This window comes from Pseudomonas sp. SIMBA_041, from assembly GCF_046535095.1.
In the GTDB taxonomy this organism is placed as follows: domain Bacteria; phylum Pseudomonadota; class Gammaproteobacteria; order Pseudomonadales; family Pseudomonadaceae; genus Aquipseudomonas; species Aquipseudomonas mucoides.
In genome coordinates, this window is record NZ_JAWRXJ010000001.1 from 1 (window position 1) to 461373 (window position 461373).

The window sequence follows — 461373 nt, forward strand, 5'->3', positions numbered from 1 at the left end:
AGGAGTTTTCCGTTTCGACTGCGCCGGAAGTGGGGCGAATTATAGACATCCAGAATCTGCCGTCAAGCAATGATTTGGCTTATCCATCAATAACTTGCCGAACGGTGCAAAACCACCCGATTCCTCTCTATATAGAAGGGGAAACTGCTCCCTTCTATATAGAGGAAGCCCTCAGAGCACCCCAGCCTCTTTGAAAGCAGCCACGGCATCAGCCCCGAGACCCAACACTCGCTGCAGAACCTCCTCCGTATGCTCCCCCAGCAATGGAGGAGCATTGCGGTATTCCACCGGGGTCTCGGACAGACGAATAGGGCTCGCCACCTGCGGCACCATCCCTGCCAACGCATGGGGCATTTCAATCGCCAACCCACGCGCCTTGACCTGAGGATCCGCAAACATCTGCGCCAGGTCATTGATCGGGCCGCAGGGCACCCCAGCCTGCTCGAGCTGTAAGACCCATTCAGCAGTGGTCTTAAAGACTGTCGCTTGGCGGATCAGCGGAATCAACACAGCCCTGTTCGCCACTCGCAGCTTATTAGTCGCAAAGCGTGGGTCATCCGCCCACTGCGGTTGCCCGGCCACTTCAGCAAACTTGCGGAACTGACCATCGTTCCCAACGGTAAGGATGAAGTCGCCGTCCGCCGTAGGAAAATCCTGATAAGGCACGATGTTCGGGTGCGCGTTACCCAAGCGCTTGGGCGCATTGCCCGTCGTCAGGTAGTTCATCGCCTGGTTAGCCAGACAGGCGACCTGAACATCCAGCAACGCCATGTCGATGTGCTGACCGCCGCCGTCGTGATCCCGATGCGCAAGTGCTGCCAGAATCGCCACCGTCGAATAGAGCCCGGTCAAAATGTCTGTCAGCGCCACACCGACCTTCACCGGGCCGGCGCCCTCATCCCCTTCCGGCCGCCCCGTGAGGCTCATCAGGCCGCCAAGCCCCTGGATCATGAAGTCATAACCGGCACGCTTGGCGTAAGGACCGGTCTGACCAAACCCGGTAATCGAGCAATAGATCAGATTCGGATTGATGGCTTTAAGCGACGCATAGTCCAGCCCATAAGCCGCCAACCCACCGACCTTGAAGTTCTCGATCAGGATGTCCGATTTGGCGGCCAAATCACGCACCAACTTCTGACCTTCCGGACGCGTGAAGTCGATGGTGACCGATTGCTTGTTACGATTGGCCGACAAGTAATAGGCGGCCTCGCTGGTGTTCTCGCCATAGGCGTCTTTTAGAAAAGGAGGCCCCCAAGCGCGCGTGTCATCGCCATTGCCCGGGCGCTCGACCTTGATCACCTCAGCGCCAAGGTCAGCCAGGATCTGCCCGGACCAAGGCCCAGCCAGTACCCGCGATAAATCCAGTACCCGCAGATGCGAAAGCGCGCCCATGGACGTTCTCCTATTAATAGAACGCCTGGATGCCGGTTTGCGCGCGACCGAGAATCAGTGCGTGGACGTCATGCGTACCTTCATAGGTATTCACCACTTCCAGGTTGACCAGATGGCGCGCGACACCGAACTCATCGGAGATGCCGTTGCCGCCCAGCATGTCGCGCGCCATACGAGCGATGTCCAGGGACTTGCCGCAGGAGTTGCGCTTCATCATCGAAGTGATCTCGACCGCCGCAGTGCCTTCGTCCTTCATACGCCCCAGACGCAGGCAGCCTTGCAGCGCCATGGTGATTTCGGTCTGCATGTCAGCGAGTTTCTTCTGGATCAACTGAGTGGCAGCCAATGGACGACCGAATTGCTGACGATCCAGGGTGTATTGGCGAGCGGTGTGCCAGCAGAACTCGGCAGCCCCCAGCGCGCCCCAGGAAATGCCATAGCGTGCGGAGTTGAGGCAGGTAAACGGCCCCTTCAAACCGCGGACGTCCGGGAAGATGTTCTCTTCAGGAACAAACACGTTGTCCATGACGATTTCGCCAGTGATGGACGCGCGCAAGCCAACCTTGCCGTGAATCGCCGGAGTGCTCAGGCCTTTCCAGCCCTTCTCCAGAACAAAACCACGGATGTCGCCGGCGTCATCCTTGGCCCAGACCACGAACACATCAGCGATCGGGCTGTTGGTGATCCACATCTTGCTGCCGGTCAGGCTGTATCCGCCTTCCACTTTGCGTGCACGAGTAATCATCGCGCCCGGGTCGGAGCCGTGGTTAGGCTCGGTCAGACCGAAGCAGCCAATCCATTCACCGGTAGCCAGTTTCGGCAGGTACTTCTGCTTCTGGGCTTCAGTGCCGAATTCATTGATCGGCACCATCACCAGCGAGGACTGCACGCTCATCATCGAGCGATAGCCGGAATCGACTCGCTCGACTTCACGAGCGATCAGACCGTAGCTGACATAATTGAGGCCGCTGCCGCCGTACTGCTCAGGGATGGTCGCGCCCAACAGGCCGACTTCGCCCATTTCACGGAAGATCGCCGGATCAGTCTTCTCATGACGGAAAGCTTCGAGAACGCGCGGTGCGAGTTTCTGCTGAGCGAATTGCTCGGCAGTGTCGCGAATCATGCGTTCTTCTTCAGTGAGCTGTTGATCCAGCAGCAGAGGATCGATCCAGTTGAAGCTAGCTTTACCGCCCATGAGTGTGTCCTCTCGAATCGGGTCAAATTGCGTGGACTGATCCTAGGCCGGGTTCGGCGTTACGGCAAACGAGGATTTTGCATAATGTTGTGCTAATTTCTCACTCCGTAACATCGAAAAATAGCCTTTATGCGATGGATTAGTGAGGTTGACGTACATGCGCAGGAAAATCCCCAGCACAACGGCCCTGATCAGTTTTGAAGCGGCTGCACGCCACGAAAGCTTCACCAAGGCTGCCCAGGAACTTTCGCTGACCCAGGGTGCCATTTGCCGACAGATTGCCAGCCTGGAGGAATTCCTTGGCGTCGAACTGTTCCGACGCTCGCGGCGTGGTGTGAAGCTGACAGAAGCCGGACTTTCCTACAGCCGTCGCGTCGCCACGCAACTCGATGCGGTGGAGCGGGACACGTTGTCGGTGATGGGGCAACAGGGCGCCAACGTGATCGAACTGGCAGTGGTTCCGACCTTTGGCACCCAGTGGCTGCTGCCACGACTCAAGGACTTCCAGCAGAAGCATCCGGAAGTGACGGTTAACCTTACAAACCGTACCCGGCCCTTTCTGTTTGCCGACACTGACTTCGACGCAGCGATCTACTTCGGTGACGCCGACTGGTCCGGTACCGAATCCCACAGGTTGATGGGCGAAAATCCGATGCCAGTGTGCAGCCCTGCCCTATTGGGCAAGAAGACAAATCTGACATCCGCTGAGATCGCCGAACTCCCCCTTCTGCAGCAGACCACCCGCCCTTATGCATGGCGTCAGTGGTTCAACTCGCAGCACCTCAATATCCCACGGGACATGACAGGACCGCGCTACGAGCTATTCTCCATGCTTGCCCAAGCGGCCATGCATGACATGGGCATCGCGCTGATTCCACCGTTCCTGATTCAGCGTGAATTGGCCGAGAAGCGCCTGGTGATTGCCAACCCGCAGGCACTGTCGAGCATCAAGGCTTATTACCTGATGATTCCCGAGCGAAAGGTGGAATCGGCGTCCTTAAAGGCATTTCGCGACTGGCTGCTCAATCAGGCGAACAGCTACAACCTAGAGGGTTAAAGGGTTCAGCCAATTAACTGACCCCGTAGTCAGCATAATAAAAGCCCTACAGATATAACTATATGTCGCATATACACAGACTGTGTGGACAAGCAGCACAAACGTCCCACAAGCGCCTGATGACGTGGCTTTGCGCCGCTATCGGCAGGCAATGACGCCTCATTCACAGTAAAGATATGTAATTTGTCAATTTTCAACAAAGTCCCTTACAAGTCACGGCCTGCAAGGGCTTGAGCCAGTTAGTTGCGACATTCGGTCACGGGGTGACTTGTAGTTAATTTTCCGTCACCCGTCATAATCCCTTGAAGGGCACAAAGTTCGCCTGCAAAATGCCGCGCCCCGCCCTGATTCGGCGGGATCGTGCTGATCGGCCGCCCCAGCCGCACCATCCGAAGTGCCTGGGTTTACTCAATAAGATCACGCAGGAGATTTGACGTGCACATTGGTGTTCCTCTCGAAACCCAGACGGGTGAAACACGGGTTGCTGCAACCCCGGAAACCATCAAGAAGCTGATCGGCCAGGGTCATAAAGTCACTGTGCAAAGCGGCGCCGGCATTAATGCCAGCGTTGTCGACAGTGCTTATGAAGCGGCAGGCGCAACGATTGGCAGCGCCAACGATGCGTTTGGTGCCGAGCTGATTCTCAAGGTGGTCGCTCCCAGCGACAGCGAACTGGCGCAGATTAAAAGCGGCACCGTTGTCGTGGGCATGCTCAATCCGTTCAGCAATGAAACCATCGCCAAGCTGGCCGACCGCGGCATCACCGCCTTCGCCCTGGAGGCCGCGCCACGCACCTCCCGTGCGCAGAGCCTGGATGTGCTGTCCTCGCAAGCGAACATCGCCGGCTATAAAGCCGTGTTGTTGGCCGCTCATCACTATCCGCGCTTCATGCCGATGCTGATGACCGCTGCGGGCACCGTGAAAGCGGCGCGCGTGCTGATTCTCGGCGCGGGCGTGGCCGGCTTGCAGGCGATTGCGACTGCCAAGCGTCTGGGCGCGGTGATCGAGGCCTCGGACGTACGTCCGGCGGTGAAGGAACAAATCGAATCCCTGGGTGCGAAGTTCGTCGACGTGCCGTACGAAACCGATGAAGAGCGCGAATGCGCCGTCGGTGTCGGCGGTTACGCGCGGCCAATGCCCGCCAGCTGGATGCAACGTCAGGCCCTGGCCGTGCATGAACGCGCCAAGCAGGCTGACATCGTCATCACCACCGCACTGATTCCCGGCCGCAAGGCCCCGACGCTGTTGAGCGCGGAAACCGTGGCGCAGATGAAGCCGGGCTCAGTGGTCATCGACCTCGCGGCGGCTCAGGGCGGCAACTGCCCACTGACCGTGGCGGATCAGGTCGTAGTCGAGAATGGCGTGACCATTTGCGGCCCGACCAATCTGGCCGGTGCAGTGGCGGCAGACGCTTCGGCGCTGTATGCACGCAACCTGCTGGACTTCCTGAAGCTGGTCTTCAACAAAGACGGCCAGTTCGAAGTGAACCTCGAAGACGATATCGTCGCCGCGTGCCTGATGTGCCGCGACGGCCAAGTCATCCGCAAAAACGCCTAAGCAGGGATTCAGACGATGGAAGAGCTTATCTCCCCCGGTATCTACAACCTGATCATCTTCGTGCTGGCGATTTATGTCGGTTATCACGTGGTCTGGAACGTTACACCTGCACTGCACACGCCATTGATGGCCGTGACCAACGCCATCTCGGCCATCGTTATCGTCGGCGCCATGCTGGCGGCGGCGCTGACCGTCACGCCCCTGGGCAAAACCATGGGGACCCTCGCGGTGGCCCTGGCGGCGGTGAACGTGTTTGGTGGCTTCCTGGTAACCCGCAGGATGCTTGAGATGTTCAAGAAAAAAGCCCCGAAAGTCGTAAAAGAAGAGGCGCCCAAGTAATGAGCATGAACCTTGTCACGACGCTCTACTTGATCGCGTCGATCTGCTTCATCCAGGCCCTTAAAGGCCTGTCGCACCCAACCACGTCCCGGCGCGGCAATGTGTACGGCATGCTCGGCATGGCGTTGGCGATCCTCACCACCGTTGGCCTCATCTACAAGCTGGGCGCCGAGCTGGCCACTGCCGGTATCGGTTACGTCATCGTCGGCCTGCTGGTCGGCGGCACCGCCGGCTCGATCATGGCCAAGCGCGTCGAGATGACCAAGATGCCGGAACTGGTCGCCTTCATGCATAGCATGATTGGTATGGCCGCCGTGTTCATCGCCATTGCTGCGGTTGTTGAGCCGCAGTCCCTGGGCATCGTCAAGCAACTGGGCGACGCGATTCCGGCGGGTAACCGTCTGGAGCTGTTCCTCGGCGCAGCCATCGGTGCAATCACCTTCTCCGGTTCGGTGATCGCTTTCGGCAAGCTGTCGGGCAAGTACAAGTTCCGCCTGTTCCAGGGCGCACCGGTACAGTTCGGCGGCCAGCACAAGCTGAACCTGCTGTTGGGCCTGGCAACGCTGGGCCTCGGCGTGACCTTCATGCTGACGGGCAATCTGAGTGCCTTCGCCTTGATGCTGGCCCTGGCCTTCGTGCTTGGCGTGCTGATCATCATCCCGATTGGCGGCGCGGACATGCCGGTCGTCGTGTCGATGCTCAACAGCTACTCCGGCTGGGCGGCGGCGGGTATCGGCTTCTCGCTGAACAACTCGATGCTGATCATCGCCGGTTCGCTGGTGGGCTCCAGCGGTGCGATCCTCTCGTACATCATGTGCAAGGCGATGAACCGTTCCTTCTTTAATGTGCTGCTTGGCGGCTTCGGCAACACAGCCGATGCGGGTCCGGCCGGCGCCAAGGAAGCCCGCCCGGTGAAATCCGGCTCGGCTGACGACGCGACGTTCCTGCTGACCAACGCCGACACCGTGATCATCGTTCCTGGCTACGGCCTGGCGGTGGCACGGGCGCAACACGCGCTGAAAGAACTGACCGAGAAGCTGACCCATCGCGGCGTGACCGTGAAGTACGCGATCCACCCGGTTGCCGGTCGGATGCCTGGCCACATGAACGTATTGCTGGCCGAGGCCGAAGTGCCTTACGACCAGGTGTTCGAGATGGAAGACATCAACTCCGAGTTCGGTCAGGCCGACGTGGTGCTGGTGTTGGGCGCCAACGACGTGGTCAACCCGGCCGCGAAGAACGATCCGAAATCGCCGATTGCCGGCATGCCGATTCTGGAAGCGTTCAAGGCCAAGACCATCATCGTCAACAAGCGCTCGATGGCCAGCGGCTATGCCGGTCTGGACAACGAACTGTTTTACCTGGACAAGACCATGATGGTTTTTGGCGACGCCAAGAAAGTCATCGAAGACATGGTCAAAGCCGTCGAGTAACCCTCATCGGCACACAGAACGCCCCGACTCGTCGGGGCGTTTTTGTTTGCGCAAATCGTCCAACAAAACTACGCTTTTGTTACCGATCCGGTAATGGTGTTTTGCTCAAAAGGCCCGAAATAGACGCCTCGTTTGCGACCTTGGTAGCGGGACAGGAGTCGGTGTAATTCACTAGACTGCGCATCCTGCTTCCCGTTGCCCGAGATAACAATCCATGTACCGTGACCGTATTCGCCTGCCTTCCTTGTTGGATAAAGTGATGAGCGCCGCCGACGCCGCTGCTCTGATTGAAGACGGCATGACCGTCGGCATGAGTGGCTTCACCCGCGCCGGCGAAGCTAAAGCCGTCCCCCAGGCATTGGCCGAGCGCGCCAAGGTCTCGCCGCTGAAAATCACCCTGATGACCGGCGCCAGCCTGGGCAACGACCTCGATAAACAGCTCACCGAAGCCGGCGTACTGTCGCGACGCATGCCGTTCCAGGTCGACAGCACCCTGCGCAAGGCTATTAATGCGGGCGAGGTGATGTTCATCGACCAGCACCTCTCGGAAACCGTGGAGCAACTGCGCAACCAGCAACTCAAGCTGCCGGACATCGCGGTGATTGAAGCGGTGGCAATCACCGAGCACGGCCATATCGTGCCGACCACGTCGGTTGGCAACTCAGCCAGCTTCGCGATTTTCGCCAAACACGTGATCGTCGAGATCAACATGGCGCACAACCCGAATCTCGAAGGCCTGCACGACATCTATATCCCGACTTATCGCCCGACCCGCACGCCGATTCCGCTGGTGAAAGTTGATGACCGTATTGGCAGCACCGCCATCCCGATCCCGCCGGAGAAAATCGTCGCGATCGTGATCACCAATCAGCCGGACTCGCCGTCCACCGTATTGCCACCCGACGCCGATACCCAAGCCATCGCGGACCACCTGATCAACTTCTTCAAGCAAGAGGTGGCCGCCGGGCGCATGACCACCAAGCTCGGCCCGCTGCAGGCCGGCATCGGCACCATTGCCAACTCGGTGATGTGCGGCCTGATTGATTCGCCGTTCGAAGACCTGACCATGTACTCCGAGGTGCTGCAGGATTCGACCTTCGACCTGATCGACGCCGGCAAACTGAGCTTCGCATCCGGCAGCTCGATTACCTTGTCGAGTCGTCGCAACGCTGACGTGTTTGGCAACCTCGAGCGCTACAAGGACAAACTGGTCCTGCGCCCACAGGAAATCTCCAACCACCCTGAAGTCGTGCGCCGACTGGGTATCATCGGCGTCAACACGGCGCTGGAGTTCGACCTGTACGGCAACGTCAACTCCACCCACGTCTGCGGCACACGGATGATGAACGGCATTGGCGGCTCGGGCGACTTCGCGCGCAATGCGCATTTGTCCGTCTTCGTCACCAAATCGATCGCCAAGGGCGGCGCGATCTCCAGTGTCGTGCCGATGGTCAGCCACGTTGACCACACGGAACATGACGTCGACATCCTCGTTACCGAGATCGGCCTCGCCGACTTGCGTGGGCTGGCACCCCGGGAACGGGCGCGAGTCATCATCGACAACTGCGTGCACCCGGACTATCGCCAGGCCCTGGACGACTACTTCACCGCCGCTTGCGCGATTGGCGGGCATACGCCACATATCCTGCGTGATGCACTGAGCTGGCACATCAACCTGGAAGAAACCGGGCGCATGCTCAGGGCGTAATTGGTACAGATGGCGGCTGACGCAAACACAATTTCGTCAGCCTGCCGTTGCCAACGAAAAATCTGTTTAAAACTGTACTGCTGTACTGGTCATTTCCTACCGTAAATACCTACCTTTTCAGACCAAACGAGCAAAAATGCACAATATCGGTGCAGACAGGTACAGTTGCCTCAATTTCGACCAGTACACCCACTATTAACAGTTAACTGGTCCCTCACAATACAGGTGAACTGTATCTACAGAGACTAGGCAAACGAGAGGATCATGGGCACCAGTTAAACCACTACCTAATCCCGCCACAAGCGGAAGGATGTCAATCATGGAACGTACACTCAGTTCCGACCTGTTCTTCGAAGACACTGCTGCAAAAACCCAGGCTTCCATGCCTCTGCGCGTTATCGCCAACCTGATGCTGTGGCAGCGCCGCATCTCCAGCCGCCACCAACTGGCTCGCCTGGATTCGCGTCTGCTGGCTGACGCCGGGATTAGCGAAGCACAACGCTACGAAGAGCTGAGCAAGCCGTTCTGGCGCTAACTTAGCGTCGCTGGCCCTGACCCATCGGGTCCACTGCCAGCATCCCAGATTGAAAAAACAAAGCCCGTCGTGGGAAACCACGACGGGCTTTGTCGTTTTGGGTCCGTGAAATCCGAAAAACAAAGAGAGCTCTATAAAACCAGTACAGTTTGTTAAAAACTAACACTGTACAAGTACAATTTCAGCGCGGTGTGCCTGTTTCGCAAGAACAGAGGGGATCACCATGGAATCTCATTTCCAAGCACAAGGATCGCGCCATGAATAACTTACAAGATGTTTCCGCTCTTGCGCCGCAATCGAAACCTCGTGTCACCACACTTCAACATGCGTGGACAGCGCTCTCCCGTTGCCTGGAACGGGCCAGAACCCGGCGCTTGTTGGGGCGACTCGACGCGCAGCAATTGTCTGACCTGGGCATCAGCCACGCCGACCGCCTCAACGAACTGGATAAACCGTTCTGGCGCTAATGTTCTGCCAGTACAGACGGGGCTGTTTGAATGGATAAAAGCGCCTAATATTCGATCAGAACGTGGCGAGCGCTGTAGGACAGACGTCTGATCCCGCAGATACCTCGCCACCTCTCAATCGGTTTTACAAAGGAGTTACACCATGTCCCGTCTTCGCTTTCTCAGTGTCGCAGCCCTGCTTGCCGTGGCTGCCAATGCTCACGCCTCCAGCTTTATCGTGACCACTGACTCTGTCGTCAGAGCGTTAAAGGCCACATCCGATGCAACCACCGACGTCGTTTCATCTTCGTTCAAGGACAACAAGATTGTGCGTGAAGCTCGCGATGATGCCGCCAGCTTCGTCGCCAGCGAAGGCGCCATCCGTGGCGTAAAACTGGAAAGTGCACTCGATTACATTCGCCACCAGTCGCCACAGCTGAACGCATCCGATGCACAACTGGCACAAGCCATCCTGACCATCTAAGCGACACTCCTGACGCGGGACACGCCCAACGTGTCCCTATGTTTCGGCGCTGGCTCTAGCCCGGGTGTTGCGCTAGCCTTGGGACTCGCTTTCAGCTAACGAGTCTCATGCATTTTCATTCAAGGTTGCTGTTCACACCCCTATTGCTTGTGGCCTGCTGGTCGGGCTTGGCACACGCTTTCGATGCCTTCAATCTTTCTACACAAGGCACTGTCGCCAGTGGTTATGGCTCCAGTCTGGTGACCTCCGCGCCCTTCGACCGTAAACTGCTGCTCGCCGCGCACGATGATGCCGCGGCCTTCATCGCCAGTGACGGCCAATTGCGCGGAGCACAGCTGGAATCGGCCCTGATTTACCTGCGCCATTCCCGGCCAAAACTTCATGCAAGCGACCTTGAACTGGCACAAGCAATTCTCGTCCAATAGTTATCCTTGTTTCTCCGGAGTTGTTCCATGCGTAACCCGCTGATTGCCGCCACCCTTGGCCTGCTGTTGTTGGCTGACGTGGCCCAGGCCCATACCCTGGTTGCCACCAGTAACATGCTCATTCGTGCCACTCAGCGCACGCTTGATTTCACCTCGGACACCACCACCTCCATCCGTGACTCGAAGATCATTCGCGAAGCCCACGATGACGCCGCCAGTTTCGTCGCCAGCGATGGCGATATCCGCGGCGCGCACCTAGAAGCGGCCTTCAATACCCTACGCATTCGCGTGCCGGAAGCCCGGGATGCCAGTGACCAGGTACTCGCCGAAGCCATCCTCGCACTGTGAGGCCGTCAGCCGCCTGGCTGCTGGCCGGGGTCATGATGCTAATCGGCAGCACGGCCCACGCCAGCCTGCAATTACAGCTCAAGACTGAAGGCCTCAGCCCCGCACAACAGCAAGCCAGCCAGGCATTGCTCGATGAAGCCATGCAGGCGCTGCCGCCACGGTTCATCGAGCAACTGGACCGGCGTATCGATGTCGGCTGGACCGACGACATGCCGAGCAACGCCTACGGCCAGGCGACGCTGGTGTCCGAACTCGACTTGAATCGCAACCTGCTCGCCAGCCTCACCGACGGCAGCGCCGCGACCCGCAAAACCAATCGCCCCCACGGCACCGTCCGCCGCGAAATGCTCGCCACGGTGCTGCACGAACTGACTCACATCTATGACCGTTCGCGCCTTTGGCCAGATGCCGAGCGCAAACTGATTCAACACTGCACCCGACGTAGCAACAGCGCCGGACTGGTGGGAATTCCCGATCAGTGCCGTGGCCAGAATGATCGGCGCTTCACCCTCAGCGACGATCCGCGCCTGCTCGACCTCGCTGGCTGGCAACAATACGTCGGCCGTCGCGGTGAACGTGAACAGCACAACCGGCAGATAGCGCGCAGCCCGGACATTTACGAAACGGACAGCCCCAAAGAGTTCGTTGCGGTCAACATGGAGTATTTCCTCCTCGACCCGAGCTACGCCTGCCGTCGTCCGGCGCTGTACCGCTACTACCAGGAACACTTCGGCTGGGCGCCGGCGGCGAAAGACACCTGCGCCAAAACCTTCGCCTTCCTCAACGCCGGCAATGACTTTGCCAAAACACCCCTCGGGCAGGTTGATCCGGAACGGGTCTATGCCGTCGACTACTTGCTGGCCGAAGCCAATCAGAACTGGGTCAGTCGCTGGGGTCACAGCATGTTGCGGCTGGTGATCTGTGCGCCGGGACGACCACGAGGCCCCGACTGCCGTCTCGATCTGGACCAGCATCTGGTCTTGTCCTACCGCGCCTTCGTTGGTGATGTGCAGCTCTCGAGTTGGGACGGACTGGTCGGCAAATACCCGTCGCGCCTGTTTGTCCTGCCGCTCGCCCAGGTTATCGACGAGTACACCAAGACCGAACTGCGCAGCCTGGCTTCGGTGCCGCTGAACCTGTCGCGCAACGAGATCGAAGATGTGGTGGAACGTGCCGCCGAGATGCACTGGAGTTACGACGGCAACTACTTCTTCCTCTCCAACAATTGCGCGGTGGAAGAGCTGAAACTACTGCGAGGCGGCACCAACAACCCAAAATTGGTCGGGCTCGATAACATCATGCCCAACGGCTTGCTGGCGGTGCTGAAGGGCCGGGGGCTGGCCGACACCAGCGTGCTGGACGATCCACGCGAAGCGCTACGACTGGGCTATCGCTTCGACTCCTTCCGTGACCGCTATCAAGCCATGTTCGACGTCCTGAAAAAGCGCTTGCCGATCAAGCAGGACAAAGTCGAGGACTGGCTGGCATTGAAAGCGGTCGAGCGCCGGCAATGGTTCGAGCAGGCGGACCTGCGCACCAGCGCGGCATTGCTGTTGCTGGAACAAGCTGCCTTCCGCCAACAATTGCTGCTGGCCCAGGACGAAGTGAAGCAACGCTACCTCGGCGCGCGAAATCTGGAAAACGGCGGCATGGACAAGGCCAATGCGACCTTGCAACAGCTCCTCGCCAATAGCGGCTACCTCAGTCGCCCGGCTGAACTGCTTGGCAGCGGCGGTTACGGGTTGCCCCAACCGAGTGAATGGCAACGCCTGGAATCGGAAAGCAGCCTGCGCCAAAAGCAATTACTGACGCTGACGGGCGATCTGGACAAGGAAGTGCGCGCACTGCTCGAACCGGATCGTGCAGCGGAAATGGCCGCCAATGAAGCCAACCTGAAGCAGGTTGGCGAACATCTACGCAAGCTGCACAAAGCAGCCGGCGGGTTGGAACTGCCATAAGAAAAAGGGCTTCGTGGAAAATCCGCGAAGCCCTTTTTTTGCACGTTAGATCAAAGCACCCCTTCCAGAACTTCGTACACAATCCCGGTGCCAACGGCGATCAGCACAATGTCGCCCCCTGCCCGGCGCCATTCGTACCCCGGGTAATACGGCAGGCGACCCAGCGCTCGATTGTCCAGACGCTCACCGTAATAGCCGTGAGGCAATGGCCGGCCGCGCTCCAGATGAATGCCTGGAGGTGGCGGCGCACCGCGCACGAAATACTCGTGGTGTTCGTGGATCGTCTGACGCACCGGACCGAAGTCGCGCGGCGGTGGGCCACCGCGATGGTTGTCCTGATGATCGCGGTGATCATCACCATGATTGTCGCCATGGTTATCGTACTGACCCTGTTGCGGGCCGCCGTGGTCGTGATTGTCGCGCTGATCGGCGTTCGCGTGCAGCAACGGGGTCGCGCTCAGCATCAGCACACCCAGGCTGGCAATCAGACGTTTCGGCATTTTCATCGGGTCTTTCCTCACGGCACCTACAGCAAAAAGGGCTTCAGAACGTAGTCCTGAAGCCCTCGGTCTTGCTGTTTAGTCTGTGCCGCGTGGCGCTAATTCCTCTGTATCAGGAACTTTACCTTCAGCTGACGCGAGCCTTACGCACGCCTTCTGCCAGCGCCGCGCAAAGGCTCAACACGCCATCAATCGCCTGATCAGGCGTTGAAGCATTGGCGATGTGATCGATTAAAGCCGAGCCCACCACAACACCGTCCGCCAGACGCGCAATGGACGCGGCTTGCTCTGGAGTCCGAATGCCGAAACCGATGCTGATCGGCAAATCAGTGTGGCGACGCAGACGGGCAACCGCCTCTTCAACGTGTTCCAGCGTCGCCGCGCCCGCGCCGGTCACCCCCGCCACCGACACGTAGTAAACAAAGCCGGAGCTGCCGTTCAGAACGGTCGGCAGGCGCACGTCATCGGTGGTCGGCGTGGTCAGACGAATGAAGTCCAGGCCCGCAGCCTGAGCCGGGTCGCACAACTCGCCGTTATGTTCCGGCGGCAAGTCGACCACGATCAGACCATCAACGCCGGCCTCTTTGGCGTCGGCAATGAAACGCGGCACGCCATACATGTGGATCGGGTTGAAGTAACCCATTAACACCAGCGGCGTCTCGGTATTGCCTTCACGGAACTCGCGAACCATTTGCAGGGTTTTCGCCAGGTTCTGCTTGGCGCCCAAGGCGCGGATGTTGGCCAGCTGAATCGCCGGGCCATCGGCCATCGGATCGGTGAAGGGCATGCCCAACTCGATCACATCGGCGCCCGCCGCGGGTAAGCCTTTAAGGATCGCCAGGGAAGTGTCATAGCTCGGGTCGCCGGCGGTGACGAAGGTCACGAGGGCGGCGCGGTTCTGTTCCTTGAGTTCGGCAAAGCGCGTTTGCAGGCGGCTCATCAGTGTTTCTCCTGCGTCGATTGTTCCATATGGTGCATCACGGTTTGCATGTCTTTGTCGCCACGGCCGGACAGGTTGACCACCATCAGGTGATCTTTCGGCAGGGTCGGTGCGCGTTTGAACACTTCGGCCAGGGCGTGGGCGCTTTCCAGTGCAGGAATGATCCCTTCCAGGCGGCAGCATTTGTGGAACGCATCGAGGGCTTCGTCGTCGGTCACCGAGGTGTACTGAACGCGGCCGATGTCATGCAACCACGCATGTTCCGGGCCGATACCCGGGTAGTCGAGGCCGGCGGAAATCGAGTGGGCGTCGATGATCTGGCCATCGTCGTCCTGCAACAGGAAAGTACGGTTGCCGTGCAGCACGCCCGGTACGCCGCCATTCAGGCTGGCCGCATGCTTGCCGGTTTCGATGCCGTAACCGGCGGCTTCAACACCAATGATCTCGACGCTCTTGTCGTCAAGGAACGGGTGAAACAGGCCCATGGCGTTGGAACCGCCGCCGATGCACGCCACCAGGCTGTCCGGCAGACGGCCTTCCTGGGCTTGCAGCTGTTCACGGGTTTCCTTGCCGATCACGGCCTGGAAGTCGCGAACCATCGCCGGATAAGGGTGCGGACCGGCCACGGTGCCGATCAGGTAGAAGGTGTTGTCGACGTTGGTCACCCAGTCACGCAGGGCTTCGTTCATCGCGTCTTTCAACGTACCGGTGCCGGATACTACCGGGATCACTTCGGCGCCCAACAGCTTCATGCGAAACACGTTGGCTTGCTGACGTTCGATGTCAGTGGTGCCCATGTAGATCACGCAATCGAGGCCAAAACGCGCGGCCACGGTGGCAGTGGCCACGCCGTGCATGCCTGCGCCAGTTTCAGCGATGATGCGTTTCTTGCCCATGCGCCGCGCCAGCAGGATCTGGCCGATGCAGTTGTTGATCTTGTGCGCGCCAGTGTGGTTCAGCTCTTCGCGCTTGAGGTAAATCTTCGCGCCGCCGCAGAACTCGGTCAGGCGTTCGGCATAGTAAAGAGGGCTTGGACGTCCGACATAATCACGCTGGAAGTAGGCCAATTCTTCTTTGAATGCCGGATCTTCCTTGGCCGCTTCGTATTCGCGGGCCAGGTCAAGGACCAACGGCATCAGGGTTTCGGCGACGTAGCGGCCACCGAACGCGCCAAACAGGCCGTTGGCGTCGGGGCCGGTGCGCAGATTAGTCTGGGTCATGGGTCGCTCCAGTGAATGCGTGAGATGACAATGGACTTAACTCTACCCCTGACGCCCCGACCTGAAAACCGATAAGATCGCCGCAACCTGTCAGGAAAACTCACAGATCACATGAGCCACGACCTTCCCCCGCTGAACGCCCTTCGCGCCTTTGAAGCCACTGCTCGTCTGAACAGCGTCAGTCAGGCCGCCGAACAGCTGCACGTCACCCATGGCGCGGTCAGCCGCCAGCTCAAGGTGCTCGAAGAACACCTCGGGGTCAGCCTGTTCGTCAAGGACGGTCGCGGCCTTAAACTCACAGATGCCGGCATTCGATTGCGCGACGCAAGCGGCGAAGCGTTCGAGCGGTTACGCACGGTGTGCGCGGAGCTGACGCGAAGCACCGCCGATGCGCCCTTCGTGCTCGGCTGCTCGGGAAGTTTGCTCGCACGCTGGTTTATTCCACGCCTGGGACGGCTGAATGCAGACCTGCCAGATCTGCGCCTGCACCTGTCCGCCGGCGAAGGCGATCTCGATCCACGTCGGCCGGGGCTTGATGCATTGCTGGTGTTTGCGGAGCCGCCATGGCCCGCGGACATGCAGGTCTATGAATTGACCAGTGAGCGGATCGGCCCGGTCATGAGCCCGCGATTCGCCGGCTACGAAAGGTTGCAAGGCGCGCCGGCCACAGCGCTGCTGAACGAACCGTTGCTTCACACCACCTCACGACCCCAAGCGTGGCCGAGTTGGGCGCAGCAAAGCGGCCTCGACGCCAAGGCGTTGAAGTACGGTCAGGGATTTGAGCATTTGTATTACTTGCTGGAAGCCGCTGTGGCCGGACTTGGAGTGGCGATTGCGCCGGAGCCACTGGTGGCCGAGGACGTGAAGGCCGGTCGCCTGGTTGCGCCATGGGGCTTCAGTGAAACCCCGGCGCAACTGGCATTGTGGCTACCCAAGCGCGCCGCGGACGGGCGGGCTCGGCAACTGGCGCAGTGGCTCAAGAACGAACTGCACCGAGCGGATTAATCCCCGCGTTTGCACAGCAGGTAGGCCGCTAGAAGACCCAACGCACCCACGGCAACACCGGCCGTCGTCCAAGGGTGTTCCTGGGCGTAGTCCCGAGTGGCGATCCCGGTTTCACGGGTTTTGACTTTGACGTCTTCGTACGCATCGCTGAGCAGATGACGGGAATGTTTCAGCGCGCTTTCGGCGTTGGCTTTCAGGGTTTTGAGGGTTCTACGCGACTCGTCCGACGCATCGTCCTTCAGGCTTTCCAACGATTTCAGCAGACTCTCGATTTCGGCTTCCATGCTTTGCAATGAGGCTTTACGTAATGAAGTGTTGGCCATGGTGGCTCTCCTGCATTGATTGAGTGGCGTGTGTTGGTTGGGACTTCAGGGGTTGGAGAAAGTGCAGTAAATCTGCACGTCCCTTTCAGATTGGCCGACGCCAGTAAGACGAAAAATCACTGCTAGGCTGTAATTCACACCCTGAGGAGAACGCCATGACTGACCATCACACCTACAAAAAAGTCGAACTGGTCGGCTCGTCCACCAGCAGCATTGAAGACGCCATCAATAACGCACTGGCCGAAGCCAGCAAAAGCCTCAAGTACATGGAATGGTTTGAAGTGACCGAAACCCGCGGGCACATCAAAGACGGCAAGGCGGCGCACTTTCAGGTGACGCTCAAAGTCGGGTTCCGGATTGCCAGCAGCTGAGTTTGAGCTAGTCTTCTGAACTTGCGCGCTGGCCGAGTGCCATAGGGAATGGCAAAGCGCTACATGTGTGTATCCGGCGAATCGCTGGATGCCCCTATTGATCCGACCAGGGAATGCGACCGATGAAGAAATTTATGTTGGCAGTTGGTTTGTTGAGCCTTGCGGGTACTGCGTTTGCGGGCGGCAAATCGTGCGAAGAGCTGAAAGCCGAAATCGCTGCGAAGCTGGATGCCAAGGGCGTTGCCGGTTACTCGCTGGAAATCGTCGATAAAGGTGCCGCTGCCGGCGGGAAAATTGTCGGCAAATGCGAAGCGGGCACCAAGGTCATCGTCTACAAGAAGTAACCTGATTGCGCTTTAAATGAAAAAGCCGACGCACTGCGTCGGCTTTTTTATGGGCGCTTTAATCTCAGCCCTTCATGACCTGTGCCAGCAGTTCATAGGAGTGGACACGGTCGGCGTGCTCATACAGATCGCAGGTAAAAATCAGCTCGTCGGCTTGGGTCTGCTCAACCAGCACATCCAGCTTGGCGCGGATTTTCTGCGGGCTGCCCACCATGGCCAATCCGAGGAAATCACTGACCGCTTCGCGCTCATGCGGCAACCACAACCCGTCCATGGTTTTCACCGGCGGACGTTGCACCAGACTCTGTCCACGCATCAACGCGAGAATCCGCTGATAAACCGACGTCGCCAGGTAATCGGCCTGCTCATCGGTATCCGCCGCCACCAGTGGCACGCCGAGCATCACGTAGGGTTTATCCAATACCGCTGAAGGCTTGAAGTGATTGCGGTAGACGCGAATCGCCTCATGCATGAAACGCGGTGCGAAATGGGAGGCGAAGGCGTAGGGCAACCCGCGCTCGCCGGCCAGTTGTGCACTGAACAGACTGGAGCCCAGCAGCCAGACCGGGACATTGGTGCCGGTGCCGGGCATGGCGATGATCCGCTGGTCCGGGGTGCGCGGGCCGAGGTAACGCATCAGTTCGGCCACGTCTTCCGGGAAATCGTCGGCGCTGCCGGAACGTTCGCGGCGCAGCGCGCGGGCAGTCATTTGATCGGAACCGGGCGCGCGGCCCAGGCCCAGGTCAATACGCCCCGGATACAGACTTTCCAGAGTGCCGAACTGCTCGGCGATCACCAACGGCGCGTGGTTAGGCAGCATTACGCCACCCGAACCGACCCGAATGGTCGACGTGCCACCCGCCAGATAACCCAGCAACACCGACGTCGCCGAGCTGGCGATGCCGTCCATGTTGTGGTGTTCGGCGACCCAGAAGCGGTTGTAGCCGAATTTTTCGACGTGTTGCGCCAGGTCCAGGGAGTTGCGCAGCGACTGGGCCGCGCTGCCGTTTTCACGCACGGGCACCAGATCAAGGGTCGAGAACTTGATGTCGGACAGTCGTTTCATAAACCTGCTACTCCAATTGAGGTCGCAGGTTTTTTCTCGTAAACGAAAACCTGCCGAATCCATAAGCGTGTTTCATCAATAAGGGCATATACCCGAGTTTCAATAGCCAAGGCAAAAAAACCTACGTAAACGGTAGGAATTAACCCGATCGGGTGAACTTTGCACCGCCGACTATCCTCAGAACCCTTAGCAACCGAAAACCACGAAGGCGCGACGCTCGTGCCGGGAACTTGAGGAGGCAGATATGGCTATTACGAAGAAAGCATCGGCTCATTGGGAAGGTGACCTGAAAACCGGCATCGGCTCGATCTCCACTGAAACCGGCGTGCTCAGAGAAGCGCCTTACGGCTTCAAGGCGCGCTTCGAAGGCGGCAAGGGCACCAATCCGGAAGAGTTGATCGGTGCCGCACACGCGGGCTGTTTCTCGATGGCGTTTTCAATGATTCTGGGCGATGCCGGTCTCAAGGCTGACAGCATCGACACCAACGCCGAAGTCACCCTGGATCAGGTGGACGGCGGTTTTGCGATCACCGCCGTGAAGTTGATCCTCAAGGCGAAAATCCCTGGGGCGACTCAGGCGCAATTTGAGGAACTGAGCAATAAAGCCAAAGAAGGCTGCCCGGTTTCCAAAGTGTTGAATGCGAAAATCAGTCTGGATGCGACGCTGCTCAGCTGAGCCGCAGTCTCGGATAAAAGATCGCAGCCTCAAGCAGGTTGCGGTCTTTTTTTGCGCTCGGACAAAACCTGACCCGCGAAAATGTGGTCGAATAAATGACAGCAGTGAAAGCGCATTACCCTGCGCACTGCTTCAAAGGAGCTTCAACCATGAAACGTTTTGCCTTGACGGTTATCTGTTGCGCACTGGCTACATCGGCCTTTGCAGCGCCGAAATCGTGTGAAGAACTCAAGAACGAGATCGAAATCAAGATTCAGGCAAACGCCGTGCCCTCCTACACGCTGGAAATTGTCTCGAAGGAAGAAGCCGAGAAGCACGACATTGCGATGATTGTCGGCACGTGTGACAACGGTACCAAAGCCATCATCTATCAAAAAAATGACCGCTGATTCGCCTCACATGAGGCAATAGGACTCACTGTCTTCAGCGACGATCTCGCGCTTGGCGTTGTACAACCGGGCACCAGGCGTAAACACGATCGACTGGCCGACCAGCACATAACGCTGACCGGCTTCGAAATGATCGTACTTGATGGTCAGGTAGCACAGCCGTTCCGTTGGACCGTCCATGACCCCCAACCCGCCACCACCGGGGATTTCAAAGTCGAATCGAACGAGCAAGACGTGGCTGCCGGGCGTAACCTGGAAAAAACGCCCGTCGTTCAACCGCTGTTTATCCAGTCGCTCGGCCATCAACAACTTGTCGTTCGGGAATGGCGTAGAAAAGTCGACCCAGGCCATCTGCGGATTAACCGCCGGCAATGGGCTCTGACAGCCAGCAACCACACTGGTGGCGAGCAACAGCATCAACCTGCGCATGATGAATGTCCCACTGATTCGGACATTCAGCATAACGCTGATCAGGTGTGTTGGCAGCCTGCCGGTGTGCCTTGGCCAATCACTTTTCGCTGTTGGTTATAGAGTTTTGCCCACGGCCGAAAACCGATGTTCCCCGCTTGCAGCTGATAGCGTTCACCAGCGTTGAAGTCGCTGAATTTCACATTCAGCTGGCAGTCACGCCACAACGGCTCGGCGTCAGGACCGATGTTGGTCGGCTGAACCGCGAACTGGTAGCGCACCGTCAGCTCATGACTACCGGGCTGCACCTGGAAATAGCGCTTGTCGTCGGAGGCTTTGTCATCGACTTCCACTGCTTGCAGTGCCGTGTCTTGCTGTTTTGATTCCAGGTCAATCCACGCTTGCGCCGGATCGTGGTGAGGGAATCCGAATCCAGCACAGCCCGTCAGCAACAACAGGCCCCCCGTCAGCATCAACTTGTGCATAGCGCAGCTCCAGTCAGGCGGGATAGTCTTGCGGGCAGACTTTCCAGGGATGATTTTATTTTGATCAGGCCGTTTCCAAGCCTTGGGTTACTTGATCGCGTTTTGCGCGTTTTGTTTCCGGGTGTGTTGCTTTTGTTGCTCAACGGTTGTGCCAGCGTCAGCTATTACGGCCAATTGGCCAGTGGCCAGCTGCAATTGCTGCGGGCCCGTGAGCCGGTTGCCGAGGTGATTGCCGATCCATCCCGCGATCAGAAACTTCGTGCGCACCTGGCCCAATCGCAAAAAGCCCGGACATTCGCCAGTGAGCATCTGCACCTGCCGGACAATCAAAGCTATCGCCTGTACGCCGATATAGGCCGTCCATTCGTGGTCTGGAATGTCTTCGTCACCCCGGAATTTTCCCTGAAGCCGCAAAACCATTGCTTCCCGATCGCCGGCTGCGTCGCCTATCGCGGCTACTACAGCCAGAGCGCCGCCCGAGGCGAGGCCGCCGTGCAGCGCCTGCAAGGTATGGACGTTTCGATTGGGGGTGTCGAGGCGTACTCGACGCTTGGCTGGTTCAACGATCCGATCATCAGCTCAATGATGGGCTGGGGCGACGAGCGGCTGGCGACCCTGATTTTCCATGAGCTGGCGCATCAACGTGTTTATGTGAAGGATGACACCGAGTTCAACGAGTCTTTCGCCAGCTTTGTCGAGCAGGAAGGCACGCGCCAATGGCGCGCATCCCGAGGCCTGCCAGCGGACAACGGCGCCCAGGTGCGGCGCCGGGATCAATTCACCCGATTGGTGCTGGAGACTCGCACGCGCCTTGAAACGCTTTACGCCCTGCCCTTGCCTGTGGATCAGATGCGCCAACGCAAGGCCGCTGAGTTCGAGCGACTGCGCAGCGAATACCGGCAGTTACGTGACAGCCAATGGGCGGGGGACAGACGCTATGACGCCTGGGTTAATGCGCCGATGAACAATGCCCGGCTGGTGCCGTTTGGGTTGTATGACCAATGGGTGCCGGGGTTTGCGGCGTTGTTTCGGCACGAGGGTGGAGATTGGGTGAGGTTCTATGCGGCGGTCGAGAAGCTAGGGGTGTTGCCGGTTGGGGAGCGGAAGGCGGCGTTGAAGGCGTTGGCAGAATCTGGAGCTTTTGCTGGCTGAGCGGCCTCATCGCGAGCTTGCTCGCGATGGCGATCCAACTAGCGCTGCAAAAACGCCCGATGCATCTCATCCAGCGTTTCAAAGTGATAAGTCGGTGCTTCTGCACTCAACTCTTCGTGGCTACCAAACCCATACCCCACAGCCGCCGAGTCCAGCCCATTACTGCGCGCACCGATCAGGTCATGCTTACGATCGCCAATCATCAGGGTATTGGCAGGATCCAGCCCCTCTTCAGCCATCAAATGCGCAATTAACTCGACCTTATTCGTCCGCGTGCCATCCAGCTCACTGCCGTAGATCACCTTGAAGTGCTTCGCGAAATCAAAGTGCCGGGCGATTTCCCGGGCAAAGACCCATGGCTTGGACGTCGCGATGTATAACTGACGCCCTTGCCCACCCAAGGTTTCCAGCAGCGGGGTGACGCCGTCGAACACGCGGTTCTCGTAGAGGCCGGTGACCTTGAAACGTTCGCGATAAAAACTCACCGCCTCCCAGGCCTTGGGCTCATCGAAGTCGTAAAACTGCATGAACGCCTGCAACAACGGCGGGCCGATGAAGTGTTCCAGCTTGGTCAGGTCAGGCTCATCGATGCCCAGTTTGCTCAGGGCAAACTGGATCGAACGTGTGATGCCCTCGCGCGGGTCGGTCAGGGTGCCATCGAGGTCGAATAAAACGGTTGGGTAATGCATGAATAATCCTGGGCAATAGCGGGGCGGAGTCAGAGCTGGTCGTAACCTTCAGCCAGATGCAAATCCTTGAGCTTCGCGTAATTCGCCGCGCTGTAGGTAAAAAAGGCTTTTTCCTTGTCGGTCAGCGGGCGGATCTGTTTCACCGGGCTGCCCACATACAGGAAGCCGCTATCCAGACGTTTGCCCGGTGGCACCAGGCTGCCAGCGCCGATGATCACGTCATCCTCGACCACTGCACCGTCCATGACGATGCTGCCCATGCCGATCAGCACCCGGCTGCCCACGCTGCACCCGTGCAGCATGACTTTATGCGCGATGGTCACATCGTCGCCGATCAGCAACGGAAAACCATCGGGATTGAACGGGCCGGCATGGGTGATGTGCAGCACGCAGCCGTCCTGAACACTGGTACGCGCGCCGATGCGGATGCGGTGCATGTCGCCGCGGATCACTGTCAGCGGCCAGACAGAGCTGTCTTCGCCGATTTCAACGTCGCCGATTACCACCGCCGATCCGTCGACAAAAGCGCCTTTGCCCAGCAGCGGCGTGTGGTTCTGGTACTTGCGAAGGTTCACGATAGGGTTTCTCTCTGTTGCTGATAGCTGCGGTGAGCGTCGATTGTAATTAAGATGGCCGCATGTTTCTTCCAGCCAAGGTGCCAACCGTGAGCGTGAACAACCCTCTTTTGCAGTCCTACGACCTGCCGCCGTTCTCGGCGATCCGTGCCGAACACGTGCAACCGGCCATTGAACAGATCCTGGCTGACAACCGCGCCGCCATTATCGAGATCCTCAAGACCCAGGGCAAACAACCGACCTGGGCCGGCCTGGTGCTGGCGATGGACGAGCTCAATGATCGCCTGGGCGCCGCCTGGAGCCCGGTCAGCCATTTGAATGCCGTGTGCAACAGCGCCGAATTGCGTGAAGCCTACGAATCCTGCCTCCCGGCCTTGAGCGCCTACTCCACCGAGCTGGGCCAGAACCGCGAACTGTTCGAAGCCTTTGAAGCCCTGGCCAACAGCCCGGAAGCCGCCGGTTTCGATGTGGCGCAGAAAACTATCCTGGAACACTCCCTGCGCGACTTCCGTCTGTCGGGTATAGATCTGCCGGAAGCCGAGCAGAAACGCTACGCCGAAGTGCAGAGCAAGCTCTCGGAACTGGGCAGCCGTTTCTCCAACCAACTGCTCGACGCCACTCAGGCATGGACCAAACACGTCACCGATGAAGCCACCCTCGCCGGCCTGACCGATTCGTCCAAGGCGCAAATGGCCGCCGCCGCAAAGGCCAAGGGCCTGGAAGGCTTTCTGATCACCCTGGAATTCCCGAGCTACTACGCGGTGATGACCTACGCCCAAGACCGTGCCCTGCGCGAAGAAGTCTACGCCGCCTACTGCACCCGTGCGTCGGACCAGGGCCCGAATGCCGGTCAGAACGACAACGGCCCGGTCATGGAAGAAATCCTCGACCTGCGTCAGGAACTGGCCAGACTGCTCGGCTTCGCCAGCTTCTCCGAACTGAGCCTGGCCACCAAAATGGCTGAGTCCAGCGATCAGGTGCTCAGCTTCCTGCGCGACCTGGCCAAGCGCAGCAAGCCATTCGCCGCGCAGGACCTGGAACAACTCAAAGCCTACGCCGCCGAACAAGGCTGCCCGGACCTGCAAAGCTGGGACAGCGGTTTCTACGGTGAAAAACTGCGCGAGCAGCGTTACAGCGTTGCCCAGGAAGCGCTTCGCGCCTACTTCCCGATCGACAAAGTGTTGGGCGGCCTGTTTGCCATCGTGCAGCGTCTGTACGGCATCGAGATTGCCGAACAGAAAGGCTTCGACACCTGGCACCCGGACGTTCGCCTGTTCGAAATCAAGGAAAACGGCCAGCACGTCGGCCGCTTCTTCTTCGACCTCTATGCCCGCGCCAACAAGCGCGGCGGTGCATGGATGGACGGCGCCCGTGACCGTCGCCGCACCGCTGAAGGCGTGTTGCAAAACCCGGTGGCCAACCTGGTGTGCAACTTCACCCCGGCCGACAGCGGCAAGCCTGCGCTGCTGACCCACGATGAAGTCACCACCTTGTTCCACGAATTCGGTCACGGCCTGCATCACCTGCTGACCCGCGTCGAACACGCCGGCGTTTCCGGCATCAACGGCGTGGCCTGGGATGCGGTCGAGCTGCCGAGCCAGTTCATGGAAAACTGGTGCTGGGAGCCGGAAGGCCTGGCGCTGATCTCCGGTCACTACGAAACCGGCGAGCCCCTGCCTCAAGACCTGCTGCAGAAAATGCTCGCGGCGAAAAACTTCCAGTCCGGCCTGATGATGGTGCGTCAGCTGGAGTTCTCGCTGTTCGACTTCGAACTGCACGCCACCCATGGCGATGGTCGCAGCGTGGCTCAGGTGCTCGAAGGGGTGCGTGACGAGGTGTCGGTCATGCGTCCACCGGCCTACAACCGTTTCCCGAATAGCTTTGCGCACATCTTCGCTGGTGGTTACGCGGCGGGTTACTACAGTTACAAATGGGCGGAAGTACTGTCGGCGGATGCGTTCTCGAAGTTCGAAGAAGAAGGCGTACTCAATGCCGAGACCGGTCGAGCGTTCCGCGAAGCCATCCTGGCCCGCGGTGGTTCCCAGGAGCCGATGGTGCTGTTCGTCGACTTCCGTGGCCGTGCGCCTTCGATTGACGCACTCTTGCGCCACAGCGGCCTGAGTGAGGACGCGGCAGCATGAGTGAGGGACCTGTGATTACCAAAAAACGCTTTATCGCCGGGGCGGTCTGCCCGGCATGCAGCGAGCCGGACAAACTGATGATGTGGAACGAAGACGAGGTCCCGCACCGCGAGTGCGTGGCCTGCGGTTATTCCGACACGTTGAATGAACAAGGTCTGTCCGTACCCAAGGAATTGGGCACGCGGGTCAATACGTCGGCGCTGAAAGTGCCGGACGCCAAGGTTCAGGCCGTGCAGTTTTTCCCGAACCCCAAGCTAAAGAAAAAGCCGGACGAGCAACACTGAGTCAGCACCACCTTCCCCTCGTTCAAGGGCGGAAGGTGGTATTTATCTACCGCACCTGCACCGCGCTTCCTGCTTAGGCTGAATCCTTCAGTCGCCATTCAAGTAGGACGCCATGCCTGATACCAACCCCTTTTTGCAATACTGGGACCTCCCGCCGTGGTCAGCCATCCGAGCTGAACATCTGGTGCCGGCCATCGAAACAATCATTGCTGACAACCGCCGGATCATTGCTGAAATAACGGCCAGCCAATCCGCTCTCCCGACTTGGGATGATCTGGTGCTGGCCATTGATGACCTCGATGCGCGCCTGGATGAAGCCATGGGTATCATCGAAACGCTCATGTCGGTCAAACACGACGACAACACATGGGGCGCTGCGAGTCTGCGGTGTGGCGAAGCCCTGGCGCATTACAAAACAGAGAAGATGGGTCATCGCGCGCTTTGGCGAGCCTACCGGGATCTCGCGCAAAGTCCTGCCGCCCAGAATTACGATGACGCGCGCAAAGCGGTCCTGAGCAAAATTCTGCGCGAGTTTCACTTGTCAGGGATCGAGTTGTCCGTCGAACAACACCAGAAGCTGAAGCAACTGAACGTCGAAATCGGCCTGCTCGAACGTTTGTTCTTGAGCAATTTGCAAAGCGCCAGTGCGGCCTGGTGCAAGCAGATCGACGACGTCACGCAGCTCAAAGGCTTAACCCAGGCCACTCAGGATCGCCTTGCGCTCAATGCCCGGCATGCAGGGCAGTCCGGCTGGCTGATCCACCTGGACCAGGACACCTATCATCGAATCATGACGTATGCCGAAAATCGTGCACTTCGCGAAGAGTATTTTGTCGCCTACTCCACTCGAGCTTCCGATCAAGGTCCTGACGCCGGGCAATTCGATAATGAACCAGTGCTTGAGCGCCTATTGTCCCTTCGTCACCAGAAAGCCCGGTTGCTCGGGTATGAAAACTTTGCGCATCTGAACCTCGCAACAGAGATGGCGGAGTCCACGACGCAAGTCAGCGCGTTCCTGCGTCGACAGGTGACACAGGTGATACCTGCGCTTGCGCAGGACACACAGGCGCTCAAAGCATTTGCGCTGGAGCGCGGCATCAGTGAAGTCCGCGCCTGGGACCACGAATTTCTGGCCGAACAGTTCCGCCAGCAAAATATCGGTGGTGACTTGAAAAACCTGCGTGCTTATTTTCCGCTGGACGGCACATTGCGGCGGCTCTGCCTGTTCTGTGAACGCATGTTTGCCATCCAGATCGTCGAGCAGACAACGTTCAGTCATTGGCATGACAGCGTGCGCCTCTTCGAAGTCAGCGAGCATGGGCAGGTGATCGGGTACATCTACCTTGATCCTTTCCACCGAGAGGAGGCTGCGGACTATCCCTGGACCGCCACCCGCCGCAATCGACGGATAAACGCCGAGGGTCGACTGACGCGGCCAATCGCTGTGCTCCATGGAAACTTCACACCTGGCGTCAACAAGCAGCCCTGCCTGCTCGCGCACCAGGATCTGAGGGTACTTTTCCATGAGTTCGGTCATTGCTTGCAACACGTTCTGACCCGTTCGCCTCACCACAGCCTTTCCGGCATTTCCCAACTGGGGCGTGATAGCGCGGAGTTTACCGGTCAATTGTTCGAGCTTTGGTGCCTGTCAGGCGAATTTCTGCTGTGGCTGGCGGCTCATTATCAAACCGGTGAGCGCTTGAGCGAGGAGCGAATCAACAAAGCGCTGGCCGCTGTTCAAACACAGACCAGCCGGCAAACAGCCAGCCTGTTGATGGGCGCCTTGCTCGACTTCGAATTGCACCACTGCCGGGGTGATGGCCGTAGCATTCAGCAAGTGTTCGAGGATGTTCAACGCGAGATTACCGACCTGCAACTGCCGTCGTACAGCCGGTTCGCCAATGGGTTCGATTACATGGTGACCGGTTACGCAGCCTCGGTTTACGCCTACCAGTGGTCGGGCGTCCTGGCGACCGAGGCGTTCAAACGGTTTCAACTGGATTGGGTCTTTAACCCGCAAACAGGCAAGGCTTTTCGTGAAGTATTTTTTTCACCGGGCGACTCACGCTCGCTGCTGACCGCCCTGAAAGAGTTCCTTGGAGGGTCAGTCACCGACGACGTTTTTGCGGTGTTGCCAGAGGCCATTGCCCGCTAAACACACGGTTACTCAATATGGGCCGACTTGAACCAACTCTTCATCGAACACATGGCGAACGGGCTGGTGCTGCAATCGCCATTGGCCAACGCGGTGCGAAGCTTGTCGACATCGGCCTGCATCATATAACGCACGCCATCCTTGAAATGAGTACTGTCGCCAAAGCCGCCCTCAGTCATCTCGTTCAGGGCGTCTTCCTTGCTCCAGCCCTGGATCACGACCCGGTACATGGCCGCCATCAACCCCGTACGATCGGAACCGTGCTTGCAATGCATCAACACAGGACCGTGGGACTCGGCCGCCTGAATGGCACGAAGGGCCTTGAGTACATCTGCGTCATCCACGTGATTGGTGCGGTAGGGCAACTGGACCTGGGTGATCCCTGGTGTCGACAGCCAGCTTTTATCCGACTCGGGCAGGAAATTGACGACGGTTCCTACCTTCAGCTTTTCCAGCAAAGGAACGGCTCCACGGTCAGGCAATGCGCTGCGATAGAGCGTCGGGGACATTCGAAAGAGGTTGTATCGCACCTCGACCGATTGAGCCCACTCAGCCGGGCGGGGTGAAGCGCTGTCATCCGCATGGGCCAGGGTCAGGTTGAAAAGTGCAGCCATTGAAAGCAAAAACGTCGCAGGCAAGAGGCGCAGTCGGGACATGCTCGGACAACCCTGTTGAATAAGTACTGCATAGCTTCTGCTGTGAGCAGTCAAAGGCCTGTGAGCCATCCGTCAAAGAATCGTGAATTGAACAGCGGCCCCCGTTTCTTCTTGTTGCCTATAAATTCCACTCATAAAAAAACGACACGGATAAGTTCCGTGTCGTTTTAGAAGTCATCCCTGGACCCGTGGCTTTTCAATAGTTATTGATTGCACTGGTCAAACTGCAATCAAGGATTAATAATCTTTGCATACGCCTTCGCCAACGCAATCAAAACAACTTTGTCTTGCGCGTCGATTGCACCATCCCCGTTGACATCAGCTGTGTTGGTCATGGTGAAGGTGACGCCTCCATCATTCGACACGGCCTCGCGGGTGCTGGAGTCCAACAGAGAATAGGTGAGCGCCTGGTTTTCAGGGTCATAACCTTCTTCCTTTAACGCAAACTGCATGGAAACCCTAACTTCTTTTGGACTAACGATAGAAGGCGCCTGTAGTTGTAAAAACACACCGCGCTGATTGTAGCCAGACATTTATTAAATCCTTTTAATAGTGAGCACACGACAACTTCGTGTGAAACGAAGAATACTGACAACAGAGAATAAAGTGCCACGCACTTTATGTTTCTCATAATGACGAGGCGCGAAAGTTGTCAGGTGCCGAACGGCACTGGTCGATGGCGCCAAGGCCGTATACTGTATGCACATACAGCTAAAGGATCTTGTCGATGGCTACCCCTTTGCCACCTCGCGGTCGCGGCACCGCCACCAACCCGCACAACCGCTTCGCGCCGAATCGTTCGGTGGTCGAGGATGACGGCTGGTATCAGGAAGCGCCGGTCACCCAAGGCACCGAGGTGCGCATCGAAACGGCGAAAACCATCATTACCCGCAATAACTCGCCGGACTTGCCCTTCGATCGCTCGATCAATCCCTATCGCGGTTGCGAACATGGCTGCATCTATTGCTATGCGCGTCCAAGTCACGCCTATTGGGACATGTCGCCGGGGCTGGATTTCGAAACCAAACTGATCGCCAAGACCAACGCCGCAGAGGTGCTGGAAGAACAGCTGAGCAAACGCGGCTATCAATGTGCGCCGATCAACCTGGGTTCCAACACCGATCCATATCAGCCCATCGAGCGCGAGCACAAAATCACCCGTAATACCCTCGAAGTGCTGCTGCGTTACCGTCATCCGGTGACGATCATCACCAAAGGCTCGCTGATTCTTCGTGACCTGGACCTGCTGGCCGAACTCGCCAGCCAGCGACTGGTCGCGGTGATGATCAGCCTCACCACGCTGGACGATGAACTCAAACGCATCCTCGAACCGCGCGCCGCCGCACCCAAGGCCCGGTTACGGGCGATCCGCGTGATGCGTGAAGCGGGTATTCCGGTTGGTGTGTTGTGCTCGCCGATGATTCCGATGATCAACGACAGCGAACTCGAGAGCCTGCTGACCGAGGCCCATGCTGCCGGTGCGCAGAGTGCGGCCTATATGATGTTGCGCCTGCCACTGGAAGTTGCGCCGCTGTTTGAAGAATGGCTGGCGGCCCACTATCCGCAGCGTGCCGCCCATGTGTTGAGCCTGATCCGCCAGAGCCGTGGCGGGGAACTCTATGACAGCCGATTTGGCTCCCGGATGCGCGGTGAAGGACCATTCGCCGACCTGCTCGCGCAACGGTTTGCCAAAACCATCAAACGCCTGGGGCTCAATCGCCGGGAAGGTTTCGATCTGGATTGTGAAGCCTTCTGTCCGCCGGGTCGCCAGATGTCATTGATTTGAGGACAATTGACCTATGGTTGAGTAGTGGGAAACGAACAGCCCACTCAGGCCGGTCACATTTTTTGTGACCTGGAACACACGTTCTAGAGCGCTTGATTCAGTTTGAGTTAAGTTTCGACCGCTACCTTGTTCATCGAGTGACTGACGGGTCGGATTTTGCGACCTGAATGTTTTTTAAACAGCCACTGGCTTCACACCGGACAAACGGGACACTTCCCTGGCTCCGCCTATGAGGATGAATTCATGAGTGACAAGGATAAACAGCCGTTGGCTGCGTCGGCTTCAGCCCAACCCCAGGCGGAAACCGCCGATGCAGCGCTGCAGCACATCGTTGACGGCTTTTTGCATTTCCATCACGAGGTCTTTCCACAGCAGGAAGAGCTCTTCAAAAAACTCGCCACGGCCCAAAGCCCCCGGGCGATGTTCATCGCCTGCGCCGACTCGCGCATCGTTCCTGAACTGATCACACAAAGCGCCCCCGGCGATCTGTTCGTGACCCGTAACGTCGGCAACGTTGTGCCACCTTACGGGCAAATGAACGGCGGTGTTTCCACCGCCATCGAGTACGCGGTTCTCGCCCTCGGTGTGCAACACATCATCATTTGCGGGCACTCCGACTGCGGCGCGATGCGCGCGGTACTCAATCCGCAGAGCCTGGAAAAGATGCCGACGGTCAAAGCCTGGTTGCGTCATGCCGAAGTGGCAAAAACCATGGTCCAGGAAAATTGTCATTGCGCTGATGAAAACGAAAGCATGCACATCCTCACCGAAGAGAATGTGATCGCTCAGCTACAGCATTTACGCACGCATCCATCGGTGGCCTCGCGCATGGCCAACGGTCAGCTGTTTATCCATGGTTGGGTCTACAGCATCGAAACCAGCGAAATCAAAGCTTACGACGCGGACCAGGGGTGTTTCCTGCCGCTCGATGGCAGCCATCCGATTCCGGTGGCAACGCCCAAAGCGCGTTTCTAACACCTCCTAAATCCCCGTGTGGTTGAGTCGAGGCTGCTGATTTAGCAGCCCGGCTTCGCCATGCCTGAAAAATGTCGGGAGCTTCACTATGCGTGCTGCGCAACTGAAAGCTGTTTTGCCTCGGGAGCTGCTGGCCTCGGTGGTTGTGTTTCTGGTCGCCCTGCCCCTATGCATGGGCATCGCCATCGCTTCAGGATTACCGCCCGCCAAGGGCTTGATCACCGGGATCATCGGCGGCCTGGTCGTGGGCTGGCTGGCCGGCTCTCCGCTGCAAGTCAGCGGCCCGGCGGCGGGCTTGGCGGTTCTGGTGTTTGAACTGGTTCGCCAGCACGGCGTCGCCATGCTCGGCCCCATTCTGCTTTTGGCGGGGTTCCTGCAATTGGTGGCCGGGCGCCTGAGGCTCGGCTGCTGGTTTCGGGTCACGGCGCCAGCGGTGGTATACGGCATGCTCGCCGGGATTGGCGTGCTGATTGTGCTGTCGCAGGTGCACGTCATGCTCGACGGGGTGCCCAAGCCTTCCGGGCTGGATAACCTGGCGGCCTTTCCAGCCGCGGTGATGCAAGCCCTGCCGTCGCTCGGCTGGCAAGCCGGGTTGCTCGGGCTGTCGACGATGGCGGTGATGTGGTTGTGGGAAAAATTCCGGCCTCATTCGTTGCGCTTCGTTCCAGGTGCGCTGCTGGGCGTAGGGATGGCGACGGTCGCCAGCCTGATGCTCGCGCTGCAGGTCAAACGCGTGGACGTCCCCGCCAACCTGGCCGAGGCCATCGATTGGCTGAAACCCGCCGACTTGCTCAATCTGGCGGACCCGACGTTGTTGGTCGCCGCGTTCGCCGTAGCGTTTATCGCCAGCGCCGAAACCCTGCTGTCGGCCGCTGCGGTAGACCGCATGCACAGCGGCCAACGATCCGATTTCGACCGGGAATTGTCGGCGCAAGGCGTGGGTAACATGCTCTGCGGTTTATTGGGTGCATTGCCGATGACGGGCGTGATCGTGCGCAGTTCGGCCAACGTGCAGGCCGGTGCTACCACGCGACTGTCGGCGATCTTCCACGGTTTGTGGCTGCTGGCGTTCGTGTTGTTGCTGTCGAGCGTGCTGCAGAGCATTCCGGTAGCGAGCCTGGCGGGTGTGCTGGTTTACACCGGCTTCAAACTGGTCGATCTCAAGGCCTTTCGAGGCTTGGGCCGTTATGGTCGGATGCCGATGTTCACCTACGCGGCGACTGCGCTGGCAATCATCTTTACTGACTTGCTCACGGGTGTGTTGATTGGCTTCGGCCTGACGCTGGCGAAACTGGCGTGGAAGGCTTCACGGTTGAAAATCAGCCTGATCGACCTGCCGGCGGATGGAGAAATGGAGTTGCGGCTGACTGGCGCCGCGACCTTTCTCAAGGTGCCAGCCTTGACCCAGGTGCTGGGCACCATTCCCGCCGGTGCGACGGTGCATGTGCCGCTCAATAACCTGAGCTACATCGATCACTCGTGCCTGGAGTTGCTGGAGGAATGGGGGCGGGCGAATGCAGCCAAGGGTTCGACGCTGCTGATTGAAGCGCGAGGGTTGAAGCGCAGGTTGGAGGGGCGGTTGCGCACTACATCCGGCGTAGGTGCTGCCGGATAAATAACCCTGTGGGAGCAAGCTTGCTCGCGATGGGGCCAGATCATCCAACATGAATGTTGACTGACCCAACGCAATCGCGAGCAAGCTCGCTCCCACAGGTTTTGTGTTGAATCAAACCGCCGGCTGATCCAGCTCCAGGCCTACGCCCAAGCGGCGCGACATGCACGGCCAGCGTTTCCACGCGGCACCGGTATCCGGGCTGCTGAGTTTCTCGCGGTACGCTTCCACCGATTCCAAGGCAAAGCTCTGGTCGTCGAGCATCTCGTCCAGGGCGTGATGCACCACTTCGTCCAGTTGGTTGGCAAACGCCTCACCGATCAATTGGTGGGCAATCAGGTTGGCGACAGTCATGTCCAAGGGGATCAATGGCTGGCCCAGATACTTGATGTACAGGTCGTTGACCTCTTCGACAAAACGGTGTGCCAGATAGGCTTCATCCAGCAGGCTGTCGAGCCCGACGTGACCGTTCATGATGTCCGGCGGCTGAAGGAAGTACTGTTCGGCAATGTTCAGCACCGGCTTGATCTGTGACTCGATACCGGCTTCCCTGGCCACTTCATTGGCTGCTTCCAGCAGATCAGGTACTTCGTCGATGTAAGCGGCGACAAAACGTGTCAGTACGCCATTGGCGTCCGCCTCAGGCAATTGGATGGCAGGATGCAGATGAGGCAGTTTGCTTTCCAGCTGACGCGTCAGCAGGCCGGTCTCGGCTTCATGTGTTTGGGCTTTTTGGATCTGCTCGCGCAATGCGGCGGTGTTCATGAAAACTCCAGGAAACAAAGGCAATGAAATAGGGAAGACATAACTTAGCTGCCTTATGAAAAATGCTAAGACGCATTTGTCATAATTGTTTCATCCTTGAGACGCCTCCGTTATATCGATTTGCCACCACTCGTCTGCATCCTTCTCCATTCGTGACCTTGAACGCAAGTCCCAGCTGTTTCAGATCATTTACGCCATCACATTGCGAGGTCGCAGTCGCTGTCTATACTCGGGTTGGAAATGGAGTTAGCTGATGACGCCCGACTGCACACGCAGCAAGGCCCGGCGATTCAAGTTCGTAGTCTGAAAAAGCCGCTCCCTTGCCGCAGGTGAAAGCCGGCGGGATAACAAGAACGATAAGGGGAACCCGCAATGATGCGACATCCACACGTCTGGATGGGCCTCCTGTTGTGGTCGATTTTCAGTCAGGCGCAAGCCGCCTGGACTGTGAATATGGCGCCGGGAGCGACTGAAATCAGTCACGCAGTATTTGACCTGCACATGACCATTTTCTGGATCTGTGTAGTGATCGGCATCATCGTCTTCGGCGCCATGTTCTGGTCGATGATGGTCCACCGCCGCTCGACCGGGCAGGTGGCCGCAAAATTTCATGAAAGCACCACCGTCGAAATTCTATGGACCATCGTGCCCTTCCTGATCCTGGTGGCCATGGCGGTTCCAGCGACGGCCACCCTGATCAAGATGTATGACGCCAGTGAGCCGGATATCGACATCCAGATCACCGGCTATCAGTGGAAGTGGCATTACAAGTACCTGGGCCAGGACGTTGAGTTTTTCAGCAACCTGACCACCCCCGCCGACCAGATCCACAACAAGGAAACCAAGGGCGAGCACTACTTGCTCGAGGTCGACAAGCCGCTGGTGTTGCCGATCGGCGCGAAGGTGCGCTTCCTGGTGACCTCCGCCGACGTCATCCACTCCTGGTGGGTCCCGGCCTTCGCGGTCAAGCGCGATGCGATCCCGGGGTTCGTCAACGAAGCCTGGACCCGTATCGACAAGCCCGGCATCTACCGCGGCCAATGCGCCGAGTTGTGCGGCAAGGACCACGGCTTCATGCCGATTGTGGTCGAGGTCAAGGAAAAGGCCGATTACGAAAAATGGCTCGCTGACCGCAAGGCTGAAGCCCTGCAACTCAAAGAGCTGACCAGCAAGGAATGGACCCTCGACGAGCTCAAGGAGCGCGGCGACAAGATCTATCACACCACCTGCGTCGCCTGTCACCAGGCCGAAGGTCAGGGCCTGCCGCCGATGTTCCCGGCGCTCAAGGGCTCGAAAATCGCCACCGGACCGAAAGAGGGCCACCTGAGCCTGGTGTTCCACGGTAAACCCGGCACCGCCATGGCGGCGTTCGGCAAGCAGCTCTCGGAAGTCGATATCGCGGCGGTCGTGACCTACGAACGTAACGCCTGGGGCAACAACAAAGGCGACATGGTCACTCCTAAAGAAGTGTTGGAGCTGAAACAGGCGGAAAGCAAATGACCCGGTCTATTGCGCGTGTAAGGAACTGGTCGGGGCAGCGCGCCCCGGCCTGCCCAGCCCATCTGTTTGCAGGAGACAGGCCATGAGCGCTGTTATCGATGACCACGGTCACGCCGACCACGCCCACGGCCCCGCCAAAGGCCTGATGCGTTGGGTGCTGACCACCAATCACAAAGACATTGGCACGTTGTACCTGTGGTTTGCGTTCACCATGTTCCTGCTGGGCGGCTCGTTCGCGATGGTGATTCGCGCCGAACTGTTCCAGCCGGGACTGCAAATCGTCGAGCCGGCGTTCTTCAACCAGATGACCACCATGCACGGCCTGGTGATGGTCTTCGGTGCGGTGATGCCGGCCTTCGTCGGCCTCGCCAACTGGATGATCCCGTTGATGATCGGCGCGCCGGACATGGCCCTGCCACGGATGAACAACTTCAGCTTCTGGCTGCTGCCCGCGGCGTTCATCCTGTTGGTGTCGACCCTGTTTACCCCCGGTGGCGGTCCGAACTTCGGCTGGACGTTCTACGCCCCGCTGTCCACGACCTACGCACCGGAAAGCGTGACGTTCTTCATCTTCGCCATCCACTTGATGGGGATCAGTTCGATCATGGGCGCGATCAACGTGATCGCGACCATCCTCAACCTGCGCGCCCCCGGCATGACGCTGATGAAAATGCCGCTGTTCGTCTGGACCTGGCTGATCACCGCGTTCCTGCTGATTGCGGTGATGCCGGTACTGGCCGGGTGCGTGACGATGATGCTGATGGACATCCACTTCGGCACCAGTTTCTTCAGTGCCGCCGGTGGCGGTGATCCGGTGTTGTTCCAGCACGTGTTCTGGTTCTTCGGTCACCCCGAGGTGTACATCATGATCCTGCCGGCCTTCGGTGCCGTCAGTTCGATCATCCCGACCTTCTCGCGCAAACCGCTGTTCGGCTACACCTCGATGGTCTATGCGACGGCGAGCATCGCGTTCCTGTCGTTCATCGTCTGGGCGCACCACATGTTTGTGGTCGGCATTCCGCTGGTGGGCGAGTTGTTCTTCATGTACGCCACGCTGCTGATCGCGGTGCCGACCGGGGTGAAGGTGTTCAACTGGGCCAGCACCATGTGGCAAGGCTCGCTGACCTTCGAGACGCCGATGCTGTTTGCGGTGGCGTTCGTGATCCTGTTCTCCATTGGTGGATTCTCCGGGTTGATGCTGGCCATCGCCCCGGCGGACTTCCAGTACCAGGACACCTACTTCGTGGTCGCGCATTTCCACTACGTACTGGTGCCCGGGGCGATCTTCGGGATTTTCGCCTCGGCCTATTACTGGATGCCGAAGTGGACCGGCCACATGTACGACGAAACCCTCGGCAAGCTGCATTTCTGGCTCTCGTTCATCGGCATGAACATGGCGTTCTTCCCGATGCACTTCGTGGGGCTGGCGGGCATGCCGCGACGGATTCCTGATTACAACCTGCAATTTGCCGACTTCAACATGGTCTCCTCGATTGGCGCGTTCATGTTCGGTGCGACGCAGATCTTCTTCCTGTTCATCGTGATCAAGACCATTCGCGGCGGCCCGCCAGCACCGGCCAAACCGTGGGATGGCGCGGAAGGCCTGGAGTGGAGTATTCCGTCACCGGCGCCGTATCACACCTTCACCACGCCGCCGGAAGTCAAATGAATACCCTGCCCCTTGTAGGCGTGAGCCTGCTCGCGATTCAGGCGACGCGGTGTGCCAGATACGCCGCTATCGCGAGCCAGCTCGCTCCCACAGGGTTCGGTGTTGAGGGCTTACACCATGGCTGACTCGATTTCGATGAAAAAGCTGGTCACCCGCCTGTTGCTGGTGGTGGTGGCGATGTTTGTCTTCGGGTTTGCCCTGGTGCCGATCTACGACGTGATGTGCAAGGCGTTCGGCATTAACGGCAAGACGGCCGGGCAGTACGAGGGCGAGCAAACGGTCGACACTTCGCGCCAAGTGCGCGTGCAGTTCCTGTCGACCAACACCGCTGACATGCCCTGGGATTTCTATCCAAAGAGTGAAGAGCTGACGGCCCATCCGGGGGCGGTGAACGAGATGATTTTCATCGCGCACAACCCGACCGACAAGCCGATGAGCGCCCAGGCCGTGCCGAGCATCGCGCCCAGCACCGCGGCGGCGTACTTCCACAAGACCGAATGTTTTTGTTTTACCCAGCAAGTGCTGCAGCCCGGTCAACGGATCGAGATGCCGGTACGTTTCATCGTTGACCGTGACATGCCCAAGGATGTGAAGCACCTGACGCTGTCTTACACGCTGTTCGATATCACCGCACGCCATCCACCCGTGGCGGTTGCCGCCAGTACCGGTGGCTAGGCGCTAATGCGTGCCCGATAAGGAGAACAATAAATGGCAACTCATGAACACTATTACGTACCGGCCCAGAGCAAATGGCCGATCATCGCCACGCTCGGCATGCTCACCACCGTGTTCGGCCTGGCCACCTGGTTCAACGATCTGAAAGCCGCACGGCCGGAATCCCACGGCCCGCTGATCTTTTTCGTCGGCGGCCTGTTGCTGGCGTACATGCTGTTCGGCTGGTTCGGCACGGTGATCAAGGAGAGTCGCGGCGGCTTGTACAGCGCGCAGATGGACCGTTCCTTCCGCTGGGGCATGAGCTGGTTCATCTTCTCGGAAGTGATGTTCTTCATCGCTTTCTTCGGTGCGCTGTTCTATGTACGGCACATCTCAGGCCCCGCACTCGGGGGCGAAGGCCCGAAAGGCATCGCCCACATGCTCTGGCCGAACTTTCAGTTCACCTGGCCGCTGCTGCACACCCCGGACCCGAAACTCTTTCCTCCGCCCAAGGAAGTCATCAGCCCGTGGGGCCTGCCGCTGCTCAATACTATCTTGCTGGTGAGCTCCAGCGTGACCGTGACCATCGCCCACCACGCCTTGAAAAAGGGTCATCGGGGCGCACTGAAAATCTGGCTGGCGATCACCGTGTTGCTGGGCTGTGGTTTCCTCGGGTTCCAGGCTGAAGAGTACATGCATGCCTACCACGAACTGGGCCTGACCCTGGGTTCGGGCATCTACGGTGCGACGTTCTTCATGCTCACCGGTTTCCACGGCGCCCACGTGACCATCGGCACCATCATCCTGTTCGTGATGCTGATGCGGATCATGCGCGGACACTTCGATAACGAGCACCAGTTCGGTTTCGAGGCGGCGAGCTGGTATTGGCACTTCGTGGACGTGGTGTGGATCGGGTTGTTCGTTTTCGTCTACGTGCTCTGAGCCATTACCAAGGCGCCGTAGAGACCAACTGGCCGCTATAGAAACCCCAGGCGATCAAGCCGACGGTGGTGGCGGCCAGCGCAACACGGACACTCAAGGCAATGACGAGGCGGTTTGAGCTGCTGTCGTCCTTGACCAGAAAAAACAGGCCGCTGAACAGGCTGACAACCGTGGCAATCAGCATCAGGACGATGGCTGCTTTGAGCATGGTGAGACTCCGGGGGAAAGGCGATGCACTTGAGTATAGCTATCGCGACTCACGACTTTTTGGCCACGCCATGAAGCGCTTCCGGCCGGGCATCGTGCCGACACTGGTGGTCGCCCTGTTGCTGCCGCTGCTGGTGTCGCTCGGGTTCTGGCAACTGAGCCGGGGCGCGGAGAAAAGCGCGCTGCTGCAAAGCTATGCCGAGCGCCGTGCCGCCGAACCGATGGCCAGCACCGAACTGCAACTCACCGAAGACCTGGCCTTCCGCCGCGTTCATCTGCATGGCCAGTTCGACGCCGCGCACAGCCTGTTGCTGGACAACCGCCAGCGCGACGGCAAGGTCGGCGTGGAGCTGCTGCAACCGTTTCAGGACCAGGCGACCCGGCTCTGGTTGCTGGTCAATCGCGGCTGGTTGCCTTGGCCGGACCGGCGCACACCGCCGCAGTTCACCACGCCCAAAGAGGCCTTGAGTCTCGATGCCTGGGTCTACGTTTCCCCCGGCGCGACCTTTCAGCTGCACGCCGATCCGAGCGCCACCACCTGGCCTGAATTAGTCACCGCCGTCGAGCCGCCGAAGCTCTGGACGGCGCTGGGCCGTGAAGGGTTTGCCTACGAATTACGCGCAGAAACGGGTCCCGCGACGTACCAGGCCGATTGGCCAGTCGTCGCCATGGGCCCGGAAAAACACATCGCTTATGCCGTGCAGTGGTTCGCCATGTCGCTTGCTCTGTTCGGCCTCTATCTCTACCTCGGTTGGCACAACGCAAAGGAGAAACACCATGGGAGCGGCCATGAATCCACCCAGCATGTCTGAAGCGAAAACGCCGGCGAGTCGACGCAAGGGTCGCTTGCAGTTGCTGTTGATTCTGCTCGGGGTCATCGGTCCGATGATCCTTGCCACCGGCATGTACAAACTGCAGTTCTGGGTGCCAGACGGGCGCAGCTATCACGGCGAATTGATCGGCAACGGTCAGACCCGCGCCGACCTCGGTGTGCAGGCCCAGGAGGATCGCTGGCAAATGCTGGTGACTGCGCCGAAGGATTGCTCGGTGGATTGCCAGCAACTGGTGTACCTGGCGCGGCAGATTCAGATCGGCCTTGGCCGCGATGCGTCCCGCGCCAGCCATGCACTGGCCGCCGCACAGCCGCTGACGGCGGATTACGACGCCAAGCTGACTCGCGAATACCCGCAACTGCAACGCTACCCCATGGACCTCACCACCTTCAGCAAGGCGACCGGAGACAAAACCGCACCGCAGCTGTGGATCATCGACCCCCACGGCAACCTGGTGCTGCGCTATGACCCGACGGTGAAGGGTAAGGACCTGCTCAACGACCTGCGTCATCTGCTGAAACTGTCGAACATCGGATAAGGGCATCGTCATGGCCAAACCTGGATTTCGCCTCGCGCTGTTTGCCTCCTTGCTGGCACTGATTGTGGTGTTGCTCGGCGCCTACACCCGCCTGACCCACGCAGGCCTCGGCTGCCCGGACTGGCCGGGTTGCTACGGCTTTATCAGCGTGCCGAAAAGCGAAGCCCAACTGGCCCATGCCGAACTGCATTTTCCCGATACACCGGTGGTGGCCCACAAGGGCTGGAACGAGATGATCCACCGTTACTTTGCCGGCACGCTGGGGATGCTGATCGCGGTGTTGGCCGGTCGCGCCTGGGTGCATCGTCGTCATCCGGGGCAACCGGTGAAGTTGCCGCTGTTTCTGCTGGCCGTGGTGTTCGCCCAAGCCGCGTTCGGCATGTGGACGGTGACGCTCAAGCTCTGGCCGCAGGTGGTGACCGGGCATTTGCTCGGCGGCTTTGCCACGCTGAGTCTGCTGTTTCTACTGACGTTGAGGTTGTCCGGCGTACTGCCGGCGCTGACAGTGCCACGACGTTTGCAGTACTGGGCAACGGCCGGGTTACTGCTGGTGATCCTGCAAATCGCCCTCGGCGGCTGGGTCAGTTCCAACTATGCCGCCGTGGCCTGCATCGATTTCCCGACCTGCCATGGGCAGTGGATTCCACCGGCCGATTTCGCCAATGGCTTCCATCTGACTCAGCACATCGGCCCGAATTATCTCGGCGGGCAACTGGACAGCGACGCGCGCACGGCGATTCATCTGACGCACCGCATCGGCGCGCTGTTGGTCACGCTAGTCCTGCTCGGGCTCGCCTGGCAGCTGAAAGTCGTCGGCATGACACGCCTCGCGGGGCTGGTGCTGGTCGCCCTCGCCACACAAATCACCCTCGGTATCAGCAACGTGCTGTTCCATCTGCCGCTGCCCGTGGCCGTCGCCCACAACGCCGGCGGCGCGGCCCTGTTGCTGACGATGGTGCTGGTCAATTATCACGCGCGAACCCGTCTGGTTCGGGTCAAGCAGCAATCCCCCGCGCGCTGGCGGTTCAGCCCGCGTAAACATTCGGCCGGGCCCATAACAATAAAAGGAGAGATGCCATGGCGACTCTGATCGGCGAACGTCACAGTCAGGCAATCTGGCGCGACTATCTGGAGCTGACCAAGCCGAAAGTGGTGGTGCTGATGCTCATCACCTCGCTGGTCGGCATGTTCCTCGCGACCCGCGCCGGGGTGCCGTGGACGGTGCTGGTGTTCGGCAACCTGGGGATCGCCCTGTGTGCCGGCGGTGCGGCGGCGGTCAACCATGTGGTGGACCGGCGCATCGACGCGGTGATGGCCCGCACGCACAAACGTCCCTTGGCCGAAGGCCGGGTGTCTCCGGCGGCGGCGCTGACGTTTGCCTTGGTATTGGCCGTGCTGGGCCAAGCCGTGCTGCTCACGTTCACCAATGCGCTGACGGCGTGGCTGACCCTGGCTTCGCTGTTGGGCTATGCGGTGGTCTACACCGGTTTCCTGAAACGCGCGACACCGCAGAACATCGTCATCGGCGGCCTGGCAGGGGCGGCCCCGCCACTGCTGGGCTGGACCGCTGCGACCGGTCACGTCAGCGCCGAACCCCTGCTGCTGGTGCTGATCATCTTCGCCTGGACCCCGCCACACTTCTGGGCCCTGGCGATCCATCGCAAAGAGGAATACGCCAAGGCCGACATTCCGATGCTGCCGGTGACCCACGGTGAGCACTACACCAAGGTTCACATCCTGCTTTACACCTTCGCGTTGCTGGCCGTCAGCCTGATGCCCTACGTGATCCACATGAGCGGCATGCTCTACCTGATTTGCGCGCTGGGGCTGGGCGCAAGGTTTCTGCAATGGGCCGTGGTGCTGTACCGTGGCACTCGGCCGCACGCGGCGATCAACACGTTCAAGTACTCTATTTATTACTTGTTCCTGCTGTTTATCGCGCTGCTCGTAGACCACTACTTACTGTTGAACCTATGACTCGAACCCAGAAAACCGTCTTCATTCTCGTCGCCCTGATCGCACTGGTCCTGGGCCTGACCATCAACAAAGTGCTGTCCGGCAAAGGCCAGGGCGACCCGACGGCGCTGATCGATGCCGGCATTATCTTGCTGCCGCAAAGCCGCAACCTGCCGGACGTGAAGATGACCGATCAGGACGGTAACCCGGTGACGGTCAATCAGCTGAAAGACAAGTGGAGCCTGCTGTTCTTCGGCTACACCTTCTGTCCGGACATCTGCCCGACCACCCTCGCCCAGTTGCGTCAGATCAAGAGCGAGTTGCCACCGGAAGCAGCGGCCAAGCTGCAGGTCATTCTGGTCAGCGTCGACCCGAACCGTGATACCCCGGCTCAGCTCAAGCAGTACCTGGGCTACTTCGACCCGCAGTTCAAAGGCCTGACCGCCTCGTCGGTGGATGACATTCAGAAGCTGGCCAATGCGGTGAGCATTCCGTTTATTCCGGCCGACACCAGCAAGCCCAATTACACGGTGGATCACAGCGGCAATCTGGCGGTGATCGGGCCGGACGGCACGCAGCGCGGGTTTATTCGGGCACCGTTGAACAACGTGAAATTGGTGGCGCAGTTGCCGGTAATGCTGAACCGTAAGTGACACTGAAAAACCTGTGGGAGCGGGCTTGCCCGCGATGGCGGTGCATCAGCCAACCTTGATGTTGAATGACAAGGACTCATCGCGGGCAAGCCCACTCCCACAGGGGACGGTGTTTCGGACATAAAAAATGGGGCGCATTCAATGCGCCCCATTTTTGTTAAAGCTTCAGATCAGAACGCTGGCAATACCGCGCCTTTGTACTTCTCAAGAATGAAGGCTTTGACTTCCGGGCTGTGCAGCGCAGCAACCAGTTTCTTCATTGCCTCGCTGTCCTTGTCGTCCGGACGAGCCACCAGGATGTTCACGTACGGCGAGTCGCTGCCTTCGATGACCAGCGCGTCCTTGGACGGATCGAGCTTGGCTTCCAGCGCGTAGTTGGTGTTGATCAGCGCCAGGTCGACCTGGGTCAGCACGCGCGGGATGGTCGCGGCTTCCAGTTCACGGAATTTCAAGTCCTTGGAGTTCTCGGTGATGTCCTTCACGGTCGACAGGATGTTGTTCGAATCCTTCAACTTGATCAGGCCAGCCTTCGCCAGCAGCAACAGCGCACGGCCGCCGTTGGTGGCGTCGTTCGGGATCACCACGTTGGCGCCGCCCGGCAATTCGGTCAGTGCCTTGTACTTGCTGGAGTAAGCGCCCAGCGGTTCCAGGTGCACACCGGCAACGGCGACCAGGTTGGTGCCCTTGGCCTTGTTGAACTCATCGAGGTATGGCTGGTGCTGGAAGAAGTTGGCGTCCAGACGTTTTTCCGCCACTTGCACGTTCGGCTGAATGTAGTCGGTGAAGACTTTGACCTTCAGGTCCACGCCTTCTTTGGCCAGGGCCGGTTTCACGAACTCAAGGATTTCTGCGTGCGGAACCGGGGTCGCCGCGACCGTCAGGGTGTCGGCGTGGGCGGAAAAGGCTGCAACGGCAGCGAACGCGACGAGTAGTTTCTTCATTCAGCTAACTCCATATGAGGCACCCGTTTGGCGCCTGCCAGCGAATGGCCGGCTCATGACTTATTTACGAGAACTGTTTATTTTCTGGAAAAATGCACAACCAATTTGTCGCCAACGGTTTGCAGCACCTGGACCAGCACTAGCAGCAACACCACCGTCACCACCATGACGTCGGTCTGGAAACGCTGGTAGCCGAAGCGGATCGCCAGGTCACCCAGACCACCTGCGCCGACCACACCGGCCATGGCCGTGTAGGACACCAGTGTAATCGCCGTCACCGTAATCGCTGCGAAGATGCCCGGACGGGCTTCTGGCAGCAAGGCATTGGTGATGATCTGACGCGTCGTCGCACCCATCGCCTGAGTCGCTTCGATGATGCCGCGATCCACTTCACGCAACGCGGTTTCCACCAGGCGGGCGAAGAACGGCGTAGCGCCTACCACCAACGGCGGAATCGCACCAGCGACACCCAGCGACGTACCGGTGATCAGCACGGTGAACGGAATCATCACGATCAACAGAATGATGAAGGGCAGCGAACGCAGAATGTTCACCACCAGCGACAGCATCGCGTAGACGCCTTTGGCTTCCAGCAACTGACGCGGGCTGCACAGGAACAGCAGCACGCCCAGCGGCAAGCCGAGCAACACGGTGAACAACAACGAACCACCGAGCATCAGCAAGGTATCGCCGGTGGCCAGCCAGATTTCGAACCAGTCGATATTGGCAAAGAAAGCAGTCAGGGCTTCCATTAGCGCAGCACCTCCATGTGGACGTCAGCCGCGGTGAAACGGGCAAATGCCGCGTCCATGTCGCCACCGGTGACGGCCAGGGTGAGTTGCCCGTAAGGGACGTCTTTGATGCGGTCGATACGACCGGCCAGGATGCTGTAGTCCACACCGGTTTCCCGGGCGACGGTACCCAGCAACGGCGCGTAGGTCGCTTCGCCCTGGAAGGTCAGACGCACGATGCGGCCCGGCACGTGAGCAAAGTCATCGCGCTGTTCGCTTTCGTCGATCTGCTCGTCTTCCTGCACGAAGCGCTTGGTGGTTGGGTGCTTGGGATGCAGGAACACCTCGGCCACCGAACCTTGCTCGACGATTACACCGGCGTCCATGACTGCGACCTGGTCGCAAACGCGGCGGATCACGTCCATCTCGTGGGTGATCAGGACGATGGTCAGCTTCAGCTCGCGGTTGATCTCGGCCAGCAATTGCAGGACCGACGCCGTGGTCTGCGGGTCGAGGGCGCTGGTGGCTTCGTCGCACAACAGGATTTTCGGCTTGGTCGCCAGGGCGCGGGCAATGCCGACGCGCTGCTTCTGGCCACCGGACAACTGCGCCGGGTACTTTTTGGCGTGCTCGGACAACCCGACCCGCGCCAGCAACTCGGCCACGCGCAGATCGATCTCGCTGCGCGACAGCTCGCCGGCCAGGGTCAGCGGCAACGCGACGTTGTCAGCCACAGTCTTGGACGCCAGCAGGTTGAAGTGCTGGAAGATCATCCCGACTTGCTGACGGAAGCGCCGCAGGCTATTGGCGTCCAGCGCGGTGACTTCTTCGCCGTCGACGAAGATCTTGCCGCCACTGGAATTCTCCAGGCGATTGATCAGACGCAGCAGGGTACTTTTTCCCGCGCCGGAATGGCCGATCAGGCCGAAGACCTGACCGTTCTCAATCGTCAGACTGGTCGGATGCAGGGCGGGAATATCCTTACCGGCGACGCGGTAGGTTTTATGGACGTTTTGAAACTCGATCACGTAGCGAACCTTGTGGGGCGCGTTAGAAAAGGATCAGCGGTTAGCCGGGCGCGCATTTTAGCCTGTCCGTATAGAGGTTATTAGCATTTATTCCGCATTCAACCTTCGATTTGGCAATAACGCGATCAAAGGTCATAAAAAAGGAACGGCTAAAAACCGCATCAGTCACTAATAAGGCAACTCGAAAACGCCCCCGGTGCCGTGCCTGGGGTATGCACAAGAATCCTGGCTACGGCGGGAATCGCAACGAGGAGTTTAGCCTGATGAGTAACAAGAAGCCTGCCCCCGGCAAAAGCGCTCTGGCCGGTACCGATACCCTGGACCGCGGCAACACCAATACCAAGCTCGACAGCCTGGAGAAATTTCGCTCCGACGCCACCGAACAGGCCCTGCGCACCAATCAGGGCGTAAAGGTTTCGGACAATCAGAACACCCTGAAAGTCGGCGCCCGCGGGCCTTCGCTGCTGGAAGACTTCATCATGCGTGAGAAAATCACGCACTTTGACCATGAGCGCATCCCGGAACGCATCGTCCATGCCCGCGGCACCGGCGCGCACGGCTACTTCCAGACGTACGAAAACCACTCCGTGCTGACCAAGGCCGGTTTCCTGCAGGATCCGGGCAAGAAGACGCCCGTGTTCACGCGCTTTTCCACGGTACAAGGCCCACGCGGGTCAGGCGATACCGTGCGGGACGTACGAGGTTTCGCCGTGAAGTTCTTCACCGACGAAGGCAACTTCGATCTGGTGGGCAACAACATGCCGGTGTTCTTCATTCAAGACGCCATCAAATTTCCGGACTTCGTGCATGCGGTCAAACCGGAGCCACATAACGAGATTCCTACCGGCGGCTCGGCTCACGACACCTTCTGGGACTTCGTCTCTTTGGTACCGGAATCGGCGCACATGGTGATCTGGGCCATGTCCGACCGGGCCATCCCGAAAAGCTTGCGCAGCATGCAAGGCTTCGGTGTGCATACGTTTCGGCTGATCAACGCCGAAGGCAAATCGCGCTTCGTCAAATTCCACTGGCGCCCTACTGCCGGCACGTGTTCGCTGGTGTGGGATGAGGCGCAAAAGCTGGCCGGCAAAGACACCGACTTCCACCGTCGCGATCTCTGGGAAGCCATCGAGATGGGCGACTACCCGGAGTGGGAACTGGGCGTGCAGGTCATCGAAGAGGAAAACGAACACAGTTTCGACTTCGACATCCTCGACCCTACCAAGCTGATTCCCGAGGAAACCGTCCCCATCACCCCGCTGGGCAAAATGGTGCTTAACCGTAACCCGGACAACTTCTTCGCCGAAACCGAGCAGGTTGCGTTCTGCCCGGGCCATATCGTGCCGGGGATCGACTTCTCCAACGATCCGTTGCTGCAAGGTCGGCTGTTTTCCTATACCGATACGCAGATCAGCCGACTCGGCGGGCCGAACTTTCATGAAATTCCGATCAACCGGCCGGTAGCACCGTTCCATAACGGTCAGCGCGATGCGATGCACCGCACCACCATCGACAAGGGGCGGGCATCCTACGAGCCGAATTCCATTGACGGCGGCTGGCCGAAAGAAACACCGCCCGCCGCGCAGGACGGCGGTTTCGAGAGTTATCCGGAGCGCATTGATGCCAACAAGATCCGGCAGCGCAGCGAATCGTTCAGCGACCACTTCTCCCAGGCACGACTGTTCTTCCACAGCATGAGCAAGCACGAGCAGGAACACATCATCTCGGCGTACAGCTTCGAACTCGGCAAAGTTGAGCGTGAGGCCATTCGCGCGCGTGAGGTGAACGAGATCCTAGCCAATATCGATCTGGAACTGGCCAAACGCGTGGCCGCCAACCTGGGCTTGCCAGCGCCGAAAGCCGGGACGGTAGAGGTGCCAAAAATATCCCTGGAGCGCTCACCAGCCCTGAGTCAGGCGAATTTGCTGCCGGGCAATATAAAAACCCGCAAAGTGGCGATTCTTGCGGCCAACGGTGTCGATGGTGCAGCGATTGATGTGATGAAGAAGGCGCTGCAGGCCGAAGGTGCGCACGCCAAATTGCTGGGGCCTACCTCCGCACCGGTAAAAACCGCCGATGGCAAAATGTTGCCGGTGGATGCGTCGATGGAAGGTTTGCCTTCGGTGGCGTTTGATGCGGTGTTTGTGCCCGGTGGTGCGGCGTCGATCAAGGCGTTGAGCGGTGATGGTGTGGCGTTGCATTACCTGCTGGAGGCGTACAAGCACTTGAAGGCGATTGCGCTGCATGGCGAAGCGAAGCAATTGCTGGATGTATTGAAACTGCAGGTTGATGCGGGGTTGATCGTTGGGGCGGATGCGAAGTTGATCAAGCCGTTTTTTGCAGCGATCGGGCAGCATCGGGTTTGGGATCGGGAACCTAAGGCCAAGGCGATTCCGGCTTGAGGATTTGTATCAGTAGTTAGGACGCTATCGCGAGCAGGCTCACTCCTACAGGGTTTTGTGACCCATGTAGGAGTGAGCCTGCTCGCGATGTTTTTAGGGTTTACGCGGACTCAGGACCATCTGCGCCGGAATGTTGCGCAGGATCTGCTTTTCCAGCTTCAGATCGAAATCCGGATCGAGCTTCTTCACCCGCTTGGTCAGCAACGTGGCCAGCCAAGGGTAATCGTCGGTGCGTGGCGCCTGAATGCTCACGTCGCACTGATAATTCACTACATCAGCGGCGATGGCATCCAGTTGACGGCGAAGTTTCGCCATATCGTTGAGATTCAACGCGACCGTGGTGCTTTCAGCGGTGGGATCAATCACCTTCGCCTGGGGTTTGGCTTCGGCGGCTTTCAGATCGGCTTCCGCTTTATCCAGCTCGGCTTTGCGGGCCGTGACGATGGCGTTATTGACCCCACCGGTCAGCGCCGGCGCTTTGGGCATCAGGACCCGGGCGCGGCTCAGCGCGGTGGCGGCGGCGTTCACATCACCTTTCTGCAGCACGATCTGGCTACGGCGCAGGTAGGCCTCGGCCAGTTGCCGTTGGTACTGCTCAAGGGATTGATCGTTAGGGGACTGGGCCTGCAAGGCAGCCAGTTGATCCTCGGCGGTGGCCAGCTCATTGCTGGCGAGGCTTTGTTCCAGCTGTGCGATGGCCGTAGCTCGAGCGTCCGTGGCCTCGGTGGCCGGCGGCGGCGTGCTTTGGCAGGCGCCCAGCAGCAAGGAAAATGCGACAAGGAGCAGATAACGTGAGGCGAACGGCTTCATTCCTGCGACTCTCTATTTGCGCAAAAAACGAGCAAGTCTACACCCCTCGACGGGGCAGGACAAAACTCAGCAGAAACAGTGCGGCCGCCGTCACAACAATCGAGGGGCCCGCCGGTGTGTCCTTGAACCACGACAGTGCCAGCCCGCCACAGACCGCGAGCATGCCCAGCAGGCTCGCGCCCAGTGCCATCTGCTCCGGTGACCGGGCGTGACGTTGTGCCGCAGCCGCAGGGATGATCAACAGCGAGGTAATCAGCAAAACGCCGACGATTTTCATCGCCACCGCGATCACCACGGCGATCAGCAGCATCAGCGCCAGGCGCAACGACGCCACCGGCAACCCTTCGACCTTGGCCAACTCTTCATGGACGGTGATGGCCAGCAACGGCCGCCACAACGTCACTAACAGCGCCAGTACCGCCGCGCTGCCGCCGAGGATCCAGGCCAGATCGGTCGGACTGATCGCCAGCAAGTCGCCGAACAGATACGCCATCAGGTCGATCCGCACTTCGTGCATGAAGCTTAGTACCACCAGGCCCAGAGAGAGCGTGCTCGGTGCGAGAATTCCCAAAAGGGTGTCAGACGCCAGCGGCTGGCGTTGTTGCAAGGTCACCAGCAGCACCGCCAACAGCAAGCAGCCCACGGTCACCGCCACGGTCGGGCTAACGTCCAACAAGAACCCCAGCGCTACGCCGAGCAACGCCGCGTGAGACAAGGTGTCGCCGAAATAAGCCATGCGTCGCCAGACCACGAACGATCCCAGCGGGCCCGCCACCAGCGCCAAAGCCAAACCTGCAAGCAGGGCGTAGAGCAGAAAATCAGCCATGCTTGCAGCTATCTCCGTGAACGTGGGGTTGAGCCGCCGTGACGACCGAGCCATGCAAGTCATGGGCGTGATCGTGGTGGTGGTGATAAATCGCCAGGCTTTGGGCGTTCTTGCCGAACAGCTCGACGAAGGCCGGATCGCCGCTGACTTGCTCAGGATGGCCGGAGCAGCAAACGTGGCGATTGAGACAAACCACCTGGTCGGTGGTGCTCATCACCAGGTGCAGATCGTGGGAAACCATCAGCACGCCGCAGCCGTGACGGTCGCGCAGTCGTGTAATCAGGCTATAGAGCTCGGCCTGGCCGGCGACGTCGACGCCTTGCACCGGCTCGTCGAGCACCAACAGTTCCGGCTCGCGCAGCAGTGCCCGTGCCAGCAGCACCCGCTGCATTTCACCACCGGAAACGCTTTGCACCGGGCTGTCGATCACCTGCTCGGCGCCGACTTCCTTGAGCGCAGACAACGCCATGGCACGGTCCACGCCCGGCACCAGCCGCAAGAAGCGCAGCACCGAGAGCGGCAGCGTCGGGTCGACGTGAAGTTTTTGCGGCATGTAACCCACACGCAGCTTCGGCTTGCGCCAAACCGTGCCGCTGTCCGGTTTCAACAGGCCGAGCACCGCGCGCACCAGTGTGGTCTTGCCGGCGCCATTCGGGCCGATCAGGGTGACGATCTGCCCCGGCTCGACGCTCAGTTCGATGTTATCCAGCACGGATTGCCCGGCAAACGTGACGGCAACCTGCTCGAGGCGGATCAGCGCGTTGCTCATCAAGCCCCCTGGCAGCCCGAGCAGAGACCGACCACTTCAACGGTCTGGCCTTCGACGATAAATCCAACCTCCTTGGCGCTGCCAACGATGGCGTCGCTGATGGATTTCTGTTCGAGCTCAATGGCGGCGTGGCATTCGCGGCAAATCAGGAACTGCCCTTGATGGGCATGGCCTGGATGATTGCAGCCGACGAAGGCGTTCAGGGAGGAGATGCGGTGCACGAGGCCGTTTTCCAGGAGAAAATCCAGCGCGCGGTACACGGTGGGCGGCGCGGCACGACGGCCATCCTGCTCACTGAGCACCGCGAGAATGTCGTAGGCACCCAGCGGTTTGTGGCTTTGCCACACCAGTTCCAGCACCCGCCGGCGCAACGCAGTCAGGCGCAGACCCTGACGTGCGCACAGGACATCGGCCTCAGACAGAGCGCTATGCACGCAATGAGAGTGGTCGTGGGGACGGCTGGCAATCGGTGTTTTAGGCATGAGCGGCGACGAGTTTTGTGAGAGACGTTATTATGTTACCCGTTCTCGCCTCTTCGAGTGGTCATCGTGTCCCGACTTTTTTCTATCTTTGTCGCATTTGTCGCCAGTTTTCTGCTGATCGGTTCGGCACACGCCGAGGTCAAAGTCCTCACCAGCATCAAGCCCCTGCAGTTGATTGCCGCTGCGGTGCAGGACGGCGTGGCGATTCCGGAAGTGTTGCTGCCGCCGGGCGCTTCGCCCCATAACTATGCCTTGCGCCCTTCCGACGTACGGAAGGTGCAATCGGTCGATCTGTTGTACTGGATCGGGCCGGACATGGAAGGTTTCCTGCCGCGCGTGCTGAATGGTCGGACGCTGCCGAGCGTTGCGGTGCAGGATTTGCCGGGGCTGACATTGCGTCGCTTCGCCGAAGACAGTCACTCCCACGCGGAAGAAGCCGATGAGCATGACCACGATCACCGTCCTGGCAGCCTGGACGCGCATTTGTGGTTGTCACCGGTCAATGCCCGGGTGATCGCCGCCAAGATGGCCGCCGACCTCAGTGCGGCGGATCCAGCCAACGCGGCGCGTTATCAGAGCAACCTCAAGGCGTTCGACGAGCGGTTGGATGCCTTGGACCTGCGCCTGAAGGCACGGCTCGCCGGGATCGCGGGCAAGCCGTATTTCGTGTTCCATGAAGCGTTCGACTATTTTGAAGACGCTTATGGCTTGAAGCACACAGGCGTATTCAGCGTTGCGGCCGAAGTCCAGCCGGGTGCCCAACACGTCGCAACGATGCGCACGCGGTTGCAGGAAGTTGGCAAGACCTGCGTATTCAGCGAACCGCCGTTGCGTCCGCGCCTGGCAGAGACGCTGGTCGCGGGTTTGCCGGTGAAACTGGCGGAACTGGATGCGTTGGGTGGGTACACGCCAGCGACTGCTCAGGGGTATGAGCAGGTGCTGGAGAAGCTGGGGAATGATTTGGCGGGGTGTCTGGAGTCGTTGTAACCAACACAGAACCTCTGTGGCGAGGGGGCTTGCCCCCTGGTCACAATTTAAAGGGCAAACGGCAGCGGTGTGCTGACCTTCTGCCGCTGTGCCAACCGCAGCTGAAATTCCATCGGGTCGTGAATTAACACGTCCTGCCCGGCGAACGATTCCGCCGCGATCAACCGCGATAACCAGAACCGCACACACGCCACGCGCAGCATCGTCGGCCACAGCTCGGCTTCAGCCGCCGTGAACGGACGCAACGCCGCATAAGCCCCCAGCAATGCCCGCGCCCGCGGCCCATCGATCAAACCGTCATCGTCCGAACACCAGTCGTTCAAGGCAATCGCCACGTCGTAGAGCATCGGCCCCGAGCATGCGTTGTAGAAGTCGATCAACCCGGTCAGGTGGGTGCCTTCGAACATCGCGTTATCGCGGAACAGGTCGGCGTGGATATTGGCCCGCGGCAGCGCCAGGATTTTTGCCTTCTGCTCGGCGATTTCATCCAGCGCCCGTTTCAGCAGATCGCTTTGTTCGGCGTTCAGGTGCGAAAGAAACTGCGTGCCCTCCTCCAGCATCCAGTCCAGACCACGATCGGTTTTGCGCTTGATCATGTTGGCCTGGGTCGCCAGATGCAGGTGTGCAAGCAACTCTCCGACCTGCGCGCAGTGCTGCGCATTGGCCTGCTTGATGTGCTTGCCGGCCAATCGCGGTTGCAACAGGGCAGGCTTGCCGGCCAGTTCGCGCAGGGCCACGCCGTCGGTGGTGCGCAGCGCGTAAGGCACCGGCAAATCGGCCTCGTGCAGAACGTCGAGCAGTTCAATGAAGAACGGCATTTCACCGACCGGACCGCGCTCGACCAAGGTCAGGACGAATTCGCCCTGCTCCAGGCTGATGAAAAAATTGGTGTTTTCGCTACCGGCAGCAATCCCCTGGAAATCGAGCAGGCGGCCGAGGCCATAAGGGGCGAGAAAAGCTTCCAGCTCGGGCCGAGCCAGGGGGGTGAACACAGACATGTTTAAACTGCCAGTACGGGCGCCGCTTGTGAGCCGACGCCGATTGAAATTAAGAAACTACTTCCAGGTGAAAATTTCCCACGCCGGAATCAGCATATCCGGCTGATCCGAGCGGATGTAGTTTGCCTCTGTACCATCGGCGCGTACGAGGAAATACGGCTTGCCGCCTTTGGGCGTGACTTTGATGGCATACAGAAAACCATTTTGACGGTACTCCTGAATGACCTTGTCCCCTTCCATGCGGATCGTCACTTGCGGTTCCTGTTTCGAAACATCGTCCGCCGCCATGGCGGCCAATGGAACAGTTGCAAACAAGCCAGCCAGCAACAGGCGATTTAGTGTGCGCATGATAACCTTGTCCCTTTGTCGTCAACGGTCCCGCTATTCTAGCGCCGGACCCGCCGAAAAGGTTGATCCTGCTCATGAGCCAAGCCCCCCTCGTCCTGGTGGACGGTTCTTCTTACCTGTACCGCGCCTTTCACGCCCTGCCGCCGCTGACCACTTCCAAAGGTTTGCCGACCGGTGCGGTCAAAGGTGTGCTGAATATGCTCAAGAGTCTGCGCAAGCAGTACCCGGACAGTCCGTTTGCCGTGGTGTTCGACGCCAAAGGCGGGACGTTCCGCGACGAGATGTTCGCCGAGTACAAGGCCAACCGCCCAAGCATGCCCGACGACATGCGCGTGCAAATCGAGCCGCTGCACCAGAGCGTGATCGCTTTGGGCTTCCCGCTGCTGTGCGTCGAAGGCGTCGAGGCCGATGACGTGATCGGCACCCTGGCCCGCAGCAGCGCGGCGGCGGATCGCCCGGTAATCATCTCCACCGGCGACAAGGACATGGCGCAACTGGTCGACGGCCACATTACCTTGGTCAATACCATGACCGGTAGCAGCATGGACGTGGAGGGCGTGAAGGAGAAATTCGGGGTCGCTCCCGAGCAGATCATCGATTATCTGGCCCTCATGGGCGACTCTTCCGACAACATCCCGGGCGTTCCGGGTATTGGCCCGAAGACCGCTTCGGGCCTGCTGGTGGGCGTGAATGGCGGCCTGACCGAGTTGTATGCACAGCTCGACATCGTCCCGACCCTGCCGATTCGCGGCGCGAAAACCCTGCCAGCCAAGCTTGAAGAGCACAGGGAGATGGCTTTCCTCTCCTATCAACTGGCGACCATCAAGATCGACGTGCCGCTGGACATCGGCCTCGATGACCTGCAAATGGGCAAACCGGACCACGACAAGCTCGCCGAGTTGTACACCCTGCTGGAGTTCAAGAGCTGGTTCGAAGACAACCAGCGCGACGCCAAGCGTTCCGGGCAGGAAGTCAGCGCACCGGTGGTTGAAGAAGTCGCCGCCGCGACCGAACTCAACTACACGACGATCCTCACCCAGGCTGATTTCGACCTGTGGCTGAAGAAACTCAACGACGCCAAGCTGATCGCCTTCGACACCGAAACCACCGGCATTGATGCGCAGCAGGCGCAATTGGTCGGCCTGTCTTTCGCTGTACAAGCCAACGAAGCGGCCTACATCCCGCTGACCCATTCCTACATGGGCGTGCCGGATCAGCTGGACCGTGACACCGTCCTTCGTGCGCTGAAGCCGATTCTGGAAGACCCGAACAAGCTCAAGGTTGGCCAGCACGCCAAGTTCGACATGAATATCCTGGCCAACTGCGCCATCGGCGGTGACCAGAGCTGCGGCATCACCGTGCAGGGCATCGCTTTCGACACCATGCTCGAATCCTACGTGCTGGATTCCACGGCAACCCGTCACGACATGGACAGCCTGGCGCTCAAGTACCTGAATCACACCACCACCAGCTTCCAGGACATCGCCGGCAAGGGCGCCAAGCAGCTGACTTTTGACCAGATCTCTCTGGAACTGGCCGGGCCTTACGCCGCCGAAGACGCCGACGTGACCCTGCGCCTGCACCAAACCCTGCAGGAAAAACTCAATGCCATCCCGAGCCTGAGCAAAGTCCTGAGCGAAATCGAAATGCCGCTGGTACCGGTGCTGGCGCGGATCGAGCGCCAGGGTGCGCTGGTCGACGCCAACCTGCTGGGCATTCAGAGCGTGGAACTGGGCGAGAAGATGGTCGCGCTCGAGCGTGAGGCGTTCGCCATCGCTGGCGAAGAATTCAACCTCGGCTCACCCAAGCAATTGGGCGTGATCCTGTACGAAAAACTCGGACTGCCGGTGCTCAGCAAAACGGCCAAGGGCCAGGCCTCCACCGCCGAAGCCGTGCTGGCGGAACTGGCCGAGCAGGATTTCCCGCTGCCTAAAGTGCTGATGCAGTACCGCTCGATGAGCAAGCTGAAAAGCACCTACACCGATCGCCTGCCAGAACAGATCAACCCGCGCACCGGACGGATTCACACCTCCTACCATCAGGCTGTCGCGGCGACCGGGCGTTTGTCGTCCAGTGATCCGAACCTGCAGAACATTCCGATCCGCACCGCCGAAGGCCGGCGCATTCGTCAGGCGTTTGTTGCCCCCACAGGCTACAAATTGCTGGCGGCGGACTACTCGCAGATCGAACTGCGGATCATGGCCCACCTGGCCAAGGACGAAGGTTTGCTGCATGCGTTCCGCAATGATCTGGACGTGCACAAGGCCACCGCCGCTGAAGTTTTCGGCGTGGAACTGGCCGACGTCACCACCGATCAGCGCCGCAGCGCCAAGGCGATCAACTTCGGCTTGATCTACGGCATGAGCGCGTTTGGCCTGGCCAAGCAGATCGGCGTGGATCGCAAACAGTCTCAGGCCTACATCGACCGTTATTTCGCCCGCTATCCGGGCGTGCTGCAATACATGGAGCGCACGCGCGCCCAGGCGGCCGAGCAAGGTTTCGTTGAAACGATCTTCGGTCGTCGCTTGTACCTGCCGGAAATCAACGCGAAAAACCCGGCCCTGCGCAAAGGTGCCGAGCGCACGGCGATTAACGCCCCGATGCAAGGCACGGCGGCGGACATCATCAAGAAAGCCATGGTGGCGGTGGATAACTGGCTGACCTCGTCAGGTCTCGACGCCAAAGTCATCCTGCAGGTGCACGATGAATTGGTGCTTGAGGTGCGTGAGGATCTGGTCGATCAGGTTCGCGAAGAAATTCGTATCCACATGAGTGATGCGGCGAAGCTGGACGTACCGCTTCTGGTGGAGGTTGGGGTCGGGAATAACTGGGATGAGGCTCACTGAGCCGTCTGAACAGTCGTTTTCTGCTGCGGCATAGTGCCGCGGCAGAAAATCAGGGAGCAGCATTATGTCGAAAAATGCTTGGGCTTATTTCCAATGGATTTGGAACTTCCTCGGAACTAATCCCGTCAACCGCCACTCAGAGTTACTGAATGGCTGGTGAAGCCCTTCGATGCTCCTATGTTGTGTTAAGTGTTGGCAGATATCTGGACCCCGCCCTAGCGGTCCGGAACTTGGACCCCGGAACTTCCCCCTCCCCATAGAAGTCCGGGGTTTTTTTTGCCTGCGATTTGCCTCAACGCCTTACTCGGCGGCCTCGGAACCCTTGTCCGCCAGCTCCATCCAGCCCGCCAGTACAGTGTAGGCATCTTCCAGACCCAGGCGTTTTGGCGCCGAGAACAACTGGATACTGACCGCATCCCCCCAGCCCTTGCGGATATCGGCCTGAACCTTCAGCAGGACGTTTTTCGCTGCGCCGTACGTCAGCTTGTCGGCTTTGGTCAGCAAAATATGCATCGGCATACCGGCGGCGACGGCCCAATCGAGCATCAGCAGGTCGAAGTCGGTCATTGGATGACGGATGTCCATCATCAAGATCAGACCTTTCAAACTCTCGCGACCGCCCAGGTACGCTTCCAGGTGACGCTGCCAGTGCAGCTTCAACGGAATGGGTACTTTTGCGTAACCGTACCCCGGAAGGTCGACCAGACGACGATCATCGTCTAGCTTGAAGAAGTTCAAGAGCTGCGTGCGCCCCGGAGTTTTCGAGGTTCGCGCAAGACTGGCGTGCGTCAGGGTGTTCAGCGCACTGGACTTGCCGGCGTTGGAACGGCCCGCGAAGGCCACTTCAAAGCCTTCATCGTCCGGGCATTGGTCGACTTTGGCAGCGCTGAGCATGAAGGTGGACTGTTGGCACAGGCCGAGGATGGGATTCTTGAGTTGCATGGGATTTCCGATGTGGGCGGCGCCGGGAATGGACGCGGCAAGCGGTGTCGTTTCCGTTTCAGTGACGCCAGTATATAATGCCGCAGATTTTGTGTGCGCTTTGTCCCAGCGTAGGATGAAGTTCACGAGAGCGATTGACCTTGATTGCGCATTAGAACGCAGAACGCTCTCAACCCTGAAAAGGTCGTTTTATGACGAAATGGCTGCTAGCTGCCGGTGTCTTGATACCGCTTTACAGCGCTCAGGCTACACAGGATCCGGAAGCTGTGTACAACCGTGTTTGTGGTGCCTGTCATTCCGGCCAACTACCCATGGCGCCTCAAAAGGGCGATCAGGAAGCTTGGACGCCGAGGTTGGCGAAAGGTATGGAGACGCTGGTGCAACACGTGACCCAGGGTTTCAAGGCGATGCCGCCGCGTGGTTTGTGCATGGACTGCAGTGCCGAGGATTACCAGGCCATCATCCACTGGATGAGCGAGTGATCCCGGTCCATAACTCTTTAACCCTTAGCCGTAGTTGGATTAGCTGATGAACAAATTGATCGTGAGTCTGCTGTTGACCGTGGGGATCTCCGGCATTGCCCATGCTGCAGGTGATGCGACTGCTGGTCAGGCGAAAGCCGCAGTATGTGGCGCCTGTCATGGCCCGGATGGCAACAGCATGGCGCCTAACTTTCCGAAGCTGGCGGGTCAGGGTGAACGCTACCTGACCAAGCAATTGCACGACATCAAGTCGGGCAAGCGCACCGTTCTGGAAATGACCGGCCTGCTGACCAACCTGAGTGACCAGGACCTGGCTGATATCGCAGCCTACTTCGCCAAGCAGAATGGCAGTGTGGGCGCCGCCGACCCTAAAATCGTGGCTCGCGGTGAGGCACTGTTCCGTGGCGGCGACCTGGCCAAAGGCTTGCCAGCCTGCACCGGTTGCCACTCGCCAAATGGCGCAGGCAACGTTGCTGCCGGCTTCCCTCACCTGGGCGGCCAGCACGCTCAATATGTCGCCAAGCAGCTGACCGATTTCCGCAAGGAAGAAGGCGGACGCACCAACGATGGCGATGCCAAAACCATGCAAACCATCGCCAAACGACTGAGCGACGAAGATATCGCCGCCGTGTCCAGCTACATTCAAGGCCTGCACTAAGGCCGGTTGATCGAGCGTTGCGAGCGATGAACATCTCCTGCAACGTTAACGCTCGATTAATCCGTCGCAGCAAGTATAAAAAGGGTGGCTTTGGCCGCCCTTTTTTGTGGCCGCTGCCGTTACACTACAGAACTCAAGCCCGCCAGGACCTGTCTGAAAACAGGTCGCGCGAGGCGACCCAAATTGTCCAGGAGTAAAGCATGCGTAATCTGATCATCAGCGCCGCACTCGTCGCTGCCAGCCTGTTCGGCATGACTGCCCAAGCCGCCGAAGCACCCGCCGCCCCTTATGTCGAACTGACCAATCCGGTTCCGGTTGCCGTGCCTGGCAAGATCGAAGTCGTGGAGCTGTTCTGGTATGGCTGCCCGCATTGCTACGCTTTTGAGCCCGTGATCAATCCTTGGGTCGAGAAGCTGCCTTCCGACGTCAACTTCGTGCGCATTCCGGCCATGTTCGGCGGCCCTTGGGACGCACACGGCCAGATGTTCCTGACCCTGGAAGCCATGGGCGTCGAGCACAAGGTTCACGCCGCCGTTTTCGAAGCGATCCAGAAAGAACACAAGAAACTGGTCACTCCAGAAGAAATGGCCGAGTTCCTGGCCACTAAGGGCGTCGATAAAGACAAGTTCCTGGCCACCTTCAACTCCTTCGCCATCAAGGGCAAAATCGTCCAGGCCAAAGAGCTGGCCAAGAAGTATGAAATTTCTGGCGTACCAACCATGATCGTCAACGGTAAATACCGTTTTGACGTGGGTTCTGCCGGCGGTGCCGATAAAGCGCTGGAATTGGCCGACAAACTCGTCAACAAAGAGCGAGCGGCTAACAAGGCTGCCGCCAACTAAGCGAAGCACTGCCATGCGCCGCTGGGGAACTGAACGCGTTGTTGGCCTGCATGATCCACGGGTCAACGAACATCACCTGGAGTCCACGGGCCTGCCCGCAGACAGTCGTCTGCGCTTGCTCAGTTTTAATATTCAGGTCGGCATCAGTACCGAGCGGTATCGGCACTACCTGACCCGGGGCTGGCAACATTTGTTGCCGCACACCGGGCGTGCCGACAATCTGCAAAAAATCGGCAACCTGCTGGGCGACTTCGACCTGGTCGCCCTGCAAGAAGCCGATGGCGGCAGCCTGCGCTCAGGCTACGTCAATCAAGTCGAGCACCTGGCGCAGCTCGGTGCCTTCCCCTACTGGTATCAACAACTCAACCGCAACCTCGGACGACTCGGCCAGCACAGCAATGGTGTGCTCAGCCGCTTGCGCCCGTGGGCGATTGAAGACCACCCGCTGCCGGGGCCCAAGGGTCGCGGGGCCATTCTGGTGCGCTTTGGCGAAGGTCCGGAGGCGCTGGTGGTGGTCATGATGCATCTGGCGCTCGGCGCTCGCGTGCGCAGCCTGCAACTGGCCTACATCCGCGAATTGATCGGCGGCTATAAACACCAGGTGCTGATGGGCGACATGAACACCCATGCCAGTGACCTGCTGCAAAACTCCCCGTTGCGTGATCTCGGCCTGCTCGCGCCGCAACTGGAAGCGACCTTTCCCAGCTGGCGCCCGCAACGCTGCCTTGACCACATTCTGCTAAGCCCGACACTGACCCTCGAAAAGGTCGAAGTGCTGGCACAGCCCATTTCCGATCACCTGCCGGTCGCGGTAGAGATTCGTCTGCCGGGTTCGCTCACGGCTGATGCATTGCCCGCGTTGAGTCCTGCCCTTCGCGGATCCCATGAATGAGCGACGAAACACAGCGCTGGAAAGAGAAATACCTCAAAAGCATCGAACAACAGGAAAAGCTTGAGCGTCGCTGGGATGCTCGGCTCGACCTGCTGCGCCGTGGGCTGGTGCGCAGCACGCTGGCGGCGGAGGGCACTGACCGCGCTGTCGACCAATGCATGAAAGAGATGCGCGAAGTCGTGCGCACCGATGACATGGACGCCGGCTTGGCCGCCCTGCTGCCGCGACTCGAAAAAGCCGTGCTCGATTCCGAGCAGCGCCGGGAAACCCGAGTCAACCAGACCAGCGCCGCACTGACCGCGCTGGTCGCGCAACTGCAATCGCTGCCGCTGCCCCGGGAAGTCAGCCGACCGCTCAAGAGCTTCGCCAAAAAGCTCGATGGACGAGTCAGTCAGGCCCGCGAGATGCCACTTCTGCTCAGCGAACTGAGTGGCCTGCAAGGCAAAGCCTTGAGGCAATTGGAGAACCCCGCCGAACCTGACCGGCCCGGTTTTCTGCAGAGATTGTTCGGTAGCCACGAAGCGGATGAAGAAGTGCCGCAAGTCGTCGCTCCTGCCGTTCACGCACCGGCTGTGCAGGCTGAAGAGCGGGTTGTCGAGATGGCGCACGCCGGTGACGCCGATGATGCAGATGAGGAGGACCTGCCGCCAGTCGCACCGCCAGCGGTGCACAGCGTCCACCCCACGGTGACTACCCCGGAGCCTCAAGAGACTCCCGCACCGGAGCCCGCTGCGGAGGTGGTCGCGTTTGTCCCGCCTGTTCTTCAGCCCGACATCGCGCCCGCGCCTGAATCGCCAACACCCTCGAACAGTGAACGACTGGAAGAGCCCGCCCTTCCCCTTCCAGCGCCAGCCATTCAGGTTCAACCAGCCATCAATCCCGATGAACTGACCCGGGCATTGACGACTGACGATCCGGAACAAACCGAACACGAGGACATCTTCTACGCCTTGCCCGATTCACCGGAGCCGTCCTATAGCTCCGTCGCCAGGCACATCGAAGACACCCTGCTGGGACTGCTCGACGACCTGACGCTGCCGGAACGCTACCGTCCGCAAGCCGAAGCGATGCGCGACCGCCTTCAACATGGCCTGAATTGGTACGAACTGATCCCGATCCTCGACGATCTGGCAACGTTGATGCTGGCGATCAACGACAGCGGCCAGCACGAATTCGAAGTCTATTTACAACAACTCAACGAACGCCTGGAGTCTTTCCAGAGTAATTTGCAGGCGGCCAGCGAAGGGCACGCCGACAACCGTTCTGCGGCGCGCCAGATGGACACGCAGATCCGCGAACAAGTCGACGGCTTGCACAGCAGCATGCAGGAAGCGGCAGACCTGGACGACCTGAAGCGGGTCCTGGAAAACCATCTTGAAGGCCTGCTCGGCACCATGGATCGCCACCAGAAGCAGCGCGACGAGCGCGAACAGGAAGTGGCGACGCGGCTGCACAGCCTGGCTGAACGGGTGGCGCACATGGAGCAAGAAGCGCAAGGCTATCGTGAGCACCTAGAAGAGCAACGCCAAAAAGCCCTGATTGATCCGCTCACCGGCCTGCCCAATCGCGCCGCCTGGAGCGAACGCCTGGATCACGAAATCGGTCAGTGGCAACAGCACGGCAATACCCTGTTGCTGGCCATGCTGGATCTCGATCACTTCAAAAGCATCAACGACAACTACGGCCACCTGGCAGGCGACAAGGTGCTGAAGATCATCGCCAACGTGTTGCGCAAGCGCCTGCGCGGGACGGATTTCATCGCACGATTTGGCGGTGAGGAATTTGTACTCCTGATGCCCGGTACAGCGCCGGCAGTCGGTGCAAAGCTGCTGGAAACTTTGCGCGCCGCGATCGAAGCCTGCCCTTTCCACTTCAAAGGTGAGCGGGTCACCATCACTATTTCCATGGGCCTGACGACGCTCAAGCCTGGCGAACATAGCGATGTGGCGCTGAAAAGAGCTGATCAAGCACTGTATCGCGCCAAAAACGCCGGACGTAATCGGGTGGAGACTGGCTGACGTCCAATTGTTCCATTTTGTTTAAAACCGGGCTTTTGCCGTCGGCACGCAAGGCAGTACGTTACACTGTTGCATTACTGTCTTGTGTGTACGTCTACTGCCATGAAATATCTCGCTCTCATTGTGTCGCTGTTGCTGTTGGCCGCTTGTTCCAGCGGCCCGCGTATCGACACCAGCCACCCTTCGGCCAACTACGACAGCCGCATCCAGTTCGTGGTGGTGCATTACACCAATGCCTCGCTGGAGCGCTCGCTTCAACTGCTGACCCACGGCGAAGTCAGCAGTCACTACCTGATCGGCGACGACAAGGGCGCCACTATCTATAAGCTGATGGACGAGAATTTTCGCGCCTGGCACGCGGGCGAAAGCGAATGGCAAGGCCGGACCTGGCTAAACTCCAGCTCCATCGGTATCGAGATCGTCAACCCGGGCTTCAAAGACACCCCCACCGGGCGCCTCTGGTATCCCTACAGCGAAGACCAGATCAACTCGTTGATCGTCCTGCTCAAGGACATCAGCAAGCGTTACAACATCAATCCCCACGCCATCATCGGCCATAGCGATATCGCGCCGCTGCGCAAACTCGATCCCGGTCCGCTGTTCCCCTGGAAACGCCTGGCTGCCGAAGGCCTGGGTGTCTGGCCCAACGAGCAGGCCGTGGCGCGCCAGCAAGCCCAGTTCGCGATACAACTGCCAAGCATCAGCTGGTTCCAGGGGCAACTGGCCAGGCTGGGTTATGCCACACCACAAACCGGTGAACTGGACGTAGCGACGCGTCATGTGTTGGCGGCTTTTCAGATGCATTTCCGCCCTTCCCGCTTCGACGGCACGCCTGACGCCGAATCCGCTGCGATCCTGCAGGTCCTGAATCAGACAAAATAATGGCGCCCGTCCGAAGGTAAGAGCTTTTTCCCAATCAGCAGCTATAACTCATTGGTAATTCTTCGGATATCAATAATGGCTGCCGCACGAGAGACACTCCGTAGCTGGTTTTATCGCCCCTGGTTTCTGGCGATACTGGCTGCTGCCCTCAGCGCAACTATCTTGATGGCCGGCAGCCTGTTTGTGGCGATGCATCAGGTTGAACAGAATGAAAGCGAAGAAATGAATGCTCAGGGTGAGCGCTTCCTTGCCCGCCTGGAGCAATTGTTCGGGCAACTGCGCGAAAGCCTCGATGACCTGGAAGCCCAGCCGCTTCGAGGCTGCGATGCAGAGATGATCGCCACTTTGCAACAGGTCAGCTTCAACTACCGCTTCGTCTACGAAGCGGCCTACATTGATTCATCCCGCCTGTGCTCCAACCGTCCTCGCCAGGAAGGGCTTTCGCTGCTGCGCCCTCCCGACATCCGCGGCCCCACCTACAGCTACTGGCTGAACACCACCACCGAACCCGATGAAAACCGTGCCGCGCTGATGCTCGGCAGAGGCAACTTTCGGGTGGCGACGTCTCGCGGGCATTTGACGGACATGGTCGACCTGACGCCCGGAAGCAGCCTGCTGGTGGTGCTGGACCACGGCACTCGCGCCATTCCCGTATTGGGTGCTGCCCAAGTCTGGCCACCGACGGAATCCTGGGCTCCCAAAAGCCGCGACGCATTGCAAGTCACGCAAACCCGCCTGATTTACCGCATGCCGACCAACAACCCTGAATACCAATTGGTATTGATCACACCACGCACAGGCATCCACGTGCCGGCGGTGTGGTGGTGGCTCCTTCCCGCCAGCCTGGTACTCGGGATCATTGTCGGCTTCCTGGTGTTTCTGCTGGTGCGCCAGCGTCAGTCGCTGGATGCCGAATTGCATGGCGCCATACGCCGGGGTGAGCTGCAGGTGTTGTATCAACCGATCTTCGATCTCGACAGCCGCAACTGCGTCGGTGCCGAGGCGTTGCTGCGCTGGCGAAGGCCTGATGGCACGCTGACCAGCCCGGACCTGTTTATTCCAATGGCGGAAAATACCGGCCAGATCCGCCAGATGACCGATTTCGTCCTGCAGCGCCTGCTCGAACAATTGGGACAACTGCTGCGCGCCAACCCGCAACTGTACATCTCGGTCAACCTGGCAGCGTGTGATGTGATGGTGCCCCGAATCGGCCAGGTGATGGCCCGCCTGCTGACGTTGCACCGTGTCGCGGCCAAGCAGATCGCCTTCGAGGTGACCGAACGGGGATTGATCGATGTGGTGGTGGCCAGGGAAAACCTGCAAGCGTTGCGCGATGTCGGGCATCAAGTGCTGATCGATGACTTTGGCACCGGCTATTGCAGCCTCGCCTACCTGCAAACCCTGCCCGTGGACTGCCTGAAGATCGACAAGGCATTCATCGACGCACTGGGTCATGACGCCGCCAGCAGTGGCGTGGCACCGCACATCATCCACATGGCGCAAGCGCTGCAACTCAAAGTGATTGCCGAGGGCATCGAGCATGAAGCGCAGGCGGCGTTTCTAAGCAGCGAAGGCGTGAAATTCGGTCAAGGCTGGTTGTTCGCTCATGCCTTGAGCTCCGTGCAGTTCATCGAACTGATTACCCGCGGCCGGCGAATGAAAGGCCGGCGCCTGGATGACGAGGCGTGAAAGCGCCTTACACCGCCAGCGCCATGTAGAACTGCGTACCCTGCCCCGGCCGCGAATAGACGCCCATGCGCCCACCATGCAGTTGCACGATTTCCTTGCACAGCGCCAGGCCAAGCCCGGCGCCGCCCTTCTTGCGGCCGACCTGGACAAAAGGCTCGAAAATTCGCCCTTGCTGGCCATAGGCAATGCCTTCGCCGTTATCCTCGACACTGATAATCACCCGCTCGCCATGGCGCCGGGCCTGCAATCGGATCAGGCCTTCCCGTGCGGTATGGCGCAAAGCGTTGTCGATCAGGTTGTCGAGCACCCGGTCCAGCTGCGGTTGGTCGGCCTGCAATCGGGGTAACGGCCCTTGCACCTCTATGCGCAATTCGATGCCCTGCTCAGTCGCCGCCTCGGCAAAGCGGGCATGGGCCTGCGCCAACAGTTCCTCGATGGAGCATGGGGCCAGGGTCAGTTTCTGCAAGCCGTTCTGGTAGCGAGAGAAGTTCAGCAGGTCGTTGATCAACTGCATCAGGCGCTGCATTTCTTCATTGACCGTATCCAGCAGGTCGGCTTCGCGAGAGTCCTGTGGAAATTTCGCCCGCTCACGGAACAGACCGAACGCCATGTGCATGCCGGTCACCGGCGTTCGCAATTCATGGGACGCGCGCAGGACAAACTCGCTGCGCACCCGTTCGAACGCCCGCTGTTCAGTCACGTCATGCAACACCATGACCGCGCCGAGAATGTGCCCTTGGGTATGGCTGACCGGCGTCAGGCTGTAAGTCAGCAACCTCGATTCACCATCGACCTCGATACTCAGGTCTTCCGGCGCACGCTCCAGCGTGCCGCCGCGCAGCACCAGTTGCAGCTGTTCATCCAGCTCGGGACGTTCAAGGGCCGCGCCCAGCCCTTGGCCAAGGCGATCGGTGTCCCAACCCAACTGGCGCTGAGCCACCGGATTGAGGTGCTCGAGATGACCGTCGCGATCGATCATCAACAAGCCGTCATCGATGCTGTCGAGCACGGCTTGCAGACGTTGCTGACCGGCGAGCAATTCATCAATGTTGGTGGCCTGATGCTCACGCAATGCCTCAGCCATGATCCCGAAGCGCTTGGTCAGCAGGTTCAATTCCACAGCAGACGACACCGGCAGGGTCACCTCGAAATTGCCCTGGCCAATATGATCGGCGGCCTGCGCCAAGGCTTCGATCGGTTCGCCAAAGCGCCGGGCAATCGCGTGTGCCGTCACGAACCCGATGATCAACACCGCCAATCCCACCAGACCCAGCAAGCCCGCCACCAGTAACGCGCGCTCCCGGGACTGGCGTTCGGTGCTGTTGATGTCATCCAGCGCCCGCTTGTGCTCTGCGAGAAGACCGTTGCGCAAGGTGTTGAATTTTTCCGTGAGGGCTTCGCTGCCACTCAGAACCTTGGTGGGCTCAGTGGCCTGGCCGTAGGCCTGAACAAACTCCAGATAATCAACCTTGGCCTGTTTGAACCCGTATTGACCGCCATTGCCGTTTTGCTCAAGGGCAATGCCCTCATCGAGCAACTGCAAGTAGTGTTGCCTGGACGCCTCGAACCCGGCTGGATCCGGTTTTTCGTTGACCATGATCATCAGTTGATCGCCCAGGGTCTGGCGTAGTTTCAATCCCAGATCGAGCGTGACGAAGTTGTTGCGAACGAGCGCTTCCTGGGACCCGGCCATCTGCATCACGCTGACCAGTCCGAGCAAGAGCCCGAGCAGTGCCACGGTGATCAGTGCAGAAATACTCAGAAACAGCCGAGTACGCAGCTTCATCGCCAATTTCATCGGTGGCAGCTCACAAGTTGTATTGCTTGCGTTTGCGGTACAGGGTCGAGGCATCAATGCCCAGGGTCTTGGCCGCTTGATCCAGTGTATCCGCCGTGGCGAGGACTGCACCGATGTGAGCTTTCTCAAGTTCGTCCAGACTCAACGCCGCGCCAATGCGCGGCGCATTATTGACCGGGGTTTCGGCCATGCCCAAATGGCTGATTTCGACCCGTTCTTGTGGACAAATAATGCTCGCCCGCTCCACCACGTTACGCAGTTCGCGAATATTGCCGGGCCAGCGATAACCTAGCAGTGCCTCGCGGGCCTCATCGCTGAAGGCTCGGGCCGGGCGCGCATACTCCTTGACGAAGCGAGCGAGGAAACGGTCGGCCAGGTTCAGGATGTCTTCACGGCGCTCGCGCAGCGGCGGCAGGTGCAACGTGATGACGTTCAGGCGATAGAGCAAGTCTTCGCGGAAGCGGCCGTCGCGCACCATGTCTTCAAGGTTCAGGTTAGTTGCCGCCAGAATGCGCACATCGGCGCGGCGGGTCACCGGGTCCCCTACCCGCTCGTATTCCTTGTCTTGAATGAATCGCAGCAACTTGGGTTGCAAAGTCAGCGGAAAATCGCCGATCTCGTCGAGAAACAGCGTGCCGCCGTCGGCCTGGTTGACCCGCCCCAATGTACTTTCGCTGGCACCGGTAAAGGCCCCACGGCTGTGACCGAACAGTTCGCTTTCCATGAGTTCGGCGGTCAGGGACGGGCAGTTGATCGTGACGCAGGACTTCTTCTGACGCTTGCTCCAGCCGTGAATCGCCTGGGACAGCTCACCTTTACCGGTGCCGGACTCACCCAGGATAAGGATGTTGGCATCGGTCCCGGCCACCTGGCGGGCGGTTTCGAGCACGACTTTCATCGCCGGGCTGTGGGAGTCCAGGCCATCCTTGGGTTTACGCACTTCACCTTCAAGGGCTTCCAGGCGGGCGGACAGTTGCCGCACTTCCAGTTGCTTGGCGGTGGCCAGACGCAATTGATCAGGGCTGCAGGGTTTGACCAGGTAATCGGCGGCGCCCGCCTGAATCGCATCGACCGCCGTGTCCACGGCCGAGTGCGCGGTGACGATCACCACACGCATCCACGGCGCCTGAATACGCATCTGAGCCAGCACATCCAGGCCATTGTCCTCACCCAGGCGCAGATCCAGAAAGCACAGGTCGAACACCTGACGCTGCAACAAGGCATCAGCCTGAGCGGCGCTGTTCGCGGTTGAGACGCTATAGCCCTCGTCTTCGAGGCAATAGCGGAAGGTTCGCAGGATAGCGGACTCATCGTCTACCAACAGAATGCGGCCTTGATGCACCGTGGCTGATTCCATGTTCCTGCGCTCCTTTAATGATTGATCTTGGTTAGTCCCGGATAAATCGGGCAAGTTGCATGGTCGATTCTGATCCATTCCAGCACCGGCAGGGTAGCTATCTAAGGCCTGTCTGACTAATTCGCTGATTTTCATGGCTTTTTATCAAAACACCGCATTTTTGGCGGTTACCCGCCTCCCTTTCTGACATCTGCGCCCGTCGCGCAATTCAAAAATATTCAAAGTGCCTGCGAATCTATCGTGCATTTCGCACGACCCTGGAGGGGTCATCGTGCAGGATGCGTCGCAAACGATTTTCATAAACTTGTTAACTTGTTGATTTTATTCAGTTTTATTCGCGCAAAAAAGCTGGCATGCAGGCTGCAATGGTCTGAGTAATCAGGGCATTTATCTCTATGCCCACCAACAAGATCACCACCAAAGTGGGAGGAGCTTCAGGATGAATCGCTACCGTGCCGCCCAACTGCGAATCTCGCCACTGCATATCCAGCAAGGCTTATTTGCTGTTCTGGCCTTGCTGATCACGCTGATCGCCGGCCAACAGTTCATGCGTTGGGAGCAGAGCCAGCAGCCAGAGGCACCGCACGTTTCGATTCAACCTGCAGCCCAAACCCACTTCAGCGCCGCCAGCAGCAGTCAGGCCGACCTCACCCCCATGCGGATGATGGACGTCGACCAGGCGCAGCCACTGGACGAGATGCCTCGTCAGGAGCGCTGGGTGTTTTAGGTAATCGAACTTGGCGTGCGGTCTGCGCCGGGACAAGCACCAAAAGCGACACCTCTAAATAATGAAGCGTAAGGAGAATCACCATGTTGAGCTGGGCAATCACCTTCTTGATCATTGCCATCATCGCTGCAGTACTGGGCTTCGGTGGTATCGCGGGCACCGCCACGGGTATCGCCAAGATTCTCTTTGTCGTGTTCCTGGTGATGTTTATTGCTTCCTTCTTCTTTGGCCGTCGCGGTCGAGGCTGAACATGAGCGTTTTGTACAAGACACTGGCAGCCGCCCTGCTTTTGGGCGGTAGTGCCATGGCAATGGCGGCCAATGACGGCCAAATGCGGGCCAACGGGTTACTCACCACCGACCCGCAGTACCGTGAAACATGGCAAGGCGTGGTGAAGAAGGAAGAACGCCTGCCGGAATGGGTGATGAACCTGTCTGGCGATGCCGAACAAATGAATGCTGTTGAGGAAGATGGCCACAAGTATCTGGTTGGGCCGCTGTGTGAATCACAGCCCACCTGCCTGAAGGAACGCTTGATCGTGGCTTTCAGTTTCGACAAGGAAGATGCCTACGCCATGCTGGTCGAAGTGCCCGCAGGACTGCCGGCCGACAAGTCGCCCACGCGACATGCCAGTTACCGATTCCTCGGCAAACCGGACCAGGGCATGCAGGACCTGTTGATGGAACAGCTGAAAAAAGATCCGAACTGGTACTGAATTTGTCATATGAAAGAAGCACCCTGCTTCTCTCTACTGCGCTACCCGAGGAAGGTAGACGCATGACCATGGGGCCGGGACGTTCTGACTGTTGCAGGGTCGGAGTGACCTACGGGTACAGGGAGTACCTGCGCAAGGGCCGGGTCAGGCAAAAGCTGCGACGCAAATTCGCCGGGTCATCGGGACTCGACGAATTTGCGGAGAGCTTCATTCGCAAAAAAGCAGCGATCCAGAGCGCATCGCTCATTTATCTTTATGCCATTTCCGCTACAAACCCCGCAAAAACATTTCGCGGTATTTCTTCGCGACCGTATATCGAGAAATCTGTCTGCAAATGACTGCGATTTTTTACAGCTAAACGTAAGTTTTTCCTGAAGTTTTAACCCTGAATCCCCCGCTCAAAAAACAACCAACCTCCTCTGAGATGGCCGGTTCACGGCACTTATGGCTGCCGAAATGGCGTATTCGAACCGGTTGGGACGCCAGTTTCATTTGAAAAAGCTCATGCCGATTCGGCATAGGGTAGGCGTTTACGGCATTAGACGTCGCTTCCTTGCATCGGAATAGTTGCGCCTTTTTTCGCCTGCCAGAGAGCCACTAACAAGCGCTCCGGGGCTCCTTATACGGGGGCAGATGCACGCACTTTTCGCCACAAGCGAACCAGTGAATGCGTCTGCCTGAGTCAAACGCAAGTAAGGGTAATGATATGAAGAAGGCAAAGCTTAGCCTCGCCTGGCAGATCCTCATCGGTCTGGTATTGGGGATTGCAATCGGTGCGCTGCTCAACCATTTCAGTGCCGAAAAAGCCTGGTGGATCAGCAACGTCCTGCAACCAGCAGGCGATATCTTTATCCGTCTGATCAAGATGATCGTGATCCCGATCGTGATCTCTTCGCTGGTCGTCGGCATCGCTGGCGTCGGTGACGCCAAGAAACTCGGGCGCATCGGCCTGAAGACCATCATCTACTTCGAGATCGTCACCACCATCGCCATTCTGGTCGGTCTGGTGTTGGCCAACGTGGTCCATCCAGGCACCGGCATCGACATGAGCACCCTGGGTACCGTGGATATTTCCAAGTACCAGGCCACTGCCGCCGAGGTTCAGCATGAACACGCGTTCATCGAAACCATCCTCAACCTGATCCCGTCGAACATCTTCGCGGCCATGGCCCGCGGCGAGATGCTGCCGATCATTTTCTTCTCCGTGTTGTTCGGCCTCGGTTTGTCGAGCCTGCAATCGGACCTGCGCGAGCCGCTGGTGAAGATGTTCCAGGGCGTCTCGGAAAGCATGTTCAAAGTCACCCACATGATCATGAACTACGCCCCGATCGGCGTATTCGCACTGATCGCGGTGACCGTGGCCAACTTCGGCTTCGCTTCCCTGCTGCCGCTGGCCAAACTGGTCGTGCTGGTGTACTTCGCCATCGCGTTCTTCGCCTTCGTGGTGCTGGGCCTGATCGCCCGCCTGTTCGGCTTCTCGGTGATCAAGCTGATGCGCATCTTCAAGGATGAGCTGGTACTGGCCTACTCCACTGCCAGCTCCGAAACCGTGCTGCCGCGCGTGATCGAGAAGATGGAAGCCTACGGCGCGCCGAAAGCCATTTGCAGCTTCGTGGTGCCGACCGGGTACTCGTTCAACCTCGACGGTTCGACCCTGTACCAGAGCATCGCGGCAATCTTCATTGCCCAGCTGTACGGCATCGACCTGTCGATCAGCCAGCAATTGCTGCTGGTGCTGACCCTGATGGTCACCTCCAAAGGCATCGCCGGCGTACCGGGCGTGTCCTTCGTGGTGCTGCTGGCCACGTTGGGCAGCGTCGGTATTCCGTTGGAAGGCCTGGCATTCATCGCCGGTGTCGACCGCATCATGGACATGGCCCGTACCGCATTGAACGTGATCGGTAACGCGCTGGCCGTGCTGGTCATCTCGCGCTGGGAAGGCATGTACGACGACGCCAAGGGTCAGCGCTACTGGAACTCCCTGCCGCACTGGCGCAGCAAGGAAAAACTCCCGGCTGGCGAGGTTTCCAAGAACTGACGCAAAACCTTGCAGGAGTGAGCCTGCTCGCGATAGCGGTGTATCAAACAACAGAGATGTTGGATGTGCCGCCCCATCGCGAGCAGGCTCACTTCTACAAAGGTCCGGTGTAAGCCGAACAAACAAACCCCGGAGAAATCCGGGGTTTGTCGTTTCTGGCTACCCCGCTATCATTCGCCGCATATTCCGGGGGATTTGACTGATGCTTAATGGCCTGTGGCTTGGCTTCTTCATCGTGGCGGCCGTTTCGGCGCTGGCGCAATGGCTGATCGGTGGCAACGCCGGGATCTTCGCGGCGATGGTGGAGAGTATTTTCGCCATGGCCAAACTGTCGGTCGAAGTCATGGTCCTGCTGTTCGGCACCCTGACCTTGTGGCTGGGCTTTCTGCGCATCGCCGAGAAAGCCGGAATCGTCGAATGGCTGGCCAAAGCCCTGGGCCCACTGTTCCTGCGCCTGATGCCGGAAGTGCCGCCTGGTCACCCGGCCCTGGGCCTGATCACCCTGAACTTCGCCGCCAACGGCCTGGGCCTGGACAACGCCGCCACACCGATCGGCCTCAAGGCGATGAAAGCCCTGCAGGAGCTCAACCCCAGCGCCACCGTGGCCAGCAACGCGCAGATCCTGTTCCTGGTGCTCAACGCCTCCTCCCTGACCCTGCTGCCGGTGACGATTTTCATGTACCGCGCCCAGCAAGGCGCGCCGGACCCGACGCTGGTGTTCCTGCCAATTCTGCTCGCCACCAGTTGCTCGACTGTCGTCGGCTTCCTGTCGGTCGCATTCATGCAGCGCCTGCGCATCTGGGACCCGGTGGTGCTGGCGTACCTGATTCCCGGTGCCCTCGCCCTCGGTGGCTTCATGGCGCTGCTGGCGACGCTCTCAGCCACCGCGCTGGCCGGCCTGTCATCGATCCTCGGCAACCTGACGCTGTTCGGGCTGATCATGCTGTTTCTGATCATCGGCGCACTGCGCAAAGTAAAGGTCTACGAAGCGTTCGTCGAAGGCGCCAAAGAAGGCTTCGACGTGGCCAAGAACCTGCTGCCGTACCTGGTGGCGATGCTCTGTGCGGTGGGTGTGCTGCGGGCGTCCGGCGCGCTGGACTTTGGTCTGGACGGAATTCGGCACCTGGTGGAGTGGGCCGGTTGGGACACGCGCTTCGTCGACGCATTGCCGACGGCGATGGTCAAACCGTTCTCCGGCAGCGCCGCGCGGGCGATGCTGATCGAAACCATGAAAACCTCCGGGGTAGACAGCTTCCCGGCGCTGGTGGCGGCCACGGTTCAGGGCAGCACCGAGACCACGTTCTATGTGTTGGCGGTGTACTTTGGTGCGGTGGGTATCCAGCGCGCGCGGCATGCGGTGGGGTGTGCGTTGCTGGCAGAACTGGCCGGCGTACTGGGCGCCATCGGGGTGTGCTACTGGTTCTTCGGCTGACCGATATCCCCCTGTAGAAGTGAGCCTGCTCGCGATAGTGATGTAACAGTCGGTATTTATTGCGACTGATACACCGCTATCGCGAGCAGGCTCACTCCTACATTGGGTTTGTATTGGCCTTAAGGTCTCGCGGGCAGCTCGACCTTCTGCCCTTGCTCAACCGCCCAGTTCACCACCTGCACCGTCAATTGGTCGCTCGCCTGGCCAAACCCCGCAACCACTGCGGGCACGTTCACATCGCTCAGTGGCTGGCGCACTTCGAAGCGGCGGCTGGCGAGGATGCGCTGGTCATAACCGCGCACCAGCAAGGCATCCAGGCTTACGACAACAGTGGCGGTCGTGCCCTGATACTCAGTCTGAAACGCCTGCAAATGCCCGCCCAGCTCAAGGTCCGCCTGGAAAATGCTGTCGTCGGTGCTCAACAGCGGCACCCGGCCGTCACGCTGAAAGCCATCCAGCAGACGATTGCGCAGCAGTACCGGCGCCGGATCGCTCCAACGTGAGCCCTTGTAGCTGCTGATCACATCGCCTTGGGGGATTACCGCGATGTTCGGGCCGTCCAGTGCGTTGCTGGCCTGGAGTTTGGTCAGGCGCAGCGACCAGCGTTGCGGCGTGCCATGACCGGCCGACGCGGAGCTCTGGGCCGACGGCAATCGATAAACATCGAACGGCTCGGGCTTGGGCAGGATCGAGCACGAACTGATCAGCGTGAAGCCGGCGAGGAGGGCGATACGAGTCAGCTTCATGGCGTGAATTCCTTGCTCTTGTCACTGCCCAGCAGGTAACCGCTGGGGTTTTCCTCGAGGCGTTGAGAGATGGCGCGCAACGAGGTCAGGGTTTCACGCAGCTCGCGCACCGCCGGGGCCAGGCCATTGAGGCCCTGCATGCCGCTGTTGAGCGAATCCTGATTGGTGGCGAGCAACTTGTTGATCGTCGCGGTGCTCTGCTGCAGCGATTTCATTGCCTGCTCGGCGCTGCCCAACGCGTCCTTGCCATGGTCATTGAGCAGGCCGTTGGCATTGCGCATCAACGCCGTGGTCTGTTCCAGCATGTTGTTGGCCTGCTTGCCCACCGACGCCAGTTGCTGCATCGCCTGACGGATATCGCCGCGCTGATCGGCAATCGCCCCGGTGGTTTGCTCCAGGTGCTCCAACGTGTTGCTGATGCGCTCGACGTTTTCCGTGGAGAACAACAGGTTGGCATTCTGCATCAGCGTGTTCACCCCGGACATCAGGTCGTTGCTGTCATTGAGCAGGCGCGCGATGGGCGAGGGCGAGGCGACGATGGTCGGCAGGTTGCCGTCCTTGCCCTTGAGCGCCGGGCTCTGCGGAGTGCCGCCGCTGAGCTGGATGATCGAAGTCCCGGTGACGCCGGTCAGTGCCAGTTTGGCCTGGGTGTCTTCCTTGACCGGAGTGTCACCACCCAGACGAATCCGCGCCAACACCCGGCGCGGGTCTTTAGGGTCCAGGCGCAATGTCACCACGTCGCCGACCTTGATCCCGCTGTACTGCACCGAACTGCCTTTGGACAGGCCGCTGACCGCCTCATTGAAGACCACTTCGTAATCCTTGAACTCGGTGTCGACGCTGGACTTGGCCAGCCACAAGCCGAAGAGCAGGGCGCCTGCCACCACAATTACGGTGAACAGGCCGATCAATACATGATGGGCTCGGGTTTCCATGTCAGACCTCGTTCAACTGTTGAGCGGCCGTCAACGCCGCGCGGCCGCGAGGGCCATGGAAGTATTCGTGAATCCACGCGTCATCGGTTTCCGAGACCTTGTCGATGGCGTCCGCCACCAGCACTTTCTTCTGCGCCAGCACCGCCACCCGGTCGGTGATGGTGTAGAGCGTGTCGAGGTCGTGGGTTACCAGAAACACACTCAGGCCCAGCGCATCGCGCAGGGTCAGGATCAATTGATCGAATGCCGCCGCGCCAATCGGGTCGAGGCCGGCCGTGGGTTCGTCGAGAAACAGGATGTCCGGGTCCAGCGCCAGCGCACGGGCCAGCGCCGCCCGCTTGATCATGCCGCCGGACAGCGAAGCGGGGTACTTGTCGGCAGCCGACAGCGGCAGCCCGGCCAGCGCCAGTTTGACCGCCGCCAGGTGCTCGGCGTCTTCACGGCTCAGGCCGGCGTGTTCGATCAAGGGCAGGGCAACGTTTTCGGTCACGGTCAGCGAAGAGAACAGGGCACCTTGCTGGAACAGCACACCAAAACGCCGTTCAACCTTCGAGCGCTCCAGCTCGGACAAGGTCGCCAGGTTTTTACCGAACACCTTCACGTCCCCATCGTTAGGCCGACGCAGGCCGACAATGCTGCGAAGCAGCACCGATTTGCCGCTGCCGGAACCGCCGACCACGGCGAGAATTTCACCTTTGTACAAATCGAGGTCGAGGTTTTCGTGCACGCTTTGACTGCCAAAGCGATTGCATAGCCCGCGGACTTCGATCACCGCCTCGGAAGGCGCTCGGGGTAAACGACTCACCAGCCCATCTCCATGAAAAACAGAGCGGCCACCGCGTCGAGCACGATCACCACAAAAATCGACTGGACCACGCTGGACGTAGTGTGCGCTCCGACCGACTCGGCGCTGCCGCTGACTTTGAACCCTTCAAGACAGCCAATCGAGGCGATCAAAAACGCGAAAATAGGTGCTTTGACGATCCCCACCAGAAAATGCTGAACACCGATGTCCGATTGCAGCAGCGAGAGGAACATCGCTGGCGAAATATCCAGCGACACCGCACAGACCACGCCGCCGCCAATGATCCCCGAGAGCATCGCCAGAAAGGTCAGCATCGGTAAGGCGACCAGCAATGCCAAGACACGCGGCACTACCAGCAACTCCATCGGGTCGAGGCCCAGGGTGCGGATGGCGTCGATTTCTTCGTTGGCCTTCATCGAGCCGATCTGCGCGGTGAACGCACTGGCGGTGCGCCCGGCCATCAGAATCGCCGTCAACAGCACCGCGAATTCGCGCAGGAAGGAAAAGGCCACCAGGTCCACGGTGAACACCGTGGCGCCGAAACGGGCTAACACCGTCGCCCCGAGAAACGCCACCACTGCGCCCACCAAAAAGGTCAGCAGGGCGACGATGGGCGCGGCGTCGAGACCGGTTTGTTCGATGTGCGCGACCATGGGCGTGATGCGCCAACGCTTGGGCTGAAACAGGCTGCGGGCGATGGTTTCGATAATCAGTCCGACGAAACCCAACAGTTGCAGGGTGTCCTGCCAGACCGCGTCCACGGCACGGCCAATGCGGGTCAGCAATTGAATACTGACGCTGATTTCCGGTTCCTTGATGGGCACACAGAAATCGGTCATTGAGCGGTAGATGGTCTGCAGCAGGGCGCGATCGGCGGTGGACAGGGTGCAATCGGGGTGTTCGGCGGACCGGCCGAGGCGCTCGGTCCCCAGCAGCTCGACCAGAAGCGAGGCACCGGCGGTGTCGAGGGCACCGAGACTGTTGAGATCGATGTGGGTGTTGTCGTCGTACTGGCCGCGAAGCTTTTCGCACAAGGTCTTGAGATCGGCGTAATGGGCAAGCGTCCAGTCACCCGTAACCCGCAGTTGAGCAGGGGAGTGAGAGTCGTCCAATTGGGCATTACCGGCCATTGTGCTGCTGGTCATAAGCTCCGTGCTTGTTCGGTTAATTACACAGAGCTACGTAATAGCATGAACCGAGCTACTTTTCTTTGGTCGGTGTGCTGTCCGTGACGATGAAGCGCAGCACGCCGATAACCTGGCCATCTTCGGTCAACACCCGGACCTGCCATTTGCCCGCCGGGTTACCCGGGAAGTTCTGTTTGTGGGTCCAGGCGCGGTAGCCTTCCTTGCGTCCACCATGGATATCCAGCGGGATGCGGTCGACCTCTTTACCGTTGAACTGCCACACGTGATAGATGCGCTCATCCAGACCGCGCGGGGCGTTGATCGCGGTGTAGGCATACAGCCCGCCACCACGAATTTGCTCGGCAGTCACTTCATCCAGGCTTTCGCCGGGGGTGCGGTCCTGCATTTGCGTGCTGATTGCCACGTCGGTCATCCACAGGGTCGCCGGCGGCACCCACGAACGCAGCACCCAACCGAGGGCGCCGATGCCCAGGGTGATACTGAGGATCGCCAAAGCGTTGCGCACGGTGCGGATCGGGAAGATCGACGCCAGGCTCGGGAACGACAGCAGCACGGCGATCCCCAGCGCCAGTTTGAAACTCTGGGACGTGGTGAGGTGCATGATGACGGGCAGGGCGGTCAGCAACGCCGCGAACAGCGTCAGGGTATGCAGCGCCAGGAACGCCCAGCGCCGGGGCGCCAGCCATTTGTAGTAGAGCGGGTCGATGATGGAAATCAGCGCGGCGATGCTCAACAGCCCGGTGAAGAATAATTGGCCGCTGTTCCAGGTGGTGGTGATGAAAAAGAACGGCAGGACGAAGAACAGGCTTTCCTGGTGGATCATCTGCGTGGCGTAACGCAGCAGCGGCTGGGGAATCTCGCGTTTGAAGATTTTGGTGAACAGCTGGGTGAGGCTGTTTTCCAGCATCAGCCAGACCCAACTGAGCACCATGATGATGGTGATCCAGGTCGCCAGGCCTTGTTGGCGATCCACCAGGATGAAGCTGCCGACACCGGAGATGAAACCACCGAGCGCGATGACCCCAGGATAGCGCTTCATCAATTCCAGGATGCGCTGGACGTATTGGGTCAGGATCGGCATTCGGCGGTTCACATTCGTCGTAGGAAATATCCTCGACAGGTTACCCGCCGGCGGGCGACGTGGCGAGGCCCGCGGTCGACCCGGAGCCCTTGTAGCAGCTGCCGAACGCAGCCTTCGGCAGCGGCTACACGGTGGGCGGTGTCCTTCTGTACAAGCGCCAGCCCAATAAGCCGAACACCAGCAGCCCCAACACCCCGGCAATTACCCACATCAACTGGTCATCACCCATCAGCGGCTTCTCGATCCGCAAATACCCGGGCTGCAGCAGCAACTCACGCAACGCCTTGTTCGCTTCCTCCAGCGTCACCCCTTGCAGTTCCCTCGCCGGATCAGCGAAGCGCCCGTCCTCATAGTCGCCAAGGGCACTCCAGTAATAATCCGCCAGCGCGCTATTGCCTTGCACGGCCCAGGCCTGACGGGCGATGGCCGCCTGCTTGAGACGGTTGAAGGTGTCGGCGTCGAGACCGTCCTTGAGCAACTGCGCCTTCAACGCCTCAAGGACCCGTTCAGCCTGAGGCACATCATCGCGCTCAAGGTCGGCGTTCAGGCTCATAAAGCCCACACCGCCGAACAACTCGCGTTCCGCCGAAGGCCCGTAGGACAAGCTATGGACCAGACGCATCTGGCGATACAGCGCCCAGTCCAGATAGTCCTTGAGCAGGTCGAACGTCTCGTCGTGCTCATCCTCAAGCACCGGCTCCGGCACCAGCCAGTGCAACTTGGCACCATCGCCGACGAAACCACTGCTCAGCGTGCGTTCATGGGCGGCACTGGAACGAATTTCCGGCAGGGGCAAGTGCTCGCTCGGGTCGACTGCCACCAGCTCCCCCCAGGCCCGTTCCAGATAGGCCGGCAGCAACCGGTCGAGGTCGCCGACCATGATCAGCGTCATGTTGTTAGGCGCGTACCAGAGCTTGCGCACCTTCTCCAGTTGTTCACGGGTCAGGTGATCGACTTCAGCGCGCTGTGGGCATTTGAGGCCCAGTTCCACCGCCAATTGATTACTGGCTGTATGGCCAAGGTCCTGGCGATCCAGCCAACGTTGCAGGTGAGTGTAATGACCGCCGTCTTCGCGCTCGACCACTTGCTTGGCGGCGTTGATGGCGTTGTCGTCGATGCGGGTCTGGGTCAGCAGCGCCAGCAACAGGTCGAGGACCTTGCGCTGGTTTTTCGCCGGGGCTTCGATGACGAACGTGGTGTCGGCGTTGCTGGTGTAAGCGTTCCACTCACCCCCCAGCGCCTGCATGCGCTCCTCCAGCCCCCCTTCGCCGGTGGCGTCGATACCGCTGAACAACAAGTGTTCGAGCAGATGGGGCAGTTCTTTGTCGGCGCAATTGAAATCATCCAGGCCTACGCCGACCACCAGGCGAATCGCCACATGCCCGCGGTCAGCGCCCGGTTTGAGCAGCAATTGCAGGCCATTGGGCAGCGTATAGCCCTCGACCTGAAAACGATCCAGGGCAAACGAAGGAAGTGAACCCAGCAACAAACAGGCGAACAACAGACAACGCATAACAGGTTTCCATACGGCTGATTGGAGATCCGTGTCGCTTTCCGGCAGCCATCGCGAGCAGGCTCGCTCCCACAGTTTCACCGAAGCTCCAGTGTGGGAGCGAGCCTGCTCGCGATGCTTTTAAGCCGGAACCCATGTAACTGACTGATCACACTGCCAGACGTTCAAGGCGAATGCGTGATGTCCGCGAAATCGTCGACCGACAATGCCCCCGTGTCGGACGTTTCCAGCACCACATACGCGCTGCTGCAAAACAGCGAATTCAAACGTTTCATGTCGGCAATCAGCTCCAGGTGCAGCGAACTGGTCTCGATACTTTGCACAATCTTACGTTGCAAGCGGCTGACATGGGCATGGGCCAGACGCCTTTCCTGTGCGCGAAAACGACGTTTTTCGCGCAACAACTGACGGGCACTTTCCTTATCGGAGCTCAGGAATACGGACAACCCCAGTCGCAGATTGGAGATTAGCTGGCTGTGCAGCCCGGCCAATTCCTCCAGGCCCACCTCGGAAAAAGACCGGCGCTGCGAGGTTTTCTGCTGCTGAACCTTGCGCAACATACGTTCGATCAGGTCGCTGGCGAGTTTCAGGTTGATCGCCAATTCAATGATTTCAGCCCAGCGCCGGCTGTCCTGGTCGCTGAGGTCTTCACGGGGCATTTGCGCCAGGTAGAGTTTGATTGCGCTGTAGAGCGCTTCGACATCATCGGTCAGGCGGCGCATTTCCTGGGTCACGGCGGTTTGCTTGCCGCGCAGCACATCGAGCATCGCTTCGAGCATGTTGTCGATCAGATCGCCCATGCGCAGGGTTTCCCGCGCCGCATTGGCCAGCGCCAGGCTCGGCGTGTCCAGCGCGGTCGGGTCGAGGTGCCGGGGTTTGGCCATTCCGTTGACGACCGGCCGCTCTGGCAACAGCCAGGTGCATAGCCTGGCCATCCCTGCGACAGTCGGCGTCAGAATCAAGCAGCGGACGGTGTTGTAGAGCAGGTGGAAGCCGATGACCGTTTCCTGAGGACTGAAGTCCAGGCCATCGAGCCAGTGCACCAATGGGTTAAGCACCGGAATGATCAACACCAGGCCAATCAGTTTGTACAACAAGCTGCCCAAGGCCACTTGGCGCCCGGCGGAGTTCTGCATGCTGGTGCTGAGAAACGCGAGAACACCGCTGCCGATATTGGCGCCGATCACCAGACCGATGGCCACCGGCAAACTGATGACCTTGGCCCCGGCCAGCGTCGCCGTCAGCAGCACCGCGGCCAGGCTCGAGTAGGAGATCATCGCGAACAATGCGCCGACGAGGGCGTCGACCAGAATGTCGCCGGTCAACGAGGCAAAGATCACCTTCACCCCTTTGGCGTGGGTGATCGGCGCAGCCGCTTCGACGATCAATTGCAGCGCCAGAATGATCAATCCAAGGCCTATGGCCACGCGGCCCATCTGCCCGAGCCGGGTCTGTTTGCGCGACAGGAAGAAAATCACCCCGACAAAAATCAGCAGCGGCGACAGCCAGGAAAGGTCCAGGGTCAGCACCCGCGCCATCAGTGCTGTACCGACGTCGGCCCCCAGCATGGTCACCAGCGCAGGGGTCAACGCCATCAGGCCTTGCCCGACAAACGAAGTGACAAGCATGGCGGTGGCGTTACTGCTCTGCACCATCGCCGTCACCACGATCCCGGCGATAAACGCCAGCCAGCGCTTGGACATGTTCTGGCCGATCACATGGCGCAGGTTGGTGCCGTAAACCCGCAGGATGCCGGTTCGGACGATGTGCGTGCCCCAGATCAACAAGGCCACAGCCGATAACAAATTGAGCAGGGTGAGCATAAAGGCCCCCTGTGATGGTCGCGCCCCAGAGGGGCAAATTGACGGTACCGCGCGTTCTTCTACGTTCTGTACTTAAGCTGTAGTTGGCTAACGGTCTGGGCGCCAGCATTGCACAGCTAAAGACGTGAATGAAACAAAACTGTCATGAAAATAGTGTCACCCTTGTGGGGGCGAGCCTGCTCGCGATGGCGGTATTGCATTCATCCCAATGTGGGCTGACCTCCGCTCAGGGGGGCTCAGTCACTGAAATGATCCTCACCCAGTCCTACGTCGATCAGATACTTGGCTGTTTCGGTGTTTCGCTTATCGCAGCGGGCATAGCATTTGATATGAAGGATCAAGCTGTACTTGTGCGGGATCAACAGGATTACACCGTCCAGTTGATCGAAGAGTTTGGCCTGAAGTCGATTTTTTCCTCTTTTGTTTCTATTTTTAGCCAATCGTTAACTTCAACAGGTTCTGGAGTCCATCCGACTTGCTTGAACTTTTGTTGTAATTCATCAAGGAGTAATACCGCTTGCTCAAATGGCAAGGTTTCAAGCATCGGCGACGTAGTCAGGGTAATCGCTTTGAAATCGGACCACCCAATCGCGCCAAACCTGGTAGCTGGCAACGTGAATCCATGCTGCTTGTCATCAAAGGTGATAATGACTGGGGTGCTAATCCAGGTTGAGCTCGGGTGAGGTGGCTCACTGGGATAAATGGCAGTTTTACGCAATACAGGAAACGTCGAACCCCTCACGACGCTTTCGTATAGCTTACCGATGTGATTAACCAAAAATCCATTGGGTAGTGAAAAGACGTCAGGCAAAAAAACAACATGAAAAACGCTACACCCTCCAGCATGTAACGCGCCTCTTACAGCGATTGCTCATGTCCCGCTTCGATCCCGGCCCACACTAATATCGATCAGATATTTAGCCGCCACCGAATCACGCGTACCACAGCTTCCATAACACTTGATCAATAGCAGCAGACTGTATTTTCCCGGTACATACAAATCGATGCCCACTGGCTGATCGAAGAGCTTCACCTGCAATCGCTCACGCTCTGCAGCAGAGTCGACACTGAACCAGTCGTTATTTTCCAAAGGCTCAAGCATCCACCCTCCGGACTTGAGGGTGTTTTGTACATCCACCAATCGATCCACAGCGGCCGTGAATGGCATCGTTTCCAACATGGGTGATGTGGTTACAGTCGATACTTTCTGCCCTCCATAAGTAACGGCACCAAACACCGTCGGAGGAAGTTTGAATCCATAAGCTGGATCATCAAACTCAATGACAGTCGGGCTGCTGATCCACGTGGAACCAGGTCTACGAGGATCTTTCGCGTTATTAGGGTCACCTGGATAGATAGCCGTTTTTTCTTCGACAGGGAAAGTTGAGTCTTTAATGACCTGTTCGTAGGGCTTTCCGATATGGACGGATAAGGTTTTGGTGCTCAAACGGGCATACACCAGGCTTCCCGACACCAGAAGAATGAAAACAATAAAAATCAACCAGCGCTGCTTTGATTCAGTCACTGGTGCACTCCATTTCCACTTGCGATGTCGGTTATAGAGCGTTGCAGCTGTCTTTTAGTCGCGGGATTATTTAGCAAGGCATTGAACTGTGCTGCGGCCCGAAGCACGAATGTCATCCTTTGATCCTTGTCCGCCAGATTTGCCAACGGGTTGCTGCTGAAAGTGACGCTTCGACTGTCGGGAGCTTTGCACTGACTGGCCAAGGTGAGCTGTATCCCCTCTGGAACGCCGGAAAGCAGACCAGTAACGACGGAAACGATGTCAGAGGCATGCGTACCACGGATGAGCGAGGCGAAGTGCACATCGTCATACATCGCCGGTTGCAGAATATTGATCTGCTCGTGCGCAGCCATGTAGTTAACGCTGTCGGCGATGTTTCCCGCTTCGATTGCTTCAAAGGTATCAAAAATTTCTTTATGGGCAACGCCGAAACGGACGCTATCACCGATGGACCACATCACGTCTTTTGCGATTTCTATCCGACTTCTCAGGCATTTCTCCATTTCCTTATACCCCCGAACCATGAAAAACCGATGGAGAGGATAAACATCCAGAAATAGCGCAGTGTTTCCCAACGCCAACATTTCGTACACATAGTCGAGTTGTTGTTGAACCAACGACCGAGAATTGTCGCCGAGCGTGATGTCCGTCGTGGGTACCGGATTCTCTGACCTAGCTTTGTCTACTTCAGACTGAATATCAGGATCAGTTCGGCTTAGCTTGAACCCAAGCCCTTCAAATAAGGTTTCTGATGGGGCCTGACGCAATCTTTGGTGGGCTTTCTTTTCTGCGGCAATACCTTTTTGCAACTTGGCCGCGTGCAACAACCCACACCCCACCTGCTTCGACGCAAACGCCGCCAACCCCGCCCATTGAAACCGGTTATCCGCCAGCCACAACTGCGCATATGCGGCGTTGATCCTGCGGTTACGTGATTGTGGGTCGGCGATCAGTACGCCACCCGGAGCGACCCATTCTTCGGCTTCTTTCTGAAACCGGCGCCACAGGCAGTTGCAGGTCAGCAACGGCACTTCGACGCGGGTCTTGGGGTTGGGACCGCCTGTGGTGGTTTCGCGCTTGCAGGCAGGCAGTTCGCAGGTGCTGTTCCAGAGTTTTTTCATGTCCAGGTCGTCTGGGGCGATGCATTGTCCGGTCAATTGATTCTTCCTTGAGGCTTAGACGGTCCAGCGGACGACGGCGAGATCGGGTTTTAGCGTGGCGACACTTTGGGTCATGCCCAAGGCGTTGGTCTGGCCTTTGACGATGCGGCCTTCGGCGGTTTCGATTTCGTAGCCTCGTTCGGCTATCGGTTCGCCATTGCCAGCGCTGACGGCTTTGAATTCCACGACGGGCTGGCCAATGATCGGGAGGGGCGGAATGAACGGCGCCGGGGTATGGGTGCTGCCGATGATTACGTTGCCGGAGCCGCCGACTATTACGCCGCCGTGGCTCGTGGTGCCATCGAGGGTCATGGCGTTCAGGCCGTTGATGAACACCGTGGAGGAGAAGCCGCCGCTGAGTGCCTGGCCGCAGGTGCAGGTGTCGCTGACTCTCGCAGCGGCGAGGCCATTAAAAAACACATCGGGGGAGCCGCTGGCGATGGGGTTGGTGCCATGGCCCGGAATCGGGCAAGTGGTCGGGTCCGTGACGCGTGCAGCCGGTTTTCCAGACATATGCACTCCTTGTCATTGTCGTTTGAGGCGAGTGCGGGACGCTAACCACCAAGGGGCTGTGCGTCAACCTTGGAGTGCGACCGTATCAAGCACCACGCGCGATGGCTGTAGGAAAATGCTTAAATGTTCGAGCGCGGGGAGCCCTGTTTAAAAACACTCCGAGTTACTTCTCAGAGGCTACAACGCCTTGCGTCGTTGCCTACGGTTACTACAGAATCCGCCGGCTTGTGCGCCTTGAACCAGGCCCCTATCGTTTCCCGGTCGCTGAAAACAGTGATCGGGTTTGGTAGCCCGGAGTTCTGGCGCATAGCCACTTTCTGCGGACGCTTTCTCAGTTCGCAGCTTTATGGTGGCCATGCGCAGGGTCCCTTCGGGGGCGCCGGTTCCAGTACTCCGGTCTACCAACCTGTGTATGGCCACCACCTTCGTTTGGTAGCGAGTGTGAGGGCTCCACGTAACCAGTACTGGAGTTCTATTTATGTTCAAGGTAACGCCCAACCCACCGGACAGCGATCCGGTCCCCCACGACTTCCCGCCGCGCAAACCCAGCACCATCTTCCTTATAGACCCCAAGATTGATAACGAAACCCTGCTAGCGCATGCCTGCGAATCGTTGGCGTCAGCCAGCGTCATGGCGAGTGATCTCGCCGGGTTTCTGGGGGGCCCGCAACGCCATACGTTGCTGGGGATTCAGCAGGTCATCATGCTAGGAGAATTGGCGGTGAATCGAGTGCTGGATAACCTCGATCCGCCCGCTACCCACTAGTCCCTGAACCCTGCACAAAAAAATGTGGGAGCGAGCTTGCTCGCGATGGGGCCTTCACATTCAACAGTGCTGTTGACTGAAAGACCGCTATCGCGAGCAAGCTCGCTCCCACAGGGTATTGCGCTGACGTTTGGGTTATTGGCCCGGAATGTCCTTGCGCAGTTTCACCGGATCTTGCTGTTTCTTCTTTTTCGCGATGGCAGTGCGCATCTTGATGTTGATCGCTTCAACCGCCAGCGAGAACGCCATGGCGAAGTAGACGTAGCCTTTTGGCACGTGTACGTCCAGGGATTCGGCAATCAGCACGGTACCGACGATCAGCAGGAACGACAGCGCCAGCATCTTCAGCGACGGGTGCTTGTCGATGAACTCGCTGATGGTGCCGGACGCCCACATCATCACCAGCACAGCCACGACGATCGCGGCGACCATGACCGGAACATGGGAGACCATGCCGACGGCGGTGATCACCGAATCCAGCGAGAACACGATGTCAATGATCGCGATCTGGATGATGGTGTAGAGGAAGTTGCCGCCCTTGCCGCTCGGCTCTTCGTTGGTTTCGTCTTCACCTTCCAGCGCGTGGTACATCTCTTGCGAGCTCTTCCACAGCAGGAACAGACCACCGAAGAACAGGATCAGGTCTCGCCCGGAAATACCCTGGCCGAACACCTCGAACAGGTCGGCCGTGAGGCGCATGACCCAGGTGATCGACAGCAGCAACAGGATCCGCGTGATCATGGCCAGGGCCAGACCGAAAATCCGGGTGCGCGCCTGCATGTGCTTGGGCATGCGGCTGACCAGGATCGAAATCATGATGATGTTATCGATACCCAGGACGATTTCCAGGGCGGTCAGTGTAAAGAAGGCAACCCAGATTTCAGGGTTGGTCAGCCATTCCATGTGTATTCCTTTGAGCGAGTGTTAAACCACGAAAGGCCCGGGCTTCAAACCGCGAAGACCGGACCCGTCGTGATGAGTCTTTGGTTATAGAGTGCTGAACAGCGGAAAAATCCCCATCAGCAACGCTGCAACCAGTATGCACATGCACACCAGCACGGCCCATTTCAGGGTAAAGCGCTGATGGTCACCGAATTCGATACCGGCCAGGGCCACCAACAAATAGGTCGATGGTACCAGCGGGCTCAGCAAGTGGACGGGCTGACCGACGATCGAGGCACGTGCCATTTCCACTGCGGTTATACCGTAATGACTGGCGGCTTCGGCAAGCACTGGTAACACGCCGTAATAAAATGCGTCGTTCGACATGAAAAACGTAAACGGCATGCTCACCAGCGCAGTGATCACGGCCAGGTACGGCCCGAGGAAATCCGGGATGACCCCCAGCAGGCTTTTGGACATCGCGTCGACCATGCCGGTGCCGGACAGGATACCGGTGAAGATACCCGCCGCGAAGATCAGACCGACCACCGACAACACGCTACCGGCGTGAGCCGCAACGCGGTCCTTCTGCATTTGCAGGCAAGGATAGTTGACGATCATCGCGATACTGAACGCCACCATGAACAGCACCGGCAGCGGCAACAGGCCGGCGATCAGGGTGCACATCAGCGCGAGGGTCAGCAAACCGTTGAACCAGATCAGTTTCGGACGACGGGCGTCCGGGAACTGCGAAACGCTGATTTCACTGTGGTCGATTTCATCGCCGGCCAGGTGCAATTCACCCAGGCGCGCACGCTCGCGCTTACCGTAGAAGTAGGCAATCGCCAGGATCGCCACCACGCCCGCCAGCATTGCCGGAATCATCGGCACGAAAATGTCCGACGGGTCGACATGCAGGGCGCTGGCCGCACGAGCGGTCGGGCCACCCCATGGGGTCATGTTCATCACGCCACCGGCGAGGATGATCAGGCCGGCCATGATCCGCGGGCTCATGCCGATGCGGCTGTAGAGCGGCAGCATGGCGGCCACGCAGATCATATAAGTGGTCGCGCCGTCCCCATCGAGGGAAACGACGAGCGCCAGTACGGCGGTGCCGACCGAAACTTTCAGCGGGTCGCCCTTGACCAGTTTGAGGATCTTGCGCACGGCCGGGTCAAACAGGCCGGAGTCGATCATCAGGGCGAAATACAGAATGGCGAACATCAGCATCACGCCGGTCGGCGCAAGCTTGGTGATGCCTTCGAGCATCATCGGACCGATCTTCGGCGCAAAACCGCCGAACAGGGCAAAGACGATCGGGATGATGATCAAGGCGATCAGCGCGGACAGGCGCTTGGTCATGATCAGGAACATGAACGTGATGACCATGGCAAAGCCAAGGAAAGTCAGCATGGGAATACTCCAGGCGTAGCGCGGCGAGGGGAAATGGGCGAACCGGTTGGGTCAGCGCAGAACGGGAAGCACGAGGCGTACGGGCGGAGTGACAGCGAAGCGGCGGGTAGCAAAGGACATCAGGATCACCATTGTTGTTGTTAAATGGGCCGTGCGAGCGATAAAACACTCATTGGCCAACCGGTCTGTTGCCGGCAGTGGGGGCGATCCTAATCGGGGAAGCTTTCAGCCAGCTTTCGCCGGTAAAAGCATTGCGCGGATGGGCGACCGGTCGTCGGACCGGTTTATCCAGATGGACCGAGTTGCGGCCTGCGCGAGCAGGCTCGCTCCCACCATAGATCTGTGGCCACTGAGGCCCCACGGTGGGAGCGAGTCTGCTCGCGAAGGGGTCAGCACATAGGCAACAGGAGCAAACAGGATGACCAACATTCACACCGGCGGCTGCCACTGCGGACATCTGCGCTATCAATTCAACGGGCCGTTGCACGACATCGCCCACTGTCATTGTTCGATTTGCCGACGGGTCAGCGGCGGGATCGTCACCACCTGGATCACCGTGCCCGCGTCAGCCTTTCAATGGCTGAAAGGAACACCCGCGCAGTACCTGTCTTCTTCAACCGGCGTGCGCAATTTCTGCCCGAACTGTGGGGCGCAACTGACGTTCATGAACCCTCTCAGCCCCGAGAGCATCGACGTCACCGTCGCCACCTTCGACCATCCAGAGCTGGCACCGGCCGAGCGGCATATATGGACCGACAGCCGCTTGCCCTGGCTGCACCTGGACGAACACTTGCCCGGCGAAGCAGAAGAAACGATCTGATCAAAAAATAGACAGGTCCAGGGCCCGGATCGCGCCCATCCAGATCGCGTGCTCGGTGTGATCGAGCAAGTCATTACCGGTGTCCGGGTGCAGGAACACCACCAACCCGTTGCGGTTGAGCGCCAGCCACGGCAGCACGTCACCAATGAGTTCGGGCCCGAACGCCAGTTGGCAGCTCCAGTCCGGGTGCGGGCCGACCGGGCGTTCGTGTACGCGGCCCATTTTTAGCGAGAACAACTGCGCCGCCTGTTCGCACAGTGTCCGAGCCTGATTGATGGTGCTGGCGTCGAAATACACATGGGCGTGATAACCCTTGATCTGCTGCATCTGAATCCCTCTGAAACCCGGTCGAACCCTCACCGCTTCCTACAGGTCACACGCCATATACGCAGGAAACAAGGAACTTCAGCAATGAAAAATGCCGAAACCCCGGTGGTAAAAGTGGTGCTTTATGGTGCCATGAGTAGCCTGGGCAGTGCGCTGATGGCTGAAATGCTGCGGCGCCAACATGAAGTGATCGCCATTCTGGACGACCTGACGGCGTTGGCGCCACGCCCGGGCCTGCGCACAAAAACCGGCGACCTGTTTGAAGCCGAGCGCGTTAAACAAAGCGTGGCGGGGTGCTCAGCCGTGATCTGTTTACTGGATGCGCCAGGATTGCCGTTCAACAGCGAATACGTCGAAAAAACCATCGTGCCGGGTCCGGTCGAGCAAGTGCTTGCCGTGGATGCGTTGATCGATGGCATGCAGGCAGCAGGCATTACGCGGCTGTTTCTGGTAGGTGATTTTGAATTGCTGGACGATCCGGAAATAGAAGATCGATTGCAACGCCACGCCGCCGAAGAAATCCGCGAAGCGCTGCAAAACAGTGCTTTGCGCTGGACGCTGGTCAATGCACCGCGCGGTGTGTCCGGTCTGACGATCGAGCACTTCAGCCATATCAGCGACAGCCTCGAACCGGGCTTGGCAGAACCCCTTCAACGGTTGAACCGCGTGGCCGTAGGGATTGCCGATGAACTGCATCTGAGTCTGCACGTTGGCGAGCACGTGAACTTCATCGCGGCTGACACTAAACAGCAATAGAGGGCAATGGCAGGCCATTAAGCGATTGCGCGCTACTGGCCTGTTCCTCCATCAACCAGTCCACAAACTGTTGAATCAACGCTCCACGCCGTTTTCGCTGGGGCAGGACCACGTAATAACCCAGCCTGGAAATTACCGTCTCGGCAATCGGCCGACACAACAAATCCTGCGCCAGCAAGTTATCCACAAGGTGCCGCCAGCCAATCGCTACGCCTTGTCCGCCAATCGCCGCTTGAATCAATAGCGTGTAATTGTCGAAGCGCAACTGCCCCGGTGCGGGTGCCGACGTTATCCCCAACTCGCGAAACACACCGCTCCAGTCGAACCAGTTACTGCTGTTTTCACCCCTTAAATGAAGCAGCGGAAACTCCAGCAACGACTGTGCAGACAAGGGCAGGGAACGATCCTTGAGCAACAGCGGGCTGCACACTGGAAACACTTCTTCGCTGAACAGCCAATGGCTTTCACCCTGCTTGAAGCGTCCGTCGCCAAACAACACCGCCACATCAATATCGGTGCGCAGCATGTTGTGGCTGCGTTCACTGGTGACCAGGCTGACGTCCACCTGTGGATTGGCTTTGTGAAAACGGTGCAGACGCGGCATCAGCCAGTAAGCGGCGAATGCGAAATCGGTCGCGACTTGCAGCACCTCATGTTGCTGCTGTGCGCTGATCGCGCTCAATCCCGCGTCGATATTCTGCAAACCGAGCTGAACTTGCTCAAAAAGAATAGTCCCGGCTTCTGTCAATTCAATGCCGCGATAAATGCGGTCAAACAACCGCGTCGCGAGTTGCTCCTCCAATCGCTTGATCTGCTGACTGACCGCCGGCTGCGTAGTGCCAAGCTCCACCGCCGCCGCGGTAAAGCTGCGATGACGGGCGGCTGCTTCAAAGGCACGAAGCAAGTCGAGCGACAAATCACCAAGGGCGTCATACATAAGCTGGGCTAATCCTAGTCATTGCCTGGCATGGGCTTTACCGCAAAGTGCATGGGTAACATGCTCGATCGCAGCACTCTCGCATAAATATTCACTATGGAATGCCGCGATCACATGAAGCGCAAGAACATTCTTTTCATCATGGCCGATCAAATGGCCGCGCCAATGTTGCCGTTCTACGGTCCTTCGCCGATCAAACTGCCGAATCTGAGCCGCCTCGCCGCCGAAGGTGTGGTGTTCGACGCTGCTTATTGCAACAGCCCCCTATGCGCGCCGTCGCGCTTTACCCTGGTCAGCGGTCAATTGCCGAGCAAGATCGGCGCTTACGATAACGCGGCCGATTTCCCCGCTGACGTACCGACCTACGCCCACTACCTGCGTCGCCTCGGCTACCGCACTGCGCTGTCCGGCAAGATGCACTTTTGCGGCCCGGACCAACTCCATGGCTACGAAGAACGCCTGACCAGCGACATCTACCCGGCCGACTACGGCTGGGCCGTGAATTGGGATGAGCCGGATGTGCGTCCGACCTGGTATCACAACATGTCGTCGGTGCTGCAAGCCGGGCCGTGCGTGCGCACCAATCAGCTGGATTTCGACGAGGAGGTGGTGTTCAAGGCCCAGCAATACTTGTTCGATCACATCCGCGAGGACGGCGACCAGCCGTTTTGCCTGACCGTTTCGATGACTCACCCGCACGATCCGTACACGATCCCCAAGGCTTTCTGGGACATGTACGACGATGCCGACATTCCGTTGCCTGAAACCCCGGCGCAGACCGCACTCGATCCGCACTCCCAGCGCTTATTGAAGGTCTATGACCTGTGGGATAAACCGCTGCCTGTGGATAAGATTCGCGATGCCCGCCGTGCCTACTTCGGTGCATGCAGCTATATCGACAGCAACGTCGGCAAACTCCTGCAAACACTTGAGGAAACCGGTCTGATTGACGACACCATCATCGTATTTTCCGGCGACCATGGCGACATGCTCGGCGAGCGCGGACTCTGGTACAAAATGCACTGGTACGAAATGGCCGCCCGTGTGCCCCTGTTGATAAGTGCGCCGGGGCAGTTCGGGGCTGGGCGGGTCAGCGCCGCCGTGTCCACCGCCGACCTTTTGCCGACCTTCGTGGAACTGGCCGGTGGCTCGCTGGAGCCAGGTTTGCCACTGGACGGTCGCTCGCTGGTTTCGCACCTGCAAGGGCAGGGCGGTCATGACGAAGTGTTCGGCGAATACATGGCCGAAGGCACTATCAGCCCGTTGATGATGATCCGTCGCGGCGCTTACAAATTCATCTACAGCGAAGATGATCCCTGCCTACTCTTCGACGTACACAACGACCCGCGAGAACTGGAAGAACTCAGTCAATCGCCGCAACATCTTCAGCTTTTCGAAGAATTTCTAGCCGAAGCACGCGCCAAATGGAACATTCCGGAGATTCACCAACAAGTGCTCGCCAGCCAGCGGCGCCGTCGTTTCGTTGCCGAGGCGTTGACCATCGGCAAGCTGAAGAGCTGGGATCACCAGCCGCTGGTGGACGCCAGTCAGCAGTACATGCGCAACCATATCGACCTCGATGATCTGGAGCGCAAAGCACGTTATCCACAACCCTGCCAAAACCAATAATGTTAAGGGGAAGTCCATGCAAAAGTTATCCACAGCACTGACGGTCGGGCTTTTGGCTCTGGGCAGCGCATCGGCCTTTGCCGATCAAAGCTGCGAGACGGTGAAAATGGCCGACCCTGGCTGGAGCGACATCGCCGCGACCAACGCCATCACCGGGTTTCTGCTGGACGGCATGGGCTACAAGGCCAAGGTCGACACCCTCGCGGTGCCGATTACCTTCGGCGGGTTGAAGGATGGCCAGGTCGACGTGTTCCTGGGTAACTGGATGCCGGCGCAGCAGGGCTTCTACGACAAGTTCGTGGCCACCGGCGATGTCACACAGTTGGCGAAGAACCTCGATGGCACCGAGTTCACCCTCGCCGTTCCCGATTATGTTTGGGACGCGGGTGTGCATAACTTTGCCGACCTGAACAAATTTGCCGACAAGTTCGACAAGAAGATCTACGGCATTGGCTCGGGCGCACCAGCGAACATCTCGTTGCAGGAAATCATCAAGAAAAACGATTTCGACATGGGCCAATGGAAACTGATCGAGTCCAGCGAGCAGGCGATGTTGGCCGAAGTGTCTCGCGCGGTGAAGAAACAGAAATTCGTGACCTTCCTCGGCTGGACCCCGCACCCGATGAATGTGCAACTCAAAATGCATTACCTGAAGGGTGGTGAGAAGTACTTCGGTGACACCGGCAGCGTGCACACCCTAACCCGCAAGGGCTACGCCGAAGCCTGCCCGAACGTGGGCAAACTGCTGACCAACCTGAGCTTCACCCAGGACATGGAGAACAGCATCATGGCCGAGGTGGTGAACAAGAAAGTCAGCAATGCGGACGCGGCCAAGGCGTGGATCAAGGCCAATCCGGCGGTGCTGGACAAGTGGCTGGAGGGCGTGAAGACAGCGGATGGCAAGGACGCGTTGCCGGCAGTGAAAGCCAAACTCTAAACCCATGTGGGAGCGAGCCTGCTCGCGAAGCGCCCGTCAGATCCGACAATTATGTCGACTGACACTCCGCATTCGCGAGCAGGCTCGCTCCCACAAAGGGAACATTAGGCTTGCGTCCTGCTACCCTTGCGCCAAAACCCCACCCGAGAGGACCCATGGCCTTCCCCAGCCGTCACTCACTCTTTCCCTTCCTCAGTTGGTTGCCCCGGCAAACCCGCGCCAGCGTCGGGCGCGACCTGATCGTCGGCCTCAGCGGGGCGATTCTCGCGTTGCCGCAGTCCATTGCCTACGCACTGATCGCCGGTCTCCCACCGGAATACGGTTTGTACGCCGCGATCATCCCGGTGTTGATCGCGTGCCTGTGGGGTTCGTCGTGGCATTTGATCTGCGGTCCTACAGCGGCGATCTCCATTGTCCTGTTCGCCAGCGTCAGTCCGCTGGCCGTCCCCGCGTCACAGGACTACATCACGCTGATCCTGCTGCTGACACTCCTGGCCGGTATTTTCCAATGGCTGCTCGGCATGCTGCGGTTCGGTGCCCTGGTGAATTTTGTCTCGCATTCGGTGGTGCTGGGTTTCACCCTCGGTGCGGCGGTGGTGATTGCCATCGGGCAGTTGCCGAACTTGCTGGGGCTGGATTTGCCCAGCCAGGCCACGGCGCTGGACAGCTTCCTGACGCTGTTCAAACACCTCGGTGCTTTGGATAAACCGTCGTTGGTACTGGGACTGGCGACGGTCGTCGTCGGCGCAGTGTTGAAGATGATGCTGCCTCGCTGGCCGACCTTGTTGATCACGCTGGTCCTCGGCGGGCTGCTGGTGTGGCTGTGGCCATCGATGTTCGGCCATGTGAAGTTGGTCAGCGCCTTTGTCGGGCGCTTGCCGCCGTTCAGCCCGGTGCCGCTGGATCTGGACTTGATCCTGCGCCTGCTGCCAAGCGCGGTGGCGGTGGGCATGCTGGGATTGGTGACCAGCCTGTCGATTGCCCGCTCGTTGTCGGCCCGCTCGCAGCAATTGCTCGACGCCAATCAGGAAGTCCGCGCCCAAGGCCTGTCGAACATCGTCGGCGCGCTTTTTTCCGGCTCGCTGTCAGCCGGATCCTTCACACGTTCGGGTTTGAGTTATGAAGCCGGTGCCTGCTCACCAATGGCCGGGGTGTTCTCGGCCGTGTGGGTCGCACTGTTCGCGATCTTCGGTGCAGGCTTAATCGCTCACATCCCGATCCCGGCCATGGCCGGCAGCATTCTGCTGATCGCCTGGGGGCTGGTCGACCATCGCGGCATACGGGCGCTGTTGCGCGTCAGCCACGCGGAATTCGTGGTGATGGCGCTGACCTGTGTCGCCACGTTGCTGCTGGAGTTGCAGACGGCGATTTATGCCGGGGTGCTCGCTTCATTGTTCTTCTACCTCAAGCGCACCTCGCAACCGCGGGTGCAGCATTCATACGAAGGGGATGAAGACATTCTGAGGGTGGGCGGTTCGATCTTCTTCGGCGCCAGCCATTACCTGCAAGTGCGCCTGCAACGCCTGCACGGTGCGCGCGTGGTGATCGAGGCGCAGCAGATCAACTTCATCGATTATTCAGGGGTAGAGATGTTGCATCAGGAAGCGCGGCGACTGCTGAAGCAGGATCGCAGCCTGACGCTGCGCAGCGCGCGGCCGCAGGTGGTGGAGGAGTTGAGGAAGCTGGAAGGGGCGGAGAAGTGCCCGATCCGGTTTGAGGATTGATCCGACTTCGCGGCGATCCCTTGTAGGAGAGCCTGCTCGCGATGTGGCCGGTACATTCAAACATTGATGGCGCTTTACACTCCACCATCGCGAGCAGGCTCACTCCTACACTGATTACAGTGTCAGCTGACGGCGCAGTTCGGCCAGTACCGGCGCTGTGTCCGGGCGCACGCCGCGCCACAGGAAGAAGGCTTCTGCCGCTTGCTCCACGAGCATGCCCAAACCATCCATCGACACCGCCGCGCCCTGTTCCGTGGCCCAACGGCAGAACGAAGTCGGCTCCTTGCCATACATCATGTCGTAGCAAACGGTCTTGCCCGGCTCGATCAAGCTGCCGGCAATCGGCGGCACATCACCGGACAGGCTCGCCGACGTCGCGTTGATGATCAGGTCCACCGATTCCTTCAACCAATCGAAACCGCTGGCCGACACCGGCCCCAGGTCCGCGAACAATTCCGCCAGCAACTCGGCTTTTTCCACCGTGCGGTTGGCGATGATCACCGACGCCGGGTGCTCGGCCAGCAAAGGTTCCAGTGCACCACGCACCGCGCCGCCCGCGCCGAGCAGCAGAATGCGTTTGCCCTTGAGGCTGAAACCGGCGTTGACCGTCAAATCGCGCACCAGCCCGGCGCCGTCGGTGTTATCCCCCAGCAGGCTGCCGTCGGCGAGTTTGCTCAAGGTGTTCACCGCGCCAGCTCGTTGCGCACGTTCCGTCAGGCTGTCGGCCAGGCGAAAGGCGTCTTCCTTGAACGGCACCGTCACATTGGCACCACGACCTTCGCGGAAAAACGCCCGGGCGAAGTCAGAAAAGTCGTCGAGCGGCGCCAGCGAGGTGCTGTAGTCCAGTTGCTGCGCGGTTTGCTCGGCGAACAAACGGTGGATCAGCGGTGACTTGCTGTGGCCAATCGGGTTACCGAATACGACGTAACGGTCCATCAGAACTCCTCGTTCAGGCCTCGGCCAACCAATCGCGGTCTTGCAGGAAATACTCGGTCAAGCGCGCTTCTTCGCTGCCCGGTTCGGCTTTCCAGTCGTAGCTCCAGCGCACTTGCGGCGGCAGCGACATCAGGATCGACTCGGTACGCCCGCCCGATTGCAGGCCGAACAAGGTGCCACGGTCGTAGACCAGGTTGAATTCGACGTAACGGCCACGACGGAATTCCTGGAATTCACGCTGCTTGGCGGTGAACGCATCGTGCTTGCGGCGCTGCACGATTGGCAGGTACGCGTCGATGTACGCGTCGCCGATGGCGCGCATGAACGCGAAGCTGGTGTCAAAGTCCCACTCGTTCAAATCATCAAAGAACAGGCCACCGATGCCGCGCGGCTCGTGGCGATGCTTGATGTGGAAATAGCTGTCGCACCAGGCTTTGTAGCGCGAATAGACGTCCGGCCCGAACGGCGCACACGCCTGCTCGGCAACGCGGTGCCAGTGCACGCAGTCTGCTTCGTTGCCGTAATAAGGGGTCAGGTCGAAACCGCCGCCGAACCACCAGACCGGATCTTCACCTTCTTTTTCAGCGATGAAAAAGCGCACATTGGCGTGGGACGTCGGCACATGCGGGTTGTGCGGGTGAATCACCAGCGACACGCCGAGGGCTTCGAAGCCCCGGCCGGCCAATTCTGGCCGATGGGCGCTGGCGGACGGTGGGAGACCGCTGCCAAAGACGTGGGAAAAGTTGACGCCGCCCTTTTCGATCACCGCGCCATTTTCGATCACTCGCGTGCGACCGCCACCACCGGCAGGCCGGATCCAGGCGTCTTCGACGAAGCGTGTGCCGCCGTCCTCAGCTTCGAGGGCCGAGCAAATACGGTCTTGCAGGTCGAGCAGGTAGGCTTTTACGGCCTCGGTGCGGGTTGTCATGTCATCACCTTGAATCGGGCAAAGCGGCGCGGCGCATCAATGGCCGGCGGCAAATTGCTGCGTAGGATAACACTGCACCTTGCTCCACCGCAGTTGACGAAGATCAGGGTTAGGAGTCCGATAGGGCGCTTGGCAAATGACCTAAGGAGAGTTCTGATGGCAAAGCGAATCCAGTTCCGCGCCCATGGCGGCCCCGAAGTGCTCGAGTACGTCGAATTCCAACCCGCCGAGCCCGGTCCGCAGCAGGTCCGCGTCGCCAACAAGGCCATCGGCCTGAACTTCATCGACACCTATTACCGCAGCGGCCTCTATCCACCACCTGCCCTGCCATCGGGTCTGGGATCGGAAGGCGCGGGCATCGTCGAAGCGGTGGGCAGCGAAGTGACCCGCTTCAAGGTCGGTGACCGTGTGGCTTACGGCAGCGGCCCGTTGGGTGCTTACAGCGACGTTCACGTCTTGCCCGAGGCCAATCTGGTGCTGCTGCCGGAGGCGATCAGCTTCGAAACGGCGGCTGGGGTGATGCTCAAGGGCCTGACCGTGCAGTACCTGTTGCGTCAGACCTATGAACTCAAGGGTGGCGAAACCGTGCTGTTCCACGCCGCCGCCGGGGGGGTCGGTTCGCTGGCCTGCCAATGGGCGAGGGCGCTGGGCGTGAAGTTGATCGGCACGGTCAGCTCGCCGGAGAAAGCCGCACTGGCCAAGGCCAACGGTGCCTGGGCGACCATCGACTACAGCCATGAAAACGTCGCACAACGTGTACTGGAATTGACCGACGGGAAGAAGGTGCCGGTGGTGTACGACGGCGTGGGCAAAGACACGTGGCTGACGTCGCTCGATAGCGCAGCGCCTCGCGGGTTGGTGGTGAGCTTTGGCAATGCGTCAGGTGCGGTGGACGGGGTGAACCTGGGGATACTGGCGGCGAAGGGTTCGCTGTACGTAACCCGGCCGACGCTCGGGACTTACGCCAACAATGCCGAGAACCTGCAGCGGATGGCGGATGAGTTGTTTGAGATGATCATCAGCGGAAAGCTGCACGTGGACATCAGTCACACGTATCCGCTGGCGGATGCGGCGAAGGCGCAGACCGAGTTGTCGGCACGACGGACTACCGGCTCGACTGTACTGTTGCCTTGAGGGCCTCATCGCGGGCAAGCCCGGCTCCCACAGGGATAACCGAAATCTGTGGGAGCCGGGTTTACCCGCGATGAACGATAACGCGGTATCAGCCCTGACGCACAACGTGGCCGGTCGCCAGATCCCGAATGACGCTCGGATTCTTGCGCCCCCCCAGGTTCCCGCCCAACACCAAATCCAGCTGTCCACGGAAATACTGCTCCACGCGAATCCGCGTGCGCGCCGCCGGCCGTCCCTGCGGATTGGCCGAGGTCGACACCAGCGGCCCGACAATTGCGCACAAATCCCGCACCAGCGGATGATCGCTGACCCGCAACGCCACGGTTTCATGCACCCCGGTGATCCACTGCGGCAACAGGTTCTGATGCGGCACCAGCCAGGTGTTCGGTCCCGGCCACGTGCTGGCCATGCGGTCCATCCACAGTTCCGGGAAGTCTTCGAAGAGGAAGTCGAACTGCCGGATATTGTCGGCAACCAGAATCAACCCCTTGCCCACAGACCGACCCTTGAGCATCAACAGACGCTCAACCGCTTCTTCGTCCCACGGGTCGCAACCCAGCCCCCAGACCGCTTCGGTTGGATAGGCAATCACCGCCCCTGCGCGAACGGCTTGCGCGGCTTGTTGCACACGCCAACTGTTGACCATGAAAAACTCTCCGGAATAAGGCTCTGCGCAGTTTACCGATCTTCCTTATAAAACCTAGCTCACCCGCGCAAACCAGCGACCGCTTTCGCAAACGGCGCGCCCCTCCATTTCCAGCTCGGTCAGCGCCGCCAGCACTTTGGGCAAGGCCCAGCCGCTGGTGACGGACAACGCTTCGCTGGTGTGCGGGGCCGCGTGCAACAGCATGAGCAACGGATGGGTCACCGAAGGAGCCTCGCCGTACAACGGCAACTGTTGCCAGCCGCGCAAGGCTTCGAGGATATGTTCGATGGTTTCCACCAGCATCGCGCCGTCCCGGATCAACTGATGACAGCCTTTGGCGCCGGGATGATGGATCGATCCAGGAATCGCATACACCTCCCGACCTTGCTCCGCCGCCAGCCTCGCGGTGATCAGCGAACCACTCGCCACGCTGGCTTCAACCACCAGCACACCAAGCGACAAACCGCTGATGATTCGATTGCGCCGGGGGAAGTTGCTGGCGGTGGGGCCGGCGTCCAGCGGGAACTCCGAAAGCACCGCACTGCCCGATGCAATCATGGCGTCGGCCAGTCGTCGATTGCGCTGTGGATAAAACTTTTCAAGTCCCGTGCCAAGTACACCGACCGTTCGCCCGCCCACGTCCAGTGCGGCTTGATGCGCGGCCGCATCAATGCCCAGCGCCAGACCGCTGGTGATGACGAAACCGGCGCCCGCCAGGCTGCGGGAAAATGCGGCAGCGGTGTCCATGCCCGGCCGTGAAGCGCGGCGACTGCCAACCATCGCCAGTTGCGGTTTTTCCAGAATTCCCGGATTACCCGCCACGAACAACAGCGGCGGCGCGTCGCTGATTTGCGCCAGCAACGCCGGGTAGTCAGGCTGGTCCCACATCAGTAAATGCTGGCCCGGACGCTCTAGCCAGGCCAATGCGTGGCTGGCGCCATCGCGCACATCATTGGCCCGGCGAGCCTCGGCGCACGCCAACGGCAAGCCCAGCGAACGCCAGGCACTGGCCGGCGCGCTGATGGCTTTGGAGGCCGAACCGAACGCTTCAAGCAGCTTCTTGAAACGCGCCGGGCCGAGTTCCGGTAAACGGTGCAAACGTAAACGAGCTTCCAGTTCCGCGGGGGAAACCGGTGTAACGGCAGGCAGCGACATGGATCATCCTTGATCGTTATGGGCCCCGTTCAAACGGGAATAAGCTGTGGATAACTCTGTTGGTAACTTGTGGAGCCTGCTTACGGATTTCGCACCTTGTCCATCACGGCCAACGAGCGCGAAGCGTTGAGCACCAGCCCGTAGCTGAGCTTGTCGTAGGTGCGGAAAACCATCAGCAATCCGGCCCGCTCATCGGGGATCTTCAGCGGCTGGCCAGTGATCCGGTCGCGCACGGTTTCACCGGTTTTCATCACCACCAGCACGTTGCCTTCGACGAGGCCATCACGCTGCCCCTTGTTCAGCGTGACCACATCCAGCGCGCCAATCTGTGTCACGCCGCGCGGCACATCGATGATCAGCCCGTTGACCGGGGTTTTCGGCGCGCTGGGCATGAAGGTCGAGTTGATCGAGCGTTCTTCGCCGCAGAACAAGCGGTCGCCGAGGCGCACTTCCTGGGTCGTGCGCTGTAAGGCGAGAGTGGCGACATCGCCTTCAGTGGCAACAATTTCGCCGCCACCGATGTCGTCGGCGTTGATCCCCAAAAACTCCTTGGTCTCGGGGTCGGTGTAAACCTTGCCCTGACGGAAGATCCCGTAAACCGGCTGATCCGGATCGAAATGACCGCGGGCGAAGATGCGGTCTCCGGTGCCGCTGAGCACGCGTTCGGCATCGCCGGCGACGATGTAAGGCGCCTCGTTGAAATCCTCGACCTTGTCGACGATGCGGTTACTCAGCAAAAAGCTATTGATCGAACGCAGCGGAATGCTCGGGATGGCTTCGGCCACCGGCGAACTGCGTACGCGAGGCGAAAGCTTGATTGTGCCGCGTGATGCACCGCGATTGAGGGTCAGGCGCGGCTGGCCGTTGACATAGACCAGCGCCAGCGAATCGCCGGGATAGATGAGATTGGGGTTTTCGATTTGCGGATTGGCCTGCCACAGCTCTGGCCATTGCCATGGCTGGCGCAGGTATTTACCGGAGATGTCCCAGAGTGTGTCCCCCGCAACCACGGTGTATTGCTGTGGAAAACCTTCCTTGAGTTGCACTTGCCCGTGCGCCACACCGGCCGAAGCCAGAAGGAGCAAGGCGAGTAGTGATTTCCTCATGCGGTGAATCCCTTTATTATGTGCGTTCGCGTAAAACGCCAGAGCCTTCGTGGCTCGCTCCCCGTGCTTTACTTAGAAAAGGGAGCTACGTTTTACAACGGTAGCCTGCATCTTCGGACCCGCCAGGCCATCGACCCGACTTTCCTCACATGTGCAGCAATCAAGCTTATGGCCATTTTAGACATCCTCGAATTCCCCGACTCGCGCCTGCGCACTATCGCCAAACCTGTGGCCGTAGTGGACGACGAAGTGCGTCAGTTGGTCGATGACATGTTTGAAACAATGTATGAAGCGCCAGGCATCGGCCTCGCCGCGACCCAGGTCAACGTGCACAAACGTATCGTGGTGATGGACCTCTCCGAAGACCGCAGCGAACCACGGGTGTTCATCAACCCCGAGTTCGAGACCCTGACCGACGAGATGGAGCAATACCAGGAAGGCTGCCTCTCGGTGCCGGGTTTCTACGAAAACGTCGATCGCCCGCAGAAGGTCAAGATCAAGGCCCTGGACCGCGACGGCCAGCCTTACGAACTGATCGCCGAAGGCCTGCTCGCCGTGTGCATCCAGCATGAATGCGACCACCTGAATGGCAAATTGTTCGTCGACTACCTGTCCAGTCTCAAACGCGACCGAATCAAGAAGAAACTGGAAAAGCTCCATCGCCAGAACGCTTGATGCCCTCCTTTCAAAGGCTTGCTGCGGCAAGCCTTTTTCTTTTGCGACTGCTTTGTAATTGAGAGTTTTACATGACTGAGCCACTGCGCATCGTTTTTGCCGGCACCCCGGAATTCGCCGCCGAACACCTCAAGGCCCTGCTCGACAGCCCTTACGAGATCGTCGCGGTCTACACCCAGCCGGACCGTCCGGCGGGCCGTGGGCAAAAGCTGATGCCGAGCCCGGTCAAGCAGTTGGCGTTGGAAAACAACATCCCGGTGTTGCAACCGCCGACCCTGCGCAACGAAGACGCTCAGGCCGAACTCGCCGCGCTCAAGCCAGACTTGCTGGTGGTAGTCGCCTACGGTCTGATCCTGCCGCAAGTGGTGCTGGATATTCCGCGCCTGGGCTGCATCAACAGCCACGCGTCCCTGCTGCCACGCTGGCGCGGGGCGGCGCCGATCCAGCGCGCCGTCGAAGCGGGCGACAGCGAAAGCGGCGTGACCGTGATGCGCATGGAACTGGGCCTGGACACCGGGCCGATGCTGCTCAAAGTCACCACGCCAATCAGCGCTGACGACACCGGCGGCAGCCTGCATGATCGTCTGGCCGAGATGGGCCCACCGGCGGTGATTCAGGCGATTGCCGGCCTTGCCGCGGGTACGCTCGACGGCGAAGTGCAGGACGACAGCCTCGCCACTTATGCTCACAAATTGAACAAGGACGAAGCGCGCATCGACTGGACTCGCCCGGCGGTTGAGCTGGAACGGCTGGTTCGCGCCTTCAATCCATGGCCGATTACCCACAGCACGTTGAACGGAGAAGCGCTGAAAGTGCTGGCCGCGAGCCTCGCTGAAGGGAAGGGCGCACCAGGCGAAATCCTCAGCGCCAGCAAGGACGGCTTGCTCGTCGCTTGCGGTGAGCAAGCGCTGTGCCTGACCCGCCTGCAATTGCCCGGCGGCAAGGCGCTGAACTTCAGCGATCTGTTCAACAGCCGCAAAGAGAAATTCGCCGTCGGCACTGTGCTAGGTCAAGCGGCGGACGCTCAATGAACCCGCGTCTGGCCGCCGCCAAGGCACTCGCCGCTGTTCTGAACGGAAAAGCCTCGCTCAACAGTTCTCTGCCGACACAAATGGACAAGGTTGAAGACCGCGATCGTGGCTTCACTCAGGACCTGGCGTTCGGCACCGCGCGCTGGCAGCCACGTTTGTCGGCGCTGGCGGCCAAACTGCTGCAAAAGCCCTTCAAGGCTGCCGATGCGGACGTCGAAGCGCTGTTGCTGGTCGGCCTTTATCAACTGCTCTACACCCGCGTTCCGGCCCACGCCGCCATCGGTGAAACGGTCGGTTGCGCGGACAAGCTAAAGAAGCCTTGGGCCAAAGCCTTGCTCAACGCCGTGTTGCGCCGTGCCCAACGGGAAAGCGAAGCACTGCTGGCCGAGCTGGAACACGACCCGGTGGTGCGTACCGCGCACCCGCGCTGGCTGCAAAAATCCCTGAAGGCATTCTGGCCTGAACAATGGGAAGCCATTTGCGCGGCGAACAACGCGCACCCGCCGATGATTCTGCGGGTCAACCGTCGCCATCACACTCGCGACGCCTACCTTGGTTTGCTGACCGAAGCCGGGATCGCCGCGACGCCGTGCGTCTACAGTCAGGACGGCATCATCCTCGAAGCCGCCGCCGACGTGCGCAGCCTGCCGGGCTTCGCCGAAGGCTGGATCAGCGTGCAGGACGAGGCGGCGCAACTGGCCGCCGACCTCCTCGATCTGGCGCCAGGCCAACGGGTGCTGGACGCCTGCTGCGCACCGGGCGGCAAGACCTGCCACATCCTCGAAGCCGAGCCAAAACTGGCCGGCGTCGTCGCGGTGGACCTGGAAGCCAAACGTCTGGTGCGGGTGCGCGAAAACCTGGCGCGTCTGGGCCTCAGTGCCGAGCTGATCGCCGCCGATGGTCGCGACACCCAGGCCTGGTGGGACGGCAAACCGTTCCAGCGCATCCTGCTGGATGCGCCGTGCTCGGCGACTGGGGTCATCCGTCGTCACCCGGACATCAAGCTGACCCGCCAACCCGACGACATCGCCGCCCTCGCCGTGCTGCAAGGCGAATTGCTCGACGCCCTGTGGATAACTCTGGAAGTCGGCGGCATCCTGCTTTACGCCACCTGCTCGACGCTGCCGACCGAAAACACCGAAGTCATCGAAGCTTTCCTCGCCCGCACGCCGGGCGCCCGTGAGCTGGACCTCGCCACGGCGGCCGGCATCAAGCAACCCCACGGTCGCCAATTGCTGGCCCAGGAAGGCGGGCACGATGGGTTCTACTACGCCAAGCTGATCAAGATTGCCGCCGCGCGCGGTTAAACGGTTTTAATGGAGTGACTGGATGAAAATCATCATCCTCGGTGCAGGGCAGGTTGGCGGTTCGCTAGCGGAGCACTTGGCCAGCGAAGCCAACGACATCACCGTGGTCGACACCGACGGCGATCGCCTGCGCGACCTCGGTGATCGGCTGGACATCCGCACTGTGCATGGTCGCGGCTCACTGCCGACAGTGCTGCGCCAGGCCGGCGCAGACGACGCCGACATGCTGGTGGCCGTGACCAACAGCGACGAAACCAACATGGTGGCCTGTCAGGTCGCCCACACGCTGTTCCACACACCGACCAAAATCGCTCGCGTGCGCGAAGCGGCGTACCTCACGCGCTCCGAATTGTTCGATAACGACGCGATCCCGGTGGATGTGCTGATCAGCCCGGAACAAGTGGTGACCAACTACATCAAGCGCCTGATCCAGCATCCGGGCGCCTTGCAGGTGATCGACTTTGCCGAAGGCAAAGCGCAACTGGTCGCGGTGAAGGCGTATTACGGCGGACCGCTGGTGGGTCAGCAGCTGCGGCAATTGCGCGAACACATGCCGAATGTCGAAACCCGCGTTGCCGCGATCTTCCGCCGTGACCGGCCGATTTTGCCCCAGGGTGACACCGTCATCGAGGCCGACGACGAAGTGTTTTTCATCGCCGCCAAGGACAATATCCGCGCGGTAATGAGCGAAATGCGCCGGCTGGATGAAACCTACAAACGCATCGTCATTGCCGGTGGCGGGCAGATCGGTGAGCGTCTGGCCGAGGCCATCGAAAGCCGTTATCAGGTGAAGATCATCGAGATGAACCCGGCCCGCTGCCGTCATCTCTCGGACACCCTCGACAGTACCGTGGTGTTGCAGGGCAGTGCGTCCGACCGCGATTTGCTGATGGAAGAGAACATCGCCGACGCCGATATTTTCCTGGCCCTGACCAACGATGACGAAGCCAACATCATGTCCTCGCTGCTGGCCAAGCGCCTGGGCGCGAAGAAGGTGATGACGATCATCAACAACCCGGCGTACGTGGATCTGATTCAGGGCGGCGACATCGACATCGCCATCAGCCCGCAACTGGCGACCATCGGCACCTTGCTGGCCCACGTGCGCCGTGGCGATATCGTCAGCGTGCACTCATTGCGCCGGGGCGCGGCAGAAGCCATTGAGGCGATTGCCCATGGTGATGCGAAGTCGAGCAAGGTGATTGGCAAGGCGATCGAGAACATTGGTCTGCCACCGGGAACGACGATTGGCGCGATTATTCGTGACGAGGAAGTGATCATTGCGCATGACGACACGGTGATCGAAACGGGGGACCATGTGATTTTGTTCCTTGTGGATAAAAAGCATATTCGGGATGTGGAGAAGCTGTTTCATGTGGGATTGAGCTTTTTCTAACCGATCATTCCCACACTCTGCGTGGGAACAATCGCTGACTGAGGGAAAACACTGATGCTCGAATCCCTGGAAAAAATGCTCGCCAAGGGTGTGGATAACTCATTGCTGCGCTTCGGCCTGGGCAAGGGTTATCTGGACCTTGGGGAAAACGCCAAGGCGGCCGAGCATTTCCAGCGCTGTGTCGAATTCGATCCGAAGTATTCAGCGGCCTGGAAGCTGTTGGGCAAGGCCCATCTGGCGCAGGAAGATTTCGCGGCAGCCCGGCAGGCATGGGAACAAGGTCTGGAAGCCGCCCGCGCCCATGGCGACAAGCAGGCAGAGAAGGAAATGACGGTGTTTCTGAAGAAACTCGAGCGCAACGCTCACTGATCAGAGGTAGCGCAGGCCTATCCCGTCGGCATCGACCTGAATCACTTCCATGCGCACACGCGGCGCACCTGTGGGTAAGTCTTGCACCTGCCCATACACCACCGCGCCTTTGGGTAACGACGACAGGCGCGGATGCTTGACATAGACACCCGTGGTCGACAGGTGGCGGGTCTGGCCCAGGCATTCGCCGAAGCTTTCATGGCTGATCTTGATGCGAAACGATTTGCGGTGTTCGGACATCTGCTGCGCCCTTTAATGAACAGCTGTGGATAACCCTGGCCCCAGAATTATCCACAGATCATGCCAACGTACTCAATACCAGCGTTCTTCACCCGGTGGACGCTTCTTGAAGCGCTTCATGCTCCACATGTATTGGCTGGGGTACGCCCGCACATAACGCTCGACCACTTGGCTCATGGCCGCGCAGGACGTCTCGGTATCCGTGCTGTACATGGCCTCTGGCGCCGCTTCCAGGATCACTTTGTACCCCGAACCGTCCGGCAAGCGCAGGGCATGCAGGAACACGCCGACCGCTTTGCCGCCGGCGAGCATGTTCGGCACAAACTTACTGGTCAGGGCCTGGGTGGCGAAGAAGGGCACGAAGATTCCGGCGGATTCGGCCGGTTCCGGGTCAGCGGGAATGCCCACTGCACCACCTTTGCGCACTTCCTTGATGACGCTGAGGATGCCTTCCTTGGTGGAAGCGGCCACCCGGTTGCCCAATTGCACCCGCTGTTTGCGCAGCAAATCATCCACAGCCTTCAACTTCGGTGGCCGGTAGAAAATGATCGGTTTGCACTGGCTGCAATAGAAGTGGTTCAGCACTTCCCAATTGCCCAGGTGGCTGGTGATACCCACGACCCCTTTACCAGAGGCGAGGGCGTCCTTCAAGACGTCGAGGCCTTCGACTTCGCGCACCAGGTCAATGGAACGCTGGGCCGGCCAGATCCACGCGCAGGCGCTTTCGGTCAGGGACTTGCCGATGTCTTTCAGGCTCTGTCCGACCAGACGCTCACGCTCGGCCGGGTCCATCTCGGGGAAACACTTGGCGAGGTTGATCCGCACCACGTCGCGGGAACGGTTCGGGGTTTTCCACATGACCCAGCCAATCGCCGAGCCCACGGCCTGCACGGCCCGCCACGGGAGCAGGGCAAACAGCCGCAGAGCGCCTACCAGCAAGGCGCCTTTAAACTTATCCACAGGTCACTCCTGATTATGTGCTGTGCGCGAGGCGGCTATTCTAACCGCCGTTCGCCAAGGTCGCGTAGCGATCGCAATCCCGGGTGTGGTCCATGACCATGCCCGAGGCCTGCATCAGCGCGTAGCAAATGGTCGGCCCGACGAACGTGAAACCGGCCTTTTTCAGGCCTTTGCTCATCTCTACCGCCACTGGCGTGACCGCCGGGACTTCGGTGCGATCCTTGAAATGATTGATCACCGGCATGCCGCCAACGAAGGACCAGAGAAACGCCACCGGGTCCTCCAGCGCCAGCCAGGCCTGGGCATTGCGCCGGGCGGCATTGAGTTTGAGGCGGTTGCGGATGATGCCAGGATCGAGCATCAATTCATCGATTTCCGCGTCGCTCATTTGCGCCACGCGCTGTACGTCGAAGCCGAACAGCACCTCGCGATAACGCTCACGTTTACGCAAGACCGTGATCCATGAGAGGCCGGCCTGGAACCCTTCGAGCAAAAGCAACTCGAACAATCCCTGCGCATCGCGTAGCGGCGTGCCCCACTCCTGGTCGTGATAAGCCATGTACAGCGGATCTTCGGAACACCAAAAGCAGCGTGGCATAAGGCTCCAGGGGGCGTGCGCAGCAATGAATCGGGTATACTCCCGCTCTTTAAATCGCAGCCCAAGAAACAGGTGAATTTCGTGAGCCAGCCTACGCCAGCCGTGCGTACCTTCCAAGACTTGATCCTCGCGCTCCAGCAATACTGGGCCGAGCAAGGTTGTGTGGTACTTCAGCCCTACGATATGGAAGTAGGCGCCGGCACTTTCCACACTGCCACATTCCTGCGGGCCATTGGCCCGGAAACCTGGAACGCCGCTTATGTGCAGCCCAGTCGTCGCCCGACTGACGGCCGCTACGGCGAAAACCCGAACCGTCTGCAGCACTACTACCAGTTCCAGGTGGTATTGAAGCCGAACCCGGACAACTTCCAGGAACTGTACCTGGGCTCCCTCAAGCACGTCGGCCTGGACCCGTTGGTCCACGACATTCGCTTCGTCGAAGACAACTGGGAATCGCCGACCCTGGGCGCCTGGGGTCTGGGTTGGGAAGTCTGGCTCAACGGCATGGAAGTGACGCAGTTCACTTACTTCCAGCAAGCGGGCGGCATCGAATGCTACCCGGTGACCGGCGAGATCACCTACGGTCTGGAGCGTCTGGCCATGTACCTGCAAGGCGTAGACTCGGTCTACGACCTGGTCTGGGCTGACGGTCCGTTCGGCAAAGTGACCTATGGCGACGTGTTCCACCAGAACGAAGTGGAGCAGTCGACCTACAACTTCGAACACGCCAACGTCGAGAAGCTGTTCGAACTGTTCGACTTCTATGAAAGCGAAGCCAAGCGCCTGATCGAACTCGACCAGCCGCTGCCGTTGCCGAGCTACGAAATGGTGTTGAAGGCTTCCCATACCTTCAACCTGCTGGATGCGCGCCGTGCAATTTCGGTGACTGCGCGTCAGCAATACATTCTGCGTGTACGCACCCTGGCGCGTTCCGTTGCGCAAGCCTACCTGCTGGCTCGCGCCAAGCTGGGCTTCCCGATGGCGACCCCGGACCTGCGTGATGAAGTACTGGCCAAGCTGGAGGCTGCACAATGAGTGCTCTGGATTTTCTGGTTGAACTGGGCACTGAAGAACTGCCACCCAAAGCCCTGAACACCCTGGCCGAGGCGTTCCTCGCCGGTATCGACAAGGGCCTGCAAGCTGCCGGCCTGAACTACGAGACCAAAACGGTCTATGCCGCGCCGCGTCGCCTGGCCGTGCTGATCACCTCGCTGGCCACCCAGCAACCGGATCGCAGCATCAACCTCGATGGCCCGCCACGTCAGGCGGCGTTCGATGCCGAAGGCAACCCGACCCAGGCAGCACTGGGTTTTGCCAAGAAGTGCGGTGTCGAGCTGAGCGAAATCGATCAGAGCGGTCCAAAACTGCGTTACAGCCAAAGCATCGCCGGCAAGCCGACTGCGAGCCTGCTGCCGACCATCGTCGAAGATTCGCTGAACGACCTGCCGATCCCGAAACGCATGCGTTGGGGCGCTCGCAAGGAAGAATTCGTTCGTCCGACCCAGTGGCTGGTGATGCTGCTCGGTGACGAAGTCATCGATTGCACCATCCTCGCCCAGAAGGCTGGCCGTGATTCCCGTGGTCACCGCTTCCATCACCCGCAAAACGTACGCATCACCTCGCCGGCCAATTACCTCGCCGACTTGCGTGCCGCGTACGTCCTGGCCGATGCCAACGAACGTCGCGACATCATCAGCAAGCGCACCGAAGAACTGGCTACCCGCCAGGAAGGCACGGCGATTGTTCCGCCGGCGCTGCTCGACGAAGTGACCGCGCTGGTCGAATGGCCAGTGCCGCTGGTGTGCTCGTTCGAAGAGCGTTTCCTCGATGTGCCGCAAGAAGCACTGATCACCACCATGCAGGACAACCAGAAGTATTTCTGCCTGCTGGATGCCGATGGCAAGTTGCTGCCCCGTTTCATTACCGTGGCCAACATCGAAAGCAAAGATCCGCAGCAGATCATCGCCGGTAACGAGAAAGTGGTTCGCCCACGCCTGACCGACGCCGAGTTCTTCTTCAAGCAAGACAAGAAGCAGAAACTCGAAGACTTCAACCTGCGCCTGCAAAACGTGGTGTTCCAGGAAAAACTCGGCAGCGTCTACGACAAGGCCGAGCGCGTTTCCAAACTCGCTGCGTTCATCGCGCAACGCATTGGCGGCAACGCTGCATGGGCTTCCCGTGCCGGCCTGTTGTCCAAGTGCGACCTGGCGACCGAGATGGTCGGTGAGTTCCCGGAGATGCAAGGTGTCGCCGGTTACTACTACGCCCTCAACGACGGCGAGCCGGAAGAAGTCGCCCTGGCGCTGAACGAGCAGTACATGCCGCGCGGTGCCGGTGCTGAACTGCCGACCACCCTGACCGGTGCGGCCGTGGCCATCGCCGACAAGCTCGACACGCTGGTGGGTATTTTCGGTATCGGCATGCTGCCAACGGGTAGCAAAGACCCGTACGCCTTGCGCCGTGCTGCACTCGGCGTGCTGCGTATCCTGATCGACAAGAAACTCGATCTGGACCTGAACGACGCCGTGGCTTTCGCCGTGAATGCGTTCGGTGCCAAGATCAAGGCCGCCGGCCTCAACGACGCGGTGCTGGAGTTCGTCTTCGACCGTCTGCGTGCCCGTTACGAAGACGAGGGTGTAGACGTTGCGACTTACCTGTCGGTGCGTGCCCTGAAGCCGGGTTCGGCACTGGACTTCGACCAACGTGTACAAGCGGTAGAAGCTTTCCGCAAATTGCCGGAAGCCGCGGCCCTGGCTGCGGTGAACAAGCGCGTATCGAACTTGCTGAGCAAGGTCGAAGGCTCCGTTCCAACGGTGGTTGAAGCCAAGTACTTCGACAATGCCAACGAGTTTTCCCTGTATTCGGCGATCCAGCAGGCAGACCAGGCTGTCCAGCCGATGGCTGCTGCGCGTCAGTACAGCGAATCGCTGGCACGCCTGGCCGCCTTGCGCGAGCCGGTGGATGCGTTCTTCGAAGCGGTAATGGTCAACGCGGAAGATGCCAAGGTCCGCGCCAACCGTTATGCCTTGCTGGCGCGTCTGCGTGGGCTGTTCCTCGGCGTCGCTGATATTTCGCTGCTGAGCTAAGGGGCTGCTGTTGAAACTGCTGATTCTCGATCGCGACGGGGTGATCAATTACGACTCCGACGCTTACATCAAGTCGGTGGAGGAGTGGATTCCACTCCCCGGTTCGATCGAAGCCATCGCGCAGTTGAGCAAGGCCGGCTGGACGGTAGCGGTCGCTACCAACCAGTCGGGCATCGCTCGCGGCTATTACGACATCGCCACCCTGGACGCCATGCACGAGCGCTTGCGCGCGCTGGTGGCGGAGCAGGGCGGTGAAGTCGGCCTGATCGTCTATTGCCCGCACGGGCCGAACGACGGCTGCGATTGCCGCAAGCCGAAACCCGGGATGCTGAAAGCCATCGCCGAGCATTACAACGTGTCGCTGACCAATCTCTGGTTCGTCGGCGACAGCCTTGGTGACCTGGAAGCCGCCAAAGCCGTCGATTCTCAGCCAGTTTTGGTAAAGACCGGGAAAGGCGAAAAGACTTTCGGCAAGACCCTACCGGTAGGCACCTTGATTTTTGACGATCTGGCGGCGATTGCCGCAGAACTTATCCACAATTAAAGTGCTTCGATTGTTCCGATTAAGGACTGATCGGGAGTGCGCTTATAGACGGGCAGAGCCCGCACGGTAAACGTCACCATGTCGATACTGCAGGCCATCAGAACGTTCCTCTTTTATCTGTTGCTGGGCACCAGCTCTTTGCTTTGGTGCAGCCTGAGCTTTTTCATCGCGCCGTTTCTGCCGTTCAAGGCGCGATATCGCTTCATTAATGTGTACTGGTGCCGCTGCGCCTTGTGGCTGAGCAAAGTGTTCCTGGGCATCAGCTACGAAGTGAAGGGCGCCGAGAACGTGCCTGACCAGCCCTGCGTGATTCAATCGAACCACCAGAGCACCTGGGAGACGTTCTTTCTCTCTGCTTACTTCGAACCGTTGAGCCAGGTGCTCAAGCGTTCATTGCTTTATGTACCTTTCTTCGGCTGGGCCATGGCCATGCTGCGACCGATTGCCATCGACCGCGACAATCCGAAAGCCGCGCTCAAGCATGTGGCAAAGAAGGGCGATGAGCTGCTCAAGGATGGTGTCTGGGTGCTGATCTTCCCTGAGGGGACGCGCGTTCCTTTTGGCACCATCGGCAAGTTCTCACGCGGTGGCACCGCGTTGGCCGTCAACGCCGAGCTTCCTGTACTGCCGATTGCGCACAATGCGGGCAAGTTCTGGCCTAAAACTGGTTGGGCAAAGAAGCAGGGTGTCATCACCGTAATCATCGGCGAACCGATGTACGCCGTGGGCAGCGGGCCTCGCGCCATCGCCGATCTGAACGACCGGGTACAAGCCTGGAACGAGCAGATGCAACGGGAAATGGGGTCGCTGCCAGCAGCCCCGGCGGCACCGACTTCGACGGATCAAGTGGCTGTCTGAGATTCTGTGGATAACCTGTGTACCGTTTTATCGAAAAACAGCGATATCGTTTTATAAGTTAATGATTTATATACATATTTCTTAAACACATAAAACACAGGAAATGGTGCATAAGTTTTTTCGGGCGCAAAAAAACCGGCGGATATAGCCGGTTTTTTTATGCCTGAAATTTGCGGTTTTCCACACTTTGTACTATGGGAATGACGCTGGGAATTCGGCATGATTCCGTACGAATTGCAGATAATAAAAAAGGCCAACGCTGAGCGTTGGCCTTTTTTGGTTTGGCAGGTTCGCTGGATCAGAAATCCAGGTTGGAAACCGCCAGGGCGTTGCTTTCGATGAAGTCACGGCGAGGTTCGACCGCATCACCCATCAGGGTGTTGAAGATCTGGTCTGCGCCAATGGCGTCTTCGATAGTCACTTTGAGCATCCGGCGCTGTGCTGGGTCCATGGTGGTTTCCCACAGCTGATCCGGGTTCATCTCGCCCAGACCTTTGTATCGCTGGATGGTGTGACGCTTGGTGCTTTCAGCCATCAGCCATTCAAGGGCTTCCTTGAACTCGGTGACCGGCTTCTTGCGCTCGCCACGCTGGATGTACGCACCGTCGTCCAACAAGGTGCTCAGTTGAGCGCCCAGCGAAACAACCGTGCGGTAATCGTTGCTGCCGAAGAAGTCGCGGTTGAAGGTGACGTAGTTCGACAGGCCGTGGGAGATCAGTTCGACCTCTGGCAGCCAGACGTTACGTTCACGGTCTTCACGCAGGCTGGCTTTGTAGACCAGGCCAGACTTCTCGACGGTGCGCAGGCGAACTTCGTACTGAGCCAGCCAATCCTGCATCGCTGCATGATCGGACAGTTGATCCATGCTCACTGCTGGCAGGTAGATGAAGTGCTCGGTCAGCTCCTGTGGATACAGGCGCGACAGACGCTTGAGGGTCTTCATCACCAGACGGAAGTCATTCACCAGGCGCTCAAGCGCTTCACCGGAGATGCCAGGGGCTTCTTCGTTCAGGTGCAGGCTCGCGTCTTCCAGGGCCGACTGCGTCATGTACTCTTCCATGGCGTCGTCGTCTTTGATGTATTGCTCTTGCTTGCCTTTCTTGACCTTGTACAGCGGCGGCTGAGCGATGTAGATGTAGCCACGCTCGATCAGCTCCGGCAACTGACGGAAGAAGAAGGTCAGCAGCAGGGTACGGATGTGCGAACCGTCGACGTCAGCATCGGTCATGATGATGATGTTGTGATAACGCAGCTTGTCGATGTTGTACTCGTCGCGGCCGATGCCACAGCCCAGCGCGGTGATCAAGGTGCCTACTTCTTGCGAAGAGATCATCTTGTCGAAACGCGCCTTCTCGACGTTCAGGATCTTGCCCTTCAGCGGCAGGATAGCCTGGGTGCGGCGGTTACGTCCCTGCTTGGCGGAGCCGCCAGCAGAGTCACCTTCCACAAGGTACAGTTCGGACAGGGCAGGGTCTTTTTCCTGGCAGTCAGCCAGTTTGCCCGGCAGGCCGGCGATATCCAGCGCGCCTTTACGACGGGTCATTTCACGGGCTTTACGCGCCGCTTCACGCGCACGAGCCGCGTCGATCATCTTGCCGACGACCAGTTTGGCTTCGTTCGGGTTTTCCAGCAGGAAGTCGGAGAAGTACTTGCCCATTTCCTGTTCGACCGCGGTCTTCACTTCGGAAGAAACCAGCTTGTCTTTGGTCTGGGAGCTGAACTTCGGATCCGGTACTTTCACCGAAATAATCGCGGTCAGGCCTTCACGGGCATCGTCACCGGTGGTCGCGACTTTATGCTTCTTCGCCAGACCTTCAGCTTCGATGTAGGTGTTCAGGTTACGCGTCAGTGCGGAACGGAAACCCACCAGGTGAGTACCGCCATCGCGCTGTGGAATGTTGTTGGTGAAGCACAACAGGTTCTCGTTAAAGCTGTCGTTCCACTGCAGGGCGATTTCAACGCCGATGCCGTCTTCACGCTGGATGTTGAAGTGGAACACCTGGTTGACCGCAGTCTTGTTGGTGTTCAGGTATTCAACGAACGCACGCAGGCCGCCTTCGTACTTGAACAGCTCTTCCTTGCCGCTGCGCTCATCCTTGAGGACGATGCCGACACCGGAGTTGAGAAATGACAGTTCACGAATCCGCTTGGCCAGGATATCCCAGCTGAAGTGGATGTTCTTGAAGGTTTCAGCCGATGGCTTGAAGTGGATCTGGGTGCCCGTGGTTTCGCTCTCGCCAACGATTTTCATCGGCTCTTGCGGAACACCGTGGACGTAAGTCTGTTCCCAGATCTTGCCGCTGCGGCGAACGGTCAGGATCAGTTCTTTGGACAGTGCGTTCACTACCGACACACCTACACCGTGCAGACCGCCGGATACTTTGTAGGAGTTGTCGTCGAACTTACCGCCGGCGTGCAGCACGGTCATGATGACCTCGGCTGCCGAAACGCCTTCTTCTTTGTGCACGTCTACCGGGATGCCACGGCCGTTGTCGCGAACGGTGATGGACTCATCCGGGTGAATGATGATGCTGATGTCGTCGCAGTGGCCGGCGAGAGCTTCGTCGATCGAGTTATCGACCACTTCGAACACCATGTGGTGCAGACCGCTGCCATCGTCGGTGTCACCAATGTACATACCGGGACGTTTGCGTACGGCATCCAGGCCTTTCAGCACTTTAATGCTCGTTGAGTCGTACGTATTTTCTTCGCTCAATGCCTTCACTCCCGATGGTCGTGGGTCTGGGTGATACGGCCCTGTTCCACGTGGAACAAAGCGACTGGCGTTTCCGTCTGCCAGCCTTCCCTCAATAATTCGTGATCTACACAGGTGATAAAGACCTGGCAGCGTAAGTCTTCCAGCAAGCGGCAAAGCGCGCGTCGGTGGTGCTCGTCCAATTCGGACGGCAAGTCATCCACCAGATAAATACACTGTCCGCGTCGGGCCTGGCTCACCAAGTGCCCTTGGGCAATCCGCAATGCACAGACCACCAATTTCTGCTGACCCCGGGACAAGATGTCCGCGGCATTATGTGCGCCCAGTCTGAGACGCAAATCAGCGCGTTGTGGTCCGGCCTGGGTGTGACCCATTTGCTGGTCCCGTTGAAGGGACCCAGCGAGTACGGCACTCAGTTCGCGGTCTTTGTCCCAGCCTCGGTAATAGCTGAGGGTCAAGCCTTCAAGCTCGACCAGTTCGCTCAAGGTCTGTTCAAAGACTGGTTTCAAGGCTTTGATGTAAGCGCGGCGGTATTCATCGATTTCAGCGCTGGCCTGGCACAGTTCCCTGTCCCAAACCGCTTGCGAAACGGCGTCAAGTGTACCATGTCGCAGCCAAGAGTTTCTCTGGCGCAGCGCCTTCTGCAAGCGCTGCCAGGTGGACATGAATCGCGGTTCCACATGGAATACGCCCCAGTCGAGAAACTGTCGGCGAATCTTCGGCGCGCCTTCAAGCAAGCGGAAACTGTCAGGGTTGATCAGCTGGAGTGGCAGGATCTCCGCCAGTTGCGCCGCGCTTCGGGCGTTCTGGCCATCGATGCGGATCTGAAATTCGCCCTGACGGTCGCGTGAAATACCTAACGCGCTGTGTCCACCCTCAGCCAATTCAACCTGGCCAAACACCGTACACGCCAATTGCTCGTACTGGATGACCGGCAACAGACGGCTGCTACGAAACGAACGGGCAAGCCCCAGCAGATGAATGGCTTCCAGAACACTGGTTTTGCCGCTGCCGTTGGCGCCGTAAAGAATGTTGATTCGGGGGGAGGGGGAGAAGGTCACCGGGTGCAAATTGCGCACCGCGGTGACCGAGACGCGACTTAGCGACATCTAGCTTCTGCTGAACATGATTACAGGCGCATCGGCATGACAACGTAAGCCGAGTCGTCGTTGTCGGATTCCTGCACCAGCGCACTGCTGTTGGAATCGGACAGGATCAGGCGAACTTGCTCAGTGGTCATCACGCCCAGTACGTCGAGCAGATAGCTGACGTTGAAGCCGATTTCGAGATTGCCGCCGTTGTATTCAACGCCCACTTCTTCTTCCGCTTCTTCCTGCTCCGGGTTGTTCGCCTGGATTTTCAGCTGACCGTTAGCCAGTTGCAGACGGATGCCACGGTACTTCTCGTTGGACAGAATCGCAGTACGGCTGAAAGCTTCACGCAGCGCCTGACGGTCGCCGAGTACCAGCTTGTCTCCGCCTTTTGGCAGAACACGCTCGTAATCCGGGAATTTGCCGTCGACCAGTTTCGAGGTGAAGGTGAACTCGCCGGTGGTCGCGCGGATGTGGTGCTGACCCAGGACGATGCTGACGATGCCGTCCGGTTCGGTCAGCAGGCGTGCCAGCTCAAGGATACCCTTGCGCGGAACGATGACCTGATGGCGATCCGGCTGACCGATATCGGCCTGCATCGAACACATGGCCAGACGGTGACCGTCGGTGGCAACAGCACGGATGATCCCGGCCGAAACTTCAAGCAGCATACCGTTCAGGTAATAACGAACGTCCTGCTGGGCCATGGCGAAGCTGGTACGTTCGATCAGACGACGCAGTTTGCTTTGTTCCAGGCTGCAGGTCAGCGAGCCCGGGCCTTCTTCCACTGTCGGGAAATCATTGGCCGGCAGGGTCGACAGCGTGAAGCGGCTACGACCAGCCTTGACCACCAGCTTCTGCTCATCGACCTTGATGTCGATCAGCGCATCGTTCGGCAGGCTCTTGCAGATGTCCATCAGCTTGCGCGCAGGCACGGTGATGGAACCTGGGTCTGCCGGCTCTTCAAGTTGCACACGACCGACCAGCTCGACTTCCAGGTCAGTACCGGTCAGCGACAATTGCTGGCCTTCGACAACCAGCAGCACGTTGGAGAGCACCGGCAAGGTCTGTCGGCGCTCAACGACGCCTGCGACCAGTTGCAGGGGTTTCAACAGGGCTTCGCGTTGAATGGTGAAATGCATGGTCTAGTCCCTTGCCTTAATAAGCTGCGCTGGTGTTCATCAAGTGGTCAGTGTACGCAGCAGGTTCTTGTAGTCCTCGCGGATGTCCGCGTCGGATTCCTTAAGCTCGTTGATCTTGCGACAGGCGTGCAAAACAGTCGTGTGGTCGCGGCCGCCAAACACATCGCCGATTTCCGGCAGGCTGTGGTTAGTCAACTCTTTGGACAATGCCATTGCAACCTGACGCGGACGTGCGACCGAGCGTGAACGACGCTTGGACAGCAAGTCGGAGATCTTGATCTTGTAGTACTCGGCGACCGTGCGCTGAATGTTATCCACAGAGACCAGTTTGTCTTGCAGCGCCAACAAGTCTTTCAGGGATTCGCGAATCAGCTCGATGGTGATGTCGCGTCCCATGAAGTGCGAGTGGGCGATCACGCGTTTCAGCGCGCCTTCCAGCTCACGGACGTTGGAGCGAATACGCTGGGCAATGAAGAACGCCGCGTCATGTGGCAGATCGACTTTGGCCTGGTCGGCCTTTTTCATCAAGATCGCCACGCGGGTTTCCAGCTCCGGCGGTTCGACGGCAACCGTCAGGCCCCAGCCAAAGCGGGATTTCAAACGCTCTTCAAGGCCTTCGATTTCTTTCGGGTAACGGTCACTGGTGAGAATGACCTGCTGGCCACCTTCAAGCAGGGCGTTGAAGGTGTGGAAAAACTCTTCCTGCGAACGTTCCTTGCGGGCGAAGAATTGAATGTCATCGATGAGCAACGCATCCACCGAACGGTAGAAACGCTTGAACTCGTTGATGGCATTCAGTTGCAGCGCCTTGACCATGTCGGCCACGAAACGCTCCGAATGCAGGTAAACGACCTTGGCATTCGGGTTCTTCTTTAATAGGTGATTACCCACAGCGTGCATCAAGTGGGTTTTACCCAAGCCGACGCCACCATAAAGGAAAAGCGGGTTGTAACCGTGCTTGGGATTGTCTGCCACCTGCCAGGCCGCGGCCCGGGCCAGTTGGTTCGACTTACCTTCGACGAAGTTTTCGAAGGTGAAGGTGCGGTTCAGGTAACTGGTGTGCTTGAGCGCGCCTTCGACCTGCACCGTGCGTTGCTCGGAGCGAACCGGAGCTTGCTGCGAACTGGCGCCGGCCATCGGGTCGAAGCTGTCACGAGACGGCTCTTCATTGATCTCGGCCACTTTTTGCGTCGCACGCTTGGTCGGTGCGTTGGCAATCGATGCTGGCGCCGGAGCGCTGACAGGTGCTTGAGCAGCTTGAGCCTGAGATGCAGCGGCAGCCAACGGCGCGTTAGGCGCAGCTCGCGGTGTCGAACTGCGTTTGCTGCCTATTAATAAGGACAGCACCGGCGCCATGCCGTTGCCATGCTCATCCAGCAGTTCAAGAACACGGCCCAGGTACTTTTCGTTGACCCAGTCGAGAACAAAGCGATTCGGTGCGTAGACACGCAACTCGTCGCCTTCGGCTTCGACCTGTAGTGGACGGATCCAAGTGTTGAATTGTTGGGCAGGCAGCTCTTCGCGCAAAAGCTCCACGCACTGCTGCCAAAGTTCCACTGACACGGATATCCCCTAAGTTGAAAGCCGGTGAGGCAAAAACAAGCGGCCATTGTAACGACCAGACGCCGACTTATCCACACGAGGTGGAGCACTGACCGAGAAGAATCAACGTTTTATACGCAAAAAAGACGACCAGCGGTCTGTGCATAAGCTCTGTGGATAACCGGGTCTAAGGTCGTTGCACAAGTGGGGGGGAAACTCGGTGGATAACCAGCCTGTGGATAACAAGCTGTTTCACACACAGGTTATCCGACAGCGCAGCACAGGCTGCCCCCTGTTTTCCACGGTAGTTGTCATTCTCTGTACAGCCCGTAGTAGAAGGTCTTAAGGCACTTATCCACAGATGACCGCCTGCCTAGCTTTTATAAGCTTTACAGAAAAGCTTTAAATAATTCCTTTCTTATTTCTATTTCTAACGAGGGGTTAATCACGAACAAAACCTCTGGAGATCTATTTATAAGGAAACGCTGGTTGGAAATTGACCTAGAGGCTTGCTTTCTCTAGAATCCCCGGTCTCTTAAAACGGGGGCCATTCCGGCCCGTTGTGGACGAACCAGGTAACACGACAATGAAACGTACTTTCCAACCAAGCACTATCAAACGCGCTCGTACCCACGGTTTCCGTGCTCGCATGGCTACCAAGAACGGTCGTGCCGTCCTGTCGCGTCGTCGCGCCAAAGGTCGTGCGCGTCTGGCAGTTTGATAATCCGGCACTGGAGGTGAGTCAGGACTTCAGTCGGGAAAAGCGTCTGCTTACTCCCCGGCATTTCAAGGCAGTCTTTGACTCCCCTACCGGCAAGGTTCCGGGGAAAAATCTCCTGCTCCTTGCGCGCAACAACGATCTTGATCACCCCCGTCTCGGGTTGGTTATCGGGAAAAAGAGCGTAAAGCTCTCCGTCGAGCGCAATCGCCTCAAACGTCTGATGCGCGAATCGTTCCGTCTGCACCAGGATTCACTGGTCGGCTGGGACATCGTTATCGTCGCGCGCAAAGGTTTGGGTGACGTAGAAAACCCCGAATTGATTCAGCATTTCGGCAAACTCTGGAAGCGTCTGGCACGCAGCACGCCAGTACCAGCAGTCAAAACCGAAACTGTAGGGGTAGACAGTCCCGATGCGTAAACTGGCACTCGTTCCGATCCAGTTTTATCGCTATGCCATTAGTCCCCTGATGGCCAACCACTGTCGCTTCTACCCCAGTTGTTCCTGCTACGCGTTAGAGGCCATAGAAAATCATGGTCTTCTGCGCGGTGGCTGGCTGGCCTTTCGTCGTTTAGGTCGCTGTCATCCGTGGAATCCCGGTGGTTATGACCCGGTTCCACCTATCCCTACCTCCCGTTCTTCTTCGATGGCCGAGTAATCATGGATATCAAACGCACGATCCTGATCGTCGCCCTGGCAATCGTGTCCTACGTTATGGTTCTTAAATGGAACCAGGACTATGGTCAGGCTGCCCTGCCGACTCAGAATGTTGCTTCCAGTACTACCGCACCGGGCCTACCGGATTCGGCTACTGGCAATAATGCTTCTGTCAGTGACGACATTCCACGCGCCGCAAGCGATACCAGTGCTACAGCACCTGCTGAAACTCCAGTAGCTGCAAGCAAAGACCTCATCCAGATCAAAACGGATGTGCTCAACCTCGCCATCGATCCACAAGGTGGTGATGTTGCCCAGCTGACGCTGCCGCTGTATCCACGTCGCCAGGACCATCCGGAAATCCCGTTCCAGTTGTTCGATAACGGCAACGAGCGGACTTATCTGGCTCAAAGCGGTTTGATCGGCACCGACGGTCCGGACGCAAGTCCTGCCGGTCGTCCGGTTTACGCTTCGGAGAAGAAGGTTTATCAACTGGCTGACGGTCAGGACCAATTGGTCGTAGACCTGAAGTTCAGCAAGGACGGCGTCAACTACATCAAGCGTTTCACACTGAAACGCGGCCTGTATGACGTAACTGTTTCTTACCTGATCGACAACGAAAGTGCCAAGCCTTGGTCGGGTGCGATGTTCGCCCAGCTGAAGCGTGACGCCAGCTCCGATCCTTCTTCCAGCACTGCCACCGGCACCGCCACTTACCTGGGCGCCGCCCTGTGGACCAGTAACGAGCCGTACAAGAAAGTGTCGATGAAAGACATGGACAAGGCTCAGCTGAAAGAAACCGTCAACGGGGGTTGGGTTGCCTGGTTGCAACACTACTTCGTGACCGCTTGGATTCCGGCGAAGGGCGAAAACAATGTCGTCCAGACCCGTAAAGACAGCAAAGGCAACTACATCATCGGCTATACCGCCCCGGCATTGACGGTTGCGCCAGGTGCTAAAGCTGAAGTGAGCGCCGTTCTGTACGCCGGCCCGAAAAGCCAGGCTGTGCTGAAACAGTTGTCCCCAGGTCTGGAACTGACCGTCGACTACGGCATCCTGTGGTTCATTGCCCAGCCAATCTTCTGGTTGCTGCAACATATCCACGCCATCGTCGGCAACTGGGGCTGGTCGATCATTTTCCTGACCATGCTGATCAAGGGTTTGTTCTTCCCACTGTCGGCTGCCAGCTACAAATCCATGGCGCGCATGCGTGCAGTGGCCCCGAAACTGGCCGCGCTGAAAGAGCAACATGGCGATGACCGGCAGAAAATGTCGCAAGCCATGATGGAGCTGTACAAGAAAGAGAAGATCAATCCGCTGGGTGGTTGCTTGCCAATCCTCGTGCAGATGCCGGTTTTCCTTTCGCTGTACTGGGTTCTGCTGGAAAGCGTTGAAATGCGCCAAGCGCCGTTCATGCTGTGGATTACTGACCTGTCGATCAAGGATCCGTTCTTCATTCTGCCGATCATCATGGGCGCAACCATGTTCATCCAGCAGCAGTTGAACCCGACACCACCGGATCCGATGCAGGCCAAGGTGATGAAGCTGATGCCAATCATCTTCACCTTCTTCTTCCTGTGGTTCCCGGCTGGTCTGGTGCTGTACTGGGTAGTGAACAACTGCCTGTCCATCACTCAACAGTGGTACATCACTCGTAAAATCGAACGGGCTACCAAAGCAGCCGCTTGATTTACACTGTGGATAACCACTCAAAACGCCCCCTAGTGGGGCGTTTTGCTATCTGTCACTTTTGTCTGGATACCGGTTTATGAGCGTTCCTCGTGAAACCATCGCAGCCGTTGCTACCGCTCAAGGTCGCGGCGGTGTGGGCATCGTCCGTATTTCCGGGCCGTTGGCGAGCCTTGCGGCCAAGGCCATCAGCGGTCGGGAATTGAAACCCCGGTTTGCCCATTACGGCCCGTTCCTCAGTGAGAACGAAGAGGTGCTGGACGAAGGCATTGCGCTTTATTTCCCGGGGCCGAACTCCTTCACCGGCGAAGACGTGCTTGAACTGCAGGGCCATGGCGGGCCGATTGTTCTGGATATGTTGCTCAAGCGTTGTCTGGAACTGGGCTGTCGCCTCGCCCGTCCCGGTGAATTCAGCGAGCGCGCCTTCCTCAATGACAAACTCGACCTGGCTCAGGCTGAAGCCATTGCTGACTTGATCGAGGCGAGTTCTGCACAAGCGGCACGAAATGCGCTGCGTTCCTTGCAAGGCGCATTTTCCCAGCGTGTGCATAACCTGACCGAGCAGCTGATAGGCCTGCGTATCTATGTCGAAGCGGCCATCGACTTCCCTGAAGAAGAAATCGACTTCCTGGCTGATGGTCATGTCTTGGCCATGCTCGACAAAGTGCGCGATGAATTATCCACAGTACTTCGCGAAGCCGGGCAAGGCGCCTTGCTGCGTGACGGCATGACCGTGGTGATTGCCGGTCGGCCGAATGCCGGTAAATCCAGCCTGTTGAATGCTCTGGCGGGTCGGGAAGCAGCGATCGTGACCGAAATTGCCGGCACAACCCGGGACATCCTGCGCGAACATATCCACATTGATGGCATGCCGCTGCACGTGGTGGATACCGCGGGTCTGCGAGATACCGACGATCACGTGGAAAAAATTGGCGTAGAACGCGCACTGAAAGCCATCGGCGAAGCGGATCGCGTGTTATTGGTCGTCGATGCAACGGCGCCTGAAGCGTTGGACCCCTTCGCTTTGTGGCCGGAATTCCTCGAAATCCGCCCGGATCCATCGAAAGTCACGCTGATTCGTAACAAGGCTGATCTGACGGGGGAAGCCATTGCCCTGGAAGTCAGTGAAGATGGCCACGTCACCATCAGCCTGAGTGCCAAGTCTGCTGGCGAAGGCCTGGAGTTACTGCGCGACCATCTGAAGGCCTGCATGGGTTACGAGCAGACGTCGGAAAGTAGCTTCAGCGCACGCAGGCGTCACCTTGAGGCCCTGCGTCATGCCAGTACATCCCTTGAGCATGGCCGCTCGCAATTGACCCTGGCCGGTGCTGGCGAGCTGTTGGCCGAGGATTTGCGTCAGGCGCAGCACTCGCTGGGTGAAATCACCGGTGCATTCAGCTCTGATGACCTGTTGGGACGAATCTTTTCCAGCTTCTGCATCGGTAAATAACCCTTTCGTTGTTCACAGACAGGCCATTCGCGCCTGTCTGTCCTCTCTTTTTAAAAAATCGTCCCTCAGTGCCGAGCAGATAATGTCTGCTTGAGCGGTTTTCCTTCGCCCGGAATTAACCCGATACGCGCTTTTCTGTGGATTAAGCCCTGTGAATAACTGCCACTAAGGGCAGTTGATAACAGGGCCTGAAAACTGAAGATAACCACCTCTGTGGATAACCACCCCTTTCATCCACAGGCTTAAACCGGTTATCCAAGGGTCTCTTGGCCACATGACCACAGGGTTTTAAATCTCTGTACACATTGATAATAAAGGCCTGTAGCGATCTATCCACAGAAAGGTGGCTCAGTAGAAATAAACATAAAAACAAAGATTTAATAAATTTCTCTCTTTTTAATTTCTATAACCCCGACTTCTCCACAGCTGGTTAAATTTTGTGCAAAGGGTTCTTTAGGAAGGGCGAAGTCCCTATACTTGTCGACCAGGTCCAGAAACCTGAGCTCAAACTATTCCTGATTACCTAACTGAAGCAGGCACGAGGTGCGTGGTGGATTTCCCTTCCCGTTTTGAAGTGATCGTCATCGGCGGCGGTCATGCCGGTACCGAGGCAGCACTGGCCTCAGCACGTATGGGTGCGAAAACCCTGTTGCTGACGCATAACGTGGAAACCCTCGGAGCAATGAGTTGCAACCCCGCCATTGGCGGGATCGGTAAAAGCCACCTGGTTAAAGAAATTGACGCCCTTGGCGGCGCGATGGCCATGGCTACCGACAAAGGTGGTATTCAATTTCGCGTGTTAAACAGCCGCAAAGGCCCGGCCGTGCGTGCAACTCGCGCCCAGGCAGACCGGGTTCTGTACAAGGCCGCTGTCCGCGAAGCATTGGAAAACCAGCCGAACCTGTGGATATTTCAACAAGCCGCTGACGACCTGATCGTCGAACAGGAACAAGTGCGCGGTGTCGTCACCCAAATGGGCCTGCGTTTCCTCGCGGATTCCGTGGTGTTGACCACTGGCACCTTCCTCGGCGGACTTATCCACATCGGCATGCAGAATTACTCCGGCGGTCGTGCCGGTGATCCGCCATCGATCGCCCTGGCTCGCCGTCTGCGTGAATTGCCACTGCGTGTGGGTCGTTTGAAAACCGGTACGCCGCCGCGTATCGACGGTCGTTCTGTGGATTTCTCGGTAATGACCGAGCAAGCAGGCGATACGCCGATCCCGGTGATGTCGTTCATGGGTTCCAAAGAGCAGCACCCGAAACAGGTGAGCTGCTGGATTACCCACACCAACAGCCGGACCCACGAAATCATTGCCGCGAACCTCGATCGTTCGCCGATGTATTCCGATGCGGGATTGATCGAAGGCATCGGTCCGCGTTATTGCCCGTCGATCGAAGACAAGATCCACCGCTTTGCCGACAAGGAAAGCCATCAGGTCTTTATCGAGCCGGAAGGTTTGACCACCCACGAGCTGTACCCGAACGGGATATCCACATCCCTGCCGTTCGACGTGCAATTGCAGATTGTGCAATCGATCCGCGGCATGGAAAACGCACACATCGTGCGTCCGGGCTACGCCATCGAATACGACTATTTCGACCCGCGTGACCTGAAATACAGCCTGGAAACCAAAGTGATTGGCGGGCTGTTTTTTGCCGGTCAAATCAACGGCACCACCGGTTACGAAGAAGCCGGCGCCCAGGGTTTGCTGGCCGGCGCCAACGCAGCACTGCGTGCACAGGGCAAAGATGCCTGGTGCCCGCGTCGCGACGAGGCGTACATCGGCGTATTGGTCGACGACCTGATTACGCTCGGAACCCAAGAGCCGTACCGGATGTTCACGTCCCGTGCCGAATACCGCCTGATCCTGCGCGAAGACAACGCCGACCTGCGTCTGACCGAAAAAGGTCGCGAGCTGGGTCTGGTCGATGACGCGCGTTGGGCGGCGTTCTGCAAGAAGCGCGAAAGCATCGACCTGGAAGAGCAACGCCTGAAAAGTACCTGGGTTCGCCCGGGCACCGAGCAGGGCGATGCGATTTCCGAGAAGTTCGGTACGCCGCTGACCCACGAATACAATTTGCTCAACCTGCTGAGCCGTCCGGAAATCGACTACGCTGGTCTGATTGCCGTGACCGGTGGGGGCGCAGAAGATCCACAGGTCGCCGAACAGGTCGAAATCAAGACCAAGTACGCCGGTTACATCGACCGTCAGCAGGATGAAATCGCACGCCTGCGGGCCAGCGAAGACACCAAACTGCCTGTGGATATCGATTACACGAACATTTCCGGTCTCTCCAAAGAGATCCAGAGCAAGCTCGGCGCGACCCGTCCTGAAACCCTGGGCCAGGCGTCACGTATTCCGGGCGTCACCCCGGCAGCCATTTCGCTGTTGATGATTCATTTGAAAAAACGCGGCGCGGGCCGTCAGTTGGAGCAAAGCGCTTGAGTTCGTTGGTCACCTCGCAACACGCCGAAGAGTTATCCACAGGTGCTCGCCAGCTCGGTGTCACACTGACAGAAACCCAGCACGCGCAGCTGCTGGGTTATCTGGCCCTGTTGATCAAATGGAACAAGGCCTACAACCTGACCGCCGTGCGCGATCCGGACGAAATGGTCTCTCGCCATCTGCTCGATAGTTTGAGCGTCATGTCGTTCATCGAAAACGGTCGCTGGCTGGACGTTGGCAGCGGTGGTGGCATGCCGGGCATTCCGTTGGCCATCCTGTTTCCCGAGTCGCAAGTGACCTGCCTGGACAGCAACGGCAAGAAAACCCGCTTCCTGACCCAGGTCAAACTCGAACTCAAACTGGATAACCTGCAAGTTATCCACAGCCGCGTCGAAGCTTTCCAGCCTGCACAGCCATTCAACGGGATTGTTTCCCGGGCGTTCAGCAGCATGGAAAATTTCAGTAACTGGACTCGCCACCTCGGCGATGCCGATACGCGCTGGCTGGCAATGAAGGGCGTTCATCCGGCCGATGAGCTGGTAGCATTGCCAGCAGACTTCCACCTCGATAGCGAACACGCCCTGGCCGTCCCTGGTTGCCAAGGCCAACGCCATCTGCTGATACTGCGCCGCACGGCATGATTGGGAACACAAGCAAGAATGGCTAAGGTATTCGCGATTGCGAACCAAAAGGGTGGTGTGGGTAAAACCACCACCTGCATCAACCTCGCAGCTTCCCTGGTCGCTACCAAGCGTCGGGTGCTGCTGATCGATCTCGATCCACAGGGCAACGCCACCATGGGTAGCGGTGTGGATAAACATGGCCTGGAAAACTCGGTCTACGACCTGCTGATCGGCGAATGTGACCTGGCCCAGGCCATGCACTACTCCGAGCATGGTGGTTACCAGCTGTTGCCGGCCAACCGCGACCTGACGGCGGCCGAAGTGGTTCTGCTGGAAATGCAGATGAAGGAAAGTCGCCTGCGCAGTGCATTGGCGCCAATCCGTGAAAACTACGATTACATTTTGATCGACTGCCCACCGTCGTTGTCGATGCTCACGCTGAACGCACTGGTGGCCGCCGATGGGGTGATTATCCCCATGCAGTGCGAATACTTCGCGCTCGAAGGTTTGAGCGACCTTGTGGATAACATCAAGCGCATCGCTGAACTGCTTAACCCGAATCTGAAAGTCGAAGGCCTGTTGCGGACCATGTACGACCCGCGCCTGAGCCTGATGAACGATGTGTCCGCGCAGCTCAAGGAACACTTCGGCGAGCAGCTTTACGACACCGTGATTCCGCGCAACATTCGCTTGGCTGAAGCGCCAAGTTATGGGATGCCGGCGTTGGCGTACGACAAGACTTCACGGGGCGCCATTGCCTACCTGGCCTTGGCGGGCGAAATGGTTCGCCGCCAGCGCAAAAACTCACGCACCGCCGCCGCTCAGGCAACTTAAGGAATCCCCATGGCCGTCAAGAAACGAGGTCTCGGACGTGGACTGGATGCACTGCTGAGTGGTCCGACTGTCAGCTCGCTGGAAGAACAAGCGGTACAAGCTGACCAACGTGAGCTGCAGCACCTGCCCCTGGACCTGATCCAGCGCGGCAAGTACCAACCCCGCCGGGACATGGATCCTCAAGCGCTGGAAGAGTTGGCGCAGTCGATCAAGGCCCAGGGCGTGATGCAGCCGATCGTGGTTCGCCCGATCGGCAGCGGTCGCTTCGAAATCATTGCCGGTGAACGCCGCTGGCGCGCCAGCCAGCAGGCTGGCCAGGAAACCATCCCGGCGATGGTTCGTGATGTGCCGGATGAAACGGCCATTGCCATGGCGCTGATCGAGAACATTCAACGCGAAGACCTCAATCCGATCGAAGAAGCCGTCGCGTTGCAGCGTTTGCAGCAGGAATTTCAGCTGACTCAGCAACAGGTTGCGGAGGCGGTGGGCAAATCCCGCGTGACCGTGGCCAACCTGCTACGCTTGATCGCGTTGCCGGAAGTTATCAAAACCATGCTGTCGCACGGTGACCTGGAAATGGGTCATGCGCGTGCTTTGCTCGGTTTGCCGGAGAATCAACAGGTAGAAGGGGCGCGACATGTTGTCGCACGGGGGCTGACGGTGCGCCAAACTGAAGCACTGGTTCGCCAGTGGTTGAGTGGCAAACAGGAGCCTGCCGAACCGGTAAAACCGGACCCTGATATAGCCCGACTCGAACAGCGCCTGGCCGAACGCCTAGGCTCTGCGGTGCAGATTCGCCACGGTAAGAAGGGGAAAGGGCAGTTGGTCATTGGTTACAACTCCCTCGACGAACTGCAAGGTGTGCTTGCGCACATTCGTTGAAACATTTCCTCATGTAGCGTGCAGTCGGAAATCACTACCTGACAGTTGAATAGGGGCTGAACCGCCCCTATACTCTGCGCGCATTTTGTCGGCACAAATTATGCCAAGTTATTGATTTCTGGCAGCCGACCATTGGAGAGAAAACGTGATGGAAAGACGCACGCCAAACCGCTTGCCGTTCCATCGCCTGGCAGTTTTTCCGGTGTTAATGGCTCAATTTGTCGTTTTGCTGATTGCTGCTTTGGCGCTTTGGCAATGGCATGGAGTCGTTGCCGGGTACTCAGGACTTTGCGGAGGCCTGATAGCCTTGCTTCCCAATGTTTATTTCGCTCACAGGGCATTTCGGTTTTCCGGCGCCCGAGCAGCTCAAGCCATTGTCCGGTCATTTTATGCCGGCGAGGCGGGCAAACTGATTTTGACGGCAGTGCTCTTTGCATTGACGTTTGCAGGTGTGAAGCCATTGGCGCCGCTAGCTGTATTCGGCGTCTTCGTGTTGACCCAACTGGTCAGCTGGTTCGCGCCCCTGCTGATGAGAACAAGACTTTCGAGACCTTAGGGCGTTTGAGGCAACCATGGCAGAAACAACCGCTTCGGGCTATATCCAGCACCACTTGCAGAACCTGACTTTCGGTCAGCTCCCAACTGGCGGGTGGGGTTTTGCCCACACCGCAGCAGAAGCCAAGGAAATGGGCTTCTGGGCTTTCCACGTCGATACCCTCGGCTGGTCGGTCGCGTTGGGTCTGATCTTCGTTCTTCTTTTCCGCATGGCGGCAAAGAAAGCGACTTCCGGTCAGCCTGGTGCTTTGCAGAACTTCGTTGAAGTATTGGTCGAATTCGTCGATGGCAGCGTGAAAGACAGCTTCCATGGCCGTAGCCCGGTGATTGCACCGCTGGCACTGACCATCTTCGTCTGGGTGTTCCTGATGAACGCCGTCGACCTGATCCCGGTCGACTGGATTCCTCAGCTGGCCATCCTGATTACCGGCGACCACCACATTCCGTTCCGTGCAGTGTCGACCACTGACCCGAACGCGACCCTGGGTATGGCCCTGTCGGTGTTCGCGCTGATCATTTTCTACAGCATCAAGGTCAAGGGCATCGGCGGCTTCATCGGCGAACTGACCCTGCACCCGTTCGGCAGCAAGAACATCTTCGTTCAGGCCCTGCTGATTCCGGTGAACTTCCTGCTGGAGTTCGTGACGCTGGTTGCCAAGCCAATCTCGCTGGCACTGCGTCTGTTCGGCAACATGTACGCCGGCGAACTGGTCTTCATTCTGATTGCTGTGATGTTCGGCAGCGGTCTGCTCTGGCTTAGCGGCCTGGGCGTAGTTCTGCAGTGGGCGTGGGCTGTGTTCCACATCCTGATCATCACCCTGCAGGCGTTTATCTTCATGATGCTGACCATCGTTTACCTTTCGATGGCGCACGAAGAGAACCATTAAGACCAGTCTCGACTAGTCTGATGTCCCACTCGGTCAAACGAGTGGGTGCCCGAACAGGGCTATGAAACGATTTGTTTTACCGCTTTAAAATCTAAAAAACCTAAACCATACGACGTAAAAGTCGGGAGGAAAGATGGAAACTGTAGTTGGTCTAACCGCTATCGCTGTTGCACTGTTGATCGGCCTGGGCGCACTGGGTACCGCAATTGGTTTCGGCCTGTTGGGCGGCAAGTTCCTGGAAGGCGCAGCGCGTCAGCCAGAAATGGTTCCAATGCTGCAAGTTAAAATGTTCATCGTTGCCGGTCTGCTCGACGCCGTCACCATGATCGGTGTTGGTATCGCTCTGTTCTTCACCTTCGCGAACCCATTCGTTGGTCAACTCGCTGGCTAATTACTCGAACCTTCGAGTAGTTGGTGTGATGTGTAACGAACGAGCGAGGTGTTGGCGTGAACATTAATGCAACCCTGATTGGCCAGTCCGTTGCGTTCTTCATTTTTGTACTGTTTTGCATGAAGTTCGTGTGGCCTCCGGTCATCGCGGCTTTGCACGAACGTCAGAAGAAGATTGCGGATGGACTGGACGCTGCCGCCCGAGCAGCTCGCGACCTGGAATTGGCCCAAGATAAAGCGGGTCAACAACTGCGCGAAGCTAAAGCTCAGGCAGCCGAAATCATTGAGCAAGCCAAGAAACGCGGTAACCAGATCGTTGAAGAGGCTGTTGAAAAGGCCCGTATCGACGCTGACCGTGTGAAGGTTCAGGCTCAGGCCGAGATCGAACAGGAACTGAACAGTGTCAAAGACGCGCTGCGTGCCCAACTGGGTGCTCTGGCTGTCGGCGGCGCCGAGAAGATCCTGGGTGCCACAATCGATCAAAACGCGCACGCGGAGCTGGTAAACAAACTGGCTGCTGAAATTTAAGCGAGGGCGATCATGGCAGAATTGACCACGTTGGCCCGACCTTACGCTAAGGCAGCCTTCGAGCACGCCCAGGCCCACCAGCAACTGGCCTCTTGGTCAGCCATGCTCGGCCTGGCTGCAGCAGTGTCGCAAGACGACACCATGCAGCGCGTGCTCAAGGCCCCGCGACTGACGAGCGCAAACAAGGCCGCCACGTTTATTGACGTGTGCGGCGACAAGTTTGATGCCAAGGCACAGAACTTCATTAACGTCGTTGCCGAAAACGACCGTCTCCCGCTGTTGCCGGAGATCGCCGCTCTGTTTGACCTGTACAAGGCTGAACAAGAGAAGTCGGTAGACGTTGAAGTCACCAGTGCTTTTGCATTGAACCAAGAACAGCAAGACAAACTCGCCAAGGTTCTCAGTGCACGACTCAACCGGGAAGTGCGCCTGCAAGTTGCGGAGGATGCCGCCCTTATTGGTGGTGTCATCATTCGCGCCGGCGACCTGGTAATCGATGGTTCGATTCGCGGCAAACTCGCGAATCTTGCCGAAGCATTGAAATCTTGAGTTTGAAGGGGCAGCAGAGCAATGCAGCAACTCAATCCTTCCGAAATAAGTGAAATTATCAAGGGCCGCATCGACAAGCTCGATGTGACCTCCCAAGCCCGTAACGAAGGCACTGTCGTCAGCGTATCTGACGGTATCGTGCGGATTCACGGTCTGGCCGACGTAATGTACGGCGAGATGATCGAGTTTCCGGGCGGCGTCTTCGGTATGGCTCTCAACCTGGAGCAAGACTCTGTAGGTGCCGTTGTATTGGGCGCATACCAGACTCTGGCTGAAGGCATGAGCGCCAAGTGCACCGGCCGTATCCTCGAAGTTCCGGTTGGTAAGGAACTGCTGGGTCGCGTAGTCGACGCACTGGGTAACCCAGTTGATGGCAAAGGTCCGCTGAACAACACCTTGACCGACGCGGTCGAGAAAGTTGCTCCAGGCGTGATCTGGCGTAAGTCGGTAGACCAGCCTGTACAGACTGGCTACAAGGCTGTCGATGCCATGATCCCTGTCGGCCGTGGCCAGCGTGAGCTGATCATCGGTGACCGTCAGATCGGTAAAACCGCTCTGGCGATCGACGCGATCATCAACCAGAAAGACAGCGGCATTTTCTGCGTCTACGTAGCCATTGGTCAGAAACAATCGACCATCGCCAACGTGGTTCGCAAGCTGGAAGAAAACGGCGCACTGGCTAACACCATCGTCGTGGCAGCGAGCGCTTCGGAATCTGCAGCACTGCAATTCCTGGCACCGTACTCCGGTTGCACCATGGGTGAATTCTTCCGCGACCGCGGTGAAGACGCGCTGATCGTTTATGACGATCTGTCCAAGCAAGCAGTGGCTTACCGCCAGATTTCCCTGCTGCTGCGCCGTCCACCAGGCCGTGAAGCTTACCCAGGCGACGTGTTCTATCTCCACTCCCGTCTGCTGGAGCGCGCATCCCGCGTTTCGGAAGAATACGTAGAGAAGTTCACCAACGGCGCAGTGACCGGCAAAACCGGTTCCCTGACCGCACTGCCGATCATCGAAACCCAGGCTGGCGACGTTTCCGCGTTCGTTCCGACCAACGTGATTTCCATCACCGACGGTCAGATCTTCCTGGAATCGGCCATGTTCAACTCCGGGATCCGTCCTGCTGTGAACGCCGGTGTTTCGGTATCCCGTGTGGGTGGTGCCGCTCAGACCAAGATCATCAAGAAGCTCTCCGGTGGTATCCGTACCGCTCTGGCTCAGTACCGTGAACTGGCGGCATTCGCCCAGTTCGCTTCTGACCTGGACGAAGCGACCCGTAAGCAACTTGAGCATGGTCAGCGCGTTACCGAGCTGATGAAGCAGAAGCAATACGCACCTATGTCGATCGCTGACATGGCGCTGTCGCTGTATGCCGCTGAGCGTGGGTTCCTGACTGACGTCGAAATCGCCAAGATCGGCAGCTTTGAACAAGCGCTGATTGCTTTCTTCAACCGCGATCACGCCGAATTGATGGCGAAGATCAACGTGAAGGGTGACTTCAATGACGAAATCGATGCTGGCATGAAAGCCGGTATCGAGAAGTTCAAGGCCACCCAAACCTGGTAAGCCGCAGCGGGAGCCGCAAGGCTCCCGCTTGCTAACCTGATAGGTGTTACATGGCAGGCGCAAAAGAGATTCGCAGTAAGATTGCGAGCATCAAAAGCACGCAAAAGATTACCAGCGCCATGGAAAAAGTGGCGGTCAGTAAAATGCGCAAGGCACAAATGCGCATGGCTGCTAGCCGTCCTTACGCGGAGCGCATCCGCCAGGTTATTGGTCATTTGGCCAACGCCAACCCGGAATATCGCCACCCGTTCATGATCGACCGCGAAATCAAGCGCGTCGGTTACGTCGTGGTGAGCAGTGACCGTGGTTTGTGTGGTGGTTTGAACACCAACCTGTTCAAGGCCCTGGTCAAGGACATGGCGGTAAACCGCGAAAACGGCGTCGAGATCGATCTGTGTGTAGTGGGTAGCAAGGGTGCGGCTTTCTTCCGCAACTTCGGCGGCAACGTCGTAGCAGCTATCAGCCACCTGGGTGAAGAGCCGTCGATCAATGACTTGATCGGCAGCGTCAAGGTGATGCTGGATGCCTACCTGGACGGCCGTATTGATCGCCTGTCCGTGGTGTCCAACAAGTTCATCAACACCATGACGCAAACGCCTACCGTGGAGCAGTTGATTCCATTGGTGGCAACCCCGGATCAAGGCCTCAAGCACCACTGGGACTATCTCTACGAACCGGATGCCAAAGAGCTGCTTGACGGCTTGATGGTCCGTTACGTGGAGTCGCAGGTCTACCAGGCGGTGGTCGAGAACAACGCGGCTGAACAAGCTGCGCGGATGATCGCGATGAAGAACGCTACCGACAACGCCGGTGATTTGATCAGCGATTTGCAGCTGGTCTACAACAAGGCGCGTCAGGCTGCGATCACCCAAGAGATCTCGGAAATCGTCGGCGGCGCTGCCGCGGTTTAACGGTTCAAATATTCAGAGGATCCAGCTATGAGTAGCGGACGTATCGTTCAAATCATCGGCGCCGTTATCGACGTGGAATTCCCACGCGACAGCGTACCGAGCATCTACAACGCGCTGACTGTACAAAGCGCGGCCGCAACCACTCTGGAAGTTCAGCAACAGCTGGGCGACGGCGTGGTTCGTACCATTGCGATGGGCTCCACCGAGGGCTTGAAGCGTGGTCTGGACGTCATCGACTCCGGCGCAGCCATTTCCGTACCGGTCGGTAAAGCGACTCTGGGCCGGATCATGGACGTTCTGGGCAACCCGATCGACGAAGCTGGCCCGATCGACACCGACGAGCGCTGGGGCATTCACCGTCCTGCGCCAACCTTCGCAGAACAAGCGGGCGGCAACGACCTGCTGGAAACCGGCATCAAGGTTATCGACCTGGTTTGCCCGTTCGCCAAGGGTGGTAAAGTCGGTCTGTTCGGTGGTGCCGGTGTAGGCAAAACCGTAAACATGATGGAACTGATCCGTAACATCGCCATCGAGCACAGCGGTTATTCCGTGTTCGCCGGTGTGGGTGAGCGTACTCGTGAGGGTAACGACTTCTACCACGAGATGAAGGATTCCAACGTTCTGGACAAAGTGGCACTGGTTTACGGTCAGATGAACGAGCCGCCGGGTAACCGTCTGCGCGTAGCACTGACCGGCCTGACCATGGCCGAGAAGTTCCGTGACGAAGGTAACGACGTTCTGCTGTTCGTCGACAACATCTATCGTTACACCCTGGCCGGTACTGAAGTATCCGCACTGCTGGGCCGTATGCCTTCCGCAGTAGGTTACCAGCCGACCCTGGCCGAAGAGATGGGTACTCTGCAAGAGCGTATCACTTCGACCAAAAACGGTTCGATCACCTCGATCCAAGCGGTATACGTACCTGCGGATGACTTGACTGACCCGTCGCCAGCGACCACCTTCGCCCACTTGGACGCCACCGTCGTTCTGTCCCGTGACATCGCTTCCCTGGGTATCTACCCAGCGGTCGATCCACTCGACTCGACTTCGCGCCAGCTGGACCCGAACGTAATCGGCCAGGACCACTACGACACCGCTCGCGGTGTACAGTATGTTCTGCAGCGTTACAAAGAACTGAAGGACATCATTGCGATCCTGGGTATGGACGAGCTGTCGGAAGCCGACAAGCAGTTGGTAAACCGTGCTCGTAAGATCCAGCGTTTCTTGTCGCAGCCGTTCTTCGTGGCTGAAGTCTTCACCGGTGCTTCGGGTAAATACGTTTCCCTGAAAGACACCATTGCTGGCTTCAAAGGCATCCTCAACGGTGACTACGACCACCTGCCAGAACAAGCGTTCTACATGGTCGGCGGCATCGAAGAAGCGATCGAGAAAGCCAAGAAACTGTAATCCCGGCGCCCGGAAACGGGCGCTAATTTAGGTTGAGGCAATCAGATGGCTATGACAGTCCATTGCGATATCGTCAGCGCGGAAGGAGAAATCTTTTCCGGTCTGGTCGAGATGGTGATTGCGCACGGTGCACTGGGTGATCTTGGTATCGCCCTGGGTCACGCGCCGTTGATCACTAATCTCAAGCCGGGCCCGATCCGCCTGGTCAAGCAGGGCGGGGAAGAGGAGGTGTATTACATCTCCGGTGGTTTCCTCGAAGTTCAGCCGAACATGGTCAAGGTTCTTGCCGACACCGTGCAACGTGCTGGCGACCTGGATGAAGCCTCCGCTCAGGAAGCCGTCAAGGCTGCCGAGAAAGCCCTGCATGAGCGGGGCGCGGAATTCGACTACGGTTCTGCTTCCGCACGTCTGGCCGAGGCTGCAGCACAGCTGCGCACCGTCCAGCAGATCCGCAAGAAGTTTGGCCGCTAATAGGCCATCACTTGTTGCGCGATTGATTAAAAAGGGTAGCCTCGGCTACCCTTTTTTCTTTTCCGACGTTCATAACCTGGTCGCAGCCGCTGACCACCCAGGATTGGTAGCCAGTCATGTCACTTGAAATCGTTATTCTCGCTGCCGGCCAAGGCACGCGCATGCGTTCGGCGTTGCCGAAAGTTCTGCACCCGATTGCCGGCAACTCGATGCTTGGCCATGTTATCCACAGCGCCCGCCAACTTGATCCACAGCGCATCCATGTGGTGATCGGCCATGGCGCTGAAGCCGTACGTGAGCGCCTGGCGGCGGATGACCTGAATTTCGTCCTTCAGGACAAACAATTGGGTACCGGTCATGCCGTGGCTCAGGCTGTGCCGTTCATTGAGTCCGATACCGTACTCATTCTCTACGGCGACGTGCCGCTGATTGAAGTCGACACCCTGCAACGCCTGCTCAAGAAAGTCGCGCCGCAACAACTGGGCCTGTTGACTGTCGAGCTGGACGACCCGACCGGCTATGGCCGCATCGTCCGCGATGACGCTGGCAAGGTCACGGCAATCGTTGAGCAAAAAGACGCCAACGAAGCCGAGCGTGCGATCACTGAAGGCAACACCGGGATTCTCGCCCTGCCTTTCGCCCAACTGGGTAGCTGGATGAGCCGTCTCTCCAACAACAATGCCCAGGGCGAGTATTACCTGACTGACGTGATCGCCATGGCGGTCAACGATGGTTTGGTGGTCGCCACCGAGCAGCCGCACGACGCCATGGAAGTGCAGGGCGCCAACGACCGCAAGCAACTTTCCGAACTCGAGCGTCACTATCAATTGCGCGCCGGCCGCCGTTTGATGGCCCAAGGCGTGACCCTGCGCGACCCGGCTCGTTTCGATGTGCGCGGCGAAGTCACCGTTGGCCGCGATGTGCTGATCGACATCAACGTGATCCTCGAAGGCAAAGTCGTCATTGAAGACGACGTGGTGATCGGCCCGAACTGTGTGATCAAGGACAGCACCCTGCGCAAAGGCGTGGTGATCAAGGCCAACAGCCATATCGAAGGTGCGATTCTGGGCGAAGGCAGCGATGCCGGCCCATTCGCACGCCTGCGTCCGGGCACTGTCCTTGACGCGCGCGCGCATGTGGGTAACTTTGTTGAACTGAAGAACGCTCACTTGGGCGAAGGCGCGAAGGCCGGTCACCTGACTTACCTGGGTGATGCCGAGGTCGGCGCGCGCACCAACATTGGCGCGGGCACCATCACGTGCAACTACGACGGCGCCAACAAGTGGAAAACCGTGCTGGGTGAAGACGTTTTCATCGGTTCCAACAATTCGTTGGTAGCGCCTGTGGATATCTCTTCCGGTGCGACCACGGCGGCGGGCTCGACCATTACGCAGAATGTGGATAACGCACAATTGGCGGTAGGTCGGGCACGGCAGAAGAATATCGACGGCTGGAAGCGGCCGGAGAAGGTCAAGAAGAGCTGAGTTATCCACAGCCCTTCTAAACAACAAAATCGCAGCCTGAGAACGGCCTTCAGAGCCCTCACCTCAAGCTGCGATTTTTTTTGGTTATACACAGGCCTTTTTATCCCAACACGCTTGACGAAGTTTCGCCGATAGGTTTTGATTGCTTCCGTTATCTTTCGAATCGAAACTTACTAAGCCATGTCGAAGCGCAATACACCCCAACGCCGCCACAATATCCTCACCTTGCTCAACGAGCAGGGCGAAGTCAGTGTGGACGAGCTGGCAAAACGCTTCGAAACGTCGGAAGTTACGATTCGCAAGGATCTGGCGGCGCTTGAGAGTAATGGCCTGCTGCTACGTCGTTACGGCGGAGCGATCACCATGCCTCAAGAATTGGTGGCTGACATCGGCCAACCTGTCTCCAAATACAAACAAGCCATTGCTCGTGCCGCGGTCACGCGGATTCGCGAGCATGCGCGGATCATCATCGACAGCGGCAGTACCACGGCGGCCATGATCCCGGAACTCGGTCAGCAACCAGGACTGGTGGTGATGACCAACTCGTTGCACGTGGCCAATGCCTTGAGCGAGCTTGAGCACGAACCGGTGCTGTTGATGACCGGCGGCACCTGGGACCCGCATTCCGAGTCCTTTCAGGGGCAGGTCGCTGAGCAGGTACTACGCTCTTACGACTTTGATCAGTTGTTTATCGGTGCCGATGGCATCGACCTGGTCCGCGGTACGACCACCTTCAACGAATTGCTGGGGCTCAGCCGGGTCATGGCCGAAGTCGCCCGTGAAGTCGTCGTGATGGTGGAGGCCGATAAGATCGGCCGCAAAATCCCCAACCTGGAACTGCCATGGAGCAGCGTCCATACCCTTATTACCGATGATCGCTTGCCGCTGGAGGCACGCGATCAGATTCAGGCCCGCGGCATCAATTTGATTTGCGCGGCTGTCAGTCAGGAGAAATAGCATGTGTGGAATTGTCGGCGCAGTCGCAGAACGTAACATCACCGCCATCTTGCTCGAAGGCCTCAAGCGCCTGGAATACCGTGGCTACGACAGCGCCGGTGTGGCGGTCTTCACCAACGATGAGAAACTCGAGCGCATGCGTCGTCCGGGCAAGGTCAGCGAGCTGGAACTGGCACTCGAGGCCGAGCCTCTGGTCGGTCGCCTCGGCATCGCCCACACCCGTTGGGCCACCCACGGCGCGCCGTGCGAGCGCAACGCCCACCCGCATTTCTCCGGCGACCTGGCCGTGGTGCACAACGGCATCATCGAAAACCACGAAGCCCTGCGTGAACAGCTGAAAGCCTTGGGTTATGTGTTCACCTCGGACACCGACACCGAAGTCATCGCTCACCTGCTGAACCACAAACTCAAGGATTTGCCCGACCTGACCGCGGCCCTCAAAGCCACCGTCAAAGAGTTGCACGGTGCTTACGGCCTGGCGGTCATCAGCGCCAAGCAGCCGGATCGCCTGGTCGCCGCTCGCAGTGGTAGCCCGTTGGTGATTGGTCTGGGCCTGGGTGAAAACTTCCTCGCTTCCGACCAATTGGCCCTGCGTCAGGTCACTGACCGTTTCATGTACCTGGAAGAAGGCGATATCGCCGAGATTCGCCGCGACAGCGTGCATATCTGGGACGTTGACGGCAAAGCTGTCGAGCGCGAAACCGTGCAGTACCGCGACGGTGCCGAAGCCGCCGACAAGGGCGAGTTCCGCCACTTCATGCTCAAGGAAATCCACGAGCAACCGTCTGTTGTTCAGCGCACCCTCGAAGGCCGCCTGAGCCCGAACGGCGTGCTGGTACAGGCATTCGGTCCACAGGCTGCCGAGCTGTTCGCCAAAGTGCGCAACGTGCAGATCGTTGCCTGCGGCACCAGCTATCACGCCGGTATGGTTGCCCGTTACTGGCTCGAAGAGTTGGCCGGGATCCCGTGCCAGGTCGAAGTTGCCAGCGAATTCCGCTACCGCAAAGTCGTGGTGCAACCCGACACGCTGTTCGTGACCATTTCCCAGTCCGGCGAAACCGCCGACACCCTGGCTGCCCTGCGCAACGCCAAGGAACTGGGTTTCCTCGCGAGCCTGGCGATCTGCAACGTCGGCATCAGTTCGCTGGTGCGTGAATCCGACCTGACCCTGCTGACCCAGGCCGGTCGCGAAATCGGCGTGGCCTCGACCAAAGCCTTCACCACTCAATTGGTAGGCCTGCTGTTGCTGACCCTGTCCCTGGGGCAGGTTCGCGGCACTTTGGCCAAGGGCGTCGAAGCCACATTGGTCGAAGAACTGCGCCGTCTGCCAACCCGTTTGGGCGAAGCCTTGGCCATGGACAGCACCGTGGAGAAAATCGCCGAGCTGTTCGCCGAGAAAAACCACACGCTGTTCCTCGGCCGTGGTGCGCAATTCCCGGTAGCGATGGAAGGAGCCCTGAAACTCAAGGAAATCTCCTACATCCACGCTGAAGCCTACCCGGCTGGCGAACTGAAACACGGTCCGTTAGCGCTTGTGGATAACGACATGCCGGTGGTGACTGTGGCGCCGAACAACGAGCTGCTGGAGAAGTTGAAATCCAACCTCCAGGAAGTCCGCGCCCGTGGTGGCCAGTTGATCGTCTTCGCAGACGAGAAAGCCGGCATGACCAATGGCGAAGGCACGCACGTTGTGCACATGCCGCACATCCACGACATCCTGTCGCCGATCCTCTACACCATCCCGCTGCAGTTGCTGTCGTACTACGTTGCTGTGCTGAAAGGCACGGACGTTGACCAGCCGCGTAATCTGGCGAAGTCGGTGACAGTGGAATAAGTTATCCACAGGTGACCGAAACCCTTAAAAATCGCAGCCTACGGTTGCGATTTTTTTTATCTGAATAAAGGACATGCCCCATGGACCGATTCCAGGAAATGCAGGTCTTCGCCGCCGTCGCCAAGGCGCAAGGTTTCTCGGCGGCGGCGCGAACTCTGGGGATGTCGGCGGCGAGCGTCACCCGGGCCGTCGCGGCACTGGAGCAGCGCATTGGCACGCAGTTGATCACCCGTACGACCCGCAGCGTGCATTTGAGCGAGGCGGGGCAGCGTTATCTGGACGACTGTCGCAGGATTCTCGCCGAGGTGCAGGAAGCGGAGGATTCGGCGGCGGGGAGTCATGCACAACCCCGTGGGCAATTGACGATCACCGCGCCGGTATTGTTTGGAGAGTTGTTTGTCACGCCAGTGATGGTTGATTACCTGGCGCAGTACCCTGAGGTCTGCATCAATGCGCTGTTGCTTGATCGCGTGGTGAGCATCACGGAAGAGGGCATCGATGTGGCGGTGCGCATCGGCGATTTGCCCGACAGTAATCAGCATGCGATCCGGGTCGGCGAGGTACGGCGGGTGATTTGTGGTTCGCCAGCGCTGATCGCGGCACATGGCCGGCCCTTGCATCCGCAGGAACTGGTACAGGCGCCGATTATTGCAACATCGGCCACGGGCCAATTACGTAACTGGCCCTTCCTTGAAAATGGCGAACCGCTGTCGGTGCGTACGGAGTCTCGGCTGGTGGTCACCGCCAATCAGGCTGCCATCACGGCCGCCTGCCTGGGGCTGGGGTTTACCCGCGTGTTGTCGTATCAGGTCGCGGGAAAGGTGGCGGCGGGTGAGTTGCAAATCATCCTGTCTGAATTCGAATTGGCGCCGTTGCCGATTCACGTGATTTATCAGGGCGGGCGCAAAGCGCCAGCGCGAGTGCGCAGTTTTGTCGACTTCACGGTGAAGGCCTTGCGCGAGCATCCAGCCTTGAAGAACGAGGCACTATTGCTCCAGCTGAAATAATGGATTGCATTTGCTGGTTATTCTATTGTTTCGGTAGCAGGCGGAAGATGGCAACCCATCGGCGCCGACTCTTTCCAAAGGGCGCCTCCACCCAGCGGAGTCGACCATGCAAGCCATCAAACTCTACAACTTCCCACGCTCTGGCCACGCTCACCGTGTGGAGCTGATGCTGTCCCTGCTGCAATTGCCGACAGAGCTAGTCTTTGTCGATCTGGCCAAGGGGGCGCACAAGCAGCCGGATTACCTGGCGATCAACCCGATGGGTCAGGTGCCTGCCATCGATGACCAAGGCGTCGTGTTGGCCGACTCCAATGCGATCCTGGTGTATCTGGCGCAGAAGTATGGCAACGGTCGCTGGCTACCGACTGATCCTGTCGGCGCTGCCAAGGTTCAGCGCTGGTTATCGATTGCTGCCGGGCCGATTGCCTTTGGTGTGGCCAGAGCCAGGTTGATCACCGTGTTCGGCGCGTCCTACAACGCTGAAGAAGTGATCGCCAATTCCCACGCTTTGCTGAAAATCATCGATCAGGAACTGTCTGCCACGCCATATCTGACGGGGAGCGAGCCGACCATCGCCGACGTCTCGGCCTACAGTTATATCGCCCATGCGCCGGAAGGCAATGTCTCGCTCGACGACTACCCCCACATCCGTGCCTGGCTGGCGCGCATTGAAGCCCTGCCAGGGTTTGTCGGCATGCCACGCACGGTGGCCGGCCTGCAAAAAACTGCCTGATGTTCACGGCCCGATCCGCTCGGGCCGTTCACGATGCGCCATGGGCGCAGGGGAGGAGCCGTTATGGAACATTCACCTTGGCACGCCGGCGAGAAACAGTTGCAGGCTCATGTGGGGGTTGCCGAGCGAATGGAGGCGTTCGGACGTAAGGTGATTCGCAGTCAGATGCCGGATCAGCACCGCACGTTCTATCAGCAACTGCCTTTCATGCTGTACGGCGCCGTTGATGTCGAAGGCAACCCCTGGGCCAGCATTCTTGAAGGGCAACCGGGTTTCGCTCATTCCCCCGATCCATCGCTGTTGCAGTTCGACCACCTGCCGGGCGCCGATGACCCTGCGCAGCTGCAAGACGGTGCTGCCATCGGTTTGCTCGGTATTGAGTTGCACACCCGGCGCCGCAATCGCCTCAATGGCCGAGTCAGCGCCGTTACGGCCAGCGGATTCGGCGTCACGGTGGAGCAATCGTTCGGCAACTGCCCGCAATACATCCAATTGCGCCAGTTTCGTTCGGTGCCCTTGGCGGACCCTTCGAGTCGCGTTGCGCAGCACCTGACTGAACTGGATGATGCGGCCAGGACCATGATCGTCGACGCCGACACATTCTTTGTCGCCAGCTACGTGGACGTCGATGGACAGCGTTCGGTGGATGTTTCTCACCGGGGCGGCCAGGCCGGTTTCGTACAGGTGGAAGGGAATCGCCTGACGATCCCTGACTTCGCCGGCAACCTGCATTTCAATACGCTGGGCAATCTGCTGGTCAATCCTCGCGCCGGTTTGTTGTTCATCGATTTCAATTCTGGTGACCTGCTGCACCTCAGCGGGCGTACCGAAATCATCCTCGACGGCCCGCTAATCGAAGCCTTTCAAGGTGCCGAGCGGCTGTGGACCTTCGAAGTCGAGCACGTGGTGCGCCGGCCTGCAGCGCTGGCTTTGCGCTGGCGCTTTGACGGCGTATCGCCCACCAGTCTGCTGACCGGCACCTGGGCGCAGGCCAATGCACGCCTGCAAGCCAAGGCTTTGGGCGATCATTGGCGGTCGCTGCGGGTGGCGCGAATCGAACAGGAAAGCCACCACATTCGTTCGATCTACCTGGAGCCTGCCGATGGCGCCGGATTGCCGGTGTTCCAGGCCGGGCAGCATTTACCTTTGCGGTTCAACATTGACGGTGACGTGCATATCCGCACGTACAGCCTGTCGAGTGCGCCGTCCGATGACTTTTTCCGTATCAGTGTGAAGCGTGACGGATTGGTGTCATCGCACCTGCATGAGCGGATTCGTGTCGGTGACGTGCTGGAAGCCCGTGCGCCTCAAGGGCATTTCACCGTGGCACCGCATGAGCGGCGCCCGCTGGTATTGCTGGCCGCTGGCGTGGGCATTACGCCGCTGCTGTCGATGGTGCGTGAGGTGGTTTATCAAGGCCTGCGCACGCGGAGCATCCGCCCGACCTGGTTCATCCAGAGCTCGCGAACCCTGGCCGATCAACCATTCCGCCCTGAACTGAACCGCTTGCTCGACGGGCTCGGCGACGCGGTGCGAGTCCTGCGTTTGCTCAGTCAGCCGGAGCCCGAGGCGCGCGAAGGGGAAGATTTCGACCTGACCGGTCGAATCGACGCCGACCTGCTCAAGAACGTGCTTGAGGTGGAAGACTACGATCAGCTGGATTTTGTCCTCTGCGGCCCAGGAGCGTTCACCCAGGCGATGTACGACAGCTTGCGTGACATGGACATCCGCGATTCAAGGATTCACGCCGAGACCTTTGGGCCGTCGACGTTGCGCCGGGTAGCCGATCCGGATGCAGTGATCATCGAGCAACCCCCGGCCGCCACGACGTCAGTACCGGTGGTGTTCGAGCGCTCGGCCAAAGAGGCGCGCTGGAAACCCGATAGCGGCAGTTTGCTGGAGTTGGCTGAAAGCCGTGGTTTGCGCCCGGAATTCAGCTGCCGTGGCGGTTCCTGCGGGACCTGCAAGACGCGCCTGATCAGCGGCGAAGTGACTTATCCACAAGTGCCGGCAGAAGTGCCCGGCGCTGGAGAGGTACTGATTTGCTGTGCGGTGCCGGCGCAGGGTTCGAAGCCGCTGGTGCTGGATCTGTAACCCCAGGTCCTGCGGCTCAACCCCTGTGGGCGCCGGGCTTGCCCGCGATGACGGTTTAACATTCAACATTCATGTTGACTGACACGCCGCCATCGCGGGCAAGCCCGGCTCCTGCAGGAAAGCAGTCAGGCGTAAGACAGGGATTTTTCCTCAAGCAGCTCTTCGTACAATTCGGTCCATTTGCGACCCATGTCGTCGGCTGTGAATAACTGCCGATACCGGGCCTCAGCCTTCACGCCCATTTTTGCCGCACGTGTCGGGTTTTCCCACAGCGTGCGCATCGCTTCACGGAAGGCTTGTGGATGACTTGGAGGCACCACCAGCCCGGTTTCATTGTGGATGTTGATGTAACTGGTGCCGGTGCCGATCTCGCTGGAAATCATCGGCTTGCCATACATCGCACCTTCCAGCAGCGAAATGCCGAACGCTTCAGAGCGCAAATGCGACGGGAACACCACGGCATAGCTCAGTTGCAGCAAGGCCACTTTATCCTCATCACCCAAACGTCCCAAAAAGTGCAGGTTCTGCAAACCCAGTTTTTTGGCCTGAGCATGCAGTTCAGCTTCCAGGGGGCCGGCGCCGACGATCACCACCGGATAATTCAGCCCCTGCATCGCTTCGAGAAGAATGTGCAGTCCTTTGTAGTAACGCATAACGCCGACGAACAAGAAGAACTTGTCGCCCAACTGTCGACGCCAGCGGTCAGTGCGCTCCATTTCAGGCTGTGGATAACCTGCCTTGTCCAACCCATAGGTGATTACCCGGGTTTTTTCGCGGTAATCCTGAAGAATTTCACTGGTATGAAAGTAGTTGGGTGAAGCGGCGACGATTCGATCGGCGCTGTCCAGAAACCGGCGCATCAAGGGTCGATACAGTTTGAGTAAATGACGCTGGCGAATGATGTCCGAGTGGTAACTCACTACGCAGGGCTTTTTGGTTGCGCTACAAAAATGCACCAGATCCATGAATGGCCATGGGAAGTGGTAGTTGACCACGTCGGCCTCTGCCGCCAGCTCACGAAATTGCTTGAACACACTGTAGGAGAAGCCGGTGGACGCCAGTTGAAAGTCCATTCTGGCCTGATGGACCTGATGTTCACGGATCTGGATCACGCCAGGTGCCGGGTTGTTACTCAAGGTCAGGACAGTGCTGTCGACCCCATGTCGCGCGCCGCTTTCGCACAACTGAAAAATGACCTGTTCGATACCGCCCATGGAGTCGGGCAAGTAGGTTTTGTAAAAGTGCAGTACACGCATATCAGTCTCCCATAACCTGACGGTAGGCTCGGGCCGTGACCTTCGCGCAACGCTTCCAGGAAAAAAGCTTCGCTTGTTGCAAACCGGCGTCGCGGCATGCCTGCCAGTGAATGGGGTCGTCGATCAACCGGTTCATGGCATCGCGTAAATGGTCTGGATTATCCGGCTCGATGTAGTTGCCAGCGGTTGCAGCGACCTCCGGCATGGCCGAATGGCGCGTCAGAATGACCGGCGTTGCGCTCGCCATGGCTTCAAGAACGGGCAGCCCGAACCCTTCGTACAGCGAAGGAAAGATCAATGCCCGGGCACCGGCCAGCAGTTGCGCCAGATCTTCATCCGGAAGATACCCGAGCAGGCATACGTCGCCTGTGGCCAGGGCTGTGCGCAATTCTTCACTGAACTGCTCGTGTTGCCAGCCGGCCATACCGACGATCAGCAGCGGAAAACGCTGACGCACCGCCTCCGGCAACAAAGCGTGGGCGCGCAGGGCGAGGGTCAGGTTCTTGCGCGGTTCCAGGGTGCCGACGCAGAGGAAATATTCCCGCGCGACGACGCCATGGGCCTTGAGAACGGCGTCGATGGCCTCGGGCGCCCGTGGGTGGAAACGCGCCGCTGCACCCAGTGGTGCGACGACAAACCGCTCGGCTGGCAGCCCGAAATGCGCCTGGGCTTCGTCGGCAATAAACTGCGAGTCGGTAAGAATCAGGCTCGCCTGGCGTACGCCGTCGGCCAGCCGCCGTTCAATTTCCCGCAAACGCGCGGGCGGCTGTGTGTCGGGGTAGTGCAGGTGAGTCAGGTCATGCAGAGTGATGATCGTCGGGCCGTCGAACGACAGCGGCCACAAACTTGGTTCGTGGTAGAGGTCGATGGATTGCGCGCGACCTTGATCGAAGCGTTTCTGCTCCAGCCAGCGCCGGGCCTGATAGGCCCCTGGAATCTGGCGCAGCAGCGGCGTCAGTCGCGAATAACCGGGCATGGCCGCTTCCGGCAGAGCTGAGCTCCAACCCCAGCCATGAAACAGCGCCAGTTCGATATCCGGCTCATCGGCTAACGCGTTCGCCAGTTCGGCGACGTAGTGGCCAATGCCGGTACGCGGAGCCTGGAGGATCCGGGCATTAAGGGCAATTCGCATGTTGCCTCTCTGTCATGACCGGCGCTTCTACAAGATTGTGCAGGGTTCGTTCGGCCAACTGGGCACTCGCTTCACGCCAGCCGATCCAGCGCCAGTGCGCGACGTCGTGGGTGGCCGGGAATTGACCGCTGCGCTCGAAATCCACGACCAGGTCGCACAGGCTGTGTGGCTCGGCCAGATCGAAGTACGCCATGAACTCGCCACCGATTTCGCGAAAGACCGGAATATCGCTGCCCATGGCCGGCAGTCCGCGCTGCATGGCTTCCACCAGTGGCAGGCCGAAGCCTTCGACATACGATGGAAACACCAGTGAGCTGGCGTGGCTGTAGGCGTGTTCGAGGCTGGTGTCACTCAGGTCGTTGAACATGAACAGACGCTGGTTCAGTTGCGGGTGATTGCGTACCCGCGCGAGCAGGGCGTCGCACTTCCAGCCGATTCGACCGGCAATGCACAACCGGGCCTTGGAGCCCGCCGCCCAAGCCAATTCGAAAGCGTCCAGCAGGTAATCATGGTTCTTGCGCGGCTCGATAGTACTGACCATCAAGAACACCGGTTCCGGTGTTTCAAATAGCCGGGCAAGGCGCGGTTCCACAGCCGCGGTTGCTTCGCTGAGGTCGAGTTCGGAACCAAGGTGGAAATAGTCGAACCACAGCTCATTGGCCTTGGCAGGACCGAGACGGCGCTGTAATTCCTCACGCACCTGGTCACGCACCGTGGCAGAAATTGCCATGTAGCCATCGGCCGTTCGGGTGATCCAATCGAACCATTCATTGAAAACCTGGACTAGCCGGGTGTCGTAGAACTGCGGGTGAGTCAGGGGAATCAGATCGTAGACCACCGAAATGATGCCCACGCCTTCACGTTTCAGCTGTTCGGCAAACGGGAAAAAGTCGGTATGCCAGGATGAGTCGAGCAACACCAGTTGATCCCCTGGCTGATGCAGCAACGGCGTGCAGCGTTTGGGCAGTTGATACTGGTTGATGCCTTCGATCACCCGCAGTGGAATGCTGAAGCAGGTGATCGCCGTCAAACGGTAGGCCACGTGCAGCAAGCGTTTGATCACTCGCGAGTGGCTGCGGTTATGCAGGCGTTGGTGCAGTTGCCAGATACGGTGAGCCAGGCGTTCCAGGCGTCCACCGAAGGTCATCAAGTGATCGAAAATCGGGATGTTCAGCGCGCCGAGCATCAGCACTCGATAGAGCTTGCCTTTGAGCATCACTACCGGGATGCAGTCGACACCATCCACCGATTCCGGCAATTGATTGACGACGTTGCGCACCACTCGCTGGATGCCCGAGTTGACCTTGGGGTGCTGGAAAACGTGGGTGCATTCCACCAGAAGGCGCGTCATGGTGTGTTTTCCGGCATCAGCGTTTCAACGGAGCGGGTGATGGTGGTTTTCGCCCCCAGCCACGAGCAGCCCACGAAGTCTTCGTGGCGGTTATTGATCACGTGGAACACCAGACCGTAGTCCCGCCATTCGAAATTGCGGTCCAGGTGCGAATCCAGACGGGACAGACTCAGGGCCACCGAATAGTTACCCTTGCCCAGTCCCATGATGAAAGCAAAGCGGTAGGTCACGCGCTCCCCGGCCTTCAGATCATTCAGCGCCTGGTCCTGGCGATGGGTGTTGATGCCGTACATAGCCTGGCCCAGGCGATCCTTGATCATAAAGCCCAGCACCAGCCGCTCGATGTCCTGGCGGATTTCGACGTCCACCTCCAGCACCACCGGCTGACCGACTTCCGCCGCATCGATGGACCGTTCGTGCTCGTCCAGCAAGCGCACCCGCAAAATCCCGGCTTCACCGGTGCCTGAAATAGTGCTGACCTGGCCGCCTGAGAGCATTTCCTGACGCACCGTCTGGCCTTCACGCTCGGCGAGTAGCGCGTTGTAGTAATCCATGACGGCTTCGGGTGTGCTGTGCATGGCCATCCGTCCCTTTTCCAGGAGGATCGCCGAGTCGCAGATCGACTGAATTGCCGAGCGGTCGTGGGACACGATCAACAGCGTGGTACCGGCTTTGCGGAAGCTGCGGATGCGGTCGAAACTTTTGTGCTGGAAGTAGGCGTCGCCCACTGACAGTGCTTCGTCGACGATCAAAATGTCCGGTCGCCGCGCGGTGGCCACGCTGAATGCCAGGCGCATCTGCATGCCGCTGGAATAGGTACGCACGGGATGATCGATGGCGTCGCCGATTTCCGCGAAGCGTTCGATCTCGGGCATCAATGCTTCGATTTCTTCGACTTGCATGCCCAGCAGTTGGCCGGCCATGACCGCGTTCTGCCGGCCGGTGAAGTCCGCATGAAAACCCATGCCCAGTTCCAGCAGGGCGGCGACGCGGCCTTCGAGCTGGATGCTGCCGCAGGTGGGTTGGGTGGTGCCGGTGATCATTTTCAGCAGGGTGCTTTTGCCCGCGCCGTTGACCCCGACGATGCCCACGGACTCGCCGGGCGCAATTTCGAAGGCCACGTCTTGCAGCACCCAGTGCTGGCGATGACGGATCGGCGAAAACGGGATCAGCCATTCAGCCAGTCGGCTCCAGCGATTGGGGTATTGCTTGTAGGCCTTGCCCAGGCCGGTGACGCGTATGTGCCCCATCAGAGTTCATCCACCATTTCACCGACCCGCTGACGGAACAACCGCAGCCCGATCACGCAGAACACCGTGCCGCTCACGAATATTGGCAGCAGAGAACTCCAGACCGGCCATTGGCCGTAAAGGAACACATTCTGATAGCTGGTAATCAGATTGGTCAGGGGATTGAGTTGCAGCAGGCGTTGTACCCATTCCGGCAGGATGCTCATCGGATACACGATCGGCGTCAGCCAGAACCAGAATTGCAGGCAGATGGCGAAAAATTGTCCGACATCGCGAAAGAACACATTCAATACACCCAGAATCATCCCCAACCCGGCACAAAACATAACCTGCAAGGCCAACAGCGGAATAAGCGCCAGCAGCGCCATGCCGGGCAGTCGCCCGCTAATCAGCAGAAAGCCGATGAACAAGCCGATGATGATCGCGAAGTTGATGCCGGCGTTGAACAACACGATCACTGGCAGGCAGATCCGCGGGAAGCTGATTTTCTTCAGCAGGTTGGCGTTGTCGAGAAACATGTTCTGACTGCGCACGGTGATTTCTGCGAACAACCCCCACGTCAGGAGGCCGGCGCAGAGGTAAACGCTGTAGGCCAAACCGTCATCCACCCCTGGCAAACGGGCGCGCATGATGTGGGAAAAGATCACTGTGTAGACGATGATCATCGACAGCGGGTTAAGCACGGTCCACAGGGCACCGAACAACGAATTTCGGTAACGCGCCTGGAATTCTCGCTTGACGCTACCGAGGATGAATCCCCGATAGCCCCACAGCGAGCGGTACAAAGAAAGCAGCATTCAAACCGTCCTGCCGTATTGGTCTTCGAAGCGGACGATATCGTCCTCTCCCAGGTATTCGCCGCTTTGCACTTCGATGATCACCAGGTCAATCACGCCGGGATTTTCCAGGCGATGCCTGTGGCCGGCGGCAATGAACGTTGATTCGTTCTTCGCGACCAGATGAGTACCGGTGCCGTTGTTGGTGACCTTGGCCATGCCTTCGACCACCACCCAATGTTCATTGCGATGGTGGTGCATCTGCAGCGACAACTTACCACCGGGCTTGACCACGATGCGTTTGATTTTGAAGCGAGGGCCTTCTTCGAGCACGGTGTAGGTGCCCCACGGCCGGCTGACCGTACGGTGCAGGCGATAGGCTTCGTGCTTCTTGTCCTTGAGCTGCTTGACCACCCGACGCACGTCCTGCGCGCGATCGGCGTGGGCGACCAACACGGCGTCGGCGGTGTCGATGATGATCAGGTTATCCACACCCACGGCCGCTACCAACCGTTCTTCGCTCTGGACAAAGTTGTTGTGGCTGTCGATGAACACGGCATCGCCGCTGGCACGGTTGTTTTGTGCATCGGCAGGCACGAGTGCGGCCACTGCGCCCCAGGAGCCGATATCACTCCAGTCGAATCGGGCGGGCACCACGACCACTTTGTCGGAGTGTTCCATCAGCGCGTAGTCGATGGAGATGTCGGTGATCTCGGCGAACAACGCCGGGGACAATTCCTGTTGCAGGCAACCGACGGTTTCCACCGGGCTACTGGCCGCCATGCAGGTTTTCGTCTGCTCGAGCAACTCGGGGGCGTGGATCTGCAATTCGGCCAGCACGGTGGCGATCGAGAAGCAGAACATCCCGGAGTTCCACAGGAAATGGCCGCTCTCCAGGTAATGTGTCGCGGTTTGCAAATCAGGTTTCTCGACGAAGCGCTGCACTTTGGCCGCGCCTTTTCCGTCCAGCGCAGCGCCGGTTTCGATGTAGCCGAAACCGGTATCCGGCGCGGTCGGCACCACGCCGAAGGTCACCAGGAAACCCTCCCTGGCCAGTGCCACGGCGTGTTCCACGGCGGTCTTCAAAGCATCTTCGTTGAGGATCAAATGGTCGGCGGGCATCACCACCATGATCGCTTCATCGCCGTGCAGGGCTTGCAGTGACAGGGCGGCGGCGGCGATGGCCGGGGCCGTGTTGCGGCCCGTCGGCTCCAGCATGAAGTGCCCGCGATGACGGCTGAGCTGCGCCTCCTGATAGTGATCCTTGCTCTGGAAGTAGTAGTCGCGGTTGGTCACCGTGACGATATCGCCCCAGCCATCGAGCAGGCCGGCGGCCCGCCGATAGGTTTTGCCCAGCAGCGACTGACCGTCGGGCAAGGTCATGAACGGCTTGGGATGGCCCTCGCGGGACACCGGCCACAAGCGCGTACCGGCACCGCCGGAGAGAATCACGGGAATCAGCATGGCCTACTCCTTGGCGACGCGTTTCATGTCCGCATCCATCATCATGCGGATCAAGGTATCCAGATCGGTCTTCGGCTTCCAGCCCAGTACGCGCTGGGCTTTGGCCGGGTTGCCCAGCAGCACTTCCACTTCGGCCGGGCGGAAAAACGCCGGGTCGATTTTCACGAAGTCGCGGTAGTTCAGGTCGACGTGTTCGAAGGCGATCCGGCACATTTCGCGCACGGTGGTGGTGATGCCGGTGGCGACCACAAAGTCATCAGGCTTGTCTTGTTGCAGCATCAGCCACATGGCTTCGACGTAGTCGCCGGCAAATCCCCAATCGCGTTTGGCGTCAATGTTGCCCAGGCGCAGTTCCTGCTGTTTGCCCTGCTTGATGCGGGCAGCGGCGTCGGTCACTTTGCGGGTCACGAACTCGATGCCGCGCAGGGGCGATTCGTGGTTGAACAGGATCCCGCTGCTGGCGTGCAGATTGAAACTTTCGCGGTAGTTCACGGTGATCCAGTGGCCATACAGTTTGGCCACGCCGTACGGGCTACGCGGATAGAACGGAGTGTTTTCGTCTTGCTGCTCGGCCTGGATCAGGCCAAACATTTCGCTGGTGGACGCTTGATAAAAACGCGTGTGCGGACTGAATTGGCGAATGGCTTCGAGCAGGTGAGTCACGCCCAGGCCGTCGACGATACCGGTGGTGACGGGTTGGTCCCAGGAGGCGGCGACAAAGCTTTGCGCCGCCAGGTTATAGACCTCGTCCGGGGCTGACTTGATGACCGCGCGCTGCACCGAGCAGGCATCGGCCATGTCGCCGTCCAGGTAAACGATGTCGCCCTCGACGCCCATTTCACGCAAGCGCCAGCGTGAATCGCTGCTGCGCCGCGCCACCAGGCCGTGGACTTTATACCCCTTGTCGAGCAGCAGTTTGGCCAGATAAGCGCCGTCTTGGCCGGTGATCCCTGTGATCAGTGCACTTTTAGTCATTCTTGTCGTACTCGCTTCTCCCAGTCGGACAGGATCGCCCGCAGGGATTGTTGTGTTGTGATTTCAGGCGTCCATCCTGTGGTCTGGGCAAGCTTGGCATGGCTGCCACAAACGCGACGCTGATCTGCGCGACGAAGGCGCGCGGGGTCTTGAATCAATTGCATGTCGACCTGGGCGAGGTCCCCCAGTTGTTCGATCAAACTGCGAATGCTCTGCTCGTGTCCCGAGCAGATGTTGTAGACCTGTCCCGGCACGCCCTTTTCCAGCAGCGCCAGGTAGGCCGAAATCACGTCGTCAACGTCGAGAAAATCGCGCGTGACGTCGATGTCACCGACTTCCAGTTGCGGCGCTTGCAAGCCTTGTTTGATTCGGCTGATCTGCCGGGCTGCGCTGGCGATGGCGAAGCTTTCATTCTGGCCGGTGCCAATGTGGTTGAACGGACGGGCAACCATGACCGGCCAGCCTTCGCTCAGGCCCCATTGCAGGCTAAGGAATTCCGCCGACAGTTTGCTCACGGCATAGGGATTGCGCGGGCAGGGTGGCTGTTGTTCGGTAATGGGCAGGTCGGTTTCGATGACCTGGCCGTAGACGTCGCCAGAACTGATGTACAGAAACGTCCCGGTGAAACCGCGGGCCTTCAGGGCTTGCAGCAGGTTCAGGGTGCCGAGCAGGTTGATGTTGAGCGTGCGCGCCGGATCGCGGAAGGCTTCGGGGACGAAGGTCTGGCCGGCCAGGTGAATGACTGCATCGGGCATCTCGGGCCACAGGCCTTCGAGGCTGCCGGGCTCGGCGAGATCGTAACGGGAAGCGGCAGGCAGAAGTGTCCATGCCGAGGCATCAGCGTTCAGGCGAGATTGGATGTGTTGTCCGACGAACCCACTCAGACCCGTCACGAACAGACGCTTTTTCAAACAGCAGCCCCTTGGTCATTCATTTCGTCCGTTTCCCCACAGGCTTTATGGAGATGTCTGACAGACCGGGTGGATGGGTTGGTCGAAAGACAGGAGAAATGCATTGTTGTAGTTGTTTGGTATCCAATCTGTGCCAATTGCTCATCAATTTCAACAGGTCCAACCGTGACTGGTCAGTTCTCGTTAGCGTAGGCTGATTTATTCTCGCCGGGCGGTTCACGAATTCTCGACGGATGTGTTTAGAATGCCCCTCGTCACGATTATCCAGTGTTCGTGCGGGTTGCTCCCGGACCCCACGAGACTGACCATTAAAACAAGAACGTAGACGAGCAAAAAGACGATGGACGACGACCGGCAAACACCGGCGCTCTGTTGGCTTTGCCGTCATAGAGTGGGGCTGCCGGGATGGCGGTTTCATCGTGGGATGCCATGAATTTCATTCTTTACTCGGACGTCAACGACAGCTCGATCAGTCAGAGCCTCGGTCGTCCCGAATACAGCTACTACTTCGTGCTCAAGGCGTATCGCCCGGTGCTCGAAAGCCTTGGGCGCGTGCACGTGGTGTCCTCCACCGCCGAGGTCGATCCCCTCTACAAACAACTGCTGGCCGCTGGCGAGGACAGTCTGTTCCTGTCTTTTACGCCGCCACAGAAAACCCCGAACGACCTTGAGTGCCCGACGATCTGCGTGGTGGCCTGGGAGTTTGATTCGATTCCCGATGAGCAGTGGGACAACGACCCGCGTCAGGACTGGACGCAAATGCTCGCGCGTCAGGGCCGGGTGATCACGCTATCCACTCATACCGCCCGGGCGATTCGTCGGTCCATGGGTGAGGACTTCCCGGTGCTGGTGTTGCCGACGCCGTTGTGGGAAAACTTTGCGGCCATTCGCAGCCAGCACACCAGCGTCCCGGTGAACACCGGTTCGACGCTGGACATCAAGGGTTGCATATTCGATTCGCATACCCTCGGGCTCAGCGCCGATGCGCTGATTCCGGCGCCGCCCACGGCCGAGGAACTCGCGGCGCTGGAAGCGTTGAAGCCGCCGCCACTGACACTGAAACGCCGCTTGGTCATTGCCCGGCATTACCTGCACATGTGGCGCCGGGACATGGGCAAAACGCTGCCGGTTCCATTGCCTCGCACGCACTATCTCAGCCAGTGGTACTGGGAAGGCATCCGCGATTTGCTCTCCGATGCAGCGCATGCTCGAGTGGCCGAATACCTGCCAGCCATCGCCGGCCCGCTGACAATTGCTGTGCCAGAACCTGAACCGCGCAATTGGCCAGACACCACCTCTTTGGTAGAAACCCGGGTCGATGGCGTGATCTACGTCACCGTGTTCAACCCGCGTGACGGGCGCAAGAACTGGCATCACTTGATCACCGCATTCTGCTGGGCCTTTCGTGAAACGTCTGACGCCACGCTGGTGCTGAAGATTACCCAAAGCGACCTGTCGTCTTACTACGACGAGCTGATGACCTTGCTCGCGCAACTCTCGCCATTCGCCTGTCGGGTGGTGGTGATGCACGGTTACCTGGACGATCCGCAATACGCCCGGCTTTACGCAGCGGCCAGTTTCTACGTCAATGCCTCGCGCTGCGAAGGGCTGTGCCTGCCGCTGATGGAATTCATGGCCAGCGGCAAACCGGTGATCGCTCCGGATCACACGGCCATGGAAGATTACATCGATGAGCGCGTGGCCTTTGTGGTCAAGTCCAGCGAAGAACTGACCATCTGGCCGCAGGACACCCGGATCATCTACCGCACCCTGCGTTATCGACCGGACTGGGGTTCGCTTAAAACAGCCTACGAAAACAGCTACCGGATGGCCAAGGCGCAACCGCAGGACTATCAGCGCATGTCCCAAGCCGCCGTCGAGCGTATGCACGACTATTGCGCTTTCGCCCCGGTGCAAAAGCGCCTGGCGGATTTTTTCGGGCTTGCGCCACAGGGCTCGCCGGCAGCGACCGCAACGGATAATGCCGCATGCTGATCATCATTCATTCGGAAACCAACCAGCACACCATCGCCCAGAACCTGGGCCGTTCGGAATACAGCTACTACTTCGTGCTCAAGGAGTACCGGCCCGTGCTGGAACGGCTGGGGCGCGTGGTGGAAGTCCGCGACCCGCAGACTGAAGTTGATGCCTTGTACCGGGAGTGTCTGTCCCGAGGCGAAGACTGCGTGTTTCTGTCGTTTTCGCCCCCTCATCGCACGCCGGTCAATCTTGCTTGCCCGACGCTGCCGGTGTTCGCGTGGGAGTTCAGCACCATCCCCAACGAGCCCTTTGCCGGTGACCCGCTCAATGACTGGCGCACGGTGCTGCGGGCAGCAGGTGCGGCGATTACGCATTCCAGCTACACCGTGACGGCAGTGCGCGAGGCGATGGGCGCCGACTATCCGATCGTCGCGGTGCCGGCTCCGGTGTGGGACCGGTTTGCCGAGCGCGGCGCGCAATTGCAGCGTCAGCCCTTGGCCAGCCAGGTGCGATTGAAGATCAAAGGGCTGCTGGCCGACAGCCGCGAACTCGACTTGCGAGCCTTCGGGCCTGCGTCATCGCGCGAAGGCGTAGGCATCGACTTCGAGGCCCCGCCACGTGAACACGAGTTGGTTCTGGACGGCGTGATCTACACCTCGGTGTTCAACCCCGGCGACGGGCGCAAGAACTGGGAAGACATGCTCAGTGCTTTTTGCGTGACGTTCCGCGAAGTGGATGACGCGACACTGGTGCTCAAACTGACCCACCACGATGCCGAAGCCGCGCTGACCGACATCCTTCACCACCTGTACAAAAACCAGTCCTATCGCTGCCGCATCGTGCTGATTTATGGCTACCTCGCGGATGCGGATTATGAGCGTCTGGTGCAGGCGACCAGTTACGCAGTCAACACGTCCTACGGCGAGGGCCAGTGCCTGCCGCTGATGGAGTTCATGTCCTGTGGAAAACCGGCGGTGGCGCCACGGACCACGGCGATGATCGATTACCTGGATGTCGACAATGCGTTCCTCATCGAGTCCACGGACGAACTGACCGCCTGGCCGCATGATCCGCGCCGGGCATTCCGGACATTGCGATACGTCACCAACTGGTCGTCGTTGTGCCGCGCATACCGGACAAGCTACGACGTCGCCAGGAACGACCCTGAACGTTATGCGCAGATGTCCGCGCACGCCGTGGCCAGCCTCAAGGCATTCTGCAGCCAGGCCACTGCCGAGCAGCGCCTGAAGGCCTTTTTTGCCCGGCTGTTCGAAACCCGCGCCGTGGAAACCCCCGAGGCATGATCCGCGCATTGGTCAGACGTTTCTTTCCTGAAGCGAAGCCAGAACCCGCGCCGTTGCTGGTTGAGCCCACCCGTGTGTCGCCAAGAGAAGTCGGTTTGCATGATGCGATGCATGACGGCTGGTTTTCAGGTGACAGTGGCGAGCTGCTCAAGGGGTTTGCCATTACCGCCGACGACACCTTGCTGGACGTCGGCTGTGGCGAAGGGGTCGCCACCTTGTTTGCGGTGCGCCAAGGCGCGTCGGTGATCTTCACCGACAGCGAACATGACAAGGTCCGCGACCTGGCCCGGCAAGTGGAGACGCAATCGGATAAAGCCAATCTCGGTCTGGTCAGCAACAGCCTGCCATTGCCGCTGGCGGACGGTTGCGCGAGCAAAGTGGTGTGCATGGAAGTGCTGGAGCATATCGATCAACCGGAGCCGTTCATGGCCGAGTTGGTGCGCATGGGCCGACCTGGTGCGTTGTACCTGCTCAGCGTTCCGGCACCGGTGGGCGAACATTTGCAAAAGGGCATCGCCCCGGCGAATTACTTCCAATCGCCCAATCACGTACACATTTTTACCCCGGAACGCTTTGCCGCACTGGTGGAGGACGCGGGGCTGGTGATCGAGCATCGTCAGGCCACCGGGTTTTTCTGGGTGATGGGCATGATCTTCTTCTGGGCCAGCGAGCGGGCTGCCGGTCGGGATCTGGGCGGCGCGGTGCGTGACCGCATTCAGGCGCCGTACCCGCCGCTGATGGAAAGCTGGGCGAAAACCTGGCAAGACTTGCTGGCGCAACCCGACGGCTTGGCGATCAAGCAGATGCTTGATCAGTTCATGCCCAAGAGCCAGGTGATCATTGCGCGCAAACCGGTGAATGCCGATGCAGCGTCCAGGAGGACGGCATGAGTAATGACAAACGGATCATGGACATCGAGTTGTTGCGCGGTATCGCGGTACTTGGCGTGCTGTTTCATCACCTGCAAGACAGCCTCTTTGCAGCCTCGGTGCCGTTGCTGCAAACCATTACCGCGTTCGGTCAGCCGTGGTGGGGCGTCGATCTTTTTTTCGCGATCTCGGGATTTGTCATCGCGCGCAGTTTGATCCCGGCGTTGCAAGGGTGCAGCACCCGTCAGGAGTACTGGCAGCAGACGCGTAATTTCTGGCTGCGCCGAGCCTTTCGATTGTTGCCGTCGGCCTGGTTGTGGCTGGCGCTGATGTTGCTGGCGTGCCTCTTTCTCAACCGCTCCGGTGCGTTCGGTACGCTGCACGCCAACGTGCAGGCGACGCTGGCCGGTGTGGCGCAATACGCCAACTTCCGCTTCGCCGACAGCTTCTATCACTACGAATACGGCACCAGTTTTGTGTACTGGAGCCTGTCGCTGGAAGAGCAGTTCTACCTGCTGTTTCCGCTGCTGATCCTGGTCTGCCGCAAGCATCTGGTCTGGGCGTTGCTGGCGTTGGTCGCGGTGCAGATTTTCACGTTGCGCACACCGATCCTGATGGTGGTTCGCACCGATGCGCTTGCCCTCGGCGTGTTGTTGGCGATGTGGAGTGCGCAGCCTTCGTACCGGCGCTGGGAACCGACGTTTCTGCGTCGCCCCTGGGCTGGCGTATTGGCGTTGATCGTGCTGTCGCTGGCGCTCAGTTTCATGGCGACTGATCGCTTTACCTTTACCCAATACCGCATCGGCGTGATTGCCGTGTTGTGCGCGGTGCTGGTTTGGGTCGCGTCTTACAACCGTGATTATCTGCTGCCTCGAGGCCTGCTGAAAAATGTCATGACGTGGGTCGGCAGCCGGTCTTACGGGATTTACCTGATCCACATCCCGGCCTACTTGCTGGTGCGTGAATTCACGTTCCGCTTACAGGCTGCCGGGCTGCCCAGCCCGGCGGGCCATCCGGTCCTGACGTTGCTGATGGCGGGCGGCCTGATCGTGCTGCTGAGTGAACTCAACTACCGCTACATCGAAATGCCCATGCGCAACCGCGGCGCCTCGCTGGTCAAACGCCTGAGCACGTCCCGAACAGCCGTCCCATCCTCTGGAGCTACCTCATGCTGAGCCTTTTGAAGAAACTCACGGCGGGCACGCCCGCTCCCGCGACGCCTGCGGCAGACAAGGTCGAGAAAGTCGACCCGTACATGCTCGGCCTGCACGATGCGATGCTCAGTGGCTGGTTCAATCAGCAAACCGGCGAGCTGTTCACCGGGTTCCCGGTGAGCGCCGAAGACACGCTGCTGGACGTGGGCTGTGGTGACGGCGGCAACGTGCATTTCTGCGGCATGCGCGGGGCGAAGATCATCATCGCCGACATCGACGCGGCCAAGGTCGAAGCCACCCGCCAGCGCCTCGGCGATACCCCGGCGCGCGATGTTGAATGTCATGTCACCGACTGCAATCCGCTGCCGATTGCCGACGCCACCGCTACCCGTGTGGTGTCCACCGAAGTCATCGAGCATGTGGACGATCCTGCGCAGTTCCTCGCCGAACTGGTGCGGGTCGGCAAGCCGGGGGCGCTGTATTTGCTCAGCGTTCCGCACCCGAGCTCCGAAGACCTGCAAAAGGACATCGCCGCGCCGGAGTATTTCCAGAAGCCCAACCACATTCGCATCATCAGCGAAGAGCAGTTCAAGGCGATGGTCAGCGATGCCGGCCTGGAAGTGCTCAGCCACAGCCAGTACGGGTTTTACTGGTCGATGTGGATGTTGCTGTTTTGGGAAGCCAAGGTCGACTTCAGCAATGCCGACCACCCGTTGCTCAACCACTGGGCCGACACTTGGCAAGCGGTGCTGGCGTCCCCTCGCGGCGCACAGATCAAACAGGCGCTGGACGCGGTCGTGGCGAAAAGTCAGGTGATCATCGCCCGCAAGCCGATGGTGTAGACGCCCAGGTAACCGCAGCCTACGGCAGCTGCTACAAAGGTCGGTTTTGGCTCAAGGGTTTCAATGGTGTTTTCCCCGCGTTTGATCGTCTGGCTGACGGTGCTGATGCTGCTCAACGGCTGCGAGCAACACGACGTGCCGCCGCTCGATCAACAACTCTACGTCTGGCAACGGCAATGGACGCCCGCCCATGACGCGGCCCTGCGCGACAGTCGTGGGGACTTTTCGACGTTACGGGTGTTGGCCTTACAGGCGTTTCCCAAGGACGGCTGGCGTCGTGCACGGGTCGATGCGGCGTTGCTTAAACGCGATGATCGGCCGCTGATCGCGGTGATTCGCCTGGATGGTCAGCTCCAGTCGTTGGACCAGGATGAGGTCACTGCGCAAATCCAACAGCTGCTCAGCGACTGGCAAGGCCAGGGGCTGACGCTGTCCGGTGTGGAAATTGACCATGATGCGGGGAATGCCCGGCTAGCGGCCTATCGAGCATTTCTGACGAACCTGCGTACGGTTTTACCGACCACATTACCGCTGAGCATCACGGCGCTGCCGGCCTGGCTGGACAGCCCCGAACTGCCGGCGCTGTTATCGACCGTCGACAGCAGCGTGTTGCAGGTGCACGCGGTGAGCGATCCTCGGCGCGGGTTGTTCGACCCGGATCAGGCACGAAAGTGGGCCAAGGGCTGGGGGCGCGTCACGACGAAGCCTTTCTATCTGGCACTCCCGGCCTACGGCGTGGCCTTATTGTCCGGCGCCAGTGGTGCGCCGGTGGTGGAAAGCGAAGTGCCGGTGGGACGCGGCGGCGAACGCCGTGAACTGCTGGCTGATCCATTGCAACTGCGCACACTCGCCATGGATTTACGCGCCGATCCGCCGGCTCATCTGGCCGGCCTGATCTGGTTTCGCCTGCCGCTGGCGGGCGACCGTCGGGCCTGGAGTTTGACAACCCTGGCTGCGGTGGCACGCGGTGACGCACTCGACAGCCGCTTGAGTGTGAAACTTAGTGCGCACGACGGCCTCTATGACATCAGCGTCAGCAACCAGGGCAACCTCGACAGCCCGTGGCCCGAACGCGTGACCCTGGCCGCGCAGGGTTGTGACGGCGCCGATGCGCTGGCCGGTTACGCGTTGCAACAAAGCCCCGATCTGCTTACCTTCACCCGCCTTAGCGACGGCCGAATAGCCGCCGGTGGGCAGCGTGCAATCGGTTGGGCACGCTGCACAAAAATTGATCAAGGAGGTTCGAATGTTTCCCCGTAACTGGCCCCGCCATCTGCTCTGCCTGAGCCTTAGCCTGCCGCTGGGTTCGGCGCTGGCCTGCGGGCCGGACTTCCCGATGCGCCTGCTGGATAACCGCAGCCAGTCATTGGCGGAGCTGCCGGAAGGCAACTTCCAGTTTGAAGTCAATCGACTCGGGCATGCGATCGCGGGGCTCAAGAATGTCGCGCAGTCGCCCTACAGTATGGAGGCGACGGATTACGCAGCGCAGCGGGACACCGCTGAGCAGACCGGGCTGACGGCGGAACAGCAAGCGCTGGTGAAACAATTGCGCAGCCTGCCGCAGGCGCATCAGGTCGAAGAACAAGGTGCGAGCCTGCCGGCCGAGCTCAAGCTGTATCTGGCGGGCGCTGCGGCATTCAGTGCGGGCGATCATCGTTTGGCTGCCGAATACTTCGAAAAAGTGCTGGCGCTGCCGGCCGATCAACGCGCCTTGCGCAGCACCTGGGCCGCGTATTCGCTGGGCCGGACGCTGTTTGCCATGAGCGCCGAGGTGGACGCATCACCCGATCGGCTGGCGCAGTCGCGCAAGGCGTTCGAGCAAACCCGTCAGCTGAGTATCGATGGCTTCAGCGATCCGCTGGAACTGGGTGTCGCCAGCCTCGGCGAAGAAGCTCGGGTGGCCCGTACCGCTGGCGACTGGGACAGCGCCATCGAACTCTACGCCACGCAAAACCTGCACGGCTCGGCGGTGGGTTACACCTCATTGAAGCTGCTGATGGCCGATCTGCTGGCGATGCCTGACGATCAATTGACCGCGTTGCTCAAAGGTAAACCGGTACAACAACTGGTCACCGCGTCGTTGATCAGCCGCCTGGGCTGGTCATTTGGTGATCAACCACCCAACGAATTGAAACTGATCAAACTGCTGCAAAGCAGCACCCGCGGCAGCCTGGATAACGCGGATCGACTGGCCGCGATGAATTATCAACAAGGCGATTACGCGAGCGCCAAGGCCTTCCTGGAACACGCCGGTGACGGCGGCCTGGCGTGGTGGTTGCGGGCGAAACTGGCGTTGCGCGATGGCGATAAAACCGCGGCGGCTGCGGCGTATGCGAAGGCGGCTCAAGCGTTCCCGCAGAATGAATCGTGGGGTGAGCGTCGCACGCCGGACTACGATTACGAAACGCTTCAGCCCAAGTGTCGGGTCGAAGGCGAAAGCGCAATTCTGGCGCTGCAACGCGGGGATTATCTGCAAGCGTTCGATCAGTTGTATCGCAGCCAAAGCCTCTACTGGTTCGATGCCGCGACGGTGGCCGAACGGGTGCTGACCGTCGATGAACTCAAGCATTACGTCGACACTCAGGTGCCCAAGCCACCGCCATTGACCCAGCAGGACCGTGACAACTACGTGCCACTGCCGGTGGCGGCGAAACTGCGAAATCTGCTCGGCCGTCGGTTGTTGCGCGAAGAGCGTTACGACGAAGCGCTGGTGTACTTCGACAATCCTGATCTGCAGAAGAAAGCCCGGTTGTATGCGCAACAGCGTCAATTGGCTGATGCAGCATGGTGGCCGACCAAACGCGCCGCCGCCCTGTTCAATGCCGCCTGGACGGCGCGCGAGTGGGGCATGGACATTCTCGGTTACGAGATGGCCCCGGACTACGCCACGTTTGGCGGCAATTACAGCCTCGAAAACACTGAGCTGAAGGTCGGACCGTTAGTGGCTGAAGGTGAAGTCCGGCGCCAGCAAGCCAGTGCCGCCAAACCTGACGAGCGCTATCACTATCGGTTCGTGGCCACGGCATTGGCCAGTCGCGCCGCTGATAACTTGCCGCACACCAGCCAGGCGTTTGCGGCGGTGCTGTGCGCGGCGGCGGGCTGGAACAGCAGCCTTGAAGAGCAAAGTGCGCTGTACCAGCGCTATGTAAAAGAAGGACCTTATGTGGATTGGGCGGTGGATTTTGGTCACCAGTGCCCTTATCCCGACTTCGAAAACGCCAGCAAGCGATATGTAACCCAGGCCACTGACGCAACGCGTTCCATACTGCGGCCCTACAAGTGGCCGCTGCAGATCGGCGGTGTCTTCGGCGTGACGGCGGTGGCATTGCTGTTGATCAACCGTCGCCGTCGTCGGACGCGGTAAGGCTTACGCTTGTTGCACAAAGGTCAGCCGCACTGCGAAACCGATCAACAGGCTGCCAAACAGCCATTGCTGGAGTCGCTGGGCCGAAGGACTGCGTTGCAGCCAACGGCCCAGTGCCGCGCCGACCAATGCGTAGGCGCTGTCGAAGAGGAAGCCGATACTGACCAGCACCATGCCCAGGATCGCGAATTGCCTGAGGACTGAACCGGCGTGTGGATCGATGAACTGTGGCAGCAGCACCGAACAGAACAGCAACGCCTTGGGGTTGAGCAAATTGGTGAGCAGGCCGCGCTGAATCGACGCCGACCAGCGCGGTTTTGCTGTCGTCGTTTCGGTGCCGTTCAGGTTCGGCAGCATCGTCGTCCGCAGACATTGAATACCCATCCACAGCAGATACGCGGCCCCGGCCAGACGTACCACATCGAACGTCCAGGGCGCCGCTTTGAACAATGCCGCCAACCCCAACGCGGCCAACGCCACATGGCAGCCACGGGCAATCCCCAAGCCCACCGCCGTCGCCAATGCCGCTCCTTTTCCCTGACGGGCGCCGGTTTGCAACAGCAGGATCATGTCCGGCCCAGGCAACAAATACACCACCGCCAATGCCATGAAAAACAGCCAGAGTCCTGCCATGTTGCGCCCCTTTCGTTGTCGATTCGGTAGGGCCAGTCTAGGACGCAAGGGCAGGGCAGGTGGTTGCGAAGTCAGCTTCTAAAGCATGGAAAATTGGCATAACCTGCTGCTTATATAGGATCAAACCATCAGGATCTGCCAAACCATGAAACTGGACGCCTACGACCGCAAGATCCTCGCGGCCCTGCAACGGGACGGTCGACTGAGCAATGTGCAGTTGGCTGACGAAATCGGTTTGTCTGCCTCGCCCTGTTTGCGTCGAGTGCGGATGCTGGAAGAGGCCGGGGTGATTCGCGGTTATCAGGCGAATCTGGATCGCGATGAAGTGGGGCTAGGGCTGACGGTGTTTGTCGGGGTCAAGGTCGAGCGTCACAACGACGAGCAAGCCGAAGCGTTCCGTGTGGCGGTAACGGCGTTGCCGGAAGTGATTTCGGCGTTTCTGGTGTCTGGTGAATCGGATTTTTTACTGCAGGTGGTGGTGCCGGATTTGCGTGGGTATGACCGCTTTCTCACCGAGAGGCTGCTGAAGTTGCCGGGTGTGAGCGATATCCGCAGTAACTTTGCGATTCACACGGTGAAGACGCCCGGGGCGTTGCCGTTGGGGCATCTTCCGCTTTAGACCGCATCGCCCCCATCGCGAGCAGGCTCACTTTTACACGGTTTTGTGAACGCCACAAATCAACTGTAGGAGTGAGCCTGCTCGCGACAGCGGTAGACCGGATAACGAAAACCTACAGCCTTACATCTGCGTCGCCATCCCCTCCACATTCATCGCCGCCTGACGCAACGCCTCCGACCGTGTCGGGTGTGGATGGCACGTCAGCGCAATGTCCTCGGCCGAGGCGCTGAATTCCATCGCCACGCAATACTCGCCAATCATTTCACTGACGCTCGGGCCTACGAGATGCACGCCGAGAATTTCGTCCGTGCGTTCATCGGCCAGCACTTTGGCGAAGCCTTCGGTTTCGTGGTTGATCTTGGCCCGGCTGTTGGCAGTGAACGGGAATTTACCGACCTTGTACGCGCGACCTTCGGCCTTGAGCTGCTCTTCGGTCTTGCCGACGCTGGCCAGCTCCGGTTTGGTGTAGACCACGCTGGGAATCAGGTTGTAATTCACTTCGCCGGCCTTGCCGACAATCTGTTCCACGCAGGCCATGGCTTCGTCTTCGGCCTTGTGGGCGAGCATCGGCCCGGACGTGACGTCACCGATTACCCACACGCCAGGCGCTTCGGTGCGGTGACCCTTGTTGGCGAGCATGCCGCGCTTGTCCGTGACGAGGCCGACGTTTTCCAGACCCAGGCCTTGGGTGTACGGCCGGCGCCCGATCGACACCAGCACGTAATCGGCCTCCAGCCACTCGGCGGTGCCGCCGGCCGCCGGTTCAATGCTGAGCTGAACACCGCTCGCCGTTGACGTGGCGCTGGTGACTTTCGAACTCAACTTGAAGGTGATGCCCTGTTTGCTCAGCGAGCGCTGCAGGGTTTTGCCTGCCTCAATGTCTACCCCCGGGCAGATGCGATCGAGAAATTCGACTACCGTGACTTGAGCACCCAGGCGCCGCCACACGGAGCCCAGTTCCAGGCCAATGACACCGGCACCGATCACCACCAGGTGTTTGGGCACCTCGGCGAGCGACAGCGCCCCGGTGGAATCGAGAATGCGTTGGTTATCGATGTCGACGCCCGGCAGGGGAGTGGGCTCGGAGCCGGTGGCGATGATGATGTCCTTGGCGCTCAGCTCGGTCTTGCCGCCGGCACTGTCGGTGACCGTGACTTTGCCCGGCCCGTCGATGTGGCCCCAGCCCTTGATCCAGTCGACTTTGTTTTTGCGAAACAGAAACTCGATGCCCTTGGTCAGCCCGGTAACGCTTTCATCCTTTTGTTTCATCATCTGGGCGAGGTTGAGGGTGGGTTTGACGTCGATGCCCAGGTTGGCGAATTCCGCGCCCATGGCCGCGTCGTAGAGTTCGGAAGCGTGCAACAGCGCCTTGGACGGCATGCAGCCGACGTTCAGGCAAGTGCCGCCCAGGGTCGCGCGACCTTCGACGCAGGCCGCTTTCAAGCCTAGCTGGCCGGCACGAATCGCGGCGTTATAACCACCGGGGCCACCGCCCAGAATCACGACGTCGTAGCTGCTCATGGATGTACTCCTGAAGTGAAGAGATCGGGCTGGTTAACCGTAGTAGTTGATAAAAATTACGAGCGTAATATGAGCGTTTATCGCAGTTTCGGTCAAGGCTTCAGCCAAGAGACAGGTTCAGCGCCTTTAGATAGCAGGATTTAGTACAAAAATTTCACCGTTTTCGTTATATCGTAACGAAACGCGATGTCCGCATTGAATAAGCACTGGGGTGGTATGCAAGTCGATCTCGAAGTCGATGGCGCGCAGGTAGCAGGGCTGCCGCGCTTTCAGCAGGCGCTCTTTCAGGGGCGGCGATTGCGCCAGTTCGCCATTGGCCTGAGTGCTTTGGCAGCGGCCGGGCTGGTGCTGGCGTTGTTTGTCGGGTTGTTTGCGCCGCAGTCATTGTGGGGCGCGTTGTTGGTGAGTCAGAGCGCCGCTTTACTGGTGCTGGTCGCCGGTCTGCAATCCGCCTGGTGGGTGACCCGGTGGCGAACGCAGGCGATGGACCCGCCGCTGTCCGTGGTCGTGGTCGAAGAAGCCGTTGCACCGCAAGGGTGGTATGAGCGGCTGCTGGAGCGACTCAGTCAGGGCTCGATGAGAATGCTTGGCCAGATCGGCGCGCCAACGCTCTGGCTCGGCGGTTGGGCGCTGTTGACGTTGTTCAGCATCAGTCAGTTCTGGAACCTCGCATTACCGCCCGCCGCGCTGGGGTTATCGGCCAGCGTCGGCGCGGCGCTGGCATTGCTGCTGGCGTTTGGTCTGCTGGTGGTCGAGCGGCAACTGGCCCAGGAAAACATCGCTCAATGGCCCGAAGCCGGGCCGTTGGCGCAATTGACGCGGGTGGCAATCATTTGCCTGGTGATCGGCGCGTTGTGTCTGTTGTTCGCCAGTGAAACCTCGGTATGGCCGGTGCGATTGGCGGTGCTGATCGGTTTGCTGCCGGGGCTGGTCGCGGTCGAGTTGCTACTGCGTGCGGTGTTGTCGCTGTTCAGCCCGAAGCGTGAACAACTGGAACCGACGTTGCTGGCGCGCAGTTTTGTCGCCGACATGCTGCGCTGGCCGCCGCAACCGCTGCTTGCGTTGCAACACGAACTGCACAACCGTTTTGGCATCGACTTGCGGCAGATCTGGGCCTTCACTTACATGCGCCGGGCGTTTTTGCCGGTGCTGGCGGTGATTGCCTTTGTCGGCTGGTCACTTACCGGTATTCACGAAATACCGTTGCAAGGGCGGGGCATCTACGAGCGTTTCGGCAAACCGGTGGAGGTGTTTGGACCTGGCTTGCACGCTGGTTTGCCGTGGCCGTTGGGGCGCGTGCTGAATATTGAAAATGGCGTAGTTCACGAGTTGGCTACCAGTGTTGGCGAAGCGTCGACACCGGTCGTGCCCGAGCCTGCCGAAGGCCCGGCGCCGGCGATTGCCAATCGGCTATGGGACGCCAGCCACGTGAACGATAAATCCCAGGTCATCGCCAGCAGTCGCGCCGACAAACAGAGCTTCCAGATCGTCAACATGGACGTGCGTTTTGTCTATCGCATCGGCCTGACCGATCAAGCGGCGCTGGCGGCCACCTACAACAGCGCGGACGTGCCGACGCTGATTCGCAGTACCGCCAGCCGGATTCTGGTGCATGACTTCGCCTCGCGAACCCTCGACGGTTTGCTCGGCGAGGACAGGGTAGGGCTCGCTGAAGAGATCGGCCGGGCAGTGCAGGCTGACTTGCGGAAACTCAATAGCGGTGTGGAAATTCTCGCCACCGTGGTCGAGGCGATTCACCCACCGGCCGGCGCCGCCAATGCCTATCACGGTGTGCAGGCTGCGCAGATTGGCGCGCAAGCCTTGATCTCGCGGGAACGCGGTGCGGCTGCGGAGGCGTCCAACCAGGCGCAACTGCAGGCCAGCATTGCCCGCGACCAAGCGACCGCCAGCGCGCATGAAATCAACGCCACGGCCCAGGCGGCAGACCTGAAATTCAACGCCGAACGGAAAGCTTACGCCAGCGCCGGCCAAGCCTTTGTGCTCGAACAATACCTCAGCCAACTGAGCCAGGGCCTGGCCAACGCCAAGCTGCTGATTCTTGATCATCGTCTGGGTGGCAGCAGTAATGCGCCGACCATCGACCTCCGTACATTCACGCTGCCGGCTGATCCTGCGTCGCCGCGTACGAGCGCCCAGCCAGGAGCTACCCATTGAGCCAGTCGCACACACACGATCACGATGACCACGCCGGCCACGATCACGGCCATGGCGGACATGGGCATCACCACGGGCACCACCATCATCACCACGGCGATCCACAAGAGGCCGGCCCGTTCCCATGGCGGCGCATGGGCTGGGCGGCGTTGCTCGTGGCGTTTGCCATCGCTGCCGCCAGCCTGGTCCAGGTGCGCTCGGGGGAGGCCACCGTGATCACGCGCTTCGGCAATCCATCGCGAGTATTGCTGGAGCCGGGTCTTGGCTGGCGCTGGCCGGCACCGTTTGAAGCGGCCATTCCTGTCGACTTGCGGCTACGGACCACTTCCAGTGGTTTGCAGGATGTCGGCACCCGCGACGGTTTGCGCATCATCGTTCAGGCCTACGTGGCGTGGCAGGTGCAGGGCGATCCGGACAACGTGCAACGCTTCATGCGCGCCGTGCAAAACCAGCCGGATGAAGCGGCACGGCAGATCCGCACGTTTGTCGGCTCCGCGCTGGAAACCACGGCCAGCAGTTTTGATTTGGCAAACCTGGTTAATACCGATGCGAATCAAGTGCACATTGCCGACTTTGAGGCGCAACTGCGGCAGCAGATCGATCAGCAATTGCTCACCACTTATGGCGTGCGCGTGCTGCAAGTCGGCATCGAACGTTTGACCCTGCCGTCGGTAACGCTCACTGCCACGGTTGATCGCATGCGCGCCGAGCGTGAAACAATTGCGACCGAACGCACCGCAATCGGCAAGCGTGAAGCTGCGCAAATCCGGTCCGCTGCCGAGCGGGATGCGCGAGTTGTGCAGGCCGATGCAACGGTAAAGGCGGCTGACATCGAAGCTCAATCGCGGGTCGAAGCAGCACAGATTTACGGCCGTGCGTACGCCGGATCTCCGCAGCTCTACAACTTGCTGCGCTCCCTCGACACCTTGGGCACCATTGTTTCGCCGGGCACCAAACTGATATTGCGCACCGATGCCGCGCCGTTCCGGGTGTTGGTTGACGGCCCGCAGACCCTCGAAAACAAGTCCGGGTCGCAGCCATGAGTTTAGTTCCACGTGGAACACATGAGTTAAGCAGTCCCTGGATTCAGGCCGGACGCCTGGCTTTTCTGGCGCTGTATGCCGTAACGGTTCTGGCTGCATTGGCTTGGGCGTTCTCCAATGTGCGGCAGATTGATCCACAGAATCGCGCAGTGGTTCTGCATTTCGGGGCGCTGGATCGCATTCAGAATGCCGGTTTATTACTGGCGTGGCCGCGACCGTTTGAGCAGGTGGTTTTACTGCCCGCCGCTGATCGGGTCATAGAACGCCGGGTGGAAAACCTGTTGCGCAGTGATGTCGCCTTGCAGGCTGATCGCGTGGCCACGTTCGCCACACCGCTCAGTGATGCACTCGCCGGGTCCGGCTATTTGCTGACGGGTGATGCCGGCGTGGTGCAACTCGATGTGCGGGTGTTCTACAAAGTCACCGAGCCCTATGCGTTCGTGCTGCAAGGTGAACATGTGCTGCCCGCGCTGGATCGGTTGGTCACCCGCAGTGCCGTGGCCCTGACCGCCGCGCGAGATCTGGACACCATTTTGGTGGCGCGTCCGGAGCTGATCGGCGCCGACAATCAGGCTGCCGAACGCCGTGAACGTCTGCGCGGTGATCTGGTGCAGGGCATCAATCAGCGGTTGGCCGAACTGAGGGCAACAGGGCAGGGCTTGGGCATCGAAGTCGCCCGAGTCGACGTGCAATCGAGTTTGCCCGGCCCTGCGGTTAACGCCTTCAACGCGGTACTGACCGCGAGTCAACAAGCCGACAAAGCCGTGGCGAACGCACGTACCGAAGCCGAGAAGGCAACTCAGGCCGCTAACGAACAAGCGGATCGAACGTTGCAAGTGGCCCATGCCCAAGCCAGCGAACGACTGGCAAAAGCGTCTGCCGACACCGCCACCGTCCTGAGTCTGGCCACGGCTCAACAGCAGGGCACCGACCCGCAAATGCTGCTGCGTATTTACCGCGAACGGATGCCGAAAATTCTTGGTCAGGCCGGTTCCGTGACCACGGTTGATCCGAAAGACGATTCCCGCCTGATCATTCAGGGAGCTGCACAATGACCGCGCAATCCGCCGCCGCACCGAGCATGTTGTCCTCGGCCGAACAACGCAGCGCCGCTCGCCAACTGACGCTGGCCATGCTCGCACTGGGCTTGCTCGGGCTCGGTCTGATCTGGCGCTGGCTGTCACCGGAACAGACCGGCGTCAGTCAATTGCTGCTTGGCTTTGCTTCGCTGTTGGTGGCCGTGCCGGTCATGCGTTCGGCGTGGTACAGCCTGCGTTACCCAAGCTTGCACGGGATCACCGACCAGTTGATCGCACTCGCCATGCTGGGTGCCTGGGCCACGGGTGATCTACTGACCGCCGCGTTGTTGCCGATCATCATGATCTTCGGCCACGTGCTGGAAGAGCGTAGCGTGATCGGTTCTCAGGAGGCGATTCATGCGCTTGGCAAACTGACCCGCAGCCATGCGCGCAAGGTGCAGTTGGATGGTTCGATCCTCGAAGTCGACAACAGCACCCTCAAGGCCGGCGATCTGGTCGAGGTGCGGGCCGGTGATCGCGTACCGGCGGACGGTCGGGTGTTGTCCGGTCAGGCGAGCCTCGATACCGCTTCGATTACCGGGGAATCGGTGCCGATGGAAGCCGCCGTGGGCATGCCGGTGTTCGGCGGTGCGATCAACCTCGATGGGCTGCTGCGCATTGAAGTGACCCGCACCGGCAACGAGTCGACCCTGGGTAAAGTCATCGCGCTGATGCAAAGCGCCGAGCGTTCCAAGCCGCCGATTACTCGTTTGTTGGAGCGTTACGCTGGCAGCTACATGGTGTTGGTTCTACTGCTGGCGGCAGTGACGTGGTTTGTCACCAATGACGCTCAGGCAATGCTCGCGGTGCTGGTTGCGGCGTGTCCCTGTGCACTGGTGTTGTCGGCACCGGCAACGGCCATTGCCGGGGTGGCGGTGGCGGCGCGGCACGGCATTCTGATTCGCAGTTCGGCGTTCCTTGAAGAGCTGGCGGACCTCACTTCGCTGGTGGTCGATAAGACGGGTACGCTGACGTTCGGCACCCTGCGCCTGCAGTCGATCGACAGTCCGCTGGAAGACCGCAGTCATGTTCTGAAACTGGCCGCCAGCCTCGGATCCGCCAGCAGTCATCCGGTCAGTCGTGCGCTCGCCGGGCTGGTCACGCAGGAGCATTTCCTGTTGCTGTCGGACATCCATGAGCGCCAGGGATTGGGCGTGGTAGCGATGACTGAACAGGGTGAGGCCGCCCTCGGTCGTCCGGAGTTGTTCGCGCAATTGGGCATTGCCACGTCGGCGGTTCCTGAGCACGACGGTCCGATTGCCGGGCTGGCGCTTAAAGGTGAATTTCTCGCCTGGCTGTTACTGGCCGACAGTGTCAAACCCGAGGCGCGATTTGCCCTGAATGAGTTGCGAGAACTGGGCCTGGGTCGGCAGTTGCTGCTCACCGGGGATCGGCAGAGCGTCGCGCATACGCTGGCCCGCGATGTCGGCATCAGCGATGTCGAGGCGCAGGCGTTGCCGGAGGACAAGCTTAATCGCGTGCTCAAGGAAATCGGCAGCGGCTTTCGGCCGATGGTGGTCGGGGACGGGATCAACGACTCCCTGGCGCTCAAGGCCGGTGTCGTCGGTGTGGCCATGGGCGCGGGTGGGGCGGACATTGCGCTGGCCTCGGCTGACATTGTATTGATCGGCAGCGATCTGCGTCGGCTCGGCACCTGTGTGCGTCTGAGTCGCCAATGTCGCCAGACCTTACAGGTCAATGTGATCATCGGTTTGGGCTGGACCCTGGCGATTGTGGCCTTCGCTGCGTTTGGCTGGCTCGGTGCGGCGGGCGCGATGATTGCGGCGTTGCTGCATAACTTGAGCACGTTGCTGGTACTGGGCAACGCTGGGCGTTTGCTGCGCTTTCAGGAGCCTTTGCTCAAGCTCAAAGACGAGAGTTGAACGATCTGAATTTTTTTTGCATGCCTCTGTAACGCCGTTGGGGCCGCGCTCTCTAGTGCTGTGTCGGGACTGAACAACGTTCCAGCCGACAACCCTGACGATCACCGAGGATACAAAAATGAACTTCAAATCCGCTACCGCTGGTGCCGCTCTCGCCTTCGCCGCTGCAACCTTGTTTGCCGGTGTTGCCACGCAGGCCCAAGCCGCCGACGCGGCTCAGGTTCACTGCTACGGCGTGACTTCCTGCAAAGGCATGAACGATTGCAAAACCGCAGAAAACGCCTGCAAGGGTCAGGGCGTCTGCAAAGGGCACGGCTTCAAGGCGATGACTCAGGCCGAATGCATGAAAGCGGGCGGCAAGGTCGGCGAATAACCGACCGCCGCTTGGCGCCGCAGTGGCTACCCATGGCCACTGCGGCTTTTTTGCGAGGAGTCCGCAAATGTCTGCATCCCTTCCTTGTCTGGGTTATGGCCTGGGTTTGCGCAGTGCCTACTACCAACAGATTCTTGATCAGTCGCCGGCCGTGGACTGGTTCGAAGTTGTCTCCGAAAACTTCATGGTGCAGGGCGGCAAAGCCCTCTACTACCTTGATGCCATCGCCGAGCGTTATCCGCTGGTGATGCATGGTGTGTCGCTGTCCATTGGCGGGCCGCATGCTCTCGATCCGGGCTATCTGCAACAGCTCAAACGGCTGGCTGATCGCGTCAAACCGGCGTGGATTTCCGATCACTTGTGCTGGAGCCGTGGCAACGCCCATCAGTTGCATGATTTGTTGCCATTACCGTACACCGAAGAAAGCCTGTATTACGTGGCAGGTCGAGTGCGCCAGGTGCAAGACGTTTTGCAGCGCCCCTTGGTATTGGAGAACGTCTCCAGCTATGTGCGCAGTGCCGGCGATGATTTCAGCGAGTGGGAATTTCTTCGCGCCTTGAGTCAGCTGAGCGATTGCGAGCTGTTGCTGGACGTCAACAATGTCTATGTCAGCTCACGCAATCATGGCTTCGATCCGTGGACCTTCATTCAAGGTTTGCCGGCGAACAGGATTCGCCAGCTCCACCTGGCCGGCCATAGCGATTACGGCGATTACGTCATCGACACCCATGACCATCCCGTCAGCGATCCGGTCTGGGCGCTTTACCAACGAACCCTCGATTACCTCGGTCCTGTTGCTACGCTGCTGGAGCGCGATGACCATTTTCCGCCGTTTGCAGAACTGCTCACTGAACTGCAAAAAGCCCGGGAGCTGGGCGAGAGCGTGCTGGCCCGGAGGCACAAATGCGCCTGAACGAATGGCAACAGTCCTTTGAGCGTTACCTGTCGGGAGAGTCTTCGGTAGCTGACTTGGCGCTGGGCTCAAGCCTGATGGGTGGCCCGACGCTGGATGTCTGCACGGGGCTGGCGATTTATCACAACGCTTACCAAGCCCGGCTGCAGGAAGTGCTGCGCGGCGACTATCCCGCAGTCCTTAACTGGCTAGGTGACGACGAGTTCGAACGGCTCGCCGCCACGTACATCCGTCAAAATCCCTCGGCTCACTACAGCCTTCGCTGGTTCGGCGAAGGCTTCAAAGCGTTTATTCGCCAGCACTTGGTGCAAGAGCAAAGTGCACCACTGGCCGAACTCGCCGCTCTGGAGTGGGCTTTCACGCTGGCATTCGATGCGCCACCGGGAACGCCGTTGACGATGCAGGACATGGCGGAGCTGGCGCCGCACGACTGGCCGACGCTGCGAGTCAGCCCCAGTCCTTCGCTGCAATGGCTTGAATGTGCTTTCAACAGTGTGGCGCTTTGGCGATCAGCCAAGGATGAAACGCAGTTCCCTGGCAGTACGGGACTCGACGCTCCCAGCGTTGTGGTGATCTGTCGAAATGATCTGGTTTGCCACTATCGAAGCCTGGAACCTGAAGAGGCCAACGCTCTAAAAGGACTGTTTGAACAGGGATGGAATTTTGCTGAACTGTGCTCCGAATTGACAGTCATCTATGGAGAGGGCGCACCACTTCAAGCTGTGACATGGCTCAAGCAGTGGATTCACGATGGTTGGTTGCAGCGTGGCAAATCATAGAAGTCGGCTATTAATTCGATAGCCAGCTAATTTTCCAGGATGGTCTACCCTCACATCAGACGTCTGAAACCAGGGGAACACTCCATGCTCGCGCATCTTCCACCGGCCTTACAGAATCTGCAGCTACCGCTACGCCTGCGACTCTGGGACGGCCATGAATTCAATCTGGGGCCGACGCCCAGCGTCACGATTGTGGTCAAGGACCCACAAATGGTTACCCAGTTCACCCATCCAAGCCTGGACGCGCTCGGAGCGGCGTTTGTCGAGGGTAGACTTGAGCTGGAAGGCTCCATCAGCGACGTTATCCGCGTCTGCGATGAGTGGAGTCAGGCGATGCTGGACGAAAACGACGACAATCAACCGGTTCGTACCGTCCACGACAAGGAAACCGACGCCAAAGCCATCTCCTATCACTACGACCTGTCCAATGCGTTTTACCAGCTGTGGCTAGACAGTGACATGGCGTATTCCTGTGCGTACTTCGAGACCGGTAGTGAAACCCTGGAGCAGGCGCAACAAGCCAAATTCCGTCATTTGTGCCGCAAGTTGCGGTTGCAGCCGGGTGAATATTTGCTGGACGTCGGTTGCGGTTGGGGCGGACTGGCGCGGTACGCGGCGCGGGAGTTCGGCGCCAGGGTATTCGGCATTACGCTCAGCAAAGAACAACTCGCCCTGGCCCGTGAACGCGTGAAAGAGGAAGGTCTGGAGGATCTGGTCGAGCTGCAACTGCTCGACTACCGCGACCTGCCTCAAGATGGGCGCTTCGACAAAGTGGTCAGTGTCGGCATGTTCGAACACGTCGGCCACGCGAATCTGGCTGAGTACTGCAAAACCTTGTTCGGCGCGGTGAAAGAAGGCGGCCTGGTGATGAACCACGGGATCACCGCCAAACACACCGACGGCCGTCCGGTGGGACGCGGTGCCGGCGACTTCATTGAGAAATACGTGTTCCCCAACGGCGAGCTGCCGCACCTGTCGATGATCTCGGCCGAAATCAGTGAAGCAGGTTTGGAGATCGTCGACGTCGAGAGCCTGCGCCTGCACTACGCGCGTACCCTGGACCACTGGAGTGAACGCCTGGAAGACAATCTGGAAGCGGCGTCCAGGCAAGTGCCGGAGCAGGCCCTACGGATCTGGCGGCTGTACCTGGCGGGATGCGCTTATGCGTTTGCCCGGGGCTGGATCAACCTGCACCAGATCCTCGCGGTCAAAGCCCACCCCGATGGCAGCCATGAATTGCCATGGACCCGCGACGACATCTACAACCCTTAGAGAATCGGTGAAATAAGCCGGGCGACCCGCATGCCGATCTGTTGCAGGCGGTGGGTCTCCCGGCTTTCTTCCTTGGCGATTTCATGGGCCTGATTGAAGTCTTCGTTGAGCATCTGCTCCACCTCGGCGGCAAATGCGCTGTCGACCGTCAACAACATCACTTCGAAGTTAAGCCGGAACGAGCGGTTGTCCAGGTTGGCACTGCCGATGGCGCTGATTTCATTGTCGATCAATACCACTTTCTGATGCAGGAAACCGGGCTCGTAGCGGAACACCCGCACCCCCGCGCGAACGGCCTCGAAGGCATAGAGGCTGGAGGCTGCATAGACGATACGGTGGTCCGGACGCGAGGGCAGCAATAGACGCACATCGACACCGCGCAGCACTGCCAGCCTGAGTGCGGCAAACACCGCTTCGTCGGGGATGAAGTAGGGGCTGGTGATCCACACCCGCTCGGTCGCGGCATGGATGGCTTCGACGAAGAACAATGAACAGGTTTCGTAGGAATCCGCCGGGCCGCTCGCCAGCAATTGGCAAAGCACGCCGTCGTCCGGATACACATCCGGCAGGATCAGCGGCGGCAACGACCGTGCAGCCCAGAACCAGTCTTCGGCAAAAGACTCCTGCATGCAGGCCACCACCGGACCGCGGACTCGAACATGGGTATCTCGCCAAGGCGCGAGCGGTGGTTTCTCGCCCATGTATTCGTCGCCAACGTTATGTCCACCCACGAATCCCAGGACACCATCGACCACCACGATCTTGCGATGGTTGCGGAAATTCACCTGGAAGCGATTGAGCCAGCCACTGCGAGTGGCGAACGCTTTGACTTCGACGCCGGCATCGCGCAACGGTTGCACGTAGCTGTGGGGCAGGGAGTGGCTGCCAATGCGGTCGTACAGCAAGTAAATCGCGACGCCTTCGGCCGCTTTTTCCAGCAGCAGGGTTTGCAGGCGTTGGCCGAGACGATCATCGTGGATGATAAAAAACTGAATCAGCACGGCTTCTTTCGCCTGGCTGATAGCCTCGAAAATCGAATCAAAGGTGGCTTGGCCATTGATCAACAAATGCACTTCGTTGTTCGCCAGGCACGGCATGCGGCCCAGTTTCGGCATCGCCCGCAACGACGCGTAGGCGTTGGAAGCACGAGCGGTCAGCGCCTCCTCGACCCAGGGGCGCCAGTTGAGCTCGGAGATGGCTTTGCGCATCTCTTCGTTGGCCTGGCGCCGCGCCTTGATGTAGCCATCAAAGGTACTGCGGCCGAAGACCAGATAGGGGATGAGCGTGAGATAAGGAATAAACACCAACGAAAGCGCCCAGGCAATCGATCCCTGGGCGGTGCGGACGGTGAGCACGGCGTGAATGGCAGCAATCAGGCCCAGCGTGTGAAGCAGTGCAATGGTGTAGCCGAAAATGTGCGGTCCAAAGTAATCCATGGGGCAGCCTTGCTCCTGAAGATTCAGTGCTTAACAGACCATGTTCCGTGCAGAATGTCGCTATTTAATTGGCCCATGAACCGAAGCCGATGCCCGGCGTCTAACGGCCACAACTGATCAGGAGTTACTCGATGAACGTTCGTCTGCTGGGTTTGGCCATGGCTGTTGGTTTGTCACTTCCGGTGGCGGCTCAGGCACAGATGCTGCAACCGGGGTTATGGGAATTGACCACCAGCAACATGAAGGTCGATGACCAGAACCTGCCGGACTTGCAACTGATCCTCGGGCAGTTACAGAGCCAGATGACCCCGGAACAGCGCGCACAATTGGAGAAACAGGGCATCACCATGGGCGGCAAAGGGATTCGGGCGTGCCTGACACCGGAGCAGGTGAAGACCGACAATATTCCACTGACCGACCCGCAATCGGGCTGCAAGCAGGAAATCACTGATCGCTCTGGTAACCAGTGGAAATTCCGTTTCAGCTGTCCGAAAGCGCAAGGCGCCGGTGTGGCTACTTTCCTCAGCGACCGTGAGTTCACCACCAAGGTCAACGGCACTTTCAACGCTACCGGCATTAATCAAAAGGGCAGCCTGGAAAGTCGTGCCGTGTGGCTGGGACAGGATTGCGGAACGGTCAAGCCTCGCGCTTAAGACCTTCGTCGTTACGCCCGCTCCCTACACGCTTGTGCGGGAGCGGGCTTGATTCAGCCACTGACACGCTGCCTCAATACCCATCCTGCCGAAATCCTCGCCCGCACCGCTGCGCAAACTGACGAACTCTCCTTCCTGTTCCTTCTCGCCCACGACCATCAGGTACGGCACTTTTTGACCGTGCTCACGAATCTTGTGGCGGACCTTTTCATGGCGCAGATCCACATGGACGTGCACACCGCTTCGGCGCAATGCCTCGGTCACCGACTGGACATAACTCGCCTGGCGCTCCGCCATGCTGACAATCATGACCAGGGGCGGTGCTCGCCAGCTGTCCAGTTCCTGTTGGCAAGACCAACACGTGCCGTAGACCCGTTGTTCAGACGTACCGCTGATGTAGTCGAGGGAAAACGCCTGCAACACCTTCGTGGCTGGAACCTGTGGGCCTGCCGTTAAATGCTCGAAGTCTCCCAGGCGGTATAGCGACCGTCGATCTTCTGCCTTCGAGGCTCGGCGGCGGATTGAGTGGTTGGTCGCGGCCAGCAGCTGCATGCGGGCTTCGATCAGCGGCAGGTCGTCGCGGGTTAACGATTGATTGAGGGTAAACCCGCAGAAGAAACCATCCCCCAGCGCCGACCCGGCCTGCAGCTGAACATGGGGATGAAGTTGCTTGACCGCCATCGCCAGTATCAATGCACAAGAGCGTCGAAGAATCTCCAGGCCATCGGGTTCTTGAGGCGTGACGATGTTGACCCGAGCATCGCCTCTGATCACGTATTCGCAGTCCACCAACACGCCGTCCACCCGACCGGCCACCGCCGCTTTGGCCAGCGCGGGGCTGATGCTCGCGGCGAGTTCGTACACGGACAATGGCTGATCGTATTCACGCAATGAACCATCGGGCAGGCGGATCTGAATCATGGTGATGCTCTCGAGTGCTTCTGTATTACGCGCTAGCGCATAAACCGTAATGGTAATCCCTGACAGTTGTCATTAAGACGTTTGTCGTGCCAGGCAATTTGCCCGGACACCAGCGTGGTGCTGACACTGTGACGAAAACGCTGCCGGGCGAAAGGCGTCCAGCCGCATTGAGACAGGATGGGCTGCTGGGAAACGGCAACGCCATCGGGTTCGGATTTGATCAGAACGAGGTCGGCCCAATAGCCCTCGCGCAGATAACCGCGGTCGGGAATAGCGAACAAATCGGCTACGCGGTGACTGGTCTTGGCCACGAGGGTGGTTATCGGCAGGACTTTGTCAGCCATTAATTCCAGCAACGCGGGCAGGGCGTGTTGCACCAGCGGCAGGCCGGAAGGAGCCTGATGATAAGGCTGTTGTTTCTCCGCCCACGTGTGCGGCGCGTGGTCGCTGCCGATCACATCGAGTCGATGGCTGTGCAGTGCCTGGCGCAATGCATCGCGGTCGGCTTGAGACTTGATGGCCGGGTTGCACTTGATCAGATTACCGAGGCTGGAGTAGTCCCGATCATCGAACAGCAAGTGGTGCAGGCACACTTCGGCGGTAATGCGTTTGTGGGCCAGCGGCTTGTCTTCAAACAGCGCCAGTTCGCGGGCGGTGGTCAGGTGCAACACATGCAATCGCGTGCCATGCCGCTTGGCCAGGTCCACGGCCATCGAGGACGAACGAAAGCACGCCTCGGCGTTGCGGATCAATGGATGGGCGGCCGCAGGAATGTGTTCGCCGAACAGGTCTCGAAGGTTTGCGTCGTTGGCCTCGATGCTGGGCGTGTGCTCGCAATGGGCCAACAGAATCGTCGGCACTTGGGCGAATAACCGCTCCAGAATCCGAGGATCATCGACCAGCATGTTGCCCGTGGAGGCGCCCATGAACACTTTGACGCCGGCCACTTCGCAAGGGTTGAGCGCTGCGATGGTGTCGAGGTTGTCATTGCTGACGCCGAAATGGAAACCGTAATTGGCCACTGAACTGATCGCCGCGCGCCGCTGCTTGTCAGCCAGGTCTGCGAGGGTCAGGGTCGCCGGACGGGTGTTGGGCATGTCCATGAAACTGGTGATTCCCCCAGCCACCGCGGCCCTCGATTCCGTGTAGAAACTGCCCTTGTGCGGTGCGCCGGGATCGCGAAAGTGCACTTGGTCGTCGATCATTCCGGGTAGCAGCCATTGACCGTCGGCATCGATTTCCACGTCGGCATCTTCACCCTGGATGCTGCTGGCGATCTTCACGATTCGACCATTGCTGACCAGCAGATCTCCCTCGAACTCACGGCCTTCGTTCACCAGCCGGGCATTGCGAATCAGCACACTGGTCATGGTCAGAACTCGTTTTGCAGCGCTTTGTAACCGCGCACCAGGTCGACGTTGGTGCGCGCCACGTCTTCGGAAAACTCCGAGGCGCTGACGCTGACAAGGGGGAACTGCGACAGGTCGGTGTTCGGTCCGATGCGGGTGGTGGAGGGGACGTAGAAGTCATCGGGCAAGTCGCGACCGTCGACCACCGAGTTATGCCGCACGACGCAACCATCACCGACCGCGCAATTGAACAGCACACTGTTGAAGCCGATGAACACCCGGTCACCCACGGTGCAGGGGCCATGCACAATGGAGCGATGGGCGATCGAACTGAACTCGCCGATGGTGACGGCGGCGCCGGACTTGGAATGAATGACCACACCGTCCTGGATGTTCGAGTTGGCGCCGATGGTGATCGGCTCCATCTCACCGCTGGCGTCTACTTCGTCGGCGCGAATCACCGCGTAAGGACCGACGAAGACGTTCTCTCCAATCAGCACTTTGCCGCAAATGATGGCGGTCTTATCTACGTAGGCGGACTCCGCAATTTGCGGCAAATCCCCTGAAGGGTTCTTGCGGATCATGGTTTGCTCAACGCTTGGTAGAGGGTGTTGAGGTTGTATTCGAACAGCCCGGCAAAGGTGCTGGCCGGCCCGGTGGCGGCGAGTGCATCGGAGTACAACGTGCCACCGATCTGCGCGCCGCTTTCATCGGCAATCTGTTTCAGCAGGCGGGCGTCCTTGATGTTTTCCATGAACACCGCTTTGACCTTGGCTTGGCGAATCTGGGTGATCAGTGCAGCGACTTCAGCGGCCGACGGTTCACGTTCGGTGGACAGTCCTTGCGGTGCCATGAAGTCGATCCCGTAGGCCTGACCCAGATAGCCGAAGGCGTCATGGGAGGTGACGATTTTTCGATTGCCCGGCGGCAGGGAGCCGAGCTTGGCCTTGGCTTCGGCAAGCAGGGCGTAGATCTGTTTCAGGTAGGCCTGACTGTTGCGTTGGTAGTCGGCGGTGTTCGCCGGGTCGGCGGCGATCAACGCTTTGGTGATGTTGGCGATGTACAGTTCGGTGTTCGCCAGGTTGTGCCAGGCATGAGGGTCAGGAACGGTCTCGCCGTCTTCATCCAGCGAGCGCGGAATGACACCGTGACTCGCACTGATTACCGGCGCCTTGGTTTCGGTGCTGGTCACCAGACGGTCCAGCCATGGCTCAAAACCCAATCCATTCTTGATGATCAGCTTGGCCCTGAGCAGTGCCTTGGCGTCATCCGGCGTCGGCTCGTAGGTGTGGGCGTCGGCGTCCGGACCGACCATATTGGTGATCTGGATATGCTCGCCGCCGACCTGATGGGTCATGTCGGCGAGGATGCTGAAGCTGGTGACCACCTGAAGTTTTTCCGCCGCTGACAGCGACATCGACAGCATCAAACTGAACAGTACGAGTAGAGCGCGCATCGGGCAACACCTCATTGGGATGTGAGCAAAGGCGGGCGGCGCAATAAACCGTGCACCGGCCCCAACACCACGGACAACAGATAAAAACCACCGGCCACCAGCACAATCGCCGGACCGCTGGGCAGCGAGTAGAAGAACGACAGCAGTAATCCGAGCCACACCGAGAGGCAGCCGAGCACGGCGGCGATGGCAATCAACACCGGCAAACGGCGGCTCCAGAAACGAGATGCGGCGGCGGGCAACATCATCAGACCGACCACCATCAGCGCGCCGATAGCCTGGAAACCGATCACCAGATTCAGCACCACGAGCGTCAGGAACACACCGTGGGCCAGCGGTCCGAGACGGCTGACGGTTTGCAGAAAGAGCGGGTCGAGGGTGTCCAGCAACAGCGGTTTGTAGATCAGGCCCATGGCGATCAGGCTGAAGCCCGAGACCCACAACATGCCGGTCAACGTCGGGCCATCGACCGCCAATGCGGAACCAAACAACAGGTGCAAAAGGTCCAGGCGCTTGCCGGCAATGCCCAGGATCAGCACTCCGCTGGCGAGGGAAATCGGGTAGATCGCTGCCAGACTGGCGTCTTCTCGCAAGCCGGTACGACGGGTGATCCATGCGGCCAGTCCGGCCATGCTCAGGCCTGCGCCCAAGCCACCAAACGTCAATGCCGGCAAACTCAATCCCGCGAACCAGAAGCCGAGCGCGGCGCCGGGCAAGATGCCGTGAGCGACGGCATCGCCGATCAGGCTCATGCGTCGCAAGATCAGAAATACCCCCAGCGGAGCCGTGCTGCAGGCCAGGACGAGTCCGCCGATAAGTGCCCGACGCATGAACACAAACTCGTGGAAGGGCTGCCAAAGCTGAGTGGCTGCGAGCATCAGGCCACCTGCGTTTGTGGTTGTTGGCGGATCAGTTCGGTACTAGGCCCGAGTAGGCAGCCGCTGCTGTTGATCAGCAGTGTGTGTGGAATGTGTTGGCGAACGGCGGCGAGGTCATGGCACACCACAACCAGGGTTCGACCCTCGGCATGCCATTGGTGGATATGTTTCCAGAGCAGCGATTGACCGAGTTCGTCGAGCGCCGCGTGCGGTTCATCGAGCAACAACAAGGGCGTTTGCGCAAGGCTCAATCGGGCGAGCAGGGCGCGTTGCAGTTCTCCTCCGGACAAGGCCATCAAAGGGCGTTGCTCCAGACCGCTGAGGCACCAATCTTCCAACACTGTTTTCAGGCGTTGGCTGCGCAGTTCGGGCGATTGCTTGCTACCCCAAAAACCTGCGGCTACCAACTCTTGGAGACTGATAGGAAATTGCCGGTCCAGGTGTTGTTGCTGAGGGAGGAAGGACAGCGAGCCCTGGCGTGGAACATCGAGGAAGATTTTGCCTGTGAGTGGTTTTTGCAATCCTGCGATGACTTTCAGCAAGCTGCTTTTCCCCGACCCGTTGGCACCGATCACGGCGGTCAGGCTTCCCTTGGGCAATTCGAAATCCACGGGCGGTGTGAGTGGCTGGCCGGGGGCGCCCCAGCGCAATGCCTGGCAACGGATCATGCAGCCTCCCAATTCCAGCGGCTTTCGGCAACGGCATCATGGGCGTGCAGGCTTTCGGCGTGGATGACCCGGACGTGAAAGGCGTGGATGCCGGGTGCGCGTTTCAGGGCGAGGTTCAGGCGTCGCGCGGCGTCTTCGCAGAACATCAGGTTCTGACCATTGGCCAAGGCGAAGGCTTGTTCATCGGCGCGCTTGACCGCGGTTTGTACGGCAGTACCGAGAGCGGCTTCGGCGTCGTTGATGAGGGTGATCAGTGGCAGGTCATCCAGATAATCGTCCAGACGCACGCTCAAATGTGCGGTGCTGCGTTGGCTATGGGGCGTCGCAACGATGCCTTTTGTGGAACCGAGCCATGCCAATACATCGGCGTGTTGCAGTGACTGGTTGGCAAAGTCATCGACGAATTGCTGCTGAATCAACTGCCGGGACAGTGCCGCTGAACACGGGCAAGTTGAGGAATAAGCAACGCCGATTTTTAGTTCCACGTGGAACATCGCGTTTTTCAATCGCGCTTCGATGCTCACTGGATAGCTTTTCCAACCGGCCAACGGGCTGATTAACGCTGGCCTTTTGAGCAGCAAATCAGCGTGAATTTTTAAGTAAGCGTTGCGGGACAGTCCTTCATGGCTGTCGAGAAAACTTTGCAGGATTCGTCGCAACAAGGTCGGTGTCAGGTTTTCCTGCTCGAGCATTTCCAGCGCCAGATACAACCGCGACATATGAATACCGCGTGCCTCTCCGTCATCGAGGCTCACGCCCGCATCTGCTGTTGCGCTCAGGCGTTGGCCATCGAACAGAACAGGAAGAGCAATGCCGCACATGCCCACCCAGTCGAGTGGCAGAGCTTGGCGAGAGGCTTGCGCGGCGATATCCGGCAGAGTCAGCGCATTCATGAGCAGGTCCATCGTGGGAATCGATTGGGCATGTTATGTTATTACATTAAATTCGACTACGCCTTTTTCTCGAGCGGTCCTCTTCATGCACAGACGTCACTTGCTCAACCTGATTCTGGCCAGCGCAGCCTTCGCGTTGCCCTTTGGTGTCTCGGCCACGCAAATTCGCAACGCACGGTTGTGGCGGTCGGATGACAAGCTGCGATTGGTGTTTGATCTGAGCGGGCCGGTGCACTACAAAACCTTTTCGCTCAGTTCGCCCGAGCGGCTGATCATTGATCTGAGTGGCGCCAACCTCAGTGGCGATTTCAGTCAGCTATCCCTCGCCAATACGGTGATCCACTCGATCCGCTCCGGGCATTTTGGTCTGGGGGATACGCGAATCGTCCTCGACCTCAGCGGCCCGGTGCAGCTCAACAGCTTTTTGCTCCCGCCGCAGGAGGGGCAAGGCCATAGGCTGGTGCTCGATCTGAAGTCCGCTGCGTCATTGCCCGTTGCTGTGCCCTCAGAGGTGATCCAGGACACGGCGCACGCCAAACGCGACATCATCGTGGTGGTCGACCCTGGTCATGGCGGGAAAGACCCTGGCGCGGTCGGCGCCAAGGGGGAGCGAGAGAAAGACGTGGTGTTGTCCATCGCTCAGCTGCTGGCCAAGCGTCTAAAACGCGAAAAGGGCTTTGACGTGAAGCTGGTGCGCAACGACGACTTTTTTGTTCCGCTGCGCAAACGGGTAGAGATAGCGCGCAAGCACAACGCCGACATGTTCATCTCGGTGCATGCGGACGCAGCCCCGCGTCTTACGGCTTCCGGTGCTTCGGTGTATTGCTTGTCTGAAGGCGGTGCGACCTCGGCCACGGCGCGCTTCATGGCACAACGTGAGAACGGCGCGGATTTGCTGGGCGCCACTCGTTTGCTCAATCTCAAGGACAAAGACCCGATGCTCGCCGGGGTCATTCTCGACATGTCGATGAACGCCACCCTGGCCGCCAGTTTGCAGTTGGGCAGTACGGTCCTGGGCAGCCTGGCGGGGATCACCACGCTGCATCAAAAGCGCGTGGAACAAGCAGGATTTGCGGTGTTGAAGTCGCCGGACGTGCCGTCGATCCTGGTGGAGACCGGCTTCATTTCCAACGCTCGCGACAGCCAGCGACTGGTCACCGCACGTCATCAACAGGCCGTGGCGGACGGTTTATTCGAAGGGTTGCAGCGCTATTTCCAGAAAAATCCGCCCGCCAACAGCTACATCGCCTGGCAACAAGCGCAGAAAAAAACGCAGGTCTAGCAGCCGGTAATCCGGCTGCAGGTGAACTTGGCGCTGCTGCCACCCGAACTGGAGAAGCGATTGATGGTGGTCCAGCCCACCCGACGGTTGTAGCCAACCCAGGCCTCGCCGTCGGAAGCGATGCCGGTGAAAAAGGTCAGTTGCCCGTAGCGGCTGTTGGTCTGTGCCCAGTAGCGCTTGCCCGCCATTTCGAAGCCGCGCAGATAGATCGTGCTGCCGACGGTGTTGACGCTGTAGGCGTTGCCGTCGACATCCACGCAGGCCAGCAGATTGGCGCTACGGGTGCATTGGGCCAGGCTCGGAATCTGCGCCCAGGCCTGTGTGGCCATCAGCAGCGAAACACTCATCAGCGCCAGTTTCAGGGCAATACGCATGGGATTTCTCGGGGACTGGACGGCCTTTAGCATCGGTCGCTTTGGTGTCATGGGCAAGAAGAGAGTGGCTTGATTGTGCTGTTATACTATAACATTTAAAAAAGCCCGACTCTGCGACCGGGCATCCTTGTGAGGAATATCTGATGCCCAATCGTCTACCCGTGACCGTCCTCTCGGGCTTTCTCGGTGCCGGAAAAAGTACGCTGCTCAACTACGTCCTGCGCAATCGCGACAACTTGCGGGTCGCGGTCATCGTCAACGATATGAGCGAGATCAACATCGATGGCAGCGAGGTCCAGCGTGATGTCAGCCTGAACCGCGCCGAAGAGAAACTCATCGAAATGAGCAACGGCTGCATTTGCTGCACCTTGCGCGAAGACCTGCTCGAAGAAGTCAGCAAACTCGCCAGGGACGGGCGTTTCGACTACCTGTTGATCGAATCCACCGGCATTTCCGAACCGCTGCCCGTGGCGGAAACCTTTACCTTCCGTGATGAAGAAGGGCAAAGCCTGGCCGACATCGCGCGGCTCGACACTATGGTCACCGTGGTGGATGGCATGAACTTCCTGCTCGACTATCAGGCCGCCGAAAGCCTTGCGTCCCGTGGCGAAACGTTGGGTGAGGAGGACGAGCGTTCGATCACTGATCTATTGATCGAGCAGATCGAATTTGCCGATGTCATCCTGATCAGCAAGATCGACTTGATCAGCCGCCGCGAGCGCGAGGAGCTGATTGCGATTCTTCAACGCCTCAACGCGCAGGCAGACATCATTCCCATGGTCATGGGCGAAGTGCCCCTGGAAAAAATCCTCAATACCGGTCGCTTCGACTTTGAAAAAGCCGCTCAGGCGCCGGGCTGGTTGCAGGAATTGCGTGGCGAGCATGTGCCGGAAACCGAGGAATATGGCATCGCCTCGACTGCTTACCGGGCCCGCCGCCCCTTTCATCCGCAACGCTTTTTCAGCTTTATCGACCGCCCTTGGGTGAACGGAAAACTGCTGCGCTCCAAAGGGTTTTTCTGGTTGGCGAGTAAGCCCATGGACGCGGGCAGCTGGTCCCAGGCGGGGGGCTTGATGCGTCATGGTTTTGCGGGGCGCTGGTGGCGATTTGTGCCGAAAACCCAGTGGCCGCAGGATGAAGAAAGTACCGCCGGGATCATGGAGAACTGGACCGCCGCCACCGGCGATTGCCGCCAGGAATTGGTGTTCATCGGCCAGAACATCGACTTCGCACAACTCACCGCCGAACTCGATGATTGTCTGCTGACTGAGGCCGAAATGGCCTTGGGTGTCGACGGTTGGCGATTGCTGCCAGACCCGTTTGGCCCCTGGCACGAAGAGGTCGCCGCCTGATGTTGGCGCCGAGTTTGAAGCGGCGTTCGGTCGTTCATCCTGTCCAGGGCGAAACGCCGCAAACGCTCGCGAGAATCCTCGATGACGAGGTAAACCTCGCCGTTTGGCAGCGCCAGCTTCCGGTGCATATCAACGATTTCGGCCAGTTGTTGCTGTCCCTCAACGTACCGTTAGCCGAGTCGCTGGTTGTGGAGCTGCCCAGCGATGACGCCGAACCCAATCTACACGGGTTGGCGGCTGGGTTCAGCGATCTGCACGGGTATGAGGGCTTCATTGCCGACGTGTCGTGGCTGGTCAGCGCGTTTGCCTGTTTGTTAGGCGTCCAGCGCATCGGCCTGCGTTTGCGGGCGCTGGACAAGGCCATGTGCCCGCGTTTCCACGTCGATCATGTGCCGGTGCGGTTGATCACTACGTACTCCGGTATCGGCAGTCAGTGGCTGCGAGAGGGCGTGATGGATCGTCGCCAATTGGGTAAGCCTGAGGCTGAGCCTGTAGAGGATTCGCTGATCGAGCAGGTCGCCTGCGGGGACGTGGCGCTGTTCAAGGGCGAGAAGTGGCACGGCAACGAGGGTTTCGGCCTGATTCACCGCTCGCCGCAACTCGCTTCGGGTGAGCGTCGATTGATCCTGACCCTAGATTGGCTCGGCTAACGCCTCAAGGCGTGAGCCAGCTGCCTTGGCTCTGCGCTTCGCAAAACGGCTTCAAATAGGCCGCATCGGTGGCTACGCCGTAATAGTGAATGTCCTGCCGGTAAGGCATATTGGCGACTTGAGCGTTGCTGCACACCCCGAAGGCGCCGGTTGGGCATTGCTCAACATACTGCACGTCGACGGTCTGCCCGGCCAGATTGGGCTGGCAGAAGCCGTCGGCGAAGAGCTTTTCCGGGATATTGCGGTTTTGCTGGCAGACTTTCACGTCCAATCTCGCGGATGTGGTATGTACCACGCAGGCTTGGGCGAACACCTCGCTGGAACATAGCGCCAGCAGTAACGACAATCCCATCAACCGCATCTTTTACCTCCTCAGAAAACACCGACCATGTTGCAGAACATTCCCACTCACGTCATTGCCGGTCCATTAGGTGCCGGCAAAACCAGCCTGATCAAGCACCTGTTAACGCAGCGGCCGGTCGGCGAGCGTTGGGCGGTGTTGATCAACGAATTCGGGCAGATCGGCCTCGACGCTGCGCTGCTGACCTCGGACGCCGATGGTATCGCACTGGGCGAAGTGGCCGGCGGCTGTTTGTGTTGCGTCAATGGTGCGCCGTTTCAGATCGGGCTTGGGCGCTTGCTGCGCAAGGCCAAGCCGGATCGGTTGTTCATCGAACCCTCTGGCCTCGGCCATCCGGCCCGGCTGCTTGAGCAGTTGAGTGAGGCACCATGGGTCGGTGTACTGGCGGTACAACCCTGCGTACTGGTGCTGGATGCCCAAGCGCTCGCGGCTGGCAAACCGCTGCCTGCGGCGCAACAGGAGACATTGAACAGCGCCGGCTTGTTGGTGTTGAACAAGGCAGAAGATCTCGACGCCGATGATCGCCAGCGCATCGCCGCGCCGTTACTGCCGCGTCCTCTGTACTGGACGCAGCACGCTAAGTTGCCATTGAGCCACTTGCCGGGACTCCAGGCTCAGGCCTTAGCGGGTGTGGATAACTTCATCGTGCCCAAGGGGCTGGCGCAACTGCCGGCCATCTGGACGGATCCCGCGCTGCCTATTTGCTTGAGTCAGGAACAGGAGGGTGGCTGGAGTATCGGCTGGCGTTGGCACCCGAGCCAGAGGTTCGACGTGGCGCGCATCGGGCTGTGGCTTGAAAGCCTGTCCTGGCGGCGGGCGAAGCTGGTTATCCACAGCGTCGACGGTTGGGTGTCGGCCAATGCTTTGGATAATTCGGTACTGGAGTGGAAGCCCAGCGAATGGCGCCAGGATTCGCGGATAGAACTGATTTTCAACGAGCCGCAGGAAGTGGATTCACTGCAAAGCGCCCTGGCTGACTGTCGGTCGAGTTAAGGGCGCCACTTGGTGTGTTCTTGCCGCCACTGGCTCAACTCGATCACCTCGGCGCGAGGCTTCACCACATCGACGATCGCAGGCGTGTCGTCGAACGGCATCGGGTAGGGCGCCAGTTCGATCTGCGCGCTGTGGGCGCCGAATTGGGTGATGGTGCCGTTGTGGCGGGTTTCGCCGGTCACGGTGAACTCAAAGTTGTACACGCGAGCCAGGCGCCGCCGGCCGTTGGCATCTTTGATGAACGCGATCTTTTTCAAGGCCACGTTGCCGTCCAGCAACTCGATGCCGAGCTTGGCGCAATGCTGTTTTACCCGCTCCAGCGCACGCTCGCGCAAGCCGTGGTTGTGCCACAACCACGCGCCACCGGTGGCGAGCAACATCAGCACGAAGATATTTCCGAGGGTCAGCATCAACAGGTTGCTCCAACTAGATGGTGTCAGCTTAACTGCGTCTCTGGTCTGTCGTACAGGCTGCTTTTCGTCGCATACTGCGCGGCTTGAATTTCAATCGTTTTACGGAAAACTCACCGCATGAAACGTACGCCCCATCTGCTCGCCATTCAGTCCCACGTGGTGTTCGGCCACGCTGGCAACAGCGCCGCGGTTTTCCCGATGCAGCGGGTCGGGGTGAATGTCTGGCCGCTCAACACCGTGCAGTTTTCCAACCACACCCAATACGGCCAGTGGACGGGTGAGGTGCTGGCGCCGCACCAGATCCCTGAGTTGGTCGAAGGTATTGCCGCGATTGGCGAGCTGGGCAACTGCGATGCGGTGCTGTCCGGTTACCTGGGCAGTGCGGCTCAGGGCCGGGCGATCCTGACCGGCGTGGCGCGCATCAAGTCGATGAACCCCAAGGCGCTGTATTTGTGCGACCCGGTGATGGGCCATCCGGAGAAGGGCTGCAGCGTTCCGGCTGAAGTCAGCGATTTCCTGCTGGAAGAAGCGGCGTCGGTGGCTGACTTCATGTGCCCGAACCAGTTGGAACTGGACAGCTTCTCTGGACGCAAACCGCAGTCACTGTTCGACTGCCTGGCCATGGCGCGAGCGCTGTTGGCGCGTGGGCCTAAGGCGGTATTGGTCAAGCATCTGGATTACCCCGGCAAACCGGCGGATGGCTTCGAGATGTTGCTGGTGACTGCCGAGGGCAGCTGGCATCTGCGGCGTCCGCTGCTGGCGTTTCCGCGTCAGCCGGTGGGCGTGGGCGACCTGACGTCCGGGCTGTTCCTGGCGCGGGTGTTGTTGGGCGACAGTCTGGTCGCTGCGTTCGAGTTTACGGCCGCAGCGGTGCATGAAGTGTTGCTGGAGACTCAAGCCTGTGCCAGCTATGAGCTGGAACTGGTGCGGGCGCAGGACCGGATTGCTCATCCGCGGGTGCGGTTTGAGGCGACGGCGATCAGTCTTTAATCCGCGTTGCTCGCCCCCCCAGTGGATTTGTGAACGACACAGATCCAATGTGGGTGCGACGGTGCGACCTGCTCGCGATGGCTATCTAAAACAGGTCAAAGCCCTCAGGCATCACCCTTGATTTCCTGATAGCGCTTTTCCAGCTCCTGACGAATCTGCCGACGCTGCTGTGCCTGGATGAAGCGGCGCTTTTCTTCGCTGTTGTGCGGTTGCAAAGGCGGTACGACCGCGGGTTTGCGGTTGTCATCCACCGCGACCATGGTGAAAAAGCAGCTGTTGGTGTGGCGCACCGAGCGCTCGCGGATGTTCTCGGTCACCACCTTGATGCCCACCTCCATGGAGGTATTGCCGGTGTAGTTGACCGACGCCAGAAAGGTCACCAGTTCGCCGACATGAATCGGCTCGCGGAAGATCACCTGGTCCACCGACAGCGTCACCACGTAGCGACCGGCATAACGGCTGGCGCATGCATACGCGACTTCGTCGAGGTACTTGAGCAAGGTACCGCCGTGGACATTGCCAGAGAAGTTGGCCATGTCGGGGGTCATCAATACCGTCATCGACAGTTGTGCGTTTCCGGGTTCCATAGCGTTCTCACGGTTCAAGGCAGAATTTCAGGGGCGCACCTCTGCGGGTGCCTTGTCAGCTTTTCAAAACCAACAGTTATCGGGACGCCGGGCAGCTGGCTGCCGTCACGCCTGTTTCGATCTGTTTCCATATATTGCACCGCCTTTGCGGCACAAGTCCCGGTGTTAACCTCCAAAAGTCCCCGCTTAAGGAGCACACGCCATGCATGCCATCAGTTTCATTCAGGATTTGGCAGTGATCATGTTGATCGCCGGCGTGGTGACCGTGCTGTTCCATCGCTTCAAGCAGCCCGTGGTGCTGGGCTACATCGTCGCCGGTTTCATCATCGGCCCGCACACGCCGCCGTTCGGGCTGATCCACGACGAAGAAACCATCAAGACCCTCGCGGAGCTCGGGGTGATCTTCCTGATGTTCTGCCTCGGTCTGGAATTCAGCCTGCGCAAGTTGTTCAAGGTCGGCGCGACGGCGTTCATCGCGGCGTTCCTTGAAATCGTGTTGATGATCTGGATCGGCTACGAGATTGGTCGCTGGTTTGACTGGAACACCATGGATTCGCTGTTCCTCGGCGCGATCCTGGCGATTTCCTCGACCACCATCATCGTCAAGGCACTCAACGACCTGAAGATGAAGAACGAGCGTTTCGCGCAGTTGATCTTCGGTGTGCTGATCGTCGAAGACATCCTGGGCATTGGCATCATTGCGTTGCTGTCGAGCATCGCCGTCAGTGGCACGGTCAGCTCTGGCGAAGTGTTTTCCACAGTCGGCAAGCTTTCGCTGTTCATGATTGTTGCGCTGGTCATCGGGATATTGCTGGTGCCGCGGCTGTTGGCTTACGTGGCCAAATTCGACAGCAACGAGATGCTACTGATTACCGTTCTGGGGCTATGTTTCGGTTTCTGCCTGCTGGTGGTGAAGCTGGAATACAGCATGGTGCTCGGTGCGTTCCTGATTGGCGCGATCATGGCCGAGTCTCGACAACTGTTGAAAATAGAGCGCCTGATCGAGCCGGTTCGCGACTTGTTCAGTGCGATTTTCTTCGTCGCCATCGGCCTGATGCTGGATCCGATGATCCTGCTGCAATACGCCTGGCCAATCGCCGTGATCACCGTGGCGGTGGTGCTTGGCAAGATGCTGTCCTGCGGACTCGGGGCATTTATCGCCGGCAATGACGGGCGCACCTCACTGCGCGTGGGGATGGGGCTTTCGCAGATCGGCGAATTTTCTTTCATCATTGCGGCGTTGGGCATGACGTTGCAGGTGACCAGCAACTTCCTCTACCCAGTCGCCGTGGCGGTTTCGGTGATCACTACGCTGCTGACTCCGTACCTGATCCGCGCGGCCGATCCGTTGTCGATCAAGCTCGCCGCCGTGATGCCGCAACGGCTGGGAAGGGTGTTCGGGATGTACGGCGAATGGCTACGCAGCATTCAACCGCAGGGCGAGGGCGCGCTGCTGGTGTCGATGATTCGGCGGATTTTGTTGCAGGTGGGGGTTAATCTGGCGCTAGTGATTGCGATTTTCTTCTCGGGGGCGTTCTTCGCCGAGCCTGTGTCCGCGTATCTGCAAGACTGGATCAGCGACCCGAGTTGGCAGAAAGCATTGATCTGGGGTGGCGCGTTGCTGGTGTCGCTGCCGTTCCTGATCGCCGCCTATCGCAAGCTCAAGGCGCTGTCGTTGTTGTTGGCAGAGATGGGCGTGAAGCCGGAAATGGCCGGACGCCACACGCAGCGAGTGCGTCGGGTGATCGCCGAAGTGATCCCGATCCTCTCGCTGCTGGTGATTTTCCTGCTACTGGCAGCCTTGTCGGCCAGTATTCTGCCGACCAACAAGTTGCTGGTACTGATCATCGTGGTCGCTGCCGCCGTGGCAGCATTGCTCTGGCGCTGGTTCATCCGCGTGCATACGCGGATGCAGGTGGCCTTGCTCGAAACCCTGGACAACCACAATGATGCACCCGGTCACTGAGACCTGCGCCAGCTGCTACAAAGTCTGGATAGGCTAAATCAGCTTTCCAGCCAGACGTCCCGCGCCCAGTGCCACACCGATTCCCAGGTTTCTTCGGCGATCAGTTCTTCTTCGGCCTGCCACAGCACCACCGTGCCGTCTTCTTCAACGAGGTAATAGTCATCACCGTCCTGGCAGATCGGGATCATGCTGCGGTCAACGCCAGCGTCCCAGGCGTTGGCGGCAACGTCTGGCAGGTAGGTGTGGGATTGCGGGTCGGTGACAGTCACCGGTTCCAGGCTGCCGTAGACCACGTCGCTGACGGTCAGCAAAAATTCTCTGAAGACGAACGGAATGTCGATGAACAGTTGTTCTTCGATTTCCACGATTTGATCTTCGTCGGGCAGCTCCAAGGGGACTGGTACCGGTTCGTTGGCTTCACGCAGTTGTTCGATGATTTCTTCCACGTCCGGGATCCTCTTGCTTGATGGCGCGGTTTAGTTGGGGCGGTTTATACAGTAGCTCGCTATAGATGCAACCGCGAAATAGAAAACCCCAGCCGAGGCTGGGGTTTTTATTACAACACGCTTAACGCTGTGGGGGATCAGCCGTTCTGGCGGATACCGGCCACCAGCCAAGGCTGGTTTTCGCCTTGTGGACGTTCCATGTTCCAGCTTTCGCTGAACACTTCGCCCTGGTCGAAACGTGAAGTCTTCGACACGCCGCTGAAGGTCAGGGTGGCGATGGTCTTGTCGGCACGATCATCCACGCCGTCCAGTTGAACATTGAGGTTATCAATGTAGGTGGACTGGAAACCGTCGCCCAGGTCAGCACGTTCGCGCTTGAGGAACTCGAGCATTTGCGGGGTCACGAACTCGGCGATCTTGTCCATTTCGTTGGCGTCCCAATGCTGTTGCAGGGACTGGAAGTGGTTGCGAGCCGCTTCAATGAAGTTCTTTTCATTGAACCAGGCCGGAGCATTGATGACCGGACGAGCGGCAACCGGTGCAGCCGAGCCGCCGAAGATCGACCCCCCCGCAGGCTTCTGGTCGAACACTTCACGCTGCATTGGCGCGTGGCCAGCGGGAGCCATGTGCTCCTGCTGCTTGCGACGACGAGCGGCGATGAAGCGGAAGACCAGGAAGGCGATGACCGCCATGATCAGGATGTCGAAGATCTGCATGCCCTGGAAGCCGCCGCCCATGAACATGGAGGCCAGCAGGCCACCGGCAGCGATGCCGGCCAGAGGGCCGAGCCAGCGCGAAGCACCGCCAGCCTTGGCCGCAGTACCCGCGGCACCGGCAGCACCAGCGGTCGCCGCAGCGCCGCCCATGCCTGGAGAAGAAGGCGCCATTTGGCTGGTCTGGTGGGTCGGCGCAGCGCCGACGCTTTTGCCGCCACCAAAGCGCTTGGCGTTGGCGTCGAGGCTCATCGTCAGGCCGATGCACAACGCCATGGCGATGCTAAGAAAACGTTTCATAAAGGGTAATCCCATTTGTGGATGGCACGCGCGCCATGTTGCACAGCTGAAGTGTTACTGGCTAGCGGCAGAGTGTTTCGGGCTTTTGCCTGACAGGTTGCGTTCAGCTTCAGTCAGCGCAATAAGGCCTTTTGAGTTCGGTCCGTAGGACGAGTGGATAGCTTCAGTAGGATGGATGCCTAGCGGCGCAGCGCCAGCATGATCACACCGGCCGTGATCAGGCCGATTCCACCCCATTGGCGCAGGTCGAGTTTTTCGCCCAGCAGGATCACGCCGAGCACCGCCACCAGCACCACGCTGAGCTTGTCCACCGGAGCGACCAGCGAGGCCGGCCCCCGTTTCAGCGCGCGGAAGTAGCAGATCCACGAGGCGCCGGTGGCCAGTCCCGACAGCAGCAAGAACAGGTAGCTCTTCGCCGAGATCGATCCTAATGATTGATATTGGCCCGTGGCGTACAAAATCAAGGCCAGGCTGACCAATACCACTACGGTGCGCAGCAGGGTGGCAAAGTCGGAATTGACGTTTTCGATACCGATTTTGGCGAAGATCGCGGTCAGGGCGGCAAACACCGCCGACATCAGGGCCCAGAACGTCCAGGAAGAAAAGAAGCCTGAGCCCATTATTTCGCGCCTTACAAGATCAACCTGCTGGGGTGGGGGGGGAGCACAAACCCTGTGGGAGCGAGCCTGCTCGCGAAGGACGCACCACGGTTTATCAGATACACCGCGGCGCTTTCATTCGCGAGCAGGCTCGCTCCCACAGAAAAGCTATTAAACAGCTTCCAGCTTCGCGTAACCCAGCATCAGCCACTTGCTGCCTTCGCTGAAATTCACCTGCACCCGCGCCTGCGCACCGGAACCCTCGAAGTTGAGGATCACGCCGTCGCCAAAGATCGAGTGCCGTACAGTCTGACCCAGGCTGAAGCCGGTATCCGGAATCTCGCTGCCGCTGAACAGGTTGCTGCCGCTCATCGATTGATTGCCACCGAACGGACGGCTGACACTGTTGGACAAACGCACTTCCTGGATCAGGCCTTTAGGCACTTCCCGTACGAATCGCGAGACCTTGTTGTAGGTTTCGCTGCCGTACAGGCGTCGGGTTTCAGCATAGGTCATCACCAGATTCTGCATGGCCCGGGTGATGCCGACGTAGGCCAGACGGCGTTCTTCCTCAAGACGGCCGGGTTCTTCCAGGCTCATCTTATGCGGGAACAGGCCTTCTTCCATGCCTACCAGGAACACGTAAGGGAATTCCAGGCCCTTGGCGCTGTGCAAGGTCATCAACTGAATGCTGTCTTCGTGCTCTTCGGCCTGAGTATCACCGGCTTCCAGCGACGCATGGCCAAGGAATGCCGCCAGCGGCGTCAGGTCTTCGTCTTCTTCGGCGTTTTCGAAGTTGCGCGCGGCGCTGACCAGTTCCTCAAGGTTTTCTACCCGAGCCTGGCCTTTCTCGCCTTTTTCCGCCTGGTGATAGGCGATCAGCCCGGATTGCTCGATGACCGTTTGGGTCATCAGGTGCAGGGGCATTTCCATGCACTTGGCAGCAAGGTTCTCGATCAACTCGATAAAGGCACCGAGCGCGCCGGCAGCGCGACCGGTCAGGCCTTTATTGGCGACCAGCAGGCGCATGGCTTCCCACATCGACACATCGCTGTGACGGGCGTGGTCGCGGATGGCTTCGACGGTTTTCTCGCCGATGCCACGGGCCGGGACGTTGATCACCCGCTCCAGCGCCGCATCGTTGCCTCGGCCTTCCAGCAAACGCAGGTAAGCCATGGCGTTCTTGATTTCTGCCCGCTCGAAGAAGCGCTGACCGCCATAGATACGGTACGGAATGCGCTCACGCAGCAGGGCTTCTTCCAAAACGCGCGATTGGGCGTTGGAGCGGTACAAAATCGCGATATCGCTGCGAGCCAAGCCGGTTTTCAGCGCGCTTTCAATGGTTTCCACCACGTAACGTGCTTCATCGTGTTCGTTGAACGCAGCGTATAGATTGATCGCTTCGCCTTCGCCGCCATCGGTCCACAGCTCTTTGCCCATGCGCCCGGTGTTATTGGCGATCAGGGCGTTGGCGGCCTTGAGAATACCGGCGGTGGAGCGGTAGTTCTGCTCCAGGCGAATGGTCTCGGCATCCGGAAAATCATCGGAATACTGATAGATGTTCTCGATTTTTGCGCCGCGCCAGCCGTAGATCGACTGATCGTCGTCGCCCACCACCATCAGGCTGTCGCCGCCCTTGGCCAGCAGACGCAACCAGGCGTACTGCACGGCGTTGGTGTCCTGGAACTCGTCCACCAGGATGTGGCGGAAGCGTTTCTGATAATGAGCCAGCAAACCCGGGTGGTCGCGCCACAGATCGAGGGCACGCAAGAGCAATTCGGAGAAATCGATCACACCCGCGCGCAGGCAGGCAGCCTCGTAGGCCTCATAAATGCTGCGCATGGTCGCCAGGAACATATCGCCGCTGGCTTGAATATGTTGCGGACGCAGACCTTCGTCTTTCTGCCCATTGATGAACCACTGGGCCTGGCGGGCGGGCCAGCGTTGTTCGTCCAGTCCTAGCTCGCGTATCACTCGCTTGACCAAGCGTTGCTGGTCATCGCTGTCGAGAATCTGGAATGTCTGGCTCAGCCCGGCCTCCTGCCAGTGCGCCCGCAGCAAGCGGTGCGCCAGGCCGTGGAAGGTGCCGACCCACATGCCGGCGGGGTTGAGCCCCATCAGCTGCTCGATGCGCTGACGCATCTCGGCCGCGGCCTTGTTGGTGAAGGTCACCGACAGGATTGAGTGCGGCGAGGCGTTTTCGACCTGGATCAACCAGGCGATACGGTGCACCAGCACTCGGGTTTTACCGGAACCAGCACCGGCCAGGACCAACTGACGACCCACGCGGGCAGCTACGGCCTGGCGTTGGGCGTCGTTGAGGGAGTTCAGCAGAAGGGAGAGATCATCGCGCATCGGGGCATTCTAGGGTGCGCCGCCACACCGGGCAAACCGAGCTTTGCATTAGCCGATGAAAGATGCACGGAGGACGACCGGTCAGTCACTGGCTGCAGGCGTTGGCGGGCCGCGCTCCAAGGGTTTTGGCGGGGCGTCGGAGGGCTGAAATATTGTCGAATTTATGATCCGGGGCAGTTTGGTAAGGGCATTGGCTTGTGTATGCTCCGTCGACGTTTCGGGCTCATGCTCATCATTATAAGAACAAGAACATTGCCTATGACCCTCAGCATCGACCTGTCGGGCCCCACGGTGGAGCCGCGGGTCATCCGCAAGCAGTACGCCATGGAAATGGCGGTCGAACGCACGCGCCTGCTTTATCAGGGGTCACTGCTGCCCACGTTATTCATGTTGATCAATGGTCTGGTCTGCGCCGGTTTGCTCTGGAGCCCGCAGCGCTATTTCCTGGTCAGCGTCTGGATGGTGTGGCTGCTGTCGCTGGTGGCGTTGCGGGTGATTCAAGTCGCGGCCTTCGATTCGGCGATTCCCAACCGCCAGGCACATCCGATCTGGCGCCGCATGTTTTTGCTCGGCTCTGGCCTTACCGGCCTGACCCTGGCCGGTGCCGGTATTGCGTTGGTGCCCGCCGACAATTTCATGCAGCAAGCGTGGGTGTTCGGCCTGATCGGCGCCGCCGCACTTTCCGCCAGTGTTGCCTACGCGGTCAGCCTGCCGGCATTCCTGTCCTTTACCTTGCCCTGCCTGTTACCGGCCATTGCCTATTTATTCTGGGGCGGCGACGCACAGGATCATGGCTGGGGCTGGTTCGGCCTGATTTTGTTGGGCGCGCTCAGCGTGATTGCCTGGCAGGTCAATCGGTTGATCGACAGCGGATTGCTGCGTCGTTTTCAGAATCAGGCGCTGATCGAGCATTTACAGCAAGCGCAAAGCTGTAGCGATCAGCTCAATCACGAGTTAGCCAAAGAGATCGATCACCGTCGATGCGCCGAAGAAAAACTGCGTGAAGCCCAGGTCGAGCTGGAAAACCGTGTTGCCCAGCGCAGCCTGGAGCTCGACGTCGCCAACCAGGCCTTGAGCAAGAGTGAAGCGCGACTGGCGTTGGCGTTGAAGGCCAGCGAACTCGGGCTGTGGGACTGGAACCTGCAAACCGATGAAGTCCATCACACGCAGATCCAGGAATTGTTCGGCCTCGCGCCGGAATATGTGACAGCCATGCTTCGCCACCTTCGCCCGCGGTTGCACCCCGAAGACCTGCCGGCGCTGAAGCGCGCGTTGATCGAGCATTTGAAAGGCCGCAGTGAGGATTACCAGATCGAATACCGCGTGCGGCATGGCGACGGTCACTGGGTCTGGATCGAGGACCGTGGCCGGGCTGTCGAGCGAAGCAAAACGGGTCGGGTGATCCGCATGGTCGGCACCCGTCGCGACATCAGCGCGAGCAAAGTCCAGGAAGAACAACGCCAACTGGCGGCAACCGTGTTCGAAGCCGCCAGCGAAGGCATCGTGATTTTCGACCCCGATTACGCCTTGATCGCCGTCAATCAGGCCTTCAGTCGAGTCACCGGTTATGACATCGACGACATGCTGGGGCGCAACGTCGTCGAACTCCCCTGCAGTCGCGATGCTCGCCGCCACTACGGCGCTATCCATCAGGCGCTGGAGCAGCACGGGACATGGCAAGGCGAATTGGTCGAGACCCGTAAAAACGGCGAGCTCTATCCGCAATGGTTGCAACTGAACGCAGTTCGCGATTCCCGAGGAAATGTCAGCCATATTGTCGGCTTCTTCGCCGATCTATCGGCTCGCCGCGAATCCGAAGAACGCATGCGCTACTTGACCCACTATGACGAACTGACGGGCCTGGCAAATCGCTCGTTGTTCCGGGAACGGTTGCGCGAGGCCCATCAGCGGGTGCGCCAGGGCGGACGTAGCCTGGCGTTGCTGCACATCAACCTGGACCGTTTCAAACTGCTCAATGACAGCCTCGGGCATGACGTCGCCGACCAACTGCTGCAGAAAATGTCCCGGCGCCTGGTCAACGCACTGCCAGAGGCCGACACGATCGCCAGGCTTTCCGGCGACGAATTTGCGGTGCTGTTTGATACCTACGGCAACCTGTCGAGCCTGGCGCGGGTGGCGACGCGGTTGTCGACCAAGTTGCGTTTGCCGGTCTCCGTCGATGGCCATGAACTGGTGATCAGTGCGTCCATGGGCATCAGTATGTTGCCGGACAACGCGCGGGAAATTTCTGCGTTGGTCAGTCAGTCGAACATGGCCATGCAGCACGCTAAACACTTGGGCGGCGACAACTTCCAGTTTTATACCGAAAGCCTGCAAGCCAGCACCCTGGAGCGTTTGCAGCTGGAAAACCAGCTGCGCAAAGCCATCGAAGAAAAGCAGCTGAAAGTCTTTTACCAACCCAAACTCTGCCTCGCCACGGGCCACTTGAACGCCGCCGAAGCGCTGGTGCGCTGGGATCATCCGACCATGGGGCGGGTGCCGCCGGGGGACTTTATCGGTCTGGCCGAGGAAACCGGGCTCATCGGCCCAATCGGCGAGTTCGTGCTGCGCCAGGCTTGCTGGCAAGCCTGCGAGTGGCAGCGGCAGGGGCTGGAGCCGATCCGGGTGTCGGTCAACCTGTCGGTGCATCAATTGCGTCAGGGCAAACTGGTCAGCCTGGTGCGCCAAGTATTGGAAGAAACCGGCCTGGCGCCGCACTACCTGGAGCTGGAACTGACCGAAAGCCAGTTGCTGGACAGCGTCGAGCACATCATTGCGACCTTCCAGCAGCTGCGGGATCTGGGGGTGAAGTTGGCGATCGACGATTTTGGCACCGGGTATTCGTCCCTGAGCTACCTCAAACGAATTCCGGTGGACTACGTGAAGATCGATCAGGCGTTTATCCGTGGGTTGGGGGAGGGCACTGTGGATGCGGCCATTACCCGGGCGATCATTGCGATGGCGCATGGTTTGTCGCTGAAAGTGGTGGCCGAAGGCGTGGAGCGGCAAGAGCAGCTGGAGTTTTTGAAAGCCGAGTGCTGCGATGAAGTGCAAGGCTATTTGATCAGTCGGCCCGTTGAGGCTGATGAACTGGCCAAGCTGTTACAAAAGGACGCGAACCCCTCGTAGGGGCTACATGGAGCGTATGAGGCGTGGAATGGGGGCATCGAGTTACGCATTGAGCAGGCAAAAAGCAAATTCTTGTAGTATAACTACAAGCTTGCTACATCCCCGGCAACTGCCAATAACAAAGAGTCCAGCCCTTTGAATCTGCTGCAACACATCGCCCAGTCACGCCACCTCTTACGCAAGTCGGAGCTCAAGGTCGCCGACCACGTGCTGCTTGATCCTGCGGCGGTGATGCACAGCTCCATGGCCGACCTGGCCCACAGCGTCGGCATCAGCGAGCCGACCATCGTGCGCTTTTGTCGCGCCATCGGTTGTTCCGGTTTTCAGGATCTGAAACTCAAACTGGCGCAGAGCCTGGCCGCCGGTGCCAGCTTCGGTCAGTTTGCCATCCATGAAGACGATTCCGTTGCCGACTACAGCCTGAAAATCTTCGACACCACCCTGCACACCTTGATGGAGGTTCGCGAGAAACTCGATCCGGTGGAGTTGCAGCGGGCGGTCTCGCTCATGTCCCAGGCCCAGCGCGTCGAGTTCTATGGCTTTGGCGCATCGGGTGCAGTGGCGGCCGATGCCCAGCACAAATTCTTTCGTTTGCTGCTGACCGCGGCGGCGTACTCCGACCCGCACATGCAAGCGATGTCGGCCGTGACGTTGAAGCCGACTGATGTGGCGATCTGTATTTCCCAGTCCGGGCGCTCCAAGGATTTGCTGATCACGGCCAACCTGGTGCGTGAAAGTGGCGCCTCGCTGATCACCTTGTGCCCGAGCCAGACGCCGCTGGCCGAGCTCTCGACCGTCAACCTGGCGATCGATGTGCATGAAGACACCGAAATCTACACCCCACTGACCTCGCGTATCGCTCACCTGGTGGTGATCGACGTGCTGGCGATGGGCGTGGCCATGGCGCGCGGCCCGAGCCTGGTCAATCACCTCAAGAGCGTCAAGCGCAGCCTTCGCAGCCTGCGGCTGTCGCCCAAGTCGGTGAAAGCGCTGGATGATTGATTCTGCTGGAATTGTGGCGAGGGGGCTTGCCCCCGTTCGGCTGCACAGCAGCCGCAAAGATTTTGGGGCCGCTTCGCGACCCAACGGGGCGATGCGGCGTTCCGACAAGCCCCCTCACCACACAGTAACCTTCATCTCTCTGTAACCCACCCGCCGCCAAACCGTCATCCCCCGCGCCTATCTTGAAACTCCCGTAATCGCCTTGGGAGACTCGAAATGGCCCAGCCCTACGAAGAACGCAACAGCGCTGCCAAAACCCGTCGTCAGCAAGAAGATCAGCGTCGCATGGAATTCCGTCGCGCCATTGAAGATCGCTGCGAACGTCGCCAACTGCTGGCCGAGATCGGTGATTTTCCAGAGCTGGAACTCAATTACTGGCAGGCGGCACCGACAACTTCCCGTCGAAACGCTCAACCAGCGCGCTGATCTGCACCCGCTCACTGCGGATAAACGCAAGGAATGCGTGCGCCACGGGTGACAGCCTTTTTGCCTTGGCTTGCACCAGGCACCAGCTGCGGTAGAGCGGCAACTCTTCGACCGGCAATTCAATCAAGCCGCCGGTCGCCAACTCAAGGTTCAGGGCGTGACGCGTCAACAGCGCTACGCCCAGACCCGCCAGTACACATTCACGCTGGGCTTCGGCTGATGAGACCTCCTGGGTCTGGTTGAAGTGCACACGCTTCTCCTTGAAATACTCTTCGCACGCCAGTCGCGTCCCGGAACCGGATTCGCGCATCAGCAGGGTGTAGGGCTCAAGGTCTTGCAGGCGCAGTGGCCCCATGTGGCACAGCGGATGATCCGGTGGTGCAACCGCGACAATCGGGTTGTTGAGGAACGGCAGGAATTCCAGCCCCATGTCTTGCGGCACCATCGACATGATCACCAGGTCATCGCGGTTATCGGACAGACGACGAATCACTTGGCCCCGATTGACGACCGTCAGTTGCAGATTGACCTCGGGATGCTGGCGCTTGAACGCGGCAAACAGGTGCGGCACGAAATACTTGGCGCTGGACTCCACCGCCAGTTTCAGCTGTCCTTGCAGAGAGCCCTGCATGTCCGAAAGCTGCATGTCGAGGTTTTCCAGGCGCCCGAAAATATCCCGGCTGGCGCGCTGGAGTGCTTCGGCGGCCTCAGTCATGTAGAGTTTTTTGCCGACGTAATCGAACAAGGGCTGACCAATCAGCTCTTCAAGTTGCCTGATCTGTAGGCTGACGGCCGGTTGTGTGAGCGACATTTCGTCGGCTGCCCGACTGTAGGACCGCAAATCACAGACTTCATTGAAAATCTGCAATTGACGCAATGTCATACGCATCAATGACTTACGCATTATCTAGTCGCTCTCGGCACGGGCTGATGCCACGACTATAAGTCTTTACTTATGCCTAACCCAATAATTATTCATTTTTGTTAATCCCTTACGAGGGCTAGTGTGGGCCTGCGACTGAATTGAAACATTTGGTCACGCGTCGACCTGGTCTAGCAGGTCGTGGTTACCACCGGCTCAAGGGAACCTCCAAAAGTGATAAAAAAGATCCTGATCGCCAACCGTGGTGAGATTGCCGTACGAATCGTGCGTGCCTGCGCCGAGATGGGCATTCGCTCGGTCGCGATCTATTCCGACGCCGACCGTCATGCCTTGCATGTGAAGCGCGCGGACGAGGCCCACAGCATTGGTGCCGAGCCACTGGCCGGTTACCTGAATGCGCGAAAACTGGTGAACCTGGCCGTGGAAACCGGTTGTGATGCGTTGCATCCCGGCTACGGATTCCTCTCGGAAAACGCTGAACTGGCTGATATCTGCGCAGAGCGCGGCATCAAGTTCATTGGTCCATCGGCTGAAGTCATTCGCCGCATGGGCGACAAGACTGAAGCCCGCCGCAGCATGATCAAGGCCGGCGTGCCGGTCACGCCGGGCACCGAAGGCAACGTCGCGGACATCGCCGAAGCCTTGCTCGAAGGCGACCGCATTGGTTACCCGGTGATGCTCAAGGCAACCTCCGGTGGTGGTGGTCGTGGTATCCGTCGCTGCGACAGCCGCGCAGAACTCGAACAGGCTTTCCCTCGCGTGATCTCGGAAGCCACCAAGGCATTCGGTTCGGCGGAAGTGTTCCTGGAAAAGTGCATCGTCAATCCAAAGCACATCGAAGCGCAGATTCTCGGCGACAGCTTTGGCAACGTGGTGCACCTGTTCGAGCGTGATTGCTCGATCCAGCGCCGCAACCAGAAACTGATCGAGATCGCCCCGAGCCCGCAACTGACCCCTGAACAGCGCGCCTACATCGGCGACCTGTCGGTGCGTGCAGCCAAGGCCGTGGGTTACGAGAACGCCGGCACCGTGGAGTTCCTGCTCGCCGAGGGCGAGGTGTACTTCATGGAGATGAACACCCGGGTGCAGGTGGAACACACCATCACCGAAGAAATCACCGGCATCGACATCGTGCGTGAGCAGATCCGCATCGCGTCCGGCCTGCCGCTCTCGGTGAAACAGGAAGACATCCAGCACCGCGGTTTCGCGTTGCAGTTCCGGATCAACGCCGAAGACCCGAAAAACAACTTCCTGCCGAGCTTCGGCAAGATCACCCGTTACTACGCGCCCGGCGGTCCCGGCGTGCGGACCGACACGGCGATCTACACCGGTTACACCATTCCACCGTTCTACGATTCGATGTGCCTGAAACTGGTGGTGTGGGCGCTGACCTGGGAAGAGGCGATGGACCGTGGCTTGCGTGCCCTCGATGACATGCGTCTGCAAGGGGTCAAGACCACCGCCGCATACTACCAGGAAATCCTGCGTAACCCGGAATTCCGTAGCGGCCAGTTCAACACCAGCTTCGTTGAAAGCCACCCTGAACTGACCAACTACTCGATCAAGCGCAAACCCGAAGAGCTGGCCCTGGCCATCGCTGCCGCCATCGCCGCCCACGCAGGCCTGTGAGGAATATAACAATGACCAAGAAGATTCACGTAACCGACACCATCCTGCGCGACGCCCATCAATCGCTGCTCGCTACCCGCATGCGCACCGAAGACATGCTGCCGATCTGCGACAAGCTCGACAAAGTCGGCTACTGGTCGCTGGAATGCTGGGGCGGCGCGACGTTCGACGCCTGTGTACGTTTCCTCAAGGAAGACCCGTGGGAGCGTCTGCGCCAACTGCGCGCGGCGCTGCCTAACACACGCCTGCAAATGCTCCTGCGCGGCCAGAACCTGCTGGGCTACCGCCATTACAGCGACGACGTGGTCAAAGCTTTCGTCGCCAAGGCCGCGGTCAACGGCATCGACGTGTTCCGCATCTTCGACGCCATGAACGACGTGCGTAACCTGCGCACGGCCATCGAGGCAGTAAAAGCAGCCGGCAAACACGCTCAAGGCACCATCGCTTACACCACCAGCCCGGTGCACACCATCGACGCTTTCGTGGCGCAAGCCCGACAAATGGAAGCCATGGGTTGCGACTCGGTGGCGATCAAGGACATGGCCGGCCTGCTGACGCCATACGCCACGGGCGAACTGGTCAAGGCATTGAAATCCGAGCAGTCGCTGCCAGTGTTCATTCACTCGCACGATACCTCTGGCATGGCCACCATGTGCCAACTGAAGGCTATCGAAAACGGCGCCGATCACATCGACACCGCGATCTCCAGCTTCGCATCCGGCACTAGCCACCCAGGCACCGAATCGATGGTCGCCGCCCTTAAAGGCACCGAATTCGACACCGGCCTGAACCTGGAACTGCTGCAAGAGATCGGCCTGTACTTCTACGCCGTGCGCAAGAAGTACCACCAGTTCGAAAGCGAATTCACCGCCGTCGACACCCGTGTCCAAGTCAACCAGGTACCGGGCGGGATGATTTCCAACCTGGCCAACCAGTTGAAAGAGCAGGGTGCACTGAACCGCATGAGCGAAGTGCTCGCTGAAATCCCGCGCGTTCGCGAAGACCTCGGCTTCCCGCCGCTGGTAACCCCGACCTCGCAAATCGTTGGCACCCAGGCGTTCTTCAACGTGTTGGCTGGCGAGCGCTACAAGACCATCACCAACGAAGTGAAGCTCTACCTGCAGGGCGGCTACGGCAAGGCGCCGGGCACCGTGAACGAACAACTGCGTCGCCAGGCCATTGGCAGCGAAGAAGTGATCGACGTGCGTCCAGCCGATCTGCTCAAACCGGAAATGTCCAAACTGCGTGCTGAAATTGGCGCCGTGGCCAAGTCCGAAGAAGACGTGCTGACCTATGCGATGTTCCCGGATATCGGCCGCAAGTTCCTCGAAGAACGCGCTGCCGGCACCCTGACACCTGAAGTACTCCTGCCGATTCCCGAAGCCGGCGGCGTGGCCTCGGTCGGTGGCGAAGGCGTGCCGACCGAGTTCGTCATCGACGTCCACGGCGAAACCTACCGCGTCGACATCACCGGTGTCGGCGTCAAGGCCGAAGGCAAGCGTCACTTCTACCTGTCCATCGACGGCATGCCGGAAGAAGTGGTGTTCGAACCGCTCAACGAATTCGTCAGTGGCGGCAGCAGCAAGCGCAAGCAAGCCACCGCGCAAGGCCACGTCAGCACCACCATGCCGGGCAACATCGTCGATGTGCTGGTCAAGGAAGGCGACACTGTGAAAGCAGGGCAAGCCGTGCTGATCACCGAAGCGATGAAGATGGAAACCGAAGTCCAATCGGCCATCGCTGGCAAAGTCACCGCCATCCACGTGGCCAAGGGCGATCGGGTGAATCCGGGCGAAATCCTGATCGAGATCGAAGGCTGATTTAACAGCCTCGATACAACGCTTTAAACCTCGGGGGGGCATGTGCTCCCCTTTTTTTTTGCCGCGTATTTGTGACGATTAGAAATTCATCCGCCATTGGCCGGTGACGCCATGACTCCGGCTTTCCGTGCCGACGTCCCCGTTAAGACTGACGCCCAAGGTATGTCTGGCTGACAATCCCAGGTCCAGCCCTGCATCGACGCTCAGGTTGTTACGGTCCAGCAGCGCACCGGAAACGGTGTAGTTTCGACCGCCCGTTGCCAGTTGTTGGCGAGTGTCGCTGGTGACATCACCGTAGGTGTGTTTCCAACTGGCACTGAATCGCGGCGTCAGTTGCATGCCGTTGTCCAGCGCATTGGTTTTCGCTGCGCGCAGACCGAACGTGCTGCTCAGGTTGTTCTGGGTCTGGCCGTGAACTTTCAACGCCGCTGCACCACCTTTTTCCGTGTAGGTGTCACGCTGATAGCGTTCGTAGCCAAGGCTGGCGAACGGTTCGATGCTGACATTGGCTCGCCCCAGGTTGTAACCCACTTCAGCGAAGGCTTGTTGGGTGTTGGCGTCGTAACGGCCTTCAGGGCGATCGCTGAAACCATTGAAGGCCACCCGGCGCTTGGTGTTGCCGTCGTGATTGCCATAGGTCGCGCCCACTCGCAGCGACATGGGGCCGTTCTGGCGCAGGGCGTAGGCGCCCAGATACCAGCTGTCGAGACCGCCATCGAGGTCGCGACTGTCGAGGCGTGTTTCGGCTTTACCGCCCATCACACCGATACGCCATTCATCATCGATGCCCCAATCGGCGCCCAGGACCAAGCCTTGGGTGGAGTGTTTCAGTGGCTCAAAGTCACGGTCCAGTGTGCCGCCATGCCCTAACGCTTGAAGCCAGACCCGGCCATTGTCTTCGCTACCCGCTGCCAGGCTTGGTGCGTTCCTGCGGTTGCTGCCTTTGTTGTAGGTGCTGGTGCTGCCCGGTTGGCGCATGGCCGAGAGCACGGCAGTGCCCACCGGGCTGGCGCTGGCGAGCGTTGCCTTGGCGAGGTTGGCGGTACTGCCGCCGGCCAGTTGTTCAATGGCCTGAGCTGCGGTTGTTTTATCGCTACCCAGCAGCGCCACGACTGCGGCATTTGCAGTGTGCGATGGCGAAGGTGCTGCGGCGCCGGGAGTTGTCGCTTGTGAGGTTGAGGCGGTGACGGGGGTACCGATGATCTCGGCGGGATTCAGGGGCGCAGCAATTGGGGCGGTATCGTCCGGTGAGGTCTGAGTTGGTTCAACGCCCCTTGGCTCCTCAAGACTTCCTCCAAATTGCCGTCCGTTTTCTGAGTCCGCGACGCTCTCGATAGGCACATCGTTTCGAATCAAGACCAGGTCGACTGTTCTCTCACTGTATTGGACATCGGGTTCCAAAAAGGCAAGGTTGTTGATCACGTTGCCAAATTTGCCTTCGACGTTATTGGCCACAAGAATGCTGTTTTCGCTGACTAACGGGTAGTTACCGGGCGCTGCAACAATGTTCAGTGTGGCGCCACCGAGAATGGCGGTGCCATCGACTAATATCGTTTCACTTTTGCGATCGGCGCTGACCTCGTAGAGCAGTTCGGCAGTATTGGAAAGCTTCAGGTCACCCTTAACTTTTGGCGCGCCGTGGGATTCGCCCACCGAAAATTTTCCGTTTACCTCCAGCGAACCCGTGCGACCTCTACCCGCAAAAGCCCCTTTCTCGTGAATAAACACGTCGCCTTCGATCGCCCCAGAGTTACTCAGGGTGCCACCTGATAGCACCGTCACCCCGCCGCCAATCCTGCCGTTATTGACGAGAGTACCCTGGGTCAACGCACCTCCCCGGATGTCACTCTCGTTTACCAGTGTTGCTTTGGGGCGTACCAAGGCACCTGCGGTGAAATCACCACTGGAACCGTTCAAGGTCCAGGTGCTTCGTTTGAGCTCCAGGCCGTCGAAATTGCGGCTGTCGCCTAACGTGCCACCGCTCGCTGTATCGAGTTGTAGAAAATTGGTGCCACCACCACCGTCAACCCATCCGGTGATACTCCCGCGACGGGATAAAGTGACCAGATCATTGTCATCGCTGAACGTTCGATTGATACCGTCCTCTGCGTTACCGATAGTGGTCTTTTTGGTGTCAGGGTCTTTGATGAATGCATCGAGCGCTGCCAAGACCTGATCTGGCGTTTCAAGCGCAGGGAGAGTGCTTTCGGCAGGACTTTGTTGGGCAAAAATTTCAGTGCAACCCAACGCAAGCGCAATGGCTAGCGCCAGATGATGTGGTCGGTATTTGTGTTGAACAGACATTGAATTTGGCCTCAATTGAAAGGAGACCAAACTCTAAGGAGAGCGCTTCGATACCGATGTCAGCCCGTTCCGGAGGGTTTGCAGGTGGCGTCAGAAGCTCGATGCAGAAAATCCGCCGCTGGTGGGACGCAGCGGTTTTTAACGCTTGGGACCGATGACCTTTTCCTACGATAAATCGAGACGCTTCCCGCAACACCCTCTCAGAAACTCATCTGCCATTGTCCGATCAACCCGTGGTTACGGCTGTTGTTGCCGATCTCGCCGCTATAGCCGATGCCCACCGAGTGGCGAGCCGAAATGCCCAGATCCAAACCAGCCTCCAGCACCAGGCTGTCTCGATCCAGCGAGCTGCCATCCACACTGAACGCCGTGCCACCTACCACAAACGCCTGACGTGTCGAACTGCTGACATCGCCATAGGTGTGCTTCCAGCCGGCGGTCATGCGTGGGGTCAGGCTCATGCCATTGTCCAGAGTATTCAGATGCGCCAGGCGCAGGCCAAAAGTGCTGTTGAAGTTGTCTTGGGTTTGTTCGTCGACTTGAAGCGAGGCAGAACCGCCTTTTTCCTGATAGCTGTCGCGGTGATAACGCTGGTAGCCAAGACTGGCGAAGGGTTCGGCGCTGAGACGGCCGCTGCCCATTGCATAGCCGAACTCGGCGAAGGCCTGTTGGCTATCGGCGTCGTAATCGCCTTTCGGTCGGTCGCTGAAGCCGTTGAAGGCAACGGTGCGTTTGCTTTCACCCTGGTGACCGCTGTACGCCGCACCGAGGCGCAAGGCGAACGGGCCGCTTTGACGTGATGCATAGACGCCGGCGTGCCAGCTTTCGACATTGCCATCGACACCCGTGGCGTCAAGATCTGTCTTCGAGTAACCGCCAAGCACCCCCAGGCGCCAGTGCGGATTGAGCGCCCAATCGACCCCGAGCACGCTGCCTTTGGTGCGTTGCTCCAAACCGCTGCTGCCATGCTCGCCATCGAGCTTGCCGTAACCGCCAATGGCTTGCAGCCACAGCCGACCCTGGGCGTTGGGATCATTGAGGTTGCGGGCTTCGAGCGGTACACCGTTGGCGGCCAGTACCGGGGTGTCACCTTGATCGAGGCCGACCAGCAATCCCGAACCGCCGCCCATTTGTTGCATCGCCGACAGCATGCTGCTGCCGATCTGGCTGCTGGCTCCGAGCGTCGCGCTGGTCAGGTTGGCGTTGCTGGCGCCGGACAGTTGCTCGATCGCGTTGCCAGCCGTGGCGTTGGTGGTGTTGAGCAAGGCGTTGTAGAGCGCGTTGTTGTTGCCCATCGACGCCAGGCTGTTGGCGGCGTTGCTGCTGTTGTTGGTCACCGCGAATTCGTTGAAGGCGACATCGTTGCGGGTGTAGGTCAGGTCGATCTGGGTCGGCGTGTAAGCGAGCGTTGGCGTGAGGAACGCGTAGTCGCTGGTGACCTTGCCGAAGCTGCCGCTGATGCTTGCGGCTTGCAGCACGGTGTATCGGCTTTGCCACGGATACGTGCCGCTGCCGGGATTCACTGCCAGGGTGGCGCCATTCAGAGTGGCCACGCCACCGACCTTGATCGGCGCGCTGCTACCCTCTGCGTTGACGCCATAAGCCAGGGTGGAGCCACTGCCCATGGTCAGGTCATGGGTGATGGTCGCAATGCCGAGTAGGGTATTGGTGCGCAAGGTCCCGTTGACCTGCAAATTACCCACCGAACCGCCGCCGGCATACACACCGCCTGCATCGACGGTAACGGTCCCGGCGATCCCGCCCTGGTTGATCAGCGTGGCGCCGTTGCGTATAGCGCCGCCGTCGCTGAAATCACCGGTGCCGGTCAAGGTCCAGGCACCTTGCGTGACCTCCAGCCATTCGAAGTTGCGGCTCGAGCCGAAACTGCCTCCCCGCGCATCGTCCATCAGCACGCGGTCGTAACCGCTGCCGCCGTCGACCCCACCGACAAAACGGCTGCCATTGCGCAAAGTCAGGCTGTCGTTGCCGCCGCCCAGGTCCAGCGCCAGGCCGTTGCTGCCGCTGATCGTGCCGCCGTTGATCACGCTGTCATTGAACTCGCCGACAAATTTCACGCCGAACCCATCGAGGCCTTGAATCGTGCCGAAGTTTTCCAGCGTGGTTGCCGCCACGCCCGAACCGCCGCTGCCATCGTCCACCAGAATCGCGCTGTTGGCGCCGCTGATCAGCGCCCCGTTGGCGTTCAATACATAACCGCCGCCCAAGGCGATGCCTTCACTGCCGTTGGCGAAACCACCCTTGTCCACACCGCCCGCGCCCACACCTTGAACGGTGCCGTAGTTTTCGATGTGCGCGAGTTTGTCGATGTCCACGCCATCGCCGTCACCGTTCGGTTGCAGGCCCGAGTAAGCGCCGGTGATGGTGCCGTGGTTGATCACTGTGCCGTCGCCATCGGAGCCATACCCCGAGCCGTTGCGACCGGTGACTGTCCCGTAGTTGAGGAGCGTGGCGCCGAGGTCGGTGGTGATGCCGTGACGGCCACCGGAAATGCTGCCGTAGTTGGTCACTGTCACGCCGGTTGCAGTGTCGATATCGATACCGTCGAATTTCTCGTCAGCAGTGTGCGAGTCGCCGGTGGAAATCTCGCCGTAGTTGGTAATCGTCGCGTTGGCGCCGGTCTTCATACCGTCGCTGGCATCCCCGCGAATCAACCCGCCCGCGCGGTTGATGATCGTCGTTTTGATGCCCGCGCTGCGCAACGCATCCAGATCCAGCCCTTGCCCGGTGGAGGAGCGGATGATGCCGCTGTTGTCGATCAACAGACTGCCGCTGGCGAAGTTGCTGTCGATGCGCAGCGCGTCGTTGAAGCCAAGGATTTGCCCGCCAGCGCGGTTGTAAATGCTGTAGTTGCGCGCTTGCGTCAGGTCGCCGCTGCTGTCGATCGCCCGGCCGCCGGTGGAAATAATCTTGCCTGCGTTATCAATCACCACGCCGACGCCGCTGGTGCCGTCCTTCAGGCTCACCGTCTTGCCAGCGTTGGTGATGCTGCCCGGCGCCGAAATCTTCAACGTGTCGCTGCCGCCCAGCGTTTGCGCTGTCGTGGTGGGCGTGTCGATCTGCACGTTTTTGAAGGGGACGGCGAGGGTGTCGGTGCTGATCAGCAAAGCGATGCTGAACGCGAGGCGCTGGGGCGAGAAGGGCATGAGGGGACAGCCTTTTTGTTATAAGCGGGCTGTGTTGTATAGCGGATGGTTTTTACAGAATGATGTCTGGTGACAAATGCATTCTTTTGCGTTTTTTCGGGAGATGGAGACATCTGTAGGCAATTAAATGCAAATTTAGGGTTTTTGGTTCAGGCGTACACGCAATTTGTGGCAAGGCAGCAAGCTCCCTCGCCACAAATCGTCAGCGCTTACCCGCGGCACTCGGCAAGCGTTTTCACCTGCCCCGACCCCGTCTGATTCTCATCGCTCAACCAGCGCTCAAACCCCGCGCCAATCGCCGGCCATTCCGAGTCCAGAATCGAATACCACGCGGTATCGCGGTTCTGTCCCTTCACCACCATGTGCTGACGGAACACCCCCTCAAAACTGAAGCCCAGACGCTCGGCCGCGTATTTGGAGCGGGCGTTGCCGTTATTGCATTTCCACTCCAGGCGCCGGTAGCCCAGGGCAAAGGATTCCTTGGCCAGCAAGTAAACGGCCTCGGTGCTTTTCGGCGAGCGCTGCATCGGCGCGCCGAAGGTGACGTGGCCGATTTCGATGCGACCTTGGGCCGGGACGATCGACATCAGACTCAGGAGGCCCTGTACATCACCGCTGGCACGGTCGATCACGCTGAAGAAATACGGATCGCTATTGGCCGCATGGTTGTTCAGCCAATCGTTGAACGCGCTACGTTCCGGGAAAGGCCCGTACGGCAAATAGTCCCAGAGTTTCGGATCGGCGCCGGGGCCTTGCAAGGCCTTGAACAGACCCTCGGCATGACGGGCCGGGTCGAGTTTTTCCAGGCGAATGAAGCGTCCTTCGAGGGTTTGAACGGTGGGCGCCGGGACGCCTTTCCAGTCCGCGAGTGATGTCGACATGTTGTTCTCCTTGAACCTTAAAGGGCTTTGCGAAACTGGATGTAACCGGGGCGTTCGGCGATGCGCTCGTAGAGCTGGATCGCGGTGGCGTTGGTTTCGTGGGTCAGCCAGTGGACTTTGCAGCAACCATCCGCTTTGGCGGTGGCGTAGACGAACTCGATCAGTTTGCGGCCAACGCCGGTGCCGCGGGTGTCTGGCGTTACCAGCAGGTCTTGAAGGTAGCAGGAATTTTCGATGCTCCAGTTCGAGCGATGGTAAATGAAGTTCACCATGCCGACCGCTTTGCCATCGCTCCACGCCAACGCCGAATGCGTCGTTTCAGTCGGGTCGAGCATGCGTTGCCAGGTGCTGTCAGTGACCGCCTCGGGCAATTCGGTGTTGTAGAAGCGCAGGTAGGCTTGCCACAGCGGCAGCCAGGCGGCGTGATCGTCGGCGCTGACCGGGCGGATTTCAATCTGACTCATGTTCATGTCCTTAACGCATCAAGTGGGCGAGGGCCTGATCGTGCACATCGGGGCTGGAGACAAGCCCCTCGCGCACACCGGCGATGTCTTCGGCGCTGCGGTTCTGGCTGAGTTTGCGTTTGCCTTCCAGGCGCTGGATCGGCAGGGCAAACCCGACGATCGCCTTGAGCATGCCGTCGATGTAATCAGCGGGAGCATCGGCGACCTTCCAAGGCAGGGCTCGGCCGGCTTCGTGACGATCAGTCAACGCGCTGACCAGGTTGAGCAAGCGCTCGGCATCGGTGAACACGTCGGCGGTGCCGTAAGCGTGTACCGCGACGTAGTTCCAGGTCGGCACGACTTTGCCGTGCTCGGCTTTGCTCGGATAAAACCCCGGGCTGACGTAAGCGTCGGCACCGGCAAAGATCACCAGCGCTTCAGCGCCGCTCTGCAATTCCTTCCACTGCGGATTGGCCCGGGCGAAGTGGCCGTAGAGGGTGCCATTCGGGCCTTCGTCAGGTTTGAACAGCAGCGGCAGATGGCTGGCTTGCAGGCCTTGATCGCCGTGGGTAACCACCATGGCGAGGCGGGTGACGAGGAGCTGCTGGCGCAGGTCATCCAAATCTTTGATGGCAAAGCTGCTGGGGTTGTACATGGAAATATCCCTTGGCGAATGCCTCCATCCTAGGCAGGCTATTGGTCTGTTGTAAGAGCCATTAATGACCAATTTCACAGGTCCATTGCCATGACCGATGCGCCGCTTTCCTTGTCGTTCAACCCTGCCGGTATCGAACTGGATCGCCGTCAGGGCCTGAGTCGTCAGCTCTACCAAGCCTTGCGCGTGCGCGTGCTGGACGGACGACTGGCCAGCGGCACGCGATTACCGGCCAGTCGCGATCTGGCAGCGGCACTGGCGATTTCTCGCAACAGCGTGGTGCGAGCCTACGATCAGCTCTATGCCGAAGGCTTTATCGAAGGGCGTGTGGGTGACGGGACTTACGTTGCTCAACTGCCCCAGGCCTCGATCCCTGCCAAAAAATTATCCACAAAAGTATCCACAGGGTTGTCAACAGGGTTACCCACAGCCTTATCCACAAATTGGCTGGATTTACCTGTGGTTTCATCCAGTAAAGTTATCCACAGCGGTGCGTTGGGGCGCGTTGAAAAGAACCATTTGGCCCTACCGCCGAGTGGGCCGCCGCGTGCATTTCGGGTGGGTGTCCCGGCATTTGATCTGTTTCCTTTCGAGGTCTGGGCCAAGCTGAATGCGGCTTTCTGGCGTAAACCGGATTTACAGCAGCTGTGTTATGGCGATCCGGCGGGTGATGAGCGTCTACGTGGAATGATTGCCGCGTATTTGCGCAGTTCACGCGGCATGCAGTGTTCGGCTGAGCAAATAGTGATCACCAGTGGCGCGCAGCAGGGGATTAGCCTTTGTGCACAGCTGTTGGTAGAGCCCGGCGATGGGGTGGCGATCGAGAATCCGGGGTATCGGGCGGCGGGTCATGCGTTCGCCGTGGCGGGTGCGCGACTGCACGGGGTGGCGGTGGACAGCGAGGGGATTAATTGCCGCGAATTGGCAGCGATCGAGGCGTGTCGCCTGGCGTATGTCACGCCGTCGCATCAATACCCGACCGGGGTGGTGATGAGCCTGGCGCGACGTCTGGAATTGCTGGCCTGGGCCGAGCGCACTCAGGGCTGGATTGTCGAGGATGACTACGATGGCGAATACCGTTACAGCGGCGCGCCATTGGCGCCGTTGGCGGCACTCGACCGACAGGGGCGGGTTTTGTACGTCGGGACGTTTGGCAAAGTCGCCTTCCCGGCGCTGCGCCTGGGTTACCTGGTGTTGCCGCCAACGCTGGTTCAGGCGTTCTCGCAACGGCGGGCGGTGGACGTCCGGCATTCCGAGGTCAGTACCCAAGTGGTCATGGCCGAGTTCATGGCCTCCGGGCATTTCCAGCGGCATATTCGCCGCATGCGCCGGGCGGCCCTGAGTCGGCGTAATACCGTACTGGCCAGTTGGCCGCAGAACATTCCCGGCATCGGCAGTCTGCCGAGTGTCGCGGCAGGACTGCATCTGACGGTGGCGGTCGACTCACAGGCCCGCGAGCGCGAGCTGGTGGAACAGGCGGCGAGCGTCGACGTCGAGATCAATGCCCTGAGCGGCTATTGGCTGCCGGATTCGACAACACCTATGGACCAGCGCGCGGGTCTGGTCCTCGGTTTCGCGGCGGTGCCCGAGGCGGCCATCAGCGCCGCGCTCGGGCGGCTGGAACAGGTCTGGCGTCCTTAGCTGGCTGCTGCGGTGTTTGCCTGGGGTTCCAGGTCCAGGAACAGTTTTCGTAGCGCAGGATCCTCTAACTTTCTGAACACCCCATCGATGGGTTCGAAGGTGGTCAACGCTTGTTGCTGGTCCAGCGGCAGCGTTTTCAGGTAGTCATCTGAAACTTTCAAATGGGCCGCGGTGGGTGCATTCGCCGGACTCGACAGCGTCTCGTAATGGAAATGCGCTACCCACAACGGCTGATTGCGGGTCTTGTCGACAATCCGGTACTCCTGGAAATAGTCGCCGAGCCCTCGGGTCTGGATACGCCCTCGTCTGTCGCGACTGAGGTCGAGCTGGCCGTTTTCATGCATCCATTTGAAAGTGCTCTGGGTCGGTTTGCGCCGGGTGTAAAGATCGGCGCGAACGGTCACACCTTCTTTGCGCAGACGACTGGCCCCATCACGTAACTCGCGGCTCAGCGTGGCAACCGGAAAAGAGAATGCGTTGTCTTTCCTGCCGTTGATCACGGCTTGATCGACGCTGCTGGCCGCTTGCTCAAGTTTCAAGGCCTGCTGATCGAACACATCCTGAAGATCGGCCGGTATGCGCCTTGGGCGCAACGCGTCCTTACGGGTGCGTTCGATGAATGGGGCCGTGTCCAGGTTCAGCTCGATGCCGGCCTCGATCGTTCCGGCGTCATCCAGCACGGGAGCGGGTTGCTGATAAACGGCGGGGGTAAACGACCTGAGCGGATCTTCCGTGGTTTTTTCCGGTTCGTTTTTATCGGGATCGCGGGGCCGGGTCTTGCGTACTTTGATCAGTTGTCGTGACGAACTCGGTTGCATTCGTTGTACAACAGGTTGCGTGGGCAAGGATTCCGGCTCGGGCAGCAACGCCTGTAACCGGTTTTGTGCGAGCTGCGCGAATTCGTCGATGAGCGATTGCACATGATCGAGCCTGGTTTGTTTGACCAGTCCAGGGTACGTGCCAGGCAATTCCTGAATGCGCTGATCAGCGTCGGCAAATGTCTCCACGAGACTGTTCAATTCCTCGATTTGCGCCTGCACATCGGAATGTTCGCCTTCGCCTTTCATCAGATCCGCCATGTGAATCGCGGCCTTCGCGGCGCTCATTGCAATATGCCCCACCGCGGCTCGAGCCTGCTGCATCAGGGGGCTGGCCTGTTCATTGAGGCACAGCTCCTGCGACATGCCGATCTCGTTGGCCTTGATATCCAGCACGGTAAAGGCAGGCGCGAGTTTTCTGATTTGCATGGCGCGCTCAATGCCAGGGCGTCCCGCTACATGCATGTCCTCGAGTGTCGACGAAAACAGGGTCAGCCTTTCAATCATCTCCTCACCGATGTCCGATGCTTTCTGCACATTGTCGACGAGCGATTGCCTGGCAACGGGTTCGTTTTCGTTGCCTTGGGTCAGGACACGGGTGGCCTGACTGTATTCGGATCGTTTCAGCACAAACCACAAGGACAGATTCTTCTCCAGCACCACGCTCATGCGAAGCAAGTCTTCCCGGTAGTTTTCCGTCCCCCCGAGGGTGCGCCATTCGCGTAGTTGTTCGAGTGCCTGGCGATACTCGTCGATCGTTTTATCCAGTTTTTCCATGTACATCGTCGTCCGCTGATCGTAGTTTCCGGCGTTGGCCTGCGTGATGCCGTCATGTAACGTTTTCAGCTCGGTTTCCTTGGTGTTTTCCTGGCTTTTGAAGGCGCTCAGGATCTCCCCCAACGTGTCTTTGCGCTGTTCGTCAGCTGCTTCCTGATGGCGGCTGACCGCATTTCCGGCCCCGCCTCGCAACCGCAGACGCAGGTCGAGGACCCATTGCCCGTGGCCGTTATCCCTCAGCATCGGACCGTTTCGCTCCGGCTGATCCGGGTAAACGATATGGATTTCATCGTCGCCTTTGACGTCGACGTAAAACCACCGATCACCCACCTGTGCGTAGTTGCGGAAGTTATGTTGGTAAAAATGCGGAGGGGCTTCTTTAACTTTCGTCACGTTGGCGCTGGCAATATCCGGAGCCGTGACTGTGAGCGTGTCCAGGTAAGCGCCCAGAGCGGTCGGTGTTCGGCGTGGAACCGAGCCGGCCAGCTCCAGGGAGGAAAGGTGACTGGGTGGAAGGTCCGGAGGCAGCGGGACGGGATTGAGCGTGACGGCGACGGCCTCATGGGGTTCTGGCGATTTTCGCTTCGGCACCTGTTCGATCCGGGGCTTGCTCGAAAGCCTCCTGCGTCGCATCACGGCGTGATGGCTGAGAATAATGCCGATCGCCAGCAGAATGTCCGACACCGACGTCCATTCGATGAAGCGGTCATCCTGGTCATGGGCGTCGAGTGCCTGTTGAATCTGGTTGATGGTTTGCCAGACCCAGACGGCTGTGCCGACCGCACCGCTAAGAACATTCGAAGCGACGTTGAAGAGCGCCCAGCCGCTGTCCTTCAACACACTCCAGCGTCGTTCGGCGTTGGATCGCGATTGTCGGTCGGCGAGGTTGACCAGCATCCGCGCATTGCTTTTGAACAGCGCAGACAGAATGTCGCCGGTGACCTCGACGCTTTCGAAAACCACACGCCCGAACTTGTCTGCGCGCTGCAATGGATTGACGATCTGTTCCGCGATCAGCCACGGCGAGGGCAGTCCGGTGGGAAATACAGACTGGGCATATTCAAAGCTCAGGTGTTTGTCGGGCAACCACGCCAGCACCGTATCCCTGAGGTCACCGGGTTGGTGCAGCGCATATAAAAGGTTTTGCCTTGAGGGGAATTGCAGCAGAGGTGCATCGAGCATTGGCCGATAGAGCAGGCAAGGCCCGCTGTGTGCATTTCGTGGGCTTATGATGAACATGTTGTCCACGGTGTCGCTGCTGCTGACCAAGCGATGTTGCGGCGTCATTGTGAGCGGGTAGAGGGCGACGGTACTGGTGGCGACCTCGGGATCGAGCAGCTCGCAGACGTAGCGGTATCCGCGTTCGTCCACACCGGTTTCAGGCTTGAATCTGGCTTCTAATGCCTGCAATGGCAGCAAAATGCGTAATTGATCGCGATAGAAGTTTTCCTGGCGTCGGGAGGCGATCGGGTCCTCCAGCAACGTGGGTTTGATCAGTTCGGGGTAAGCCTTGCCGATGTCCACTCGCGCTGACACGGTGGTGAGAAATTCAACGGTCAGCCAATCCGGAACGGTCTCCCCGCCCTTGAAAAATACGGTCGCCATGTAGGGCGCCTGGTTCTCCAGCGCGAAGTCGGCCAGCGTTTCAATGCGTTGGTCGAAGGGGTTGGGGAGGGTGAAATTGTCGGCGGTAAAACTGTGGGTGATTTTGATCCGCAGATCATCCAGTGCAAGATTCGCGGCACCGACCGCCCGTGGATCCGCGATGATCGCTTCACGCATCAACCGCTGGGCATAGTCGGTAACGGAAGGGATCTCGGTGTTGGCCAATTGGCTGTCCGGTTGACGGTACAACTTGCCCAGTGCACTGATGTAACGGCCGTAATCTTGAATGTCCTGGGAGGCGGCGCTGCGCAACCAGTCGGGAATTGCGCTGTTCAATTGCAGGAATCGTGCTTTTTCGTTGGGGTCGAGTCCGGTTTCGGGTTCGGCTTCATCTGCCGGGGCCTCAATAAACCGCAAGGAGTCAATGGCATCCATTTGCGAGGAGACCAACGCCCACGCCATGTGGTCGAAGATGTTGCCTTCCGGCTCGTAAAACCGCCACGTCAGATCGCGTCCTGACCGTTGTTCTGCCAGGCGTGCGGGAAGCGAGTTACCCAATTCTTCCATTGAACTGAACGACTCATACGCGCGCTCTATGGTGTACATCACCAGCAAAGGGCGCTTGCGAAATGTGGCCTTGAGCACCAGCGCACCGCCGATCAACAGATGTTGGGTGATGTCATTCTCGACGGTATCGATATCGAGAAGGCACGCCTGAATGGCGGAAAATTCTCTGTTTACATTTTTACGGGTGGTTTTGTCCGGGGCGTTGAACACTTCCCGGGCCATCGCGCATTCATCGGTGTCCCAGCCTTTGACCTTCTGCACGTTCAACGCCTTGCGCAGCGTGTCGGACAGCTCCTGCCAGCGAGGGATTGCATGCCCCTTGGCATTCCAGAACTCGAGTTGCCGTGCTTGAGACTCGATGAACAGGATCGACGCCAGGTCATTGAGCATCTTTGCAATGTCCTCGATGCAGACCGCGAGATGAACCGGGTTTTTGCTGTCCGGCTCAAGGGTGAGGAAATGCTCGCCTTCGAGGTAGTTGGCCGTCGTTCCATACAGGCCCTGGCGCATCAGTGCCAGGGTCAGTGATTCGAACCCGGTTGGGCCCGCCTCGACATGGTCGTCCACCATGAGCCATCGGGGGGTGCCGACGAAGGCGTTTTCAGGGTCGATCTGCAATTCTGGCCAGGCTGCTTCCATCGCTTGGCGCAGCAGGTGCGAAGCCACGTTGCTGAGCGTGGGGCCGTGGCTGGTCAGGCTCACCAGGTCACTGGTTTCCAGCAAAGGGGCCGAGTCATGTTGAGGCAGAGAAATGTTGTTGCTCATGGCGGATACCTCGGCGCAATGACGAGGCCGGGAAAGCCTCTGGATGCATCGACAGTAATCAGGCATCGCCTACAGGGGGTGGTAGATAGATATCGCGGGGGAAAAAGACCCGCGAATGCGGGTCTCGGGTTCAGCACAAGATCAGGCTTACGACCCAGATGCCGAGGTCGGCACTTTTGCGAAGAACAGGGTGGTCGCCAGTTGCGGGCTGATTTCGCTGCGGTAGATCGAGATCGCCAGGAGATCGTCGTTGGCGTTGCGGGCCTCGGTTGCGCCGCCCAGCAGCCGTTGTTGCACTGTTTTCAGGTGTGCCGCGGTGAAGGTGTGTGCAGGCGAAGCGGGCTCCGAGTAGTGGAAGTGGGCATACCACAGAACACTTTGGTTGCTGTGATCGCGGACCTCATATTCCTCGAGATAGTCTCTTTTACGGCTTTTGAGCAAGCGTCGGCCGGGGGTCTTGACGATATCGACCTGACCTTCGCTTTGCAGCCAGCGGACGCGCTCCGCCGTCGGCGGCTGTAGTTTGGTCATGCTGATTCGCGTCAAGCGTCCCTGACTATAGAGTCTGGTGGCCCCGTCGTTCAGTTGCTTGGCCAGCGTCACGGCGGACCCCGAACCACCTTCGGTGGAATTACTGGCGGTCAGCGCATCTTCGATTGCGCTGGCGGCGTCCTGCAGTCGGTGAGCCTGCTGATGAAACATTTCCTCTATTTCCACAGGTATTCGTCGCGTGCCTTTGGAGTGGGCCTGCGTTCGACGAATAAACGCATCCAACCCCTCCAGCAATGCCTGGCCTTGAGCCGTGCTTGCACTCAAATCGGGTTGGCTAACGTCGAGGGGGGCCGGTCTAGGGGGCACTCTTTCAACCCAGACCCCCGGGGTCTTTTCGTGAAAGGTCGAGATGACTTTGCCGGTCAACGCCGAGGTCACGTCGATCAGTTCTGACCCTTGCGTCACGGAGTCGACACGTGGCTGGCCCACCACCGTACCTTTGTAGCGGGTCTTGATGATTCGCTTGGCGGGAGCGCTCGGCAGGCGGGAAGGGCCGGGTAGCGGCTCAAGTGCCTTGCGTTCGCGCAGCAAGCCGGCCAGTTGCTTCACGGTGCGCTGTTGAAAAACTTCGAGACGTTGGCGCATCACGTCGAGGGGGATTTGCAGGAACTGCCCGGGAAACTCCGTGGGCAGATCAACGATGCGCTGGTCAGTGATCGTGAGTTGCTCCACCAGGTCGCTGAGTCCATCGATGCGCTCCGGCAAGTGCAGCACCTCTTCGTCAGCGGCCAGGTCCAGTGAAGCCTGAATCGCGAGGCCTGCATTTTCGACAACGCTCTCCAGTGCCTGGCGCGCTTCAGGTGCGGGTTCAACGCTGTTGTCGAGGCACAACTCTTGACCGAGTGTGATCTGGAACAGTTTGAGGTCCAGCAAATCGAACGACGGCATGTTGGCTTTGACGTCGCGGATCACTTCGATGGCTTCTTTGCCGAGCAGGTTCAGTTGCTCGAAGCACGCATGCGCAGTCTCGATTTTGTTGATGTAGCTGGCGGTCAACTCGCCCGTGAGTTGATGGGTTTGCCGGCCGGTCTGTGTGTTTTCCGTTGGCGGGTGGTCGAGAAGGTCGAGGGAAAGGCGCATTTGATTGCCGAAAACCGGCTGCTGGTGAACGAACCATTTTTGCAGCAGCGAAAGCTGGAAATCCAGGCGGCTGATCATTGCTTTTCGGTAATTGGGAATCGCCTCGCGAGCATTGAAGGCTTTCATCTGTTCCATGTTGGTGCTCAGGAATGACATCTGCGCATCGAGCGTTTCAAGGTACAAGCGACGATGGGTGTCGGTGGCGGTAATCGCCTGCGCGTTTTTTTCCGCTTCCTTGAGTGCTGTCTCGCGGCTTTTGGTCTGGCGCTCGAACGCTATCATTTGCTGTTTCAGTTCAGTCTGGCGTTGCCGGTTTTGTTGCTCCAGCCGTTGTTTTTCCTTGCCCCCGGCCTTGAGCCTCAGCCGCGTATCGATAAACCATTCGCCCCTGGCATTCTTGACCAGCAAGGGCCCCGTGCGTGCGGGTGACCGGCTAGAGTCAATGATCTGCACATCGTCATTGTCGTTGAAGGTGACCTCGAACCATCGCTGGTCAACCTTCGCATACCACTTTCCCTTGAGTGAACTGAGGTGTTGGTGAGGGCCGGGCTCGCTGGAGGCGGCCATTCCTTTGGGTTCGGCGATGGCCAGTCCATCAAGCAAGACACCCAGGGATGATGACGGCAGCGCAGCGATTGCGTGCAGAGACGTCTCATGGGTGGATGGCAGTTGATCGAGGTCGGGCAGACGGGTGACCGTGAGGGTGTGGCCAGGTTTGCTTTCGGGTGTTACGGGTGGCGGCTCGACCTTCTCGGGCAACCGCGAGACGGGCTTGTTGCGAGTGGCAGCCCGATGGGCCAATACCATGCCGAGCGTCAACAGCAGATCGGTCAGGGCGGACCAGGCGAGTAAGCTGTCGTCGTTTTCTTCGGCATCGGTAATGTTCTGCAAGTCATCCATGATCTGCCAGATCCACGCGGCCACCCCGGCGGTGCGACCGAGGAAGGGCAGCGCGACATTGAACAGCATCCATGTGCCTTGCTTGAGCGTTGCCCAGCGAGCTTGTGCATTGGACACCGATTGATGGTCCGCCAGGGTAATCATGGCGTTGGCGTTGGCTTTGAACAACGCCGCCAGCGGCGCGTCATCGAGGGCCGTTGCACTGAGTGTCACCGTGCCCATCTTGCCCAGGGCTGAGGTGGGATCGACCAGCAATTGGGTCAGCGTCCAGACCGAAGGCAACTCACCGGAAAACACGTACTGGGAATAGTTGAAGCGTACATCGTCGGAGAGCCAGGCCAGGATCGATTGGCGAAGCGGTTTTTCGTGCTTGATTGCATACAGCAGATTGGCCTCGCTCGGGTACTGCATCAGCGAGGGGGTGAGTAACGGTCGGTAGAGCAGGCACGGTCCTCTATCGGTGAGTCGCGGACCGATGACGAACATGTTGGCGACTTCATCGCCTTTGCTGCCAGCGCGATCACCGGTCATAAAGGCCAGTGGTCGAATGACAATCTCCTGCCCGTTCACCCTGCGGTCGGCCGCGTTTTCCTGCATGACGGCATTGACGTACTGATAACCACGTTCATCAATACCCGCCTCGCCGCGCATCTTGTGCTGCAGCGCCTGCAAGGGCAGCTGGGTACGCAGATGGCGGGTGTAGAGCACCTGTCTTCGCTGCGCTTCTTGCGGATCATCAAGCAATTTTTGCTTGATCAGCGTCGGGTAAACCCCACCGATATCGACCTGCGTGACGAGCTTTTCAAGATAGGCAGGAGTCATCCAGACGGGCACTGCGTCGCCACTTTTGCAGTTCACCGTCTTGTTTCCCAGCGGAACGGCAATCAGGTTTTGCAGCGCCAGTTCGATCAGCGACAGCGTGGTGGTTTGCGTCTTGCCGGGTATCACGACAGCGCCCAGCACAACGACGCTGGTGATGCTGATTTCAATGTCTTGCAGATCCAGGTCCGCTGCCGCGGGATGATCCTTGATCATCTGCTCTTGCAAGGTTTGCAGCGCAAACGCCGGCAGTGACGAGATGCCTTCGTCGAAGGTTTTTCCAGCGTCCTGTTCCCGCAGCTGCGCCAGGTCCATCAAGTGTCGGCTGTAGCGGGTGAGGTCCGCCGACAAGGCGTTTTTCAGCCAGCCTGTCAGTAACCCCTGAACCTTGCTGAAGCGTGACGACGGCAGGGCTTCAAATTCAGTGAAGCTTTTTGCCGCGGCACTGATTTGTGGTGAACGTTTCGTGACAGAAGCGTGCTGAACCGCACTGAGTGCACCGATGGCTTCGACCTCGAGCGCAATTAGCGCGCAGGCCTGGTGGTGAAAGAAGTTGCCCTCGGGTTCATACAGTCGCCATTGCAGGGTTTGCTCGATGCTTGACGTTCCAAGGGGGGCGAACACTGTTTCACCCAATGCCGCAACAGAGTCATAACGCTTGAACCCTTCGGCAATCGAGTGCGTCAGCACCAGGGTCCGCTCGCCCAATGTGCCCACGAACACGGCGATATCCAGAACGCGCAGGTGTTCGCTGACCGCGCTCTCAGCCCAATCGGTGTCGATCAGGCAGGCCTTGGTCAGGTACTTGTCCTGTGGCCGTGTGGCGCGCTCCGGATGAGCGAACACGGCCTGGGCCATGGCTTTTTCATCGGCATCCCAGTTCGAGGCGGGATCGGGGCTCCAGATGTTCTGCAGCGATTGCGCGAGCGAATGCCAGCGCGGCGTCGAAGGGCTTGTCTCCTGGTTCCAGTAATCAAGCTGCTGGTGCTGATAGGCGATGAACAGCTGGGGGGCGAGCGCGTTGAGCAGGCACCCGATGGCATCGATTTTCACCGGCAATTGAGCCAACGGTTCAGTGCCCGGTTGCAGGGTGAGGAAATGTTCTCCATCGAGGAGCGTCACCGTCGATCCCGACAAACCGAGTCGTACCAGCACATCGGTGAGCGATTCAAACAGGTCAGGGCCGGGCACGACGTTGTCGCCGGTATCGATCCAGGTCGGGGTGACGACCGTGGCAAGCGTCGGGTCAATCTTCAGCAGCGGATACAGCGCGTTGAGCGCAGGGCTCAGCGCGGTCGCTGCGACCTCTCTGATCGAAGGGCCGGTGACCAACTGGGTCAGTACCTCTTCTGCACTTGGGGCAACGGTTTCGGACATGCTCGTCTCCTGACTGAGAACGCGCCGCTGCTGATTGCGCCGCGCGGGATCAGTGGAAGGTATCGGGCGGCCCAAAGTGCCGGGTGGTACATAAATATCGCAGGCAAAAAAAGACCCGCGTCGCCGCGGGTCTTCGGTTTTGAGTCGGGTATCAGGTCCCGGACTTGATCTTGGTCCAGGCTCGTGTGCGCGCACGTTCGGCATCGCGCGGCAATGGTTGCAGGGTGTATAGCGTACCCATCGCCGTTTCGGTCGGGTACAGGTTCGGGTTGTTGCGGATCGCCGGGTCGACCAGTTCCGTGGCGTCCTTGTTCGGGTTCGGGTAACCGACAAAGTCGCTGACCGGCGCGATGACTTGAGGTTGCAGCAAGTAGTTGATGAAGGTGTAGGCGTCTTCCGGGTTCTTCGCGCCTTTGGGAATCGCGAGCATGTCGAACCAGATCGGTGCGCCTTCCTTAGGCAGGCGCATGTCGACGATCACGCCGTTCTTGGCTTCCTTGGCGCGGTTGGCTGCCTGGGAGAAGCTGCCGGAGTAACCGACCGCGACGCAGATGTCACCGTTGGCGATGTCGGCCATGTATTTCGAAGAATGGAAGTAGGTGATGTACGGACGGATTTTCATCAACAGGGCTTCAGCCTGGTCGTAGTCCGCAGGCTTTTTGCTGTTGGGGTCGAGGCCGAGGTGTTGCAGGGCCAGCGGCAGGATCTCCGACGGCGAGTCGAGCAGGGCGACGCCGCACTGCTTGAGCTTGCTGATGTTCTCTTCCTTGAAGATCAGGTCCCAGCTGTCCACCGGCGCGTTGTCGCCGAGAGCGGCTTTGACCTTGTCCGGGTTGAAGCCGATCAGGATGGTGCCGTACATGTAGGGCACGGCGAATTTGTTGCCCGGGTCGTTGGCTTCGATCAGCTTCATCAGCTTCGGATCGAGGTGATTCCAGTTCGGCAGCTTGCTACGGTCCAGCGGCTGGAACACACCGGCTTCGATCTGCTTGGCGAGGAACACATTGGACGGCACCACCACGTCGTAACCGGAGTTACCGGTCAGCAGCTTGGCTTCCAGCGCCTCGTTGGTGTCGAAAATGTCGTAGACCAGTTTGGTCTGGGTGTTCTGGGCCTTGAAGTCTTCCAGCGCCTTGGGGGTGATGTAGTCGAACCAGTTGTAGACGCGCAACGTTCGCTCTTCAGCGTGTGCAGCGCCACTGAGCACCAAGGCACCCAGGGCCGGAACGATAAAACGCTTGAGTCTGTTCATTGTTCTAATTCCTCATTGGGCGCTTTCAAAACCTTCGAGTACGTTCACGGCATTGATGCCGATTTCTTCTACCGCGTAACCGCCTTCCATCACGAACAGCGTCGGCTTGCCCAGACGCGCGATGCGCTCGCCCATGGCCAGGTAGTCGGGGCTGTCGAGTTTGAATTGAGAGATGGGATCGTCCTTGAACGTATCGACGCCCAGGGAGACGATCACAATGTCGGCGCCGTAGTTTTCGATTTCCTGGCAGGCCAGATCCAGCGCTGCACTCCAGGTGTCCCAACCAGAGCCGGCGGGCAGAGGATAGTTGAAATTGAAGCCTTCACCCGCGCCTTCGCCGAGCTCGTCTTCATAGCCGAGGAAGAACGGAAACTCGGCTTCCGGGTGGCCGTGGATCGAGGTGAACAGCACGTCGCTGCGTTCGTAGAAAATCGATTGGGTGCCATTGCCGTGGTGGTAGTCGACGTCGAGGATCGCGACTTTTTTATGGCCCTGATCGAGGAACGCCTGGGCGGCGATGGCGGCATTGTTGAGGTAGCAATAACCGCCCATCAAATCGCTGGCAGCGTGGTGTCCCGGTGGACGGCACAGGGCGAAGGCACTGCGCGCGCCACGCTGGATTTGCGCCTGGGCAGTCAGCGCGACTTGCGCCGCGCTGTACGCTGCTTGCCAGGTACCGGCGGTGATCGGTGCGCCGCCGTCGAAGCTGTAATAGCCGAGTTGGCCATGCAGGCTGGTGGGTTTGATGGCGCGCAGGGTTCGGGCCGGCCAGGTGTAGGGCAGCAAGTCGCCATCGGTGTTGAATTCGGTCCAGCGTGCCCAGGCACCCTTGAAGAAGTCGAGGTAGTCGCGGCTGTGGATTCGCGCGATCGGGTCGAGGCCGAAATCCTGCGGCGCTTCGACCGGGCCGAGGTTCTGATTTTTTACGCGTTGCAACACATGGTCGGCACGCGACGGCATTTCGAAGCAGGGCTTGAGTTGCCCGTCTATCAATTCGCAACGGCCGTGGTGCAGGTGGTGATCGTCCGAGTAGATCGTCAGCATTTTCTTGTTCTCCGCAGGCTGATTCGGTTGAACACAGTCTTGCGGCAGGCGGCGTTGGAGAGAACGGCAGGAAAGGCCAAAAGGGGATGGATATGGCCAAAAAGTCTGACCGAAATTCGCCCCTTGATGGTGCGCTGCTCTTGAAACCGCTATCGCGAGCAGGCACCAAATTCCTCAAGGCCTGAACTGACTTGGCGCCACCCCACTCCAGCGCACAAACGCATGCCGAAAACTCGCGGTCTCGCTGAAGCCCAGTGCCTCGGCGATTCGGTAGATCGGCATCTGGTCTTCACAGAGCATTTGCTTGGCCTGCTCGAAACGCAGCTCATCGAGCAATTCCTGATAGCTGCACCCCGAATCCTTGAGGTGACGACGCAATGTCCGCGCCGAACAATTCATCTGCTCGGCCAACCCCTCAAGCCCAGGCGCTGCATTTAACTGGGCGCTGAGCAACTGCCGAATCCGCCCAAGCCACGCCTGGCGACCGGTGAACTCAGTGTTCTGTTTGCGGCAGCGTTCGGCCATGGCCTGATGGGTGATGGCATCGGCGAGCGGCAAGGGTCGGTCGAGCCAGTTGCGATCGAACGCAAACGCGTTGTCCCGCGCCTCGAAGCTCAACCTGCAAGCGAAATGTTCGGCGTAGGTGGCCTGATAGTCCGGCGCGGGGTGTTCGAAACGCGCGGCCAGCAGCGGCAGCGGATGACCGAGCAGGTCGTCGCAGATCACTTTCAACGACACCAGGCAGAATTCAGCATTGAACACCGCCATCGCCGGGCTTTCCCGGTAGTCCGCCGCGACGAACCAGACACGCTCGCCGTCGTCTTCCAGGCTCAGCTCGAAAAGTGTTCCCAACAGCGCCGGATAGCGCATCGCCAAGCGTAAAGCGTCACCGAAGGTGGCACTGGTGAGCAACGCATAACCCAGCATTCCGTAGCACGAAACGTGCATTCGCCGGCCCAGTTCCAGGCCGATGTCACGCTTGAGCGCGACTGCGTTGGCGCAGACTTGCATCTCCTGATTGGTGGTGATGCGCGTGTCCGCCCGGTTCAGGTCCGCTGCGCTGATGCCGCTTCCGGCGAGCAAGTCTTCGCTGGACAGGCCTTGGTCCTTGAAGGTGTTGAGCACCAGGGAGACGGCGTTGAGGGTGGTGAGGTGGGAGTGGAGCATGGGTGGCTTCCAGCCTTGGGGTGACCGGAACGCAGCAAGTTATATGCCGAGCTAAGAACCTGTAGGCGTGAGCCTGCTCGCGATGGCGTCGGCACATCCAGCATCGATGTGTCAGACATACCGCTATCGCGAGCAGGCTCGCTCCCACTGGGTTTTGTGTGGTGTCAGATGAGCTCGCCGCAGAGGTCGAGTTCTACGAGGCGACGCACTTCTGCGTTATCCAGCCCCGAACCCAACAACGCATGCAACTTGCCGAACGCCGCCTCGCGGGTCATGCCGCCACCCGACAGCACGCCAACGCCACGCAAACGGCTGCCGGCCTCGTACACATCCAGCTCAACACCACCTTCATGGCATTGCGTCACCGCAACAACCACAACACCCTTGTCCCGCGCCCGCTCCAGGCTGGCGAGAAACTCGGGGTTATCACTCGGGCCGGTGCCACTGCCGTAGCACTCCAGTACCAGACCCTGAATGCCGCTGGCGAACAAACCGTCAAGAATCTCAGCGCCGATACCAGGGAACAACGGCAGTACGGCGACTTTCGCCAGTTGCTTGGGCTGGTTATAGGTCAGCGATGTCGGCAGGGAAGCAGCTTTCACACCGCCACCCTGACGCTCAAGCCGCTTGAACGGATGGCGACCGAAACTGCGCACTTTCGCGCAACGGGTCGGGTCCAGCAGTTCGCCGTGGAAGTACAGATGAACGCCCGGCGCCAGGCCATGGCCAAGGGCAACCAGCGCACCGCTGAGGTTTTCCCAGGCATCGCTGTCGGTTACGCCGGCCGGCAGCATCGAGCCGGTGAAACACACGCGGGCATGCAGGCCGAGCCATTGAAAACTCATGGCCGCCGCGCTGTAGGCGAGGGTGTCGGTGCCGTGCAGGATCAGCACGCTGTCGCAGCCCTGAACATCAACAGCGTCGACCACGGCTTCGCGCAGTTGCTGCCAGTACGTCGGGGTCATGTTGGCGCTGTCAATCAGCGGCGACATCTCGCGAAAGCGCCACTGCGGCACCACCAGTTCAGGCTGACTGTGCAGGTATTCACGCATCCGCGCTTCGAAACCGGACGCCGGGGCCAGGCCGTGGGCGCTGGCTTGCATACCGATGGTGCCACCGGTGTAGAGCACCATGACGTGCTGGGCGGCAGGGTAGGTCGAGGAATTCATGGAAGTTCTCCGAGAACAATGAGTTCCTGTGGGAGCGAGCAAGTCGAATCGTCGCACCGTCGCTCCCACATGGGATACCGCACTTTAACCGATCAGCGTTGCGCTGCGGGTACGCCTTGTGGCTCGGCTTCAGCCTTGGTGGCCGCCGCTGGCGGGTTGGCCGGCCAGGCTTTCAGGTCCAGGTCCAGATCCGGGAACTTGCTCGAATCGAACACCGGGGTCTTGATCCCGGCAGCACGCTGGTCATCGTAGTCACGCAGGATGCGCATGCCGACCTTGAACAGCAGGAACAGCGCGATCAGGTTCACGAACGCCAGCAGGGTCATGGTGATGTCGGCGAAGGCGAACACGGTGCTCAGGTTTTCGATGGCGCCCCAGAAGATCAACACCAATACCAATGCGCGGTAGCCGATCAGCGCCTTGCGGTTTTCACCGATCAGGAAGCGCAGGTTGCTCTCGCCCAGGTAGTAGTTGTAGAGAATCGAGGTAAACACGAACAACGACAGGGCCACGGAAATGAACATCCGGCCCCAGTCACCAACGACCGCTGCCAGCGAGTTCTGGGTCAGGGCAATGCCGTCGCCTTCGAAGCCCGGGGTGTAGAAGCCCGAGAGCAGAATCAGCAGCGCGGTGCAGGTGCAGATCACGAAGGTGTCGAGGAACACGCTGAACGCTTGAACGACACCCTGAGCAACCGGGTGTTCGACCGACGCGACTGCCGCCACGTTAGGCGCACTGCCCAGGCCCGCTTCGTTGGCAAACACGCCACGCTTCACGCCCATGACAATCGCGCTGCCGATCAGGCCGCCAAACGCCTGGTCGAGACCGAATGCGCTTTTAACGATGGTCATCAACATCGCCGGCACGTGATCGAATTGCAGCACGATCACGTAAATGGTCACGCCGATGTAGACCAGGGTTTTCACCGGCACCAACAGGTCGGCGACCTTGGCGATGCGCTTGATCCCGCCGATGAACACCAGGCCCAGCAATACCGCCAGCGCGATGCCGGTGTAAGTGGTGTCGAGGCCGAAGGCGTTGTTCAGCGAGTGGGTCACGGCGTGGGATTGCAGGCCGTTGAAGGCGAAGCCGAAGGTGATCAGCAGCAGGAACGCCATGATCATGCCCAGCCAGCGTTTTTGCAGGCCGTGCTGGATGTAATAGGACGGGCCGCCACGGTAGGTGCCGTCGGAGTCGCAGCGCTTGTAGAGCTGGCCGAGGGAACATTCGAAGAAGCTGCTGGACATGCCGACCAGCGCGGTCACCCACATCCAGAACACCGCACCGGGCCCGCCCAGGGTCACGGCAATCCCGACACCGGCGATGTTGCCCGCGCCGACGCGGCCGGCGAGGCTGAGCATCAAGGCCTGGAACGAACTGAGTTGCCCGGCGCTGCTTTTGAGGCTGTCGCCGAAGACCGCGAACATGTGGAAGAAGTGGCGCAATTGAACGAAACGCGAGCGGATCGTGAAGTAGCTACCGAGCCCGACAATGAGCACGATCAGTACTTTCCCTGAGAGGAAGTCGTTAATGACTTCGAGCATGGATTATTCCTCGCTGTTTTTTGTGTAGGCAAATGTTGGGCAGGCAGCAACATCGAGTTACACCGCTGTGCGCGTGGCACAACAGGTGAGGCGCGTGTTCGTCCCGGTCCCATTTCGCAGGTTTGTTATTAGTTCGGGTTTCGCATGGGTTTGGGCCTCGTTACCGACGACCGCTCATGCGAAGAGGGGCGGCACTATACCTAGGAGAGTGCCGTCCGTCTGCACAGTTGTGGTGCAAGCGATGACGAGAAGCCTTTGAAACACCTGACATTTTTGCGCCAGGCTTGTGTAGGCGTGAGCCTGCTCGCGATGCAGACACTGCGGTATTTCAGTGACACCGCGTTATCGTTCATCGCGAGCAGGCTCACTCCTACAGAAGACGGTTGTTCTTTCAAAAGTTAAAAAAAAGGGCCTGGGGAAATATCCCCAAGCCCTCAAAAGGTGAGAGGTGTCTAGTCCCTCGACCTGGTGAGCGGTGCTACAAGTAACGCGTCCGTTCAGGCTTTAAGCGGAACCAGACGCGGAGCAATCATGTTTTCCGGGCGCAGGATGTCGGCGAGCATGGCGTCGTCGAGCAAACCTTCTTCGCGCACCAGTTCCAGCACGCCGCGGCCGCTTTCGAGGGCGATACGGGCGATGCGGGTGGCGTTTTCATAGCCGATGTACGGGTTCAGTGCGGTGACCAGGCCGATCGAGTGCTCGACCAGTTCGCGGCAACGCTCTTCGTTCGCGGTGATGCCGGTGATGCAGTGCTCGCGCAGCATGTCCATGGCGCGTTGCAGCAGACGGATCGAGTCGAAGATCTTGAACGCGATCAGCGGCTCCATCACGTTCAGTTGCAACTGGCCGCCTTCGGCCGCGATGGTCAGCGCCAGGTCGTTACCGATGATCTGGAATGCCACCTGGTTAACGGCTTCCGGAATAACCGGGTTGACCTTGCCTGGCATGATCGAGCTGCCTGGCTGACGCGCTGGCAGGTTGATTTCGTTGATGCCGGTGCGTGGGCCGCTGGACAGCAGGCGCAGGTCGTTGCAGATCTTCGACAGTTTGACCGCGGTACGCTTGAGCATGCCGGAGAACAGTACGAAGGCGCCCATGTCGGACGTGGCTTCGATCAGGTCGGCGGCCGGAACCAGCGGTTGACCGCTGATCAGGGCCAGGCGCTGAACGGCCAGGTGCTGGTAACGCGGGTCGGCGTTGATGCCGGTACCGATCGCCGTACCACCCAGGTTCACTTCGGTCAGCAGCTCGGGTGCCAGTGTTTTCAGACGCGCCAGGTCTTCGCCCAGGGTCGTGGCGAAGGCACGGAATTCCTGGCCCAGGGTCATCGGCACGGCGTCTTGCAGCTGGGTACGACCCATCTTCAGGACGTGGCTGAATTCTTCACCTTTGGCGGCGAACGACTGGATCAGGCTGTCGAGGCTGGCCAGCAACGCGTCGTGACCCAGCAGCAGACCCAGGCGGATCGCCGTCGGGTAGGCGTCGTTGGTCGACTGCGCCATGTTCACGTCGTTGTTCGGGTGCAGGTATTGGTATTCGCCTTTCTGGTGACCCATGGCCTCCAGTGCGATGTTGGCGATGACTTCGTTGGCATTCATGTTGGTCGAAGTGCCAGCGCCGCCTTGAATCATGTCCACCACGAACTCTTCGTGGAAATCGCCGCGGATCAAACGTGCACAGGCTTCGCTGATGGCAGCGTGCTTGGCTTCGCTCAGGTGACCCAGTTCGCGGTTGGCGTCAGCGGCGGCCTGTTTGACCATCGCCAGACCGACAACCAGCTTCGGGTAATGCGAAATCGGAACGCCCGAGAGGCGGAAGTTATTCACCGCTCGCAGGGTCTGGATGCCGTAATACGCTTGCGCAGGTACTTCGAGTACGCCAAGCAGGTCTTTTTCTGTGCGGAAAGATGCAGCGGAGGACATGATAGAAATCATCTCGATATGGACCCGGTCTGTGCCGGAACACTGCAAATGCTAGGCTTGTGGAGAATTTTCGGCCAATGCTGTTAAACACTGGCCTATGCACATTCGGCATAATGCCCATGTGACGCCGCGTCTGTGGCGAGCGTGTGACCTAAATTGGTGCGTGTCCGGGAGGGCGTGATGAATCTGGAAAGTAAATGGCTTGAGGACTTCAGCGCCCTGGCCGCCACTCGCAGCTTCTCCCAGGCTGCCGAACGACGCTTCGTGACGCAACCGGCGTTCAGCCGGCGGATCCGCAGCCTTGAAGCCGCGCTGGGGTTGCAACTGGTCAATCGCTCGCGCACGCCTATCGAGCTGACGGCGGCGGGGCAATTGTTTCTGGTGACGGCGCGGACCGTGGTCGAACAGCTGGGCGAAGTACTGCGCCATCTTCATCACCTCGAAGGCGGGCAGGGCGAAGTCATGCAAGTCGCCGCCGCTCACTCATTGGCGCTGGGCTTCTTTCCGCGCTGGATCGCGCAGCTGCGTAACGAAGGTTTGAACATCGCGACGCGTCTGGTCGCGACCAACGTCGGCGACGCGGTGCATGCCCTGCGTGAAGGCGGTTGCGATTTGATGCTGGCGTTCTACGACCCGGATGCGGCGTTGCAGATGGACCCGGAAATCTTCCCTTCGCTGCACCTCGGCCATACCGAAATGCTCCCGGTGTGCGCGGCGGATGCGGACGGCAAGCCGTTGTTCGATCTGGAAGGCGAGGGCAGCGTGCCTTTGCTCGCCTACAGCGCTGGCGCGTTTCTCGGTCGTTCGGTGAACATGCTGTTGCGCCAGCGGGCGCTGCGCTTCACCACTATTTATGAAACCGCCATGGCCGACAGCCTGAAAAGCATGGCGCTGGAAGGCTTGGGGATTGCCTGGGTGCCACAACTCAGTGTGCGCGCCGAACTGGCTCGGGGTGAGCTGGTGGTGTGTGGTGGCCCGCAATGGCATGTGCCGCTGGAAATTCGCCTGTACCGCTGCGCACTGGTGCGCAAGGCCAACGTGCGATTGCTGTGGCGCAAGCTCGAAGGCGGCGCCGCGCAAGGCACTTGAACACACCGACGCTCCCACAAGGGATTTGTGGTGTAGTTGGCTGACTCGCAAGTCAATAAAACCGGCCCTTTGCGCCGTATGACAGATGGTCGTTTCGGGGGCTGTTTATCTGTGTCATTACGGTATACTGCGCGGCCTTCGGCCGGTTCGCCCGGCCATAATTCGTACAATCAAGCCACGCATCCTGCGTGGCTTGTTGTTTTTTGACGCGCCTGCGGGCGCCCAGAGAGAAGAGGCACGACGATGAGTGCACTGGTTGGCGTGATCATGGGCTCCAAGTCCGATTGGTCCACCCTTAGCCACACCGCCGATATGCTGGAAAAGCTCGGCATCCCTTACGAGGTGAAAGTGGTCTCTGCCCACCGCACCCCGGACCTGCTGTTCCAGTACGCCGAAGAGGCTGAGGCCCGTGGCATTGAGGTGATTATCGCCGGTGCCGGTGGCGCAGCCCATTTGCCAGGCATGTGTGCGGCCAAGACCCACCTGCCGGTGCTGGGCGTGCCGGTGCAGTCGGCGATGCTGTCCGGCGTCGATTCGCTGCTGTCCATCGTGCAGATGCCGGCCGGCATCCCGGTTGCGACCCTGGCCATCGGCAAGGCTGGCGCGATCAATGCCGCGCTGCTGTCGGCGAGCATCCTGGGCGCCAAGCACCCGCAGTTCCACGAAGTGCTGAAAACTTTCCGTGCTGAGCAGACAGACAGCGTCCTGGACAATCCAGACCCACGCATCGCCTGAGGTTGTTGACGATGAAGATCGGTGTAATCGGTGGCGGCCAGTTGGGTCGCATGTTGGCGCTGGCGGGCACCCCGCTGGGTATGAACTTCGCTTTCCTGGACCCCGCGCCGGATGCTTGCGCAGCCGCGTTGGGCGAACACCTGCGGGCCGATTACGGCGATCAGGATCACCTGCGTCAGCTCGCCGATGAAGTCGATCTGGTGACCTTCGAGTTCGAAAGCGTCCCGGCCGAAACCGTGGCGTTCCTCTCGCAATTCGTGCCGGTCTACCCGAGCGCCGAAGCCCTGCGCATTGCCCGTGATCGCTGGTTCGAGAAGAGCATGTTCAAGGACCTGGGGATTCCGACCCCGGCGTTCGCCGACATCCAGTCGCAAGCCGATCTGGACGCCGCCGTGGCTTCGATCGGTCTGCCGGCCGTGCTGAAAACCCGCACCCTGGGTTACGACGGCAAGGGCCAGAAAGTCCTGCGCAAACCGGAAGACGTGGTCGGCACCTTCGTCGAGCTGGGCAGCGTTGCTTGCCTGCTGGAAGGCTTCGTGCCGTTCACTGGCGAAGTGTCGCTGATCGCCGTGCGCGCTCGCGATGGCGAAACCCGCTTCTATCCACTGGTTCACAACACCCACGACAGCGGCATCCTCAAGCTGTCCGTGGCCAGCACCGATCACCCGCTGCAAGCCCTGGCGGAAGACTATTCCAGCCGCGTGCTCAAGCAGCTGGAGTATGTCGGCGTGATGGCGTTCGAATTCTTTGAAGTCGACGGGGGTCTCAAGGCCAACGAAATCGCCCCGCGCGTACACAACTCCGGGCACTGGACCACCGAAGGCGCCGAGTGCAGCCAATTCGAAAACCACCTGCGCGCCGTTGCCGGTCTGCCGCTGGGTTCGACGGCCAAAATCGGTGAAAGCGCGATGCTCAACTTCATCGGCGTTGTACCGCCGGTGGAGAAGGTGATCGCGATTGCCGATTGCCATCTGCACCACTACGGCAAGGCGTTCAAGGCCGGTCGCAAGGTTGGTCACGCCAACCTGCGCTGTGCAGACCGCGAGACACTGGCGGCACAGATCCTCAAGGTCGAAGCGCTCATCGCCGAATAAGATAGTTTCATGTGGCCGCGGCGGAACCATTCTGGGGCCGCCGTTCTCTCATGGCAGGATGCCAAAGTCTGACTAGGCTTTCGCATAACCAACCAATCAGAGGGAAATGCCATGGGAATTATCGGAACCATCTTTATCGGCTTGATCGTTGGCCTGCTGGCTCGGTTCCTGAAACCGGGCGATGACAGCATGGGCTGGATCATGACCATCCTGCTCGGTATCGGCGGTTCGCTGGCGGCCACTTACGGCGGCCAGGCTCTGGGCATCTACCACGCGGGCGAAGGCGCTGGTTTCATCGGTGCGCTGGTTGGCGCGGTGGTGTTGCTGGTGATCTACGGTTTGATCAAAAAGAACTGATCCAAAGCGACAAAGCCCCCTCTGCGCCGCACGCAGAGAGGGCTAGAATGCTCGGCGACTTATCGCCTCTTCCTTTACCGAGCACCTCAATGCGCCGTCTTCTGTTGACTCTCCTTTTTCTGGGCAGTGGTTTGGCCCATGCCGGCGAACTGCCGGAAACCGACTGGCTGGAACTGATGCCCAAGTCGGACCAGAAAGCCCTCGAAGCCATGCCCGAAATCGACCACAACTCCCCTGAAGGCGATGGCACCTTTACTGCGAAAGGTGGCATGAAGCAGAGCAAAGGCTTGCCGGCGGTGATGTATTCGACCAAGACCGTGCCGTCGATGAACGACAAGAACATCCGCATCGGGGGTTACCCGGTGCCGCTTGAGTCCGACGCCAAGGGCCGCAGCACGCTGTTCTTCCTCGTGCCTTACCCGGGCGCCTGCATCCACGTGCCGCCACCGCCGCCGAACCAGTTGGTGCTGGTGCGTTATCCGAAGGGGTTGAAGCTGGATGACATCTATACACCACTGTGGGTAACCGGCACGTTGAAGATCGAGAAGGTCAACAACGACCTGGCTGATGCGGCGTATGCGCTGGATGCGGCGAAGGTGCGGGTAGTAAAAGAATCGGATCTGTAGGTGATCAAAATGTCGGAGTGAGCCTGCTCGCGATGGCGGTGTAACAGTCAACATTGATGTTGGATGTTATGGCTTCGTCGCGAGCAAGCTCGCTCCCACATTGTTTTGCAGTGTTAGAGGGATTTGCTGGCGATGCTTACGCCCAAGGTATGGCTGGCACCCGGTGCCAGTGTCACCACATCACCCATCACATTCGCCGTCTCGATGCACAGCATCCGCTGCCAGCCATCGTCGGCCATGTCGCTGAACGCTGCCGCACGCTCGATCCACGGGTTCCAGATCACCGCTGCGCGCGACCCGCTGCTGGTCAGCTCGATGCGTCGCTCCCACGCCGGATCGACAATGCTCAGCGTCGTCGGGGGATCGAGGTAAATGCGATCAGTCTCGCCGGTAAACTGCAGGTCACCAGACTGAGTGACGGTTTTCCAGTCATCCAGCGTCTCGATGTAGCTCAAGCCATCCAGCCCTTCAACCTGCACGTTGCGTACATCGCTGACCGCGAAATAACTGTGCAGCGCCTGGCTGAGGGTGACGGTATCCGTGCCCTGGTTATGGCTGGTCAGGCTGATGTGTAGTTGCTCATCCAGACGAATGCTCAGCTTCAAATCCACCTGATGCGGCCACTGCGCAAAGCCACCTTCAGGGTAGGGCAGGACAAATTCCACCTTGAGGCTTTCGCCTTCGGCCTCAATGCCGCCCAACTCCCAATCCATTGCCCGGACAAAACCGTGGGCGCTCGGCGCTTCATGGCTGACGCGCATCGCCTGAACGCTCTGCGGGTTGCGTGCAAGGTTGCCGAACCACGGCCAGCACACCGGCATGCCGGCGCGGATGCTCTTGCCGGTCTTGAACACGGCCTCATCGTTGAGCCAGATCAGCGGCGGTTGGCCGGCCAATTGATAACTGAGGATGTGCGCGCCTTGCTGGGCGACCAGCAATTCAGCCTGGCCGTGGCGGATGCGCCAGCAGTTCAGTTCATCCAGTTTCACGGCTTCAACGTTGGGCGTGTTCATGGGACAACTCTCGATCGGGAACAATGACTGCAATGGACCGCAAAACCGCCTCAGCGTTTAACGCGCGCGGGGCGGAACCGAGCGAGTACGGCCGCTGCCGTCGATGGCGACGAACACAAACACCGCTTCAGTCACTTTACGCCACTCGCTGGACAGCGGATCGTCGCTCCAGACCTCGACCATCATCTTGATCGAGCTGCGGCCGATTTCCAGGGCCTGGGTATAAAAGGAGAGCTGGGCGCCCACCGCCACTGGAACCAGGAACGCCATGCGATCAATCGCAACGGTGGCAACACGCCCGCCAGCAACCTTGCTGGCCATGGCGGTGCCGGCCAAATCCATCTGCGCCACCAGCCAGCCGCCGAAAATATCGCCGAAGCCGTTGGTTTCGCGAGGAAGCGCGGTGATTTGCAGGGCCAGATCGCCTTGCGGGATTGGATCTTCTTGTTCGAGCTCTATCATGCCGGGGGTGCCTCTGACCCGTGACTCTTCGTTGGTACTTCAGGTGAATAGCCGCTTTCAAGAAAAACGATTCAGCCCCGAACATACTACGTTCGTCACGTTTTTCGTAAGGCGCCTAAAGGGAAACTCTGCGAAATCGACTGGTAGAGCCAGCAGCGTCTTCGCACAGCAACCCTTTCAAACTGTTGCAAGATCCCGAGTATATCGGTCGGTAGACTCCGAGACGACCGCCGGGTTCTCATTTTGACCGTCAAAAACGCACCTCTATGTGCTTTTTCGAACAATTTGTTATGGTGCCGGACCTGCCCAAGCCTCCGCCAGCGTTGTTGAGGTTGCAGATTCGACTATAAGAGAAGCCCTTGCCATGACCACAGCGCCCTCGAGCATCGCGCAGCCGACTCAACCCGCACGTCCCTTGACCCGCAACGACTACAAGACTCTATCGCTGTCTGCCCTGGGCGGTGCGTTGGAGTTCTACGACTTCATCATCTTCGTGTTCTTCGCCACGGTGGTGGGCAAACTGTTCTTCCCGGCGGACATGCCCGAGTGGCTGCGGCTGATGCAGACCTTCGGCATTTTCGCTGCCGGCTACCTGGCGCGCCCGTTGGGCGGCATCGTCATGGCGCACTTCGGCGACCTGCTGGGACGCAAGAAGATGTTCACCCTGAGCATCTTCATGATGGCGGTACCGACCCTGATCATGGGTTTGCTGCCGACTTATGCGCAGATTGGCATGTGGGCACCGATCCTCTTGCTGCTGATGCGGGTGATTCAAGGCGCAGCGATTGGCGGTGAAGTGCCCGGCGCGTGGGTCTTCGTTTCCGAACACGTGCCGCAACGGCATATCGGCTACGCCTGCGGCACCCTGACCAGCGGTCTGACGGCAGGCATTCTGCTGGGCTCGCTGGTCGCCACGGCGATCAACAGCATCTACACCCCCGTGGAAGTCTCGGATTACGCCTGGCGGATCCCGTTCCTGCTCGGTGGTGTGTTCGGCCTGTTCTCGGTGTACCTGCGCCGCTGGCTGCACGAAACCCCGGTGTTCGCCGAACTGCAACTGCGCAAGGCCCTGGCTGAAGAAGTGCCGCTACGCGCCGTACTGCGTGACCATCGCGGGGCGATCCTGATTTCCATGCTGCTGACCTGGCTGCTGTCCGCCGGCATCATCGTGGTCATCCTGATGACCCCGACCGTGTTGCAGACCGTTTACCACTTCTCGCCGACCACGGCGTTGCAGGCCAACAGCCTGGCGATTGTGTTCCTCAGCCTGGGCTGTGTGGCGTCCGGTGCGCTGGCGGATCGCTTTGGTGCCGGACGGGTGTTCGTGTTTGGCAGCGCCGCGTTGCTGATCAGCTCGTGGACGTTCTATCACAGCCTGTTCAATCACCCGGACTGGCTGTTTCCGATGTATGCCTTGACCGGTTTGCTGGTGGGCACCATCGGCGCGGTGCCGTACGTGATGGTGAAGGCCTTCCCGGCGGTGGTGCGGTTCAGCGGGTTGTCGTTCTCGTACAACCTGGCCTACGCGATTTTCGGTGGTTTGACGCCGATGGTGGTGACGTTGCTGCTGAAGGAGAGCCCGATGGGGCCTGCCTATTATGTGGCGATCATTTGCGGGGTCGGGATTGTGGTGGGTGGGTATCTCTGGAAGAAGGGGCGCTAACCGTCGCCATCAAGGCTTTCGCCAGCGCGAAAGCCTTGCCTCACACTCGCCTGACGGTAAACGTGCTCCGCGCATAAGCATGTCCTCTAAAGCATCCGCAGCCTGCTGCAATCCAACAACCTGGCAGTCAACCATCAGGTCCAGCAGCCAAAGTGCACCGTGTACCTGTAGCCCATCCTTTTGTGCCTGCTTTCTAAGTTTGCCGTCCCCCGTCAATAACGGTCGACCTGTTTGCTGAGCCAGTAGATAGCAGGAAACGTCTGCCAGAGAGCTGTTGTTATGTTCGATTTTCAGACTGAACAGCCGTGCCACTTCCGGACCCTCGAATGATTCGACTATTAACCCGTGGGCTAGCAATTCGTCGTGCGGAAAATCTTCGAGCTCGTGCAGTACGAAATCTGTGCAGCAAAGAGTGAACGGCAGTCTGAACATCTGTTCCAGCAGCCCTGCATTCCTGAAATCGATCCAGATATTCGTATCGCTGATGTAGATCAGAGTCATGCACTCTCCAGTGAGCCCAGGAAGTTGGGATCTAAAGCGCTCACTGGTTTGCGTAGAAGTTCAGCTGCACGGGATTTGGTGATCAATCCTTCGGCCAATCCCCAAAACACCAACGACTCAAAACGTTGTGGAGGTTTGCACGGCAATGGCTCTGGCTCGGCCTTGCGCCAGCCGTTCGAGCTGAATTGAATGGTGAGGGATTTGTAACCGCCGTCGCTGAGAAGATTTAAATCCTTGAGGCGCCGCAGTGCTGCGTGCATCGAAATTCCATATTGGCGCTTGGCGATGAGCAGTTCCCGGGGATGAACCCTGGAGCGAGGGTGGTTACCAAAGTCACTGGTGACACCTTTGGCCGGATAGAGGAAGGCCCCCGCGAAACGATGGCAGCAGTTTTCCTTTTCTCTTTCGGGCATTTCTTCGGGTAACTGCATGACCCAATGACCCAGCTCATGGGCAGCGGTGAAGCGTATGCGTTCGCCAGGACGCTCGGCGTTGAGCGCGATCAGGACATGACGACCGTCACCGGTAGCGGCGCAGGCCCCATCAAAGTCATCTGGCCCCATGAGCATGGCTACCTTGATGCTGTGCTCTTCCAATTGCTCGGTAAGGTTGGAGATGGGATCACTGCCGATCTTCCAGAACTCACGCAGTTGTTCGGCCGCGCGTTCAGCTTCCTCTATAGAGGAAACCGGTAGCATTTGCGCTGGGGTGGCCGGAGTATGGATGTCTGCCGGGTCGAAGCAATCCTCCAGAGCGATGTAGCGCTCGAGATGCTCACGAATCTGTTCTTCGACTTGAACCTGGCGGTACTTCGGCATTTTCGCCAGTTTGCGAAACTCTAACGGTGCAAGTGGCACAGCCTCCGCGCGGAAAAAGTACTCAGGACTGACCTCCAATACTTTTGCCATTTGTAACAGGCGTGCGGAGTTTGGAGTGCTTGACCCTTTCTCGTATTTGCTGAGGCCTTGCTTGGTGATATCGCCAAGCTTGAGTGCTAAAGCCTCTAGAGACATGCCCCGCAGTAGGCGGGCGCGGCGAATTCGGTCGTTAATCATGGGGTCCTCTCGTGGTTGACAAGGCTATCTTCTAGTTATGATTTGTCAACCTGCGCTGCAAGGCTGGATGTATCCGGCACTCGAATGCTGGCCTTTCATCCAATTGTCATATTTCAGCCATAGAGTGTTCACACGGCCTGCTGATACTTGGCCCCGACTTAACACACCCTATCTGCTAGGAGTAAGGCATGAAACTGAAGCGTTTGATGGCGGCAATGACTTTTGTCGCTGCTGGCGTTGCGACTGCCAATGCGGTTGCCGCTGTTGACCCTGCTATCCCGAGCTACACCAAGACCACTGGTGTGTCGGGCAACCTGTCCAGCGTCGGCTCCGATACCCTGGCCAACCTCATGACCCTCTGGGCTGAGAACTACAAAAAAGAATACCCGAACGTCAACATCCAGATTCAGGCCGCGGGCTCTGCCACCGCGCCACCTGCGCTGACTGAAGGTACCTCTAACCTGGGCCCGATGAGCCGCAAGATGAAGGACACCGAACTGGCTGCCTTCGAACAGAAGTACGGCTACAAGCCAACCGCTATCCCGGTTGCCGTGGACGCCCTGGCTGTCTTCGTTCACAAAGACAACCCGATCCAGCACCTGACCATGGAACAAGTCGACGCGATCTTCTCGTCCACTCGTCTGTGCGGCGCTAAAACCGACGTCAAAACCTGGGGCGACCTGGGCGTGACCGGCGACCTGGCCAACAAGCCGGTTCAACTGTTCGGTCGTAACTCGGTATCCGGCACCTACGGCTACTTCAAAGAAGAAGCCCTGTGCAAAGGCGACTACAAGCCAAACGTGAACGAACAACCTGGCTCGGCTTCGGTCGTGCAGTCGATCAGCTCCTCGCTGAACGGCATCGGTTACTCGGGCATCGGCTACAAAACGGCTTCCGTGAAGACAGTGGCTCTGGCCAAGAAGGGCAGCACTGAGTTCATCGAAGACAGCGAAGAAAACGCACTGAACGGCAAATACCCGCTGTCGCGTTTCCTCTACGTTTACGTCAACAAAGCCCCGAACAAGCCTCTGGCCCCGCTGGAAGCCGAGTTCGTGAAACTGGTTCTGTCCAAACAGGGCCAGGAAGTTGTAGTGAAAGACGGTTACATCCCACTGCCAGCCAAAGTCGCAGCCAAAGCACTGGCTGACCTGGGTCTGTCGGAAGGCGGCGCTGAAGTCGCAAAAAAGTAACAAATTGATTCGAGGTTAACCTCGGATCCTGTGGGAGCGTGGCTTGCCCGCGATGGCCGTAACCCGGTCTCCCGGCAAGCCAGGGCTCTTGCTCCCACACCCCCAAATTTCCGGTCCTCTGCCAGTTCCCGCTGGCGGCGGACTTGTTGCGTCACTGCATTGTCATCTTTCTGTCATACAGGATCGCTAGGGTGTGCGCATGAATGATCTGGCCAATTCCACCATGACTACGAATCCCCCCAAGCGAATTGATTTCAATACGCCTGAGCTGCAACGCAAGCGCCGCATTCGCGCGCTCAAAGATCGCCTGACCCGTTGGTACGTCCTTGTTGGCGGCCTCGCTGTCCTCGGCGCGATCACGCTGATTTTCTTCTTCCTTGCCTACGTCGTCGCGCCCCTGTTCCAGGGTGCCAACCTGACCGCCAAGGACGCCATCACGCCCGCCTGGATGCAAGACGCCGGCAAGCCGTTGATGATCTCCCTCGAAGAACAGAACCAGGTCGCCATGCGGGTTTCCGACAAGGGCCAGGCGCTGTTCTTTGATATCGACAGTGGCGCTGAACTCAAGCGATTCGATCTGCCGTTGCCCGCCGGTGTCAGCGTGACCTCCATCGGTGAAGACCAACCGGGCCATCCATTGGTGGCTGTGGGTCTGTCCAACGGTCAGGCACTGGTGTTCCGTCACACCTATAAAGTCAGCTACCCGGACGGCAAGAAAACCATCTCGCCGGCCATCGAATACCCGTATGGCCAGACGCCGATTGCCCTGAACGAAGCGGGCGGCGCGCTGGAGCACATCAGCCTCAACGCCAACGATTCGACGCTGATGCTGGTCGGCGCAACCGGTTCGCAACTCAATGTTTTGTCGCTGACCAGCGAAGAAAACATGATGACCGGTGAAGTCACCAACGAGCAGAAGCGTATCGACCTGCCGCAGATGACCGAGGCGGTGAAGAACATCTTCGTCGACCCGCGTCAGCAGTGGCTGTACGTGATCAACGGGCGTGCTCAGGCCGACGTGTTCAGTCTGCGCGACAAGAGCCTCAACGGTCGCTACAAACTGCTTGAAGACGGCGAAGCGCAAATCACTGCCAGTACCCAACTGGTGGGCGGTATCTCGCTGATCCTCGGCGACTCCAAAGGTGGTCTGGCCCAGTGGTTCATGGCGCGCGACCCCGACGGCGAGCTGCGCCTGAAGCAGATTCGTACGTTCCAGATGGGCACCACGCCAATTGTTGAAATCAGCGCTGAAGAACGTCGCAAAGGCTTCGTCGCCCTCGACGCCTCCGGCAAACTCGGCGTGTTCCACAGCACTGCTCACCGCACCTTGCTGGTGGATCAGGTCGTGGAAGGCCAGGGCCTGTTCGGTCTGTCGCCACGCGCCAACCGCATCATTGTCGAAGCGGGCGGCAAGATTCAGCCGCTGCTGCTGGACAACCCGCACCCGGAAGTGTCCTGGAGCGCGTTGTGGAGCAAGGTCTGGTACGAGAACTACGACGAGCCTAAATACGTCTGGCAATCGACCGCCGCCAACACTGACTTCGAACCGAAGATGAGCTTGTCTCCGCTGACCTTCGGTACCTTGAAGGCCGCCTTCTACGCCATGCTGCTGGCGGCACCGCTGGCCGTCGCTGCGGCGATCTACACCGCGTACTTCATGGCCCCGAGCCTGCGCCGCAAGGTCAAGCCGGTGATCGAACTGATGGAAGCGATGCCGACGGTGATCCTCGGTTTCTTCGCCGGCCTGTTCCTCGCTCCGTATGTAGAAGGGCATTTGCCGGGCATCTTCAGCCTGCTGATGCTCCTGCCGATCGGCATCCTGGTCGCCGGTTTCACCTTCAGTCGCCTGCCTGAGTCGATCCGCCTGAAAGTGCCGGACGGCTGGGAAAGCGCGATCCTGATCCCGGTGATCCTGTTTGTAGGCTGGCTCTCGCTGTACATGAGCCCGTACATGGAAACCTGGTTCTTCGGCGGCGACATGCGCATGTGGATCTCCCACGACCTGGGCATCACCTACGATCAGCGCAACGCACTGGTCGTCGGCCTGGCCATGGGCTTCGCGGTCATCCCGAACATCTACTCCATCGCCGAAGACGCCGTGTTCAGCGTACCTCGTGGCTTGACCCTCGGCTCCCTGGCCCTCGGCGCCACGCCGTGGCAGACCATGACCCGCGTGGTGATCCTCACCGCCAGCCCGGGCATCTTCTCGGCACTGATGATCGGCATGGGCCGTGCGGTCGGTGAAACCATGATCGTGTTGATGGCCACCGGTAACACCCCGGTCATGGAAATGAACCTGTTCGAAGGCCTGCGCACCCTGGCGGCCAACGTTGCGGTGGAAATGCCCGAATCGGAAGTCGGCGGCAGCCACTACCGCGTGCTGTTCCTCTCGGCGCTGGTGCTGCTGTTGTTCACCTTCATCATGAACACCCTCGCAGAACTGATTCGTCAGCGTCTGCGCAAGAAATACTCGTCGCTTTAAGAAAGGTAGAAGTCTGTGAAACAGAACTCCCTGAATGGATGGTTCAAGAGCGGCGCCCCGGGCGTCTGGATCAGCGGTGGCGCGGTGTCCATCGCGGTCATCATGACCATTGGCCTGCTGGCTGTGATTGCCGTGCGCGGCCTGGGTCACTTCTGGCCGGCGGATTTGATTCACGCCAGCTACGACGTGCCGGGCCAGGCCAATCACCTGGTCATCGGCGAAGTGGTACAGAAGGAAGAAGTGCCGCGTGAGCGCCTGAAAAGCGCTGGCCTGCCGGTACCCGATCAGGGCCCGGAGTTCATGACCCGCGAGCTGATCAAAGTCGGTAACCGTGACTTGAACGGCAACGACTTCACCTGGATCGTCGGCGAGTGGCTGACCAACCAGAAAAACCCGCCTGAGCTGATGACCATCGAGCGTCGCGAGTGGGGCAACTTCTACGGCTACCTGGTCAACCTCAAACAGGACGGCAAAGTCATCGCTGAAGGCGAAGCGGCCTGGCCGGAACTGCAGGCGCGTGTTGATCGCGTGAACAAGCTCGCGGCACAGCTCAAGACCCTGGAAAAGGTCGACATCGGCGCCATCAACTCGGGTCTGGAACGCATTCGTCTGCACGGTCGCAAACTGGAACTGGCCGGCAAACTCGACGCCGCCGCGCAAGCGGACATGGATGCCGAGCGCGCCGAGCTGAATGCACGTTATCAAGACATCGAAGCCCGTCTGAATGACCTGCACGCCCAGTTCAACCGCGACAGCCTCACGGCCCGCGATGCGAACGGCAAGGAAGTCGAAATCAGCATCGGCAAGGTGGTTCACGCTTACCAGCCGAACGCCATGGGCACGATGACCAAGGTCGGTTTCTACTTCAGCAAGGTCTGGGAATTCCTGTCCGACGACCCGCGTGAAGCGAATACCGAGGGCGGGATCTTCCCGGCGATTTTCGGCACCGTGATGATGACGTTGATCATGGCGATGATCGTGACGCCATTCGGCGTGCTGGCAGCGGTTTACCTGCGTGAATACGCCAAGCAGAACACGTTGACCCGGATTATCCGCATCGCGGTGAACAACCTGGCGGGCGTACCGGCCATTGTTTACGGCGTGTTCGGTCTGGGGTTCTTCGTTTATGTACTGGGCGGCTCGGTTGACCGGTTGTTCTTCCCTGAAGCCTTGCCGGCACCGACCTTCGGTACACCGGGTCTGCTCTGGGCCTCGCTGACCCTGGCACTGCTGGCCGTACCGGTGGTGATCGTGGCCACCGAAGAAGGCCTGGCGCGGATTCCTCGCACCGTGCGTGAAGGCTCGTTGGCCCTCGGCGCGACCAAGGCAGAAACCTTGTGGAAGATCGTGCTGCCGATGGCCAGCCCCGCGATGATGACCGGCATGATCCTCGCCGTGGCGCGTGCCGCCGGTGAAGTGGCGCCGCTGATGCTGGTGGGTGTGGTGAAACTGGCGCCGTCGCTGCCGCTGGATGGCAACTACCCGTACCTTCACCTTGACCAGAAGATCATGCACCTGGGCTTCCATATTTATGACGTCGGCTTCCAGAGCCCGAACGTCGAAGCCGCGCGGCCGCTGGTATACGCCACGGCACTGCTGCTGGTACTGGTGATCGCCACGCTGAACCTGTCGGCCGTCTACATCCGGAACCACCTGCGCGAGAAATACAAAGCGCTGGATAGCTAAGTTAATTGGTCGCCGCTGTCCCTTGTGGGAGCTGGTGTCAGACAGAGATTTTGAGTAAGCCGCTGGCCCGAATACCAAGCCAGCGGTTCAACGAACCGAATTTGTTAGCACAGGGAGCCTCCCATGCAGCACGAAACACATACCCACGGCATCAACATGTCGGCGTTGGGTCGCGACAAACAGAGCCTGAGTCTCGAGCAGGAAACCGTGGCCATTGAAGTGCCGGGCCTGAGCCTGTTCTACGGCGAGAAACAAGCGCTGTACGACGTCAGCATGAACATCCCGAAACAGCGTGTGACCGCGTTCATCGGCCCGTCCGGCTGCGGTAAATCCACGCTGCTGCGGACCTTCAACCGCATGAACGACCTGGTGGATGGCTGCCGTGTCGAAGGCGCGATCAACCTCTACGGCAACAACATCTACCGCAAGGGCGAAGACGTGGCCGAACTGCGTCGTCGCGTGGGCATGGTGTTCCAGAAGCCGAACCCGTTCCCGAAAACCATCTACGAAAACGTTGTGTATGGCCTGCGCATCCAGGGCATCAACAAGAAGCGCATCCTCGACGAAGCCGTTGAATGGGCGTTGAAAGGCGCGGCGCTGTGGGACGAGGTCAAGGACCGTCTGCATGAATCGGCACTGGGTCTGTCCGGTGGCCAGCAACAACGTCTGGTCATCGCGCGCACCATCGCCGTGGAACCGGAAGTGCTGCTGCTCGACGAACCGTGCTCGGCACTCGACCCGATCTCCACGCTGAAAGTCGAAGAGCTGATCTACGAACTGAAATCGAAATTCACCATCGTCATCGTGACCCACAACATGCAACAGGCCGCGCGGGTTTCCGACTACACGGCGTTCATGTACATGGGCAAACTGGTGGAATTCGGCGACACCGACACCCTGTTCACCAATCCGGCGAAGAAACAGACCGAAGACTACATCACGGGGCGGTACGGCTAGCCGTACAGCTGCAAGCCGCAAGCTTCAAGCGGCAAGAAAGAAGCGGTGCGATATCAGGACTTATACATAACTGCTTGAAGCTTGCAGCTTGAAGCTTGCAACTTTCGCGGAGCGAAACAGATGATTAGTAAAGAAGGCCTTACCCACCACATTTCCGCGCAGTTCAACGCCGAACTGGAGGAAGTGCGCAGCCACCTCCTGGCCATGGGCGGGTTGGTGGAAAAGCAGGTCAACGACGCGGTGACCGCGCTGATCGAAGCCGACTCCGGTCTGGCCCAGCAGGTTCGCGAGATCGACGACCAGATCAACCAGATGGAACGCAACATCGACGAAGAATGCCTGCGCATTCTGGCCCGTCGTCAGCCGGCAGCGTCTGACTTGCGCCTGATCATCAGCATCTCCAAGTCGGTCATCGACCTGGAACGCATCGGTGACGAAGCGACCAAGATTGCCCGCCGCGCCATTCAGTTGTGCGAAGAAGGCGAAGCGCCGCGCGGTTACGTCGAGGTTCGCCACATTGGCGATCAGGTGCGCAACATGGTGCGCGATGCGCTGGACGCGTTTGCCCGTTTCGACGCCGACCTGGCGCTGTCGGTGGCGCAGTACGACAAGATCATCGACCGCGAATACAAGACCGCCCTGCGTGAGCTGGCGACCTACATGATGGAAGACCCACGCTCTATCTCGCGGGTCTTGAGCATTATCTGGGTGTTGCGTTCGCTGGAACGGATCGGCGACCACGCGCGCAATATCTCGGAACTGGTGATTTACCTGGTGCGCGGCACCGACGTGCGTCACCTGGGCCTCAAGCGCATGAAAGAAGAAGTTGAAGGAACAAGCGGTGAAACCGCTAATGTTCCGGGCAAAGCTGACGATAAGTAAGACTGCCCAAGAAAAACGCCCGGTCCTTTGGCCGGGCGTTTTTGTGTGTGGTTTTCGACGTTACTAGCAGCACCCGCGAACGAAAAGTCCCGGCGTGACTGAAGGTTTTTGGCAATGTGCCATCAGCAAAACGGTATGCTTGCCGGGATTTTTTCGAGGGGTGATGGATGAGCAAGATCAGCGTGTTGGTGGTGGACGATGCAGCGTTCATTCGTGACCTGGTAAAGAAAGCCCTGCGCAACTACTTCCCGGGCATTCGCACGGAAGACGCGATCAACGGCAGAAAGGCTCAGGCCATGCTGGCCAAGGAGACGTTTGACCTGGTCCTGTGCGATTGGGAAATGCCGGAAATGTCAGGCCTGGAACTGCTGACCTGGTGTCGCCAGCAGGACCACCTCAAGACCATGCCCTTCGTGATGGTCACCAGCCGTGGCGACAAGGAGAACGTGGTCCAGGCGATTCAGGCCGGCGTTTCCGGCTACGTCAGCAAGCCCTTCACCAACGAACAACTGCTGACCAAGGTCAAGCAGGCGTTGAACAAGGTCGGCAAACTGGACGCCCTGATGAGCGGCGCGCCGGCGAAAATGAACTCGGCCTTCGGCAACGATACCCTCAGCGCCTTGACCGGCGGCAAACCGGCCGTGGTCGCACCGACGCCAGCTGCCGCCCCGTCTCGTGGTTTGCTCAACAGCCCACCGGTCAAGGCCCCGGCTGCCGTCGCGCCTGCCAGTGGTCGTGGTCAAGGCCAGCTGCGCTTGCCGAGCGGCATCCAGCAATGCGTGATCAAGGCCTTGAGCATCAAGGAAGCGCTGCTGGTGGTTAAGCGCACCGACACGCTGCCACAAATCCTCGACAGCGCGGTGCTCGACCTGGAGCAGGGCGAGAACGCTGAAATCGCGCGCCTGAACGGTTACCTGCACGCTGTCGTCGCCCATGAGCCGAAACCGGACAGCGACTGGTTGCAACTGACCTTCCGCTTCGTCGACCAGGACGCGCAAAAACTCGACTACATCTCCCGCCTGATTGCTCGTGGTACGGCACAGAAGCACTTCATTCCTGGCGCGTAATCTTCGTCGCCTGACAGTCCGCTTTCGCCAGCAGGCTCCCACACCGGAATGCATTCCCCTGTGGGAGCGAGCTTGCTCGCGATGGGGCCCTCAAAATCACCACATAGCTGGAGCGTGGGAACGATCATTTGAAACATCTGCCGACTCCTTGGGTCCATTGCAGCTGCTAGGCTCACCCCAAGGCCTTACTCGACAGAACCCTGCCCATGCTCGCGCGCCTGCTGTTTTTCTGTGGTCTGTTCATGGCCGCCACTTCGGCGATGGCCGTGACGGTCTACAAGTCCACCGACGCCAATGGCGTGGTCTCCTACAGTGACCGCCCCACGAAAGGCTCCGAGGTGTTCGTTTTTCGAGATCGCATGGATGAGCACCTTGAGCGTCAGGTGTACCTGGTTTTCCTGAAGAAGGACGGCGAGCACAGCGTGTACGTGCGCAATAACCTGTACGCGCCAGTGGAGATCGGCTTGAGTTTCGCCGGGTTGAAAAACGTCAGCGGCGCGCCGGGTAAACCGATTCGCAAGGTATTGCCGGCGCGCAGCAGCGTCCGTGTCGCAGTGCTCACCGCGACTCAGGCCGGAAGGCCGCTCGTGTACACCCCGAAGTTCAAATACGCCTTGGGCAACCCCTCAGGGTCTGCCATGGCCTATCGATACCCGTTCCCCTGGCGAGGCGGTCCGTTTCATGTGAGCCAGGGTGCCGAAGGCGCCTACAGCCACTTCGGGCCGAAGAGTCGCTACGCGATCGACATCGCCATGCCTGAAGGCACGCCGATCATCGCTGCGCGTGGCGGGGTGGTGGTGAAAACCGAGAGCGGGCAAACGGGGCGTGGCACCAATCCGTCGGGCAATTTCGTGCGGGTGCTGCACGATGACGGGACCATGGGCGTGTACCTGCACCTCAAGCAAGGTTCGGTCTGTGTTCGTGAGGGGCAGCGGGTGTCGGTGGGCAGTGCGTTGGCGCTGTCGGGCAACACCGGCAACAGCACCGGGCCGCACCTGCATTTTGTGGTGCAGCGCAATACGGGACTGGGGCTGGTGTCGATTCCGTACCAGTTCAAACAACCGATGGGGGTGTTGCCCAACTTTGTGTTGGGCAAGCAGTGATGTGTTGCCTGTACTGACGCCTTCGCGAGCAGGTTCGCTCCCACAGGTTTTGTGGTTTAGTCGAGCATTAACACCTTGGCCAGAATGATCTTCGGCCCTTTCATCTTCTTGATGATGATCCGCAAACCTTCGACTTCCAGCACTTCTTCCTCTTCCGGCACCCGCTTGAGGCTTTCGTAGACCAGCCCGGCGAGGGTTTCGGCTTCGACGTGATCCAGGTCGATGCCCAACAGGCGTTCGACCTTGAACAGCGGTGTATCACCGCGCACCAGCAGTTTTCCAGGCTGGTACGCGAGGATCCCGCGCTCGGCCTTGCGATGTTCGTCCTGAATGTCGCCAACCAGCACTTCCAGCACGTCCTCCATGGTCAGGTAGCCAATGACGTTGCCATCGGCCTCTTCCACCAGGGCGAAGTGCGAGCCGCCCTTGCGAAATTGCTCCAGCAGCTGCGACAACGGCATGTGCCGCGAGACGCGTTCCAGCGGCCGGGTCAGCTCAGCCAGGTTGAACGACTCGGGGATGTGATCCAGCGCCGCCAGCTCCAGCAGCAGGTCCTTGATGTGCAGCAGGCCGACGAACTCCTGTCGCTCGCTGTCGTACACCGGGTAACGGCTGAACTTGTGGCGACGGAACATCGCCAGGATCTCTTTCAGCGGTGCGTTGAACTCCAGCGTCACCAAGTCTTCCCGGGAATTGGCCCAGTCGACCACTTCCAGCTCGCCCATTTCCACAGCCGAGGCCAATACGCGCATGCCTTGGTCGCTCGGGTCCTGGCCACGGCTGGAGTGCAGGATCAGTTTCAGTTCTTCACGGCTGTAATGGTGCTCGTGATGCGGGCCGGGCTCACCCTGGCCGGCGATGCGCAGGATGGTGTTGGCGCTGGCGTTCAGCAGGTAGATCGCCGGGTACATGGCCCAGTAGAACAGGTACAGCGGCACGGCAGTCCATAGCGACAGCAGTTCCGGTTTGCGGATGGCCCAGGATTTCGGGGCCAGCTCGCCGACCACGATGTGCAGGTACGAAATGACGAAGAACGCGGCGAAGAACGAGACGCCTTTGATCACTTCGGCCGACTGCACGCCAACTGCTTCAAGCATCGGCTCGAGGATGTGCGCGAACGCCGGTTCACCGACCCAGCCAAGGCCGAGGGAGGCGAGGGTGATACCTAACTGGCACGCCGAGAGGTACGCATCGAGCTGACTGTGAACGGTGCGCAGGATATGTCCGCGCCAGCCGTTTTTATCGGCGATGGCCTCGACTCGCGTCGAGCGCAGTTTGACCATGGCAAATTCCGCCGCAACGAAAAATCCGTTGAGCAACACCAGGATCAGAGCAAAGAGAATCATGCCGAAGTCGGCGAATATTGTTGCGAGGGTCAAGCCAGGGGAAGGGTCCATGATGGGGTTTTGCGGGTTCCGTCTATTCAAAAAAAGGGGAGTAATGCGGTGCCTGAAGGGCAGGCACAAGTCAGCCAATGTAGCGGCTGACTCGGTGATTGCCTAGTGGCGCGTGCTGGCCGGTATCAGTCAGCGGTTCTCAGGACTTGGGATTTGGCCACCTGAGCCGGGGCAAAGTGGCAGGTGAAGGTGCTGCCGTGGCCTGGCACGCTGCTGATTTCCATCCGCGCGCGGTGGCGCAACAACACGTGTTTGACGATAGCCAGGCCCAGGCCGGTGCCGCCGGTGTTGGAATTGCGGCTGGAGTCGACGCGGTAGAAGCGTTCGGTCAGGCGCGGCAGGTGTTTGCTGTCGATGCCGATCCCGGAATCCTGCACGCTCAGGTGCGCGCCTTGCTCATCGGCCCACCAGCGAATGCGGATATTGCCTTCGGCCGGGGTGTATTTCACTGCGTTGAACACCAGGTTGGAAAACGCACTGCGCAGTTCCGCTTCGCTGCCCTTGAGCATGATCGTCGGGTCGGCTTCCAGGGTGATGCGCTGGTTTTTCTGCCCGGACAGCTGCTGAGCGTCGCTCTTGATCGACTGCAACAGGCTGTCAACGACCACGGGCTGGTTGTCCGACGGGTAATCGGTGGCTTCCAGCTTGGCCAGCAACAGCAAGTCATTGAGCAACGTCTGCATGCGACCGCCCTGTTGCTGCATCTGCTGCAAGGCACGGGTCCAGCGTGGGTTCACTTCATCGACGTTGTCGAGCAGGGTTTCCAGATAGCCACAGATCACCGTCAGCGGCGTGCGCAGCTCATGGGAGACGTTGGCGATGAAGTCTTTGCGCATCTGTTCCAACTGATGGATACGCGTGACGTCGCGCACCAGCATCAAGTGTTCATTGTTGCCGTAGCGGGTGATGTACAGCTGAATGCGCACGCGATCATTGGTCGGCGACGGGATTTCCAGCGGTTCGGCGTAGCTGTCCTGCTCGAAATATTCCTTGAAGCGCGGGTGGCGCACCAGGTTGGTGACCGGCTGACCGCTGTCTTGCGGGGTCTTGAGGCCGAGCAGGGTTTCGGCGGCGAGGTTCCACCATTCCAGGTTGCCGTCGCTGTCGAGCATGACCACCGCGTCTTTCAGCGCGGCGGTTGATTCCTGGATCCGGTCGATCACCGCTTGCAGACGCCCGCGTACCCGTTGGTCGCGACGTTGCAGGTGATAGATGCTGTCGAACACCTCGCCCCACAGGCCATAGCCATCGGGTGGTGCTTCATCGGCTGAGTGCAGGCGAAGCCATTCGTGCAAACGCAGCAGTTGCTTGAGGGTCCAGGCCAGGTAAAGGCCCAGCCCCGCGGCCAGGCTCCAGCCGTAGTAGCCGGTAATCAGGCCGATCACCAGGCAACCGGTGACCAGTAACAGCATGTGGCGAATCAGGGTGCCATGCCAGTTTTGGTTCACGGAAACGTGCGTCCTTGTCAGCTTGTCGGGCGGGTAAGGGCAGGGTCAGGCTTTGGTGGAAAAGCGGTAACCCGTGCCACGCACGGTTTGTACCAGATTTTCGTAAGCATCGCCGAGGGCCTTGCGCAGACGACGGATGTGCACGTCGACGGTACGCTCCTCCACATACACGTTGCCGCCCCAGACCTGATCCAGCAACTGGCCACGGGTGTAGGCGCGTTCCTGGTGAGTCATGAAAAATTGCAGCAGGCGGTATTCGGTCGGGCCCATTTCGGCCGGTTTACCGTCGATGGTCACGCGGTGACTGATCGGGTCCAGCAGCAGGCCGCCGACTTCAATCGGCGCTTCGCCATCGGTTGGGCCGGCACGGCGCAACACGGCTTTGAGGCGGGCGACCAGCTCTCGCGGGGAAAACGGTTTGGTGATGTAGTCGTCGGCGCCGACTTCCAGGCCCTGGATCTTGTTGTCCTCTTCGCCCTTGGCGGTGAGCATGATGATCGGGATGTCCCCGGTCAGCTCATCGCGCTTGAGGCGGCGGGCCAATTCGATACCGGAGGTGCCGGGCAGCATCCAGTCGAGCAGGATCAGGTCCGGCTTGCGGTCAACGATGATGGCATGGGCCTGCTGCGAGTTCTCGGCCTCCAGGCAGTCATAGCCGGCCATCTCCAACGCAACGGCGATCATTTCGCGAATGGGCGCTTCGTCGTCGACGATCAGAATGCTCCTGCCAACCATGCCTTAATCCTCTTGTCATTTAACTGTCTTGCGCCGCATTAGATAACGGAATTATTGCAGTCGTGTGACAGTATTTTAGCTGCCCGGCGATTGTCATGATCCTGAACTAAGCTCTAAGTCCGAATCCTGACAACCACAAAAGGAAGGTTTCCATGAAGCAAATCTCACATTCCTTTAAAGCCCTGCTGTTGGCGGCTGCGTTCTCCTTGCCGGGCATAGCCTTCGCGGCTGAGCCGGGCATGATGAAAGGCGACATGATGGTCGACCACAAGGGCATGACCTTGTACACGTTCGACAAGGACACGGGCGGCAAGTCGGTGTGCACCGGTGAATGTGCCAAAAACTGGCCGCCGCTGGAGGCAAAGGCAGGCGACAAGGCTGAAGGGAAATGGACCATTATCAAACGTGACGATGGCATGATGCAGTGGGCGTACAACGGCAAGCCGCTGTATTACTTCATGAAGGATAAGGCTCCCGGAGATATGACGGGCGACAAGATGAAAGACGTCTGGCACGTCGTTCGCGAACATATGTAGAGATGGTGTAGCCCTGTAGCAGCTGGCGTAGCCTGCGTCCGGCTGCGCAGCAGTCGTAAATCCTGAGTGTGCGGTCCATCTGATACACCGCGTGAGCAGACTTTACGACGGCTGCGCAGCCGGACGCAGCCTTCGGCAGCTGCTACATAAAGCGTGTCCGTCAGCGCAGTGCGTAATCCAGCACGATCCCGACAAAAATCGCCAACCCGGCCCAGTGGTTGTGCAAAAACGCCTTGAAGCAACGCATCCGGTCCTTGTCACGGGTGTACCAGAATTCCCACGCGAAACAGCCTGCCGCCGCCAGCAAACCGAGGTGGAACCAGCCACCGAGCTCGAATGTCGACCCTGCCAGCAACAGGCAGCCCAGCGCCAACCCCTGCAACGTCAGGATGATCACCCGATCCGCATCGCCAAACAGAATCGCCGTGGATTTCACGCCGATCTTGAGGTCATCGTCACGGTCAGTCATCGCGTAATACGTGTCATAACCCACGGTCCAGAGCAGGTTGGCGATCCACAGCAACCACGCCGTCGCCGGCAGTTCACCGGTTTCGGCGGTGAACGCCATTGGCATCCCCCAGGAAAACGCCGCGCCCAGCACCACTTGCGGGTAATAGGTGTAGCGCTTCATGAACGGGTAACTGAACGCCAGCGCCAAACCGCCGAACGACAGCCAGACCGTCGCCGCATTGGTGCACAACACCAGCAGAAAACTCACGCCCATCAACAGCGCGAAGAACACCAGGGCTTCTTTGGAACTGATCCTGCCGCTGACCAAGGGGCGTTGTTCCGTGCGTTTCACGTGGCCATCGACCTTGCGATCCGCCCAGTCATTGATCACGCAACCCCCGGCGCGGGTCAGAATCACGCCCAAGACAAAAATCACCACGTTGGCCAGCGACGGCGAGCCTTTGCCGGCAATCCACAGCGCCCACAGCGTCGGCCACAGCAGCAGATAAATGCCGATCGGTTTGTCCATGCGCGTCAGTTGAATGAAATCCCAGGCCCTAGGGTTCAAACGGTTCAAGGACTTGAGCAGGCTCTGGTACATCAGCAGTTCTCCGGATGGGCGCGAGTGGCGCTCCACAACGTCGGCAGGAAGATTTCGGCCACCAGCACGCTCAGGGCGCCACGGTCGAAACGCGAGCGCCGGCCCCACAGTTCCGATGTCCGGCACTCCATTGGCAACCAGGCTTGAGGGTAGTGACACACCTCGATAGCGCGACGCTGGAACGCATGATCGCAAAACAGCAATTCCCCCAGGGAACGGCTGCCCAGTTCGTCCATGTGCAACCCGTCACCCTGCAACGCGCTGCGAGCTGCAACGCTGCGGGCAAACACCCATGCCTCGCCGTGACCGCGCAAATACACCTCGCGCACCCAGCCCTCGCTGCCCTCGGCCAGGTCCAGTGCAGCACATTCGTCGGCGCGCAGTGGTTGCCAGCCTTCGAACAGTGGCGTGACGCTGAAGCGGTCATTCGACAAACGGATCAACCGTCGGGTCAGGGAGCCTTCGTCGAACAGCCAGTCGAGGGTAGACGCGTCGGGGAGGGGCGTGAGTTGGCTTTGGGGGAGCCACAGCGGGGCGTTTGAGTGCGGCACAGTGAGTCATTATTGGCAGCAAATGAGGCGGCGAGCTTACCATGTCAGCCGGCGATTTTGATTGACCGGCCTGCCGTTGCGCCGAACAGGCTTGCATCTGTCGGGCCCGATCAGTACAAAACGCCCTGAGCCGGACGGCAACGCTGCAACCATCGACCGTTCGTGCCGGCAATACGCCTGAATCCTGAGGAAGTAACTGAATGAAAAAGTGGCAATGTGTGGTCTGCGGCCTGATCTATAACGAAGCCGACGGCTGGCCGGACGACGGTATTGCGGCGGGCACGCCGTGGCAGGACGTGCCGGAAGATTGGCTGTGCCCGGACTGCGGCGTGGGCAAGATGGATTTCGAAATGATCGAAATCAACTAAGAATCCAAGGAGTAAGGAATGAACGCACCTGTCGTCATCGTCGGTACCGGGCTGGCTGGCTATAACCTGGCCCGGGAGTTTCGCAAACTCGATAGCGACACCCCGTTGCTGTTGATTACCGCCGATGACGGGCGTTCCTACTCCAAGCCGATGCTCTCCACCGGTTTCGGCAAAAACAAAGACGCCGACGGCCTGAGCATGGCCGAACCCGGCGCGATGGCCGAACAGTTGAAGGCTGAAGTGCGCACCCACACACGCATCAGCGGCATCGATCCGGGCCACAAACGCTTGTGGATCGGTGAAGAGTCGGTGATGTACCGCGACCTGATTCTGGCCTGGGGCGCGGAAACCGTGCGCGTGCCCATCGAAGGTGACGCGGCGGATTGCGTGTTCCCGATCAACGATCTGGAAGATTACGCGCGCTTTCGTGCAGCGGCGGCCGGCAAGCGTCGGGTGCTGTTGCTCGGCGCCGGCCTGATTGGCTGCGAGTTCGCCAATGACCTGAGTCTGGGCGGTTACGAGGTGCAACTGGTTGCACCGTGCGAGCAGGTGATGCCAACCCTGTTGCACCCGGCTGCGGCGGCTGCCGTCCAGGCCGGGCTGGAAAGCCTCGGTGCGCGATTCCATCTCGGGCCGGTGCTCAATCGCTTGCAACGCGTGGCGGATGGCCTGGAAGCGCATCTGTCCGATGGCCAGGTGATCCCTTGCGACGTTGTGGTGTCGGCCATTGGTCTGCGTCCGCGTATCGATCTGGCCGCGGCGGCCGGTGTGCAAGTCAACCGTGGCGTGGTGGTCGACCGTCATCTGAAAACGTCCCATGACAACATCTACGCGCTAGGCGATTGCGCCGAGGTCGATGGGCTGAATTTGCTGTACGTCATGCCCCTGATGAGCTGTGCGAGAGCGCTGGCCCAGACCCTGGCCGGAAACCCTACGCCCGTGAGCTACGGCCCGATGCCGATCACCGTGAAAACCCCGGTGTGTCCGTTGGTGGTCTCGCCGCCGCCACGGGGCAGCGAGGGCGTCTGGACGGTCGAAGGGCAGGGCGGCGACATCAAGGTGTTATGCCGCGATGCCAGCGGAAAACTGCTCGGTTATGCCCTGACAGGCACCGCCGTGATGGAAAAACTGGCCCTCAACAAAGAGCTTCCGGCACTGCTGGCGTAAATACCGGTCGTTCTGTCGGAATCACCCCTCTTTTGCCCCTACAAAGCACGCGCCGAGACTGGCGCGGCTCTTCCTTGCGTGCCATCCTCACTCCCGTCTGCCGCAGAGTAGAGCACCTGCGGCGCTTTGGGCGCTGCTCCACAGAGAGCAGCACGGACATAACAACAAAAAACCGTCAAAGGGGCTTCACTAATATGCGTAAACCAGAACTCGCCGCAGCAATTGCTGAAAAAGCAGACCTCACCAAAGAGCAGGCCAACCGCGTTCTTAACGCCGTTCTCGAAGAAATCACCGGCGCTCTGCATCGCAAGGACAGCGTCACGCTGGTGGGCTTTGGTACCTTCCTGCAACGCCACCGCGGTGCCCGCACCGGCAAAAACCCGCAAACCGGTGAGCCCGTCAAAATCAAGGCCAGCAACACTGTTGCGTTCAAGCCAGGCAAATCGTTGAAAGACAGCGTCAATCCGTAATACGCACCGACTGCCCGCGTCGCGGGAGAGCGGGATAAAAAAATGGGCACGCCAACGAGGTTGGGTGCCCATTTTTTTATGTGGCGGATCAACTGGCCCGGCTGTGTTTCCTGGCGTGAATCGCCGCCATTTCTGGCTCTGAATACAAGGCGCTGATGGTTTCAGTGCCTTCGAAGGCCAGCACTTTGAAATCGTTGCGAACCGTCGGGATCACAAGGGTGAATTGAGGGGCGTTAGCGGGTGCGAACATGCGCTTATCCTTTTGCTTTTTTAGCTCATCCTTGAGCTGAGAACGGAGAATCTTGTGTTGTCAGAGACGTGTTTGGTCGGTGTAGGCACCTGCACGCTATCAACGCATCAGAAGGGTGGATGTAGGGCGCAGCCGGAAGCATTGTCCGAAACTTCCTTATTTCAGAATATTGCGCTGCAGTTGCGAGCGAAGTTCATGCAATTGCCCGGTGTATTGCCGAACTTGAGTATCTGCTCCAATTGAAAGTGCTATCGGTTCGATGGCACTTTTTTGTGTATCCATTGTCTGACCGCGTTTTTTTTAAATTTCGGAAACATTTCAGAGCTTTCCTACATTCATCCTTGCTGATTGTTGGCATGCTGCACACCTTCTGCGGGGCGATGGCAGCCAATAATCTGCGTCAAGGTCAACGAGCCGCTCTACCTCAATGGTTTCATGGGTATCACATGAAGGCTTGAATATTAAAACGACATCAGGGGATCCCCCTACACATATAGGGATTTCTCCTACGGTCAATAAACAACACTTCGTCTTGTTGTTTAATCAGATGCTTGCTAGTGGCCATCATTGTGATTACGATGCGCGCACTTGAAAGAGCACGAACTCAATTGGATGAGACTCATCGCAGCTCTTTGATACTGTCCCGCGCCGCTGGAATACTCTTTTGGCGTATGACTGTAATCCTAAATAAAGGCCATGGATGTCCTACTCGAGCAAACTTTCCGCGCATTATCTCGAACTCGCAAAAGTCTCTGTTTCCAAAGAGAATTTCGCGGGCGAGGACGTTCGCTTTTCAAGCGAATATGAAGCCCTGGAAAGCGAGCTGGCGAAAGCCTCGTCCATGCACGAAAGCGGTCAAATCGACTGGCTGAAAATCCGCGAAAACAGCGAAAACCTGCTGCGTACCCAGTCCAAGGATTTGCGCGTTGGTGCCTGGCTGACCTGGGCGTTGTACCAGCGTGAATCGTTTCAAGGACTGCTGGCCGGCCTCGGTTTGCTGCACCATTTGTCAGAACATCACTGGGCCGAAGTCCACCCGAACAAGGCCAGAACCCGCTCCGCCGCGATCAGTTGGCTAGTGCCGCGTCTTGAGCAGGTGCTGACCGAAAACATCGCGATCAAAGAGCAGTTACCGATGTTCCGGCGGCTGGTCGAGCACCTTGAAGGCCTCGATGCCGCTTGCACCGAGCACTTGGGCGACGACGCGCCGTTGCTGCTGCCGATCTCCCGCCGCCTGAAAAACATGGTGCAACGCGCCGCCGACAACCAGCCGGAACCCGGTGTGGTCGGCGCCGCCGTCGCCCAGGTCAAACAAGCTGCTACGCAGTTGTTCACCCCCGGCGCACCGATCGATAACGAAAAAGAAGCCCACAAGGCCCTGCGCGCCCAGCAAGAGAGTGCGCGGCCGTTGTGTGCCTGGTGGTTGAAGCAGAAAGCCACCGACCTGCGCGCCTTGCGCCTCAATCGCACGTTGCTGTGGTTGCCCATCGACGCCGTCCCCGAGCGTAACGCCGAGCAAATCACCGTGCTGCGCGGCTTGCCAGCGGACAAGCTCAAGGCCTATCAGGACCGTTTCGACCAGGCGAAATACGCCGACCTGCTGGTGGAACTGGAGGCGAGCCTGGCGAAGGCGCCGTTCTGGTTCGATGGCCAGCGAATGGCCTGGGAATGCCTTCAGTCCTTGAACGCCGAAATGGCGATGCGCGAAGTGGAAATCCACTTCGCGCTTTTGATTCAGCGCCTGCCCGGCATTATCGAATTGCGTTACCACGACGGTGCGCCATTCGCCGATCCGGCCACCCGCGCCTGGATCAGCGCCCACGTCATGCCGCACCTGCAAACCGCCAGTGCGCCGCGCAAGGTCGAAGTGGCTGACACGCAGCCGGCGTGGGAACTGGCCCTCGAAGAAGTCCTGCCGATTTTGCGCAAGGACGGCCTCAAGGCTGCCGTGCAAATCCTCAAGCAGGGCCTGCAAAGCGCCCAGGGCGGGCGCGTTCGATTCTTCTGGCAGTTCGCCCTCGCGCGGCTGTGCTTCATGGCCAAGAAATACGAACTGGCCAAGACCCAGTTAGAGACCCTCGACCAAACATTACAGGACTCAGGCCTGAACGCCTGGGAGCCCGATCTTGCGCTGGAAGTGCTGCATTTACTGCATAGCTGCTGCGAGTTGTTGCCGCAGAACCATGCCGTACGTGAACGCAAGGAAGAGATTTATCGCAGGCTGTGCCACCTCGATCTCGAAGTGGTACTCGAATAGGCCCCCGGGCCACAACCGCAAGGAGAAAAGCCATGGCCAAAGAAGGCTCGGTAGCCCCCAAGGAACGCATCAACGTCACTTTCAAACCTGCCACCGGTGGTGCCCAGGAAGAGATCGAACTGCCGTTGAAACTACTGGCAATCGGTGACTACACCCACCGCAAGGACGAACGCAAAGTCGAAGATCGCAAGCCGATCAGCATCGACAAGATGACCTTCGACGAAGTGCTGGCCAAGCAAGAGCTGAGCCTGACACTGAGCGTACCGAACCGTCTTCAGGAAGAAAGCGACACTGAAGAACTGGCCGTGAAACTGCGCGTCAACTCGATGAAGGACTTCAACCCGGCCAGCCTGGTCGAGCAAGTGCCTGAGCTGAAAAAACTGATGGAACTGCGCGACGCGCTGGTGGCCCTCAAAGGCCCGCTGGGTAACGCACCTGCGTTCCGCAAAGCCATCGAAGGCGTGCTCGCCGACGACGAATCCCGCGGTCGCGTATTGGGTGAGCTGGGCTTGAACGCCGCCGCCCAGGACGCCTGAGCCCCCATCAGCCAAGGAAGCCAAGACAATGAGCACTAGCGCAGCACAGCAAAAGAGTAACGAGAACGGCGAATACAGCATTCTCGACAGCATCATCGCCGAAACCCGCCTGACCCCGGACGACGAAGCCTACGACATCGCCAAGCGCGGTGTGTCGGCCTTCATCGAAGAGCTGCTCAAGCCGCAGAACAACGGCGAGCCGGTCAAGAAAGCCATGGTTGACCGCATGATCGCCGAGATCGATGCCAAGCTCAGCCGCCAGATGGACGAAATCCTGCACCACCCGGACTTCCAGTCGCTGGAATCGTCATGGCGTGGCCTGCAGTTGCTGGTCGACCGCACCAATTTCCGCGAAAACATCAAGATCGAAATCCTCAACGTCTCCAAGGACGACCTGCTGGACGACTTCGAAGATTCGCCGGAAGTGATGCAGTCGGGCCTGTACAAGCACATCTACACCGCTGAATACGGTCAGTTCGGTGGTCAGCCGGTGGGCGCGATCATCGCCAACTACTTCATGTCCCCGAGCTCGCCGGACGTGAAACTGATGCAGTACGTGTCCAGCGTTGCCTGCATGTCCCACGCGCCGTTCATTGCCGCGGCCGGCCCGAAATTCTTCGGCCTGGAAAGCTTCACCGGCCTGCCGGACCTGAAGGATCTGAAAGATCACTTCGAAGGCCCGCAATTCGCCAAATGGCAGAGCTTCCGCCAGTCGGAAGACTCCCGTTACGTTGGCCTGACCGTGCCGCGTTTCCTGCTGCGTAACCCGTACGACCCGGAAGACAACCCGGTCAAATCGTTCGTGTACAAGGAAACCGTCGCCAACAGCCACGAGCACTACCTGTGGGGCAACACCGCCTACGCGTTCGGCACCAAGCTGACCGACAGCTTCGCCAAGTTCCGCTGGTGCCCGAACATCATCGGCCCGCAGAGCGGTGGCGCGGTGGAAGACCTGCCGTTGCACCACTTCGAAAGCATGGGTGAAATCGAAACCAAGATTCCTACGGAAGTATTGGTTAGCGACCGTCGTGAATACGAACTGGCCGAGGAAGGCTTCATTTCCCTGACCATGCGCAAAGGCTCCGACAACGCGGCGTTCTTCTCCGCGAGCTCGGTGCAGAAGCCGAAGTTCTTCGGCATCAGTGCAGAAGGCAAGGCGGCAGAGCTGAACTACAAGCTCGGCACCCAACTGCCGTACATGATGATCGTCAACCGTCTGGCTCACTACTTGAAAGTGCTGCAGCGCGAGCAACTCGGTTCGTGGAAAGAACGTACCGACCTCGAGCTGGAACTCAACAAGTGGATCCGCCAGTACGTGGCCGACCAGGAAAACCCGAGCGCCGAAGTCCGTGGCCGTCGTCCGCTGCGTGCCGCCCAGATCATCGTCAGCGATGTCGAAGGCGAGCCTGGCTGGTACCGCGTCAGCCTGAACGTGCGCCCGCACTTCAAGTACATGGGTGCCGATTTCACCCTGTCGCTGGTTGGCAAGCTGGACAAAGAGTAAACGGAGCTAACTCATGACTGGATACGGCAGCCTTTTCGAACGCCTGGGCGGCGACGCGGACAAACGCGTCGGCTGGAGCCGCGAGGTTTCCGCCATGGCGTCCGTGGCTGCCCATCTGGCCAAGATGCTCAGCACCCGTGCGGGCAGCGTGCAAACGCTGTCCGATTACGGGCTACCCGATCTCAATGACATGCGTCTGAGCCTGCACGACTCCCTGAGTCAGGCCCGTCTGGCCATCGAAAATTTCATCGAAGCCTACGAGCCACGCCTGAGCAATGTGCATGTCATCTCCCTGCCGCGTGACCACGATCAGCTTCGCCTGTCCTTCAGCATCGAAGGCCTGCTGGAAGTTGATGGTTTCAAGCGTCAGGTCAGTTTCGCCGCGCGCCTGGATGGCAGCGGTCAAGTGAAGGTCAACTAAGGAGATTCGTATGTCCGGCAAACCCGCAGCCCGCGTATCCGACCCCACCGCTTGCCCGCTCCCCGGCCACGGCACCAACCCGATCGCCGCCGGTTCCGGCGACGTGTTCTTCGACGGCCTCGCGGCCGCCCGCCAAGGCGATGCCTCGGCGTGTGGTGGTGCGATGGTCGGCGACCTCGCAACGACTGTTTTGATCAACGGTAAACCGGCGGCCACTGTGGGCTCCGTTGGTACTCATGGCAACAAAGTTACGGCTGGGTCCGGGACGGTGATTATTGGGAATTCGCATTCGCCGGCGCCGTTTGTTCCGCCGTTGCCGGTGGAGATTCAGTGGCCGTTTAACGAGCACTTTGTGATCAATTGCCAAGAAAGCGGAAAGCCGCTCGCCGGAGTGGAATACACGCTTAAAACTGCCTCGGGGAAGATCATTAACGGTGTGACGGGGGCGGACGGAAAAACGCAAACAGTTTTCTCAGCTACTGCGGAGGCGGTTGAGTTGGTCATTGAACCCCAAGCCAGAGTTGTACTCGCTTAGTTATTTGCTTTTCGCCACCAGTGACAATCGGATCCTGGAGTAACTGTTAGAGGGATATGGAAATGGCAGCAACAACAGTGGCAACGACCATGACTCCGGCAAGTAATAAAGTCGGACAGTCTGCGACTGCGCGTCAGTTCAAGATCACTGATATTCCAGATACGATGAAAAAAATGAAATGGCCAGTTGCCGCAGACCTTATGAACCATTGGTTCAGTGGTAAGCCATGGCCAACTGGTGATGGTGGGATGGATGATAAAGTAAAGAAGCATGATGTTTTCGCGCCCAAGGAATACATAGAAGAATCCATCGTTAAAATGAGTTGGGTTTCCGGTTTTGAACGTGCAAATTCTGCGATAAAGCATTTGAGGGGGACCTGGAATAGTCCAGCTGGAGTCACTCTGATCAAAAGCAGGCTCCGTCGAGCGTTTTCCGGTAAAGCCTCTGGGTGTTATCCGGTTGCGTTTAATGGTGTTGCCAGTGCTGCTGAGAAATTTGGTTATTCAAATAACAAAGTAGTCGAGTTTGAGCAGGCAGGCTCTGATGAGGTGAATGAGCTTCGAGCGGCACTGGCTAATTTCAACATGCGAGCTATTGCTGAAGGTGTCGTCGTTGTAACGGATAAGAGTATCGTATTTACCCCGTCGAAATTGGGCTTTTATATCGAGGATTCCTACGATTTCAACGATGGCGTAGCTCTGTTCAGTCAGATTCTAGGCTACTGGAATTTTGATAAGTTAGTGACGGACCCCGTTGAGGGAGCAAAAGCTAACGCGAAACTGGCTGCCCAAATGAATGCCGTTATGGCGGAGTCGCAATATCAGGGTGTGAGAGGACAGCAAAGCACACAGCAAAAAGATGAGGCCGTACGTCGATATCGAGAGCTCGAAGGCAAACACTACATGCTCGTTCAAAACAGTGATTTTCGAGACTATCGTGATTTGAATGAGAAGGGCGGCGATTTTCGCGTGTATTCGGACATTATGTACGAGCCCGTAACGTCTGCACCTATTGAGATATCTGCTAAATGAAGATCGGACATAAGTACGCCATAAGCTTGGCTGTCTTGTTGTGTAGCTTGTTGATGGCCAGTGCAATCATTGTGGTTGAAGTTTTAGGTCGTGCGCCAGACTATTCGAAAAAAAGTCCGTCTGGGCAATACCTTATCGAGTCTGTTCCTGCAAGCTCGCTTTTGACCCCGCGAGACTTTGTTTATCTGCGATTCACCGATTTAAACAACCCCAGTCAGGTTTACCGTACACCTCTTTTTTCCGAGTTGGAGTTGGATATGCGCGCCGATGAAGATGAAAAAACAGTGGGTGTTGTATTTATAGAATTTGATAAGTCGAGCAAGGCTTTTACGTTGGGGCTTTCCAGCCCGAAAAAGCACTGGTTGAATTTTTTTATCAGCAATACGCCTTACAGGGTTCTGGAAAATTGATGCTGGGTTCAGTGACCGGGATGCTCTTTGCAAGACCACGGAAAAGCACTTGTGGCATCAGCACGGCGATTACGCCTGAAAAAATGAGAGAGCGGTAATCATGAGCGCAATGGATTTGCAGGGGTATCTGGCCCCTCGCGCTCTACAGGATTTTTTTTGATGAGTTCCACTACCAGGCAGGTAACCCGTGTCCTTTAACCACTACTACCAAAGCGAACTCACCGCACTTCGCCAGTTAGGTCGTCGTTTCGCCGAGCGTAGCCCGGCGTTGGCGCCTTTCCTCGGCCAAGCCGGGCGGGATCCCGACGTGGAGCGGTTGCTGGAAGGTTTTGCGTTCCTGACCGGTCGCCTGCGTCAGAAGCTCGATGACGAATTGCCCGAACTCAGCCATTCGCTTATGCAACTGCTGTGGCCCAACTACATGCGGCCGCTGCCGGCGTTCAGCATTTTGCAGTTCGACCCGTTGAAACGTTCCGGCCCGGCGCTGAAGGTCGATCGCGATACACCGATTGAAAGCGTTCCGATTGAAGACGTGCGTTGCCGTTTCCGCACGTGCTACCCGACCGAAGTCCAGGCGCTGGATCTGGCCGCGCTGACGTACTCGGTGAAAGGCGACGGTTCGCTGTTGAGCCTGCGCCTGGAGATGAGCGCCGACGGTCACCTCGGTGAGCTGGAATTGAGTCGCTTGCGCCTGCACTTCGCCGGCGAGCGTTACATCAGCCAGATGCTGTACCTGAGCCTGTTGCGCAATCTGGAAGGCATCGAGTTGATCCCGCTGGATAACGCCGGCAAGCCGATCAATGGCGTCAACGGCACCCCGATGGCGTTCAAGATGCCCGGCGACCGGGTGCAGCCGGTGGGTTTTGCCGAAGAAGAAGCGTTGATTCCGTATCCGCTGAACACCTTCCGTGGCTACCGCTACCTGCAAGAGTATTTCGCCTTCCAGGACAAGTTCCTGTTCGTCGACGTCAACGGTCTGGACATTCTCAAGGCGCTGCCGGAAAACACCCTCAAGCAGATGCGTGGTCTGGAGTTGCGCTTCGATATTCGCAAGAGCGGCATCCTGCGCATGCGTCCGACCCTGGACAACGTGAAGCTGTATTGCACGCCCATCGTCAACCTGTTCAAGCACGACGCACTGCCGATTCGCCTCGACGGCAAGCAGGACGAATACCTGCTGTTGCCTGCCGAATACGACCTGGAAAACTGCGGCGTGTTTTCCGTGGAAAGCGTCACCGGCTGGAAGCCCGGCGGTCTCGGTTATCAGGAGTACGTGCCGTTCGAATCCTTCGAGCACGACCCGAGTTTCGACGTGCCCACCAGCCGTCCGCACTACAGCATTCGCCAGCGTTCATCGCTGCTGCACGACGGCCTCGACACTTACTTGAGCTTCGGCATCCGCCATACCGAAGCCCACGAAACCCTGTCGATCGAGCTGACGTGCACCAACCAGAACCTGCCAAAAAAACTCAAGCTCGGCGACATCTGCCAGGCCTGTGAAGAGACGCCGGAGTTTCTCAGTTTCCGCAACATCACCCCGGCTACCCCGAGTTATGCGCCGCCGCTGAATCGCGACTTCCTGTGGAAGCTGATCAGCAACATGTCGCTTAACTATCTGTCATTGGCCGACGTCAATGCGTTGAAGGTGATTCTCGAAACCTACGACCTGCCGCGCTACTACGACCAGCACGCGGAGAAGGTCAGCAAGCGCCTGCTCGGCGGGCTCAAATCGATCAAACACCAACACGTCGACCGCCTGCATCGCGGCTTGCCGGTGCGCGGGTTGCGCACCGAGCTGACCATCGACCCGGAAGGCTACATCGGCGAAGGCGACCTGTTCGTGTTCGCTTCGGTTCTTAACGAGTTTTTCGCGCTTTACGCCAGTCTCAATTCGTACCACGAGCTGCGGGTAAAAAGCACACAGGGAGAGGTGTACCAATGGACACCACGTATGGGCCTTCAGCCGCTGCTTTAAGCGGTCTGACCCGAGGAATACGCGAGTACTCGCTGTTTCAGGCCGTGCTGCTGGTGGTTGACCGGCTGCGCGAGGCCCACCCGCACCTGAGTCAGGACGATTTGTACGACCAGCTGGAATTCCAGGCCAACCCGAGCCTGGGTTTCCCTGGCAGCGATGTCGATCGCGTGGAGTTTTTCCACGAGCACGGGCAGATGCGCGCGCGCCTGCGTTTCAACCTGATCGGCCTGGTCGGTTCCGGTTCGCCGCTGCCGGCGTTCTACGGCGAACAGGCCCTGGGCGACAGCGAAGACGGCAATCCGACCCGCAACTTCCTCGACCTGTTCCACCATCGCCTGCAACGGCTGATGCTGCCGATCTGGCGCAAATACCGCTACCGCGCCAGCTTCGAGAGCGGTGCGCTCGACCCGTTCTCCTCGCAATTGTTTGCGTTGATTGGCCTGGGCGGCGAAGAGATCCGCAAGGCCGGCGAACTGAACTGGAAACGCCTGCTGCCATACCTCGGCTTGCTCAGCTTGCGCGCGCACTCGGCGGCGCTGATCGAAGCGGTGCTGCGTTACTACTTCAAGCACGCCGAGCTGACCATCGAGCAGTGCATCGAGCGCCGCGTGGAAATTCTCGACGAGCAGCGCAATCGTTTGGGTCGCGCCAACAGCCTGCTTGGCGAAGACCTGGTGCTGGGCGAACACGTGCGCGACCGCAGCGGCAAATTCCGCATTCACATCCGCGAACTCGACTGGCAACGCTTTCACGAATTCCTGCCCATCGGTTTCGGCTACCAGCCGTTGTGCGCGCTGGTGCGCTTTACCCTGCGTGACCCGCTCGATTACGACATTCGCCTGGTGTTGCGCCACGAAGAAATCCCGGAACTGCGCATCGGTGAGCAGAACGCCTGTCGCTTGGGTTGGACCAGTTGGCTGGGCCGCGAAAAAGCGGACGGCGTGGTGACCCTGGGCAGCAAAATTCATTAAGGACAGATGACCAATGATCAACGTAGACCTGCAACAACTTATCCAGGCGCTGGACGCCGAAACCCGTCGTGACCTGGAAAGTTCTGCCGAACGCTGCGTCGCCCGTGGCGGCAGCAAGATCCTCGTCGAAGACTTGTTGCTCGGCCTGCTGGAGCGCCCGCAAGGCCTGCTCGCCCGCGCGCTGCAAGATGCCGAAGTGGATGCCGGTGAACTGAGCGCGGCCCTGCAATCGCGGGTCGAACACAGCGCTTCGCGCAACCCGGTGTTTGCTCCGGAACTGGTGCAATGGCTGCAGGATGCCTTGCTGGTGGCGAACCTCGAACTGGGCCAGACCCAGGTCGAACAGGCTGCGCTGATCCTCGCCTTGCTGCGTAACCCGATGCGTTACGCCGGCAGCCGTTACCAGGCGTTGTTGGCCAAACTGAACATTGATCGCCTGAAAGAATTCGCCCTGTCGCAGAAAGAACAACCGGCCACCGGCAAACCCGCCGTGCCGGGCGAATCGCTGCTGCAACGCTTCACCCACAACCTGACCCAACAGGCCCGCGACGGCAAACTCGACCCGGTGCTGTGCCGCGATGGTGCGATCCGGCAGATGATCGACATCCTTGCCCGTCGCCGCAAGAACAACCCGATTGTGGTCGGTGAAGCCGGTGTGGGTAAAACCGCGATCGTCGAAGGCCTGGCCTCGCGCATCGCCGCCGGTGAAGTGCCTCAGGTGCTCAAAGGCGTCGAGCTGCTGTCGCTGGACATGGGCCTGCTGCAGGCCGGTGCCAGCGTCAAAGGTGAATTCGAACGTCGCCTCAAGGGCGTGATCGACGAAGTCAAAGCTTCGCCGAAACCGATCATCCTGTTCATCGACGAAGCCCACACGCTGATCGGCGCGGGCGGCAATGCCGGCGGTTCCGACGCGGCCAACCTGCTGAAACCGGCGCTGGCCCGTGGCGAACTGCGCACCATCGCCGCCACCACCTGGGCCGAGTACAAAAAATACTTCGAGAAAGACCCGGCGCTGGCCCGTCGTTTCCAGCCGGTGCAACTGCACGAACCGACCGTCAGCGAAGCGGTGACCATCCTTCGTGGTCTGGCTCAGGTGTACGAGAAGAGCCACGGCATCTACCTGCGCGATGACGCCGTCGTCTCCGCCGCCGAACTGTCCGCCCGTTACCTCGCCGGTCGCCAACTGCCGGACAAAGCCGTCGACGTGCTCGACACCGCGTGCGCCCGCGTTCGCATCAGCCTCGCCGCCGCTCCGGAAAGCCTTGAACGCCTGCGTGGCGAACTGGCTGAAGGCGGTCGTCAGCGTCAGGCCCTGCGCCGTGATGCGGAAGCCGGTTTGCTGATCGATCACGAAGCGCTGGAAGCACTGGAAGCGCGGCAGGAAGAAGCTGAAGACGAAAGGGCGGCGCTGGAAATCCTGTGGACCGAACAGAAGGCATTGGCCGAACGCCTGTTGGACCTGCGCCAACAACTGGCCAAGGCGCGTGAAGCCGCTGCCGTCGAACCCATCGTCACGGTTGAAGAAGACGCCGAAGGCACCGTGATCGAAACCCTGCCGGTGGACGAAGCGCACAGCGTCGAAACCCTGGAAGCGGCACTCAACGAAACGCACAAAGCGCTGACCGAGCTTCAGGTCAAAGAACGCCTGGTGAGCTTCGAAGTCTGCCCGCGTCTGGTCGCCGAAGTGATCAGCGCCTGGACCGGCGTGCCCTTGGCGCAACTGGCCCGCGAGCACAATGCCAAGGTCGCGAGCTTCGCCACCGACCTGCGCACGCGCATCCGTGGTCAGGAACAAGCCGTTCACGCACTGGACCGCTCGATGCGTGCCACCGCTGCCGGCCTTAACAAACCGGACGCGCCGGTTGGCGTGTTCCTGCTGGTCGGTCCGAGCGGTGTCGGCAAGACCGAAACTGCGCTGGCCCTGGCTGATCTGCTTTACGGCGGTGATCGTTTCATCACCACCATCAACATGTCCGAGTTCCAGGAGAAACACACCGTCTCGCGCCTGATCGGCGCGCCGCCGGGCTACGTCGGTTATGGCGAGGGCGGCATGCTCACCGAAGCCGTGCGCCAGAAACCGTATTCGGTGGTGCTGCTCGATGAAGTCGAGAAAGCCGACCCGGACGTGCTCAACCTGTTCTACCAAATCTTCGACAAAGGCGTGGCCAACGACGGCGAAGGGCGCGAGATCGACTTCCGCAACACGTTGATCCTGATGACCTCGAACCTGGGCAGCGACCGCATCAGCGAACTCTGCGAAAACGGCGCGCGGCCGACCGCCGAAGTCCTTGAAGAAACCATCCGCCCGGTGCTCAGCAAACACTTCAAACCGGCGCTGTTGGCGCGCATGCGCGTGGTGCCTTACTACCCGGTGGGCGGCCCGGTGCTGCGCGAGCTGATCGAAATCAAGCTCGGCCGTTTGGGCGAGCGCCTGAACCGTCGTCAGCTGGACTTCACTTACTCCCAGGACCTCGTCGATCACTTGGCCGAACGCTGCACCCAAAGCGACAGCGGCGCACGCCTGATCGACCATTTGCTCGACCTGCACGTGCTGCCGCTGGTGGCCGACCGCTTGCTCGACGCGATGGCCACCGGTGAAAGCCTCAAGCGTGTGCATGCCACGCTCGACGGTGACGCCAGCGTGACCTGCGAGTTCGCCTGAGGTGGGTGTGATGTTCACTCAAGTGCCGCAACCGCTGGTCTATGCCGAAGCCTTGCTGGCGCAGTTCGCCAGCCTGTCGCGGGCGGCGGACGGGGCTGCGCTGCTGGGTGACTTCGTGCGCGGTCTGGCCGAGCTCAGCGGTTGCGAGCTGACGCAGCTGTACTTGCTGGACGCGACCCACACCTGCCTGGGCATGAACGCCGAATGCCTGAACGGCATCCTGCAACCCCGGGAAGCGGCGAGCCTGCCGGCGGATTACAACGGTGAACAACTGCTGCAGTTCGCCCTGTGCCAGAACCGTGTGGTGAGCCTCAGCGAGCTGAGCGGCAGCCTGCACGAAACCAGTTTCCTGCCGCCCCAGGCCACGCCTTGGCAGTCGCTGTTGTGCGTGCCTTTGGTCAATCAGCAGAAGTCGGTTGAAGGCTTGCTGCTGTGCGCCAGTCGCCGGCATATCGACCTGCAAGGCTTTGCCGACTCCCTCGGTCAGCTGGGTTCGTTCGTGCTCGGCCAGTTGCACCTGCTGCAACGGTTGCGTCAGCCGAGCGGTGTTTCGCGGCCAGCGCCGGTCAGTGTGCCGAGCGCCAGCGGTTACGGTTTGATCGGTAAAAGCTCGGCCATGCGCCAGACCTATTCGCTGATCAGCAAAGTCCTGCACAGCCCATACACCGTGCTGTTGCGCGGCGAAACCGGCACCGGCAAGGAAGTGGTCGCCCGGGCGATTCACGATTGCGGGCCGCGCCGCTCCCAGGCGTTCATCGTGCAGAACTGCGCGGCGTTCCCCGAGAACCTGCTGGAAAGTGAACTGTTCGGCTACCGCAAAGGCGCCTTCACCGGCGCTGATCGCGACCGCGCCGGGCTGTTCGACGCGGCCAATGGCGGCACCTTGCTGCTGGATGAAATCGGCGACATGCCGTTGTCGCTGCAAGCCAAGTTGCTGCGCGTGTTGCAGGAAGGCGAGATCCGTCCGCTGGGTTCCAACGATACCCACAAGATCGACGTGCGCATCATTGCCGCGACGCACCGGGATTTGTCGGTGCTGGTCAGCGAAGGCAAATTCCGCGAGGACTTGTACTACCGCCTCGCGCAATTCCCGATCGAGTTGCCGGCCCTGCGCCAACGTGAAGGCGACATCCTCGACCTGGCCCGGCACTTTGCGGAAAAGGCCTGCTCGTTCTTGCAACGCGATGCGGTGCGTTGGTCTGACGCGGCGCTGGATCACCTGTCCGGTTATGCCTTCCCCGGCAACGTGCGCGAACTCAAAGGCCTGGTCGAACGCGCCGTTTTGCTGTGCGAGGGCGGCGAGTTACTGGCCGAGCATTTCTCCCTGCGCATGGAAGCCATGCCGGAAGACAACAGCCTGAACCTGCGCGAACGCCTGGAGCAGGTCGAACGCAGCCTGCTGCTCGATTGCCTGCGCAAAAACGACGGCAACCAGACTCTCGCCGCCCGCGAACTCGGCCTGCCACGACGCACGCTGCTGTACCGCCTCGGGCGCCTGAATATCAACCTGGGTGACTTCGATGGGTAGGTCAATGACCGTCGATTTCACCTCATTCGCTTCTGATAGCGCCGCCCAATCGGGCCGGCGCTTTGTGCTTTGTCTATCCCTGGAGACCCTCTGATGCCTGTTCGTCACTGGCAAGCCGTCCTGCTGACCCTCGTCGTTCTATGCGGCCTCGGCGGCTGTAGCGGCAATTACAAATACAACGACAACACCTATCGCCCATTGGGTGATCCGCAGGCGGTCAATCGCGGCAAGTGACCGCAAGGAGTATCACCATGGAACTGGTTTTCGAAATGCTCAACACCAAGCAATTCGTGCCCACGGACTTGTGCCAAAAGACCTTTAAACAGGCTGGGGGCGTGATTGGCCGGGGCGAGGATTGCGACTGGATCATTCCAGACCGCAAGCGCCACCTGTCCAACCACCACGCGTTGATCAGCTACCGCGAAGGCACGTTTTTCCTGACCGATACCAGCAGCAACGGTATCCAGAACAGCGAAAGCGGCGCACGCCTGCGCAAGGGCGAAGCCATGCGCATCGAACACGGCAGTGTCTATGTGCTGGGTGATTTCGAGATCCGCGCGCGGCTGGTGCGGGACCCCGCGACCTTCGACGTCGAAGTTGGCCGTCCGCAAGCGGCCGGCAGCATCATTCCGGATGACGCGTTCCTCGACCTCGACCCGCTCAATGCACTGGATCAGCAAGAACGTGTGTATTCGGAAATCGAGCAATTGATCTCCCCGAGCACCGCCATCGAAGACACCCGTCAGCGCGCCGACTACGCGCGCATCGACATGGAAAGCCTGATGGTCCCGGAGCTGATCAATGCCCCGGCCGAACCCGCTCCGGCCCCACCGCCGAAAGCGGTCGAACGTCAGAGCGAAGGCTTCTGGGAGCATTTCGGTGCCGCGCTGGGCGTGGACCTCAAAGGCCTCGACCACGACGCCCGCGAAGCGCTGGCGCTGAACGCGGCACGCTTGCTCAAGCAAAGCGTCGGCGGCTTGCAGCAGAGCCTGCGCACCCGCAGCGAACTGAAAAACGAACTGCGCCTGGCCCAGACCACCGTGCAAGGCTCGCAAAAGAACCCGCTGAAATTCGCCGTCGATGCCGGTGAAGCACTGGGCATTTTGTTGCAGCCGAACAAGCCGGGCCAGTTGCCGGCAGAACAAGCGATCTCCCGCGCGTTCCGCGATTTGCAGGCGCATCAGGTGGCTTTGTTGACCGCCAGCCGCGCCGCCGTTCGCGGCACGCTGGAGCACTTCTCGCCACAGCAATTGACCCTGCGTTTCGAGCGCGACAACAAGCCGTTGCTCGCCACCTCGGGCAGTCGCTGGAGAGCCTACGGTCGTTATCACCAGGCCCTGCGTCAGGACGATGACTGGAGCGAGCGCCTCTTGGCCCGTGACTTCGCTCAGGCCTACGAAGAGCAGATCCGCCTGATTTCCACCCTACACACCGACCACCAAGGATGATGCGCATGTCTCGCTGCTCGACCGCTTTTTTCAAGACGCTGACGGCGCTCATGGCCCTGGTGCTGTTGGCCGGCTGCTCGTCGCTGTCGCCGTATTCGAAAGTCACCAAGCTCAACCTGAAACTGACCGCCAGCGATCAGCTGAACCCGGACCTCAACGGGCGTCCGTCGCCGATTGTCGTGCGCCTGTTCGAGCTCAAGCACCCGGTGACGTTCGAAAACGCCGACTTCTTCAGCCTGTATGAACGCGCCAAGGAATCCCTGGCCCCAGACCTGGTGGCCAGCGAAGAACTCGAGCTGCGCCCCGGCGAAACCGTTGAGCTGAAACTCAGCGTGGAGGAGGGCAGCCGCTACGTTGGCGTGCTCGCCGCTTACCGCGACCTGCCGGAAACAAAATGGCGCTACACCGTGCAAATCACCCCGGTGGAAGTCACCGACGCTGACCTGACGCTCGATCAGGCCGGTATCCGCAATAGCCTCGAAACGCTCGCCAAGGCGGATGACTGATCATGAATAACCATAAAGTCATTTGGCAGGAAGGCATGCTGCTGCGCCCGCAGCATTTCCAGCATAACGATCGCTACTACGATCACCAGATGAAGACCCGCACCCAGTTGCTGGGCAGTTACACCTGGGGTTTCCTGAACCTGGACATCGATTTGCAGTTCCTCAACATGGGCAAACTGGTGGTCAGCCAGGCCTCGGGGATTCTGCCGGACGGCAGCCTGTTCGAACTCGGTGGCAACACCGAACCGTTGGCGCTGGATGTGCCGCCGAACACCGGCAACACGCCGATCTACCTGGCGTTGCCGCTGGTCACCGGTAACCACATCGAGGCGCGCCGTCCGGAGCAATCCGACGTGCTGGCGCGCTACACCGCGTACGAAGCCGAAGTCGCCGACTCCAACGCCGGCGACGACTCTGCCAGCCAGGTGCGCTGCGGTCGCCCGGACTTCAAATTGTTGCTCGGTGAACAGCAGAGCGATCAGGCCTACGTGAAGCTGAAAATCTGCGACGTGCTCGACACCACGCCCGACGGCGTGATCAGCCTCGACCCGGATTTCGTGCCGACCTACATTCAGGCGCATGCCTCCAGCTACTTGCTGTCGTGCCTCAAAGAAGTGATCAGCATGCTCGGTCACCGTGGCGACACCATCGCCGAGCGCATCCGTTCCAACGGCAAGGTCGGTGGCGCGGAAGTCGGCGACTTCATGATGCTGCAACTGATCAACCGCACCGAACTGTTGCTGCGTCACTACCTCGGCCTGGAGCAGGTTCACCCGGAAGAGTTGTACCGCACGCTGCTGACCATGCTCGGTGACCTGGCGACCTTCTCCAGCGACAGCAAACGCCCGCGTCTGGACAGCCGTTACCAGCACAGCGACCAGGGCGCGAGCTTCCGCAAACTGATGGAAGCGATCCGCCAGGTGCTGTCGATGGTGCTGGAACAGCACGCCATCGAACTGATCCTGCAGGAACGTCAGTACGGGATCATCGTCTCGCCATTGCACGACCACAAACTGCTGGGCTCGGCATCGTTCGTGCTCGCGGCCAGTGCCAACTGCGACTCTGAAGAACTGCGCCACCGATTGCCGGCGCACCTCAAGGTCGGCCCGGTGGAGCGCATCCGCCAACTGGTCAACCTGCACCTGCCGGGCATCAAGGTCAAACCGTTGCCGGTGGCCCCGCGGCAGATCGCGTTCCACTCCAACAAAACCTATTTCATCCTCGAACTCAGTTCGGGAGACCTGGCAGACCTGGAGCGCTCCGGCGGCTTCGCGTTCCACGTTTCCGGTGAATTTGCCGAGCTCGAACTGAAATTCTGGGCCATCAGGAACTGACTGAAATGATTAAGGACATGGAACACCATCAGGACGATAAAACCGTCTTGCTCGACCGCCAGGGCCACGGCCCGGCGCAAAGTCCGCTGACCGATTTCGCTGCACCGCCGCGTTTCGAACAGCTCGAAGAACGCATGATCTACGCCGCGCGTTTGCGTCCGGCCGAAGCGTTCAACATCAGCCTCAATTCGCTGGTGGCCGCTGCGTCCGAGCTGCTCTCGGAAGTGGTGCGACTCAAGCACAGCGACACCCGCGAAGACATGTATGCGCTCAACGAGCGACTGACCGCCGGGCTCAAGCTGTTTGAAGTGCGCGCACTGCACAACGGCGCCGAAAGCAGCCAGGTGATGGCCGCGCGCTACGTGCTGTGCACCGTGGTCGACGAAGCCGTCGTGACCACGCCGTGGGGCAACGAAAGCGAGTGGTCGCAGATGAGCCTGCTCAGCAGCTTCCACAACGAAACCTTCGGTGGCGAGAAGTTCTTCCAGCTGCTGGATCGCCTGTCGAAAAACCCGGTCAAGCACCTGCCGATGCTGGAGTTGATGTACCTGTGCCTGTCCCTCGGTTTCGAAGGCAAGTACCGCGTACAAGCGCGCGGCATGCTCGAACTCGAAGGCATCCGCGATGCCTTGTACCGGCAGATCCGTCAACTGCGTGGCGACGTGCCGCGTGAGCTGTCGCCGCACTGGGAAGGCCTGAACGATCAGCGCCGCAGCCTGGTGCGCATCGTGCCGGCGTGGATGGTGGTGCTGTTCACCTTTGTCTGCCTGGTGGTGATGTATTCGGGTTTCGCCTGGGTGCTCGGCGAGCAGCGCGACACCGTTCTGCAACCTTTCCAGCCGCTAGATCCGGCCGCGGTCCAGCCGCAGTCACAGCCGTAAACAGGGACGTGTCATGAAAAAGTTTTTCAAGAAAGTCGGCGCATTCTTGCGCAAGACCTGGGTCTGGACCTTGCTGGTGGTGCTGTTTGTCGCGCTGCTGGTGTGGTTCGTCGGGCCGCTGCTGGCGGTGGATGACTACAAGTTCTGGGAAGGTTCGACCTCGCGCTTGCTGACCATCAGCGTGCTGTTCCTGATCTGGGGCCTGACCATGGTCTTCGTCAGCTGGCGCGCCGGTGTGCGTAAAAAAGCCATCGAAGACACCGAAGACGGCCAGGACCGTATCCGCCGCGAAGAGCTGATCGACGAAGAAGAGAAAGAGCTGAAGGTGCGTTTCAAGGACGCCCTGAAAACCCTCAAGACGTCGAGCCTGTATCGCGGTCGCAGCGAGCGCTGGCGCAGTGATTTGCCGTGGTACTTGCTGATTGGCCCACAGGGCAGCGGCAAGACCAGCCTGCTGGACTTCTCGGGCCTTGAGTTTCCGATCAACAAGATCGACCGCAAGCTCACCCGCGACACCCAAGGCACTCGTCATTGCGACTGGTATTTCGCCGACCACGGTGTGCTGATCGACACCGCCGGGCGCTACCTGACCCAGCCGGACGGCGAAGTCGACGGCAGCGCCTGGAGCACCTTGCTCGACCTGCTGCGCAAGCGTCGCCGCAACCGGCCATTGAACGGTGTGCTGGTGACCATTCCGGTGGAAACCCTGCTGTGCCCCGACGAGAAAGACCTCGACACCCTGGCCCGCCAGGTGCGTGCGCGCTTGCAGGACGTGCATCAAAAACTCCACGTCGACGTGCCGGTTTACCTGGTCCTGAGCAAGGCCGACAAGCTGCTCGGTTTCGACGAGTTCTTCGATCAACTGACCCGCGAAGAAAGCGATCAGGTGCTCGGCACCAGCTTCCGCAAAGAGCAGAGCGGCACCGACGTTGTAGTATTGCGCGCCGAGTTCGAAGAGCTGCTGCGTCGCCTGAACAGCCAGGTGATCATGCGCATGCATCAGGAGCGCGACACCCAGCGCCGTGGCCGCATCCTCGACTTCCCGCATCAGCTGGGGCAGATCGGCGAGCGCCTGTGCCTGTTCGTCGACATGGCGTTCACTGGCAACCGCTACCAGCGTGTCAGCCAGTTGCGCGGTTTCTACCTGACCAGCGCACCGCACCTGACCCAGGAAATGGACCAGACCACCGCCGGCATCGGCGCCAATCTGGGCATGAACGCGGGCGTGCTGCCGACCTTGCGCAGCGGCCGTTCCCGCTTCATCCATCATTTGCTTAGCCGGGTGATTTTCCCCGAGGCCGATCTGGCCGGTCTGGACAAGCGCGAACGCAGCCGCATCCATTGGGGCCAACGTGCGCTGTATGTGGGCGCGCTGGCGGCATTGGCGCTGTTCGGCATGCTCTGGGCGGGCGGTTTCTCCGCCAACTACGAGCGTCTGGAAAACCTGCGTAACTTGGCCACCAACTGGACGCAACAGCGCTCGGCGCTGACCGCGCGCGATGATTCCATGGCGGTGCTCAAGCCGCTCGACACGGCCTACGCGGCGACTCAGGTCTTCCCGAAAAAAGGCGACGTGAGTTACCACGAGCGTGGCGGTCTGTATCAAGGCGAAGACGTCAATCCAGTGGTCAAGAACGCCTACGAGCGCGAGCTCGAAGCGCAATTGCTGCCGAAGGTTGCGACGCTGCTGGAAGGGCAGATCCGCGCCAACATGCACGACCGCGAACGCCTGCTCAACAGCCTGCGCGCGTACCTGATGCTGAACATGAAAGACCGTCGCGACGGCCCGTGGCTCAAGGATTGGGTTGCCACCGAATGGTCCCAGCGTTATGCCGGCAACACCGCCGTGCAGAACGGCTTGAACACGCACTTCGAGCGTTTGCTGCAGCAGCCGTTTATCTACCCGCTCAACGATCAACTGGTGGCACAGGCGCGTCAGGTCCTGCGCAGCGAATCGCTGGCCAACGTGGTTTACCGGATGCTGCGCGAGCAGGCCCGCAACCTGCCGGAATACCGTCTCAGCCAACACCTCGGCCCACAAGGTTCGCTGTTTGTCGGCACCGATTACGTGATTCCCGGCTTCTACACCCAGCAGGGTTATCAGCAGTATTTCTCGGTCCAGGGCAGTGCGCTGGTCACCGACATCCTGCGTGACAACTGGGTACTGGGGGAAGGCTCGGGCATCAGCGGCATGGACTTGCGTCGCCTGATGGTCGAACTGGAGCAACTGTACTTCCGCGACTACGCCAACTTCTGGAGCGAAGCGGTCGGCCAGGTTGCGTTGCCGCCGATCAACGACGCGGGTGAGGGCGCCGAGCAACTGGCGGGCCTGACCTCGGCCAACTCGCCAGTCCTGCAACTGCTGGTGGAAGTGCGCGAGAATACGCGCTTCCCGGTGGCCGCTGACAGCGCTGAAGACGCCGCCGATGCAGCCGGGAAACTGGCAGAGAAGGGCGGCAAGCTCGGCAAACTCGCGGCAGCGGCGGCGGATAAAGCCGCTGACATGACCAAGAACCTGCCGGACACCGCGAAGAAATCACTGCAACGCCGCTTTGAACCGTTGCACCGTTTGCTGGACGACAACAACGGCCCGGCCGCTGATTTGACCCCGGCCCTGGCGGCGCTCAACGACCTGCAAATGCAGCTGGCGAGCCTGGCCCGTGCCAGTTCCCCGGAGCAGGCCGCGTTTGAAATGGCCAAGACCCGCATGAGCGGCCAGCGTGATGCGCTGAGCGCCCTGCGCAATGCTTCGAATCGTCTGCCGCGTCCGGTCAGTGTGTGGTTCAACGTGCTGGCCGAAGACACCTGGCGCCTGGTGCTCAACGATTCCTACCAGTACCTGAACCAGCGCTATCAGAGCGAGCTGTACAGTTTCTATGGCAAGGCGATCAACAAGCGTTATCCGTTCAGCGCCCACAGCACCAGTGACGTGGCGATCAGCGACTTCCGCGAGTTCTTCAAGGCCCAGGGCATCAACGATCGCTTCTTCGAGACCTACATGCGTCCGTTCGTCAGTGGCGATCCGGGTAACTACCGCCTGCGTAGCATCGACGGTCACAGCCTGCCAATTTCCAAGGTCTACCTCGACCAGATGGCCGCAGCCCAAGTGATTCGCCAGAGCTTCTTCTCGATCAACCCGGCCGAGCCGCAAGTGCAGTTCAAACTGGAGCCGTACACCCTCGACCCGGCCGTCAGCCGTTCCGAGTTCAAGTTTGGCGACAAGACCATCGAATACCGCCACGGTCCGATTGTGCCGGTGTCGTTCAAATGGCCGACCGACGCTGAAGACGGTCGCACTAGCCTGGTCCTCGACAAAATGGCTGGCCGCCCGATCGGCATCGAGAAGAACACCGGCCCATGGTCGCTGTTCCGTCTGTTCGATCTGATGCAGACCGAGTACCTGAGCGGTCGCGATGTGCTGGTATTGAAAGCTGACGTAGGCGGCCTGCGCGCCAATTACCTGCTCAGCAGCCAGCGCACACCGAACCCGTTCGACATGGGCGTGCTGCGCACCTTCCGTATGCCGGTGCAGCTCTGATGCTGGTTGCCAGTCCCTGGCGCAGCGCTGCGCGTACCGACGCCGGCAAGGTTCGGGCGCGCAACGAAGATGCTTTTCTCGACTGCCCGCAGCAGGGGCTGTGGGTGGTCGCGGACGGCATGGGCGGTCATCAGGGGGGCGACATCGCCAGCCAGTTGATCGTCGCCAGCCTGGCGGAATTGCCAGTGCAGGATGACTTCGACGAACGCCTCAAAGGCATCCGCCAGTGCCTGCACTGGTTGAATCGCCGCTTGGGTCAGGAGTTGACCGTCACCGCCGGGCGCCATGACAGCATCATGGGCAGCACCGTGGTGGCGCTGCTGGTGGAAGGCAATCGCGCGGCCTGTATCTGGGCCGGCGACAGCCGTTGCTACCTGTGGCGCGGCCAGCGTTTGTATCAGCTGTCCAAGGACCATTCGCTGCAACAGCAACTGATCGACGAGCAAAACATGAGCGTCGAAGACGCCAAGGCTCACCCTGCCGCCCATGCCCTGACCCGAGCGGTCGGGGCGGCCGAGCAATTGACCCTGGACGTGCTCGAACTCGAGGTTTACCCCGGCGATGCGTTTCTGTTGTGCAGCGATGGTTTGTACAACGGGTTGAGCAGCGATGCCTTGGGCAACGCCCTGAGCCTGACCGCGCCGCACGTTGCGCTGGAGCGTCTGTTCGACGGCGCCTTGCGTGGCTCGGCCCGGGACAACCTGACTGCCGTGGTGATCCGACAATGACCCAACTCATGCCGCCGCTCGACGACCTGCTGGTGACCGACGAGGAAGCCAATAACCTGACTTACTTCGCGTTCGCCAAGTCGCATAAAGCTGAGCCCGCGCTGGCGCCAACCAAGGCCAGCATCGGCGAAATGCCCGACGTGCTCGCAGGCCGTTACCGCATCGAGCGTCTGCTCGGTGCCGGCGGCATGGGCGCGGTTTACCGCGCACGGGACTTGCTGAGCGAACAGTTCGGCGATCCCGACCCTTACATCGCGCTGAAAATCCTCAGCGAAGAATTTGCCGAATCGCCGGACGCCAGTGCCTTGCTCTACAGCGAGTTCGCCCTGATCTGGCGCCTGCGCCACGACAACGTGCTGCGCTTGCACAGCTTTGAAGTGGACACCGATTGCCAGCGCGCCTTCATCACCATGGAACTCATGCGTGGGCTGACCCTGGACAAACTGCTCTGCGAGCGCCCCTTGGGCCTGCCGTGGAAAGAACTGCGCGACATCGCGCTGCCGCTGCTCGACGCGCTGGCCTACGCCCACTCGCGCGGCGTGCTGCACGGCGACATGAAGCCGAGCAACGTGATGCTCAGCGAAGAGGGCGTGCGCCTTTTCGACTTCGGCCTCGGCCAGGCGGTGGAAGGCATTCTCCCCGGCCTGCCGCACCTGAGTCGCGACCGCTTCAACGCCTGGACCCCCGGCTACGCCGCCCCGGAACTGCTCGAAGGCCAACCGCTGACCGCCAGCGCCGATGTGTACGGCGTGGCCTGCGTGCTCTACGAACTGGCCGGCGGCAAACACCCGTTCCGCCGCTTGCCCTCGACCGAGGCCCGCGACGGCCAGCTCGAACGCGAGCTGCACCCGCCGCGAAACCTGCCCAAACACTGCTGGCCAGCCCTGCGAACGGCGCTGGCTTTCGATGCGGCCAAGCGCACCATCACCGCCGCCCAACTGCGTGACGCCCTGGGCGCCACATCGTCTTTGCTGCAACGCCTGCGATTGAAGGCGTAACGGATGACCACCGAACAGGGAGCAAGCAATGTTCAACCTCGCTAACGAAACACATTTCACTCTGACGGTTGAAGACTACGTCGGCGACCTGCAAGTGCTGTCGTTCACCGGCACCGAAGGCATCAGCCAGCCGTATCGCTTCGACCTCGAACTGGTCAGCGAAAACCCCGATCTGGACCTGGAAAAACTCCTGCACAAACAGGCGTTCCTGGCGTTCGATCCACAGGGTTCCGGCATCCACGGCCAGATCTACCGCGTCGCCCAAGGCGATGCCGGCAAGCGCCTGACCCGTTACAAAATCTCCCTGGTGCCGCACCTGCAATACCTGCATCACCGCACCAACCAGCGCATTTACCAGCAGATGTCCGCGCCGAAAATCATCGCGCTGATCCTCGAAGAGCACGGCATCAAAGGCAACGCCTACCGCTTCCAGCTCAGCCAACCGTGCCCGGACCGCGACTACTGCGTGCAGTACGACGAAACCGACCTGCACTTCGTCCAGCGCCTGTGCGAAGAGGAAGGCATTCACTACCACTTCCAGCACAGCGACAAAGCCCATCTGCTGGTCTTCGGCGACGACCAGACCGTGTTCCCGAAACTCGGCCAGCCAACCGCGTATGTGCAAGGCAGCGGCATGGTCGCCGACGAGCCCGTCATCAAAGGCTTCAAACTGCGCCTCGAAACCCGCACCGGCCGCGTCACGCGCCGCGACTACGATTTCGAAAAACCACGGCTGCAACTCGAAGCCGCCTACAAACCCGACGGCGAAAGCACCGAACCGGATCTGGAAGATTACGACTACCCTGGCCGCTTCCTCGATCGCGCGCGCGGCAAGTTCCTCAGCCAACGCGCCCTCGAACGCCACCGCGCCGACTACCAGCAAGCCGAAGGCCACGGCGACCAGACCAGGCTGATCAGCGGCCACTTCCTGGAAATGTCCGACCACCCGCGCACCGAGTGGAACGACCTCTGGCTGCTCACCGAAATCGTCCACGAAGGCAAACAACCGCAAGTCCTCGAAGAGTCCGTGACCAGCGACACCACCGACAACAAAGACGACTTCCACCAGGGCTACCGCAACCGCTTCCTCGCCACCCCGTGGAACGTCTTCTACCGCCCAGCGCTGGAACACCCGAAACCCCGCGTCCTCGGCAGCCAGACCGCCATGGTCACAGGGCCCAAGGGCGAAGAAATCCACTGCGATCAGTACGGCCGCATCAAAGTGCAATTCCACTGGGACCGCGAAGGCTTGGCCGACGACAAAACCAGCTGCTGGATGCGCGTTTCTTCAAGTTGGGCCGGGGATCGCTATGGCGCCATCGTCATTCCCCGCATCGGCATGGAAGTCCTCGTCACCTTCCTCGAAGGCGACCCCGATCAGCCGTTGGTGACCGGGTGCCTGTACCACAAGGAAAACCAGGTCCCCTACGAATTGCCGGCGAACAAAACCCGCACCGTGTTCAAGACCCTCAGCTCACCGGGGGGCGGTGGGTTTAATGAACTGCGGATTGAAGACAAGAAGGGTGCGGAGCAGATCTTTATTCATGCGCAGCGGGATTGGGATGAAAACATTGAGCATGATCAGAAGATTCGCGTTGGCAATGAACGGCATGACACGGTGGTGAAGAACACCTACACCGAGCTGAAAGCCGAAGAACACCGCACCACCATCGCCGACCGCAAGGTTGAAGCGCGGCTGGATGATCACCTGACGATTGGGCAGAACCAGCATGTGAAGCTCGGCACCGCTCAACTGACCAGCGTTGGGAAAGAGATTCACCTGAAGGCTGGGGCGAAGATTGTTATCGAGGCTGGCAGCGAACTCACCATTTTGGGGGGAGGGAGCTTTATCAAGCTGGATGCCGGTGGTGTGACGGTTGTTGGGCCGGTGGTGAAGATTAATGCGGGTGGTTCGGCAGGGAGCGGGACGGGGATTGGGATTAAGCCGCCGGTGCTGCCGGGGGCTGCGGATAAGGATAAGGCGGGGAGTTTGATGGATCAGGCGTTGGGGAATGCGCCTGAGGAACAGGTCAAACGCAAACCGAAACGAATGCTCAATTTTTCCGGGTAAGACATTGACGGCAATCCAAGCCACCAGGGATCAGAATTCAGGTAATTGGTAATGACAGAGACAACAAACAAAATTCAAAAATGGTCGTATCCCCTGAAAGTAGGGACAGCCGAAGCGACCGATCCGCAGCAGTTCTACAAAGCGTTAGCCAAAGCTAAAGATGGTTACTACCCATTGGGGGCAAATGGCCTTTGGCATGGTGGTGTTCACTTCGATGAAGCTTCGGGGTTGGTGAAGGATTTGACGGAGGTCAGATGCATCGCTGATGGAGAGGTCGTCGCATACCGAATTGACGAGAAATATCCGACTTCTGATTTTGGCTCGGCGCACTCGGTTTATTCGACGGGGTTTGTGCTGGTGAAGCATCGACTTGAACTTCCGTCACCTTCTACGCCAGCTCCTGCTACCGGTGCGGCTGCTGCAACTGGGCCGAGCCTGACTTTCTTCAGTCTCTATATGCACCTACTTGATTGGGAAACCTATAAAACGAATCCTACGCTTAAACCACCGGGTTTCTGGGGGAAAGGCCTTTATCAAGTAAAGGAAAATCTTCGAACCAAATCATTGGGGCTTAGGGTTCGTGAAGGAAATTCGTCTCAAACACCCATTTTGGCCGTACTACCCCGTGGCACTAAGATTCTCACCAAACCGGCACCGTCTAACCAAAACTGGCTTGAAGTAGTAAGCGTCACTCCTGAGTTCCCAAGCTTGGCTGTCAACACTGGATGGGTATTTAAGGGGCAAATGAAACATCTGGGGGGTGAGAGCTATCTGGTAGGAGAGGAAGCAAAAGACGCTCCTCCAGACCAAAAGAGCGGCGCTAACGTTCGCGATGCTACTAGCAGTGGGCAACCGATCGCGTTTTTACCGGCGGGTACGCAGATTAGGATTAGCGACGAACAAGCCGCAAGACAATATCGCAAGCTGGTAGAGATCGTAAGCGGTCAGCCTATTCCAGTTCTAAAGGCTGGTGGCGACGGTAAATTGCCTGGATTTGTTTGGCTTGAAGATTTGGAGGCCAAGAACGAGCCCCATGCCCCTATTGGGCAGGTAGTTCCACTGGCTCAGGCCTTCAAAGTTAGGGCCGGTGAGGTGTTGGGGCATGTTGGAAAATACCAGACCCATGCAGATGCCGCCCCGAAGAATTTATTACATCTCGAAGTTTTCAGCTGTGAGGACGTGAAATCTTTTACTAGTAAAAGTAAAGAAAAGGCTGTCGGCCTACCCGCTGCTGAAAAGACATTAGTCAAGATACCAGTAGACACGTGGTTAGTTACTCATGCTCCACACATGAATGCCGCGACCCCTCCTAAAGCAGCAGATCCAGGTAATAAAGTGGGGTATGACTTCTATATTCCTGTTGGATTGCTTGAAGCATTGCCAGCGGAGAAGAAAATCAAAGAATCTGTTGTGATGGGTACATCGACCTCCACCACCTATTGGTGGCGCCTAGATGGGTTATTAGGTGACAAAGATGGTAATGGAATTGATGGATGGTTTGCAGAACCCGACACAGTGCTCTCGCGGCACTCTCCTTTTGAATGGAATGGGTTCAACTTTATTGACGAAACCACGAGCAATGTCGACCACCTAGCAGCTTTTCTGCATGCCCAAGATAGGCTCGATGAACAAGAGCGTGAATCGTATCTTCCGAATGTAGAGGTCGCCCTCGCTGGTTCTGTTAGCGAGACGCTGTACAAGATTCTCGACAGGAATGGGGATAAAAAGCTGGCGCCGTCTGAAATTGCGGAGGCGTTGGGCAAACCGTGGTTCTCTCAACCCATATCGCAGATGGTGACGCGTTATGAGAATGAATGGGACTACAAAAAAGAAAACTGGGATGCCCTGGATGAAATTATTGGCCACAGCGATTCTGACCCTCATAAAGCTTGGGTAGAAGAAAAGGTACGAATTGAACGGTTAAGTTGGTGGGCGAAGTTGGTTGGGCAGCATGGAATAACTGCTACTACTAGCGTACAACATATTCACCCTGTTGGCTTGATATCAAATTGTATGAAGTATTCTTGCGGGTGCTTAAATATAGAGAAGTTCGTTGAAGAGTACAAAAAAGAACATCGGCATGTATTTGGCTGGTTCGAAGACGACAACGTGACTCATGTTTCACTGGCTTATTCTCTGAATCAAGAGTCAGAAGAAAATCTGAAAAAGCTATTGGCGATGATGATGAAGTTGTGGGGTGAGTACTTTGATGAGTGCAATGATGTTTACTTGGCCTATATGTTAGCCACAATTCGTGTGGAGGCATACGATTTTAATCGCGTTGTTTTCTTCGCCCCTATTGCTGAAAAAATCAGTGAAGAAAAAGCTGAAATAGATTACGGTTCTGGCCCCACAGGGCGTAGGGCCGCTATGGCGAGGGACTATCATAATACTGAAATTGGTGATGGCTACAAGTATCGGGGTCGTGGGCTTAGTCAGATAACCTGGAAAGCTAACTATGAAAAGTTTTCTGCAGCCTTGGGGATAGATTTTACAAATAATCCAGATTTGGCTTTAGAGTTAGAATATGCAACTAGAATTATGATTGGCGGAATGAAGGGCGGGGTATTCAAAGCAGGAGAGACACTTGCTGCGCATTTATCTCCTGGAAATAAAAATTATGTTACGGCTCGTAGAATCATTAATGGGACTGACAAGAAAAACGTAATTGCATTTTATGCCCAAAAATTTGAAAATCTTTTAGAGAGAATTAAAAATTGAAGATTTTAGTTTTGATTTTAGCCATTCTGGTTCCCGCCTTAAGTTACGCGAAGCCATTTTTTCCCAGTCATGATTCGTGCGCCGGCAAAGAAAAAACACAAGCTTGCAAAGTTGTACTCAATGAAGACGGTTTTTTAGTTGATGCTGTTACAGGTGAAAAGCTATCAGAAATCTCTGAGGATACGGGGATGATGAGCGCTAACTGGCTTTATATATATGGTGATAAATATGTTCTGGAGCATTTGGACTTTTCATCCTCTAAGTCCCGTAGCTGGGTAGTGTTCTCCTACAGTAAGCAGCAAGTTGTGGTCGATAGGATCTACAGTTTTTCTCAGGTCATTTCAGCGGCATCGGTAGCTGCTTGGTATGGATATGAATGCCGAGCCGGCGAAGGAAGTCTAATCAATGCAAAGGATCAAGCATTTAGTGAGTCGGCAGTAAGCGCATTTTGTGGAAAAGCTGCCAGAAATAGTCTGAAGCTAAGAAAAGAAACGCCTGATTCGTCCATGGGTGTAGATATCGCTATAAATATCCCTGTTTATAGCGCAGGGGAAACAGCCGATTCAGCTACGTATTTGTTTTTCGACACGGATAAGCCCGATTTTTTTCAGATGGCTTGTTATTCGAACTGCAAACTGAAGTCTGATGGCACGGCCATCACGTATGTCGGAAGAGTTTCCAAAAGTACCTGGTTTCTCGGCGACATAAAAAATACTTCATGTGCTAGTGAAGGGAGTTATAAATATAAGAGCTCCTCCGAGAAAATTGTTTTTGATGGATGTGTCGAAGCAGGAAGCATGAAATTGACTGAGTACGCAGCTGGTGGAAAAAGCCCGCGGGCTCAGTTTGTTGGTAAGGCAGATGGTGATGGCTATAAAGGCGAGTGGATATCAAAATCTGGTGATAATAAAAAATATAGCTTCTTCATGTTTCCTTTAACAGTTTATTGAATTGCAGATGAAAGGGGGTGGGGCAAGCTTTAACAGTTATGTGGAGGTTTGGCCTGTCTCGCAGCAAATTCGAAAAGCGCGAATTTATATATGAAGTACTTTTTTGTTCTTGCTTTGTTTGCTACTGCTGCTCGCGCTGCCCCTGTAGATGTCTGTTATCCCACGGAAGGGCCTAAGCATTTTTTATCGCAGTGGACCGAAGACTCACGCACAATCGATTTGCTTTCACGGGTTGAGGATGAGAAATTTTCAATTGAGGAAGGGGAAATCGTCTATAACGAAGACTTCAATGGTGATGGAGTGAAGGATTTTATTTTTCTTTCATATTCTAACGCGGGTTCCAGTGGTGATTTTACTTACGGATTTTTTGTCCAGTGCCAAGGCTTTCTGAGGAATGTGGGAGGTGATTACTTTGCAGATGTAAAAGTTCTAGATAGCCATCCAGAGAATACTCCATATAAAGATATTCAGATCTATTCTTATAATAGAGATAAACAAGATCAAATTATGCACAGAGATGGAAAGCCGCTGACTACTCCCCATCTTTGGCGCTTCAATTCAGAAACGAAGCTGTATGAAGGTGAGTCAAGATAAGTGGAGGTTGAAAGTGAAAAGTTGACGGATTTATTTATGATGATGCGGTCGCCAATAAATAATCCATCCCCTTTTCCTAGTCCCCTTTTTCTAATAAATAAATCTGCCCTGCGGTTTTACTTCTTCTCCTGTGATCGGTCGTAGCGTCGAGGGTCAACCGTGACAACGAAGTTTAAAAGGTTTGCTGTAGCACTGGTGAGCGCCGCTTTCGCGGCATCGATGATTTCGGCTCATGCACAGGTGAAAAGGGGACGGATTTATTTATGATGATGCGGTCTCCAATAAATAAATCCGTCCCCTTTTCCCCGTGAGTGGATTAAACCCGGATCTCCGGGTGTTTTATTAATTGCCCGATGAACATGGAGGAACCGAAGGTATGTCAGTATTAACAGGTGTTATTAAGTCAGTTCGCTGCTGCGCGACGTTGATGGTAGAGCTGTTTGTAGGAAGGCAGTATTTAGATCGGAAAAATATTAACTCTAATAGGCCTGGAAAATTATTAATCCTATCAGTCGGAATGCTTTGCGTAAGCGCGTGCAACGCTGGTCCGGAAATGGTGTCTGCACCGGTTACTGGTTATAACCATACATCCGCAGAAATTATAAGATTTAGTATTAACGGTGCCGGTGGTCCACGGATTCCAGCAAATCAAGGTGGAGGTGAAGTTTGCTGTGGCACACTACCCGTTCAGTGGAATCCTGGAATTAGAGCGATTATCGAGTGGGACAAAGATCCAAAGCCATACCAATCCCTCAAACGTGATCAGTATGGGCAAATTGTTAAAGAGGCTGCAGTTCGTCACTCCTCTGGTTACTCTCACCATACAGCTACGGTTGAGATTCCCAAGTACGCCGAAAAACTATGTGCGTTACAGGTTCACTTTCTTCCCTGCGACCAGGTAAAAGTATCCACGACTTGCTTCACACCCGGCAATCCAAATTATCCAGATAGAGCGTACTTTCAAGCTAAGGAGCCGACCTCATGTTCGAATCATTGATGGCAGATGGTGCTCCTCCGCCGGAGGGAGCACTAATTGCCCCAAGCTTTCCTCTTACGCGTCGGTTGCCAAATGATCCGGGACAGTTGTCGAAGAACATACAACAGCAGAAAAAAGACGAAAGAGTATTTGGTAATAATCAACGCAAGCTTGCTCAAACTAAGGGGCAGGCAAATAGCGGGGTGCCTTGCTGTAAAACATTACATATCACATTGGCTTTTGATGGCACCAATAACAACGATCAAGCAGACGGCTCGTCAACACCCAATTCTCGAAGCAATATCGCTCGGCTTTTTCACGCAAGTTTGGGGGCAAACCCTGATACGCAGAGTGAGGGATTTCTAAAATATTATTGTCCCAGTGTCGGGACAGTTTTTCCGGTGAAAAGGGGACGGATTTATTTATGATGATGCGGTCTCCAATAAATAAATCCGTCCCCTTTTCCCGCTTTTCCCCTGATACCAAGCCCTCGCTGCACTAATGAATATTAACTAAGAGGTCATTCGCTATGCTCCGTTTTTTTATGTTTGCTTTCGTTTTTCTTATATCAAATTCCAGCAGTGCTCAAGATGTAGATTACCTTCAGGGTCGAGTGATTCAGGGGCCGTTTAAAACTAATGTTGTAAAGGGAGGGGAGCTGTCCTTTTTGCAGACAGGGAGCGCAGAGTTTCCGGTTTCTTTGGTTTTGGATGTTGTTGGTGTCGATAATAAAAAAAATAGAAGTCTTGTCGATAAATATGATGTGGCGGGCTCGGACCCAAAAATCGAGTCGATTTTTTTTATCCGGTAAAGGGTAAGAAAAATGTACTGGTTTTGGTTTCTTGGGAAATCACGAGCAGAGGAATTGGAACGTACGGAACCCTTTATCAAGTTTATGGGTATGAAAAAGGTTCGGACAATAAATTGGTTGTGAATAAGCTTGTCAGGTTTGATAAGAACTTGAGTGGGATGGAAGGGTATCAAGAAGGTGAGGAGCAACATTTCCCTTATGTTAATGCAGGTTTGATCAAGTCCTATATTAACGCTGCTAAATAGTGATGGCTGGCAATTTTTTGCGTGCCATAGGGGAACACCACGCTCTATCACTTGTGCGTAAACGTGGCTTGTCCCCGGATTCACGGTTTTCGTAGTGATTGGGAGGTAGTGGGCAAAAGTGCAGCCAGCGGCTTCCTTGTCGCGCATTTCAGGGTGAAAAGGGGACGGATTTATTTATGATATGCGGTCTCCAATAAATAAATCCGTCCCCTTTTCCTTACAAAAAACTGATGGCGCGATTTGAGGCTCAGCAAAAGCGTGATACGGAACAAGGGAAAGCGTTCATGGCTATTGCCAGAGATTCCCAGCGGGCCTGGATCAAGTTGCGAGACACCACTTGCCCGCTTGAAGCCATGGATATCGAGCCTGGTACAGCGGCGCATGCCACGACGATCAATAACTGCATTGCCAGAATGAGTTTGGAGCGTGCTGTTTATCTGGACGGGATCGTGACGGATAGGTCGGGCGACTTGCTCGATCTTAACAAGGTGTTTACGGCGGGCTCACAACGCTACGGTGATGTTGTGGCTCGCTATGTGACTACCTTCGGCAGCGTTTGTCTCAACGCCCAGATCCTTGCGCCTGACGGCGGCTGGAGAGTACTGTCATCTGCGCGGTTCTGCAGCTTTGACGGCAAATCGTTTTGGGATGGTTATTCCTATGCCGGGTTCGAAAACCTTGAGTTTCATGCGGACGGGTTGCACGTGACGCTCAGCTTGTCGGAACTTCGTGGCAATGGTGAGGAGCGTCGTGCCTGTGTAATTCCGATTCAGGACTCGCAAATCAAAGAGCTGAAATGCGGCCCGCCTGAATCCATGTAAGTACAAGCAAAGATATGAATTGTTCGATTCGTGTATCACCAAGGAAGGTAGCTGAAATTGGAAAGGCTTTTAAGGTATGCCTGCGTGCTCGGACTCATGGTTGGCTTACCAATTCAACCGGCATCGGCAAGCGACCCGCAAACCATTGGTGAGCTGCATCCGCCTGTAGTGGCATCCGTGGGCGATCAAAAGATCATGGTGTACTTTTTTAAGAACAATCTGAAAGATCAGGCGACAGAGGTCCACGTTCCTGACGCCGAAATTTTCTACTCACCAGTAAACGCAACGAAGCCAACGCTGAACTATGTGTGGAAGCTGGAAGATGAGCAGGTTGTGTCGGTGTTTTTCTTCGAGCGAAAGACCCCGGAGCGGGCGGGGAAATCCATGTTTGTGCTGGGGAAAAGCAAAGAGTCGTACATTAGCTTCGAGGGCTTTTCCTATTCAGTATTAGAGCTGCCGCTCATTAAAAACGGCAACCAGTTGTCTTTGAAGTTTTTTCGCGGTGATCCGTCAGATCCTGAATTGCAGAACTGTCGCGACGGTAGAGATCTGGAGAGGGGGGTAGACGTGGTATGCGCTTACAAGGACGCGGCGAGTATTAAAAAGCGTTTGGCAGCACTTGATGGAAAGGCTGTTGCAGATCAAAAGCGGGAGCCCGGTCGTCGCATTGGTATTCAACAGTGACCACGGTAGTTCAGAGGCTTTCGGTCGTAACGTTGACGGACAACACCGCTAAAGGAATGATCGATTTGAAATCTTTGTCTGTGTTTTTTATTGCGTTGTTGCTCCTCTGCCCGATGGCGGCTTACAGCGAAGTCACAACTGAGGTTTCTTGTTTTCGTTCGCTGGAAGGCAAAAACATCAATTTCGAATTCAGAACCTATTACGACTCGGTCATCAAATGGGGAGGCGCCGGGGTTAGGTATAGCAAGTCGAAGAAGGCCATTCCTCTCGTCTATCGGAACACTGAGGAAGAAGTCATGACGGAAGACGGGCCGTATCAGTTCACGACGACTTGGGTGGAGGTTTCTGACGGTGTGGTGACGGGGGAGTATGAAAGGGCAACTCAGGGGGCTCGGGTAAACTCGATGTACTACACGAATTACAAATCCGGTAAGAAGTATTCGTTCGATCAAGATATCAGCATGGAGGCGTCACCAGAGGCAGGCTGTCAGTGGTGAGTCGAGATCATCAAGAAAGGGGACTCAACATCCCCTTTTTTTATCCCGTGGCTCCGTTACACCTTCGCCCGATGCTCCGCCGGATTCGGCGAATCAATGTGATCCAGCGCTCGCTCCACCAACAACCGGACCCCATCCGCCAATCTGCTAAGCGCCAAAGCTAAGGAGCGACGTGCTCCGTCCACGTCGTCGGCCAGGTTGGCGGCGATGGCGCTGATGGATAGCAGGTCTTCCGAGGCGTTGGCCAGGAGGGCTTCGGTGTCGATGTCGGGGGAGACGGCGAAGAGGTTGCCTTTGCGAGGCTTGGGTTTATCGCCTGGTGGTGGGGCGAAATGGTGGTTGAGGGCGCGTTCGGCGGCTTCGTGGAGTTTCTTCGAATCGAGGGATTCGTAGGGGGAGGTGGCTTCGTTTGCTGGTGGATTCGGTGTTGGCTTGATCATTAGTAATTTCCGATATGTGTTTTAGATGTAGCTGTCTACTCTTCGCTTGCATTCGAATAAGGGTGGCAGCCGTGCGCAGGTGTGCAAGACCGGGCATATCGGACCCCGGCAGACCCCAAAGGGACCTCCCACGCACAGCCGCCATGAAGCATTTACATCAAGCTGAAAGACGCTTGATGTTCGGTTTGGCGACCGTGCGGCGATATGTACCGGACTTGCACGTCCGTGTCACCGATTTTGCGGTAACGAACAAAGACTATCGGCGAAGCCAAAGGCTGCCTAGTTCACGAACAGCACCACGTGTTGAAGGAAATATCCGAGGGAGTCGAGCGTAGAAACATCAAAATCCTCACGCTTTTAAACACCCTCGTTTCGTCAATGACTTGGTAGTCATCAGCGTCAAAAACCACGGCATCTTCTTCTATCGCTGCACAACAGTGGCGTTCTCGCTTGAAGCCGCTACACTGCGCCGGCCGTTCACTTTTCTCTTGAGGCTGTGCGCATGAAATTTCGTTTTCTACTGTGGATGCTGGGTTTGTTGATGGGTAAGGCCAGTCGGACTAATCCTGCGTTTCAGCAGCAGTTGGGTGACAAGGAATTGGTGTTCCAGCTACAGACCCTGGACGGGAAGGTGGCGCGGCATTTCTTTGTGAAGGATCAGCGCATTACCAGCAAGTCGGGCGTGTATGCCGAGCCGGCGTTTGCGATTGCGTTCAAAGATGCGGCGTATGGCTTTGCCACGATGCAGGCGAAGAACAAGCAGTTGGCGTTTATGACGGGGATTCAGGACAAGTCGATTCAGATCAAGGGCAACCCGGCGTTGGTGATGTGGTTCCAGGGGTTGACCAAGTATTTGAAGCCTAGGAAGGCTAAGGCATAGGTCATTCAGCCATTCGACTCAGAAGGCTCGCCGCCGTCGAGTGGCTGGGCGGCCTCTAAGTCGCTGAGCGGATTAAGACTCATGAGCTACGTTTCTGCGCACGCCTCTCCTGAAGATAGCGCCCTTGCAGCGCCAGGATCTCAGACTTGCTGAGAACACCCTTTCTCTTGAGATTGACGAGCAGTTGCTCGATGCCATCCAACTCAACGACATCGCCAGTCATACGGGTAATGATCACGGCTATACGGCTCATGCCGTCAGGATCAGCAGTAACCTTGTGATCGTTAGCAAGTTTGCGGATTTGACTTGCAACACTGACAGCCGCTGTTTGGGTCATCGGAAGCGCTCAATTGGCAGTCGCATCATAGCGGGGCGCAGGTTTGAGGTGATCAGATAAACCGCGGGGTATTCTTCGCGAGCAGGCTCGCTCCCACAGGGGCTTGTGGTGATTCAGAGATACCGAGTTGGATTCATCGCGAGCAGGCTCACTCCTACAGGGTCTTGTGGTGAATCAGGTAGATCGGCGGGGGATTCTTCGCGAGCAAGCCCGCTCCCACATTAGACCGAGTGTGGGAGCGGTTTTTTTTAGGCCTGTGTGAATTGCGAAGCCAGTTCGCGCAGCAGCACTTCAGCCTCTAGAACTTTGCTGACCACGTCGTTGGCTTTGTCGCGGCTCAGGCCGACGCGTTCCAGCAGGGCGTCGGGGATGTCTTCATCCGGCCCGGAGCCAATCCCACGACTACGCAGCAAACGCACCGCCAAACACACGAGGTTCGGGTACTCGGCGTAGTCGCCGTCGTAGTGCGGGTCGTGCTGGAAGCGCAGGGCGGTGGCCAGTTCGTCGGGCATGTCCCAGTAGCGCATCAGCCATGAGCCGATCTGTTCGCGGCTGATGCCGAGCAGGTGTTGCTCGACGTAGCTGTGGCACAGGTGCTGGTTGACTTCCAGGTGACGGCAGATCAGCGAGAAGTGCGGCGGGAAGACGTGGGCCAGCAACAAGTAGCCGAAGTTGTGCAGCAGGCCGGCGAGGTAGGTCAGGCCGGCTTCCGGGCGCTGGGCCCGCGGCATGGCGCGGGTCAGGCCTTCGATGACGGCGGCGGTGTAGATCGATTGCTGCCAGTACGGCGTGGCGTGTTGCGGGTGGTCTTTGGGCAGGCTCAGGGTTTTGCCCAGAGCCAGGCCGAGCGCGAGGTTGATCACCAGGTCGAAACCCAGGACCCGCACAATCGCGTCTTCTACTGAACGAATCTTGCCCGGCGAGGCGTAGTACGGCGACGCGGCCCAGCTGACGACTTGCGCGGCCAGCGCCGGATCGGTTTCGACGACGCCGGTGATGTCGTCGATGGTGGCGTTGGGGTCGACGCGCAGTTTGATGATTTTCTGTGCGGTCTCGGCCAGCGGCGGAATCTCGATGGTCTCTTCCAGGCGTTGCTGGATGCGTCGCGCGGTGAACACTTGAACGGCCTGGGTGATTTCCTTGCGGTCATCGTCGGGACGGTCGAGGTTGGGGCGGATGCTGGTCAGGTTCTCGCCGAAGTTGGCGGCGCTGGCCTTGGTCAGCATGGTCTTGAAATCTTCGCTGGTGATTTCCAGCAGCAGGCCCGGCTCGCCCGAGTTGATCAGCAACTTCGGTTGGCGCAGCAGGCTTTCTTCGTACAGGCACGGCGAACTGGTCAACGCCGGCAGGCCGGGTAACAGGCTCAAGCTGTGTTTGCCGAGCATCTTCACCAAGCGTTCGGTGGGCACGGCAGTGAGGCGGCGGCCGGTCAGTTCAGCGAGGCGATTGAGGTCGAGCAATTGGCTTTGCGCAAACAGCACCATCAGCGCGCCGACGGCATCGTCCAGCAACACGGCCTGTACTTTGCGCGAGGCGTTCAAGCCGTGGTGGTCCAGCACTTCTTCGTAGGCAATGCCCAGCTTGCCCAGCAGCAACCGAATAACAGACGGAGCGTGCAGGGGTTCCGGGGCGAGGGCAGCTTCAGTCATGGTCTGTATCCGTATTCAAACAATTGCAGGAGTATAACCAGCTTGTTTAAAAGCATCGTCCACAAACTGCGACGGTGCTCACACTTGGCCGTATTGCTGCCCATGGCGCAGCCAGCGGTCGAGCAGCGGGCTGACGTGGTCCGGCCAGCGCTCCAGCAATGCCTGGGCGGCGTCGCGCACGGCGGGCAATAAATCGGCATCACGCATCAGGTCGGCGACCTTGAATTGCAGTAGGCCGGTCTGGCGCGTGCCGAGCATTTCGCCGGGGCCGCGCAGTTCGAGGTCCTTTTCGGCGATGACAAAACCGTCGTTGGTTTCACGCATGATACCGAGGCGTTGACGACCGATTTGCGACAGCGGCGGATGGTAAAGCAGCACGCAATGGCTGGCCGCGCTGCCTCGACCGACACGGCCACGCAACTGGTGCAATTGCGCGAGGCCGAGGCGTTCAGGGTTTTCGATGATCATCAGGCTGGCGTTCGGGACGTCGACGCCGACTTCGATCACGGTGGTCGCAACCAGCAGTTGCAGGTTGCCGGCCTTGAATTCGGCCATCACGGCGGCTTTTTCCACCGGCTTCATGCGGCCGTGGATCAGCCCGACCTTCAACTCGCCGAGGGCGGCGGTGAGGTCTTCGTAAGTGGTTTCGGCGGCCTGGCAGGTCAGCTCTTCTGACTCTTCAATCAGCGTGCACACCCAATAGGCCTGACGCCCTTCGGCACAGGCGCCGCGCACCCGTTCGATGACTTCAACGCGCCGGGTGTCGGTGATCAACACGGTGTTGACCGGGGTCCGGCCGGGCGGCAGTTCGTCGAGGATCGAGGTGTCGAGGTCGGCGTAGGCGCTCATGGCCAGCGTCCGCGGAATCGGTGTGGCGGTCATGATCAGTTGATGCGGACACATGCGCCCGCCGACACCTTTCTGTCGTAACGCCAGACGCTGCTGCACGCCGAAGCGGTGTTGTTCGTCGATGATCACCAGCGCGAGGTTCTTGAACTGCACTTCGTCTTGGAACAGCGCGTGGGTGCCGACCACCATCGGCGTGCCGCTGGCGATCTGTTCCAGCGCGGCGGCGCGGTTCTTGCCCTTGAGCTTGCCGGCCAGCCACGCGACTTCAATGCCCAGCGGTTCGAGCCAGCGCTTGAAGGTGATGAAGTGCTGCTCGGCGAGGATCTCGGTGGGCGCCATCAGCGCGACCTGGTAACCGGCCTCCAGCGCTTGGAGCGCGGCGAGGGCGGCGACCACGGTTTTACCGGCGCCAACGTCGCCCTGAATCAGCCGCAGCATCGGTTCGTGCTGGCTCAGGTCGTAGGCGATTTCGTTGCCGACCCGTTGCTGTGCGCCGGTCGGTGCGAAGCCCAGATTGGCCAGGTACTTGGCCGGGAGTTGGGTGGCTTTTGGCATGGCCGGTGCGCGCAGGGAACGCATGCTTTCCCGCAGCCGTTGCTGGGACAGTTGATGGGTCAGCAACTCTTCAAAGGCCAGGCGGTGCTGCGCCCAGTGATGGCCGAGGGCGAGTTCATCGACGTCGGCATCGGCAGGCGGGTGATGCAGGTAGCGGATCGCATCGGCCAGCGGCGCGAGTTGATAGTCACGAGCGAGTTCGGTCGGCAGCCAGTCGGGCAGGCTGGTCGGGCCGAGCATGGTCAGGGTTTGCATGCACAGTTGGCGCAAGCGCTGCTGGGTCAGGCCTTCGGTGAGCGGGTAGACCGGGGTCAGGGTTTCGTCCACCGGCGGTGGCTCGTCGCCGGTAATGGCGCGGTATTCCGGGTGGTAGATTTCCAGACCCGACGCACCGGGCCGCGCTTCGCCGTAGCAGCGAATCCGCGTGCCGCGTTTGAGGCCTTCTTTCTGGGCGTTGCTGAAATGGTAGAAGCGCAGACTGAGCCCGCCGGTGCCGTCCTGCAGACGCACGACGAGGCTGCGGCGACGGCCCATGACCACGTCGGCGCCGCTGACGGTGCCTTCGATCACGGCGTCCTGGCCGGGTCGCAAATGGCCAATCGGGACCACACGGGTGCGGTCCTGATAACGCAGCGGCAGGTGGAACAGCACGTCCTGGAGATTCTCCAGGCCGACCTTGGCCAGCTTCTCGGCCATGGCCTCGCCGACACCCTTGAGTGCCGTCACCGACACTTGCGACAACTCGGTCATGACAGCAACTTACGCCGCCACCACCGGCACGGACGGCTTGGCCACCGAGCACAGGCGAATGGAGTCAGCGAGGATTTCAATCGCCTTCGGCCGCGGGAAGCTGGCGCGCCAGGCGATGGCCACGGTGCGGAACGGCACCGGCGGCGTCAGTGGGCGCACTTCGATCACGCCGGGGGCGTAGTGATGGCTGTCGACGGCCGACAGCGGCAGGATCGAGATGCCGAGGCCGGAAGCGACCATGTGGCGAATGGTTTCCAGGGAGCTGGATTCCACCGTGGTGTGTTTGGCGCCGTCGTTGCCTTTGGTCAGGGTCGGGCAGGCTTCCAGCACTTGATCGCGGAAGCAGTGGCCTTCGCCGAGCAGCAGCAGGCTCTTGTCGTTGAGCAGGCTGGCGTCAATGGATTCTTTTTGCGTCCACGGGTGCTGGGCCGGCATCAGGACGTAGAACGGCTCGTCGTAGAGCTGCAAGGTCAGGACGTCGGCTTCGTTGAATGGCAGGGCGATGATGATCGCGTCGAGCTCGCCGTTGCGCAGTTTGTCGCGCAGCACGTGGGTGAAGTTTTCTTCGATGTACAACGGCATCTGCGGGGCGACCCGGTGCAGTTGCGGAATCAGGTGCGGGAACAGGTACGGGCCGACGGTGTAGATGGCGCCGACTTTCAGCGGGGCAGTCAGCTGGTTTTTACCGGCCTGGGCCAGTTCGCGGATGCCTTGGGCTTGTTCCAGGACTTTTTGCGCCTGGGCCACGATGCCTTCGCCGACCGGAGTCAGGCGCACGGCGCTCTTGCTGCGCTCGAAAATCAGCACACCGAGTTCGTCTTCAAGCTTTTTCACGCCCACCGACAGGGTCGGTTGACTGACGTGGCAACGCTCGGCCGCATGGCCGAAATGCTGCTCTTGGGCGAGGGTAACGATGTAGCGTAATTCTGTGAGAGTCATAGCAAGCGTCCATGAAGTTGCGCGCCAAGCATAACGGCTGCAATCGATAGACGCACGTTATCAGAGTGAGTGTGTTGAGTGACACTGGGTAATGCGTGTTTGCCGCTGGCAGATACGCGAAAGGCACCTTTCGGTGCCTTATCGCGGACATTCCTGCTGGGGGAGAACCCTGTGGGAGCGAGCTTGGCTCGGTATTGCTTCTAGCGGCGGCGTTTGTCTATGGAATACAGGAACGGGGCCGTGATTTCGATAGTGCCGTTGGTGAGCATGTCAGCCGGTGGCTTGGGCAGCGGCTGGGCGTCACGGATCATTTGCAAGGTGGCGCGGTCCAGATCGGAATTGCCGGAAGGGCTCTCCAGTTGGAATGACAACACATTCCCTTGCGCATCCACGACAAAGCGCAAACGGTTCACGCCTTCCTTGTTCCGCAGCCGTGCAGCGTCCGGGTATTTCTTGTGTTTGGCGAGGTGAGCGAGCAATTCGCTTTGCCAGCTGGCCTTGGCAGCCTGCTGCGCCGGCGATGGACCCGGTGCCGGTTGTGCGGATTGTTCGGTAGGCGCCTGAGTCGGTTGTGCGTCGCTCGGTTTAGCCTCGGACGGCTTTTCCTTCGGCGGCTCCGGCTTCTTTTCCACGGGCTTGGGCGGTTGCGGCTTGGGCTTGGGTTTGACCGGCTTGGGCACGGCAATCTCGGCTTTCGGCGCCTCAGCCAGTTTCGGGATCGGCAGTTCTTCCACCGGGGCCGGTGGCTGCGGCGGCGTGATGACCTTCGGCGGCGCGGGCGGTGGCGGCGCCGGGACCGGTGCCAGCTCAACCATCATGGCCTGCGGCGGCAGCTCAATCGGCGGGCGCGACGTCCAGTTCAGCGCCAGCGCGATGGCCAGTGCATGAACGCCCAGCACCACGGCCAGGCTCGCGCTGTAACGCGTCAGCTTATGGCGCGTCGTGATCATTTCTTGACTGCCGACTCGAGCCCGACCAGACCCACCTTCAGGTAACCGGCGGAGCGCAGGTTATCCATCACGCTCATCAGGTCGCCGTAATCCACGCCTTTGTCAGCCTGGAAGAAGATCGTTGTGTCTTTCTTGCCCTTTGTCTTGGCGTCCAGTGTGGCGCCGAGGGCTTCGGCCTTCACTTCTTCTTCGCCGAGGAACAGGCGCTGGTCAGCCTTGACGCTGAGGAACACTGGTTTTTCCGGACGTGGTGCCGGTTTGGCGGTGGAGGCGGGCAGGTCGACCTTGATGTCCACGGTGGCCAGCGGGGCGGCCACCATGAAGATAATCAACAGCACCAGCATCACGTCGATGAACGGCGTGACGTTGATTTCGTGGTTCTCGGCCAGATCGTCGTCTGCGCCTTCTCTCAAATGCAAGCCCATGGCTGATTACCCTACTTTGACCATGTGCGGTTGCGTGGAGCGCTCGGTGGTCGGCAGGTGATCGAGGTCACGGCTGACCAGCAGCAGGACTTCAGCCGAAGCGTCGGACACTTGAGCCTTGTAACCGGCAATGGAGCGGGCGAAGACGTTATAGATCACCACGGCCGGGATCGCTGCCACCAGACCCAGCGCGGTCGCCAGCAGGGCTTCGGCGATACCGGGCGCCACGACAGCGAGGTTGGTGGTCTGGGTTTTGGCGATGCCGATGAAGCTGTTCATGATGCCCCACACGGTGCCGAACAGACCCACGAACGGCGCGGTGGAACCGATGGTGGCGAGGACGCCGGTGCCGCTGCTCATGTTGCGACCGCACGCCGCTACCAGGCGCTCGAGACGGAAGGCAACACGTTCCTTGATGCCTTCTTTTTCGCGGCTGTTGACCGACAGGCGCATCTCTTCCAGGGCGTCATGCACCAACAGGTTGGCGAGGGTGCCTGCCTTGGTAGCGGTCGCGCTGGCTTCTTTAAGGGTGGTGGCTTTTTTCAGGTGGACGATTTCGCTGCGCAGACGACGCTTGGCGCCCATCAGTTCAAGGCCCTTGGCGATCCAGATGGTCCAGGTGATGATCGAAGCAATGGCCAGACCGATCATCACGATTTTCACGATAATATCGGCGTTCTGGTACATCCCCCACGGCGACAGGTCGTGGGCCATGCCCAGGGAGTTGTCGGCTTCGAGCACTTCAGGAACGTCCGCAGCGTCAACCGCCTGAGCCGGATCGGTCGCGGCTGGCGCGGCGACAGGGGGGGCGTGATCGGCGGGTGCAGGAGTCGCGGCGGCAGCCGGCTCGGCAGGTGCTTGTGCGTCAGCGAATGCGGCGGTCGGCGCGAGCATCAGGCTCAGCAGCAGAGCGGCCACTGCGCTCCAGGCGCGAGGTCGTTTGGTTGGCGAAGCGGAGAATTGATTGCGTGTCATGCTGGCCGGACCTGAGAGAAAAAGACGGTTAATGTTCTTCCAGGCCTCGCGAGGCCGAGAACAAAAGTGGCGTGCATTATTGCAATTAATTCTTGTTAACAAAAGTAATAGAGTCTCTTTTTTTCCTGCATTACTAGCCGCTCGTCTTGTGTCGGCGCTAGTCTGCGGCTTTCCGATAGGAGTTTTTCGATGTCCACACCCTCAGTTTTGATCGCCGGTTGCGGTGATGTCGGCAGTCGCCTGGCCACGCAATTGGTGGCTGGCGGGTGGGAGGTCCATGGCCTGAGACGTGACGTTTCACGCCTGCCCGAGGGCGTCATTGGCGTTGCCGGCGACTTGTTCAAAGAGGACTGTCCCGAGACCTGGCCTATCGGTGCGGTGGATTACCTGGTGTATTGCGCGGCGGCTACCGATCACGATGAAGCCGGTTATCGCGCTGCGTATGTGCAGGGCTTGGAGCATGTGCTGGAGTGGCTGAGCGACTACGGCCAAGTGCCAGAGCGACTGCTGTTTGTGTCCAGCAGCAGTGTGTATGGCCAGCAGGAGGGTGAATGGGTCGATGAGACTTCGCCGACCATTGCCACCGGCTATTCAGGTCGTTTGATGCTGGAGGCTGAGCGGGTGGCACTGCAAAGCGGCATCCCGGCGAGCATTCTGCGCTTGACCGGCATCTACGGGCCGGGCCGCGAATGGCTGCTGACACAGGTTCGTCGCGGTTATCGCGTGGCAGTCGATCCGCCGTTGTACGCCAACCGTATTCACGCCGACGATGCGGCGGGGTTGATGGCGTATTTGCTGGAAGCGGATCGTCGTGGTGTGGCGCTGGATGACATTTATATCGGCGTCGACGATGCGCCTGCACCGTTGGCCGAAGTGGTGGGCTGGTTGCGCGAGTATCTGGGCGTGACGGAGTGGGATGAAGACTCGAGCGTGCGGCGCACGGGCAGCAAGCGTTGCAGTAATGCGCGGGCCAAGGCTTTGGGTTGGACACCGAAGTACCCAAGCTATCGCGAAGGTTATGCCGCCATTCTCGAAGGCCGCAGCTGACTCCCAGTGGCCACAAAACTGTGGGAGCGACGGTGCGACCTGTTCGCGAAGGGGCCATAACATTCAACATTTCTGTTGGCTGTTAAACCGCTATCGCGAGCAGGTCGCACCGTCGCTCCCACATTTGATCTTCGTTGTAGCTGAGATCGGGTTACTGCTTTTCCAGCAACCATTTGCGGTCGCCCGGGGTGAACTGCGGCATTTCGTCAGCCTGTGCGGTGTTCACCGCCTGGAAGATTTCCAGCTCCTTGCCCTTGCGCGCAAAGATCCAGGTGTTGCCTTGGCCGTTCAGCTGCAGCCACATGTTGTCGTTGCCGCCGCTCATCGACGCGCAATCGCCCGCCAGGCACAAGGCATAGCGGTCTGCGCCGGGCAGGCCGGCCACCTGGCCATCAGCCTGGAATTGCACGGTATTGCCTTCGCCCTGACCGCTGACAATATTCCAGTTGCCACCCATGTACGCCGTATACAGCGCACGTTCGAAGGTCGCACCCACCGGCGCACCTTCCGGTACCTGGATCTGCGCGCGGTCGAAAACCTGGGCAGGTTCGTTATCGAGTGCCGCCTGGCGCAGTTGCTTGCCGTCGCGTTTCAGCTCACTGCCGGAACTGCCGTAAAACTCGATCTTCCAGGCGCCGGACTCTTCGCCCAGCAGCTTGCCGTCGACATTTTCAAAACCGTTGGTATAGCGGGCCTGACCGGCCTTGGTGTTGACGTCCCATTCCAGATTCGGGCCATAGGCCTGGAGCGCTTCGCGCAGGGGAGCGCCTTTGGCTGCAGTGTCAATCGCCACCTGATTGATCCAGGTGCCGCTGATGTCACGATCGGCAGGGTTGCTGGCACAACCGCCCAAGAGTAGGGCGACCAGCGAGAGGGCTAGCGCATGGCGCATGGTGGAATCCTTTCAAGACAAGATCGGCGCAGCCTTTAAGAGGGCTGCGCCGGACGCATTACTCGATGACCAGAATGGCATCCATCTCAACCTGCGAACCCTTTGGCAGGGCAGCCACGCCGATGGCGGCGCGGGCAGGGTAAGGCTGGTCAAAGTACTTGCCCATGATCTCGTTGACCTTGGCGAAGTGGCTCAGGTCGGTGAGGAAGATGTTCAGTTTGACGATGTCTTTGAACGAGCCACCGGCCGCTTCGGCCACGGCTTTGAGGTTCTCGAACACCTGGACAGTCTGGGCTTCGAAGCCTTCAACCAGTTCCATGGTTTTTGGGTCCAGAGGAATCTGACCCGACATGTAAACAGTGTTGCCAGCCTTGATCGCCTGGGAGTAAGTACCGATGGCAGCCGGGGCCTTGTCGCTGGTGATAACAGTCTTGGTCATGAATGACTCCTTGTAAGAGTGGGCTTTACGCACGCATGCGGGTGATGCGAATCACCCCGGTCAAGGCACGCAGTTTCTTGATCACGCGAGCCAGGTGCACGCGGTCGTGCACGCTGACCACCAGTTGGACCACGCTGATGCGACCATCGCGTTCGTCCATGCTGATTTTTTCGATATTGCCGTCGGCCGCGTTGACGCTGCTGGCCAGCAGGGCGATCAGGCCGCGCTGATGTTCCAGCTCGACGCGCAGCTCGACGTTGAATTCGCCGGTGACATCCTTGGCCCACGAGAGCTGGATGCATTTTTCCGGGTTGTGGCGGATTTCGCTGATATTGCGGCAGTTGTCCAGGTGCACCACCATGCCTTTGCCTGCGGACAGGTGGCCGACAATCGGGTCGCCCGGGATCGGCGTGCAGCACTTGGCGTAACTGAGGACCAGACCTTCGGTGCCGCGAATCGCCAGCGGGCCTTCCGGGCTTGGCAACTGTTCGCCTTCGCCAAGCAGGCGGCGGGCGACCACGTACGCCATGCGATTGCCCAGGCCGATGTCTTCCAGCAGGTCTTCGATCAGTTCGAGGCGGTACTCGGCAAGCATCGCCGTAACACGCTCTGGCTGGATTTTTTCCAGCGAACTGTCGAAGCCGTTCAGCACCTTGTTCAGCAGGCGTTCGCCGAGGCTGATGGATTCGGAGCGGCGTTGCAGTTTCAGTGCATGGCGGATGTGTGTCCGCGCCTTGCCAGTGACCACGAAGTTGAGCCACGCCGGGTTCGGCCGCGCACCGGGAGCGCTGACGATCTCGACCGTGGAGCCGCTTTGCAGCGGTTCGGACAGCGGTGCGAGACGACGATTGATCCGGCAGGCGATGCAGCTGTTGCCCACGTCGGTGTGCACCGCGTAAGCGAAGTCGACCGCCGTGGAGCCTTTGGGCAGCTCCATGATCCGGCCTTTGGGCGTGAACACGTAGACCTCGTCCGGGAACAGGTCGATCTTCACGCTTTCGATGAATTCCAGCGAGTTGCCGGCGCGTTGCTGCATTTCCAGCACGCCTTTGACCCACTGGCGGGCGCGGGCATGCGTGCCTTTTGGCTGCTCGTCGCCGCTGGATTTGTACAGCCAGTGGGCGGCGATGCCGTTGTTGGCCATCTCTTCCATTTCACGGGTGCGGATCTGGATCTCGATCGGAACGCCGTGCATGCCGAACAACGTGGTGTGCAACGACTGATAGCCGTTGGCCTTGGGGATCGCGATGTAGTCCTTGAAGCGACCCGGCAACGGCTTGTACAAATTATGCACAGCACCCAGCACGCGGTAGCAGGTGTCGACCTTGTCGACGATGATCCTGAACGCATAGACGTCCATGATCTCGTTGAAGGCCCGACGCTTGCCGCGCATTTTCTTGTAGATGCCGTAGAGGTGTTTCTGGCGACCGCTGACCTCGCCCTGAATGCCGTCGACGGCCAGGCAGTGGCTGAGGGACTCTTCGATCTTGTTGACGATTTCCTTGCGGTTGCCCCGGGCGCGCTTGACGGCCTGGTTGATCCGCGCGGAACGCATCGGGTGCATGGCCTTGAAGCCGAGGTCTTCGAATTCTATGCGGATGGCGTGCATGCCCAGCCGGTTGGCAATGGGCGCATAGATTTCCAGGGTTTCCTTGGCGATCCGCCGGCGCTTTTCACCGGACAGGACTTCCAGCGTGCGCATGTTGTGCAGGCGGTCGGCGAGCTTGACCAGGATCACGCGAATGTCGCGCGCCATGGCCATGGCCATTTTCTGGAAGTTTTCGGCCTGGGCTTCGGCTTTGGTCTCGAAGTTCATCTGGGTCAGTTTGCTGACCCCGTCGACCAGTTCGGCCACGGTTTCACCGAACTGCGCTTGCAGCGCTTCTTTGGCAATACCGGTGTCTTCGATCACGTCATGCAGCATCGCAGCCATCAGGCTCTGATGGTCCATGTGCATGTCGGCAAGAATATTCGCCACGGCAAGAGGGTGCGTGACGTACGCCTCACCGCTACGGCGGCGTTGACCGTCGTGAGCTTGTTCGGCGTAGAAGTACGCTCGGCGAACCAGGTTGACCTGGTCCTTGCCGAGGTAGGTCGATAAGCGATCGGCGAGGGCGTCTATGCTCGGCATGATAACTCCTGCCGTTCGCTGTGACCCCGCGCCGTGCTACGTCGACCAGGCATAGGCTTAGACGGCCTCGTTGGACTCGTCCTCGAACGCTGCGAACAGCGGTTCGTCTTCGACGATTTCAGCGTTGGCGATGAACTCGTAGCTCATCAGGCCTTCAGCGATTTCACGCAGCGCTACAACGGTAGGCTTGTCGTTTTCCCACTGTACCAGTGGCTCTTTGCCGCCGGTGGCCAGTTGACGGGCACGCTTGGTGGACAGCATGACCAGTTCAAAACGGTTTTCCACGTGGTTCAGGCAGTCTTCAACGGTTACGCGGGCCATGGTATTCCTCGGAGCGAATGCAATATGCGCGCTGCCCGGGTGGGCGAGCGGACTGAACAGTTTAAAAAATCACCAGCGATTAGGGAAGCGCTGATTTTTTGACCAAGCCCTTCAACGCGCTGCAAGTACCAATGTAAAGCCCTTGCAGCGGTTTTGGGAAGTGCTGTTTAGCCGAGCAATTCAGCCAGCAGCATGCCGAAACGCACCTGTTGGCGCTTCTGTTGCAATTGATTGGCACGGAAAATCGCCTTCAGGTCATCCAGCGCGTGGGAGAAATCGTCATTGATGATCAGGTAGTCGTACTCGACATAGTGGCTCATTTCGTTGACGGCTTCGCGCATCCGGCCGGCAATGATCTCGTCGCTGTCTTGGCCACGGTTGGTCAGGCGCTGGTGCAAGGCTTGCAGCGATGGCGGCAGAATGAAGATCGAGCGCGCCTGGGGCATCAGCTTGCGCACTTGTTCTGCGCCTTGCCAGTCGATTTCCAGAATCAGGTCATGGCCTTCGTCCAGCGTCTGCTGCAGATGGCTTTGCGAGGTGCCGTAGAAGTTGCCGAATACTTCGGCGCGCTCCAGGAAATCACCGTGCTCGCCCATTTTCACAAAGGCTTCGCGGGTCACGAAGTGATAGTTCACGCCGTCCACTTCACCCGGACGCATGGCGCGGGTGGTGTGGGAAATCGATACGCGAATCTCCGGGTTGGTGTCGGTCAGAGCCTTGACCAGGGTGCTCTTGCCCGCGCCCGAAGGGGCGGAAATGATGTACAGGGTGCCGGTGCTGTGGGTCATGTCGGGTTTGCCTTACTCAATATTCTGCACTTGTTCGCGCATCTGCTCGATCAACACTTTGAGGTTGACCGCCGCTTGGGTGCTGCGCGGGTCGAAGGCTTTGGAGCCCAGTGTGTTGGCTTCGCGGTTGAGCTCCTGCATCAGGAAGTCCAGGCGCCGACCAGCAGCGCCGCCGGATTTGAGCACCCGGCGAACTTCGATGATGTGAGTGCTCAGGCGATCCAGTTCTTCGGCGACGTCGCTCTTTTGCGCGAGCATGACCATTTCCTGCTCCAGACGCTGCGGGTCGAGGTCGGCCTTCATGTCGGCGAAGCGGTCGAGGACTTTCTGGCGCTGGGTGGCGAGCATCTGCGGGACCAGTTCGCGCAGGGTGACGACGTCTTCCTCAATGGAGGTCAGGCGATCGTTGATCAACCGCGCCAACTCCGCGCCTTCGCGCTCGCGACCGGCCTTGAGTTCTTTCAGGCCTTCGTTGAACAGCGCCAATGCTTCGGCATTCAAGGCTTGCGGGTCGGTGGCGTCGCCTACCAGCACGCCAGGCCACGCCAGCACTTCCAGCGGGTTGAGCGCCGCAGGGTTCTTGATCAGGCTGGCAATCGTCTCGGCAGCGGCGACCAATTGCGCGGCGCGCTCGCGGTCCACTTGCAGTGGTTTGTCGGTGTTTTCTTCGGTGAAGCGCAGGGTGCATTCAAGCTTGCCCCGGGAGATGCCTTGACGCAGGGCCTCGCGGACCGCGCCTTCGAGATCCCGAAAGGATTCCGGCAGGCGCAAGTGCGGCTCCAGGTAGCGGCTGTTGACCGAGCGCAGTTCCCAGCTCAGGGTGCCTTGGGTGCCGGCTTTTTCTACGCGGGCGAAGGCGGTCATGCTGTGCACCATGGAGGTACCTCGCAAGTCGGGTTTGCGTTACCAAAGGTTTCGCGGACCCGATATCTGTGAATTAAAGCCGACAGGCAGCAAAGGCGCAGGATTGTAGCGCAGTGGGGCAGATGCGCCCAAACACACGGTGTGACAAAGGGCTGCAGGCCGTCGGTAAAGCGCTGTTCAGGGCCTTCGGTCGTCGGGCGGATTTTTTAGAAGTGCCCACTCGTGGCCTGCCGCTCTATAATGCTCCGCAGTTTTCCGTCCCCCGTACAGGTATTCCCTATGAAACGTCCAAGTGGTCGCGCTGCCGATCAGCTCCGCTCGATCCGCATTACCCGCAACTACACCAAACACGCCGAGGGTTCTGTGCTGGTCGAGTTCGGTGATACCAAAGTCATCTGCACCGTCAGCGTCGAAAACGGCGTGCCGCGTTTCCTCAAAGGCCAGGGCCAGGGCTGGTTGACCGCCGAATACGGCATGCTGCCGCGCGCCACTGGCGAGCGTAACCAGCGTGAAGCGAGCCGTGGCAAGCAAGGCGGCCGTACCCTGGAAATCCAGCGTCTGATCGGTCGTTCCCTGCGCGCTTCGCTGGACATGTCCAAGCTGGGCGATGTGACCCTGTACGTCGACTGCGACGTGATCCAGGCTGACGGTGGCACTCGCACCGCGTCCATCACCGGCGCCATGGTTGCACTGGTCGATGCCTTGAAAGTGATCAAGAAACGCGGCGGCCTGAAAGGCGGCGACCCGTTGAAGCAAATGATCGCGGCCGTTTCCGTGGGCATGTACCAGGGCGAACCTGTGCTCGACCTCGACTATCTGGAAGACTCGGCTGCCGAGACCGACCTGAACGTGGTGATGACCAGCACTGGCGGTTTCATTGAAGTTCAGGGCACTGCCGAAGGCGCACCGTTCCAGCCTGAAGAGCTGAACGCTATGCTGGAACTGGCGAAGAAAGGCATGACTGAAATCTTCGAGCTGCAAAAAGCTGCACTGGCCGACTGATCGGACCCGCTTCAACCAAGGAGGACGTTATGAGTGATGAGCAAGAGCTGCTTCCCATCCCGAGCAAAGAGGCTCGACAGTGGGCGATGTTTTGTCACTTGTCCGCCTTGCTGGGGATCTGGATTCCGTTTGGCACGTTGATCGGCCCGCTGATTCTCTGGCAGATGAAGCGTGAGATGGACCCGTTTGTCGATGCACAGGGCAAGGAGGCGCTGAACTTTCAGATCACCGTCGCCATTGCCTCGGCCATCTGCTTTTTGCTGATGGTGGTGATTATCGGGTTCTTCATGTTCGGTCTGGTGGCGATTGGCGCGTTGGTGCTGACAATCATTGCGGGCGTGAAGGCTAACGAAGGGTTCCCTTACCGTTACCCATTCACCTGGCGGTTGATCAAATAACGACCAGCGCTGATTTTCCCCTGTGGGAGTGAGCCTGCTCGCGATTGCGGTCTGACATCAGAGTTCATGTCGCCTGACACGCCGCTATCGCGAGCAGGCTCACTCCTACAGAAAAAGCCAAAAATCAGCGCGCACAAAAAAGCCGACAGTGATGTCGGCTTTTTTGCATCTGCGAATTCACGCTTAGATAGTCAGCGTCCAGTCGTAGTCCACGATCAGCGGTGCATGCTGCGAGAACCGTGGCTGACGTGGCAGGCGCGCGCTACGAACAAAGCGGCGCAGGCCCGGGGTCAGCAACTGGTAGTCGAAACGCCAGCCCAGGTTGAGCATCTCCGCCTGTTCGTTGTCCGGCCACCAGCTGTACTGGTCGCCTTCACGGCTGACTTCACGCAGGGCATCAACATACCCCATGTTGCCGACAATCTCGTCCATCCAGGCACGTTCAGGTGCCAGGAAGCCCGGGGATTGCTGGCTGTCGCGCCAGTTCTTGATATCCAGCTTCTGTTGCGCCACGTACAGCGAGCCACAGTAAATGTACTCGCGACGTTTGCGTCGCTGTTTATCCAGATAACGGGCGAAGTCGTCCATTAGCTTGAACTTCTGGTTCAAGTCTTCATCGCCATTCTGCCCCGAAGGGAGCAGCAAGGTCGCGATGCTGACCTTGTCGAAATCGGCTTGCAGGTAACGCCCGTAGCGGTCGGCCGTCTCGAAGCCGAGACCGCTGATGACTGCCTTCGGTTGCAACCGCGAATACAAAGCCACGCCACCCTGGGCAGGAACTTCGGCTTCGCAGGCATAAAGGAAGTAGCCATCCAGTTGGAAGGCTGGATCGTCCAGTTCAAAGGCGGAGGCGCGGGTGTCCTGCAGGCAGATGACGTCGGCATTCTGTGCTTGCAGCCAACTGAGCAAACCACGCTCGACTGCAGCCTGAATACCATTGACGTTCACACTGATGATCCGCATAAATGGCCCCAAAAATCGCGTGCGTGTATGATACACGGCGTCAACCTAATTAGCTAAATCCGTGGTATTTGGGGTTTTTTTCATGCAAGCGTATCAGCGCGATTTCATTCGTTTTGCCATCGATCGCGGCGTTTTGCGCTTCGGTGAGTTCACCCTGAAGTCCGGGCGCACCAGTCCTTACTTCTTCAACGCTGGCCTGTTCAACACGGGTTCGGCCCTTGCGCAGCTGGGTCGTTTCTACGCGGCAGCCATCGTCGAGAGCGGTATTTCGTTCGACGTACTGTTTGGCCCGGCCTACAAAGGCATCCCGTTGGCGGCAACCACGGCAGTGGCCCTGGCTGAACACCATGACCGTGACCTGCCATGGTGCTTCAACCGCAAAGAGGCCAAGGCCCACGGCGAAGGCGGCAGCCTGGTCGGCGCACCGCTGACCGGCGACGTGCTGATCATCGACGACGTGATCACCGCCGGCACCGCGATTCGTGAAGTGATGCAGATCATCGCTTCCCAGGATGGCGCCAAGGCCAAGGGCGTGCTGATCGCCCTGAACCGTCAGGAGCGTGGCAACGGTGAGTTGTCGGCGATTCAGGAAGTGGAGCGTGATTTCGGGATTCCGGTGATCAGCATCGTTTCGCTGAACCAGGTGCTGGAGTTCCTGGCTGACGATCCGCAGCTCAAGCAGCATTTGCCTGCCGTAGAAGCCTACCGCGCCCAATTCGGCGTGTAACCCCGTCCCTTTGTGGGGGCGAGCCTTTGTGGCGAGGGAGCTTGCTCCCGCCGGGCTGCGTAGCAGACCCAAGAATTTTGTGAGTGCTGCGCACTCAAGCGGGAGCAAGCTCCCTCGCCACAAAAGATGATATGCCGCAGGGATCGCAGGCAAAAAAAGACCCCGCTCAGCCTGGCTGAGCGGGGTCTTTTTGTATGTGCCGCTTAAGGACGCTTGCGATTACTGATCAGCGTACCCACACCGGTATCGGTGAAGATTTCCAGCAGAATCGCATTCGGCACCCGGCCATCAATGATCAACGAGCTGCCGACGCCGCCCTGAACCGCTTCCAGCGCGCAACGGATCTTCGGCAGCATGCCGCCGTAGATCGTGCCGTCAGCGATCAGCTCGTCGACCTGCTGGGTGGTCAGGCCGGTCAGCACGGTGCCCGACTTGTCCATCAGGCCAGCGATGTTGGTCAGCAGCATCAGCTTCTCGGCTTTCAGCGCCTCGGCGACTTTACCGGCCACCAGGTCGGCGTTGATGTTGTACGACTCGCCGTTCTCGCCAACGCCGATTGGCGCGATCACCGGAATGAAGTTGCCTTTCACTAACAGGTTCAGCAGCTCGGTGTTGATCCCGACCACTTCGCCCACCTGACCGATGTCGATGATTTCCGGTTGGGTCATCTCCGGGGTCTGGCGGGTGACGGTCAGTTTCTTCGCGCGAATCAGCCCGGCGTCTTTACCGGTCAGGCCGATGGCGCTGCCGCCGTGACGGTTGATCAGGTTGACGATGCTTTTGTTGACCTGACCGCCGAGAACCATTTCCACCACGTCCATGGTCGCGGCGTCAGTGACGCGCATGCCGTCGACAAAATGGCTCTCGATCGACAAGCGCTTGAGCAGGTCGCCGATTTGCGGGCCGCCGCCGTGAACCACGACCGGGTTGATGCCCACGGCCTTCATCAAGACGATGTCGCGGGCGAAGCCGGTTTTCAGCTCCTCGCTTTCCATCGCGTTGCCGCCGTATTTGATCACCAGCGTCTTGCCGACATAGCGGCGAATGTAAGGCAGCGCTTCGGACAGGACCTTGGCGGTGTTGGCGGCGGCTTCGCGTTCGAGGGTCATTCAGGGCTCCGGGTGCTTCGTTAAATCAAAACGGTAATTGGAGATCAGGTGCAACACGTTTCAGCTGGGTGTGGAACACGTCCTTGATGCGCTGCAATTCAGCCTCATCATCGGCCTCGAAACGCAGCACCAGCACCGGTGTGGTGTTGGAGGCGCGCACCAGGCCCCAGCCTTTGGCGTAGTCGACTCGCACGCCGTCGATGGTGGTCAGGTCAGCGCCTTCGCCCCACTTCGCATCGTGCAGTGCATCAATGATGCTGAATTTGCTCTCTTCGGTCACATGGATATTGATTTCCGGCGTAGAAATATCGTTCGGGAAGGTCGCAAACAGCTCTTCCGCGGTGGATTTTTCTTTGCTGAGGATCTCCAGCAGACGCGCGGCGCTGTAAATGCCGTCGTCGAAGCCGAACCAGCGTTCCTTGAAGAAAATGTGCCCGCTCATTTCGCCGGCCAGCAACGCGCCGGATTGTTTCATTTTCTTTTTGATCAACGAGTGACCGGTCTTCCACATTAGCGGCCGACCGCCATATTCCTTGATCAGCGGAACCAGGCGGCGGGTGCATTTGACGTCGAAGATGATCTCCGCGTCCGGGTTGCGCGCCAACACGTCGCGGGCGAACAGCATCAGCAGGCGGTCCGGGTAGACGATGCTGCCGGTGTTGGTCACGACGCCAACGCGGTCGCCGTCGCCGTCGAAGGCCAGGCCGAGGTCGGCGTTGGTTTCCTTGACCTTGGCGATCAGGTCGACAAGGTTTTCAGGCTTGCCCGGGTCCGGGTGGTGGTTCGGGAAGTTGCCGTCGACGTCGCAGAACAGCGGAATGACTTCGCAGTTCAGCGCTTCGATCAACTGCGGGGCGATCACGCCGGCCGCACCGTTGCCGCAGTCGACCACGACTTTTAGGCGACGGGCCAGTTTGATGTCCTGGACGATTTCGGTGTTGTAGCGGTCGAGGATCTCGACCTTGGTCACGCTGCCCTTGCCGCTGCTCAGGTTGTGGGTCTTGAGGCGGTCGTGCAGGGCCTGGATCTGTTCGTTGGCCAAGGTGTCGCCGGCGATGACGATCTTGAAGCCGTTGTAATTCGACGGGTTGTGGCTGCCGGTGAGCATCACGCCCGATTTGCCGGCCAATACGTTGGCGGCGTAGTACAGCGCCGGCGTCGGCACCAGGCCGACGTCGCTGACGTGGCAACCGGCATCGGCCAGGCCTTTGATCAGTTGTTCGACCAGCTCCGGGCCGGACAGGCGGCCGTCGCGACCCACGGAAACGTTCGGTTCGTCCTGAGCCAGGCTTTGGGCGCCGATGGCGCGGCCGAGCCAGTAAGCGGTTTCAGCGTTCAAGAACTCCGGGACGGTGCCGCGAATGTCGTACGCACGGAAGATGCTGTCGGGAAACTTGGGGGCGACTTGGGCGGGGGTGTTCATCTGTAGGAATGCTCCATCTCGAAAGTGGCTGTACCTGCCTGCGACAAATGCATCGGCCGGCTCAAACTGAAGGGTATGACGGCGTTTTCCGCGGAGAGTTCGTGGTGCGAAAAGGCCATGCCACCGGGAGTAGCGGAACCTGGGACGGCCAATGCCTTGATTTTCGGCGGTAAACCTTCCAGATGAACGTTGTAATTCAGTGCCAAACCAGTGGGAGCGAGCAAGCTCGCTCCCACTGGTTTTCTATCGGATCAATGGCTGCCGGAATGTCCGAAACCGCCCGTGCCGCGCTGGGTTTCGACGAACTCTTCAACCATCTCGAAATGCGCTTGAACCACGGGCACCAGCACCAATTGAGCGAGGCGCTCGCCAACGACCATGGTGAATTCGGTCTGGCCACGGTTCCAGCAGGACACCATCAACGGGCCCTGGTAATCGGAGTCGATCAAGCCGACCAGGTTGCCCAGCACGATGCCGTGCTTATGGCCCAGGCCAGAACGCGGCAGAATCAGTGCCGCCAGGCCCGGATCGCCGATGTAGACCGACAGGCCGGTCGGAATCAGCACGGTTTCACCCGGCTTGATCACGATGTCTTTTTCCAGCATGGCGCGCAGGTCGAGGCCGGCGGAGCCTGGGGTGGCGTATTGCGGCAGCGGGAATTCGGTTCCGATGCGAGGGTCGAGGATCTTGGCTTGCAAAGCGTGCATGTAAATTAAACCTGGTTCAGACGTTCGGCGATAAAAGTGATCAGCTGGCGAGCAATCTTGCTCTTGCTGGTCTGGGCGAAAAGTGTGGCGTGTAGCTCGCGGTCGATCACGCTGCAGGCGTTTTCTTCGCTGTTGAAGCCAATGCTCGGGTTGGCGACATCGTTGGCAACGATCAAATCGAGGTTCTTGTCTTTCAACTTGCGCGCAGCGTAGTCGAGCAGGTGTTCGGTTTCAGCGGCGAAACCGACACTGAACGGACGGTCAGGGCGTGTGGCGATGGTGGCCAGGATGTCCGGGTTACGCACCATCTGTAGCAACAAGCCGTCGCCGTTCGTAGGGTCTTTCTTGAGTTTCTGTGGGGCGACAACTTCCGGGCGGTAGTCCGCGACCGCTGCCGAGGCGATGAACAGGTCGCAAGGGATCGCAGCTTCGCAGGCGGCGAGCATGTCGCGGGCACTGACCACGTCGATGCGCGTCACGCGATCCGGTGTTGGCAGGTGCACCGGACCGGTGATCAGGGTCACGCGGGCGCCGGCCTCTACCGCGGCTTCGGCCAGGGCAAAGCCCATTTTTCCGGAGCTGTGGTTGGTGATGTAGCGCACCGGATCGATGTTTTCCTGGGTCGGGCCGGCGGTGATCAGCACGTGTTTGCCGGTCAACGCTTTGCGCTGGAAGCAGTCCGCCGCGCATTGGGCGAGTTCGACGGCTTCGAGCATGCGCCCCAGGCCGACGTCGCCACAGGCCTGGCTGCCGGAGGCCGGGCCGAAGGCCTTGATGTCGCGGCTTTCGAGGGTTTGCAGGTTGGCCTGGGTTGCCGGGTCGCGCCACATGGCCTGGTTCATCGCCGGAGCAACGGCCACCACGGCGTCAGTGGCCAGCACCAACGTGGTCAGCAGATCGTCGGCAATGCCTTGGGCCAGGCGGGCGATCAGGTCCGCGGTGGCAGGGGCGATCAGCACCATGTCGGCCCATTTGGCCAGCTCGATGTGGCCCATGGCAGCTTCAGCCGCCGGGTCCAGCAGGTCGAGGTGGACGGGGTGGCCGGACAAGGCCTGCATGGTCAGCGGGGTGATGAACTCGCTGCCGCCACGGGTCATGACCACGCGCACTTCGGCGCCCTGGTCGATCAGGCGGCGAACCAGGTCAGCGCTCTTGTAGGCAGCAATGCCGCCGCCGACGCCCAGAACGATGCGTTTCCGATACAGCCGCTGCATAGGTCTGCCTTTCATTTCGTTGATGACAGCATGGCGAGACCCCCTCCCCAGGGATGAAATCGCCAGCAAAAAAGATGGGCTACGATATCACAGCGACCGCTATGGAACAGCGGCGCCCACATACAGGGAAGGTGCTATGAGTATTCGTGATTGGCCGGCGGCGGAGCGGCCGCGGGAGAAGCTGTTGGAGCATGGCTCGGCGAAACTGTCGGACGCCGAGTTGCTGGCGATTTTTCTACGAACCGGTGTATCCGGTAAAAGCGCAGTGGATCTGGCGCGACACCTGTTGAGTCAATTTGGCAGCCTGCGCAGACTGCTGGAAGCGGATTTGCGCACCTTCAGTGGGGAGCTCGGACTCGGCCCAGCAAAGTACGCGCAGTTGCAGGCCGTGCTGGAAATGGGGCGCAGGCATCTGGCCGAGCGGTTGCGTCACACCTCGGTACTTGAGAATCCGCTGGCCGTGCGTGAGTACCTCAAGTCGATGTTGCGTCATGAGCCACATGAGGTGTTTGGCTGTCTGTTTCTGGATTCCAAACACCGAGTACTGGCGTTCGAAGCGCTGTTTCGCGGCTCAATCGACAATACCAGCGTCTATCCACGGCAAGTGGTCAAACGGGCTCTGGCGCACAATGCCGCGGCTCTGATCCTGTGCCACAACCATCCGTCGGGCAATCCTGATCCGAGTCAGGCTGATCGGTTGCTGACCAAACGCCTGCAAGAGGCGCTGGAGCTGGTTGATGTGCGGGTGCTCGACCATTTCATCATCGGCGACGGCGATCCGCTGTCGATGGCTGAGTATGGGTGGATGTGAGCGAGGGATTCGACGCTAAGTGAGTCCCTGTGGGAGCAGGCTTGCCCGCGATGACGTCGGCACATTCAACAGTTGTCGCCTGAAAGTCCGCTATCGCGGGCAAGCGCGCTCCCAAAGATTTTGTGTGGGTGCTTATGGCTTGAGGACTACCTTCGAATAGTCCTGACGACCGAACGGGCTGACCGAGTAACCCCCCACCTCTTTGCGCGTCAACGCGAAAGCCGTCGGGTGAGCCAGTGGCAGCCACAACGCCTGCTGCTGGATCTGCGCCTGCGCCTGTTCATAGAGCTTGGTGCGCACACCTTGCTCGCCGGTGGTCTTGCCGGCGCTGATGAGCTTGTCCAGGTCCTGATTGCAATAACGGGCGAAGTTGGTGCCGGACTTGACCGCTGCGCAGGAAAACTGCGGCGTGAGGAAGTTGTCCGGATCACCGTTGTCGCCGGCCCAGCCCATAAACAGAAGGTCATGCTCGCCGGCCTTGGCGCGACGGATCAGTTCGCCCCATTCGATCACCCGGATTTCGGCTTGAATGCCGATTTCCGCGAGGTCGGATTGAAGCAACTGCGCGCCAAGGCTTGGGTTGGGGTTCAGCAAACTGCCGGAAGGACGGGTCCAGATGGTGGTCTGGAAACCGTCTTTCAGCCCGGCCTTGACCATCAAGGCCTTGGCTTTCGCTACGTCGTGCGGGTAGCCCGGCAGGCCTTTGGCGTAACTCCAGGTATTCGGTGGGTACGGGCCATTGGCTGGCTCGGCGGTGTCCTCGAACACCGCTTTGATGTAATTGGCCTTGTCGAACGCAAGGTTGATCGCCTGGCGCACTTCCGGTTTGTCCAGCGGTGGATGCTGGCTGTTGATGCCCACAAATGCGGTCATGAAGGCGTCAGTCTTTTCCACTTTCAATGTCGGCTCTTTCAGCGCGGCCTGTACGTCCAGTGGCTTGGGCGACAGGGCGATCTGGCATTCATTACGACGCAATTTCTGCAGTCGCACGTTGGCATCCGGTGTGATCGCGAAGATCAGCGGGTCCACCGACGGCTTGCCGCCGAAGTAGTCCGGGTTGGCCTTGTAGCGAATCGAGGCGTCTTTCTGAAAGCGCGTGAACACGAACGGGCCGGTGCCGATGGGCTGGCTGTTGAGCTTCTCTGCAGCGCCGGCCTTCATCAGCTTGTCGGCGTACTCGGCGGAATAGATCGAGGCGAAGCCCATGCTCAGAGTGGCCAGGAACGTCGAGTCCGGGTGATCGAGGGTGAAACGCACGGTCAACGGGTCCAGCGCGTCGATCTTCTTGATCAGCGTGGGCAATTGCATCGATTGCGCGTGCGGGAAACCGCTCTGGGCGACCTTGTGCCACGGGTTGGCCGGATCGAGCATGCGCTCGAAGCTAAAAATCACGTCTTCGGCGGTCAGGTCGCGCGTCGGGCTGAAGTAGTCGGTGCGGTGGAATTTCACCTGCGGATGCAGTTTGAACACGTACGTCAGGCCGTCGGGCGTGACTTCCCAGCTGTCCGCCAGGCTGGCGACCACTTTGCCGCTGGCCGTGTCGAAGTCCACCAGGCGGTTCATCAGCACGTCGGCCGAGGCGTTGGTGGTGGTCAGCGAGTTGTATTGCACCACGTCGAACCCTTCGGGGCTGGCCTCGGTGCAGACGCTAAGCGCCGCGGCATGGGCCAGTGGGCTCAGCAGGAGAGGGGCGAGCAACAGGGGTAGGGCAGCGAGGCGCATGGTCGGATTCCTTTACAGATCGAAGGCCCATCTGCAAGTGCAGTCTGGAAAAGGCTTACCCTAGTGGGCTCTTTTGCAAATGACTATCCCCTTTTTCATTTTAAGGGGAGTATGTGCGATTGTTTTCAGTGCGCACCGGCTGAGAAGAACCCTGGGTTGGCCGGTTGGCCGATTCTCTGCGACGAGCGGTCTTTCGCAACGATAGCCTTTATCCAAGGCGCTTGTGGCCCGAAAAACCGGGTTTTTATTTAGTCTGTGCACACGGAATGTTGTTGCTCTTCAGTCTTTCTGGTATAAAGCAGCGCTCTTTTCTAGGGGCCCGGTTCCTTCACTGTAGGTGTAGCCGGTAAGACCTCTAAAGAAACGCGGCGCCTGGCGCCAAATGACTGAGAGATTAAGCGGCCAACCCATGCCGGGTTGGGCATGTGGTTTTAGAGGGCTGAGGCATGTCGAGAGTATGTCAAGTTACCGGTAAGGGTCCGGTGACTGGGAATAACATTTCCCACGCAAACAACAAAACCCGTCGTCGTTTCCTGCCGAACCTGCAGCATCACCGCTTCTGGGTTGAAGAAGAGAAACGTTTCGTGCGTCTGCGCGTATCTGCCAAAGGCATGCGTATTATCGACAAGCGTGGCATCACTGTCGTGCTGGCCGAAATCCGCAAAGCCGGCAAGATCTAAGGGAGCTAATCATGCGTGAATTGATTCGTTTGATTTCGAGCGCCGGTACTGGTCACTTCTACACTACCGACAAGAACAAGCGTACTACCCCGGACAAAATCGAGATCAAGAAATTTGATCCGGTTGTTCGCAAGCACGTGATCTACAAAGAAGGCAAAATCAAGTAATTGATTTTTCTCTCTTACGAAAAAGGCCCGTATCGCGAGATACGGGCCTTTTTTGTTGCCTCAGGAAAGCCTCAAGCCTTCTGCTCAAACGCCACATAAATCTTGCGGCACGGCTCCAGTACTTCCCAGGTGCCCCGGAAGCCGGCAGGAATCACGAAGCGGTCACCCGCGCGCAGGGTTTTGCTGTTGCCATCGTTGTCGCGCAGCACCGAAACCCCTTGAACGATTTCGCAGTACTCGTGTTCGGTGAAGTTCACCGTCCATTGCCCGACTTCGCCTTCCCAAACACCAGCATTCAACTGCCCGCACGGGCTGTTGTAATGGTTGTACACCGCTTGCTCGGGATCGCCCTTGAGGACTTTCGCCGGGTCCGGCCGATAGCGCTCGGGCGCGGTCGTGGCCTGGCTGAAGTCGACGACATCCTGGATATTCATTGTTGTAATTTCCCGTGATTGCCTGAAAAGTCCAAAGTCTATGTTTATTAAAATGAACATCGCAAGGCCGTTTGCCGGCCTTATGTCAAATATATTGAAACATGAGGGGTGGCTGGTTTAGGGTGGCAGTTGCCTTGGGCCGAAAAAGCAGGCTGGCCGGGCAGAATTCCTGACAGCGCCCGCGAAGACCGCGCAGCGTTCGTATTCAATAAGAGGAGGACACTCGAATGACCACCCTGACTCGTGCCGACTGGGAACAACGCGCTCGCGATCTGAAGATCGAAGGCCGCGCCTACATCAATGGCGAATACACCGACGCTGTCTCCGCCGAGACCTTCGAGTGCATCAGCCCGGTCGATGGCCGTCTGCTGGGCAAGATCGCCAGCTGTGACGCCGCCGACGCCCAGCGCGCTGTTGAAAACGCTCGCGCCACCTTCAATTCCGGCGTCTGGTCGCGCCTGGCGCCCGCCAAACGCAAAGCCACCATGATCCGTTTCGCCGGTCTGTTGAAGCAGAATGCTGAAGAGCTGGCGCTGCTTGAAACCCTGGACATGGGCAAGCCGATCAGCGATTCCCTATACATCGACGTTCCCGGCGCGGCGCAAGCCCTGAGCTGGAGCGGCGAAGCCATCGACAAGATCTACGACGAAGTCGCAGCCACCCCGCACGATCAGCTGGGTCTGGTGACGCGCGAGCCGGTCGGTGTCGTGGGGGCCATCGTGCCGTGGAACTTCCCGCTGATGATGGCCTGCTGGAAACTCGGCCCGGCACTGTCCACCGGTAACTCGGTGATCCTCAAGCCGTCGGAAAAATCGCCGCTGACCGCCATTCGCATCGCGGCACTGGCCGTTGAAGCCGGTATCCCTAAAGGCGTGTTGAACGTGCTGCCGGGTTACGGTCACACCGTCGGCAAGGCCTTGGCCCTGCACAACGATGTCGACACGCTGGTGTTCACCGGTTCGACCAAAATCGCCAAGCAACTGCTGATCTACTCGGGCGAGTCGAACATGAAACGCGTCTGGCTCGAAGCCGGCGGCAAGAGCCCGAACATCGTATTTGCCGATGCACCGAACCTGCAGGAAGCGGCCGAAGCCGCTGCCGGCGCCATCGCCTTCAACCAGGGCGAAGTCTGCACCGCCGGTTCGCGCCTGCTGGTGGAGCGTTCGATCAAGGATGCATTCCTGCCGCTGGTGATCGAGGCCCTGAAAACCTGGAAGCCAGGCAACCCGCTGGACCCGGCGACCAACGTCGGCGCGCTGGTCGATACCCAGCAGATGAACACCGTACTGTCCTACATTGAGTCCGGTCATGCCGACGGCGCCAAACTGGTGGCCGGGGGCAAGCGCACGCTTCAGGAGACGGGTGGCACTTACGTTGAGCCAACGATTTTCGACGGTGTGAGCAACGCGATGAAAATCGCTCAGGAAGAAATCTTTGGCCCCGTCTTGTCGGTCATCGCTTTCGACACCGCCGAAGAAGCCGTTGCGATTGCCAACGACACGCCATACGGCCTCGCCGCTGCGGTGTGGACCAAGGACATCTCCAAGGCTCACCTGACCGCCCGTGCGCTGCGTGCCGGTAGCGTCTGGGTCAACCAGTACGACGGCGGCGACATGACCGCACCGTTCGGTGGCTTCAAGCAGTCGGGTAATGGCCGCGACAAGTCGCTGCACGCGTTCGACAAGTACACCGAGCTGAAGGCGACCTGGATCAAGTTGTAATCAGTAACGGGCCCCGATACCGGGGCCCGGCACAACGAAGATCCCCTGTGGGAGCGAGCTTGCTCGCGATAGCGGTCTGACAGTCGACGTCATTGTTGAATGTGAAACCGCTATCGCGAGCAAGCTCGCTCCCACAGTGTTTTGTGTTGTACATAAAAATATCCACAGGAGCGTGGAACATGCGTTGGGCGACTTATTTCGCCGTGTTGGCGTCTGTCTTGAGTGTCGGCCTGGCCTTGGGCGTCAGCATGCCGCTGGTGTCGTTTCGCCTGGAAAGCTGGGGCTATGGCTCGTTCGCCATCGGTGTGATGGCGGCAATGCCGGCCATTGGCGTGTTGCTGGGGGCGAAGATCTCCAGCCACCTGGCCGCGCGTCTGGGCACGGCGAATCTGATGCGTCTGTGCCTGTGGGCCGGGGCGTTGTCCATCGGCTTGCTGGCCCTGATGCCGAGCTACCCGATCTGGCTGCTGTTGCGCCTGATGATCGGGGTGATCCTGACGCTGGTGTTTATCCTCGGTGAAAGCTGGATCAACCAGCTCGTGGTCGAACAGTGGCGCGGGCGGCTGGTGGCGCTGTATGGCTGCAGCTATGCCCTGAGCCAACTTGCTGGCCCGGTGCTATTGGGCGTTCTGGGCACCGAACATGATTACGGTTTTTGGGTCGGTGTCGGCTTGCTGACGACAGCACCGTTCCTGTTGTTGGGTCGCAGCGGCGCGCCCAGCAGTGAAGCGAGCAGCGTGACCTTCAGCGACTTGCTGGCTTTCTGCCGTGGCCTGCCGGCGATTGCCTGGGCGGTGTCGCTGTTCGCCGCCTTCGAAGCGATGATCCTGACCTTGTTGCCGGTGTATTGCCTGCGCCAGGGTTTCACCACGGAAATCGCCCTGGCGATGGTCAGTACCGTGGTGGTCGGTGATGCGTTGCTGCAATTGCCGATTGGTGCGCTGGCGGATCGTCTGTCGCGGCGCACGCTGTTTACGGGCTGCGCGGTGGTGTTGCTGCTGTCGAGCCTGGCGATTCCGCTGCTGATCGACACGCTGCTGATCTGGCCGTTGTGGGTGCTGTTTGGTGCCAGTGCAGGCGGTTTGTTTACCTTGTCACTGATCCTGATCGGCGAGCGTTATCGCGACGATGCGCTGGTGCGCGCCAATGCGCATATCGCGCAGCTGTGGGGGATTGGTTGCCTGGTCGGGCCGTTGGCCGCTGGGGCGGGTAGCCAGTGGATCAGCGGGCATGCGTTGCCGTTGCTGATGGCAGCCGGTGCGTTTGGGTTGGTGATTCTGCTGATGCGCCAGGGTGCGTTTGGCACGGTGGCCGAACCCGCCTGACACCGTCCCCTGTAGGAGTGAGCCTGCTCGCGATAGCGATGTGTCATTAGGCATCTGTGTTGGCTGGCGTGACGCCATCGCGAGCAGGCTCACTCCTACAGATTTTTATCGCTTGTCAGAGCATCCGTTCGAGGCCGACCGTGGTACTCATCCACGCATTGAACCGTCGCCACCAGCTCCCCGGTTCCTTGGTCAGGGTGTGCAGTTTGCCGTCGTCTTCAGTGACCCAAACCACCTTGCCATCCTGCAGTTTCGCCTCATAGCTCAATGGTGGCTCCATACCCTGCATTGCCAGGTCGCGCACATGCGCGGCCAGTTCGGGGCTGTCCACCAGCACCCCGACTTCGGTGTTCCACAGCACCGAGCGCGGATCGAAATTGAACGAGCCGACGAAGGATTTCTGCTGATCGAAGATCATCGCCTTGCTGTGCAGGCTGGAGTCGGAGCCTTGGTAAGCGGGGCGTCCAAAGAAGTGTGGTCCACTGCCGCCGCTTCCTCCTTCACCCGGTTGACGCCGTAGTTCGAATAACTTCACGCCGTGTTCCAGCAACGCCTTGCGATAGGGCGCATAGCCGCCATGCACGGCCGGCACGTCCGTGGCTTCCAGCGAATTGGTCAGCAAACTCACCGAGACCCCGGCATCGGCGCGACCGGTCAGGTACACCAGTCCAGGCTGGCCGGGCACGAAGTAAGCCGAGATCATGATCAGCTCTTTGCTGACGCCGTTCAGTTCGGGCGCCAATTGTGTCGTCAGCAACAAATGCGGATCCGGCTCTCCGTCGGCCAGCACCTTGCTCGGCGCATCCCACAGCGCCTGGTTCCAGGCCCAAATCAGCTCACGACGCCAGATGTCCAGGCGCGGATGCGTCTTGAACGTCATCAGTTGTTGGTACAGCGCATGGTTCTCTTTGCGCGTGTCATCCAGCGATTCCTCCAGGCGGGTCCGGGTGTTTTTCAGGTCCTTGGCCGTGGGTTTGCTGGACAGGAATTGTTCGATCGGCTTGCTCAGCGCGCTGTTCCAGTACTGATCAAAACTGTGCCCCAGTTGTTCGGCCACCGGGCCGACGCCGAGCATGTCGATGTCAGTGAAATTCAGGTTGGGCTCGGCATCGAAATACTCGTCGCCCAGATTGCGCCCACCCACGATGGCCATGCTGTTGTCCGCCAGCCACAACTTGTTGTGCATGCGCCGGTGTTGCTGCGACAGGTTGAACAAGCGGCCCATGGTTCGTGTCACGCCGGTGCTGCGACCCAGGTGCAACGGGTTGAAGACGCGGATCTGAATGTTCGGGTGCGCGGCGAGGGTAGCGATGATCTGGTCCAGGCCGTCGCTGGTGGTGTCGTCTAGCAGCACCCTGACGCGTACGCCGCGATCTGCCGCTTTGAGCAACTCCTCGACGAGCATCCGCGTGCTGATGCCGTCATGCACGATGTAGTACTGCAAATCGAGGCTGCTTTGCGCGTTGCGGATCAGCTCGGCGCGAGCGGTGAAGGCTTCGGTACTGTCGGACAGCAGGCGAAAGCCCGACTGGCCCTGATGCGGCGCAGCCTGCGCCTGGACCGAACGGCCGAACGCCGAGTCTCTGGCGGGCAGCGCCTGACTGGCCTGACGCTGAACGTCAACGCTGGCGCAGCCGCTGAGGAACGAGGCGAAGAGCAGAACAGCGAGCAGGTTTTGTCTGACTCTCACGTAGGATCGTTCCGATTGGCGGCAGGTGTCGGCATATGGACGCTGGTTTCCCGAGAAAAGTCAGTCAGTGATGCTGTCAGTTTCGGCTAACAGTTTGATAGCCAGGGCACCGACCTTGCGCACCGCCTCTTCAATCTGCGGTGTTGGCTTGGCAGCGTAGTTCATGCGCAGGCAGTTGCGGTACTTGCCTGACGCAGAAAAGATGCTGCCCACGGCAATCTGTACGCCTTGATCGTGCAACGCACGATTCAGTTTCAGGGTGTCGAAGCTTTCCGGCAGCTCGACCCACAGCATGAAGCTGCCTTGCGGGCGACTGGCGCGGGTGCCGACCGGGAAGTAGCGCGTGACCCAATCGATCATCACGTCGCGATTGCGTTGATACTGCGTGCGCATCCGCCGCAAATGCGGCTCGAAGTGCCCGGCCTTGAGAAACTCGGCGATCGCAATCTGCGGTTGTGGCGCGGTGGAGCCGGTGCTGATGTATTTCATGTGCAGCACCCGCTCCAGATACCGGCCGGGCGCGACCCAGCCGATGCGTAATCCGGGTGCCAACGTCTTGGAAAACGAACTGCACAGCAGCACGCGACCGTCCTCGTCGAAGGATTTGATCGTGCGCGGTCGCGGGTAGGTGTAGGCCAGTTCGCCATACACATCGTCCTCGATAATCGCCACGTCAAAACGCTGTGCGAGCGTCAACAACGCGCGCTTTCGCGACTCGGGCATGATGTAGCCCAGCGGGTTGTTGCAGTTGGGGGTCAACTGTATGACTTTGATCGGCCACTGTTCCAAGGCCAGTTCCAGCGCGTCGAGGCTGATGCCGGTGATCGGGTCGGTGGGAATTTCCAGCGCTTTCATGCCCAGCCCCTTGAGGGTTTGCATGGCGCCGTGAAAGCTCGGCGAGTCCACGGCCACAATGTCCCCCGGCTCGCAGATCGCCCGGATGCTGGTGGACAGCGCTTCGTGGCACCCGGTCGTGACCACCAGATCGCTGGCGCTCAACTGGCACCCGGAGTCGAGCATCAGGCGTGCGATCTGTTCGCGCAGTTCGAGGGTGCCGTGGATGTTGTCGTAATACAGGCCGGGCATGTCCTGCCGACGGCTGATACGCGCGAGGTTGCGCAGCAGCGGTTTCATGGTCGGCGTGGTGATGTCCGGCATGCCCCGACCCAGTTGCACCACGTCCTTGCGCGGCACCGCGCGAATCAGCTCCAGCACCTGATCCCACTGCGAAATATCCACCGGCCGCTGGGCCGGACGCCCGATGGCCGGCAGCTCCGGCAGTTCGCGACCCACGGGTACGAAGTAGCCCGACTTGGGTTTTGGCGTCGCCAGGCCACTGTCTTCCAACACGCGATAGGCCTGCTGCACCGTGCTCAGGCTGACCCCGTGTTCAACACTCAGCGCCCGCACCGAGGGCAGCCGGTCACCGGGGCGATAGAAGCCCTGTTCGATACGCGTGCCGAGCAACTCGGCGAGGTTGACGTAAAGGGTCATGGTGCAGTCTCGGTGTGGGTGATTCGGTAAACCAATACAGATCTGGCAAGAAAAGAGGATTCAGACGCTGGGACGCCAAATCTGTATGGAATTAATACTTATCTGTTGAATCTGTAATGCTTTTCGTCGCCCACGCATCATGAAAGCTCTGGCTACCCAAGTAAACAGGAGCAATCAAAATGAACGGCTTGAGCGATGTGCGGCTGACGTTACACAGTCAGGAACTGGTGAGAGGGCAGGAACACGGTACACGTGAGGCGCTGATGCGCAACGCACCGTCCGGCCTGGGTCGCTGGGGTCTGTTCTGGCATCGTCTGCACACGCGCAAGGCGTTGCTGGCGCTGACGCCGGAGCAGCTCAGGGATGTGGGGCTGACGCGGGAACAGGCGCGGGAGGAGGGGCTCAAGCCTTTCTGGCGGATCTGATTTTTATGGTTTTCTCCCGGCCCAATCGCGAGCAGGCTCACTCCTACAGTTGATCTGTGTTGTTCACAAATCCCCTGTAGGAGTGAGCCTGCTCGCGATGGCGCCGGAACAGACACCAAAAACCTGTCAGGCCAACTCTTTAAGCCGATGCCACAACATCCCCAACGCCAACAACGGCGAGCGCAAATGTTTCCCGCCCGGAAAGGTGATATGCGGCACCTTGGCAAACAGATCAAACCCACCACTGTGCTGCCCGCTGATCGCTTCAGCCAACAACTTGCCGGCCAAATGCGTGGCATTCACCCCATGACCGGAATAGGCCTGGGCGTAATACACATTCGGCTGGTCTTTAAGCCGGCCAATCTGCGGCAGGCGGTTGGCGCCGATGCCGATCATTCCGCCCCATTGATAGTCGATCTTCACCGTGCCCAGTTGCGGGAAGACTTCCAGCATCTTCGGTCGCATGTACGTGGCGATGTCTTTCGGATCGCGGCCTGAATAATGGCAGGCACCCCCAAACAGCAAGCGCCGGTCGGCAGAGAGCCGGTAGTAATCCAGTGCCACGCGCTGATCACAGACCGCCATGTTCTGCGGCAGCAGTGAATGGGCCAGTTCTTCGCTCAACGGCTCGGTGGCGATGATGTAGCTGCCGGCGGGCAGCACCTTGCCGCTGAGTTCGGGGTTGAGCTGATTGAGGTAGGCGTTGCAGCCCAGCACCAGCGTCTTGGCGCGGACCGAGCCGTGGGCTGTGTGGACCTTGATCTCGGGACCATAATCGATGCAAGTGACCGCCGATTGTTCAAACAGTACCGCCCCCATTTCCTCGGCCGCCGCCGCTTCGCCCAGTGCCAGGTTCAGCGGATGCAGGTGCCCCGAGCCCATGTCGATCAAACCGCCGACGTAACGATCGGAGCCCACCACCGAGTGCATTTCATTGGCCTGCAGCAGGCGGGTTTCGTAGCGATAACCGAGGCTGCGCAGCTCTTCGGCATCCTCGGCGAAGCCTTCGAGGTCGCGGGGTTTGTTGGCCAGGTCGCAGTAACCCCACGTCAGGTCGCAGGGGATCTGAAAACGCGCGACGCGCTGGCGGACGATTTCCACCGCCTCCAGGCCCATGAGCTTCATCTGGCGTACGCCGTCGGTGCCGATCACGTTGGCGAATTGATCAAGGCCATGACCGACGCCGCGAATCAATTGTCCGCCGTTGCGCCCGCTGGCGCCCCAGCCGATTTTGTGGGCCTCGAGCAGGATGACGCTCAAGCCTCGTTCCGCCAGTTCCAGAGCAGTGTTCAGCCCGGAAAACCCGCCACCGACCACGCACACATCCGCCACCAGATCCCCCCTGAGCGCCGGATAATCGGGTCGCGGCAGGCTGCTGGCGGCGTAATAAGAGGCAATGTGCTGGTGACCTGGAGCGGATGGCTGAGCACCGGCATTCATGGGCGTGTTCCCGATTCTGGCGTCTGGAAAAGTTGACGGAGCATAAGCCGGACCTTCTGGCACGGGCAACATTGGTCGGCTGCTGCTGTATGGATCGGCGCCTTTGCTGCAGAATCGCGCTCTATTCCGCTTTTGGTCACCGCTTCAATGAGCTGCAACAGTCAGAAAATCCGAACGCTTCGCCAACAGATTCCCTCGTTCGAGTGCGTGCCCGGCTGCCATGACTGCTGTGGGCCGGTGACCACCTCGCCGGAAGAAATGTCCCGCCTGCCGCGCAAGACCCGCGCCGAGCAGGACGCGGCGATGGATGAGCTCAATTGCGTGCACCTGGGGCCGAACGGTTGCACGGTGTATGACGAGCGTCCGCTGATTTGCCGGTTGTTTGGCACCACCAAGACCTTGCCATGCCCGAATGGGCGGGGGCCGGTGGAGCTGATTCATCCTCGGGTGGAGAAGCAGATTCATGAGTACATGGCGTCTACCCGGCAAGTGCTTGTTTGAATCCATTCAGGTAGACCGAGTTGCCTCAATCGCGGGTTGGCCACCGAATATCTCAATCCGGAATCGGCAAACTCAAGCTCTCCTTCACCTCTTCCATCACGATATAGCTCTTGGACTCGCGCACATGCGGCAGCTTGAGCAGGATGTCCCCCAGCAGCTTGCGGTACGAGGCCATCTCGGAGATCCGTGCCTTCACCAGGTAGTCGAAATCCCCTGACACCAAGTGGCATTCCAGCACATGGGGCAGTTTCAGCACCGCGCGTCGGAACTCTTCGAAGGTATCCCCGGATTTGTAGTCCAGGCTGATCTCGACGAACACCAGCAGACTGCCCTTCAAATGCTGCGGATTGAGCCGGGCGTTGTAGCCCATGATGATCCCTTCGCGCTCCAGGCGCCGCACCCGCTCAGTGCACGGCGTGGTAGAGAGCCCGACCTTTTCCCCCAGCTCCGTGAACGAGATGCGTCCGTCCGCTTGCAGGATCCGCAGAATGTTGCGGTCGATCTTGTCCAGCTCTCGTTTGGTCTGAGTGTTGGTACGCATAGGGGATGCGCCTCCGTGAAAAGGGTTTTTGCCGAGAATTGTCGCCAAATATAGCTGCTTATATAGTGAAAAACACTGGCAAATCTTTTTTACACTGCGCACATCACTGCTTGAATACAACACACGTCAGCGGTCAGCCGCGATGAGGGATATGAAAATGCGCGTTATGGTCTTGGGTAGCGGCGTCATCGGTACCGCCAGTGCTTACTATCTGGCTCGTGCCGGGTTTGAAGTGGTGGTGGTGGACCGTCAGCCGGCCGCTGCCATGGAGACCAGTTTCGCCAACGCAGGTCAGGTCTCGCCGGGCTATGCCTCGCCGTGGGCCGCGCCGGGCGTGCCGCTCAAAGCCATCAAGTGGCTGTTGCAGCGCCACGCACCGCTGGCGATCAAGGCCACGGCCGATATCGACCAATACTTGTGGATGGCGCAGATGCTGCGCAACTGCACCGCCAGCCGTTACGCGGTGAACAAGGAGCGCATGGTCCGCCTGTCCGAGTACAGCCGTGACTGCCTCGACGAATTGCGCGCCGAAACCGGCATCGCGTACGAAGGCCGCAGCCTCGGTACGACCCAACTGTTCCGCACCCAGGCTCAACTCGACGGCGCCGCGAAAGACATCGCCGTGCTGAAAGAGTCCGGCGTTCCGTTCGAACTGCTCGACCGCGCCGGCATTGCCCGCGTCGAGCCAGCGCTGGCCAGCGTCACCAACATCCTCGCCGGTGCCCTGCGCCTGCCGAACGACCAGACGGGCGACTGCCAGATTTTCACCACCCGCCTGGCCGAAATGGCCGTGAAACTGGGGGTGGAATTCCGTTTCGGCCAGGACATTCAGAAACTCGACTACGCCGGTGATCGCATCAACGGCGTGTGGATCGACGGCAAGCTGGAAACCGCTGACCGCTACGTGCTGGCACTCGGCAGCTACTCGCCGCAATTGCTCAAGCCGCTGGGGATCAAGGCGCCGGTATACCCGCTCAAGGGTTACTCGCTGACCGTGCCGATCACCAACCCGGCAATGGCCCCGACCTCGACCATTCTCGACGAGACCTACAAGGTCGCGATCACCCGTTTCGACAACCGCATCCGCGTCGGCGGCATGGCGGAGATCGCCGGTTTTGACCTGTCGCTGAACCCGCGTCGGCGCGAAACCCTGGAGATGATCGTCAACGACCTTTATCCTCAGGGCGGCGATCTGGCCCAGGCGAGTTTCTGGACCGGTCTGCGTCCGACTACTCCGGACGGCACGCCGATCGTGGGCGCGACCCCATTCAAGAACCTGTTCCTGAACACCGGTCACGGCACACTCGGCTGGACCATGGCCTGTGGCTCCGGCCGCTTGCTGGCTGACCTGATGGCCAAGAAGACGCCGCAGATCAGCGCCGAAGGCCTCGATATTTCCCGTTATGGCAGCAAACCCCAGGAGTCCGCAAAGCATGGCAATCCAGCGCCAGCTCACCAATGAACGCATGAGTCAGATCGTCAGCCACAATGGCACCGTGTATCTGGCGGGGCAGGTCGGCGATGACTTCAACGCCGGGATTGAACAGCAGACCCGCGATGTCCTCGGCAATATCGAGCGTTTGCTGGATCTGGCCGGGACTGACAAGCAGCATCTGCTGTCGGCGACGATCTACCTGAACGACATCGAGGCGCACTTTGCCGGGATGAATTCGGTGTGGGACCAGTGGCTGCCCAAAGGCGCCGCACCGGCCCGTGCCACCGTCGAAGCGAAGATGGCCAAGCCGAGCATCCTGGTTGAGATCTCCATCGTCGCCGCGTTGCCCTAACCGTTTCAAAAATCCCTCTGCCGGTGCTGTTGGCGGTTTACGCCGCCAGCCAGCGCCGGTTTTTTTATTCCCATGACCGCCTAGAAGTCTGCCGCCATGCGTCCAGCCCGTGCCCTGATCGACCTTCAAGCCCTGCGTCACAACTTCCGAATCGCCCGCGAAATTACCGGGGCCAAAGCCCTCGCGGTGATCAAGGCCGATGCCTATGGCCATGGCGCGGTGCGTTGTGCCCAGGCGCTGGAAGCCGAGGCTGACGGTTTTGCCGTGGCCTGCATCGAAGAAGCGTTGGAGTTGCGCGCGGCGGGTATTCGGGCGCCGGTGTTGCTGCTGGAAGGGTTCTTCGAAGCCGATGAGTTGGCGCTGATCGTCGAGCATGATTTCTGGTGCGTGGTGCATTCGTTGTGGCAACTCGAAGCCATCGAGAAAGCCACGCTGAGCAAACCGATCACTGTCTGGCTCAAGCTCGATTCGGGCATGCACCGCGTGGGTCTGCATCCAAAGGATTATCAGGCGGCCTATCAACGGCTGCTGGCCAGCGGCAAGGTCGCGAAAGTGGTGCTGATGAGCCACTTCGCCCGGGCCGATGAGCTGCACGAACAGGCCAGCGCCGAGCAGGTCGCGGTATTTGAAGCCGCGCGCAAAGGTTTGTCGGCGGAAGTCAGCTTGCGCAACTCGCCGGCCGTGTTGGGCTGGCCGCAGATCCCAAGCGATTGGGTTCGCCCCGGTATCATGATGTACGGCGCGACGCCGTTCGAAGAAGCCAACACCGTGGCGGCCCGCCTGCAACCGGTGATGACCCTCGAATCCAAAGTGATTTGCGTGCGTGAACTGCCGGCTGGCGAGCCGATCGGTTACGGCGCCAAATTCATTACACCCAAGCCGATGCGTGTAGGCGTGGTCGCCATGGGCTATGCCGACGGTTACCCGCGTCATGCACCGACCGGCACGCCGGTCATGGTAGCCGGGCAACGCAGCCAGTTGATCGGCCGGGTGTCGATGGACATGCTCTGCATCGACCTGACCGATGTGCCGCAAGCCGGCCTCGGTTCGACCGTCGAGTTGTGGGGCAAAAACATCCTCGCCAGCGATGTGGCAGCGGCGGCGGACACGATTCCTTATCAGATCTTCTGCAACCTGCGTCGGGTGCCACTGCTCTATTCCGAGGGCTGACACCTCGCGGGCCGCACCGAAAATCGCCTCGCCCCACAGGATTCAGGTCCAAGTGTTGTAAATACTGAACGCTGTCGCCATGATAACGCTCAATATTCCAACAACCTGAATCCCTGGAGGCGCAAGCATTGGACGTCGGTGAACGACTGCAATCCATCCGTAAGCTCAAAGGCCTTTCGCAGCGTGAGCTCGCCAAGCGCGCGGGTGTCACCAACAGCACGATTTCGATGATCGAGAAGAACAGCGTCAGTCCCTCGATCAGTTCGCTGCGCAAAGTACTGGGCGGGATTCCCATGTCCATGGTCGAGTTCTTTTCTGAAGAAATCCTGCAGGAAAAACCGACGCAGATCGTCTACAAAGCCAACGAGCTGATCGATATTTCCGATGGCGCCGTGACCATGAAACTGGTCGGTCGGGCACACCCGAGCCGGGCTATCGCGTTTCTCAATGAAATCTACCCGCCAGGCGCCGACACCGGTGACGAGATGCTCACCCATGAGGGCGAGGAAACCGGCATTTTGGTGGAGGGTCGACTGGAACTGGTGGTCGGGCTGGAAACTTTTGTGCTCGAGGCCGGCGATAGCTACTACTTTGAAAGTACCAAGCCGCACCGTTTCCGAAATCCGTTCGATGCGCCGGCGCGACTAATCAGCGCAGCGACACCGGCGAATTTCTGAGTAAAGAAGGCGCCCTGCCAGTCAGGCCGAGGCACCCGGGCGGTTTTTCCGCTGCAGCATAAGACCCCTTCGACTTTGGGGTTGTTTCAGTGTGGCGGGCTTACCGCTATACTTGCGCCCGCCTGCGAACCGTGGCCGTAGGCGTGACTAGCCACCATTGAGGGTGAACGCGTGAACCTAATTATGAAAATGCTGGCTGCACCAGCAACCGTATTGGCCCTATGGGCTGTCAGCGCTCAAGCTGCGACGAACGACGATATTGCCAAACGCCTTGAACCGGTCGGTCAGGTCTGTGTACAGGGCAAAGAGTGCAAGGGGATGGAAGTTGCTGCCTCTGCGGGCGGTGGCGGCGGTGCCAAGACCCCGGACGAAGTGATTGCCAAACATTGCAACGCTTGCCACGGTACTGGCCTGTTGGGCGCACCGAAAATCGGTGACGCTGCTGCCTGGAAAGAACGTGCCGATCACCAGGGTGGCCTCGACGGTATCCTGGCCAAGGCCATTACCGGTATCAACTCGATGCCGCCTAAAGGCACCTGCGCCGACTGCTCGGATGCCGAGCTCAAAGGCGCGATCCAGAAGATGTCCGGCCTGAAATAAGCCCGGGTCTTCAGCGAAAAAACCGGCCTCGGCCGGTTTAATGAGATGGTCACCCCACACCCTGCGAGGGCTACGCTTTCGCAGGGTGTTTTGTTTTCGCAGGCCATCATCATGAGCGAGTCAGCGCTGATCGGTATCGATCTCGGTAAACACAGTTTCCACCTTCACGGCCAGGATAAGTCGGGTCGTGAGGTGTTTCGCAAAAAATGTTCACGACCGCAGGTGATGCATTTTTTCGGCAACCTGCCGAGCTGGGTAGTCGTTTGCTGAGCTTGCCGTGTGTCGGGCCGATCACCTGGAGATGGGCGATGGTCAGCAGTACCGATGCAGTCGCGATTTTGCTGCGTCCGTTGGCTTGGTGCCCAGGCAGTACAGCACGGGTGGCAAGGCCAACCTGCCGGGGATCAGCAAGCGCGGTGACAAGCACCTGCACTCAGTATGAAGCAGGGCCAGACGCGCTGAACGCCTGACCCTGCGGTTGTTGCAGTACCACGAATCACCCTTCAGGTTTTGCGATAGCTGAACAACGGATGACGTGAACGGCCTACCGGCCTGGCGAAGATCCTGACACAAAAATCGGCTCCAGAAGCCGACGGTTTTTTAAGGATCGTCAGGCGCGACTCTCATCGTGGCGCTGGGGCATGCCCCAAACAGACGCCGGATAGATTTAAGCAAGCCAACCACTTCAGCCACTAATCAGTATTGCAAAAATGGGGGTGACCATAGATTTTTGTGCCTGCGATTTGTGCGGGAGGCTATCCATTGCAGCAAAGACCCGGCAAGCTCGGTCCAACCCCGATTCACGGAATGTAAGGGAGGATCACATGGTGCAGCTGTGTTCTATCGAGCAAGCGGTCGATGACGTACTGGCGCGATTGCCGGCGCACATTCACATGGGCTTGCCCCTCGGCCTGGGCAAACCCAACCACTTCGTCAACGCGCTGTACCGGCGCATCGCGCAACTGCCGCAGCGGCAGCTGACGATCTACACCGCGTTGTGCCTGGGTCGTCCGTCACTGGGTGACGGTTTGCAGAAGCGCTTTCTCGAACCCTTTATCGAGCGCGTATTTGGCGACTATCCGGAACTGGATTTCCTCGCCGAACTGCGACGCGACAACCTGCCGCCGAACATCCATATCCAGCAGTTCTTCATGCAGCCGGGCAGCCTGCTGCATAGCGCATCGGCCCAGCAGGATTACGTCAGCAGCAACTACAGCCATGCCGCGCGGGACATCAACGCCGCCGGTTTGAACCTGATCGCGCAACTGGTGGCCAGCCATTCCGAGCACCCCGATCGCCTGAGCCTGAGTTGCAACCCGGACATCACCCTCGACCTGTTCCCGATGATCGCCAAACGGCGGGCGGCGGGGGAGACGATCCTGCTGGTGGGCCAGGTGCATAACGATTTGCCCTACATGCCTGGCGACGCGGAAATCGGCATCGACACCTTCGATCTGCTGGTCGACGAAAAGGACGACAGCACGTTGTTCTCGACGCCGAACATGCCCGTGGGTTTCCAGGATCACTTCATCGGCCTGCACGCCAGCACATTGGTACGCGACGGCGGCACGTTGCAGATCGGCATCGGTTCCATGGGTGATGCACTGACGGCGGCGTTGCTGGCACGGCAAGCCGACAATGGCGGTTACAAGGACTTGCTGGCGGACGTGAATCTGAGCCAGTGGGCGCAGTTGATCGACCGTGAAGGTGGTCTCGAACCGTTCGCCAAAGGCCTGTACGGTTGCAGCGAAATGTTCGTCAACGGCTTGTTGGTACTGGCCGATGCCGGGATCGTGCGGCGCAAGGTGTATCCCGATGTGCCGACTCAGCAACAGGCCAACGCCGGCACCCTCGATGACGCCGCGCAAACCGACGGCATCTCGGTGCACGGCGGTTTCTTCCTCGGGCCGCGCAGTTTCTACGAGCGCCTGCGCGAGCTGCCGCAAAGCAAACGTCTTGAATTCAACATGACCCGCATCAGCTACATCAACGAACTGTACGGGCAGGAAGAGCTCAAGCGTTTGCAGCGCCTGGATGCGCGGTTCATCAACACCGTGTTCACCATGACTCTTCTGGGTGCTGGTGTGGCCGATCAGCTTGAAGACGGACGCGTGCTGAGCGGCGTGGGCGGGCAATACAACTTCGTTGCCCAAGGCCATGCGCTGGAGGGCGCGCGTTCGGTGTTGCTGCTGCGCAGCTGGCGCGAGGCGGGCGGGGACGTCAGCTCGAACATCGTCTGGCAGTACGGCCACTGCACGATCCCAAGGCACCTGCGCGACATCGTGGTCACCGAATACGGCATCGCTGACTTGCGCGGCAAGACCGATGCGGCGGTCATCGAGGCGTTGCTGAACATCAGCGATTCGCGGTTCCAGTCGGGGCTGATCCAGCAAGCCCAAAGCGTGGGCAAGCTGCCGAAAGACTTTCGCCTCGACCCACGCTTCGCCGACAACAGCCCGGAGCGTTTACAGGCGATTCAGGCACGGCATCCGAACCTGTTTCCGGAATATCCGCTGGGCTGCGATTTCACTGAGGTGGAGCGCGACGTGTTGCGGGCGCTGAACTGGCTGAAGAGCAAGTTCAAACTGACGGAGATTCTGGAGCTGGGCAAAGCGGCACTGGATGCGCCAGAGGCATCGATGTTTCCCGAGCATCTGGAGCGGATGCAACTGACCAACCCTGACGGGTTGAAAGAGGACTTGTTCCAGCGCCTGCTACTCACCGGCCTGAAAGCCACCCCACAATAACAACCATCCCCAAACAACTGTGGGAGCCGGGCTCGCCCGCGATGAGGCAATAACATTCAACATCGATGTTGTCTGTTCAGCCGCCATCGCGGGCAAGCCCGGCTCCCACAGGTTCGGTGCTGTACTGGTTTATTCGATGAAGGTCACGACACCGCCGGCCAGCGATTGCACGCGAGCCAGGGATTCCACGCGATAACCCTGAGCATCCAGTTCGGCACGACCGCCCTGGAACGACTTCTCGATCACGATACCCAGGCCCGCCACGGTCGCGCCGGCCTGTTTGATGATCGAGATCAGCGCTTGCGATGCCTTACCGTTGGCCAGGAAGTCATCGATGATCAGCACGCGGTCGCTGCTGGTCAGGTGGCGCGGGGAGATCGCCACGGTGCTTTCAGTCTTCTTGGTGAACGAGTAAACGGTCGCCGACAGCAGGTTTTCAGTCAGGGTCAGGGACTGTTGCTTGCGGGCGAAGATCACCGGCACGCCGAGGTTCAGGCCGGTCATGATCGCCGGAGCGATGCCCGAGGCTTCGATGGTGACAATCTTGGTGATGCCCGAGTCCTTGAACAGTGCGGCGAATTCGTCGCCGATCAGCTTCATCAGGGCCGGGTCGATCTGGTGGTTCAAAAAGGCGTCTACCTTCAGGACCTGATCGGAAAGCACGATGCCTTGTTCGCGGATTTTCTGGTGCAGTGCTTCCATGAAGCGTTCCTCTACTGGCGCCAAATGCGCCTAGTTTGTAAAAAGTGTTCGGTTAAAAATGCTTTGATTAAAAAGTGCTCAATTCTAGCGCTTTAACATCGCGCGTATATCCGCCAATGCGGTATTTCCGCGAACGGCTTTGACTTCAACCGGCGTGTCGTCGTTGCCTTCCCACGCCAGATCGTCCGGCGGCAGCTCATCGAGGAAGCGGCTCGGCGCGCAATCGATGATCTCGCCGTACTGCTTGCGCTTGGCGGCGAAAGTGAAGGCCAGGGTCTGACGCGCGCGGGTAATCCCGACGTAGGCCAGGCGGCGTTCTTCTTCGATGGTGTCGGCTTCGATGCTGGAACGGTGCGGGAGGATTTCCTCTTCCATGCCCATGATGAACACGTACGGGAATTCCAGGCCTTTGGAGGCGTGCAGCGTCATCATCTGCACACCTTCGGCGCCGTCTTCCTCTTCCTGCTGACGCTCCAGCATGTCGCGCAGCACGAGTTTGCCGATGGCATCCTCGACGGTCATCTCGCCTTCTTCGTCCTTCTCCAGGGTGTTTTTCAACGCCTCGATCAGAAACCAGACGTTGCCCATGCGGTAATCGGCGGCCTTGTCACTGGAGCTGTTGGTGCGCAGCCAGTTCTCGTAGTCGATGTCCATGACCATGCTGCGCAGCGCCGAGATCGGGTCTTCGCCAGAGCACTGCTCGCGCACCTTGTCCATGAAGCGCTTGAAACGCGACAGGCGATCGGTGAAGCGCGTGTCCAGATGCTCGCCCAGGCCGATTTCGTCGGTGGCGGCGTACATCGAGATTTTGCGTTCGGTGGCGTAGTTGCCGAGCTTTTCCAGGGTGGTCGAACCGATCTCCCGGCGTGGGACGTTGATCACCCGCAGGAAGGCGTTGTCGTCATCCGGGTTCACGATCAGGCGGAAGTAGGCCATCAGGTCCTTCACTTCCTGACGTCCGAAAAAGCTGTTACCGCCGGACAGGCGATACGGAATCTGGTGGTGTTGCAGCTTCAGCTCGATCAGCTTGGCCTGGTAGTTGCCGCGATACAGGATCGCAAAATCGCTGTAGGGCCGGTCCGTGCGCAAGTGCAGGGTCAGCAGTTCCACGGCCACGCGCTCGGCTTCGGCGTCTTCGTTGCGGCAGCGGATCACGCGGATCTCGTCGCCGTGGCCCATCTCGCTCCACAGCTGTTTTTCGAATTCGTGCGGGTTGTTCGAGATCAGTACGTTGGCGCAACGCAGGATGCGGCTGGTGGAGCGGTAGTTCTGCTCCAGCATCACCACTTTCAAGGACGGGTAGTCATCCTTGAGCAACATCAGGTTTTCCGGACGCGCGCCGCGCCAGGCGTAGATCGACTGGTCATCGTCGCCGACCACGGTGAACTGGTTGCGCGTGCCGATCAGCAGTTTCACCAGCAAATACTGGCTGGCGTTGGTGTCCTGGTATTCGTCCACCAGCAGGTAGCGGACTTTGTTCTGCCACTTTTCGAGGATGTCGGCGTGTTCCTGGAACAGCTTCACCGGCAGCAGGATCAGGTCGTCGAAGTCCACCGCGTTAAACGCCTTGAGCGTGCGCTGGTAGTGGGTGTAGACGATGGCGGCGGTCTGTTCCTTGGGGTTGCGCGCGTTTTCCAGGGCTTCGGCAGGCAGGATCAGGTCGTTTTTCCACGAGCCGATCATGTTCTTGATCTCGTCGACGCCGTCGTCGCCCGCGTATTCCTTCTGCATGATGTCGGTCATCAAGGCTTTGACGTCAGTCTCGTCAAAGATCGAGAAGCCCGGTTTGTAGCCCAGCCGCACGTGTTCCTTGCGGATGATGTTCAGCCCCAGGTTGTGGAAGGTGCACACCGTCAGGCCACGGCCTTCGCCGCCCTTGAGCAGGGTGCCGACCCGTTCCTTCATCTCGCGCGCGGCCTTGTTGGTAAAGGTCATGGCGACGATGTACTGGGCGCGGATGCCGCAATTCTGGATCAGGTGCGCGATCTTTCGCGTGATCACACTGGTCTTGCCGGAGCCTGCGCCGGCGAGCACCAAAAGAGGGCCGCCGACGTAGCTCACGGCTTCTTGCTGCCGGGGATTGAGTCGGGACATACGGAATTCAGGGGGTCATTTATGAAATGGGCCGGCATTTTAACAGGCTCAGCGAATTCTGCTGCTCTGTCCGACTTGTGACGCAACACGCTTTCTCTAATTGCCGGTTTTGTTACTTTCAAGCAGGATGCGCGGTGAATCTGCGGCTAATGTTCGTATTCCTGACACAAAGTCACGTTTGACAACTGATGTCATTTGGTCATTGGTTAGCGGCGCGGCATAATGCCTGCCGCCTACATCTTTGCAGAGTCTAGGGAGCTAGCTTGTCTACGCCTGTCGAACCCTTGCGTTTGCTGCTACTGGCCGAAGAGCCAGCGTGGGCAGCGTTGTTGCGCGAGTGTCTGGCTCCGATGGGGAGCTCGGCCGTGCTCATCAGCGCGCCGAGCTGGGAGTCGGTCAGCAGTCTGTTCGATGACAATCGCCATGCGGTGTTGTTGACTGTTCCTGCACTTCAGCCGCTACCAGGCCGTTGCAGCTTGCCGACGGTGTTGTTGCTCGAACACGAGCCACTGATGCCGCCCGATGGTGTGAGTGACTGGCTGGTGCGCGACCTGCTCGATGCCGGGATGCTGCGTCGTTGCCTGCGGCATGTGCGCGAGCGCGGCCTGCTGGAAAACACCCTGCAACGCCTGGCTGAGCAAGATCCGCTGACCGGCATCGCCAACCGCCAGGGCTTCCAGACCCTGCTGGCCGCACGCCTGGCGGAAAACGAAGGCCGTGGCCTGGCCCTCGGTCACCTAGACCTCGACAACTTCCGTCACGCCAACGATGCCCTTGGTCACCAGGCCGGCGACCGCTTGATCCTGCAAGTGGTCGCGCGGCTGAAAAGCCAGCTTGAGGCCGGCGATCAACTCGCGCGCCTGGGCAGCGATGAGTTCGCCTTGCTGATCGACACCCGCCGCGCACCTCAACGTGCCGAATGGATGGCCGAACGCATCACCGAAGCGCTGGCCGAACCCTACTGGGTCGACGGTGAAAGCCTGTTGATCGGTTCCAGCCTGGGCATCGCCCACGCCCGGGCCCAGGCCGGCGCCGACCCGCTGATGTGGCACGCGCACATCGCCATGCAGCAGGCCAAGAGCACGCAAGGCTGCACCTTTCACATTTTCAACGAACGCATCAACCGCAACGCCCGCAGCATGGCCGACCTTGAAAGCGAGCTGCGCCGGGCCTTGCGCCGTGACGAGCTGGAACTGCATTACCAGCCGCGCCTGAACATGGCTGACGGCCAGATCGTCGGCCTCGAAGCCTTGGTGCGCTGGCGGCATGCCGAGCGCGGCTTGCTGGCGCCCAGCGAATTCGTGCCGCTGGCCGAGCAAAGCGGTTTGATCGTGCCGCTCGGTTACTGGGTGATTTCCCGGGCGCTGCGGGACATGCAGGCCTTGCGCGAACAGGGCCTGCCGGCGCTGCACATGGCGATCAACCTGTCATTCCGGCAGTTCCAGGACAGCCAATTGCTCTCCACGCTGAGCCGGCTGATTGCCGAACGCGGCGTCGAAGCACAGTGGCTGGAGTTCGAACTGACCGAAACCGCCGTGATGCGCCGCAGCGATCTGGTCAAGCAAACCATGGACGCCCTCGGACGCCTGGGCGTGCGCTTCTCCCTGGATGACTTCGGCACCGGGTTCTCCTCCTTCGTGCACCTCAACAGCCTGCCGATCGCCTTGCTCAAGGTCGACAAGAGCTTTGTCGGCGGCATGGAAGAGCGTGAAGAGAACCGCAAACTGGTCCACGCGATGATCAACCTGGCGCACAACCTCAATCTTGAGGTCGTCGCAGAAGGGGTGGAAACAGTGGAGCAGCTCGATTTGTTGCGCGGGTTTGGTTGTGATCAGGTGCAGGGTTATCTGATCAGCAAGCCGCTGCCGTTGGCGGATCTGGTTGAGTACCTGACCTTCGGCAGCGATCAGTTGCCAGTGCTGGAAGTCGTGAGCTAACTCAAATCCCTTGTAGGAGTGAGCCTGCTCGCGATAGCGGTGTATCGGTCAGCATCATTGTTCACTGACAGACCGCTATCGCGAGCAGGCTCACTCCTACAGGGGGATTTCATTCGGCCTGAGCGATCTTGAATCCTTGAGATTGAGGCTCCTGCCGAATCATCCGTTTCATCTTCCATTCAAACGCCAGCGTCAAACTCACCGCTGCGCACGCCAGCCCCAGCGCCAACCCCCACCAGACACCCGTCGGCCCCCAGTGCAAATGGAAGGCCATCCACCACGCGGCCGGTGCGCCTATCAGCCAGTAACAGCCCAACCCGACCAGGAACGTGGTCTTGGCGTCCTTGAGCCCGCGTATGCAGCCCATGGCGATGGTTTGCGTACCGTCAAACAGCTCGAACCACGCTGCCACCGCCAGCAGGCTTACAGCCAGTTCAATCACGGGGCGGAACGCCGGGTCGTTGTGGTCCAGGAACAGGCCGATCAACTGATTCGGCAGGAACCAGAAGACCATCGCAAAGCCCAGCATCGCCGCCGCGCCGAAGGCAATGCCGACCCGTCCGGCCAACCGTGCATCCAGTAACTGCCCGGCGCCATAGTGCTGACCGATGCGCATGGTGATCGCGTAGGAAAGCCCCGCCGGAATCATGAACGCCACCGAAACAATCTGCAGGGCGATCTGGTGCGCCGCCAATTGCGTGCTGCCCATGGTGCCCATGCACAGCGCGGCGAACGCAAACAGTCCGACTTCCACTGCGTACGTGCCGCCAATCGGCAGGCCGAGGCGCCACAGTTCTTTCAGGTACTGACGGTTCGGCCGTGACAGGCCCTGGCGCAACGGATAGGCGTCATATGCCGGATGCCGGCGGATGTGCAGGGCCAGTGCCACCGCCATCAGGTTAGCGACAATCGCTGTCACCAGCCCAATGCCCATCAAACCCATTTTCGGCAGGCCGAACATGCCGGTGATCAACGCATAGTTGAGCAGGAAGTTGGCCACGGTACCGCCGAGGCTGATGACCATCACCGGCGTCGCCCGGCCGATGGCGCTGGTAAAACCGCGCAACGCCATGAAACTCAGGTAACCGGGCAGGGCGAACGGCAGGATCAGCAGAAACTGCCCGGCGGCGTGGACGTTGGTTTCGGTTTGGCCGAACAGCAGCAACACCGGTTTGAGGTTCCACAGCAGCAGTCCGGCCACCAGCGCCATCAACCACGCCAGCCACAATCCGGCCTGGGTCAGTCGTGCGGCGCCAACAATGTCACCCGCGCCCTGACGAATCGCCACCAAGGTGCCGACCGCCGCAATCACGCCGATGCAGAAAATCGACACGAACGAGTAGGTCGCCGCACCCAGACCGCCGCCGGCCAACGCTTCGGGGCTCAGGCGCGCCATCATCAAGGTGTCGGTGAGGACCATCAGCATGTGCGCCAACTGCGAGGCAATCAGCGGCCCCGCCAGCCGCAGGATGGCCCAGAGTTCAATACGCGCTGGATGCTTCATGGTCATCACGCTCGATTATCAAAGAGGTCTGGAAAGCGTCGATTCTCGGCGCTTCACGGGGTTAACACAAAGGGATAAAAAGGATGGGTAGCATGAGTCAGACTCATGCAGAACAGATTCTGCTACGGTAGCCGGATTGCGCTATAGGAGCTTTCCTCATGTCCCGTCGTCTTCCTCCCTTGTATGCCTTGCGCGCATTTGAAGCGGCGGCGCGGCACAGTTCATTCACCCGCGCGGCTGAAGAACTGTCGATCACCCAGAGTGCGGTGAGCCGGCATATCCGTACGCTCGAAGAGCATTTCGCCTGTCGGTTGTTTCACCGCAGTGGGCGAAATTTGCAACTGACCGAGTCGGCGCGGTTGATCCTGCCGGGCATTCGTGACGGTTTCACCGCCCTGGAGCGCGCCTGCAATACCTTGCGCGCCGAAGACGACATCCTGCGCATGAAAGCCCCCTCGACCCTGACCATGCGCTGGTTACTGGCGCGGCTCAGCCGTTTCCGGCACCTGCAACCGGGCAATGAAGTGCAACTGACCAGCGCCTGGATGGACATCGATTCGGTGGACTTCAATCAGGAGCCGTTCGATTGCGCCGTGATCCTCAGCAACGGGCATTTCCCGCCGGACTGGGAGGCCACGCTGCTGTTCCCCGAGGAGCTGATCCCCGTCGGCGCGCCGAATCTGCTGAACGACCAGCCGTGGGACGTCGCGCGTTTGGCCAGCGCTGAGCTGCTGCACCCGACACCGGATCGGCGTGACTGGCGCAGTTGGCTCGACCGCATGGGCCTGACCGATGAGGTCTCGCTCAAGGGCGGCCAGGTGTTCGACACCCTGGAGCTGGGCATGATCGCCGCCGCGCGGGGCTATGGCGTGTCCATGGGGGATTTGCTGATGGTGGCGGAGGATGTCGCACAGGGGCGCTTGAGTCTGCCGTGGCCGACGGCGGTCGCCAGCGGTGAGAATTACTACCTGGTCTGGCCGAAAACCCGCCCCGGAGGTGAACGTTTGCGCAGGCTCAGCGATTTTCTGCTGGGAGAGGTCCGGGCCATGGATTTACCGGTTGTGCAGCGGTTGAGCTGAATCGATAGAGCCCACGCAGTAGAGGCCTTGAGCCATATCCGGGCTATTTACTCAAGTATTCGGTTTTGCCGCCGAAAATCTGCAGGTGGAACCTTCGTGCTGGTTCGACGCTTTTCCCCATTATCTGGAAAATTTTGCTGAGTGCTCAGCCCGATCAAGCAGGATCAGGTCGCTCGGCCAGGAGCTGTCATGTCTCAACCCCGTGCCCGGATCGCCTCACAGCTTGGTCTTGCGCTTGCCGTGATACTGGCGATTGTCATCACTGGCAGTACCGTGTTCGCCCTGCGTTCGCTGGACACTGCCAACCTCGCCACCCGCGAAGAGCACCTGGCCAGTGAAGCCCGGTTGCTGGCCGATCAGTTGAGCACCTTTCACGGCACCTTGCGTGAAAGCACCCAGCGTCTGGCCGGTCTGTTCGAGAAGCGCTTCAGCGTCGGTCTGAGCGTGCACCCGGAGGAGCCGGTGGCGGTGGCGGGCACGCAGACTCCGGGCTTGCACCTGGGTAGCGAAGTGTTGAACAACAATTTCAAGGAAGTCGACGAGTTCAAGCAAATGACCGCGGGCGTGGCGACGTTGTTCGTGCGCAGCGGCGAAGACTTTATCCGGGTCAGCACCTCCCTGACCAAACAGGACGGCAACCGCGCCATCGGCACGCTGCTCGATCACGCTCATCCGGCGTATGCACGCTTGATGGCGGGGCAGAGCTATGTCGGTCGCGCCTTGCTGTTTGATCGCTCCTACATGACGCAATACACCCCCGTGCGCGACAGCAGCGGCAAGGTGATTGCCGTGCTCTTCGTAGGGTTCGATTACACCGACGCGCAGAACGCGCAGTTCGAGAATCTTAAGCGTTTCCGCATCGGCCAGACCGGCTCCCTGGCGTTGCTCGATGAGCAAAGCAAATGGCTGGTGCCGATTTCGGGTGTGCAGGCACTGGATCAAGCTGTCCCGGCCATCGTCGGACTGGCGAAGACACCGGGAAAAGGCCAGTTCTGGAGTGATAAATCCGAAGATTTCTACAGCGTGTCCGTGCCGTTCGATGGTGGCCCATGGTCGGTCGTGGCGAGCATGCCAAAAGCTGAAATCAGTGCGGTGACCTGGAGTGTCGGCATTCAATTGGCCATTGGCAGTCTGCTGGCGATGTTGATCGCGGTCGGTTCGGCTGTCTGGTTGCTGCGCAGCAAACTCGCGCCGCTGGGTGATCTGGTGCGTCAGGCCGAAGCCTTGGGCGCCGGTGATTTGAGCGTGCGCCTGAACGTGGCGAGCAACGACGAGATCGGTCAACTGGCCCGCGCGTTCAACCAGATGAGTCAGGCCTTGTCGACCATGGTCGAGCACATTCGCAAGGCCTCGGCCGAGGTCAACAGCCGTGCGCAGGCATTGTCCGGTCTGTCCGGTGGCGCCTACGAAGGGATGGAGCAGCAGTCCGGCGAGATCACCAGCATGGCCGGCGCCGTGGAGGAATTCAGCGCCACGTCCCTGAACATTGCCGACAACATGGGCAACACTCAGCGGCTCGCCCAGGAAAACGCCCAGCAAACCCAGATCGGTCGTACCTCGATGGACGAAGCCTCAGCATCGCTGGAACAAATTGCCGGTGCGTTGAACAGCACCGCGACGGTGATCAACACTCTGGGCCAGCGTTCCCAGGAAATCGGCGGTATCGTCGGTGTGATTACTGCGATTGCCGAACAGACCAACCTGCTGGCGCTGAACGCCGCCATCGAAGCGGCTCGCGCCGGTGAGCAGGGCCGTGGCTTTGCGGTGGTGGCCGATGAGGTGCGTAACCTGGCATCGCGCACTCGTCAGGCCACTGACGAAATATCCGGGATGATCAACAGCATCCAGCAAGAAACCGGCAACGCCATCAGCACCATGGAACAGGGCAATGTGTTGATGCAGGAAGGTCTGTCGCGGAACGCCAATGTGGCTTCAGCCCTGGCGCGGATCGATGAGCAGAGCCGTTCGGCCGGTCAGCAGTTTGCGGCGATTACCACCGCGACTCAGGAGCAAAGCAGCACGGCGACGTTGCTGAGCAGCAACCTGCAGAGTATTGCGTTGGCGAACAGTGAACAGCGGGAAGTGGTGTCGAACCTGGCGGTGACGGCCAAGGAGCTGGAAAGCCTGGCGGCGGACTTGCGCCAAGAGGTTGACCGGTTTCGTTGAGGCGCCTTTGAAATCGCTTTCGCGAGCAGGCTCCGCTCCCACAGGGTTATAGGTTGTTCCGCTCTCTTGTGAGCGACACAAATCCTGTGGGAGCGTGGCTTGCCCGCGATGGGCCCACCTTAGTATTCAAGCCAAGTGACTAGTCGCACTTGGCATTGCTCGACACTTCCTTGGTCGCCTGTTTCAGCTGACTACCCAGCTCAGCCGCATTGGTGCTGCTGTAAACCCGGCCACCGGTGTTTTCAGCGATGCAGCGTGACGGGCCACCGGCGCCGATTTTCACCACGTTGACCCGCAAGCGCGGTTGTTCCCTGGCGATTCGGCGGGACACCGCGCAAGCGTCTTTCTGGCAACCGTCCTCACCGTCGACAAACATCACGATCACCGCATCGTTATTGCGCCCGTCGACCGTGCTCGCTGCGTAGGCCAGGCTGTCGGCCAGCGGCGTACCGTCGTTGGGCACCAGTCCGCGGATCCCGTTGATCAACCGCTGACGGTCGCCGAACCGGAACACGCCCTGGTCCGGTGTTCTTTCGCAACCGGCGAAGGTGATCAGGCGTGTGTCGATCTTTGGATCGAGCCCGTTGATCATGCCGGCCAGCGAGTCCTTGGCGACGTCCATGCGGCTGGGCTTGGCGAAAATTTGCCGGGTGCGGTTCACGTCCAGGTACTTGTTCATCTCATTGCCGAAGAACCAGTCCTCATCGGATTTCACCGACTTGATGTTCAAGTCCATCGAGCCCGAGGTGTCGAGTACCACCACAAATTGCGGAGGCACGGCATCCGGCGCTTTTTTACGGCACGCGTAGTTATCCAGCGTCGGGGCTGGAGGTGGCGGCGGTGGTGGCGGTGGCGGTGGCGGCGCGGCCGGTTTTGGTGGTGGGACCGGCTTGGGTGGCGGCACTGGTTTTGGTTCGGGCACCGGTTCTGGTTCCGGAACAGGTTCCGGTTCCACGACAGGCTCGGGAACTGGCTCTGGAACAGGCTCAACCGGTTTCTCGACGGGCGTCACCACGGGCGCGACCGGCGCAACCGGTGGCACCACGACAACGGGTTCACGGTGCAGGAACCACCAGAGCCACAGCGCCAGCAGCAACAGCAATGCGAGCAAGGCCGCCGCGATCCACCAGCCACGACGCGACGGCGGTACGACTGGCACCACCGGGACCACCGGCGGCACGATGGGCTTGGGCGGACGCTGGTGCCAGCGCACCACCAACGGCTCACCGTTGAGGCTGTAGAGTTTGTCCAGCTCTGGCGTACCGAGCAGGCTGCGCAGGTCTTCCGCTTCCTTCGGTTGACCGCGTCGTTGCAGTTCGTCCGCCAGCTGTCCGAGGGACGTCTGACGCACTTCATAGGTTTGCAGCAAACGTCGTTGCGCGTCCTCGTTGAGGTCGGCGTAGGGCGTGGGTTGGCCACCCAGTTCGGTCCACCATTCCAGCACGTCGCCGCTGCCCATCCGCGGGATAGCAAACAGGCTGGCGACGGTCGGCGGAAAGTGTTTCTGGATGAGGGCGACTTTGGCTTGCAGCGCACTCATCCCCTCCGGTGTGGCTTGCGCATCCCTGATGACCCGCTGCATGACGACGATTCCTGAAAAAGTGCGGGCCTCCGTCGGGAGGCCTGCGGGGTGAAAAGTTACTCTTCGTAGCCGAGGCTGAATTGCAGTTGATTGACCTTCTTCTGCAACGCCTTCAGCTCTTCCTGCTTGGCCGCCAGGGTTGCGGGCGTTGATTTGGTCACGGGCGCCGCTTGCGAAGCCTTGAGCTGCTGCTCGAGGCCGGCAATCTGCTTCTGCACCGAGCTTTCATTGGCATGCCGGGCCTTGAGCGAGCTCAGCAGTTGCCCCAGCGACTGATTCAGCGTTGCCTGGGCTTTCTGCTGGCTGGCCAGGTCGGTCTTGGTGCTGAGCTGCTGGGCCTGGATGTTCTCGTACACCTGACGGAACATCGCGTTTTGTTGACGGGACTCGCTCAGGGCCAGTTCCTTCTGCTTGACCTGATCGCTGTAACCACCGGAGTAGTCGCAGTTCATCTTGGTCAGCATGCTGCTGTCGCGATTGGTCGCATCGCATTCGCCCGGCTTGGTCGCGCAACCGCTCAAGGCCAGGACGGCGGTGAGGACCGCCAGTTGTCGTAACGTCATGTGCTTAGCCCAGGGTGATCGCGGAGCGTTGGCTGTACAGACCGTCGACTTCCTTCTGCAGGGCGGCGACTTTCTGGTTCAGTTTCATGATGTTCATGTCCACCTGCTTGATCTCCGCACCGGTGGCGCCTTGTGCACGCTCGGCGTCTGCCACTTTGGTGTACTCGGTGACTTTGGTGCGCATGTTGCCGAGGTCTTTGCGCAGGCGCGCGATGTTCGAATCAATCTCGGCGATTTGCACCTGGGCCTTGGCCTTGTCGACTTTCTTGTTGGCGATGTCCTTTTTGATCTGGGCGATCTGCGCCTGATCGTCATTGATCACTTGCTGAGCGGTCGCGGTACGGGCGATCACGTTCTGCGTGTCTTGTTCGACGTCGCTGTTCATTTTAGCCAGGCGGGTGGTGGTGTCGGCGTATTCGCTGCGACGCTGATCCAGATAGTAGTTCGCGCCCATGGCCACACCACACGCGGTAATACCGGCGGCGACGGCACACACCGCTTTGTTGTTGCTGTTGGACAGTGCGCACGCGAGGATGCCGACACCGGCGCCCATGGCACAGGCCTGGTAGCCGGACTTGCTGAAGAACTCTGCGTCCTGGCCCTGGGTCAGGCGCGGGTCGGCCCCGCCGCTTTCGCCGAGCATGGAGCTACCGGTGTTGGCGCAACCGGTCAGCAGCAGGCTGCCGGCAACAACGAAAGCGATCTGTAGCTTGAAGCGAGTCCAAAGGCTGCGCGACATGGTGAAACTCCTAGGTGACGGTGTTGACGCGTTTTTATTGAGGTGAGTTATTGAGTGACGGCTTTGCAGCTGCTCAGCCAGGCTTCAGTGTCGATCTTCTGTTTTTGGAGGAACGCTTTCTGATTGGCCCAGTGGGTGCGCAAGTAAGGTTTCAGGTCTTGCAGCTGTTTGTTGCGGGTGATGATTTCTTCCATCACCGGCACCTGAGTTTCAAGCAGTGGCTGGCCGTACAAGGTCGCCGATTCCACCAGGCTGCTGGCGTAGTAACGGCTGAGTTTGTGCAGGCGATCCTTTTGCTCGTCGAGCTTGGTTTTACGCATGTCGCAGCTCGCGTCCTTGTCCGCGCTTTCGCAATTGAGCTTGTAGTTCTTTTGCAGGAAGTCCACGTACTGGCCGTCGTCGAGCATCTTGGTGCACAAGAATGCGCCCAGATTGAGGCTGGCGCGAATCGCCTGGTCGCGGGTTTCTTCTTGCTGCTGGTTGCTGGCGCGCAACTGGTTCTCCAGGGCCTGGAGTTTTTCCTTGAGCGCTTTGTCTTCGACGCCCGAAGCGAGGCTGTTCAGGGATTGCACCGTGCCTTTGTCGGCGGATTCGGTTTCCTTGCTGCCGGTGCCGAGTTTCTTCCAGCTGGATTCGATGCTGGCGACCCGTTCGCGAGAGGTCAGGGTCGGTGAGACCATGACCAGGCGCAGGCCCGTGGTTTTGTTCTTCACCTGGCCGTCGGCGTTGTAATACGGCGCTTCCTTGCGCAATGCCGTGCGCAGGTCGGCCTGAGCGGTCAGGTAGTTGCCGCCGCGCACCACATAGCCGCCGGCCTGACCGTGCTGGCGGTCGAGCTTGTTCAGGCGAAACGGCTCGAACATCATTTCGTCGACGTTGCCGAGCATGTCATGCAGGCCCAGCGGATTGGGCTTTTGCAGACCGGACAACTGCACTTTGCCGTTGGAGGATTGCGCCCCGGCGAACCACTCGTAGGCATTGATGCCGTCCGGCATCGGGTAATGCGTATCGCGGAATTCAGCGGCGCTGACTTCCAGCCCTCCGCGTGCGGCGAACTCCCACTCGACTTCAGTCGGCAAGCGCAGGAAGCCCTGCGCGCCGTCTTCCTTGGGCAACTTGTCGGCCGCGTTTTTGCGCAGCCACAGGTTGTACTTGTCGGCGGCTTCGATGGCTTGCACCCAGCTCACGGCCGTTTGCGGCACGCGCAGTTTGGTGGCAGCGGTGGGGCAGGTGGCTTCGGTCAGCGCGGCGTATTGCAGCTGACTCATCTCGTACTTGGCCATCAGGTAATAGCGGGATTTGTCGTTTTTGCCGCCCGTGAAGCTACCGGCGATGAACGTCGGCCGGGTCTGCTCGACGTAGCCGTATTCCGCGCCGTCCTGACCGATGTTGATCGGGTAGTCGTCGAGCGGCCCGGCCACCGGGATGAACACCTTGCGAAACACCATCGAGCCTTCGCAGGGCATCGGCAGCACCACGTCGGCGGCGTCCGGCATCGGGTTGTAATACTTCTCTTCCCAGCCCGCCGCCGAGGCGTCGAGCAAATAGCCGAGGCTCAGGGGCAACAGCAAGCCAAAACGTTTATAGCTCACGCAGACTCTCCGCAGGTTGGATGTTGATGGCTCGCAGGGCGCCGACCACGGCCACCAATGCGGCGACCAGAAAGGTCAGGAGCAGGGCGGCAACGCCATGCCAGACGGTGATGTGGCAAACGAAGGTGCCGGTGGCCTGGCTGCTGCCCAGCAAGTAGTCGAACAAATGGCTGCCGACAGCATAAAACCCCAGCCCGCCGATGTAACCGGCCAGGCTCAGTATCAGCGCTTGCAAGACCACAAAACCACCGACGGCCCGACGCTTGAATCCCAGCAGGCGCAGGACCGCCAGGCTTTTACGCTTGCGGTCGATGTTGGCCAGGAACGCGCCGACCATCGACGCCACGCAACCGATCAGCGCCGCCACGGCAATCACGCCGAAGATCAGTCCCAGCACATGGTTGATGGCTTTGACGTTGTCGATGTCGGCCAGCCGGCTCGACGTTTCGATGTGTTGTTCGTTGAGCCAGTGCTCCAGCGGTGCGACCTGATCGATGTTGCGTGCATACACGCGGGCGCGGGCGTACAGCGGTTGCAGATTGCCCAGCGGCTTGCCGGTGGCGACGCCGAACGCACTGACCTGATAACCGTCGCGAAAGTGCTCCAGGTCCAGCAGCAGCGGCGGGGCGACAAACCCGGCCGCACGCCCGAACCGGGCGCCGTCGAGCACCGCCAGCACGGTCAGCGTCATCTCGCCGCGTTCATTGACCCCTTCGAGGCGCCGCAACGCCCGCAGTTGCACGCTGTCGCCAACCTTGGCCTGCAAACGTTGCGCGGCGCTGGCGCTGAGGATCACTTGATTGCCGACGGGGGTAAGCGACGGCAGGTTCAGCTGTGGATCGCCAGGTTCCGTGGCGATGATTTCCGCACCTTCGACAAACCGTTGCATGCCGATCAGCAGGTCTGCCTGGGTATTGAGCGAGCGGGTCTGGCCGAGGGCAAAACCGGTTTCGGGGCGCAGGCGCAAACGCTCGATCCAGGCCGTGTCGTAGTTGCCGTTGCTGAGCATCTTCACTTCAAGGTTGCGCGGGTCACGCAGCAGTTCGTCCTGCAACTGGCTGACCACCCCGTGCTTGAGCCCGAACAGCAGCAACAGCGGCGCTATCACCGCCACCAGGGACGCGGCGATGCACAGCGAGACCTTGCGGTCGTGCCAGAGGTCTTGCAGCGCCAGTGAGCCCAGCAGGCGCAAGCGATCAATCCATCGGTTCAAACAGTGTTTCTCCCTGATGGCTGATAGCGCCGAGTCGCGGCAAGCCGAAATCCTTCAGCAAGGCCCAGTCATGGGACACCACGAGCGCACTTAACCCCATGCTCGACACCAGGCTCAGCAGCAACTCGAACAAACGCCGGGCGCTGTGCGGATCGAGCGCGGCGGTCGGTTCGTCGGCCAACAGCAGCAGCGGTTCATGGGCAATCGCCCGAACGCAGGCCACGCGTTGGCGCTCGCCGATCGACAAGGCCTGCGGTTGTTTATCCAGCAACCCTTGCAGGCGCAACACGTCGACGGCGTGGTCGATGTGTTCGCTGTTCGCCGACATCCCGAGCAAACGGCGCGGCAGGCTGATGTTGTCGCGCACGCTCAGGAACGGCAGCAAACCGCCGCTCTGCAAAATGAAGCCCAAGTGCCGTGAACGCACCGCTGCGAGCGCCGGCTGGTCGTCGGTCGCCAGCAGGTGGGCGATATCCTGAGCGTGCGTCGGGCCCAACCGAAAGCGCTCGAGCTCCACCGGCGCGAGCAACAGGCCGATGGCTTCGAGCAAGGTGCTTTTGCCGCTACCGCTCTCGCCGGTGATGGCGAGGATTTCCCCGGCACCGATCTGCAAATGCGGCAGGCGTACATGATGAGCCAGCGCGCCCTCACCACGGCGCACCAGCAGGTTCTTGATATCGAGCATCAGCGTCTCGTTAAGGCATCATTTCCAGTGGCACGGGGTAAACGTTGTCCCGCGCATCGCTGTCTTTGGCTAAAGCAACCCAGCGGTCGACGTCAGCGTTGTAACGCTGGTAATGCCGCAGTTTGGTGTTCAGCGTGCGGATGAATTTCTCTTGCGCCAGACCGTCCCAGCTCTTCCAGGTCTCTTCATCCAGGTTCAGCACTTCGCTCTGGTAGGGCAGGTCTTCGAGGTACTCGCCGAGCACGCCCATGTCCGCCAGTTTGGCGTTGCTGTTCTGCTTGAGCTGATTGGGATCGGCGCCCATGGTCGCCGCCACGGAACGCAGGCGATCGAACATTTCCGTTGGCGAAATCAAACCTTCGTTGGCGGCATCGAGGATCTGCTTCATCACGTCGCTCAAGTCGCTGAGCTGCGACTTCGTCAGCAGTACCCGCACATCGGTCGTCGGGATGTTCTGCTTGATCAGGTCGCGGTCGGTGATCCACGCCTTGAACACCGGCGGGGCCTTGCTGTTGGTCTTCTCGCCGAGATAGGCCAGTTGCATGGCGTGGCCGATCAGCGCCGCGTCCTCGAGCATTTTCTTCTCGGCCGGGTCCTGCTTGGCGTTCGCCGCACTGCCGATGGCGTCTTCACCCATGTAGGCGGCTTTCACCTGGGTGGTGATCGCGGCGGCCAGTGCGTCGACCTTGCGCCCGAACTCATGCACATCGCCCGCGTCCACCGGGTAGTACAACGAGGTGTTGGTGCCCGGGTAAGTCGACAGGTTCTTGTATTGCGCCTCAGCCTTGGCGTGGTCCTTGGCCCCGGCCGGGGTTTTCAAGTGCAGGGTGTAAATCGCCACGCCGGGGTTGGCGGCCTCGATACGCACCTGCGCAGCGCTCAACCCGGTCTTCGACAGCTTGTCGTCGCCTTCGATGGCGCCGGCATCGGTGATCAGCACCACATAGCGCGCGCCGAACTGGCTCCAGTCGACCTTGTCGATACTCTCCATGACACCGGCAAACGAGTCTTCGTCGAAGCTACTGCTCGACACGGTGGCTTGTTTGAGGTCGGCGATCTTGGCAAAAAAGTCGGCGCTGTCTTTCACCTTGGTCGGGTCGGCGTACATCTTGGTGGTGTATTCCAGCCCCGGTACCGCCTGGGTGTTGGAGCGGAAAGCGACCATGCCGAACTTGACCTGCTTGCCGAGGTTCTGCGCTTCGATCTGCTGATAAACCTTGCGGATCGCCTCGCGGGTGCGGTCGATGTACGGGTCCATCGAAATCGTCGAGTCGATGACAAACACCACGGCCGCACTGAACTCCTTCAGTTGGTTGGTGTTTTTGTCCTCGGCTTCCTTGCCGCCGGCAGCGCTGTTGGCAGCACCGGGCTTGGCGTTCTTGTCATCCGGTTTGCTGACCGACGCGACGTTCAGCAGGCGCGTGCGGAAACCGCTTTCGGTCATCACTTCTTCGCCGCTGAGCACCGGCAGCAGGTAGAACTGCTTTTGCAGGTCGACGAAGAATTCAGGCTCTTCCGCCAGCACGCCTGGCGCCTGCTGACCCTTTTTCAGCTTGGCCCGCAGCGGTGCAACTTTGCTCACCGGGTCCGGCGCATCGAGGATGGCTTCGACGGTGGCGCGGTCCTTGAAAAACAGCAGCCGGTCGCGATTGGCCGGGTTGGTGAAGGCCAGTGTCAGCTGCATCTTCCAGTCTGTGGTGCAGCCGGCCGGCAACCAGCCAATGGTTTTGCCATAACTGTCGGGGCCGACTTTCAGCCACTCGGCGTTGTTCGCTTGGGCGCGCTCGTACACGTAAAAGCGGCTGAACACCGGCTGTTCGTCACCGGCGGCACCGCCCGCCGTCGGGCTGATCTTGCAGCCGGGTGTGGTCAGCACGCGCTGGAACAGGGTCTTTTTACCGGCCTGGATCAGTGGTTTGTCATCGGCCTGGGACAGCGGGCTGATGCACAGCGCCAACAGGGCGGCGCCGCTCAACAGGAATCGACTCAGGGGAGAGCGCATCACTTCTGCAACTCCTCGAAACGCTGCTTGGCTTCGGCGTTGTTCGGGTCTTGGGTGAGGATGGTTTCGTACCAATAGGCGGCGGTGGCGTTGTCCGCGGTCGGGAAACACTCGCTGGCCTTCAGGTATTTAGGGTCGTATTCACGGGCATAAGCGTTGGCGATCAGCGCGTCACCGGCCTGGGCACGGTTGGCGTACAGCCGTTGGGCGACACCGCAGTGTTTGCCGGCCTTGGCCTGGTTGATGATCTCCAGCAACTTGGCACTGTCGGGCGCCGCCTTGATGCAGGTCTGGACGAAGGTCAATTCGGGCAGGCTGTTCATGCTTTCGAGAGTGCAGGCTTGAGCGTCGGCGCCGGCCGGTGCGGCAGCAGGGTTGGCGGCTACCGGGGCAGGCGCCGGGGTGCGTTTGTAGAACCAGAATCCACCACCCGCGGCCAGCAGCAACAGCACGACAACCAACAGGCCGATCAGGCCTTTGTTGCTTTTCTTCACCGGCGGGGGAGGTGGTGCGTAGTCGGGCTCGTGGGGCACTGACTCCAGCTCCACTTCGGGCTCGGCGGTGGACAGGACCAGTTCCGGCAGCTCCGGGATTTCCAGGATTTCCGGTGCTGGTGCCGGTGCACTCGGCGCCGTCAGTTCGGCGCCGCCATACGTCGAGCGCGTCTGGCCGCCGGCCGTGGACGGCAACACGCCAACGCCTGGGCGAACCACGCCTTTGTCGGTGTGGCCGTGGCTCTGCTCGCGCAGTTCGATCTGGAATTGCGAGTTGGCGCCACCTTCCAGCAGCGGGTCGACCACGTCCGGGCCGACCTGCGCTTCCAGGCCATCGCCGCTGTCCGTGACGTTGAAGCGCGAGACCTTGAACCAGAATGGATTGTTGCTCCAGGCCTTGTGGTCCTGGAGGTAAAAACCGTCCTGGTTACGCTGAATGGAAAACTCCAGCTGTTCCTCGCCACCCTGCCATTTCTTCACAGTCAGGCGGGCCTTGCCAGGCACATTGGGCTCTAACGCGAGCAGGTCGACACGAATTGGCATTACTTATCTCGCTGCGAAGGCTGTGAGCACTTTGCCCAGCCGTTCGTTCTGTTCAGGGGTGATTTCACGTCCGGCACCATGGCCGGCATTGTCCTGCGTGATGTAGGCCAGGCCCGAGAGCCAGTCGCCGAGGTAGCGCTGCGCCTGGTTCGCCGGTTGTGCCGGCAGCACGGGCACTTGTCCCGGGCCAACGTCGGTGTAGAACGAGAACAGCGGCGCCTTGGCCCCGGCGCGGCTGTTCGGACGCTCGCTCACCGGCTTCTGCAGGTAGCCGAACCAGGACACGAAATCGCGCAGCACACGTTGCACTTCGAATACCTGGCGTTCGACCAGTTGATCGCGTCGCGCGCCACTTTGTGCACGCTTGAGGACGGCGCGACTCAGTTGCCCCGGCAAGTCCTGGCGATAGCCGGCGGTGATCAGTTCGTCGACCACCGCTTCGAGCAAGGCCTTTTCCAGGCCGAGCAGATTGAGCAGGCTTTGGCGGGTGGTCAGCTCGCGCAGGTGCGCGATCCAGGCCTTGAACGCCGCTTTGGCGAATCGGTGCTCGTTGCTTTGCAGCTCGGGCGCGGGGGTACCGTTTTTGCTGCTGACCGGTGCGTCAAGGCTCGTGTCGTCACCGAAATCGAAATCGAAACCGGCGTCGTTGCCGTACAGGCTCTGGCTCGGCGTCGGGGCGGCCGGCTCGTCGTTCGCGGCTGGCTCGTCATCGGTTTCATACACGCCGCTGAGGTACAGGTCGCGCACTTCTTCGCTCGGCATGTCGAGTTGATCGATCAGCTCGCCGAGCACGGCCGGGCGCCGACCCAGACCAGTCAGAATCATCTGCGCCTGGGCTTTCTTCGCGGCGGCGGCACCATCGCCATCGGCGTGGTACCAGGTGCTCAAGCCGTGAGTGGTCAGGCCTTCGAGGCATTCGCTCAATTGTTCGCGGATGCGCTGCAATTTGAATTCGATGTTGGCCACGCCGGTGAAGCTGCTGCTGAAGTGACTGATACCACCGTCATCGTTGCGCAGCATTTCCGCCCAGGCATTGACCGGATTTTTGATGTGTTTGCACACCAGGGCGTTGCTGGCGAAGCTGCTGCCCAGTGCGTCAACACGCTCCTGATAGATGGCATTGAGGCCGGTTTCCGCACCGCTCGCGTCTTGCTCGATGAACGCCGCGTCCATGCGCGGTTTGCGCACCAGGAAGGTGTTCTGGAACGGCGTGCCGGCCCAGTCGCTCATCCAGCTCAGGCTGCCGAAGCGCTCCAGCATGGTCAGCTTGACCATGCCGTTCCAGCTCTCGTCGTACTGATCCGGCGTCAGGCTCAGGGAGTTGGTGATGCGCAGGTCGAGCATGGTCAGCGCCCAGATCAGACCGGTGTCGCGTTTGCTGCGAGCGGCCGAGTCGGCGCCCTGGGTTTTTTCGATCCAGCGGGTCAGCACCGGGCCCACGTCGTTGACGTCGCTCTGCTTGGTCGAACCGGTGCAGACCACTAGCGCGTTCATTTCCTGGTTGTCGGTGTAGCGCTCGAACAGGTAGGCGACCTTGCCCCGCAGGATCAGCTGCGAAACGGAGTTGTCCTTGGTGGCGGATTGCGGATCGTTGGAGTCGGCGATCTCGTGCAGTTTCTTGCGCCCGCGATAACCGGGGAAATCCAGCAGGTCGACTTGATTGACGATGTCATCCAGCGGCGCTTCGATCAGGCGGAAGGTCATTTCGGCCGTCAGTGCCGCCAGTTGCGCGACCGGGATGCCCTGACTGTTTTGCAGGCGACCGCCAATCAGGGGGCGAACCTCGATCGGCAAGTCCCGTGGGCTCCCGAAGCGTTCGAGGATGTCGACGTTCATGATGCTGTCGCGCTGGCTGTAGGTGTCGTTTTCGAAACTCACCAACGCTTTCAGCGGTGCGAACACGGTTTCGGGCAGGCCCAGCGCGTGCAGCGCACCGGCCAGTTGCTGGTACACCCGCGTCAGCTCGCTTTGCTCACCCCACAGGATCGAAAACAGCTCGGCCCGTTCCTGGAAATTCAGGCGTGGCGCCAACTGCAACGCTTTGGGCCAGTACAGGTGCTCAAGTTTTTTCACCGAGTTGCGGAAGTTGTCGCGCAGGTAATCCCACAGCGACACTAGATCGTCGGCGTTGACGCCCGTTTGCAGCGGCCCGGTTTCGCGGCCTTCGAACGGTTTGAGCACGCGCTGGATGCGCTCTTCGTCGATCTCGTAGGAAATGCGCTCAAGGTCGAAATCCTTGAACCAGGAGTTGGCGAGAATCTTCGCCAGCTCGATTTCCTTGAACAGCGTGAGCTGTACCGGAAAGTCATTGTCCTGGCTTTCCGTCGCGCGACGGCTGAAGCGTGTCACCAGACCGGTGGCTTCCTTGCCGCCACCGACCGGGTTGATGTGCTTGATGAAGTCCAGGCGCTGGCCACCGAAATCGGTTTCCAGTTTGCCATTCTGACCTGCCGCGAGGGCCGAAATCAGGTAGGACTTGCCGGCCTGGGACAAGCCGAAAAAGCCAATGGTCATCGGCGTGCAGGCCACGCGGCCGAGGCTGTGAGCCAGGTTGCGGGCACGGTGCAGGCGGATGTTCAGGTTATCGGCTTCGCTGTCCAGGCGCGGCGCGTTGCCGCGCGTCTGGGCAATCCAGTCCAGCGCCTGACCGGCGCCTTCATAAACAGCGGCCCAACTGGCAGAGAGCTGAGTTTGATCGGGGGTCAGGTCATTCATTTGCGTTTCACACTTCCACTGTCGAGCCAGTACTTGGTCTCGCTCAGGCCGGCGTCGAGCATGGTGTTGAGTTCCAGCTCGAGGTCGCTGCGCGGGTTGAAGTTGACGTTGTTACAGTTGGATTCGATGTTGCGAACCGAGAGGCGGTCGCTGACCAGATCCTGCTTGCGGGTGTACTTGTCCGCTGGCTTGACCTCGAACCGTACCTTGAGCAGCGGCGCACTGCCGTTTTCACCGATCGCCCGGGAAAACTTCTCCCGACCGGCCTTGGTGAACCGCAAGGTGTACAGCGGCGAGGCGGCCCAGCGGTCAGCGGCCAGTTGGCGGAAACCGAGGCGCAGATCGCCGCGCATTTCCAGTTGTGGCGTGTCGGCGGCTTCGCCTGTGCCGATTTCCGGCAGCTTGATTTTGTAGTCTTCGGACTGGATGTCGCGGTACAGCACGTCGGCATCCTTGATCACGTTGTTCAGGTCGATGACGCCGATGTGCTTGACCGTCGAATACGGCTTGAGCGCCGAAGAGCGGAAGTAGAAGTTCGGCACGCTGTGGTTGGCGCACAACAGGCACAACATCGCGCCCACCGAAGCGGTGCTTTTCGGGTCGTCAATGCGGCCGTTCTTGTGGAACGGGTACCAGCCGCCGGTGCGATAGTTTTGCAGCGCCAGAATGCGCCCGGGTGGCAGCGGCAGCACCTTGCGAATGAACGCCTGGATGCCGGGCAGACGCGAAGGGCGGCCAGTCAGCAGCAGAACATCGCACGGATAGTGCGCGACCACTTCACAGAGTGCGCCGAGGATCTTGGTGATGTTGATCTGATCGTTGAGAAACGCGGCGTGGAGCTTTTGCAGGTCGAAGCCGATCAGCGATTCGTACAGGTCGAAACCGCTCTGGCCCCCGACATCGCGGCGCACGGCGGCGTTGACGTAGTCGAGCACGGTCTGGCTGATCGCGTTGTCACCGAGCAATTGGCGATAGCTTTGCGGGGTGACTTCTTGAGGGACCTGCGGATCGTAGTGCTCGTACGCCTTGAGCAGCGCCAGGCCCAGTGGGACGAACACCTGCAGGTTCAATTGCTGGCGCAGGATCATGTCCTGAGCGCTGACCGACTCGTCGCCACACAGACGCGACATCAGTGAATCCGGGGCTTTCACGCCCGCGTTCTGCAAGGCTTTTTCGAAGCTCGGCAGAATGAAGTCTTGAATCACGTCCAGCAGGATGTCGTCACCGGCCACTTTGAAGCCATCGCGAAAACGCTGTTCGGGCACGATGTGCACGTTGCTGCCGCTGCCGGTGTTGCCGGCGCGGTCGAGGCGGTAGTCGGTGATCACCAGGTCGGTGGTGCCGCCGCCGATGTCGATGGTTGCCAGGGTGATGCGTTCGCGGTCGGTCTTGTCGGGCCGGGCGATGGTGTCGAAAAACTCTTCCGGGTGACCGGCGAAGTTTTCGTTGACCTCGGTGTACAGGTACACCAACTGTCCGCAGGAGGCTTCGTCCCATTCCACGCGAATGCTCGGGATCGGCGTGCGCGGGCTGACAGCCTGATCCAGATGCGGGTCTTCCTCGCCGGCATGCCAGCCGAGGCTTTTCCACACCAGGCCGATGGCTTGCAGCATGCGTTCGTTGAGGATGCTGCGCTCGGCCTGGGGCATGCCCGGCGGCACGGTCAGGGTGATGCTGTTGAGCTGGCGCGGCACGCGGGTGTGACCCTGGCGCGAGCGCTGGGCCGGGCTGTTGATTTGCGACAGCGCCTGGGCCAGCACTTCGGCGAGCATGAAGGTCATCAGCGAGCTGCGCGAATAACGCGGCATGAACACTGGCAGACGATCATCTTCTTCAAGGCTGTACAGCGCCTCGCCGGTTTCGTTGATCAAGTGCGAGAACGGCGCGGCGGTGGCGTACGGCTCGCTGTCGGTCTTGATGTACGAGCAGTTGAAACGCCAGCCGTGGCCGTAGGCATTTTCGTCCCACAGGTAGCGTTTCGGGCTGGACAGGCCGGTAGAGCCTTCGGTGCCGCGACGACGGCTGGCCAGACGGCTGGCCTCATTGCCGACGCGGGCAATCGTCGCCCACTGGAACGCATCGTGCCGGCCGCTCTTGACCGAGCAGTGGTCCTTGCCGAAGTACGCCTGAGCGAATTCCACGCGGCTTTCGAACGGTAGGTTGTAGGTGTGTTCCGGGGTGATCAGGTCGCGCAGTTCCAGCACGTAGTTCTGCTTCAGCCCGGAGCCGGCCTGACCGTGGTTCTCGATCAGGATGCCGCAGGTGCGCGAGTTGCCGACGTCCAGCACCAGGTCCACCGGAATCGGTTTGACCAGGCCATTGCTGTCGTTGGCGACCACTTTCAGCTCGGGGATTTCAACTTTCGCACGGGCCGTCGATTGCTGGGCGGCGGACGGTGCGCCCAACAGGCTGAGCAAATTGAGGTAGTGCGCCAGGTGATAGTTGGCGCGGATATCGGTGTCCAGCTCCGCGCGCGAACGGTGGGCATTGCCTTCGTTGAAGACTTCCAGCAGCCACTCGTTGACCCACGGCTGCGCCAGGAACCAGCGGGTTTCGCTGGCCTTGGTTGCCAGTTTGAAGGACACACCGGAGCTGATGTCCTCTTCATTTGGCGCCAGGTAAGCGGTGCCGTCACGCTTGGGCATGACGCGGCTGTCGAACGCCATCGTCAGACGGTGAGTGTTGCCGTCAATGTCGGGTGTCGCCAGTTTCACCAGGCGCATGCGCGACCAGTTGGTCGGGCCTTCATCGAAGCGATGAGGCGGCATGAAACGGAAAAACGGAGTCGGCAGCCAGACACCGTCGAGCAATTCGAGGCTGCTTTTCATGTCGACGCTGAACGCAGGCTTGGCTTTCTCGATCTTTTCCGGTTCGGGCTCGTAGAAAAAGAAGTCTTTCTCTTCGTTGTACGCCAGGCGGCAGATCAACCCGCTGATCATCGGCGCGAATTCGCCCGCCGGTTCCTTGCGGGGATCCAGGCGCAGGGCGAAATCCATGAACTGGATGCCGGTGTCGCTGACCAGCGTGACGGTGTCTTCGAATTGGGTGACTTCAGGCAACATGTCGGGTTATTCCGTTTTTATTCGGCCACGTGCCGCATGGACATGGGGAATTGATCTTTTCCGTAACCGCCGGTGCAGTCCGCGACCGTGGTCGCCCCTTTGCGGCAGTTGACCTTGGGCATGTCGTACGTGCTGCCGTCAGCGCACACGGCCTGACCCTGGCTGTCGATGGCCAGGCTGCCTCCCTTCATGGTAGCGCTCACTGGCCCGCTGCACTTGGTGCCGTCGGCCTGATGCACGGTGACTTCGCCCTTGCCGTCCTTGAGCTGGTACTCCAGACGCAGCGGTTTGCCGGTCCGGCGATCCTGAATACCCGCCCCGGCACGGTACTGACCGTCGAGGAACTTGGCGGCACCGTCAGCGGCGTCTGGCGGAATGCTCAGGGGAGGGCCGGGTTTTGCGGCAGCGGCGGGTTTTTCGCCCTCGGGGGAGGTGATATCCGGCGGCGCGGTTTTGTTTTCGGGTGGTGTGGTTGGCGATTCGGCGGCCGGGTCTGCTGCCGGGTCTTTGGCGGGGTCTTGGGTCACGCCGGCGGGCGCTGTGTCAGCCTCGCTACCTTCGACCGCGGGCGCTTCTACTCCATGAGTGCCGGTCACGGCGGTGCCAGTTCCTGTGGTGGAGCCCACGACAGTGCCATTCACCGGAACGCCATTCAGCGTCGTGACATTGCCAGTCACTTGCGGCTCTTCCAGTTGTTTTTCCACCGGCACGATGCCCTCAGGCAACAGATCTACCGCCACCGACGGAATCGGCACGCAACCGCGCAGGCCGAGCAGCAACCACAAAAGCAGCAGCAGGAGCGGCAGCAGCAACAGCCACCACCAGCGACGCCACCATGGACGAGCAACCACCGGTACGACGGGCGCAACAACAGGCGCGGGTTCGACCTCAGGTGGCAGCGTGAACGCGGGCGGAACCTGATAGAGGCAGTGCAGGGGATCGCGAGTGCCGTTACCGGCATGCTCGAAACCCCAAAAGGTCAGCACCGGTTTGCCTTGCACCAGGTAGACGAAATTCTCATCGGGGAAATGAATGACGCGCTTGAGCAGCTTGCCGAACACGGCTTTGTCGCCTTGCTGCGGTTCGCCGGAATCAGTCACCAGGAAACGCTGGCTCAGTTCCTCGAGCGCGGTTTTCAGCGCTTCAAGTTGGCGGCGGGCAGGGGCGCGTTCTTCTTCGGTCGCACTGCTCCACGGGATCACATCACCGTCGAGGCCGCTGTACCAGTCGATCTGGTTACCGAGCTCATCGCTTTGGGGGATGGCCAGATGATCGACCAACTCAGGATTTTTGCGGCGAATGGCTTCGCGCAATTGCAAGGCAGCCCGGTAGACCGGCTGACCTGTTTCACCCAGGGCAATGAATGACCCGCTCTTACCGCTGCGTAATAATGCCCCGCGCATTCAAACTCCCTATGTTCCGTTGCGCAAAAATGACAGACAAAAGCGTCTGCGCTTGCTCCTGCAATTAGCTGGCGACCTTAATGTCATAATGATGTCGCCGTCAATTAGCGGAGGTCCAAAACCGTATGAGACTAGCGTAAGTGCGCAGAGGTTGCATGAGGTCAATTTGAATTGACGTGGGAAGGTTTGGTGGTGTGCTTTTTTAAGCTTGCTGAAACGATTCATCAGCGCTATAAAAAACCCACAACTCCAAGAAAGGCTTTCCCCATGACCCCGCTCAAATTCGCTGTCGCACTCGGCGCGCTCACCGCTGCCTCTCACGCCCTGGCCTGGGATTACGTATTGCTCGACAGCGACAAGGCTCCCCAGAATTGGCAGATCACCAGCCAACAACTCGGACTGAAAACCGACCGACCTTTTTCCGTGACCCTTCGCACCTTGCACGGCGGTCGGCAAGAGGGCGTCAGCATCGTCGACATCGATAACGGCACGATGAAACTCTCGGTGGTACCGACCCGCGGGATGAACGTCTTGCAGGCGTCGGTTGGTACTGTGCGCATGGGTTGGGATTCGCCGGTCAAGGATGTGGTCAATCCGTCCTTCATCGAACTCAACGGCCGCGGCGGCCTGGGCTGGCTCGAAGGCTTCAACGAACTGGTTGCCCGCTGCGGCTACGAATGGGTCGGCCATCCCGGCATGGACAACGGCGAACTGCTGACCCTCCATGGCCGCGCCGCCAACATCCCGGCCAGCAAAGTCACCCTGCACATCGATGAGAAACCGCCTTACGCCATCAGCCTGCGTGGCGAGCTTAAAGAACAGGCGTTCAAGAAAGTCGACTTCTCGGTGATGACCGAACTGGTCACAGAGCCCGGTAGCGTCACGTTTGCCCTCAACGACACCCTGACCAACAACGGGGATTATCCGAAGGAATACCAGGCGCTGTACCACAGCAACTTCAGCACGCCGTTCCTGGAGCAGGGCGCGCGGTTTGTGGCACCGGTGAAACAGGTGTCGCCATTCAACGACAAGGCCAAAGGGGATTTGCCGGATTGGCAGACTTACCGTGCGCCGACCAAGGACTACGACGAGACGGTTTACAACGTCGTGCCCTACGGCGACGCCAAGGGCGATACGCTGACCGTGCTGCATAACAAGGCCGGGAGCCTTGGGGTGTCGGTTGGGTTTAATACTCAGCAGTTGCCAGTGTTTTCGCTGTGGAAAAACACCGATACGCAAGGGCAGGGGTATGTCACCGGATTGGAGCCAGGGACGAGTTTTTCCTACAACCGTCGGTACCAGCGGCCGCTTGGTTTGGTGCCGATGATTGGGGTTAAAGAGCAGAAGCAGTTTCAGATTCATTACAGCCTGTTGGCAGATAAAGGGGCTGTGGATAAGGCGCTGAAGCGGGTGAGCGAGATTCAGGGTGGGCGGGAGACTGAGGTGCGGCAGGTGCCGTTGGTTGATCTGACCAAGGAATGACTTTCGTCAGTTTGTGCTTGGCCGATACTGCAATGCCTCCGCCAGATGTTCGCGGGTGATGCCATCGACCTGTTCAAGGTCTGCCAAAGTGCGTGCGACTTTGAGCAGTCGATGGGCTGACCTGAGTGACAAGGTCAAACGCTCGCAAGCAGTTTCCAGCCACGCCTCGTCGGTTGTGGATAACTTGCAGTGTCGACGCAGCCCTGGCAAATCAAGGAATGCGTTGGCACAGCCTTGGCGTTTGTTTTGAAGCTCCCGGGCGTCGGCGACCAGTACCGCAGCAGTGGCGGTGTCATCACCGGGTTTGAGCGCAGGATTCAGAGCCGTGGCTTCTCGGGCGACAGTCAGGTGCAGGTCGATCCGATCCAGCAGAGGCCCCGACAATTTGTTGCGATAACGCTGGACCATGTCCGGTGTACAACTGCATTTGCCGCTGGGTTCGCCAAGATATCCACAGGGACACGGGTTCATCGCGGCCACCAGTTGAAAGCGCGCCGGAAACCTCACGCGATCCTTGGCGCGGGAAATCACGATGTGCCCGGACTCCAGCGGTTCCCTTAAAACCTCCAACACCTTGCGATCGAATTCCGGAAGTTCGTCGAGGAACAGCACGCCATGATGGGCGAGGGTGATCTCGCCGGGTTGCGGCTTCGAGCCACCGCCAACCAATGCCGGCCCCGAGGCGGAGTGATGGGGCTGGCGGAATGGTCTTTGCGGCCAGTGGCTCAAGGGCACGCAACTGGTGACGGATTGAATGGCAGCGACTTCCAGCGCCTCGTTTTCGGCTAACGGGGGAAGCAGCCCCGGTAACCGACTCGCCAACAACGTTTTCCCGGTCCCCGGCGGTCCGCTAAAGAGCAGGTTATGAGCCCCGGCCGCCGCAATCAGCAATGCGCGCTTGGCCGAGATTTGCCCCTGCACTTCATTCAAGTCCGGATAGGGTTTGCTGGCGTAGAGCAAGCCATTGGAAACGTAGGGCTCGACCGGCGTATGTCCGTTGAAGTGAGCAACGGCTTCCAGCAGATGGTCCACGGCAAACACCTTTAACCCCGAGGCCAGGCACGCTTCCTCGGCGTTCGCCCGTGGCACCATCAACGAGCGTCCGGCCTTGCGTGCAGCCAGTGCAGCCGGCAACACGCCTCTCACGGCACGTACCGCGCCGGACAACGCCAGCTCTCCCAGGCATTCAATGTCATCCAGCGTCACCGTCGGCACCTGCACGCTGGCGGACAGAATCCCCAAGGCAATCGCCAGATCGAATCGGCCGCCGTCCTTTGGTAAGTCCGCAGGCGCGAGATTCAGCGTGATGCGCCGCGCCGGGAATTGCAGACCGGAGTTGATGATCGCGCTGCGTACCCGATCCTTGCTTTCCTTTACCGCCGCTTCGGGTAATCCGACCATCGTCAATGACGGCAGACCGTTGGCCAGATGGACTTCTACGGTAACGGCGGGCGCATCGACACCAATCTGGGCGCGGCTGTGAACGATGGAGAGGGACATGGTCGTTCCTTGAGCTTTACGGGAACCGCTTCCTGCGGTTTTTTGAAGGGTAGTCGGGGGCGTGTGATGGCGCAGGCGCCAAATTTTCGCAGGATGTTGCGAGTGTCTTTCTGATGGGGGAAGCGTAAGGGAGTGGGGATTTGCGACGTAATCAGTCGCGGGATGAGGTTGTTGTAGGACGTTGCCTGGATTGATGAAGGACGGCGGCGAAAGGGTGTGAGCGATCTTGTCTGGCTGGCAGGGCTGCTTATGATCGTCAATTGATCGCTGCCTTCGGAGAGGAAAAATGAACAGTAATGGAATGCGGCCGATTCATTCCGGTGAAATCCTCAAAGAGGAGTTTCTTGAGCCGTAGGCATTTCAGAATCAGCGTTCGCCCATTCGTTGGACGAATGTTTGGAAACGGTAAACGAAATCGTCATGTACCAGCGTTGTGTCAGTGCCGATCTAGCGGGCAAGGTATCTCGTTGCCTGAACACCACGCCCGAGTTCTGGCTGAACCTGCAAGCGACTTACGATTTGCGGGAAGCCGAAATCGAACGTGGTAGGGCTTCAAATACTTAAAGCGATTGCAACATCCGCGAAGCACGCTTCCACCACGATGCATTGATCGAGCGCTGCGGCCGTTCATGGCCCGGCAACATCTGCGGAACATCCTGCAACCGAATCCACGGCTGGTTATTCCAGTGCAGCAAACTCAACGACATCTCCGGCCAGTTCAGCAGGCTCAGGATCGGGCGTTCGGTTGCGGTGGGGTGTTGCGCGTCTCTGAGAGCTGGCACTACGTCGTGGGTCAGCCATTCGCGCAGGCCTCGGTATTCGGGGCAGTAGTGGTAGACGAGCAGGGCGTAGACGCCAGATTCGCTGATTAGCAGGGTGTTTTCGAGGGTGCCGTGGATGAGAACTCGCGCGGATTGATGTTGATCAGGATCGAGTTTGCGGACGGCGCGTTCGTCGAGGAAGAGGCGCAAGAGACGGCCTAGATCACGGGCGCTAAACTAGGCTTGGTTTTCCAACAGCAGGGCGTGGAGATAGAGTTTGTGGCGGATGAAGATGTGTGGGGACAGATAAGCGTCATCGCTATTCATTGATACAGCTCCTTTTGCTAATGGGGCTGCCGGCAATCGTCGCCAAACGATTGGGGGTGGCAGCTGTACGCGGGTTGGCGAACCGGAGCAAAAGGAACCCGGCAGACCCGAAGGTCTCCCACGCACAGCCGCCATGACTCGAGAGATGGTCGTCGTGCACCTTAAGCTTCCAGGTCGCCAAACCCAGTGCTGAATATTCAGCTGGGGATGAGCTTAGGAACCTGGGCTTCGCGGCGCTATCGGACGGCGGTGGTGATCTTTGTAGGACGTTGCCGAGATTGTGGCGGGGCGGAAGATCAAAAGATCGCAGCCTACGGCAGCTCCTACAGGGGGCGGTCTATCCAGTGTGGGAGGGCTGGTAGACCGAGGTGACGCTATTCGCGGGCGAGCCCGCTCCCACAGGGATTTGCAGTGTTACTCGGCAGGTGGATTCAGCTTCGCTTCCAGCTCCGCCACCTTGGCTTCAAGACTCTCCAGCCGTGCCCGGGTGCGTGCGAGCACGACCATCTGGCTATCGAACTCTTCCCGGCTCACCAGATCCAGCTTGCTGAAGCCACTCTGCAACAAAGCCTTGAACTGGCTTTCGATTTCGCTTTTCGGCAATGGGGTTTCGCCGCTGAAGAGGCGTGAGGCGGTGCCGGTCAGGGCGTCGAGGAAGTCTTTGGGTGCGAGCATGGCAAATGTCCTGTCAACAATGGCGGGCAGTGTATCACGCAGTGTCTATAGTCAATTTCGGCGGGTCGTCGACGCACGCTTTTCGCGCATGCGGACGGACGGCAGCGCACTGTTGTTGTGCGTTAGTTCGCGGGTAATGGAGGGCGCCGGCTCGTGGTATTGGCCAAGGGATTGAATTCAGTGGGTTTTGGCGAGATGGCAAGCTTTCTGCTTAGTGACTATCAACCCATGCACTGATGCAGTCGCTGTGACGAATGCAGTGCGCCAGGCGAAACGGGGGAAGTGTTTCGTACGGGGTGGTTAGCTGGGGTCGTACGGGCATTCAAGGCCGACGATGCGTTACAAAGCCAGGCACTGCGCTTAGACTTGAGTCGGGTTTGTTTTCCTGGGGCAAGTCCACCAATTCGGGAGAGAGTTTTCATGAAGCTAGTCACTGCCATCATCAAGCCGTTCAAACTGGACGACGTGCGCGAGTCGCTGTCCGAGATCGGCGTGCAGGGCATTACCGTTACTGAAGTCAAAGGCTTCGGTCGGCAGAAGGGTCACACCGAGCTATATCGCGGCGCGGAATACGTGGTCGATTTTCTGCCCAAGGTGAAGATCGATGTCGCCATTGACGACAAGGATCTGGACCGGGTTATCGAGGCGATAACCAAGGCAGCCAACACCGGCAAGATCGGTGACGGCAAGATCTTCGTGGTCAATCTGGAACAGGCGATTCGCATCCGTACCGGCGAAACCGATACCGACGCGATTTAAACGCCGCCACAAACCCAACGCCCCAGGAGAAAACAATATGACTCTGCGTAAATTCGCAGGGCTAGGAGCCCTGTTGTCCCTCGTAATGCCCGGCCTGGCCTTGGCGGCAGACGAAGTGGCGGCCCCAGTCCTCAACTCTGGCGACACCGCCTGGATGATGACCTCGACAGCCCTCGTGCTGTTCATGACCATTCCCGGCCTCGCGCTGTTCTACGGCGGCATGGTTCGGTCCAAAAACATTCTTTCCGTGATGATGCAGTGCTTCGCCATTACCGGCCTGATCAGCGTCCTGTGGGTCATTTATGGCTACAGCATCGCGTTCGACACCACCGGCATGGAACAGGGCGTCATCAATTTCAACTCGTTCTTCGGGAGCCTGAACAAGGCCTTCCTCGCCGGCATCACGCCAGCCAGCCTGACGGGTCCTGCGGCGCTGTTCCCTGAGGCGGTGTTCGTTACCTTCCAGATGACCTTCGCCATCATCACTCCTGCGCTGATCGTCGGTGCCTTCGCCGAGCGGATGAAGTTCTCCGCCATGCTGATCTTCATGGGCGTGTGGTTCACCCTGGTTTACGCACCGATTGCGCACATGGTCTGGTCCGGTAACGGCGGCCTGTTGTGGGACTGGGGCGTACTCGACTTCGCCGGCGGCACCGTGGTGCACATCAACGCCGGTGTGGCCGGTCTGATTGCCTGCCTGGTACTGGGCAAGCGCAAAGGCTTCCCGACCACTCCGATGGCCCCGCACAACCTCGGTTACACCCTGATGGGCGCCGCGATGTTGTGGGTCGGCTGGTTCGGCTTCAACGCCGGTTCCGCTGCGGCGGCCAACGGTACCGCCGGCATGGCGATGCTGGTAACGCAGATCGCAACCGCTGCGGCCGCACTGGGCTGGATGTTCGCCGAGTGGATGACTCACGGCAAACCGAGTGCACTGGGTATTGCTTCGGGTGTGGTCGCCGGTCTGGTCGCCATTACGCCAGCCGCTGGCACGGTGGGCCCGATGGGCGCGCTGGTGATCGGCCTGGCAGCGGGCGTGGTGTGCTTCTTCTGCGCCACCACCCTGAAACGCAAACTCGGTTATGACGATTCCCTGGACGCCTTCGGTGTGCACGGTATCGGCGGTATCCTCGGCGCGATCCTGACCGGTGTGTTCGCTGCACCGTCGCTGGGTGGCTTCGGCACCGTCACCGACATCGCCGCACAAGTCTGGATCCAGTGCAAAGGCGTGGGCTTCACGGTGATCTACACCGCGATCGTCACCTTCATCATTCTCAAGGTCCTGGACGCTGTCATGGGCCTGCGTATCACGGAAGAAGAAGAGGCTGTCGGCATCGACCTGGCACTCCATAACGAACGCGGCTACAACTTGTAAGACGCGCATAAAAAACTTGCCCGGCTTGCCGGGCATTTTTTTGTCTGGCGTTTGTCAGTGAAGGACCTGCTGAAAGGTTTTTTCGTACACGTTCAGGGGCGTTTGCGACGGGCGTTTTTCTGCAGGCAATGGCTTACATGATTGAAGGAATATTAGGGCCTTTGTTTTTTCCCAGAGCGCGCTAGAATGCGCCCCGAACGTGCGGAGAACTGTATGTGGCAACAGACTCTGATTACCCTGCGGGCACGGCCCCGGGGCTTTCATCTGGTAACGGACGAGTTACTCGCCGGCTTGCCTGAACTCAAGGCGTGTCGGGTCGGTCTGTTGCATTTGTGGCTACAGCATACCTCGGCGTCGTTGACCATCAACGAGAACGCCGATCCGGCGGTACGTCGCGACTTCGAACGATTTTTCAATCGTCTGATCCCACAAGGAACAGACGGCTATGAGCATAACGACGAAGGCCTGGACGACCTCCCGGCGCACTTCAAGGCCAGCGTGCTTGGCTGTCAGCTCAGTTTGCCGATCTCGGCAGGCCGACTGGCGCTGGGGACCTGGCAAGGTGTTTATCTGGGCGAGCACCGTGATTTTGGCGGTGCCCGTAAAGTCCTCGCCACCGTGCACGGTGAAGAGGCATGAACCGCTGGTCACCAGCGGTTATTGAATTTTTCCGGCAACTGTCGACAGACGGTAAAGCTGGGCTATAACTAATCTGCTTTTCGCAAGAGTCATGAGGTAGAACATGAGCGACGATGATCTGGAAAACGACGACCTCGAAGTAGGCGACGACGACGAAACCGAAGAAGGTCTGGAAGCAGCGGCCGAAGACGTCGCTGAAGACGACGGTGGCGACGCGCCCGTTCCGACCGCCAAAGGCAAAGCCAAGGCAGCGGTATCGGTCGATGAGCTGCCGAGTGTCGAAGCCAAGAACAAGGAACGCGATGCTCTCGCGCGGGCCATGGAAGAGTTTTTGGCCAAGGGCGGCAAGGTGCAGGAAGTGGAGGCCAACGTGGTCGCCGATCCTCCCAAGAAGCCTGATAACAAGTACGGCAGCCGGCCTATCTAAGCGTCTGCCCTTGGTTGCTGAAAAAGCCCGCCGTCGCTGCGGGCTTTTTCATGGGCGGTGCAAAACGCTTGAGCTCGACACGATCCCCTGTAGAAGTGAGCCTGCTCGCGATTGCGGTGTGTCAGGCAACATAAATGCTGAATGTCACACCGCAATCGCGAGCGGGCTCACTTCTACAAGGGAAAATCGGTGGTTTCAGGATGGGTGTCGGGAATTCCACAGGGCCAGCAACGCCGGCAATTCGGTCAAACTGCGAATCTCGGCATCCGGAGCCTTCGGCGCTTCCCACGCTTTACCTTGCGGGTTAAACCAGATCGCCCGCAGCCCTGCCTGCTGCGCACCGGCAATGTCATCGCCTGGATGATCGCCAATGTGCACAGCCGTTTCAGGTGTTGCCCCGCCACGTTGCAACGCTTCATGAAACAAGCGCGCATCCGGTTTGGCGATGCCGATGTCTTCGGCGCACAAGGCAAACTTGAAGTAGTCCGCCAGCCCTAACCGACGCACATCGGCGTTGCCATTGGTGACCACGCCGAGGGCGTAGTGTTTGGCCAGGGTTTCCAGGGTCGGCTCGACTTCCGGGAACACCTCGATCTGATGCCGCGCATGCAAAAACACTTCAAAGCTTTGGTCGGCGAGATCGTTTGCCTGGTGATCGTCGTAACCGGCTTCTTCCAGGGCGTGGAACAACACTCGACGACGCAACGCGCTGATGCGGTGCTTGAGCCCCGGTTCACTACTGAGGATCCGCTCACGAATCGCCCACAAATGCTCTACCGGTACGCCCCCAAGGTTCGGCGCATGCTCGGTCAGCCATTCACGCAGTACGGCCTCGGCGCTGATGATCACCGGGGCGGTGTCCCAGAGGGTGTCGTCGAGGTCGAAGGTGATCAATTGGATGGTCATGAGTCATCGCCTTTAATGCGTTTGGCCCGTGGATGGGCGCTGTCGTAAACCGTGGCCAGGTGCTGGAAATCCAGGTGGGTGTAGATCTGGGTGGTCTTGATGTCCGAGTGGCCGAGCAGTTCCTGCACCGCGCGCAAGTCCTGCGAGGACTCGAGCAAGTGGCTGGCAAAGGAGTGCCGCAGCATGTGCGGGTGCAGGTTTTGCCCCAGCTCCCGCTCGCCGGCCGCCTTGACTCGCACCTGAATCGCTCGTGGCCCGAGGCGTCGGCCTTGCTGGCTGACGAATACGGCGTCGTCGGCCGGGTTGGTCATCGCGCGCAGGGGCAACCACAGCTCCAGCGCTTCGCGCGCTTTCTTGCCGACCGGCAACAGACGGGTTTTGCTACCCTTGCCCAGCACTTGAACCATGCCGTCGGCCAGATCCAGCTGATCCAGATTGAGCCCGGTCAGCTCTGAAAGACGTAATCCCGAGGAATAGAACAACTCCAGAATCGCCTGATCCCGCCGCGCCAGGAAATCATCCTCCACCGCGCCCTCCAGCAGTTGCAGCGCGCGGTCGGTGTCGAGGGTTTTCGGCAGGCGGCGTTCGCCTTTGGGCGGCGCCAGGCCATTGGCCGGGTCGTGGTCGCACAGGCCTTCGCGATTCAGATAGTGATAGAGCCCGCGAACCGCTGATAACAGTCTCGCGAGGCTGCGGGACGATTGGCCCTGTGAATGCAGGCGCGCGATCAGGCTGCGCAGACGCTGAATGTCCAGCGCGGCCCAGCTGCCGATGTTCTGTTTGACGCAGAAGCCCAGCACCTTATCGAGGTCGCGACGGTAGGCGTACAGCGTATGAGGCGACACCTGCCGCTCACTGCGCAGGTGTTCGCAGTAAGCGTCCAGTTGCCGTTCCATGCTCAGCGGACCGAGCGCAGGGAGCTGTTGACCCGTGGCAGCACGCGGCCCATGACTTCGGCGATGTAGCTCAGGAACAGGGTGCCGACCGAGCTTTTGTAGTGTTGCGGATCACGGCTGGCGATGGCCAGAATACCGTGAATGCCTTGATGGCTGATCGCGACGACGGCGGTGGAGCCGATTTGCTTGCGCTGTTCTTCGCCGAACAGGAAGTCCAGTTCGTGTTCGCGCAGGCTGCCGCTGACGCTTTTATCTTCCGAGAGCAAGCCGCCGATGGTCGTTTGCGCCTCGGCGTGAGTCACCCAGCGGCCCACCGGCATCGGGTTGTCGCCCAGCAGGATCAGGCTGACAAAAGGCACCTGGAAATCCTGGCGCAAGCTGTCTTCGACGCTGATCACCACGTCTTCCAGGCTGGTGGCGTCCATCAGCGCGAGAATCAGGCGGCGGGTCTTGTCAAAGAGACGGTCGTTGTCGCGGGCCACGTCCATCAAGTGCGACAGGCGATGCCGCAGCTCGATGTTGCGGTCGCGCAGGATGGTCATCTGGCGTTCGACCAGCGAAATGGTGTCGCCGCGACGGTGCGGAATGCGCATGGCCGGGAGCAGTTCTTCGTGCTCGATGAAGAAATCCGGATGAGCCTCCAGGTACGCGGCAATCGCCGCCGCCTCAAGGCTTTCGGAAGGGGATTCGTCGGGCTGCAGGGCGGGAACCTGGGGCTTGTCGGTCATGGATTTCGCTCACTCAAAGACGCACTTGTCCTTCGTATACGCGGACTGCCGGGCCGGTCATCATGACCGGTTGGCCAGGGCCTGCCCACTCAATGGACAAGCGCCCGCCAGGCAGGTCGATCAATAGCGGCGAATCCATCCACCCCTGGCTGATCGCGGCCACTGCAGCTGCGCAGGCACCGGTGCCGCAGGCCTGGGTTTCCCCGGCGCCACGTTCCCAGACGCGCAACTGCGCTCGGTTCCGGTCGATGACCTGGAGAAAACCGACATTGACCCGCGCCGGGAAGCGCGGGTGGTGTTCGATTTTCGGCCCCAGTTCATGCACCGGTGCGTTATTGATGTCGCTGACCCGCAGCACGGCATGGGGGTTGCCCATGGACACGGCGGCCAGTTCGACGGTCGTACCCTCGACATCGAGCTTATAACTCAAGGCCTGTTCTGGCGCGTCGAATGGAATCTCGGTCGGTACCAGGCGCGGTGCACCCATGTTGACACCAATCTGGCCGTCGCTGCGGATATCCAGTTCGATGATGCCGCTTTTGGTCTCGACGCGAATCTGCCGTTTTGCGGTCAGGCGCTTGTCGAGCACGAAGCGGGCGAAACAACGCGCACCGTTGCCGCACTGTTCCACTTCGGAGCCGTCGGAGTTGAAGATCCGATAACGGAAATCCACGTCCGGATTGCTCGGCGCCTCGACGATCAGCAACTGGTCGAAACCGATGCCGGTGTGCCGATCGCCCCATTGTTTGGCGTGCTTGGGCAGAATGTGCGCGTGCTGGCTGACCAGGTCGAGGACCATGAAGTCATTGCCCAGGCCGTGCATCTTGGTAAAACGCAGCAGCATGGGGTTACTCCGGCAGCAGGCTTTCGCCAGCAAACAACTCGGCTACCGTCTCACGGCGACGCACTTCAATTGCCTGATCACCGTCCACCAACACTTCAGCGGCGCGGCCGCGGGTGTTGTAGTTGGAACTCATGACAAACCCGTAGGCGCCAGCCGAATGCACGGCCAGCAGGTCGCCTTCTTCCAGGGCCAGCTGACGATCCTTGGCCAGGAAGTCGCCGGTTTCGCAGATCGGGCCGACGATGTCGTAGGCACGCGCCGCGGTGTCACGCGGGCGCACGGCGGTGACGTCCATCCAGGCCTGATACAGCGCCGGGCGGATCAAGTCGTTCATGGCCGCATCGACGATGGCGAAGTCTTTATGTTCGGTGTGCTTGAGGTACTCGACCTGGGTCAGCAGCACGCCGGCGTTGGCCACGATGAAGCGGCCCGGTTCGAATACCAGTGCCAGGTCACGCCCGTCGAGACGCTCGCGCACAGCCTTGATGTAGTCGCCAGCCAACGGTGGCTCTTCGTCGCGGTAACGCACGCCCAAACCACCACCGAGATCGATGTGGCGCAGGTAGATGCCGCAATCGCCGAGGCGGTCGACCAGGCCCAGCAGGCGGTCGAGGGCATCGATGAAGGGTGGCAGGGTGGTCAGCTGCGAACCGATGTGGCAATCGACGCCGACAATTTCCAGGTTTTGCAGTTGCGCGGCGCGGATGTACACGTCTTCGGCGTCGGCAATGGCGATGCCGAACTTGTTCTCTTTGAGACCGGTGGAAATGTACGGGTGCGTGCCCGCATCAACGTCCGGGTTCACACGCAGCGAGATCGGTGCGCGAACGCCCAGCTCGGCGGCGACCACTTGCAGGCGTTCCAGCTCATCGGTGGATTCGACGTTGAAGCAATGCACGCCGACTTCGAGGGCGCGACGCATGTCGTCACGGGTCTTGCCGACACCGGAGAACACGATCTTGTCAGCGCTGCCGCCAGCGGCCAGCACACGTTCCAGCTCGCCACGGGAGACGATGTCAAAACCGGCGCCCAGACGCGCCAGGACATTCAGTACACCCAGGTTGGAGTTGGCCTTGACGGCAAAGCAGACCAGGTGCGGCATACCGGCCAGTGCATCGGCGTATGCCAGGTATTGGGCTTCGATGTGCGCGCGGGAGTAGACGTAGGTCGGTGTGCCGAAACGTTCGGCGATGGCCGACAGGGCCACACCTTCGGCAAACAGCTCCCCGCCACGGTAGTTAAAAGCGTCCATGGCGTTCCCTTATTGGTAGACGTCGTGCTTGTGTGCTTTGGAGACAGGCTGTTTTTGCGAGGACTTGGCCTGTTCGACAGGGTCCTGGTCTTCGTCTGGCAGATACAGCGGGCCTTTTTGACCACAGGCCGACACAAGGCAGGCAACCGCGACGAGCGCAGCAAGGGAAGAGATCAGGCGCTTCATGGCGAAATCCTTGAAAATGCGTTAATTGCGCCGGAGTATACCGGCCACCCGTCAGCTTGCCTATGCGACGGGGCTCCCGTCCGGCGGGGCTTGGCACGATGCCGGTCAGCCGGGCGCAATCCCTGTGGGAGCGAGCCGGCTCGCGAAGGCGTAGTGTCAGTCAACATTGATGTTGAATATGATGGGCCCTTCTCGAGCAGGCTCGGTCCAACAGGTTTAGTGATCACCTTGGGTCGTTATCCTTTGCAATCACCGGGGCTCGCCCGTATCTTGCGGCGCTTGAGCGTGAACAGACACTTTTTGAGGTTGCCGCAATGAGTTTGACCGAAGCCCGTTTCCACGATCTGGTCGATGCCACCCAGCAGACGCTGGAGGATATTTTTGACGAGTGTGACCTGGATATCGATCTGGAGAGTTCGGCCGGTGTGCTCACCGTCAAGTTCGAAAACGGCAGCCAGTTGATCTTCAGTCGTCAGGAACCGCTGCGTCAGCTGTGGCTGGCGGCGGTCTCCGGTGGTTTCCACTTTGACTACGACGAAGAGAGCGAGCGCTGGATGTGCGACAAGAGCGAAGAGCAGCTGGGCGAAATGCTCGAGCGCATCGTCAAGCTGCAAGCGGACGTCGAACTCGATTTCGAAGGTCTGTGAGATTGTGACCGAGCCTGCCGTCGTTCGCCCACCGAAGCCGCTCTACAGCAATGTCAGCCCGGCGGTCCCTTCGCCGTGCAGTGGTGTGTGCCGGCTGGATGAACAAAAGGTGTGCCTGGGGTGTTTTCGCCATGTCGAAGACATCCGCGAATGGCGTTCGGCCGACGATGATCGTCGGCGTGTGATCTGCGCCCAGGCAGTCCAGCGCAAAGCCTTGGCATAAGAGCTTTTGTGGCGAGGGAGCTTGCTCCCGCTGGGCTGCGAAGCGGCCCCAAAAAGCTTACGACTGCTGCGCAGCCGAACGGGAGCAAGCTCCCTCGCCACAGGCAAGCCTCTCTCAAAAATGTCAGCGCAGGTGCGTGGTCGCCCCTCACTTGTATATTTATTGAGCTGTGATAGTGTCCAGAAACGCCTCAACCCATCGAGGCTCGTGAAAACCCCGCCTTTTTCTGGCGGGGTTTTGCTTTTTCTGTGCAGAAGAAAGGAGTCTGCCTTAATCATGACCGCACCTTCCATCACCCTTACTCGTCTGGACGTGCAACGTCTGGAGCGCCTGATCGACAGCCTGGATGACACGCTGCCGGGCGTTATTGCGCTGCAAACCGAGCTGGACCGCGCCGATACGCTGGTCGGTCACGAAGACGTGCCTGCCGATGTCGTAACGATGAATTCCCGTGTGCATTGCCGTGAAGAAGGCAGCGGCAAGGACTATCACCTGACGCTGGTTTACCCAAAAGACGCCAATGCCGACGAAGGCAAGATTTCCATACTGGCGCCCGTCGGCAGTGCACTGCTCGGTCTCAAGGTTGGTCAACACATCGACTGGCCGGCACCCGGCGGCAAGACCCTCAAGCTGACGTTGCTGGAAGTCGAGTCACAGCCGGCCAATGGCGGCGACTTCCCGGAGTAACGCTCCTCAGACCTGTTCGAGCGCCTCGTTCAACGAGCGCTCCAGGTCAGCCTTGTAACGCAGATACAGATTGCTTGAACTCTGACCGTCACCGAGCAGGCCCGAGAGGTCGAGGTCGGTGATGTAACAGCGATAGCGCTCGGTCTCGCGGCGTTGCTCGACGATCTCTTGCGCGACCACGCTGAACAGTTGGTCGCCATGTTCCAGCTCTGAAAACTCTCGCTGATTGCAATACAGCGTCACCTGTACCTCGCCCGGCGCGGCTTTGCCGATGATGGCCTGCACGTCGTAGAACGGTTTGTTGACTGGCGTTTGCGGCGCTGGCCGCGTTTCTACCCGGCGCCCGCGCCCGGAGCCGGACGGCAGCAGTTGGTAGTACAACGTGTCCAGGGTCAACGGCTGCGCGGCATCCATCGGCAACAAGGCATCGCGCCGGTACTGGATCGATTGCAGGAAACGTTGCAACGGCACCAACAGGCTTTGTTCGTCGTGATAGGGCAGGCGTTGTTGCCACAGTGCATTGAGCTCATCCAGCACGTAGAGATCAGCCTGATCCTCATTGATTCTGTAGAACACCTGAATGCACTCGGGCTGGCCCATCGGCAGGATCAGCGCGAGGTCGTGGTCTTCCAGCGCCATCGGGTCCAGGTGCAGCGGGCTGTAGCCTGTCAGTTCCTCACCCAGGTAATCAATCAGCGCCGGCAAGGTGGCGATGGCGACGTGGTTGACCTGGCCCGGCACCAGTTCCAGCACGTGATAGTGCTGCTGGACCTGGATCAGGTAACGGTGATTGAGGTTGCTTAACAGCAGGTTCTGCGCGGAGTCGATCACCTCTTCTACCCGGCGGGCAATGAATTGCGCACGGTTATGGCAGAAGCACCGAACCCGCAGCTTGGGCTGCTGTGGCCCGCTCGGCAGGTTGTTGAGGTAGGCGCGCAGGCAGTCGAGCAGGGCATGAGGGCCGTCGTAGCGGCTGACCAGCACTTCGTTCCAGCTGTTGAGCGTGACCTGGTCCAGCGTCAGCACCAGGTTCTCGCGAACCCCGGCATAGCTCAGCGAGTCGGTGCGCTCGGTGGTCATCAGGATGTTTAAATCGCGATGGTGCTTGAGCGGGTCGACGCCAACGTTCACGAGGATCAGCACCTCGCTCGGTACGCTGGCGCGCAGCAAGGGTTCTTCCGCGACGGTAGTCAGGGGCAGGGCAATGCTCTGTTGCAGGCTGCCGAGCAGGTTGAACAGTTCGAACTCGCTCAAATCGCTGGTGCCTGGGTGCAAGGCCAGCCGCGTGCTGCTGTCGATCACGCCATTACGGTGGCACCAGGTCAGGAGTTCCAGCAATTGGCGGCTGCGCTTGATCGGCGCGAAATGTTCCCACTCATGAGCGGCCAGGCTGCCGTTGTACAGACCCCACTGGGTTTGCCCGGGTTCTTTCTTGTTGGGCGCCTGCACCAGCGTCAGCGTGTCTTCGGCCAGGTCCGGGGCGATGCCCGGGTTGATGAATTCGACCTTGTCAGCCTTGCGCTCGAAGGCCGCGTACAACCGGCGACCCAACACGTTGAGGTCGCGCTTGTTGATCAGGCTGACGGTGTCTTCGGTGCGGGCGAACTGGGTCAGGAAGCGGTAGCTGTAGTTCAACTCGTTGACCAAGGCGCGACGTTCAGCGCTGACCTGGCGGACTTTCCACTGGCTGCGGCTATCGAGCAGCGCCAGTTGCCGCTGATCCCAGCCCCATTCCTGGGCCAGTCGCTCAAGCAATGAACGCTGCCAGCTCTGGGTGCGGGTGTTGCCGGTCAGTTTGCGATTGACCTTCAGGTACAGCGCGCGGCGCACCAATTCCAGCCGTTCCGGCTCGCCCCGGGCCTTGAGGTATTCCTCGATGCGCCGGTAGACCACGATGTACGGGTCCAACTCGTCGAGGTCCAGTTGATTGGCGAAAACGGCTTGCTTGAAGCGCAGGCTCAGGCAATGAACCTTGGGGTGCTCGCTGGCGTAGACCTCGGTCAGCAGCAGCTTGAGTACGGACTTGTAGGGCGACTCGATGCCCTTGAACAATTGCCAGAGCCCGGCGCCGATGAACTCCCCCGGCGGTATGAATGCCAGATGCCCCAGGTCCAGGCTTTCGTCGGCACGGATGAAGCGTTTGGACAGCAGCGTGTGGGTGTAGCGGTCGTAGGCGGACTCTTCATAGACTGGCACCAGCCACCAGATCGGCGTGCGGCCGGCCAGCCAGATGGCGGTGCGGTAGAACTCGTCCAGCAGCAGGTAGTGCTGGGTGGTGCCGCAGTCTTCGGAGCTCAACTGGGTGTCGCGCTCACCGAGCACGAAGCGCGTCGGGTCGATCAGGAAGAAATGCGCCTCGGCGCCTTGGCTTGCGGCCCAGACCTCCAGCAGCTGGCACTTTTTACGCAGCTCCGCGAGCTCGCTTTCGCCGAGGTCCGGCGCGTGGCAGACCCAAACGTCCATGTCGCTTTGATCGGCTTGAGCCAGCGTACCCAGGCTGCCCATCAGGAACAGGCCGTGGATCGGTCGCGGCGGATTGCTGCCATGGCGCGGCTTGTAAGAGAACGAGCGGGTCAGGCGCTGGGCTTCAGCGAGGGCATTGGCGTCCGGCTCGAAGTTCGACAGCCCGGCCGGCGTAGCGCCGGAAACATACCCGGGCAATAACGGATGATTGACGTGGAAAAACAGCGGTAGCAGCGTCAGCACCGTTTGCTGGCGGGTCGACAACCCTTCCATGGCCCGGGCCATGCGGCCTTCATTGAGTTTGAGAAAGCGTGCGCGCAGTTGGCTGAGAACCTTGCGGTCGATTCCCTCGTCCAGATCGGGGCGGATTTCATGGGTGCGGGTCATGTCAGCTCAAACCGGCTCGCGAGGCTCGGACGTGGGGGCGGCGGATGAGGGGCAGTTTAGCGCCTCGGGCCCGCCACCTTTAAGCTGAATTTGTATTTTTGACGTCAGATTTTTATCGCGAGGCGACAGCAGGCCGCCGGGTTTGCCCGCGGAAATCCCGTGGCAGGGGTTTCCGTGGGCGAAGCGGTGATCTCAGGCAGTTTCTCGGACGTTCAGAATGGTCAGCAGCGTTTGCACGTTTTGCGCGGCGTCACGCCCCAGGCTGGTCAGGTAACCGCCATCGGGCTGGTCGATCAGTTCCTTTTCAAACAGGCGTTGGGCGGCGGCAATGGCTTTCGGGGCAGCGGTCTGATGAATTTTCAAACCTTCCTGGGAACTGTCCAGGTTGAAGAGTGCGAGGATTTCCAGTTCGGCAACCAACTCAGGGGTAAGCGACATAAGGACTCCAGACTTTCTAGGAATTGGACGACAGCGCCCCTAAGGTGAGCCCACTCGTGCGGCATGTCCAGTGCCTGCATCAGGGTTTTTTCACCTCGGGAAGCATTCCCCGGCGGCTGGTGCGGCAGCGGGGTGCGTACCAGTGTAGTCAGGGCATGGGGGAAGGCAGGATGGATGGGTGACAATTTGTGTAGGAGCGGATTGCCCGCTCCCGCATGGTGTTCGCTTACTTCTTTTCCGGCGGCAATTCCGGCAGCGCACGCAGCGCTGTTTCGTACCATTCGGTGTTGAACGCGCGGTCTTCTTCCAGGATCGCGTCGATTTCTACCGCTAACACGTGAGCCATCATGTTGAGGATTTCTTCACGTTCGTAACCCACCAGGGTCAGCTTGTTGAAGGTGGCCTTGGCCGCTGGCGGGTTGTCGCTTTCAATCTGGTTTTCGATGGCTTCGATCAGGGTGGTTTCGGTAAATTCTTCTTCGTCGCTATCGATGTCGATTGGCTCGCTCATGGCAGGCTCCTCAAGTTAAGGCGGCCAGTTTACCTGCATTCAGCGCTGTGATGCTGCTGGCAAGAATCGCTTCGGCGTTCTATAAAACAGGACTGCCAACCCCGCACGGCCTGGAGGCTTTGTGATGCTCAAGCTTTATGGATTTTCCGTCAGCAACTACTACAACATGGTGAAACTGGCGCTGCTGGAGAAGGGACTGCCGTTCGAAGAAGTGCTGTTTTACCCTGGCCCGAGCCCGGAAGCGCTGACCATCAGTCCGCGCGGCAAGGTGCCAGTGCTGGGCGTCGAACAGGGTTTCGTTAATGAAACCGCCATCATTCTCGAATACATCGAACAAAGCCAGAAAGGCACACCTCTGTTGCCAAGCGATCCTTTCGAGCGCGCCCAGGTGCTGGCGCTGGCCAAGGAAATCGAGCTGTACATCGAGTTGCCGGGGCGCATGTGCTACGGCGAGGCGTTTTTTGGCTCGCCAGTGCCAGAGGCAATCAAGGACAGGACCAGGTCCGAGTTGCTGCTGGGGTTCGCCTCGCTGGCGCGACACGGCAAGTTCGCCCCTTATGTGGCGGGTGACAGCCTGAGCGTTGCCGATCTGTATTTCCTGTATAGCGTGCCATTGGCCGCTGCGGTGGGGCAGAAGTTGTTTGGCCTGGATTTGTTGGCCGAGATGCCAGAAGCCAAGGCGCTGCTGGAGCGTCTGGAGGCGAATCCGAATGTGCAGAGGATTGCTGCGGACAAGGAAGCGGCGATGCCAGCGTTTATGGCGATGATCGCGTCCAAGAAATGAAATTTGTAGCGTTCTGAAGTCAGACATCGTCGGAGCGCCGCCCGGAGCAAGCTCGCTCCCACAGTGGAAAGTGCTGAACACACCGGGCCACTGTGGATGCGAGCCGGCTCCGGGCGGCGTTCCGACGAAGCTTTTAGCGGCTGGCGAGCAACGCCTGGCCGCGAACCACTGCCTGCTTGACCTGTGCTGGCGCAGTGCCGCCGATATGGTCACGGGCATTCACCGAGCCTTCCAGGGTCAGCACGGCAAACACGTCCTGATCGATCTGGTCGCTGAATTTACGCAGCTCTTCCAGGCTCATTTCCGCCAGGTCCTTGCCGTTTTCCACACCGTACTTCACCGCATGGCCAACAATTTCGTGGCAGTCACGGAACGGCAGGCCACGGCGCACCAGGTAGTCGGCCAGGTCGGTGGCAGTGGAGAAACCGCGCAGCGCCGCTTCGCGCATCATCGCGTGCTTGGGTTTGATCGCCGGGATCATGTCGGCAAAGGCTCGCAACGAGTCGCGCAGGGTATCGGCGGCGTCGAACAGCGGCTCTTTGTCTTCCTGATTGTCCTTGTTGTAGGCCAACGGCTGGCCCTTCATCAAGGTCAGCAGGCCCATCAGTGCGCCGAAGACGCGGCCGGATTTGCCGCGAACCAGTTCCGGCACGTCCGGATTTTTCTTTTGCGGCATGATCGAGCTGCCGGTGCAGAAGCGGTCTGGCAGATCGATGAACTGGAATTGCGCGCTGGTCCACAGCACCAGCTCTTCGGAGAAGCGCGACAGGTGCATCATCGCGATGCTGGCCGCCGAGCAGAACTCGATGGCGAAGTCGCGATCGGACACGTTGTCCAGCGAGTTGCCGCCGACGGCGTCGAAGCCCAGTAGCTGCGCGGTGTATTCGCGGTCGATCGGGTAGGTGGTGCCCGCCAGCGCAGCGCTGCCCAATGGCATGCGGTTGGTACGCTTGCGGCAGTCGACCAGACGCTCATAGTCGCGGCTGAGCATTTCGAACCAGGCCAGCATGTGGTGCCCGAAAGTCACGGGCTGTGCGGTTTGCAGGTGAGTGAAGCCGGGCATGATGCTGCCAGCTTCGCGCTCTGCCTGCTCCAGCAAACCTTTTTGCAGGCGGGTGATTTCGCCGAGGATCAGGTCGATCTCGTCACGCAGCCACAGGCGGATATCGGTGGCAACCTGGTCGTTACGGCTACGGCCGGTGTGCAGCTTCTTGCCAGTGACGCCGATGCGATCGGTCAGGCGCGCCTCGATGTTCATGTGCACGTCTTCGAGGTCGATGCGCCAGTCGAACTGGCCGGCCTCGATTTCACCCTGGATGGTGTTCAGGCCATCAATGATGCTGTCGCGCTCGGCATCGGTCAGCACGCCGACCTTGGCCAGCATGGTGGCGTGGGCGATCGAGCCCATGATGTCGTGGCGATACAGGCGCTGGTCGAAAGTGACGGAGGCGGTGAAGCGGGCGACGAAGGCGTCGACGGGTTCACTGAAGCGGCCGCCCCAGGACTGATTGGTCTTGTCAGTGCTCATGAATTCGCTCGTATCGGCTGGAGAAAAGTGACGTTGAAAGCTGTCGCGGATAATAACAGGGTTGCCAATCCTGTCGCTGACACTGGTCGATACGTTTTTTTCTTATTGCGCGGTCCATACTCAAGGTGAGCCTTCGGGAAATTGCGCAACGATATTTTTCATTTGAGCAATAACGTCCCGGCAACCGTCTACAGTTGGACAGTAGGATCACCGCACTTTCTGGTGCGATTACTGACTATAAGAAGAGGGGGTGTTCATATTGTGTATCGGCAAACCCTACGGCGATCCCTCGCCAACGCGGGCCAGAGCCTCCAATCACGCGGCAGTTGAAAATTTAGCCGCCGATTTCGCGGCACTTTTTGGCCCTCGCGCTAGTCTTAGCGTGGATCGCGGTGACGGACGTCACTTCACCTGTCTACGTTATCCTTGTGCGAGACTCACGCAGGAATCCAGCGCAATATGAATGTCCTGATCGTTGATGACGAACCCTTGGCCCGCGAGCGCCTGAGCCGAATGGTCGGCGAACTCGAGGGATACAGTGTCCTGGAGCCGAGCGCCACGAACGGCGAAGAGGCGTTGGCACTGATCGACAGCCACAAGCCGGATATCGTGTTGCTCGATATCCGCATGCCAGGCCTTGACGGCCTGCAAGTGGCTGCGCGGTTGTGCGAACGCGAAACTCCGCCCGCTGTGGTGTTTTGTACAGGACCCGATGAATTTGCCGTGGAAGCCTTACAGGCCAGCGCCGTAGGCTATGTGGTGAAACCTGTGCGTACTGAACATCTTCACGAAGCATTGAAAAAAGCCGAGCGCCCCAATCGTCTCCAGCTCGCCGCCCTGACGCGTCCCGCCGCCGAAAGTGGTAGCGGACCGCGTAGCCACATCAGTGCACGAACCCGAAAGGGTATCGAGCTGATCCCACTGGATCAGGTGGTCTACTTCATTGCCGACCACAAATACGTGACCTTGCGCCATGAAAGCGGCGAAGTGTTGCTGGATGAACCGCTCAAGGCCCTTGAGGACGAATTTGGTGACCGATTCGTGCGTATCCACCGCAACGCCCTGGTCGCCCGCGAGCGTATCGAACGCTTGCAGCGCACACCTCTGGGGCATTTTCAGCTGTTCCTCAAAGGTCTGAACGGCGACGCATTGATCGTCAGCCGACGCCATGTGGCCGGCGTGCGCAAGATGATGCAGCAGCTTTAATTCGCCGTTCACAGGGCGAACTTCACACCCGCTTGCCGCACATACAGGCCAGGGAGGCCACGCAGTATCTGATTCAAGTCAAAGTGGATTTGGCTGAGCTGTTATTATCCGCCGTATCTATTCAGTACGGATTGATCCATGTCCTCTCGCGAAATCCGCATCGCCACCCGCAAAAGCGCCCTGGCCTTATGGCAGGCCGAATACGTCAAAGCCCGTCTGGAAGAGGCCCATCCCGGTCTGCTCGTGACGCTGGTGCCCATGGTCAGTCGTGGCGACAAGCTGCTGGACTCGCCGCTGTCGAAAATCGGCGGCAAGGGCCTGTTCGTCAAAGAGCTGGAAACCGCGTTGCTGGAAAATGAAGCCGACATCGCTGTGCACTCGATGAAAGACGTACCGATGGACTTTCCCGAAGGCCTTGGCCTGTTTTGCATCTGCGAGCGTGAAGACCCGCGCGATGCATTCGTCTCCAACACCTACTCCAGCCTGGATGAGTTGCCGAAAGGCAGCGTCGTCGGTACCTCCAGTCTGCGCCGTCAGGCTCAACTGCTGACCCGTCGTCCGGACCTGCAGATCCGCTTCTTGCGTGGCAACGTCAATACGCGCCTGGCCAAGCTCGATGCGGGTGAGTACGACGCCATCATCCTCGCTGCCGCTGGCCTGATTCGCCTGGGCTTCGAAGACCGCATCACCTCGGCCATCAGTGTCGACGACAGCCTGCCGGCCGGTGGCCAGGGCGCAGTCGGTATCGAATGCCGCTCCGCCGACAGCGAAATCCATGCCTTGTTGGCACCGCTGCACCATCTGGACACTGCCACTCGCGTGACCGCCGAACGTGCACTCAACAAACATTTGAACGGTGGCTGCCAAGTGCCGATTGCCTGCTACGCCGTGTTGGAAGGCGAGCAGATCTGGTTGCGTGGCCTGGTCGGAGACCCAAGTGGCGGCCTGTTGCTCAGCGCAGAGGCCCGTGCGCCACGCGCAGACGCTGAAACCTTGGGCGTGCAAGTCGCCGAGGACCTTTTGAGCCAGGGCGCCGACGATATCCTGAAAGCGGTGTATGGCGAGGCAGGTCACGAGTGACTGGCTGGCGCTTGCTGCTGACGCGCCCTGCGGATGAATCCGCAGCGCTGAGCGATGTTCTGGCGCAAGCGGGGATTTTCAGCAGCAGCTTGCCGCTTTTGGAAATCGAGCCAATCCCGGCCTCTGACACAATGCGCGCGCTGATTCAGACACTGGATCGCTTCTGTGCGGTGATCGTGGTCAGCAAACCCGCGGCCAGAATCGGTGTTGATCTGGTTGACCGGTATTGGCCGCAGTCACCTGCGTTGAAGTGGTTCAGTGTCGGCGCCGCCACTGCGCAGATCCTCGAGGGCCGTGGGCTGGACGTGAGCTTTCCGGCCGAGGGTGATGACAGCGAAGCCTTGCTGGAACTTCCCGGGTTGCGCGAGGCTATCAACCGGCCCGATCCGCGCGTGTTGATCATGCGCGGGGAAGGCGGGCGTGAACTCCTGGCAGAGCGTTTGCGCGAGCTTGGTGCTAGTGTCGAGTATCTGGAGTTGTACCGTCGCGGCTTGCCGCATTACCCGCCGGCGGCACTGCCTGACCGGATTGAAGCGGAACGCTTGAACGGGCTGGTGGTCAGCAGTGGACAAGGTTTTGAGCACCTGCATCAACTGGCTGGCGTTGCCTGGCCACAATTGGCGCGGTTGCCGTTGTTTGTTCCAAGCCCCAGGGTCGCCGGGCTGGCACGTGCCGCCGGGGCCCAAACAGTTGTGGATTGTCGCGGCGCCAGTGCCGCGGCTTTGCTGACGGCGTTACGGGAGCATCCCGAACCCGTTCTCTAATGCAAAGGATGGATACGTGAGCGAAACTGCCTTGCCTAAAGATGACGTCCAGCCAGTGCTTGATGCGCCGGTTGAAACTCCGGTTGAAACCGCGACACCCGCTGACGTGCAGCGCCGAGGCAATGGCCTGGCAATCGTCGCGCTGCTGCTCGGCGCTGCCGGTGTTGCCGTGGGCGGTTGGGGTGTCTGGCAGGTGCGACACCTGCAAGCCAATAACCAGCAGCAACTGGCTCAGGTGCAAGCGCTGAACGACCAGGCGCAAAGCCTCAGGCTCAATGAACAGCGCATCAGCGCACGTTTGGAGCAGTTGCCCGCCGTTGATGAACTGGATGCTCGCGCCCGTCTGGTCACGCAGTTGCAGGGCGATCAACAGCGTCTGAACCAGCGCCTGGAAACCGTCCTCGGTGCCAGCCGCAAGGATTGGCGCCTGGCCGAGGCCGAGCACTTGCTGCGTCTGGCCAGCCTGCGCCTCTCTGCCTTGCAGGACATCAGCAGCGCCCAGGCGCTGGTGCAGGGTGCCGACGACATACTCCGTGAACAGAACGATCCGGGTTCCTTCGCCGCTCGCGAGCAAGTGGCCAAAACCCTCGTGGCGTTGCGCAGTACAGAACAGCCGGATCGCACCGGCTTGTTCCTGCGCCTGGGCGCATTGCGTGATCAAGTGATCGACCTCACCGAGCTGGCGCCCGAGTACAAGGACCGGGGTGAATCACTGCTGGGCCTGACCGCTGATGGCGACGGTGCCAGTCGCTGGGCGCAGTGGTGGGATCAGATCTCCCGTTACATCCGTATCGACTTCAATGCTGACAAAAATGTCCGTCCACTGTTGGCCGGGCAGAGCCTGAGCCAGGTGCGCCTTGCCCTGAGCCTGGCGCTGGAGCAGGCGCAATGGGCCGCGCTCAATGGCCAGGCCGCGGTTTACACCCAGGCGCTGGCGGAGGCGCGGGACGTGTTGACCGGCAACTTCAACCCGGACAACCCCCAGAGCAAAGTGATGCTGGAGCAGGTTGGCGAGTTGAGCAAACAACGGGTCACGGTCGTGACACCGGATCTGACGGGTACGCTGAGCGCGGTCCAGGGGTATCTGGAGCGGCGTAATGTCAACGCTGAAGACTCGATCAAGCCAATGGCCAAGCCTGCTGCGGGTACCGCCCAGGAGGCAACGCCATGAAACGCCTCTATGTGATCGTGTTCCTGGTGATCGCCGCTGCTGCCGCGCTGGGACTGGCGATTGCCGAGCATGCCGGATACGTGCTGATTGCCTACAAGGGCTTTCGTTACGAATCGAGCCTGTGGGCGACCCTCGCATTGATCGCGGTGTTGTGGCTACTGTTCTGGGGCATCAAGGTGCTGGTTGAGCTGGTGATGACCTCCAGTGGCGTGGTCAATCCCTGGTCGCGGCGCAATCGCAGCCGTCGGGTGCAAGTGGCGATCGAGCATGGTCAGCTGGATCTGGCGGAAGGTCGCTGGGCCAGTGCGCAGCGTCATTTGCATCGGGCGGCCGAAGCCGAGCGCCAGCCACTGCTCTATTACCTCGGCGCGGCACGTGCCGCCAACGAGCAGGGTCATTACGAAGAAAGCGACAACTTGCTGGAGCGCGCCCTCGAACGTCAACCGCAGGCTGAACTGGCGATTGCCTTGAGTCATGCGCAATTGCAGACCGACCGTGGCGATACCGACGGAGCCTTGGCCACCCTTGAGGCCATGCATGAGCGTCATCCCCATAACGCCCAGACATTGCGCCAGTTACAGCGCCTGCTTCAGCAGCGTGGCGACTGGTCAGCGGTGATTCGCCTGTTGCCCGAGTTGCGCAAGGATAAAGTCCTGCCGCCCGCCGAACTGGCCGAGCTGGAGCGTCGTGCGTGGGGTGAAAACCTGTCGCTGGCGGCGCATCAGGAAGAGGACGGCAAGGTCGGTTTGCAATCGCTCACTCGCGCCTGGCAACAGCTTACGTCGGCTCAGCGTCAGGAACCGCAATTGGTGCTGGCCTATGCCGAGCAGCTACGACAACTGGGGGCGCAGGTCGAGGCGGAGGAGGTTCTGCGCACGGCCCTCAAGCGCAATTACGACAGCCATCTGGCGCGCCTGTACGGATTGGTTCGCGGCAGCGATCCGGCTCGGCAACTGCAGACTGCCGAGGGGTGGCTCAAGGATCATCCGGCTGACCCAAGCCTGTTGCTGACACTGGGCCGCTTGTGCCTGCAAAACAGCTTGTGGGGCAAGGCGCGAGACTATCTTGAAAGCAGTCTGCGGGTTCAGCGCAATCCGGAAGCCTGTGCGGAGTTGGCGCGGTTGCTGGCGCAACTGGGCGATACGGAACGCAGCAATCAGTTGTTCCAGGAAGGCCTGGGCATGCTCGATGAGCGCCTGCTGGCGGCACCGTTGCCCACTCCCGTTTACGCCTGAGACTGGTCTGTAGCAGCTGCCGAAGGCTGCGTCCGGCGGCGAAGCAGTCGTCATAAAGATAACGCGGTCGACCTGATAAACCAGAGCGCCTGATTTTACGACTGCTGCGCCGCCGGATGCAGCCTTCGGCCGCTGCTACATGGGCGGGGCGGCGTTCTCAGGGGGCTCGAAACGCGTCGTGTGTTTGGCTTTGTAGTCCCTGATCGGCAACGTCCTACAGAGGGCTACACCGATTCCTCTCGACACTGTCGGGAATTCCCTACACTTCTGGTGAAGTGTCCGTGCCGGCCTGCCTTGAAAGGCTGGCGCGCTTTCCTCTACCGTAACCACCTGTCTCTACTGGTACGGAAAAGCCATGTCTTTGGCCTGCTCACGCTCCTTGTTTTTCATGGTTTTCATTACAGGTTCCCTGGCCTTGGGCGTTTCCTATTACCTGGAATATGCGGTCGGACTCAAACCTTGCGGCCTGTGCGTTTTGCAGCGGGTTTGTCTGGCGTTGCTGACGGGTGTTTGTCTGACAGCCTCCGTGCAGGGCCCCGGACGCTTTGGATCGTTCCTGTATTGGTTACTTGGATTCTTCTGCAGCCTCGCGGGCATGATTACGGCGTGGCGGCAGATTTTGCTGCAAAGTGACCCATCACATGTGCTGTCGACGTGCCCGCCTGACCTGGAAGGCTCGTACGAGAACATGCCCTGGTTGTGCCGGGTCACGGAGATGTTCAAAGGGAACGCTGATTGTGCCGAGATTTCCTGGACATTGTTCGACCTGAGCATTCCGGAATGGAGCCTGCTGTTCTTTGTCGGGGTGACGATTCTGGGGGTTTATCAGTTGCTGCGCGTCGTCTGGCTCGCGTGTGAGCGACCGCTCAGCGGCGTGTCGTCGCACCGGGTGCAGATGGGTGATTAAACACTTGTATGAACTTTATCTCCTGCGTACCTTGAAGCCACAGTCGCGCGGGCATAATCTGGCCCGCACGTGTCATTGGAATTATGTTGCTCGATGACGCTCTGCCCGACCGCCCACTGACGTAACAAGAGGCGAGCAGGCATAGAGCAGCTGACCCACAAGGGAAGAGAGATCACCATGCTCGAAAGTTGTCAGAATGCTCAGGAACGCTGGGGCGGAGTGCACCTGCTGATCGATCGCTGGTTGCAGGAGCGCAAAGATCTGATTGATGCCTACGACAAGCTCGGTGCAAAGCCTGAAGCACTGAGCGAGGACCGAAAGCCCTTGCAGGAGTTCTGCGGAGTGCTGGTCGATTACGTGTCTGCCGGGCACTTCGAGATCTACGAGCAGTTGACGGGGGAGGCCAAGGCTTTCAACGACAAGCGTGGTCTGGAACTGGCCGAGACCCTCTACCCGCGCATCGATGTCATCACCGAGAAGCTGCTGGCGTTCAACGACCTGTGTGATGCAGGCAAGTGCGTCGCGGAGAAATTCAAGGAGTTGGGCGGCTTGTTGCATGAACGCTTCGAACTGGAAGATTGCCTGATCGAAGTGCTGCATACCGCTCACAAGGAAGAGGATTCGGTTCAGGCCTGAATCCCTCCCGGCAAGTTAAAAACGGTGCGCACTGCGCGCCGTTTTTTTATGCCTGTTTTTCAGCTGGTAGCGCCGCGCAATTCGACTTCAAAAACCAGCGGGGTGAAGGGGGCGATCAGGTCGCCGGCACCGTCCGCGCCATAGGCTTGAGACGATGGAATCACCAGGCGCCATTTCGCACCCACCGGCATGTTTTGCAGTGCGCTGCGCCAGCCGCTGATCACGCTGTCGAGACTGAACCACTGCGGCTGATTGTTCTGATCGAACACCGTGCCGTCCGGCAGGCGCCCGACATACAAAACCTGGACCTTGCCATTTGGGCCGGCCTTGGCACCGGTGCCGGGAGTCAGCTCTGTCAGCAACACGCCATCGGCCAATTCGCGAACACCCGGTTTGGCTTTTTCCTCAGTGAGAAATCGCTGCTCTTTTTCCAGTGCGGCTTCGCTTTGCGGGAGCGCCGGTTGCTCGGCGAGCTGGGCTTCATGCTCGGCCAGGATTCGCTCGATCTGCTCGTCCTTCAGCGCCAGTGGCTTGCCTTGATACGCTTGTTGCAGACCCTCCAGCAGTGCCTGAAGTTGTAGATCGGGAACCTCCTGACGCAGGCGTTCACCGAGGCTCGCGCCCAGGCTGTAAGCAAGATCGTGAGGGTTATTTGCGGAGGTTTTTTCGTCGGCTTGAGCCACTGAAAAAAACACGCACAGCGATAAAAAAAGGTAGCGCGACATGGGCACTCTCCGACCTGGAATGCGGTGGATTATGCCAGTGAGAATGCGCACAAAGGTGAACTGGTTTTGCACAAGCGCAGAAGTTTTTCGATCCGTTGCAACGCAACGCTTTCGATACTGTCAACATGCCCTAGCGGCGGTAGCAGCAGAGGTCTAGTATGAGCCGCACCCACGTCAGCCAGGAGGTAAACCATGTCGGCCACCAAGAAGCCTGTAAATACCCCGTTGCACTTACTCCAACAACTGTCGGGCAGCCTGCTCGAGCATTTGGAAAACGCTTGTTCCCAAGCCTTGGCTGATGCTGAAAAACTGCTCGCCAAACTGGAAAAACAGCGCGGAAAAGCACAGGAAAAATTACACAAGTCCCGTACCAAATTGCAGGACGCTGCGTCGGCCGGCAAGGCCAAGGCACAAGCCAAGGCGAAGGACAGCGTGCAGCAACTCGAAGACGTGCTCGATGCCCTCAAGGATCGTCAGTCCGACACCCGTGCCTACATTCTGCAACTCAAACGCGATGCTCAAGAAAGCCTGAAACTGGCCCAAGGCGTCGGTCGTGTACAAGAGGCTGTCGGCAAGGCGTTGTCCCTGCGTGCAGCCAAACCTGCTGCAGTACCGGTCAAGAAAGCCGCTGCCAAGCCAGCTGCTGCAAAAGCGCCGGCCAAGCCTGCTGCCAAGCCAGCGGTGAAAACTGCTGCAAAACCTGCCGCTGCGAAAAAACCAGCCGCTGCCAGCGCTGCCAAACCGGCGGCTAAAACAGCCGCTGCGAGACCTGCCGCCAAGCCAGCCGCCGCGCGAACCGCTGCTGCCAAGCCTGCTGCAAAATCGCCTGCTGCCAAACCTGCTGCTGCAAGAGCCGTAGCCGCTAAACCGGCTGCTAAACCAGCCGCCAAAACGGCTGCTGCAAAACCTGCTGCCAAGCCAGTTGCTGCGCGAACCGCTGCTGCCAAGCCTGCCGCTAAACCGGCTGTAAAAGCTGCTGCCAAACCAGCTGCTAAACCCGCTGTAAAAGCTGCTGCCAAACCGGCTGCTAAACCTGCCGCCAAAACGGCTGCCGCGAAACCCGCTACTGCCGCCAAGCCAGCCGCTGCTAAACCAGCCGCTAAACCTGCCGCTGCTAAACCGGCTGCAAAACCAGCCGCCAAACCTGCCGCTGCCAAACCGGCTGCAAAACCAGCGGCCAAACCAGCTGCTGCAAAACCTGCCGTTGCCAAGCCGACTCCAGCGCCTGCTGCCAAGCCAGTGACTCCGGCGCCAGCAGCATCGGCTGCACCCGCAGCAACCACCTCGACAGCCACGGCTGCGCCAACGCCAGCCGCACCGTCGAGCGCCAGCACCACCCCAACCAGCGCTTCCTAAGTGCCGGTTACCGCGACGCGCAGCTGATGCAGCGCGTCGCGGTCCAGGTTGGCGGCGCCTGCCGCCACACCTTCCAGCCAGGCCGTCAGATCGGTCGCCTCACCCTGCGGCCAGCTCTGCGCCGTTCGCTCCAGCCGCAACAACAGATGCCGTTCGGCTTCCAGCTCCAGCGCCTTCACTTGTTCACGCAGCTTTTTCAGCTCGGCATCGTCAGTCGCGACGACTTTCCAGCGCATGCGCAAGGCGCGCAACGGTTGCACGACGTCTCCATCCCAAGGCTCCGCCACGGTGCGCAGTAGCTTGATTCGCTGTTCATTGCAGACGACGCCACGCTGTCCAAGCCACGCTCCACAGAACAGCAAACACACATTGGCGCCGGCTGACTGCAACTGCAGGCATGCGCGTTCGACGCCGGGACGGGCGTAAGTGGTCAGGGAAAAGCTCCACAGGTCAGAGGACATAGTGCTACTCGCGCCAGTTGCGAGCGAAGCTGGTAGACTCCGCCGCCATTATGATTCGACTTCAGAACCTGACTTTACAGCGTGGCCCTCAACGTCTGCTAGAAGACGCTGAGCTGACCCTGCACGCCGGCCACAAAGCCGGCCTCATCGGTGCCAACGGCGCCGGCAAATCGAGCCTGTTCGCCTTGATCCGGGGCGAACTGCACCCGGACTCGGGTGACTGCTTCCTGCCGGCCGACTGGCGCATCGCCCACATGCGTCAGGAAATCGAGACGCTCGAACGCCTGGCGGTCGACTACGTGCTCGATGGCGACCTGCGCCTGCGTGAGGTGCAACGCGACCTCGCCGCAGCCGAAGCAGCCCATGACGGTGCCGCTCAGGCCCGCCTGCACTCGGAACTCGACAGCGCCGACGGTTACACCGCCGACGCCCGGGCCAGAAAGTTGTTGGCCGGCCTTGGGTTCACCAACGAGCAGATGGATCGCCCGGTAGGAGATTTCTCCGGTGGCTGGCGGATGCGTCTGAATCTGGCGCAGGCTTTGATGTGCCCTTCGGACCTGCTGCTGCTCGACGAACCAACCAACCACTTGGACCTCGACGCCATCATCTGGCTCGAAGAGTGGCTGAAAAGTTACCCCGGCACATTGTTGTTGATTTCCCACGACCGGGACTTTCTCGATGCCGTGGTCGATCACGTGGCTCACGTCGATCAACGCAAGATCACGCTGTATCGCGGTGGCTATAGCGCCTTCGAGCGCGCCCGCGCCGAACGTCTGGCCCAGCAGCAGCAGGCTTACGAGAAGCAGCAGGCGCAACGTGCGCACATGGAAAGCTACATCGCCCGCTTCAAGGCCCAGGCCACCAAGGCCCGCCAGGCCCAGAGCCGGATCAAGGCGCTGGAGCGGATGGAAGAACTCTCCGCCGCCCACGTCGATTCGCCGTTCGATTTCGTTTTCCGTGAATCGCAGAAAATCTCCAGCCCGCTGATCGACCTGTCCGATGCCCGTTTGGGTTACGGCGACAAAGCTGTGCTGGAGAAGGTCAAGCTGCAACTGACCCCTGGCGCGCGCATCGGTTTGCTCGGCCCGAACGGTGCCGGTAAATCGACCCTGATCAAAAACCTCGCCGGTGAACTCGAACCGTTGTCCGGCCGACTGACCCGTGGCGAGAACACCGTCGTGGGTTACTTCGCCCAGCATCAACTGGATTCTCTCGACGCCAAGGCAAGCCCTTTACTGCACTTGCAGCGTCTGGCCCCGACCGAGCGTGAACAGACCCTGCGCGACTTCCTCGGTGGTTTTGACTTCCGTGGTGCGCGCATCGATGAGCCGGTGCTGAATTTCTCCGGCGGCGAAAAGGCCCGTCTGGCCCTGGCGTTGATCGCTTGGGATCGGCCGAACCTGCTGCTGCTCGACGAACCGACCAACCACCTGGACCTGGAAATGCGCCTGGCGTTGACCATGGCGCTGCAGGAGTTTAGTGGCGCGGTTCTGGTGGTTTCCCACGATCGTCATTTGCTCAAAAGCACGACCGATAATTTCTATCTGGTGGCGGACGGCAAGGTCGAGGAGTTCGACGGCGACCTGGAAGACTACGCCCGTTGGCTGGTCGACTATCGCCAGCGCAATGCACCGGTCAACAACACGCCGGTCAATCCGGACAAGACCGACAAGAAGGCCCAGCGCCAGGCTGCGGCTGCGTTGCGTCAGCAACTGGCGCCGCACAAGCGTGAAGCTGACAAGCTGGAAGCCGAGCTGGGCAAGCTGCACGAGAAGCTGGCGAAGATCGATGCCAGCCTTGGCGACAGCGATATTTACGAGCCGGCGCGCAAGAATGATCTGCGCGATCTGCTGGCTGAACAGGCCAAGCTGAAGGTGCGTGAAGCCGAGCTGGAAGAATCCTGGATGGAAGCGCTGGAGCTGCTGGAAAGCATGCAGGCGGAGCTGGAGGCACTGTCTTGATGGAGGCGTTCAAGCTGCCATTGCCGGCGGTGTGGATCGAGCCCCTCTGGCTGGTCGTGCAGATCCTGCTGATTCTGCTGGCCGGCTACTTCACCCAGCGTTTCGTTGCCAAGGGCCTGACCCGGCTGGGCGAGCGCTATCCGTTTCCGCCGCAATTGCTGATGCCGCTGCGAGGCGGTCTGCGCTGGCTGATCATGGGCAGTGCGCTGATTTTCGTGCTGGAGCGCCTCGGGGTGTCGGCCACCGTACTCTGGACCGCATTGTCCGGTTTCGTCGCGGTGGCGGCGGTGGCGTTCTTCGCCATGTGGAGTGTGCTTTCCAACCTGCTGTGCGCGATCCTGATTTTCACCGTCGGCCCATTCCGCCTCGGCGATGTGGTCGAGTTGGTGGACACCACTGACAAGCCCGGCGTCAAAGGCCGGGTGGTGGCGATCAATCTGCTGTACACCACGTTGATCGAAGCGGAAGAACTCGGGACTGGCAGTGCGATGGTTCAGGTGCCTAACAGCCTCTTCTTCCAACGATCGGTTCGACGCTGGCGGGGGAGTGATGTGTTCCCCTCGAGCGGGTTCGAGAAGTAAGGCTGCTGTAGTCTGATAGATCGCCATCGTCGGAACGCCGCCCGGAGCGAGCTCCTACAGGGTTTTCGGCTGTTCACTAAATAGGTGTCCACCGAGGATTCAATGTAGGAGCGAGTCTGCTCGCGAAGGGGTCCTAAAGCTGTAAACGCTGGTCGGCAGCCGTAACATCCTGCAAAAAATCGATAGTCATCCGCCCAAAGCCGCATTAGCTTAGACGTCTGTCACGAGTCTGAGTCGAGGTGTGCAATGGAGCTTCAAACATGGCTGGCGTTTTTTGCTGCCTGCTGGGTGATCAGTCTGTCGCCTGGTGCCGGCGCCATTGCGTCGATGTCCAGCGGTCTGCAATACGGTTTCTGGCGCGGTTACTGGAATGCCCTGGGCCTGCAATTGGGCCTGGCGGTGCAGATCGCGATTGTCGGCGCCGGTGTGGGCGCGATCCTCACGGCTTCAGCGTCCGCCTTCTATGCGATCAAATGGTTCGGCGTGGCGTATCTGGTGTACCTCGCCATCAAGCAATGGCGCGCGTTGCCCAGCGACATGAGCGATGACGCGGCTGTGCGTCAGATCGGCAAGCCGATGGCGCTGGTGTTCCGTGGTTTCCTGGTCAACATCAGCAACCCCAAGGCGCTGGTGTTCATGCTCGCGGTGTTGCCGCAGTTCATTGACCCGCACGCTCCGTTGCTGGCTCAGTACCTGATCATTGGCGTGACCATGATCTGCGTCGACCTGATTGTCATGGCCGGTTACACCGGGTTGGCGTCCAAGGTGCTGCGTCTGTTGCGCACGCCCCAGCAGCAAAAACGCATGAACCGTACGTTTGCCGGGCTGTTTATTGGCGCGGCGGCATTTATGGCGACTCTGCGTAAAGCCGCGGTATAAAAGCTGTCAGGCACAAAAAAGGCGACCTTTAGAGGTCGCCTTTTTCATTTCGGGTGTCAGCGCAGAATGACCGGCGCGGTATCCGGCGGCAGGTCATTGCGTAGCTCGGGTGGCCCCGGCGGTTGATAACTGCCATCACCGAGCTGCTCGCTCAATTGCCGCGCCACATCCTCACCCAGCGACCTGGATACTTCGCGCACCACCCGCGGCCGGTTCAGCGAGACGTGGATATCCCGGTCATTCACCAGTTTGGTGTCCTGAGCCTCACCCATTGCGGTGAAGGCCGAGGTGATCTCGTAGGTTTTGGTGTTGATCAGGCTGAAGTCAGCCACCAGGGTCAGCGCCAGCACCGCTGAATAGCTGTCGGTATTGGCCAGTTCGTTCATGTCCTGGGTGAAGTCGATGTCTGACAGCGTGCCGAACAGCACGTAGTCGGCTCCCTCGAAATCACCGGCCTTGATGCGTTGGATCACGTCATACACATCGCGTTTGGCGTTGGCGGTATAGGGCGTCCCCTGAACCAGCTGGAACATCCCGGTCTTGAGCATCTGACCCTTGATGTCACCGCTGAATCGACGGATTTCGGTCTGTTCCAGATAGCTGTTCTGCGTCGTGTACTCGTCATAACTGGACGAGCCGCTGGCGCCGTAATAATCCTGCTGATGATCATCCCTAGACGAAATCACGTGGACGTATTGATCCACGCTGGCCTCATAGGCGATGTCGGTGACAGCGATTTTCGGCGCCGCCTGAACGCCCAGGGCGCAGGTCAGGGCCATGATGCCAATCCATGCACGCATTGTTCAGCGCTCCGTGGTCTTGCGGATTTCTTTCTCGTCCATCCACTCGGCCAGCCCGCTTTCGACATCGATCAACTGCAGGCTGAATTTGTAGAAGACGTCCTTGTAATCATTGCTGCGCTTGACGATCGAGCTGATCGAGCCTTCCAGTCGATAGCGGGCGGCGATCATGTTGCCGGTCTTGGCCACCGTGCTTCTCTTGTACAGGCCGCTCTGGTTTTGCAGTTTGAGTTGATCGACCTGGCTCTGCATGTCGGTGTTGTCGCTGGCAAAGCGGGCGGTACCGGAGCGCATCAGCTGGGTCTTGATCGACGTGGTGATGTCGCGCGTGTCGATGTACTCGCTGGTCTTGTTTCGTACGTCGTACACCTGAACCACCGGACGACCTTTCAGGACCCCGGACTGGGCGAGCGAGCGGGTCATGCTTTCAGCGATCATCTGCAGGTCGGTGGAACCGAATTCGTTGGTCACCAGCTCCACGGCTTTCGGGTCGCCGTAACTGATGTTGCCGCTGCCCAGTACCGGCGAGTGATTGACCGCGCAGCCGCCAATCAGCAGGGCGCTCAGGGCGAGGGACGACAAGCGTACAAACATGGGCAGGTTCTCGTGTGGACGGTTCACGGCGTATTGATCTCCAGACGGAAATCCACGGCTTGTGGCACGGGAGCGATCGCCGGCAGGAAGCTCGTCTGCTCGGCATACAGGGTCAGGCTTTTCCAGGACTCGGCTTCGGCCACTGGAAAACCTTCGGGGCCGAGCCAGAGATAGCGGTAGTAGAGCGTTTTGTTACGGGTGTCGGCGTTACTCAGCTGCGTGCTGACGGTGAGGAAACCGTTTTCCCGGGCCATGCGCATGGGGCCGATAGCCAGGTCCTCGATCGGTCCCGTGGCCAGGACTTTGCTGGCGGCACTGCCCGGTTCCGGCGGCGGTGGGGTGGTGCAACCGGCCAACAGGGCCAGCGCGACAACGGCGATGCATTTCAATCCCATGAAGATCTCCGTTCAGGGTTGAGCGCGGCGGGTGACAGCCTGCGGTGCGGAAGGGGGGTTGAGCTCCAGAGCAACATCAGCGGCGAAAATCCGGTTGCTCACTGCGCGCAGGCTGAAGGCTTGATGTGTCTGGTCGATCCTGAACCTGACCGGTAGTTGTTCCGGGGCATTGGGCAGGGTCAGTTGATGCTCGCCTTTCTTGAGTCGCAGGCGAGCGATCAGCGTCTTGTCCGGTAGCGTGCGCCAGCCTCGTGTGTCGGCATCTTCACGTTGAGTTTGCTGCACGAGGGTTTCCTCAAGCTTTTCGGGTTTGTTTTTTTTCAAATAGGCCAGGTACTCGACATTGGACCGGGCGCGATGGAGCGTGCGCTGGATGATGCCAGGCATGTCGTCGCGCAACGTTCGCCGTGACATGTCGCCATAGCTGTTGAGCAAGGTCAGCTTATGTTTTTTGCCGTCCACCATGACGAAGTCCACCGGTGGCGTAGACGCATCGGGGACAAGGATCGGGAACGACATGTTGGTGATGTAGGTTTCGCCTTCGACATCCACCGAAATCGGCACACGCACCGAGTTGCGCGCGGGTGCAAGGCCGGTTTGCACGATCAGCAAGACATCGCTTTCGCCGGCCTTGAGCGGCGACTTGTCGAGATTGCGCAGCGCCTGCTCAAGCAGCGGTGTGTTGGGGCGCAACTCAAGGGCTTTGCGATACCCCGGCGCGGCGAGGTCTTTTTCGTCAAGCGTTTCATAGACGAAACCTGCCAGGTAATGACTGAACGCACTTTGGTAGCTGTTTTTCAGGGCAATCACTTCAGGCGCATCGAGGGTCGCCACCGGGTAGCCCTGAAGGTTCTGGTATTTCAGGGGTACGCCTTGCTCCTGGGCCTGGTTCTCCAGTGCCAGGTATTGCACGTCGCGCTTTTCGGCAATGGTTGCCTCGCGCTCGTGGGTTTTCTTGATCATCACCCGAGCGAGGTCGACTTCGGCACTGGACAGGCACGTCAAGGCCATTTGCGTGGTCAGGGCGACCTTCTCGAAATCGTAGCCATCGTACAAACGCACTTTGTCATTGGCGCCGTAACTGTTGAACTCGGTGAAGGCTTTGAAGGCGCCGAATCGCGGCGAGTTTTCCCACCCCTCAATCAGCCGGTCGGCGTAATCCCAGCTGGCGTAGCTACCGGTCATATCGCCAGTGAGCCGCAGCAGTTCGCCCTTCTCGAAGTTATAGAGCAAGTCGCCCGGGGCAATGGGATTGTTTCGGTCCAGGACAGCAACGGCGGAGTCGACCTGGCCGGCTTTGAAATAGTCGAGGGTCTCGCTCAACTCCGCGTTGTAGTCCCGCAGGGTGGGGCAACCGCTCAGTAGCAAGCATGCACCGAGCAAAAACAAGAAGCGCAGGCGGGTAGCCATTTGCTGTGTGTCTTCCTTGAAGATAAGCCGCCAAGAGGCGGCAAACTATAGAGGCGAATGATGGCACTTTGTTCCGCGCCCTCTGATCTCTTCTTGCAGACAAAGCTTGAGTGAAACTCATTGAGAGTGAACAATGTGTTACTTCGTATTTCCATTTGAGATTTATTCATGATTGCCTCCTCTCGTTTTCCGGCGTGGCTCGTGCTGTCGGTGATCGCGTTTTGCAGCTTCAATGCGCAGGCCGAAACCACGGAAGGTGCGCCGAAGGCCCTGCATTTGCTCGATTACATTGGCGCTGATTACCCGGCGACGGTCGAGGCGGGCAAAGTCATCGATGAGTCTGAATACCGCGAACAGCAGGAATTCCTAAAGGTGTTGCAAGGTTTGATCGCCGATTTGCCGGCCAAACCTGAACGCGCAGAACTGGAGCAGGGCGTCAGCAGTCTTGGCGCTGCGATCTCCGCTCGCAAAGATGGCGCGGACGTCGCCCATCAGGCGCGACAGCTGGGGGCAAAACTGGCGGTGACTTATGAGGTCAGCCAAGCCCCGGTCATCACGCCGGATCCGACCCGCGGCGCGCCGCTGTATGCCCAGCAATGCTCGGTGTGCCATGGCGATGCGGGCGCTGGTGACGGCCCGGCAGGTGTCGGTATGACGCCACCGCCGGCCAATCTGCGCGATGCCGCGCGACTGGACCGTCTGAGCCTCTATGCGATCTACAACACGCTGGGCATGGGCGTTGAAGGCACCGACATGCCGTCCTTCGCTGACCAGCTCGATGATCGTCAGCGCTGGGACCTGGCGACCTACATCGCCAGCTTCAGCGCCGATCCGGCCGCGGCAAAATCCGAGAAAACCTACAACATCGCCGACCTGGCACGTCAGACGCCAGCCGAAGTGCAGGCCGCTGAAGGTCCGCAAGCGGCCGCGACCTTCCGCGCGCAACGGGCGCAACCGCCGCAGGTCAAGCGCGGCCCGGGGCAGTTGCTGGATTACACGGCGGCCACCTTGGACAAAAGCATCGCCGCCTACCGTGCCGGCGATCACGATCAGGCCTATGACCTGTCGGTGGCGGCGTATCTGGAAGGGTTCGAGCTGGTCGAAAGCTCCCTCGACAACGTCGACGCCAACGTGCGCAAAGACACTGAAAAATCGCTGATGGCGTACCGTCAGTCGTTGCAGGATGGTTTGCCGGTGGCTCAGGCCCAGCAGCGTCTGGACACGGCCAAGGCCAAGCTGAAGCAGTCCGCCGACTTGCTGGGCAGCGATGGCCTGAGCTGGACCTTGAGTTACATCTCCGGGTTGCTGATTTTGCTGCGTGAAGGCCTGGAAGCGATTCTGGTGCTGGCGGCGATTCTGGCCTTCCTGCGCAACACCGGCCAGCAATCGGCCGTGCGCAGCGTTAACGTCGGCTGGGGCCTGGCGTTGTTGGCCGGCCTGGGAACCTGGGCGCTGGCGGCGTACGTGATCGATGTCAGCGGCTCGCAACGCGAATTGCTGGAAGGCGCGACGGCGCTGTTTGCCTCGGTCATGGTGCTCTGGCTCGGCGTGTGGATGCATGACCGTCGCCATGCGGCGGCGTGGCAGGATTACATCAAGAGCAGCCTGGTGGGTGGTGGCGGGCGTTTCGGCTTCGCGATCCTGGCGTTCTTCTCGGTGTATCGCGAGTTGTTCGAAGTGATTCTGTTCTACGAAACCCTATGGCTGCAGGCCGGGCCTGCGGGGCACAACGCGGTGTTGGCCGGCGGCGCGACGGCGCTGGTGCTGTTGGTGGGGCTGGCGTGGGTGATTCTGCGCGGTTCGGCGAAGTTGCCGCTGGCGTTGTTCTTCAGCATCAACGCCGGCCTGCTCTGCGCGTTGTCAGTGGTGTTCGCCGGGCACGGCGTGAAGGCGCTGCAGGAAGCGGGGATCTTCGGCACGCGGCCGGTGCCGTTCTTTGATTTTGACTGGCTGGGCATTCATGCGGATGCGTATTCGCTGAGTGCTCAGGCGGTGGCGATCATTGCGATTGTTGTGTTGTATAGCCGTAGTCGGATGGCGGAGAAGCAGCGGGTGGCCGCCTCTTAACAGCATTCGCTGCGCTCATCATCGCGGGCAAACCACGCTCCCACAGGATTGCGTATAACCTGTGGGAGCGAGGCTTGCCCGCGATTTTTTTTGAAGAGGAAAACATGATGCGAGTCTGGATCGATGCTGACGCCTGCCCTCGGGCGGCCAAGGATCTGGTGGTGAAATTCGCCCTCAAGCGCCAGTACGAAGTGGTGCTGGTGGCGGGGCAGCCGCAGATCAAGCCGGGGCTGGCGCTGGTGAAATTGATCGTGGTGCCGAGTGGCCCGGACGCCGCCGATGATTACCTGGTGGAGCATGCGGTGCCGGGTGAGCTGGTGATTTGCAGCGACGTGCCATTGGCGGATCGCCTGGTGAAGAAGGGCGTGGCCGCACTCGACCCGCGAGGCAAGGAGTTCGATGCGCAGAACATGGGCGATCGGCTGGCGGTGCGCAACCTGTTCACCGATTTGCGTGAACAAGGGCAGATGGGCGGTGGCCCGGCACCGTTTGGCGAGCGCGAGAAGCAGGCGTTCGCCAATGCACTGGACCGGATACTCACCCGGCTGACCCGTAAGCCCTGAGCCTTGCGTCGACCCCTGTGGGGGCGAGCCTGCTCGCTCCCACAGTGGATTGAGGTCAGGCGTCGTTTTCGTGGGTCAGTTCGAGGACGCGGTCGACCATTTTGTTGATACCGGACGCCGCTTCGCTGATGGTTTGCGCCAGCATGTACGCTGGGGTACTCACCAGTTTTCGCGCCCTGTCCTCGACGATTTCAGTTACGGCGCAGTCAGTATGCGTCGCGCCCATTTTGTTCATGGCTGCCGCGGTCTCGGCGTCGTTGCCGATGGTGCAGTTCACCCCCGGGCCGTAGATCTTCGCCGCCAGCGCGGGCGATATGCACATCAACCCGACCGGTTTGCCCGCTTCAGCAAAGGCTTCGGTCAGCGCCAGGACATCCGGCTGCACCGTGCAACCGGCGCCTTCAATCGCAAAGTTCGACAGGTTCTTGGCCGAGCCAAATCCGCCGGGCACGATCAACGCATCAAAATCGTCGACGTCGGCGTCGCGAATGTCCTTGATATTGCCCCGGGCGATCCGCGCCGATTCCACCAATACGTTGCGCGACTCGGGCATTTCCTCACCGGTCAGGTGATTGATCACATGCAATTGCGCGATGTTCGGCGCAAAGCACTGCACCTGTGCGCCACGCTGGTCCAGTCTCAGCAGGGTAATCACGCTTTCGTGGATCTCGGCGCCGTCGTACACGCCACAGCCGGAAAGGATCACTGCAATTTTTTTGCTCATGGGTTGTTCTCCAGATTCATGGCGTTAAATGTCCACTAATTTGTCGCTCGTTGCCATAGGGTAAATGGGCGGCTACACCTAGCATCTGTCCTCAAGATTCCGATCAGGGCGCGTCATGGACTTCATTCTGTATGCGGTGCCGTTTTTCATTGTGCTGATCGCTGTCGAACTGCTGGCCGATCGTTGGCGCGGGGTCAGCCATTATCGTGTGGCCGATGCGATCAACAGCATGAGCACCGGTGTGCTGTCGACCACCACGGGCTTGTTGACCAAGGGGGTCGGGCTGCTGACCTACGGGTTTGCCCTTGAGCATGTGGCGCTGTTCGAACTCTCGGCCGACAGCGTCTGGGTCTGGGTGCTGGCCTTTTTTCTCTACGACTTCTGCTACTACTGGCTGCACCGCATGGGCCACGAACGCAATATCCTCTGGGCCGCGCACTCGGTGCATCACCAGAGCGAGGAGTACAACCTGTCCACGGCCTTGCGCCAGACCAGTACCGGCTTCCTGCTGGGCTGGATTTTCTACCTGCCGATGGCCGTGCTCGGCGTGCCGCTGCTGGTCTTCGTCAGCGTCGCAGCGCTGAATCTGCTGTATCAGTTCTGGGTCCATACCAGGCACATTCCCAAGCTCGGCTGGTTCGAATGGTTCTTCGTGTCGCCGTCCAATCATCGGGCTCACCATGCGCAGAACGCTCTCTACATGGATCGCAACTACGGCGGGGTGTTCATTATTTGGGACCGTCTGTTTGGCTCGTTCCAGGAAGAGGACGACAACGAACCGGTGATTTTCGGGGTGACTACGCCGTTGGCAAGCTGGAATCCGCTGTGGGCCAACGTGCAGTTCTATGTGCAGTTGTGGAATGACGCGCGGCGAGCCGAGCGCACATGGGACAAGCTGCGGATCTGGTTCATGCGCACCGGTTGGCGTCCGGCGGATGTGGCGGCCAGGTACCCGATGAACAAGCCCGACTTGAACCTGTTCCGCAAATTCGAGGTGCCGCTGGACGGGCGTCAGCAACTGTATGTGGCGTTACAGTTCTGCACTTACATCGCGCTGGGCAGCTACTTGATGAATCTGGAGCGCAGCCTGCCAACCGCCGCGTTGGTGCTCGGCTGGAGCGCGGTGGCGCTGGGATTGTTTACGTTGGGCGTGGCCCTGGAAAATCGCCCGTGGGCGTTGAAGCTGGAGCTGCTGAGGTTGGTATCGAACGTGCCGTTGGTGTGGCTGGCGCCGTTGGCAGGGCTGTGGCCGGCCAGCGCAGTGGGCTGGATCGGCCTGCTCAGCTACAGTCTGCTGAGCGTTATCGGTCTCTACTGCTGCAGAAACCGCTTCACTCGTTTGGCGTCTTAGGCACTTCGGCGTGAGCCCGTGCGGCTTTCAGGGCTTGCTCGTCGGCGTAGATCTTTTTCGCCAGACGGGCATTCTTGAAGCGCCGACGCAGCCACAGGCCCAGGCCCAGTACCAGCAAGGCGCCGAGCACCCACAGTTCGTACTTCTTGACGCTGCCGAGCATGCCTTCCAGTACGGCGCCAAAGTGGTAAGCCGCTGCCGCCAGGGCTGCCGCCCAGACCGCCGCGCCAATGCCGTTGAGCAGCAGATAACGTCCCGGTGGATAGCCTGACAGGCCGATGGCCACCGGCATCACCGTGCGTAAACCGTAGACAAAGCGGAAGCTCAGCACCCAGATGTCCGGGTGTTTGCGGATATGTTCCAGCGCCCGATCGCCCATCATCTGCCAGCGCGGCTTGCGGGCCAGCAGTTTGCGCCCGTGCTTGCGCCCCAGGAAGTACCACAGCTGATCACCGGCATAACTGCCGAAGAACGCCACGACTACCACCAGGTTAATGTCCATGTATCCGCGGAACGCGAGGAAGCCGGCGAGCACAAGAATGGTTTCGCCTTCGAAGAACGTGCCGAGAAACAGGGCAAAGTAGCCGAAGTCATGCAGAAATTGTTGGAGCATTGTCTGGGTGCTGGCGAAATGAACGCGCAGCCTAACCCTTCGTGCACATTCATGAAAGTGTCCAAATGTGTCTCGACGTGAACATTTCCTACAACGACAATGGAATGCGACTATAGGGGGCGTTCTCAATCAGTTTCCCCACCGCGCCGGGTCTGCTGCTGTGCAGGTCAAGGCGCGAGAAGCGCGGTTGGGTCATTCCAAATAAGCTTCGAGCAACGCAGCCCTGCACAACAGCAGCCCCGGCCCTTCGGGTTGTGCCTTAAAGCGGGCCAGGCTGCGTTGCAGGCCTTGGAAAGGGAACAACCATTCCCAGCGGCCTGCGTCTTGCCTGGCCCGCTTTAAGGCGACAACGCGGCGGGGAAACTAATTGAGAACGCCCCCTAGTCACAGGGGTGCACATAACTGTAATACGTTCGTCATAATGGCCGCTTATAACTGTCACGCTCGCCCGTAAGCGCGGGCTCAGGAGTCTGTCGTGAGCTTTACCCCCGCCAACCGTCTGTTCCCCGCAACCCGCCTGCGCCGCAACCGCCGTGATGATTTTTCGCGTCGGTTGGTCCGTGAAAATGTTCTGACCGTCGACGACCTGATCCTGCCGGTGTTCGTCCTGGACGGTGAAAACCGTCGCGAAGCGGTGGCCTCGATGCCGGGCGTCGAACGCCTGACCATCGACCTCTTGCTGGAAGAAGCGGCCAAATGGGTCGAGCTGGGGATTCCGGCGCTGGCGCTGTTCCCTGTCACGCCACCGGAGCTCAAGACACTGGATGCCGCCGAAGCCTGGAACCCGAACGGTATCGCCCAACGCGCCACGCGCGCCTTGCGCGCACAGTTCCCGGAACTGGGGGTGATCACCGACGTTGCCCTGGACCCGTTTACCACCCACGGCCAGGACGGCATCATCGACGAAGAAGGCTACGTGCAGAACGACATTACCGTCGATGCACTGGTCCGGCAGGCCCTGTCCCACGCCGAAGCCGGCGCCCAAGTGGTGGCCCCCTCGGACATGATGGACGGCCGCATCCAGGCGATCCGCGAAGCCCTGGAGCTGGCGGATCACGTCAACGTGCGGATCATGGCCTATTCGGCAAAATACGCCAGCGCCTACTATGGCCCGTTCCGCGATGCGGTCGGTTCGGCGCTGAACCTGGGCAAGGCCAACAAGGCCAGCTATCAGATGGACCCGGCCAACAGCAACGAAGCCCTGCACGAAGTGGCGGCGGACTTGTCAGAAGGCGCGGACATGGTCATGGTCAAGCCAGGCATGCCGTACCTGGACATCCTTTACCGGGTCAAAGAAGAATTCAAAGTGCCGACGTTTGTTTATCAAGTCAGCGGCGAATACGCCATGCACATGGCGGCGATCCAGAATGGCTGGTTGAGCGAAGGAGTGATTCTCGAATCCCTGACCGCTTTTAAACGTGCAGGCGCCGATGGCATCCTGACTTACTTCGCCGTCCGTGCCGCTCAACTGTTACGAGAGCAGAAATAGCCCTCCCAGGAACATTCCATGAATACCGAAGGACTCACTGAAGTTGCCGTAAAAGAGGCTCAACCCCTGGTCGAGCAAATCGCCGAAACCCCGCCGGAGCTGGAGCCTGCTCCGCCTGCGGTGGTGGCCGAAACCGCTGTCGCAGCCGCGGCGCCGGCGATTGCCATTCCCGGTCTGGATGACAGCAGCCTGTACATCCACCGCGAGCTCTCGCAACTGCAATTCAACATCCGCGTGCTGGAACAGGCGCTGGATGAGTCCTATCCTTTGCTGGAACGGCTGAAATTTCTGCTGATCTTCTCCAGCAACCTGGACGAGTTCTTCGAAATTCGTGTGGCCGGCCTGAAGAAGCAGATCACCTTCGCCCGTGAACAAGCCGGCGCCGATGGCCTGCAACCGCATCAGGCCCTGGCCCGCATCAGCGAGCTGGTGCACGGTCACGTTGACCGCCAGTACGCGATCCTCAACGACATTCTGTTGCCGGAACTGGAGAAACATCAGGTCCGCTTCATCCGTCGTCGTTATTGGACTACCAAGCTCAAGACCTGGGTCCGCCGTTATTTTCGCGACGAGATCGCGCCGATCATCACCCCGATCGGCCTCGACCCGACGCACCCGTTCCCGTTGCTGGTGAACAAGAGCCTGAACTTCATCGTCGAACTCGAAGGCATCGACGCCTTCGGTCGCGATTCCGGTCTGGCGATCATCCCGGCACCGCGCCTGCTGCCGCGAGTGATCAAGGTGCCGGAAGAGGTCGGCGGCGCCGGCGACAACTATGTGTTCCTGTCGTCGATGATCCACGCTCACGCTGATGACTTGTTCCAGGGCATGAAGGTCAAGGGCTGCTATCAGTTCCGCCTGACCCGAAACGCCGACCTGGCGCTGGATTCCGAGGATGTGGAAGACCTGGCCCGCGCACTGCGCGGTGAGTTGTTCTCGCGTCGCTACGGTGACGCGGTGCGTCTGGAAGTGGCGGATACCTGCCCGAAACACCTGTCGGACTACCTGCTCAAGCAATTCAACCTGAGCGAGTCCGAGCTGTATCAGGTCAACGGTCCGGTGAACCTGACGCGTCTGTTCAGCATCACCGGCCTGGACAGCCAGCGCGAGCTGCAATACCTGCCATTCACGCCACAGATCCCGAAACTGCTGCAAAACAGCGAGAACATCTTCAGCGTGATCAGCAAGCAGGACATCCTGCTGTTGCACCCGTTCGAATCGTTTACCCCGGTGGTCGACCTGCTGCGTCAGGCCGCCAAGGACCCGCACGTTCTGGCCGTGCGCCAGACCCTGTACCGTTCGGGCGCCAACTCGGAAATCGTCGATGCGCTGGTGGATGCCGCGCGTAACGGCAAAGAGGTCACGGCGGTGATCGAATTGCGCGCACGCTTTGACGAAGAGTCGAACCTGCAACTGGCCAGCCGTCTGCAAGCGGCCGGTGCGGTGGTGATCTACGGCGTGGTCGGTTTCAAGACCCACGCCAAGATGATGCTGATCCTGCGTCGCGAGGCGGGGGAAATCGTCCGTTACGCGCACTTGGGCACAGGCAACTATCACGCCGGCAACGCGCGCCTCTACACCGACTACAGCCTGCTGACCTCCGACGACGCCTTGTGCGAAGACGTCGGCAAACTGTTCAGCCAGCTGATCGGCATGGGCAAGACCCTGCGCATGAAGAAGCTGCTGCATGCGCCGTTCACGCTGAAGAAGGGCATGCTCGACATGATTGCCCGGGAGACTCAGTTTGCCCTCGACGGCAAACCGGCGCACATCATCGCCAAGTTCAACTCGCTGACCGATCCGAAGATCATCCGCGCGCTGTACAAGGCCAGCCAGTCGGGCGTGCGCATCGACCTCGTCGTACGCGGCATGTGCTGCTTGCGTCCGGGCATCGCCGGGGTTTCGCACAACATCCACGTGCGCTCGATCATCGGCCGTTTTCTGGAGCACACCCGGGTCTTCTACTTCCTCAATGGCGGCGACGAGCAGATGTTCCTCTCCAGTGCCGACTGGATGGAGCGCAACCTCGACAAGCGCGTCGAGACCTGCTTCCCGGTGGAAGGTCGCAAGCTGATTGTGCGGGTCAAGAAAGAGCTGGAGCTGTACCTCACCGACAACACGCACAGCTGGAGCCTGCAGTCTGACGGTCGTTACATCCGTAACACGCCAACCGGCAACCAGAACCCGCGCAGTGCGCAGGCAACCTTGTTGGAGCGTTTGGGCAGCCCGATCCTGACGGTGCGCTAACCCACAGGGGAGGTGTGTCGCTCGCTGAATCGCGGGCACAAAAAAGGGCGATCCATTGGATCGCCCTTTTTACGTTTAGCGGGTTTTCAGCGGGCGTTCAGGACAATGTCGACGCGGGTGAGCCATTCCGCTTCGATGGCGAAGTCGGCCTGGGTCAGTTGGTTTTCGTCCAGCCATTGGTCCGGGAACACCACCTCCAGGCTGTTGCCATTGGCGTGCAGTTCCACTTGAGGCATTTGCTGGGTGCCGCGGATGTGATGGAACAGGATCGCAAAGCGCAGCAGCACGCACAGGCGAATCAGCTTGATGCCGTCATCACCGAACTCGGCGAATTTGTCCTTGGGAATGTTGCGTCGGTGGCCGCGCACCAGCAGTGCGAGCATTTGCTGGTCCTCGCGGGAGAACCCGGCGAGGTCAGAGTGCTCGATCAGGTAGGCGCCATGCTTGTGGTACTGATAGTGAGCAATGTCCAGGCCCACTTCGTGGACCTTGGCGGCCCAGCCCAGCAGTTCGCGCCAGACACCGTCATCCAGGTCCCAATCCTTGGCCACTTGATCGAAGGCGTGTAGGGCCTTGCGCTCGACCCGCGCCGCTTGTTCCAGGTCGACGTGATAACGCTCCATCAGCGAGCTGAGCGTGCGCTCACGGACGTCTTCGTGGTGATGACGGCCCAGTAGATCATAGAGCACGCCTTCACGCAGGGCGCCTTCGCAGTGGTCCATACGCTGAAGTTCGAGGGCGTCGAAAATTGCCTCGAGGATTGCCAAACCCGCCGGGAAAATCGCCCGGCGGTCGGGCTTGATACCGTCAAAGTCGATTTTCTCGACGTCGCCGAGCTTGATCAGTTTGCGTTTGAGCCAGGCCAGGCCCTCAGCATTCACCTCGCCCGTGCCGTGGCCGCCGGCCTTCAGCGCCAGGCCGATGGCGCGGATGGTGCCCGAGGAGCCGATGGCTTCATCCCAGGTCAGGCGGTGCAGGGCGTGCTCGATGCTCATGATCTCCAGCCGTGCCGCGGTGTACGCCTGGGCGTAACGGGCCGGGGTGATCTTGCCGTCCTTGAAATAGCGCTGGGTGTAGCTGACGCAGCCCATTTGCAGGCTTTCGCGCAACAGCGGCTCGAAGCGCTGGCCAATGATGAACTCGGTACTGCCGCCGCCGATGTCGGCCACCAGGCGTTTGCCCGGGGTGTCGGCGAGGGTGTGGGACACGCCGAGGTAAATCAGGCGCGCTTCTTCACGGCCGGAGATGACTTCCACCGGATGGCCGAGGATGTCTTCGGCGCGGCGGATAAATTCGGCGCGGTTACGGGCCTCGCGCAGGGCGTTGGTGCCGACGATCCGCACGGCGCCCGTGGGCATGCCGTTGATCAGTTGGGCAAAGCGCTTGAGGCAGTCGAGCCCGCGTTGCATGGATTCTTCGTTGAGATGGCGCTCTTCGTCGATGCCGGCGGCCAGCTGAACCTTCTCCCCGAGACGCTCGAGAATACGGATTTCGCCGTTCTGGGCCTTGGCCACGACCATGTGAAAGCTGTTGGAGCCCAGGTCGATTGCGGCGATCAGGGACAGATTCTTGGCTTGGGATTGCGGCATGGTCAGGGGGTCTCGGTCGATAACCTCGACATCGTGCCACGATCAAAGGCTGGCGCCAACGCGTAGGAGCTGCCGAAGGCTGCGATCTTTTATCGCGGGGGCATTCGTGGCGTTGCAGATGGCCTCTTCGCGGGCGAGCCCGCTCCCACAGGTTTTTGCGTCGAGCACATGATCGCGTTCCAACAGAGAACCCTGTGGGAGCGGGCTTGCCCGCGAAGGCCCTGAATATTCTTCAGCCTGCCGCTTCCACCGTCCCTATGAAATTCGCCAGCTCCGCCGTCTGCGGATTGGCAAACAGCACTTTCGGATCCCCCACCTCATGCACCTTGCCCTGATGCATGAACACCAACTTGTCCCCTACCTCCCGGGCAAAGCGCATTTCGTGGGTGACCATGATCAGCGTCATCCCATCCCTGGCCAGTTGCCGAACCACACTCAGCACTTCATTGACCAGTTCAGGGTCCAGTGCCGAGGTAATTTCATCGCACAGCAACACCTTGGGCGACATCGCCAGCGCCCGTGCAATGGCCACCCGCTGTTGCTGCCCGCCGGACAGCCGGTCAGGGAAGGCGTCAAACTTTTCGCCCAGCCCGACACGTTCCAGCATCTGCCGCGCCAGCTCGGTTGCTTTGGCTTTCGGTACTTTCTGCACCACCTGTGGCGCGAGCATGACGTTCTCGCCCACGGTCAGGTGCGGGAACAGGTTGAATTGCTGGAACACCATGCCGACTTTCTGCCGCAAGCTGCGCAAGTCCGCGCGGGCGGCGTCGAGGTATTCGCCGTCGACTTCGATCACGCCATCGTTGATCGACTCCAGGCCGTTCAATGTGCGCAACAATGTGGATTTGCCCGAGCCGCTACGGCCGATGATCGCCACCACCTGGCCTTCCTCGACGCTCAGGTCGATGCCTTTGAGCACATGGTGATCGCCATAATATTTATGCAGGGCGGAAATTCTAAGCAGAGGCATGCAGTCTCCTTTCCAGGTAGCGCGCGCTGAGGGACAAGGGGTAGCAGAGCAGGAAGTAGCCGAGGGCAACCAGGCCATACACCATGAAGGGTTCGAAGGTGGCGTTGGCGAGCATGCCGCCGGTCTTGGTCAGTTCGGTGAAACCGATGATGGAGGTCACGGCGGTGCCCTTGACCACTTGCACCGAAAACCCCACGGTCGGCGCCACGGCGATCCGCAGCGCTTGCGGCAGGATCACGTAACGCAGTTGCTCCAACGGATTGAGCGCCAGGCTTGATGATGCTTCCCACTGGCCGTTGGGGATCGAGTCGACGCAACCGCGCCAGATTTCCGCCAGATAGGCGCTGGTGAACAGCGTCAGGGCCAGCGCCGCCGCCATCCATGGCGAAATGTCCACACCGGCCAAGGCGACGCCGAAGAACACCAGGAACAGCTGCATCAACAGCGGCGTGCCCTGGAACAACTCGATGTACGTGCGGGCGATGTTACGCGGCAGGGCTTTTTTCGAAATGCGCATGACCATGATCAGCAAACCGATCAAGCCGCCGCCGATAAATGCCACCAGCGACAGCGCCAGGGTCCATTGCAGGCCCGTGAGCAAGTTGCGCACGACGTCCCAAAAGGTGAAATCACTCATTGGCTGCTCCTGGCGATGTAGCGGCGCCCGATCCAGTTCAGTAACTGGCGGATCACGAGCGCCATGCACAGGTAGAGCAGGGTGGTCAGGGCATAGGTTTCAAAGGCGCGGAAGTTGCGCGATTGAATGAAGTTGGCGGCGAAACTCAACTCTTCTGTCGCGATCTGCGAGCAGACGGCCGAACCCAGCATGACGATGATGATCTGGCTGCTCAGCGCCGGCCAGACTTTGCCCAGGGCTGGCAGCAAGACGACGTGGCGGAACGCTTCGAAGCGGTTCATCGCCAAGGCGGCTGCGGCTTCAAGCTGCCCACGGGGAATCGCCTGGATGCCGGCACGGATGATCTCGGTGGAATAGGCGCCCAGGTTGATCACCATCGCCAGCACGGCGGCCTGCCATTCAGAAATCTGCACACCCAGGGAGGGCAATCCGAAAAAGATGAAAAACAACTGCACCAGAAACGGGGTGTTGCGGATCAGCTCGACGTAAACCCCGAAAATCGTCGAGAACGGGCGAATATTCCACGCCCGTACCAGCGCGCCGACGATGCCCAGACTGACGCCGAGCACAGCGCCAATGGCCGTCAACTCAAGGGTGAACAGCGCACCGCGCAGCAACAGGTCGGTGTTTTGCACCACCGGCAGAAAGTCGAACTGATAAGCCATGCTCAGTCTCCTTGGCGAAAATCAGAGATCGGCCGGCAACGGTTCTTTCAGCCAGGTCCGGGAGTTTTTCTCCAGTGCGCCATCCGTCCTGGCGGTGGCGAGGATCTGGTTGACCTTGCCCAACAGCGCCGGCTCGTTCTTGTTCACACCCACGTAGACCGGCGAATCCTTGAGCTTCACTTTCAATGCGGGCACACGTTTCGGGCTTTTCTCGCTGATCGCCACCATCACCACGTTGCCGCTGGCGATCAGGTCAACCTGGCCGGCGAGGTAGGCGGCGATGGTCGAGTTGTTGTCTTCGAAGCGCTTGATGGTCACGCCTTCGGGGGCCACCTTGGTCAGTTCGATGTCTTCGATGGCGCCACGGGTGACGCTGACGGTTTTACCCTTGAGGTCGTCCAGGCTTTTGATATCAGCGTCTGGCGGACCGAACACGGCGAGGTAGAACGGCGCGTAGGCGCTGGAGAAGTCGATGACTTTCTCGCGCTCGGGGTTCTTGCCGAGGCTGGAGATCACCAGGTCCACCTTGCCGGTGGTCAGGAACGGGATACGGTTAGTGCTGTTGACCGGGGTCAGTTCGAGTTTGACCTTGAGCTCATCGGCCAGCAGTTTTGCGGTATCGATGTCCAGGCCGCGCGGTTTCATGTCCGGGCCGACCGAGCCGAATGGCGGGAAGTCCTGTGGCACGGCGACTTTGAGAATGCCGCGTTTGACCACATCCTCCAGACCGTCGGCGTGGGCGGGCGCCTGGCTCAGCATCAGGCTGGCAAACAGGGCGGCAAGGAGGGCGCTGTAACGCTGGGTCATGGCAAATCTCCGGATCGGCGAAAAGTGAATGCTGCGGATCGACAGAGCACGGGCCATGCCAAGAGTCGGTTTCAGGGGGCGCAGGCCGCGGGTTTACTGGCGTCGATCGGTCTTACTGGTCTGAACAGTCAACTTGTGTTTCGCACCCCGATAGCGCACCGCCGGAAACGGCCGAACCCCCATGGGGCACGACTTGCCGGGCGTCGCGATTAGCTTTACAACTGAGCACTCATTGGCCTGGCTTGTTTGAAAAACCATGAATTCGATCTCCCGCGCCGTTCCTGAAGTGGCCCTGCAGGCCATCCGCAAACTGATCACCGAGCAAGGCTTCGGGCCAGGCGATGCCTTGCCCTCGCAACGGGACCTGGCGGTGCAGTTGGGGGTCAGTCGCGCGTCATTGCGTGAGGCGTTGTCGTCGCTGAGTGCGCTGGGCGTGATCAGTATCCAGCCAGGCAAAGGTGTGTTCGTGCAGGCGCCGGTGGACCTGTCGGGTGACGAGGCGGCGGTGAGCTGGCCGTTCGCTGCCCAGGCCTCACCACTGGATATCTTCCAGTTGCGTTATGCCCTTGAGGGGTTTGCCGCCGGTTTGGCGGCCATTACCTTGAGCACACAAGAGCTCGATGCGCTGGAAGACAATGTCGCAGCCATGCGCCGGGAATTGAAGGCCGGCGACTTCGAGGCGGCGGCGCGGCTGGATTTCGAGTTTCACCGGCGCATCCTGCTGGCCAGCGGCAATCAGGCGATGCTGAGCATCCTGACCGCCAGCGCCGAGATCTTTCTGGAGAGCCAGAAGCTACCGTTCATCCGGGCTGAGCGGGCCATGGAAACCTGGCAAGAGCATCGCAAAATTCTCCGCGCGCTGACTCGACGGGCCTCTGGCGCTGCGCAGAAGGCGATGCACGAACATGTACGAAACGCGGCGCTGCGTACAGGTATTGCCTTCGTCGCTCCCGCCACCTCATGACTTGAGCTATACCCAAACTCATGGACCACCATAGCGAGACTCAATCATCTGCACCTTCCTGAACGAGGGAAGGGCGGCTATGATGGGCCACGTTTTTTTGCTTACAACCTGGAGACTTCCATGAGCAGCGATCTTATCAAACACGTTAGCGACGCTAGCTTCGAGGCCGACGTACTCAAGGCCGAAGGCGCTGTACTGGTCGACTACTGGGCTGAATGGTGCGGCCCATGCAAAATGATCGCTCCTGTTCTGGACGAGATTGCTGAAACCTACAAAGGCAAGCTGACCGTTGCCAAGCTGAACATCGACGAAAACCAGGAAACCCCGGCCAAGCATGGCGTGCGTGGTATCCCGACGCTGATGCTGTTCAAGAACGGCAACGTTGAAGCGACCAAGGTCGGCGCACTGTCCAAGTCGCAACTGGCTGCCTTCCTCGACGCCAACATCTAAGCGTTGATCAAAGCGTCATCAAAAAGGCCCCGCACATTGCGGGGCCTTTTCGTTATTCAGGGCTAGACGCTCCGAAACTCAGGTGGTACATTCGGCCCCGCACTGGTTTCTCCATTGCCCCCTGCTAGCCGTCGCCGACGCACTCCTTTTCGAATAAGTACGCGATCCTGTCGCCTTCTCTGCGGCGCGGCCTCATTAAGCCAAAAGCTTAATTTCCCCCCTCCATAAATGATTACGTCATTCCTATATGAATCTGACTGAACTCAAGCAAAAGCCGATTACCGAACTGCTCGAATTGGCCGAACAGATGGGCATAGAAAATATGGCCCGTTCGCGCAAGCAGGACGTGATTTTCTCCCTGCTCAAAAAGCACGCTAAAAGCGGCGAGGAAATCTCCGGTGATGGCGTGCTGGAGATTCTCCAGGACGGCTTCGGCTTCCTGCGCTCCGCTGACGCTTCCTATCTCGCCGGCCCGGACGATATCTACGTCTCGCCGAGCCAGATCCGCCGTTTCAACTTGCGCACCGGTGACACCATCGTTGGCAAGATCCGCCCTCCAAAGGAAGGCGAGCGTTATTTCGCGCTGCTCAAGGTCGACACGATCAACTACGATCGTCCCGAGAACGCGAAAAACAAGATTCTCTTCGAGAACCTGACCCCGCTGTTCCCGACTGTGCGCATGAAGATGGAAGCCGGCAACGGTTCCACCGAAGACCTGACCGGTCGTGTCATCGACCTGTGCGCCCCGATCGGCAAAGGCCAGCGCGGTCTGATCGTTGCACCGCCGAAAGCCGGTAAAACCATCATGCTGCAGAACATCGCAGCGAACATCGCCCGTAACAATCCTGAAGTTCACCTGATCGTGCTGCTGATCGACGAACGTCCGGAAGAAGTAACCGAAATGCAGCGCACCGTGCGCGGCGAAGTGGTTGCCTCGACGTTCGATGAGCCGCCAACCCGCCACGTGCAGGTTGCCGAAATGGTGATCGAGAAGGCCAAGCGCCTGGTCGAACACAAGAAAGACGTGGTGATCCTGCTCGACTCCATCACCCGTCTGGCTCGCGCCTACAACACCGTGATCCCGAGCTCCGGCAAAGTGCTCACCGGTGGTGTCGATGCCCACGCCCTGGAGAAACCGAAACGTTTCTTCGGCGCCGCGCGGAACATCGAAGAAGGCGGTTCGCTCACCATCATCGCCACCGCGCTGGTTGAAACCGGCTCGAAGATGGACGAAGTGATCTACGAAGAATTCAAAGGCACCGGCAACATGGAACTGCCTCTGGACCGTCGTATCGCTGAAAAACGCGTCTTCCCGGCTATCAACATCAACCGTTCCGGCACCCGCCGCGAAGAGTTGCTGACGGCCGACGACGAGTTGCAGCGCATGTGGATCCTGCGCAAGCTGCTGCACCCGATGGACGAAATCGCTGCCATCGAGTTCCTGGTCGACAAGCTGAAAACGACCAAGACCAACGACGAGTTCTTCTTGTCGATGAAGCGTAAGTAAAACGGTTTTTTTAACCGCTAAAAAATGGCGTCCTTCGGGGCGCCATTTTTTTTGCAAAAAAAAGGGAGGTTTGCGACTGCGATTTGTCAGTACAGAAGCGAATTGGGCCTGCGACCCAAACAACTTCAACTGACTGGCATTCCTGTTTATGAGCACACTTGCTTACCGAAGGGACATCGACGGCTTGCGCGCAATCGCGGTGATTGCGGTGGTGCTGTTCCATTTTGGTGTTCCTGGCTTCACCGGCGGCTTCGTCGGCGTCGACATATTCTTTGTGATTTCCGGCTATCTCATCACCTCGATCATCTGGAATCAGCGCCAGGCCGGGCGCTTCAGCTTTGTGGATTTCTGGGCACGTCGTGCGCGGCGGATCCTGCCGGCGCTGTTCGTGATGATTCTCGCGGTGCTGGCGGTGGGCTGGTTTCTGATGGCGCCCAAGGATTACGAAGAGCTTGGCCGCTCGGTGCGTTACCAGGTGATGTTCGTTTCCAACCTCCTGTTTATGCGTCAGGACGGTTATTTTGATGTCGCTTCCGACCTCAAGCCGTTGTTGCACACGTGGTCGCTGGCGGTTGAAGAGCAGTTCTATATTGTCTTCCCGCTGCTGCTGACGGTGCTGTCGAGTCGCCTCAAGCATTGGCGACTGGCGCTGTTCGGCGTGTTGCTGGTGTCGTTCGGGCTCAGCGTCTGGGCCGTGGCACATCATCCCGAGAAAGCCTTTTTCCTGCTGCCGATGCGCGCCTGGGAGTTGTTGGCCGGTGCCATGTTGGCGGTTGCGCCAAGAACCGGTTGGCGTCTGACCTCTACGGGCGCGCAAGTGGTGAGCCTGGCCGGCTCCGCTCTGATTCTGCTGGCCGTGTTCTGCTATGACAAAAGCACACCGTTCCCAGGCGCAGCCGCGTTGCTGCCGACGCTGGGTGTGGTGGCGTTGATCTGGGCCAACGGTCATCGGCAAACGCTGGTCGGTGCCTTGCTCGCCAGCCGTGTGTTGGTCGGGCTCGGGCTGATTTCCTATTCCTGGTACCTGTGGCACTGGCCGGTATTTGTCTTTGCCAGCTATGCCAGTGTCGATGAGCCAGGCCCGTTCGATATTTCGGGGTTGATTCTGCTCAGTCTGGTGTTGGGTTATCTGTCGTGGCGGTTCGTCGAAACGCCGTTGCGCGAGCGGCGATTGTTGGCGGGGCGTCGGCAGATTCTGCTCGCGGCGGCGTGTGGTGTGCTGGTGCTGGGGCTGGCCGGACAGACGTTGCGCTGGACCGATGGTTTGCCCGTGCGCCTGCCCGACCAGGCCCTGCAATACGCCAAAGGGAAAGAATGGCGCCCGGAACTGATGCGCTGCCTGGCCAACGACCAAACCCCTGACGAAAAGCTGTTTTGTCATTACGGGACGTCCACGCCGACCGCATCAAAAGCGCTGGTCTGGGGCGACAGTCATGCCACGGCGTTGATTCCGGTATTCGACGACGGCGCGCAAAAACACGGGGTCAGCGTGATACTCGCCAGTTCCCCTGGCTGCATTCCGGTTGAAGGGCTGGAACACGAGCTACAGTGTGCCCGCTTCAACCGTCGGGTCGAGCGGGCCTTGAAGCCACAATCGGTGGGCGATGTCGTGCTGGTCGCACGCTGGAGCCTGTACCTCTATGGCGATGTGAAAGGCGACCTCGGGTTTGTGCTGCGCGATTCCAGCGGCCGTTATGACCGGGCGATCGCCGAGCAACGCCTGGCCGAAGGGTTGCAGGCAACCGTCCGGCAACTGCGCAATGGCGGGCATCGCGTCTGGCTGGTCAAGGAGGCGCCGCTGCAACAGTTCAGTCCGCCTTACCGCCTCAGCCGCCTGGCGATGTTGCATCGTCCAACCGATGACGTTGGGTTGCCGGTGACCGAGCACTTCAAGCGTCAGGCTTTCATCAGCCAGTTGTTCGCGCAAATAGCGGCCACCAATCCGGGCGTGACCGTGGTCGATCCGGCACCGCTGCTGTGTAATGACGAAGGTCTTTGCCGCGCCGAACTCGACGGTCATTCGCTGTACACCGACGACAATCACCTGTCCGAGGTCGGGGCTCGCTTCATCGCGCCGGCACTTGAGCCGTTGTTCAGGCGCTTGCAAGCCCGGGCAACACTCGGCAATGGCAACTCAAATGCGGTCAGGTAATCAGCGATAAGCTGCCAGCGGACGGCAGAGCAGGTAGGATGTACGCCTATTTTAGGGGTGCCATCGTCAATGAAATTCAAGGACCTTCGGGATTTCGTGCAGCAGCTTGAGCAGCGCGGAGAGTTGAAACGCATCCAGATCCCCGTCTCTCCAGTGCTGGAGATGACCGAAGTCTGTGATCGCACACTGCGGGCCAAAGGCCCGGCGCTGCTGTTCGAGAACCCGACCGGCTACGACATTCCGGTGCTCGGCAACCTGTTCGGCACCCCCGAGCGGGTCGCCATGGGCATGGGCGCCGAGGCGGTCAGCGAGCTGCGCGAAATCGGCAAGCTGCTGGCGTTCCTCAAGGAGCCCGAGCCGCCGAAGGGCCTGAAAGACGCCTGGTCGAAGTTGCCGATCTTCCGCAAGATCATCGCCATGGCGCCGAAAGTCGTCAAAGACGCGGTGTGCCAGGAAGTGGTCATCGAAGGCGACGACGTCGATCTGGCGATGCTCCCCGTGCAAACCTGCTGGCCGGGCGACGTCGGTCCGCTGATCACCTGGGGCCTGACCGTCACCAAAGGTCCGAACAAGGACCGCCAGAACCTCGGCATCTACCGTCAGCAAGTGATTGGCCGCAACAAGGTCATCATGCGCTGGTTGAGCCACCGTGGCGGCGCGCTGGATTACCGCGAATGGTGTGAAAAGCATCCCGGCCAGCCGTTCCCGGTGTCTGTGGCGTTGGGCGCTGACCCGGCGACCATCCTCGGTGCCGTGACGCCGGTGCCGGACAGCCTCTCCGAATACGCCTTCGCCGGTCTGCTGCGCGGCAACCGAACCGAGCTGGTGAAGTGCCGTGGCAACGACCTGCAAGTTCCGGCGACTGCCGAGATCATCCTCGAAGGCGTGATCCATCCGGGCGAAATGGCCGATGAAGGCCCGTACGGCGACCACACCGGTTATTACAACGAAGTCGACAGCTTCCCGGTGTTCACCGTCGAGCGCATCACCCACCGGATCAAGCCGATCTATCACAGCACCTACACCGGCCGTCCGCCGGATGAGCCGGCGATTCTCGGCGTGGCGCTGAACGAAGTGTTCGTGCCGATCCTGCAGAAACAGTTCCCGGAAATCACCGATTTCTACCTGCCACCCGAAGGCTGCTCGTACCGCATGGCCATCGTGACCATGAAGAAGTCGTATCCGGGGCACGCCAAGCGGGTAATGCTCGGTGTCTGGTCGTTTTTGCGACAGTTCATGTACACCAAGTTCGTTATCGTCACCGATGACGACATCAACGCGCGGGACTGGAACGACGTGATCTGGGCCATCACCACGCGCATGGACCCCAAGCGCGACACGGTGATGATCGACAACACGCCGATCGACTACCTCGACTTCGCCTCGCCGGTCTCAGGCCTGGGCTCGAAAATGGGCCTGGATGCCACGCATAAATGGCCGGGCGAAACCACTCGCGAGTGGGGCCGGGTGATCGTCAAGGACGACGCCGTGACCCAACGGATCGATGCCATCTGGAATCAGTTAGGAATAGATTGATGCGTGTAACCTTGCAGCCCTCCGGAGCGGTGCTGGATATTCTGCCCGGCGAGCGGATTCTCGATGGTGCGCGGCGCCTGGGCTATGAATGCCCGCAAAGCTGCCGCAACGGCAATTGCCACGTGTGCGCGGCGTTGCTGGTGGAAGGGCGGGTCGAACAAAGCGGCAATGTGCACGACCATGGCGAGTTCTACACTTGCATAGCAGAGCCGCTGGAAGACTGCATTTTGCTGTGGGATGGCGTGCTTGCGCTGGGAGAACTGCCGGTGCGCAGCGTGTCGTGTCAGGTCATTGAATGCAGGGACGTCGGCGGCGATACCTGGCGTGTGCGTCTGCGCGCGCCGGCCGGCAAGCCACCGCGCTATCACGCAGGTCAGTATTTGATGATCGAACGTGAGAATGGCGAAAAGTCCGCGTTCTCGCTGGCCTCGGCTCCCCATGGCGGGCGCGATCTGGAAATTCATGTGCTGGCACGCGAAAGCAGTGCGCTGAGCCTGATCGAGCAGCTGCAACGCAATCGGATGGTGCGAGTCGAACTGCCCTTCGGCGATACCCATCTCGCGGAATTGCCGGATGGCCCGTTGGTACTGATCGCCGCTGGCACGGGCATGGGCCAGATCCACAGTCTGATCGAACACTGCCGCGCCAGCGGCTTCAAGCACCCGGTGCACCTGTACTGGGGCGTGCGTCGTCCTGAAGACTTTTACGAGATCGAGCATTGGGATGAATGGTTGAAGCTGCCCAATCTGTTCCTGCACAGGGTCGTCAGTGATCAGTGCGGTTGGCAGGGGCGCTGCGGGATGCTGCATGAGGCGGTGTGTGAGGATTTCCCGGACCTCAAAGCCTTGCATGTCTACGCCAGCGGCTCACCGGCCATGGTCTACGGCACGCTGGATGCGTTGGTGGAAGCCGGGATGGATGCTCATCAAATGCGTGCGGATGTGTTTGCGTATGCGCCAAGATCCTAGGCCATTGTGGCGTGTCAGAAGCGCACGCCAGTCGTCACCATGGCGGCGTTGAAGCCGAGCAACACCAGTTCGGCCGCCAGCGGTCCGTAATGCGCGCCGAGTGAGGGGATGATCACCGGCGCCACCCCGAAGTGATTCAATGGGATCTTGTCCTGATACTTGCCGCTGTAACCCTCCAGGAGACCACCGGTAAGTTTTATATACACCGGATAGTTGGCGCTCTCGTATCGTTTGCCCGCATAGGCGTAATAAGACCGCTGGCTGAACGAGTTGCGAAAAGTGGCGCCGCCCAACACCCAGCCTGACGGGGCCTCACGTTCAAGGCCAATCAGGTCCTGATTGTTATTGTGCTCGGGGTCGGGCGAATAGTGTTTGGTGTAAACACTGGTCTGCAGATACCAGGAGCCGGTGTCCTTGGGGGGTGTCTCGGCAGCCAGTGAAAGCGGCGCCAAGAGCATTGCCAGTAGTCCGTAAATCCACGGTTTTTTCATCATTCAGTCTCTTGTGATAGCCGTCAGCGTACGAGCAGGCGGAAAATCAGAAGAGGATGTAGGAGGAGTCTGGCAGTAGCGTTCTATCTGATCGAGCCTATGGCTTATGTATATTTCATTCTGGTATTTAGAATATTGCCAAGATTACCTTAGGGTATATGAACAGTTCCTGAACCCTTCTGTTGTTTATTGGGCATACGTCCTTTAGCACTTTTCGTTTCACCATTACTGCTATATGTTCTATAACGTTAATGTTGCTTACATTTTGCAATACTCGCAGGGCCGAAACTCCATTGCCATGAATGCCGTTGAATCTGCTTTTTTGAATCTGGCTTACCCTCCGCGGCTCGATCTGGGGCCGCAACTCACGCACGAACAATTACTCTGCTCCATGCAGTCAACCATGGCGCGCCACAAGGGCGGGCCGGTCTGGTTGTTCGCTTACGGTTCGCTGATCTGGCGTCCTGAATGCGCCGCGGTAGAACGCAAGCGCGGCCGGGTGCATGGTTACCATCGCGGTTTGTACCTGTGGTCCCACGAACATCGCGGCACGCCCGAAGTGCCAGGCCTGGTGTTTGGTCTGGATCGTGGCGGTTCTTGCAGCGGCTTCGCTTATCGCTTGCCCGAAGAACAACTTGAAGCCTCACTTTATGCGCTGTGGCAACGTGAAATGCCATTCCCGTCCTATCGCCCACACTGGCTCAACTGCCGTCTTGAAGACGGAAGCCAGGTTCAGGCATTGGGGTTTGTATTGGAGCGCCACCTGCCCAGCTATGCCGGCAACTTGCCGGATCACGTGCTGAGCCAGGTGTTTGAAAACGCTTGCGGGCGCTACGGCACCACTCGCGATTATGTCGAGCAGACCGCCCACGCCCTGCGTAGCCACGCCATGCCGGACCGAAATCTGGAGGCGCGACTCAAACGCTGCAAATCAAAATCCGATCAGGCGATCGCTTCGCGGGTCTGACTGGCGACGTTCTTGTGGCCCAGCGTGGGCGCCAGGAACGCCATCGCCAGCAGGCAGGCCACCACCAGCAGAATGAAGCCGCCATCCCAGCCAAAATAGTCCACGGTGTAGCCCATCAAGGCACTGGCCGCGACTGAACCACCCAGGTAACCGAACAGACCGGTAAAGCCCGCGGCAGTACCGGCAGCTTTCTTCGGCACCAGTTCCAGCGCTTGCAAGCCGACCAGCATCACCGGGCCGTAGATCAGGAAGCCGATGGCGAACAGCGAGATCATGTCGATCATCGGGTTACCGGGCGGGTTCAGCCAGTACACGATCGTCGCGACGGTCACCAACGCCATGAACACCATGCCGGTCAGGCCACGGTTGCCACGGAAGATCTTGTCCGACATCCAGCCGCACAGCAGCGTGCCCGGAATACCGGCCCACTCGTACAGGAAGTAAGCCCACGAGGTCTTGTCGAAGTCGAAGTGCTTGACCTCTTTGAGGTAGGTCGGCGCCCAGTCGAGGATGCCGTAGCGCAGCAGGTAGACGAAAACGTTGGCCAGGGCGATGAACCAGAGCATTTTGTTGCGCAGCACGTATTTGACGAAGATGTCCTTGGCGCTGAATTCTTCTTCGTGGCTGGCGTCGTAGCCGTCGGGGTAATCGTTTTTGTATTTCTCGATCGGCGGCAGGCCGGTCGATTGCGGTGTATCGCGCATCACAATGAAGGCAAACACGGCGACCAGCAGCGCCACGGCGGCGGGTACATAGAATTTGCTGTGCCAGTCGTTGAACCAGCCCATGCCGAGGATCGCCAACGGACCGATCAAACCGCCGCCCACGTTATGCGCGGTGTTCCACACCGACACCACTTGACCGCGTTCTTTCTGCGACCACCAGTGCACCATGGTCCGGCCACTTGGCGGCCAACCCATGCCTTGTGCCCAGCCGTTGATGAACAACAGGATGAACATCATGGTTACGCTGGACGTTGCCCAAGGTGCGAAACCGAACACGAACATGACCCCGGCGGAGACCACCAGGCCGAAGGGCAGGAAGTAACGCGGGTTGGAGCGGTCGGACACGATACCCATCAAAAACTTGGACAGGCCGTAGGCGATGGCAATCGCCGACATGGCCACGCCCAGTTGACCCTTTGTGTAGCCTTGGGCAATCAGGTCCGGAAACGCCAGGGTGAAGTTCTTGCGCAGCAGGTAGTAACCCGCGTAGCCAATGAATATCCCGGCAAAGATCTGCCAGCGAAGGCGTTTGTACGTGTCATCGATTTGTTCGTCAGGCAATGGAGCCTGATGTGCGGCAGGGCGAAAGAAAGCAAACATTCAAGAGCTCCAGATTTCTTGTTTTGACTGCGGATGCGAATGTTACAGTTTCGTTACCGAAAATAGCACCGGTTCGCATTAGCAAAACAGCGGAAATGTGGGCAATCGAGTGTTCCTTTATGAACATGTCGCACAGGTATAAGTGAAGGGCGGTGTGGGAAATGTCTTTTGCAGGCGTTAACGACGCATTTCAGTCCGGGTAGGACGAGGCTTTGGGAAATGTCCTGCGGTGGAATGGGACGTCGCGGCGTTCTGCAGGAAAGGCATTTAGAATCGTCAGGGAATGCCGGGCGAGTCCGATGCGCAGGTATGTGAGCTTGCTGCCGGAGGACGTTCGGACGTTGCTTTAGTCCCGGCCAATAAAAATGCGGTCTGGACACTCCAGACCGCATGTTCCGGCTCAGCGAACCTGAACCACGACTTTCCCGACCGCCTTGCGCTGGCCGAGATCATTGATCGCCTGCGCCGCATTGCTCAGCGGATACACCTGCGACACCAACGGTTTCAACTTGCCCTCGGCAAACCAGCCAAACAGTTGCTGGAAGTTCGCCGCGTTGTCTTGCGGCTGGCGCTGGGCAAACGAACCCCAGAACACACCCACCACGGCCGCACCTTTGAGCAGCGCGAGGTTGACCGGGAATTCCGGAATGCGTCCGCTGGCGAAACCGACCACCAACAGGCGGCCGTTCCAGGCGATGGCGCGCACGGCCTGGTCAAACAGGTCGCCGCCAACCGGGTCGTAGATCACGTCGGCGCCCTGGCCATCGGTCAGGCGCTTGATCTCGTCCTTGAGGCTGGTTTCGCTGTAGTTGATCAGTTCGTCAGCACCGGCCGCCTTGGCCACGGCAAGTTTTTCAGCGCTGCTGGCGGCGGCAATCACGCGGGCGCCCATGGCTTTGCCGATTTCCACGGCGGCCAGGCCTACGCCGCCGGAAGCGCCGAGAACCAGCAAAGTTTCGCCCGGTTGCAGGTTTGCCCGTTGCTTGAGCGCGTGCATCGACGTGCCGTAGGTCATGCTGAAGGCGGCCGCGGTGTTGAAATCCATCGAGGATGGAATAGGCAGCACGTTGTAGCCTGGCACGGCGACCTGTTCGGCAAAGCTGCCCCAGCCAGTCAGGGCCATGACGCGATCGCCGACCTTGAGGTGGCTGACCTTTTCGCCCACCGCGCTGACCACGCCGGCCGCTTCACCGCCCGGTGAAAACGGGAAGGGCGGTTTGAACTGGTATTTGCCCTCGATGATCAGCGTGTCCGGGAAATTCACCCCGGCGGCGTGCACGTCCAGCAGGATTTCATTCTTTTTCGCAACAGGACTGGCGACGTCTTCCAGCACCAGCGATTCGGCAGGGCCGAAGGCTTTGCACAGCACGGCTTTCATCAGGGCTATTCCTTTGGGAGTGATGGCCGATAAGTGTAGGTGTGTGAGTCGATGGGTCAACGAGCATGCCCGACCCTGATAGTCAGCCATAAGCTTGTGCTTGAGCGGCGGGTCGTTATGCTAGGCCGCAAACCGGATAAGGAGCGAATTGTGAAAGCGTGGATCATGTTGTTGCTGGCCCTGTCTCTGCCTGTGGCAGCGATGGCCGAAGAAGCCAAAGAAGGTGAAGCTCCGAAGGTCAATTACATCACCCTGAGCCCGCCGTTCGTGGGTAACTACGGGCTGGACGGTACGCCCAAGCTCAAGGTCTACAAGGCTGATGTGGCCTTGCGCGTGACCGGTGATGACGCCACCAAAGCGGTGAAGGCCAACGAACCGTTGATCCGCAATCAGCTGGTGGCGTTGTTTGCACAGCAGACTGCCGAGACGATGAGCAACGTCGAAGCCAAGGAAAAACTGCGCCAGGAAGCCCTGAAGCAGACTCAGCAAGTGATGAACGACGAAACCGGCAAGCCGGTGGTTGAAGATTTGTTGTTCAACAACCTCATCATTCAATAAGTCATTCGTTGTCCGGGCTGGCCTCATCGTCGGAACGCCGCCCGGAGCAGGTTCGTTCTCACATTGGTTTTGTGAACGCCACATCTCCAATGTGTGCGGGCTTGCTCACGAAGGGGGCGACTCGGCCCCTCAGGACGCGAGACTCTTGCGAAACCGCATCAGCGCTATCGCAAAGAACAGCATCCCTATGGCAGTGAGCGCGAGCAAGTCCGGCCAGACCACGCTCAACCCGGCGTCGCGAAACAAAATGGCGGCGCTCAGGCTGACAAAATGCGTTGATGGCGAGCCCTGCATCACCCATTGCAGCCATTGCGGCATGCTGTCCAGCGGTGTGCTGCCGCCGGATAACAGCAACATCGGGATAATCACCGGAATGGCCAGCAGTCCGAATTGCGGCGTCGAGCGAGCCAGGGTGGCGAGAAAGATCCCCAGTGCGGTACTGGCGAACAGATAGACCGCCGTCACCAGCAAAAACAAACTCAGGGAGCCGGCCAGCGGCACACCGAGCGCGCCTTTGACTATCACCTCAAGCGACAGCCAGGTGCACAGCACCACCACCAGCATGTTGCTCCATATTTTCGCCAGCATGATTTCCAGCGCCGTCAGCGGTAGCACCAACAGGTGGTCGAGGGTGCCGTGTTCCCGTTCACGCAGCAGTGCTGTGCCGGTCAGAATGATGGCGAGGATCGTGATGTTGTTGACGATTTGAATCACCGCCAGAAACCAGCCGCCTTCCAGATTGCTGTTGAACAGGGAGCGGGTGGTCAACATTACGGGCGCTTTGCTCGCCACATCGCTTTGACCGCTGTAGGTCAACAACTCGCGCTGGAAAATTCGCCCTATATACCCCGCGCCCATGAATGCCTGGCTCATGGCGGTGGCGTCGACATTGACTTGCACGGCAGGCTGACGACCGGCCAGCAGGTCGGTCTGAAAGTTTGCCGGCACATTGATGACAAATGTGTACTTGCCACTGTCCATGACCTGGTCCAGTTGCCCGTACGGCAACAAGACCGGCCGTTGGAATTCCGGAGGTTGCAGCGCCTGCGCCAGTTGTCGCGACACAAGGCTGTGATCTTCATCCACGATTGCCACGCTGGCGTTATGTACGCCAATTACCGAGCCCGCAGCCGGCATGTAGATCGCCACCGTAAAGGCGTAAAAAAGAAACAGCAGCAGCACGCTGTCGTGTCGCAGGCTTGTCAGTTCCTTGAGACCCAGGCGCAGAATGTGCGCAAACTTGTGCATCAGGCCTCCTGCTTTTTCAGCATGACCAGGCTGAGCCCGGTGAACCCGAGGAAGAATCCGCACAGCGCCAGGCATTGCGGCCAAAGCTGGCGTATATCCAGAGCCTTCGTGAAAGTGCCTACAGCGATATCAAGGAAGTGCCCGGCCGGAAACAGCATCCCCATTGTGGCGGCAGCGCCTTCGAGGGAGGAACGAGGCACGATCAGGCCGGAAAACTGGATGGTGGGCAGGCTGGTAATGATCATGGTGCCGAGGATGGCGGCGATCTGGGTTCGGGTGAAGGCCGAAATCAACAAACCCATGCTGGTTGTCGCCAATACATAGAGCAGCCCGCCGAAGGCCAGGGTCAGGAAACTGCCCTTGAACGGCACACCAAACAGCCATCGGTTCATCGCGACCAGCACTGCAAGGTTGATCAGGCTGACTGCCAGATAGGGCGCCTGTTTGCCCAACAGGAACTCGAGTCGAGTCAGCGGTGTGGCGTAGAAGTTGGTGATCGAACCCAGTTCTTTCTCCCGCACGATGCCCAGCGCCGTGAGCATGGCCGGGATGAACGCCAGAATCAGCGCCATGACGCCGGGCCCGATGGCGTTGACGCTGACCACGTCCTGGTTGTAGCGGAAGCGGGTTTCCAGTCGGGCGGCAGCTGGCCGGCTCAACGCCGGGCTGCTTTGTTCGGCCAGTTGTTCGATATTGGCCTGGTGCACCGCCTCGACGTAGTTGCGGCTTGTCTCGGCGCGAAACGGCATACCGCCATCGAGCCAGGCCGCCACGGCAGGTTGGCGTCCGGCGTACAGATCCCGGCCAAAACCGGGAGGCACCTCAAGTGCCAGTTTGATTTCAGAGCGCTGAAGGCGACGATGCAGTTCTTTGGCGTCCTGGATGGGCGCTTGCTCGTCGAAGTACCGAGAGCCGCGGAAGGCCTCCAGGTACGCGCGACTCTGTGGTGTCTGATCCTGATCGTAGACAGCGAACGCGAGCTTCTCGACGTCCAGGGAAATGCCATAACCGAAGATCACCATCATGAAGATGGCCCCGAGCAGGGCAAACGCCATCCGCACTTTGTCACGCAGCAGTTCCTTGCCCTCACGACTGGCCACCGCCATCAGGCGGCCGGGACTGAAACCGCGATCCTTCAGGGGCGTGGCCGGCGTGACAGGCGCATTTGCAGGCTCTGCCGGTTTGGGTGGTTCGCAGGTGCCTTGGGCTTGCTCCAGGCAGGTGACGAACGCAGCTTCCAGCGTCTCACCTTTGAATTGTTGTTGAAGGGCTGCCGGTGTATCGCAAGCCAGTACCTTGCCGGCATGCATCAACGAGATGCGATCGCAGCGTTGGGCTTCGTTCATGAAATGGGTAGAGAGGAAGATGGTCACACCTTGCTCTCGGGACAACTCGATCAGTAGTCGCCAAAAATCGTCCCGTGCCGCCGGGTCTACACCGGAGGTCGGTTCGTCGAGAATCAAGACTTCCGGCCGATGCAGCACCGCTACCGCCAGGGACAGGCGTTGGCGCAAGCCCAATGGCAATGCTGCGGACTGCTGTTCGCACACGCTGCCCAGATTGAAACGCTGGATCAGCTCTTCGATGCGTTGTGCGCTGTCGACTTTAGGCAAATCGAACAGCCGTGCATGCAGCTCCAGGTTCTGCCGCACACTGAGTTCGCCATACAGCGAAAAGCTCTGCGACATGAACCCGACGCGTTTGCGGGTGGCCAAATCCTTGGCATCCACCGGATTGCCCAGCAGCGTGGCGCTGCCTTCGCTGGCCGGTATCAGCCCGGTCAGGACTTTCATTGTGGTGGTTTTGCCGCAGCCGTTGGACCCGAGGAAGCCAAAGATTTCGCCACGACCGATGGCGAAGCTGACCTTGTCTACGGCAGTGAAGTCGCCGAAGCGCAGGGTCAGATCGTGGGCCTCGATGGCGATATCGGTGGCGGTGCCGGTTCCCGGTGGAATCACCAGAGGCTGCGGGTCATGGCTGCCGTCGCCCTGATAATGGGTGAAGGCTTCGTCGAGTTTGCCGCTCGTTGTTACAGCCCGTAATTCCTTGGTCAACCCAGTGGCAATCAGCTTGCCGCCATCAAGCATCAGGCAATGTTCGAACTGCTCGGCTTCCTCCATATAGGCGGTGGCGACCAATAACGTCAGTTGTGGACGCTGGCGCCGCACATCGTCAACCAGCTCCCAGAACCGCCGACGGGATAACGGATCGACGCCGGTTGTCGGTTCATCGAGGATCAACAGGTCCGGTTCATGGATCAGCGCACAACACAGGCCCAGCTTCTGTTTCATGCCACCGGACAATTTGCCTGCCGGTCGATCGGCGAAGTGCAACAGGTCGGTGGCCAGTAACAGATTGTGCATACGCTGATTGCATTCGGCTTTTGACAGCCCAAACAAGGTGGCGAAAAACTGAATGTTCTCGCTGATCGACAACTCAGGGTAAAGGTTGCCGCCCAGGCCTTGGGGCATGAAGGCAATACGCGCGTAGAGGGTGTTGCGATGGCGGCGGTCCTGGATCGCCCCGTCGAGTACATTCAGTTGCCCTTGCTGCAGCTTTTTCACGCCGGCGATCAGTCCCAGCAGACTCGATTTGCCGGCCCCATCGGGACCAATCAACCCACACCGGGTTCCGGCGGGCAGGCTGAATGTGATGTCATTCAGCGCCTGATATGTGCCGTAACGATGTTCGATTGCGCAAGCTTGAACCGCCAGGCTGGTCATTGCAGATTAGCCGGCCAGCCAACAGGGGCGGTGCGCACATAACCGGCGCCGGGCATGCCGGGTTTGGCCTGGGGCATGGTCCCGGGATCAGTCAAACGTAACTTGACCCGAAACACGAGTTTTTGCCGCTCATCGCGGGTCTCGACTTCTTTGGGGGTGAACTGCGACTTGGCCGCGACAAAGCTGACCTTCGCCGGCAGCGGGCGGTCGGGCAGGGCATCAAGCAAAATTCGCGCTTCATCGCCCACCGCCAGGCGTCCGGTCACGGAGGTCGGCAGGTAGAGGTTCATGTATTGATCGTTCGGGTCGATCAGCACTAATACGCGTCCGCCCGCACCGAGCACTTCGCCCGGTTCGGCCATGCGCAGCTGGATCACTCCGTCGATAGGGGCTCGCAAACTGCTGTCGTCGATTTCACTGTTCAACTGCGCGACTTGCGCTTGCGCAGCGCCAATGGCAGCACCGACCGCAGACTCTTGTGCGCGGGCCGCTGCAACGGCGGCATTGCCCGTGCCAATACGCGCCTGCTGCTGATCGATGATCTGACCGCTCACGAAACCGTGTTTGAACAGCGTCTCGGAACGACTGAGTTCCTGTTGGGCGAGCAGTTGCTCGCTCAGGCGTAATTGCACGTTGGCTTGTGCGGCGGTGAGGTTCTCCCGGGCGCGCAATACTTCGGCTTCGGCCTGGTTGCGTTGGGCTTCAAGGGTACGGGTGTCCATGCGGGCCAGCAGTTGGCCTTTGCTGACCTTGTCGCCTTCATCGACGAGTACTTCGGCCAGTCGCCCGGGTGTTTTGCTGGCGATCTGTACTTCGGTGGCTTCGAGGCGGCCATTGCCGACATACAAGCCTTCGGGCAAGCGGTCATGCATCGACTTCCAGTAGCCAAAGCCCCCGGCGCCCAGCAGCAGTATCACTAAAGCACTGGCAAACAATATTGAAGAGCGACTGTGCGTAGACATGCGGGCATCCTGCGGCTGTTGCGTCCTAGTCTGGTTGATCGAACGCCGGGGCGAGTTGATACCAGTCAACTGAGGACCAAGCCTAACGCTATTGAGCGCAGAAAAGAGGATGACCGGGTGGTTCTGCCCGATTTAACGTAAATCGAGTACCGCTGCCCATTGCTCGGCCGTCACCGGCATCACCGACAATCTCGACCCCTTCTGCACCAGTGGCATCTCGGCCAACGCCGCTTGCTGCTTCAAATAATCCAGCTTCAACACCTTGGCAAACGTCTCGACATGCTCGACATCAATTGCGCTCCAGGCGTTTTTCTCGGCGCTGGCCTTTGGATCGTAGTAATGACTCTCCGGCTCCAGCGCCGTCGGGTCCGGATACGCCGCTTCGACAATTTTTCCAATGCCGGCAATTCCCGGCTCCGGGCAGCTGGAGTGATAGAAGAAAAACGCGTCACCGACCGCCATGGCGCGCAAAAAATTACGCGCCTGATAGTTACGAACCCCGTCCCAGCGCGCTCGGCCAAGTTTCTCCAGACCTTTGATCGAGAGTTCGTCGGGCTCGGACTTCATCAGCCAATAGGCCATGGATTTTGCTCCTTGCGAGGTGAGTGGACAGGTTGTCAGGCAATTTTATGACAAACCGACAGTCGGTTGACGCCAGCGTTTGCGTGTCAGTTCACGTTGTCGCAAAATGCCGGCCTTCTAAGCTTGACGCTGCTGCACGGCCTACACCTGAAACGGAACCGCTGCTGTCATCGTGTTGATGTGCCTTTGGGGGGCAATCGATGAAACGCAAACCGGATTTACTATGGATTTTGGTTATTTTGTTCGGCCTTGGCGTCGTAACCACCGGTTATGCCCAAAGCCTGTGGAATAACAAGACCGATGCGCCGATCGAAATCGCGCAGCAGCAACAGCAGCCATCGGCGTTCAAGCGCTAAACCTGTCTTTTGGACGCCGCTGATCGCAGTGGCGTCTACCCTGCGAAATACCACGCCTTGTCTGTCACCGTGCCTTGCAACGGCACATCCCAGCTCGCCTGAGCCAATCGTTCGACTTTCTGACATTCATGGGCCAGCCCCAGCAGCGTCGGCTTGCGCCAGGTTTTGCGGCGGGCCAGGTACGCCAGGCTTCGATCGTAGAAGCCGCCGCCCATGCCCAGACGCCCGCCGACATCGTCAAACCCCACCAGCGGCAACAGCACCAGATCCAGTGCCCAGACTTTACGTTGTCGGGCGAGGTTGTGCCGGGGTTCGAGAATTCGAAAGCGGTTGGGTTTGAGTTTTTCGCCGGGGCGAATGCGCTGGAAGACCATTTTGGTGCGCGGCCAGGCACTGAGCACCGGCAGATACGTGGCCTTGCCCCGGCGTTGAGCGGCACGCAGCAGGATGCGCGGGTCGATTTCACCGTCGGTTGGCAGGTACAGGGAGATGTGCTTGGCGCGGCGAAACAACGGCTGTTGGGCCAATTGCTTGTACAGCCCGCGAGCAGCCTGGCGCTGTTGACTGGGTGTCAGTGCGCGACGGGCCTTGCGCAGCATGCGTCGAAGTTGCGGGCGGGGCAGCAGCGCAGGTTCGGTCATGGATTCAGGCTTCGACAGGACGAATACGTAAAGCGTACCCGTAAAAAAGCCGATGCCGGTATTTAAACCGGCATCGGACTGAAATCAGGCTCCCCGGATGAACCGCTGCTGACTTAGCCCTTGAACCCGAAAGTTCAAGGTGGAAGATGCAGTAGGCTTTAAGGCTTTCCGTCTAGCGGACATGCACACCAGCCCAACGTGCAGCCTCCAGGGTAGTGCGAATCGGCTCAGGGACGTGGTCAACTGGCAAGCACCCCAGGGAGTGAAGCGAGTATACCCCAAGCGGTTTCGTGTTTCAGCCCTTGGTGACGTCCGGATCGGTGGCGAGCACCAGATCGACGCGGTCCAGCAGGTCGCGAACCTGTTCGCGAGTCGAGCCGCTGGCCTGTACATCCGGGCGTTCTTCCTTGTGCAACAAGTCGTGCGTGATATTCAGCGCGGCCATGACGGCAATGCGGTCGGCACCGATGACTTTGCCGCTGCTGCGAATTTCGCGCATTTTGCCATCCAGGTAGCGGGCGGCGCTCACCAGATTGCTGCGTTCTTCCTGGGGGCAGATGATCGAATATTCTTTGTCGAGGATCTGCACGGTAACGCTATTGCTTGAACTCATGAGTCTTGCTCCAGGGCCTTGAGGCGCGAAATCATCGATTCAACCTTACGCCGGGCGATTTCGTTTTTTTCAATGAGGTGCGCGCGTTCCTCGCGCCAGGTCTTTTCCTGAGCTAGTAAGAGTCCGTTTTGGCTCTTTAGTTGCTCGACTCGACTAATTAGCAGTTCGAGTCTGGCCATCAGCGCTTGCAGGTCGGTGTCTTCCATTGTGTCCACTGAATGTGTGCTTGATGGGGGTAGCTGGCGGACAGCCTTTAATAGTCTTGGCGAGTCTGTCGATGTAGGATACAAGGCCTTCATTCTAGACATAGCGCCGTCTGGCGCCTAGCTGCCCATGACCATTCAGAATTCCCCGTACCAAGCCTTCGCCACACTGCTGACCTCCAGCGGTCATAACGTCTCGCCTGCCGAACTGCATGGCCTGTTGCTCGGCCGCAGTTGCGCCGGTGCCGGCTTCAATGCCGAGGAGTGGTTGATCGATGCCGCCGAACTGCTGGAAAGCGAACCGCAGGACAATGTCCGCAATGCCCTGATCGGCTTGCAGGAGATGGTCAAGGGCGAGCTGACCGGCGACGACGTGACCGTTGTTCTGCTGCTGCCGACCGATGACGCCCCCCTGACTGACCGTGCCGTCGCACTGGGTGAGTGGTGCCAGGGCTTCCTCAGCGGTTTCGGCTTGAACTGCCGGGACAGCAGCACACTCAGCACTGAAGCCACCGAAGTATTGCAGGACCTGGCGGCCATTTCTCAGGTGCAAGATGCCCTGGAAGAGTCCGAAGACGGCGAAACCGATTACATGGAAGTCATGGAATACCTGCGCGTCGCGCCGCTGCTGCTGTTCTCCGAAACCAAGAAAGCGGACGTGCCGCCAGCCGCCAAACCGTCGTTGCATTAATCGCGTGCCAGGAAAAGCCATCTGCCCATGATTCATATCCCGAAATCGGAATACAGCCGTCGCCGCAAGGCCCTGATGGCGCAGATGGAACCCAACAGCATCGCGATCCTGCCCGCCGCCGCGGTCGCCATCCGCAACCGCGACGTCGAGCACGTCTATCGCCAGGACAGCGATTTCCAGTACCTGAGCGGCTTTCCCGAGCCTCAAGCGGTCCTCGTGTTGATGCCGGGGCGTGCCCACGGCGAATACATCCTGTTCTGCCGTGAGCGCAACGCCGAACGAGAGCTGTGGGATGGTTTGCGCGCCGGCCAGGAAGGCGCGATCCGCGACTTTGGCGCCGACGACGCTTTCCCCATCACCGACATCGACGACATCCTGCCGGGCCTGATCGAAGGGCGCGACCGGGTGTATTCGGCCATGGGCAGCAACCCCGAATTCGACCGGCACCTGATGGACTGGATCAACGTGATCCGCTCTAAAGCGCACCTCGGTGCCCAGCCGCCGAACGAATTTGTTGCCCTGGATCATCTGCTTCACGACATGCGCCTGTATAAATCGGCGGCAGAAGTGAAGGTGATGCGCGAAGCCGCACGGATTTCCGCCCAGGCGCACATCCGCGCGATGCAGGCCAGCCGCGTGGGGCTGCACGAGTTCAGCCTCGAAGCCGAACTCGATTACGAGTTCCGCAAGGGCGGCGCGAAAATGCCGGCCTACGGTTCAATTGTCGCCGCCGGGCGCAACAGCTGCATCCTGCATTACCAGCAGAATGACGCGGTGCTCAAGGACGGAGACCTGGTGCTGATCGACGCCGGTTGCGAGATCGACTGCTACGCCAGCGACATCACCCGCACCTGGCCGGTCAATGGCAAGTATTCGCCGGAACAGAAAGCGATCTACGAGTTGGTACTGGCCTCGCAAGAAGCCGCCTTCGCCGAAATCGCCCCGAACAAACACTGGAATCAGGCGCACGAAGCCACGGTCCGGGTGATTACCACCGGGCTGGTGAAGCTCGGCCTGTTGCAGGGTGACGTCGACGAACTGATCGCCAGCGAAGCCTACAAAGCGTTTTACATGCACCGCGCCGGCCACTGGCTGGGGATGGATGTGCATGACGTCGGCGAGTACAAGGTCGGCGGTGAATGGCGGGTGCTGGAGGTCGGCATGGCGCTGACGGTGGAGCCGGGGATCTACATTTCCCCGGACAACCAGAACGTGGCGAAGAAATGGCGCGGCATTGGCGTACGCATCGAGGACGACGTGGTGGTGACCAAGACCGGTTGTGAAATATTGACCAAAGGCGTGCCGAAAACGGTCGCCGACATCGAGGCCCTGATGGCGCAAGCGCGGACACAAGCAGCATGAGCCGGGTCAATCTGGCAATCATCGGTGGCGGCCTGGTCGGCGCCAGTCTCGCCTTGGCATTGCAGGCCGGGGCTAAAGCGCGTGGCTGGAAGATCGTCCTGATCGAGCCCTTTGCTCCCGGCGATACTTATCAGCCGAGCTACGACGCCCGCTCCTCGGCGCTGTCCTATGGCGCCAAACAGATTTACCAACGGTTGGGTGTGTGGCAGGAAATCTCCCGCCGCGCCGAGCCGATCAAGCAGATTCATGTCTCTGACCGTGGACGTTTTTCCACCGCACGATTGTCGGCGATGGAAGAAGGCGTTCCTGCGTTGGGTTACGTGGTGGAAAACGCCTGGCTTGGCCAATGCCTCTGGCAAGGTCTGGACAAGGACGTGGTCGCCTGGCGTTGCCCGGCGGAAGTCACGCGCATGGAACCGCTGAGCGATGGCTACCGCCTGACCCTCAATGATGAAACCACCCTGGAATGCGACCTCGCGGTGCTGGCGGATGGTGGCCGTTCGGGCCTGCGCGAGCAACTGGGGATCGGCATCAAGAAGCGTCCGTATAACCAGAGCGCGCTGATCGCCAATATCACGCCGAGCGAAGCACACAACGGCATGGCGTTCGAGCGATTCACCGACGACGGCCCGATGGCGCTGTTGCCGCTGCCGGACAACCGCTGCGCCTTGGTCTGGACCCGTCTGGGTATGGATGCACAGCGGCTGGCCGCACTGGATGAAAAGAGCTTTCTCAGCGAGTTGCAGGGTGTGTTCGGTTATCGCCTCGGCACGTTGAAACAGGTTGGCGCACGTCATCTTTACCCGCTGACGCTGATCGAAGCGGAAGAGCAGGTGCGTCCACATCTGGCGATCCTCGGCAATGCGGCTCACAGCCTGCACCCGATTGCCGGCCAGGGTTTCAACCTGTCGCTGCGTGATGCCCAAGCCTTGGCGGAGGCCTTGTTGGCCAGCGAGAACGGGCCGGGCGACTTTGCCACCTTGCAGGCTTACCGCGAGCGCCAGCGTCTGGATCAAAACCTGACGGTGGGCTTCTCCGATCAGGTCACCCGATTGTTCGGCAGCACCCAGCCGCTGGTGTCGCTGGGCCGCAATCTCGGCCTGCTTGGTCTCGATCTGCTGCCGCCGGCCAAGCGCTGGTTCGCCCGGCAGGCCATGGGTCTGGGTACACGCCCCGATGCTTAAGTGGCTGACGAGCAGGTTCGGCAAGGCGCGGTTGATGCGTTGGTTCATGTCCTTTTACCCGCCGTACATGGGCGCCGGGGTTCGGGTGCGGCACATCAGCGATGACTTTCGCGACATCACGGTGTCCATGGGCCTGAGCTGGTACAACCGCAATTACGTCGGCACCCAGTTCGGTGGCAGCCTGTATTCGATGGTCGACCCGTTCTACATGCTGATGCTGATGGAAAACCTCGGGCACCGTTACATCGTCTGGGACAAAGCCGCTGACATCGATTTCATTTCGCCGGGCAAAGGCCCGGTGTTCGCCAGATTCCGCATCGACGAGACCTTGCTCGACGAGATCCGTCGGCAAACGGCCGATGGCGAAAAGTACCTGCCGCAATTGCAGGTCGATATTCACGACGGCGCCGGCACCTTGGTGGCGCGGGTCGAAAAAACCCTTTACGTGCGGCTCAAGCCGCAAGCGAGACAGGTTTAAAGCATGGACATGCGCGCAGATCTGCTGATTGTCGGGGCCGGAATGGTCGGCAGCGCCTTGGCGCTGGCGTTGCAGGACAGCGGGCTGGAAGTCCTGTTGCTGGACGGCAGCCCCCTGAGCGTCAAACCCTTCGATGACCAGGCACCGTTCGAACCGCGAGTGAGCGCCTTGTCGGCGGCCAGCCAGCGGATTCTCGAACGCCTGGGCGTGTGGGACGGCATTGCCAAACGACGCAGCAGCCCCTACACCGACATGCACGTCTGGGATGGCAGCGGCACCGGGCAGATCCATTTCTCGGCCGCCAGCGTGCATGCCGATGTGCTTGGGCACATCGTCGAGAACCGAGTGGTTCAGGACGCCTTGCTTGACCGTTTGCACGACTGCGATCTCGGGATGCTGGCCAATGCGCGTCTGGAACAGATGCGTCGCTCGGGCGATGACTGGCTGCTGACCCTGGCGGACGGCCGCACCTTGCGCGCACCGTTGGTGATTGCGGCGGACGGCGCCAACTCGGCCGTTCGGCGCCTGACCGGCATGGCGACGCGCGAGTGGGACTATATGCACCACGCGATTGTCACCAGTGTGCGCAGCTCCAAAGCGCATCAAATGACCGCCTGGCAGCGTTTCACCGACAACGGCCCGCTGGCGTTTTTGCCGCTGGAGCGTGATGGGCAGCAGGATTGGTGTTCGATCGTCTGGTCGACCACACCGAGTGAAGCCGAACGCCTGATGGCGCTGGACGACGACGGCTTTTGCCGCGAGCTCGAACGCGCCTTTGAAGGGCGACTCGGCACCGTGCTCAGCGCCGACCCGCGTCTGTGCGTGCCGCTGCGTCAGCGTCACGCCAAGCGTTATGTGGCCGAAGGCCTGGCATTGATCGGCGACGCGGCGCACACCATTCACCCGCTGGCCGGGCAGGGCGTGAACCTTGGTTTCCTCGATGCAGCCGTGTTGGCCGAAGTACTGCTGCAAGCGTTTGAGCGCGGTGAACGCTTGGCGGATGTCAAAGTGCTGAGCCGTTACGAGCGCCGGCGCATGCCGCACAACCTGGCGCTGATGGCGGCGATGGAAGGGTTTGAGCGGTTGTTCCAGGCTGATCCGCTGCCGGTGCGCTGGTTACGCAATGCCGGGTTGAAGATGGTTGAGCAGATGCCCGAGGCCAAGGCGTTGTTTGTGCGTGAGGCGCTTGGGTTGACCGGGGATTTGCCCGCGTTGGCCAAGGCCTAGGTATTGGGTGAGGCTTATGGCCTCATCGCGAGCACATTCGCCGCAGATTTCTGACGATGCAACATCTGGTAACGCCTCCGCGAACTGATTGATTGAGAAGCTAAATGTGAGTCCTTATCATTTGGCCTCACTTTTTCAATCGAGAGATCGCTCCCATGTTGCCGAAGCGTCTACTGACCGCACTCGCCCTGTCCCTGATTGGCAGCACCGCCGCCCAGGCCGCTGACGAGGTGGTGGTTTACTCCTCGCGTATCGACGAGCTGATCAAACCGGTCTTCGACGCCTACACCGCCAAGACCGGGGTGAAGGTGAAGTTCATCACCGACAAGGAAGCGCCGCTGATGCAGCGCATCAAGGCCGAGGGTGAGAACGCCACCGCCGACCTGCTGCTGACGGTCGATGCCGGCAACCTCTGGCAGGCCGAGCAAATGGGCATCCTGCAGCCATTCACCTCCCAAGTGATCGATACCAACATTCCGCTGCAATACCGCGCTGCCTCCCACGCCTGGACCGGCCTGAGCCTGCGGGCGCGGACCATCGCTTACTCCACGGATCGCGTGAAGCCGGGTGAACTGACCACCTACGAAGCACTGGCCGACAAGAACTGGGAAGGGCGCCTGTGTCTGCGCACGGCGAAGAAGGTCTACAACCAGTCCCTGACCGCCACCATGATCGAAGTCCACGGCGCCGAAAAAACCGAGAAAATCCTCAAGGGTTGGGTGAGCAACCTGTCCACCGACGTGTTCTCGGATGACGTCGCAGTGCTGGAAGCGATCAACGCGGGTCAATGCGATGTCGGTATCGTCAACACCTACTACTACGGTCGCCTGCACAAGCAGAAGCCTGATTTGGGCGTGAAACTGTTCTGGCCGAACCAGGCTGACCGCGGTGTGCACGTCAACCTGTCGGGTATCGGCCTGACCAAACACGCGCCGCACCCGGAAGCGGCCAAGGCACTGGTGGAGTGGATGACCACTCCTGAGGCGCAGAAGATTTTCGCCGACGTGAACCAGGAATTCCCGGCCAACCCGGCGGTGGCGCCTTCAGAGGAAGTGGCGGCGTGGGGCAAGTTCGTGGCCGATACCCTGCCGGTGGAAGTGGCCGGCAAGCGTCAGGCCGAAGCAATCCGCATGATGGATCGCGCTGGCTGGAACTGACACTGCTGCTGATCGTTCCCACGCTCTGCGTGGGAATGCCTCTTCCGACGATCCGCGTCGAAGCGTGACGCAGAACGTCAAAAAATATGTGCCCACGCAGAGCGTGGGCACAATCATTTAACATTTTCTAGAGAACCCCTTTGGCCCACCCCGCCCAACGTCGCTGGTATCCCCTGGTCTTCGCCATCGCTGCGCTGGTCCTGTTGCCCCTCAGTGTTTTACTGCTGTCCTGGCAAACCATCGATCAACAGATCTGGTCCCACCTCTGGGCCACCCAGATGCCGCGCCTGTTGGGCAACACCCTGACCCTGATAGTCGGCGTCGGGGTTGGCGTCACGCTGCTGGGCGTCAGCCTCGCGTGGCTGACCAGTCTCTGTGAGTTCCCCGGCCGACGCTGGCTGGACTGGGCGCTGATGCTGCCGTTTGCGATTCCGGCGTACGTACTGGCGTTTGTCTTCGTCGGCCTGCTGGATTTCGCCGGCCCCGTGCAAACCCTGATGCGCGAGTGGTTTGGCACGGGCCTGAGGTTGCCGGGTGTGCGCTCCACCGGCGGGGTCATTGTCGTGCTGGTGCTGGTTTTCTATCCCTACGTCTATCTGCTGGCCCGTACGGCGTTCCTCGCCCAGGGCAAAGGCTTGATGGAAGCCGCCCGGGTGCTCGGCCAGTCGCCGTGGCAAGCGTTCTGGCGAGTGGCCTTGCCGATGGCGCGCCCGGCCATCGGCGCGGGGGTGGCGTTGGCGTTGATGGAAACCCTGGCGGATTTCGGTGCAGTGTCGGTGTTCAACTTCGACACGTTCACCACTGCGATTTACAAAACCTGGTACGGGTTCTTCAGCCTGTCCACCGCCGCCCAACTGGCCAGCCTGTTGCTGCTGGTGGTGATGGTCGTGCTGTACGGCGAACGTCGTGCTCGTGGGGCCAGCCGGGCGAGCAACGAACGGCCGCGGGTCAAGGCGCTGTATCACCTGCGTGGCTTCAAGGCGCTGGCGGCGATGAGCTGGTGCGGCCTGGTGTTTGCCTGTGCGTTCGTCATCCCGATGCTGCAACTGCTGGTGTGGTTTTGGTTGCGCGGGCGTTTCGATCTGGATGAGCGTTACACCGGACTGATTCTTCACACCTTGTACCTGGGCGGCATGGCGGCGCTGATCACGGTCAGCGTTGCCTTGGTGTTGGCGTTTGCCCGGCGCCTCGCACCGACCCGAACGATCCGCTCCGGCATTGGCCTGGCCAACCTGGGCTATGCCTTGCCGGGTTCGGTATTGGCGGTGTCGATCATGCTGGCGTTCAGTTACCTGGATCGCGAGCTGGTCATCCCGCTGTCCGGCTGGCTAGGCGGCGCTGGCAAGCCTTTGCTGCTGGGCAGTCTCTCGGCGTTGTTGCTGGCCTATCTGGTGCGTTTCATTGCGGTGGCATACGGGCCACTGGAAAGCAGCCTGGCGCGTATACGGCCATCTTTGCCCGAAGCAGCACGTAGCCTTGGCGTCAGTGGGCCACGACTGTTTTTCAAGGTGTATCTGCCGTTGTTGTTGCCGGGCACGTTGAGCGCCGCGTTGCTGGTGTTCGTCGATGTGCTCAAGGAAATGCCCGCAACCCTGCTGATGCGCCCGTTTGGCTGGGACACGCTGGCCGTGCGGATCTTTGAAATGACCAGCGAAGGGGAGTGGGCGAGGGCGTCTTTGCCGGCACTGACGCTTGTTTTGGTCGGCCTGTTACCGGTCATCGGATTGATTCGACGTTCGGCGCATCGAAACAGCTAGGTGCCAGTCCTACACCTTGCGGCTACAATGCGCGGCATTCGGTGCGGTCCGTCTGACAGACCCGGTAGCTGAAATCGGCTGAAAGCCTTCTAGTTCAAGGTTTTCACCCCGTGCAGCGCCTGTCCGCACCTTCGCCACGCCCGGAAGGAGAAACCCATGGGACAGCGTACGCCTCTGTATGACCTTCATCTCGCCCTCGGCGCGAAGATGGTCGATTTTGGCGGTTGGGATATGCCTCTGCATTACGGCTCGCAGGTCGAGGAACACCACCAGGTGCGCCGCGATTGCGGGGTTTTCGATGTATCCCACATGACCGTGATCGATATCAGCGGCCCCCAGGCCAAGGCCTGGCTCCAGCACTTGCTGGCCAATGATGTCGAGCGCCTGCACAGCCCCGGCCGTGCTCTTTACAGCACCATGCTCAATGAGCGCGGCGGCATCGTCGACGACATGATCGTCTATCGCCTCGACGACGGTTATCGCCTGGTGGTCAACGCCTCCACCCGCAATCAAGACCTCGCCTGGATGCAGGCTCACCTCGACGGCTTCGATGTTCAGCTCAACGAGCGTGCAGAGCTGGCGATGCTGGCGATTCAAGGCCCGCATGCCCGTCAAAAAATCTGCGAACTGGTCTCCCAGGCCCGCAGCAATCTGATTCAGCTGCTCAAGCCCTTCGAAGGCCAGCCGGAAGGTGACTGGTTCATCGCCCGTACCGGTTACACCGGCGAAGATGGATTGGAAATCGTTCTACCGGCTGATCAGGCACCGGGTTTTTTCAACGATCTGGTCGGCGCGGGCATTTCCCCCATCGGCCTTGGGGCGCGGGATACCTTGCGGGTCGAAGCCGGCATGAACCTGTACGGTCAGGACATTCATCAAGATGTATCGCCACTGGCGTCCAATATGGCCTGGAGCATTGCCTGGGAACCGGCCTCTCGCCAGTTCATCGGGCGCACCGCCCTAGAGGCCGAACGGGCCGGCGGCGTACAGCACAAACTGGTGGGACTGGTCCTTGAGGAGCGAGGGGTTTTGCGCGCTCATCAAGTGGTCCGCATCGCCAATGTTGGCGAAGGGGAGATCACCAGTGGTAGTTTCTCTCCTACGCTTAGCAAGTCGATAGCACTGGCGCGCGTGCCGATGGCAACTGCCGACCGCGCAGAAGTGGAAATCCGTGGCAAGTGGTACCCGGTCCGAGTGGTCAAGCCGACCTTCGTACGCCACGGAAAAACCTTGATCTAACCTTTTTTGGCGGACTAAAACCGCTGACATTTTTCTTGAGGACACAGAACATGAGCGATATTCCTGCCGACCTGCGTTTTGCCGAAAGTCACGAATGGGCCCGCCTGGAAGCCGACGGCACCGTCACCGTGGGCATTAGCGATCACGCGCAGGAAGCGCTGGGTGACGTGGTCTTCGTTGAGCTGACCGAAGTGGGCAACAAGTTTGCGGCTGGAGATCAGGCGGGCGTTGTTGAATCGGTGAAAGCCGCCTCCGACATCTACTCCCCGATTGCCGGTGAAGTGATTGCGGTCAACGGAGAACTGAGCGCAACTCCGGAATCGCTCAACTCCGCCCCGTACAGCGCGTGGATCTTCAAGCTCAAGCCCAGCAACACCGCGGACCTGGAAAAACTGCTCGACGCCGCCGGCTACAAGGCTGCGATCGGCGAATAGTCCCCGCTCTGCGAAATCGCTGTGGGAGCGAGCTAGCTCGCTCCCACAGGTGTTTAGGGCTTCAGAACAGCTTTGACCGCCGCCACCGAACGCTCGACATCCGCTTTGCTCATCGCCGTGAACATCGGCAACGAGACAATCAAGCGGCCGACCCGCTCGGCGACCGGGAACATGCCCTCCTTGAAACCGCGCTCGCGGTAAAGGCTCAGCAAGTGAATCGGCGGGTAGTGATAGCCGATACCGACGCCCAACGCCTGCATCTGCTCCATGAACGTCGCCCGTGCCGGCAGGCCATCCCCGCGCTCCGGCAACACCAGCTGGAACAAATGCCAGTTGCTGTTCTCGAAATCCGCCGGGGGCAGTTGAGCCCCGTATTGCGCCTCGAAAACCTCACCAAAACACGCGAAATAGTGCCGGGCCAGTTCACGGCGATGGGCCGTGATGGCTTCGATGTGAGCAAATTGCCCAAGGCCGATGGCCGCCGCGACGTCGGTCATGTTGAACTTGCCGCCCAGCACATCGACATCCAAACCATCGAAGCCGCTGCGGGTCACGCCCTGCAAACGGTACTTCTGCGCCAGTCGCACTTCCTCATCATTGTTCAGCACCAGGCAGCCGCCCTCTGACGAGGTGACGTTCTTGTTCGCCTGGAAACTGAAGGACACGAAGTCGCCGGTCGAGCCGATGCGCTGGCCGTTCCAGCTGGAGCCCAGCGCCTGGGCCGCGTCTTCCAGCACCCGCAGGTTGTACTGCTTGGCCAGTGCGTAAAGGCGCGTCATGTCCACCGGCAGTCCGGCGAGAAATACCGGCAGGATCGCTTTGGTACGCGGGGTGATGGCGGCTTCGAGTTGAGCCAGGTCGATGTTGCGGGTGACCGGGTCGATATCGGCAAACACCGGGGTGGCGCCGACTTCGAGAATGACGTTGGCGGTGGCCACCCAGGAGATCGGCGTGGTGATCACTTCATCGCCCGGTCCGATCCCGGCAATGCGCAGGGCGATTTCCATGGTGCAGGTGCCGGAATTGAACGTGAGCACCGGGCGCCCGCCAAAAAATGCAGAGAGTTGTTGTTCAAAGGCCTGGACCTTGGGGCCGCTGGTAATCCAGCCCGAGCGCAACACGTCGCCGACCGCGGCAATCGTCGCTTCATCGATGGTGGGTTTGGAAAACGGCAGGAAAGGCAGTGGGCTCATAAATTCAGGCACCTGATCAGCGGACATTTGGCAGATGCCGAGCATGATGTCTGCAATGGTCGTCGGCGCCAAGCCATCCGCCCGGATATCGACTGCTATGCTGGTTTGACCGTGTTGCATCGACGTTGAGCGCCAGTCAAGAGAGAGCCCGTCATGTCCCAGTTGCCGTCCTTGAGCCAGTTACGCGACCCCAATGCCTTTCTGCGCCGCCACCTCGGGCCCGATGCCGTCGAGCAGCAGGCCATGCTTGACAGCCTCGGCCTCGGCAGCCGGGTCGAATTGATCGAGCAGACGGTGCCGCCGGGTATTCGCCTGAACCGCGCGCTCGACCTGCCGCCCGCCCTCGATGAACAAGCCGCGCTCGCCAAGTTGCGCGGTTACGCCGAGCAAAACCAGGTCTGGACCAGCCTGATCGGCATGGGCTACCACGGCACCCTCACCCCGACCGTGATTGTGCGTAACGTCCTGGAAAACCCCGGTTGGTACACCGCGTACACGCCTTATCAGCCAGAGATTGCCCAGGGCCGGCTCGAAGCGCTGCTGAACTTCCAGCAACTGACCATCGACCTCACCGGCCTGGAACTGGCCAACGCGTCCTTGCTGGATGAAGCCACCGCCGCCGCAGAAGCGATGGCGCTGGCCAAGCGAGTCGCCAAGTCCAAAAGCAATCTGTTCTTCGTCGACCAGAACTGCCATCCGCAGACCATTTCGGTGGTGCAGACCCGCGCCGAAGGCTTCGGTTTCGAGCTGATCATCGACACTGTGGAAAACTTGAAACAGCACCAGGTGTTCGGTGCCCTGCTGCAATACCCCGACACCCATGGCGAGATCCACGATCTGCGGCCGTTGATCGATCACCTGCACGCGCAGCAAGCCCTGGCGTGTGTTGCCACTGATTTGCTGAGTTTGCTGCTGCTGACTCCGCCGGGAGAGTTGGGCGCCGATGTGGTGTTCGGCTCATCCCAGCGTTTTGGTGTGCCCATGGGCTACGGCGGGCCGCACGCGGCATTTTTTGCCAGTCGCGATGAATACAAACGGGCGATTCCCGGGCGGATCATCGGCGTGTCCAAGGATGCTCGCGGCAATGTTGCCTTGCGCATGGCCCTGCAAACCCGCGAGCAACATATCCGCCGGGAGAAGGCCAATTCGAACATTTGCACTGCTCAGGTGTTGCTGGCCAACATCGCCAGTTTCTACGCGGTGTACCACGGACCTGAAGGGCTCAAGCGCATTGCCCAGCGTGTGCATCGCTTGACCTGCATCCTCGCTGCCGGCCTTGAGCGGCACGGCGTCAGCCGTCTCAACAGGCATTTCTTCGACACCCTGACCCTGGAGGTTGGCGGCACCCAGACCGCGATCATCGAAAGTGCTCGGGCGGCGCAGATCAATGTGCGGATTCTGGGGCGAGGACAGTTAGGGTTGAGCCTCGATGAAACCTCAGACGAGACCACCGTCGCCAAGTTGTTCGATGTGTTCCTTGGCGCCGATCATGGTTTGAATGTCGACGATCTGGACGCCGAAACGCTGGCGTCCGGCATTCCTGACGGGCTGCTGCGCGCCTCGCCTTATCTGCGTCATCCGGTGTTCAATGCGCACCACAGCGAAACCGAGATGCTGCGTTACCTCAAGCAACTGGAGAACAAGGACCTCGCCCTCAACCAGTCGATGATCCCGCTGGGCTCCTGCACCATGAAGCTCAACGCCACCAGCGAGATGATCCCGATCACCTGGCCGCAGTTCGCCAACCTGCACCCGTTCGTGCCGAAGGAGCAGGCCGTGGGGTATTCGCTGATGATCGAAGAGCTGGAACGCTGGCTCTGCGCGATCACCGGTTTCGATGCGATTTGCATGCAACCCAACTCCGGCGCCCAGGGCGAATACGCCGGGTTGCTGGCGATCCGCAAATACCACGAGAGCCGTCACCAAGGGGCGCGGGACGTCTGCCTGATTCCGTCCTCGGCCCACGGCACCAACCCGGCCTCGGCGCAAATGGCCGGGATGCGCGTGGTGATTGTCGAGTGCGACGAAGCCGGCAACGTTGATCTGGATGACCTCAAGCAAAAAGCCTCGGAGGCGGGGGACAAACTCGCGTGCCTGATGGCGACGTATCCATCGACCCATGGTGTCTACGAGGAAGGCATCAGCGAGATGTGTGAAGTTATCCACAGCCACGGCGGTCAGGTGTACATGGATGGCGCTAACCTCAACGCGCAAGTCGGCTTGGCTCGCCCGGCGGACATTGGCGCCGATGTGTCTCACATGAACCTGCACAAGACCTTCTGCATTCCCCATGGCGGCGGTGGGCCGGGCATGGGGCCGATTGGTGTGCGGGCGCACCTGGCGCCGTTCGTGGCCAATCACCCGGTGGTACCCATCGACGGGCCGTTGCCGCAGAACGGCGCAGTGAGCGCGGCGCCCTGGGGCAGTGCGAGCATTTTGCCGATCAGCTGGATGTACATCGCGATGATGGGGCCGCAACTGGCAGACGCCAGCGAAGTGGCAATCCTCGCCGCGAATTACCTGGCGCAGCATTTGTCCGGTGCGTTCCCGGTGCTCTACACCGGGCGCAACGGGCGGGTGGCTCACGAATGTATCCTGGATCTGCGGCCACTGAAGGCGCTGACCGGCATCAGTGAAGAAGACGTTGCCAAGCGTTTGATGGATTACGGTTTCCATGCGCCCACCATGTCGTTTCCCGTGCCGGGGACGTTGATGGTCGAGCCGACCGAAAGTGAATCAAAAGCCGAACTGGACCGGTTTATCGGAGCGATGCTGAGCATCCGTGCGGAAATCAGCGAGGTGGAAAACGGCAACTGGCCAGCCGAGGACAATCCGCTGAAGCGTTCGCCACATACTTTGGCGGACATCACCGGAGTGTGGGAGCGGTCGTACAGCATCGAGCAAGCGGTGACGCCGGATGCGCACACCCGACAGCACAAATACTGGCCGGTGGTGAATCGGGTGGATAACGTTTACGGCGACCGGAATCTGTTCTGCGCCTGTGTGCCTGTCGACGATTACCGCTGAGATCCCGAATTCACTCCTACAGGGGGGATTTGTGTTTGGGCAAAAAAATGCCGCTCATATGAGCGGCATTTTTGTATCGATGGACTTACTTCGAAGCGACGGCGTTCTTCGCCAGAATCGCATTCGCCAGTTCCATGTCCGTCGCCTGCAGGCCCGGGTTGTCGGCGCGGACTTTCTGCATCGCCGCTTCCAGGTAAGGGCCGCGAATGCCGCCGTCACTGGCAACAAAACTACCGGCATCGTCCTGGGCCGCGACGATCAGCTTGTGATCCTTGAACGTCAGGTAAGTCGAGCCGGTGGTCGCGCCCGACGAAAGGACGTTAGTCCAAAAGCTATCGGCCATCGCGGAACCGACTGGAAGGGACAGCAGCGCGACGGTGGCGACAGCAAGTTTGAAACGCATGATGGGTGACTCCACTGGGTTAACTACACGGCCTTGGATAGCCATCCCCCCATCCAGTTCCATACACCCGTGCCTACTTTTGCTCGCTCTGCGGCGTCACGCGCAGCACCTCTTCGATCGTGGTCAGCCCTGCCGCCACCTTCTGAGCGCCTGATAGTCGCAAGCTGCGCATGCCCTCCTTGAACGCCTGACGCCGGATCGCCAGCAGGTCGGTGTCCGGATTGATCAACGCTTTGACGCCGTCCGTCAGCTGCATGATTTCGTAGACCCCGGCGCGGCCGTGATAGCCGGTGTCGCGACACTCCAGGCAACCGATGGCGCGTTGCGCGTTGGTCGGCAGCGGGGCTTGCCAGGGTTTGGTCAGGGTCTGCCAATCCTCTTCGCCCAGTGTCAGTGGTGCCTTGCAATGGGGGCACAAGGTACGCACCAGGCGCTGGGCCATGACGCCGAGCACCGTGGCTTTGATCAGGTAATGCGGCACGCCGAGTTCCAGCAGGCGACTGATCGCGCTCGGCGCGTCGTTGGTGTGCAGCGTCGAGAGCACCAAGTGACCGGTGAGCGCCGCCTGAATCGCCATCTCGGCGGTTTCGAGGTCGCGAATCTCGCCGATCATGATGATGTCCGGGTCTTGTCGCATCAACGCGCGCACGCCAGCGGCGAAGGTCAGGTCGATGTTGTGCTGGACCTGCATCTGGTTGAACGCGGGTTCGACCATTTCAATCGGGTCTTCGATGGTGCAGAGGTTGACCTCCGGCGTCGCCAGTTTCTTCAGGGTGGTGTACAGCGTGGTGGTCTTGCCGGAACCCGTCGGCCCGGTGACCAGAATGATGCCGTTGGGCTGACGAGTCATGTCCTGCCAGCGGCGCAGGTCTTCAGCGGAAAAGCCCAACTGATCGAAATCCTTGAGCAGCACTTCCGGGTCGAAAATTCGCATGACCATTTTTTCGCCAAATGCCGTTGGCAAGGTCGACAGCCGCAGTTCGACTTCGCCGCCGTCCGGGGTCTTGGTTTTCACCCGGCCGTCCTGGGGTTTGCGCTTTTCCGCGACGTTCATCCGCCCGAGGCTTTTCAGGCGACTGACAATGGCCATGGTCACCTGGGGCGGGAATTGATAGACGTTGTGCAACACGCCATCGATGCGAAAACGCACCGTGCCTTGTTCGCGCCGGGGTTCGATGTGGATATCGCTGGCGCGTTGCTGGAAGGCGTACTGAAACAGCCAATCGACGATGTTGACGATGTGCGCGTCATTGGCGTCCGGCTCCTGGTCGCTGGCGCCGAGGTTGAGCAGTTGTTCGAAGTTGCCCAACGTGCTGGTTTGCTGATCGGCAGCGGTCGCACCGCTGACCGATTTGGCCAGACGAAAGAACTCGACGCTCAAGCGCTGGATGTCCACCGGGTTGGCCACGACCCGTTTGATCGGCAACTTCAACACATGGGTCAGGTCGGCTTCCCAGCCGCTGACGTAGGGCTGGGCGCTGGCCACGGTCACCGCGTCGCGGTCGATCGATACCGCGAGAATCTTGTGGCGCTGGGCAAAGGCGTAGGACATCAACGGCGTGATGGCCGCGACGTTGATCTTCAGTGGATCAATGCGCAAATAAGGCTGGCCGGCTTGCTGCGACAACCACAGGGTCAGGCTTTCCAGGTCCAGGTGTTTGCCGGGACGGCTGAGATCGTCGAGGTGTTGGCTGGCTATGAATTCCAGCGGGTGCATCTGGCCATTGGCGGCGTGGCGGCGGCGGGCATTGAGCGCGTGCTCGGCCGAGTCCTGGCTGATGAAACCTTGGGCGACCAGTTCGCGCAGCAAATCATTGAGATCCAGCCAGCGGTCCTGAATGGCAAGTTGAACGGACATGCGGGCTCCTCATGAACAACAGTCCGCAAAGGATAGTCGCGCAGCCCTCGACCGTTGGGCCACTACCCGACGAAGCCGTGTCGGGATTTTTCAGCCCGCTGCCTGGGCCGGTTGATCCCACATCACATCAGCCGTTTGCAACTCGACCGAACAGACGCTGATCAGGTTGCGTAATTTTTCCGCAATCACTTGGGCGCGGTGCCAACTGAGACCGTCCATGACGATGTCGATCGACAGCAAATCCTCCTGGCGCTGCACGTTCACCTGTTGCGGCGTCAAGAACTGCAAGGCAAACAGATTGAGCGCTCGGCACAGCAGATCCGGCTCGGCCTCCGCCAGCAGTTGGTAATGAACGCGGCAGTGGGCGTTGCTGGCGTTCCAGACATCGGCGCGGGTGGGCGGGGTGTAGACGGCTTCGAGAGGCGGCATGGTCGGGCTCCAAATTCAATGGAGGAATTTTTACATTCGGTGCCGGGCATTTCTTATCTATGATTGGGCTTATTGGCGATTTATCGAATCGTGTAATTCGAATAACGAACGATTTAAGGTTTTTCTATGCAAAGCGAGCTCGATGGCTACGACCGCAAGATTCTCGCGTTGCTGCAAGAGGACGCTTCGCTCTCCAGCGCTCAGATCGCCGAACAGGTGGGGCTGTCGCAGTCGCCCTGCTGGCGGCGGATTCAGCGGATGAAGGAGGAGGGAATCATTCGTGGGCAGGTGACGCTGCTGGACCGCAAGAAGATCGGCCTGAACACGCAGATCTTTGCCGAGATCAAACTCAATGCGCACGGGCGTTCGAACTTCACTGAGTTCACTGAGGCGATCCGCGGTTTTCCCGAAGTGCTGGAGTGTTATGTGCTGATGGGGTCGGTGGATTTTTTGCTGCGGATCGTCACGGCGGACATTGAGGCGTATGAGCGGTTTTTCTTCGAAAAGCTGTCGATGGTGCCGGGGATACAGGAAGTGAATTCGATTGTGGCGTTGTCGGAGATCAAGTCGACGACGAGTTTGCCGGTGTAACACCGGCAGAGTGCTTTTGTGGCGAGGGGGCAAGCCTCCTCGCCACAGTTGTGTACTTACATACGCAGCAGCATTTTCCAGGCACGATTCTGGTACACCGCAATCGCCTGCTGCTTACGCGCATCCAGCGATTCATCGGTGATCGGCTCGTTGGCCAGTTGCGCCAGCTGTTTCAGCTCACCGTACAGGCGATCCATTTCCGGGATGTCCAGCACGCCACGGGCATGGTGCAGCCACGCCTGAATGCGCTCGATGCGCGGCAGTTGCTCGGCCAGGTCTTCCGGCTGTTGCTGATAACGCTGCAATTGCAGGGACGTTGCTTCTTCACCCAGCAACCGCGGCAACCAGCTACCCAGTTGCGCGGCACCCTGGCGATTGCCACGAACGTTGCGATCAGCCGCCCAGGTGCGGGCCAGCAACCAGCGTGAGGTGTTCAGCGAGAACAGGCCCCAGCGCGGGTCTTCCAGTTCTTCGAGGAATTGCTCCGGCGCGGCTTTGCGCACGTCTTCGTCCTCGATGCCGGCTTGCACCAGCGGACGCCAGTCTTCCAGCAACGCATCCAGCGCAAGGCGCAGGTCGTGGGTGGACTGACGCGGCGCGGCTTGACCCAGGCTGCTAAGCAAAGCACGCAATTCAGCGAGGTTTTCGACCCAGTCCAGCAACAGGCGCCAGTGGCCGTTGAAGCGATATTGCTCAGCCAGACGCTGGCTGCTGCCCAGCAAGTGCCAGCTCAGCGCGGCGAACGCGTCGTCCAGCGGGGTTTCGGCGGTGATTTGCGGCGCCGGCAGGCTCAACGAATAGCTGTTGGCGTCGTACAGGCGATAGCCGCGCTCAGCCTTGCTGATGTCACACGGCATCAGGGCCAGGGTTGCGGCCAGTTCTGCGGCCAGTTCCAGCAGGGCGGCCGGCTCGCCTTCGCGCAATTCCAGTTCCAGTTCGCAGATTTCTTCTTTCTGCTTGCCGACGATCACGTGGCCCAGGTCCAGCGCGGCTTCGATGACCACTTTGGTCTTGCCACGGCCCCAGGCGATTTCAGCGCGTTCGCGAACGAAATCGGTGGTGAAGATCGGCTTGAGGGTTTTCTTGTCCAGCTCGGCCAGCTCTTCAGGCCAGCATTCGCCGTCGAGTTTTTTCACGTCGAGCTTGGCTTTGGGCAGGTTCCAGTCGTATTCGTTACGCTCGGACAGGCCGGCAACACTGTGGCCGCGGGTCTTGAGCGTCTGAATCACTTCTTCGCCATCGCGGCGCAGGCGCAGGGCAACCTTGGCGCGGGCCAGGTCACGCTCAGGCGTGTCGAAGTATTGATTCATCAACTCACGGCGTTCCCAGCCACTTTTGTTGCGTTTTTTCAGGAGCGGGTGCTCGCGCAGGGCCGCGAGGGTTTCGCGGCTGACGCGGAGCTTGATTTCGGTTTCTTTCTGCATGGCCGGAAAATCCAGGATCGGGAGCGCAGCCGGGGGAATGTGTGGCTGCCAAGGTCGTGCAGTGTACAGGAGTGAACGTTCCTACGCCCCGCGACGGTTTATTCCTGTCGCCAGATGGTTCTATGATGGACTTCAATCCGGGAGTTGGAGTCAGCGATGCCCTTGCCGTCCATGAAAGATCAGTTCGCTGCACTGATCGCTGCGCCGTCGGTCAGCTGCACCCAACCGAACCTGGATCAGACCAACCGCCCGGTAATCGATTTGCTGGCGACGTGGCTGGGTGATCTGGGGTTTGCCTGTGATATCCAGCAAGTCAGCCCCGGCAAGTTCAACCTGCTGGCCAGTTTTGGTACCGGCCCCGGCGGCCTGGTGTTGGCCGGCCACAGTGACACGGTGCCGTTCGATGGCGCGTTGTGGCAGACCGATCCGCTGAAGCTCACCGAAGTCGATGGTCGTTGGGTGGGCTTGGGCAGTTGTGACATGAAGGGCTTTTTCGCCTTGGCCATCGAAGCGGTGATCCCGCTGCTCGATCAGCCGTTCAAGCAACCGTTGTTGATCCTCGCTACATGCGATGAAGAAAGCTCGATGTCCGGTGCTCGCGCCCTGGCCAAGGCCGGGCGTCCATTGGGCCGCGCAGCGGTTATCGGCGAGCCGACCGGGCTGAAGCCGATCCGCATGCACAAAGGCATCATGATGGAACGCATCGACATTCTCGGTCAGAGTGGCCATTCCTCGGACCCACGCCTGGGCCACAGCGCCCTTGAAGCGATGCACGATGCAATCGGCGAATTACGTGGTCTGCGCCTGTTGTGGCAGCGCGAATTCCGCAATCCGCAGTTTGGCGTGCCGACGCCGACCATGAACTTCGGCTGCATCCATGGCGGCGACAACCCTAACCGTATCTGCGGCCAGTGTTCGCTGGAATTCGACCTGCGGCCCTTGCCGGGCATGGATCCCAAGGCCTTGCGCGCGGAGATTTTGCAGCGGCTCAAACCGGTTGCCGAGCGCCATCAGGTGAAGATCGATTACGCGCCGCTGTTCCCTGAGGTGCCGCCCTTTGAGCAGGCCGAAGACGCGGAATTGGTGCGGATCGCTGAAAAGCTTACCGGCCATGGTGCCGAAGCAGTGGCGTTCGGCACCGAAGCGCCTTATCTTCAGCAACTTGGCTGCGAGACACTGGTGCTCGGCCCGGGCGATATCGCCTGCGCCCACCAACCGGGGGAATACCTCGAAATGTCACGTTTGCAGCCTACGGTGCATCTATTACGTCAACTGATTCAACATTACTGCCTGACACCGGCCGCAATGCCCGTCAGTTGAGCGCAAATCCATGTGGGAGCGAGCCTGCCCGCGCCCACAGGGTCTGTGCTTTGCCTGACATGCCGTATAAATTGCCAGTGTCCCAACCCGTATTCATGAGGAGAGCGCGCGTGTCGCCAAGCCTGTTCCGACGATAACCATCAGCCCGCTGTGCGTTTTCAGTTTCGCCCATTTTTTGGCTGCTATTTATTACAGGCCCAGGTTCATGCCCGAATACGTTAATTGGCTTCGTCACGCTTCGCCTTACATCAATGCCCACCGCGATTGCACCTTTGTCGTCATGCTCCCCGGCGATGGGGTGGAGCATCCGAATTTCGGCAATATCGTTCACGACCTGGTGCTGTTGCACAGCCTGGGGGTGCGCCTTGTGCTGGTTCACGGTTCCCGTCCGCAAATTGAAACCCGCCTCGCCACGCGTGGCCTGACCCCGCATTACCATCACGGCATGCGCATCACCGATGCTGCGACGCTGGAGTGTGTGATCGATGCAGTCGGCCAGTTGCGTATTGCTATTGAAGCGCGCCTTTCCATGGACATGGCCTCGTCGCCGATGCAGGGCTCGCGCCTGCGGGTGGCCAGCGGCAACCTGGTCACGGCGCGGCCGATTGGTGTGCTCGAAGGTGTGGATTATCACCACACCGGCGAAGTGCGTCGGGTCGACCGCAAAGGCATCAATCGCCTGCTGGACGAACGCTCCATCGTGTTGCTGTCGCCGTTGGGCTACTCGCCGACCGGTGAAATCTTCAACCTCGCCTGTGAAGACGTCGCCACTCGCGCGGCCATCGACCTGGGCGCGGACAAGCTGCTGCTGTTTGGCGCCGACCCGGGCTTGATCGATGAAAACGGTCGTCTGGTGCGCGAATTGCGTCCGCAACAAGTGCCGGCGCATTTGCAGCGGCTGGGCAGCAACTATCAGGCTGAATTGTTGGATGCAGCCGCTGAGGCCTGTCGGGGCGGCGTGGCGCGCAGCCATATCGTCAGCTACGCCGAAGACGGTGCTCTGCTGACCGAACTGTTCACCCGTGACGGTGGCGGTACGCTGGTGGCGCAGGAACAATTCGAAGTGGTGCGTGAAGCCGCGATCGAAGATGTCGGCGGTTTGCTGGACCTGATCAGCCCGCTGGAAGAGCAGGGGATTCTGGTGCGTCGCTCCCGTGAAGTGCTGGAACGTGAGATCGAGCAGTTCAGCGTGGTTGAACGCGAAGGCATGATCATCGCCTGTGCGGCGCTTTATCAGATTGCCGACTCGGACGCCGGGGAGCTGGCGTGCCTGGCAGTGAACCCGGAATACCGGCATGGCGGTCGCGGTGATGAGCTGCTGGAGCGCATCGAAACCCGTGCCCGGGCCCAGGGGTTGAAAACCCTGTTCGTGCTGACGACCCGCACCGCTCACTGGTTCCGCGAGCGCGGGTTCGTGCCGAGCAGCGTTGAACGCCTGCCGTCAGCACGGGCTTCGCTGTACAACTATCAGCGTAATTCGAAGATCTTCGAAAAGACCCTGTGATCCTGTGGCAGTGATCGTTCCCACGCAGAGCGTGGGAAGGATCATCAGTCAGCCACAAACTTCGCACTGACATACGCCGAATAATCCGGCAGCACCGTCTCTACCTTCCCTTGCTCTTTCAAGAGCTTCGCCGTCTCGCCAATCGCCTTCGCCGTGCCGCCCTCCAGTAGCGCAGTGGTTTGCTGAGTGCGCGCGGTCACCACTTCCGGGCCGCTGTTGAAGCGACGCCAGTCAATTTTCTCGCCGATTGTTTTTTTCGTACGGACCGTCTGCCTGGGGACTTTGCTGGGGGCGATACCGGTTGGGTAGCCCACGGTCAAGTTGGCCGCCTGAGCGGAGAGCGTAAATAATCGCGATACACAAACTGTAACAATTTGACTGGATAGTGCGCGTTTGGTCGTCATGGCGGGGCCCTTCGGTAAGGTTTTGTTTCCGAATTGCTTCAAACGCTAAACGATCTAAAAAACGGCTAGTAAATACTGTTTAGGAATTAGCTTATGAGCTGAGGGCCCTATTCTGGGGGGCTGGGAGCGGCGCAGAGCTTAATTCCTAAAGGGTATGAGAAAAGAGGCAGCTAGTTCTTTTCAGGTTTATGACGAACTCATGACCTGCATGGACCAAAAAACGGGGGATTAGACCATGGTCGTAGACACACATAGTTACGATTGACTTGTGGGTCACGCTCTGGCGCTAATCGCGCATCTTAGGATTCCAAGCATCGACTTGGGGCCAGGAACACAAGAATTAGAAACGAGAGGAGCTAAACAATGAACAAGTCCACCTTGGCCTTGGCCGTGGCCGTAGGGGTTTTGGCGCAGCAGGCAGGCGCCGCCGGTTTCCTGGAAGACAGCAAGGCTTCCGTCAGTTCCCGCACCATGTATTTCAACAACGATAACCGTGACGGCGGTGCCGATCAGAAAGAGACCGCTGAAGGCCTCAAATTTGATTACCTGTCCGGTTTCACCCAAGGTACTGTCGGCTTCGGTATCGACGCTCAAGCACTGGTCGGTATCCATCTGGACGGCGGCAAGGGGCATCACCCGTACCCGAGCTCATTCTTCCCAAGCGACTCCGATGGTTCGGCGGCGAGTGAGTGGAGCCGTGCGGCAGCTAACGTAAAGGCACGCTTCTCCAAGACCGAGGCCCACTTGGGCGGCGCGTTGCAACCGAACATGCCGATTCTGGTCGCGAACGACAGCCGTCTGCTGCCACAGACCTTTGAGGGTGGCACGATCTCCTCGAAGGAAATCGACAACGTTACCTTCAACGTTGGTCAGTTGGAGCACGCGGCGGGTCGCGCCTCTTCCAACAGCACCGGTCTGGCCGTGGCTGGTGGTACCGAGGAGAGCAACCAGTTCCGTTACGCCGGTGCCGACTGGAAGGTCACCAAAGACCTGACTCTGCAGTACTACCACGCGAATCTGAAGGACTACTACAAACAGGACTTCCTGGGTCTGGTACATGTCTGGCCGATTGGTACCAATCAGTCCTTCAAGACGGACCTGCGCTACTTCGATAGCGGTTCCGATGGCAAGAACGGCGATGCGGGCTATCAGTTCAACAACAACGGTGGTTACGCCAAGACCCCGGGCGAGGTCGACAACAAGACCTGGAGCGCCATGTTCACCTACACCCTGGGTGGCAACGCGTTCCTGCTGGGTCATCAACGCGTCAATGATGACGGCGGTTTCGTCTACCTGAACCAGGGTAGCGTTGTGAATGACAACCGTCGCAGTGAAGAAGCGGGCGGCGCGAGCTTCTACCTGTTCACCGATTCCATGATCAACGGCTTTGTCCGGGCCGGTGAAAACACCACGTTCGGTCAGTACTCCTACGACTTCGCTGCGTTGGGTGTGCCAGGTCTGAAAGCCTCGGCCGCCTACCTGTATGGCGATAACATCAAGGCCAAAAACGGTACCAGCCCTGATCAGTCCGAGTGGGAACGCGACCTGCGTGTGGACTACACCATCCAGCAAGGCGTACTCAAAGGCTTCGGCACAACACTGCGTCATGGCACTTACCGTGGCAGCGATACCGGTATCGCCAGCCAGGACCAGACCCGTCTGATCTTCAACTACACCTACAGCTTCATGTAATACGTTTTCAGAAAAAGCCTCGCCAACTGGCGAGGCTTTTTTTTGCCTGTCAATATTCCAATAACTGCAGTTGTGCGTACTTTTTATTCTTTTTGGTTTTTGTCACGGGCACCTAAAGTGGGCTCCGACCGGTCCTCATCGTGGAGCCGGCGTTAGTTGAAAAACCTCGTAAGTAGAACAGGTCAAGGAATTGGCTTTCATGCCGATACCTCGGATCTGTGCTGTGCAGGCATATACCTAAACGGTATTAAAAAGAAAAACAAAATTCTTTTTGGCTTTATGAAGCTGTGTATCCTGCACGGCCAAAATGACCGGCCTAGAAGGCTCGGCAACAATTGCGCGTCTTAGGATCCAGGGCATTCGACCCAGGACCAGGACCACAAGCATTAGTAATGAGGAGCGAAACAATGAACAAGTCCACCTTGGCCATCGCTGTGGCCGTTGGGGTTTTGGCGCAGCAAGCAGGCGCCGCTGGTTTCATCGAAGACAGCAAGGCCACCCTGGGGCTGCGTAACTTCTACATCAACACCGATAACCGTGACGGTACCGGTCCGAACAAAAACGAAGAGTGGGGCCAAGGCTTCGATCTGCGTTTCATCTCCGGTTACACCCAAGGCACCGTCGGCTTCGGTATCGATGCGATCGGCCTGTTGGGCGTGAAGCTGGATTCGGGCGGCGGCACCAACGGCGCGACTGCCACCTCGTACGGCGGCACTGTGTTCCCGAGCAAGTCCAACGGCGAAGCGGTTGATGACTTCTCCAGCCTGGGCCTGACGGCCAAGGCCAAGGTTTCCCAGACTGAGCTGAAACTGGGCACCTTGCAGCCGAAAAACCCGGTCATCGTGACCAACGATGGTCGTCTGCTGCCGCAAACGTGGCAGGGTGGCCAGATCACTTCCGCCGAGATCAAGGACCTGTCCCTGGTCGGTGGTCAGATCGAAGCCGTTAAAGGCCGTAACTCCAGCAACAACGAGCAGATGTCCATTTCGGGCGCGAACTCCCGTGGGACCAAATTCCGTGACAGCAACAAGTTCATCTACGCCGGTGGTGACTACAAAATCACCAAGGACCTGACGGCCCAGTACTACTACGGCAACCTGGAAGAGTTCTACAAGCAACACTTCCTGGGTCTGGTTCACAACTGGGCAATCGGCCCGGGCGTGTTGAAGTCGGATTTCCGTTACTTCAACAGCTCTGACGACGGTGCCAACGGTCACGACCCGCTGTACTACACCACTGGCAACTACAACGCGCCAAACGGTAAAGGCAAGGTCGACAACAACCTGTACAGCGGCCTGTTCCTGTATTCGGTTGCCGGTCATACCTTCGGTGGCGGTTACCAGGTCAGCAACGGCAGCAGCGACTTCCCTTGGCTGAACCAGGGTGACGGTTCGTCGAACTACACCATCACCGATTCGCAAATCCAGAAGTTCGGCCGTGCCGGCGAGAAAACCTGGCAAGCACGCTACTCGTTCGACTTCGCCAAGGTTGGCGTACCAGGCCTGACCGCCGGTATGGTTTACCTGCGCGGTGACAACATCGACACCGTCAACGCAAAAGGTGGCGAGTTGGCCAACGGCGCTTCCGAGTGGGAACGCGACTTGAGCGTTGCCTACGTCCTTCAGGACGGCCCGCTGAAGAACCTTGGTGTTGCCTGGAAAAACGCTATGTGGCGCACTGACCTGCCGGGCACTCGCTCCCAGGACGAAAACCGCCTGATCCTCAGCTACTCGATCCCGCTGTTGTAATAGCGCTCTTGTAACCGAGACAAAAAAAGCCCCGCCCGGCATCTCGCCCGGCGGGGCTTTTGCGTTTCAAGGCGGGGTCACCCCCGTAAACCCGCCTCGAAATTCCCCTCTTTTGCAGCACTCAAGGCCTTCTCGAACCTTGTGGGCGATGTTGGGCGCGTTGTCTGTTCGCGTCCAGTGAACAGATCTTTAATATTTCTTTATGATCTAAATAAATCGATATTTATTCTTTTTAATTATTCGCGGATGCAGGCAAAGTCGAGCTCAACACGCATTCACCAGGAGCAGCATCATGAGCCTCAGACTGGGCGATATCGCCCCCGACTTTGAACAGGACTCCAGCGCCGGCACCCTCCGTTTCCACGAATGGCTGGGCGATAGCTGGGGTGTGCTGTTTTCCCATCCGGCGGACTTCACCCCGGTGTGCACCACCGAACTGGGGTTCACCGCCCGGCTCAAGGACGAATTTGCCCAGCGCGGGGTCAAGGCCATCGCCCTGTCGGTTGACCCGGTGGACTCGCATCACCGGTGGATCGAGGACATCAACGAAACCCAGAACACCCTCGTCAACTTCCCGATCCTCGCCGATGCCGACCGCAAGGTGTCGGACCTGTACGACCTGATTCATCCCAACGCCAACGACACCCTGACCGTGCGCTCGCTGTTCGTGATCGACCCGAACAAAAAGATTCGGCTGACCATCACCTACCCGGCGAGTACCGGCCGCAACTTCCACGAAATCCTGCGGGTCATTGATTCGCTGCAACTCACCGATAACTACAAGGTGGCGACCCCGGCCAACTGGCAGGACGGTGATGAAGTGGTGATCGTGCCGTCGCTCAAGGACGAAGATGAAATCAAGCAACGTTTTCCCAAGGGTTATCGGACGGTGAAACCGTATCTGCGCCTGACGCCGCAGCCGAATCGCTAAACATTTTCTGCGCGGCTTGAATCGCCATTGCAATGAGGCCCTGACAGGCACTGCAGAACCCAGATCCAATAGCAGGGGATTTCAGGCCGTTTCGACGGCCTTTTTTTATGTCAGGAAAGCACTGTTTTATATATCTCCATAAAGCATAACCAAATGAATAAATATGATTTATGGATATAACAATCAGCTGTTAAGGTCACTCCCATCCCAGCGAGATCGCAAACCGCGAATCGCCAACACCGTTCAAGGAATCCTCTGAATGCTGGTCGTCTCACTCGGTGGCAGTCCCAGCCAACGCTCCCGATCCGGGGTGCTGCTGGAACGCTCCCAGCGCTGGTTGCAGGAGCAAGGGGTAGAAGTGGTGAGTTACCAGATTCGGGATTTCCCGGCGGAAGACTTGCTGCACGCACGCTTCGACAGCCCCAAGGTCATCGACCTGCTGCAACAGATTGAAAACGCCGATGGCCTGCTGATCGCCACACCGGTTTACAAAGCGTCGTTCTCCGGCGCACTGAAAACCGTGCTGGACCTGCTGCCCGAGCGCGCCCTGGCCCACAAGGTCGTATTGCCGATGGCCACCGGCGGCAGCATCGCCCACATGCTGGCGGTGGACTACGCACTCAAGCCCGTGCTGTCGGCACTGAAAGCCCAGGAAATGCTTCACGGAATTTTTGCGGTAGATAGCCAGATCGCTTACGGCGAAGGCAGTGCCCAGGCGCAATTGGCGCCGGAGCTGGAACAACGATTGAACGAGTCGCTGGACCTGTTTTTCAGCGCCATGGCGCGACGGCCCAAGCCGCTCGATCCGAACCTGTTGAATGAACGTTTGTTGAGTGCTCGCTGGAGCATTTGAGCCTCACCCGACATTGATCCACTCACCTTACTCAGCCGCCAACGGCCAAGCAGGTGCAGCCAACACCCAACTGCAAAAAGGAGAGCGCTATGCGCACTGTCATTTTGCGTCGTGGTCTGGTCGCTCTGTTTGTTGCGGCTGTGTCCTTCGGCGCCATTACTCAAGCTCAAGCCGAGACGTTGCGAATCGGTTATCAAAAGTACGGCACGCTGGTGCTGCTCAAAGCCAAGGGCACCCTGGAAAAACGTCTCGCCGCCCAAGGCGTGGACGTGCAATGGACTGAATTCCCCGGCGGCCCGCAGCTGCTCGAAGGCCTGAACGTTGGCTCTATCGACTTCGGTGTGACCGGTGAAACCCCGCCGGTGTTCGCCCAGGCTGCCGGCGCCGATCTGCTCTACGTCGCCTACGAACCACCGGCGCCCCACAGCGAAGCGATCCTGGTGCCGAAGGACTCGCCGATCAAATCGGTGAAGGACCTCAAGGGCAAGAAAGTCGTGCTCAACAAAGGCTCCAACGTCCACTACCTGTTAGTGCGTGCGCTGGAAGACGCCGGCCTCAAATACACCGACATCCAGACCGTGTTCCTGCCGCCAGCCGATGCTCGCGCTGCCTTTGAGCGTGGCAGCGTCGACGCCTGGGTCATCTGGGACCCGTACCAGGCCGCTGCCGAGAAACAACTGCAAGCGCAGACCTTGCGCGATGGCCAGGGCATCGTCGACAACCATCAGTTCTACCTCGCGACCAAACCTTACGCACAGAAAAATCCTGAGGTGATCAAGACCCTCGTCGAAGAAGTGCGCGCGGTCGGTGAATGGTCCAAGGCCAATCCCGAAGACGTGACCCAACAGGTGTCGCCACTGCTCGGTCTGCCGGCCGACATTACCCTGACCTCGGTGAAACGCCAGGGCTATGGCGCGCTGTTCCTCACGCCTGAAGTGGTCGCCGCGCAACAGAAAATCGCCGACACCTTCTACCAGCTCAAGCTGATTCCGAAGCCGTTGAGCATCAAAGACGTGATCTGGACGCCACCGGCAGCCGTTGCGAAAGCGCAGTAATTCGATTCTTTGAAGGAGACCACTCCATGAGCCTCAATATTTTCTGGTTCCTGCCTACCCACGGCGACGGCCATTACCTTGGCACCGCCGAAGGCGCTCGCGCCGTCGACCACGGTTACCTGCAACAAGTCGCGCAAGCGGCGGATCGATTGGGTTTCGGCGGGGTGCTGATTCCTACCGGGCGCTCCTGCGAAGACTCGTGGCTGGTGGCCGCGTCGCTGATCCCGGTGACCCAGCGTTTGAAATTCCTTGTCGCTCTGCGCCCCGGGATCATTTCCCCGACGGTGGCCGCGCGTCAGGCGGCGACCCTGGATCGTCTGTCTGGCGGTCGTGCGTTGTTTAATCTGGTCACGGGCGGTGATCCGGACGAATTGGCCGGCGACGGTTTGTTCCTCAGCCACGAAGAGCGCTATCAGGCCTCGGTGGAGTTCACCCGCATTTGGCGTCGCGTGCTCGAAGGCGAAACCGTTGATTACGACGGTCAGCACATCAGCGTGAAAGGGGCGAAATTGCTCTATCCGCCGATCCAGCAACCGCGTCCGCCGCTGTACTTCGGTGGCTCGTCGGAAGCGGCGCAAGACCTCGCGGCAGAGCAAGTGGAAATGGTCCTGACCTGGGGCGAACCGCCGGCCGCCGTGGCCGAAAAAATCGAGCAAGTGCGCGCCAAAGCGGCGAAGCTCGGTCGCACAGTGCGCTTCGGTATTCGTCTGCATGTAATCGTTCGCGAGACCAACGCCGAAGCCTGGCAAGCCGCCGATAAATTGATCTCGCATCTGGACGATGAAACCATCGCTCGTGCCCAGGCTTCGCTGGCGCGTTTCGATTCCGTCGGCCAGCAACGCATGGCCGCCCTGCATGGCGGCAGCCGCGACAACCTCGAAGTCAGCCCCAACCTGTGGGCCGGTGTCGGTCTGGTGCGTGGCGGTGCCGGTACGGCATTGGTCGGCGACGGCCCGACCGTGGCCGCCCGCGTGAAGGAGTACGCGGACCTGGGCATCGACACCTTTATCTTCTCCGGTTATCCACACCTTGAAGAGTCTTACCGCGTGGCCGAATTGCTCTTTCCGCATCTGGACATTCAACGTCCGGAGTTGCCGAAGGGGGCCAACTACGTCAGCCCGTTCGGCGAGATGGTCGCCAACGACATCCTTCCCAAAGCCGCGTCCCGGAGCTGAGGCGCGCCATGAAAAAAATCATCCACAACCTCGCGCCGTGGGCGTTGCCGGTGTTGCTGCTGGCGGTGTGGCAGTTGTCGGTGTCGGCGGGCTGGTTGTCGACGCGGATCCTGCCAGCACCGATCGCCGTGATCGAAGCCGGTGTGAGCCTGGTGCGCAGCGGTGAAATCTGGACGCACCTGGCAATCAGCGGCTGGCGCGCCGCGTTGGGCTTCACTATCGGCGGCTGCATCGGCCTGGTGCTGGGCTTCATCACCGGCCTGTCGACATGGGGCGAACGCCTGATCGACAGTTCGGTGCAAATGATCCGCAACGTGCCGCACCTGGCGCTGATTCCACTGGTGATTCTGTGGTTCGGCATCGACGAGTCGGCGAAGATTTTCCTGGTGGCGCTGGGCACGTTGTTCCCGATTTACCTCAACACCTATCACGGCATCCGCAACGTCGATCCGGCACTGGTGGAGATGGCGCGCAGTTATGGCTTGTCTGGTTTCAGCCTGTTTCGCCAGGTGATTCTGCCGGGTGCGCTGCCTTCGATTCTGGTCGGTGTGCGTTTTGCGTTGGGCTTCATGTGGCTGACGCTGATCGTTGCGGAAACCATTTCGGCCAGTTCCGGCATCGGTTATCTGGCGATGAATGCCCGAGAGTTTTTGCAGACCGACGTGGTGGTGCTGGCGATTCTTCTGTACGCGGTGCTTGGCAAACTGGCCGACCTCGCGGCCCGTGGACTTGAACGCGTATGGCTGCGCTGGCACCCGGCTTATCAGGTAGTCAAAGGAGGTGCGGCATGACCGCTCAGCAACCTCCACGCCTGCTGCGCGGGATTGCGCTGGTGGTGCGCAAGCTGCAAAAAACCTTTGGCTCGCGGCAGGTATTGCGCGAGATCGATCTGCACATTCCGGCGGGCCAATTCGTTGCGGTGGTCGGGCGCAGCGGCTGCGGCAAAAGTACGTTGCTGCGTTTGCTGGCGGGCCTCGACAAACCTACGGGCGGTGACTTGCTCGCCGGCGCTGCGCCGTTGAGTGATGCGCGGGAAGACACCCGATTGATGTTCCAGGAAGCGCGTTTGCTGCCGTGGAAAAAGGTCATCGACAACGTCGGCCTCGGCCTTAATGGCGACTGGCGTGCGCAAGCCCTTGAAGCACTGGAGTCGGTCGGCCTGGCGGATCGCGCCAATGAATGGCCGGCGGCCTTGTCCGGTGGACAAAAGCAACGTGTGGCGCTGGCCCGTGCGTTGATCCATCAACCGCGCTTGCTGCTGCTCGACGAACCGCTGGGCGCGCTGGATGCCCTGACCCGAATTGAGATGCAGCAACTGATCGAGCGGCTCTGGCGCAAGCATGGTTTCACCGTGTTGCTGGTGACCCACGACGTCAGTGAAGCGGTGGCGATTGCCGACCGGGTGATCCTGATCGAAGAGGGCGAAGTCGGCCTCGACCTGATGGTGGAACTGCCGCGCCCTCGGGTGCGCGGTTCGCATCGGCTGGGGGCACTGGAAACCGAAGTCCTCAATCGCGTCCTCGCACAGCCCGGCGAACCGCCGGAACCGGAACCCGTTTCACCCTTGCCTACGCAATTGCGTTGGGCGCAATAGACGCAGCGGCGAGTTGCAAGCTTCAAGCGGAAAGAGGAAGCAGAGCGCTTTTACTTGCTGCTTGTAGCTTGCCACTTGCAGCTCATTTCGACCTCAGGAGAAATCGTATGACTATCAAAGCCATCAACGTTCGTAACCAATTCAAAGGCTCGATCAAGGAAATCGTACTGGGCGACGTGCTGTCGGAAATCGACGTTCAGACCGCATCCGGCATCGTTACTTCGGTGATCACCACCCGCTCGGTGAAAGAGCTGGAACTGGTGGTCGGCAGTGAAGTGATTGCGTTTGTGAAATCCACTGAAGTGTCGATCGCCAAGTTGTAACTTATTCAGTGAAATCGGCGGTGCGGCCTTCGCGAGCAGGCTCGCTCCTACAGGGATTTTTGTCGTACACAAATTCTGTCTGCGCTGAAGATCAACTGTAGGAGTTAGCCTGCTCGCGATGGGGCCATTAAAACCCGCGAAATTCAGGCAGGGATAACGCGCTTGTGTAAGTACGGCGGCAAGTACAACCCAAGATAAGCATCAAACACCCGCATCCCTTCCTCGGCCATCCGCGGCGTGATCTGACCATGCTGCTGCACCGAGCGCGCATAAACGCGGTCACCGAGCTCCATCGCCAGCGCAAACACATCCACGTCCGTTGGCAGCTTCGGCAATTCGAAATGGTGATCGAAAAGTTTGTGCATCAGGTCGCCCAGTTCGATGTCGTGCTGGCGGTCGGCCTGGGTGACTTCGGTCAGGCCATGCTGGGCGAGGATCAATTGGCGGGCGGCGGCGTCTTCGCTGTAGATCGCCAGCATACGCTGCTCCACCAGGCGCGACAGGTCACGCCAGCCGCTGAGGGCGCCATGCTCGATGGGCGCTTGCAGGCAGGCGCGGAACGCGGCGTGGACGTCGGCCGTCAGCGCTTCAAGCAGCGCCGGGACGCTGGCGAAGAAGTGGTAGACGGAGGAGGGCGGGATCTCCGCGCGCTCGGCGACGCTGTAGATCGACAGACTGGCCACGCCCTCGGCGGCCAGCAGCGTGCGGGCGGCATCGAGTATCGAATCGATCCGCGCCTGACTGCGGGCGCGGGGTTTGCGTGGGGTGGCGAGTCGGGTCATTGAAGTCTCCTGCGGGGGCAGCGGGCATTGTACGAGCAGGGTTTGATGTTGTCTGCCAGGACGCCATCGCGGGCAGGCTCGCTCCCACAGTTGATCGATGTGAAACACAGATTTGGCGTACGCCATAGATCCCTGTGGGCGCGAGCTTGCTCGCGACCCGCCGAAGGCGGCCATAAAAAAACGCCGTAAGCTGTAAAGCCGACGGCGTTCTTTTTTACTGCAACCGCTTACACGGTATGCAGGTACCAGTTGTACTCAAGGTCGGAGATGGAGTGTTCAAACTCCTCCAGCTCGCTTTCCTTACAGGCCACGAAGATATCGATGTATTTAGGATCGATGTACTTGGCCATGACTTCGCTGTCGTCCAGCTCACGCAATGCGTCGCGCAGGTTGTTCGGCAGGCTTTGCTCGTTCTGCTCGTAGGAGTTGCCTTCCACGGGCGCGCCCGGCTCGATCTTGTTGGTCAGACCGTGATGCACGCCTGCCAGGACCGAAGCCATCAACAGGTATGGGTTGGCGTCGGCGCCGGCCACACGGTGTTCGATGCGTACGGCATCGGAGGAACCGGTTGGAACGCGGATCGCTACAGTACGGTTGTCCAGGCCCCAGCACGGCGAGTTCGGCACGTAGAACTGTGCGCCGAAACGACGGTAGGAGTTGACGTTCGGGCAGAGGAAAGCCATCTGCGCGGGTAGGGTCTCGAGCACACCGCCGATCGCGTGACGCAGTGCGGCGTTCTGCTCGGGATCCTCGCTGGCAAAAATGTTTTTGCCGTCTTTATCAAGAATCGAGATATGTACGTGCAGACCGTTGCCCGCCTGGCCCGGGTAAGGCTTGGCCATGAACGTGGTGTCCATTTCATGGTCGTAGGCGATGTTCTTGATCAGGCGCTTGAGCAGGACCGCGTAGTCGCAGGCCTTGATCGGGTCGGCCACGTGGTGCAGGTTCACTTCGAACTGCGCCGGGGCACTTTCCTTGACGATGGCGTCGGCCGGGATGCCTTGCTCTTTCGCACCTTCCAGAATGTCCTGGAGGCAGTCGACGTATTCGTCGAGGTCGTCGATCAGGTAGACCTGAGTCGAGTGCGGGCGTTTGCCGGAGATCGGCGAGCGCGGAGGTTGTGGGCGGCCATTCACGTTCTCCTGGTCGATCAGGTAGAACTCCAGTTCGAAGGCTGCGCAGATGGTCAGGCCCATCTCGTCGAACTTGGTCACAACTTGACGCAGGACTTCACGGGGATCCGCGAAGAAAGGGTCACCTTCGAGTTCGTGCATGGTCATCAACAGTTGCGCGGTAGGGCGCTTCTGCCAAGGCTCATTGCACAGGGTGTCAGGGATTGGATAGCAGATTCGGTCAGCATCACCGATGTCCAGGCCCAGGCCGGTGCTTTCCACCGTCGAACCATTGATATCCAGAGCAAATAGAGAGGCCGGCAGGTTGATGCCTTTCTCGTAAACCTTGTGGAGGCTGGTGCGTTCAATGCGCTTGCCGCGCACCACACCATTCATATCCGCAATCAGAAGGTCAACGTACAGAACCTCAGGATGTTCCTTAAGGAACGCGTTCGCTTCGTTAAGCTGAACGGCACGCGGGGGTACCGACATGATGCAACACCTTTGTTGTTAAAAATATCAATCATTGATCTCTTCGGATTCCAGTCAACCCGAACGGCATGCCGAAGTCAAGCGAGGCCTTTTTTGCCCTAAAAAAGCGCTCGTAAGGCTTTTTTGGGGCACTTTGGAGCGTTTTTATGCCTTTGAACGCTTTGGCTGCCGCGGGCTTGAGCGGGGCGTGTTGTATTTTTTAC

424 protein-coding genes, 1 other RNA gene and 6 pseudogenes are annotated in these 461373 nt (G+C 59.5%); 243 read left to right on the forward strand and 188 right to left on the reverse strand.

Annotation, left to right across the window (positions count from 1 at the left end; genetic code table 11):
- On the forward strand, positions 1-194 hold a 194-nt coding region (locus SB725_RS00005; RefSeq protein ID WP_410921103.1), incomplete at its 5' end, for a hypothetical protein.
- Here SB725_RS00005 and SB725_RS00010 read toward each other — a convergent pair.
- Both SB725_RS00010 and SB725_RS00015 read right to left on the reverse strand, forming a co-directional pair.
- The gene (locus SB725_RS00010) at positions 172-1392 is read right to left on the reverse strand and encodes a CaiB/BaiF CoA transferase family protein (RefSeq protein ID WP_027926096.1); all 1221 of its coding nucleotides are present in this window, start codon (positions 1390-1392) and stop codon (positions 172-174) included. The two genes, SB725_RS00005 and SB725_RS00010, sit on opposite strands and share 23 nt — an antisense overlap.
- A gap of 13 nt (positions 1393-1405) precedes the next feature.
- Positions 1406-2587 carry an acyl-CoA dehydrogenase gene (locus SB725_RS00015; RefSeq protein WP_027926097.1) on the reverse strand — a complete coding sequence of 394 codons (1182 nt, stop codon included), beginning with the start codon at positions 2585-2587 and terminating at the stop codon, positions 1406-1408.
- A 157-nt stretch (positions 2588-2744) separates the two neighbouring features.
- Between SB725_RS00015 and SB725_RS00020 the strand changes: the two genes are divergently transcribed.
- The 11 genes from SB725_RS00020 to SB725_RS00070 all read left to right on the forward strand — a co-directional run bounded on the left by SB725_RS00020 (position 2745) and on the right by SB725_RS00070 (position 12877).
- Complete coding sequence (locus tag SB725_RS00020) at positions 2745-3644, forward strand: LysR family transcriptional regulator (protein WP_194940536.1); 900 nt, start codon at positions 2745-2747, stop codon at positions 3642-3644.
- A gap of 435 nt (positions 3645-4079) precedes the next feature.
- Positions 4080-5201, forward strand: a complete 1122-nt coding sequence (locus tag SB725_RS00025; protein ID WP_027926099.1) for a Re/Si-specific NAD(P)(+) transhydrogenase subunit alpha — start codon at positions 4080-4082, stop codon at positions 5199-5201.
- A 15-nt stretch (positions 5202-5216) separates the two neighbouring features.
- Positions 5217-5540 (forward strand): NAD(P) transhydrogenase subunit alpha, encoded by a 324-nt coding sequence (locus SB725_RS00030; protein ID WP_007947884.1) that lies wholly within the window; start codon positions 5217-5219, stop codon positions 5538-5540.
- Positions 5540-6973, forward strand: coding sequence for an NAD(P)(+) transhydrogenase (Re/Si-specific) subunit beta (locus tag SB725_RS00035; protein WP_027926100.1), 1434 nt, complete (start codon positions 5540-5542; stop codon positions 6971-6973). Before SB725_RS00030 ends, SB725_RS00035 begins: the two co-directional genes overlap by 1 nt.
- 214 nt (positions 6974-7187) lie before the next feature.
- The gene (locus SB725_RS00040) at positions 7188-8681 is read left to right on the forward strand and encodes an acetyl-CoA hydrolase/transferase family protein (protein WP_027926101.1); all 1494 of its coding nucleotides are present in this window, start codon (positions 7188-7190) and stop codon (positions 8679-8681) included.
- A gap of 319 nt (positions 8682-9000) precedes the next feature.
- Positions 9001-9216, forward strand: coding sequence for a DUF1127 domain-containing protein (locus SB725_RS00045; protein WP_007947887.1), 216 nt, complete (start codon positions 9001-9003; stop codon positions 9214-9216).
- A 257-nt stretch (positions 9217-9473) separates the two neighbouring features.
- Entirely contained in the window at positions 9474-9683 is a 210-nt protein-coding gene (locus SB725_RS00050) for a DUF1127 domain-containing protein (protein ID WP_410921105.1), read from the forward strand.
- Positions 9684-9825: 142 nt separating this feature from the next.
- A complete protein-coding gene (locus SB725_RS00055) occupies positions 9826-10146 on the forward strand; it encodes a DUF2388 domain-containing protein (RefSeq protein WP_027926103.1) in 321 nt (106 codons plus the stop codon).
- Positions 10147-10253: 107 nt separating this feature from the next.
- Positions 10254-10571, forward strand: a complete 318-nt coding sequence (locus tag SB725_RS00060) for a DUF2388 domain-containing protein (RefSeq protein WP_027926104.1) — start codon at positions 10254-10256, stop codon at positions 10569-10571.
- A gap of 27 nt (positions 10572-10598) precedes the next feature.
- Positions 10599-10919, forward strand: a complete 321-nt coding sequence (locus SB725_RS00065; RefSeq protein ID WP_027926105.1) for a DUF2388 domain-containing protein — start codon at positions 10599-10601, stop codon at positions 10917-10919.
- On the forward strand, positions 10916-12877 hold the full coding sequence (locus SB725_RS00070) for a DUF4105 domain-containing protein (protein WP_027926106.1): 1962 nt from the start codon (positions 10916-10918) through the stop codon (positions 12875-12877). Before SB725_RS00065 ends, SB725_RS00070 begins: the two co-directional genes overlap by 4 nt.
- Positions 12878-12927: 50 nt before the next feature.
- Here the strand turns inward: SB725_RS00070 and SB725_RS00075 are convergent, their stop codons facing one another.
- The 3 genes from SB725_RS00075 to trpB all read right to left on the reverse strand — a co-directional run bounded on the left by SB725_RS00075 (position 12928) and on the right by trpB (position 15537).
- On the reverse strand, positions 12928-13383 hold the full coding sequence (locus tag SB725_RS00075; protein ID WP_059181873.1) for an anti-virulence regulator CigR family protein: 456 nt from the start codon (positions 13381-13383) through the stop codon (positions 12928-12930).
- Between the two features lie 121 nt (positions 13384-13504).
- Entirely contained in the window at positions 13505-14317 is an 813-nt protein-coding gene (trpA, locus tag SB725_RS00080; RefSeq protein ID WP_027926108.1) for a tryptophan synthase subunit alpha, read from the reverse strand.
- Entirely contained in the window at positions 14317-15537 is a 1221-nt protein-coding gene (trpB, locus tag SB725_RS00085; protein WP_027926109.1) for a tryptophan synthase subunit beta, read from the reverse strand. The genes trpA and trpB overlap by 1 nt, the downstream gene beginning before the upstream one ends.
- A 111-nt stretch (positions 15538-15648) precedes the next feature.
- Here trpB and SB725_RS00090 point away from each other — a divergent pair, with 111 nt between their 5' ends.
- A complete protein-coding gene (locus SB725_RS00090) occupies positions 15649-16542 on the forward strand; it encodes a LysR family transcriptional regulator (protein ID WP_027926110.1) in 894 nt (297 codons plus the stop codon).
- Here SB725_RS00090 and SB725_RS00095 read toward each other — a convergent pair.
- The gene (locus SB725_RS00095; protein ID WP_140665532.1) at positions 16539-16865 is read right to left on the reverse strand and encodes a YqjD family protein; all 327 of its coding nucleotides are present in this window, start codon (positions 16863-16865) and stop codon (positions 16539-16541) included. The two genes, SB725_RS00090 and SB725_RS00095, sit on opposite strands and share 4 nt — an antisense overlap.
- Before the next feature lie 155 nt (positions 16866-17020).
- On the opposite strand from SB725_RS00095, the gene SB725_RS00100 reads away from it, so the two are divergent.
- Complete coding sequence (locus SB725_RS00100) at positions 17021-17236, forward strand: dodecin (RefSeq protein ID WP_008027736.1); 216 nt, start codon at positions 17021-17023, stop codon at positions 17234-17236.
- 122 nt (positions 17237-17358) lie between these two features.
- Complete coding sequence (locus SB725_RS00105; protein ID WP_027926112.1) at positions 17359-17580, forward strand: DUF1161 domain-containing protein; 222 nt, start codon at positions 17359-17361, stop codon at positions 17578-17580.
- Between the two features lie 64 nt (positions 17581-17644).
- Here the strand turns inward: SB725_RS00105 and SB725_RS00110 are convergent, their stop codons facing one another.
- The gene (locus SB725_RS00110) at positions 17645-18646 is read right to left on the reverse strand and encodes an LLM class flavin-dependent oxidoreductase (protein ID WP_027926113.1); all 1002 of its coding nucleotides are present in this window, start codon (positions 18644-18646) and stop codon (positions 17645-17647) included.
- Positions 18647-18890: 244 nt separating this feature from the next.
- On the opposite strand from SB725_RS00110, the gene SB725_RS00115 reads away from it, so the two are divergent.
- Both SB725_RS00115 and SB725_RS00120 read left to right on the forward strand, forming a co-directional pair.
- Positions 18891-19322 carry an OsmC family protein gene (locus tag SB725_RS00115; protein WP_027926114.1) on the forward strand — a complete coding sequence of 144 codons (432 nt, stop codon included), beginning with the start codon at positions 18891-18893 and terminating at the stop codon, positions 19320-19322.
- A 149-nt stretch (positions 19323-19471) separates the two neighbouring features.
- Positions 19472-19711, forward strand: a complete 240-nt coding sequence (locus tag SB725_RS00120; RefSeq protein WP_027926115.1) for a DUF1161 domain-containing protein — start codon at positions 19472-19474, stop codon at positions 19709-19711.
- A 6-nt stretch (positions 19712-19717) separates the two neighbouring features.
- Here the strand turns inward: SB725_RS00120 and SB725_RS00125 are convergent, their stop codons facing one another.
- Together SB725_RS00125 and SB725_RS00130 are read right to left on the reverse strand one after the other, a co-directional pair.
- Positions 19718-20140, reverse strand: coding sequence for a hypothetical protein (locus SB725_RS00125; protein ID WP_410921107.1), 423 nt, complete (start codon positions 20138-20140; stop codon positions 19718-19720).
- A 41-nt stretch (positions 20141-20181) separates the two neighbouring features.
- Entirely contained in the window at positions 20182-20604 is a 423-nt protein-coding gene (locus tag SB725_RS00130) for a hypothetical protein (protein WP_027926117.1), read from the reverse strand.
- 60 nt (positions 20605-20664) lie between these two features.
- On the opposite strand from SB725_RS00130, the gene SB725_RS00135 reads away from it, so the two are divergent.
- Positions 20665-21756: an aminopeptidase gene (locus tag SB725_RS00135; protein ID WP_410921109.1), complete on the forward strand. Its 1092-nt coding sequence runs from the start codon at positions 20665-20667 to the stop codon at positions 21754-21756.
- A 38-nt stretch (positions 21757-21794) separates the two neighbouring features.
- Here the strand turns inward: SB725_RS00135 and SB725_RS00140 are convergent, their stop codons facing one another.
- Together SB725_RS00140 and SB725_RS00145 are read right to left on the reverse strand one after the other, a co-directional pair.
- Positions 21795-22445 (reverse strand): HAD family hydrolase, encoded by a 651-nt coding sequence (locus SB725_RS00140; RefSeq protein ID WP_027926119.1) that lies wholly within the window; start codon positions 22443-22445, stop codon positions 21795-21797.
- A gap of 29 nt (positions 22446-22474) precedes the next feature.
- On the reverse strand, positions 22475-23020 hold the full coding sequence (locus SB725_RS00145) for a gamma carbonic anhydrase family protein (RefSeq protein ID WP_027926120.1): 546 nt from the start codon (positions 23018-23020) through the stop codon (positions 22475-22477).
- Between the two features lie 62 nt (positions 23021-23082).
- Between SB725_RS00145 and prlC the strand changes: the two genes are divergently transcribed.
- The 3 genes from prlC (at position 23083) to SB725_RS00160 (ending at position 27600) form a co-directional block, all read left to right on the forward strand.
- Positions 23083-25161 (forward strand): oligopeptidase A, encoded by a 2079-nt coding sequence (gene prlC, locus SB725_RS00150; protein ID WP_410921110.1) that lies wholly within the window; start codon positions 23083-23085, stop codon positions 25159-25161.
- The gene (locus tag SB725_RS00155; protein ID WP_008152496.1) at positions 25158-25445 is read left to right on the forward strand and encodes a YheV family putative zinc ribbon protein; all 288 of its coding nucleotides are present in this window, start codon (positions 25158-25160) and stop codon (positions 25443-25445) included. Before prlC ends, SB725_RS00155 begins: the two co-directional genes overlap by 4 nt.
- A 112-nt stretch (positions 25446-25557) precedes the next feature.
- Positions 25558-27600 (forward strand): M3 family metallopeptidase, encoded by a 2043-nt coding sequence (locus SB725_RS00160; RefSeq protein WP_410921112.1) that lies wholly within the window; start codon positions 25558-25560, stop codon positions 27598-27600.
- Between the two features lie 8 nt (positions 27601-27608).
- Here SB725_RS00160 and SB725_RS00165 read toward each other — a convergent pair whose 3' ends face one another.
- Both SB725_RS00165 and SB725_RS00170 read right to left on the reverse strand, forming a co-directional pair.
- Complete coding sequence (locus SB725_RS00165) at positions 27609-28256, reverse strand: dual specificity protein phosphatase family protein (protein WP_410921113.1); 648 nt, start codon at positions 28254-28256, stop codon at positions 27609-27611.
- Positions 28257-28486: 230 nt separating this feature from the next.
- A complete protein-coding gene (locus SB725_RS00170) occupies positions 28487-28789 on the reverse strand; it encodes a hypothetical protein (protein WP_059181876.1) in 303 nt (100 codons plus the stop codon).
- 194 nt (positions 28790-28983) lie between these two features.
- On the opposite strand from SB725_RS00170, the gene SB725_RS00175 reads away from it, so the two are divergent.
- From SB725_RS00175 to SB725_RS00185, 3 genes are all read left to right on the forward strand, one after another.
- Positions 28984-30042, forward strand: a complete 1059-nt coding sequence (locus SB725_RS00175) for a PA0069 family radical SAM protein (RefSeq protein ID WP_027926125.1) — start codon at positions 28984-28986, stop codon at positions 30040-30042.
- 243 nt (positions 30043-30285) lie between these two features.
- Positions 30286-31017, forward strand: coding sequence for a carbonic anhydrase (locus tag SB725_RS00180; protein ID WP_410921114.1), 732 nt, complete (start codon positions 30286-30288; stop codon positions 31015-31017).
- An 88-nt stretch (positions 31018-31105) separates the two neighbouring features.
- Positions 31106-32632, forward strand: coding sequence for a SulP family inorganic anion transporter (locus SB725_RS00185; protein ID WP_410921115.1), 1527 nt, complete (start codon positions 31106-31108; stop codon positions 32630-32632).
- 111 nt (positions 32633-32743) lie between these two features.
- Here the strand turns inward: SB725_RS00185 and SB725_RS00190 are convergent, their stop codons facing one another.
- Positions 32744-33394 carry a hypothetical protein gene (locus SB725_RS00190; RefSeq protein ID WP_027926128.1) on the reverse strand — a complete coding sequence of 217 codons (651 nt, stop codon included), beginning with the start codon at positions 33392-33394 and terminating at the stop codon, positions 32744-32746.
- Positions 33395-33766: 372 nt separating this feature from the next.
- Between SB725_RS00190 and coxB the strand changes: the two genes are divergently transcribed.
- From coxB to SB725_RS00210, 4 genes are all read left to right on the forward strand, one after another.
- On the forward strand, positions 33767-34894 hold the full coding sequence (gene coxB, locus SB725_RS00195) for a cytochrome c oxidase subunit II (RefSeq protein ID WP_027926129.1): 1128 nt from the start codon (positions 33767-33769) through the stop codon (positions 34892-34894).
- 82 nt (positions 34895-34976) lie between these two features.
- Positions 34977-36563: a cytochrome c oxidase subunit I gene (ctaD, locus tag SB725_RS00200; protein ID WP_027926130.1), complete on the forward strand. Its 1587-nt coding sequence runs from the start codon at positions 34977-34979 to the stop codon at positions 36561-36563.
- Between the two features lie 117 nt (positions 36564-36680).
- Entirely contained in the window at positions 36681-37238 is a 558-nt protein-coding gene (locus tag SB725_RS00205; RefSeq protein WP_027926131.1) for a cytochrome c oxidase assembly protein, read from the forward strand.
- A gap of 33 nt (positions 37239-37271) precedes the next feature.
- The gene (locus tag SB725_RS00210) at positions 37272-38159 is read left to right on the forward strand and encodes a cytochrome c oxidase subunit 3 (protein ID WP_027926132.1); all 888 of its coding nucleotides are present in this window, start codon (positions 37272-37274) and stop codon (positions 38157-38159) included.
- A gap of 4 nt (positions 38160-38163) precedes the next feature.
- Here the strand turns inward: SB725_RS00210 and SB725_RS00215 are convergent, their stop codons facing one another.
- Positions 38164-38367, reverse strand: coding sequence for a twin transmembrane helix small protein (locus SB725_RS00215; protein ID WP_027926133.1), 204 nt, complete (start codon positions 38365-38367; stop codon positions 38164-38166).
- A 70-nt stretch (positions 38368-38437) separates the two neighbouring features.
- On the opposite strand from SB725_RS00215, the gene SB725_RS00220 reads away from it, so the two are divergent.
- From SB725_RS00220 to SB725_RS00240, 5 genes are read left to right on the forward strand one after another with little or no spacing between them, the layout of a single operon-like run.
- Positions 38438-39178: an SURF1 family protein gene (locus SB725_RS00220; protein WP_410921116.1), complete on the forward strand. Its 741-nt coding sequence runs from the start codon at positions 38438-38440 to the stop codon at positions 39176-39178.
- On the forward strand, positions 39144-39737 hold the full coding sequence (locus tag SB725_RS00225; RefSeq protein ID WP_027926135.1) for a hypothetical protein: 594 nt from the start codon (positions 39144-39146) through the stop codon (positions 39735-39737). The genes SB725_RS00220 and SB725_RS00225 overlap by 35 nt, the downstream gene beginning before the upstream one ends.
- 10 nt (positions 39738-39747) lie before the next feature.
- Positions 39748-40827, forward strand: a complete 1080-nt coding sequence (locus SB725_RS00230; RefSeq protein WP_410921118.1) for a COX15/CtaA family protein — start codon at positions 39748-39750, stop codon at positions 40825-40827.
- Positions 40815-41714 carry a heme o synthase gene (cyoE, locus tag SB725_RS00235; RefSeq protein WP_027926137.1) on the forward strand — a complete coding sequence of 300 codons (900 nt, stop codon included), beginning with the start codon at positions 40815-40817 and terminating at the stop codon, positions 41712-41714. The genes SB725_RS00230 and cyoE overlap by 13 nt, the downstream gene beginning before the upstream one ends.
- Positions 41711-42346 (forward strand): SCO family protein, encoded by a 636-nt coding sequence (locus tag SB725_RS00240; protein ID WP_059181882.1) that lies wholly within the window; start codon positions 41711-41713, stop codon positions 42344-42346. Before cyoE ends, SB725_RS00240 begins: the two co-directional genes overlap by 4 nt.
- A 170-nt stretch (positions 42347-42516) precedes the next feature.
- Here SB725_RS00240 and SB725_RS00245 read toward each other — a convergent pair whose 3' ends face one another.
- The 3 genes from SB725_RS00245 to SB725_RS00255 all read right to left on the reverse strand — a co-directional run bounded on the left by SB725_RS00245 (position 42517) and on the right by SB725_RS00255 (position 45046).
- Complete coding sequence (locus tag SB725_RS00245) at positions 42517-43287, reverse strand: MetQ/NlpA family ABC transporter substrate-binding protein (protein WP_027926139.1); 771 nt, start codon at positions 43285-43287, stop codon at positions 42517-42519.
- A 77-nt stretch (positions 43288-43364) separates the two neighbouring features.
- The gene (locus SB725_RS00250; protein WP_027926140.1) at positions 43365-44039 is read right to left on the reverse strand and encodes a methionine ABC transporter permease; all 675 of its coding nucleotides are present in this window, start codon (positions 44037-44039) and stop codon (positions 43365-43367) included.
- Complete coding sequence (locus tag SB725_RS00255) at positions 44039-45046, reverse strand: methionine ABC transporter ATP-binding protein (RefSeq protein WP_027926141.1); 1008 nt, start codon at positions 45044-45046, stop codon at positions 44039-44041. The genes SB725_RS00250 and SB725_RS00255 overlap by 1 nt, the downstream gene beginning before the upstream one ends.
- Before the next feature lie 212 nt (positions 45047-45258).
- On the opposite strand from SB725_RS00255, the gene katE reads away from it, so the two are divergent.
- Complete coding sequence (gene katE, locus SB725_RS00260; protein WP_081744022.1) at positions 45259-47448, forward strand: catalase HPII; 2190 nt, start codon at positions 45259-45261, stop codon at positions 47446-47448.
- 93 nt (positions 47449-47541) lie between these two features.
- Here katE and SB725_RS00265 read toward each other — a convergent pair whose 3' ends face one another.
- From SB725_RS00265 to zur, 4 genes are read right to left on the reverse strand one after another with little or no spacing between them, the layout of a single operon-like run.
- Positions 47542-48258 (reverse strand): PA5502 family lipoprotein, encoded by a 717-nt coding sequence (locus SB725_RS00265; RefSeq protein WP_410921120.1) that lies wholly within the window; start codon positions 48256-48258, stop codon positions 47542-47544.
- Positions 48259-48295: 37 nt separating this feature from the next.
- Positions 48296-49084 carry a zinc ABC transporter permease subunit ZnuB gene (znuB, locus tag SB725_RS00270; RefSeq protein WP_027926144.1) on the reverse strand — a complete coding sequence of 263 codons (789 nt, stop codon included), beginning with the start codon at positions 49082-49084 and terminating at the stop codon, positions 48296-48298.
- Positions 49077-49853: a zinc ABC transporter ATP-binding protein ZnuC gene (znuC, locus tag SB725_RS00275; RefSeq protein WP_027926145.1), complete on the reverse strand. Its 777-nt coding sequence runs from the start codon at positions 49851-49853 to the stop codon at positions 49077-49079. Before znuC ends, znuB begins: the two co-directional genes overlap by 8 nt.
- Positions 49853-50335: a zinc uptake transcriptional repressor Zur gene (gene zur / locus SB725_RS00280; protein WP_027926146.1), complete on the reverse strand. Its 483-nt coding sequence runs from the start codon at positions 50333-50335 to the stop codon at positions 49853-49855. Before zur ends, znuC begins: the two co-directional genes overlap by 1 nt.
- 66 nt (positions 50336-50401) lie before the next feature.
- On the opposite strand from zur, the gene SB725_RS00285 reads away from it, so the two are divergent.
- On the forward strand, positions 50402-51322 hold the full coding sequence (locus SB725_RS00285) for a zinc ABC transporter substrate-binding protein ZnuA (protein ID WP_027926147.1): 921 nt from the start codon (positions 50402-50404) through the stop codon (positions 51320-51322).
- A 47-nt stretch (positions 51323-51369) separates the two neighbouring features.
- Here SB725_RS00285 and SB725_RS00290 read toward each other — a convergent pair whose 3' ends face one another.
- Together SB725_RS00290 and SB725_RS00295 are read right to left on the reverse strand one after the other, a co-directional pair.
- A complete protein-coding gene (locus SB725_RS00290; protein WP_410921123.1) occupies positions 51370-52320 on the reverse strand; it encodes a homoserine kinase in 951 nt (316 codons plus the stop codon).
- Between the two features lie 57 nt (positions 52321-52377).
- Positions 52378-52668 (reverse strand): DUF2782 domain-containing protein, encoded by a 291-nt coding sequence (locus tag SB725_RS00295; protein WP_194940531.1) that lies wholly within the window; start codon positions 52666-52668, stop codon positions 52378-52380.
- A 74-nt stretch (positions 52669-52742) separates the two neighbouring features.
- On the opposite strand from SB725_RS00295, the gene polA reads away from it, so the two are divergent.
- Entirely contained in the window at positions 52743-55514 is a 2772-nt protein-coding gene (gene polA, locus SB725_RS00300) for a DNA polymerase I (protein WP_410921125.1), read from the forward strand.
- Positions 55515-55814: 300 nt separating this feature from the next.
- Here polA and yihA read toward each other — a convergent pair whose 3' ends face one another.
- Complete coding sequence (gene yihA / locus SB725_RS00305) at positions 55815-56456, reverse strand: ribosome biogenesis GTP-binding protein YihA/YsxC (protein WP_027926151.1); 642 nt, start codon at positions 56454-56456, stop codon at positions 55815-55817.
- A 191-nt stretch (positions 56457-56647) separates the two neighbouring features.
- Between yihA and SB725_RS00310 the strand changes: the two genes are divergently transcribed.
- The 7 genes from SB725_RS00310 to SB725_RS00340 all read left to right on the forward strand — a co-directional run bounded on the left by SB725_RS00310 (position 56648) and on the right by SB725_RS00340 (position 63919).
- Positions 56648-56938, forward strand: a complete 291-nt coding sequence (locus tag SB725_RS00310) for a c-type cytochrome (RefSeq protein ID WP_027926152.1) — start codon at positions 56648-56650, stop codon at positions 56936-56938.
- Between the two features lie 46 nt (positions 56939-56984).
- The gene (locus SB725_RS00315; protein ID WP_027926153.1) at positions 56985-57596 is read left to right on the forward strand and encodes a c-type cytochrome; all 612 of its coding nucleotides are present in this window, start codon (positions 56985-56987) and stop codon (positions 57594-57596) included.
- 200 nt (positions 57597-57796) lie between these two features.
- On the forward strand, positions 57797-58438 hold the full coding sequence (locus SB725_RS00320; RefSeq protein WP_027926154.1) for a thiol:disulfide interchange protein DsbA/DsbL: 642 nt from the start codon (positions 57797-57799) through the stop codon (positions 58436-58438).
- 13 nt (positions 58439-58451) lie between these two features.
- Positions 58452-59330 (forward strand): endonuclease/exonuclease/phosphatase family protein, encoded by an 879-nt coding sequence (locus tag SB725_RS00325; RefSeq protein ID WP_027926155.1) that lies wholly within the window; start codon positions 58452-58454, stop codon positions 59328-59330.
- The gene (locus SB725_RS00330) at positions 59327-61348 is read left to right on the forward strand and encodes a GGDEF domain-containing protein (RefSeq protein WP_194940529.1); all 2022 of its coding nucleotides are present in this window, start codon (positions 59327-59329) and stop codon (positions 61346-61348) included. The genes SB725_RS00325 and SB725_RS00330 overlap by 4 nt, the downstream gene beginning before the upstream one ends.
- A 102-nt stretch (positions 61349-61450) precedes the next feature.
- Complete coding sequence (locus tag SB725_RS00335) at positions 61451-62230, forward strand: N-acetylmuramoyl-L-alanine amidase (RefSeq protein ID WP_027926157.1); 780 nt, start codon at positions 61451-61453, stop codon at positions 62228-62230.
- Between the two features lie 75 nt (positions 62231-62305).
- The gene (locus SB725_RS00340) at positions 62306-63919 is read left to right on the forward strand and encodes an EAL domain-containing protein (protein ID WP_027926158.1); all 1614 of its coding nucleotides are present in this window, start codon (positions 62306-62308) and stop codon (positions 63917-63919) included.
- Positions 63920-63926: 7 nt separating this feature from the next.
- Here SB725_RS00340 and SB725_RS00345 read toward each other — a convergent pair whose 3' ends face one another.
- Complete coding sequence (locus SB725_RS00345) at positions 63927-65717, reverse strand: ATP-binding protein (RefSeq protein WP_027926159.1); 1791 nt, start codon at positions 65715-65717, stop codon at positions 63927-63929.
- 10 nt (positions 65718-65727) lie between these two features.
- The gene (gene algB / locus SB725_RS00350) at positions 65728-67074 is read right to left on the reverse strand and encodes a sigma-54-dependent response regulator transcription factor AlgB (protein WP_027926160.1); all 1347 of its coding nucleotides are present in this window, start codon (positions 67072-67074) and stop codon (positions 65728-65730) included.
- Positions 67075-67513: 439 nt separating this feature from the next.
- Between algB and SB725_RS00355 the strand changes: the two genes are divergently transcribed.
- The 5 genes from SB725_RS00355 (at position 67514) to SB725_RS00375 (ending at position 71986) form a co-directional block, all read left to right on the forward strand.
- Positions 67514-67801, forward strand: coding sequence for a hypothetical protein (locus tag SB725_RS00355; RefSeq protein ID WP_027926161.1), 288 nt, complete (start codon positions 67514-67516; stop codon positions 67799-67801).
- An 83-nt stretch (positions 67802-67884) separates the two neighbouring features.
- Positions 67885-68049 (forward strand): DUF1328 domain-containing protein, encoded by a 165-nt coding sequence (locus SB725_RS00360; RefSeq protein WP_003177151.1) that lies wholly within the window; start codon positions 67885-67887, stop codon positions 68047-68049.
- 2 nt (positions 68050-68051) lie between these two features.
- Positions 68052-68516, forward strand: a complete 465-nt coding sequence (locus SB725_RS00365; RefSeq protein WP_059181887.1) for an inhibitor of vertebrate lysozyme family protein — start codon at positions 68052-68054, stop codon at positions 68514-68516.
- Positions 68517-69222: 706 nt separating this feature from the next.
- Positions 69223-70554, forward strand: a complete 1332-nt coding sequence (gene gltP / locus SB725_RS00370; protein WP_027926163.1) for a glutamate/aspartate:proton symporter GltP — start codon at positions 69223-69225, stop codon at positions 70552-70554.
- 202 nt (positions 70555-70756) lie between these two features.
- On the forward strand, positions 70757-71986 hold the full coding sequence (locus SB725_RS00375; RefSeq protein ID WP_027926164.1) for a nucleoside recognition domain-containing protein: 1230 nt from the start codon (positions 70757-70759) through the stop codon (positions 71984-71986).
- 119 nt (positions 71987-72105) lie between these two features.
- On the opposite strand, the gene SB725_RS00380 is transcribed toward SB725_RS00375, so the two are convergent.
- The 11 genes from SB725_RS00380 to SB725_RS00430 form a co-directional block, all read right to left on the reverse strand.
- Positions 72106-72732, reverse strand: a complete 627-nt coding sequence (locus tag SB725_RS00380; protein WP_027926165.1) for an ABC-type transport auxiliary lipoprotein family protein — start codon at positions 72730-72732, stop codon at positions 72106-72108.
- Positions 72729-73667, reverse strand: coding sequence for an MlaD family protein (locus tag SB725_RS00385; protein WP_027926166.1), 939 nt, complete (start codon positions 73665-73667; stop codon positions 72729-72731). The genes SB725_RS00380 and SB725_RS00385 overlap by 4 nt, the downstream gene beginning before the upstream one ends.
- Before the next feature lies 1 nt (position 73668).
- The gene (locus tag SB725_RS00390; protein ID WP_027926167.1) at positions 73669-74472 is read right to left on the reverse strand and encodes an ABC transporter ATP-binding protein; all 804 of its coding nucleotides are present in this window, start codon (positions 74470-74472) and stop codon (positions 73669-73671) included.
- Positions 74469-75617 (reverse strand): ABC transporter permease, encoded by a 1149-nt coding sequence (locus SB725_RS00395; protein WP_027926168.1) that lies wholly within the window; start codon positions 75615-75617, stop codon positions 74469-74471. The genes SB725_RS00390 and SB725_RS00395 overlap by 4 nt, the downstream gene beginning before the upstream one ends.
- A gap of 55 nt (positions 75618-75672) precedes the next feature.
- A complete protein-coding gene (locus SB725_RS00400; protein WP_027926169.1) occupies positions 75673-76701 on the reverse strand; it encodes a DUF5924 family protein in 1029 nt (342 codons plus the stop codon).
- A 124-nt stretch (positions 76702-76825) separates the two neighbouring features.
- Entirely contained in the window at positions 76826-78214 is a 1389-nt protein-coding gene (locus tag SB725_RS00405) for a M16 family metallopeptidase (RefSeq protein ID WP_027926170.1), read from the reverse strand.
- A gap of 164 nt (positions 78215-78378) precedes the next feature.
- Positions 78379-80037, reverse strand: coding sequence for a Na/Pi cotransporter family protein (locus SB725_RS00410; RefSeq protein ID WP_027926171.1), 1659 nt, complete (start codon positions 80035-80037; stop codon positions 78379-78381).
- A 367-nt stretch (positions 80038-80404) separates the two neighbouring features.
- Positions 80405-80848 carry a hypothetical protein gene (locus tag SB725_RS00415; RefSeq protein WP_410921129.1) on the reverse strand — a complete coding sequence of 148 codons (444 nt, stop codon included), beginning with the start codon at positions 80846-80848 and terminating at the stop codon, positions 80405-80407.
- Positions 80849-80908: 60 nt separating this feature from the next.
- Positions 80909-81562, reverse strand: a complete 654-nt coding sequence (locus tag SB725_RS00420; RefSeq protein ID WP_324188018.1) for a hypothetical protein — start codon at positions 81560-81562, stop codon at positions 80909-80911.
- Complete coding sequence (locus SB725_RS00425) at positions 81559-82719, reverse strand: DUF2515 family protein (protein ID WP_410921131.1); 1161 nt, start codon at positions 82717-82719, stop codon at positions 81559-81561. Before SB725_RS00425 ends, SB725_RS00420 begins: the two co-directional genes overlap by 4 nt.
- An 18-nt stretch (positions 82720-82737) precedes the next feature.
- Positions 82738-83235, reverse strand: coding sequence for a PAAR domain-containing protein (locus SB725_RS00430; RefSeq protein ID WP_059181890.1), 498 nt, complete (start codon positions 83233-83235; stop codon positions 82738-82740).
- Positions 83236-83713: 478 nt separating this feature from the next.
- On the opposite strand from SB725_RS00430, the gene SB725_RS00435 reads away from it, so the two are divergent.
- Positions 83714-84001, forward strand: coding sequence for a DUF6124 family protein (locus SB725_RS00435; RefSeq protein WP_027926174.1), 288 nt, complete (start codon positions 83714-83716; stop codon positions 83999-84001).
- A 135-nt stretch (positions 84002-84136) separates the two neighbouring features.
- Here the strand turns inward: SB725_RS00435 and SB725_RS00440 are convergent, their stop codons facing one another.
- Positions 84137-84904, reverse strand: coding sequence for a TerC family protein (locus SB725_RS00440; protein ID WP_027926175.1), 768 nt, complete (start codon positions 84902-84904; stop codon positions 84137-84139).
- A gap of 84 nt (positions 84905-84988) precedes the next feature.
- Complete coding sequence (locus SB725_RS00445) at positions 84989-86296, reverse strand: CitMHS family transporter (protein ID WP_027926176.1); 1308 nt, start codon at positions 86294-86296, stop codon at positions 84989-84991.
- Between the two features lie 418 nt (positions 86297-86714).
- On the opposite strand from SB725_RS00445, the gene SB725_RS00450 reads away from it, so the two are divergent.
- Entirely contained in the window at positions 86715-87116 is a 402-nt protein-coding gene (locus SB725_RS00450; protein WP_027926177.1) for a GFA family protein, read from the forward strand.
- Here the strand turns inward: SB725_RS00450 and SB725_RS00455 are convergent, their stop codons facing one another.
- Positions 87117-87443 carry a DOPA 4,5-dioxygenase family protein gene (locus tag SB725_RS00455; protein ID WP_194940525.1) on the reverse strand — a complete coding sequence of 109 codons (327 nt, stop codon included), beginning with the start codon at positions 87441-87443 and terminating at the stop codon, positions 87117-87119. It lies immediately after the preceding gene.
- 84 nt (positions 87444-87527) lie between these two features.
- Here SB725_RS00455 and SB725_RS00460 point away from each other — a divergent pair, with 84 nt between their 5' ends.
- Entirely contained in the window at positions 87528-88199 is a 672-nt protein-coding gene (locus SB725_RS00460; protein WP_194940524.1) for an NAD(P)-dependent oxidoreductase, read from the forward strand.
- Here the strand turns inward: SB725_RS00460 and SB725_RS00465 are convergent.
- Positions 88186-89136 (reverse strand): choline sulfate utilization transcriptional regulator, encoded by a 951-nt coding sequence (locus SB725_RS00465; protein ID WP_027926180.1) that lies wholly within the window; start codon positions 89134-89136, stop codon positions 88186-88188. The genes SB725_RS00460 and SB725_RS00465 overlap by 14 nt on opposite strands.
- Positions 89137-89250: 114 nt before the next feature.
- On the opposite strand from SB725_RS00465, the gene betC reads away from it, so the two are divergent.
- From betC to SB725_RS00480, 3 genes are all read left to right on the forward strand, one after another.
- Positions 89251-90765, forward strand: a complete 1515-nt coding sequence (gene betC, locus SB725_RS00470) for a choline-sulfatase (protein WP_027926181.1) — start codon at positions 89251-89253, stop codon at positions 90763-90765.
- Between the two features lie 16 nt (positions 90766-90781).
- Positions 90782-91702: a choline ABC transporter substrate-binding protein gene (gene choX, locus SB725_RS00475; protein ID WP_059181892.1), complete on the forward strand. Its 921-nt coding sequence runs from the start codon at positions 90782-90784 to the stop codon at positions 91700-91702.
- 155 nt (positions 91703-91857) lie between these two features.
- Positions 91858-93426, forward strand: coding sequence for a SulP family inorganic anion transporter (locus SB725_RS00480; protein WP_027926183.1), 1569 nt, complete (start codon positions 91858-91860; stop codon positions 93424-93426).
- A 114-nt stretch (positions 93427-93540) separates the two neighbouring features.
- Here SB725_RS00480 and aroE read toward each other — a convergent pair whose 3' ends face one another.
- Together aroE and hemF are read right to left on the reverse strand one after the other, a co-directional pair.
- Complete coding sequence (gene aroE, locus SB725_RS00485; protein WP_027926184.1) at positions 93541-94362, reverse strand: shikimate dehydrogenase; 822 nt, start codon at positions 94360-94362, stop codon at positions 93541-93543.
- 13 nt (positions 94363-94375) lie between these two features.
- A complete protein-coding gene (hemF, locus tag SB725_RS00490; RefSeq protein WP_027926185.1) occupies positions 94376-95290 on the reverse strand; it encodes an oxygen-dependent coproporphyrinogen oxidase in 915 nt (304 codons plus the stop codon).
- Positions 95291-95446: 156 nt separating this feature from the next.
- On the opposite strand from hemF, the gene SB725_RS00495 reads away from it, so the two are divergent.
- Positions 95447-96424, forward strand: a complete 978-nt coding sequence (locus tag SB725_RS00495; protein WP_027926186.1) for an NADPH:quinone reductase — start codon at positions 95447-95449, stop codon at positions 96422-96424.
- A gap of 88 nt (positions 96425-96512) precedes the next feature.
- Here the strand turns inward: SB725_RS00495 and SB725_RS00500 are convergent, their stop codons facing one another.
- The 3 genes from SB725_RS00500 to SB725_RS00510 form a co-directional block, all read right to left on the reverse strand.
- The gene (locus tag SB725_RS00500) at positions 96513-97070 is read right to left on the reverse strand and encodes an L-threonylcarbamoyladenylate synthase (protein ID WP_027926187.1); all 558 of its coding nucleotides are present in this window, start codon (positions 97068-97070) and stop codon (positions 96513-96515) included.
- A 54-nt stretch (positions 97071-97124) separates the two neighbouring features.
- The gene (dprA, locus tag SB725_RS00505; RefSeq protein ID WP_027926188.1) at positions 97125-98225 is read right to left on the reverse strand and encodes a DNA-processing protein DprA; all 1101 of its coding nucleotides are present in this window, start codon (positions 98223-98225) and stop codon (positions 97125-97127) included.
- 80 nt (positions 98226-98305) lie between these two features.
- Positions 98306-99331 (reverse strand): LysM peptidoglycan-binding domain-containing protein, encoded by a 1026-nt coding sequence (locus SB725_RS00510; protein WP_410921135.1) that lies wholly within the window; start codon positions 99329-99331, stop codon positions 98306-98308.
- A gap of 168 nt (positions 99332-99499) precedes the next feature.
- Here SB725_RS00510 and def point away from each other — a divergent pair, with 168 nt between their 5' ends.
- From def to SB725_RS00535, 5 genes are all read left to right on the forward strand, one after another.
- Entirely contained in the window at positions 99500-100006 is a 507-nt protein-coding gene (gene def, locus SB725_RS00515) for a peptide deformylase (RefSeq protein WP_027926190.1), read from the forward strand.
- A gap of 71 nt (positions 100007-100077) precedes the next feature.
- A complete protein-coding gene (gene fmt, locus SB725_RS00520; RefSeq protein ID WP_027926191.1) occupies positions 100078-101037 on the forward strand; it encodes a methionyl-tRNA formyltransferase in 960 nt (319 codons plus the stop codon).
- Positions 101034-102344, forward strand: coding sequence for a 16S rRNA (cytosine(967)-C(5))-methyltransferase RsmB (rsmB, locus tag SB725_RS00525; protein WP_027926192.1), 1311 nt, complete (start codon positions 101034-101036; stop codon positions 102342-102344). The genes fmt and rsmB overlap by 4 nt, the downstream gene beginning before the upstream one ends.
- Before the next feature lie 22 nt (positions 102345-102366).
- Positions 102367-103740 carry a Trk system potassium transporter TrkA gene (gene trkA / locus SB725_RS00530; RefSeq protein WP_027926193.1) on the forward strand — a complete coding sequence of 458 codons (1374 nt, stop codon included), beginning with the start codon at positions 102367-102369 and terminating at the stop codon, positions 103738-103740.
- Between the two features lie 51 nt (positions 103741-103791).
- Positions 103792-104109 (forward strand): tetratricopeptide repeat protein, encoded by a 318-nt coding sequence (locus tag SB725_RS00535; RefSeq protein ID WP_172825961.1) that lies wholly within the window; start codon positions 103792-103794, stop codon positions 104107-104109.
- Here SB725_RS00535 and SB725_RS00540 read toward each other — a convergent pair whose 3' ends face one another.
- The 3 genes from SB725_RS00540 to tag all read right to left on the reverse strand — a co-directional run bounded on the left by SB725_RS00540 (position 104110) and on the right by tag (position 105907).
- The gene (locus SB725_RS00540) at positions 104110-104349 is read right to left on the reverse strand and encodes a pilus assembly protein PilZ (protein ID WP_027926195.1); all 240 of its coding nucleotides are present in this window, start codon (positions 104347-104349) and stop codon (positions 104110-104112) included.
- 72 nt (positions 104350-104421) lie between these two features.
- Positions 104422-105309 (reverse strand): lysophospholipid acyltransferase, encoded by an 888-nt coding sequence (locus SB725_RS00545; protein ID WP_027926196.1) that lies wholly within the window; start codon positions 105307-105309, stop codon positions 104422-104424.
- A 40-nt stretch (positions 105310-105349) separates the two neighbouring features.
- A complete protein-coding gene (tag, locus tag SB725_RS00550; protein WP_027926197.1) occupies positions 105350-105907 on the reverse strand; it encodes a DNA-3-methyladenine glycosylase I in 558 nt (185 codons plus the stop codon).
- Between the two features lie 81 nt (positions 105908-105988).
- Here tag and glyQ point away from each other — a divergent pair, with 81 nt between their 5' ends.
- From glyQ to SB725_RS00570, 4 genes are all read left to right on the forward strand, one after another.
- Positions 105989-106942, forward strand: coding sequence for a glycine--tRNA ligase subunit alpha (gene glyQ / locus SB725_RS00555; RefSeq protein ID WP_003213601.1), 954 nt, complete (start codon positions 105989-105991; stop codon positions 106940-106942).
- Entirely contained in the window at positions 106939-108993 is a 2055-nt protein-coding gene (glyS, locus tag SB725_RS00560; protein ID WP_027926198.1) for a glycine--tRNA ligase subunit beta, read from the forward strand. The genes glyQ and glyS overlap by 4 nt, the downstream gene beginning before the upstream one ends.
- Before the next feature lie 4 nt (positions 108994-108997).
- Entirely contained in the window at positions 108998-109537 is a 540-nt protein-coding gene (gmhB, locus tag SB725_RS00565; protein ID WP_172825962.1) for a D-glycero-beta-D-manno-heptose 1,7-bisphosphate 7-phosphatase, read from the forward strand.
- A 78-nt stretch (positions 109538-109615) separates the two neighbouring features.
- Positions 109616-110395: a lysophospholipid acyltransferase family protein gene (locus SB725_RS00570; RefSeq protein ID WP_194940518.1), complete on the forward strand. Its 780-nt coding sequence runs from the start codon at positions 109616-109618 to the stop codon at positions 110393-110395.
- A gap of 298 nt (positions 110396-110693) precedes the next feature.
- Here the strand turns inward: SB725_RS00570 and gyrB are convergent, their stop codons facing one another.
- Genes gyrB through dnaA form a run of 4 tightly spaced genes read right to left on the reverse strand, consistent with a single transcriptional unit; the run spans position 110694 to position 116907 of the window.
- Positions 110694-113111: a DNA topoisomerase (ATP-hydrolyzing) subunit B gene (gene gyrB, locus SB725_RS00575; protein ID WP_027926201.1), complete on the reverse strand. Its 2418-nt coding sequence runs from the start codon at positions 113109-113111 to the stop codon at positions 110694-110696.
- A 5-nt stretch (positions 113112-113116) separates the two neighbouring features.
- Positions 113117-114220, reverse strand: a complete 1104-nt coding sequence (gene recF, locus SB725_RS00580; RefSeq protein WP_008007898.1) for a DNA replication/repair protein RecF — start codon at positions 114218-114220, stop codon at positions 113117-113119.
- Between the two features lie 20 nt (positions 114221-114240).
- Positions 114241-115344: a DNA polymerase III subunit beta gene (dnaN, locus tag SB725_RS00585; RefSeq protein ID WP_017341709.1), complete on the reverse strand. Its 1104-nt coding sequence runs from the start codon at positions 115342-115344 to the stop codon at positions 114241-114243.
- A gap of 39 nt (positions 115345-115383) precedes the next feature.
- Complete coding sequence (dnaA, locus tag SB725_RS00590) at positions 115384-116907, reverse strand: chromosomal replication initiator protein DnaA (RefSeq protein WP_027926202.1); 1524 nt, start codon at positions 116905-116907, stop codon at positions 115384-115386.
- Between the two features lie 565 nt (positions 116908-117472).
- Here dnaA and rpmH point away from each other — a divergent pair.
- From rpmH to SB725_RS00710, 24 genes are all read left to right on the forward strand, one after another.
- Positions 117473-117607 carry a 50S ribosomal protein L34 gene (gene rpmH / locus SB725_RS00595; RefSeq protein ID WP_003213577.1) on the forward strand — a complete coding sequence of 45 codons (135 nt, stop codon included), beginning with the start codon at positions 117473-117475 and terminating at the stop codon, positions 117605-117607.
- 16 nt (positions 117608-117623) lie between these two features.
- Positions 117624-118025 carry a ribonuclease P protein component gene (gene rnpA / locus SB725_RS00600; RefSeq protein WP_027926203.1) on the forward strand — a complete coding sequence of 134 codons (402 nt, stop codon included), beginning with the start codon at positions 117624-117626 and terminating at the stop codon, positions 118023-118025.
- On the forward strand, positions 118018-118263 hold the full coding sequence (gene yidD, locus SB725_RS00605) for a membrane protein insertion efficiency factor YidD (protein ID WP_077430980.1): 246 nt from the start codon (positions 118018-118020) through the stop codon (positions 118261-118263). Before rnpA ends, yidD begins: the two co-directional genes overlap by 8 nt.
- Positions 118264-118265: 2 nt before the next feature.
- Positions 118266-119951 carry a membrane protein insertase YidC gene (gene yidC / locus SB725_RS00610; RefSeq protein WP_027926204.1) on the forward strand — a complete coding sequence of 562 codons (1686 nt, stop codon included), beginning with the start codon at positions 118266-118268 and terminating at the stop codon, positions 119949-119951.
- A gap of 79 nt (positions 119952-120030) precedes the next feature.
- Entirely contained in the window at positions 120031-121401 is a 1371-nt protein-coding gene (gene mnmE, locus SB725_RS00615) for a tRNA uridine-5-carboxymethylaminomethyl(34) synthesis GTPase MnmE (protein ID WP_410921138.1), read from the forward strand.
- 550 nt (positions 121402-121951) lie between these two features.
- Complete coding sequence (gene mnmG, locus SB725_RS00620; protein WP_027926206.1) at positions 121952-123850, forward strand: tRNA uridine-5-carboxymethylaminomethyl(34) synthesis enzyme MnmG; 1899 nt, start codon at positions 121952-121954, stop codon at positions 123848-123850.
- Entirely contained in the window at positions 123847-124491 is a 645-nt protein-coding gene (gene rsmG, locus SB725_RS00625; protein ID WP_027926207.1) for a 16S rRNA (guanine(527)-N(7))-methyltransferase RsmG, read from the forward strand. Before mnmG ends, rsmG begins: the two co-directional genes overlap by 4 nt.
- A gap of 18 nt (positions 124492-124509) precedes the next feature.
- Complete coding sequence (locus SB725_RS00630; protein ID WP_027926208.1) at positions 124510-125307, forward strand: ParA family protein; 798 nt, start codon at positions 124510-124512, stop codon at positions 125305-125307.
- A 9-nt stretch (positions 125308-125316) separates the two neighbouring features.
- Complete coding sequence (locus tag SB725_RS00635; protein WP_008027541.1) at positions 125317-126189, forward strand: ParB/RepB/Spo0J family partition protein; 873 nt, start codon at positions 125317-125319, stop codon at positions 126187-126189.
- Between the two features lie 148 nt (positions 126190-126337).
- Positions 126338-126745, forward strand: a complete 408-nt coding sequence (locus tag SB725_RS00640; RefSeq protein WP_027926209.1) for a F0F1 ATP synthase subunit I — start codon at positions 126338-126340, stop codon at positions 126743-126745.
- A gap of 16 nt (positions 126746-126761) precedes the next feature.
- On the forward strand, positions 126762-127631 hold the full coding sequence (atpB, locus tag SB725_RS00645) for a F0F1 ATP synthase subunit A (RefSeq protein WP_027926210.1): 870 nt from the start codon (positions 126762-126764) through the stop codon (positions 127629-127631).
- Positions 127632-127764: 133 nt separating this feature from the next.
- Positions 127765-128022 carry a F0F1 ATP synthase subunit C gene (atpE, locus tag SB725_RS00650; RefSeq protein WP_002555987.1) on the forward strand — a complete coding sequence of 86 codons (258 nt, stop codon included), beginning with the start codon at positions 127765-127767 and terminating at the stop codon, positions 128020-128022.
- A 56-nt stretch (positions 128023-128078) separates the two neighbouring features.
- Positions 128079-128549: a F0F1 ATP synthase subunit B gene (locus SB725_RS00655; RefSeq protein WP_008027535.1), complete on the forward strand. Its 471-nt coding sequence runs from the start codon at positions 128079-128081 to the stop codon at positions 128547-128549.
- Positions 128550-128561: 12 nt separating this feature from the next.
- The gene (locus tag SB725_RS00660; protein ID WP_027926211.1) at positions 128562-129098 is read left to right on the forward strand and encodes a F0F1 ATP synthase subunit delta; all 537 of its coding nucleotides are present in this window, start codon (positions 128562-128564) and stop codon (positions 129096-129098) included.
- 21 nt (positions 129099-129119) lie between these two features.
- Entirely contained in the window at positions 129120-130664 is a 1545-nt protein-coding gene (gene atpA / locus SB725_RS00665) for a F0F1 ATP synthase subunit alpha (RefSeq protein ID WP_027926212.1), read from the forward strand.
- A 50-nt stretch (positions 130665-130714) separates the two neighbouring features.
- Positions 130715-131575 carry a F0F1 ATP synthase subunit gamma gene (atpG, locus tag SB725_RS00670; RefSeq protein ID WP_027926213.1) on the forward strand — a complete coding sequence of 287 codons (861 nt, stop codon included), beginning with the start codon at positions 130715-130717 and terminating at the stop codon, positions 131573-131575.
- A 27-nt stretch (positions 131576-131602) separates the two neighbouring features.
- Positions 131603-132982: a F0F1 ATP synthase subunit beta gene (gene atpD, locus SB725_RS00675; protein ID WP_027926214.1), complete on the forward strand. Its 1380-nt coding sequence runs from the start codon at positions 131603-131605 to the stop codon at positions 132980-132982.
- Positions 132983-133027: 45 nt separating this feature from the next.
- The gene (locus SB725_RS00680) at positions 133028-133453 is read left to right on the forward strand and encodes a F0F1 ATP synthase subunit epsilon (RefSeq protein ID WP_123433228.1); all 426 of its coding nucleotides are present in this window, start codon (positions 133028-133030) and stop codon (positions 133451-133453) included.
- 116 nt (positions 133454-133569) lie between these two features.
- A complete protein-coding gene (gene glmU, locus SB725_RS00685; protein ID WP_059181897.1) occupies positions 133570-134937 on the forward strand; it encodes a bifunctional UDP-N-acetylglucosamine diphosphorylase/glucosamine-1-phosphate N-acetyltransferase GlmU in 1368 nt (455 codons plus the stop codon).
- A 180-nt stretch (positions 134938-135117) separates the two neighbouring features.
- The gene (locus tag SB725_RS00690; protein WP_027926217.1) at positions 135118-135894 is read left to right on the forward strand and encodes a DeoR/GlpR family DNA-binding transcription regulator; all 777 of its coding nucleotides are present in this window, start codon (positions 135118-135120) and stop codon (positions 135892-135894) included.
- Position 135895: 1 nt separating this feature from the next.
- A complete protein-coding gene (gene glmS / locus SB725_RS00695) occupies positions 135896-137728 on the forward strand; it encodes a glutamine--fructose-6-phosphate transaminase (isomerizing) (protein WP_027926218.1) in 1833 nt (610 codons plus the stop codon).
- A gap of 80 nt (positions 137729-137808) precedes the next feature.
- A complete protein-coding gene (locus SB725_RS00700) occupies positions 137809-138735 on the forward strand; it encodes a LysR family transcriptional regulator (protein ID WP_410921141.1) in 927 nt (308 codons plus the stop codon).
- A 106-nt stretch (positions 138736-138841) separates the two neighbouring features.
- On the forward strand, positions 138842-139468 hold the full coding sequence (locus tag SB725_RS00705; protein WP_059181903.1) for a glutathione S-transferase family protein: 627 nt from the start codon (positions 138842-138844) through the stop codon (positions 139466-139468).
- Between the two features lie 63 nt (positions 139469-139531).
- Positions 139532-141562, forward strand: a complete 2031-nt coding sequence (locus SB725_RS00710) for a pyridoxamine 5'-phosphate oxidase family protein (protein WP_027926221.1) — start codon at positions 139532-139534, stop codon at positions 141560-141562.
- 125 nt (positions 141563-141687) lie between these two features.
- Here SB725_RS00710 and SB725_RS00715 read toward each other — a convergent pair whose 3' ends face one another.
- Genes SB725_RS00715 through SB725_RS00750 form a run of 8 tightly spaced genes read right to left on the reverse strand, consistent with a single transcriptional unit; the run spans position 141688 to position 150677 of the window.
- On the reverse strand, positions 141688-142818 hold the full coding sequence (locus tag SB725_RS00715) for a glycosyltransferase family 4 protein (protein WP_410921143.1): 1131 nt from the start codon (positions 142816-142818) through the stop codon (positions 141688-141690).
- Position 142819: 1 nt separating this feature from the next.
- Positions 142820-143950, reverse strand: coding sequence for a glycosyltransferase family 4 protein (locus SB725_RS00720; protein WP_410921144.1), 1131 nt, complete (start codon positions 143948-143950; stop codon positions 142820-142822).
- Positions 143934-145301 (reverse strand): glycosyltransferase family 4 protein, encoded by a 1368-nt coding sequence (locus tag SB725_RS00725; RefSeq protein ID WP_410921146.1) that lies wholly within the window; start codon positions 145299-145301, stop codon positions 143934-143936. Before SB725_RS00725 ends, SB725_RS00720 begins: the two co-directional genes overlap by 17 nt.
- On the reverse strand, positions 145298-146551 hold the full coding sequence (locus tag SB725_RS00730; protein WP_027926225.1) for an ABC transporter ATP-binding protein: 1254 nt from the start codon (positions 146549-146551) through the stop codon (positions 145298-145300). Before SB725_RS00730 ends, SB725_RS00725 begins: the two co-directional genes overlap by 4 nt.
- On the reverse strand, positions 146551-147348 hold the full coding sequence (locus SB725_RS00735) for an ABC transporter permease (RefSeq protein ID WP_027926226.1): 798 nt from the start codon (positions 147346-147348) through the stop codon (positions 146551-146553). The genes SB725_RS00730 and SB725_RS00735 overlap by 1 nt, the downstream gene beginning before the upstream one ends.
- Positions 147349-148791 (reverse strand): mannose-1-phosphate guanylyltransferase/mannose-6-phosphate isomerase, encoded by a 1443-nt coding sequence (locus SB725_RS00740; protein WP_027926227.1) that lies wholly within the window; start codon positions 148789-148791, stop codon positions 147349-147351.
- Positions 148792-148794: 3 nt separating this feature from the next.
- Positions 148795-149766 carry a GDP-mannose 4,6-dehydratase gene (gmd, locus tag SB725_RS00745; protein ID WP_027926228.1) on the reverse strand — a complete coding sequence of 324 codons (972 nt, stop codon included), beginning with the start codon at positions 149764-149766 and terminating at the stop codon, positions 148795-148797.
- The gene (locus SB725_RS00750) at positions 149763-150677 is read right to left on the reverse strand and encodes a GDP-mannose 4,6-dehydratase (RefSeq protein ID WP_027926229.1); all 915 of its coding nucleotides are present in this window, start codon (positions 150675-150677) and stop codon (positions 149763-149765) included. Before SB725_RS00750 ends, gmd begins: the two co-directional genes overlap by 4 nt.
- Positions 150678-151106: 429 nt before the next feature.
- Here SB725_RS00750 and SB725_RS00755 point away from each other — a divergent pair, with 429 nt between their 5' ends.
- From SB725_RS00755 to SB725_RS00785, 7 genes are all read left to right on the forward strand, one after another.
- Complete coding sequence (locus tag SB725_RS00755) at positions 151107-152672, forward strand: glycosyltransferase (protein ID WP_410921148.1); 1566 nt, start codon at positions 151107-151109, stop codon at positions 152670-152672.
- Positions 152666-153961 (forward strand): glycosyltransferase, encoded by a 1296-nt coding sequence (locus SB725_RS00760; protein ID WP_410921150.1) that lies wholly within the window; start codon positions 152666-152668, stop codon positions 153959-153961. Before SB725_RS00755 ends, SB725_RS00760 begins: the two co-directional genes overlap by 7 nt.
- A complete protein-coding gene (locus tag SB725_RS00765; RefSeq protein ID WP_027926232.1) occupies positions 153958-154851 on the forward strand; it encodes a class I SAM-dependent methyltransferase in 894 nt (297 codons plus the stop codon). The genes SB725_RS00760 and SB725_RS00765 overlap by 4 nt, the downstream gene beginning before the upstream one ends.
- Complete coding sequence (locus SB725_RS00770) at positions 154848-156005, forward strand: acyltransferase family protein (protein WP_059181907.1); 1158 nt, start codon at positions 154848-154850, stop codon at positions 156003-156005. Before SB725_RS00765 ends, SB725_RS00770 begins: the two co-directional genes overlap by 4 nt.
- Positions 155999-156826 (forward strand): class I SAM-dependent methyltransferase, encoded by an 828-nt coding sequence (locus SB725_RS00775; RefSeq protein ID WP_027926234.1) that lies wholly within the window; start codon positions 155999-156001, stop codon positions 156824-156826. Before SB725_RS00770 ends, SB725_RS00775 begins: the two co-directional genes overlap by 7 nt.
- Positions 156827-156889: 63 nt before the next feature.
- A complete protein-coding gene (locus tag SB725_RS00780) occupies positions 156890-158086 on the forward strand; it encodes a DUF3142 domain-containing protein (RefSeq protein WP_410921152.1) in 1197 nt (398 codons plus the stop codon).
- Complete coding sequence (locus SB725_RS00785) at positions 158073-160190, forward strand: hypothetical protein (protein WP_059181909.1); 2118 nt, start codon at positions 158073-158075, stop codon at positions 160188-160190. The genes SB725_RS00780 and SB725_RS00785 overlap by 14 nt, the downstream gene beginning before the upstream one ends.
- Before the next feature lie 3 nt (positions 160191-160193).
- On the opposite strand, the gene SB725_RS00790 is transcribed toward SB725_RS00785, so the two are convergent.
- Positions 160194-160823, reverse strand: coding sequence for a LysE family translocator (locus tag SB725_RS00790; RefSeq protein ID WP_410921154.1), 630 nt, complete (start codon positions 160821-160823; stop codon positions 160194-160196).
- A gap of 145 nt (positions 160824-160968) precedes the next feature.
- Between SB725_RS00790 and SB725_RS00795 the strand changes: the two genes are divergently transcribed.
- The gene (locus SB725_RS00795) at positions 160969-161442 is read left to right on the forward strand and encodes an Lrp/AsnC family transcriptional regulator (RefSeq protein WP_027926238.1); all 474 of its coding nucleotides are present in this window, start codon (positions 160969-160971) and stop codon (positions 161440-161442) included.
- Positions 161443-161562: 120 nt separating this feature from the next.
- Here the strand turns inward: SB725_RS00795 and lpdA are convergent, their stop codons facing one another.
- On the reverse strand, positions 161563-162963 hold the full coding sequence (lpdA, locus tag SB725_RS00800) for a dihydrolipoyl dehydrogenase (RefSeq protein ID WP_027926239.1): 1401 nt from the start codon (positions 162961-162963) through the stop codon (positions 161563-161565).
- 216 nt (positions 162964-163179) lie between these two features.
- Here lpdA and hflK (SB725_RS00805) point away from each other — a divergent pair, with 216 nt between their 5' ends.
- The 8 genes from hflK (SB725_RS00805) to cfaB all read left to right on the forward strand — a co-directional run bounded on the left by hflK (SB725_RS00805) (position 163180) and on the right by cfaB (position 172480).
- The gene (gene hflK, locus SB725_RS00805) at positions 163180-165138 is read left to right on the forward strand and encodes a protease modulator HflK (protein WP_410921284.1); all 1959 of its coding nucleotides are present in this window, start codon (positions 163180-163182) and stop codon (positions 165136-165138) included.
- Entirely contained in the window at positions 165135-166181 is a 1047-nt protein-coding gene (gene hflC, locus SB725_RS00810) for a protease modulator HflC (RefSeq protein ID WP_410921156.1), read from the forward strand. Before hflK (SB725_RS00805) ends, hflC begins: the two co-directional genes overlap by 4 nt.
- Positions 166178-167236 (forward strand): protease modulator HflK, encoded by a 1059-nt coding sequence (gene hflK, locus SB725_RS00815; protein WP_027926242.1) that lies wholly within the window; start codon positions 166178-166180, stop codon positions 167234-167236. The genes hflC and hflK (SB725_RS00815) overlap by 4 nt, the downstream gene beginning before the upstream one ends.
- Positions 167233-169143 (forward strand): cation-translocating P-type ATPase, encoded by a 1911-nt coding sequence (locus tag SB725_RS00820; RefSeq protein WP_027926243.1) that lies wholly within the window; start codon positions 167233-167235, stop codon positions 169141-169143. Before hflK (SB725_RS00815) ends, SB725_RS00820 begins: the two co-directional genes overlap by 4 nt.
- Positions 169144-169261: 118 nt before the next feature.
- On the forward strand, positions 169262-169516 hold the full coding sequence (locus SB725_RS00825) for a membrane protein (RefSeq protein WP_027926244.1): 255 nt from the start codon (positions 169262-169264) through the stop codon (positions 169514-169516).
- 67 nt (positions 169517-169583) lie between these two features.
- Positions 169584-170429: a DUF692 domain-containing protein gene (locus SB725_RS00830; RefSeq protein ID WP_194940508.1), complete on the forward strand. Its 846-nt coding sequence runs from the start codon at positions 169584-169586 to the stop codon at positions 170427-170429.
- Positions 170420-171208 carry a putative DNA-binding domain-containing protein gene (locus SB725_RS00835; protein WP_410921157.1) on the forward strand — a complete coding sequence of 263 codons (789 nt, stop codon included), beginning with the start codon at positions 170420-170422 and terminating at the stop codon, positions 171206-171208. Before SB725_RS00830 ends, SB725_RS00835 begins: the two co-directional genes overlap by 10 nt.
- 84 nt (positions 171209-171292) lie before the next feature.
- The gene (gene cfaB / locus SB725_RS00840; RefSeq protein ID WP_027926247.1) at positions 171293-172480 is read left to right on the forward strand and encodes a C17 cyclopropane fatty acid synthase CfaB; all 1188 of its coding nucleotides are present in this window, start codon (positions 171293-171295) and stop codon (positions 172478-172480) included.
- Here cfaB and cls read toward each other — a convergent pair.
- On the reverse strand, positions 172477-173916 hold the full coding sequence (cls, locus tag SB725_RS00845; protein ID WP_027926248.1) for a cardiolipin synthase: 1440 nt from the start codon (positions 173914-173916) through the stop codon (positions 172477-172479). The two genes, cfaB and cls, sit on opposite strands and share 4 nt — an antisense overlap.
- A gap of 131 nt (positions 173917-174047) precedes the next feature.
- On the opposite strand from cls, the gene SB725_RS00850 reads away from it, so the two are divergent.
- On the forward strand, positions 174048-174569 hold the full coding sequence (locus tag SB725_RS00850; protein ID WP_027926249.1) for a DUF3617 domain-containing protein: 522 nt from the start codon (positions 174048-174050) through the stop codon (positions 174567-174569).
- Positions 174570-174593: 24 nt separating this feature from the next.
- Here the strand turns inward: SB725_RS00850 and SB725_RS00855 are convergent, their stop codons facing one another.
- From SB725_RS00855 to folE2, 7 genes are read right to left on the reverse strand one after another with little or no spacing between them, the layout of a single operon-like run.
- Positions 174594-175490: a His/Gly/Thr/Pro-type tRNA ligase C-terminal domain-containing protein gene (locus tag SB725_RS00855; RefSeq protein ID WP_027926250.1), complete on the reverse strand. Its 897-nt coding sequence runs from the start codon at positions 175488-175490 to the stop codon at positions 174594-174596.
- 32 nt (positions 175491-175522) lie between these two features.
- On the reverse strand, positions 175523-176860 hold the full coding sequence (locus SB725_RS00860; RefSeq protein WP_410921159.1) for a dihydroorotase: 1338 nt from the start codon (positions 176858-176860) through the stop codon (positions 175523-175525).
- A 2-nt stretch (positions 176861-176862) separates the two neighbouring features.
- Positions 176863-177423 carry a DapH/DapD/GlmU-related protein gene (locus SB725_RS00865; protein ID WP_410921160.1) on the reverse strand — a complete coding sequence of 187 codons (561 nt, stop codon included), beginning with the start codon at positions 177421-177423 and terminating at the stop codon, positions 176863-176865.
- On the reverse strand, positions 177420-178295 hold the full coding sequence (locus SB725_RS00870; RefSeq protein ID WP_410921162.1) for a metal ABC transporter substrate-binding protein: 876 nt from the start codon (positions 178293-178295) through the stop codon (positions 177420-177422). The genes SB725_RS00865 and SB725_RS00870 overlap by 4 nt, the downstream gene beginning before the upstream one ends.
- Before the next feature lie 11 nt (positions 178296-178306).
- On the reverse strand, positions 178307-179173 hold the full coding sequence (locus tag SB725_RS00875) for a metal ABC transporter permease (protein ID WP_027926254.1): 867 nt from the start codon (positions 179171-179173) through the stop codon (positions 178307-178309).
- On the reverse strand, positions 179173-179841 hold the full coding sequence (locus SB725_RS00880; RefSeq protein WP_027926255.1) for a metal ABC transporter ATP-binding protein: 669 nt from the start codon (positions 179839-179841) through the stop codon (positions 179173-179175). The genes SB725_RS00875 and SB725_RS00880 overlap by 1 nt, the downstream gene beginning before the upstream one ends.
- Positions 179838-180734: a GTP cyclohydrolase FolE2 gene (gene folE2 / locus SB725_RS00885; RefSeq protein ID WP_194940503.1), complete on the reverse strand. Its 897-nt coding sequence runs from the start codon at positions 180732-180734 to the stop codon at positions 179838-179840. Before folE2 ends, SB725_RS00880 begins: the two co-directional genes overlap by 4 nt.
- Positions 180735-180819: 85 nt before the next feature.
- Here folE2 and SB725_RS00890 point away from each other — a divergent pair, with 85 nt between their 5' ends.
- Positions 180820-182016 carry an N-acetylmuramoyl-L-alanine amidase gene (locus tag SB725_RS00890; RefSeq protein WP_059181915.1) on the forward strand — a complete coding sequence of 399 codons (1197 nt, stop codon included), beginning with the start codon at positions 180820-180822 and terminating at the stop codon, positions 182014-182016.
- Here the strand turns inward: SB725_RS00890 and SB725_RS00895 are convergent.
- Positions 182013-182390, reverse strand: a complete 378-nt coding sequence (locus SB725_RS00895; RefSeq protein WP_027926258.1) for a hypothetical protein — start codon at positions 182388-182390, stop codon at positions 182013-182015. The genes SB725_RS00890 and SB725_RS00895 overlap by 4 nt on opposite strands.
- Positions 182391-182533: 143 nt before the next feature.
- On the opposite strand from SB725_RS00895, the gene zigA reads away from it, so the two are divergent.
- Together zigA and SB725_RS00905 are read left to right on the forward strand one after the other, a co-directional pair.
- Entirely contained in the window at positions 182534-183742 is a 1209-nt protein-coding gene (zigA, locus tag SB725_RS00900; RefSeq protein WP_027926259.1) for a zinc metallochaperone GTPase ZigA, read from the forward strand.
- On the forward strand, positions 183742-184392 hold the full coding sequence (locus SB725_RS00905) for a DUF1826 domain-containing protein (protein WP_410921164.1): 651 nt from the start codon (positions 183742-183744) through the stop codon (positions 184390-184392). The genes zigA and SB725_RS00905 overlap by 1 nt, the downstream gene beginning before the upstream one ends.
- A gap of 4 nt (positions 184393-184396) precedes the next feature.
- Here SB725_RS00905 and SB725_RS00910 read toward each other — a convergent pair whose 3' ends face one another.
- Positions 184397-184753 carry a hypothetical protein gene (locus tag SB725_RS00910; RefSeq protein WP_027926261.1) on the reverse strand — a complete coding sequence of 119 codons (357 nt, stop codon included), beginning with the start codon at positions 184751-184753 and terminating at the stop codon, positions 184397-184399.
- A 27-nt stretch (positions 184754-184780) separates the two neighbouring features.
- Between SB725_RS00910 and SB725_RS00915 the strand changes: the two genes are divergently transcribed.
- Positions 184781-185746, forward strand: a complete 966-nt coding sequence (locus tag SB725_RS00915) for a CobW family GTP-binding protein (protein WP_410921166.1) — start codon at positions 184781-184783, stop codon at positions 185744-185746.
- On the opposite strand, the gene SB725_RS00920 is transcribed toward SB725_RS00915, so the two are convergent.
- On the reverse strand, positions 185743-186156 hold the full coding sequence (locus SB725_RS00920) for a DUF3301 domain-containing protein (protein WP_027926263.1): 414 nt from the start codon (positions 186154-186156) through the stop codon (positions 185743-185745). The two genes, SB725_RS00915 and SB725_RS00920, sit on opposite strands and share 4 nt — an antisense overlap.
- 120 nt (positions 186157-186276) lie before the next feature.
- Between SB725_RS00920 and pdxY the strand changes: the two genes are divergently transcribed.
- Positions 186277-187149, forward strand: a complete 873-nt coding sequence (gene pdxY, locus SB725_RS00925) for a pyridoxal kinase PdxY (protein ID WP_027926264.1) — start codon at positions 186277-186279, stop codon at positions 187147-187149.
- A 104-nt stretch (positions 187150-187253) separates the two neighbouring features.
- Here the strand turns inward: pdxY and SB725_RS00930 are convergent, their stop codons facing one another.
- On the reverse strand, positions 187254-187736 hold the full coding sequence (locus SB725_RS00930; protein ID WP_027926265.1) for an acyl-CoA thioesterase: 483 nt from the start codon (positions 187734-187736) through the stop codon (positions 187254-187256).
- 202 nt (positions 187737-187938) lie between these two features.
- Between SB725_RS00930 and SB725_RS00935 the strand changes: the two genes are divergently transcribed.
- Complete coding sequence (locus SB725_RS00935) at positions 187939-189702, forward strand: cation:proton antiporter (RefSeq protein WP_027926266.1); 1764 nt, start codon at positions 187939-187941, stop codon at positions 189700-189702.
- Between the two features lie 38 nt (positions 189703-189740).
- Here the strand turns inward: SB725_RS00935 and SB725_RS00940 are convergent, their stop codons facing one another.
- The 4 genes from SB725_RS00940 to uvrD form a co-directional block, all read right to left on the reverse strand.
- Positions 189741-190148, reverse strand: coding sequence for an SMI1/KNR4 family protein (locus SB725_RS00940; RefSeq protein ID WP_007943369.1), 408 nt, complete (start codon positions 190146-190148; stop codon positions 189741-189743).
- A gap of 137 nt (positions 190149-190285) precedes the next feature.
- Positions 190286-191161: a Tim44 domain-containing protein gene (locus SB725_RS00945; RefSeq protein ID WP_027926267.1), complete on the reverse strand. Its 876-nt coding sequence runs from the start codon at positions 191159-191161 to the stop codon at positions 190286-190288.
- Between the two features lie 179 nt (positions 191162-191340).
- Positions 191341-191781 carry an EamA family transporter gene (locus SB725_RS00950; RefSeq protein WP_027926268.1) on the reverse strand — a complete coding sequence of 147 codons (441 nt, stop codon included), beginning with the start codon at positions 191779-191781 and terminating at the stop codon, positions 191341-191343.
- Positions 191782-191931: 150 nt separating this feature from the next.
- Positions 191932-194115 carry a DNA helicase II gene (uvrD, locus tag SB725_RS00955; protein WP_027926269.1) on the reverse strand — a complete coding sequence of 728 codons (2184 nt, stop codon included), beginning with the start codon at positions 194113-194115 and terminating at the stop codon, positions 191932-191934.
- A 258-nt stretch (positions 194116-194373) separates the two neighbouring features.
- Here uvrD and SB725_RS00960 point away from each other — a divergent pair, with 258 nt between their 5' ends.
- The 3 genes from SB725_RS00960 to SB725_RS00970 all read left to right on the forward strand — a co-directional run bounded on the left by SB725_RS00960 (position 194374) and on the right by SB725_RS00970 (position 198672).
- The gene (locus SB725_RS00960; protein ID WP_027926270.1) at positions 194374-197244 is read left to right on the forward strand and encodes an EAL domain-containing protein; all 2871 of its coding nucleotides are present in this window, start codon (positions 194374-194376) and stop codon (positions 197242-197244) included.
- 135 nt (positions 197245-197379) lie between these two features.
- Positions 197380-198246, forward strand: coding sequence for a transcriptional regulator HexR (gene hexR, locus SB725_RS00965; RefSeq protein WP_008027445.1), 867 nt, complete (start codon positions 197380-197382; stop codon positions 198244-198246).
- Positions 198247-198462: 216 nt separating this feature from the next.
- A complete protein-coding gene (locus SB725_RS00970) occupies positions 198463-198672 on the forward strand; it encodes a PA3496 family putative envelope integrity protein (protein WP_027926271.1) in 210 nt (69 codons plus the stop codon).
- On the opposite strand, the gene SB725_RS00975 is transcribed toward SB725_RS00970, so the two are convergent.
- Positions 198614-199576, reverse strand: a complete 963-nt coding sequence (locus SB725_RS00975) for a LysR family transcriptional regulator (RefSeq protein ID WP_027926272.1) — start codon at positions 199574-199576, stop codon at positions 198614-198616. The two genes, SB725_RS00970 and SB725_RS00975, sit on opposite strands and share 59 nt — an antisense overlap.
- 192 nt (positions 199577-199768) lie before the next feature.
- Here SB725_RS00975 and SB725_RS00980 point away from each other — a divergent pair, with 192 nt between their 5' ends.
- Together SB725_RS00980 and oadA are read left to right on the forward strand one after the other, a co-directional pair.
- Positions 199769-201184: an acetyl-CoA carboxylase biotin carboxylase subunit gene (locus tag SB725_RS00980; RefSeq protein WP_027926273.1), complete on the forward strand. Its 1416-nt coding sequence runs from the start codon at positions 199769-199771 to the stop codon at positions 201182-201184.
- Between the two features lie 11 nt (positions 201185-201195).
- A complete protein-coding gene (gene oadA, locus SB725_RS00985) occupies positions 201196-203004 on the forward strand; it encodes a sodium-extruding oxaloacetate decarboxylase subunit alpha (protein ID WP_027926274.1) in 1809 nt (602 codons plus the stop codon).
- Positions 203005-203082: 78 nt separating this feature from the next.
- Here oadA and SB725_RS00990 read toward each other — a convergent pair whose 3' ends face one another.
- From SB725_RS00990 to SB725_RS01010, 5 genes are all read right to left on the reverse strand, one after another.
- Entirely contained in the window at positions 203083-205308 is a 2226-nt protein-coding gene (locus SB725_RS00990; RefSeq protein WP_410921286.1) for an autotransporter domain-containing protein, read from the reverse strand.
- A 200-nt stretch (positions 205309-205508) separates the two neighbouring features.
- Positions 205509-208472: an autotransporter domain-containing protein gene (locus tag SB725_RS00995; protein ID WP_410921169.1), complete on the reverse strand. Its 2964-nt coding sequence runs from the start codon at positions 208470-208472 to the stop codon at positions 205509-205511.
- A 209-nt stretch (positions 208473-208681) separates the two neighbouring features.
- Entirely contained in the window at positions 208682-209353 is a 672-nt protein-coding gene (locus SB725_RS01000) for a GNAT family N-acetyltransferase (protein ID WP_059181921.1), read from the reverse strand.
- Positions 209354-209370: 17 nt separating this feature from the next.
- Positions 209371-209817: a GNAT family N-acetyltransferase gene (locus SB725_RS01005; protein ID WP_059181922.1), complete on the reverse strand. Its 447-nt coding sequence runs from the start codon at positions 209815-209817 to the stop codon at positions 209371-209373.
- Between the two features lie 10 nt (positions 209818-209827).
- Positions 209828-210451 (reverse strand): FMN-binding negative transcriptional regulator, encoded by a 624-nt coding sequence (locus SB725_RS01010; protein WP_027926279.1) that lies wholly within the window; start codon positions 210449-210451, stop codon positions 209828-209830.
- 90 nt (positions 210452-210541) lie between these two features.
- Between SB725_RS01010 and SB725_RS01015 the strand changes: the two genes are divergently transcribed.
- Entirely contained in the window at positions 210542-212092 is a 1551-nt protein-coding gene (locus tag SB725_RS01015; protein WP_059181923.1) for a PLP-dependent aminotransferase family protein, read from the forward strand.
- Here SB725_RS01015 and SB725_RS01020 read toward each other — a convergent pair.
- The 8 genes from SB725_RS01020 to aspA all read right to left on the reverse strand — a co-directional run bounded on the left by SB725_RS01020 (position 212089) and on the right by aspA (position 229450).
- The gene (locus SB725_RS01020) at positions 212089-216561 is read right to left on the reverse strand and encodes a dermonecrotic toxin domain-containing protein (RefSeq protein WP_410921170.1); all 4473 of its coding nucleotides are present in this window, start codon (positions 216559-216561) and stop codon (positions 212089-212091) included. The two genes, SB725_RS01015 and SB725_RS01020, sit on opposite strands and share 4 nt — an antisense overlap.
- Positions 216562-216771: 210 nt before the next feature.
- Positions 216772-221352 carry a dermonecrotic toxin domain-containing protein gene (locus SB725_RS01025; protein ID WP_410921171.1) on the reverse strand — a complete coding sequence of 1527 codons (4581 nt, stop codon included), beginning with the start codon at positions 221350-221352 and terminating at the stop codon, positions 216772-216774.
- Positions 221353-221503: 151 nt separating this feature from the next.
- Complete coding sequence (locus SB725_RS01030; RefSeq protein ID WP_410921172.1) at positions 221504-222604, reverse strand: polyamine ABC transporter substrate-binding protein; 1101 nt, start codon at positions 222602-222604, stop codon at positions 221504-221506.
- 12 nt (positions 222605-222616) lie between these two features.
- Positions 222617-223648 carry a histone deacetylase family protein gene (locus SB725_RS01035; protein WP_027926284.1) on the reverse strand — a complete coding sequence of 344 codons (1032 nt, stop codon included), beginning with the start codon at positions 223646-223648 and terminating at the stop codon, positions 222617-222619.
- Positions 223649-223822: 174 nt separating this feature from the next.
- Entirely contained in the window at positions 223823-224815 is a 993-nt protein-coding gene (locus SB725_RS01040) for an AraC family transcriptional regulator (RefSeq protein ID WP_027926285.1), read from the reverse strand.
- A gap of 164 nt (positions 224816-224979) precedes the next feature.
- Positions 224980-225984, reverse strand: a complete 1005-nt coding sequence (locus SB725_RS01045; protein WP_027926286.1) for an asparaginase — start codon at positions 225982-225984, stop codon at positions 224980-224982.
- 92 nt (positions 225985-226076) lie between these two features.
- On the reverse strand, positions 226077-227528 hold the full coding sequence (locus SB725_RS01050; protein ID WP_059181929.1) for an alanine/glycine:cation symporter family protein: 1452 nt from the start codon (positions 227526-227528) through the stop codon (positions 226077-226079).
- Between the two features lie 497 nt (positions 227529-228025).
- Positions 228026-229450 (reverse strand): aspartate ammonia-lyase, encoded by a 1425-nt coding sequence (aspA, locus tag SB725_RS01055; RefSeq protein ID WP_027926288.1) that lies wholly within the window; start codon positions 229448-229450, stop codon positions 228026-228028.
- A gap of 180 nt (positions 229451-229630) precedes the next feature.
- Here aspA and SB725_RS01060 point away from each other — a divergent pair, with 180 nt between their 5' ends.
- From SB725_RS01060 to SB725_RS01080, 5 genes are all read left to right on the forward strand, one after another.
- The gene (locus tag SB725_RS01060) at positions 229631-230539 is read left to right on the forward strand and encodes a LysR substrate-binding domain-containing protein (RefSeq protein WP_027926289.1); all 909 of its coding nucleotides are present in this window, start codon (positions 229631-229633) and stop codon (positions 230537-230539) included.
- Between the two features lie 243 nt (positions 230540-230782).
- Positions 230783-231274, forward strand: coding sequence for a 5-(carboxyamino)imidazole ribonucleotide mutase (gene purE / locus SB725_RS01065; RefSeq protein WP_008030713.1), 492 nt, complete (start codon positions 230783-230785; stop codon positions 231272-231274).
- Positions 231275-231285: 11 nt separating this feature from the next.
- The gene (locus SB725_RS01070) at positions 231286-232368 is read left to right on the forward strand and encodes a 5-(carboxyamino)imidazole ribonucleotide synthase (protein WP_410921173.1); all 1083 of its coding nucleotides are present in this window, start codon (positions 231286-231288) and stop codon (positions 232366-232368) included.
- 111 nt (positions 232369-232479) lie between these two features.
- Positions 232480-232725: a GlsB/YeaQ/YmgE family stress response membrane protein gene (locus tag SB725_RS01075; protein ID WP_027926291.1), complete on the forward strand. Its 246-nt coding sequence runs from the start codon at positions 232480-232482 to the stop codon at positions 232723-232725.
- Between the two features lie 89 nt (positions 232726-232814).
- Entirely contained in the window at positions 232815-233351 is a 537-nt protein-coding gene (locus SB725_RS01080) for a DUF3299 domain-containing protein (protein WP_059181930.1), read from the forward strand.
- Positions 233352-233464: 113 nt separating this feature from the next.
- Here the strand turns inward: SB725_RS01080 and SB725_RS01085 are convergent, their stop codons facing one another.
- Positions 233465-234364: a D-hexose-6-phosphate mutarotase gene (locus tag SB725_RS01085; protein ID WP_194940495.1), complete on the reverse strand. Its 900-nt coding sequence runs from the start codon at positions 234362-234364 to the stop codon at positions 233465-233467.
- Between the two features lie 57 nt (positions 234365-234421).
- Positions 234422-234826: an acyl-CoA thioesterase gene (locus tag SB725_RS01090; RefSeq protein ID WP_007942704.1), complete on the reverse strand. Its 405-nt coding sequence runs from the start codon at positions 234824-234826 to the stop codon at positions 234422-234424.
- A 364-nt stretch (positions 234827-235190) separates the two neighbouring features.
- On the opposite strand from SB725_RS01090, the gene SB725_RS01095 reads away from it, so the two are divergent.
- Complete coding sequence (locus tag SB725_RS01095; protein WP_027926294.1) at positions 235191-236489, forward strand: MFS transporter; 1299 nt, start codon at positions 235191-235193, stop codon at positions 236487-236489.
- Positions 236490-236498: 9 nt separating this feature from the next.
- Here SB725_RS01095 and SB725_RS01100 read toward each other — a convergent pair whose 3' ends face one another.
- A complete protein-coding gene (locus SB725_RS01100) occupies positions 236499-236990 on the reverse strand; it encodes a type II toxin-antitoxin system VapC family toxin (protein WP_059181931.1) in 492 nt (163 codons plus the stop codon).
- A complete protein-coding gene (locus tag SB725_RS01105; RefSeq protein ID WP_059181932.1) occupies positions 236987-238045 on the reverse strand; it encodes a helix-turn-helix domain-containing protein in 1059 nt (352 codons plus the stop codon). The genes SB725_RS01100 and SB725_RS01105 overlap by 4 nt, the downstream gene beginning before the upstream one ends.
- Before the next feature lie 188 nt (positions 238046-238233).
- Between SB725_RS01105 and SB725_RS01110 the strand changes: the two genes are divergently transcribed.
- From SB725_RS01110 to SB725_RS01140, 7 genes are all read left to right on the forward strand, one after another.
- Positions 238234-239235, forward strand: coding sequence for a phosphate ABC transporter substrate-binding protein PstS (locus tag SB725_RS01110; RefSeq protein ID WP_027926297.1), 1002 nt, complete (start codon positions 238234-238236; stop codon positions 239233-239235).
- Positions 239236-239434: 199 nt separating this feature from the next.
- A complete protein-coding gene (locus SB725_RS01115; protein WP_027926298.1) occupies positions 239435-241717 on the forward strand; it encodes an ABC transporter permease subunit in 2283 nt (760 codons plus the stop codon).
- Positions 241718-241732: 15 nt separating this feature from the next.
- Positions 241733-243403: a phosphate ABC transporter permease PstA gene (gene pstA, locus SB725_RS01120; RefSeq protein ID WP_059181934.1), complete on the forward strand. Its 1671-nt coding sequence runs from the start codon at positions 241733-241735 to the stop codon at positions 243401-243403.
- A 123-nt stretch (positions 243404-243526) separates the two neighbouring features.
- Positions 243527-244360, forward strand: coding sequence for a phosphate ABC transporter ATP-binding protein PstB (gene pstB, locus SB725_RS01125; protein ID WP_027926300.1), 834 nt, complete (start codon positions 243527-243529; stop codon positions 244358-244360).
- Between the two features lie 120 nt (positions 244361-244480).
- On the forward strand, positions 244481-245242 hold the full coding sequence (gene phoU, locus SB725_RS01130; protein WP_008150055.1) for a phosphate signaling complex protein PhoU: 762 nt from the start codon (positions 244481-244483) through the stop codon (positions 245240-245242).
- 167 nt (positions 245243-245409) lie between these two features.
- A complete protein-coding gene (locus tag SB725_RS01135) occupies positions 245410-246309 on the forward strand; it encodes a response regulator (RefSeq protein WP_027926301.1) in 900 nt (299 codons plus the stop codon).
- A gap of 206 nt (positions 246310-246515) precedes the next feature.
- Entirely contained in the window at positions 246516-247412 is an 897-nt protein-coding gene (locus SB725_RS01140) for a peptidoglycan DD-metalloendopeptidase family protein (RefSeq protein WP_027926302.1), read from the forward strand.
- Between the two features lie 56 nt (positions 247413-247468).
- Here SB725_RS01140 and SB725_RS01145 read toward each other — a convergent pair whose 3' ends face one another.
- The 3 genes from SB725_RS01145 to phoB all read right to left on the reverse strand — a co-directional run bounded on the left by SB725_RS01145 (position 247469) and on the right by phoB (position 250992).
- Entirely contained in the window at positions 247469-248809 is a 1341-nt protein-coding gene (locus tag SB725_RS01145; RefSeq protein WP_027926303.1) for a hemolysin family protein, read from the reverse strand.
- 125 nt (positions 248810-248934) lie between these two features.
- Entirely contained in the window at positions 248935-250221 is a 1287-nt protein-coding gene (phoR, locus tag SB725_RS01150) for a phosphate regulon sensor histidine kinase PhoR (RefSeq protein WP_231986536.1), read from the reverse strand.
- Between the two features lie 81 nt (positions 250222-250302).
- Positions 250303-250992 (reverse strand): phosphate regulon transcriptional regulator PhoB, encoded by a 690-nt coding sequence (gene phoB / locus SB725_RS01155; protein WP_007896474.1) that lies wholly within the window; start codon positions 250990-250992, stop codon positions 250303-250305.
- 152 nt (positions 250993-251144) lie between these two features.
- Between phoB and SB725_RS01160 the strand changes: the two genes are divergently transcribed.
- The gene (locus tag SB725_RS01160) at positions 251145-251528 is read left to right on the forward strand and encodes a hypothetical protein (RefSeq protein ID WP_027926305.1); all 384 of its coding nucleotides are present in this window, start codon (positions 251145-251147) and stop codon (positions 251526-251528) included.
- 160 nt (positions 251529-251688) lie between these two features.
- On the opposite strand, the gene ubiA is transcribed toward SB725_RS01160, so the two are convergent.
- The gene (ubiA, locus tag SB725_RS01165) at positions 251689-252579 is read right to left on the reverse strand and encodes a 4-hydroxybenzoate octaprenyltransferase (protein WP_027926306.1); all 891 of its coding nucleotides are present in this window, start codon (positions 252577-252579) and stop codon (positions 251689-251691) included.
- A complete protein-coding gene (locus SB725_RS01170) occupies positions 252579-253130 on the reverse strand; it encodes a chorismate--pyruvate lyase family protein (protein WP_027926307.1) in 552 nt (183 codons plus the stop codon). The genes ubiA and SB725_RS01170 overlap by 1 nt, the downstream gene beginning before the upstream one ends.
- A gap of 200 nt (positions 253131-253330) precedes the next feature.
- On the opposite strand from SB725_RS01170, the gene SB725_RS01175 reads away from it, so the two are divergent.
- From SB725_RS01175 to SB725_RS01185, 3 genes are all read left to right on the forward strand, one after another.
- Complete coding sequence (locus SB725_RS01175) at positions 253331-253498, forward strand: rubredoxin (protein ID WP_027926308.1); 168 nt, start codon at positions 253331-253333, stop codon at positions 253496-253498.
- An 18-nt stretch (positions 253499-253516) separates the two neighbouring features.
- Positions 253517-254665, forward strand: a complete 1149-nt coding sequence (locus tag SB725_RS01180; RefSeq protein ID WP_027926309.1) for an NAD(P)/FAD-dependent oxidoreductase — start codon at positions 253517-253519, stop codon at positions 254663-254665.
- Between the two features lie 194 nt (positions 254666-254859).
- The gene (locus tag SB725_RS01185) at positions 254860-255135 is read left to right on the forward strand and encodes an HU family DNA-binding protein (protein ID WP_003213368.1); all 276 of its coding nucleotides are present in this window, start codon (positions 254860-254862) and stop codon (positions 255133-255135) included.
- 88 nt (positions 255136-255223) lie between these two features.
- On the opposite strand, the gene SB725_RS01190 is transcribed toward SB725_RS01185, so the two are convergent.
- The gene (locus tag SB725_RS01190; RefSeq protein ID WP_156428515.1) at positions 255224-255385 is read right to left on the reverse strand and encodes a hypothetical protein; all 162 of its coding nucleotides are present in this window, start codon (positions 255383-255385) and stop codon (positions 255224-255226) included.
- A gap of 700 nt (positions 255386-256085) precedes the next feature.
- On the opposite strand from SB725_RS01190, the gene tssA reads away from it, so the two are divergent.
- The 29 genes from tssA to SB725_RS01335 all read left to right on the forward strand — a co-directional run bounded on the left by tssA (position 256086) and on the right by SB725_RS01335 (position 289018).
- Positions 256086-257642, forward strand: coding sequence for a type VI secretion system protein TssA (tssA, locus tag SB725_RS01195; RefSeq protein ID WP_027926310.1), 1557 nt, complete (start codon positions 256086-256088; stop codon positions 257640-257642).
- A gap of 32 nt (positions 257643-257674) precedes the next feature.
- Positions 257675-258178: a type VI secretion system contractile sheath small subunit gene (tssB, locus tag SB725_RS01200; RefSeq protein WP_027926311.1), complete on the forward strand. Its 504-nt coding sequence runs from the start codon at positions 257675-257677 to the stop codon at positions 258176-258178.
- 28 nt (positions 258179-258206) lie between these two features.
- Entirely contained in the window at positions 258207-259682 is a 1476-nt protein-coding gene (tssC, locus tag SB725_RS01205) for a type VI secretion system contractile sheath large subunit (RefSeq protein WP_027926312.1), read from the forward strand.
- Between the two features lie 13 nt (positions 259683-259695).
- Positions 259696-260103, forward strand: coding sequence for a type VI secretion system baseplate subunit TssE (gene tssE, locus SB725_RS01210; RefSeq protein WP_027926313.1), 408 nt, complete (start codon positions 259696-259698; stop codon positions 260101-260103).
- A 10-nt stretch (positions 260104-260113) separates the two neighbouring features.
- Positions 260114-260638: a PAAR domain-containing protein gene (locus tag SB725_RS01215; RefSeq protein ID WP_027926314.1), complete on the forward strand. Its 525-nt coding sequence runs from the start codon at positions 260114-260116 to the stop codon at positions 260636-260638.
- Between the two features lie 62 nt (positions 260639-260700).
- A complete protein-coding gene (locus tag SB725_RS01220) occupies positions 260701-261669 on the forward strand; it encodes a DUF6402 family protein (protein ID WP_027926315.1) in 969 nt (322 codons plus the stop codon).
- Positions 261666-262079, forward strand: coding sequence for a hypothetical protein (locus SB725_RS01225; RefSeq protein ID WP_027926316.1), 414 nt, complete (start codon positions 261666-261668; stop codon positions 262077-262079). The genes SB725_RS01220 and SB725_RS01225 overlap by 4 nt, the downstream gene beginning before the upstream one ends.
- Positions 262080-262266: 187 nt before the next feature.
- Complete coding sequence (tssF, locus tag SB725_RS01230; RefSeq protein WP_410921176.1) at positions 262267-264054, forward strand: type VI secretion system baseplate subunit TssF; 1788 nt, start codon at positions 262267-262269, stop codon at positions 264052-264054.
- A complete protein-coding gene (tssG, locus tag SB725_RS01235) occupies positions 264018-265025 on the forward strand; it encodes a type VI secretion system baseplate subunit TssG (RefSeq protein WP_027926318.1) in 1008 nt (335 codons plus the stop codon). The genes tssF and tssG overlap by 37 nt, the downstream gene beginning before the upstream one ends.
- Before the next feature lie 13 nt (positions 265026-265038).
- Positions 265039-267687 carry a type VI secretion system ATPase TssH gene (gene tssH / locus SB725_RS01240; protein WP_410921177.1) on the forward strand — a complete coding sequence of 883 codons (2649 nt, stop codon included), beginning with the start codon at positions 265039-265041 and terminating at the stop codon, positions 267685-267687.
- 10 nt (positions 267688-267697) lie between these two features.
- Entirely contained in the window at positions 267698-269215 is a 1518-nt protein-coding gene (locus tag SB725_RS01245; RefSeq protein WP_027926320.1) for a sigma-54 interaction domain-containing protein, read from the forward strand.
- 93 nt (positions 269216-269308) lie between these two features.
- Entirely contained in the window at positions 269309-269449 is a 141-nt protein-coding gene (locus SB725_RS01250; protein ID WP_007894589.1) for a hypothetical protein, read from the forward strand.
- Positions 269450-269466: 17 nt separating this feature from the next.
- On the forward strand, positions 269467-270663 hold the full coding sequence (gene tagH / locus SB725_RS01255; RefSeq protein WP_027926321.1) for a type VI secretion system-associated FHA domain protein TagH: 1197 nt from the start codon (positions 269467-269469) through the stop codon (positions 270661-270663).
- A 5-nt stretch (positions 270664-270668) separates the two neighbouring features.
- Entirely contained in the window at positions 270669-271169 is a 501-nt protein-coding gene (gene tssJ / locus SB725_RS01260) for a type VI secretion system lipoprotein TssJ (RefSeq protein WP_027926322.1), read from the forward strand.
- Positions 271170-271171: 2 nt separating this feature from the next.
- Positions 271172-272503, forward strand: coding sequence for a type VI secretion system baseplate subunit TssK (gene tssK / locus SB725_RS01265; protein ID WP_027926323.1), 1332 nt, complete (start codon positions 271172-271174; stop codon positions 272501-272503).
- Positions 272504-272508: 5 nt separating this feature from the next.
- Positions 272509-273384: a type IVB secretion system protein IcmH/DotU gene (icmH, locus tag SB725_RS01270; RefSeq protein WP_027926324.1), complete on the forward strand. Its 876-nt coding sequence runs from the start codon at positions 272509-272511 to the stop codon at positions 273382-273384.
- A gap of 13 nt (positions 273385-273397) precedes the next feature.
- The gene (gene tssM / locus SB725_RS01275) at positions 273398-276922 is read left to right on the forward strand and encodes a type VI secretion system membrane subunit TssM (protein ID WP_059181939.1); all 3525 of its coding nucleotides are present in this window, start codon (positions 273398-273400) and stop codon (positions 276920-276922) included.
- Entirely contained in the window at positions 276922-277650 is a 729-nt protein-coding gene (locus tag SB725_RS01280; RefSeq protein ID WP_059181940.1) for a PP2C family protein-serine/threonine phosphatase, read from the forward strand. Before tssM ends, SB725_RS01280 begins: the two co-directional genes overlap by 1 nt.
- Positions 277647-278648 (forward strand): serine/threonine-protein kinase, encoded by a 1002-nt coding sequence (locus SB725_RS01285; protein WP_410921178.1) that lies wholly within the window; start codon positions 277647-277649, stop codon positions 278646-278648. Before SB725_RS01280 ends, SB725_RS01285 begins: the two co-directional genes overlap by 4 nt.
- Before the next feature lie 28 nt (positions 278649-278676).
- Entirely contained in the window at positions 278677-280719 is a 2043-nt protein-coding gene (locus tag SB725_RS01290; RefSeq protein ID WP_410921179.1) for a type VI secretion system tip protein VgrG, read from the forward strand.
- A gap of 51 nt (positions 280720-280770) precedes the next feature.
- On the forward strand, positions 280771-283440 hold the full coding sequence (locus SB725_RS01295; protein ID WP_228758828.1) for a hypothetical protein: 2670 nt from the start codon (positions 280771-280773) through the stop codon (positions 283438-283440).
- Positions 283437-284390 (forward strand): hypothetical protein, encoded by a 954-nt coding sequence (locus tag SB725_RS01300; RefSeq protein WP_194940488.1) that lies wholly within the window; start codon positions 283437-283439, stop codon positions 284388-284390. The genes SB725_RS01295 and SB725_RS01300 overlap by 4 nt, the downstream gene beginning before the upstream one ends.
- Positions 284391-284480: 90 nt before the next feature.
- Complete coding sequence (locus SB725_RS01305; protein WP_410921181.1) at positions 284481-284984, forward strand: hypothetical protein; 504 nt, start codon at positions 284481-284483, stop codon at positions 284982-284984.
- A 376-nt stretch (positions 284985-285360) separates the two neighbouring features.
- Positions 285361-285981: a DUF3304 domain-containing protein gene (locus SB725_RS01310; RefSeq protein ID WP_410921182.1), complete on the forward strand. Its 621-nt coding sequence runs from the start codon at positions 285361-285363 to the stop codon at positions 285979-285981.
- Positions 285966-286388, forward strand: a complete 423-nt coding sequence (locus tag SB725_RS01315) for a DUF2235 domain-containing protein (protein WP_194940486.1) — start codon at positions 285966-285968, stop codon at positions 286386-286388. Before SB725_RS01310 ends, SB725_RS01315 begins: the two co-directional genes overlap by 16 nt.
- A gap of 101 nt (positions 286389-286489) precedes the next feature.
- Positions 286490-286771, forward strand: a complete 282-nt coding sequence (locus SB725_RS01320; RefSeq protein WP_228758826.1) for a hypothetical protein — start codon at positions 286490-286492, stop codon at positions 286769-286771.
- 475 nt (positions 286772-287246) lie between these two features.
- Positions 287247-287837 carry a lysozyme inhibitor LprI family protein gene (locus tag SB725_RS01325; protein ID WP_194940485.1) on the forward strand — a complete coding sequence of 197 codons (591 nt, stop codon included), beginning with the start codon at positions 287247-287249 and terminating at the stop codon, positions 287835-287837.
- 84 nt (positions 287838-287921) lie between these two features.
- The gene (locus SB725_RS01330; RefSeq protein ID WP_228758825.1) at positions 287922-288521 is read left to right on the forward strand and encodes a hypothetical protein; all 600 of its coding nucleotides are present in this window, start codon (positions 287922-287924) and stop codon (positions 288519-288521) included.
- The gene (locus SB725_RS01335; RefSeq protein ID WP_324188017.1) at positions 288518-289018 is read left to right on the forward strand and encodes a hypothetical protein; all 501 of its coding nucleotides are present in this window, start codon (positions 288518-288520) and stop codon (positions 289016-289018) included. The genes SB725_RS01330 and SB725_RS01335 overlap by 4 nt, the downstream gene beginning before the upstream one ends.
- 56 nt (positions 289019-289074) lie before the next feature.
- On the opposite strand, the gene SB725_RS01340 is transcribed toward SB725_RS01335, so the two are convergent.
- The gene (locus tag SB725_RS01340; protein ID WP_102599722.1) at positions 289075-289458 is read right to left on the reverse strand and encodes a DUF6124 family protein; all 384 of its coding nucleotides are present in this window, start codon (positions 289456-289458) and stop codon (positions 289075-289077) included.
- A gap of 502 nt (positions 289459-289960) precedes the next feature.
- Between SB725_RS01340 and SB725_RS01345 the strand changes: the two genes are divergently transcribed.
- Entirely contained in the window at positions 289961-290338 is a 378-nt protein-coding gene (locus tag SB725_RS01345) for an SCP2 sterol-binding domain-containing protein (RefSeq protein WP_194940484.1), read from the forward strand.
- 79 nt (positions 290339-290417) lie between these two features.
- Here the strand turns inward: SB725_RS01345 and SB725_RS01350 are convergent, their stop codons facing one another.
- From SB725_RS01350 to exbB, 7 genes are all read right to left on the reverse strand, one after another.
- Positions 290418-290675: a hypothetical protein gene (locus tag SB725_RS01350; RefSeq protein WP_059181949.1), complete on the reverse strand. Its 258-nt coding sequence runs from the start codon at positions 290673-290675 to the stop codon at positions 290418-290420.
- Positions 290676-290923: 248 nt separating this feature from the next.
- Complete coding sequence (locus SB725_RS01355) at positions 290924-292324, reverse strand: aminoacyl-tRNA deacylase and HDOD domain-containing protein (RefSeq protein WP_027926339.1); 1401 nt, start codon at positions 292322-292324, stop codon at positions 290924-290926.
- Positions 292325-292402: 78 nt separating this feature from the next.
- Positions 292403-294478 carry an ATP-dependent DNA helicase RecG gene (recG, locus tag SB725_RS01360; RefSeq protein ID WP_410921183.1) on the reverse strand — a complete coding sequence of 692 codons (2076 nt, stop codon included), beginning with the start codon at positions 294476-294478 and terminating at the stop codon, positions 292403-292405.
- A 9-nt stretch (positions 294479-294487) separates the two neighbouring features.
- On the reverse strand, positions 294488-295417 hold the full coding sequence (locus SB725_RS01365; RefSeq protein ID WP_027926341.1) for a hydrogen peroxide-inducible genes activator: 930 nt from the start codon (positions 295415-295417) through the stop codon (positions 294488-294490).
- A 200-nt stretch (positions 295418-295617) separates the two neighbouring features.
- Positions 295618-296367, reverse strand: a complete 750-nt coding sequence (locus SB725_RS01370; protein ID WP_310262518.1) for an energy transducer TonB — start codon at positions 296365-296367, stop codon at positions 295618-295620.
- On the reverse strand, positions 296364-296792 hold the full coding sequence (exbD, locus tag SB725_RS01375; protein ID WP_027926343.1) for a TonB system transport protein ExbD: 429 nt from the start codon (positions 296790-296792) through the stop codon (positions 296364-296366). Before exbD ends, SB725_RS01370 begins: the two co-directional genes overlap by 4 nt.
- Before the next feature lie 6 nt (positions 296793-296798).
- Positions 296799-297767 (reverse strand): tonB-system energizer ExbB, encoded by a 969-nt coding sequence (exbB, locus tag SB725_RS01380; protein WP_410921184.1) that lies wholly within the window; start codon positions 297765-297767, stop codon positions 296799-296801.
- A gap of 189 nt (positions 297768-297956) precedes the next feature.
- On the opposite strand from exbB, the gene SB725_RS01385 reads away from it, so the two are divergent.
- Entirely contained in the window at positions 297957-298814 is an 858-nt protein-coding gene (locus SB725_RS01385; RefSeq protein ID WP_059181953.1) for an SDR family oxidoreductase, read from the forward strand.
- A gap of 151 nt (positions 298815-298965) precedes the next feature.
- Here SB725_RS01385 and SB725_RS01390 read toward each other — a convergent pair whose 3' ends face one another.
- The 6 genes from SB725_RS01390 to SB725_RS01415 all read right to left on the reverse strand — a co-directional run bounded on the left by SB725_RS01390 (position 298966) and on the right by SB725_RS01415 (position 304261).
- Positions 298966-299706: a hypothetical protein gene (locus SB725_RS01390; RefSeq protein ID WP_027926346.1), complete on the reverse strand. Its 741-nt coding sequence runs from the start codon at positions 299704-299706 to the stop codon at positions 298966-298968.
- Between the two features lie 58 nt (positions 299707-299764).
- Positions 299765-300145, reverse strand: a complete 381-nt coding sequence (locus SB725_RS01395) for a RidA family protein (protein ID WP_003229509.1) — start codon at positions 300143-300145, stop codon at positions 299765-299767.
- A gap of 25 nt (positions 300146-300170) precedes the next feature.
- Positions 300171-302276, reverse strand: a complete 2106-nt coding sequence (gene spoT, locus SB725_RS01400) for a bifunctional GTP diphosphokinase/guanosine-3',5'-bis pyrophosphate 3'-pyrophosphohydrolase (protein ID WP_027926347.1) — start codon at positions 302274-302276, stop codon at positions 300171-300173.
- A 57-nt stretch (positions 302277-302333) separates the two neighbouring features.
- Positions 302334-302597 carry a DNA-directed RNA polymerase subunit omega gene (gene rpoZ, locus SB725_RS01405; protein ID WP_007894670.1) on the reverse strand — a complete coding sequence of 88 codons (264 nt, stop codon included), beginning with the start codon at positions 302595-302597 and terminating at the stop codon, positions 302334-302336.
- A gap of 167 nt (positions 302598-302764) precedes the next feature.
- Positions 302765-303385 (reverse strand): guanylate kinase, encoded by a 621-nt coding sequence (gene gmk / locus SB725_RS01410; RefSeq protein WP_410921186.1) that lies wholly within the window; start codon positions 303383-303385, stop codon positions 302765-302767.
- Positions 303386-303397: 12 nt separating this feature from the next.
- Entirely contained in the window at positions 303398-304261 is an 864-nt protein-coding gene (locus SB725_RS01415; protein WP_027926349.1) for a YicC/YloC family endoribonuclease, read from the reverse strand.
- 267 nt (positions 304262-304528) lie between these two features.
- Between SB725_RS01415 and rph the strand changes: the two genes are divergently transcribed.
- Complete coding sequence (gene rph / locus SB725_RS01420; RefSeq protein WP_010465211.1) at positions 304529-305251, forward strand: ribonuclease PH; 723 nt, start codon at positions 304529-304531, stop codon at positions 305249-305251.
- A 29-nt stretch (positions 305252-305280) separates the two neighbouring features.
- A complete protein-coding gene (locus SB725_RS01425; RefSeq protein WP_027926350.1) occupies positions 305281-305649 on the forward strand; it encodes a DUF4870 domain-containing protein in 369 nt (122 codons plus the stop codon).
- Positions 305650-305832: 183 nt separating this feature from the next.
- Here SB725_RS01425 and SB725_RS01430 read toward each other — a convergent pair whose 3' ends face one another.
- Positions 305833-306612 (reverse strand): exodeoxyribonuclease III, encoded by a 780-nt coding sequence (locus tag SB725_RS01430; protein WP_007934608.1) that lies wholly within the window; start codon positions 306610-306612, stop codon positions 305833-305835.
- An 82-nt stretch (positions 306613-306694) separates the two neighbouring features.
- Between SB725_RS01430 and pyrE the strand changes: the two genes are divergently transcribed.
- Positions 306695-307339, forward strand: coding sequence for an orotate phosphoribosyltransferase (gene pyrE, locus SB725_RS01435; protein ID WP_027926351.1), 645 nt, complete (start codon positions 306695-306697; stop codon positions 307337-307339).
- Positions 307340-307542: 203 nt separating this feature from the next.
- On the opposite strand, the gene argB is transcribed toward pyrE, so the two are convergent.
- From argB to coaBC, 4 genes and pseudogenes are all read right to left on the reverse strand, one after another.
- Complete coding sequence (gene argB, locus SB725_RS01440) at positions 307543-308448, reverse strand: acetylglutamate kinase (RefSeq protein ID WP_027926352.1); 906 nt, start codon at positions 308446-308448, stop codon at positions 307543-307545.
- A 25-nt stretch (positions 308449-308473) separates the two neighbouring features.
- Positions 308474-309850: pseudogene (locus SB725_RS01445) on the reverse strand (phosphomannomutase/phosphoglucomutase); the annotation flags it as partial.
- A gap of 272 nt (positions 309851-310122) precedes the next feature.
- On the reverse strand, positions 310123-310578 hold the full coding sequence (gene dut / locus SB725_RS01450; protein ID WP_027926354.1) for a dUTP diphosphatase: 456 nt from the start codon (positions 310576-310578) through the stop codon (positions 310123-310125).
- Between the two features lie 5 nt (positions 310579-310583).
- Positions 310584-311792 (reverse strand): bifunctional phosphopantothenoylcysteine decarboxylase/phosphopantothenate--cysteine ligase CoaBC, encoded by a 1209-nt coding sequence (gene coaBC, locus SB725_RS01455; RefSeq protein ID WP_027926355.1) that lies wholly within the window; start codon positions 311790-311792, stop codon positions 310584-310586.
- A 136-nt stretch (positions 311793-311928) separates the two neighbouring features.
- On the opposite strand from coaBC, the gene radC reads away from it, so the two are divergent.
- Complete coding sequence (gene radC / locus SB725_RS01460) at positions 311929-312603, forward strand: RadC family protein (RefSeq protein ID WP_027926356.1); 675 nt, start codon at positions 311929-311931, stop codon at positions 312601-312603.
- A gap of 132 nt (positions 312604-312735) precedes the next feature.
- Here the strand turns inward: radC and SB725_RS01465 are convergent, their stop codons facing one another.
- Complete coding sequence (locus tag SB725_RS01465; protein ID WP_027926357.1) at positions 312736-314325, reverse strand: ABC transporter substrate-binding protein; 1590 nt, start codon at positions 314323-314325, stop codon at positions 312736-312738.
- Positions 314326-314771: 446 nt separating this feature from the next.
- Here SB725_RS01465 and rpmB point away from each other — a divergent pair, with 446 nt between their 5' ends.
- Entirely contained in the window at positions 314772-315005 is a 234-nt protein-coding gene (rpmB, locus tag SB725_RS01470) for a 50S ribosomal protein L28 (RefSeq protein ID WP_007894701.1), read from the forward strand.
- Between the two features lie 11 nt (positions 315006-315016).
- A complete protein-coding gene (gene rpmG, locus SB725_RS01475) occupies positions 315017-315172 on the forward strand; it encodes a 50S ribosomal protein L33 (RefSeq protein ID WP_007894709.1) in 156 nt (51 codons plus the stop codon).
- A 71-nt stretch (positions 315173-315243) separates the two neighbouring features.
- Here the strand turns inward: rpmG and SB725_RS01480 are convergent, their stop codons facing one another.
- Positions 315244-315606: a cupin domain-containing protein gene (locus tag SB725_RS01480; RefSeq protein WP_027926358.1), complete on the reverse strand. Its 363-nt coding sequence runs from the start codon at positions 315604-315606 to the stop codon at positions 315244-315246.
- A gap of 227 nt (positions 315607-315833) precedes the next feature.
- Between SB725_RS01480 and SB725_RS01485 the strand changes: the two genes are divergently transcribed.
- Together SB725_RS01485 and SB725_RS01490 are read left to right on the forward strand one after the other, a co-directional pair.
- Entirely contained in the window at positions 315834-317327 is a 1494-nt protein-coding gene (locus SB725_RS01485; protein ID WP_059181954.1) for an aldehyde dehydrogenase, read from the forward strand.
- A 179-nt stretch (positions 317328-317506) separates the two neighbouring features.
- Positions 317507-318652, forward strand: coding sequence for an MFS transporter (locus SB725_RS01490; RefSeq protein WP_027926360.1), 1146 nt, complete (start codon positions 317507-317509; stop codon positions 318650-318652).
- 115 nt (positions 318653-318767) lie between these two features.
- Here the strand turns inward: SB725_RS01490 and SB725_RS01495 are convergent, their stop codons facing one another.
- Together SB725_RS01495 and SB725_RS01500 are read right to left on the reverse strand one after the other, a co-directional pair.
- Positions 318768-320342: a phospholipase D family protein gene (locus SB725_RS01495; protein ID WP_027926361.1), complete on the reverse strand. Its 1575-nt coding sequence runs from the start codon at positions 320340-320342 to the stop codon at positions 318768-318770.
- A 60-nt stretch (positions 320343-320402) separates the two neighbouring features.
- Positions 320403-321836 carry a PLP-dependent aminotransferase family protein gene (locus SB725_RS01500; protein WP_027926362.1) on the reverse strand — a complete coding sequence of 478 codons (1434 nt, stop codon included), beginning with the start codon at positions 321834-321836 and terminating at the stop codon, positions 320403-320405.
- Positions 321837-322015: 179 nt separating this feature from the next.
- Here SB725_RS01500 and SB725_RS01505 point away from each other — a divergent pair, with 179 nt between their 5' ends.
- A complete protein-coding gene (locus tag SB725_RS01505; RefSeq protein WP_027926363.1) occupies positions 322016-322261 on the forward strand; it encodes a DUF1127 domain-containing protein in 246 nt (81 codons plus the stop codon).
- Between the two features lie 126 nt (positions 322262-322387).
- Here the strand turns inward: SB725_RS01505 and SB725_RS01510 are convergent, their stop codons facing one another.
- Complete coding sequence (locus SB725_RS01510; RefSeq protein ID WP_027926364.1) at positions 322388-323701, reverse strand: NAD(P)/FAD-dependent oxidoreductase; 1314 nt, start codon at positions 323699-323701, stop codon at positions 322388-322390.
- 147 nt (positions 323702-323848) lie between these two features.
- On the opposite strand from SB725_RS01510, the gene SB725_RS01515 reads away from it, so the two are divergent.
- On the forward strand, positions 323849-324202 hold the full coding sequence (locus SB725_RS01515; RefSeq protein WP_007947437.1) for a YkgJ family cysteine cluster protein: 354 nt from the start codon (positions 323849-323851) through the stop codon (positions 324200-324202).
- A 52-nt stretch (positions 324203-324254) separates the two neighbouring features.
- On the opposite strand, the gene SB725_RS01520 is transcribed toward SB725_RS01515, so the two are convergent.
- A complete protein-coding gene (locus tag SB725_RS01520; protein WP_003177284.1) occupies positions 324255-324743 on the reverse strand; it encodes an Lrp/AsnC ligand binding domain-containing protein in 489 nt (162 codons plus the stop codon).
- Between the two features lie 157 nt (positions 324744-324900).
- Between SB725_RS01520 and dadA the strand changes: the two genes are divergently transcribed.
- The 7 genes and pseudogenes from dadA to SB725_RS01555 all read left to right on the forward strand — a co-directional run bounded on the left by dadA (position 324901) and on the right by SB725_RS01555 (position 331724).
- Positions 324901-326205, forward strand: coding sequence for a D-amino acid dehydrogenase (gene dadA, locus SB725_RS01525; RefSeq protein ID WP_027926365.1), 1305 nt, complete (start codon positions 324901-324903; stop codon positions 326203-326205).
- Positions 326177-326530 carry a RidA family protein gene (locus tag SB725_RS01530; protein WP_027926366.1) on the forward strand — a complete coding sequence of 118 codons (354 nt, stop codon included), beginning with the start codon at positions 326177-326179 and terminating at the stop codon, positions 326528-326530. Before dadA ends, SB725_RS01530 begins: the two co-directional genes overlap by 29 nt.
- 96 nt (positions 326531-326626) lie before the next feature.
- A complete protein-coding gene (gene alr, locus SB725_RS01535; protein WP_027926367.1) occupies positions 326627-327700 on the forward strand; it encodes an alanine racemase in 1074 nt (357 codons plus the stop codon).
- A gap of 128 nt (positions 327701-327828) precedes the next feature.
- Positions 327829-328377, forward strand: coding sequence for a cupin domain-containing protein (locus SB725_RS01540; RefSeq protein ID WP_007947433.1), 549 nt, complete (start codon positions 327829-327831; stop codon positions 328375-328377).
- Positions 328378-328560: 183 nt separating this feature from the next.
- Positions 328561-328977 carry a c-type cytochrome gene (locus SB725_RS01545; protein ID WP_027926368.1) on the forward strand — a complete coding sequence of 139 codons (417 nt, stop codon included), beginning with the start codon at positions 328561-328563 and terminating at the stop codon, positions 328975-328977.
- A gap of 248 nt (positions 328978-329225) precedes the next feature.
- A pseudogene (locus tag SB725_RS01550) lies at positions 329226-329407 on the forward strand (transposase); the annotation flags it as partial.
- 394 nt (positions 329408-329801) lie between these two features.
- Positions 329802-331724: an acetyl-CoA hydrolase/transferase C-terminal domain-containing protein gene (locus SB725_RS01555; protein WP_410921188.1), complete on the forward strand. Its 1923-nt coding sequence runs from the start codon at positions 329802-329804 to the stop codon at positions 331722-331724.
- A 129-nt stretch (positions 331725-331853) separates the two neighbouring features.
- Here SB725_RS01555 and SB725_RS01560 read toward each other — a convergent pair whose 3' ends face one another.
- Both SB725_RS01560 and rep read right to left on the reverse strand, forming a co-directional pair.
- Positions 331854-332426: a xanthine phosphoribosyltransferase gene (locus tag SB725_RS01560; protein WP_027926370.1), complete on the reverse strand. Its 573-nt coding sequence runs from the start codon at positions 332424-332426 to the stop codon at positions 331854-331856.
- Positions 332427-332510: 84 nt separating this feature from the next.
- Positions 332511-334520 (reverse strand): DNA helicase Rep, encoded by a 2010-nt coding sequence (rep, locus tag SB725_RS01565; RefSeq protein WP_027926371.1) that lies wholly within the window; start codon positions 334518-334520, stop codon positions 332511-332513.
- A gap of 263 nt (positions 334521-334783) precedes the next feature.
- On the opposite strand from rep, the gene SB725_RS01570 reads away from it, so the two are divergent.
- Positions 334784-336457, forward strand: coding sequence for a putative bifunctional diguanylate cyclase/phosphodiesterase (locus SB725_RS01570; protein ID WP_027926372.1), 1674 nt, complete (start codon positions 334784-334786; stop codon positions 336455-336457).
- Positions 336458-336566: 109 nt separating this feature from the next.
- On the opposite strand, the gene SB725_RS01575 is transcribed toward SB725_RS01570, so the two are convergent.
- The gene (locus tag SB725_RS01575) at positions 336567-337961 is read right to left on the reverse strand and encodes a NorM family multidrug efflux MATE transporter (protein ID WP_027926373.1); all 1395 of its coding nucleotides are present in this window, start codon (positions 337959-337961) and stop codon (positions 336567-336569) included.
- A 158-nt stretch (positions 337962-338119) separates the two neighbouring features.
- Here SB725_RS01575 and SB725_RS01580 point away from each other — a divergent pair, with 158 nt between their 5' ends.
- Together SB725_RS01580 and SB725_RS01585 are read left to right on the forward strand one after the other, a co-directional pair.
- Positions 338120-339040 carry a LysR substrate-binding domain-containing protein gene (locus SB725_RS01580; RefSeq protein WP_059181959.1) on the forward strand — a complete coding sequence of 307 codons (921 nt, stop codon included), beginning with the start codon at positions 338120-338122 and terminating at the stop codon, positions 339038-339040.
- A gap of 189 nt (positions 339041-339229) precedes the next feature.
- Complete coding sequence (locus SB725_RS01585) at positions 339230-341206, forward strand: methyl-accepting chemotaxis protein (protein ID WP_059181960.1); 1977 nt, start codon at positions 339230-339232, stop codon at positions 341204-341206.
- Between the two features lie 139 nt (positions 341207-341345).
- Here SB725_RS01585 and SB725_RS01590 read toward each other — a convergent pair whose 3' ends face one another.
- From SB725_RS01590 to SB725_RS01640, 11 genes are read right to left on the reverse strand one after another with little or no spacing between them, the layout of a single operon-like run.
- Positions 341346-342788, reverse strand: a complete 1443-nt coding sequence (locus SB725_RS01590) for a vWA domain-containing protein (RefSeq protein WP_410921189.1) — start codon at positions 342786-342788, stop codon at positions 341346-341348.
- A 56-nt stretch (positions 342789-342844) separates the two neighbouring features.
- Positions 342845-343351: a hypothetical protein gene (locus SB725_RS01595; RefSeq protein ID WP_027926377.1), complete on the reverse strand. Its 507-nt coding sequence runs from the start codon at positions 343349-343351 to the stop codon at positions 342845-342847.
- A gap of 4 nt (positions 343352-343355) precedes the next feature.
- Positions 343356-344090 carry a hypothetical protein gene (locus SB725_RS01600; RefSeq protein WP_027926378.1) on the reverse strand — a complete coding sequence of 245 codons (735 nt, stop codon included), beginning with the start codon at positions 344088-344090 and terminating at the stop codon, positions 343356-343358.
- 47 nt (positions 344091-344137) lie between these two features.
- Complete coding sequence (locus SB725_RS01605) at positions 344138-345682, reverse strand: SUMF1/EgtB/PvdO family nonheme iron enzyme (RefSeq protein WP_027926379.1); 1545 nt, start codon at positions 345680-345682, stop codon at positions 344138-344140.
- The gene (locus SB725_RS01610; protein WP_027926380.1) at positions 345672-346895 is read right to left on the reverse strand and encodes an ABC transporter permease; all 1224 of its coding nucleotides are present in this window, start codon (positions 346893-346895) and stop codon (positions 345672-345674) included. The genes SB725_RS01605 and SB725_RS01610 overlap by 11 nt, the downstream gene beginning before the upstream one ends.
- On the reverse strand, positions 346879-347580 hold the full coding sequence (locus SB725_RS01615) for an ABC transporter ATP-binding protein (protein ID WP_027926381.1): 702 nt from the start codon (positions 347578-347580) through the stop codon (positions 346879-346881). Before SB725_RS01615 ends, SB725_RS01610 begins: the two co-directional genes overlap by 17 nt.
- Before the next feature lie 10 nt (positions 347581-347590).
- On the reverse strand, positions 347591-349582 hold the full coding sequence (locus SB725_RS01620; RefSeq protein ID WP_027926382.1) for a vWA domain-containing protein: 1992 nt from the start codon (positions 349580-349582) through the stop codon (positions 347591-347593).
- Positions 349582-350619, reverse strand: a complete 1038-nt coding sequence (locus SB725_RS01625) for a hypothetical protein (RefSeq protein ID WP_410921190.1) — start codon at positions 350617-350619, stop codon at positions 349582-349584. Before SB725_RS01625 ends, SB725_RS01620 begins: the two co-directional genes overlap by 1 nt.
- Positions 350620-350622: 3 nt before the next feature.
- Entirely contained in the window at positions 350623-353334 is a 2712-nt protein-coding gene (locus SB725_RS01630) for a putative virulence factor (RefSeq protein ID WP_027926384.1), read from the reverse strand.
- The gene (locus SB725_RS01635) at positions 353331-356396 is read right to left on the reverse strand and encodes a virulence factor SrfB (protein WP_027926385.1); all 3066 of its coding nucleotides are present in this window, start codon (positions 356394-356396) and stop codon (positions 353331-353333) included. The genes SB725_RS01630 and SB725_RS01635 overlap by 4 nt, the downstream gene beginning before the upstream one ends.
- A gap of 17 nt (positions 356397-356413) precedes the next feature.
- A complete protein-coding gene (locus SB725_RS01640; RefSeq protein ID WP_027926386.1) occupies positions 356414-357799 on the reverse strand; it encodes an SrfA family protein in 1386 nt (461 codons plus the stop codon).
- 267 nt (positions 357800-358066) lie between these two features.
- Here SB725_RS01640 and SB725_RS01645 point away from each other — a divergent pair, with 267 nt between their 5' ends.
- Entirely contained in the window at positions 358067-359281 is a 1215-nt protein-coding gene (locus SB725_RS01645; RefSeq protein ID WP_027926387.1) for an aldose 1-epimerase family protein, read from the forward strand.
- 6 nt (positions 359282-359287) lie between these two features.
- Here SB725_RS01645 and SB725_RS01650 read toward each other — a convergent pair whose 3' ends face one another.
- Positions 359288-360781 (reverse strand): YifB family Mg chelatase-like AAA ATPase, encoded by a 1494-nt coding sequence (locus SB725_RS01650; RefSeq protein ID WP_027926388.1) that lies wholly within the window; start codon positions 360779-360781, stop codon positions 359288-359290.
- 286 nt (positions 360782-361067) lie between these two features.
- Here SB725_RS01650 and SB725_RS01655 point away from each other — a divergent pair.
- Positions 361068-361345: pseudogene (locus SB725_RS01655) on the forward strand (HigA family addiction module antitoxin).
- Here SB725_RS01655 and SB725_RS01660 read toward each other — a convergent pair.
- Together SB725_RS01660 and SB725_RS01665 are read right to left on the reverse strand one after the other, a co-directional pair.
- Positions 361342-361869, reverse strand: a pseudogene (locus SB725_RS01660) (Bro-N domain-containing protein). The pseudogenes SB725_RS01655 and SB725_RS01660 overlap by 4 nt on opposite strands.
- A gap of 414 nt (positions 361870-362283) precedes the next feature.
- Positions 362284-362544, reverse strand: coding sequence for an accessory factor UbiK family protein (locus tag SB725_RS01665; protein ID WP_046032213.1), 261 nt, complete (start codon positions 362542-362544; stop codon positions 362284-362286).
- Between the two features lie 420 nt (positions 362545-362964).
- On the opposite strand from SB725_RS01665, the gene glnK reads away from it, so the two are divergent.
- From glnK to sutA, 4 genes are all read left to right on the forward strand, one after another.
- A complete protein-coding gene (gene glnK, locus SB725_RS01670; protein ID WP_002555808.1) occupies positions 362965-363303 on the forward strand; it encodes a P-II family nitrogen regulator in 339 nt (112 codons plus the stop codon).
- Positions 363304-363340: 37 nt separating this feature from the next.
- The gene (locus SB725_RS01675) at positions 363341-364678 is read left to right on the forward strand and encodes an ammonium transporter (protein WP_027926392.1); all 1338 of its coding nucleotides are present in this window, start codon (positions 363341-363343) and stop codon (positions 364676-364678) included.
- A gap of 213 nt (positions 364679-364891) precedes the next feature.
- Complete coding sequence (locus SB725_RS01680; RefSeq protein WP_008030499.1) at positions 364892-365317, forward strand: secondary thiamine-phosphate synthase enzyme YjbQ; 426 nt, start codon at positions 364892-364894, stop codon at positions 365315-365317.
- A 103-nt stretch (positions 365318-365420) separates the two neighbouring features.
- Positions 365421-365744, forward strand: coding sequence for a transcriptional regulator SutA (gene sutA, locus SB725_RS01685; protein WP_008050867.1), 324 nt, complete (start codon positions 365421-365423; stop codon positions 365742-365744).
- Positions 365745-365939: 195 nt separating this feature from the next.
- On the opposite strand, the gene SB725_RS01690 is transcribed toward sutA, so the two are convergent.
- Genes SB725_RS01690 through lptM form a run of 6 tightly spaced genes read right to left on the reverse strand, consistent with a single transcriptional unit; the run spans position 365940 to position 370556 of the window.
- Positions 365940-366650, reverse strand: coding sequence for an HAD family hydrolase (locus tag SB725_RS01690; RefSeq protein ID WP_194940474.1), 711 nt, complete (start codon positions 366648-366650; stop codon positions 365940-365942).
- Positions 366647-367546: a tyrosine recombinase XerC gene (gene xerC / locus SB725_RS01695; protein ID WP_008040629.1), complete on the reverse strand. Its 900-nt coding sequence runs from the start codon at positions 367544-367546 to the stop codon at positions 366647-366649. The genes SB725_RS01690 and xerC overlap by 4 nt, the downstream gene beginning before the upstream one ends.
- 2 nt (positions 367547-367548) lie before the next feature.
- Positions 367549-368274, reverse strand: coding sequence for a DUF484 family protein (locus tag SB725_RS01700; RefSeq protein WP_027926404.1), 726 nt, complete (start codon positions 368272-368274; stop codon positions 367549-367551).
- A gap of 13 nt (positions 368275-368287) precedes the next feature.
- A complete protein-coding gene (gene dapF, locus SB725_RS01705; protein ID WP_027926405.1) occupies positions 368288-369118 on the reverse strand; it encodes a diaminopimelate epimerase in 831 nt (276 codons plus the stop codon).
- Between the two features lie 4 nt (positions 369119-369122).
- Positions 369123-370370 carry a diaminopimelate decarboxylase gene (gene lysA / locus SB725_RS01710; protein WP_027926406.1) on the reverse strand — a complete coding sequence of 416 codons (1248 nt, stop codon included), beginning with the start codon at positions 370368-370370 and terminating at the stop codon, positions 369123-369125.
- A 9-nt stretch (positions 370371-370379) separates the two neighbouring features.
- On the reverse strand, positions 370380-370556 hold the full coding sequence (gene lptM / locus SB725_RS01715) for an LPS translocon maturation chaperone LptM (protein WP_032833701.1): 177 nt from the start codon (positions 370554-370556) through the stop codon (positions 370380-370382).
- A 314-nt stretch (positions 370557-370870) separates the two neighbouring features.
- Here lptM and cyaY point away from each other — a divergent pair, with 314 nt between their 5' ends.
- The 3 genes from cyaY (at position 370871) to rnk (ending at position 372113) form a co-directional block, all read left to right on the forward strand.
- Positions 370871-371203 carry an iron donor protein CyaY gene (gene cyaY / locus SB725_RS01720; RefSeq protein ID WP_027926407.1) on the forward strand — a complete coding sequence of 111 codons (333 nt, stop codon included), beginning with the start codon at positions 370871-370873 and terminating at the stop codon, positions 371201-371203.
- Between the two features lie 4 nt (positions 371204-371207).
- On the forward strand, positions 371208-371426 hold the full coding sequence (locus tag SB725_RS01725; protein ID WP_410921192.1) for a DUF1289 domain-containing protein: 219 nt from the start codon (positions 371208-371210) through the stop codon (positions 371424-371426).
- A 276-nt stretch (positions 371427-371702) separates the two neighbouring features.
- On the forward strand, positions 371703-372113 hold the full coding sequence (gene rnk, locus SB725_RS01730) for a nucleoside diphosphate kinase regulator (protein ID WP_027926409.1): 411 nt from the start codon (positions 371703-371705) through the stop codon (positions 372111-372113).
- Positions 372114-372119: 6 nt separating this feature from the next.
- Here the strand turns inward: rnk and SB725_RS01735 are convergent, their stop codons facing one another.
- The 3 genes from SB725_RS01735 to SB725_RS01745 all read right to left on the reverse strand — a co-directional run bounded on the left by SB725_RS01735 (position 372120) and on the right by SB725_RS01745 (position 375912).
- A complete protein-coding gene (locus SB725_RS01735) occupies positions 372120-374963 on the reverse strand; it encodes a class I adenylate cyclase (RefSeq protein WP_410921193.1) in 2844 nt (947 codons plus the stop codon).
- 192 nt (positions 374964-375155) lie between these two features.
- Positions 375156-375401: a TIGR02647 family protein gene (locus SB725_RS01740; RefSeq protein ID WP_027926411.1), complete on the reverse strand. Its 246-nt coding sequence runs from the start codon at positions 375399-375401 to the stop codon at positions 375156-375158.
- A gap of 226 nt (positions 375402-375627) precedes the next feature.
- Positions 375628-375912, reverse strand: coding sequence for a hypothetical protein (locus SB725_RS01745; protein ID WP_027926412.1), 285 nt, complete (start codon positions 375910-375912; stop codon positions 375628-375630).
- Between the two features lie 124 nt (positions 375913-376036).
- Here SB725_RS01745 and SB725_RS01750 point away from each other — a divergent pair, with 124 nt between their 5' ends.
- Positions 376037-376696, forward strand: coding sequence for a glutathione S-transferase family protein (locus SB725_RS01750; protein ID WP_027926413.1), 660 nt, complete (start codon positions 376037-376039; stop codon positions 376694-376696).
- Between the two features lie 133 nt (positions 376697-376829).
- On the opposite strand, the gene argH is transcribed toward SB725_RS01750, so the two are convergent.
- Positions 376830-378224, reverse strand: a complete 1395-nt coding sequence (argH, locus tag SB725_RS01755; RefSeq protein WP_027926414.1) for an argininosuccinate lyase — start codon at positions 378222-378224, stop codon at positions 376830-376832.
- Between the two features lie 346 nt (positions 378225-378570).
- On the opposite strand from argH, the pseudogene SB725_RS01760 reads away from it, so the two are divergent.
- The 8 genes and pseudogenes from SB725_RS01760 to SB725_RS01795 form a co-directional block, all read left to right on the forward strand.
- Positions 378571-378687: pseudogene (locus SB725_RS01760) on the forward strand (sensor histidine kinase); the annotation flags it as partial.
- Positions 378684-379430, forward strand: a complete 747-nt coding sequence (locus tag SB725_RS01765) for a LytR/AlgR family response regulator transcription factor (RefSeq protein WP_027926415.1) — start codon at positions 378684-378686, stop codon at positions 379428-379430. The pseudogene SB725_RS01760 and the gene SB725_RS01765, both read left to right, overlap by 4 nt.
- 138 nt (positions 379431-379568) lie before the next feature.
- Entirely contained in the window at positions 379569-380510 is a 942-nt protein-coding gene (gene hemC / locus SB725_RS01770; RefSeq protein ID WP_027926416.1) for a hydroxymethylbilane synthase, read from the forward strand.
- The gene (locus tag SB725_RS01775; RefSeq protein ID WP_027926417.1) at positions 380507-381274 is read left to right on the forward strand and encodes a uroporphyrinogen-III synthase; all 768 of its coding nucleotides are present in this window, start codon (positions 380507-380509) and stop codon (positions 381272-381274) included. The genes hemC and SB725_RS01775 overlap by 4 nt, the downstream gene beginning before the upstream one ends.
- A 16-nt stretch (positions 381275-381290) precedes the next feature.
- Positions 381291-382445 (forward strand): uroporphyrinogen-III C-methyltransferase, encoded by a 1155-nt coding sequence (locus tag SB725_RS01780; protein WP_027926418.1) that lies wholly within the window; start codon positions 381291-381293, stop codon positions 382443-382445.
- A complete protein-coding gene (locus tag SB725_RS01785; RefSeq protein ID WP_410921194.1) occupies positions 382442-383680 on the forward strand; it encodes a heme biosynthesis protein HemY in 1239 nt (412 codons plus the stop codon). The genes SB725_RS01780 and SB725_RS01785 overlap by 4 nt, the downstream gene beginning before the upstream one ends.
- Before the next feature lie 355 nt (positions 383681-384035).
- Positions 384036-384587 (forward strand): disulfide bond formation protein B, encoded by a 552-nt coding sequence (locus SB725_RS01790; protein ID WP_027926420.1) that lies wholly within the window; start codon positions 384036-384038, stop codon positions 384585-384587.
- Positions 384588-384764: 177 nt separating this feature from the next.
- Positions 384765-385223, forward strand: coding sequence for an Rsd/AlgQ family anti-sigma factor (locus tag SB725_RS01795; protein ID WP_027926421.1), 459 nt, complete (start codon positions 384765-384767; stop codon positions 385221-385223).
- 59 nt (positions 385224-385282) lie between these two features.
- Here SB725_RS01795 and SB725_RS01800 read toward each other — a convergent pair whose 3' ends face one another.
- Entirely contained in the window at positions 385283-385948 is a 666-nt protein-coding gene (locus tag SB725_RS01800; RefSeq protein ID WP_027926422.1) for an FKBP-type peptidyl-prolyl cis-trans isomerase, read from the reverse strand.
- Between the two features lie 192 nt (positions 385949-386140).
- On the opposite strand from SB725_RS01800, the gene SB725_RS01805 reads away from it, so the two are divergent.
- Positions 386141-387304: an AlgP family protein gene (locus tag SB725_RS01805; protein ID WP_027926423.1), complete on the forward strand. Its 1164-nt coding sequence runs from the start codon at positions 386141-386143 to the stop codon at positions 387302-387304.
- Here the strand turns inward: SB725_RS01805 and SB725_RS01810 are convergent.
- Positions 387301-387765, reverse strand: coding sequence for a TIGR02444 family protein (locus SB725_RS01810; protein WP_027926424.1), 465 nt, complete (start codon positions 387763-387765; stop codon positions 387301-387303). The two genes, SB725_RS01805 and SB725_RS01810, sit on opposite strands and share 4 nt — an antisense overlap.
- Positions 387766-387815: 50 nt before the next feature.
- Here SB725_RS01810 and SB725_RS01815 point away from each other — a divergent pair, with 50 nt between their 5' ends.
- The 3 genes from SB725_RS01815 (at position 387816) to rhtB (ending at position 391186) form a co-directional block, all read left to right on the forward strand.
- Positions 387816-389726, forward strand: coding sequence for an ATP-binding cassette domain-containing protein (locus SB725_RS01815; RefSeq protein ID WP_027926425.1), 1911 nt, complete (start codon positions 387816-387818; stop codon positions 389724-389726).
- Positions 389726-390307 (forward strand): mechanosensitive ion channel family protein, encoded by a 582-nt coding sequence (locus tag SB725_RS01820; protein ID WP_027926426.1) that lies wholly within the window; start codon positions 389726-389728, stop codon positions 390305-390307. Before SB725_RS01815 ends, SB725_RS01820 begins: the two co-directional genes overlap by 1 nt.
- A 246-nt stretch (positions 390308-390553) precedes the next feature.
- Positions 390554-391186 carry a homoserine/homoserine lactone efflux protein gene (gene rhtB, locus SB725_RS01825; protein ID WP_027926427.1) on the forward strand — a complete coding sequence of 211 codons (633 nt, stop codon included), beginning with the start codon at positions 390554-390556 and terminating at the stop codon, positions 391184-391186.
- A gap of 56 nt (positions 391187-391242) precedes the next feature.
- On the opposite strand, the gene SB725_RS01830 is transcribed toward rhtB, so the two are convergent.
- Genes SB725_RS01830 through SB725_RS01845 form a run of 4 tightly spaced genes read right to left on the reverse strand, consistent with a single transcriptional unit; the run spans position 391243 to position 394385 of the window.
- Entirely contained in the window at positions 391243-391986 is a 744-nt protein-coding gene (locus tag SB725_RS01830; RefSeq protein WP_027926428.1) for a hypothetical protein, read from the reverse strand.
- 3 nt (positions 391987-391989) lie between these two features.
- Entirely contained in the window at positions 391990-392580 is a 591-nt protein-coding gene (gene lpoB, locus SB725_RS01835) for a penicillin-binding protein activator LpoB (RefSeq protein ID WP_410921288.1), read from the reverse strand.
- 23 nt (positions 392581-392603) lie between these two features.
- Positions 392604-392975 (reverse strand): YcfL family protein, encoded by a 372-nt coding sequence (locus SB725_RS01840; RefSeq protein WP_027926430.1) that lies wholly within the window; start codon positions 392973-392975, stop codon positions 392604-392606.
- Between the two features lie 12 nt (positions 392976-392987).
- Entirely contained in the window at positions 392988-394385 is a 1398-nt protein-coding gene (locus tag SB725_RS01845; protein ID WP_027926431.1) for a hypothetical protein, read from the reverse strand.
- Positions 394386-394553: 168 nt separating this feature from the next.
- On the opposite strand from SB725_RS01845, the gene SB725_RS01850 reads away from it, so the two are divergent.
- The gene (locus SB725_RS01850; RefSeq protein WP_027926432.1) at positions 394554-396452 is read left to right on the forward strand and encodes an FTR1 family protein; all 1899 of its coding nucleotides are present in this window, start codon (positions 394554-394556) and stop codon (positions 396450-396452) included.
- 107 nt (positions 396453-396559) lie between these two features.
- Entirely contained in the window at positions 396560-397015 is a 456-nt protein-coding gene (locus tag SB725_RS01855) for a YaiI/YqxD family protein (protein ID WP_027926433.1), read from the forward strand.
- Positions 397016-397070: 55 nt separating this feature from the next.
- Here the strand turns inward: SB725_RS01855 and elbB are convergent, their stop codons facing one another.
- Positions 397071-397739, reverse strand: coding sequence for an isoprenoid biosynthesis glyoxalase ElbB (gene elbB, locus SB725_RS01860; RefSeq protein ID WP_027926434.1), 669 nt, complete (start codon positions 397737-397739; stop codon positions 397071-397073).
- A 115-nt stretch (positions 397740-397854) separates the two neighbouring features.
- Here elbB and SB725_RS01865 point away from each other — a divergent pair, with 115 nt between their 5' ends.
- Positions 397855-399090 carry a sterol desaturase family protein gene (locus SB725_RS01865; protein WP_027926435.1) on the forward strand — a complete coding sequence of 412 codons (1236 nt, stop codon included), beginning with the start codon at positions 397855-397857 and terminating at the stop codon, positions 399088-399090.
- Here SB725_RS01865 and SB725_RS01870 read toward each other — a convergent pair.
- The gene (locus SB725_RS01870; protein WP_027926436.1) at positions 399071-399703 is read right to left on the reverse strand and encodes a DedA family protein; all 633 of its coding nucleotides are present in this window, start codon (positions 399701-399703) and stop codon (positions 399071-399073) included. The genes SB725_RS01865 and SB725_RS01870 overlap by 20 nt on opposite strands.
- 475 nt (positions 399704-400178) lie before the next feature.
- Here SB725_RS01870 and hemB point away from each other — a divergent pair, with 475 nt between their 5' ends.
- Together hemB and ppk1 are read left to right on the forward strand one after the other, a co-directional pair.
- On the forward strand, positions 400179-401192 hold the full coding sequence (gene hemB / locus SB725_RS01875) for a porphobilinogen synthase (protein WP_027926437.1): 1014 nt from the start codon (positions 400179-400181) through the stop codon (positions 401190-401192).
- 18 nt (positions 401193-401210) lie between these two features.
- Positions 401211-403439: a polyphosphate kinase 1 gene (gene ppk1 / locus SB725_RS01880; protein WP_059181977.1), complete on the forward strand. Its 2229-nt coding sequence runs from the start codon at positions 401211-401213 to the stop codon at positions 403437-403439.
- An 86-nt stretch (positions 403440-403525) separates the two neighbouring features.
- Here ppk1 and ppx read toward each other — a convergent pair whose 3' ends face one another.
- From ppx to SB725_RS01905, 5 genes are all read right to left on the reverse strand, one after another.
- Positions 403526-405028, reverse strand: coding sequence for an exopolyphosphatase (ppx, locus tag SB725_RS01885; RefSeq protein WP_027926439.1), 1503 nt, complete (start codon positions 405026-405028; stop codon positions 403526-403528).
- A gap of 232 nt (positions 405029-405260) precedes the next feature.
- Positions 405261-405998: an amino acid ABC transporter ATP-binding protein gene (locus SB725_RS01890; RefSeq protein ID WP_027926440.1), complete on the reverse strand. Its 738-nt coding sequence runs from the start codon at positions 405996-405998 to the stop codon at positions 405261-405263.
- Positions 405985-406635, reverse strand: a complete 651-nt coding sequence (locus SB725_RS01895) for an amino acid ABC transporter permease (protein WP_027926441.1) — start codon at positions 406633-406635, stop codon at positions 405985-405987. The genes SB725_RS01890 and SB725_RS01895 overlap by 14 nt, the downstream gene beginning before the upstream one ends.
- Complete coding sequence (locus SB725_RS01900) at positions 406632-407300, reverse strand: amino acid ABC transporter permease (protein WP_027926442.1); 669 nt, start codon at positions 407298-407300, stop codon at positions 406632-406634. Before SB725_RS01900 ends, SB725_RS01895 begins: the two co-directional genes overlap by 4 nt.
- A gap of 21 nt (positions 407301-407321) precedes the next feature.
- The gene (locus tag SB725_RS01905) at positions 407322-408107 is read right to left on the reverse strand and encodes a transporter substrate-binding domain-containing protein (RefSeq protein ID WP_027926443.1); all 786 of its coding nucleotides are present in this window, start codon (positions 408105-408107) and stop codon (positions 407322-407324) included.
- Between the two features lie 256 nt (positions 408108-408363).
- Here SB725_RS01905 and SB725_RS01910 point away from each other — a divergent pair, with 256 nt between their 5' ends.
- The 6 genes from SB725_RS01910 to SB725_RS01935 all read left to right on the forward strand — a co-directional run bounded on the left by SB725_RS01910 (position 408364) and on the right by SB725_RS01935 (position 415684).
- The gene (locus SB725_RS01910) at positions 408364-409071 is read left to right on the forward strand and encodes a FadR/GntR family transcriptional regulator (RefSeq protein ID WP_027926444.1); all 708 of its coding nucleotides are present in this window, start codon (positions 408364-408366) and stop codon (positions 409069-409071) included.
- Between the two features lie 120 nt (positions 409072-409191).
- Positions 409192-409521 carry a thioredoxin TrxA gene (gene trxA / locus SB725_RS01915; protein ID WP_003206727.1) on the forward strand — a complete coding sequence of 110 codons (330 nt, stop codon included), beginning with the start codon at positions 409192-409194 and terminating at the stop codon, positions 409519-409521.
- A gap of 247 nt (positions 409522-409768) precedes the next feature.
- Positions 409769-411028 (forward strand): transcription termination factor Rho, encoded by a 1260-nt coding sequence (gene rho, locus SB725_RS01920; RefSeq protein WP_007942421.1) that lies wholly within the window; start codon positions 409769-409771, stop codon positions 411026-411028.
- A gap of 148 nt (positions 411029-411176) precedes the next feature.
- Positions 411177-413180: an acyltransferase family protein gene (locus tag SB725_RS01925; RefSeq protein ID WP_410921196.1), complete on the forward strand. Its 2004-nt coding sequence runs from the start codon at positions 411177-411179 to the stop codon at positions 413178-413180.
- 69 nt (positions 413181-413249) lie between these two features.
- Positions 413250-414716, forward strand: a complete 1467-nt coding sequence (gene ubiD, locus SB725_RS01930; protein ID WP_007942423.1) for a 4-hydroxy-3-polyprenylbenzoate decarboxylase — start codon at positions 413250-413252, stop codon at positions 414714-414716.
- On the forward strand, positions 414716-415684 hold the full coding sequence (locus SB725_RS01935) for a CDP-6-deoxy-delta-3,4-glucoseen reductase (RefSeq protein WP_059181982.1): 969 nt from the start codon (positions 414716-414718) through the stop codon (positions 415682-415684). The genes ubiD and SB725_RS01935 overlap by 1 nt, the downstream gene beginning before the upstream one ends.
- Positions 415685-415698: 14 nt before the next feature.
- Here the strand turns inward: SB725_RS01935 and SB725_RS01940 are convergent, their stop codons facing one another.
- Entirely contained in the window at positions 415699-416175 is a 477-nt protein-coding gene (locus SB725_RS01940; RefSeq protein ID WP_027926447.1) for a hypothetical protein, read from the reverse strand.
- 298 nt (positions 416176-416473) lie between these two features.
- On the opposite strand from SB725_RS01940, the gene SB725_RS01945 reads away from it, so the two are divergent.
- Positions 416474-417142, forward strand: a complete 669-nt coding sequence (locus SB725_RS01945) for a gamma-glutamylcyclotransferase (protein WP_027926448.1) — start codon at positions 416474-416476, stop codon at positions 417140-417142.
- Here SB725_RS01945 and glpT read toward each other — a convergent pair.
- Together glpT and SB725_RS01955 are read right to left on the reverse strand one after the other, a co-directional pair.
- Positions 417118-418467: a glycerol-3-phosphate transporter gene (glpT, locus tag SB725_RS01950; protein WP_027926449.1), complete on the reverse strand. Its 1350-nt coding sequence runs from the start codon at positions 418465-418467 to the stop codon at positions 417118-417120. The two genes, SB725_RS01945 and glpT, sit on opposite strands and share 25 nt — an antisense overlap.
- A 400-nt stretch (positions 418468-418867) precedes the next feature.
- Positions 418868-419845, reverse strand: coding sequence for an NADPH:quinone oxidoreductase family protein (locus SB725_RS01955; protein ID WP_027926450.1), 978 nt, complete (start codon positions 419843-419845; stop codon positions 418868-418870).
- 150 nt (positions 419846-419995) lie between these two features.
- Here SB725_RS01955 and SB725_RS01960 point away from each other — a divergent pair, with 150 nt between their 5' ends.
- On the forward strand, positions 419996-420403 hold the full coding sequence (locus SB725_RS01960; RefSeq protein ID WP_027926451.1) for a flagellar basal body-associated protein FliL: 408 nt from the start codon (positions 419996-419998) through the stop codon (positions 420401-420403).
- 129 nt (positions 420404-420532) lie between these two features.
- On the opposite strand, the gene SB725_RS01965 is transcribed toward SB725_RS01960, so the two are convergent.
- From SB725_RS01965 to SB725_RS01980, 4 genes are all read right to left on the reverse strand, one after another.
- Positions 420533-421651, reverse strand: a complete 1119-nt coding sequence (locus tag SB725_RS01965) for an ABC transporter permease (protein WP_027926452.1) — start codon at positions 421649-421651, stop codon at positions 420533-420535.
- The gene (rbbA, locus tag SB725_RS01970) at positions 421651-424374 is read right to left on the reverse strand and encodes a ribosome-associated ATPase/putative transporter RbbA (protein ID WP_059181983.1); all 2724 of its coding nucleotides are present in this window, start codon (positions 424372-424374) and stop codon (positions 421651-421653) included. The genes SB725_RS01965 and rbbA overlap by 1 nt, the downstream gene beginning before the upstream one ends.
- The gene (locus SB725_RS01975) at positions 424371-425336 is read right to left on the reverse strand and encodes an HlyD family secretion protein (protein ID WP_059181984.1); all 966 of its coding nucleotides are present in this window, start codon (positions 425334-425336) and stop codon (positions 424371-424373) included. The genes rbbA and SB725_RS01975 overlap by 4 nt, the downstream gene beginning before the upstream one ends.
- A 132-nt stretch (positions 425337-425468) precedes the next feature.
- Positions 425469-425918: an EVE domain-containing protein gene (locus SB725_RS01980; protein ID WP_027926455.1), complete on the reverse strand. Its 450-nt coding sequence runs from the start codon at positions 425916-425918 to the stop codon at positions 425469-425471.
- 200 nt (positions 425919-426118) lie between these two features.
- On the opposite strand from SB725_RS01980, the gene SB725_RS01985 reads away from it, so the two are divergent.
- The gene (locus SB725_RS01985) at positions 426119-426274 is read left to right on the forward strand and encodes a hypothetical protein (protein WP_172825923.1); all 156 of its coding nucleotides are present in this window, start codon (positions 426119-426121) and stop codon (positions 426272-426274) included.
- A gap of 35 nt (positions 426275-426309) precedes the next feature.
- Here SB725_RS01985 and SB725_RS01990 read toward each other — a convergent pair whose 3' ends face one another.
- From SB725_RS01990 to SB725_RS02005, 4 genes are all read right to left on the reverse strand, one after another.
- Positions 426310-426915: a 5-formyltetrahydrofolate cyclo-ligase gene (locus SB725_RS01990; protein ID WP_027926456.1), complete on the reverse strand. Its 606-nt coding sequence runs from the start codon at positions 426913-426915 to the stop codon at positions 426310-426312.
- 86 nt (positions 426916-427001) lie between these two features.
- Positions 427002-427180, reverse strand: a non-coding RNA gene (gene ssrS / locus SB725_RS01995) — 6S RNA.
- A 30-nt stretch (positions 427181-427210) separates the two neighbouring features.
- Positions 427211-427528 (reverse strand): cell division protein ZapA, encoded by a 318-nt coding sequence (locus tag SB725_RS02000; RefSeq protein ID WP_007942435.1) that lies wholly within the window; start codon positions 427526-427528, stop codon positions 427211-427213.
- Entirely contained in the window at positions 427525-427734 is a 210-nt protein-coding gene (locus tag SB725_RS02005; RefSeq protein WP_007942437.1) for a TIGR02449 family protein, read from the reverse strand. The genes SB725_RS02000 and SB725_RS02005 overlap by 4 nt, the downstream gene beginning before the upstream one ends.
- 127 nt (positions 427735-427861) lie before the next feature.
- Between SB725_RS02005 and SB725_RS02010 the strand changes: the two genes are divergently transcribed.
- The 9 genes from SB725_RS02010 (at position 427862) to gcvH (ending at position 437260) form a co-directional block, all read left to right on the forward strand.
- A complete protein-coding gene (locus SB725_RS02010; RefSeq protein WP_027926457.1) occupies positions 427862-428422 on the forward strand; it encodes a YecA family protein in 561 nt (186 codons plus the stop codon).
- 27 nt (positions 428423-428449) lie between these two features.
- Positions 428450-429784 (forward strand): Xaa-Pro aminopeptidase, encoded by a 1335-nt coding sequence (pepP, locus tag SB725_RS02015; protein ID WP_027926458.1) that lies wholly within the window; start codon positions 428450-428452, stop codon positions 429782-429784.
- Entirely contained in the window at positions 429781-430968 is a 1188-nt protein-coding gene (gene ubiH, locus SB725_RS02020) for a 2-octaprenyl-6-methoxyphenyl hydroxylase (protein ID WP_027926459.1), read from the forward strand. Before pepP ends, ubiH begins: the two co-directional genes overlap by 4 nt.
- The gene (locus SB725_RS02025; RefSeq protein ID WP_027926460.1) at positions 430961-431446 is read left to right on the forward strand and encodes a DUF4442 domain-containing protein; all 486 of its coding nucleotides are present in this window, start codon (positions 430961-430963) and stop codon (positions 431444-431446) included. Before ubiH ends, SB725_RS02025 begins: the two co-directional genes overlap by 8 nt.
- A 9-nt stretch (positions 431447-431455) precedes the next feature.
- The gene (locus tag SB725_RS02030) at positions 431456-432673 is read left to right on the forward strand and encodes a 2-octaprenyl-3-methyl-6-methoxy-1,4-benzoquinol hydroxylase (protein WP_177327633.1); all 1218 of its coding nucleotides are present in this window, start codon (positions 431456-431458) and stop codon (positions 432671-432673) included.
- Positions 432674-432828: 155 nt separating this feature from the next.
- Entirely contained in the window at positions 432829-433830 is a 1002-nt protein-coding gene (locus SB725_RS02035; protein ID WP_027926462.1) for an extracellular solute-binding protein, read from the forward strand.
- A gap of 140 nt (positions 433831-433970) precedes the next feature.
- Positions 433971-435587, forward strand: coding sequence for an ABC transporter permease (locus SB725_RS02040; RefSeq protein ID WP_027926463.1), 1617 nt, complete (start codon positions 433971-433973; stop codon positions 435585-435587).
- Between the two features lie 156 nt (positions 435588-435743).
- Positions 435744-436826, forward strand: coding sequence for a glycine cleavage system aminomethyltransferase GcvT (gene gcvT / locus SB725_RS02045; RefSeq protein ID WP_027926464.1), 1083 nt, complete (start codon positions 435744-435746; stop codon positions 436824-436826).
- Positions 436827-436876: 50 nt separating this feature from the next.
- On the forward strand, positions 436877-437260 hold the full coding sequence (gene gcvH / locus SB725_RS02050; RefSeq protein ID WP_059181987.1) for a glycine cleavage system protein GcvH: 384 nt from the start codon (positions 436877-436879) through the stop codon (positions 437258-437260).
- A 53-nt stretch (positions 437261-437313) separates the two neighbouring features.
- On the opposite strand, the gene SB725_RS02055 is transcribed toward gcvH, so the two are convergent.
- Positions 437314-438453: a DegT/DnrJ/EryC1/StrS family aminotransferase gene (locus tag SB725_RS02055; RefSeq protein ID WP_027926466.1), complete on the reverse strand. Its 1140-nt coding sequence runs from the start codon at positions 438451-438453 to the stop codon at positions 437314-437316.
- Between the two features lie 153 nt (positions 438454-438606).
- Between SB725_RS02055 and gcvP the strand changes: the two genes are divergently transcribed.
- Positions 438607-441480 (forward strand): aminomethyl-transferring glycine dehydrogenase, encoded by a 2874-nt coding sequence (gene gcvP, locus SB725_RS02060; protein WP_194940465.1) that lies wholly within the window; start codon positions 438607-438609, stop codon positions 441478-441480.
- 85 nt (positions 441481-441565) lie between these two features.
- On the opposite strand, the gene SB725_RS02065 is transcribed toward gcvP, so the two are convergent.
- From SB725_RS02065 to SB725_RS02075, 3 genes are all read right to left on the reverse strand, one after another.
- The gene (locus SB725_RS02065; RefSeq protein WP_027926468.1) at positions 441566-441883 is read right to left on the reverse strand and encodes a DUF2388 domain-containing protein; all 318 of its coding nucleotides are present in this window, start codon (positions 441881-441883) and stop codon (positions 441566-441568) included.
- Positions 441884-441956: 73 nt separating this feature from the next.
- On the reverse strand, positions 441957-443741 hold the full coding sequence (locus SB725_RS02070) for a GspE/PulE family protein (RefSeq protein WP_059181988.1): 1785 nt from the start codon (positions 443739-443741) through the stop codon (positions 441957-441959).
- Between the two features lie 90 nt (positions 443742-443831).
- On the reverse strand, positions 443832-444170 hold the full coding sequence (locus SB725_RS02075) for a hypothetical protein (RefSeq protein WP_027926470.1): 339 nt from the start codon (positions 444168-444170) through the stop codon (positions 443832-443834).
- A gap of 126 nt (positions 444171-444296) precedes the next feature.
- On the opposite strand from SB725_RS02075, the gene SB725_RS02080 reads away from it, so the two are divergent.
- Complete coding sequence (locus tag SB725_RS02080) at positions 444297-444761, forward strand: Lrp/AsnC family transcriptional regulator (RefSeq protein ID WP_027926471.1); 465 nt, start codon at positions 444297-444299, stop codon at positions 444759-444761.
- Between the two features lie 56 nt (positions 444762-444817).
- On the opposite strand, the gene SB725_RS02085 is transcribed toward SB725_RS02080, so the two are convergent.
- Positions 444818-446185: an inorganic triphosphatase gene (locus tag SB725_RS02085; protein ID WP_059181989.1), complete on the reverse strand. Its 1368-nt coding sequence runs from the start codon at positions 446183-446185 to the stop codon at positions 444818-444820.
- A gap of 156 nt (positions 446186-446341) precedes the next feature.
- Between SB725_RS02085 and argE the strand changes: the two genes are divergently transcribed.
- Both argE and argA read left to right on the forward strand, forming a co-directional pair.
- Positions 446342-447505 (forward strand): acetylornithine deacetylase, encoded by a 1164-nt coding sequence (argE, locus tag SB725_RS02090; protein ID WP_027926473.1) that lies wholly within the window; start codon positions 446342-446344, stop codon positions 447503-447505.
- Positions 447506-447710: 205 nt separating this feature from the next.
- On the forward strand, positions 447711-449009 hold the full coding sequence (gene argA / locus SB725_RS02095) for an amino-acid N-acetyltransferase (protein WP_027926474.1): 1299 nt from the start codon (positions 447711-447713) through the stop codon (positions 449007-449009).
- A gap of 191 nt (positions 449010-449200) precedes the next feature.
- Here the strand turns inward: argA and tauA are convergent.
- A pseudogene (tauA, locus tag SB725_RS02100) lies at positions 449201-449413 on the reverse strand (taurine ABC transporter substrate-binding protein); the annotation flags it as partial.
- 363 nt (positions 449414-449776) lie between these two features.
- On the opposite strand from tauA, the gene SB725_RS02105 reads away from it, so the two are divergent.
- The 9 genes from SB725_RS02105 to SB725_RS02145 all read left to right on the forward strand — a co-directional run bounded on the left by SB725_RS02105 (position 449777) and on the right by SB725_RS02145 (position 458784).
- Positions 449777-451105 (forward strand): OprD family porin, encoded by a 1329-nt coding sequence (locus SB725_RS02105; RefSeq protein ID WP_027926476.1) that lies wholly within the window; start codon positions 449777-449779, stop codon positions 451103-451105.
- Between the two features lie 407 nt (positions 451106-451512).
- Complete coding sequence (locus SB725_RS02110; protein ID WP_027926477.1) at positions 451513-452853, forward strand: OprD family porin; 1341 nt, start codon at positions 451513-451515, stop codon at positions 452851-452853.
- Positions 452854-453145: 292 nt separating this feature from the next.
- Complete coding sequence (locus SB725_RS02115) at positions 453146-453784, forward strand: peroxiredoxin (RefSeq protein WP_410921199.1); 639 nt, start codon at positions 453146-453148, stop codon at positions 453782-453784.
- A 259-nt stretch (positions 453785-454043) separates the two neighbouring features.
- Entirely contained in the window at positions 454044-454637 is a 594-nt protein-coding gene (ssuE, locus tag SB725_RS02120; protein ID WP_059181991.1) for an NADPH-dependent FMN reductase, read from the forward strand.
- Positions 454638-454726: 89 nt separating this feature from the next.
- The gene (locus SB725_RS02125; RefSeq protein WP_059181992.1) at positions 454727-455692 is read left to right on the forward strand and encodes a sulfonate ABC transporter substrate-binding protein; all 966 of its coding nucleotides are present in this window, start codon (positions 454727-454729) and stop codon (positions 455690-455692) included.
- A 26-nt stretch (positions 455693-455718) separates the two neighbouring features.
- Positions 455719-456867, forward strand: coding sequence for an FMNH2-dependent alkanesulfonate monooxygenase (gene ssuD / locus SB725_RS02130; RefSeq protein WP_027926481.1), 1149 nt, complete (start codon positions 455719-455721; stop codon positions 456865-456867).
- Between the two features lie 8 nt (positions 456868-456875).
- Entirely contained in the window at positions 456876-457658 is a 783-nt protein-coding gene (gene ssuC, locus SB725_RS02135) for an aliphatic sulfonate ABC transporter permease SsuC (protein ID WP_027926482.1), read from the forward strand.
- Entirely contained in the window at positions 457655-458461 is an 807-nt protein-coding gene (ssuB, locus tag SB725_RS02140) for an aliphatic sulfonates ABC transporter ATP-binding protein (protein ID WP_410921201.1), read from the forward strand. The genes ssuC and ssuB overlap by 4 nt, the downstream gene beginning before the upstream one ends.
- A 107-nt stretch (positions 458462-458568) precedes the next feature.
- Complete coding sequence (locus tag SB725_RS02145) at positions 458569-458784, forward strand: molybdopterin-binding protein (protein WP_003229256.1); 216 nt, start codon at positions 458569-458571, stop codon at positions 458782-458784.
- A 143-nt stretch (positions 458785-458927) separates the two neighbouring features.
- Here the strand turns inward: SB725_RS02145 and SB725_RS02150 are convergent, their stop codons facing one another.
- Positions 458928-459566, reverse strand: coding sequence for a TetR/AcrR family transcriptional regulator (locus SB725_RS02150; RefSeq protein ID WP_027926484.1), 639 nt, complete (start codon positions 459564-459566; stop codon positions 458928-458930).
- 227 nt (positions 459567-459793) lie between these two features.
- On the reverse strand, positions 459794-461170 hold the full coding sequence (locus SB725_RS02155; protein ID WP_017341358.1) for a glutamine synthetase family protein: 1377 nt from the start codon (positions 461168-461170) through the stop codon (positions 459794-459796).
- Positions 461171-461373: the final 203 nt, after the last annotated feature.

Excerpts from the sequence above, each read along its gene's own strand:
- SB725_RS00455 (WP_194940525.1), bottom strand. The coding sequence starts at position 87,443 with ATGCAGCAGATCAAGGGTTATCACGCCCATGTGTATTTCGACGCCAGC.
- trpA (WP_027926108.1), bottom strand. The coding sequence starts at position 14,317 with ATGAGCCGCCTGCAAACGCGCTTTGCCGAACTCAAGGAACAGAACCGC.
- SB725_RS01830 (WP_027926428.1), bottom strand. The coding sequence starts at position 391,986 with ATGCGTGCATGGATTGGCATCATGGCCCTGACCTGCGCCCTGGGCGTT.
- SB725_RS00875 (WP_027926254.1), bottom strand. The coding sequence starts at position 179,173 with ATGCTCGCAGCCACTCAGCTTTGGCAGCCCTTCCACGAGTTTGTGTTC.
- phoB (WP_007896474.1), bottom strand. The coding sequence starts at position 250,992 with ATGGTTGGCAGGAGCATTCTGATCGTCGACGACGAAGCGCCCATTCGC.
- SB725_RS01690 (WP_194940474.1), bottom strand. The coding sequence starts at position 366,650 with ATGACCATCCAATTGATCACCTTCGACCTCGACGACACCCTCTGGGAC.
- SB725_RS00970 (WP_027926271.1), top strand. The coding sequence starts at position 198,463 with ATGGCCCAGCCCTACGAAGAACGCAACAGCGCTGCCAAAACCCGTCGT.
- SB725_RS01425 (WP_027926350.1), top strand. The coding sequence starts at position 305,281 with ATGAGTGATGAGCAAGAGCTGCTTCCCATCCCGAGCAAAGAGGCTCGA.
- argA (WP_027926474.1), top strand. The coding sequence starts at position 447,711 with ATGCCCGAATACGTTAATTGGCTTCGTCACGCTTCGCCTTACATCAAT.
- atpE (WP_002555987.1), top strand. The coding sequence starts at position 127,765 with ATGGAAACTGTAGTTGGTCTAACCGCTATCGCTGTTGCACTGTTGATC.
- SB725_RS00055 (WP_027926103.1), top strand. The coding sequence starts at position 9,826 with ATGTCCCGTCTTCGCTTTCTCAGTGTCGCAGCCCTGCTTGCCGTGGCT.
- SB725_RS01390 (WP_027926346.1), bottom strand. The coding sequence starts at position 299,706 with ATGCGCCATGCGCTAGCCCTCTCGCTGGTCGCCCTACTCTTGGGCGGT.
- SB725_RS01810 (WP_027926424.1), bottom strand. The coding sequence starts at position 387,765 with ATGTCCTCTGACCTGTGGAGCTTTTCCCTGACCACTTACGCCCGTCCC.
- SB725_RS01175 (WP_027926308.1), top strand. The coding sequence starts at position 253,331 with ATGAAAAAGTGGCAATGTGTGGTCTGCGGCCTGATCTATAACGAAGCC.
- SB725_RS00690 (WP_027926217.1), top strand. The coding sequence starts at position 135,118 with ATGTCGAAGCGCAATACACCCCAACGCCGCCACAATATCCTCACCTTG.
- SB725_RS01320 (WP_228758826.1), top strand. The coding sequence starts at position 286,490 with ATGCTCCGTTTTTTTATGTTTGCTTTCGTTTTTCTTATATCAAATTCC.
- SB725_RS00780 (WP_410921152.1), top strand. The coding sequence starts at position 156,890 with ATGGTGTTTTCCCCGCGTTTGATCGTCTGGCTGACGGTGCTGATGCTG.
- purE (WP_008030713.1), top strand. The coding sequence starts at position 230,783 with ATGAGTGCACTGGTTGGCGTGATCATGGGCTCCAAGTCCGATTGGTCC.
- SB725_RS00395 (WP_027926168.1), bottom strand. The coding sequence starts at position 75,617 with ATGACCAGCAGCACAATGGCCGGTAATGCCCAATTGGACGACTCTCAC.
- SB725_RS00705 (WP_059181903.1), top strand. The coding sequence starts at position 138,842 with ATGCAAGCCATCAAACTCTACAACTTCCCACGCTCTGGCCACGCTCAC.
- ssuE (WP_059181991.1), top strand. The coding sequence starts at position 454,044 with ATGCTGGTCGTCTCACTCGGTGGCAGTCCCAGCCAACGCTCCCGATCC.
- SB725_RS00155 (WP_008152496.1), top strand. The coding sequence starts at position 25,158 with ATGAGTGAGGGACCTGTGATTACCAAAAAACGCTTTATCGCCGGGGCG.
- dadA (WP_027926365.1), top strand. The coding sequence starts at position 324,901 with ATGCGCGTTATGGTCTTGGGTAGCGGCGTCATCGGTACCGCCAGTGCT.
- SB725_RS00205 (WP_027926131.1), top strand. The coding sequence starts at position 36,681 with ATGGCTGACTCGATTTCGATGAAAAAGCTGGTCACCCGCCTGTTGCTG.
- SB725_RS01805 (WP_027926423.1), top strand. The coding sequence starts at position 386,141 with ATGTCGGCCACCAAGAAGCCTGTAAATACCCCGTTGCACTTACTCCAA.
- SB725_RS01465 (WP_027926357.1), bottom strand. The coding sequence starts at position 314,325 with ATGCGCCTCGCTGCCCTACCCCTGTTGCTCGCCCCTCTCCTGCTGAGC.
- phoR (WP_231986536.1), bottom strand. The coding sequence starts at position 250,221 with ATGCTGTTACTGGTCACCGGTTGCCTGGTGATCGGCCTGATTACCGGC.
- spoT (WP_027926347.1), bottom strand. The coding sequence starts at position 302,276 with ATGCCGAGCATAGACGCCCTCGCCGATCGCTTATCGACCTACCTCGGC.
- SB725_RS00065 (WP_027926105.1), top strand. The coding sequence starts at position 10,599 with ATGCGTAACCCGCTGATTGCCGCCACCCTTGGCCTGCTGTTGTTGGCT.
- SB725_RS00500 (WP_027926187.1), bottom strand. The coding sequence starts at position 97,070 with ATGGTCAACAGTTGGCGTGTGCAACAAGCCGCGCAAGCCGTTCGCGCA.
- SB725_RS01665 (WP_046032213.1), bottom strand. The coding sequence starts at position 362,544 with ATGCTCGCACCCAAAGACTTCCTCGACGCCCTGACCGGCACCGCCTCA.
- tssG (WP_027926318.1), top strand. The coding sequence starts at position 264,018 with ATGGACACCACGTATGGGCCTTCAGCCGCTGCTTTAAGCGGTCTGACC.
- SB725_RS01530 (WP_027926366.1), top strand. The coding sequence starts at position 326,177 with ATGGCAATCCAGCGCCAGCTCACCAATGAACGCATGAGTCAGATCGTC.
- SB725_RS00140 (WP_027926119.1), bottom strand. The coding sequence starts at position 22,445 with ATGCATTACCCAACCGTTTTATTCGACCTCGATGGCACCCTGACCGAC.
- glmS (WP_027926218.1), top strand. The coding sequence starts at position 135,896 with ATGTGTGGAATTGTCGGCGCAGTCGCAGAACGTAACATCACCGCCATC.
- SB725_RS01225 (WP_027926316.1), top strand. The coding sequence starts at position 261,666 with ATGAAGATCGGACATAAGTACGCCATAAGCTTGGCTGTCTTGTTGTGT.
- SB725_RS00465 (WP_027926180.1), bottom strand. The coding sequence starts at position 89,136 with ATGTATGACGCCCTTGGTGATTTGTCGCTCGACTTGCTTCGTGCCTTT.
- SB725_RS00450 (WP_027926177.1), top strand. The coding sequence starts at position 86,715 with ATGACCAACATTCACACCGGCGGCTGCCACTGCGGACATCTGCGCTAT.
- SB725_RS01790 (WP_027926420.1), top strand. The coding sequence starts at position 384,036 with ATGTCTTTGGCCTGCTCACGCTCCTTGTTTTTCATGGTTTTCATTACA.
- SB725_RS01280 (WP_059181940.1), top strand. The coding sequence starts at position 276,922 with ATGCTGGTTGCCAGTCCCTGGCGCAGCGCTGCGCGTACCGACGCCGGC.
- SB725_RS01965 (WP_027926452.1), bottom strand. The coding sequence starts at position 421,651 with ATGCACAAGTTTGCGCACATTCTGCGCCTGGGTCTCAAGGAACTGACA.
- SB725_RS00105 (WP_027926112.1), top strand. The coding sequence starts at position 17,359 with ATGAAGAAATTTATGTTGGCAGTTGGTTTGTTGAGCCTTGCGGGTACT.
- SB725_RS01220 (WP_027926315.1), top strand. The coding sequence starts at position 260,701 with ATGGCAGCAACAACAGTGGCAACGACCATGACTCCGGCAAGTAATAAA.
- SB725_RS00265 (WP_410921120.1), bottom strand. The coding sequence starts at position 48,258 with ATGAAGCCGTTCGCCTCACGTTATCTGCTCCTTGTCGCATTTTCCTTG.
- SB725_RS00860 (WP_410921159.1), bottom strand. The coding sequence starts at position 176,860 with ATGACCAGTGTGCTGATTCGCAATGCCCGGCTGGTGAACGAAGGCCGT.
- SB725_RS00740 (WP_027926227.1), bottom strand. The coding sequence starts at position 148,791 with ATGCTGATTCCCGTGATTCTCTCCGGCGGTGCCGGTACGCGCTTGTGG.
- SB725_RS00870 (WP_410921162.1), bottom strand. The coding sequence starts at position 178,295 with ATGCGCGCTCTACTCGTACTGTTCAGTTTGATGCTGTCGATGTCGCTG.
- SB725_RS01365 (WP_027926341.1), bottom strand. The coding sequence starts at position 295,417 with ATGACTCTCACAGAATTACGCTACATCGTTACCCTCGCCCAAGAGCAG.
- rep (WP_027926371.1), bottom strand. The coding sequence starts at position 334,520 with ATGTCCCGACTCAATCCCCGGCAGCAAGAAGCCGTGAGCTACGTCGGC.
- def (WP_027926190.1), top strand. The coding sequence starts at position 99,500 with ATGGCCATTTTAGACATCCTCGAATTCCCCGACTCGCGCCTGCGCACT.
- SB725_RS00730 (WP_027926225.1), bottom strand. The coding sequence starts at position 146,551 with ATGGGGCACATACGCGTCACCGGCCTGGGCAAGGCCTACAAGCAATAC.
- SB725_RS00540 (WP_027926195.1), bottom strand. The coding sequence starts at position 104,349 with ATGTCCGAACACCGCAAATCGTTTCGCATCAAGATCAGCCATGAAAGC.
- icmH (WP_027926324.1), top strand. The coding sequence starts at position 272,509 with ATGATTAAGGACATGGAACACCATCAGGACGATAAAACCGTCTTGCTC.
- SB725_RS00165 (WP_410921113.1), bottom strand. The coding sequence starts at position 28,256 with ATGTCCCGACTGCGCCTCTTGCCTGCGACGTTTTTGCTTTCAATGGCT.
- coaBC (WP_027926355.1), bottom strand. The coding sequence starts at position 311,792 with ATGCAGCGGCTGTATCGGAAACGCATCGTTCTGGGCGTCGGCGGCGGC.
- zur (WP_027926146.1), bottom strand. The coding sequence starts at position 50,335 with ATGCCTAAAACACCGATTGCCAGCCGTCCCCACGACCACTCTCATTGC.
- mnmE (WP_410921138.1), top strand. The coding sequence starts at position 120,031 with ATGAGCGTTCCTCGTGAAACCATCGCAGCCGTTGCTACCGCTCAAGGT.
- SB725_RS01575 (WP_027926373.1), bottom strand. The coding sequence starts at position 337,961 with ATGAAGCATCCAGCGCGTATTGAACTCTGGGCCATCCTGCGGCTGGCG.
- SB725_RS01620 (WP_027926382.1), bottom strand. The coding sequence starts at position 349,582 with ATGCGCTCTCCCCTGAGTCGATTCCTGTTGAGCGGCGCCGCCCTGTTG.
- tssJ (WP_027926322.1), top strand. The coding sequence starts at position 270,669 with ATGTCTCGCTGCTCGACCGCTTTTTTCAAGACGCTGACGGCGCTCATG.
- atpG (WP_027926213.1), top strand. The coding sequence starts at position 130,715 with ATGGCAGGCGCAAAAGAGATTCGCAGTAAGATTGCGAGCATCAAAAGC.
- SB725_RS01245 (WP_027926320.1), top strand. The coding sequence starts at position 267,698 with ATGTTCACTCAAGTGCCGCAACCGCTGGTCTATGCCGAAGCCTTGCTG.
- SB725_RS01505 (WP_027926363.1), top strand. The coding sequence starts at position 322,016 with ATGAACGGCTTGAGCGATGTGCGGCTGACGTTACACAGTCAGGAACTG.
- SB725_RS00030 (WP_007947884.1), top strand. The coding sequence starts at position 5,217 with ATGGAAGAGCTTATCTCCCCCGGTATCTACAACCTGATCATCTTCGTG.
- SB725_RS01625 (WP_410921190.1), bottom strand. The coding sequence starts at position 350,619 with ATGCCAATTCGTGTCGACCTGCTCGCGTTAGAGCCCAATGTGCCTGGC.
- aroE (WP_027926184.1), bottom strand. The coding sequence starts at position 94,362 with ATGGACCGTTACGTCGTATTCGGTAACCCGATTGGCCACAGCAAGTCA.
- choX (WP_059181892.1), top strand. The coding sequence starts at position 90,782 with ATGCAAAAGTTATCCACAGCACTGACGGTCGGGCTTTTGGCTCTGGGC.
- SB725_RS00045 (WP_007947887.1), top strand. The coding sequence starts at position 9,001 with ATGGAACGTACACTCAGTTCCGACCTGTTCTTCGAAGACACTGCTGCA.
- SB725_RS00680 (WP_123433228.1), top strand. The coding sequence starts at position 133,028 with ATGGCTATGACAGTCCATTGCGATATCGTCAGCGCGGAAGGAGAAATC.
- SB725_RS00920 (WP_027926263.1), bottom strand. The coding sequence starts at position 186,156 with ATGCTGACCCTCGGAAATATCTTCGTGCTGATGTTGCTCGCCACCGGT.
- SB725_RS01800 (WP_027926422.1), bottom strand. The coding sequence starts at position 385,948 with ATGTCGCGCTACCTTTTTTTATCGCTGTGCGTGTTTTTTTCAGTGGCT.
- ssuC (WP_027926482.1), top strand. The coding sequence starts at position 456,876 with ATGAAAAAAATCATCCACAACCTCGCGCCGTGGGCGTTGCCGGTGTTG.
- SB725_RS01085 (WP_194940495.1), bottom strand. The coding sequence starts at position 234,364 with ATGAACACGCCCAACGTTGAAGCCGTGAAACTGGATGAACTGAACTGC.
- SB725_RS00295 (WP_194940531.1), bottom strand. The coding sequence starts at position 52,668 with ATGCGCACACTAAATCGCCTGTTGCTGGCTGGCTTGTTTGCAACTGTT.
- SB725_RS01305 (WP_410921181.1), top strand. The coding sequence starts at position 284,481 with ATGAAGTACTTTTTTGTTCTTGCTTTGTTTGCTACTGCTGCTCGCGCT.
- SB725_RS00210 (WP_027926132.1), top strand. The coding sequence starts at position 37,272 with ATGGCAACTCATGAACACTATTACGTACCGGCCCAGAGCAAATGGCCG.
- SB725_RS01000 (WP_059181921.1), bottom strand. The coding sequence starts at position 209,353 with ATGTCGACATCACTCGCGGACTGGAAAGGCGTCCCGGCGCCCACCGTT.
- lpdA (WP_027926239.1), bottom strand. The coding sequence starts at position 162,963 with ATGAGCAGCTACGACGTCGTGATTCTGGGCGGTGGCCCCGGTGGTTAT.
- xerC (WP_008040629.1), bottom strand. The coding sequence starts at position 367,546 with ATGGAACGGCAACTGGACGCTTACTGCGAACACCTGCGCAGTGAGCGG.
- SB725_RS01850 (WP_027926432.1), top strand. The coding sequence starts at position 394,554 with ATGATTGCCTCCTCTCGTTTTCCGGCGTGGCTCGTGCTGTCGGTGATC.
- SB725_RS00460 (WP_194940524.1), top strand. The coding sequence starts at position 87,528 with ATGAAAAATGCCGAAACCCCGGTGGTAAAAGTGGTGCTTTATGGTGCC.
- tssM (WP_059181939.1), top strand. The coding sequence starts at position 273,398 with ATGAAAAAGTTTTTCAAGAAAGTCGGCGCATTCTTGCGCAAGACCTGG.
- SB725_RS00400 (WP_027926169.1), bottom strand. The coding sequence starts at position 76,701 with ATGCCGATCCTGACCCAATACGTCCAGCGCATCCTGGAATTGATGAAG.
- SB725_RS01350 (WP_059181949.1), bottom strand. The coding sequence starts at position 290,675 with ATGACCCAAACAGCGGCTGTCAGTGTTGCAAGTCAAATCCGCAAACTT.
- SB725_RS00635 (WP_008027541.1), top strand. The coding sequence starts at position 125,317 with ATGGCCGTCAAGAAACGAGGTCTCGGACGTGGACTGGATGCACTGCTG.
- SB725_RS01285 (WP_410921178.1), top strand. The coding sequence starts at position 277,647 with ATGACCCAACTCATGCCGCCGCTCGACGACCTGCTGGTGACCGACGAG.
- dapF (WP_027926405.1), bottom strand. The coding sequence starts at position 369,118 with ATGCTGCTGCGTTTTACCAAGATGCACGGCCTGGGCAATGACTTCATG.
- SB725_RS00880 (WP_027926255.1), bottom strand. The coding sequence starts at position 179,841 with ATGATCCGTTGCCAGGCATTGCGCTGGGGCGCCCCCGGCCAGCCACTC.
- SB725_RS02005 (WP_007942437.1), bottom strand. The coding sequence starts at position 427,734 with ATGGAAGACACCGACCTGCAAGCGCTGATGGCCAGACTCGAACTGCTA.
- SB725_RS00930 (WP_027926265.1), bottom strand. The coding sequence starts at position 187,736 with ATGGAACCCGGAAACGCACAACTGTCGATGACGGTATTGATGACCCCC.
- rpoZ (WP_007894670.1), bottom strand. The coding sequence starts at position 302,597 with ATGGCCCGCGTAACCGTTGAAGACTGCCTGAACCACGTGGAAAACCGT.
- cyoE (WP_027926137.1), top strand. The coding sequence starts at position 40,815 with ATGGCGACTCTGATCGGCGAACGTCACAGTCAGGCAATCTGGCGCGAC.
- SB725_RS01785 (WP_410921194.1), top strand. The coding sequence starts at position 382,442 with ATGAAACGCCTCTATGTGATCGTGTTCCTGGTGATCGCCGCTGCTGCC.
- SB725_RS01110 (WP_027926297.1), top strand. The coding sequence starts at position 238,234 with ATGAAACTGAAGCGTTTGATGGCGGCAATGACTTTTGTCGCTGCTGGC.
- SB725_RS01870 (WP_027926436.1), bottom strand. The coding sequence starts at position 399,703 with ATGCTCCAACAATTTCTGCATGACTTCGGCTACTTTGCCCTGTTTCTC.
- SB725_RS01635 (WP_027926385.1), bottom strand. The coding sequence starts at position 356,396 with ATGTTGCCTGAAGTCACCCAATTCGAAGACACCGTCACGCTGGTCAGC.
- SB725_RS01490 (WP_027926360.1), top strand. The coding sequence starts at position 317,507 with ATGCGTTGGGCGACTTATTTCGCCGTGTTGGCGTCTGTCTTGAGTGTC.
- SB725_RS00405 (WP_027926170.1), bottom strand. The coding sequence starts at position 78,214 with ATGCGTTGTCTGTTGTTCGCCTGTTTGTTGCTGGGTTCACTTCCTTCG.
- tssB (WP_027926311.1), top strand. The coding sequence starts at position 257,675 with ATGGCCAAAGAAGGCTCGGTAGCCCCCAAGGAACGCATCAACGTCACT.
- SB725_RS01025 (WP_410921171.1), bottom strand. The coding sequence starts at position 221,352 with ATGTCCGAAACCGTTGCCCCAAGTGCAGAAGAGGTACTGACCCAGTTG.
- SB725_RS00345 (WP_027926159.1), bottom strand. The coding sequence starts at position 65,717 with ATGAAATTGGCGATGAAGCTGCGTACTCGGCTGTTTCTGAGTATTTCT.
- oadA (WP_027926274.1), top strand. The coding sequence starts at position 201,196 with ATGACCAAGAAGATTCACGTAACCGACACCATCCTGCGCGACGCCCAT.
- yidD (WP_077430980.1), top strand. The coding sequence starts at position 118,018 with ATGCGTAAACTGGCACTCGTTCCGATCCAGTTTTATCGCTATGCCATT.
- SB725_RS01845 (WP_027926431.1), bottom strand. The coding sequence starts at position 394,385 with ATGGCTACCCGCCTGCGCTTCTTGTTTTTGCTCGGTGCATGCTTGCTA.
- SB725_RS01045 (WP_027926286.1), bottom strand. The coding sequence starts at position 225,984 with ATGAATTCCTCGACCTACCCTGCCGCCCAGCACGTCATGGTGCTCTAC.
- SB725_RS01555 (WP_410921188.1), top strand. The coding sequence starts at position 329,802 with ATGGTGCAGCTGTGTTCTATCGAGCAAGCGGTCGATGACGTACTGGCG.
- SB725_RS02010 (WP_027926457.1), top strand. The coding sequence starts at position 427,862 with ATGACCATTCAGAATTCCCCGTACCAAGCCTTCGCCACACTGCTGACC.
- ctaD (WP_027926130.1), top strand. The coding sequence starts at position 34,977 with ATGAGCGCTGTTATCGATGACCACGGTCACGCCGACCACGCCCACGGC.
- alr (WP_027926367.1), top strand. The coding sequence starts at position 326,627 with ATGCGTCCAGCCCGTGCCCTGATCGACCTTCAAGCCCTGCGTCACAAC.
- tssH (WP_410921177.1), top strand. The coding sequence starts at position 265,039 with ATGATCAACGTAGACCTGCAACAACTTATCCAGGCGCTGGACGCCGAA.
- SB725_RS00495 (WP_027926186.1), top strand. The coding sequence starts at position 95,447 with ATGGCAAAGCGAATCCAGTTCCGCGCCCATGGCGGCCCCGAAGTGCTC.
- SB725_RS01615 (WP_027926381.1), bottom strand. The coding sequence starts at position 347,580 with ATGCTCGATATCAAGAACCTGCTGGTGCGCCGTGGTGAGGGCGCGCTG.
- SB725_RS01680 (WP_008030499.1), top strand. The coding sequence starts at position 364,892 with ATGTGGCAACAGACTCTGATTACCCTGCGGGCACGGCCCCGGGGCTTT.
- SB725_RS00335 (WP_027926157.1), top strand. The coding sequence starts at position 61,451 with ATGAAATATCTCGCTCTCATTGTGTCGCTGTTGCTGTTGGCCGCTTGT.
- SB725_RS01990 (WP_027926456.1), bottom strand. The coding sequence starts at position 426,915 with ATGACCGAACCTGCGCTGCTGCCCCGCCCGCAACTTCGACGCATGCTG.
- SB725_RS01060 (WP_027926289.1), top strand. The coding sequence starts at position 229,631 with ATGAATCTGGAAAGTAAATGGCTTGAGGACTTCAGCGCCCTGGCCGCC.
- SB725_RS02035 (WP_027926462.1), top strand. The coding sequence starts at position 432,829 with ATGTTGCCGAAGCGTCTACTGACCGCACTCGCCCTGTCCCTGATTGGC.
- SB725_RS00355 (WP_027926161.1), top strand. The coding sequence starts at position 67,514 with ATGAATCGCTACCGTGCCGCCCAACTGCGAATCTCGCCACTGCATATC.
- SB725_RS00770 (WP_059181907.1), top strand. The coding sequence starts at position 154,848 with ATGAGTAATGACAAACGGATCATGGACATCGAGTTGTTGCGCGGTATC.
- SB725_RS02070 (WP_059181988.1), bottom strand. The coding sequence starts at position 443,741 with ATGTCCGTTCAACTTGCCATTCAGGACCGCTGGCTGGATCTCAATGAT.
- SB725_RS00755 (WP_410921148.1), top strand. The coding sequence starts at position 151,107 with ATGAATTTCATTCTTTACTCGGACGTCAACGACAGCTCGATCAGTCAG.
- SB725_RS02155 (WP_017341358.1), bottom strand. The coding sequence starts at position 461,170 with ATGTCGGTACCCCCGCGTGCCGTTCAGCTTAACGAAGCGAACGCGTTC.
- SB725_RS01765 (WP_027926415.1), top strand. The coding sequence starts at position 378,684 with ATGAATGTCCTGATCGTTGATGACGAACCCTTGGCCCGCGAGCGCCTG.
- SB725_RS01180 (WP_027926309.1), top strand. The coding sequence starts at position 253,517 with ATGAACGCACCTGTCGTCATCGTCGGTACCGGGCTGGCTGGCTATAAC.
- ubiH (WP_027926459.1), top strand. The coding sequence starts at position 429,781 with ATGAGCCGGGTCAATCTGGCAATCATCGGTGGCGGCCTGGTCGGCGCC.
- SB725_RS00735 (WP_027926226.1), bottom strand. The coding sequence starts at position 147,348 with ATGCTGCTTTCTTTGTACCGCTCGCTGTGGGGCTATCGGGGATTCATC.
- SB725_RS01500 (WP_027926362.1), bottom strand. The coding sequence starts at position 321,836 with ATGACCCTTTACGTCAACCTCGCCGAGTTGCTCGGCACGCGTATCGAA.
- SB725_RS00430 (WP_059181890.1), bottom strand. The coding sequence starts at position 83,235 with ATGTCTGGAAAACCGGCTGCACGCGTCACGGACCCGACCACTTGCCCG.
- SB725_RS01480 (WP_027926358.1), bottom strand. The coding sequence starts at position 315,606 with ATGAATATCCAGGATGTCGTCGACTTCAGCCAGGCCACGACCGCGCCC.
- SB725_RS00775 (WP_027926234.1), top strand. The coding sequence starts at position 155,999 with ATGCTGAGCCTTTTGAAGAAACTCACGGCGGGCACGCCCGCTCCCGCG.
- SB725_RS02030 (WP_177327633.1), top strand. The coding sequence starts at position 431,456 with ATGCGCGCAGATCTGCTGATTGTCGGGGCCGGAATGGTCGGCAGCGCC.
- SB725_RS01700 (WP_027926404.1), bottom strand. The coding sequence starts at position 368,274 with ATGACCGACAAGCCCCAGGTTCCCGCCCTGCAGCCCGACGAATCCCCT.
- pepP (WP_027926458.1), top strand. The coding sequence starts at position 428,450 with ATGATTCATATCCCGAAATCGGAATACAGCCGTCGCCGCAAGGCCCTG.
- uvrD (WP_027926269.1), bottom strand. The coding sequence starts at position 194,115 with ATGCGCGATGATCTCTCCCTTCTGCTGAACTCCCTCAACGACGCCCAA.
- SB725_RS00340 (WP_027926158.1), top strand. The coding sequence starts at position 62,306 with ATGGCTGCCGCACGAGAGACACTCCGTAGCTGGTTTTATCGCCCCTGG.
- SB725_RS01185 (WP_003213368.1), top strand. The coding sequence starts at position 254,860 with ATGCGTAAACCAGAACTCGCCGCAGCAATTGCTGAAAAAGCAGACCTC.
- SB725_RS01250 (WP_007894589.1), top strand. The coding sequence starts at position 269,309 with ATGCCTGTTCGTCACTGGCAAGCCGTCCTGCTGACCCTCGTCGTTCTA.
- coxB (WP_027926129.1), top strand. The coding sequence starts at position 33,767 with ATGATGCGACATCCACACGTCTGGATGGGCCTCCTGTTGTGGTCGATT.
- SB725_RS01640 (WP_027926386.1), bottom strand. The coding sequence starts at position 357,799 with ATGCGCGGGGCATTATTACGCAGCGGTAAGAGCGGGTCATTCATTGCC.
- cls (WP_027926248.1), bottom strand. The coding sequence starts at position 173,916 with ATGGATTACTTTGGACCGCACATTTTCGGCTACACCATTGCACTGCTT.
- SB725_RS00700 (WP_410921141.1), top strand. The coding sequence starts at position 137,809 with ATGGACCGATTCCAGGAAATGCAGGTCTTCGCCGCCGTCGCCAAGGCG.
- znuB (WP_027926144.1), bottom strand. The coding sequence starts at position 49,084 with ATGGCTGATTTTCTGCTCTACGCCCTGCTTGCAGGTTTGGCTTTGGCG.
- SB725_RS01395 (WP_003229509.1), bottom strand. The coding sequence starts at position 300,145 with ATGACCAAGACTGTTATCACCAGCGACAAGGCCCCGGCTGCCATCGGT.
- SB725_RS02110 (WP_027926477.1), top strand. The coding sequence starts at position 451,513 with ATGAACAAGTCCACCTTGGCCATCGCTGTGGCCGTTGGGGTTTTGGCG.
- SB725_RS02115 (WP_410921199.1), top strand. The coding sequence starts at position 453,146 with ATGAGCCTCAGACTGGGCGATATCGCCCCCGACTTTGAACAGGACTCC.
- SB725_RS00095 (WP_140665532.1), bottom strand. The coding sequence starts at position 16,865 with ATGGCCAACACTTCATTACGTAAAGCCTCATTGCAAAGCATGGAAGCC.
- trpB (WP_027926109.1), bottom strand. The coding sequence starts at position 15,537 with ATGACCCAGACTAATCTGCGCACCGGCCCCGACGCCAACGGCCTGTTT.
- SB725_RS00720 (WP_410921144.1), bottom strand. The coding sequence starts at position 143,950 with ATGCGAATTGCCCTTAATGCCCGGATCCTCCAGGCTCCGCGTACCGGC.
- SB725_RS00765 (WP_027926232.1), top strand. The coding sequence starts at position 153,958 with ATGATCCGCGCATTGGTCAGACGTTTCTTTCCTGAAGCGAAGCCAGAA.
- rpmG (WP_007894709.1), top strand. The coding sequence starts at position 315,017 with ATGCGTGAATTGATTCGTTTGATTTCGAGCGCCGGTACTGGTCACTTC.
- SB725_RS01900 (WP_027926442.1), bottom strand. The coding sequence starts at position 407,300 with ATGGCTTATCAGTTCGACTTTCTGCCGGTGGTGCAAAACACCGACCTG.
- SB725_RS00410 (WP_027926171.1), bottom strand. The coding sequence starts at position 80,037 with ATGCTCACCCTGCTCAATTTGTTATCGGCTGTGGCCTTGTTGATCTGG.
- SB725_RS01385 (WP_059181953.1), top strand. The coding sequence starts at position 297,957 with ATGTCCACACCCTCAGTTTTGATCGCCGGTTGCGGTGATGTCGGCAGT.
- SB725_RS00795 (WP_027926238.1), top strand. The coding sequence starts at position 160,969 with ATGAAACTGGACGCCTACGACCGCAAGATCCTCGCGGCCCTGCAACGG.
- SB725_RS01070 (WP_410921173.1), top strand. The coding sequence starts at position 231,286 with ATGAAGATCGGTGTAATCGGTGGCGGCCAGTTGGGTCGCATGTTGGCG.
- SB725_RS00975 (WP_027926272.1), bottom strand. The coding sequence starts at position 199,576 with ATGCGTAAGTCATTGATGCGTATGACATTGCGTCAATTGCAGATTTTC.
- rpmB (WP_007894701.1), top strand. The coding sequence starts at position 314,772 with ATGTCGAGAGTATGTCAAGTTACCGGTAAGGGTCCGGTGACTGGGAAT.
- rpmH (WP_003213577.1), top strand. The coding sequence starts at position 117,473 with ATGAAACGTACTTTCCAACCAAGCACTATCAAACGCGCTCGTACCCAC.
- SB725_RS01980 (WP_027926455.1), bottom strand. The coding sequence starts at position 425,918 with ATGGCCTATTGGCTGATGAAGTCCGAGCCCGACGAACTCTCGATCAAA.
- katE (WP_081744022.1), top strand. The coding sequence starts at position 45,259 with ATGCACAAGAATCCTGGCTACGGCGGGAATCGCAACGAGGAGTTTAGC.
- SB725_RS02080 (WP_027926471.1), top strand. The coding sequence starts at position 444,297 with ATGCAAAGCGAGCTCGATGGCTACGACCGCAAGATTCTCGCGTTGCTG.
- trkA (WP_027926193.1), top strand. The coding sequence starts at position 102,367 with ATGAAAATCATCATCCTCGGTGCAGGGCAGGTTGGCGGTTCGCTAGCG.
- folE2 (WP_194940503.1), bottom strand. The coding sequence starts at position 180,734 with ATGAATGCGCTGACTCTGCCGGATATCGCCGCGCAAGCCTCTCGCCAA.
- SB725_RS01820 (WP_027926426.1), top strand. The coding sequence starts at position 389,726 with ATGGAGGCGTTCAAGCTGCCATTGCCGGCGGTGTGGATCGAGCCCCTC.
- prlC (WP_410921110.1), top strand. The coding sequence starts at position 23,083 with ATGTTTCTTCCAGCCAAGGTGCCAACCGTGAGCGTGAACAACCCTCTT.
- rsmB (WP_027926192.1), top strand. The coding sequence starts at position 101,034 with ATGAACCCGCGTCTGGCCGCCGCCAAGGCACTCGCCGCTGTTCTGAAC.
- SB725_RS00760 (WP_410921150.1), top strand. The coding sequence starts at position 152,666 with ATGCTGATCATCATTCATTCGGAAACCAACCAGCACACCATCGCCCAG.
- ubiD (WP_007942423.1), top strand. The coding sequence starts at position 413,250 with ATGAAATTCAAGGACCTTCGGGATTTCGTGCAGCAGCTTGAGCAGCGC.
- SB725_RS02065 (WP_027926468.1), bottom strand. The coding sequence starts at position 441,883 with ATGCGTTTCAAACTTGCTGTCGCCACCGTCGCGCTGCTGTCCCTTCCA.
- gcvH (WP_059181987.1), top strand. The coding sequence starts at position 436,877 with ATGAGCGATATTCCTGCCGACCTGCGTTTTGCCGAAAGTCACGAATGG.
- SB725_RS01145 (WP_027926303.1), bottom strand. The coding sequence starts at position 248,809 with ATGGACCCTTCCCCTGGCTTGACCCTCGCAACAATATTCGCCGACTTC.
- SB725_RS00160 (WP_410921112.1), top strand. The coding sequence starts at position 25,558 with ATGCCTGATACCAACCCCTTTTTGCAATACTGGGACCTCCCGCCGTGG.
- recF (WP_008007898.1), bottom strand. The coding sequence starts at position 114,220 with ATGTCGCTAAGTCGCGTCTCGGTCACCGCGGTGCGCAATTTGCACCCG.
- SB725_RS01910 (WP_027926444.1), top strand. The coding sequence starts at position 408,364 with ATGAATTCGATCTCCCGCGCCGTTCCTGAAGTGGCCCTGCAGGCCATC.
- SB725_RS01430 (WP_007934608.1), bottom strand. The coding sequence starts at position 306,612 with ATGCGGATCATCAGTGTGAACGTCAATGGTATTCAGGCTGCAGTCGAG.
- SB725_RS01675 (WP_027926392.1), top strand. The coding sequence starts at position 363,341 with ATGACTCTGCGTAAATTCGCAGGGCTAGGAGCCCTGTTGTCCCTCGTA.
- SB725_RS01315 (WP_194940486.1), top strand. The coding sequence starts at position 285,966 with ATGTTCGAATCATTGATGGCAGATGGTGCTCCTCCGCCGGAGGGAGCA.
- SB725_RS01925 (WP_410921196.1), top strand. The coding sequence starts at position 411,177 with ATGAGCACACTTGCTTACCGAAGGGACATCGACGGCTTGCGCGCAATC.
- hemC (WP_027926416.1), top strand. The coding sequence starts at position 379,569 with ATGTCCTCTCGCGAAATCCGCATCGCCACCCGCAAAAGCGCCCTGGCC.
- SB725_RS01140 (WP_027926302.1), top strand. The coding sequence starts at position 246,516 with ATGCTCGCGCGCCTGCTGTTTTTCTGTGGTCTGTTCATGGCCGCCACT.
- SB725_RS01035 (WP_027926284.1), bottom strand. The coding sequence starts at position 223,648 with ATGCTGACGATCTACTCGGACGATCACCACCTGCACCACGGCCGTTGC.
- gmk (WP_410921186.1), bottom strand. The coding sequence starts at position 303,385 with ATGACCCACAGCACCGGCACCCTGTACATCATTTCCGCCCCTTCGGGC.
- rhtB (WP_027926427.1), top strand. The coding sequence starts at position 390,554 with ATGGAGCTTCAAACATGGCTGGCGTTTTTTGCTGCCTGCTGGGTGATC.
- SB725_RS00250 (WP_027926140.1), bottom strand. The coding sequence starts at position 44,039 with ATGGAAGCCCTGACTGCTTTCTTTGCCAATATCGACTGGTTCGAAATC.
- SB725_RS00245 (WP_027926139.1), bottom strand. The coding sequence starts at position 43,287 with ATGAAGAAACTACTCGTCGCGTTCGCTGCCGTTGCAGCCTTTTCCGCC.
- SB725_RS02105 (WP_027926476.1), top strand. The coding sequence starts at position 449,777 with ATGAACAAGTCCACCTTGGCCTTGGCCGTGGCCGTAGGGGTTTTGGCG.
- argE (WP_027926473.1), top strand. The coding sequence starts at position 446,342 with ATGCCCTTGCCGTCCATGAAAGATCAGTTCGCTGCACTGATCGCTGCG.
- SB725_RS00115 (WP_027926114.1), top strand. The coding sequence starts at position 18,891 with ATGGCTATTACGAAGAAAGCATCGGCTCATTGGGAAGGTGACCTGAAA.
- hflK (WP_027926242.1), top strand. The coding sequence starts at position 166,178 with ATGAGTTTAGTTCCACGTGGAACACATGAGTTAAGCAGTCCCTGGATT.
- SB725_RS01545 (WP_027926368.1), top strand. The coding sequence starts at position 328,561 with ATGAAAATGCTGGCTGCACCAGCAACCGTATTGGCCCTATGGGCTGTC.
- SB725_RS00660 (WP_027926211.1), top strand. The coding sequence starts at position 128,562 with ATGGCAGAATTGACCACGTTGGCCCGACCTTACGCTAAGGCAGCCTTC.
- SB725_RS02025 (WP_027926460.1), top strand. The coding sequence starts at position 430,961 with ATGCTTAAGTGGCTGACGAGCAGGTTCGGCAAGGCGCGGTTGATGCGT.
- argB (WP_027926352.1), bottom strand. The coding sequence starts at position 308,448 with ATGACCCTCGAACGCGAAGCCGCCGCCAACACCGCCAAGGTCCTGTCC.
- SB725_RS02000 (WP_007942435.1), bottom strand. The coding sequence starts at position 427,528 with ATGAGTTCAAGCAATAGCGTTACCGTGCAGATCCTCGACAAAGAATAT.
- SB725_RS00020 (WP_194940536.1), top strand. The coding sequence starts at position 2,745 with ATGCGCAGGAAAATCCCCAGCACAACGGCCCTGATCAGTTTTGAAGCG.
- SB725_RS01030 (WP_410921172.1), bottom strand. The coding sequence starts at position 222,604 with ATGAACAGACTCAAGCGTTTTATCGTTCCGGCCCTGGGTGCCTTGGTG.
- dnaN (WP_017341709.1), bottom strand. The coding sequence starts at position 115,344 with ATGCATTTCACCATTCAACGCGAAGCCCTGTTGAAACCCCTGCAACTG.
- lysA (WP_027926406.1), bottom strand. The coding sequence starts at position 370,370 with ATGGACGCTTTTAACTACCGTGGCGGGGAGCTGTTTGCCGAAGGTGTG.
- SB725_RS01050 (WP_059181929.1), bottom strand. The coding sequence starts at position 227,528 with ATGCTCGAAGTCATTAACGACTTCCTCTCAGGGAAAGTACTGATCGTG.
- SB725_RS00075 (WP_059181873.1), bottom strand. The coding sequence starts at position 13,383 with ATGAAAATGCCGAAACGTCTGATTGCCAGCCTGGGTGTGCTGATGCTG.
- SB725_RS01515 (WP_007947437.1), top strand. The coding sequence starts at position 323,849 with ATGAGCTGCAACAGTCAGAAAATCCGAACGCTTCGCCAACAGATTCCC.
- SB725_RS01735 (WP_410921193.1), bottom strand. The coding sequence starts at position 374,963 with ATGACCCGCACCCATGAAATCCGCCCCGATCTGGACGAGGGAATCGAC.
- SB725_RS00215 (WP_027926133.1), bottom strand. The coding sequence starts at position 38,367 with ATGCTCAAAGCAGCCATCGTCCTGATGCTGATTGCCACGGTTGTCAGC.
- algB (WP_027926160.1), bottom strand. The coding sequence starts at position 67,074 with ATGGAATCAGCCACGGTGCATCAAGGCCGCATTCTGTTGGTAGACGAT.
- SB725_RS01935 (WP_059181982.1), top strand. The coding sequence starts at position 414,716 with ATGCGTGTAACCTTGCAGCCCTCCGGAGCGGTGCTGGATATTCTGCCC.
- SB725_RS00325 (WP_027926155.1), top strand. The coding sequence starts at position 58,452 with ATGCGCCGCTGGGGAACTGAACGCGTTGTTGGCCTGCATGATCCACGG.
- SB725_RS01325 (WP_194940485.1), top strand. The coding sequence starts at position 287,247 with ATGGCGCGATTTGAGGCTCAGCAAAAGCGTGATACGGAACAAGGGAAA.
- SB725_RS00990 (WP_410921286.1), bottom strand. The coding sequence starts at position 205,308 with ATGTCTGTTCAACACAAATACCGACCACATCATCTGGCGCTAGCCATT.
- argH (WP_027926414.1), bottom strand. The coding sequence starts at position 378,224 with ATGAGCACTGACAAGACCAATCAGTCCTGGGGCGGCCGCTTCAGTGAA.
- SB725_RS00960 (WP_027926270.1), top strand. The coding sequence starts at position 194,374 with ATGACCCTCAGCATCGACCTGTCGGGCCCCACGGTGGAGCCGCGGGTC.
- SB725_RS01580 (WP_059181959.1), top strand. The coding sequence starts at position 338,120 with ATGTCCCGTCGTCTTCCTCCCTTGTATGCCTTGCGCGCATTTGAAGCG.
- tssC (WP_027926312.1), top strand. The coding sequence starts at position 258,207 with ATGAGCACTAGCGCAGCACAGCAAAAGAGTAACGAGAACGGCGAATAC.
- SB725_RS00050 (WP_410921105.1), top strand. The coding sequence starts at position 9,474 with ATGAATAACTTACAAGATGTTTCCGCTCTTGCGCCGCAATCGAAACCT.
- betC (WP_027926181.1), top strand. The coding sequence starts at position 89,251 with ATGAAGCGCAAGAACATTCTTTTCATCATGGCCGATCAAATGGCCGCG.
- SB725_RS01955 (WP_027926450.1), bottom strand. The coding sequence starts at position 419,845 with ATGAAAGCCGTGCTGTGCAAAGCCTTCGGCCCTGCCGAATCGCTGGTG.
- SB725_RS00130 (WP_027926117.1), bottom strand. The coding sequence starts at position 20,604 with ATGCACAAGTTGATGCTGACGGGGGGCCTGTTGTTGCTGACGGGCTGT.
- sutA (WP_008050867.1), top strand. The coding sequence starts at position 365,421 with ATGAGCGACGATGATCTGGAAAACGACGACCTCGAAGTAGGCGACGAC.
- fmt (WP_027926191.1), top strand. The coding sequence starts at position 100,078 with ATGACTGAGCCACTGCGCATCGTTTTTGCCGGCACCCCGGAATTCGCC.
- SB725_RS00185 (WP_410921115.1), top strand. The coding sequence starts at position 31,106 with ATGCGTGCTGCGCAACTGAAAGCTGTTTTGCCTCGGGAGCTGCTGGCC.
- rnk (WP_027926409.1), top strand. The coding sequence starts at position 371,703 with ATGACCGCACCTTCCATCACCCTTACTCGTCTGGACGTGCAACGTCTG.
- SB725_RS01310 (WP_410921182.1), top strand. The coding sequence starts at position 285,361 with ATGTCAGTATTAACAGGTGTTATTAAGTCAGTTCGCTGCTGCGCGACG.
- gcvT (WP_027926464.1), top strand. The coding sequence starts at position 435,744 with ATGGGACAGCGTACGCCTCTGTATGACCTTCATCTCGCCCTCGGCGCG.
- SB725_RS01905 (WP_027926443.1), bottom strand. The coding sequence starts at position 408,107 with ATGACCCAGCGTTACAGCGCCCTCCTTGCCGCCCTGTTTGCCAGCCTG.
- SB725_RS00220 (WP_410921116.1), top strand. The coding sequence starts at position 38,438 with ATGAAGCGCTTCCGGCCGGGCATCGTGCCGACACTGGTGGTCGCCCTG.
- SB725_RS01855 (WP_027926433.1), top strand. The coding sequence starts at position 396,560 with ATGCGAGTCTGGATCGATGCTGACGCCTGCCCTCGGGCGGCCAAGGAT.
- SB725_RS01355 (WP_027926339.1), bottom strand. The coding sequence starts at position 292,324 with ATGACTGAAGCTGCCCTCGCCCCGGAACCCCTGCACGCTCCGTCTGTT.
- SB725_RS00100 (WP_008027736.1), top strand. The coding sequence starts at position 17,021 with ATGACTGACCATCACACCTACAAAAAAGTCGAACTGGTCGGCTCGTCC.
- SB725_RS01840 (WP_027926430.1), bottom strand. The coding sequence starts at position 392,975 with ATGGGATTGAAATGCATCGCCGTTGTCGCGCTGGCCCTGTTGGCCGGT.
- SB725_RS00895 (WP_027926258.1), bottom strand. The coding sequence starts at position 182,390 with ATGCGTATTGCCCTGAAACTGGCGCTGATGAGTGTTTCGCTGCTGATG.
- SB725_RS00170 (WP_059181876.1), bottom strand. The coding sequence starts at position 28,789 with ATGTCTGGCTACAATCAGCGCGGTGTGTTTTTACAACTACAGGCGCCT.
- lptM (WP_032833701.1), bottom strand. The coding sequence starts at position 370,556 with ATGAAGCGCCTGATCTCTTCCCTTGCTGCGCTCGTCGCGGTTGCCTGC.
- SB725_RS00790 (WP_410921154.1), bottom strand. The coding sequence starts at position 160,823 with ATGGCAGGACTCTGGCTGTTTTTCATGGCATTGGCGGTGGTGTATTTG.
- SB725_RS01520 (WP_003177284.1), bottom strand. The coding sequence starts at position 324,743 with ATGCGTACCAACACTCAGACCAAACGAGAGCTGGACAAGATCGACCGC.
- SB725_RS01645 (WP_027926387.1), top strand. The coding sequence starts at position 358,067 with ATGACCCCGCTCAAATTCGCTGTCGCACTCGGCGCGCTCACCGCTGCC.
- SB725_RS00310 (WP_027926152.1), top strand. The coding sequence starts at position 56,648 with ATGACGAAATGGCTGCTAGCTGCCGGTGTCTTGATACCGCTTTACAGC.
- atpA (WP_027926212.1), top strand. The coding sequence starts at position 129,120 with ATGCAGCAACTCAATCCTTCCGAAATAAGTGAAATTATCAAGGGCCGC.
- SB725_RS01590 (WP_410921189.1), bottom strand. The coding sequence starts at position 342,788 with ATGCAGCGGGTCATCAGGGATGCGCAAGCCACACCGGAGGGGATGAGT.
- SB725_RS02085 (WP_059181989.1), bottom strand. The coding sequence starts at position 446,185 with ATGCAGAAAGAAACCGAAATCAAGCTCCGCGTCAGCCGCGAAACCCTC.
- SB725_RS00865 (WP_410921160.1), bottom strand. The coding sequence starts at position 177,423 with ATGATCCGCAAGAACCCTTCAGGGGATTTGCCGCAAATTGCGGAGTCC.
- tssK (WP_027926323.1), top strand. The coding sequence starts at position 271,172 with ATGAATAACCATAAAGTCATTTGGCAGGAAGGCATGCTGCTGCGCCCG.
- SB725_RS01595 (WP_027926377.1), bottom strand. The coding sequence starts at position 343,351 with ATGACGTTACGACAACTGGCGGTCCTCACCGCCGTCCTGGCCTTGAGC.
- SB725_RS00060 (WP_027926104.1), top strand. The coding sequence starts at position 10,254 with ATGCATTTTCATTCAAGGTTGCTGTTCACACCCCTATTGCTTGTGGCC.
- SB725_RS01975 (WP_059181984.1), bottom strand. The coding sequence starts at position 425,336 with ATGTCTACGCACAGTCGCTCTTCAATATTGTTTGCCAGTGCTTTAGTG.
- SB725_RS01075 (WP_027926291.1), top strand. The coding sequence starts at position 232,480 with ATGGGAATTATCGGAACCATCTTTATCGGCTTGATCGTTGGCCTGCTG.
- rbbA (WP_059181983.1), bottom strand. The coding sequence starts at position 424,374 with ATGACCAGCCTGGCGGTTCAAGCTTGCGCAATCGAACATCGTTACGGC.
- SB725_RS00015 (WP_027926097.1), bottom strand. The coding sequence starts at position 2,587 with ATGGGCGGTAAAGCTAGCTTCAACTGGATCGATCCTCTGCTGCTGGAT.
- yihA (WP_027926151.1), bottom strand. The coding sequence starts at position 56,456 with ATGCAACTCAAGAATCCCATCCTCGGCCTGTGCCAACAGTCCACCTTC.
- SB725_RS00440 (WP_027926175.1), bottom strand. The coding sequence starts at position 84,904 with ATGGAATGGCTGACCAACCCTGAAATCTGGGTTGCCTTCTTTACACTG.
- SB725_RS00225 (WP_027926135.1), top strand. The coding sequence starts at position 39,144 with ATGGGAGCGGCCATGAATCCACCCAGCATGTCTGAAGCGAAAACGCCG.
- SB725_RS01740 (WP_027926411.1), bottom strand. The coding sequence starts at position 375,401 with ATGTCGCTTACCCCTGAGTTGGTTGCCGAACTGGAAATCCTCGCACTC.
- SB725_RS01005 (WP_059181922.1), bottom strand. The coding sequence starts at position 209,817 with ATGAGTCAGATTGAAATCCGCCCGGTCAGCGCCGACGATCACGCCGCC.
- SB725_RS00995 (WP_410921169.1), bottom strand. The coding sequence starts at position 208,472 with ATGCCCTTCTCGCCCCAGCGCCTCGCGTTCAGCATCGCTTTGCTGATC.
- hflK (WP_410921284.1), top strand. The coding sequence starts at position 163,180 with ATGCAAGTCGATCTCGAAGTCGATGGCGCGCAGGTAGCAGGGCTGCCG.
- glnK (WP_002555808.1), top strand. The coding sequence starts at position 362,965 with ATGAAGCTAGTCACTGCCATCATCAAGCCGTTCAAACTGGACGACGTG.
- SB725_RS00710 (WP_027926221.1), top strand. The coding sequence starts at position 139,532 with ATGGAACATTCACCTTGGCACGCCGGCGAGAAACAGTTGCAGGCTCAT.
- SB725_RS00315 (WP_027926153.1), top strand. The coding sequence starts at position 56,985 with ATGAACAAATTGATCGTGAGTCTGCTGTTGACCGTGGGGATCTCCGGC.
- SB725_RS00835 (WP_410921157.1), top strand. The coding sequence starts at position 170,420 with ATGCGCCTGAACGAATGGCAACAGTCCTTTGAGCGTTACCTGTCGGGA.
- SB725_RS01100 (WP_059181931.1), bottom strand. The coding sequence starts at position 236,990 with ATGACTCTGATCTACATCAGCGATACGAATATCTGGATCGATTTCAGG.
- SB725_RS00035 (WP_027926100.1), top strand. The coding sequence starts at position 5,540 with ATGAGCATGAACCTTGTCACGACGCTCTACTTGATCGCGTCGATCTGC.
- ssuD (WP_027926481.1), top strand. The coding sequence starts at position 455,719 with ATGAGCCTCAATATTTTCTGGTTCCTGCCTACCCACGGCGACGGCCAT.
- SB725_RS00935 (WP_027926266.1), top strand. The coding sequence starts at position 187,939 with ATGCATGCCATCAGTTTCATTCAGGATTTGGCAGTGATCATGTTGATC.
- SB725_RS01160 (WP_027926305.1), top strand. The coding sequence starts at position 251,145 with ATGAAGCAAATCTCACATTCCTTTAAAGCCCTGCTGTTGGCGGCTGCG.
- SB725_RS00125 (WP_410921107.1), bottom strand. The coding sequence starts at position 20,140 with ATGCGCAGGTTGATGCTGTTGCTCGCCACCAGTGTGGTTGCTGGCTGT.
- tagH (WP_027926321.1), top strand. The coding sequence starts at position 269,467 with ATGGAACTGGTTTTCGAAATGCTCAACACCAAGCAATTCGTGCCCACG.
- SB725_RS01290 (WP_410921179.1), top strand. The coding sequence starts at position 278,677 with ATGTTCAACCTCGCTAACGAAACACATTTCACTCTGACGGTTGAAGAC.
- SB725_RS01015 (WP_059181923.1), top strand. The coding sequence starts at position 210,542 with ATGACCGATGCGCCGCTTTCCTTGTCGTTCAACCCTGCCGGTATCGAA.
- SB725_RS01340 (WP_102599722.1), bottom strand. The coding sequence starts at position 289,458 with ATGATCAAGCCAACACCGAATCCACCAGCAAACGAAGCCACCTCCCCC.
- SB725_RS00905 (WP_410921164.1), top strand. The coding sequence starts at position 183,742 with ATGTTGGCGCCGAGTTTGAAGCGGCGTTCGGTCGTTCATCCTGTCCAG.
- rho (WP_007942421.1), top strand. The coding sequence starts at position 409,769 with ATGAATCTGACTGAACTCAAGCAAAAGCCGATTACCGAACTGCTCGAA.
- cfaB (WP_027926247.1), top strand. The coding sequence starts at position 171,293 with ATGCTCGCGCATCTTCCACCGGCCTTACAGAATCTGCAGCTACCGCTA.
- SB725_RS01040 (WP_027926285.1), bottom strand. The coding sequence starts at position 224,815 with ATGCTCCACTCCCACCTCACCACCCTCAACGCCGTCTCCCTGGTGCTC.
- SB725_RS00715 (WP_410921143.1), bottom strand. The coding sequence starts at position 142,818 with ATGCGTGTACTGCACTTTTACAAAACCTACTTGCCCGACTCCATGGGC.
- SB725_RS00110 (WP_027926113.1), bottom strand. The coding sequence starts at position 18,646 with ATGAAACGACTGTCCGACATCAAGTTCTCGACCCTTGATCTGGTGCCC.
- SB725_RS01865 (WP_027926435.1), top strand. The coding sequence starts at position 397,855 with ATGGACTTCATTCTGTATGCGGTGCCGTTTTTCATTGTGCTGATCGCT.
- glyS (WP_027926198.1), top strand. The coding sequence starts at position 106,939 with ATGAGTGCTCTGGATTTTCTGGTTGAACTGGGCACTGAAGAACTGCCA.
- SB725_RS01985 (WP_172825923.1), top strand. The coding sequence starts at position 426,119 with ATGAAACGCAAACCGGATTTACTATGGATTTTGGTTATTTTGTTCGGC.
- exbB (WP_410921184.1), bottom strand. The coding sequence starts at position 297,767 with ATGACACGCAATCAATTCTCCGCTTCGCCAACCAAACGACCTCGCGCC.
- SB725_RS01295 (WP_228758828.1), top strand. The coding sequence starts at position 280,771 with ATGACAGAGACAACAAACAAAATTCAAAAATGGTCGTATCCCCTGAAA.
- radC (WP_027926356.1), top strand. The coding sequence starts at position 311,929 with ATGAGTATTCGTGATTGGCCGGCGGCGGAGCGGCCGCGGGAGAAGCTG.
- SB725_RS01010 (WP_027926279.1), bottom strand. The coding sequence starts at position 210,451 with ATGTACAACCCCAGCAGCTTTGCCATCAAAGATTTGGATGACCTGCGC.
- SB725_RS02145 (WP_003229256.1), top strand. The coding sequence starts at position 458,569 with ATGACTATCAAAGCCATCAACGTTCGTAACCAATTCAAAGGCTCGATC.
- SB725_RS00820 (WP_027926243.1), top strand. The coding sequence starts at position 167,233 with ATGACCGCGCAATCCGCCGCCGCACCGAGCATGTTGTCCTCGGCCGAA.
- SB725_RS01560 (WP_027926370.1), bottom strand. The coding sequence starts at position 332,426 with ATGGAAGCACTGCACCAGAAAATCCGCGAACAAGGCATCGTGCTTTCC.
- SB725_RS01190 (WP_156428515.1), bottom strand. The coding sequence starts at position 255,385 with ATGTTCGCACCCGCTAACGCCCCTCAATTCACCCTTGTGATCCCGACG.
- SB725_RS01815 (WP_027926425.1), top strand. The coding sequence starts at position 387,816 with ATGATTCGACTTCAGAACCTGACTTTACAGCGTGGCCCTCAACGTCTG.
- ssuB (WP_410921201.1), top strand. The coding sequence starts at position 457,655 with ATGACCGCTCAGCAACCTCCACGCCTGCTGCGCGGGATTGCGCTGGTG.
- SB725_RS01895 (WP_027926441.1), bottom strand. The coding sequence starts at position 406,635 with ATGAGTGATTTCACCTTTTGGGACGTCGTGCGCAACTTGCTCACGGGC.
- SB725_RS00915 (WP_410921166.1), top strand. The coding sequence starts at position 184,781 with ATGTTGCAGAACATTCCCACTCACGTCATTGCCGGTCCATTAGGTGCC.
- SB725_RS00180 (WP_410921114.1), top strand. The coding sequence starts at position 30,286 with ATGAGTGACAAGGATAAACAGCCGTTGGCTGCGTCGGCTTCAGCCCAA.
- SB725_RS00120 (WP_027926115.1), top strand. The coding sequence starts at position 19,472 with ATGAAACGTTTTGCCTTGACGGTTATCTGTTGCGCACTGGCTACATCG.
- SB725_RS00630 (WP_027926208.1), top strand. The coding sequence starts at position 124,510 with ATGGCTAAGGTATTCGCGATTGCGAACCAAAAGGGTGGTGTGGGTAAA.
- SB725_RS00435 (WP_027926174.1), top strand. The coding sequence starts at position 83,714 with ATGTTCAAGGTAACGCCCAACCCACCGGACAGCGATCCGGTCCCCCAC.
- ppk1 (WP_059181977.1), top strand. The coding sequence starts at position 401,211 with ATGAATACCGAAGGACTCACTGAAGTTGCCGTAAAAGAGGCTCAACCC.
- pdxY (WP_027926264.1), top strand. The coding sequence starts at position 186,277 with ATGAAACGTACGCCCCATCTGCTCGCCATTCAGTCCCACGTGGTGTTC.
- trxA (WP_003206727.1), top strand. The coding sequence starts at position 409,192 with ATGAGCAGCGATCTTATCAAACACGTTAGCGACGCTAGCTTCGAGGCC.
- SB725_RS01135 (WP_027926301.1), top strand. The coding sequence starts at position 245,410 with ATGAGCAAGATCAGCGTGTTGGTGGTGGACGATGCAGCGTTCATTCGT.
- exbD (WP_027926343.1), bottom strand. The coding sequence starts at position 296,792 with ATGGGCTTGCATTTGAGAGAAGGCGCAGACGACGATCTGGCCGAGAAC.
- SB725_RS01750 (WP_027926413.1), top strand. The coding sequence starts at position 376,037 with ATGCTCAAGCTTTATGGATTTTCCGTCAGCAACTACTACAACATGGTG.
- SB725_RS00010 (WP_027926096.1), bottom strand. The coding sequence starts at position 1,392 with ATGGGCGCGCTTTCGCATCTGCGGGTACTGGATTTATCGCGGGTACTG.
- SB725_RS00290 (WP_410921123.1), bottom strand. The coding sequence starts at position 52,320 with ATGTCTGTGTTCACCCCCCTGGCTCGGCCCGAGCTGGAAGCTTTTCTC.
- SB725_RS01215 (WP_027926314.1), top strand. The coding sequence starts at position 260,114 with ATGTCCGGCAAACCCGCAGCCCGCGTATCCGACCCCACCGCTTGCCCG.
- atpD (WP_027926214.1), top strand. The coding sequence starts at position 131,603 with ATGAGTAGCGGACGTATCGTTCAAATCATCGGCGCCGTTATCGACGTG.
- SB725_RS01585 (WP_059181960.1), top strand. The coding sequence starts at position 339,230 with ATGTCTCAACCCCGTGCCCGGATCGCCTCACAGCTTGGTCTTGCGCTT.
- SB725_RS00855 (WP_027926250.1), bottom strand. The coding sequence starts at position 175,490 with ATGATTCAGATCCGCCTGCCCGATGGTTCATTGCGTGAATACGATCAG.
- SB725_RS00825 (WP_027926244.1), top strand. The coding sequence starts at position 169,262 with ATGAACTTCAAATCCGCTACCGCTGGTGCCGCTCTCGCCTTCGCCGCT.
- SB725_RS00365 (WP_059181887.1), top strand. The coding sequence starts at position 68,052 with ATGAGCGTTTTGTACAAGACACTGGCAGCCGCCCTGCTTTTGGGCGGT.
- phoU (WP_008150055.1), top strand. The coding sequence starts at position 244,481 with ATGATTAGTAAAGAAGGCCTTACCCACCACATTTCCGCGCAGTTCAAC.
- SB725_RS01745 (WP_027926412.1), bottom strand. The coding sequence starts at position 375,912 with ATGAGCGAGCCAATCGACATCGATAGCGACGAAGAAGAATTTACCGAA.
- SB725_RS00385 (WP_027926166.1), bottom strand. The coding sequence starts at position 73,667 with ATGGAAACCCGAGCCCATCATGTATTGATCGGCCTGTTCACCGTAATT.
- SB725_RS01090 (WP_007942704.1), bottom strand. The coding sequence starts at position 234,826 with ATGATAGAGCTCGAACAAGAAGATCCAATCCCGCAAGGCGATCTGGCC.
- znuC (WP_027926145.1), bottom strand. The coding sequence starts at position 49,853 with ATGAGCAACGCGCTGATCCGCCTCGAGCAGGTTGCCGTCACGTTTGCC.
- hemF (WP_027926185.1), bottom strand. The coding sequence starts at position 95,290 with ATGACAACCCGCACCGAGGCCGTAAAAGCCTACCTGCTCGACCTGCAA.
- SB725_RS01095 (WP_027926294.1), top strand. The coding sequence starts at position 235,191 with ATGACCACAGCGCCCTCGAGCATCGCGCAGCCGACTCAACCCGCACGT.
- dprA (WP_027926188.1), bottom strand. The coding sequence starts at position 98,225 with ATGTCGCTGCCTGCCGTTACACCGGTTTCCCCCGCGGAACTGGAAGCT.
- SB725_RS01485 (WP_059181954.1), top strand. The coding sequence starts at position 315,834 with ATGACCACCCTGACTCGTGCCGACTGGGAACAACGCGCTCGCGATCTG.
- SB725_RS02150 (WP_027926484.1), bottom strand. The coding sequence starts at position 459,566 with ATGACCCGACTCGCCACCCCACGCAAACCCCGCGCCCGCAGTCAGGCG.
- SB725_RS00230 (WP_410921118.1), top strand. The coding sequence starts at position 39,748 with ATGGCCAAACCTGGATTTCGCCTCGCGCTGTTTGCCTCCTTGCTGGCA.
- aspA (WP_027926288.1), bottom strand. The coding sequence starts at position 229,450 with ATGTCCTCCGCTGCATCTTTCCGCACAGAAAAAGACCTGCTTGGCGTA.
- SB725_RS01795 (WP_027926421.1), top strand. The coding sequence starts at position 384,765 with ATGCTCGAAAGTTGTCAGAATGCTCAGGAACGCTGGGGCGGAGTGCAC.
- SB725_RS01600 (WP_027926378.1), bottom strand. The coding sequence starts at position 344,090 with ATGTCGCGCAGCCTTTGGACTCGCTTCAAGCTACAGATCGCTTTCGTT.
- SB725_RS00910 (WP_027926261.1), bottom strand. The coding sequence starts at position 184,753 with ATGCGGTTGATGGGATTGTCGTTACTGCTGGCGCTATGTTCCAGCGAG.
- polA (WP_410921125.1), top strand. The coding sequence starts at position 52,743 with ATGAGCCAAGCCCCCCTCGTCCTGGTGGACGGTTCTTCTTACCTGTAC.
- SB725_RS01415 (WP_027926349.1), bottom strand. The coding sequence starts at position 304,261 with ATGGTGCACAGCATGACCGCCTTCGCCCGCGTAGAAAAAGCCGGCACC.
- SB725_RS01080 (WP_059181930.1), top strand. The coding sequence starts at position 232,815 with ATGCGCCGTCTTCTGTTGACTCTCCTTTTTCTGGGCAGTGGTTTGGCC.
- SB725_RS02125 (WP_059181992.1), top strand. The coding sequence starts at position 454,727 with ATGCGCACTGTCATTTTGCGTCGTGGTCTGGTCGCTCTGTTTGTTGCG.
- SB725_RS01345 (WP_194940484.1), top strand. The coding sequence starts at position 289,961 with ATGAAATTTCGTTTTCTACTGTGGATGCTGGGTTTGTTGATGGGTAAG.
- SB725_RS00375 (WP_027926164.1), top strand. The coding sequence starts at position 70,757 with ATGCTTAATGGCCTGTGGCTTGGCTTCTTCATCGTGGCGGCCGTTTCG.
- ubiA (WP_027926306.1), bottom strand. The coding sequence starts at position 252,579 with ATGTACCAGAGCCTGCTCAAGTCCTTGAACCGTTTGAACCCTAGGGCC.
- dut (WP_027926354.1), bottom strand. The coding sequence starts at position 310,578 with ATGCACGCTTTGCAAGCCAAGATCCTCGACCCTCGCATCGGAACCGAA.
- SB725_RS00480 (WP_027926183.1), top strand. The coding sequence starts at position 91,858 with ATGGCCTTCCCCAGCCGTCACTCACTCTTTCCCTTCCTCAGTTGGTTG.
- yidC (WP_027926204.1), top strand. The coding sequence starts at position 118,266 with ATGGATATCAAACGCACGATCCTGATCGTCGCCCTGGCAATCGTGTCC.
- SB725_RS01945 (WP_027926448.1), top strand. The coding sequence starts at position 416,474 with ATGAATGCCGTTGAATCTGCTTTTTTGAATCTGGCTTACCCTCCGCGG.
- SB725_RS01510 (WP_027926364.1), bottom strand. The coding sequence starts at position 323,701 with ATGAATGCCGGTGCTCAGCCATCCGCTCCAGGTCACCAGCACATTGCC.
- glpT (WP_027926449.1), bottom strand. The coding sequence starts at position 418,467 with ATGTTTGCTTTCTTTCGCCCTGCCGCACATCAGGCTCCATTGCCTGAC.
- elbB (WP_027926434.1), bottom strand. The coding sequence starts at position 397,739 with ATGAGCAAAAAAATTGCAGTGATCCTTTCCGGCTGTGGCGTGTACGAC.
- rph (WP_010465211.1), top strand. The coding sequence starts at position 304,529 with ATGAAACGTCCAAGTGGTCGCGCTGCCGATCAGCTCCGCTCGATCCGC.
- SB725_RS00380 (WP_027926165.1), bottom strand. The coding sequence starts at position 72,732 with ATGAAGCTGACTCGTATCGCCCTCCTCGCCGGCTTCACGCTGATCAGT.
- SB725_RS01650 (WP_027926388.1), bottom strand. The coding sequence starts at position 360,781 with ATGTCCCTCTCCATCGTTCACAGCCGCGCCCAGATTGGTGTCGATGCG.
- SB725_RS00360 (WP_003177151.1), top strand. The coding sequence starts at position 67,885 with ATGTTGAGCTGGGCAATCACCTTCTTGATCATTGCCATCATCGCTGCA.
- SB725_RS01105 (WP_059181932.1), bottom strand. The coding sequence starts at position 238,045 with ATGATTAACGACCGAATTCGCCGCGCCCGCCTACTGCGGGGCATGTCT.
- gmd (WP_027926228.1), bottom strand. The coding sequence starts at position 149,766 with ATGACTAAAAGTGCACTGATCACAGGGATCACCGGCCAAGACGGCGCT.
- tssE (WP_027926313.1), top strand. The coding sequence starts at position 259,696 with ATGACTGGATACGGCAGCCTTTTCGAACGCCTGGGCGGCGACGCGGAC.
- glmU (WP_059181897.1), top strand. The coding sequence starts at position 133,570 with ATGTCACTTGAAATCGTTATTCTCGCTGCCGGCCAAGGCACGCGCATG.
- SB725_RS00890 (WP_059181915.1), top strand. The coding sequence starts at position 180,820 with ATGCACAGACGTCACTTGCTCAACCTGATTCTGGCCAGCGCAGCCTTC.
- zigA (WP_027926259.1), top strand. The coding sequence starts at position 182,534 with ATGCCCAATCGTCTACCCGTGACCGTCCTCTCGGGCTTTCTCGGTGCC.
- gcvP (WP_194940465.1), top strand. The coding sequence starts at position 438,607 with ATGTCCCAGTTGCCGTCCTTGAGCCAGTTACGCGACCCCAATGCCTTT.
- SB725_RS00330 (WP_194940529.1), top strand. The coding sequence starts at position 59,327 with ATGAGCGACGAAACACAGCGCTGGAAAGAGAAATACCTCAAAAGCATC.
- SB725_RS01890 (WP_027926440.1), bottom strand. The coding sequence starts at position 405,998 with ATGCCTCTGCTTAGAATTTCCGCCCTGCATAAATATTATGGCGATCAC.
- lpoB (WP_410921288.1), bottom strand. The coding sequence starts at position 392,580 with ATGTTTGTACGCTTGTCGTCCCTCGCCCTGAGCGCCCTGCTGATTGGC.
- SB725_RS02075 (WP_027926470.1), bottom strand. The coding sequence starts at position 444,170 with ATGCCGCCTCTCGAAGCCGTCTACACCCCGCCCACCCGCGCCGATGTC.
- tag (WP_027926197.1), bottom strand. The coding sequence starts at position 105,907 with ATGCCACGCTGCTTTTGGTGTTCCGAAGATCCGCTGTACATGGCTTAT.
- tssA (WP_027926310.1), top strand. The coding sequence starts at position 256,086 with ATGTCCTACTCGAGCAAACTTTCCGCGCATTATCTCGAACTCGCAAAA.
- SB725_RS00240 (WP_059181882.1), top strand. The coding sequence starts at position 41,711 with ATGACTCGAACCCAGAAAACCGTCTTCATTCTCGTCGCCCTGATCGCA.
- recG (WP_410921183.1), bottom strand. The coding sequence starts at position 294,478 with ATGACCGAGTTGTCGCAAGTGTCGGTGACGGCACTCAAGGGTGTCGGC.
- SB725_RS00320 (WP_027926154.1), top strand. The coding sequence starts at position 57,797 with ATGCGTAATCTGATCATCAGCGCCGCACTCGTCGCTGCCAGCCTGTTC.
- SB725_RS01370 (WP_310262518.1), bottom strand. The coding sequence starts at position 296,367 with ATGATCACGACGCGCCATAAGCTGACGCGTTACAGCGCGAGCCTGGCC.
- SB725_RS00040 (WP_027926101.1), top strand. The coding sequence starts at position 7,188 with ATGTACCGTGACCGTATTCGCCTGCCTTCCTTGTTGGATAAAGTGATG.
- atpB (WP_027926210.1), top strand. The coding sequence starts at position 126,762 with ATGGCAGAAACAACCGCTTCGGGCTATATCCAGCACCACTTGCAGAAC.
- SB725_RS00190 (WP_027926128.1), bottom strand. The coding sequence starts at position 33,394 with ATGAACACCGCCGCATTGCGCGAGCAGATCCAAAAAGCCCAAACACAT.
- gltP (WP_027926163.1), top strand. The coding sequence starts at position 69,223 with ATGAAGAAGGCAAAGCTTAGCCTCGCCTGGCAGATCCTCATCGGTCTG.
- SB725_RS00510 (WP_410921135.1), bottom strand. The coding sequence starts at position 99,331 with ATGAGGAAATCACTACTCGCCTTGCTCCTTCTGGCTTCGGCCGGTGTG.
- pyrE (WP_027926351.1), top strand. The coding sequence starts at position 306,695 with ATGCAAGCGTATCAGCGCGATTTCATTCGTTTTGCCATCGATCGCGGC.
- SB725_RS00445 (WP_027926176.1), bottom strand. The coding sequence starts at position 86,296 with ATGCTGACTTTCCTTGGCTTTGCCATGGTCATCACGTTCATGTTCCTG.
- SB725_RS02055 (WP_027926466.1), bottom strand. The coding sequence starts at position 438,453 with ATGAGCCCACTGCCTTTCCTGCCGTTTTCCAAACCCACCATCGATGAA.
- SB725_RS01115 (WP_027926298.1), top strand. The coding sequence starts at position 239,435 with ATGAATGATCTGGCCAATTCCACCATGACTACGAATCCCCCCAAGCGA.
- SB725_RS00785 (WP_059181909.1), top strand. The coding sequence starts at position 158,073 with ATGTTTCCCCGTAACTGGCCCCGCCATCTGCTCTGCCTGAGCCTTAGC.
- SB725_RS00640 (WP_027926209.1), top strand. The coding sequence starts at position 126,338 with ATGGAAAGACGCACGCCAAACCGCTTGCCGTTCCATCGCCTGGCAGTT.
- SB725_RS01630 (WP_027926384.1), bottom strand. The coding sequence starts at position 353,334 with ATGAATGACCTGACCCCCGATCAAACTCAGCTCTCTGCCAGTTGGGCC.
- SB725_RS00830 (WP_194940508.1), top strand. The coding sequence starts at position 169,584 with ATGTCTGCATCCCTTCCTTGTCTGGGTTATGGCCTGGGTTTGCGCAGT.
- SB725_RS00175 (WP_027926125.1), top strand. The coding sequence starts at position 28,984 with ATGGCTACCCCTTTGCCACCTCGCGGTCGCGGCACCGCCACCAACCCG.
- pstB (WP_027926300.1), top strand. The coding sequence starts at position 243,527 with ATGCAGCACGAAACACATACCCACGGCATCAACATGTCGGCGTTGGGT.
- SB725_RS01940 (WP_027926447.1), bottom strand. The coding sequence starts at position 416,175 with ATGAAAAAACCGTGGATTTACGGACTACTGGCAATGCTCTTGGCGCCG.
- ppx (WP_027926439.1), bottom strand. The coding sequence starts at position 405,028 with ATGCCGCAATCCCAAGCCAAGAATCTGTCCCTGATCGCCGCAATCGAC.
- SB725_RS00725 (WP_410921146.1), bottom strand. The coding sequence starts at position 145,301 with ATGACGCGCCTTCTGGTGGAATGCACCCACGTTTTCCAGCACCCCAAG.
- SB725_RS00850 (WP_027926249.1), top strand. The coding sequence starts at position 174,048 with ATGAACGTTCGTCTGCTGGGTTTGGCCATGGCTGTTGGTTTGTCACTT.
- SB725_RS00090 (WP_027926110.1), top strand. The coding sequence starts at position 15,649 with ATGAGCCACGACCTTCCCCCGCTGAACGCCCTTCGCGCCTTTGAAGCC.
- cyaY (WP_027926407.1), top strand. The coding sequence starts at position 370,871 with ATGAGTTTGACCGAAGCCCGTTTCCACGATCTGGTCGATGCCACCCAG.
- SB725_RS00570 (WP_194940518.1), top strand. The coding sequence starts at position 109,616 with ATGTCGATACTGCAGGCCATCAGAACGTTCCTCTTTTATCTGTTGCTG.
- SB725_RS00950 (WP_027926268.1), bottom strand. The coding sequence starts at position 191,781 with ATGGGCTCAGGCTTCTTTTCTTCCTGGACGTTCTGGGCCCTGATGTCG.
- SB725_RS00945 (WP_027926267.1), bottom strand. The coding sequence starts at position 191,161 with ATGAAACGTTTTCTTAGCATCGCCATGGCGTTGTGCATCGGCCTGACG.